Raw genomic sequence first — 461,373 nt, forward strand, 5'->3', positions numbered from 1 at the left:
TGGGCGCCGGCGGAAAAACCGGCCACGGTTATCGACTGCAGCGACGGCCAACGCCGTTTCAGATCGGCCAGCAGGTTATCCATGGCGTTGAACGAGCCGGTTTTCCCGCTATTATCCAAATCGCCTGCGATCCACGAGCCGCAGCGCCAGAGAGCGTCACCGTCTTGCGGCTGGGGTAGACCGGCGGAATGGCAGTGGACGGCGAGTTTTACCGGCACCTGGAACAGCGGGGCGACCAGCAAGCTGTTGCCTCCCGCTCCCTGCGCGGCATCGATCGCCGCTTGCAACGTCTTGGCGGCGTCGCGTGGATGCCCGTGCATCACCACCAGCGCGGTACGCGGCTGGGGGCGGTGCTCATGGGCGACATAGTAAGAAAAATCGCCCGCCGCCGTCGCTACGCGAAACGGAACGGCGATGCGCTCCAGCGTCGGCTGCGCATAGGCCGTTTGCCCGGCGAACAGCAGCGTCGCTATCGCGCGGCGAAACAAGCGGCGCATCCCCATCAGATACGGCACAGAACATCGCGCATTTGTCTTAGGAGTTCCCGACATCGTTGTTCCTCACGCGCCTGTTGATAGTAACGATAAAAGGCGCTTTCCGAGCTGAGATTGCCCGCCAGCATCAACTGCCTGAAAATCATGAATACCAGGCTAAGCATAATGATAGTAAACAATAAGCCGAGGAACAGCAGTTGCCAGCCGTCGCCGATGCGCGCACCGGGCAGATAGGTGATCGACGTGGTGGTGATTTCTACCCCACGCAGCCCCCATTGCGCCAGTGCCAGCAATAGCACCAGCAGCATGACGAACAGCAGGTACAGCAAGAAATAACGGCCGGAAAGCAAAAAACGTTTGAACTTGCTATCGGCGTTTGGCCGCAAAACGAAGCCTGCGGACGTGGCGCGCAGGATTTGCTGGCGGCCACCGGTGAAGCGATAACGTTCCAGCGCGGTCACGCTGTCCGGCAGCGCCAGCAGTAGCCGCAATGCCGTCAGCCTGATGGTTTTATTTCCCATATAGTCTCGAAACTGCAGCAGGCAAATGGGGGCGGCGTGGGGTTTCTCGACAGACTCGAGCAGTTTGAGCAGCTTATCGTGTTTTTCCCGCCGAATGCGAAAAGGGGTTTTGATCACGGCGATAAACAGCGTAATGACGGTCGGTAAGACGACTTTCAAGATATCTGCGGTGCTGATTTGTAACATGCGAGTCTCCTCTCGGGCTGTCTGGCGTTCCTTGCGGCAGAAGTATAGAACACGTTTATGGGACAACGAGAAAACTGGCGTTACAGCTTGGCCTTTGATCTCCAAGACGTTAACGCTAGACTCAGCAACATAAGCAAGACTGAGGGGATAAATGAATGGATGTGATTGAGGGGAGCGAGCTGCAGGTCGCCGATGCGGTTTACGCCTACCAGCTCGACGGCAAGGGGGGCGTCACGCCGATCGAACAGGATGACAAGATCACCTGCGACGCGCCGTGCTGGCTGCATCTTGATTACGCGCACCCGGCCAGCGCTGAATGGCTGAGTACCACGCCGCTGCTGCCGGACTCGGTGCGCGAAGCACTCTCCGGCGAAAGCTCACGGCCGCGCGTCAGCCGCCAGGGCGAAGGCACCATGATCACCCTGCGCAGCATCAACTTTAACGCTAATTCCCGGCCGGATCAGCTGGTCACCATCCGCGTATATATCACCGACAAGCTGATTATCTCCACCCGGCACCGCAAGGTGTATTCCATCGATCAGGTGGTGAACGATTTGCAAAGCGGCGCTGGGCCGACCAACAGCGGCAGCTGGCTGGTGGAAATTTCCGATGCGTTGACCGATCACACCAGCGAATTTATCGAGGATCTGCACGACAAGATTATCGATCTGGAGGACGCCTTGCTGGAGCAGCAGGTGCCGGAGCGCGGCCAACTGGCGCTGATCCGTAAACAGCTGATCGTGCTGCGCCGTTACATGGCGCCGCAGCGCGACGTCTTCGCGCGGCTGGCCAGCGACCGCCTGCCGTGGATGAGCGACGACGATCGCCGCCGCATGCAGGATATCGCCGATCGCCTGGGACGGGGATTGGACGATCTGGACGGCAGCATTGCACGCACCGCCATCTTGTCCGACGAAATCACCACGGTGATGGCCGACGCGATGAACCGCCGCACTTACACCATGTCATTGTTGGCGATGGTATTTCTGCCCACCACTTTCCTGACCGGGCTGTTCGGGGTCAACCTTGGCGGTATTCCGGGCGGCGGTAATCCTTTCGGTTTCGCGGCATTTTGCCTGATGCTGGTCGGATTGGTGCTTGGCGTCGCCTGGTGGTTGAAGCGCAGCCGCTGGCTGTAGGCAAAAATGACGAAAACCCGGTTAACATTGAGCAATATCAACATTTAGCCGGGGGAAATGGGGCATGATCTCTCTCGCAGGTGAATGCAACGTCAAGCGATGGGCGTTGCGCTCCATAATTGTCTTACTTTCTTATTTTTGAATTACTGCATAGCACATTTGATTCGTACAATGCCGGTTTAATCACCGGCATTTTTTTATTCGGCTTCCTTTCTTCTTCAGGCCGCGCTTTCATCCCAGAAGCTGGCTTCAATCTTGTGCCCATCCAAATCCCGAACAAAGCAGCCGTAGTAAGCCTCGCCGTAATGCGGCCGCGAACCGGGCGCGCCTTCATCGACGGCGCCGGCCAGCAGCGCCTGGCGATGGAATTCATCCACCTGTTGCTTGCTGGTGGCGAAAAAACCGACGTGCGTGCCGTTGCCGGGTGAGGCCGGCCGGCCGTCGATCGGCACCTGTAGCCAAAACTCCGGGTAGTCGCGGCCGTAACCAATGGCGCCGGGATGCTCCAGCACCCGTCGGCAACCCAAAGCGGCCAGCGCACGATCGTAAAAGGCGGCGGCGGCCTCGAAATCGTTGGAGCCCAGCGAGACGTGGGACAGGCAGGGGGTGATATTCATTGCGCGATCTCCATATGACTGTATAAATAAACAGTATAGGGTAAAAACGGCACTGCCCAGCAAATTTTGCGCAAACTGTGAACAGGATCGAGATCGTCGGGAAAGGGAAATGTCGCCGCTCGCAGGATGGCAAGCGGCGAGGGGGCTTATTTGATTTCCAGCACGTTCAAACGCTCTGGCGCAGGCGCCGCGTCGTCCGAGTCTTCCGGCTGCCAGCCGACCGGCTGCATCGGGATGTCTTCGCGATCGAAGGCCAAATCGCCGCCGTCCACCACGGCGCTGCCGTGGTGAATGCCTTTGAAATCGAACAGGTTGATATCGCTCAGGTGCGAAGGCACCACGTTCTGCATGGCGCTGAACATGGTTTCCAACCGGCCTGGGTAACGCTTGTCCCAGTCGCGCAGCATGTCGCCGATCACCTGGCGCTGCAAATTAGGCTGCGAGCCGCACAGGTTGCATGGAATGATCGGGAAGGCTTTGGCAATCGAGAAACGCTCGATGTCTTTCTCGCGGCAATAGGCCAGCGGGCGGATGACCACGTGTTTGCCGTCGTCGCTCATCAGCTTGGGCGGCATGCCTTTCATCTTGCCGCCGTAGAACATGTTGAGGAACAGCGTCTGCAGAATGTCGTCGCGGTGGTGGCCCAATGCGATCTTGGTGGCGCCCAGTTCGGTGGCGGTGCGGTACAGAATGCCGCGGCGCAGGCGCGAACACAGTGAACAAGTGGTTTTCCCTTCCGGGATCTTGTCTTTAACGATGCTGTAGGTGTTTTCTTCGACGATCTTGTATTCCACCCCCAGGCTTTCCAGATAGGCGGGAAGAATATGCTCCGGGAAGCCGGGCTGTTTCTGATCGAGGTTCACCGCCACCAGCGAGAAGTTGACCGGCGCGCTTTGCTGCAGATTGCGCAGGATCTCCAGCATGGTGTAGCTGTCTTTGCCGCCGGACAGACAGACCATGATGCGGTCGCCTTCTTCAATCATATTGAAATCGGCGATCGCTTCGCCCACGTTGCGGCGCAGGCGCTTTTGCAATTTGTTCAGGTTGTACTGCTCTTTTTGGCTAACGGATTGCTTTTCTGACATTTAAATCGTGCTCATTCTCAATGGGGGGCACTAGGGGCATGGGGTTGTAGACCGCGAGTTTACCATTCAACCGGCCAATTTTGATCATTATTCATCATCCTGCTTCCATGCGCCCGACGCGAGGCCTGTATGGTACGGATTGCGCGCCGGAATGCCAGCAGGTTTTGTTGCTGCGATTTACGCCGGCGGTAGTAAAAGAACAGGGCGCGAATCGCTCGCGCCCTGACAGGGGTTACTCAGCGGCGGACTTTTCCGCCTTGCCGGCCAGCAGGCTGAGGAAATCGTATTTCTCCTTCAGCTCTTTCTCGGCGGCCTGATACAGCGCGCTGGCCACCTCCGGCTGCTGCGCGTTTAGGCGACGGAAACGCTGCTCGTTCAGCAACGTTTCAGCCAGGCTGCTGTTCGGCGGCCGCGAATCCAGCGCCAATGCGGCCTTGCCCTCGGCGCTGCGGCGTGGATCGAAGCGGTACAGCGGCCAGAAGCCGGTGGCGGTCAGCTGTTTCATCTGATCGTGGCTGAGCGCCAGATCGTAGCCGTGCTCTTCGCACGGGCTATAGGCGATGATCAGCGACGGCCCCGGATAGGCCTCGGCTTCCTGAATCGCTTTCACCGTCTGGTTAAGCTGCGCCCCCAGCGAGATCTGCGCGACGTAGACATGGCCGTACATCATCATGCTGACGCCCAGATCCTTGCGCGCCTTGCGCTTGCCGTGCTCGCCGAACTTGGTCACCGCGCCCAGCGGCGTGGCTTTCGACTGCTGGCCGCCGGTGTTGGAGTAGCACTGAGTGTCGAGCACCAGCACGTTGACGTTCTCCGTCAGGCTGAGCACGTGATCCAAACCGCCGAAGCCGATGTCGTAGGCCCAACCGTCCCCGCCGATCAGCCAGATGGATTTATCCACCAGGTAATCGGCATCGGCCGCCAGCTGGCGTGCGTCTTCACCTTCGAAACTCGCCAACAGCGTGCGCAGTTCGGCGATTTGCTTCCGGCGCGGCTCCGGCGCCACGTCGTCCATCTGCAAGGCATTGACCAACTGCTCCGGCAGCTGCGGCGCCAGCGAGTTCAGCAGGCGCAGCACCCGTGCGCGATGTTGATCGACCGTCAGACGGAAGCCCAGGCCGAATTCGGCGTTGTCTTCGAACAGCGAGTTGGCCCACGCCGGCCCGCGCCCTTCGGCATTGGTGGTGTAAGGCGTGGTCGGCAGATTGCCGCCGTAGATCGAGGAACAGCCGGTGGCGTTGGCGATCAGCAAACGGTCGCCATAGAGCTGGGTCAGCAGCTTGATGTACGGCGTTTCGCCGCAGCCGGAGCAGGCGCCGGAGTATTCGAACAGCGGCGTGATCAGCTGCGAGGTGCGAATGTCGATGCGCTCCAGCTGCGCCGGATCGATTTCCGGCAGCTGCAGGAAGAAGTCGTAGTTGTCTTTTTCCGCCGTCAGATTATCGAGGCGCGACGCCATGTTGATGGCTTTGATCTCCGGGTTCTGGCGATCTTTCGCCGGGCAGACCTCGACGCACAGGTTACAGCCGGTGCAATCTTCCGGCGCCACTTGCAGTACGTATTTCTGGCCGCGCATATCGCGCGCTTTGACATCCAGAGACTGCAGAGAGGCGGGGGCGTGTTCCATCTCCGCCGGCTGAACCACTTTGGCGCGAATGGCGGAGTGCGGGCAGGCGGCGACGCAGTGGTTGCACTGGGTGCACAGGTCGGGCTGCCAGATCGGGATCGCTTCGGCGATGTTGCGCTTTTCCCACTGGGTGGTGCCCACCGGCCAGGTGCCGTCCGGCGGGAAGGCGGAAACCGGCAGCGCATCGCCCAGCCCGGCCAGCATCGCGGCGGTAACGGTTTTGACGAAGTCCGGCGCGGCGTCCGAGACCACCGGCGGGCGCATCGGGCTGCTGTCGTCGACCGGCTGCAGCGGAATTTCAATCAGTGCACCGCGGGTGGCGCCCAGCGCCTGCCAGTTGCGCTCGACGATTTCTTGGCCCTTGCTGCTGTAGCTGCGGGCGATGGCGTCCTGCAGCTGTTGCAGCGCCACGTCGCTCGGCAGGATCTGCGTCAGATGGAAGAACGCCATCTGCATCACGGTGTTGATGCGCGCGCCGAGCCGGCATTCGCGCGCCAGCTTGGCGGCGTTGATGATATAGAAACGCGCCTGGCGTTGGTACAACAACGCCTGAACCTCCTGCGGCAGGCGCGACCAGACCTCATCGGCGCCGTAAGGGGTATTGAGCAGGAAGGTGCCGCCGGGCTTCAGGCGTTCAACCATCTGGTACTTATCGATAAACTGCAGCTGGTGGCAGCCGACGAAATCCGCCTGGCTGACCAGATAGGCCGAATTGATCGGCTGCTCGCTGACGCGCAGATGCGACACCGTCAGGCCGCCGGCCTTTTTGGAGTCGTAGACGAAATAGCCCTGCGCATACAGCGGCGTGGCGTTGCCGATGATTTTGATGTTGTTCTTGGTGGCCGAGACCGAACCGTCGCTGCCCAAACCGTAGAACAGCGCTTCCAGCGAGGCGCGCTGCGGCAGGACTTCGTCGCTCAGCGGCAGTGAAAGCCCGGTGACATCATCGAAGATGCCGACGGTAAAGCGCGGGCGCGGCTGCGGCTGGGCCAGCTCACGGAACACCGCCAGCGCACAGTCCGGGCCGAACTCTTTCGATGACAGGCCGTAACGGCCGCCGATGACCCGCGGCAGCGTGACGCGCTCGCCTCGGCTGTAGGCTTCCGCCAGCGCGGTCATCACGTCCAGATACAGCGGCTCGGCCAGCGCGCCCGGTTCTTTGGTGCGATCGAGCACCGCGACGCTGCGCACGCTGTCCGGCAGCGCGCCGAGCAGATGCTGGGCGGAGAACGGCCGGAACAGCCGCACCTTCAGCACGCCGACTTTCTCGCCGCGGGTCAGCAGGGTGTCGATCACTTCTTCGCAGGTGCCGGCGGCGGAGCCCATCACCACCACCACGCGTTCGGCCTGCGGGTGGCCGTAATAGTCGAACGGCCGATAGTGGCGGCCGGTGAGGGCGGCGAAGGCTTCCATGGCGTCGATCACGTGTTGGCCGGTGGCGTCATACCACGGGTTGGTGGCTTCGCGCGACTGGAAATAGGTGTCCGGGTTGGCGGAAGTGCCGCGCACCACCGGATGATCCGGCGACAGCGCCCGGCTGCGGTGGGCGTCGATCGCCGTCTGCGGCAGCATTTGCCGCAGCGTATCGTCGCTGAGAGGCACAATCTTGTTGATCTCGTGCGAGGTGCGGAAACCGTCGAAGAAATGGATAAACGGCACGCGCGCGTTGAGGGTGGCGGTCTGTGAGATCAGCGCGAAGTCCTGCGCCTCCTGCACGCTGCCGGCGCACAGCATGGCGCAGCCGGTTTGGCGCACCGCCATCACGTCCGAATGGTCGCCGAAGATGGACAGCGCATGCGTGGCCACGGTGCGTGCGGCGACGTGCAGCACGAACGGCGTCAGCTCGCCGGCCAGTTTGTACAGCGTGGGGATCATCAGCAGCAGACCCTGCGATGAAGTGAACGAGGTCGACAGCGCGCCGGTTTGTAAGGCGCCGTGCACGGTGGCGATCGCGCCGCCTTCCGACTGCATTTCCACCACCCGGGGGATATCGCCCCAGATGTTTTGCCGGCCATCGCCGGACCAGGCGTCCGCCTGCTCCGCCATGGTGGAGCTTGGCGTGATAGGGTAGATGGCAATCACTTCGTTGGTGCGATAGGCCACGGAAGCGACTGCATTATTACCATCTGTAGTTATCATCGGCGTTACCTTTTCATTGCTCACAAAGCCGCGAAAGCGCACTTTCGCAGTAATGGAAAAAAGTCTAACAGAGGGGGCGAACGTGGCTTTATCGTGTTTGTGTGGCGGGTGATAAATCGTCAAAGGCGTATTTCCTCGCCGATTAGGGGCCGGGGCAATAAATTGTTTTCACCGTTTAAAGACAATTTATTTCCGGCGCGTCATAATTGCGCATCGGCAAATTGACAGAAGAAAACCATGAGCGCATTTATGTATTTGACGATGGCGATAGTCGCGGAAGTGATCGCCACCACCATGTTGAAAGCCTCTGAGGGCTTTACCCGCCTGTGGCCGTCGCTGCTGGTGGTGCTGGGCTACGGCGTGGCGTTTTGGGGGCTGTCGATGGTGGTCAAAAGCATGCCGCTGGGCATCGTGTATGCGATTTGGTCGGGCATGGGCATCGTGCTGGTGTCGGTCGCCGCAGTGTTCGTTTATCAGCAAAAATTGGATTGGCCGGCGATCGTCGGCATGGGATTAATTATTGCCGGCGTGCTGGTGATTAATTTACTGTCGAAAGCCTCGGTGCACTGAGTGTTATTTTAATGTAAAAAAAGGCCGGCGTGACAGCAAGTCGCGCCGGTTGAAGAATTCAGTTATCATTCACTGAAAATAGTGGAATGCTAATTACTTAGCGCCGCCAGCATAGACGCAAATATCGTTCTCTCCGGTAGCAAAAAATGCGCCGCCGCAATGAAAGCACGCGAAGATAATTAATACCAATGTCGCGGGAAAAACTTCCTCGATGGCAGCGGTGACGTTATCACTTTTTGCGTGCGGCCAGCGCCTGGCAGCGAGTGGCGCCGTCACGGAAATATTCTGCAAACAAAATAAATGTCCGGCCGGCGCAAAAAAACGACAAATAATGGCTGGAATATATTTTCATTATTTATATATCGAGCTAGATTAAACAAGTTTGCATCAAAGATAGCGAAACGTGTCCGCCAAGTGACGCGCGTTATCAGCAATGGCGATTTTACACAGCGCAGTTCCGGGTTCAGGAGTGGGATAATGACGACATCAAAATGGCTGCTTGCCAGCGCCGTGCTGCTTTTAGCCGCCTGCAGCAGCAATAACGAAGAGCCAGTACAGCAGGGCAACAGTGCCAGAATCAATACGTTGCAGACCAGCACCGGTTGCGCGGCGGTCGGTGGCGTTACCACCATCGCGCACAATTTGAACGGTGAAGCGCTGCGCATGTGCCAGATGCCGAACGGCAAGCAGTGCGAAGAGCGCACGCTGGCCCTGGGCAGCTGCGCCGGGTAAGCCCCGGCGCCTGGCCTGCAGGATCAATACACCCAATCGCGCAGGGTATAAATAAGCGTGTGGCCGCTGCCGGTGAGCGTCAGCTGCTGTGCGTTTAGCGTCACTTCGGCGCCGTTTTCCAGCACGGTGCCGATCACCCGATCCCAGCGGTTGCGCTGCTCATCAGGGCACAGCTTGCGCGTCGTGGCCAGCGATTTCACCGTCAGCACGCCGTCGCGTAATTGCCCCTGACCGAAAAAGCGGTTGCACATCGTGCCGGAGACATGCAGGTTCTCGCCGAACTCCAGATTGAGCAGGCCGCCGCCCGCCGGTGATTTTGCCGTGTCGCCATCCACGCTTTGCAACACGAAGTTGTGATGCAGCAGATCGCCTGGCGTGACGGCCGTGTGTGGTTTCATGCTGCACCCCGCTAAGGCCAGCGCCGCAAGGGCGGCCACCGTGGTTTTTCTCATCGCGTTCTCTCAAATATACAGGGCGCCGCAAGGGCGCCCCGAGGTTACGCTCAGGCGTTCAACTGGTTCGGGCAGGCTTCGCCGCGATCCAACTGGCTGATGTTCTGCAGCGTGGTTTGGGAAATGCTGGTCAACGCCTCTTCGGTCAGGAAAGCCTGATGGCCGGTGAACAGCACGTTGTGGCAGGCCGACAGGCGGCGGAACACGTCATCCTGAATCACGTCGTTAGACTTGTCCTCAAAGAACAGATCGCGTTCGTTCTCGTAGACGTCCATCCCGAGGGCGCCGATTTTTTGCTGCTTCAGCGCATCGATGGCGGCGGTGGAGTCGATGAGCGCGCCGCGGCTGGTGTTGATCACCATTACGCCGTTTTTCATCATCGCGAAGGCGTCGGCATTCAGCAAATGGTGGTTCTCCGGCGTCAGCGGGCAGTGCAGGGTGATCACGTCGGATTGCGCGTACAGCGTCTTCAGATCGACATACTCCACGCCCAGTTCCAGCGCCTGTTCGCTCGGAAACGGATCGTAGGCCAGCAGCTTCATGCCGAAGCCTTTCAGAATGCGCATTGTCGCCACGCCGATTTTACCGGTGCCGATCACGCCGGCGGTGCGATTGTGCATGTTAAAACCGATCAGCCCTTCCAGCGAGAAGTTGGCGTCACGGGTACGCTGATAAGCGCGGTGAATACGGCGATTCAGGCACATCATCATGCCTACCGCGTGTTCCGCCACGGCCTCCGGCGAGTAGGCCGGCACGCGCACCACCTTGATGCCCAGTTCTTTGGCGGCGTCCAGATCGACGTTATTAAAACCGGCGCAGCGCAGGGCGAGAATTTCGACGCCCAGCGCCGCCAGTTCTTCGAGCACTTCACGGCTGCCGTCGTCGTTGACGAAGATACACACCGCCTTGCAACCGGCGGCCGTTTTGGCGGTTTTTTTACTGAGTAAAAAGTCGAAGAATTCCAGCTCATAGCCAAACTGCTGGTTCACCAGTTCGAGGTATTTACGGTCATACTGTTTGGTACTGTATATCGCCAATTTCATCGTGGTTTCTCCACCGTGATTTTGTGATCAATTTAACAGATTTTAGTAAATTCGACAATTGGTTAGCGGTTTGTCCTGCACGGGGTTTGTCCGATGAAACAGGGGGATGAAACCGGCCCGCATTGGGCCGGTTCACGCGATGTTAGCGAGCGATTTCCGTGTAATGGTGCTCATCGTAATCATGGGTCAAATACCCGTTGACGGCATCGTTAAAGGCGATCCAATGCGGCGTTTTCTGGTGTGCCGAAAGCGCCGCCTTATCGTCCCAGTTTTCGATCAGCGCATAGCTGTTTTCATCGTTCTGGCATTGCCAAAGCTGGTAAAAAGAGCAGCCGGTTTCTTTATTGGATTCCTGCACCATAGTGTTGAGCAGACTGAGAAAAGCTGGGCGTTTGGCCGGGTTGACCTGAAAAAAGACGTTGAGCGTGATCATGGTTTATTTCCTCTGTCGATAATGAAACTGGAATTTCCAGGAGGCAGCAATGTGCCGACTGCGAGCATTCTATGGGCTTGATGGTTGATTAAAAGTGAAATAAAGTTCGGTTATCATTCATTTTTGGTGAAGGTTTGTGGTGTTGAAACGTGCTCAGTTGGCCACCTTTTGCATGGTGGTTGAGTCGGAGAGTCTCACGGCTGCGGCGGAGCGGCTGTTTTGCGTGCCCTCTAACGTGACCAAGAAATTAAAAGAGTTGGAAACGGCGTGTGGCGTTACGCTATTTGAGCGTGAGCGCAATCGGCTGTCGCTCACACCGGAAGGCCGGGCGCTTTACCATAAGGCCAAGCGCTTTTTGGCTATCGAAGAGCGGGCGCGAGCGCAGCTTGAACAGGATCCGGTACAGGGTGAATTGAAGCTTGGCGCGCTGGATATCGCCTTGAGTCATCATCTGCCGCAAAAGTTGGCGCATTACCGTGCGCAGAACCGCCGCGTTCAGTTGAGTGTGGTGCAAGGCTATTCGCTGGATCTGGAGTTTCAATTGCAAAAAGGGACTCTGGACGTGGTGTTTTCAGATGGGCCGATAGAACATCCGCAGTTGCAGAGCCGGCGTGCTTTTCAGGAGCGTTTGGTCTTCATTGGCGGGGCGTATCAGCCAGCGTTGCTGGCAAAAAGCGATCTCTATGTTTATTCGCGTCAATGCCACTATCGCCATCTGGTGGACGCCTGGCTGCAAAAGCAGCAAATCATCCCCGCCGCGCTGCTGGAGGTGGAATGCTACGACGTGATATTCGCCTGCGTAACAGCGGGGTTGGGGTATGCGTTTGTCCCTGAAAGCCTCGCGCGACAGCGGGAGGTGGCGTATATCGAGTGCGGGAATGAAATGCGCAGCGATATTTATGCTATCTGGCGTAAAGCGAGCGACAGCCGCATAGTACAGGCTTTTATTGAGGCCGTGATTTGAAATTAACGGCAAAAAAATCCCCACGGGGGTGTGGGGAATGGCTTCTCTAGTACACAGTTAGCTAGCAGCTAAACTTTTATTAGAATGGTTGCAAGACTATTAATCATCAACGGTAACAACAATAACAAAAGTCTGAAAACTGTCCTGTTAATGTGATGTAGTTGTAACGAAAATCTACAACTCCGCACACGTTTGCGCCAAAAAGGTGCAAATCGCTTCTGCGAGCCCGCTCGGCTTCACCCTATGTCAAATTCGTGCCATCATTATTGTCAATTCAGGCATAGACTTAACCAATGCCTAACTCAGGAACGAAGCAATCATTTAATGACCAGGCGATTGAAAGTATTCATAGGGACGGTGGCGGGCTGCGCAATCCTGGTGCTGGCGTTGTGGCAAACCTTGCCGCGCTGGCTGCCGGGGGTGTTATCGCATTGGTTGCCGGCGGGGAGCCGCCTGGAATTGCAGGGCAAATTGCACTGGCGCCAGGGCGGCCTGGCATTGGCGGGGGCGCGTTTCACTGCGCAAGATTGCCTGTTGGCCAACGTCGGGCCGACGCGGTTGGCTTACCGCCAGGGCCGCTGGCAACTGTCGAGCGATAAGGTCAGCGTCGATAGCGCCTGTTTGTCAAAACTGCCGAGCGGCGACGCCAACAGCGCGCCGCTGGCGCTCGATCATCTGCAGCAACAGCTGCCGCCGCTGGATCTCACCATTAATGACCTGACGCTCATTCCCTGGCAGCGCTATGCCGGCAAGCTGCAGCTTTCCTCCGGCCCCGACGGGCAACGTCTGCATTATCGGGGGCCGAATCTCAGCGCCGAGGCGCAGCTGGATGAAAAACAGCAGCTGACGTTGCAGAGCCTGACCGTGGTTCCGCCCAACAGCGCACAACCGCTGCACCTCGCCGGCAAGATAACCATTCCGTTGGATCTGGCTAGCCTGCCGACGCAGGGCGCGTTGCAGGGGGAAATGCAGACCGCCTATCTGGAAAAACCGGTATTGCTGGACATGCGCTGGCAACAGCAGCAGGGCGTGTTGACGGTAAGCGAAAAAGGTGACGATCGCCCGCTGGCGGTGTTGCCGTGGGAAGTCGCGCCGCAGCGGGTCAGCATCAAGCAGGGCGAGTGGCGTTGGCCGTACAGCGAGCAGCCGTTGAACGGCGGGCTCAGCATCGCGCTGCACGATTGGAGCAAAGGGCTGGATGAAACGGAGATCAGCGCGCGGCTGAACGTCATCACCGTGGGTCACAACGGCAAGGGCAATGCGGTGCTCACCCTCGGGCCGGGCAAGGTGGGGTTGACCGACAGCGATCTGCGCTTCCAACTGACCGGCCAGGCCAATCTGGCCGACTTTTCCACTACCGCGTCGATCCCGGGCGTGATCGGCGGCAGCATTCTCAACCCGACGCTGGTTCTGCAGCCGGGTTCGTTGCTGCGCCTGTGGGGCAAGGTGACGCCGGAAATGACGCTGGAAGAGGCGCGTTTGCCGCTGGCGGGCGTGAAGGTGACCGCCGCCGGTATCACCGGCCGCCTGCAGGCGATTTTGAGCGCCAGCGACAGTTACTGGGGCCGCTTCAAGCTGCATCTGGACGGCCAGGCGCAGGATTTCTGGCCGGACAAGGGCCACTGGCAATGGCGCTACTGGGGCAATGGCCGCTTGCCGCCGCTGCAGGCCGCCTGGGACGTGGCCGGCAGCGGCAGCTGGCGCGACAGCGAGTTGGTGCTCGATAAACTCTCCACCGGCTTCGATAAGTTGAAGTACGGTCTGGTGACGGTCGCCGCGCCGCGCCTGAGCCTCAATCAGCCGCTGCGCTGGCGGCGTGATGAACAAAGTCCGCAGTTCAACGGCGAGTTGCAGCTGGCGGCGGATAAGGTCAGCTTCAGCGACGGCGGCTATCTGCCGGCGCCGGTGCTGGCGCTGCAGGTAAACGGCCGTTCGCCGGACAGTTTCCAACTGCAGGGCAAACTGCAGGCGCAACAGATTGGGCCGATCGCGCTGCGCGGCCGTTGGGACGGCGAACGTCTGCGCGGCGAAGCCTGGTGGCCGAAACAGTCGCTGAAGGTGTTCCAACCGCTGCTGGCGCCGGATCTCAATCTCACGCTGCGCGACGGCGAGTTTTACGCGCAGTCGGCGTTTTCCGCCGCGCGCGAACAGGGGTTCGAGGCCGGTGGCCACTGGGTGGTGAAAAACGGCGGCATGTGGCTGAAGGACGGCGAGATGAGCGGCCTGGATTTTATCCTGTCGTACCGGTTCAAGCAGCATCAGTGGCAATTGGGGGCCAAACAGCCGGTGTCGCTGCGCATCAAGTCTTTCAGCAACCTGTTCGAGATGCAGAACATTTCCGCCGATCTGCAGGGCACCTATCCTTATAGCGAAAGGCAGCCGCTGACGTTGAGCAACGTCGGCGTGGACATGCTCAACGGGCATATCAGCCTGTCGGCGCTGCGGTTGCCGCAGCATGACGCCGCGGTGCTGAAGCTGGACAAGGTCGATCTCAGCGCGCTGTTCACCGCTCTGAAACCGAAGCAGTTCGCCATGTCCGGCCGGGTCGACGGCGAGCTGCCGCTGTTCCTGAATCACCCGAAATGGCTGGTGCAAAACGGCTGGATCGCCAACGCCGGCACGTTGACGCTGCGCCTGGACAAAGACATGGCCGACGCCATCGGCAGCAACAACCTGGCGACCGGCGCGGCGATCGACTGGCTGCGCTACATGGAAATCAACCGTTCGCACGCCCGGGTCGATCTCGACAACCTGGGCGAGCTGACGCTGAGCGCGCGCATCGACGGCATCAACCCGCAGAAAAGCGCCAAGCGCGAGGTGATCCTGAACTATCGCCATCAGGAAAACGTGTTTCAGCTGTGGCGCAGTTTGCGCTTCGGCGACAATTTACAGGAGTGGCTGGAGCAGGCCCTCTCACAACCTGGGGAGCAACAATGAAAATCATGAGTGTGTCGGCGCTGGCAGCGGTGCTGTGCGTTTCGCTGCTGAGCGGCTGCGTGCCGCGCATCGAGGTGGCGACGCCGAAGGATCCGATCACCATCAATATGAACGTCAAGATCGAGCATGAAATTCATATCAAGGTGGATAAGGACGTCGAAAACCTGCTGAAAACCCAAAGCGGTCTGTTCTAGGAGCCGACATGAAAAAACGTTATTTGTGGCTGGCCGGCGCCGCCTGGTTGTTCAGCGGCATGGCGATGGCGTTGACGCTGGATGAGGCGAAGCAGCAAGGTCGGGTGGGGGAAACCCTGAGCGGTTATATCGCGCCGGTGAAGCAGGACGCGGAAACCCTGGCGCTGGTGAAACGCATCAACGCCGGCCGCGCCGAGAAGTATCAGGAAGTGGCGGACGGCAACCATATCGCCGTCGACGAAGTGGCGCGCATGGCCGGTCAAAAGCTGGTGACGCGCGCGCAAAGCGGCGAGTATGTGCGCGGCATCAACGGGCAGTGGCTGAAGAAATAAAAAAAAGCGCGCCGTCTGGCGCGCCAAAAGATACGGATAGATGATTATTATGAGGGTAGTGCAGGTTTGACAGGACTTGCCTCTTGTCCGGCAGGGGCACGGCGCCCCTGCGCAGGGTCTTAGGCAGCAACCACCTGAGACAGGGCCGCCTTGGCGTCTTCCTGTGCTTTGGTCGCCACTTCCGGGCCATAGGCGATGCCTTCCGCGAAGACGAACTCCACGTCGGTGATGCCGATGAAGCCCAGGAACAGACGCAGGTAAGGTTCTACCAGGTCGGTCGGGGTGCCTTTATGGATGCCGCCGCGGCTGGTCAGGATCACGGCGCGTTTGTTTTTCACCAGGCCTTCCGGACCGTTTTCGGTGTAACGGAAGGTCACGCCGGCGCGGGCAACCAGGTCGAAATAGTTTTTCAGCTGGGTCGGGATGTTGAAGTTGTACATCGGTGCGGCAATCACGATGACGTCATTGGCCTGCAGCTCGGCGATCAGCTCGTCCGACAGCGCCAGCGCTTCTTGTTGACGCGGGGTCAACGGAGCATCGGAAGGACGCAGCGCGCCGACCAGTTCGCCGTCCAGCACCGGGATTGGCTGTGCGGCCAGATCGCGCACGGTGATGGTGTCGCCGCCATGGGCGTTGCTCCATTGCTCTACGAAGAAATCGGCCAGTTGGTTAGACTGAGAGTAGGTCGCCAGGATGCTTGATTTCAGAACCAATACGTTGCTCATCGATAATTCCTTACGTTGTGACAGTGACATCAGGACTCAGCGTCCCTTGCATGAAGTACATGCTATTCACATTCCACACACAGTGATAGCGCAATATTTCGAGATCTTCGTTCGATTTTATTGAATAACATGCCGAGGCTTTACTCGCGAAAGTAGGGAGGAAAAGCCGTTTGTGATAGGCTGTGCGGCTAAAGCAAAAAAATCGCTAAAAAAACATTAAACCGTTGCCAAGCCTGGTCTTGGCCACGATGAAACAAGGAACACCCAACGTGAAATCTCCGCTCGAGGCACTGCCGGCCCAACTGGGCGAGCTGATGCTCCGCGATCAACAACGCCTGCGTCGTCGCCTGCAGGGCGCACGAAAAATCAAAAATCCCGATGCCCAGCTGGCGGTCGCCGCCGAAGTGGAAAGCGACATCGCGGCGGCGCGGCAAAAAGTGCAGGCGCGCGCCGCGTCTTGCCCGCGCATTACCTATCCGGAAAGCCTGCCGGTCAGCCAGAAAAAGCAGGACATCTTAAACGCTGTCCGCGATCACCAGGTGGTGATCGTTGCCGGGGAGACCGGTTCGGGGAAAACCACCCAGTTGCCGAAGATCTGTCTGGAGCTGGGGCGTGGCGTGAAAGGGCTGATCGGCCATACCCAGCCGCGCCGCCTGGCGGCGCGCACCGTCGCCAACCGCATCGCCGACGAGCTGGAAACCCCGCTTGGCGGCAGCGTGGGCTACAAGGTGCGCTTCAACGATCAGGTGGGGGAAAACACCCTGGTCAAGCTGATGACCGACGGTATCTTGCTGGCGGAGATTCAGCAGGATCGCCTGCTGATGCAGTACGACACGCTGATCATCGATGAAGCGCACGAGCGCAGCCTCAACATCGACTTTATTCTCGGCTACCTGCGCGAACTGTTGCCGAAGCGCCCGGATCTCAAGGTGATCATCACCTCGGCGACCATCGATCCGCAGCGCTTCTCGCGCCACTTCAACAATGCGCCGATCATCGAGGTTTCCGGACGCACTTACCCGGTGGAGGTGCGTTACCGTCCGGTGGTCGACGACGGCGACGATACCGATCGCGACCAGCTGCAGGCGATTTTCGATGCGGTGGACGAGCTTGGACGCGAAGGGCCGGGCGACATTCTGATCTTCATGAGCGGCGAGCGCGAGATCCGCGACACCGCCGACGCCCTGAACCGCCTCAATCTGCCGCACACCGAAGTGCTGCCGCTGTATGCGCGCCTGTCGAACAGCGAGCAGAATCGGGTGTTCCAGTCGCACCACGGCCGCCGTATCGTGCTGGCCACCAACGTGGCGGAAACCTCGCTGACGGTGCCGGGCATCAAATACGTCATCGATCCGGGCACCGCGCGCATCAGCCGCTACAGCTTCCGCACCAAGGTGCAGCGCCTGCCGATCGAGCCGGTGTCGCAGGCCTCCGCCAACCAGCGTAAAGGGCGTTGCGGCCGCGTGTCGGAAGGGGTGTGCATTCGTCTGTACTCCGAACAGGATTTCCTGTCGCGGCCGGCGTTTACCGATCCGGAAATTCTGCGCACCAACCTGGCGTCGGTCATTCTGCAGATGACCTCGCTGGGGCTGGGCGACATCGCCGCGTTTCCGTTCGTCGAAGCGCCGGATAAACGCAACATTCAGGATGGCGTGCGCCTGCTGGAAGAGCTGGGGGCGATCGCCACCGCCGACAACGGCCACTATCAGCTGACGCCGCAAGGCCGCCAACTGGCGCAGTTGCCGATCGACCCGCGTCTGGCGCGCATGGTGCTGGAAGCGCAGAAGAGCGGCAGCGTGCGCGAGGTGATGATCATCACCGCCGCGCTGTCGATTCAGGATCCGCGTGAGCGCCCGATGGACAAGCAGCAGGCCTCGGATGAAAAACACCGCCGCTTCGCCGACAAAGACTCGGACTTCCTGGCGTTCGTCAACCTGTGGGATTATCTGCAGGAGCAGCAAAAGGCGAACTCCTCCAGCCAGTTCCGCCGGCTGTGCCGCAACGATTTTCTCAACTACCTGCGGGTGCGCGAGTGGCAGGATATCTACACCCAGCTGCGCCAGGTGGTGAAAGAGCTGGGGCTGCCGATCAACAGCACGCCTTCCGACTACCGCAGCGTGCACACCGCGCTGCTGACCGGCCTGTTGTCGCACATTGGCCAGAAGGATGCGGACAAGCAGGAATTTACCGGCGCGCGCAATGCCCGCTTCTCGATCTTCCCCGGCTCCGGCCTGTTCAAGAAGCCGCCGAAGTGGACCATGGTGGCCGAACTGGTGGAAACCAGCCGCCTGTGGGGGCGCATCGCCGCGCGCATCGAACCGGAATGGATCGAGCCGCTGGCTCAGCATCTGGTGAAACACAGCTACAGCGAGCCGCACTGGTCGAAGTCGCAGGGGGCGGTGATGGCCAGCGAAAAGGTCACGCTGTTCGGTTTGCCGATCGTCGCGGCGCGCCAGGTCAATTACGGCGCCATCGATCCATTGCTGTGCCGCGAGCTGTTTATCCGCCATGCGCTGGTGGAGGGGGACTGGCAGACGCGCCACGCCTTCTTCCGCGACAACCAAAAGCTGCGCGCCGAAGTGGAAGAGCTGGAGCATAAATCGCGCCGCCGCGATATTCTGGTGGACGACGAAACGCTGTTCGGCTTCTACGATCGCCGGATCCCCAACGACGTGGTGTCCGGCCGTCATTTCGACAGCTGGTGGAAGAACGCGGCCAAACAGCAGCCGGATCTGCTGAACTTCGAAAAAGAGATGCTGATCAAAGACGGCGCCAACAAGATCAGCGCGCTCGACTACCCGAACTTCTGGCATCAGGGCAATCTCAAGCTGCGGCTGAGCTATCAGTTCGAACCGGGCACCGACGCCGACGGCGTGACGGTGCATATTCCGCTGCCGATCCTCAATCAGGTGGAGGAGCAGGGCTTCGAGTGGCAAATCCCCGGCATCCGCCGTGAGCTGGTGATTGCGCTGATCAAGTCGCTGCCGAAACCGGTGCGTCGCAACTTCGTGCCGGCGCCGAACTACGCCGAGGCGTTCCTGGGCCGCGTAACGGCGCTGGAATTGCCGCTGCTGGACGCGCTGGAGCGCGAGCTGCGGCGCATGACTGGTGTGACCGTGTCACGTGATGACTGGCAGTGGGATCAGGTGCCCGATCACCTGAAGATGACTTTCCGCGTGGTGGGAGAGAAAAACCAGACGCTGCGCGAAGGCAAAGACCTGGCCGCGTTGCGCCTGCAGTTGAAAGAGAAGGTGCAGGAGACGCTGTCGGCGGTGGCCGACGACGGGCTGGAGCAGAGCAATCTGCATGTCTGGAGCTTTGGCCAACTGCCGGCGTTTTACGAGCAGAAGCGCGGCGGCTATTCGATGAAGGCGTACCCGGCGCTGGTGGATGAAAAAGACAGCGTGGCGATCCGCCTGTTCGACAGCGAAATCGAGCAGCAACAGGCGATGTGGCAGGGCACGCGCCGCCTGCTGTTGCTGAATATTCCTTCGCCGATCAAATACCTGCATGAAAAGTTGCCGAACAAGGCCAAGCTGGGGCTCTATTTCAACCCGTACGGCAAGGTGCTGGAGCTGATCGACGACTGCATTTCGTGCGGCATCGACAAGCTGATCGCCGAACACGGCGGCCCGGTCTGGCAAGAAGAAGGCTTTGCGCGCCTGCAGGAGCAGATCCGCGCCGAGCTGAACGACACGGTCGTCGAGGTGGCCAAGCAGGTTGAACAGATCCTGACGGCGGTCTTCAACATCAACAAACGGCTGAAGGGCCGGGTGGACATGTCGTTGGCGCTGGCGCTGTCGGACATCAAGACCCAGCTCGGCGGGCTGGTCTACCGCGGCTTCGTGACCGGCAACGGGTGGAAACGCCTGCCGGATACGCTGCGTTACCTGCAGGCGATCGAGCGCCGATTGGAAAAATTGGCTATCGATCCGCACCGCGACCGCGCGCAGATGTTGCGGGTGGAGCAGGTGCAGCAGGCGTGGCAGCAGTGGTTGAACAAGCTGCCGCCGAAGCGACAGCAGGAGGAAGAGGTGAAGGCGGTGCGCTGGATGATCGAAGAGCTGCGCGTCAGCCTGTTCGCGCAGCAGTTGGGCACGCCTTACCCGATTTCCGACAAGCGCATTTTGCAAACTATCGAGCAGCTTTCGGGTTAAGCTCGGGCGCACCGGCCGGCAAGCGGCCGGCGCACCACAGGCTCAACAGGCCGCACAGCAGCAGCGTGGCGGCCAAGTCCTGCCCGCGCGCCGCGATCGTCAGCCCCAGGCCGATCAACAGATAGTACAGCAGCCCGAATAACGCGCCGGCGGTGCCGAGTTGCTGCCGGTAGCGGCTCAGCGCCTGGCTCAGCACATTCGGGATAGCCAACCCGAACGCCAGCATCACCAGCGCACAGGGGAGCAGCATCCACAGGCTGTGTTGCCACCAGAACAATGCCACGCCGCTGGCCACCGCCAGCAAACCGCCCAGCAGGATCTGATGTTTGGCGCTGACGCCGCGCGCCAGCAGGTGGCGGTTCAACAGCGCCCCCGCCAGGCTGCCCAAAGCCAGCATCACGCCCGAGTAGCCAAATTGTTGGCTGTTCAACCCCAGCCTTTCGAACATGAACGGCGCCAGGCTGAAGTAGCTGAACACCATGATATTGAAGCTGGCGACCAGCAGCGCCGAGCACCAGATGTGCCGATCGCGCAGTATTGCCGTCAGGGCAATGCCCGGCGCGGCGGCCGTTGCGGTTTGCCGCCGTCGCGTTTCCGGCAATGTGCCGTAGCTCCACAGCAGCAGCGCCAGCGCCCAGGCCGCCTGCGCGGTGAAAATCGCCGCGCTGCCGCCCCAGGCGACCAGCGCGCCGCCGGCGAACATCCCCAGCAGCGGGCTGATGGAGAGCGCGATGCCGACCAGCGCGAACATGCGCCCCAGCGCCGGGCCTTGATAGACATCACGCAGCATGGTTTGCGTGACGATTGAGCCGACCGCGGCGCCGAAGGCGATCAGCGCACGGGCGGCCAGCAACAGCGTGAAACTGCCGCTCAGCAGCGCGAGGCCGGCGCCGACCAGATAGAGCGCCAGGCCGGCCAGCATCGCCGGACGGCGGCCGAACCGATCGCAGAAGGCTCCCCAAAAGGCGACGCCGAGGGCGAAGGCGAAGAAATAGATGGATAACGTCTGCCCGGCCTGCGCGGCGCTGACGCCGAAGTCGCTGCGGATGGCGGTGAGCGCCGGGCTGTACAGCGTTTCCAGGAGCTGCGGCGTCATGATGGCGGTGACGAGCAGCGGCAAAGATAAGCGTTGCATGATGCACATTCTCCCTAAAAGTTAAGGCGGCCAGTATAGGGAGCGGCGTTTTGTTCGATTACAATCATCCGGACAAAAAACAACAGGTATAGGACAGTCTGATGGCGCTGATTCAACAGCATCACCCGTTCGACCCGGATCGGCTGCCGGCACCGGCTCTCGGCATCGCGGCGGCACTGGCGGAGCACGACTCCGGGCTGCATTGGCATCAGCGTTCGCAGCTGCTGTATGCGCCGCAGGGGTGCATGACGGTCACGTTGGCGCAGCAGTGGCTGATTCTGCCGCCGACGCGCAGCGTCTGGATACCGGGCGGCATTGCGCATCGGGTGCAGCTGCGCGGCCGCGTCGCGTATCGCTCGCTGTATTTCGATCCGGCGCTGACGGCCGCCATGCCGCCACAGGCAACGGTGCTGGCGGTAAACCCGCTGTTGGCGGCGATCGTCGAGCGCATCGCGCACTGGCCGCTGGACTATGCGTTGGCACAGCCCCACGCGCGCGATTTGCTGGCGGTGCTGATCAATGAGTTGGGCGAGGCGCAGCGCGAGAATACCCAGTTGCGGCTGCCGCAGGATAAGCGTCTTGCCGCCTGGTTGGCGACGCTGCCGGAGAGCGACGAGTTGCCGGCGTTGGCGGCGTTGGCGCAGCGCTTGCACCTGCACGCCAAAACGCTGACGCGGCTGTTTCAGCGGGAAACCGGCCTGAGCTATCAGCAGTGGTGCCAGCAGTGGCGGCTGATGCGCGCGATCGAACTGCTGGCGTCGTTGCCGTCGGTCAGCGCGGTGGCGCAGCGGTTGGGGTTTTCCAGCGACAGTGCGTTTATCGCGTTTTTCCGTCAGTTCACCGGCACCACGCCGCGGCGCTATATGCAAGGGGGCTGAAAAAGCACAACGGCGCATAATGCGCCGTTGTGAGAGGATTATTTGCCTGCCGCCAGGGCGTCCAGCGCTTCGCGGATGCCCGGCACCGCCAGGGCGCGGTTATCGGCGCGATAGCGATCTTTCGCCGCCGGCGCCGAGCTTTGGATGGCGATCAGTTGCCAGCCGTCGGCGGTTTTCAACAGCAGCGGTGAGCCGCTGTCGCCGGGCAGGGTATCACATTGGTGCGACAGTACGCCTTGCTGAGCCCAGCCGGTGACCTTGCAGTTTTGGTGGCTGTAGAGGTCATCCAGGTGGTCTTCCGGGTAACCCGCCTGAGTTATCAGCCGCTTGGCCTGTTTTAGGGCCTGGGTCAACGCCTTGCTGTCGCCTTGCCACAGCGGCAACGGGGCGATCGGCAGCGGCTTTTTGTCTTTCAGACGGATCAGCGCAAAGTCATAAGCGGCCGCAGCGGGCGGGACGATCCAGCCATCACCGTCCGGCTTCAGCTTTTTGCCCAGCTTGCTGTCGACCAAGGTCTCGATATCGCCGGTTTGATACCGCCAGGATTTATCGCCCGCCACGAAGCGCAGGGCGATGGCTTTATCCAGTTGCCCGGGCGGCGCCAGAACGCAGTGGCCGGCGGTCAACGCCAGGTGCGGAGAGATCAGCGTGGCGGTACACAGATTGCCGCTGGCGGTTTCGACCTGGCCGATGGCTTGCCACGGCTGGGCGGCGGTATCCGTGACCTTGATTCGTTCATCTTTGCCGAAAAACAGACGCGTTTGCTCGGCCTTGGACGGGCCGTCGGCGCGTGCCGCCTGAGCAGCGATAAGCGGGAGTGAGCACAGCAACAGTAAAACGGATATGCGCATAGATCTCTTGCCTGACAAATACGGATCATCCATAAACACACAGAATGCTAACTATAGACTGATTTAGCAGCCATGTGGATGGGCAATAATTGATTTTTCAATAATTTCCCGCCGGCAACGCGGCAGGCTACAGGTAAAAAAAGACGGCGATCAGTCCGCAAAGGATCAGGGCGGTCAGAACGATCTCGAACAGGTAGCGGCGCAGCATCAATGAGAACCCCCCGATGAAAAAACACCCGGCGAACCGGGTGTCGTACACGTCAAGCCTGAAGCGGTGAGGGGACCCTCACGTCATTACGCTTTTTTGTGGCTGGCTTTCTTGTGGTGCTTTTTAGCCGCCTGGGCCTTTTGAGCCGGGGCTTTCTTCGCGGCTTTTTTGTGATGCTTCTTGGCCGCCTGCGCTTTCTGTACCGGTGCTTTCTTGCCGTGGTGTTTCACCTGAGCTTTAGCCGGCGCAGCGGTGGCGGTGGTTGCGGTAGCCGCAGGTGCGGTGGTGGCAGCCTCGGCAGCGAAAGCCACGGAAGACAGACCCATTGCAGCGGCAACAACCAGAGCTAATACTTTTTTCATCGTAGAATCCTCAACATGACTTTTGGGTATCAACCCCACTGCGGGGCCGTTGAAATGATAGTAGGCAAACGGCGCCCGGCTTTCCGTGAGTGATTGGTTTCGGCATGTAACCTAATGTACAGGGCGGCGGCGGCGAGGGGATTGCTGCTATAATGACCGCCAGGCGCGATAAAAGAGATTTAAAATGAACGAGATAGTGATTCGTTGTGGCGTGACCGAACAGGGCGAGGTGCCGCTGGCCTATGAGGACTGGGGCGATGAGGCGCACCCGCCGCTGCTGCTCATCATGGGCATCGGCGCGCAGCTTCTGTTGTGGCCTGACGACTTCTGCCGCGCCCTGGTGGCCCAGGGATTTCGGGTGATCCGTTATGACAACCGCGACGTCGGCCTTTCCGGCAAAACGCAGGCGCAACGCACGCAGCCGTTGTGGCTGCTGATGCTGCGCGCCCAGCTCGGCTGGCAAACGCCGGTGCCTTATACCCTGGCGGACATGGCGACGGACGCGGCGCATCTGCTCGATCATTTACGCATCCCGCAGGCTCACGTACTGGGCGCTTCGATGGGGGGGATGATCGCCCAGGTGCTGGCCGCCGAATACCCGCAGCGCGTCGCCTCGCTATGCATCTTGTTTTCCAGCACCAATCAGCCGCTGTTGCCACCGCCGGCGCCTTCGCTGCTGTGGCTGTTGGCGCGCCGGCCGGCGGCCGATTTGACGCTGCAGCAGCGCCACGAGGGAATGAAGGCCTTCCTGCGCGCGCTCGGTACCCGGTTTTACCCGCCGGAGGAGGCGGAACTGGATGCATTGGTGAATCGGCTGTTGAAGCGGGGCGTGGATCCCGAAGGCGTGCAGCGGCAACTTTCCGCGTTGCTCGGCAGCGGCGATCTGCGTCGCTACAGCCGGCGCATAGCCGCGCCGACGCTGGTCATTCACGGCGATCGTGATCGGCTGGTGCGCAAGGCCGGCGGGGTGGCGATCGCTCGGGCTGTCGTCAACGCCAAATTGCATATTATGCCGGGCATGGGGCATGACCTGCCTGCGCCGTTGAGGCCGCAGCTGGCGGCGATGATCGCCCGTCATGCTCTGGGATGAGAAGCCGGGACGCCGGCGTTTTTTGCCATTTTAGTTACAACATACTAATGATGAGTAGCCACCCACCACTCTGCAGCCAAGGCGTTGTCGGCAGGGAACGTGCGCTATGAAACATTATCCGGTCATACAGACGGAAAAAGGGCGCGGCTGGGGCCGCGCCAGGAGAGATTACAGGTAGCGGTTTTCCAAATGCTGGCGGAAGTAGCGTGGGTTGAGCGCTTCGCCGGTCGCATTGACGATCAGTGTCTCGGTCGGGAAACGGCTGCCGTGGCGCCAGATGTTGTGCTGCAACCAGTGGAACAGCGGCTGCAGGTTGCCGGCGGCGATATCTTCGCTCAGCGAAGGCAGGGCCTGGCGCACGCTGTGGAACAGCTGCGCGGCGTACATCGCGCCGAGGGTGTAAGTCGGGAAGTAGCCGAAGGCACCGTCGGTCCAATGAATATCCTGCATGCAGCCATTGCGGTAGTTGCCGATGGTGTCGAGGCCGAGGTAAGCACTCATCTTCTCATTCCACAGCGCCGGAATGTCTTCCACTTCGATATCGCCTTCGATCAGCGCTTTTTCAATTTCGTAGCGCAGGATGACGTGAGCAGGATAGCTCACCTCGTCGGCGTCGACGCGGATCAGGCCCGGTTTAACGCGCTGGTTGAGGCGAATGAAGTTGGCTTCTTCCAGCGCCGGCTGTTCGCCAAACTGTGCGGTGACTAACGGACGCAATATTTTCAGGAATTCATTGCCGCGCGCCAGCTGCATTTCGAACAGCAGGCTTTGCGATTCGTGGATAGCGGTGGAACGGGCCAGGGCGACCGGCTGGCCGAGCAGATCGCGCGGCAGGTTTTGCTCGTAGCGGGCGTGGCCGGTCTCGTGCACGATGCCGAGCAGCGCGGTCAAAAACTCTTTCTCGTTGTAACGCGTGGTGATGCGTACATCTTCCGGCACGCCGCCGCAGAACGGGTGGGCGCTGACGTCGACGCGGCCGTTGTCGAAGTTGAAACCGAGCAGTTTCATCACGCTCAGGCTCAGCTGACGCTGGGTGTCCACATTGAATGGACCTTGTGGCGCCTGGCAGGGCTCATTAGCCTGTTTGGCCACCACGCGCTGCAACAGATCCGGCAGCCAGGTTTTCAGATCGCCGAAGATGCGGTCGAGATCGCTGCTGCGCATGCCCGGTTCATACAGGTTAAGCAGGGCGTCGTAACGGCTGGTGCCGGCCGCCTGCGCGCGGATCTGCGCCTCTTCCCGACTGAGCTTGACCACCTCGCGCAGATTCTCGGCGAAGCCGTCCCAATCGTTGGCCGGGCGTTGGGCGCGCCAGGCGTGTTCGCAGCGCGCGCCGGCCAGCGACTTGGCTTCGACCAGCGAGGCCGGCAGCAGCACGGCGTCTTCATACTGGCGGCGCATTTCGCGCAGGTTGGCGCGGTCGATCTCGTCCAGCGTCTCTTGCTGCGCGCGATCCAACAGCGCGCCGGTGTTTTCCGCCGTTAAAATCTGGTGCTGCAGCACGCTCAGCTCAGCCAGCGCCTCGGAACGTGCCTTGCTGCCGCCCGGCGGCATCATGGTTTGCATGTCCCAACCGGCGATGGCGGACAGGTGGCCGAAACGCGACAACCGGCTGAACAGGGCGCGTAGGTGATCGTAAGCAGACGTGTTGGAATGTGCAGATGTCATTATTATTCGGCTCCAATGAGAAGGTCTGGCGGCATTACGCCAGATCGGCTTTTAAACTGAATGTCGGCTTTACCGGCCAGCAGAAACGGAAACTGGCGCCGCCGAGCGAACTCCCTTCGACGAACACCTGCCCCTGGTAGGCGACGGCGATGGAGTGGACGATGGCCAGGCCCAACCCGCAGCCGCCGGTAGCGCGATCGCGGCTGGGGTCGAGACGGACGAAAGGTTCAAACACCCGCTCGCGCTCTTCCGGCGGGATACCTGGCCCGTCATCCTCGACCTGCAAGCAGGCGAGGTCGCCGTCAAACCACAGGCCGACGCGCAGACGCTGTTCGGAATAGCGCAGCGCGTTGTTGACCAGGTTGTCGAGCACGCGCTCCATCAGGCGCAGATCGACGCCGCCGAAGTCGCCGACGTGCGGGATGTCGAGCTGGATGTCGCGTTCCTGATGGATAAGGCGGATATCATCGACCTTGTCCTCCAGCCACTTTGGCAGATCGATGGGTTCAATGTTTAGCGCAACCTGCGGGCGATCCAAACGGGCATAGGTCAGCAGCTCGTCGATCAGCGACTCCAGCTGGCCGATATCGCGGTTCAACGCCTGCTGCTCGCTTTCGGACAGGTTATCGCTCATTTCGAGCCGGTAACGCAGGCGCACCAGCGGCGTGCGCAGCTCGTGCGCGATGCCGTCGATCAGCTGTTTCTTGCTGGCGATCAGGGTGTTGACGCTGTCGGCCATCTGGTTGAACGCCACGCCGAGCCGGCTCAGGCTGGAGGTGGGATCGAAGTGGGTGCGTTCATCCAGGTGCCCGGCGCCGAGTCGCTGGGCGGCGTTTTCCAGCTTCAGCAGATCTTGCCAGTGCGGCCGCATCCACAGAAACACCGGCAGTGCCAGCGACATGCCGATAAACACCAGCAACACCAGATCCAGCAGGCGCATCTGGTGCAGATAGAACAGATAAGGAATGGGGCCAACCACCAACACGTAGTGGCTGCGCGGAATGCGCTGCATAAAGGTGTACTGATCGTCGAGGGCGATGATTTCCCCCAGCCGCAGCCGTTTTTTCAGATCCTCGCTCAGCTCCTGTTTGCCGAGCGGTTCGATATGCAGCTTGAACGACAGGTTGAGATCCAGCGTGGCGATGGTCTTGTTCCAGTCCTTCAGCGGGATTTCGCGCAGCTCGCTGCGCATCAGGTACAGCGAACTTTTCATCAGATCGTCCATCGACTGGCGGCCGGCGCGCTCGGCGGTCACCTTGTACACCAGGCCAACCAGCATCGCCATCACCAGAAAACAGACGAACAGCAACAGGAAGAACTGGACGAAAAGTTTTCTCATTGTTGCACCGATGCCCAGGCATTAGGGGCGAACAGATAACCTTTATTGCGCACGGTCTTGATGCGGAACGGCTCCAGCGCGTTGTCGTACAGCTTGCGGCGCAGGCGGGAGATCGCCACGTCGATACTGCGATCCATACCGTCGTAGCTCACGCCGCGCAGGTTTTGCAGCAACGCCTCGCGATCCATGATCTGCCCGGCGTGGGTCGCCAGTTCCCACAACAAATCGAAATCCGAGGTGGACAGGGTGATCGTTTCTTCGCCCAGCGTGACCTGCCGGTTGACCGGATCGATGCACAATAGCCCAAAATGCAGCGCGTTATGCTGGGTGAGCGGCTGAACCGACTCTTCTTTCGGCTGCTGGCTGTGTTGGCGCAGGTGCAAACGCAGGCGGGCCAGCAACACCGCCGGCGGCGTGGTTTTCAGGATATAGTCGTTGGCGCCCATCTCCAGCGACAGAATATGGTTCATGTCGCTGTCGAGCGAGGTGAGCAGCACGATCGGGCCGGGGAAGGTAGGGCGCAGATCGCGGCACAGCGTCATGCCGTCTTTGCCGGGCAGCATGATGTCCAGCAGCACTAAATCGGGTTGCTCGCGCTCGATGCGCGCTTGCGCGCTGTCGCCGCGCGGTTCGATCAGCACCTCGATGTCGTGTTTGCCCAGATAGGCGGCGATCAGTTTGCCGACTTCAGGATCGTCTTCCACAAAAACAATTTTATGCATATGCCCGTGTTTTAATAAGAAAAGCGGATTTCAGCATAGCGCGGCCCACAGCGAAGCGCCATGCGGATCTTTGCCTCAGCGCAGCGGCCGCCCGCCGTCGACGCCGTGGGTGCGGCCGGTCACGTAACGGCTCTCCAGCAGGTAATTCACCAGATTGACCACTTCGCTCTCGCCCGGCGCGACCTTCATCAGCGATTTCGCCAGCGCTTGTTGGCGGTAGGCTTCATCGTCGCCCGGATTGAAGATGATCAGCGCCGGCGCGATGGCGTTGACCTTCACCTCCGGCGCCAGCTTGCGGGCGAACGAGCGGGTCATATTGTCCAGCGCGGCCTTGCTGGCGGCGTAGGCGATATGTTTGTCGCTGCCTTTTTCCACCACGTAGTCGGTCAGATGGATAATGTCCGCGCCTGCCTGGCCCTGGCCGGTCAGACATGATTCGAGCAGTTGGTTGAGCAAATAGGGCGTATAGACGTGAATTTGCAGCATCGCCGCCATCACTTGCTCCGGCGGCACTTCCGCCGACTCGGCCTGCCAGGCGCTGGCGTTGTGGATCACTGCGCGCAATTTGGGCGCCACCTGCCGCACCTGGTCGGCGAAACGGTAGATGCCTTCGTGCGTGGAAAAATCGCCCTGAATGCAACTGGCGCCCAAGGCTTTCAACTCGGTCATCGCCGGATATTCGCTGCGATAGGCAATGATGACGGGAACGCCGCGCTGGAGAAACGCTCTGGCGAGCGCCAGCCCGATGCGCCGCGCGCCGCCGGTAATCAGCACCGGGGCAGAGTTGGGGTGTTCCATTGATTAAAGCTCCTGGACAGACTGGCAAACAATAGGGGAATTATGCCATCATACGGCGGAAAGTCGTTAAAGCTTCGCATGATTATCCATTTCTGGATGTAAGATCCCCAATGCGTTTCAGGTTGCCGCCCGGCGGCGGCTTGAAAGACCACGGGTTAACACTGGCCATGAGAGGAATGAGGGGATGAACAGCAATCACCTTGCATCCATCGCGCGCAGTGAGAAAATCTGTTTTGACTATATGGATTTTCTGTCCGCATCGTGCAGGAAGCACTGGCGCTTTGTTGATGCTATTTATGGTGTGATGCCGATCTTCGGCATGGTGTTGAAATCGCGCGTGACCACGTCACAAACGCGCAAAGAGCAGTTGAAAGAGCTGGCGCTGCAAGTGGTGTCGACACAGGTCAGCGATGAAACCAATATCGTGCGCCTGATTGACCTGGCGCAGCAGCAGGGCCTGACGGTGTTTGATATTCAGTTGCCCTATGCGCTGGAAGCGCAACAGCTGGCGGCCATTCAAAAAGAGTGCGAGGAAGGCATTGCGATCGCCCTGGTGGGTGAGCGCATGACCATCACCATTCCCCCTAAAAGCTGACCGGGTGTATCGACCCGGCCGCCCGTTCATGGTTAGGCAATTGACTTACCGCGATGGCCTAACCATGAATGTGAAATTTCGCGCCGCGTCATGGTCGGCGTCTAACCTTCATCCCATCATTCAATTCATTCATTGGCGGATTACCCTCCTCAGGGCGTTGTGCCGTTTTTAATGCACGGTGGCGGAATGGTTGCCAGCAGGCGCGCAGATGCCGGTTTCCGGCAGCCGATGTTCGCGCAGCACCTGCAGCGTTTCTATTCGAAAGCGCAGCAGGTGCCGCTCGGCGGCCTGCTGCATTTGTTCGCACAGCGAGGTATCGTCCATCACCTGTTCGATGGCGAGCCGAGCCTGATGCACATGCGGCTCAACGCCGCGGAGGGGCGTTTGCCGCAGGCGCAGATGGGTAATGTTGTTGAATGTAACGATCAACGCGGCCAGGGCAGACTCGAAAATATTCAGTGCGTTAACTCTGGCGGCATATTCCACATTCAGCCAGGGTTTCTCGGCGATGATCGCCTGAGCGACGCCCAGCGCCTGCTGATAGTGCATCATCGCCAGGCGATCGCGCCGCTGATTGAATGCCGTGTTGCCCTTGGCGATCAGTGCTTCCCAAGCGGCAAACAAGGGTAATGCGTGCAGCAGTTTTTCAGCCATGAAATGCCTTCCATTTTCAGCCTGTCCAAACCCGCCTCCTGACGCCTCTCGGCGGGGGCACTTGTGTCTTACCGTTAATGCTTGGATGATAATGATAATTAATTGCATTTAATATCGCAAGCGGAGCCTCTGACGAATCAATAACGGGGAGCGGGGTAAGAGGAAGGGCGAGGAAACGAAATGCGGCTGACGGGCAGCCGCATGGGCAGGCGATTTTAGTGCAACATAAACCAGCCGGCAGGCAGCGTGGCCACCAGCAGCAAGAAGATGCTGCTTTTTTCCAGGCGATTGAGCAGATTGATATCCCGATGGCCGCGGCGGGCATACATGAACACCAACAGCCCTGGCGCATACAGCAGCACTGACATCAGCAGGTGCATCAGCCCGGAAGCATACAGCAGCCACAGGCCATAGACGCAGGCGCCGGAGGCGGCGAAGATCAGGCGCTTGTCGCGGCGGCGGTAAGCCACCTTGAACAGAAACGCGCCGACCAGGAAGTAAGGCACCAGGATCATCTCTGACGCGATGGTCAACAGCGAGTTGTAGTTGCTGCCGGTCAGCCAGATAAGCACCAGCGCCAGCTGCACCGCGATGTTGGTCAGCCACAGCGAAGAGGACGGGGCGTGATGGCGGTTCTGCTTGCCGAACACGCGCGGAAACGCGCCGTGCTGCGCGGCCAGCAGCGGCACTTCCGCCGCCATGATGGTCCAGCTCAGGTAGGCGCCGCACACGGAAACGATCAGGCCGGCGGCGATGAGCACGTCTCCCCACGGGCCGATCAGTTCTACCATCAGTACCGCCATCGACGGATTGCGCATCTCGGCCAGTTCGCTGCGCGGCACCACGCCCAGCGACAGCAGCGTGACCATCAGATACACCGCCAGCGCCGACAGCACCGCCAGCATAGTGGCGCGGCCCACGTCTTTCTTATTGCGGGCGCGAGCGGAAACCACCACCGCGCCCTCCACGCCGATAAACACCCATAGGGTGATCAGCATGGTGTCCTTGACCTGTTCCCACACCGGTTTGCCGAGGGCGACGCCGTTGAAATCCAGTGTGAACACGTCCATTTTAAAGGCGATCGCCGCCAGAACGGCGAACATTCCCAGCGGCAACAGCTTGGCGAGGGTGGCCGCCAGATTGATGCTGGCGGCGGTTTGCACGCCGCGCAGCACCAGCGCGTGCACGATCCACAGCAGGGCGGATTCGGCGATCAGCGCCTGCCAGGTATTGCCGTCACCGAGGATAACGTTGCCGCCGCGATCGGTGAAAATGCTCAGCGCCGCGAACACGATCACCAGATACGAGACGTTGGCGATCACGGCGCACAGCCAGTAACCCCAGGCGGAGCAGAAGCCCACCAGTTCGCCGAATCCTTCTTTGGCGTAGGTGAAGATGCCGCCGTCGAGATCCGGACGCAAACGCGTAAGCAACAGCATGGCGAATGCTAAGAACAGAATGCCGACGCCGGTGATCCCCCAACCCAGCAGCAGCGCGGCGGGGCTGGCGACCTGCGCCATGTTTTGCGGCAGACTGAACACGCCGGCGCCCAGCATCGAGCTGAGCACCAAAGCGGTTAGCGCGGTAAGACCGAGTTTTTTTTCCAATGACGGATCCTGAACGCAGAATAAACAACTGGAAGGGAACTGCTTGGCTGCAACAATGTATTAACAACCACTGCGCGAATAGACAATAGCCCTAAAAATTGGCGCAAATTCTACGGAGGGATGATTAGAGATGCAATGATTGAATATGCGGAATTTACAAAAAACTATTCAACGCGCGATGAAAAAAGCGGCAATAAAAACGGGCAGCTCAAGGGCTGCCCGATGGTAAACCTAAAAACGGGTTTTATTTGAACAGATCGGCGCTGACGGTCAGGTTGCCGCCGCTCTTGTTCTGCCACTGGCGGGTGACGTGGTAGTACTTGGCGCCTTTCTCAGCCGCGCGTTTCGCCACTTCGGTGGAGACATCGGTCATGCTGTTGAAGTGGCCGGTGAAGGTGACGGAATCGAACGGCACCATCTGCGCGGCGGTCACGTTGTTCACTTCCTGGATCTTGGTGCCGTTAGGCAGCGTGACGGTATAGCGTTGGCCGGTAGAGGACTGGGTTTCGAAGAAACGGCCCACTTCGCGGCTTGGCGAACCGGAAGATGCGACGCCAGGGATTTCGACTTTCGCGGCTGCGGCGCCGCCGGCGGCCAGCGCGGCGCGGCCGGCGTCAGAATCGGCCGGAATGGCGTCCGGGCTCTGCACGCGGCGTTTCGGCGCATCGGCCTTATAGATATAGGCGGTGACGAACTGGTTGCCGCCGGAGTTGGCGTCAACCTGGCGCACGATGAAGAAGGATGCAGCGCCTTTTTTCTTCGCTTCTTTGGAGATGGCGTCGTTGATGTCCGGCTGGCTGCGGTAGAAGCCGCTGACGCTCACGGTATCGTAAGGCTCCAGCAGGTAGGCTTCCTCTTTAGGCAGTTCATTCACGCCGTTAAATACGCGGTATTTTGGTGTTTTGCTCACTTCTGGCGCATCTTTATGATAAAGGTCTGCGGTGACGCGCCAGTTGCCGCCGTTGTTGCTGTTGTTGCTGTCCTGGATATAGAAGGAATCGGCACCCAGTTTGTCTGCACGGCGGGATACGGCGTCGACGGCTTCATTGATGGCATTGAAGCGGCCGGTAATCGTGATGCGATCAAACGGCTTCAGCGCCGCTGCTTTCTCAGGAGTTAACTCTTGCGCCGCATGAGCAGACAGCGCGGTGAGTGATAACAAGGCTGACGCGATGATCGTGGTCTTCAGCTTCATAAAAAATCCTTTCGCCTAGCGCATTAACGTTTATAACGTACTGAACTGTTTAAGTGTAATTCAGCCGTCGATTATTACATGTAATTCTGAAAACTGTCTCAGCATTTTATGTTATCCCGTGCGACAAATCGGTGACGGTGACGCGTGTCGCACGGAGGGCGCCACCGTCATAAGTTTCCATAATAACGGCTTGGGTGTCATTAATGTTAATTATTCACAAAATGATAACTTTTATGCTTTTCCGCCGCGCATGGCCATAATTCGTTACGCCGGGCGTAAACCTCTTGCCACGCAGAATACGCTGTTCTGTATGGATTTTTTCACAGTAAATTGCGATTTGTCATATCACGCGCGGCGTTTTTATGTAAAAACAGGGCTGAATGCGTAAGCAATTATGGATCATCGACCTTATTTTCAGTAGGTTATAGTTGGCGTCTGAAATCAGTGCGGGCAAGTTAACGCTTCGCCCGCCAGCGGCGCCGTGCTATGGGCAGGAAAATAATAAACATCATCCAAGACAGGTGAGAAGGGAACATTATGCGTATTGGTGTACCAAGAGAGCGGTTGGCCAATGAAGCCCGGGTCGCAGCCACGCCGAAAACGGTGGAACAACTGCTGAAGCTGGGTTTTACCGTCGCGATTGAACGCGGGGCGGGCAAACTGGCCAGTTTTGAGGACGTCGCCTACGAAGCCGCCGGCGCGGCGCTGGTCGACGAAAACGAAGTGTGGCAGTCGGATCTGATCCTGAAAGTCAACGCGCCGCAAGACGACGAGATCGCCTTGATGCGCGAAGGCAGCACGTTGGTCAGCTTTATCTGGCCGGCGCAAAACCCTGAATTGATGACCAAGCTGGCGGCGCGCAACGTCACCGCGCTGGCGATGGACTCGGTGCCGCGCATCTCGCGCGCCCAGTCGATGGACGCGCTGAGCTCGATGGCCAACATCGCCGGCTACCGCGCGATCGTCGAAGCGGCGCATGAGTTCGGCCGCTTCTTCACCGGCCAGATCACCGCCGCCGGCAAAGTGCCGCCGGCCAAAGTGATGATCATCGGCGCCGGCGTGGCCGGCCTGGCGGCGATCGGCGCTGCGGGCAGCCTCGGCGCCATCGTGCGCGCCTTCGACACCCGCCCGGAGGTGAAAGAGCAGGTGCAGAGCATGGGCGCGGAATTCCTCGAGCTGGATTTTGAAGAGGAAGCGGGCAGCGGCGACGGTTACGCCAAAGTGATGTCCGAAGCCTTTATCAAGGCCGAGATGGCGCTGTTCGCCGCACAGGCGGCGGAGGTCGATATCATCGTCACCACCGCGCTGATCCCGGGCAAACCGGCACCGAAGCTCATCACCAAAGAGATGGTGGCGTCGATGAAGCCGGGCAGCGTGATCGTCGATCTGGCGGCGCAAACCGGCGGCAACTGCGAACTGACCGTGGCCGACACCATTACCGTGACCGACAACGGCGTGAAAATCATCGGCTATACCGATCTGCCGAGCCGCTTGCCGACCCAATCTTCGCAGCTGTACGGCACCAACCTGGTCAACCTGTTGAAGCTGCTGTCGAAAGAGAAAAACGGCGAGATTGACATCGATTTCGACGATACGGTGATCCGCGGCGTTACCGTGGTGCGCAGCGGTGAAATCACCTGGCCGGCGCCGCCGATCCAGGTCTCCGCCCAGCCGAAAGCGGCGCCCGCCGCCGCACCGGCCGCCAAACCCGAAGCCAAACCGACCTCGCCGTGGCTGAAGTATGGCCTGATGGCTCTGGCGATACTGCTGTTCGGCTGGCTGGCGGACGCGGCGCCGAAAGAGTTCCTGTCGCACTTTACCGTGTTCGCGCTGGCCTGCGTGGTCGGTTACTACGTGGTCTGGAACGTCAGCCATGCGCTGCATACCCCGTTGATGTCGGTCACCAACGCGATCTCAGGGATTATCGTGGTCGGTGCGCTGCTGCAGATCGGTCATGGCGGCTGGGTGAGTTTCCTCTCCTTTATCGCCGTGCTGATCGCCAGCATCAACATTTTTGGTGGATTCACCGTCACTCAGCGCATGCTGAAGATGTTCCGCAAGAACTAAGGGGTAACAAATGTCTGGAGGATTGGTTACAGCTGCATACATTGTTGCCGCTATTTTGTTTATTTTCAGCCTGGCGGGCCTGTCGCGTCATGAAACGTCGAAGCAGGGCAACCTGTTCGGCGTCGCCGGCATGGCGATCGCGCTGATCGCCACCATCTTGGGGCCGGATTCCGGCAACGTCGGCTGGATCATCATCGCCATGATCATCGGCGGCTCGATCGGCGTCTATCTGGCCAAGAAGGTCGAGATGACCGAAATGCCGGAGCTGGTGGCGGTGCTGCACAGTTTCGTTGGCCTGGCGGCGGTGCTGGTCGGCTTCAACAGCTACCTGGATCATGGCGGGCCGATGGAGCCGGTGATGGCGAATATCCATCTGACCGAAGTGTTCCTCGGCGTCTTTATCGGTGCGGTGACCTTCACCGGGTCGATCGTCGCCTTCGGCAAGCTGCGCGGCATCATTTCTTCCAAACCGCTGATGCTGCCGAATCGCCACAAGCTGAACCTGGCGGCGCTGGTGATCTCGTTCCTGTTGCTGGTGGCGTTCGTGCGCACCGACAGCGTGGGCTGGCAGGTGGTAACGCTGTTGCTGATGACGGCGATCGCGCTGGCGTTCGGCTGGCATCTGGTCGCCTCGATCGGCGGCGCCGACATGCCGGTGGTGGTGTCGATGCTCAACTCTTACTCGGGGTGGGCGGCCGCCGCGGCGGGCTTCATGCTGAGCAACGATCTGCTGATCGTCACCGGCGCGCTGGTGGGCTCTTCGGGTGCGATCCTGTCTTACATCATGTGCAAGGCGATGAACCGCTCGTTTATCAGCGTGATCGCCGGCGGTTTCGGCAGCGACGGTTCTTCCACCGGTGACGCCGAAGAGATGGGCGAATACCGTGAAACCACGGCGGAAGAGGTGGCCGAGCAGCTGAAGAACTCCACGTCGGTGATCATCACCCCGGGCTACGGCATGGCGGTGGCGCAGGCGCAGTATCCGGTGGCGGAAATCACCGAAAAACTGCGGGCGCGCGGCGTAAAGGTGCGTTTCGGCATTCACCCGGTCGCGGGGCGCTTGCCGGGCCACATGAACGTGCTGCTGGCGGAGGCGAAGGTGCCGTACGACGTGGTGCTGGAGATGGATGAAATCAACGACGATTTCCCGGATACCGACACCGTGCTGGTGATCGGCGCCAACGACACGGTGAACCCGGCGGCGCTGGAAGATCCGCGCAGCCCGATCGCCGGCATGCCGGTATTGGAAGTGTGGAAAGCGCAGAACGTAATCGCGTTCAAACGCTCGATGAACACCGGCTACGCCGGCGTGCAGAACCCGCTGTTCTTCAAGGAGAACACCCAGATGCTGTTCGGCGACGCCAAAGACAGCGTGGAGGCGATTCTGCGGGCGCTGCAGAAGTAAAATTGGGCAACCAAAAAAACGGGCCGCTTAGCGGCCCGTTTTTTATGCGCGAAGGTTAATCTTCGTCGTCATGCTCGTCATCTTCATCCGCCTCGATCGGGCAGTTGAAGTTTTCCGGTTTAATCACCAGCAGGTCGCATTTCAGATGATCGATCACATGTTCCGCGGTGTTGCCGATAAAGGCGGCTGAAATGCCGGTGCGGCCCAGGGTGCCCAGCACCACCACGCCGGCCTGCAGATGTTCGGCCAGATCGGGGATGACCTCTTCCGGCAGGCCTTTTTCCACGTGGGTGAACTCTTCCTTAATGCAGAATTTCTGCCGCAGCGCCTTCATGGCGATCAGATGCTGGCCGCGAATGGCGTCGTTGTAGACGCTCGGGTCGAAGTCGGGCAATTCGATGGCGATGTTGATCGGGGTAACGGGATAGGCGCCGACCAGGTGAACCTCGGTCTGGTTGACGTTTTGCGCCAGTTCGACGGTTTCTTGCACCAGTTTGATATTGAGCGGGTCGTGATAGGGTTCCTCGCTGGCCAGGTTGACCGCCACCAGCGCCTTGCCGCCTTCCGGCCAGGGCTGGTCTTTCACCATCCACACCGGGCAAGGGCATTTGCGCAGCAGGTGCCAGTCGGTGGGGGTAAAGATCACCGACTCTAACCGATCGTGTTGGTGCGCCATTTTCAGCAGCAGGTCATGTTGGCCGGAAAGCACTTCCTGAATGATGGCTTCGAAGGGGCGGTTATGCCAAACCACTTTGATTTCGATCGGCACGCCGTCGTTGAGATAGAAGCGGCACTGCTCGTTGATCCAGGCGGCGCGTTGGCTGATCACACCTTGCCGCATCGCCGTTCTTTCATCCGGGGAGAGCAGGGTCGTCATTTCGTAAGAGAAGTCATAGATGGGCAGGAAGGCCTTGATGCGCCCGCCGTTCCGTTTTACCAGGTACACGGCGCGGCGCAATGCCGGCTGATCGTCCTGATTGGGGTCAATAGCCACCAGAAGATTCTGATACTTCGCCATAGGGCCTCCTTACAGCTGAAATCAACAGTCTGTTAATTTACAGAGTAACCCAACATTGAAAAACAGAACAACAACGGAAGCGTGCCGGATCAACAATTTCGGTGAAATGGTGATCCGGCGGGGGAATCAGGCGTTGACGGTCACGTTGATGCGCGGCGTACCGGCCAGCACCGACAGCGCGTCGGCGTTTTCAATGGTGATGTATTTGCCTTTCACGCTGAGGATTTCGCTTTTCTGGAAGCGCCCCAGCAGGCGGCTGATGGTTTCCACCGTCAGCCCAAGGTAGTTGCCGATGTCGCCGCGGGTCATGGTCAAACGGAACTCGCGCGGTGAGAAGCCGCGCTCCGCAAAGCGGCGTGACAGGTTGTAAACGAACGCCGCCAGGCGCTCTTCGGCGTTTTTCTTCGACAGCAGCAGGATCATGTCCTGGTCGCCTTTGATCTCGCCGCTCATCAACCGCATGATCTGCTGACGCAGGTTCGGCATTTTGCCGGACAGATCGTCGAGGGTCTCGAACGGGATCTCGCACACCATCGAGGTTTCCAGAGCCTGAGCGAAGCTCGGGTGCTTCAGGCCACCGATGGCGTCGAAGCCCACCAGGTCGCCCGCCAGGTGGAAGCCGGTGATCTGCTCATCGCCTTGCTCGGTGATGGTGTAGCTTTTAATGGTCCCGGAACGGATCGCGTACAGCGATTTCAGCTCGTCGCCGGCCTTGAACAAGGTCTGGCCTTTCTGGATGGGCTTCTTCCTCTCAATAATGTTGTCGAGCTGGTCCAGCTCGTGAGCATTGAGGGTGAAAGGAATGCACAGCTGGCTGATGCTGCAGTCCTGGCAATGGATCGCACAACCACCAGACTGGATACGACGAATCACGCGTTTTTCCGGGATCATAGATTACGCTCATTCAATAATTGATATGAGTCAATTTTAACATCTTTTGCTGCAGCTGATAAGGGTGGCATTAGCATGAATAGGGGTATTGTGTGCGAATTTTGCGCACACATGCCGCCGATTATTCTGTATCGGACTGAAGTTATGAGTATTATTTGTGACTTATGCGTTTTATTCACACAGGTTATTAATAGTGCCCAGCGGGCACGAGCGCGGCGTTGGGCAATGTGCTTTATTAAGCAGCGCCAAACAATGGCGCTGCTTAAGCCGATCGCAGCGGCTACAGCAAACTTTTCGGCAGGTAGCCTTCATGCTGCAGCAGCCATTGCTTGCGCTGTACGCCGCCGGCATAGCCGGTCAGCGCGCCCTGCGAACCGATCACCCGGTGACAGGGCACCACGATGCTGATCGGATTTGAACCGTTGGCCATGCCGACCGCGCGCGAGGCGGTCGGACGGCCGATACGTTGCGCCAGCTGGCCGTAGGTCAGGATCTCGCCGCAGGGGATTTGGCGCAGCTGTTGCCACACGGTGCGCTGGAACTCGGTGCCGGCGGTCATCACCGGCAACCGATCGATAATGCTCAGTTCCCCGGCGAAATAGCGTTGCATGGCGTCGGTCAGCCCGCTGGGATCGCGCTGCTCGCGCAGAGTGAAGCGATCGGTGCGGTAGTGGGTGTTCAGCAGCTTCATCAGGCGCGCTTCGTGATCGGTCCAGTCGATCGCCCGCAGGCGCCCCTGTTCATCGGCAATCAGCACCAGTTCACCCACCGGCGTAGCGGTACGATCAATCAAAAAAGTCTGCATCTGGATCACTCCTCGGTTTAGTGTGGCGATTATCGCATGAAACGGAGGGAGACGATGGCGGATTTCGGACATGCTGATGGGCAACCGCAGGGTTGCCCGAATAGCCGGCTTACGGTAAGGCGGGGAGTTATTGTGCGATAAATTTATAAAATAAATTTATAATTCATCAAGACGAGTCGTACCTTGTTTATTATTTAAGCAGGCAGTGCCGCTTTGCGGTTACTTATAGCTGATAGTCACGCGCTTTAAATGGGGGTCGTTATTCACCATCTCACTGCTGACGGCAGAAACTAATTCTTTTGGCATCTCTGTTAACGAAGAGGATATATACCCGTTCTGATATTCCGTCACTTTACCGAAGCAGCTGGAGATAAGCTTTTCATCCTGATGTTTGACGGTGCAGGCCGGCGTGGTAATGGCGCCGGTGAAGCGCACGACGCCGGAGGCGACCTGACTGCCGGAAAGCGGTTTTGCTTGCAGAGCGAAGGGCAGAATGACCAATGCGCTTAATACGGCTAAGTAATGGTTCATATGCTGTTCCTTTCAGAGTAAAAACACTGCCAATTAAAAAAACAAGCGTGCTTGTTTTCATCAAATAAGCCATTTCGCCTGGCGAAATAAAAACGAATGGGCAAAAATCCTACTGCCCGCATTCAATGAATTTGATAATAGGGAGGTAGGATGAGTAAAACCATGATTTGGATCATAGTGAAGACTGGTTAATGATTTGAGGCGCGGGCGGGATAGCAGGCTGTGATCGTTCTCTCAGGAAATTCGGGCAATGGCGGCCGTTTTCGCCCCCGTTGCGCGGCCGCAGCAACGGGGGCGAGAGCGGGGTTACAGCATGCCGCTGCTGCCGCAAATGCGGATCTTTTCCGCCACCACTTCTTTCATCGCCAGCTTGCCGGGGACGATGTACTTGCGCGGATCGTTGGCGTCCGGGTGCTGCGAAAAGTAGCTTTTTACCGCATCGGCGAAGGCGATTTTCAATTCGGTGGCGACGTTGACCTTGCAAACGCCGAGCGAGATCGCGCGCTTGACCATCGCTTCCGGAATGCCGGAGGCGCCGTGCAGCACCAACGGCACGTCCACCTGTTCGCGGATCAGCGCCAGGCGCTCGAAGTCCAACTTCGGTTCGCCGTGATACAGGCCGTGGGCGGAACCGATCGCCACCGCCAGCGAATCGATGCCGGTGGCGGCGACAAACTCGCGTGCCGCGGCCGGATCGGTATAAAAGCTGTCCGCCGTATCGACGATCAGATCGTCTTCCTGCCCGCCCAGGCGGCCCAGCTCCGCCTCCACGCTGGCGCCGTAGCGGTGGCACAGGGCTACTGCGGCGGCCACCTTGGCGATATTCTGCTCGAACGGCAAATGGGAGCCGTCGATCATCACCGAGCGGATGCCGCTTTTCACCTTATACTCGATGTCGTCCAGCGCTTCGTGATGATCCAGATGCAGCGCCAGCGGCAGATCGTAGCGGTGCGCGGCCGATTGGCAAATGCCGATCAGGTAGTCGGTGCCGGCATAGCTGAAGGTGCCGGGCGTGCCGGCCATGATCACCGGCGAGCGCAGCTCGGCGGCGGTCTCCGCCACCACCTGCACGGTTTCCAGATTGTGGACGTTAAACGCCGGAACGGCGTAACCCTGGCGTTGCGCCTTGAGCAGCATGTCTCGGTTGGCTATCAGATACATGGGATCTCCTTACAGCTCGGGGGAAGGAAAACGGTAAATCGTCACGCCTTTCACCACCCGGTTGACCTCGCCGGTCGGGCAGGGGTTATCCGGGGTCAGCCCCAGCGCCAGCGAACTCTCGAAGGCCAGCATCTGGCTGAACAGCAGATACGGGAACAGCAGCCAGATATCGTCAGCCGCATCGTGCATATGCAGCAGGGCATCGGACAGAGGTTGGCGTTCGCCGGTCAACCCGACCAGCTGCATCGCCTGCCCATCGCGCTGCAGCTCGTTCCACAGATCGCGGTCATACTGGCGGGCATAGTCGTTGTGGGAGAACATCAGCACCACCAACGTCTGGCCGTCGACCATGAATTTCGGGCCATGGCGCAGGCCGAGCGGCGAGTCGTAGCGCGTAACGATGCGGCCGGCGGTCAACTCCAGCATCTTGAGCGAGGCCTCTTCGGCGAGGCCGGTAAAACAGCTGCCGCCGAGGGTGATATAGCGGCGGAAACCGCTGGCGGCCAGCGCCTTCACCTGCGGCTGCAGCGTTTCGCGCAGTGCGCGGCAGCGCTGCACCATGGCGTTCAACGGCGCCTGGGCGGCCTCGAGCGAAGCCGGGCCGAGCAGCAGCGCGGCGCTCAGCATCATGCAGCTGAAGCTGGAGGTCATGGCGAAGCTCTGATCGTTGGCGCCTTGCGGCATCACCAGCGAACAGACGTTGCCACGCTGATGCGCGTACTGCGCCAGCCGGCTGTCCGGGTTGCACACCAGCATCAGATGATAGCTTTCCGGCAGCAATTGATCGGCCAGCACCACCGTCGCCACGCTTTCCGGGCTGTTGCCCGAACGGGCGAAGGAAACCAGCAGCGTCGGCCGATCAGGGTCAAGATACTGCAGCGGGTTGGCGACGATATCGGTGGTGCCGTAAGCCACCACGTCGCGGCCGGTGCGTTCGCGCAGCCAGGGGGCCAGGGCGCGGCCGGCAAATGCCGAGCTGCCGGCGCCGCACAAGACGATTTGCAGGCGCGGATTAGCCAGCAACGGCGCCAGGAACGGTTGCCACTGCGCCTGTTGATCCTGCAGTTGGCGGTGCAGCGCCGCCCACAAATCCGGCTGTTGCCAAATTTCTGCGGCGGTATGCCAGGCGTTGCGCTGCTTCAGCCAATTCGCCTCGTAAGAGAAATACGCGTTCATGATGACAGCTCCTTAAAAAGCCTCGGTTAACGGTCGGCGATAATCACGTCGATCCCTAAATGGTGCAGCGCCTGCAGATAGTGTTCCGGAATGCGGCTGTCGGTGACCAGGCGGTGGATCTGGCCGATGTCGCGGATCATGCAAAAGCTGGTGCGGCCGAATTTGCTGGCGTCGGCGAGGGCGATCACTTCGCGCGCCACCTCGCACATCACCCGGTTCAGCTGCGCTTCGCCCGGATCCGGCGTGGTGATGCCGCTCGCGAGATCGAAGCCGTCGACGCCGAGAAAAAGCTTGTCGAACCGATACTGGCGCAGCTGCTGTTCGGCGGCGGGGCCGTACAGCGACCAGGCTTTGCGGCGCACGCTGCCGCCGACCACCATCAGGTCGATCTCCTCGTTGTTGGCCAGTTCGAAGGCGATGTTGAGCGCGTTGGTCATCACCACCAGATCCTTTTTCCCCGCCAGCTGCGGCGCCATTTGGCTGGTGGTGGAGCCGGAGTCGAGGATGACGGCGTCGCCGTCTTCAATCAGCGCCGCGGCCGCGCAGGCGATGGCGTGTTTGACGTCGCGATTGATGCGGCCCTTGTCCTGCAACGGGCGGTCGAAGGCGAACTGTTTGTTCAACATGGCGCCGCCGTAGGCGCGCACCGCGCAGCCGTGTTTTTCCAGCTGGCGCAGATCGCTGCGGATGGTGACGCTGGACACCGAAAACTGCTGGCTGAGCTGCTCCACGCGCACCGTGCCCTCGCGACACAGCTGGTCGATAATTAATTCCCGGCGTTTTGCGGTATTGATCATTAACGCAGACTCCTGATTTACCTGTAGCCGTGCCCGACCGCGGCTTAATAAGCCGCAGCGATACCGACCGGAGCGCTTTCAGTTGTTCGTGGCGAATTACAGCAAACGAAACACTGAAATGCAATCGATTAATTTTAAAATATCTATATCTATCAGTTGGTTATATTTGATTTTGCTTTCGGTTGGGCGGCAACCGAAAGCAGTGTTAACGCAAAGTGAAAACGGCAAATTCGTTATTTTTCAGTCGCCAATTCCCAGCGCTTATTCATTCAGTCCGTCGATGCCGAAAGCCGCAGCGATCGCTCGACAATCTCCGAGCTTTCACTGTTTTTTTATGCCGGCGCGCGTAAAAGCGCTGCGCCGCGCACGCCGCTGCTGTCACCGTGCACCGGCGGGAACACCGCCGCCGGCTCCATGCCCGGCAGCAGCCAGCGCCGCATCGCCGGCGGCAACAGCCGGTAAAGCTCGCCGACGTTGGACAATCCACCGCCCAGCACGAAGGCATCAACATCCAGCAGCAGCTGTAAGCCGGCCAGCGCGCTGGCCAGGATGTCGACGTAGATGGTCATCAGCCGCTGCGCGAGCGCATCACCGGCACGATAGCAGGCGACCAGCGCCGGCACGTCAGCGGCCGGATGGGCGAAATGGCGGCTCAGCGCCAGCAGCCCGCTGCCGGAGACGTAGCGTTCAAAGCAGCCGGTCAGCCCGCAGTTGCAGCCGAACAGCGGCAGATCGTAACGCTGCGCCAGCTGGGCCGAGATTGGCATATGGCCCCATTCGCCCGCCACGCCGCTGCGCCCCTTGTGCAGTTGCCGGTTCACCACCAGGCCGCCGCCGGCGCCGGTGCCGATGATGGCGCCGAACACCAGCGGCAGGTGCGCGGTTTGCGGCGTGCTGGCTTCCGACAGCGCGAAGCAGCGGCAGTCGTTCTCAATAGCGATCGGTCGCGCCAGCGCCTGCGTCAAATCATCCGCCAGGCAATGGCCGGTCAGGCAGGGCACGTTGACCGCCAACTGGCGGCGGCTGACGGGATCGGTGATCCCCGGCAAACCGATGCCGATGCTGCCGCGCGTGTGCAGTTCGCGATCCGCCTGCTCGACCAGCCCGGCGATGCAGGCCACGAACTCGCCGTAATCGCCGGTTGGGGTGCGCACCCGCTGGAGCAGCACCTGATTGAGCCGGCGATCGTAAGCGGCCATTTCAATTTTGGTGCCGCCGATGTCGAAGCCGTAACGCATCTCTGTCGTGGCCATGCTTTAGGCTCCACTCAGGGCGATCACCGCCGCCTCGCGGCGGGCGCGTTCGGCGGCAAACACCATCAGGTGGCTCTCCAGCGCTTCCGCCGGGCCGGCCAGCACCTGGCTCGGATCGTTGGCGCGAATGGCCGCGATAAAGTGCTGCATCAGGAAGTAGTCGCCGCCGCCGTGGCCGGCCATGGCGTGCAGATCCTGGCCGGCGTCGGTGTCGTAATGCGTTTCGCCGTCGTCGAGGAACGAGGTGATGCGGATATGGCGGCCGTCGCCTTCCAGGCAGCCGCGGCTGCCAAAGATGCGGGTGTGACGATCTTCGTGGCGGGTAAAGGCCGTCATGGTGAACGACGCGGTACGGCCGCCGGCGAACTGCATGTTGACCACCTGATGGTCGACCACGTTATTGTCGCAGCGGTAGACGCAGCGGCCGTAAGGCCCGTCGCGCAGCGCCGCCCGCAGCGTCGTCTGGTCGGGTTCCGGCGTCAGCACGCGCAGAAAACCGGGCGTGGCCTTGTGATCGTCGCCCAGATAGATGCGTTTGGCGGAATAGGGGCAGTTTGCCTCTACCGCGCAATCCAGGCAGTTGTCCGCCGCGCCCGCCGGTTGGTTTTCCTGGCGGAAGTGGCGCAGGTTGCCGAAGGAGCTGACCTGTTCGCAGGGTTGCTCCATCACGTAGCGGATCCAGTCGATGTCGTGGCAGGATTTCTGCAGCAGCATAAAGGCGGCCTGCCGATCGTTGCGCCAGTTGCCGCGCACGAAGGAGTGAGCCTGATGCCAGTAGCCGACCGGTTCCAAATGTTGCAGGCTGACGATGTCGCCGATCGCGCCGTCGCGCAGCAACTGTTTGAGCTTTTGGGTATAGCGGGTGTAACGCAGCACGTGGCCGACCGAGAAGATCAGCCGTTGGCGCGTCACTTCGGCGACGATGGCGCGGCACTCATCGGCGTCCGGCGACAGCGGTTTTTCCAGCAGCATGGCGTAGCCCTGGCGGGCGAAGGCCAGCGCCGGTTCCAGGTGCATCTGATCCTGGGTGCAGATCAGCACCGCGTCGGCCAGCTTGCCGGCGTCGGCGGCCTGACGCCAGTCGGTGAAGACGTTTTCCGGCGCGATGGCATGCTGCGCCACGAACGGCTCGCGGTAGGCGTCGCGCGGTTCCGCTACCGCCACCACCTGCATCAAATCGGGATGCGCCAGCGCATAGCGCGAGTAGATTTCACCGCGCGCCCCGGCGCCGACCACCAGCACCCGCACCGGGCGATGGGCAAAGCTGTTGGGTTGTGTTGACGACATTGCTGGATACTCCGCTGTTGTTATTTGAGGTTTTGGCCGCTGAGCTCGTCGAACAAATGCGCGCGCGTCAGATCGAATGCCAGATGAATGCTTTCGCCGAGGCGCGGCTCCCAGTCCGGCAGCGACGCCATGCGCAGCACGAAGCGCAGATCGGCCAGTTCGCAGTGCAGCAGCTCTTCGTTGCCTATGCGCTCGATAGTGACGATCTGCGCCGGGAAACAGTTGGCGCTGCCGGGCGCGCACAGCCGCAAAGACTCCGGCCGGATGCCGAGACACACCCGCGCATGCGGGTAGTCCGCCAATTGCCGTTGCAGCGCCGGCGGCAGATCGAGCAGGTGCTGCAGGCCGATACGCAGCCGCACCGTTTGGCCGTCGCGCACGATCGCCAGATCGTGCAAATTCATCGACGGGCTGCCGATAAACTCGGCGACGAAACGGTTGGCGGGGTGGTGGTACAGATTGATTGGTTTATCCACCTGCATGATGGCGCCGCGGTTCATCACGCAAATGCGGTCGCCCATGGTCATCGCCTCGACCTGATCGTGGGTGACGTACACCATGGTGGCGGCGGCGCCTTCTTGCTTCAGCTGGTTGTGCAGTTCGATCAGCTGCACGCGCATTGACACCCGCAGCTTGGCGTCGAGGTTGGACAGCGGCTCATCGAACAGAAACACCTTGGGTTTGCGCACGATGGCGCGGCCGACAGCCACCCGCTGGCACTGGCCGCCGGAGAGCTGGCCCGGCTTGCGCTGCAGCAGATTGGTGATCTCCAGCTTTTCCGCCGCGTCGCGCACCCGGCGGTCGATCTCCGCCTTGCTCTCTTTGCCGATCAGGCCGAACGCCATGTTCTTGTACACCGTCATGTGCGGGTACAGCGCATAGTTCTGGAACACCATGGCGACGCCGCGATCCTTCGGCATGCTGTCGTTGACGCAGCGATCGTGGATCAGGATCTGCCCCTCGCTGACGCTCTCCAGCCCGGCGATCATCCGCAGCAGGGTGGATTTGGCGCAGCCGGACGGGCCGACGAACACCATAAATTCCCCGTCTTCAATGTCCAGATCGACGCCGTGCAGCGCGTGGAAACCGTTGGGGTACACTTTTTTAACGCTGTTTAACTGAATTCCGGCCATGTTGTTTACCTTGTCTGCGCGTTAGCCTTTCACCCCGGCGCTGGCGATGCCCTGGATGAAATAGCGTTGGAAAATAATGAACAGCATCAGCATCGGGATCACCGCCATCAGCGCCCCGGCCATCAGCAGCGGGTATTCCACCCCGGCGCGGCTGGAGAGCGAGGCCAGCCCTACCGGCAGCGTCAGCTTCTCGGTGGTGGTATTGACGATCAGCGGCCACATCAGGTTGTTCCAGCTCCACAGGCCGTTGATGATGACGCAGGCGATAATGCCCGGCCGGATCAGCGGCAGCATGATGCGCCAGAAGATGGCGAAGTAGCTGTAACCGTCGATCAGCGCCGCTTCCTCCATCTCCTTCGGCACCGCCAGGAAGAACTGGCGCAGCAGGAAGGTGGCGTAAACGCTGAAAATGCCCGGCAGCACCAACCCGGTGATGCTGTTGACCAGCCCCAGCTTCTGCACCACCAGGAATTGCGGGATCAGAAACGCCTGGCCGGGCACCATCAGGATCGACACGCACACCAGAAACACCGCGTCGCGGCCGCGAAAATGCAGGCGCGAGAAGCCATAGGCGGCCAGGGTGGCGATAGCCATCTGCAGGCTGACGGTGAAGAAGGTCGCCAGCAGCGAGTTGAGATAAAAACCGGCGAACGGGATTTCGTGCATCACCCGGCCGTAGGCCTGCAGGCTGGGATGCGCCGGCAGCAGCGTCAGCGGGATCTGGATGCTCTCGGCCTGGGTTTTCAGCGAGGTCACCAGCATCCAGATAAAGGGCACCACCGAGGCCAGCGCCGCCAGCCCCATAAACAGGTACACCAGCGTTTTCTTGCTTGCGTTCATGTGCAGCTCCTCAGCTGACTTTCAGGCGCTTGCCGATCGCCATTTGAATCAGGGTGATCACCAGCGTGACGGCGAACAGCACCACGGTGATGGCGGAGGCGTAACCTTTTTCCTGCAGGTAAAACGCGTACTTGTAGAACAGGTTGGTGACGGTCATCACGTCGTTTTCCACCAGCGCGCGGTCGAACATCAGGAACACCACGTCAAAGACTTGCAGGATCTCGATAAAGCTCATCACCGACACGAAGAACAGCGTAGGCACCATCATCGGCAGCGTGATGCAGAAGAAGCGCCGCAGGGTGCCGATGCCGTCGATATCCGCCGCTTCGTACAACTGGCGTGGAATGCTCTGCAGTCCGGCCAGCAAAATGATGATCTTCAGCGCCAGCGACGACCAGATGATGATGATGGATACGCTGATGCGCACCACATCCGGATCGGACAGCCAGGCGACCGGCGCAATGTGCAGCAGGCCCAGCGCCTGGTTGATTAGGCCGAAGTCCTTGTTGAACAGCCATTGCCACACCATGGCCACCGCCGCGGGCATGGTGACCGCCGGCAGGAACAGCAGGGTGCGCAGCAGGCCTTTGCCGCGGATATTCTGGTTGAGGCCGATCGCCAGCAGCAGCGACAGGCTCAGGCTGATCGGCACGCAGACCACCACGTAGAACAGGGTGTTGGCGGCGGCGGTGTAAAAGTCGTCGTCTTCGAACAGGTTGAGATAGTTATCGACGCTGATGCTGCTCCAGCGCATGAATTGGTTCAGATCGGTAAAGCTGTAAAAGATGTTTTGTAAGAAGGGGATCAGGTAAAACACCGTCACCCCCAACAACAGCGGCAGGATCATCACCCAGCCCCAGAAGCGCTCGGCGCGTTCGAGCCGATTGAGCGCGGGACGGGCGGTGCGCCGGGGGTGTTTCAGGGTGACCGTAGCCGTTTCTGCCAGCGACATGTTGCCATTCCTCACCTATGACGTTCAGCGTGGTTCCCCCGCGGCGCGCGCTCGGGGCTGCGCGCCGCGGCGGGGTGATTACTGCTCCATGACGCGCGCGATCTTCTTGACCGATTTGTCCATTTCCTGCTTAGCGTCCGCGCCCATAAAGATCTTTTTCAGGCTGGCGATCCACATGTTTTGCCACTTCGGCGTATTGGTGCCGGCGGTGGGGTAAGCCTGGGTCACTTCAAGGGTCTGGATATAAGGCGTGACGTCAACCTTTTGGATCTGCTGCGCCCAGACCTTGGCCGCCGTCTTGTTGGCCGGGATCACCACCTTGGCCAGCTCCGCCTGCGAGGCTTCGCTGCTCATGAAGGCGATATATTTCCAGGCGGCCTGCTTGTGGGCGCTTTTCGCCGACATGGCGAAGGCCAGACTGTGCGCCACGCCGGACTGGCGTTCAATTTTGGGCATCATCACCACGCCGATGTGGTCGTTGATCAGCGGGTTATTGGCGAACGGCGCCGCCAGCCAGGAGCCGGCATAGACCATCGCGGCGCGGTTGGACTGGAAGATATTCTCGGTTTTGACTTCGCTCATTTGCTGGGCGCTTGGCATCAGGCCGTCTTTCATCATGCCCTGCAGCTGTTGGTAGACCCAGAGGGATCTGTCGTTGGCGATGTCGGTGGGCTGGCCGTCTTTCGGCACGATGTGGTTGCCGTTTTGGAACAGCAGGTTCATGTAACTGTCCTGGCCGTCGATGCTGAGATCCATCACCAGCGGGAAGGCGGCGCCTTTCAGCCCGTTTTTCAGCGCGGCGGCCTTGCTCTTCAGATCGTCCCAGCTCCAGTCGTTGGTGGGGTAGCTGACGCCGGCCTGATCGAACAGCTTTTTGTTGTACCACACGGCGATGGAATCGACGTCGCGCGGGATGGCCATCTGCTGACCGTCATACTGATAGGCTTTCACCGAGCTGGCGACCACGTCGTCCAGCTTAAGGCCGCTGTCCTTAATATAGGGCGCCAACGGCTCCATAATGCCGTTTTTAGCGTACTGCACAAAATAAGGCATATTGATCCAGAATATATCTGGCGCTACGCCGCCGGCGGCGGCGGAATCTAATTTAACGAAATATTGCGCCGAGGGGGTTAATTCTATTTCTATTTTTATATCCGGATTGGCCTGTTCAAAGCGCTTGGCAATCTCCTGTTCGGCGGGTAATTGATTTCTGTCCCAAACGGCATAGCGCAAAGTTATTTTATCTGCGGCATGGAGCAGCGTGGGTAATAATAATGCGCTGGCAAGAATAGAATGTGCCAGCAAGCGGCCGGTATTTTTTATCGGTGACATTGCTTTCCCCTCGGTGAGCGACGAATAGCGTTTTTCGCAACGTAAATTCTTTCTATCCCTTAACTTTCAATGTGTCAATACACCCCCAAACGCCCAAAAATGGGGCGTAAATGTTTCGTTGTTGTTAAAATCGAAAGGCTTTCACGGTCAAGCGAAAGGCGCTCTTGTTCACATTTCATTAACCTTTATGCGGGGTTTTTCCCCGGTGGCGCGGCATTTAGCGGCCTTCGCAGGCATAGGAATAACTGATAACCCTTGCACCATAATGGGGATTAAAAATATTTTTATTGTGCAAGCTTCAGCTTCTTTCATTTTTGTGATGCAAATAAACAAAAAAATCTTGCTGAGGCTGTCCAGGGAGGGCGCGCAAACGTTTTTTATTGCCGGCTATTGTTTGTGTCGATAAAAGACGCTAGCCTGAATCTCACAACACTTATTCATCCATAATAAAGAGGGCGGAATATCATGCGCCTGTCTCTGGTATTTACGCATTGCCTGGAGAAAGTATTTCATCGCCAAAATATGCCGCCCATTGCCGTGGAAAATCGGTTGAGCGGGTTAAATAACGAGGTGCTGTCCTGGCAGGCGGTGTACTGTTTGCAAACCCCGGGCAACGAGACTCGCCATGAGCTGTGTTATCAACTCGATGGGCCGCTGGCGGAGTATATCAGCGTGCGCCAGGTGCAATCGGTGCCGAGCGGTTTTCCCTGTTATCGCGAGACCGATGAGAATTACCTGACGACTGAGCCGGGCTTATTTCCCGATCCGCTGATACCGCTGCCGCAACGGCGTTTTTTTGCCGCCTGCCGCTATTATGGCAGCCTGTGGTTGACCCTGACGCCGCCGGCCGACGCGCAACTGGCCGGCGACTTTCCGTTGACCCTGCGGCTGCGGGATGCCCAGAGCGGCGAGGCGCTGGCCGAGGCCACGCTGACGCTGCATCTGGTGCCGGCGGCGTTGCCGCCGCAAACGCTGTTGCACACCGAGTGGCTGCACACCGACTGCCTGGCGGATTACTACCGTCTGGCGGTGTTCAGCCCGGATTATTGGCGCGCGGTGCGCAACTTTGTGCGCTGCGCGGTGCATAGCGGGGTCAATATGCTGCTGACGCCGCTGTTTACGCCGCCGCTGGATACCGCCGTCGGCGGTGAACGCACCACGGTGCAGTTGGTGAGGGTGTCGCGTTCCGCGCAGGGGTATCGCTTCGATTTCAGCCGCCTGGCGCAGTGGGTGGCGTTGGCGCAGGAAGAGGGCATCGAGCACTTCGAAATCGCGCCGTTGTTTACCCAATGGGGCGCGGCGCATGCGCCGAAGATCGTGGTGGAGGAGCAGGGCGAGGCGCGACCGCTGTTCGGCTGGCACACCGATGCGCAGGGCGAACCGTATCAGCGTTTCCTGCAGGCGCTGCTGCCCGAATTGACCGCCTGGTTCCGCGAGCGGGGGTTGGAACGACAGGTGTGGTTCCATGTTTCCGATGAGCCGACGCTGGACAACCTGGCGGCCTACCGGCGCGCCAGCGCCGCGCTGCTGCCGCTACTGGATGGCTTTCGCACTTTCGATGCGCTGTCGGATTTCGCTTTCTATCAGCGAGGCCTGGTGGAAATCCCGGTCGCCGCCACCGATCATATTGAGCCCTTTATCGAACACCGGGTGCCTGGCCTGTGGGCCTATTACTGCTGCGTGCAGAAGACCGAGGTCGCCAACCGGTTCTTCGCCCAGCCTTCGGCGCGCAACCGCATATTGGGCGTGCAGCTCTATCTGTACCGCATCGCCGGCTTCCTGCATTGGGGATTCAACTTCTATAACAGCGCCCATTCGCTCGAACGTATCAATCCTTATGCCGTGACCGACAGCGGCCATGCGTTTCCCTCCGGCGATCCGTTCGTGGTCTATCCGGGCGATGATCTGCAGCCGGTGGAATCGCTGCGCCTGCGGGTGCTGCATCAGGGGCTGCAGGACATGCGCGCGCTGCAACTGCTGGAGAGTCTGACCGACCGGCCGACGGTTGAGGCGCTGATCGAACGCGAGCTGGGCATGCGCATCACCTTCAAGCGTTATCCGCACCAGGCCGGGCCGCTGCTGCGCCTGCGCGACGCGGTAAACCGCCGCATCGAAGCGTTGCTAGCGCCGATGTGAAGGCAAGTGGGGGCGAAAATGCGTCTTTCGCTCCCAATTCGCCATTACTTTGCTATACCTGATAGTCGATGGATTCACTTTATTGTCATGTAACTGACACGTCAGAGTCACGGCTCTGGCTTAAGTTTGCAGCGACTACGTCAGGAGATAACGCGATGTTCAGCCTGGATTCTCTGTTGCAAGATGCATTTCCACACCGCAATACCCCTGCCTGGCAGCGCAGCCTGCTAAGAACCCTTCTCTTCGAAAAAGAATTCAAGCAGTTCGCCGCCGATTATCCCCACCTGAAAGGGCTCGATCTGATCGAGCAGGTGGTGGACTACTTTAACCTCAGCTGCGAACTGGTGGACGGCGATCTGGAAAACATCCCGAGCCAGGGGCCGGTGGTGCTCGTGGCCAATCACCCGATCGGTTCGCTCGACGGCCTGGTGCTGCTGCGCGCCGTTGCGGCGGTGCGCCCGGATGTGAAAGTGGTGGCCAGCCAACTGCTGACCTACATTGAACCGCTGCGCAGCCTGTTCGTGCCGGTGGATAACGTCGCTTATAAAACCAGCCGCAAACAGATTGAAGGCATGCAGCAACAACTGGACAATCAGGGCGCGCTAATCCTGTTCCCGGCCGGCGAAGTGTCGCGCATGAGCCCGAAAGGCATCCGCGACGGCCACTGGCATACCGGTTTTCTGCGCCTGGCCGCCAAAGCGCGCGCGCCGATCGTGCCAATCCACATCAGCGCACGCAACAGCAACCTGTTCTACTTTACCTCACTGGTCTACCGGCCGCTGTCGACGTTGCTGCTGGTGCGCGAAATGTTCCAGCAGCGGGGCGGGCGCATCAAGATCCGCGTGGGCGGCCGCGTGCCGTTCGCCAACTGGCACGACGGCCACACCAGCGCCAAGGATCTGGCGGAGCGTTTTCGCCGCCACGTCTATTGCCTGGGCCAGGGCAAGCCGGGGCTGTTCGCCAGCGAGTCGCCGATCGCGCTGCCGGAAGATCGTCTTGAGCTGAAAAAGGCGCTGGCGAACTGCGAACGGTTGGGGGTAACGCCGGACGGTAAAACCATCTATCTCTATCGTCGCCATGACGAAGCGCGTACGCCAATCCTGCGCGAGCTGGGGCGCCTGCGCGAGATCGCCTTCCGCGCGGTGGGGGAAGGATCCGGCCGCCGCCGCGATCTGGACAGCTACGACGACGATTACTACCACCTGGTGCTGTGGGATGAGGAGGAGCTGGAGATCGTCGGCGCCTATCGCTTTATCCCTACCGCCGAACAAATCGCGCGCAAAGGGCTGGAAAGCATCTACAGCAACAGCCTGTTCCATTATGACCGCGATATGGAACCGATCCTGGCGCAGGGCATTGAGCTGGGGCGCAGCTTTATTCAGCCGGCCTATTGGGGCAAGCGCGGGCTGGACTATTTGTGGCTGGGCATCGGCGCCTATCTGTCGAAATACCCGCAGTACCGCTATCTGTTCGGCCCGGTGTCGATCTCCGGCGGCATGCCGCTGGCAGCACGTGACTTGCTGATCGCCTTCTATCGGCTCTATTTCTCGCCGGATCACGCGTTCGGGCAGTCGCGGCGGCCTTATCCGGCGTCGCTGCCGCAGGTGCTGGCGCAGTTTGCCGGGGACAACTATCAGGAAGATCTGGTGCGGCTGAAGAGCCTGCTCAGCAATATCGGCTGCTCGATCCCAACGCTGTACAAGCAGTACACCGAGCTGTGCGAGCCGGGCGGGGTACAGTTTATCGATTTCGGCACCGATCCGGCGTTCAACAACTGTATCGACGGACTGGTGCTGGTGGATACCACGCGGCTCAAGCCGTCGCGGTATCAGCGTTATATCGCGGTGCACCAGCCGCAGCCGGCCGAGACGGCATGACTATAGTCTGACTCATGCCTTTTTGATCTAAGCACGACCTTGGGGCCGGCGACGGGATAGCGCTACGATAAACGTTTTGCTTTCCACCGCCGGAGCCTGTCATGCCCCATTCGTTTATCCCGCCGCTATTGTCCGCCGATGAACCGCCCGCAGCTGCCGTTGAAATCCCGCGCGGCAAAGCGCCCTTTTTGCTGCTGTGCGATCACGCCGGCAAGGCGATACCGCAATCTCTTGGCGATCTCGGTTTGCCGCCGGGGGAGATTGAACGCCACATCGGCTGGGATATCGGCGCGCTGAGCGTGTCGCGCCATCTGAGCCGCCAACTGGACGCCACCCTGATCCACCAGCGTTACTCACGGCTGGTGATCGACTGCAACCGGGCGCCCGGCATCGCCAGCTCGATCCCGCATTTGTCCGAACTGACGCCGATACCCGGCAATATCGGTATCGACGCCGAGCACGCGCTGGCGCGCGAGCGTGAGGTGTTTTTGCCGTATCACCACGCCATCGACGATCATTTGGGGCAACGTCAGCTGCGCGAACTGCCGACGGCGGTGATCGCCATGCACAGCTTCACGCCGGTGTTCAAAGGGGAATCGCGCCCCTGGCAGGTGGGGCTGCTGTTTAATCGCTACCCGGAATTTGCGCTGCTGCTGGCCGAACTGCTGCGCGAAGAGGGGGATTTGCAGGTGGGGATCAACGAGCCCTATGCAATGACTGACGCCACCGACTACACGTTGCCGGTGCATGCGGAACGGCGCGGTTTGCCTTATGTCGGCATCGAAATCCGCCAGGATCTGATCGCCGATGAACGCGGGCAGCAGGCGTGGGCGAAACGTTTCGCACGCCTGCTGCCGCAGGCCTGGCAGCGCTGGCAAATTTGACTTTAGGAATATTCCCAGAGATGATAACCGTAAGGAATACGTAATACGTCATTAGAAAAAAAGTCAGGAGAGACGTGTGGAGCACAGCGATAACGGACTGTTTATCAAACGGGAGCGTTTTGAAGTTCTGGCGATTCTGCGTGAAATTTGCAAACAACGCACGCCGCTGCGCGTAGAAAATCAGCAGCACCGGTTTCAAAGTCTGTTATTGAGCGTCGGGCCGGACAATATCGTGTTTAGCGGTGAGGAAGCGGAAAACGCCATCGACGGCGCCTGCACCATCGTGATTGAAAGCCACGACGCCAAAATCGAGTTTTCCGTCGGCCAGGCGGAATTGACCGAACATCAGGGCGTCCAGGCCTGCTCGACCCGGCTGCCGCAGGAGTTGGTTTACATCCAGCGCCGCCGTCAGTTCCGCATCACCACGCCGCACTGGCGCCAATTCTTCTGTACCGGCGAATACCCGGACGGCACGCCGTACGAGCTGCGGATCCACGATCTGTCCGCCGGCGGCGTCGGTTTGCGCTTCGACGGCCCGCTGCCGGATTTCTTCCAGCCAGGCCTGCAGTTCAAGAAAGCGGAGTTGGATCTGGGCAGCTACGGCAGCTTCAAGGTCAACATGGAACTGGTGGTGGTCAACGACGATCAGGAAACCGACGATAACGATCGGGTGGTGCACTTCTCGCGCCTGTCGTGCCGTTTCCTTAAGCTGGGGCTGGCGATGGAACGCAAAATTCAGAGCGCGGTGTTCGCCTTCGAGCTGGATTTCAACAAAAAGAAAAAACGCTGATAGGTATCAGGGGCGGCACGCTGCCCCTGACTCTCCACCGGCCTTACGGCTTTAACGCCCGCAGGCTGCCGATCTCTTCCCAACCGAAATGCGCCGCTTCGGCCAGCACGTCGCACACTTCACCCCCGGCGGCGACCACGGCCGCGTCGAGCGCGGCGCCGCGCAGCAGATGGCTCACCAGCAGTGCGGTGAACAGATCGCCGGTGCCTTTGACCGCCGATTTAACCTTCGGATGGGTAAAGCACTGCGTTTCCTGCCGGGTGACCAGCATCAATCCCACCTCGTCTTCGCGCTGCGCGACGCCCGGCGCGCTGGTGACCAGCACCCATTCGGTGGTGTCGTTCAACAGCGCCTGCGCGGCGCGTTGCGTCTGCTCCCGGCTGCTCAGAGAGCGGCCGCACAGCTGCTCCAGTTCGAAACCGTTCGGCGTCAGGCCGTTGGCCAGCCGCAGGAACGGCGAGCGATAGCAGTTGACGATGCGCTCATCCACGTAGATACCTTCGCCGTAATCGCCCATCACCGGATCGATATAGATCCTTATCTGCGGATTGAGGGCGCGCACCCGCTGCAGCCAGTTGGCCAGAATATGGCACTGCATCACGTCGCCCAGGTAACCGACGATCACCGCCCGGGTGCGTTTCATCACGCCGCGGGCGATCAGATCGTCGAGAAAACCGCCGAACCACTCGCCGGAGATGACGCCGCCGTGCGGCTTGCCGTAATAGGGCGGGCAGCCGAACAGCACGCTGGGCACCTGCAGCGCTTCCAGCCCCTTTTTCAGCAGGGCGCGGTAGGCGATGCCGTTGCCGACGCTGCCGTAGACCACCTGAGATTGAATGCTGATCACGTCGATGGACGGTGACCGCAAGGGTGAAGCCTGTTGCATGAGTTACATCCTTGGTTCGTTATTATCCAGCCAGCGGGCGAACACCTGCCGCGCGCGCTGTTCCAGCTGCGCGCCGTGGCGCGCCGCCTGTTCGCGCAGGCTCTGGGGCGCGATGTCGGCCAGTTCCAGCTCGCAGGCATGGCCAATCAGCCAGCGTTCGATATCGCGGTGATCCGCCTCCAGATGGAACTGCAGGCCGAGCGCGAACCCCTGATAGTCGAAAGCCTGATGCGGGCAAATCGCCGTGCCGGCCAGGCAGCGGGCGCCGTCCGGGATCATGAACATATCGCCGTGCCAATGCAGCACCGGCGTATCGGCCAGCGGGGCCAGCACCGAGTCGTCTTGTGCCGCGAGCGTGGTCAGCGGGGCGAAGCCGATCTCTTTGACGCCGAGCGAGATCACGTCGGCGCCCAGCGCTTGGGCGATCACCTGCGCGCCGAGACACACCCCGAGGGTCGGTCGCCGCTGCGCCAGGCGCTGTTTGACCAACGCCAATTCATGGTCGAGAAAATCGTAGCGCTGCTCACCGGAAAAGTGCTGGGCGGCGCTGATCGGCCCGCCGAGCACCACCAACAGATCGGTCTCTTCATTATTGATAGCACGAATATCATCGCGGCCGGCATCGTAATAATCGATCTGATAGCCACGCAGCGAGAGCAGGGAACCGAGGATACCCAGGTTTTCAAAATTGACGTGTCGAATGGCGACGGCTTTTTTCATTGTTTAACCTCGCTAGCGTGGGTGAACGGCGTCAGCGCCAGCGACTCGCCCAGCACCGTGATGCCTTGCGCGCCGCTCTGGTAGACGATGCGGCGTTCGCTGACCTGGCTGAGCTGCACCTGATAACCCTGCGCGGCCGGGAACAGCGCGCACGCCTGTTCCAGCTGATCGGCTGCCCAGGGGGTGAACATCTGCAGGCGGGCAAAGGCTTTTCCTGCATACTGAATGTCGAGCACGTAATGTTTATCCATGGAACCCCTTACTTTTGGCCGCGGAAACGGGTAATCTTATTTGAACTAGTACAAAAGGATTTATGTATGACTTCATTGTATGCAAAAGGCGGCGGCGCTGTCCAGATTGCCGAGCAGATCGCCGCACGCATCAAAGACGGCGCGCTGCGGCCGGGCGAGCTGTTGCCGCCGGTACGCCAACTGGCGGCGGAGCTGGAGGTCAATCCGAATACCGTCGCCAGCGCTTACGCCCGATTGCGCGATGCCGGTCTGGTGGCGACGCGCGGGCGGGCGGGAACGGTGGTGCTGGAGCCGCCGCTGGCGGCGGTGAGTGCGGCCTATACGCCGCGTCAGGTGCCGGCGGGGATGTGCGATCTGGCCAGCGGCAATCTGGATGCCGCATTGTTGCCGGCGTTGGCGCTTGGCGCGGCGGAGGCGTTCCCGCAGCAAAATGGTTATGACATCAGCGGCGATCTGCCGGTATTGACCGGTCTGGGGCGCGAGTGGCTCGGCCGCCAGGGCGTCGTGCTGGGGGAGCCGGCGGTGTTCTCCGGCGCGCTGGATGCGATGGAAAAGGCGCTGCGCTGCCATGTGCAGCCGGGCGCGGCGGTGTGGGTGGAAGATCCCTGCTGGCCGCCGCTATTGACGCTGTTGCGCCACCTGCGTCTGCGGCCGCTGTCGCTGGCGGTAGATGAACAGGGTTGTCGGTTGCCGGAAAGCGGGGCGGCCGGCGCGGTGATCCTGACGCCGCGCGCCCACAATCCGACCGGCGTCTCGCTCTCTGCGCAACGCGCGCAGCAGTGGCGGCGTTTTCTGCGCGACAATCCGCAGTGTCTGGCGATCGTCGACGATTTCTGGGGGCCGTTGTCGCAGCAGCCGCTGCATCTGCCGTTCGACGGCGATCGCGGCCTGTATGTGCTGTCGCTGAGCAAGTTTCTCAGCCCGGATCTGCGCATCGCGCTGGCCTGCGGTGACCCGACGTTGCTGCAGGCGATGCGCGCCGATCAGTACATCAGCGAACGCTGGGTCAGCCATATCTTGCAGCAGATCGCCGCCAGGCTGTGGAGACAGGCCTTGCAGGAAGGGCAACTGCAGCGGGCGCAACAGGCATATCAGGCCAGAAGGGATGAACTGGTGCAGCGGCTCAATGCATTGAATCACACGGCGCTGGCGGTGGGTGAAGGGCTGCATCTGTGGTTGCCGGTGCGGTCGGAAACCGCCGCCGCGCAGCTGATGGCGCAGCGGGGGTGGTTGGTGCAGGGCGGTGAACCTTTCCGCCTGAAGGGCGGCCCGGCGCTCCGCGTCAGCCTGGCTAACGTCACGCCGGCGCAGTTGGCGCCACTGGCGCAGGATCTGACCGACGCCATGCGGGCCGGGGCGGCGATCAACTAGGCCGGCGTCAAACTCTCCTCCGCCAGTAACTGCAGCGAAGCTAACCGGGCGGCCGGTTCGGCGATCGGCGTGTCGATGATGAACTCGTCCACGCCGTACTGCTGCTGCAGCTGCGCCAGTTGCTGATGCACCTGCGGCGCGGTGCCGAGCAGAACATGGCTTTCTCGCGGCTCGATGCGGTAGTCGGTGGCGCCGGCCTGTTGCACGAAACTCTCGGCCTGGGCCAGGCTGCCGACGGTCACGCTCTGCTCACCGGCGACGTGCACGCGGTATTGCTGAATATCCGCCGCCAGCGTCGCGGCCTGTTCCGGGCTCTGCGCCACGATCGCCGCCACCGCCAGCAGCCCCTTGCGGCCGCCGCTGTGTGCGGTGTAGTGCTCCAGCGCTTCTCTAATGTCTTGCGGATTGCCGTTCAGATGCGCGGCGAACACGAAGGCCCAGCCGGATTCAGCCGCCAGCGTCGCGCTCTCTTTACTGGCGCCGAGCAAAAAGCGCTGGGCGGCGTGCGGCGGCAACGGCGTGGCGCTCAGGCCCGGTTCGGCGTCGTCGTTCAGGTAAGCGGTCAACTGCGACAGCTGCTGCGGGAAGGCCGGTTTGTTTTGCCGGTCATGGGCGGCCTGCAGCGCCTGGGTGGCGAGCGGCAGCCCGCCGGGCGCTTTGCCCACCCCGAGATCGACGCGCCCCGGCGCCAGCGCCGCCAGCAGGTTGAAGTTTTCGGCCACCTTGTAGGCGCTGTAGTGCTGCAGCATCACGCCGCCGGAGCCGATGCGAATGCGCGACGTTTGGCCGAGCAGATAACCGATCAACACCTCCGGCGACGGGCAGGCGAGCTGCGGCGTATTGTGGTGTTCCGCTAACCAGAAACGCCGATATCCCCAGCGTTCCGCCTGTTGCGCCAGATGCAGCGTGCGCGCCAGCGCCTGCGCGGCGCTTTCCCCTTCGGCGATCGGACTCTTTTCCAATATGCTCAAGGCATAAGCCATTTTCCCGCTCCTTTCCTCATCAGATATGCCAGACAAATACCATGTGGGCGGCGTGCGCCTTAATACTGATTGGCGATAGGATATTCCATTGATCCAAAACGGATTTGTATATGCGCAGAACGGTAAAGCGCCGCGGTGTTACCCCTCGAGCCAGGCCTTCAGACGAATGGCGTCACGGTAGTGGCCGTAACGCGGCTGTGCGCCGAGCAGGATCATCACCACCGGCTGCCCCTTGATGGTGGTGCGCATCACCAGGCAGTGACCGGCCTCGTCGGTAAAGCCGGTTTTCTGCAGCTGGATCTTCCAGGCGGGGTTGTTGATCAGGCCGTTGGAGCTGCGGTAGACCAACTGGCCGCGGCCGGGGCGCACGATCTGCTGCTTGTCGGTGCTGAAGCGGCGAATTGACTGATAGCGATAGGCGTGATTGACCATCTTAAGCAGATCGTTGGCGGTCGCCACGTTGCGCGGCGTCAGCCCGGTCGGATCGTAGAAACGGGCGCGTTTCATGCCGATGGCGCGCGCTTTCTGATTCATTTTCGCCACGAAGGCCTTGCGTCCGCCGGGATAATTGCGGCTCAGCGCGGCGGCGGCGCGGTTCTCCGAAGACATCAGGGCGATGTGCAGCATGTCGCGGCGGCTGAGCACCGAGCCGATGGTCAGGCGCGAATGGGTTTTCTTCAGCAGATCGCGATCGGCGGCGGTGACTTTGAGCTTGCTGGCCATCGGACGTTTGCTGTCCAGGGCGACCATGGCGGTCATCAGCTTGGTGAGCGAGGCGATCGGCAGCACGCGGTTCGGCTGCTTCTGATAGAGGGTCTTTCCGGTGCGTTGATTGACGACCAGCACCGATTTTGCATTCAGCACCAGCGGCGGCGCAGCCGCATGTGCGGGCGCCAAAACGAACAGCAGGCTGAACAGGAGGGCGGCGCCGAAGCGCCGGACAGGCAGACGGAGAAAAGCGTGAGATAAAAGCATAACGGCGGCAATAGTGACCCTAAGTGATTAAAAAACATCAAAAGAGTCTGCCCGGCAAATGTGAAGGAAATAGGGCGATAATCGCTCAAACTGTTACAACAATCCCTTTTGTCGCAGGGTGAAGCGGGTGGCCTCGTTCAAATCGTAGTCCGCGAGACGCTCGCGCGGCACCCAGGCGTAGTCGTCGAACTCGTCGTTGATCGTCACGTCGCGGTTGGCGGCATGGCAGTCGAAAATCAGGTAAATCATGTAGATTTGCTCCTGGCTGCCGTCGGCGTAAGTTTTGATGCGCACGTCATCGCGGAAGGTCCAGGGCGTGATGTTGTCGAGGATCAGCGCGGCGCCCAACTCTTCGCGCACTTCGCGCCGCAGCGCCTGTTCTATTTGTTCACCCGGCTCGACGCCGCCGCCGGACAGCGCCCACTGGCCGGGAAACACGCCCTTGTGCGCCGCCATTTTGCACAGCAGGAAGGCGTTATCGTTTTCAATCAGCGGGCAGACAATGATGCGTTGGCGCATGGAAGACTCCTGTCAAAATGGAAAGCAGCCACTTTAACATGGGGTTTGGCCCCTTAGCGTGAGAGAAATCAAAGCGTTGCATTTGCGCAGATCTGCGGCAACCGCCTCTCTGCGCTACGGTCAGTAGATTTCCGGCACCACCATGTTGTCCGGCACCGGGTTACGGTGGTACTCCGGGCTGCGTTTGCGCTGCGGCAGCGTGATGACGTTGCCTTCGGCTTCCTCATAAGGCACCTGTTGCAGCAGGTGGGTGATGCAGTTCAAGCGGGCCTTTTTCTTGTCGACGCCCTGAACCACCCACCAGGGCGCCTCGGCAATGTTAGTGCGCGCTAACATGATTTCTTTGGCCTCGGTGTAGTCTTCCCAGCGGCGGCGGCTTTCCAGATCCATCGGGCTGAGCTTCCACTGCTTGAGCGGATCGTGAATGCGGCTGAGGAAACGCAGCTCCTGCTCCTCATCGGTGATCGAAAACCAGTATTTGACGATTTGGATGCCGCTGCGCGTCAGCATTTTTTCGAATTCCGGCACGCTGCGGAAAAACTCCTCGTACTCTTCGTCGTTGCAAAAGCCCATCACGCGTTCCACGCCGGCGCGGTTATACCAGCTGCGGTCGAACAGCACCATTTCGCCGGCGGCGGGCAGATGCGCGATATAGCGCTGAAAATACCACTGGGTGCGTTCGCGGTCGTTCGGCGCCGGCAGCGCCGCCACGCGACAGGTGCGCGGGTTGAGACGCTGGGTGATGCGTTTGATCACGCCGCCCTTGCCGGCGGCGTCGCGGCCTTCGAAGAGGATCACCAGCCGGTGGCCGGTGCGCATCACCCAATCCTGCAGCTTCACCAGTTCGCCCTGCAGGCGCAGCAGTTCGCGGAAGTATTGTTTGCGCCAGGCTTTCTTCGCGTCGCTGTCGACTTCTGCCGCGTCGAAGCGCAGGTCGTCCAGCTCCATTTCCAGCTCTTCATCGTAGCTGTCGTAAAATTCTTGCAGCAGGCGCTGGTTGAAACCGTCATCGCGGTTGAATTCATGCATGGTCATCAGATTTTCTCCGTGTCAGCCCGGTGTTAGAAATGGTTGAAGATCCAGTACAGCACCGCCGACAGCAGTACCGAGGCCGGCAGCGTCAGCACCCAGGCCATCAGCAGATTGCGCAGGGTGGCCATCTGCAGGCCGGAGCGGTTGGCGGCCATGGTGCCGGCGATGCCGGACGAAAGTACGTGCGTGGTCGAAACCGGCAAACCGAAGGCGTCGGCCGCGCCGATGGTGGTCATCGCCACCAGTTCGGCGCTGGCGCCCTGGGCGTAGGTCAGGTGCGATTTACCGATCTTTTCGCCCACCGTCACCACGATGCGGCGCCAGCCAACCATGGTGCCGAGCCCCAGCGCAATCGCCACCACGACTTTCACCCAAAAGGGAATGAAGCGGGTGGCGTTGTCGAGTTCGCCTTTCAACGCGTCGAGGTTGCGCTGCGCATCGGGATTGATCTGCAACTGACGCTCTGCCTTCAGGTGCTTGATGGTCTCGGACGCCAGGTACATGTCATTGCGGGTGTTCGACACCGCTTGCGCCGGGATCTTGTCGACCGAGCCGTACTGACGGATTTGATCGCCGATCGCGCCGGCCAGCTGCGCCAGCGCCGGCACCACCTCCGGCGTCAGTTCGCTGGTGCGCACATAGCCGGTCAGCACCTCGCGCGGCGGCGTTTGGCCGCCGGCCGGGAACTGGCGCAGCAGCTCGTTTTTGGTCACTTCCGCCAGCGCCGCCACCCGGGGGATCTGCTCCGGCGGCATCGAACGGTTCAGGGCGTAGGCGATCGGCATGGTGCCCACCAGGATCAGCATGATAAGGCCCATGCCTTTCTGCCCGTCGTTGGAGCCGTGGGCAAAGGAAACGCCGGTGCAGGTGAGGATCAGCAATCCGCGGATCCACAGCGGCGGCGGGCTATTGTCCTTAGGCGCGCTGTACAGCTGGCGGTTCTTGACGAACAGCTTCAGCGCCAGCAGCAGCAGGCCGGCGAACACGAAGCCGATCACCGGCGACAGCAGCAGCGCGTAGCCCACCTTGATCGCCTGGCCCCAGTCCACGCCGCTGGTGCCGGTGCGGCCGTGGATCAGAGCGTTGGCCACGCCGACGCCGATAATCGAGCCGATCAGCGTATGCGACGACGAGGCGGGCAGCCCGAGCCACCAGGTGCCGAGGTTCCAGATGATGGCGGAGAACAGCAGGGCGTACACCATGGCGAAACCGTTGCCGGTGCCGGCCTGCAGGATCAGCTCAACCGGCAGCAGCGAAATGATGCCGAAGGCCACCACGCCGCTGGAGAGCAATACGCCGAGAAAGTTGAAGAAACCGGACCACACCACGGCGACCATCGGCGACAGCGAGTGGGTGTAAATCACCGTCGCGACCGCATTGGCGGTGTCGTGGAAGCCGTTGACGAATTCAAAGCCCAGCGCGATCAGCAGCGCCAGCCCCAATAATAAAAACGGAATGTAACTGGTATAGACGGCGCCGGCGTCGCTGACGTCGTTAAATAAGTTCACTCCGGCGAACGCGATCCCCAGAATTAATAAGAACACAAAAAAAAGAACAGTGAGTCGACTGTTCTTTTGATGCAGCTTGGGCAGGCTGGATGCGGCCGGCACACCCGTTTGAACGGCGCTGTTATCGCTCATAATGACCTTCCTGAGAGGATTGAATGCGGTAGCTGTCGCCTGAAAAGTATTCTGAATGAATGTGGCCTTTTTATGACGAAAATATTAATCATCGGGAACGGCGAAAATCATTAACGCCGATAAATAAAGATTGTTATAACAGCGGGGACGGTCTTGGGTTAACGGCAACAGGCAGGATAAGGCGTTATGGTGCAACGGTTAGCGGAAAAGATGCACAAGCTTGATTTCGATGATGAAGTGACCGGGCTGATCTACGGCCATGTGTTTCGTTCCGGTGAGCCACCGGCGCGCCTGAACTCGCAACAGGTCTGCCAGGCTTACCAGGCTTTGCCGTCCGGCGACGGCTTTGTCTGGCTGCACCTCAATCTCAACCACGCGGCGGCGGAGAAGTGGCTGAAAAACCATTTCGCCATTTCCGATTTTTTCTTCCATGAAATTCGGCATGGTTCCCACACGACCCGCATCGAGCGCCAGGGCGACGATCTGTTCGCGGTGCTCAACGACGTGATTTTCCACCCTGAGGACAGCAACCCGGAAACGGCGACGCTGTGGCTCTATTGCTGCCGTGGGCTGGTGGTCACCGTGCGTCACAAACCGGTGCGATTGATTGAACGGCTGCTTGGCCGCCTGACGGCGTTGGAGCTGGCGTCGTCTACCGAGCTGCTGGCGCACCTGCTGGAAGAGCAGGAGGACGTGCTGGAACAGGTGGTGCGGCAGGCTAACCAGTATGTTGATGCCATCGAGGATCGCCTGCTGACCCGCCGCGTCAAACGCAACCGCGCCGAGCTGGGGCGCATGCGCCGCATGTTATTGCGCTTTCAGCGCCTGTTGGCGCCGGAACCGGCCGCGCTGTTTCGGCTGTTGAACCGGCCGCCGGCCTGGCTGAGCCGCGAGGTGGTGCAAGATCTGCGGCAGTTTACCGAAGAGTTCACCGTGGTGTTGAACGATCTCGCCAGCCTGACCGAACGCATCCGGCTATTGCAGGAAGAGCTGGGCGCCAAGCTGATGGAGCAGAATAACCGTACGCTCTACACCCTGACGGTGATCACCGTGCTGGCGTTGCCGATCAACATCGTCGCCGGTTTCTTCGGCATGAACGTCGGGGGGATACCGCTGGCCAGCAATCACCACGGTTTTATCCTGCTGGTGTTGCTGGTCGGCAGTTTTACGCTGATCGCCGGTTATCTGGCGTTCAGGCGCCGGGACGAGTCGTAATTACAGGCGGGCGCGGTACTCTTCTTCCAGCCGGGCATGGGTGCTCCAGAACGGCTGCGGCGCCCGATCGTGCAGACGATCCAGCAGGATATCCAGATGGGTGTGCCAGCCGCCGGCGACGCTGAGCATCTCGTCGCGGTTGGCCAAGCGCCGGTGGGTGACCGTCAGCAGCACCGCGTTTCCCTGTTCCGTCAGCTCGAAGGTCACTTCGGAAGGGCGCCCCTGATCCTGTTCGGCCCAGGTAAAGCTCAGCAGGCGCGGCGGGAACAGGCAGGTGATGTGGCCGCGGTTGCTGACGCAGCCGCCGTGCTGTTTGTACTTGGCCGGCGGTTGCTCGTGCTCGCCCGCCAGATCGGAGTTGCGAAACTCCAGCTCCAGCGGCGCGCCGTGTTCCAACTTCATGGCGCCAGCCGCCAGCCAGGTGGCGCGCTTGTCGGATTCGGTCAGGTAAGCCCACACCCGCTCGATGGGGCCGGGCAGCAGCCGCTGGATGCGCAGCGTGCCGGGTTCGATAATCATGCCGTAATCATTCATGGTTCACTCCTTGGGAGGAAGCTGTTCGGGCTGCAGCAGCGCCTGTTCGAGCGCATCCAGCCGTTCAGTCCAGAAATGTTCATAGGTTTGCAGCCAGTGCATGGCCTGCGCCATAGGCTCGGGTTCGAGCCGGCAGATATGGTTTCTTCCTTGCACGGTGCGTTGCACCAGGCCCGCATGTTCCAGTGCTTTCACGTGCTTGGAGGCGCCGGCGAACGACATCTGCAACGGCGCGGCCAGTTCGCCAATGCTGCGCTCACCGCCGGCCAGCGCGCGTAACATCGAACGGCGGGTCGGGTCGGCCAGCGCATGAAAAATGGCGTCCAGCTGTGAGGAAGATAATTCAACCATATGGTTGAATATAGAACAGGCGGGCTAATATTCAACCGTTTTGTTGAATATTTTTTTGCCCCGGCGAGAAACCGGGGCGACGATCAGGCGCCGGCGTGCGCCAGCAGCGCGTTCAGCAATACGTCAGCGCCGGCGGCGGCCCAGGCGGGGGTGATATCTTCCCGCTCGTTGTGGCTGATGCCGTCCACGCAGGGAATGAAAATCATGGCGGTCGGGGCGACGCGGTTAAGGTAACAGGCATCGTGGCCGGCGCCGGAAATCATGTCGCGATGGCGATAGCCCAACGCTTGCGCGGCTTGACGTACGCTGTCGATGCAGCCCCGATCAAAAGCGATCGGGGGATACTGGAAGATGCGCTCGGCGCGAGCGGTCAGGCCGCCGCCGTTGACGGCGTTCACCGCCGCCAGCAGGCGCTGCTCCATCTGCTCCAGAATTGACTCCTCTGGATGGCGGAATTCGACGCTGAAAAAGACGCGCCCCGGCACCACGTTGCGTGAATTGGGGGTAATTTGCGCCATGCCCACCGTGGCGCGCGCGTCGGGCGCGAAATCCCAACCGATGCGGTTGACCGCCGTGACCAGCGCCGCAAAGCCCAGCAGGGCGTCGCGGCGGCGGTCCATCGGCGTGGTGCCGGCATGGGCACTGAAGCCGACGACCTCCAGTTCATACCAGCGCTGCCCTTGTGCGGCGGTCACCACGCCGATGTCGAGATGCTCCGCTTCCAGAATCGGCCCCTGTTCGATGTGCAACTCGAAGGCGGCATGGATCGGCGTGCCGCCCACCGGATACTCACCGGCGTAGTCGATGCGCTCCAGCGCCTCGCCGAGGCTGACGCCGTGCTCGTCGCGGCGCGTCAGACCGTATTCCAGGTCGAATACCCCGGCGAACACGCCGGAGGCGATCATCGCCGGCGCAAAGCGTGCGCCTTCTTCGTTGGTCCAGTTGATCACTTCAATCGCGCGTTCGGTGACGATCTGCCGATCGTTAAGGCTGCGAATAACCTCCAATCCGGCCAGCACGCCGTAGATGCCGTCGAAACGGCCGCCGCGGGGTTGCGAGTCGCCGTGAGAACCGGTGACAACCGGCGCCAGCTCGGGCCGCGCGCCTTCACGGCGCAGGAACATGTTGCCCATCCGATCGACGCGCACGCTGCAACCGGCCTCCAGCGCCCACAGACGCAGCTGGTCGCGCGCCTGACGATCCTCTTCGCTGAGCGCCAGGCGGGTGACGCCGTTGTCAGCGATGGCGCCGAACTGCGCCATCGCCTGCAGGCTTTGCCACAGGCGCTCGCCGTTGACCCGATGCGTCATGGCTTTTCTCCCGGCGTTTTGGCGGCGTAACGGAAATCGCAGCAGGGAGCGCCGGACATGATGGTCTGGGTGCGCTGCAGTTCAACGTCAGGCGCATAGCCGACGATAAACTGGCTGTCGCGAGCGCAGGAGAGCAGGTGGCCGATGTCTCCCAGCCCCATCTCATGATACATCTCGGCGTAGCGGCAGCGGGTGACGTTATAGTCGAAGTGCTGTTCGTCCTGATTGATCACCTCGACGCGCAACGCATCGTCTTTTTCCCACAGGTACTGCAAGGCGGCGAAGCTGCGCAGATCCGCGCCGTTCGGTTCCTGAGCGGCGAACTGTTTGCCCGCCGCGATGGCGGCATTCTCGATGGCTTCGCCGATCACTGCCTGAGCGCGCGTCTTGCCGATTTCACGCACCAGAATCTGGTAGATCGGTTTGATGATTTCCGCCTCGATCTTTCTGCGGGCCAGAATGCCCAATTCGTTATTTGCACAGCTCATCGCCTTGCTCCTCTTGATTTATTGTGGTTTGGCGCCGCCCAACACGGTTTGCGGCTGCCATTTGCCGTCGACTACCCGGTACAGGGTGAAGCTCGGCTGTTGCAGGTTGCCCTGCGCATCGAAGGCAATGGCGCCGGTCACGCCCTGATAATGTATGGCGCGCAGTTTCGGCAGATAATCGGCCGGGTTGGCCGAGCCGGCCTGTTCGATGGCGGCGATCAGCACCCGGGTGGCGTCGTAGGCGAAGGGCGCATGCAGTTCGATGTGAGTGTGGTAACGATCGCGGTAGGCTTGCTCAAACGCCTTGCCGCCCGGCATCTGTTCCAGCGGCAGCCCCGGCTCCAACGCGACGACGCCTTCGCCTTCTTGCTGCGCCAGCGTCAGGAAGGTTTGGCTGACAAAGCCGCCGGCGCCCATCAGCTGCGCGTTCATGCCCAGCTGCTTCAGTTTGCGCGCCAGCGGCGCCGCCTGGGAATCTACGCCGCCGAAGAAGATCAGATCGGCGTTTTTGCTGCGCACGGTGGTCAGTACGGCGCTGAAATCGACGGTCTTGTCATCCACATACTCGCGGGCGACCGGCTGCACGCCCTGGGCCTGCAGCGATTTGATGAACTCGTCCGCCAGCCCCTGGCCGAAAGCGGTGCGATCGTCGATCACCGCGATGCGCTGGGCTTTCAGCGTTTTCACCGCATATTGCCCGGCATAGTTGCCGCCGTCGTCGTCGTGGCCCATCACGCGAAAGCTGGTGTCAAAACCCTGTTGCGTATAGCCGTGACCGGTGGCGACCGGCGCCACCTGGGCGATGCCGGCGTCGTGATAGATGCGCGCCGCCGGGATGCTGGTGCCGGTGTTCCAGTGGCCGACCACGCCGGCGACGCCTTCGTCGACCAAACGTTGCGCCACGGCCACGGCGGTGCGCGGGTCGGACTGGTCGTCCTCGGACACCAGTTTGAAGGTGACCGGTTTGCCGTTCAGCGTCGGTTTCTGCGCGTTAGCGTCGGCGATCGCCAGTTGCGCGCCGTTTTCGAGATCTTTGCCGATGCGCGCGGAAGGGCCGGTCAGCGGCCCGGCCAGGCCGATCAGCACGGTGTCGGCCGCCAGCGCCGGGAGGCTAAGAATCATTGTCATGGTGGCCAGCGCCAACGGTTTGATGCGAATGCTCTGTTGCATGTCATACTCCTGGTGCGGTTAAAAGAAACAACGGTTATTCACCCAAATAGATCTGTTTGATTTTTTCATCGTCCAGCATCTCGGCGGAACGGCCGCTGTGGCTCAGGCTGCCGCTGTCCAACACGTAGGCGCGATCGGTGGACTCCAGCGCCAGGCGCGCGTTCTGCTCGACCAATAGCAGCGTGACGCCGTCACGGGCTAACTGCTTGATGACCGTGAAAATGGCTTCCACCACAATCGGCGCCAGCCCCATCGAGGGTTCGTCCAATATCAGCAGCCGCGGGCGGCTGAGCAGCGCGCGGCCCATCGCCACCATCTGCTGTTCACCGCCCGAAAGCAGCCCGGCCGGTTGGTGCAGGCGCTCGCTCAGCCGCGGGAAGGTGGCGCACACCCGTTCGAAATCTTGCCGCACCGCCGATTTGTCACGCCGCGCATAGGCGCCGAGCTGCAGGTTTTCCCGCACCGTCAAACGGGTGAAAATGCCGCGTCCCTCCGGCACCATCACCAGCCCCCGTTGCAGCAACCGGTGCGGCGGCGCGCCGCGAATCGAGCAACCGTCGAACAGGATGTCGCCTTCGAACGGCTGCAGGCCGGTCAGCGCTCGCAGGCTGGAGGTCTTGCCCGCGCCATTGGCGCCGATCAGCGTCACCTGTTCGCCGGCGTTCACCGTGAAATCGATGCCTTTGACCGCATGAATGCCGCCGTAAGACACTTTGAGACGTTTAACGCTCAGCAGGGCTTCAGACATGCGCGCCTCCTCCCAGATAGGCCTGAATGACCGCCGGTTCGCGCCGCACCTGCGCCGGTTCGCCTTCGGCGATCGCTTTGCCGTAGTCCAGCACCGTCAGGCGATCGCACAGGCCCATCACCAGCTTGACGTCGTGTTCGATCAGCAGCAGCGTTTTGCCGCTGTCGCGGATGCGCAGCAGCAGCTCGCGCAGCGCTACTTTTTCACCGGCGTTCATGCCGGCCGCCGGCTCGTCCAGCGCCAGCAACCGGGGTTCGGTCGCCAGCGCGCGGGCAATCTCCAGGCGGCGTTGGTGGCCATAGGCGAGATCGCCGGCGCGGTAATGGGCGAATTGGCTGATGCCGACGTACTCCAGCAGCGCATGGGATTTATCGCGCACCGCCTGTTCCTCTGCCTTGGCGCGCCGGTGGCGAGCGATCGCCGCCCACAGGCCGTTGCGGGTGCGCACGTGGCAGCCGACCATCACATTTTCCAGCACGCTCATTTCGTTGAACAACCGCAGGTTCTGGAAGGTGCGGGCAATGCCGGCCTGCGCCACTTTGTCGATCGCCTGGGGTTTATAGCGCTGGCCCAACAGGCGGAACTCGCCTTCATCGGCGCGATACAGGCCGGTGATCAGGTTGAAGCAGGTGGTTTTGCCGGCGCCGTTCGGCCCGATCAGGCCGTAGATTTCCCCCTGGCGGATGCTCATGCTGACGTCATCCACCGCCGTCAGGCCGCCGAAACGTTTGCTGACGTGATTTAAAGCAAGCAGCGGCGTCATGCGGCGGTCCCCCCAGCATGGCGAGCCGGCCACAGGCCCGCCGGGCGATACAGCATCACCAGGATCAGCGCCAGGCCGTAAAACAGTTGGCGGATGATTTCCGGATCGATCAGCACCTGGCCGAACAGCGCCTGCTGCAGCGGCCCCATGCTGCTGCGCAGCAGCTCCGGCAGGGCGGCCAGCAGCAGCGCGCCCAGGATCACGCCGGGGATGTGCCCCATGCCGCCGAGCACCACCATCGCCAGTACGGCGATCGATTCCTGCAGGGTGAACGATTCCGGCGACACGAAGCCCTGAAACGCGGCGAACAACGCGCCGGCCACGCCGCCGAAGGTGGCGCCGATGGCGAAGGCCAGCAGCTTGAAGTTGCGGGTGTTGATGCCCATCGCCCGCGCGGCGTCCTCATCTTCACGGATCGCTGTCCACGCACGGCCGATGCGCGAGTTTTGCAGCCGCAGGCTGATGAACAGGATCGCCAGCAGCAGCGCGGCGAACAGATAGTAATAGAGGTACAGGCCGGAAAAACGCACGCCGAACCACTCGTGCATGCCGGAAAACTTCAGGCCGAACAGGCTGACCGGGTCAATGCCGGAAATGCCTTTGGGGCCGTTGGTGAGATTGACCGGGCGATCCAGATTGCGCATCAGAATGCGCACGATTTCGCCGAATCCCAACGTGACGATCGCCAGATAGTCGCCGCGCAGCCGCAGCGTCGGCGCGCCGAGCAGGATGCCGCATACCGCCGCCAGCAGCGCCGCCAGCGGGATCAGCCACAGCATCGGCAGATGCAGCCCGTCGGGGAACCACTGCAGCAGCAGCGGGAACTGCTGCGTCAGATGCGGTGACGACAGCAGCGCGGCGAGATAGGCGCCGACCGCGTAAAAGGCGATAAAGCCCATGTCCAGCAACCCGGTCATGCCCACCACGATGTTCAGCCCGAGCGCCAACATCAGATACAGCAGGGCGAAGTCGACGACCCGCACCCAGTAGTTGCCGCCGGCGGCACCCGCCACCCAGGGCGCCAGCAGCAGGGCGAGAATGAACAGCGTCAGCCCCAGCCCGGCACGACGCGGCGTGGCCAGAGGAACGGGGGAAGTCAAAACGGTCATCGTGATGTCCTTATGCGCGCGTGGCGATGCGTTCGCCCAACAGCCCGGAGGGGCGGAAGACCAGCACGGCGATCAGCACCAGAAACGCGAACACGTCCTGGTAGTTGCTGCCGAATACGCCGCCGGTCAGCTCGCCGAGATAGCCGGTGCCCAGCGATTCGAACAGACCCAGCAGCAAACCGCCAAGCATCGCGCCGCGCAGGTTGCCGATGCCGCCGAGCACGGCGGCGGTAAACGCCTTGATGCCCGGCAGAAAGCCCATCGAGAAACCGGCGTTGCCGTAGTTGCTGGCCATCATGATGCCGGCCACCGCCGCCAACGCGCCGCCGAGCGCGAAGGTCAGAACGATGATGCGGTCAGGACTGATGCCCATCAGGCCGGCGACCTGCGGGTTTTCCGCCGTGGCGCGCATGGCGCGGCCGAAACGGCTGTGTTCGACCAGCAGCCAGAGGCCGGCCATCACCGCCACGGCCACCGCCAGCGTGACGATCGCCGTGCCGGTGATCACCGCCGGCGCATGTTCGGCGCTGCCTGCGGTCAGGGCGATGGGTGCCATCGGCAACAGCTGCGGAAACATCAGGGGATTGCGTGACCAGATCAGCATCGCCAGGGTTTGCAGCAGCAGTGACACGCCGATGCCGCTGATCAGCGGGGCCAGGCGCGGCGCATTACGCAGCCGGCGATAGGCCAGGCGCTCGATCGCCATCGAGGTGATGGCGCAGATAGCCATGGCGAACAGGGCCGCCAGCAGCAGCGTGGCGTAGGGCGGTAACGCGGGAAAGTGGTGCTGCAACACCCCGATCGCCGACAGCGCGCTCAGCGCCCCGACCATCAGCACGTCGCCGTGCGCGAAGTTGATGATGCGCAGGATGCCGTACACCATGGTGTAGCCGAGCGCGATCAGCGCATAAATGCTGCCGAGCATCAAACCGTTGACGGTTTGCTGTACCAGCGTATCCATAAGGAGAGTCCGGAGATAATGAGTCAGAGGCTCACAGTAGAGAATTTAAAAAAATTGTAAAATACGGAAAAATACTTTCTTATATAAAAAACGAGTGTTTTTAATGCATTGATTTTTATGTATATTAAATCCATTCCTTCAGTGTCCATTTCCCAAAAACAGTCAATATATGAAAAAAACAGAACAGTATGATGAGCCGTTGCCGATGCTGCCGAACGATCCGCCGCTGCGCGCCGTACGGGCGTTCGAGGCCATCGCGCGCCTGGGGGGGATCAGCGCGGCGGCTAACGAGCTGATGATTTCGCCTTCGGCGGTCAGTCATCAACTCAAAACGCTGGAGGCATTTTTGCAGATGCCGTTGACCGAACGGCAGGGGCGTAACCTGGTGTTGCGCAGCGAGGGGCGGGAGTACTACCGTTCGATTCGCTCGGCGTTCAACGTGCTGCGCCAGGCGACCGAACACGTGCGTGAACAATCCGCGTCACGGCAGGTGACCATCAGTCTGATCCCGCTGTTCGGCATGGGGTGGTTCATTCCGCGGCTGCGCGGCTTTCTGCGTGAAAATCCGGATATCGACATCAATGTGGTCTACGCCAACCACCGCAATTACCTGAGCGACGCCGCCGACCTGTCGATCCGCTTCGGGGTCGGGCAGTGGACCGGCTATCGCAGCGAGAAGCTGATGTCCGGCAAAATGGTGCCGGTGTGCAGCCGGGCATTCAGTAAACTGCACGGTCTGCTCGATACGCCGGATCAACTGGCGACGCTGCCGCTGCTGCACGACGAGGAACGCAATACCTGGATGCAATGGTTTCAGCAGGCCGGCGTCAAGCGCCCGCCGCGCAGTATCGGCCCGATGTTCGAGGATGGATTGTTGACGTTGGCGGCGGTACAGGCGGGATTAGGGTGCGCGTTGATGCGTGAACCGTTAATCGCCCAGTACCTTGAGAGCGGTGAGTTGATCAAAATGTTCGATCTGCCGATCGATGACGGCCGCGATTATTACCTGTGCGCTCGGCTGGATAGTGAGCTGTCGCAGGAGGGCGAAAATCTGCGGCAGTGGCTGCGCCGTGAGGCGGCGGCTCAGAACGCCGGGGCATAATCTACAACCAACGCGTCTTTCAGCAGGGGACGGCTTTGCAGTAGAGTGCCGGTTCCTCTGTAGCGATAAGGTATGACGATGCTGTTCGATTTAAACCAGCAGGCGGCCGAACTGCCCGAGGCTTGGCGTTCCTCCGTGCTGGGCCGCGTCGGTGCGGCCAACATCAAAGTGCTGCGTATGGATGCGCGCAGCATTGCGGATGAAGTGCATGATTACAGCGAAGGGTTGCTGGTGATCAGCGGCCACCTGCGGCTGCAGGTGGCCGGGGAAGAGGTGGTGGTGCGGGCCGGCCAGCTGTATCAGGCCGCGGCCGGCGTACCGCACCGCGTATTGCCGGGCAGCGAAGGCACGCTGGTGATTGTCGATCTGCCGGAAGATTAAGCGTCGCCCAGTACCGTCAGCGCCACCTTTACCGCATCCAATAGTCGCGTTTCAGTGACGCCGTCACGCGCCTGAATCGACAGCCCGTGCAGGAAGACGGCGAAGTAGTCCCCCAGGTTGTCAGCGTCGGTGTCGGCGGGCAATTCGCCGGTTTGCACCGCCTGCCGCAGCCGTTCGACGATCTGCTGCGTACGCTGCAACCGATGCTCTGCCAGCCAGGTTTTGAGCCCATCGTTTTCCGCACTGACGCTGGCGGCGGCGGAGACCACCATGCAGCCCTGCGGCAGATCCGGCCGACTGTAGAGGCGCACGGCATCTTCCAGCATACGTTGGATCGCCGGGCGAATGCCGCTTTCCTGTGCGAAGGCGCGATCGGCGAAGCCGCCTTCCTCGGCTTCGTAACTGGCGATCGCCTCGCGGAACAGCTGCTCTTTGGAGCCGAACGCCTTGTAGATGCGCGCGGAAGCAATGCCCAATTCCGCCACCAGATCCGACATCGAGGTGCCTTCGTAACCTTGCCGCCAGAATAAGTTTCGCGCCTTCAAGAGCGCCTGTTCGCGATCGAACTCGCGCGGTCTGCCTGCCATTCGCTGCTCCAATTTACCTGTCATTCAGCGACATAGGATCGCTTAAATCGACGGGAATACCAATGTCTTTATAAATTTCGCTTGCGGTCAATTCGCTTTGCTCCTATTGTTTGTCAATCGACAACCAATAGGAGTTTACGATGAAAACCCTCAAAGGTCCAAGCTTGCATCTCGCGCAGTTCAGCGATGAGACAGCGCCGTTCAACAGCCTGCCGGCCATCGCCGAGTGGGCGGCGCAAACCGGGTTTACCGCCTTGCAGATCCCGGCCTGGGATCGGCGTTTATTCGACGTGGCCACCGCCGCGGAAAGCCAAACCTACTGTGACGATCTGACCGGCATGTTGGCGGAGCAGGGGTTGGTAGTCAGCGAATTGACCAGCCATATCTTCGGCCAGCTGATGGCGGTACACCCGGCTTACGATGCGCTGTTTGACAGTTTCGCGCCCCCGGCGCTGCAGGGCAATCCGCAGGCGCGCGGCGAGTGGGCGCGGCAGCAAATGTTGTTGGTGGTGAAAGCGTCGGCGCGGCTCGGGCTCAGCGAGCTGGGCACCTTTTCCGGTTCGCTGGCCTGGCCCTATCTGTTCCCGTTCCCACAGCGTCCGGAAGGATTGATCGATACCGCGTTCTACGAACTCGCCAAACGCTGGCTGCCGGTGCTCGACGCCTGCGAGGAGCAGGGCATCAACCTGTGTTATGAAATTCACCCGAGTGAGGATCTGCACGACGGCGTGACGTTCGAAATGTTTCTTGAGCGCGTGGGCAACCACCCGCGTTGCCGGGTGCTGTTCGATCCGAGCCATATGGTACTGCAGCAGCTTAACTATCTGGAATTTATCGATATCTATAAGGATGTTATCGGCATGTTCCACGTCAAGGACGCCGAGTTCAATCCGACCGGTCGCCAGGACATTTACGGCGGCTATCAATCCTGGGTCGATCGTGCCGGCCGTTTCCGCTCGTTGGGCGACGGCCAGGTCGATTTCAGCGGCATCTTTTCGCGCCTGACGCAGTACGGCTATTCGGGCTGGGCGACGCTGGAGTGGGAATGTTGCCTGAAAAATCCGCAGGATGGCGCGCGCGAAGGCGCGGCCTTCATTCGCGATCGCATTATCCGCGTCACCGACAAAGTGTTCGACGACTTCGCCGGCGCGCCGGTCAACCCACAACAGATCAATGCCTTGCTTGGCATTCGCTGAGCCTTAACCTTTCAGGGAGTCACCCCATGCAATATCGACAGAACGAGATCCCGTTGGCGGATCTCGCGGCGGAACACGTCTATCTCCAGGTCAACGGCCGGCGCATTCACTGCGTGGTGGCCGGTGAAGGGCGGCCGGTGCTGCTGATCCCCGGCTGGCCGCAAACCTGGTACACCTGGCGCCATGTGATGCAAGCGCTGTCGGCGGCCGGTTTTCAGGCGATCGCCGTCGACCCGCCGGGCATCGGCGATTCTGACAAGCCCGTCGGCGGTTACGATACCGGCAGCATCGGCGCGGCGCTGCACGCGATGATGTTGCAGCTGGGCCATGAACGTTACCAACTGGTCGGCCACGACATCGGCATGTGGGTCGGTTACGCCATGGCGAGCGACTTCCCGCAGGCGGTGGAACGTCTGGTGCTGACGGAGGCGGTGATCCCCGGTCTGGCGCCGCCGCCCCCGATTTTCGTCGCGCCGGAGGAGAATATCTTCCTGTGGCATTTCATGTTCAACCAGCTGGCGGATTTGCCGGAGGCCCTGACCCAGGGGCGCGAGCGGGAGTATCTTGGCTATATCTTCAACCGCTGGTCCTATCGGCGCGATCGGGTAGCGGCGCAGGTGTATATCGCCGCCTATTCGGCGCCGGGCGGCCTGCGCGCCGGATTCGACTATTACCGAGCGATCCCGGAAACCGTTCGCCAGAACCGGCTGCGCGCCGCTACGCCCTTGACGATGCCGGTGTTGACGGTGGGAGCGGAGCACGCCACCGGCGATGCGCCGCTGACCACGCTTCGGGGCAATGCGCACGATCTGCGAGGCGAAACGGTCGCCGGCTGCGGGCATTTCATCACCGAGGAGTGTCATGAGGAATTTATTGCGCTGATTACGCCATTCCTGGCGGGAGAGCAGCGTGCCGCTTGATGAACGCATCGCCGCCTTTTTGACGGCGTCGGCCGCCGTGCCACCGCCCGCTTCGCTGGCGGCAATGCGCGCGGCCACGGAAACCGGTTTACGCCAGCTGCAGGGCGAGGCGGAACCGAGCGGCGGCGTCAGGGACTATACGGTGGTCGCCGCCGATGGACACCGGATGGCGCTGCGCGCCTATCTACCGGCGGGGGAAAATGGCACGACCGCGCAGCCGGCGATGCTGTTCGCCCACGGCGGCGGCTGGTGCCTCGGCTCACTGGCGTTGTACGATCGGCCTTGTCAGGCGTTGGCTAACGCCACCGGCCGGGTGATCCTGTCGGTTGACTATCGGCTGGCGCCGGAATACCCGTTTCCACAGCCGCTGGAAGATGTCTATCAGGCGCTCTGCTGGGTGGCACAACGGGCGCCGCAGTTGGGGATTGACGCGAAACGCCTGGCAGTGGGCGGTGATAGCGCCGGGGGCAATCTGGTGGCGGCGGTCGCACTGTTGGCGCGGGATCGCGGCGGCCCGTACATTGAACGTCAACTGCTGTTGTACCCGGCGCTCAGCCGCGAAATGGCGACGAAGAGCTATCGCGAGTTTGCCGAGGGGCACTTTCTGACGCGCGACGCGATGGTGTTTTGTTGGCAGCAGTATCTGGGCCAGCGGCGCGATCCCGGCGCGGAACCGTTGCATGCCGCCACGCTGCGCGGATTGCCGCCGGCCGCCATCCTGAGCTGCGAATACGATCCGCTGCGCGATGAGGCCGAACAGTATGCACAGCGGCTGCGTGAGGCGGGGGTGACCGTGCGCTGCGAACGGTTGCCGGGCATGGTGCATGCCTGCATTCACATGCTGGGGCTGACCCCGGCGGCGCGGCGGCTGTTCGAACTGGCTCGCGAGTAAAAAAAAGCCCCGCATTGCGGGGCTTCTGGCTATTCATCCGCCGGGCGATTATCGGCCGGCGACGGTGACAAAGCGCGTTTCCAGGTAGGACTCGATCGCTTCGCTGCCGCCTTCGGTGCCGTGACCGGAGTCTTTCACGCCGCCAAACGGCGTTTCCGGCAGGCCGAAACCGATGTGGTTGATGCTCAGCATGCCGCTCTCCACATCGCGCCCCAGCGCATTGACGGTGGCGATGTTGCGGCTGTAGGCGTAGGCGGCCAGGCCGTACGGCAGGCGGTTGGCTTCGGCGATCGCCTCGTCATAAGTGGCGAACGGGCGCAGCAGGGCGACCGGGCCAAACGGCTCTTCCGACATGGCGCGTGCGCTCAGCGGCACATCACGCAGCACAGTCGGTTCGAAGAAGTTGCCTTTGCCCGCCACGCGTTTGCCGCCCGTGCTGGCCTTCGCCCCGTGGGCGATAGCGTCCTGCACCAGCGCCTCGATATTGTCGACGCTGCGGCTCAGCACCATCGGCCCCATCGTCACGCCGTCTTCCAGCCCGTTGCCGAGCTTGAGCTCACGCACGGCGGCGGTAAATTTCTCCACGAAGGCCTCGTAAACGCCTTGCTGGATCAGGAAGCGGGTCGGGGCGATACAGACCTGGCCGGCGTTGCGGAACTTGGATTGCGCCAGCTCTTTGGCCGCCGCGTCGAGATCGGCGTCGTCGAAGATCAGCACCGGCGCGTGGCCGCCCAGCTCCATGGTGGCCTTTTTCATATGCTGGCCGGCCAGCGCCGCCAGATGCTTGCCCACGCGGGTGGAGCCGGTGAAGGAGATCTTGCGAATGGTCGGATGCGGGATCAGGTATTCCGAGATTTCCGCCGGGGTGCCGTACACCAGCGCGATCACCCCGGCTGGGATACCGGCGTCGGCGAAGGCTTTGATCAGCTCTGCCGGTGAGGACGGCGTTTCTTCCGGGCCTTTGACGATGATGGAGCAGCCCGCCGCCAGCGCGGCGGACAGCTTGCGCACGATCTGGTTAATCGGGAAGTTCCACGGCGTGAAGGCGGCTACCGGGCCGACCGGCAGTTTCAGGGTTTGCTGCTGCACGTCGCGAGCGCGGGACGGAATAATCTGCCCGTAGGTACGGGTGGCTTCGCCGGCGAACCAGTCGATAACGTCGGCGGCGTTGAGAATCTCGATTTTGGCCTGCGCCACCGGCTTACCCTGTTCCTGCGTCATGATGGCGGCGATGGCGTCGGCGCGTTCGCGCAGCAGCGCAGCGGCTTTGCGCATCAGGTTGGCGCGCTGGTGCGCGGCGGTGTCGCGCCAGACGTTAAACCCGCGCTCGGTGGCGGCCAACGCCAGATCGAGATCCTCTGTGGCGGCGTGCGCCACCTGACCGATTACCTCGTCGCTGGCGGGGTTGGTGACAGGCAGGGTTTTCCCGGCCAGCGCATTGCGCCATTGTCCATCGATATACAGTTGAGTATCCGGATACATTGTTGCCTCTTGTTTGCGGAGTGGTCAGGGGCCGCTGAGTTTCGCGATGCGGCGCGCCTGAATGGGACAGGGATCTTAACCCTACGCCGAATGGCGGCGATCGTCCAGGCGAGGGGCACGAAAGGACCAGAGCGGCTACTCAATCGGCGATGTTTTGGCTATGCTGAGCAGATTGTCAGCACGGATGAGGAGGTCGGGTGCAAGGGGTACCACAACAGTTTCCGTTCGAAAAGGATTGCGCGCAGTTCCGGCATTTGTCGCATCTGCCCGGCGTCGAACTCTATCAGGCGCATATCGAACGCTATGCCTTCGAGCCGCATACCCATGACGCCTTCGCCATCGGCACCGTGGATGCCGGGGCGGAGCGTTTTCGCTATCGCGGGGCGCAGCACCTGGCGGCGCCGGGCGCGCTGGTGCTGATGAATCCTGATGAGCTGCATACCGGCGAAGCCGAAACGCCGGGCGGTTGGTGTTACCGCATGCTCTATCTGGCGCCCGAGGCGCTGGAGCAGCTGTCCGGCGATCGGAGCCAGTGGTTTACCGAGGCGGTGCGCCACGATCCGCGGGCGGCGCAGCGCCTGTCCGCCATTCTCGCCACGCTGTGGCAAACCGACGATCCGCTCACGCTCGATGGCCTGCTGCTGGAGGCCGTCGAGCTGTTGCACCCGCACATCCGCACCGGGCAGCGGGAAAAAGCCGAGGCGGCGCACCGTTTCGAGGTGGTGAAAAGCTATCTGCGCGATAACTTCGCCGAGGCCGTGACCCTTAACCAACTGGCCGAGCTGGTGTCGCTCAGCCCGTACCATTTCCTGCGCAAGTTCAAGGCCGAATACCACGTCTCGCCGCAGCAGATGCTGATGGCGATCCGGCTGTCGCAGGCCAAACGCATGCTGGAGCGCGGCATGCCCGCCGCACAGGTGGCGGCGGCGGCGGGGTTGACCGATCAGGCGCACCTGACGCGCGCCTTCGCCAATCGTTACGGTGTCACGCCAGTGCGTTTCCAGAAACAGGTGAAATTGGGCTAAAACAGCAACCTGCTACAATAATTCCTCCCCGCGTTTTCGCTACTCTGCCGCTGTCTTGTCGGGCGGGTTGGCCGCGCCGGCCGTTTGTCGGAGTCGTTATGTTCATTGGCGTTGTGTTTGCCCTGGCCGCCGGGCTGATGTGGGGACTGATTTTCGTCGGCCCGCTGCTGGTGCCGGACTATCCCGCCGCGCTGCAGTCCAACGGGCGCTATCTGGCCTTTGGGCTGATTACCTTGCCGCTGGCGTGGTTTGATCGTCGCCGTCTGCGCAAGCTGCGGCGTCAGGATTGGCTGGAAGCACTCAAGCTGACGGCCATCGGCAATCTGCTGTACTACCTGTGCCTGGCCAGCGCCATTCAGCGCACTGGCGCACCGGTGTCGACCATGATCATCGGCACCTTGCCGGTGGTGATCGCCATTTGCGCCAATCTGTTTTACGGCCGGCATGACGGGCGCCTGGCCTGGGGCCAGCTGGCGCCGGCGTTGCTGCTGATCGTCTGCGGGTTAGCGTGCGTGAACGTCGCCGAGCTGCGCGGCAATGCGGTGCCGATCGACGGCTGGCGCTATCTCAGCGGTCTTGGGCTGGCCGTGTTGGCGGTGGCGTGCTGGACCTGGTTCCCGCTGCGCAATTCACGCTGGCTGCGGGAGAATCCGACGCAGCGGCCGGCCACCTGGGCCACGGCACAAGGGCTGGTGACGCTGCCGCTGGCGCTGCTGGGCTATCTGGCGGTCTGCGGCCAATTGGCGCTGAGCGAACCGGCGTTCGCCTTGCCGTTCGGCCCGCGCCCTGAGGTGTTTATCCCGCTGATGCTGGTTATTGGCGTGTTCTGCTCCTGGCTGGGGGCGCTGTGCTGGAACGAAGCCAGCCAGCGGCTGCCGACGGTGTTGGTGGGGCCGCTCATCGTGTTCGAAATTCTGGCGGGGTTGGCCTATACCTTTCTGCTGCGCCAGGCCTGGCCGCCGCTGCTGACGCTGGCCGGCATCGTTTGCCTGATCGTCGGCGTGGTGTACGCCATGCGCATCAAGCCGCAGCCGGTGGTGGTGGCGCTGGAAGACAAACCGAGATGACGCCCGCCGTGGCGGCGGGCGTGAGGGTTAACGCTTGCTGTGGTGAATGATCTCTTCGGCCACGTTGCGCGGCGCTTCGGCGTAGTGACTGAATTCCATGGTGTAGGTGGCGCGGCCCTGCGACATCGAACGCAGGGTGGTCGAGTAACCGAACATCTCGGACAGCGGCACCTTGGCGCGAATCTCCTTGCCGCCGCCGCCCGGGATCTCTTCCATGCCCTGCACCAGACCGCGGCGTGAGGAGAGGTCGCCCATCACGTTGCCGGCGTAATCCTCCGGCGTTTCCACTTCCACCGACATGATCGGCTCAAGGATCACCGGATCCGCCAGACGGCAGGCGTCCTTGAAGCCGAAGATCGCCGCCATGCGGAACGCCTGTTCCGACGAGTCGACGTCATGGTAAGAACCGAAGGTCAGGTGCACTTTGACGTCCACCACCTGATAACCGGCCAGCACGCCGTTGTTCAGCGCCTCGGCCACGCCTTTTTTCACCGCCGGAATAAACTCGCCGGGAATGACGCCGCCCTTGATTTCATCGAAGAACTCGAAGCCTTTGCCGGGTTCGTTCGGCTCGACGGTCAGCACCACGTGGCCGTATTGCCCTTTACCGCCGGACTGGCGCACGAACTTGCCTTCCACGTCGGCCACCCGTTTGCGGATGGTTTCGCGGTACGACACCTGCGGCTTGCCGGTGGTGGTCTCCACCCCGAACTCGCGGCGCATGCGATCGACGATGATCTCCAGATGCAGCTCGCCCATGCCGTAGATGATGGTTTGGCCGGATTCTTCATCGGTGCGCACGCGGAACGACGGATCTTCCGAAGAGAGGCGCTGCAGCGCGATGCCCATTTTCTCCTGGTCGCCCTTGGTTTTCGGCTCGATCGCCTGGGCGATCACCGGTTCGGGGAAGGTCATGCGCTCCAGCGTAATGATGGCGCCAGGGTCGCACAGCGTATCGCCGGTGGTGACGTCCTTCAGGCCGACGCAGGCGGCGATGTCGCCGGCGTGCAGCTCGTCGATGTCCTTACGATCGTTGGCATGCATTTGCACGATGCGGCCGATGCGTTCCTTTTTGCCCTTGATCGGGTTGTAAACGCTGCTGCCTTTGGCCAGCACCCCGGAGTAGACGCGCACGAAGGTGAGTTGGCCGACGAACGGATCGGTCATCAGCTTGAACGCCAGCGCCGAGAATTTTTCATTATCGTCGGCTTTGCGGGTGATGATTTCATCGTGTTCGCCGTGGCCTTCCATCGGCGGCACGTCGAGCGGCGAGGGCATCAGCTCGATCACCGCGTCCAGCATGCGCTGCACCCCCTTGTTGCGGAACGCCGACCCGCACAGCATCGGCTGAATTTCGCCGGCGACGGTGCGCACCCGCAGCCCGTGAACGATCTCCTCTTCGCTCAGCGGCACCTGGTTAAGGTATTTCTCCATCAGTTCTTCCGAGGCTTCGGCGGCGGCCTCAATCATATTTTCACGCCACTCCTGCGCCGAGTCGCGCAGCTCTGCCGGGATCTCTTCGAAGCTGAAGTTCATGCCCTGCGAGGCTTCGTCCCACAGAATGGCTTTCATCCGCACCAGATCCACCACGCCGCTGAAGTGGTCTTCGGCGCCGATAGGAATAACGATCGGCACCGGATTGGCTTTGAGGCGCTCGATCATCATTTTGCGTACGCGGAAAAAGTCCGCGCCGATGCGGTCCATCTTGTTGACGAACGCCAGCCGCGGCACCTTGTACTTGTTGGCCTGCCGCCAGACGGTTTCCGACTGCGGCTGCACGCCGCCCACCGAGTCATAGACCATCACGGCGCCGTCCAGCACGCGCATCGAGCGCTCCACTTCAATGGTGAAATCGACGTGCCCGGGGGTGTCGATGATATTGATGCGGTGCTGCGGATAATTATGCTGCATGCCGTTCCAGAAGCAGGTGGTGGCCGCCGAGGTGATGGTGATGCCGCGTTCCTGTTCCTGCGCCATCCAGTCCATGGTCGCCGCGCCGTCATGCACTTCACCCAGCTTGTGGCTGACCCCGGTGTAAAACAGAATCCGCTCGGTGGTGGTGGTCTTGCCGGCATCGATATGCGCGGAGATGCCGATATTGCGGTAACGTTCGATAGGGGTGGTGCGAGCCATAATCAACCTTTCTTAGCCGCGTGAAGGAGAGCGGCTTAAACAGCATGGATAATGGTGATAATCCTCATAGGGTTATCCGCCGGATCGCAGAGCCTCGCTCTGGTCACAAACTAATCGTAGTTGAAGGCGTTGGTTTTTTTAAGCGATGGCTGTGATAGATGAAAGTTTGCACGCAGGCGAAGAAAGGGCGAAAAAAAGGCCCGTAACGGGCCTGTTGTCGAGCGGCGCGTTCGCCGCTTATTTGCGTCCCAGCAAGAAGCCGAAAACGATGCCGACCGCCGCCGCAACGGCTACGCCGGCCAGCGGGTTGGCTTCCACCTGGGTTCTTACGCTATCCGCCGCGTCTCGGGCGGCATAGCTGGCCTGGGAGGCGTATTTGCGCGCCGCGCCGCGCACCTGATGCTCCGGAGAATCAACGGCTTTGCCGAACGCTTCTTGTACCGCGCCTGCGGCTTCATTGGCTTTGTCTTCCGCTTTTCCAAACATGCTGCTCTCCTGTTCCTTGTGGGTTAACGAACCCTAAGCCTAGCAGGTGAATGGCATTTTTTGCAGCATTCTGTGCGTTATAAGATCAATCTGAGCAAAGAAAAGTCTTTCCATACGCGCGGCGTCGGCTTCACCCGCGCGTTTTTTTATGTTCTATTGGCTAGCGGTTTAACCGAGAATCTTTACCCTTTGACCGATTCGTTGAGTTGAAAGGACTCCCCATGTCAGTACTGCGTATTCTGGCGCTGCTCGCCGCGACCGCCGCCGCGTTGCCCGCCCTGGCCAAGCCGGCGGCTCACGGCACGGCGGTCGAGAACGGCATTCGTTGGCAATCTTGTCTCAACAGCGGTTTTCAGCGCTGGTTCGATGAGGCGCCGCCGCCGGGGCTGCGCTGCGGTTACCTCGAGGTGCCGTTAGCCTACGCCACGCCGCCCGCCCATGCGGCGCAGGCGGGCGAACAGACCGTGCGCCTGGCGCTGACCCTGCTGCCCGCCACCGGGCCGAAAAAGGGCAGCGTGGTGACGATCAGCGGCGGCCCGGGCCTGCCGGGCATCAACCCCTATTTAGGCAACGACGCCCACGTCGCCAGATTGCGTAAATCCTACGACATCATCGGTTACGATCCGCGCGGCGTCGGCCAATCGACGCCGAAAATCTCCTGTCAGGTGGCCGAAGGTGACGAACTTCCTGAACCGGACGACAACGACGTGACCGGTGCGGAGAATCAGACGCGCGCCCTGATTGCCGCCTGCATCAAACAAACCGGCGCGGACGTGTTGCAACACATCGGCACCGACGAGGCGGTCAACGATCTGAACGCAATCCGCCACGCGCTGGGCGACCCGGGGCTGACGGCGGTGGCGTACTCTTACGGCACCAAGGTGGCGGCGCTGTATGCCGAACGTTTTCCGAAGAAAACGCGCGCGCTGGTGCTGGACGGGGTGGTGGATCTGGCGGAGGACGATTTCACCCAGCGGCTGAACCAGGAACGGGGGTTTCAGCAAAGCTTCCTGCGCTTCGCCGCCTACTGCGGCAAAACCGACAGCTGCCAGCTGGGTGGCGGCGCCAATCAGGCGCTTCAGCGTTATCACGCTTTGCTGCGCAAGCTGCACGAGCAGCCGTTCGTCACTGCGGCAGGCTATGAAATCTCCGCCGACGATGTGCTGACGGTGACGCGTTCGCTGCTGTTGTGGCCGGAGCGCTGGCATGAACTGGCCACCGTACTGCGTCAGCTCGATGCCGGCATCGCCGGGCAACAGGTTTCCGATCTGATCGACGAAAGCTATTCGCCGGACGCCGATGATGCCCTGAACGTCATCACCTGCGCCGACGTCGCCAACCCGACGGCCGATCCGCAGCAGTTGCGCAGGCAGCGGCAGGAGATCAATACCGCCGCTTTGTACGCTCACTACCTGCCGTTGCACGAGTATCCGCTGGAAATGTGCGATCTGTGGCCGTACCGCGGCAAAGATCGGCCGCACATGCCGGTGGCGTCCGCCGCACTGCCGCCGCTGCTGTTCGTCGCCCAGCGCTACGATCCAACCACGCCGTACCGCAATGCCCAGGTGATGGCCTCGGCCTTTAAAAGCCCGCTGATCACCCGCGAACGCGACGGACATACGTTGGCGCTGAACGGCATCGACAGCTGCGTCGACGAAAGCGTGGTGGAGTATCTGCTGGCGCCGAAAAAGCCGCGCCGCGACAAGGTTTGCCGCTGAGGAGGCCGGGCGTTGGCCCGGCCTGACAGCCAAGTCGCGCGTGTTTTAGAATTTCACCTCTTCCGCCAGCGCCAGCGTCACGAACGGCCCCGACAGGGTCTGGTTATGGTGACGGATAATGGCGTCGGCGCCGAGCGCCGCCGTGTCCGAACAGCTATGGGCATCGGCGGCCAACACCAGGTCAAATCCCAACTCCGCGCCGCGCCGACACGCGGTGTCTACGCAGTATTGCGTTTTCATTCCCGAAATCACCAACCGACCGATGCCGGCTTGCTTAAGCCGCTCCGCCAGGCCAGTCCGGTAAAAACAGCTGGGATGGGTTTTATCGATGAACCAGTCGGCTTGCGCATCGGTGTCGAGATCGGGGTGAACTTGCCACAGCGGACTGTTTACGGCGATAGGTGAACCTGCCGGGCCGGTGTGGCGAATAAACACCACGAGCGCATTCGCCACGCGTGCGGCGCGTATCAACGCATGGGTCTTCGCCAGAAGGGTTTCGGCGGCGAACGGCGGATCGTCCGGCGAGGCGAACAGGCCGACTTGCATGTCGATAACCAGCAGGGCGCTGCGCGGTGCGGGGATAGTTGGCATAGGTCTTCTCCGTAATGAAATTGCCGGCGGGCACGGAGAAATAAAAAACCCCGGCCATGGCTGGCGGGGCTTGGGGATACGTCGTTAGCTGTTGCGCACCCGTGCAGCCCGCCATTGCGTGGCGGTTGCGGTGGTGGTGGTGAGGGCGTGCGCGATGCGATTCATGCCATTGATAATGCGCGGTGGCGAGGGGAACGTCAAGGGTCGCTCCCCACACTCTCAGCCGGTGAAAATATGCGCTTGCCCCATCACGTTGAGACTGACCTGCGCCCCGGGCCGCAGGCCTTCGCGGCTGACGGTTTTGATCTCGAGCTGCGCGCCGTCGGCGGCCATTTGCAGATTGAGGGTGGAGACGAAGCCGGCGAAATCGATGCTGGTGATCACCGCCTGGCCGCGCTGCGCCGGATCGGACAAACCGATTTGAATCTGCTCCGGGCGCAACATGATGCGCGCCGGGCCGCTGCGTTGGCGATCGTCGACGGCGATGCGCCCCAGTGCGCAGTCGGCCCAGCCGTGCGCCAGTTCGGCGGTCAATACCAGCGTTTCGCCAAGGAAGCTGGCGGTCGGCTCATCAACCGGCCGCAGATAGAGATCCTGCGGCGCGCCCACCTGCGCCAGCCGGCCGCTGCGCATCACCGCCACCTGATCGGCGAACGACAGCGCCTCGCTCTGATCGTGGGTGACCAGAATCGACGCCACCTTGGCCTCCGTCAGCAGTTCGGCCACCGCTTTGCGGGTGGCGGCGCGCAGGCCGGTATCCAGCGCCGAGAACGGTTCATCCAGCAGCATCAGCCGGGGTTGTTGCGACAGGGCGCGCGCCAGCGCGACCCGCTGTTGCTGCCCGCCGGACAACTCGTGCGGCCACAGCGCCGCCAGACGGCGATCCAGCGCCACCATCTCCATCAGCGCCTCGATGCGCCGCTGTTTCTCGCGCTTGCCGCCTTTGAGGCCAAAACCGATGTTGCCGGCGACGGTAAAGTGCGGGAACAGCGCGCCATCCTGCGGAACGAAACCGATGCCGCGCAGATGCGCAGGCACCCAGCCGCCGCCGTTGCCCATGGCTTGTCCCTGCAGCAGGATCTGGCCGCCGTCGGGGATTTCAAAGCCGGCGATGATGCGCAGCAGAGTGGTTTTGCCGGAACCGGAAGGGCCGACGATCGCCGTGCGGCTGCCGGCGGCAACCTGCAGGTCGATGTGTTCCAGCACTCTGATGGCGTTGTAAGATTTTCCGATACCGTGCAGTTCGAGCGTGCTCATAGTCCCGCCGTGCGTTTAGATTGAGAATAAAGAAGCCAGGTGAGCGGCAATGACAGCGCCACCATAATCAGCGCATAAGGCGCGGCGGCGACGTAGTCTATCTCGCTGGTCAGCGCCCAGAAGCCGGTGGCCAGCGTGCGGGTGCCGTTCGGCGCCAGCAGCAGCGTGGCGGTCAGTTCATTGGCGATCGCCAGGAATACCAGCGCCGCGCCCGCAGCGGCGCCCGGCGCCGCCAGCCGCAGCGTGGTGCTCCACAACGCCTGCGCCGGCGATTTGCCCAGGCTGCGCGCCACGTTTTCCAATTCCACCGGCGCCTGTGCGATACCGGCGCGCAGATTGATTAGCGCCCGCGGCATAAACATCAGCAGATACGCCAGCAGCAGGGTGATTTCGGTCTGGTAAATCGGCCTGAAGCTGTGAATGGTGATGGTCACCAGCGCCAGCGCCACCACGATGCCGGGCAGCGAACTGGTCACGTAGTTGCAGCCTTCCAGTACCCGATACAGTCGGGCCGGATAGCGTACCGACAGCCAGGCCATCGGAATGGCGCACAGCGTGATCAGCAGCGCGCCAGCGGCGGACAGCGACAGCGTTTGCCACAGCGCGGGCCACAGCTCGGCGTTGCGCCACACCTCGAATCCACCCAGCCACAGCCAGCGGGCCAGGGTGATGAAAGGCACGCCCAACGCCAGCGCGGTCAGCGCGATCGGCAGCAGCAGCGCCAGCGCGGCGAGCGGCGGCGAAAGGCGGCGCGGCGTTTGGCTGCGGGCGCTGCCGGAACCGACGCGGGCGTAGCGCGCGCGGCCGCGGCTTATCGCCTCAAGCAACAGCAGCCCCAGGCAGCACAGCACCAACACGCCGGCCAGCATGTTGGCCGCCGGGCCGTTGAAGGTCGACTGGAACTGATCGAAGATCGCGGTGGTGAAGGTATCGAAACGGATCATGGCGTACAGGCCATACTCCGCCAGCAGGTGCAGCGCGATCAGCAGCGAGCCGCCCCAGACCGCCAGTTTCAATTGAGGCAATACCACGCGGAAAAACACCGCCGGCGGCCGCGAGCCGAGTGAGGTGGCGACGTCATCGATACCGGGATCCAGGCGGCGCAGCACGGCGGCGGCCGGCAGGTAGATAAACGGGAAATAAGCGAGCACCGAGATGAAAACGCCGGCGCCCAGGCCGTGCATCGACGGCACCAGGCTGATCCAGGCATAGCTTTGCACGAAGGCCGGCACCGCCAGCGGCGCGGTCGCCAATACCGCCCAGAGACGGCGGCCCGGCAGCGTGGTGCGTTCGGTCAACCAGGCCAGGGCCACGCCCAGCACGGCGCAGATCGGCAGCGTCAACACCACCAACAACAGAGTATTCAACAGCAGTTCCGCCACGCGTGGGCGGAAAACCAGTGCTTTGACCGTTTGCCAGCCGGTTTCAAACGCCACGCCGATAACGAATCCCAGCGGCAACAGCGCCAGCAGCGACAGCAACACGGCGCTGACCACCACGATCGCCCCTGGCCGCGGGTGACGGGGGACAACAGAATAACGCCGCGCGGTCTGCGCGGCGTGGGTACTCAGGTTTGACATAACGATCAAAAACTCTCGGTTTGCCGGCGGGCCTTACAGCAGGCCGGCCTCGGTCATCAGTTCGACAACTTTTTTACTGTTCAGCTGTGCAGCGTCTACTTTCGGTGCGTCCAGATCTTTCAGCGGCACCAGTTTCGGGTTGGAGGCCGCGCCGACGCCGACGGCGTATTCGAAGGCGTTGTTGGTGCGCAGGATTTCCTGGCCCTGTTTGCCGGTGATCCACTTGATGAACGCCTGCGCCTGCTGCTGATGCTTGCTGGAAGCCAGCACGCCGCCGCCGGAGATGCTGACGAACGCGCCAGGATCCTGATGTTTGAAGTAATACAGCTTGATGTTATTGCTGTTTTCGCCGGTTTTCGCGCCATCCACGAACGGGTAGTAGTGATAGATCACACCGCTGTCGACCTGGCCGGCATTGACCGCTTTCATTACCGTGCTGTTGCCCTTATAGGCGGTGAAGTTGGTTTTCATCGCTTTCAGCCACGCCAGCGTGGCTTTCTCGCCTTTCAGCTCCAGCAGCGCGCTGACGATCGCCTGGAAATCGGCGCCCGATGGCGAAGCGGCCCAACGGCCTTTCCATTCCGGTTTGGCCAGATCCAGCAGTGACTTCGGCAACTGCGCGTCGCTCAGTTTGGCCGGGTTATAAACAAACACGGTAGAACGGGCTGCGATGCCGATCCAGCGGCCGTGGCTTGGGCGATATTGTGGTTCCACCTGGGCCAGCGTGGCGGCGTCCAGCGGGGCGAACAGCTTGGCGTTATCCACCAACACCATCGCCGGGGAGTTTTCCGTCAGGAACACGTCGGCAGGCGAGGCGCTGCCTTCCTGCACCAGCTGATTGCCCAGCTCGCTGTCGCCGCCGTTGCGCAGCGTGACTTTGATGCCGGTGTCTTTGGTAAACCCGTCGACCCAGGATTTCACCAGATTTTCATGCTGGGCGTTGTAAATAACGATGCCCTGGTCGGCGGAGGCCGCCTGAGCGCCAAAGGCCAGCATCATCGAGGAGGCGAGCAGGGCGACGGGGCCGAGAGATGAAATACGCAGCTTCATGCAGTTATCCTTTTTAGCGTTCGAATGAAGAAAACGAATATCGCCTGGCAAGCGCAAGCAGGCCGATTTTAGCCAAGAACATCAATAATGATAGTGAAAACGATTCGTATTAAATTATTTTTGACGATCGCTCACAAAATGAATTGCCCTAAGGATATGTTAAGCTTCGGCTGGAATAATCTATATTGATTGCCTGAATTTATGTCACCGCCGATTCACGGCGTTCCCGGCGGCAATGCCGGTCTCCGCGTTTATCCTCGTGTTCTTCATCGTTCCGTCGCCAGTACTTCTTTGATAATGAAAGAAATTCAACACCGCTTTTGGTTATGACTCATAGCGATTAATGATTTAATTTATTCCACTGCCTCATTGCATATTAAACGCGATAAAACACTAATCAGGGATATCGACGTGAAATATTCATTTAATGGCAAGAAACTGGCTGGTTTAATCCTCCTGGCTTTTAATGCTACGGCTGCCCATGCCGCAGAGATGCCGGCAGGCGTTAAACTGGCGGCGGTGCAAGAACTGGTGCGCGCCAACGGGTATGAACCGGCGACGCTGGATCCAAACCTGGCCGAAAGCAATGTGGAGTTCTACATCTTCAACGATCTGTTCGAAGGCTTGCTGCGCGTCGGAAAAGACGGTGAAGTGATCCCTGCACTGGCGCAGACGTGGGAGCATCAGGGCAACGTCTGGACTTTCCATCTGCGGCCGCAGGCCAAATGGTCGAACGGCGATCCGGTGACCGCCGACGATTTTGTATACAGCTGGCGGCGCCTCACCGATCCGAAAACCGCCTCGCCGTACGGCAGCTATCTGGCTTCGGCCTACGTGCTGAATGCCGCAGCGATCAACGCCGGCAGCAAACCGCCGAGCGAGCTGGGCGTCAAGGCGCTGGATGCGCACACTCTGCAGGTGACGCTGTCGGAGCCTAATTCCTATCTGCTCAAGCAACTGGTGCATTTCCCGGTTTTGCCGGTTAACCGCAAGGTGGTGGAGCAGTACGGCAAAAACTGGACGCAGCCGGCGCACTTTGTCGGCAACGGGGCGTTCCGCCTCAGCCAGTGGGTGGTGAACGAAAAGGTGGTGGTGGAACGTAACCCGCAGTATTGGGATAACGCCAATACCGTGCTCAACAAGGTCATCTTCTTGCCGATCCAGGGCTTCCCTGAAGTGGCGCGTTTTCGCGCCGGTGAGGTTGAATTGGGGTATACCACGCCGCCGGAGCTGTATCAGCAGCTGAAAAAAACGCTCGGCGAGCAACAGCTGGTGACTTATCCGCTGCTCTCCACCAGTTATTTCGCTTTCAATAATCAGCAGGCGCCGTTTAACGATGTGCGGGTGCGCCAGGCGCTGAACCTGGCGCTGGATAAAGAGATCGTCGCCGGCAAAGTGTTGGGATACGGCCAGCAGCCGGCCTGGACCTTTACCCCGACCGGCGCGGGCGGCTATCGCCTGCAGCCCGGCGCCGCGGCCGGTTTGACGCCGGAACAACGCCACGCCCAGGCGAAGCAACTGCTGGCGGAGGCCGGTTTCAACGCCGAGCATCCGCTGCGCTTTACCGTGTTGTACAGCAATGACGCCACCATCAAGAAGATCGTCATCGCCGCCGCCGCCATGTGGAAAAAGAACCTTGGCGCAGAGGCCACCTTGCAAAGCCAGGAGCGCAAAGTCACGCTGGACAATATCAACCGCGGGCAGTACAGCGTGGCCTTTACCCGCTGGCTGGCGGATTACGACGATCCTTCTACCTTCCTGAACGTGTTCCGTTCCGACAGCAGCGAGAACAGCCCCAAATACCGCAACCCGGCGTACGATCGCATTTTGCATCAGGCGACGGCGGCGCCGACACCGCAGCAGGTGCAGCAATATTTCCAGCAGGCCGAGGCGGTGCTGGCCGTCGATACGCCGGTAGCGCCGGTATACTACGAAGCCAACGCCACGCTCATCAAACCTTACGTGAAGGGGATCGACTTTACTCGTCAGGGCGCCTTATACGATAAAAACGTCTACATTCTCGAACACTGAAAAATAAAAAACGGCTGATTTATATCAGCCGTTTTTATAAATGGCCGTTTAATAACATTATCCTAAATACTCCATAAACGACGGGCAATCTTTTCTTCCCGCCGGATAAAACAACGCCTATACTGCGCCGGTAGTTTATATGCAGTATCTCGTTTGGCGAGGCTCCTATACAAACACAGGTTACTGATCTGACGACATCGAGAGATGCCCAAGGTTAAGACAGGCTTTATCGGATTAAGGTTCAGCCCAAAGTAACTTCCGAGCAACAGCTCGGATACGTTGTATAGTGCTAAAACCTGGACGCGGAGATAGGCAGTCTGCACTCCCTCTGTGGTTACGCCCCTATGCGATTCGCTGTTGAAGTTCACAACAGAAATAGGGACTGACAAAATGATCAAGTCACATCAATACTCTTCTTCTCCGGCGCTGAGCGCGACTGAAACTCTCGATGAAACTTCGGTCGCCGGTTATATGAACGCCGATTTTATTACCGTTCCCGCGACGATGACGGTCAATCATGCCCGGGAATATTTACTTTCACAGCTCAAAACGGACGAAATTCCTACCCGGGTCTTTATTACCGCGGACGATTATCATCTGCGCGGCACACTGTCGGTGAAAAAACTGTTGCAGTGCGAAGAACAGGATAAAGCCGTCGGCGTGATGATGGATTACAGCTATTTCCAGGTTTCACCCGACGATGACCGCAACGACGTGGCGCATCTGCTGGGCAAAGGGGGGCTGGACGTGGTGCCGGTGGTGGCCAACAACACGCTGGTCGGCGTACTGGGCGAGCGTGAGATCGCCCGGCTGGTCGAAGATGAAAACACCGAGGATGCACAACGCCAGGGCGCGAGCCTGCCGCTGGACAAGCCTTATCTGGAGACCAGCCCGTGGGCGCTGTGGCGCAAACGTTCGGTGTGGCTGCTGATGCTGTTCGTCGCCGAAGCTTACACCGGCAACGTGCTGAAAGCGTTTGAAGATCAGCTCGAAGCAGCGATTGCGCTGGCGTTCTTCATCCCGCTGCTGATCGGCACCGGCGGCAACAGCGGCACCCAGATCACCTCGACGCTGGTGCGCGCCATGGCGCTGGGCGAGGTCAGCCTGCGCAATCTGGGCGCGGTGATCCGCAAGGAGGTCACGACCTCGCTGCTGATCGCCGTCACCATTGGCCTGGCGGCCTGGGTGCGCGCCTGGATCATGGGCGTCGGCATGGAGGTGACGCTGGTCGTCAGCCTGTCGCTGGTGGCGATCACCGTGTGGAGCGCCATTGTTTCATCGATCATTCCGATGCTGCTGAAACGGCTCGGCATCGATCCTGCCGTGGTGTCGGCGCCGTTTATCGCCACCTTTATCGATGGCACCGGCCTGATTATTTATTTCAAAATCGCCCAGCACGTTTTGGGTATTTAAACCGCTCTGCCCGTAAAGGGCGGGAATGTGACAAACCTGAGGAGGACGTTAAAAACCATGGACGCCGACCAACCCCGATATTTAACGCAAGGGGCTTTTATCGATAACATTTAACCTGAGGACAAAATAATGGGAAACATGACTATTTTTATGGGATTCCTGGCAATGATCAGCTCGCTGGGCCTGTTGGCGGCCTATATGAGCACCAAATGGGATGATTGATGAACGCTAAAGATCCGCCTAGATGCATCCTCCCCGCGATCGCTATTTATTATGGGGAGGATTTAGCGGCGCGCTGAACGCGCAGCCTAAAACGGGAGTTGATAATAATGACGATTCTTATTCTGGGATTGCTCTACGCCATTTTAATGATCTCGGTGGGCGTTAATGAGATTTATTTTTATTCCACCGGAAAATCCAATTTTCTTACTAGCCTCATGCTGACATTCTCTGGCAGTATGCTGCTGATCGCCTTTGTCTGGCAATTATCCTCTAAAGTAAAAAAATAAATCACCGTCCGAATGTGAGCAGCATCATGCAAAATGAAAAGCAGGCCGTGGCCAGAAACTCGATGATCGCCAGCGGGTTGCTGGCTACGGGCAAATTCGTCGCCGGCATTTTCACCGGCAGTATTGGCCTGATATCCGAAGGGATCCACTCTTTTACCGATTTTATCGCCACCAGCATTACCTGGCTGGCGGTGCGCATCAGCGATAAGCCCGCCGATGACGATCACCACTTCGGCCACGGCAAGGTGGAAAACCTGGCGGCGCTGTTCGAGGTGCTGCTGTTGTTGGCTGCCGCCGGTTGGATTGTCTATGAGGCGGGCGGCAGCCTGCTCGGGCAACCGCATAAGATCGTCGCGGCGCCGGTGGTGATCGCGGTGCTGCTGATCTCCATCTGCGTCGATTTCTTCCGCGTGCGGGCGCTCAACCGCGTCGCTAAAGCGACCGACAGCGCGGCGCTGGAAGCGGATGCGCTGCATTTCTTCTCCGACATGCTTTCGTCCGGCGTGGTGCTGCTGGGCATGGTGTTTGTGCTGCTGGGTTTTGGCCGTGCGGACGCCATTGCGGCGCTGATCGTCGCCGGTTTTATCTTCATCGCGGCGATTAAATTGGGTAAGCGCTCTTTCGACTCGCTGATGGACGCTGCGCCGGCCGGAACGACCGAAGACATTCGCGCCACGCTGGACAGCTTCCCGGCGGTGCTGGCTTGCGACAGCGTGCGCATTCGCAACGCCGGCGCGGTGCTGTTTGTCGAGATCACGGTGGCGGTGTGCCGCACCTTGCCGCTGGAGCGCATCGATGCGCTGAAGCGAGAGATCGTCGAACGGCTGCGGGAGCAGTACGCCAGGGCGGAATTCACCGTCATCGCGGTGCCGCAGACCCGCAGCGACGAAGACATGGCGACGCGCATTCGGGCGATCGCCGCCAACCACGGCGCGCAGGTGCAGAATGTGACCCTGCAGCAGTTGCCGACGCGTATGGCGATCGGCATGGATTTGGCGGTGCCGGCCCACGCCAGCGTGGCGCAGGCGCATGACATCGCCACGGAAATAGAAGGGATCCTGCGCCAGGCGATCGGCGAAAACACTGAAATAGAGACGCATCTGGAGCCGCAGACGCCGCATTGGCTGGCCAGCGAGGATGTCGACGCGGCGGAGCTGGCCGATATTCGGCGGATACTGCAGTCGGCGCTGGAGCAGGGAGAGATGGTGCAAGACGTCCATAACATCCGCGCGCGCAAGACCGACGGCGGCATCATCGTTAACTTCCACTGCCGGGTCTCGCCGGCGGTGACCATCGCCGCCGCGCACGATGCGGTCGATCTGATTGAACGGCGGCTGCGCGCGCTTTATCCGGCCATTACGCGCGCGATAGGGCACGTCGAGCCGATCAAGCCCGGCGTTTGAATCAGCTCGGCCAACTGCGGATAGAGCGCCGCGTTGGCCAGCAGCAGCGGGTTGCCGCGTCGCAGCCCGTTGTGGTGCATAAAGTCATTCGTCACGCCGCCGGCTTCGCGCGTCAGCACCAGCCCAGGCAGGCTGTCCCAGGCGTTCATGTGCGGTTCGTAATAGCCCAGCAGCCGTCCGGCGGCCACCTGGGCGGTCATCAACGCGCCGGAGCCGCTGCGCACAAACATCCCTCCCGTCTGCAGCAGGCGACAGAGAAAGCCGCTGAATTCCGCCGCCGAAGCGCGCGGTGAAATCCCGACGCCCATCACGCCATCCGCGACGCTGCGCCCGGCATGCACGGCGATCGGTTCCCCGTTCAGGAAAGCGCCTTGGCCGCGACAGGCGCGGAACATCTCGCGGTGGTTGGGATCGTAGACCACGCCGATCGTCGGCTCACCGTCGATCACCACGCTTATCGCGATACACCAGGTATGCAGCCCGTTCAGGAAGCAGGCGGTGCCGTCAATCGGATCGACGACCCAAATGCAGGCGGCGTTTTCGCCGCTGCCGCCGCTTTCTTCGCCGAGAAATCCGTCCAGGGGAAACCGGCGGTTGATCATGCGGCGGATCAGCGCCTCGACGCGGCGGTCGGCTTCGCTGACCACATCCTGCAGCCCCTGTTTAAACTCAACCGCCAGGCTTTGCCGGCGTTGATAAAAGCTGAAAGCGAGATCGGCGGCGGCGCGGGCGATCTCACGCGCGAAGCGGTAGCGCGCCTCGATGTCCCGTGGGGAAAGTGAAGTCATGGCAGGCAGTATTCCAAACAAAGTTTAGTGTGCAGGGTGCCATAGTCAGATGACAATACGGTGTCTATTCCTGCTTGATTTCAGGCTTGATTTGATTTATTTACTTTACTGTAAAGTAAATTTAATTGTTAAACGTACCATCAAAGCATCCGTCAGCAAGATAATCAGAGGGGTCAGGCATGCTAGCGCATTTTTTCATCTTTCGACCGGTGTTTGCGGCCGTGCTGGCCATCTGCATTATGGCTGCGGGTGCTATGGCGCTCTGGACATTGCCGATTGAGCAATATCCCGACATCGCGCCACCTGGTGTCACGGTGACAGCCAATTACCCCGGTGCTTCGGCCAAAACGGTAGAGGACAGCGTGACTCAGATTATCGAACAACAAATTAAAGGCATCGATGGCCTGTTGTATTTCTCATCAACCAGCAGTTCGGCGGGCCAGGCTCGCATCAGCCTTAGCTTCGAACAACAAACCGATCCGGACATTGCTCAGGTTCAAGTGCAAAATGCGGTCAATCAAGCAACGTCGCGATTGCCGCAAGAAGTGCAGCAGCAAGGCATCACTGTGACTAAATCGCAGGGTGATAGCCTAATGGTGGTTGCCCTGTACGACACGCAAGGCCGTATGGACAGCGTTGATATCAATGATTTTCTGGTCAGTTCGCTGCAAGATCCGCTGAGCCGGGTGGATGGCGTCGGGGAGACGACGGTGTTTGGTGCCCAATATGCTATGCGCATTTGGCTCAATCCGATCAAACTGAGCGGCTATGGTTTGATGCCGTCTGACGTGCAGGTCGCCATCGAAGCGCAAAATGCCCAGGTCACCAGCGGTGAGATCGGAGCCTTGCCTACGATGGAAGGCCAGTCGTTGAACGCGACCGTGACCGCACAATCGCGGCTGGAAACGCCGGAACAGTTTGAGGATATTATTCTGCGTACCAATACCGACGGTTCGGCGGTGTATTTGCGCGATGTTGCTCGTGTTGAAATCGGGGCGGAAAACTATCAAAACCAAACGCGCCTCAATGGTCACCCGGCGGCGGGTATTTCGATTCAGTTGGCTTCCGGCGCCAATGCGCTGGAGGTGGCAGAGCGGGTACGGGCCGAAGTGAATCGCAGGGCCCCGCAGTTTCCACCGGGGTTGCAGGTGGCTTATCCACGAGACAGCACGCCGTTCGTACTGGTTTCCATTGAAGGCGTCGTACAAACGCTGTTGGAAGCGATCGCGCTAGTGATTGTGGTGATGTATCTGTTTTTGCAAAATTGGCGCGCCACGTTGATCCCCGCCATTACGGTACCCGTAGTGTTGCTCGGCACCTTCGGTGTTTTGGCGCTGTTGGATTACAGCGTAAACACCTTGACACTGTTCGCCATGGTGCTCGCGATCGGCCTGTTGGTAGATGACGCGATTGTGGTGGTTGAAAACGTTGAGCGCGTGATGGAGGAGGCGCAATTGCCACCGCGCGAGGCGACGTTGCTTTCGATGCGGGAGATCAATGGCGCTCTGATCGGCATCGCGCTGGTACTTTCGGCGGTATTTATTCCAATGGCATTTTTCGGCGGTTCAACCGGGATGATCTACCGACAGTTTTCCATCACGCTGGTCGCGGCTATGGTGCTGTCGGTTTTAGTTGCGTTGACCTTGACGCCGGCACTGTGTGCCGGTTTGCTGAAACCGCCGGTGCACCGGCCGCGCAGCCGTTTTTTTCGCGGCTTTAACCGCCTGGTGGAATACGGGCAGCGGCGTTATGGACTGGGATTGAACCATGTGATGGCGCGCAAGGGGCGTTTTTGCCTGTTGGCGCTGCTGCTGGTTAGTTTCATGATCTGGCAATATCTGCGTATGCCTACCGGTTTTCTTCCGGTTGAGGATCAGGGCTCGGTAATGGTCCAGTTTTCTCTGCCGCCAGGTGCCCCGATGGCCAGAACGCAACAGACTGCTGACGCTATCGCCGACTATTTCATGACCGCCGAGCGGGACAACCTGAATGTAATCTTCATGGTTGTCGGGCGCAATAACGCCGGCAGTGGTCAGAATGTCGGTATGGCGTTTGCCGAACTGAAACATTGGTCGCTACGCAGCGGTGATGAAAATAACGCGCAGGCGATTATTAGCCGCGCCAATCGCCATTTCAAAAGCTATCGTGACGCGCAGATCAATGTGTTGTCGCCGCCGGCGGTGCGCGGGTTGGGGCAGTCCAGTGGATTTGAATTGTGGTTACAAGATCAAAACGGCGTCGGGCATGACGCGCTGCAAGCTGCTCAGAGGCAGGTGATCGCCGCCGCCACCGAAGATCCGTTGTTAACGGCGGTGCGCATAAACGGCCTCGAAGATAAAGCGCAATTGCAGGTCGATATCGATCAGCAAAAAGCTAGCGCACAAGGGCTGCAGCAGGCTGACATCACTAACACGCTTTCTGCCGCATGGGGAGGTGCTTATATTAACGATTTTATCGATCGCGGCCGCGTGAAGCGGGTCTACATGCAGGGGGATGCGGCCTGGCGCTCGGCGCCGGATGATATCGATAGTTGGTTTGTACGTGGTGAAAGCGGCAGCATGGCGTCCTTTGCCAGCTTCGCGACTACGCGTTGGCTCTCAGGCCCACAAATGCTTCAGCGCTTTAACGGGCTGTCGGCCACGCAGTTACAGGGGACGGCAGCCGAGGGAGAAAGCTCCGGCACCGCGATGGCGCGTATGCAGAGTATCATCGGCGATATAGACGGCTACCGCCTTGAGTGGAGTGGGCTCTCATATCAGGAGCAATTGGCCGCCGGGCAAACACTGATGGTGTATCTAGCTTCGGTGTTGTTCATTTTCCTCTGTCTTGCCGCGCTGTATGAGAGTTGGTCTATTCCGTTGTCTGTGATGCTGATCATTCCCCTCGGGATTATCGGAGCCGTTGTTGCCGCACGCCTTGCGGGGTATGAAAACGATATTTACTTCCAGGTGGGAATGTTGACGACGATTGGTCTGGCGGCGAAAAACGCGATCCTGATCGTCGAGTTTGTTGAAACACAGCTAAAAACGGGATCCGCTTTGTTGCAGGCGACATTGGAAGGGGCGCGATTGCGTCTGCGGCCCATCGTGATGACTTCATTGGCGTTTGTCGCTGGTGTAATCCCGCTGGCGCTTTCTGTCGGTGCCGGGGCCGCCAGCCGGCGCGAAATCGGTATTGCTGTGATAGGAGGCATGATTTCTGGCACACTGCTGACATTATTGTTCGTACCGCTGTTTTTTGTTCTGACTAAACAAGGGTTGGCACGACTTAAAGCGCGAAAATGAGCCTCTGGGCAGGGGAGATAATATGATCAACCGTCAACCGGGAAGGCCGATGAAGGCCAGGCCACGGATACTGGAAACCGCCAGCGTTCTGTTTTTGCAGCAGGGCTTGGACATCTCTTTGGACGAGATAGCCAACGAGGCGGGAACCACCCGTCAAACCTTATATAATCATTTCCCGAGCAAGGATGCCTTGGTGTTGGAGACGTTCAACCATCTTATCGAAAAGATGCAGCCGCCAATTGCCAGCATTCTGGCACAGGAGAGTGTGGATTTACCGCAGGTGTTGGCACGTTTCGCCTCGGTGGTTCAGGCGCATTTTTTCAGCGTTGAGAACGTGCATTTTCAGCGGTTGCTGGTGCAACTACTGTTGCAGAAACCTGAGTTGTACGCCACGTTGCGCGAACGCAATGCCGGGCGGGTGCTTCAGGCGTTAGTGAGGATATTGGAACAGGCGCGGCAGCATGGGCAAATCCAATTTGTCCATGCGCAGCCGCAGGCGATGGCATTTCTGGGCGCGGTTATGGGGTATCCGTTGCCCGCGGTTTTGCTATCCGACCAGTGGCCGACGCCGGAACAATTGCAACACATGACCGAAGCGGCTATCACCGCGTTTCTTTTGGCCTGGCAATATTCGCCGTCTGCCATTACCGAATAACGAAAGAGAACGTGAGCCTGGTGCTTTGTTGCATATGTAGAGCCTCGGCTGGTATCGCCGCCCGCCAAAACGCCAGCCCGCGCGGATTATCCTGGCTGACCGACAGCGACCAACCGCCGGGATGCTGCGCGAACAAGGCGCGGGCAGCCCGTTGTCCCATCCCGTTGCGTCGCCATTCGGGCTTGATGTAGAACTCCGCCATTTCGGCGGTGGCGCTATCGAGACGCCTGACCAACGCGAACCCGGCCGTTTGCCGATCGCTCAACATCAAATAGGGGTAGCGGCCGGCCTCGCGCCAGTAGAGCGGCAAATAGGGGTAATCCCCATCGGCGCCCAGCTCGCGAAGGCAATCGGACAGCATGGCCGCCAACAGCGGCCGCTGCGCGAGCGAGGCTTGCTCAAGGGAAAATGCCATGTCGCACTCCGTCAAAAAACAGGCCGCCGGATGGCGGCCTGTCAAGGTTAGCCCAGATTCAACCGGGCGGTGATGTCGGCAATCTCGCGGCGCCAGCGCGCCTGAAGCTCCGGTTTCTGGTGCTTCGGCTTGCGCGCCAGATCGGCCTCCAGTTTGCTTTCGAGGGCAAACAGGGCGGTCAACAGCGCTTCTTCGCCTTTCAATCGCTCGTCCGGCGTCGGAGTATCTGCATCGGCCTTGCCCGCCGTCGGCAGAGCCGGCGTTTCGCCCGCCAGGCGCTGATACACCGGCGCCAGATCGTGCCACTCCTCCAATTTTTGCTGGTCGATCAGCCAAAAGCGGTTGCAGCTCTGTTCGATCAGCATCCGATCGTGGGTGACCAGCATGACGGCGCCGGGGAACTGACGCAACGTTTCCGCCAGCTCCTCTTTGCCGGCCATATCCAGGTGGTTGGTGGGCTCGTCCAGCAGCAGCAACGAATGGTTGGCCAGCGTCAGGCCGACAAACAGCAACCGTGAACGCTCGCCGCCGCTCAGCGAACGGATCTGCTGATGGTGGCGCAGGTAAGGGAACCCGGCGCCGATCAGCGCCATTTTCCGCTGTTCCTCGGTCAGCGGCGCGAACTGCGCCAGCGCTTCGCTCAACGTGTCTTCATCGCGCAGCTGCTGCAGGCTCTGATCGTAATAGCCGATGCGCACCCGCGGATGGAACAGCGCCGGACGCTGCGTTTGTTGCTGATACTCGCGCCACAGCAGACGCAGCAGCGACGATTTGCCGCAGCCGTTGCGCCCGACGATGGCGATGCGATCGCCGCTTTTCACGCGCAGATGTTCGAGGTTGAACAGCACCGGCGCATCCGGCGCCGGGCGCACCGCCCAGTGCGGCAGCGCCAGCAGACGGTCGGCGTCCAGCGCTTCTCCCTGCAGCCGCAGCCGCCACGGGCTGCCGGCGGTCAGGGTGGTCTGTTCTTCCTTCAACCGATCGACGCGCTTTTCCATTTGCTTGGCCTTGCGCGCCAGATCTTCGTTGTCGTAGACCTTGCCCCAGACCGCCAGCCGTTTAGCGCTTTTTTCCACCCGGTCGATCTCTTTTTGCTCGGCGTGGCGCCGCTGTTCGTCCGCGGCGTCCTGTTCCGCCAGCGCGGTGCGCGCCGCAGAGCAGGGCAACCGGAAGAACTGCAGCGTTTTGTCGCGCAGGATCCAGGTGCAGTTGGTCACCTGATCGAGCAGATAGCGGTCATGTGACACCAGCACGAAACTGCCGTTCCAGCTTCGCAAGAACTGTTCCAGCCACAGCAGTGTGGGCAGGTCCAGGTGGTTGCTGGGTTCGTCGAGCAGCAGCAGGTCGGGCTGGCGGATCAGCGCACGCGCCAACAACAGCCGCGTATGTTGGCCGCCGCTGAGGGTGCCGGCGGTCAATGTCCAGCTCTCTGATTCAAATCCCAGCTCGGCCAGTAAGGCTTCGCAGCGCCAGCGCTCGCTGAGGTGTTGGCTCGCAGGCAACTGCGCCAGCACGGCATCCAGCAGGGAGCAGGCGTGCAGTTCAGGCGGCAGGTGCTGTTCGATGCGCGCCATCAGACATTGATGTGACAATGTCACAGTTCCGGTGTGCGCAGGCAGGGCGCCGCTGAGGATTTGCAGCAGGGTGCTTTTGCCGCAGCCGTTATCGCCGATCAAACCGATGCGGTCGCCTTTTTTCAGGCTGAAGGATATCTCGCTCAGCAGGACGCCGAACGCGTTGTCGTAACCGACAGATTGTGCAGACAGTAATGTGCTCATTGCTTACTCAAGAGTTACAGGCATGGCAATGCCTATCGTCAAACATCGCTGACGACAACCCGGTAAGCCGGAGGGAAGATCCTGGATTTTAGTAAGCTTCGCTCAAGCTGGGTTATCGCAGCACGATACCGGTAATGCTTGAGCGGCGACGATTACCAAAGAAGTGTGAGTGAAAAACCAATTCACACGTCAGCATAGTAAGTCTCCTTTTATTGGTTGCAGGTTAATCGGTGGCAGGAGTATAGAGCGCTTTACGCCGCGCCGCCAGTAAAAGCGCCTGAATAATCAGCAAGCTAAGGAGAGCGCGGGCGCGTGGCACACAATGGGAATAATTACGGTATTTCGGCCGACATTAAGCAGCTATTATAATTAGCGTTTATGGTTAAGCGACGGTTCATCCGCCGCCTGTTCGTCTGTCTATCAGATAATGATGCTGAGCACTGAATTTATGTTAAAGCCTCGCCCGTTCCTCCTGTTGTTATTATTGCTGTTGGGTTTGCAGCTGACGCCGTTCGGCGCCGTCGCCGCCACTCAGGATGATCCCGCCGCTGAAAGCGCGCCCGATCCCGCTACGCAGCTGAAAGCCGCGCAAAAGCAGTTGGACAGCATGAAGCAGCTGGTTTCCAAAGCGACGACCGACACCCAGCTCAGCAAGCTGCGGTTGGCGACGGACGATCTGGTCGCCAGCATGGACAAACTCGCTACCGATCTGCAGCCGCTGCAGGAAAAACTGCAGGCGCAGCTGGACGTGCTGGGGCCGGCCCCGGCGGCGGGCGCGCTGCCGGAAACCCCGGCCGTCGCCCAGCAACGCAATGCGCTGAACAACAGCAAGAAGCAGTTGGACGATGCGGTAAAACGCGCGCAGGCCATCAAGACCAGCGCCTTCGACCTGGGCCAGCAGATCAGCGATCTGCGCCGGGTGGCGTTCAAAACCCAGCTGGCGCTGAACACCGGCAGCATTTTGGGCGTCAAATTCTGGACGCCGGTGGTGCAGCCGTCAGCGGATGATGTGCAGCGGCTGGACCAGTTCAATGCCGAGATGAAAGCGGCCTGGGACGCCAGTTGGCAGGATGAATGGCGTTACGGCACGCTGGCGCTGCTGGCGCTGGCGGTGATCGTCTGGTCCTGGGGGCGCTATTTGTCCGAGCGTTTTCTTGCCTGGGTCAGCATTCGCTTCCTGCCGGACGGGCGCCTGCGCCGCAGCTTTATGGCGATCATCACCGTGGCGGTGACGGTATTCACTACCTCGATCGCGCTGAACCTGCTGTATTACGTCTTTATCCGCGTGCAGCCGCTGCCGGTGATGCTGGAAGACTTCGCCGAAGGCTTTAACCGTCTGGGGATTTTCTGCGCGCTGATCGCCGGGTTGGGGCGTGCGGCGCTGTCGCTGAATCGTCCGTCGTGGCGTCTGGCTTCGCTGGACAATGAAGTGGCCGCCGGGCTGCGTTACTTCTCGCCGCTGCTGGCCGGTCTGGCGCTGGCGTTCGGCACCGTGGAGCTGATCAACAACGTCGTCAGCGCCTCATTGGCCACCACCATCTTCGGCAATGGCCTGGTGGCGGGGCTGATCGGCATGGTGCTGCTGGCGGCGCCGCTGCGCGGCCAGCGCATTCGTCGCCGTCTGGAGCAGCAGGGCGCGCATCTGGAAAAACGCACGCTGGTCGGCGGGCTGGTGCACATCGTCACCCTGGTCTGTTCGGTGGTGATCCTGCTTTCCCTGCTCATCGGCTACATTGCCTTCGCCCGTTTCCTGACCTACCAGCTGATCTGGGTGGTGCTGGTGCTGATGGCGTTCTACTTCATGGTGCTGTTCGCCACTGACCTGTGCGCCGCGCTGTTTTCGCCGCAGACCGTCAGCGGCAAGATGCTGAAGAAAACGCTCAGCTTCAAGGACCGCCACCTGGAACAGATGTCGATCATCACCACCGCGCTGGCCAAATGTTCGCTGTTGCTGTTGATGATTGTCGCGTTGTTCAACGGTTCGTTTGGCAGCACCACGCCGGGCTCGCTGATGGAGAAAATCGTCTCCATCCTGACCGGCGAAGGGTTGCAGCGTTTCAACATCGTGCCAGGCAACCTGCTCAACGCCGTGATCTGCCTGGCGATCGGCATCTACATTCTGCGCGCGGTACGGCGCTGGCTGGGCTCTGAGCTGTTGCCGAAAACCATCACGGACGTCGGCATCCGCGCCTCGCTGGTGACGCTGTTCAGCAATATCGGCTATGTGCTGGTGATTCTGATCACCCTGGCGGCGCTGGGCATCCAGTGGAGCAACCTGGCGTGGATCGTCAGCGCTCTGTCGGTCGGCATCGGTTTCGGTTTACAGGAGATCGTGAAGAACTTTATTTCCGGCCTGATCCTGCTGACCGAGCGCCCGGTGAAGGTCGGGGATATGATCGGCATCGGCGGCGTGGAAGGCGACGTGCGGCGCATCAACGTGCGCGCCACCGAAATCCAGCTCAGCGACCGTTCCACCATGATCGTACCGAACTCGCAGCTGATCTCGCAGAACGTGCGCAACGCCACCATGGGCAACGCGCAAGGCGTGGTGACCATCGCGTTGACGTTCCCGACCTCCATCGATCCGGAGCAGGTGCGCAATATCTTGCTCAGCGCCTATAACGAGTACGAAACCATTCTGGATACGCCGGCGCCTTACGTGCGCTTCAGCCAACTGGGGCCGGACGGCATTATCCTGAGCGTGACCGGCTACGTGCCGAGCCCGCGCATGGTTGGCGCCACCAAGAGCGAACTGCTGTTCAATATCCTCAAGCTGCTGCGCGCGCAGGAAGTGAGCCTGTCCAGCCCGCAGGAAGTGGTGTTTATGAAGCAGCAGGCGACGCGATATCAGGCCAACGAAGAGGAACACTCCTCCTAGCGCCGGTCTGAGGCGGCGGGCCGTTAAGCGACGGCCCGCCGAGCGCGGCTAGTACATCGATGGTTCCACCGATTGCGAGCAGTCGCTATTGGCGCTGGATTTGGTGCAGGTGTAAGGTTCATTCGGCGATGCCGAAGGCGCATTCGATGGGCCGCCGCCGCCGATACAACCGCTCAGCATCAACGTCAAAAACACGAGAATTATCTTCTTCATCTCACCGTCCTCCATTGCGATTCCTCCTTTAAGTATATGCAGGGAAAGCGAACGGCACCGTTCGCCGCTGCGATCTATACTCCCTTGATGCCGTGTCGATGCTCAACCTCGGCGAATGAGGGGAGAAAGATGCAAACCGACGACGATTTGACCCGCTTTGCCGCGCAGGGCGCGCCGCCGTTGCCGCCCGGTTCCTGGCAGGGTTTTGTCGAACACGACGGCGCACACATCTGGTATGCGGCCTATGGCGCTGACCCGACGGTGATCCTGCTGCACGGCGGCCTGGGCCACAGCGGCAACTGGGGGTATCAACTGCCGGCGCTGCTGGCCGCCGGGTATGGCGTGCTGATCATCGACAGCCGCGGGCACGGGCGCAGCACGAGCGACGCCCGGCCATACCGTTACGATCGCATGGCCGATGATCTGTTGGCGGTAATGGACGCGTTGCGGATCCCGCACGCCGCGCTGGCGGGCTGGAGCGATGGCGCCTGTGTTGCGCTTATCGCCGCCCACCGGGCGCCGCAGCGGGTGGACGGCGTTTTTTTCTTCGGCTGTAATATGGACGCCAGCGGCGTTAAACCGCCCGCGTCCAACCCCATCGTTGAGCGCTGTTTTGCGCGTCATGCGCAGGACTATGCCGCCTTGTCGCCGACGCCGGATGACTTCGATGCGTTCGTCGCCGCCGTGAGCCTGATGATGAGCAGCCAGCCGGACTACCGCGCACAGGAATTAGCGGCCATTCGCGTGCCGGTGACGGTTGTTCACAGCGAACACGATGAGTTTATCCGCGCCGAACATGCCGCCTACCTGAGCGACAGCATCCCCGGCGCCCGTCTGGTGACGCTGCCGGGTGTCAGCCACTTCGCGCCGCTGCAGCGGCCGGCATTGTTCAACCGCGCGCTGTTGGATTTTCTCGCCGGTGTGATGTGTCGCAAGGCGTTTTGAGGGTCGGCGCAAAGAAAACGGGCGCCAAACGGCGCCCAAGGCGTGACAGGTTAGAAATCGACCGTCGCCTGCAGGCTCAGGCTGCGCGGTTCACCCTCAATCACGCGTAAGTTACCGGCGCTGGAGGCATAGTATTCGCGGTTGAACAGGTTTTTCACATTCAGTTTCAGCTGAGTATGTTTCCCCAGCAGCTTGCTGTCCCAGGCGACAAAGGCATCCGCCACGGTATAGGCCGGCATGGTGAAACTGTTCTCCGGATCGCCGGCGCGGCGGCCGACGTAGCGCGCGCCGCCGCCAATGCGCACCTCGCCGGGCACCACCGGCAATGTCATGCGGTGGCTGAGGTACAGGCCGCCCATGTTGGTTGGGGCGTTGACCAGCCGATTGCCGACGTTGTCCGGGTTGAGGTTGTCTTCGACAATTTCGGTTTTGTCGTAGCTGTAGTTGGCGGTGAGATCCCAGTTGCGCGCCACTTCGCCGTTCAACTCCAGTTCGACGCCGGTGGAACGCGCTTTGGGGATACTGCGGGTCACGCCGTTGATAAAGATCGACATGTTGCTTTCATCGATGCGATAGAGCGCCAGCGTGGCGTCAAACGCCGGGGTGATCTGCCATTTTCCGCCTACCTCATAGGTGGTGCCGGTTTCCGGCGTGGCGACATCGCCATTGTCGTCGATGGCGGTGGACGGCGTGAACGAACGGCTGTAATTGCCGTACAGCGACAGACTTGGCGTCAGCTTATACACCAACCCCGCCTGCGGCAAAAACTGGCCGTCTTTGTCATTGAGCGTATTTTTTGGTTTCTGGAAACCGTTGCTGTTGTTCTGGTAATACGACTGATAGCGCGCGCCCAGCACCGCGATCCATTGATCGGTGAGATGAATGCTGTCCTTGGCGTACAGGGAACGGCTGAACAGCGTGGCGCGCAGGTTGCTTGACGCGTCACTGTAAGTGGTGCTGTCGGTGACCGGCGTTTCGCCATACACCGGATCGTACATGTTGAAGGTCTTCGAGACCTTGCCGCGATAGGAATAGGCTTTGTAGGTCTGATTCTTCTCGTAGTCCACGCCCAGCAGCAGGTCGTGCTGCATGCCGAACAGCTGCGGCGAGCCGGTCAGATCCCAGGAGTAATAGTGGGTTTGATGATTGAAACCGCGGTTGGCGTCGGCGCGGCGCGAGACGATGCCGGTCGTGGTGTCGACCGCGGTGGCGCGCACTTCGTTGCTGTCGTAACGGCGTTGCAGCCAGGCGTAGTTGAAGCGGGTCGTCCAGATCGGATCGAGCGCGTACTCATAATGGGCGTTCAGACGTTTGTTCTTGCCCCAGGCATGGTTAGCATAGTCATCCAAGCGGCGGTTATAGGGCACATCGACCGGTTTGCCGTCGATAAATGCGGTGCCGCGATCGTATGGAATGTCGTACTTGTATTCGCTGTAGGCGATGTTAAAGGAAGCCTGGTCGCCGAACCAACTGAGCGAGGGGGCGATCAGCGTGTGTTCGTCGTTGCCGAAATTGCGCCAGTAATCTGCGTGCTGGCGTTCGGCGATCAGGCGAAAGGCGAAGCCGCCGCCCAGCGGGCCGGTCACATCGACGCTGCCGCTGCCGCCGCCAAAACTGTTGGTGGCGCCGCTGATGCGGGTGTTCCAGTCATACTGCGGTTTTTTGCTGATCAGGTTGATGACGCCGCCGGGGCTGAGGATGCCATACAGCAGCGAAGCGGAACCTTTCAGGACCTCAACGCGATCGGTGGTGGCGTCCATGCTCAGCCCCTGGTTGCTGCGCACGCCGTCGATGAAGACCGAGCCGTCGGAGTTAACCCCGAACCCGCGTTTGACGAAACCATCCTCCGTGCCGCCGAGCGTGTTGCCCTGGGTGACGCCACTGACGAACTTCATCGCGTCATTGACGCTTTTGACCTGGAAGTCGTCAATGACCTGAGAGGTGACGACGCTGACCGATTGCGGCACCTCGGCGATCGGCGCGGCGGTCTTGCCGGCGGTCGAGGCAGTGTCGGCGCTATAGCTGCCGGAAGGCTGGGCCGCGGCGGTCACCGTAATGGATTCCTCCGTTTTTGCGCCGGGCGCGGCGGCGATCGCCAGCGCGGGGAACAAACCGGCAAACAGGGGCAGCGCGTGAAGAACGTGATTTTTATTTCTTTGAGTGGGGGGGCGAAGAACTGACTGGTGCATATAATTCCGTGAAAAATAATAAATAGTAACGATTATCATTATAATTATCATTTATGCATTTTGAATAGTGGGCAATCCCTGTATCCCTTCACTGCACGATTTAATTTTGTCTTTACAGTAAAAGATGGCGATTTTGCCGGTAAAAAATCGGCTGGGTGGTAATAACGATCGTAGTGATGGGAGAGTCACGACAGTTTGTTCGCCAGATAGGTGATTACTGTCAATATATTGATACACAAATATATTTTTCCTAGATGAATAAACAGATGTCCGGGCCGGCAAAACTGGCAATAATAGGCGAGTCGGCCGCTTATCTTCTCCTCATCGTCGACGGTTGTGACACGAACAGATTGTCACCTTACGCTAGCGGAAGTCTCTGGATCCAAGATGCAAACCACCTCGTTGTCCGATACCCGGAAAATTTGGCCCGCGCTCATCATTTTTTTGCTGGTGTTCACTCTGTGTCTGTTGGGCATCGTGAGTCGTCCCGGCAGTTTTCTGGCAATATTCTGGCCGGTGAACGCCGTACTGCTGGCGGTTCTGGTGCGGCGGCCACAGTGGGCTACGCGGGCCGGCTGGGGCATGGCGGTGCTGGGCTATCTGGCGGCGGACCTGCTGACCGGCAGTTCGCTGCAAAAGGCGCTGCTGCTGAACGCCGCCAATCTGACCGGCGTCGTGGTGGGGTATCTGTTGTTCATGCGGCTGTCGCCGCCGGCGCGCACGTTGCAGCGTGGCGCTTCCAGCATGTACCTGTTCGGCATCTGCCTGGCTGCCGCTGCCGCGACCGGCGCGGTGGGCGCCGCAACTTCGCAGTGGCTGTTCGGCAGACCGTATCTGACCTCGCTGGCGCTGTGGTTCTCGTCCGAATTCACCAACTACGTCACGCTGATGCCGTTTATTCTGGCGTTTCCCGCCGATTGGCGACGTCGCCTTGCGGCGGCCGGAGCTCTGTTCACCCAGCGCAGCCAATGGCCGCGCGCGGGGCGAAAACTCACGGTATTGGCGCTGCTGTTGCTGGCGGCGGTGTGCAGTGTGCTGATCGGCGGCCCCGGGGCGGTGATCTTTCCCATGCCGGTGCTGCTGTGGCTGGCGATGTCCTTCTCATTGTTCTGCACCATGATTGCGGTGCTGATTTATGTGCTGTGGTGCCATCTGGCGATCGATTTCGGGTTGCTTAGCACGACGCTCGACATGAAAGTGTTGCAAAACGCGGTATCGATGCGTTTGGGCATCGCGCTGTTGGCGCTGGGGCCCATCGCCGTGGCCAGCATGAACTATGCGCGTAATGCGCTGCTGCGCACGCTGGAGCACGTGGCGAATCACGATGCGTTAACGCACGTGCTGACGCGCAATGCGTTTATGCAGCGCGGCGAACGGTTGATAGACCAAAAGGGCGAGCTGGTGTGCGTCATGATGCTCGATATCGACTATTTCAAATCGATTAATGACCGTTTTGGCCATGCCGGCGGCGATCAGGCGCTGATGGCCTTTACCCGCGCGATCGCCGCCGATCTGAGCGTCGGTGACCTGTTCGGCCGCATGGGCGGCGAAGAGTTCGCTATCGTTTCGACGCTCGGCCAGCCACAGCAGGGGTTGCAGCTGGCCGAACGGCTGCGGCAACGCATTGAGGCGGAATCGATCACCATGCCGGCCGGCCATCCGCTGCAGATCACCGTCAGCATTGGCATGGTGACCTGCCCGGGCGGTTCCGGCCACAGCCTGGCCGACCTGCTCAAACTGGCGGATCTGGCGGTATACAAAGCGAAAAACGCCGGCCGTAACCGGGTCGCCACGCCGGAATTTTACCCTCCGAACGATCCTGACCGCTGAACTTCCGATCCGGGTTGCGCGCCCGCCGTCTAAACTGGTAGGGGGCGCGGGCAACGTCGCCCGCGCTGAACCGACTGTCCTTAATCAGACAAGAGGATGCCAGAATGAAATACGTAGACGGTTTTGTGGTGGCGGTGCCGGCCGCCAACAAGGAGGCCTATCACCGGTTGGCGGCCGCAGCGGCGCCGCTGTTCAAAGAGTTTGGCGCCACGCGCATCGTGGAGTGTTGGGGCGATGACGTACCCGACGGCAAGCTCACCGACTTTCGCGGCGCGGTGAAAGCCCAGGAAGACGAAGTGGTGGTGTTCAGCTGGATAGAGTACCCCTCCAAAGCGGTGCGCGACGCCGCCAATGAGAAAATGATGAACGATCCGCGCATGAAAGCGCTGGGCGAGATGCCGTTTGACGGCAAACGCATGATTTTTGGCGGTTTCGCGCCGATCCTCGATGCGTAAAGGAGGCGCAGATGGCCAGAATTACGCAACATCTGTGGTTTGAAAAAGACATGGAAGCGGCGCTGAATTGCTATGTCGCGCTGATCCCCGGTTCGTCCGTGAACTGGTTTTCCGACCTGCCGGCGGATACGCCGAGCGGCCCGGCCGGCAGCGTGAAGCTGGCTTCCTTCACGCTGGGCGACCAGCGCTACGCGGCGATCGAAGCCGGGCCGCTGGATCCGTTTAACCACAGCTTCTCCGTGATGGTGGAATGTGACGATCAGGCGGAAGTCGACCGGCTATGGGATGCCTTGAGCGAGGGCGGCGAGGCGGAGCAGTGCGGCTGGCTGCGCGATCGCTGGGGGCTGTGCTGGCAGATCGTGCCGCGGCGCCTGACGGAGTTGATGAACGATCCGGACGCCGCTCGTGTGCGGCGGGTCACGGAAGCGATGCTGCTGATGGGCAAAATCGACATCGCCGGGTTGGAAGCGGCGGCGCGGGGCTAGCGGAAAGAGAACGAGGGAGAGAAAGGATGCATCGAGAACGGCACAGTATCGAACGCATCGGTTGGCTGCGGGCGGCGGTGCTCGGCGCCAACGACGGCATCGTTTCAACGGCCAGCCTGCTGCTGGGCGTCGCGGCGGCCAGCGCCTCGCATTCCGCGCTGATGATCGCCGGCGTCGCCGGGTGGGTGGCCGGCGCAATGTCGATGGCCACCGGCGAGTATGTGTCGGTCTCGTCGCAAGCGGATACCGAAAAGGCCGCGCTGGCGGAAGAGCAGGCGGAGCTGCTTGAAGACTACCCGGGGGAGTTTCGCGAACTGACGTCAATCTACGTGCATCGCGGTCTGGATCCGGCGCTGGCCCGGCAGGTGGCGGAAAAGCTGATGGCGCATGATGCGCTGGAGGCGCACGCGCGCGACGAGCTGGGCATTTCCTCCGCTACCCGCGCCCGGCCGCTGCAGGCCGCGTTGGCGTCGGCCTTGAGTTTCTCCCTCGGCGCGCTGCTGCCGCTGCTGGTGGCGCTGTGGGCACCGGTCGCCTGGACGCGGCCGGCGCTGGTGGCCTCGGCGCTGATTTCCCTCGGCGTTCTCGGCGGCATCGCCGCGAAAACCGGCGGGGCGCCGATCTTGCCGGGCGTGGCGCGCATTCTCATCTGGAGCGCACTGGCGATGGCAGTTTCTTCCGGCGTTGGCCTGCTGTTTGGCGTGACGGCCGGCTAACGCCGCGCTTGCATCAATCTATTGCACCTCAAGCTCAGAATTTATCATTTGTCAGCCGTCGGCGTTCGCGGCAAGGTGACGGCAACGCCAACATCAGTCAGGGACACTTATGCAGAAATCACAGATCCTATCGTGGGTCGCCCAGCATCCGCTGTTGCAACGCATGGTCGCGCTAGAGCCGCTCACCTGGTTCAATCCGCGCGCGACAACGCTGGCCGCAGGGCTGCCCCACGTCGGGCTGACCGCCGCCGACGTCGCCGACGCGGAGCAGCGCCTGGCGCGTTTCGCGCCTTATCTTGCCGCGGCCTTCCCGGAAACCCAACCGACAAAGGGGATCATCGAATCCGAGCTGGTGGCGATCCCGGCCATGCAGCAGGCGTTGGATCGGCGCTATGGGCAGACGTTGGGCGGGCGCCTGCTGTTGAAAAAGGACAGCCATCTGCCGATTTCCGGCTCAATCAAGGCGCGCGGCGGCATCTATGAGGTGCTGACGCATGCGGAGAAACTGGCGCTGGAGGCGGGGCTGCTACAGATCGGCGACGACTACGCCCGACTGTTTTCCGACGCGTTTCGTCAGTTCTTCAGCCAGTACCGCATCGCCGTCGGCTCGACCGGCAATCTGGGATTATCCATCGGCATCATCAGCGCCCGGCTGGGGTTTGACGTCAGCGTGCACATGTCGGCGGATGCGCGGGCGTGGAAAAAGCAAAAGCTGCGCGACAATGGCGTGAAGGTGGTGGAATACGCCGACGATTACGGCGTGGCGGTCGAACAAGGGCGCCAACAGGCGGCGAACGATCCGAGTTGCTTCTTTATCGACGATGAAAACTCGCAAACCCTGTTCCTCGGCTACGCGGTGGCCGGCGGCCGCCTGAAGCGGCAGTTTGCCGAACAGGGCATCGTGGTGGACGCGCAGCATCCGCTGTTCGTTTATCTGCCGTGCGGCGTCGGCGGCGGGCCGGGCGGAGTCGCCTTTGGCCTCAAGCTGGCGTTCGGCGATCATGTTCACTGCATTTTTGCCGAACCGACCCATTCCCCTTGCATGCTGCTCGGCGTCTACAGCGGGTTGCATGACGGCATTGCGGTGCAAGATCTCGGCATCGACAACCGCACGGCGGCGGACGGACTGGCGGTGGGGCGCGCCTCCGGTTTTGTCGGCCGGGCGATGGAGCGCCTGCTGAGCGCGTTTTACACCCTGAGCGACGAAGAGATGTTCGCGTTGCTTGGGTTGTTGGACAGGCACGAGCATATCCAACTGGAACCCTCCGCCCTGGCCGGCATGGCCGGGCCGTGGCGCGTTGCGGCCCATGCGGGGGAGCTCAGCGAGCAGGGCGTGAGCGCCGAGCACCTGGCCCAGGCGACGCATCTGGTGTGGGCGACCGGCGGCGGCATGGTGCCGTCGGCGGAAATGGCGAAGTATCTCGCCGCCGCGCAAACGGCGCCGTGAGCCAATAGCGCCGAGGCTTGCGCTCGCTTCCTGTTTTTAGGCGGCGAGCGCAGTTTCACAAGCGCCGGTTCCCTCCGGCCTACGGTCAACGTCAGAGCGGGCGCTCATGATGTTTTTAAAATGTTAACAAAATCACAACTCCCCACGCCGCAGTCACGGCTTAAATCTCCATATCCAATTAATAGTAAATAAAATTATTTTATTTACCGCTTTCTGGTGTTCGTTTATCGCACGCTTATTTTTTTAACAATATTGAAGCATTCGCCGTGGGGTGGTTTGATTTGATTGTCGATTAACGAACTATATTCCGATAATCGCACAAATTAACCCTCTCGCCGGCTCGCAGCCGGCTGTTCCGTGCGGTGAGGTTCGCCGCACTCTCTGAGGAGCACGCCATGCCGCATGATAACAACGTAGAAATTCGAGGGTTTATCGATAACCAGCCATTTTCTCGCTACCAGTGGTTGATACTGGCTTTGTGTTTTTTGGCGGTCGCGCTGGATGGTTTCGATACCGCCATTATCGGTTTCATCGCCACGTCGCTGGTGCAGGAGTGGGGAATAGACAAAACCGCGCTGGGGCCGGTAATGAGCGCCGCGCTGGTCGGTCTGGCGGTAGGCGCGTTGGCCGCCGGCCCGTTGGCGGATCGCATCGGCCGCAAGAAAGTGCTGGTGATTTCGCTGCTGCTGTTTGGCGGCTTCAGCCTGCTGACCGCCTTCGCCGGCTCGCTTTCGACGCTGACGCTGCTGCGTTTTTTGACCGGGCTGGGACTGGGGGCGGCCATGCCGAACGCCGCCACGCTGATGTCGGAATATGCCCCTCAGCGCTGCCGAGCCCTGATGGTGAATCTGATGTTTTGCGGTTTCCCTCTCGGTTCGTCGCTGGGCGGTTTTTCTTCCGCCTGGCTGATCCCGCATTTCGGCTGGCAGAGCGTGCTGGTGCTGGGCGGCGTTATGCCGTTGCTGCTGGCGCTGGTTCTGATCGCCGCCTTGCCTGAATCCGTGCGCTTCATGGTCGCGCGCGGCTATGCCGCAGAGCGCATCGCCAAGGTGCTGAAGCGCATTGCGCCGATCCGAATGACGCCGCTGCCGCGCTTCATGTTGCAGGAAGAGGGGCTGATAAAGGCAGCGTCGCCGCTGGGCATGATCTTTTCGCGTCGCTATCTGCTGGGCACGTTGATGCTGTGTCTGACTTACTTCATGGGATTGATGATCTTCTATCTGCTGACCAGTTGGCTGCCGCTGCTGATCCGTGAAACCGGCGCCTCCGTTACGCAGGCGTCGCTGATCACCGCGCTGTTTCCGCTCGGCGGGGGGCTCGGCGTATTGATTATCGGTTGGTTGATGGATCGCATGAACCCGCACAAGGTGGTGGCCGTCGGCTATTTGCTGACCGGTTTGTTCGTCGGCATCATCGGCTATGTCTATACCTCTCCGCTGCTGATGGCGCTCACGGTGTTCATCGCCGGCACCTGCATGAACGGCGCCCAGTCATCCATGCCGGCCCTGGCGGCCGGGTTCTATCCCACCCAGAGCCGGGCGACCGGCGTGGCCTGGATGCTCGGTCTCGGGCGTTTTGGCGGCATTCTGGGGGCGATGAGCGGTGGCGTGCTGATGCAGATGCAGCTGTCGTTCAGCACCATTTTCACGCTGTTGGCCATCCCGGCGCTGATCGCGGCGCTGGCGCTGCTCGCCAAACACCTTTCCGGCGGCTACCCGGCGCTGCCGGCGCCGCTCAACAAAATGCTATGAGGGAGTCATGCTATGCGCACACAGGTTGTGATCATCGGCGCCGGTCCGGCCGGCTTGATGTTGTCCCATCTGCTGCACCTGCAAGGTGTGGAATCGGTGGTGTTGGAAACGCGCAGCCGGGAGGCGGTGGAATCGACCATTCGCGCCGGGGTGCTCGAACAGGGGACCGTCGATCTGCTCGAGCAGACCGGATTGGGGGAGCGGATGCGGCGGGAAGGGGCGCGGCATCAGGGGATCCGCTTGGCGTTCGGTGGCCGGCAGCACCGCATCGATCTGGCCGGATTGACCGAGCGCGCCGTCACCGTTTATGCCCAGCACGAAGTTTTGAAAGACCTGATCGCCGCGCGTCTGGTGGCGCAGGGCCATCTATTTTTCGAGGTGGAGCAGGTTGAATTGAAGGCGCTGGACAGCGCGCAGCCCGAGGTTCACTACCGTCATGGCGACCAGCCGCGCCGGCTCCGCTGCGACTTTGTCATCGGATGCGACGGATTCCACGGCATCAGCCGCGCGGCGATGCCCGGTGGGCTGCGGCAGGATTACACCCGCACCTATCCGTTCGGCTGGTTCGGCATTCTGGTCGAAGCGCCGCCGTCCAGCGAAGAGCTGATCTACGCCTGCCATCCGCGCGGTTTTGCGTTGATCAGCACCCGTTCGCCCGGCGTGCAGCGCATGTATTTTCAGTGCGATCCTGCGGAACAGGTCGATCAATGGTCGGACGATCGTATCTGGCGCGAGTTGGAGCAGCGGCTGGAAAACCATGAAGGCTGGACGCTGAAAAAGGGCCGCATATTTCAGAAAAACGTGGTGGGCATGCGCAGCTTCGTTACCGAACCGATGCGCTACCGGCGCCTGCTGTTGGCGGGCGACGCGGCGCATATCGTGCCGCCGACCGGCGCCAAAGGGTTGAATCTGGCCATGGCCGATGTTTGCCTGTTGTCCCAGGCGCTGGAGACGTTTTACCGGCGAGGCGACTGGCAACGGCTGGACGATTACAGCGACACCGCCTTGCAGCGGGTCTGGCGCGCCGAGCATTTTTCCTGGTGGATGACCCACATGCTGCATACCCGGCGGGAAGACACGCCTTTCGAACACCGGCTGCAACTCTCAGAGCTGCAGTACACGGTGAAATCACGCAGCGCCATGACGATGCTGGCGGAAAATTATGTCGGGGCGCCATTCCCGGCGATATAAGCGAAAACGCCCATGCCGTTCGGCATGGGCGAAAAGGGGCGTCACCGCCCCTGAGCTACGGCGGTTACAGCTGTTCGCCGTTGCTGGCGATCACCCGGCGATACCAGTCGAAGCTTTTCTTGCGCGAACGTTCGAGCGTGCCGGTGCCGTCGTCGTGTTTGTCGACGTAGATGAACCCGTAGCGTTTGCTGTACTCACCGGTGGTGAACGACACGCAGTCGATGCAGCCCCACGGCGTGTAGCCGATCAGATCTACGCCGTCTTCAATCACCGCTTTCTTCATCTCTTCGATATGGGCGCGCAGATAGTCGATGCGATAGTCATCGTTGATCTGGCCGTCCGCATCCACCTTATCGAAGGCGCCGAAGCCGTTCTCCACGATAAACAGCGGCTTCTGGTAACGTTCATACAGCACGTTCAGCGAATAGCGCAGCCCGACCGGATCGATCTGCCACCCCCAGTCGGAGGCTTTGACGTGCGGGTTCGGCACGTTGCCCGGGAAGCCGAACATGCCGTCGCTGCCGTCCACCGCGTTGGCCTGCAGCGCGTTGCTCATGTAATAGCTGAAGCCGATGTAATCGGTGCAGCCCTCGCGCAGGATCTGCGCGTCCTGCGGCTGCATCTCGATCTTCAGCCCTTTGCGTTCCCAGTCACGCAGCAGGTAGCTGGGGTAGTAGCCGCGCATCTGCACGTCGGTATACAGATAGCGCTGGTGCATCGCTTCCACGGCGTACATCACGTCGTCCGGCTTGCAGGAATAAGGGTAGAACGGCACGCAGGCCAGCATGCAGCCGATCTTGAATTCCGGGTTGATCTGATGGCCGAGTTTGACCACCTGCGCGCTGGCGACGAACTGGTGGTGCAACACCTGGTACAGCGTCTGCTCAGGGTTGTCTTCCTGGGTGTAGTCCACGCCGGAACAGCAGTAGCCGAACAGCGGGTAGCGGTAGTTGCTCTGGTTGTTGATTTCGTTGAAGGTCATCCAGTACTTCACTTTTTCGCGGTAGCGGCGCATCACCACTTCGCTAAAGCGCACGAAGAACTCCACCACCCGGCGATTTTTCCAGCCGCCGTAGGCTTTTACCAAATGGTAAGGCATTTCGAAGTGGGACAGGGTGATCACCGGCTGGATGCCGTATTTCAGCAATTCGTCGAACAGATCGTCGTAAAACTGCAGGCCGGCTTCGTTCGGCGTTGCTTCGTCGCCGTTCGGGAAGATGCGCGTCCAGGCGATCGAGGTGCGAAAACACTTGAAGCCCATCTCGGCGAACAGCGCCACGTCCTGCTTGTAGCGGCCGTAGAAGTCCACCGCTTCGTGGTTGGGATAGCGATAGCCGTCGAGCACGCCGTCGGTCATCACGCGATCCACGCCGTGCGAACCGCCGGACAGCACGTCGGCGATGCTTGGCCCTTTGCCGCCCCGATCCCAACCGCCTTCAACCTGGTGCGCGGCGACCGCGCCTCCCCACAGAAAATCTTTCGGCAACTGTTTCATCGTCAATGTCTCATCTTATTTAATGAAGGATAATAACGTTTGCATTGCCAATAGAGTAACAAGACCGAAAGAAATGTCACGATATAACAAATCGCCATACAAAGTGATTTGTCACAATAAAAAAACAGCCTGTTTTATTTTTCCGAATTAATATGCCCAAGCCGTTTGCCGATGGTTTCAATAATGTAAAGCACGGGGATCTGCGTGGTGATATTGTGATGCCCGCCGATCAAATGCTGCGGCACGTGGTAGGAGAGATTAAAGTCCGCCAGCCGCGCCAGTGAAGAAGTTTCGTTGTTGGTGATGCTGATGATCTTGCAGTGGTGCAGGCTGAACTGGCTGGCCAGCCGCAGGATCTCTTCGGTCTCGCCGGAGACCGACAACATGATCGCCACCGCGTTTTTATACATATCGCTGTTGACGGGATAATAAGGATCGTCGATATGGGTGCTGAATTTCCCGACGTTGGAAAAGAAACGCGCGCCATATTTCCCCAAGGCGCCGGAGGTGCTGATGCCGACGAAAATAATCCGCTCGGCGGCGGCGATATGGTGCGCCGCTTCATCGAGTAACTGATTAAATTCGTCGTTGCTGACGCTTTTAAAAAAACTGAGAATTTCGCCGATGCCGGAATCGACCGGCGGCGCATCGGTTTGCTCCAGATACAGTTTGAAACGGATGCGAAATTCTGAATAACCGTCACAACCCATTTTTTTGCAAAATCGCAGCACGGTGGTGGTGGACACGCCGGCGGCCTCGGCCAGCTCGCGGATGGTCATGTACATCACTTGATTTTTGTGTTTGCTGACGTAGTTATAAACCATCAGCTCCAGGGCGTTGAGCTCGGCGATTGCTTTATGGGTAAACATGAGTCGATCCGGCGGCTGAAAACGGGACATTTATCTGCGGGTTACCATAGCAAAATTCGCCGCTGCCGGCACTGCCGAACAAAAAGAAAAGCCGCACCAGTCAGGGGCGGCCCAGGGTTCACGACGAACAAATTAAAGCAAAAACGTTCCGGAAGACATGCCATGAAAACGCGTTTCATCACACAGAGTTAGCATAGGCCAACTGATGCCGGCGGCAAAATGCCGGTTTCTGCTTTCTAAAGCCAACGCGCGGCAAAAGCTATGGCGCCTCGGGTTTATCTTCTGACCAGCGGGCGGCGTTGACATCCACCTTAACCGGCAGCAGCCCGATGGCGGTGAATTTATCCGCCAACTGTTGTTGCTGCGTGAACACCTCCGGCGACATGCGCTGGCTGCCGAACGGCATGCGAGCGATGGCTCTGGCCCAAATGGCCTGATCCAGGCCGGTGCTCTGAGCGAGGATCGCCGCCGCCTCCTGTGGATGCCCGTTGGCCCAGTCGCTCAGCGCGCCGAGCTGTTGAATCACCTGTTTGGCGCTGTCCGGGTACGTTTCGGCAAAGCGGCGGCTGGCGAGATAGAAGGTGTAGTGCGGCACCAGGCCTTCCGCGTCTTTCAGCAGGCGGGCGTTGGCACGGGTTTCCACCTCGGCGTAGTAGGGATCCCAAATCACCCAGGCGTCGACGCTGCCGCGCTGGAAGGCGGCGCGGGCATCGCTCGGCGGCAGGTAGACCGGCGTGATGTCCTTGTAGCTCAAGCCGGCCTGTTCCAGCGCGCTCACCAGCAGGTAATTGACGTCAGATCCTTTGTTCAACGCCACGCGTTTGCCTTTCAGATCGGCCACGGAGCGGATCGGCGAATCCTGCGGCACCACGATGGCTTCGGTTTTCGGGCTGGGCGGCGAATGCGCCAAATAAACCAGATCGGCCTTGGCGGCTTGCGCGAAGGCCGGCGGGGCGTCGCCGGTCGCCGCCAGATCGATGCTGCCGATGTTCAACCCTTCCAGCATCTGCGGGCCGGCGGGGAATTCTATCCAGCGAACCTTGACGCCCTGCGGCTCAAGGGCTTTTTCCAGCGTGCCGCGGTATTTCAGCAGCGCAAAAATGTTGGCTTTCTGGTAACCGATGGTGATTTGCTGCGGTTTCTCCTGCGCGCCGGCCGGCAGGCTAAACAGGCCGAGCAACAGGGCGGCGATCAGCGGCGTTGTGAGTTTTCTCATCCTGATTTTCCGATAGGCAAGTGAACGATAGCGATGACGCGCTGGGCGTAACGCCATGAAACGGCATTTAAATTTTCCTGCGGCGGGATAAGGGCGATGATAATGAGCGGCGCAGTGGCGTGTAAAGCGCCCGCTTATGCTGAATAATGCCTTGTTTAGCCATAAATGAGCTTAAGCGGGAGAGGGGGGCATGACGCTATGCCGCGTCACGCTCGCGCGAACGCCCCAGCAACAGCGGCACCAGCAGATACAGGGCGGCGGCCAACGCCCAGACCAGGCCGGGCCAAACATCGCGCGTGGCGGCATACAGCGCCGTCGCCACCAGCGGCCCCGCGACGCCGATTAGGCTGCCCATGCTGGCCAGCGTCCCTTGCAGCTCGCCCTGATGGTCATCGTCCACCTTGTGCGCCATCAACGCCTGCAGCGCCGGCAGCGCCATGCCGCCCGCGGCGAAGAACGGCAGCAGCGCAAAGGGCGCCCAGCCGCGCGTGGCGATCGATAACAGCACCAGACCCAGCGCGTCGGCCGCCAGGCCGATCAGCAGCGCCTTGCGTTCGCCAAGCCGTGCGACCAGCGGGCCGATGGCGAAGGCCTGCGACAGCGCGTGGCAGGCGCCGTAACCGGCCAGCGACAGGCCCGCCACCATCATGCTCCAGCCGAAACGATCCTGACCGTATAAAATCCATAGCGTGGCCGGCGCCTGTGAAACCAGCGCCATGATCAGGTAAATGCCGGCCAGCGGCAGCAGGCCCGGTTTGCCGTGCAGCCGTCGCAATGACGAAAAGGGATTGAGGCGGATTTTCTCGGCGGCGCGGGCGCGGGGTTTGCGCGATTCCGGCAGCAGGAAAAACGCCATGATCAGGTTGAGGGCATTCATCGCCGCCGCCGCCAGGAAGGGCGCATGCAGATGCCATTCGCCCAGCGAGCCACCGAGCAGCGGGCCGACGATAAAGCCGACGCCGAACACCGCGCCCACCAGGCCAAAACGCCGCGCGCGCTGGCCGGCAGGAGTAATATCGGTAACGTAAGCGGTGGCGACCGCCATGTTGGCGCCGGTGATGCCCGCCAGCAACCGGCCCAGATAGAGCCAGGCCAGCGTCGGCGCGAACGCCATCAGCAGGTAGTCGGCCGCTGCGCCGGCGAGTGAAATCAACAGCACCGGCCGCCGGCCGAAGCGATCGCTCAACGCGCCGAGGATCGGTGAAAACAGGAATTGCATCAACGCATAGGCCGCCAGCAGGGCGCCGTAGTGCAGGCTGCCGGCCTCAAGACCGCCCAGTGAGCGCAACAGCGCCGGCAGGATCGGCATGATCAGACCGATGCCCACCGCATCCAGCAACACCGTCAACAAAATAACCAGCATGGGTTTTTTCAAAATTGTGACTCTAACAGTGATAGAGTATTGAGTATTCCACAGTTACCCTATCAGTGATAGAGATATGAACGAAAAAAATACTGCGACACGTTTAACGCGAGAAACCGTCCTGCGCGGGGCGCTGGCGTTGCTGAACGACATCGGCATCGATGCCCTGAGCACCCGCCGCCTGGCGCAACATTTGGGCGTGCAATCTCCCACGCTCTATTGGCATTTCAAGAACAAGGCCGAGCTGCTGAAGGCGATGGCGGAAACCATCATGCTGGATCACCGTGAAGAGCTGCCCGCCGACATGCCCTGGCAGGATTGGGTTGTCACCAATGCCGGCAACTTCCGTCGGGCTCTGCTGGCTTACCGCGACGGCGCGCGTCTGCACGCCGGCACCCGGCCGCAGGAGCCGCAATTCGCCATTATCGAGGCCAAGGTGGCGCTGCTGTGCCGGGCGGGCTTGACGCCGGAACGCGCCGTTAATCTGCTGTTCGCCGTCGGGCGCTTCGTGGTGGGCTGGGTGCTGGAAGAGCAACAAATGCAGCCGGACGATGCGCTGAATGACGCCGATCGCCGGCGTTACCCGCTGCTGTGCGAAGGCTGGGACACTTTGCAGGATAAGGGGGCAGACGCGCTGTTCGAAGCCAGCGTGCGGCTGTTGGTTGACGGCGCCGAGGCCGAATTGATGATCGACAATAATCACGGCAAGCAATCATAAAACCGGGCTTATCTATCGGAAATTTATAGAAAATACCCACTTTTCGTTAAAGCCATGGCGGCTACATTCCCTTAACATCATCAAGTCTTTTGATGATAATTATTAGCATGCTGCTCAATTATTCGCCACAGTGATGTTACGGATTAAATCCGTTTGTTTAAGGGATAGTTTCACCATGGAAATCAATGTTAATGGCCGGGTGGTTCCACTCGGCAATCTCGCGCCCGAGACCCCGCTGCTGTACGTTTTACGCAACGATCTGCACTTGAATGGCCCCAAATACGGCTGCGGCCTGGGGGAGTGCGGCGCCTGCACGGTGCTGATCGACGGCGTCGCCGCGCGTTCTTGCTCAATGCCGCTGGCCGCCATAGGAAGCAAGTCCGTCACCACGCTGGAAGGCCTGGGCACGCCGGAGGCGGCGCTGCATCCGGTTCAACAGGGGTTTATCGATGAGCAGGCGGCGCAGTGCGGTTACTGCGCCAATGGCATGATCATGACGCTGGTCGCGTTGTTCGAACGCGAGCCGGATGCAGATGAACAGACAATCAAGAAAGAGCTGGCCTACAACCTGTGCCGCTGCGGCACCCACCTTGAGATCTTGCGCGCCGCCGAGCGCGCCCGCGATCTGCTGGCTGCGCGGAGGCAAGCATGAGCCGCCTCGAACTGACCCGCCGACAGTTGTTGCAGGCCGGGGGTGTGGTGATGGTCAGCAGTCTGCTGCCCGCGCCGTTTAACGCCTTCGCCGCCGAGGCGGTTGTAGCGCCTGCCGATCTGCCGCTGGACAGGGTAGACAGCTTTATCAGCCTCACCGCCGACGGCCGGGTGACGGCCTTCAATGGCCACGTCGATCTCGGCACCGGCATTCGCACCGCGCTGGCGCAGATCGTCGCCGACGAAATTTGCGCGCCGTTCGAGCACGTCACGATGATCCTGGGCGATACGCAACGCACGCCGGATCAGGGGCCGACCATCGCCAGCGCCACCATCCAGGTCACGTCGGTGCCGCTGCGCCAGGCGGCGGCGCAGGTGCGACATATGCTGACGGCGCTGGCGGCCAAAGCCTTCGAACTGCCGGCCGACCAGCTGACGGCGGCCGCGGGGCAGGTGTTTGTGACCAAGAATCCGGGGCGCGCCTTGAGCTATGCGCAGCTGGCGAGCGGGCAAAATCTGCACGTGGCGCTGGATAAAAACGTGCCGCTGAACGGTGAACAGCAGAATCGCTACGTCGGCCGCGCCGTTGCCCGAGTCGACATTCCGGCCAAAGTGAGCGGTGGACTGACCTACGTGCACGATCTGCGTTTGCCCGGCATGCTGCATGGCCGGGTGGTGCGCCCGCCTTACGTAGGCGCCGACAGCAGCGCCCCGCTGGGCGGCGGCCTGTTGTCGGTGGATGAACGTTCGATCGCGCACCTGCCGGGCATCGTGAAACTGGTGGTGATCAACGATTTCATCGGCATCGTGGCCGAGCGCGAAGAGCAGGCGATCGCCGCCATGCGCCAGCTGAAAACCGAATGGAAACCCTGGGCCGGCTTGCCGGATCTGTCGCCGGAAGCGCTGCCTGCCGCGCTGGAGGCCAACCCGAAAACCGACCGCGTGCTGCGCGACGATGCGGGCACGGATGCCGCGCTGGCGGCGCTGCATACTGAAGTGCGGGCTGATTATGTCTGGCCCTACCATCAGCACGCCTCGATCGGCCCTTCCTGCGCGGTGGCGGAGGTTAAAGACGGGCGGGCGCAGGTGTGGTCCGGCACGCAAAACCCGCACGATCTGCGCAAAGACATCGCCACGCTGCTGGAATTGCCGCCTGAGCAGGTGCACATCACCCGCATGGAGGCCTCCGGCTGCTATGGCCGCAACTGCGCCGACGACGTCTCGGCGGACGCGGCGCTGTTGGCGCGGGCGACCGGCCGCCCGGTGCGGGTGCAGCTGATGCGCGAACAGGAATCCGGCTGGGAGCCGAAGGGCACCGGTCAGCTGATCCGGGTGCGCGGCGGCCTCGACGCGCAAAACCGAGTGGCGGCCTACGAGTTGAAAACCAGCTATCCGTCCAACAATGCGGTGACCTTGCCGCTGGTGTTGACCGGCAAGATGGCCAACCGGGCCGACGTGCAACAGATGGGCGATCGCACCGCCATTCCGCAATACGCGTATCCGCACATGCGGGTGATTTGCCAGGACGCCGCGCCGATCGTGCGGGCGTCGTGGATGCGCGGCGTTTCGGCGCTGCCCAACGTGTTCGCCCATGAGTCCTGGATCGACGAGCTGGCCTGGCGCGCCGGCGAGGACCCGATCGCGTTTCGCCTGCGTTACCTGAACGATCCGCGCGCGGTGGCCTTGATCGAGGCTCTGAAGCGCCAGGCGAACTGGCAAGACGGCCCGGCGCACCGGTCGCGCGCCGCCGGCGCCGAAGTGGCGAGCGGCCGCGGCTTCGCCTATGCGCGCTATTTCCACAGCAAATTCCCCGGCTTTGGCGCCGCCTGGGCGGCCTGGGTGTGCGATCTCAGCGTCAACCGCCTTTCCGGGCAGATCACGCTCGATAAAATTTTCGTGGCGCATGACTGCGGCCGGATGATCAACCCGGCCGGGGTGCGCCATCAGGTGCACGGCAACATTATCCAATCCGCCAGCCGGGTACTGAAAGAGTTTGTGACCTTCAACGAGACGGGGGTGACGTCATTGGACTGGGGCGGCTATCCGATCCTGCGCTTCGACGAATTGCCGCAGATCGATATCCAGCTGATCGACCGCCCGGACGAAGCGCCGATGGGCGCCGGAGAGTCCGCCTCGGTGCCGAGTGCGGCGGCGATCGGCAACGCGCTGTTTGACGCCCTCGGCGTGCGCCTGCGGGAGGTGCCGTTCACACCGGCGCGGGTGCTCGCCGCGCTGCGCGCTCAGGCCGGCCATTAACCCCCCGTAACGAACAAGGACAGCAAAGATGAGTAAGATGAAAAAAATCGTCGGGTGGGGCGGCGTCACGGTGATCGCCGTTGTGGTCGCCGGCGTGGTCGCCAGTTGGCAGCCGGAAATCGCGCCGCTCGCCGCCGATGAGACCCACAGTTTCAGCGAGGCGCAGATCGCGCGCGGCAAAACCCTGGCCGATCTCGGCGACTGCGCCGTGTGCCACACCCGTGCGGGCGGTGAGCGCAACACCGGCGGGCTGGCGATGGAGATCCCCTTCGGCACCATTTACACCACCAACATCACGCCGGACGTGGAAACCGGCATCGGCAGCTGGAGTTACGCGGCGTTCGAGCGCGCCATGCGCCACGGCGTCGATCGCCAGGGCCGCTATCTCTACCCGGCGTTTCCCTATACCGCCTTTACCCGCACCCGCGACGACGATCTGCAGGCGCTGTACGCCTACCTGATGTCACAGCCGGCGGTCAAATACCGGCCACCGGCCACCGATTTGCACTTTCCGTTCAATATTCGCCAGGGCATCTTTGCCTGGAACCTGCTGTTCCTGACGCCGGGCGCGATGCAGGACGAGGCGGCCCAGAGCGCCGACTGGAACCGCGGCGCGTACCTGGTCGAAGGGCTGGGGCACTGCAGCGCCTGCCATTCGCCGCGCAACGTGCTGTTCGGCGAAAAAACCGGTGGCGATCATCTGGACGGCGGCGTGGCGGAGGGATGGACGGCGCCGGCGTTGACCGGCCGCTCGCCCGCGCCGCTCGCCTGGTCACAGCAGGATCTGGTCGAGTTTATGCGCACCGGCTACTCGGCCAACCACGGCGTTGCCGCCGGCCCGATGGCGCCGGTGATCGAAGAAGGCCTGTCGCGCTTGCCGCAGGCCGATCTGCAGGCGATCGCCGTCTACTTGCGCAGTTATCATCCTGAAACGGCGGCGGGCGCTACGGCGGCAACGTTAAACGCTCAGGCGGAACGGCAGGTGGAGCCTCTGAGTTCGGAAGGGGCGCGGCTGTTTTCCGGCGCCTGCATGGCGTGCCATGCGCAGGAAAAAGGCGCGCAGATGGCGGGAGTGCGGCCGTCACTGGCGCTGAACACCAACCTGTTCGCCGAGGCGCCGGACAACGCCATTCGCGTGGTGCTCGATGGCATACAGCGGCCGGCGAACGCCGAGCTGGGCTATATGCCGAGCTTCCGCCATAACCTGAATGACGCGCAGATCGCCATCCTGCTCAACTACCTGCGGCAGCATTACGCCGGTCAGGCGCCGTGGCCCGATTTGACGGCGCAGGTCGGCCGCTTGCGCGCCGAAACCGCGCAGAAATAGCCGCCGGGGGCTGGACAGCCGCGCCGTGTTGGCGACAATAGCGCTTTTCACATGGACAGAGGCAGTAAAATGAATACGTTAGACGCAATCCGTCAGCGCCGCGCTACCAAGCAGTTTGATACGCAGCACGTGATGACGCTCGAAGAGAAAAAAGCGCTGTTGAACATTGCGCTGCAGGGCGCACCCAGCGCGTTTAACCTGCAGCACTGGCGTCCGCTGCTGATCGAAGATCGCACACAACGCGAGAAAATTCGCGAAGCGGCGTGGGGGCAGGCGCAGGTGACCGACGCATCGATGCTGGTCGTGCTGTGCGGCGATCTGTCGAGCTGGGAGTCACAGGTAAAAACCGTTTGGGCCGAGGCGGCGGAGCCGGTACAGCAGTTCATGATCCCGGCCGTCGATCAGTATTATCGCGGTAAGCCGCAGGTGCAGCGCGACGAGGTGATGCGCAGCAGCGGCATCTTCGCCCAGACGTTGATGCTGGCGGCCAAGGCGCAGGGTTACGACTCTTGCCCGATGGACGGGTTTGATTTCGACGCGGTGGGCGAGATTATCAACAAACCGGCTCACTATCAGATCGCGCTGATGGTCGCCATCGGCAAGGCGGCGGGGCAGCCTTATCCGCGCATCGGCAAACTGCCGTTCGACGAGGTGGTGAAAACCGATCGCTTCTGAGCTGAACGGTGAATGACAAAAGGGAAGGCTTGCGCCTTCCCTTATTTTTTTGTGACGCACAGTTCGTTCCAGTAGCTGAAACGGATGCGCCGTTGCAGGCGGTGATGCCACATAGAAAAACTCCTTCTACCCTACACGGTTTAAATAAATAGCACCGCGCCGGACACAAGGCGAATGCCTTATTGTGCATAGCTTGCCCATCGGGCGGGATTAACTGATTTTACCGGCCCGGTGCGCGGCGGGCGCCCATCGCCAGCCGAAGTTCATGCCCGCCGCCGCGCCGAGAATGGCCAGCGTGCCCAGCAACTGCAGCAGGCTGAGACGGTGCCCGAACACTGCCCAGTCCACCACGATCGCCACCGCCGGGTAGATGAACGACAGCGCGCCGACCAGAGCGGTGGGGATTTTCTGGATCGCACCATAGAGCAACGTGGACATCACCCCGGTATGCACCAGGCCGAGGGTCGCCAGCAGCAGCCAGTCGAACGGTTCTGCGGGAAGGCGGGCCAGACCGGCGAACGGCGCCATCGCCAGCGCGCCGACGGTCAGCTGAATCAACACGAGCAGCTGCGGCGGCAGCGCGGCCAGCTGTTTGACGATCGCCGCCGCCAGGGCGTACATCAGGGCCGCACCGAGCGCCAGCGCCACGCCGAGCAGATAGTCGCCCTCGCCGCCACCGCTCTGCCGGCCGGTGACGATCAACACCATCCCCGCGAACGCTAGCAGAAGCCAGCCCAGCCGGTTAGCCGTCAGTTTTTCGCCGAACAGCAGCGCCCCCAGCGCCACCAACATAAACGGCTGAACGTGGTAGGTCACGGTGGCGACAGCGATCGAAGCATGCTGATAGGCAGCAAACAATAACGTCCAGTTGAGCACCAGCGCGAGGCCCCCTAGGACGGCGAACGCCAGCTGCAGCCAGTTGAGCGCGTCTGATTTCAGTTGCCCAAGCGCGGCGCAGGTCGCCAGCATCGCCAGCGCGCCGAACGCGCAGCGCCAAAACACCACCGTGGCGGGCGGCTGCCCTAAAACGAGTACCGGCCAACCGACGGTGCCGGAGATTGTCATGGCGAGGATCATTTGCACTGCGCCGCGCGTTTTCGTTTTCATTTCATTTTCCTCGTTGCCTGGCCGTGCTTGTGATGAAGCCGCTTAGTCATTAAAATGAACAATCGGACATTATGATGAACATGGTTGACGGTGTTCGTCAAGTCGAACAATTGAACGGTATAATGAACAATGAGCGATAACCTGATGCAGAACATCACGCCGATCGGCCTCTTGTCGGCGGCAATCCGCCGCGAGCGGGAGCGATTGAATCTGTCAGTGACCGAGTTGGCGAAGCGCGCAGGCATCGCCAAATCCACGCTGTCGCAGCTCGAGGCCGGCAGCGGCAATCCCAGCCTGGAAACGCTGTGGGCGTTGGCGATGGCGCTGGATGTGCCGGTCAGCCGGCTGATTTCACAGCCGAGCAGGCCGGTGCAAGTGATCCGCGCCCATGAAGGAACGCCGGCGCTGTCGGAGCAGGGCAACTACGCCGCCACGCTGCTGGCCACCTGCCCGCCGGGCGCGCAGCGCGACATTTACCGGCTGCGGGTGCAACCCGGTGAAACGAAATGCTCGCGGCCGCATCCGCCGGGCACCGTCGAGCACGTGATCATCAGCAGTGGACGGGCGCGCCTTGGCCCGGCGGATCAGCCGCAGGTGCTGAGCGCCGGGGATTACATCAGTTACTCCGCCGATCGCGAGCATATTTTCGAAGCGCTGGAGCCGGAGACCACCGCCGTCATGTTGATCGAGCAGGGCTAGCGCGGCGTTGATGGTTCGTTTATTGAAAATGATTCTCAATTATATTAGTGTGCCCGCCTGTTTTGACGCCGGGACGGGCGTATGGCCCGGTGTCGCTGCTTTACGCCCTTCAAGGACCGAAGATGAAAATCGCTATTCCTTCCATACTGTTACTCGCCGGTTTGACGGCGACGCACCCGGCCACCGTGTTGGCCGCTGCACCGCCCGCCGCGGCGGATCAGGGCCAGAACGACACGGCCAACAACGATTTCAGCTTCGTGCGCTATCGTGCGGATTATCGCGTTAACGCCAACGCCACCAACGTGAAGACGGAAAGCTACGAAGTGCTGCTGAAAACCAAGGCGGCGGTCGAAAAATTCAGCCAGATCCGCCTGAGCTACAGCGAGAAAATGGAAACGCTGGAGGTGGTCGCCGCCTATACGCTGACCGCCGACGGCCAGCGCCACGATGTGGCGCCCGATCGCATCTACACCCAGGAGAGCTACTCCAGCGCCACGGCGCCGCTGTATGCCGACCGCAAAGTGCGCGTCATCGTGTTCTCCAACCTGGCGCCGGGCTCGCGCGTGGTGTACGAACTGCGCCGCACGCAGAACACCCCGTATTTCCCTGACTATTTCGGCCTGTGGGAGACCTTCAGCGTTTTCGATCAGTTCGACGACGCCGAAGTGACCCTGCTGGCGCCGGCCAAGCTGCCGATGCATATCTTCACGCGCGGCGTCGAGGGCGGGGACCAACCGCAGATCCGCAACGGCCAAGCGCACTGGCGCTGGCATTATTCGCGCAGCGCGCCGATGAAGGCGCAAAACTGGGCGGCGGACAGCTGGACCTTCAGCCCGACCATCATGGCCAGCACCTACCGCGAGTGGCCGCAGTTGGCCAAGGCCTACCAGCTGAAGGCCGGCGCGGCGGCGAAGGTGACGCCGGGCATTCAGGCGCTGGCGGACAACATCACCGCCGGCATCAGCGATCGGCGCGAGCAGGCGGAGGCGCTCTATCGCTGGGTGGCGCAAAACATTCGCTACGTGGCGGTGTACCTGGGCAACGGCGGGCTGGAGCCGAATTCGGCGCAGAGCATTCTCGATAATCACTATGGCGACTGTAAGGATCACGTGGTGATCCTGGAGGCGCTGCTCGCCGCCAAGGGCATTGAAAGCTCGCCGGTGCTGATCGGCATGGATGAAGGCCCGATACTGCCTAACGTGCCGCTGCTCGGCCGCTTTAATCACGCCATCACCTACGTGCCGGAGTTCAATTTGTACCTGGACTCCACCAATCCCTGGGCGCGGTTCGGCCAACTGCCGGAGGGCGATCTGGGGGCGCCGGTGCTGCTCACGCGCGACGCCAAACTGGCGCGCACGCCGGGCAGCGACGAGCAGCCGGTCAACAGCGCGCTGAGCGTCGATTTTGTGTTCGACAAGGCGGGCAATCTGCATGGGCAAACCGAGCGCCGGCTGAGCGAAGTGGAAGAGATTGACCTGCGGGGCTACTTCTCGCAGATCAACCGCCAGAACCGGGCGCAGGCCGAAGCGACGATCATGTCCGCCTCCGGCATCGACGGCAGCGGCGAGGTGGCGATGAACAGCGATCCGCTGGATCTCAAAAAGCAGTTCGGTTACCGCTTCCGCTTCAAGGCGGACGACTACGTCGATTTCGGCGTGGTGGGCGGCATGACGTTGCCCAACCCGCCCGGCGGCAAATCGTTCCGCACGCTGTATACCACCACGGCGGCGCCGGGCAACGAAACCCCGTTCTACTGCAGCGCGCAGCGCTACGACGAAACCTACCGTCTGCAGCTGCCGGCCAACGTGCCGATTATCGCCATTCCGCAAGACAGGCAGTTCCGCAATGCGGCGGGCGACTATCGCGTGGCGTGGCGGCGCGACGGGCAGCAGGTGACCGTCAATCACCGCCTGCAGGTGAACGCCATTCGCGGCAAGGAAGCGCTGTGCCAGGCGCAGGATTACCCGGCGTTCCGCGAGCTGTTCCAGCAGGTGCGGCGCGGTTTCCGCGGCCAGGTGGTGTACGGCGAATTGGCCAACGGCAAATAAGCCGCTGCCCCGTAGTCGGATAAAAATGGCCCCCACTCAGATGCCAGTGGGGGCCGTAGCGTTCCCACTAAGCGATCTTAACCGCGCGCACCTCTTTGGATCTCAACTTCACGCGGATTGGCACCGATTTGTACGAAGGCGTGCCGCTCTCCTCATCGATGTAATGCAGCGGCACCAGCACGTTGGCTTCCGGGTAGTAGGCGCCGACCGAGCCGGCTGAGATGTTGTAGGCGATCACCGTGATGCCTTCCAGGCGCTGGGTGCTGCCGGGCAACGCCGTTTCCAGGTCGACCACGTCGCCATGCTCCAGCCCCAAACGTTGCAGATCGCTGTCATTCATAAACAGCACGTCGCGCCGGCCGAAAACCCCGCGATAGCGGTCATCCAGGGCATAAATGGTGGTGTTGTACTGATCGTGGCTGCGCAGGGTGATCAGCCGCAGCGTATTTTGTTCCGCCGCAATCTGGTCTTCGTGTAACCCGCTGAACACCGAAAACATCGCCTTGCCCGTCGCCGTCGGCCACTGGCGTTCGGTCGGCGGCAATGGCATGCGGAAACCGCCGGGTTGGCGAATGCGCGCGTTGTAATCGTCGAAGCCCGGAATGGTTTTTTCGATCAGATCGCGGATCACGTCGTAATCTTCGATCAGTTCATCCCAGGGCACCTTGCTGGCGGGCATCACCGCTTTGGCCATGCCGGCAACAATGGCGGGTTCCGAACGCAGCAGTTCCGACGCCGGTTTTAATTTGCCAGACGAGGCATGCACCATCGACATCGAATCCTCCACCGTCACCGATTGTCGCCCGCCGGCCTGCATGTCCAGTTCGGTGCGGCCCAGGCAGGGCAGAATGAGGGTTTCTTTCGCCACCAACAGATGGCTGCGGTTGAGTTTGGTGCCGATATGCACGCTTAACTCCAGCGCTTTCATCGCCGGGAAGCTCTGATCGGGGTCCGGCAGCGCTACGGCGAAGTTGCCGCCCAGGCAGATCAACGCCTTCGAGGCGCCGTCGATCATCGCCTGCATGCATTTCACGGCATCGTGACCGTGGGCCTTGGGCGGCGTGAAGCCAAACACCGTTTCCAACTTCGCCAAAAATTCGGCCGAGGGTTTTTCGGTGATGCCGACGGTGCGATTGCCCTGCACGTTAGAGTGGCCGCGCAGCGGGCAAATGCCGGCGCCCGGTTTGCCGATGTTGCCGCGCAGCAGCAGCAGGTCAGCGATCAGGCGCACGTTGGCAGTGCCTTTATTGTGTTGCGTAATGCCCATACCGTAGGTCACGATGGTGGCATTGGATTTCGCGTAAGCGGCGGCGACCTGTTCCAGATCCCGGCGCGCCAGGCCGCTCTCCGCCTCAATCGCATCCCAACCGGTGGCCTTCAGGTCGGCGGCGAAAGCCGTAAACCCTTCAGTGTGCTCGGCAATAAAGGCGTGATCCAGCGCATTGCCATGCTCATCATCCAACTGCAGCAACGCTTTGGCGATGCCTTTGAGCGCCGCGGCGTCACCGCCGGCTTTGACCTGATAGTAGGTTGAAGCGATCGGGGTCGAACTGTAGGTCGCCATTTCGATGACGTTTTGCGGATCGGTGAAACGTTCGAGCGCCCGCTCGCGCAGCGGGTTAAAGACAATGATCGGTACTTTTTTGCGCGCCAGCTCATGCAGCGTGCCCATCATGCGCGGGTGGTTGGTGCCCGGATTGTGCCCGATGGAGATAACCAGCTCCGCGCTGTCAAAGTCGTCCAGCGAGACGGTGCCTTTACCGATGCCGATCGATTGCGGCAGGCCAACGCTGGTCGGCTCATGGCACATGTTGGAGCAGTCGGGAAAGTTATTGCTGCCAAATTCACGCGCAAACAGCTGGAACAGGTAGGCCGCCTCATTGGACGCCCGGCCGGAGGTATAAAATTCTACCTGTTCCGGCGGCAGCGTCTGCAAGACGGCGGCGATGCGTTGGAACGCCTCGTCCCAGGCCAGCGGGCGCAGGGTGTCCGTCCCGGCGTCATAAAACAGGGGCGAGGTCAGGCGGCCATAGTCTTCCAACTGATAATCGGTTTTTTGCAGCAGTGAGGTCACGGTATTTTGCGCCAGGAATTCGGGCGTCACGCGCTTGCTGGTCGCTTCCCAGGTCACCGCTTTGGCGCCGTTTTCGCAAAACTGAAAGGTGGAGCGATGCTCTTTATCCGGCCATGCGCATCCCGGGCAGTCAAACCCGTCGGGCTGGTTGGTGCGCATCAGTGTCACCGGCGCTTCTAAGGTATCCATCTGCGTGCGCACGGCGATGGCCGTCGCTTTCAGCGCGCCCCAACCGCCGGCGGGCCCATCGTAGGGATGGACACCGGGTACTGCTCGTCTTTTCGCCATTATTGATTGCCTCCGACACCGCTTACGACAAATGCAGGTGATTGATTTAAAGATAATATTTTCGTTATCGTCTAAGAAGGAAGGCAGACACCGCCGTCGTCAAACGCGCGCCTGTCGCTTCAGTATAGATGAGTAAGAAAGGGTGCAGCGGCAGTCAATGCGGGGAAGTAGCGGCCCGTCTAATCGAAGGCGGGCCGCCGGGGCGTTACTTTTTCACCACCAGGCCCACGCCGCGGCCACGCGGATCGGACGCGGTTTCCGGCGTGCGGCCATCGATGCGGATGACCTGAATATCCCCCATGTTCCAGCCCTGGTCTTCGAGGGTGTAACCCATGGCCTTCAGCTCGTCCGCCGGTTTGCCGGTCAGCGGCGCAAAGCTGTCATAGTAGACGGTATCCTTCGGCAACAGCTGATGGTGCACGCGCTGGGCGGCCACCGCCTGCGCCAGCGGCAGGTGGTAATCGTAGAGGTTGTTGATCACCTGGAAGATCGAGGTGAAGATGCGTGAACCGCCCGGGGTGCCGATCACCAGGGTGACGTCGCCGTCGCGGGTGATGATGGTCGGGCTCATCGAGGAGAGCATGCGTTTGCCCGGCTCGATGGCGTTGGCGTCGCTGCCCACCACGCCAAAGGCGTTGGCGACGCCGGGTTTGGCGCTGAAGTCGTCCATCTCGTCGTTAAGCAGGAAGCCGGCGCCTTTGACCACCACGCCGCTGCCGAAGTCCCAGTTGAGCGTATAGGTGTTGCTGACCGCGTTGCCGGCCGCATCGACGATCGAGAAGTGGGTGGTTTGGTGGCTTTCCAGCCCCGGCCGCACCCGTTCGGTCGGCGAGATCGCCTGCGGATTGATCTCGGCGGCGCGTTTTTGCAGGTAATCAGGGGCGATCAGCTGCGCTTCGGGCACGTTAGTGAAATCCGGGTCGCCAAGGTAGTCGGCGCGATCGGCGAACACGCGTTTTTCGATTTCCGCCAACAGGTGGATATAGCGCGCCGAGTTGAGCGGCACGCCCTTGAAGTCGGCCGCGCGATCTTCTTTGATCCCCAGCAGCTGCGCCAACGCAATGCCGCCGGAGCTGGGCAGCGGGGCGGTATACACGGTGTTGCCGCGCCAGCTGATGCGCATCGGTTCACGCCATTTCACCCGATAGTCGGCCAAATCCGCCGCGCCGATCAGCCCGTTGTCGCGCTGCATTTGCGCCACCAGCAGGCGGGCGGTTTCGCCGTGATAAAAATCGTCGGCGCCCGATTTGGCGATGCGCTCAAGGGTGGCGGCCAGCTCCGGCTGTTTGAACACCGTGCCGGGCTTCATGGCGCCGAAATAGTCGCCGAAGTTGGTTTTACCGGCGAACAGTTTGTTGGCGTCTTCACGGTACTGATACTGCTGGTCCGCCACGGTGAAACCTTGCCGGGCGTAACTTATCGCCGGCGTCAGCAGTTCGGCCCACGGCAGCTTGCCGAAACGCTTATGGGCTTCCCACAACCCCAGCACGGTGCCCGGCACACCGGCGGCGCGGCTGCCCACCAGGCTGAGATTTTCGATCACTTCGCCTTTCTCGTTCAGATACATGGTCTTGCCGGCGGCCTTGGGCGCCACTTCGCGGTAGTCGAGGAAATAGGGTTTGCCGTCGACGTACAACGTCATAAAGCCGCCGCCGCCGATATTGCCGGCTTCAGGGTAGGTCACCGCGAGGGTAAAGGCGGTGGCGACCGCCGCGTCGACCGCGTTGCCGCCGGCCTGCAGAATGTGTGCGGCGACCTTGGCGCCATACTGATCCGGGGCGGCGACCGCGCCAGCGGTCAGATCGGCGGCAAAGGCGGCGGGAACGGTGCAGGCAAGGGCCACGCTCAGAGCTATCGTTTTCAATAAACCGGCAGACATAGAAGATCCTTTTAGCGATGTTCAGTTATCAGGTGAATTCAACTAATTATTTTGAAACAGCAGGTTAGCGCGTTTTCTTCGGGTTGTTGCGACGCTTTATTGAAGGTAGCAGCGGTCAGGCGGGGCCGCCTGACCAGAGTAGCAAATCGTGACGTGGCGCGTTATGCGCCGGCGGACAGCGCCGACTGGAGCCATTGGCAGAAGTGCCGGGCGAGCGGATTGTGTTCGCTGTCGCGGTGCAGCAGCCACGCCCAGTTGGCGCCGCGCACGCGTTGCTCGGTTAACGGTTGCAGCAGCCCGACGTCGCGCGCATGTTGCGCCAGCAGTTGGCTGACCAACGCGATGCCGAGGCCATTGCAGGCGGCGTCCAGCAGCAGACCAGGATCGGAGAAGTTCAGCCCGCTGTCGCGTTGGCCGACGTGCGCGCCGCCCGCCACCGCCCAGTGGCTCCAGTCCATCTCACGTTCGCCGTGCAAGGTCACGCGCTGCTCCGGCGTCAACGCCAGCAGGCTGGGGTGGCAGGCGGGGTAGAGCCGGTCGGTACAGAGAACCTTGAAGGTGCAGTCCGCCTGCGCACTGAGATCGTCGCGGATCGCCAGATCGATGCTGTCCGTCGCCATATCCGGCGGTTCAAAGCTGGTGAACAGCCACAGATCGATCTGCGGATGTCGCCGGTTGAAATCGCCCAGCCGCGGCGTCAGCCAGTGGCGGGCAAAGGCCGGGGTGGTGTTGACGATCAGCTGGTTGGGTTTGCGGTACTGATCCAAACGGCGAATGCCGACGGCCAGCTGTTGCAGCATCACCTGTGCGGTGCTGAACAGATCGTGGCCGGCGTCGGTCAGCGTTACGCTGCGGCCGGTGCGGAAGAACAGCGGCTGTTCCAGAAACGCTTCGAGGCTGCGGATCTGCTGGCTGATGGCCGATTGGGTCAGGTGCAATTCTTCGGCGGCCTGATGAAAACTGCCCAGGCGCGCCGCCGCTTCGAAACCGCGCAGGGCGCTCAAAGGAGGCCAGTGTTTTAACATTATCGATAAGCCTGTCTAATCAGATATCCACTAAATATATCGTTTGTCGCGGTGGCAGGGGAAGACTAGCATGGGATTCAAGCGCCGGAGCGTAAAAAAACCGGATAACCATTTGAATTTAAATTAATTTAAAGAGGCCATTTATGGCAACGCGTCGCACCTTTATCAAGCAGTTTTCGGCAGTGGCCGGCGTGGGTTTGGCGGCATCGCTGGGCATTTCGTTACACGGTCACGCGAAAGCTGCGCTTAACCCGGTCTGGCGCCTGCCCGACGAAGGGGAACCGCAGCAGCGGGCGTTTCTCGCGTTCGGCGCGCAGCGTGCGATTTGGGGTGGGTTCACGGCGGACGTGCAGGCCGCGCAGGGGCGCATCGCCCGCGCCATCGCCGAGTTTCAGCCACTGACGGTATTTTGCCGCGCGCACGAACGGCAACTGGCGGAAGCGACCTGCGGCAGCCATAACGTCAGCTATGTCGTCACCGAGTTGGATGACATCTGGATGCGCGACATCGGCGCCAATTTCGTCGTCAACGACGCCGGTGCGCTGGGCGCGGTGGATTTCAACTTCAACGGCTGGGGCAATAAACAGCGACATGCCAAGGATGCGCGTCTGGCGGCGTTCGCCGCCAAAAAATACGGCGTCGCTCAACCGCGCCGCAGCGCGCTGGTAGGCGAAGGCGGCGGCATCGAAGTGGATGGGCACGGCACCGGCATCATGACCGAGAGCTGCTGGGTGAATGCGAACCGCAACCGGGGCTGGAGCCGGGAGCGGGTTGAGCGGGAGCTGAAAGCGATGCTCGGCCTGCGCAAAATTATCTGGCTGCCGGGCATTAAAGGCCGGGATATCACCGATGCCCACGTCGATTTTTACGCCCGTTTCGTGCGGCCGGGCGTGGTGGTGGCCAACCTGGATACCGATCCGGCCTCTTATGATCATGCGGTTACCCAGGCGCATCTGGCGATCCTCAAGACAGCGACCGACGCCGATGGCCGCACGTTGCAGGTGCATACGCTTTCGCCGCCGCTGGCACCGCGCGACAGCCGATTCAGCCGCCGCAATCCCGATTTCGCGGCGGGCTACATCAACTATTTCGTGATCAACGGCGCGGTGATCGCCCCTGAATTTGGCGACCCGCAGGCGGATAAGGCGGCGTTTACGCTGCTGTCGGCGCTCTATCCGCAGCGCAAGGTGGTACAGTTGGAGATCGACGCCATCGCCGCCGGTGGCGGCGGCATTCACTGCGTGACCAGCCAACTGCCGGTGCATGGCAAGCCAGAGCAGTGAGTGTTCAAAAAATGCGCACGCGGTTGTTTGTCGCCCTAGGCTGTGGTTGGCTGAGTGGAAACATAAGGAGGCCATAATGAACGACTCCCCCTTGAGCATCCCCACCTGGTATCGCGATCCGCACGCAGAGCAGGCCATGGCGGAAGGCCATGCGCCTATCTGGCGGCATCTGCTAACTCTGGTGCCTGAACACGAACTGTCCGGCGTCAGGGTGCTGGACTTCGGCTGCAATCAGGGCGGTTTTCTGCGTCTGTTGCACCAAATCCGGCCATTTCGTGAAGGGCTCGGCGTCGATATCGCCCGCCAGTCCGTCGAACACGCCAACCGCCTGAAAGGAAACCTGCCGATCGGTTATCAAACCGACACGCGGCTGACGGGCTGGGATGACCATTTCGATATCGCCTTCAGCCATGAAGTCATCTACCTGATCGAAGATATCGCGCAGCATGCCGCCGATATGCTGCGGGCGCTGAAGCCGGGCGGCGTTTACTATGCGGTGACCGGTTGCCACACCGACAACCCGCTGTGGCCGCAATGGCGCGCAAGGGTAGCTGAACAGACGCATACCGTGGTGCAGGATCGCTCGCTGGACGACTATGCGCGCATTTTCTCCGGCGCGGGGTTCCAGGTTTCTGCCCGCAGGCTGGGTTTTTCCGGCTTCGTACCCTATGAGCCGGACGGTTGGATGCCGAATATCGCGGCGGCGATCGACTACTATTGGCACACCAAAACGGTGTTTCGGCTGGTTAAATCCCCAGAGCCAGTGAGTTAACGCGCCGGGCCGATGCCGTAGCGCAGCAGGGCGACGGCGTGGCGGGCGATATCTTCGGCGTTTAGCTGGCCTTTATCCCGTTCGCGCCGCCATTTGGGCGCGGTGGCCAGCGGCAGCAGCGTGATGCCGAACAGGGTGAAGAACAGCAGGGCAGGCTCGAGATCGGGATTAAGTTTACCCTGCGCCTGCCAGCGCGCGATGGCTTGCAGCGCGATCTGATGGCGTTCATTACCGAAGCGTTCATCCATGCGCTGTTTCAGCACGCCGCTTTCACTCATAACCTCCCGCAGCCACAGCGGGGCGAACCAGGGGTGTTCCAACGCGATGTCGATAAAACGTTGCGCCAGCAGGGTGAAGGCGGTGACGGGATCGTCCGCGTTGGCGTCGAATACTTCGCCGGCCATCTTGCGCACTGGCAGAAAGCGCTCCTCGATCAGCACGTCCAGCAGCTGATCGCGGTTATGAAAGTAGTAGTGCAGCATGGCCGGGGTGACGTTTGCCTCGCGCGCAATGGCGTTCAACGAGGTGTCTACGATCCCCTGGCGGGCAAACAGGTTCAGTGCGGTATCAAGCAAATGCTCGCGTTTGTCAGCCCCTTTGGCACCGCCGCTCGGCCGGCCGGGGCGGCGAGGCTTGGCGGGAGTTTGAACGTTTCGTGCTGTCATCGCGGTGAGATCCATTGACCGGAGAAAAGGATGACTCATATATTAATTATGTGATTAATTAATTACAAGTGAACTGACTCCGATGGAGATAGAAAACCCGACAATCCGGCCCGATCACGGCGGGGCGCCAGCCAAGGCGCCTTCGCTCCCGTTGCTGTTTTCCGCGTTGCTGCTGGTGATGCTGCTGGCGGCGCTGGATCAAACCATTGTCTCCACCGCGCTGCCGACCATCGTCGGCGAGTTTGGTGGGCTTGAGAAACTGTCCTGGGTGGTGACGGCCTATCTGCTGTCTTCCACTATCGTGGTGCCGCTGTACGGCAAATTCGGCGATCTTTTCGGCCGCAAGATTGTGCTGCAAATCGCTATTTTGCTGTTTTTGCTTGGGTCGGTACTGTGTGGGCTGGCGCAAAATATGACGCAGCTGATTATGATGCGCGCGCTGCAAGGGTTGGGCGGCGGCGGGCTGTTGGTGGTCACCCTGGCGGTGGTCGGCGACGTGATCCCGCCGGCGGAACGCGGCCGTTATCAGGGGCTGTTCGGCGGGGTATTCGGCCTGGCCACGGTGGTGGGGCCGCTGATCGGCGGCCTGTTGGTGCAGCATTTTTCCTGGCGCTGGATTTTCTACATCAATCTGCCGCTGGGCCTGTTCGCCCTGTTGGTGATTGGCGCAGTGTTTCAGTCGCAGGTTAATCGAGTGCGGCATGAAATCGACGTCCTGGGCGCCGGTTACCTGGCGATGGCGCTCACCTGCATCATCCTGTTCACCAGCCAGGGGGGCACGGTAATGGCCTGGTCGGACGGCCAGCTGTGGTGCATTCTGGCCTTTGGCCTGGTGTCGCTGGGCGGCTTTATCTATGAGGAACGGCTGGCCGCTGAACCGATCATTCCCCTCGGGCTGTTTCGCAACCGCACCTTCGTGCTGTGCGGCCTGATCGGCTTTATCGTCGGCATGTCGCTGTTCGGCTCCGTGACTTTCCTGCCGCTGTATCTGCAGGTGGTGAAAGGCTCGACGCCATCGCAGGCCGGGATGCAGCTGCTGCCGTTGATGGGCGGCATTATGGCCAGCTCGATCATCAGCGGGCGGATCATCAGCAAACGCGGTAAATATCGCCTGTTCCCGATCGTCGGTACCCTGTGCGCGCTGGGGGCCATGACGCTGCTCGGCACTCTGACCAATAACACGCCGGTGCAGCAACTGTATCTGTATCTTTGCCTGCTGGGATTGGGGCTGGGCATGGTGATGCAAGTGATGATTTTGGCGGCGCAAAACAGCGTGGAGCCCCGACATATCGGGGTCGCGACGTCCAGCGCCACGCTGTTCCGCTCTATCGGCGGTTCGATAGGCGTGGCGGTGTTCGGGGCGATTTTCACGCAGGTGTTGCACACCCGTTTGGCGGCGCTGTTGCCGGAAGGCGCGCAGCTGCCGCGCTCGCTCGGCGCAGAAGCGGTGCACCATTTGCCGACGGCGCTGCAGCAGGATTACCTGCAGGCTTTCGGCGGGGCGATCCATTCGGTGTATCAAATTGCCGCCGGGGTGATGGCGCTGGCTTTTGCGCTGACCTGGCTCTTGAAAGACGTGCCGCTGCGGCACAAATAATCGCGATACCGGCCGGCTCAGCCCGACGGACTTTTACCGAATCCTTACGCAACCCTTTCAGAAGCGCATCGCGGCATTCGATATATTGAGAATAGTTATTCTCAATAGGATCGTATTGCAATGCAGAGGAAAACGCTTTTAGCGCTGGGGCTGTCGCTGTCGCTGGCCGCCTGCGATGGGCAAAACGCCGGCGCGCCGACGGGCGCAGGCGGTGAACGGGAGGTCGGCGTGGTCACGCTGCGCGGCCAGTCGGTGACCCTGAGCAGCGAGCTGACCGGCCGGGTCAACGCCACCATGACCTCCGACGTGCGACCGCAGGTCGATGGCATCATCAAGCAGCGGCTGTTTACCGAAGGGGCCGAGGTGAAAGCCGGGCAGGTATTGTATCAAATTGATCCCGCCAGCTATCAGGCCAGCTACGATCAGGCCGCCGCCCAGTTGAAAAACGCCCAGGCCACGGTGCAATCCACCCGGCTCAAATCGCAGCGCTATGCGGCGCTGGTGAAAGAAAACGGCGTTTCCAAACAGGACGCAGACGACGCCAAAGCCGCGTATCTGCAGGCCGTGGCGTCGGTGGCGCAGTATCAGGCGGCGCTGGAGACGGCGCGCATCAATCTCGGTTATACCCAGGTGCGTGCGCCTATCGCCGGGCGTATCGGCATCTCATCCGTGACGCCGGGCGCGCTGGTCACCGCCAGCCAGAGCGATGCGTTGGCCACCATCCGCGCGTTGGATCCGATCTATGTCGATCTGACCCAGTCCAGCGCCCAGATGCTTAAGTTGCGACGCCAGCAGGCGGCGTTACAGCGCGGCGCGGTCACGCCGGTCGCCATCAAGCTGGAAGACGGCACGTCTTATGCCCACGCCGGCAAGCTGGAGTTGACCGAGGTGGCGGTGGATGAGGCCACCGGTTCGGTCACGCTGCGCGCGGTGTTCCCCAACCCCGAACATGAACTGTTGCCCGGCATGTATGTCCACGCCACGGTGGATAACGGCGTCGATTCTAAAGCCATTCTGGCGCCGCAGCAGGGCATCACCCGCAATGCCAAAGGGGAAGCCACCGCGTTGGTGGTGGACGAGCAAAATAAAGTGGCGCAGCGCACCGTCACCGCCGAACGGGTGGTGGGCAGCAACTGGCTGATCGGCAGCGGGCTGAACGAGGGCGATCGCCTGATCGTCGAAGGCACCAGCAAGGTGACGATCGGCGCGGCGGTGAAGCCGGTCGCCGTCTCGCTCGACAAAGCCCAACGCGGGGAGCAGTGATATGGCGCAGTTCTTTATCCGCCGCCCGGTGTTCGCCTGGGTGATCGCCATCATCATCATGCTGTGCGGCCTGATGTCGATCAATTCGTTGCCCATCTCGCAGTACCCAGACGTGTCACCGCCGCAGATTTCCATCTCCGCCACTTATCCGGGCGCGGACGCGGAAACGCTGGAAAACAGCGTCACCCAAGTGATTGAACAGCAGCTCACCGGTCTGGATGGCCTGCTGTATTTCTCTTCGACCAGTAGCTCCAGCGGCTCGGTCAGCATCGACGTCACCTTTGATCAGGGCACCGATCCGGATATCGCGCAGGTGCAGGTGCAAAACAAAGTTCAGCAGGCGGAAAGCCGCTTGCCGAGCGCGGTCACCGCCCAAGGCGTGACGGTCAAGAAATCCCAGAGCAGCTTTCTGCTGATCGTCGGGCTGTATGACGAGAACGACAAGGCGACGATGGCCGATATTTCCGACTATCTGGTCAGCAACCTGCAGGATCCGCTGTCGCGCATCGAGGGCGTGGGGGACGTGCAGGTGTTCGGTTCGGAATACGCGATGCGCATCTGGCTGGATCCGACCAGGCTGGCGAGCTATGCGCTGATGCCTTCCGACGTGCAGACGGCGATCGAGGCGCAAAACACCCAGGTGTCCGCCGGCAAGGTAGGCGATCTGCCGGCCGCCGCCGATCAGCAGCTGACCGCCACGGTGAAGGCGCAGTCGCGGCTGCAAACGCCGGAACAGTTTCGCAATATCATCCTGAAAAGCGACAGCAGCGGCGCGCTGGTACGGCTGGGCGACGTGGCGCGGGTTGAGCTGGGCAACGAAGATTACTCCGCCAGCGCGCACCTCAACGGCCACCCGGCGGCGGGGATCGCGGTCAAGCTGGCGGCGGGGGCCAACGCCCTCAACACCGCCAAGCTGGTGAAGGCCAAGGTGGCGGAATACCAAAGCGCGATGCCGCAGGGTTATAAGGTGGCTTACCCGAAAGACAGCACCGACTTCATCAACATCTCGATCGAGGAGGTGGTGAAAACGCTGTTCGAAGCGGTGGTCCTGGTGGTGGTGGTGATGTTCGTGTTCCTGCAAAACCTGCGCACCACGCTGATCCCGACCATCACCGTGCCGGTGGTGTTGCTGGGCACCTTCGGCGTGCTGGCAGCGTTCGGCTACTCGATCAATACCCTGACGCTGTTCGGCATGGTGTTGGCGATCGGGCTGTTGGTGGACGACGCCATCGTGGTGGTGGAAAACGTCGAACGCGTGATGCGTGAAGATAAACTGCCGCCGCGCGAGGCGACGGAGAAATCGATGCGCGAGATCACCGGCGCGCTGGTCGGCATCGCGCTGGTGCTGTCGGCGGTGTTTCTGCCGATGGCGTTCTTCGGCGGTTCCACCGGGGTGATCTACCGTCAGTTTTCGATCACCGTCGTCTCCTCGATGGTGCTGTCGGTCGTGCTGGCGTTGACGCTGGCGCCGGCGCTGTGCGCCACGTTGCTGAAATCGACGCATGAAGAACAGACCGACAAAGGGCTGCTGGGTAAATTCAACCGCGGTTATAACCGGCTGCAGGAGAAGTACGCCGACAAGGTCGGCGGGGTGATCCACCGGCCGACGCGCTATCTGCTGCTGTACGGCCTGCTGCTGATCGCCACCGCCGTGATGTATCTGCGTTTGCCGACCGGTTTCCTGCCCAATGAGGATCAGGGTTCGGTGATGGTGCAGTACACCTTGCCGGCCGGCGCCACCAACGCCCGCACCTCGGCGGTGAGCGAGGCGGTCACCGCCTATTTCCTTGAGCAGGAAAAGGCCAACGTCAGCACCATTTTCACCATCAACGGCTTCGGTTTCAGCGGCAGCGGGCAAAACGCCGGCATGGCGTTCGTCAGCCTCAAAGACTGGAGCCAACGTGGCGGCAGCGAAAACACCGCCGACGCCATCGCCAAACGCGCCATGGCGCACTTCGCCTCGCTGCGTGACGCCCAGGTGTTCTCCATGAGCCCGCCGGCGATCGACGGCTTCGGCCAGTCCGACGGCTTCACCTTCGAACTGCAGGCCAAAGGGGCGACCACCCGCGCCGAGCTGCAGGCGATGCGCGATCAGATCGTCGCCGCCGCCGCCGGCAATCCATCGCTGTTGGCGGTACGCGCCAACACCTTGCCGGACACGCCGCAGCTGCAGGTGGAGATCGACAGCGGCAAACTGCAGGCGCTCGGCCTGAGCGCCGGCGACGTCAACAGCACGCTCAGCAGCGCGTTCGGCAGCACCTACGTCAACGACTTTATCGATCGCAACCGGGTGAAAAAAGTCTATATGCAGGGCGACGTAGCGTATCGCGCCAAGCCGGAAGATCTCGACAAATGGTTTGTGCGCGGCACCAACGCGGCGGGCGACAGCAGCATGACGCCGTTCTCCGCTTTTGCTTCCTCACACTGGATCTACGGCCCGGAAAACCTGTCGCGCTATAACGGGCTGTCGTCGTTCGAGATCACCGGGCAGGGCGCCGCCGGCGTCAGTTCCGGCACGGCGATGAGCGAGATGGAGAAACTGGCGGCGAAATTCTCCGCCGGCAGCAGCTATTCCTGGAGCGGGCTCTCCTATCAGGAGCGGCTGACCAGCGGCCAGGCGTCGTCGCTGTACGCCATTTCGCTCATCGTGGTGTTCCTGTGCCTGGCGGCGCTGTATGAGAGCTGGTCGATTCCGTTTGCGGTGATGTTGGTGGTGCCGATGGGCATCGTGGGTTCGCTGTTGGCAATCACGCTGCGCGGGCTGGAGAACGATATCTACTTCCAGGTGGCGCTGCTCACCATCGTCGGTTTGTCGGCGAAAAACGCCATTCTGATCGTCGAGTTCGCCGAGGAAATGCATCAGCGCGGTGAAACGCTGATTGGCGCGGCGGTTCACGCGGCGCGCATGCGCCTGCGGCCGATCCTGATGACCTCACTGGCGTTCACCGCCGGGGTTCTGCCGCTGGCGGTATCCAGCGGCGCCGGCGCCAACAGCCGCATCGCCATCGGTACCGGCATTATCGGCGGCACCCTTACCGCCACCGCATTGGCCATCTTTTTCGTCCCGCTGTTTTATGTGCTGGTGCGCCGCGTGTTTAGCCGCCGCTCCGCCAGCCGGCCGCCACAGGCAGGAGAATAACGTGTTGCAACGAGTCATGATGTTAACTTTGCCGCTGCTGTTGGCTGGCTGTATTTCGCTGGATCCTGATTATCAGCGGCCGACGGCGCCGATAGCGGCAACGCTGCCGCAGGGCGAGGCCGCCGGCAAGCAGGCGTTGAGCTACCCGGACATCGCCTGGCGCGACTATGTGCAGGACGCCAGGTTGCGCCAGGTGGTGGCGATGGGGCTGAGCAGCAGCCGCGATCTGCGCGAGGCGATCGCCAATATCGCGTCGGCGCGCGCGCTGTATGGTGAGCAGCGCGCGGCGCTGTTGCCGACGATCAACGCCACCGCCGACGGCAGTCGCGGGCGTTCGCTGACCGGCAACGGCAATGCCACCGCCATCAGCCAGAGTTACGAAGCGCAGGCCGGCGTCAGCGCCTTTGAGCTGGATCTGTTCGGCAAAAACGCCAGCCTGTCGCGGGCGGCGTTCGAAACTTACCTGGCGAACTCGGAGGCGGCGAAAAGCACCCGCCTGACGCTGATCGCCGATATCGTCACCGACTGGGTGGCGGTGGCGGCCGAGCGCAGCAATCTGGCGGTGGCGCAGCAGACGATGGAAAGCGCCAAACGGTCGCTGGAGGTGACGCGCAAGAACCAGCAGCACGGGATTTCATCGTTGGTTGACGTGGCGTCGGCGGAGACCGTTTATCAACAGGCGCGATCGGACGCCGCCAGCTATGCGACCAGCGCCGCGCAGGCGAAAAACGCGCTGGATTTGGCGGTGGGGCAAAGCGTGCCGGAAAACCTGCTGCCCGGCGGCATCGACGCGCTGGGCGGGATCATGCGCGACCTGCCGGCCGGGGTGTCTTCGCAGGTGCTGCTGACGCGGCCGGACGTGCTGCAGGCCGAGCATAATCTGAAATCCGCCAACGCCAATATCGGCTCGGCGCGGGCGGCGTTCTTCCCGTCGATCAGCCTGACCGCCAGCGGCGGGGTGGGCAGCGGTGAACTCTCGTCGCTGTTCAGCCACGGCGCGGGCGTTTGGTCGTTCGCCCCGAGCATCAGCCTGCCGATTTTCAGCGGCGGCTATAACACGTCGCAACTGAACTACAGCAAAGCGCAGAGAGATCTGTATGTCGCCACCTATGAGAAAGCGGTGCAGACGGCATTTCAGGAAACCGCCGACGCGCTGGCGCGCAAAGCCACGCTGCAGGAACAGCTGGCGGCGCAAACCGGCTATGTGGCGGCGGCGCGGCAATATTATCGTCTGGCCGAACTGCGCTACCGCCAGGGCGTGGACAGCTATCTGACCGTGCTGGACGCGCAGCGCACGCTGTACACGGCGCAGCAGTCGCTGATCGCCGCGCAGCAGACCGCGTACGACAATCAGGCGACCCTGTATAAAGTGTTGGGCGGCGGGGTTGCCGCCGAGCGGCAGGGGGACGGCGTCATCGCCGACAAGACGACGCTCAGCCGCTAACCGTCGACCGCGCGCGCCGGGCCTTTGGCAGTGCGCGGTTTACTTATGGAAAGTGTAAAGAAACGGAAAACCCGGCCGGTGGCCCGAACTCGCCGCGGCGGGCAGAGTCAGACAAATAATTGCATTCACCTTTTCTTCATATCGGCTCGAGGTCGTCATGGCAGAAGACATTCAGCAACAGGTCATCGCGCTTATCGCCGCCTTCAACGCATCAGGCCGGCTGCAGAAGGGCGTGGCCATCACCCCGGAAACCGAGATCAACACCGCGCTCAATCTGTCGTTCAGCGACTCCAACACGTTGATGCGCCGCTACTTCGACACCTTCGGCGTCGACAGCGGCAACTATAACCACGAGCTATATTTCCAGCCGCCGAGCAATACCGGGCGCTGGTTTTCCCCCTCCGCCTGTAAAGAACACCCCCGGCCGCTGTGCGTGTCGATGCTGGTGCGCTCGGCGCGCGCCAAACGCTGGCTGTACGACATCCATTTCCTGATCGAGCAGCTCCGTTAGCGCGCGTTACTGCTCCAATACCTCGGCGAACTTAGCCAGCCATTGCGGATGCGCCGGCCAGGCCGGGGCGGTGACCAGATTGCCATCGACGTGCGCCTGATCGATGCCGATCTCCGCATAATGGCCGCCGCCCAGCCGCACCTCCGGCGCGCAGGCCGGGTAGGCGCTGCAGGTGCGGCCTTTCAACACCCCGGCCGCTGCCAGCAGTTGCGGGCCGTGGCAAACGGCGGCGATCGGTTTTTTCGCGGCGTCAAACGCCTGCACCAGCGCGATCACGTCGGGATTCAGGCGCAGGTATTCCGGCGCCCGACCGCCAGGGATCAAGAGCGCATCATAGTGCTCTTCTTTGGCGGCGGCGAAGTCGGCGTTCAGGGTGAAACGGTGGCCGGGTTTCTCGCTGTAGGTCTGCGCGCCGTCAAAATCGTGGATCGCGGTCTGGATGTAGTCGCCGACGGCTTTGCCGGGGCATACGGCGTCCACCCAATGGCCGATCATCTGCAATGCCTGAAACGGCACCATGGTTTCGTAATCTTCGGCGTAGTCGCCGACCAGCATCAGGATCTTTTTCTTGCTCATGATCACAACTCCTGCAGAAAGGGGAATGCCTAAGGTATAGCCCAGCCCCCCCGGGAATGCGAACCGCAAAGTGCGGTGGAATACACGATAAAAAAGCGTAAAAATTGAGTTGACTTTCTTGGCGAGAATAAAGGCCATAATTATCCAGGCGTTCTCATCAGTAATGAATTTGATTTTCGTTTGTTTCCTATGATAGAAAAACGGCTCCCCACTAAAATGGAAAGGAAATCTGTTAGCACGCTTCATACGAATACATAAGAATTCTGTGATTATTACCATTGCGTAATAATGGAAAGCACTTGTTTAATTTTTTTATTATTTTGAAGGAACAAAAAATGCCTATTTTAAATCGCTGTGCCACAGCTTGCGCACTGGCGCTGAGCCTGCTGGGGAGCTCGGTTTCAGCACACGCTGGCGAACAAGAGGAACTCACCCAAAAACTGGATGAGTCGGTAATGACGTATGCTTACTCTAAGAGCAGTAGCGATATGGACACCATTAATGAACTGATCAAAAATGGCGCTCACCCCACTATTCAAACGGTATGGTATGCCGCCTATTACAAACAGCCGGCGCTGCTCGATCGTTTTCTTGATATGTCGGTGAATGTGAATCAAGCCATCAGTGACAATGGAGAAACCGTATTGTTGTCAGCGTTGGGAAATACCGACAAGTCTGAATTATCCGATGATGACCTTCACATTTTACAGAGCTTGCTAAAAGCGGGCGCCAATACCAATGTCATTGCGCAAGGGGGGACTAATACACCGCTTATTGCCGCCGCCCAAAGCCAAGGAGCCGCGCCCGCGTTGGTGAAACTGTTGCTGCAATTTGGTGCGGATGCCAAGCAGGTTACCCCGCAAGGATTCTCACCGATCATGGGGGAAGGGGCGGCTAATCTGGAGGTCATCAAACTGCTGGTAGCCGCCGGTACAGATCCTTATGGCGTCAGCAAGGTAGGATCAACGCCTTTGCACTTTGTTTGCACGCGGGATGCTTCCCAGGACGGCCAGCCGGACCCGCAAGCGGCGCAGCGTATCGCCTTGTTGCATAAACCCGGAACCTCTATCGATGCTCAACCGCCCCAGCAACAGGCCTGGCCTGTTGGCACACCGCTGCTGGAAAGCCTGACCAGCAATAATCCTGACTGCGTCAAGGCGTTGTTGGCTGCGGGTGCCGATAAAGATGCGCTGGCTTTCCCGGCAGAGTATGTGGCAGCAGATCCAAGCGTAAAAGGTAAAACGGTTCGTCAGAATATACTCGGGGCGGCAGAAAAATATCCCGACCTGTATTCGCCGGAAATCGTGGCCTTGTTTCAAAAATAGGTGAAAACGAAAAAGGGGGCTTTCGCCCCCTGATAAAATGGCCCGCTCGCAGGCCAAATAAGCCGGTATCAACCTGGGTAGATGCCGCGCTCTTTACGTGCGGTCAGGATGCGCTCACAGGCCACGATGTAAGCGGCGGTGCGCAGGCTGCACTCTTTCTCGGCCGCCTTGTTCCAGACGTGGACCATCGCGTCGGTCATGATCTTGTCCATACGCTCGTTGATCTCGGACTCGCTCCAGAAGTAGCTCGCCATGTCCTGCACCCACTCGAAGTAACTGACCGTTACGCCGCCGGCGTTACAGATAACGTCCGGAACCACGGTGATGTTACGGGAACGCAGAATGTCGTCCGCTTCCGGGAAGGTTGGGCCGTTAGCCCCTTCCAGCACCAGTTTGGCGCTGAGGATTTCAGCGCGCTGACGGGTGATCTGGCCTTCCAGCGCCGCAGGGATCAGGATGTCCATGTCGACCGACCAGAACGCTTCGCTCTCGATCTCGCTGGCGCCAGGGAAGCCGGCGATCTGCTTGTGCTTGGCCTGGTATTCGGTCAGCGCCACCAGGTCAATGCCGTCGGCGTTGAACAGGGTAGCGGAGTGGTCCTGGATGGTGACGACGCGCGCGCCGACGCCGACGAACAGACGGGCCGCTTCGCTGCCCACGTTACCGAAGCCTTGTACCGCCACTTTGGCGCCTTCGATCTGCACGCCCAGACGCTTGGCCACTTCGCTGCCGGTGACGAACACGCCGCGGCCGGTCGCTTTCTCACGGCCCAGGGAACCGCCGAGGTGAATTGGCTTGCCTGTCACTACGCCGGTGATGGTGGTGCCGTGGTTCATGGAGTAGGTGTCCATCATCCAGGCCATCACTTTGGCGTTGGTGCCGACGTCCGGCGCAGGAATGTCTTTCTGTGGCCCGATGATGAAGCCGATTTCACTGGTGTAGCGGCGGGTCAGTCGCTCCAGTTCACCTTCAGACAGTTTGAACGGGTCGACGCGGATGCCGCCCTTGGCGCCGCCGTACGGCAGGTTGACCGCGGCACACTTGATGGTCATCCAGGCGGACAGGGCCATCACTTCGTTCAGATCGACGTCAGGGTGGAAGCGGATGCCGCCTTTGCCCGGCCCACGCGACAGGTTGTGTTGTACGCGGAAACCTTCGAAGTGACGGATGGTGCCATCGTCCATCTGCAGCGGGATATCGACAATCAAAGCGCGCTTAGGGTGACGCAGCGTATCAACCCAGCGTGACAGGTCGCCGAGGTAAGGGGCGACGCGATCGATTTGTTGCAGATATGTAGCCCAAGCGGTGGTGCTGCTGTCTGAAGCGTAGGATAGCTTTTCCATAACCAACCTTTATATATTAGAGGTATTTATTTCGTTTAACCGTGGATTAGCAAGCGCATAACACTTTGCGACGCTAAATTTACCACTAATTATGCCGGTTGTTAGCCCCCCTCTCATCGGGCCAGCGGACGCTTTTTCGCCGCCTGCAGAGCGGTAAATGAATAGTTAATTACTTTTTGTCGACGGTGAGCGATCACATGCATAATTTATGCATATAAAGCGCATAAAAACCCTTTTTATCTATTTTTCAGAAGCTTGAATGTGATCAAAAAGTTTCATTTTATTTAACTGCCATGTTGACAATGGCATTTCCCCTCGCCAGAGTTAAATTAATGTTAAAACGGCTCCGGCGTCGTTTTTTTGTTGCACAAGGGAAAGTATAACCATTTGATATTCTAGTGTTTACCCACCACGCTCAGGCTTTGTACGCCAACCGTGGGCGATACGACGGCTCACGAGAGCATTTTCTTGGTACCCATTATTATTACCTCCCTGTCACAACGGGGCGGGCAGCGTTTGGTCTCAATTTTTTGCCGGTTAGAGCGCCCGCGGGCGTTTCATTCCTGCTGCAACCGCGCATCGGTTGCTTAATCGCCTTAACGACGGACAGGTAACACCATGACAAAAAACCACTGCGATCGGCTGAGCCCAGGTTCAGCCGAGGGGCCTCACTGTGCCCAAACTTTGCAGCGCGGGCTGAGCGCGCGCCACATTCAACTGATTTCGATCGGCGGCGCCATCGGCACCGGGCTGTTTATGGGCGCCGGGAAAACCCTCGCGCTATCGGGCACCTCCATCGTACTGACTTACGCCATCGTCGGCTTTTTCATGTTCATGGTCATGAGGGCGATGGGGGAGCTGCTGCTCACGCGGCTCGATTACCGCTCATTCGCCGATTTTGTCTCCGAATATCTGGGGCCGCGCGCCAGCTTTTTTCTCGGCTGGTCCTACTGGCTGAGCTGGGTCGTGACCTGCATTGCCGACGTGGTGGTGTGCGGCGGCTACGTGCAATATTGGCTGCCAGACGTCTCGCCCTGGTTGCCGGCGCTGCTGACGCTGGGGTTTCTGTGTCTGTTCAACATGCTGTCGGTCAAGATGTTCGGCGAGGCCGAATTCTGGTTCGCGATGATCAAGGTGGTGGCGATCGTCGCGTTGATCGCCACCGGCGCCTGGATGGTGTTCAGCGGCTGGACTTCGCCGGACGGCGTGACCGCTTCGCTGCATAACGTCACCGATCCCGCCATTTTCATGCCGCACGGCATCTTCGGCTTTTTCGCCGGTTTCCAGATCGCCATTTTCTCCTGCACCGGCATCGAGCTGCTGGGCACGATGTCGGCGGAGACCAAAAACCCCGAGAAGGTGCTGCCGAAGGCGATCAACGCGATCCCGGCGCGCATCATCGTCTTCTACGTGTGCTCGATGCTGACCATTATCGCCGTCACCTCATGGAGCCACATTTCGCCGGACAGCAGCCCGTTCGTGATGCTGTTCGATCTGGCGGGACTGCCGGCCGCCGCCGCGGTGATCAACTTCGTGGTGCTGACTTCGGCGATGTCCTCGGCTAACAGCGGGGTGTATTCCAGCACCCGCATGCTGTACAGCCTGTCGATGGAAAAGCATGCCCACGGTCAGTTCCGCATTCTGTCTCGCACCACGGCCATTCCGATCCGCAGCCTGCTGTTTTCCTGCTTCTGCATGGTGGCCGGCACCTTGCTGCTGGTACTGGTGCCGAACGTCATGACGCTGTTCACCATCGTCTCTACCGTGGCGGCGATCCTGGTGGTTTACAGCTGGGGCATGATTTTGGTCGCCTACCTGGTGTATCGCCAGAAGCGGCCGGATCTGCACGCCGCTTCGCACTTCAAAATGCCGGGCGGGGTAGCGATGGCCTGGCTGACGCTGGCATTCTTCGCCTTTACGCTGGTGCTCATGGTGTTCGATAGCGATACGCTGATCGCGCTGTGCAGCATGCCGCTGTGGTTTACCACGCTCGGCCTGATCTGGCGTTATCGGGTCCGCGACAGCGTGGCGCGCGAGAGCTACATGTTTTATCGGCGTGGCGCCGAGGCGGAATAACCGGCGAAGGATGCGCCGCTTGCCGCCGCTCCACTCGGCAAGCGGCGGCAACTGCGGTATGCTAAGCAGCTGAACAGCCAACCAAACCGGGCCATACGGAGATACCCCAGCGTGCCGAACTCTTCTTCTCAACTCGAACTTTTGCGCTCGGTCGCTGACGGCATCGCGGCGCTGTTTTTCCCGAATGTGGAAGTGGTGATCCACGATCTGGCCACCAACAAGATTGCCTATCTGGCGAACAACCTGTCAAAGCGTAAACCGGGCGACGACGCCGGGCTGGAAGACTTCGAGCTCGATGGCGGCGCCGGCGTGAGCGGCCCCTATGAGAAGCTGAACTGGGACGGCAAAAAGATGCGTTCGGTGAGCATTGCCGCACGCGACGAGCAGGGCAAGCCCAGCTATCTGCTGTGCATCAACCTGAGCACCGCGATGTTCGAGGACGCCCGCAACGCGCTGGACATGTTCCTGTCGGTCACGCGGCTGCAACCACAGCCACAAGAGCTGTTCAAAGACGACTGGCAAGAGAAGATCAATACCTTTCTGCATGACTGGCTGCGGCGCGAAAACGCCGCGCTCGGCGCGCTGAGCCGCGAACAGAAACGGCGGCTGGTCAGCGATCTCTATCATCAGGGCGCGTTCAAGGCCAAAAGCGCCGCGGACTACATCGCCAACGTGCTGTCGATGGGGCGCGCCACGGTGTACAAGCACTTGCGGGAATTGAAACAGGAGTAAAGGCGGCGGGAAAGGCGGAAGAAAGGGGCGGCGATGGCCGCCCCTTGTCGTTACCAGCGGTAGTTGACCGAAGCGATAATGCTGCGGCCGCTGCCGTAGAAGCAGGCGTACTCGCCGCTGCAGGATGAAACGTATTTCTTGTCCGTCAGATTCTGCACGTTGAGCTGGAGCGCCGCGCCGCGCAGCGCCGACGAAGCCTGGCCGAGGTCATATTTCACCATGGCGTCGTACAGCGTGTAGTGCGGCACGTCGTACTGGCCGGTGGCGTCGGCCGGCGCATCGCCGATGTAACGCACGCCGCTGCCGACGGTCAGGCCGTTCAGCGCGCCGCTCAGGAAGCTGTAGCTGCCCCAGGCGGATGCCGCGTGGCGCGGGATGCCCGCCGGGCTGTGGCCGATTTCGTCCGCCGAGTTGGAGTCTTTGGTCACTACGTCGGTGTAGGTATAGGCGGCGGTCAGCTTGATCTCCGGCGTTGGTTGGGCGTGCACTTCCGCCTCAATCCCTTTGGATTTCACCTCCCCGATCTGCTCGTAGGCGGAGGTGAGACGGTTGTAAGACGCCACATTGCGCTGGGTAATGTCGAACCAGGAGAGGGTCAGCAGGGTATTGCCGCCCGGGATCTGGTACTTCACGCCCACCTCGGTTTGTTTGCCGGTGGTCGGCTTGAGCGGATCGGCGCCCGGCGCGCTTGGGTACAGGTTAGGATCGAACGAGGTGCTGTAGCTGACATACGGCGAAATGCCGTTGTCGAAAGCGTAGAGCAGGCCCGCACGGCCGGTGAACTGGGCATCGTTGTAGGTCTGTTCCTTTCCGCCGCTGGTGCGATCGCGGGTGTTGACCTGTGACCAGTCCTGACGGCCGGACAGCAGCAGGTTCCAGTTTTTCCACTCCAGTTGGTCCTGCAGATACACCCCGATTTGATTCAGCGTCTTCAAGTCGCTGGAAGCCAGCGCCAGCGTGCTGCCATCGATGCTGGGGCGAACCGGGTTGGCCCAGTCGATCGGGTAATCGTTGCCGCGATCGCGATACATTTTATAATCGCTATGGCTGTAGCGGTAATCCAGCCCGCCCAGCACGGTGTGTTTCACTTCGCCGGTATCGAACAGGCCCTTCAGCTGGTTATCCACGCCAAACTCGTTGGTCATCTGCGTTTCATGCTGCGCCATGCGGGTGACGGTGTGGTCGTTGACTTTCGAGTTTACGTTATAAACCAGATACTTATAGTCTTCATCGCGGTGGGTGAAGCGCAGGTTCTGGGTAAACGACAGCGCATCGCTGAAGTTATGTTCGAAGCTGTAGCCGATCGACGCCTGCTCGCGCCGCGACTTGTTGAAGCTGGGTTCACTGATGTTAAAGTCATAGGGCACATAGCCCGCGCTGGTCGGGAACAGCGTGCCGGCGCGCGGCAGGAAGTTGCGCGACCCGGCTTTCGGATCGTTCTGGTAGCTGGTCAGTAGCGTAAAGCTGGTGTCTTCGTTCGGCAGCCAGGTGAAGGCCGGGGCGATGGCTACCCGTTGCTGCTTGCTGTCTTTGACAAACTCGTGTTCGGTTCGGGCGATACCGTTCAGGCGATAGAACAGGGTGTTGTCGTCGTTGAGCTTGCCGCCGAAATCGAACGCCGTTTCCGCCAGATGGCGGTTGCCGGTGCTGAATTTGACTTCGTGAATGCTCTGGGCGGTAGGGCGCTTGCTGGTCATCACCACCACGCCGCCGGGGCTGACCTGGCCGTACAGCACGCCGGCCGGGCCGTGCACCATCTCCACGCGCTCCAGCAGCCAGGGATCGATCTGCCCGGCGCCGCCGTTTTGGCTCGAAAGGCCAAAGTGCAGACCGTCGAGCAGCTTGGGCGCATAACGGAAGCCGCGGCTGATCACTTCGTCATTACGGTTGGAGTTGCCGCGGTAGGTGGTGATCACCCCGCTGGTGTAGTTCAGCGCGTCGGCGACCGACGCCGGCTCCTGGTCATTCATCTGCTCGCGCGTGACCACCGAGATGGACTGCGGCGTCTTGCGCAGAGGGGCAGCGGTCTTGGTGCCGGCGGCGCTCTCTTTGGCGACGATCCCTTTGACCGGCGCGGTCACGCTGTTTTGCGCGTCGGCGGTCACCAAAATCGTTTCGTCCGCTGCCGCAGACGCGTGTGGCGCCAAGGGCAATAACGCCAGCGCCGATCCCAGCAACAGACGCTTGGCGGACATCGCCTCCGCGTTCGCGTTTTCTATCCCTTTGTTTTTAATCTTCATTATCTCTCCTGAATACCTGCTTTTGTGTGTCATGCCACCCTGATAAACCCCGAAATGCCGACAAGCGGTCTTCTTCCGTCGACGTGGAGACGTCGTGTTTGCACGACGGTAAAAATCCGACAAATAGTATTGAAAATGATAATGAGTATCAATACGATTGTCAGGTTTTGTAAAAATCACTCATGTTATGTAAGGGGCGCTATGGAGTTTTTGCCGGAAAAGAGGCCAGGAAACGACCTTGAGGGATTGGCGGCGCAATGGCTGCGTGAAGAGGCGGTAGGGCAATCCGCGTGGTGGCAGAAGATTGCCGCTCACGGCACGCCCATCGTCGAAGCGCACGATGAACAGCACGTTAAAATGACCTGGCTATGGCGCGATCCCGCTGGCGATGAACGGCACTCGCCGATATGCCGCGTTTACGCCGATATCAACGGCATTACCGATCACCACAGCACGTCCCCCAGCAGCCTGGCCAGGCTCCCCGGCACCGACGTTTGGTACGGCTCGGCCGTTATCGATCGCCGCTGGCGCGGCAGCTACAGCCTGATCCCCATTACCGAGCGAGACCTCCCCCCAGTCTTCAGCGACGACGAAACGTTACGCGACCGCCAGCAGCGTGCCTGGTGGGTATCGCTGTTCCCGTTGGCGATCGCCGATCCGCTGAATCGCCTCTCTCTGGGGCCGTCTCATCGCCCGCGGCCCGTATCCCTGGCGCAAGGGCCGGATGCCGACGATCAACGCGCCTGGCAGGCCGCCGATCGGCCGCTGGATGAGGCGCGGCTACAGCTTTTTCAGTGGCACAGCGAACGGCTGGGTAACCAGCGGCGCGTTTGGCTGTATGCCAGCGGCGACGCGGCGGTGAAAGCGAACCGCCCGCTGGTGCTGCTGCTCGACGGCCAAAACTGGATCGAAAGGCATGCGCTGCTGCCGGTGATCGAGAACGAAACCGCAAAAGGGCAGTTGCCGCCCGCGTGCTGGTTGCTGATCGATGCGGTCGATGGCGAACACCGGCAAAACGAGCTGCCCTGCAACGCCGTCTTCTGGCAGGCGGTGATCGACGAACTGCTGCCGCAGGCGCAGCGCCGCGAAGCGTTCAGCGAGACTGGGGCGCGCACCGTGGTCGCCGGCCAGAGCTACGGCGGGCTGGCGGCGTTATACGCCGGTTTGCACTGGCCAGAGCGCTTTGGCCACGTGCTGAGCCAGTCCGGCTCCTTCTGGTGGCCTACGGTGCAATTTGTGACCCAGTTCGAAAAACGCCACGAACTGGAGGAAGGCTGGCTGATACGCCAGGTTCGGCAGCGCAACGCGGCGGCACCCAAGCTCACCGTGATCCAACAGGCCGGCGATCGGGAGGCGGACATCGAATTCGTCAATCGCCAGATGCATCAGGCGCTGACGGCGGCCGGGCACCGCGCCGACTACCGCGTGTATTCCGGCGGGCACGATGCGCTTTGCTGGCGCGGCGGCCTGGTGGACGGCGTGCGCCGACTGCTTGCCGCGATGGAATAACCCACACATTTTGACAGACAGGTAATGAAAATGACTCAGGAACAACAAAACCCGTTCGATGACGAAAGCCTCCGATTCTCCGTGCTGGTCAACGCGCAGCAGCAGTATTCACTGTGGCCGCAGTTTGCCGATACGCCGCAGGGGTGGCGCGTGCTGATGGGGCCGGCGTCGCGCGGCGAATGCATCGACTACATCGAAACGCACTGGCAGGACATGCGGCCGGCGGCGCTGAAAGCGGCGGATGCGGCGCGTTAAGCGCCAGGCAACCACATCGATACATTCCGTTTGAGGGAAAGGACAGACACCATGTCAGAAACGCTTTCTTTACCGGATACTCAGGTCGAGTATCGGGATTATCCGCTGGTTGCGGCGCAACCGGGGATCTGGATCGCCGACCAAATCGCGCTGCGCCGCAACAGCTTCGCCGTGGCGCACTACACCGAACTGCACGGCGCTATCGATCGTTCGGCGCTGGAGCGCGCGATCCGTCAGGGGCTGGCCGAAGCGGATACGGTTCAGGCGCGGTTCTTTGAGGCGCAGGACGGCCAGCCGGTGCAGCGTTTACCGCTGATAGCCGATCCTGCGCGCGTGCTGGCGCCGGAGTGGTTCGATTTCAGCGCGCGGCCGGACGCCGAGCAAGCGGCGCTGGCGCTGATGAACGACGATTTGGCGCAGGATCTGCCTGCGGACGGCGAGCGGCCGCTCTATCGCCATGCGGTGATCCGCGTCAGCGCCGATCGCTGGTTCTGGTACCAGCGCTTTCATCATCTGACCCTGGACGGCTTCAGTTTCGAAGCCATCACCCGCCGGATCGCCGATATCTATCGCGCGCTGCGCCACGGGCTGTCTCCGGCGGCCTCGCCGTTTACCCCGTTCGGCAAGGTGGTGGAAGAGTTTCAGCAATGGCAAACGTCGCCGGCGCGCCGGCGGGCGGCCGAATTCTGGCAACAGCATCTGCGCGATTTGCCGTCGCCGCTGTCATTATCGACGGAGAGTCGGGAGGTTGAACCGGGTGCCCGGCCGCTCAAACAGGCGCTGGTGTTGCCGGAATCGCTGTTTGACGAAGCGCTGCACGATACGGCGCTGCAGTCGCTGCAACCGGCCGATATCGTCACGGCGGCGTTGGCGATGTATCTGGCGCGCATGAGCGGCGAAACCCGTTTTTCACTCGGCTTTCCTTTCATGCGCCGTATGGGCTCCCAGGCGCTGGCGGCGGTCGGCCCGGTGGTTAACGTGCTGCCGCTGCTGCTGAACGTGACGCCGGAGATGTCGCTGGCGGACGTCTGCCAGGCGACCGTGGCGCAAATCAAACAGGCGCGCCGCCATCAACGCTATGAAGCGGAGCAGATCAAACGCGATCTCGGCCTGGTCGGCGGCCATCAGGAACTGTACGGCCCGGTGATCAACGTCAAGGTCTACCACAGCGCCTTGTCCTTCGACGGCCAGGCGGCCGTTACCCATACGCTGGCGATGGGGCCGGTCGATGACCTGGAGTTTGAGATCGGCTTTCGCAACGGCGTGCTGACGCTGTCGTTGGTCGCCAACCCGGCCAAATACTCGCCGCGCACCTTGCATCACCACGCGGAGCGCATCGGCCATTGGCTGCAGCAGTTGGCGCGGCAGCCGCACCAGCCGAACGGTCAACTGGCGTTGATCAGCGAAGGGGAGTTAAGGCAACTCGCGGCCTGGGGGCGCGGCGCCGATCTGACGCCGCCGGCGGGCATGGTGTCAATCATGGATGCGTTCCAGCGCCAGGTTGAGCGGCAGCCCGAGGCGTTGGCGGTGGCCTGCGGCGACGAGCGCCTCAGCTACCGTCAACTCAGTGAACGGGTGATGCAACTGGGGCGAGTGCTGATCGAAAGCGGCATCGGCGCCGAAGACGTGGTGGCCATCGGCATTCCGCGCTCGGTGGACACGCTGGTCGCGCTGTTCGGCGTGTTGGCCAGCGGCGCGGCCTATATGCCGCTCGATCTGGATTACCCGCGTGAACGCCTGACGCTGATGTGCGACGACGCGCGGCCGGCGATGCTGCTGACCCACCGCGCGACGCAGGTCAATATGCCGGATCTGCCGCAGGTATTGTGCCTGGACGACGCAGCGTGCCTGGCGCGCTGCGCGGCCGCCGAGGCCGCGCCGATAACGGACGATGAACGGCGTGTGCCGCTGAACGAGGCGCATCTGGCCTATATGATTTACACCTCCGGCTCGACCGGTAAACCCAAGGGTGTGATGTCCACGCATCGCGGGCTACTGAACCTGTTCCTGTCGCACCAGGCCTCTCTGTTCGGCCCGGCGATCGAAAAATTCCAGGCTCGCCACGCACGCCGCCTACGCGCCGGCCATACCGCCTCGTTTTCTTTCGACTCCTCTTGGGAACCGCTGTTCTGCATGATGATGGGCAGCGAACTGGTTATCTTCGACGAGGAGCTGCGCCGCGACCCCTGGGCGCTGCTGGAACAAACCCAGCAGACGCCGATCGATCTGCTGGACATCACGCCGTCGTTCTTCTCGCAACTGGTGGACTGCGGCCTGCTGAAGGGGCAGTTCCCGCTGCCGTCGTTCGTGATGATCGGCGGTGAGGCGGCGACGCCGACGCTGTGGAACCTGATGCAGCAGCATCCGGAGGTGGAGATCCACAACTATTACGGCCCGTCCGAATATACCGTCGATACCCTGGGCGCGCCGGTCACGGCCGCCGATCAGCCGGTGATCGGTCGCCCCCTCGCCAATACCGCCGTCTGGCTGCTCGACGGCCGCCTGCAGCCGGTGCCGATCGGCGCGGCGGGCGAGCTGTACATTTCGGGTAAGGGCATCGCGCGCGGTTACCTGCGGCGCCCGGATCTGACGGCGGCGCGCTTTGTCGCCAACCCGTTCGCCGAAGGTGAGGTGATGTACCGCAGCGGCGATCTGATGCGCTGGAGCGCGGAGGGCCAACTGGTATTCATTGGCCGAACCGATCACCAAATCAAGGTGCGCGGCTTCCGCGTCGAGCTGGGTGAGGTGGAAAGCGCCTTGGCCGCCTTGCCGGACGTGGGGCGGGCGGTGGTGATCGCCGAGCCGATCGGCGCCACCTATCGTTTGATCGGCTATTGCTCGGTGCAGGATGACGCACGTCGCGCCTCGCCAACGCTGCAAAGCGAGCTGCTGGGGCAATTGGCGCAGCGTTTGCCGGATTATATGGTGCCGGCGATCCTGGTGGTGATGCCGGAGCTGCCGCTCAACGTCAACGGCAAGATTGATCGTCAGACGTTGCCCAAACCGCAGGAGACGCTGGCGCAAAGCATTCGTGAACCGGCCACCGAGCAGGAAAGGCTGATTTGCGGCGCCATGGCGCAGCTGCTGGGGATGGATCGCGTCGGCGCCGACGACGATTTCTTCGCGCTCGGCGGCGACAGCATCTCGGCGATGGGGCTGGGTACCGCCCTGCGGCGCAAAGGGTATCTGCTGCGGCCGCGCGAGATCTTCGCGCTGCACACCCCCGCGCGCATGGCGCAGGCGATACAGCCGCTGGCCGTTGGCTCTCAGGCCGCATGCAGCGTGCAGCAAGGCCCGATCGACGGGCTGCCGATCCTGTACTGGTTTGCCGAGACGGGCGATATGCATCGCCGCTTCGCGCACGGCGTTTTCCTGCGCGTGCCTGCCGAGCTGCAGCCACAACAGCTGCGTTATGCGTTGGAACAGCTGCGCGCGGCACACCCGGCGCTGGGCGCGCGGATCCGCGACGGTCAGTTGGTGGTTGAAACCGCCGCCGCCGGTGAGCTGATGCAGGTTAATACCGTGTCCGGTGAGCTGGAATCCGCGGCGGAACAGGCGTTTGATGCCGCGCTTGACCATCTCGATCCAGCGGCCGGCGCTATGATGCAGGCCATCCTCTTGCAGCGCGACGGGCAGAGCCTGGGGCTGGTGCTGGCGATCCATCACCTGGTGGTCGACGGCGTTTCATGGCGCATCCTGCTCGACGAACTGCGGCAGGTGGCCGACAGCGCCATGCAGGGGCAGCCGATCACATTGCCGCCGGAAGAAACCTCGCTCTATGAGTGGTCTGCACGCCTACGAGCCGACGCTGAACGCCGGGAAGCCGAGCTGCCGTTCTGGCGGCAGATGCTGGCGGACGACGTGCCACGTTTGGGGCGGCGCGCGCTGGATCCGCAGACCGATCGCATCGCCTCGGTGAGCGAACGGCGTACGCTGCTCGACAGCCGGCTGACCGCCGCGCTGCTCGGCGCATTGCCGCAGGGATACCGCGCCCAGGTTGAAGAGATCATGCTGTGCGCGCTGGCTCAGGCTTGCCGCCAGCGTTTCCAGGCCGCTTCGCTGCGTTTCTCTCTGGAGTCGCACGGCCGCGCCGAACTGGACGACGGCCTCGATTTGGCCCGCACCGTCGGCTGGCTGACGGCGGAGTATCCGCTGCGCATTGAACTGCATGACGCTGAGCACAATGAGGCCGTGCGCGCGGTGAAACGGGCGACGCGAGCGGTGACCGATCGCGGCGTCGGTTATGGCCAGCTGCGTTATCTGCACCCGCGGCGTGACGAACTGGCGGCGCTGGCGCAGCGCAATGCGCCGGAGATCTTGTTCAACTACCTCGGACGTTTCAGCCAGGATGAGGGACACTGGACGCCGCAACGCAGCCAAACCCGCTTCTGCGACGCCTTCACCGTGGCGCAGGATGCGCAGCAGGCGCTGTGTTACGGGCTGGAAGTGAATATCTTTGTCGAAGAGCGGCGCGACGGCGCGTGTCTGGCGATCAACTGGAGCTGGCTGGAGGGGATTTTCAGCGAGAGCGACATTGCGCAGTTGCACAGCGGCATCGAACAAGCGGTGCGTTCGCTGTGCGAATTTGCCGAGCGGCATCCCGATCGCGCGGCGGCGACGTTGGTGGCGGCCGAGATCGCCCAGCCGGGCGCCGACGATGAGGCGGTGCGCGCCTGGGAGCGGGAGTGCGGGCCGTTGGCCGCGGCGCTGCCGCTGTTGCCGTTGCAGCACGGCCTGCTGTTCCATGCGCAGACGGCGCAGCAGGGCGGCAGCTATAACTCGCTGACGCGCCTGAGCCTCTGCGGCGAACTGGACGAACATCAACTCCAGCAGGCGCTGAATGCGGTGATCCGCCGCCATCCGCAGCTGGCCGCCCGATTCAACCGCGAGGGCGAACCGCTGCAGCTGATACCGCAGGAAAGCCATTGGCCGCTGGACAGCCACAGGCTGCCGCCGCTGTCCGAAGAGCAAGAAATGCAGGCGCTGAATGAGCTGGAGCAGAAAGAGCTGCAGCGCGATCTGTTTAATCAGCCGGGCGCGATGCTGCATGCGCTGCGGATCAAACACGGCGATAGCGAACGCTACACGCTGTTCCTTAACGCGCACCACCTGATCGTCGACGGCTGGTCGACGCCGGTGGTGCTCAACGATCTGATGCTGGCATTGCGTGAAGGCGAGCAGGCATTGCCGCCGCTGCGTTCGAACTACGCCGATATCGTGCGCCGCCTGACCGCGCGGGATGCTGAAGCTTCGCGCCGCCTCTGGCGTGAGACGCTGCAGGATGTGCGCCCGACGTTGCTGTTCGGTGAAGCGCAGGACGATCGCGTGCAGGAGTTGGAAATGACGCTGCCGCCGGCCGAGGAAAGGCGCTTGCTGACCCTGTGCCGCGAACGCGGGTTGACGCTCAATACCGTGATGCAGGGCATTTGGGCGCTGCAGCTGGCTAGCTGTTGCGGCCATCAGGACGTGGTGTTCGGCTCGCCGGTTTCCGGCCGCTTTGGCCAGATAGAAGGGGTCGAGGAACACGTTGGCCTGTTCAGCAACACGCTGCCGGTGCGGGTTCGTCTGCAGCATGACCGTTCGTTGACGGAACAGCTGACCGAACTGCAGCACCGGCAGATTGAACTGCTGGAGCACGACGATTTGGGGTTGGGGGAGATCCAGCATCTGGCCGGGGCGGGCACGCTGTTCGATACGCTGTTGGTGGTGGAAAACTATCCGGACAACGACGCTCTGCTGGGCGGCGAAGGGTCGCTGCGCTGCGACGCTATCCGTAACAAAGGCTATACCCACTATCCGCTGACGCTGCTGGTGCTGCCGGGCGAGCGCCTGCGTCTGCTGATGGAGTACCGCGATTCGGTGCCGCAGCCTGAACGCTTCGCCGCGCGGCTGATGGCGCTGCTGCAACAATGGATTGCGCAACCGGATCTGCCGTTGCCGCGCTGGCAATTGCAAACGCCGCAGGAGCAGGCGCTGATCGCGGCGGTCAACCGCACCGGGCAGGCGGTGGCGGACACCACTCTGCATCAGGCGATCGCCGATCAAGCGCGGCGCACGCCGGAACGCATCGCGCTGCAGGACGCCTGGCACAGCCTCAGCTACCGTGACATGCAGCGCCAGGCCGCGCTGTTGGCCGAACGGCTGACGGCGGCCGGCATTCAGCCGGGCGATATCGTCGCGGTGGCGTTGCCGCGTTCCGTGCGCCTCAGCCTGGCGCTGACGGCGATTGTGCAAACCGGCGCCGCCTGGCTGCCGCTGGATACCGGTTACCCGGACGAGCGGCTGGCCTACATGGTGGAGGACGCCAAACCGCAGCTGATTATCACCGAAAGCGCGTTGGATGCCCGCTTCGCCGCGCTGGCGCCGACGCTGCGGTTCGATGCGCTGGACGACAGCGGGCGCGAACCGGCGCCGCGCCCACCGGCGGGGAGCGGCGATCATCCCGCCTACGTGCTGTATACCTCAGGCTCTACCGGGCGGCCGAAAGGCGTGGTGGTGAACCACCGGGCGATCGTCAACCGCCTGTTCTGGATGCAGCACGAGTATGCGCTCGATGCGCAGGACGTGGTCCTGCAGAAAACGCCGTGCAGCTTCGACGTTTCCGTCTGGGAGTTCTTCTGGCCGCTGATGGTCGGCGCGCGCCTGGTGATGGCGCCGCCGGAGGCGCACCGCGATCCGCAGGCGCTGACGACCTTGATCGACGACTATGGCGTGACCACGCTGCATTTCGTTCCGTCCATGTTGGCTATCTGGGTGGAGGCCTTGAACGAGCGGGCGCCACGGCGCGCCGCCGCCAGCCTGAAACGCGTGTTCTGCAGCGGCGAAGCGCTGTCGTGCGAACTGGCTTCCCGCTATCAGGCGTTGGTCGCCGCGCCGCTGCACAACCTGTATGGCCCGACGGAGGCGGCGGTCGATGTTACCTATCAACCGGCGTCCGGCGAGGCATTGGCGGCGGTGAACGGCGCCGGCGTGCCGATCGGCAAACCGGTCTGGAACACCCAACTGAGCATTCTCGACGCCATGCTGCGGCCGGTGCCCGTCGGCTGCGCCGGCGATCTCTACCTGCGCGGTATTCAGCTGGCCGACGGCTATCTGCATCGGCCGGAGTTGACGGCGCAGCGGTTTGTCGCCGATCCCGCCGGCAACGGCGCGCGCATGTATCGCACCGGCGATATCGCTCGCTGGCTGGAGGACGGCAGCGTCGAGTATTTGGGCCGCAGCGACGATCAGCTGAAGATCCGCGGCCAGCGCATCGAGCTGGGCGAAATCGAACAGGCGCTGCTGGCGCAGCCGGGGGTAGCGCAAGCGGCGGTGCACGCCATCGAATTAAGCGAGGGCGCGACGGGGCTGGGCGGCGCCGATATGCGCCAGTTGGTCGCCTGGCTGATCGCCCAACCGGGCGTGACGCTGGATACCGGCGCGCTGCATCAGGCGCTGGAGGCGCGTTTGCCGGCGCATATGATGCCGGTCAGCTATGTCATGACCGACAGCTTCCCGCTCAGCGCCAGCGGCAAGCTGGATCGCAAGGCGTTGCCGCGGCCGCAGTTGAACCCGCAGAGCGGCCGCGCGCCGCACAGCGACAGCGAACGCCTGCTGGCGGCGCTGTTCGGGGAACTGCTGGGGCGCGAGACGGTGTATGCCGACGACGACTTCTTCGCGTTGGGCGGCCACTCGCTGCTGGCGATGCGTTTGGCGGCGGAGCTGCGGCGGCGCGTCCCGCGGCCGTTGAGCGTCGGGCAAATCATGTTCGCCCGCAGCCTGGAGAAGATGGCGCACCTGCTCGATGACGCGCAGGCCGCCAACTCGGCCGAAAGCCGCGGCGTCGGCGAGTGCCTGCAGCTGCGGGCCGGCCAAGGCCCGGCGCTGTTCTGTCTGCACCCGGCTTCCGGTTTCGCCTGGCAGTACTCGGGGCTGAGCCGTTATCTGCCGGGGAGCTACCCGATCATCGGCCTGCAGTCGCCAAGGCCGGATGGCGCCATCGCCACCTGCGAGGACATTGAGCAGATGGTCGATCGTCATCTCGCCACTCTGCGCCGCCTGCAGCCGCAGGGGCCTTATTACCTGCTGGGCTATTCGCTCGGCGGCACGCTGGCGCACTCGATGGCCGCGCGTTTGCAGCAGCAGGGCGAAGAGGTGGCGTTCCTCGGCATGCTGGATACCTATCCGCCGGAAGGCCAGGACTGGACCGGCCCCAGCGAGGAGGAGGCGCAGAAGGAGGTGGCGCAGGAACAGGCCGAGTTTATGGCGGAAGATCATGGCGATCCGGCGCTGATGGCGGAGAAGGCGGCGATGTTCGACAGCATCGTCGCCAACTACCGCGACGCGGTGCGCCTTCTGTCTCAGGCGCGCAGCCGGCGTTTCCACGGCACGGCGACGCTGTTCGTCGCCGACCGGACGCTGCCGCCGGAGATGGATATCAACGCCGTGTGGGCGCCGTATCTGGATGGGCTGATCTGTCATCACCAAAGCTGCGAGCACGCGGACATTCTGTCGCCGGCCTCGCTGGAGACGCTCGGGCCGCTGTTGCATTCGCTCCTGACGCGGCAATACGGGTTGGTATAACGCAACCGGGCCGGGGCGTGCGTCCCGGCCCGCACTAAAACATGATATGCAGGACACTATGGCCAGACCTTCTTTTTTTCTTGATTTCAGTTTGCTGAGAAGCAATGCGCATTTCCGCGCGATTTTCTGCGCCCGCATGCTGTCGGTGTTTTCCCTCGGCATGCTGGCGGTGGGGGTGCCGATTCAGATCCAGGCGATGACCGGCTCCACGTTGCAGGTGGGGGTCGCGGTGGCGCTGGACGGCGTGGGCATGTTTATCGGCCTGATGCTGGGCGGGGTACTCGCCGATCGCTACGATCGCCGCAAGCTGATCCTGTTTGCGCGCGGCACCTGCGGGCTGGGCTTTGTCGCCCTGAGTCTGAACGCCTTCGCCCCGGCCCCGTCGCTGTGGGCGCTCTACCTGTTGGCGGCCTGGGACGGCTTCTTCGGCGCGCTGGGCATGACGGCGCTGATGGCGGTGATCCCGCTGCTGGTCGGGCGCGAAAACCTGGCGGCGGCGGGGGCCTTGAGCATGGTGACGGTGCGCATCGGCGCGATCCTGGCGCCGGCGCTGGGCGGGATTATCATCGTGTTCGGCGGCGTGGGGCTGGCGTTTGCCGTCGCGGCGGCAGGGACGCTGGGCACCCTTGTGCCGCTGGTGCGCTTGCCGACGCTGTTGCCGCAGCAGCAGGAGCCGGAACATCCGCTGCGCGCGCTCGCCAGCGGCTTCCAGTTTGTCTGGCGCAATAAAGTGGTCGGCTCGGTGGTGCTGCTGGGGATGCTGATGAGCATCGTCGGCGCCGTCAGGGTGCTGTTCCCGGCGCTGGCGCAGGACGCTTACCACGTCGGGGCGTCCTCTATCGGCCTGATGTATTCCGCGGTGCCGCTTGGCGCGATGCTGGGCGCGCTGACCAGCGGCTGGGTGGGGCGTTTCTCTCGCCCTGGCGTGCTGATCCTGATCGCCGCCATCGTCGCGTTTACCGCCATCGCTTCGCTGGGGCTGTTCAGCCACTTGGCGCCGGCGCTGCTGGCGCTGGTGTGCTACGGCTACGCCAACGCCATCGCCTCACTTCTGCAGTTCATGCTGATCCAGAGCAACACGCCGGACCATCTGCTGGGGCGGGTGAACAGCCTCGGCACCGCGCAGGACGTAACCGGCGATTCGATCGGCGCGCTGGGGCTCGGCGTACTGGGCCGGGTATTTACCCCGTTGATGAGCGTGCTGTCGTTTGGCGCATTCGCCGCCTTGTTGGGCGTGCTGGTGGCTTTCAGCGTACGCACGCTGCGCCAGTGCCGGCCGGCGGACGCGCTGGTTGAGCACGATGAACCCGCGCCGGCAACCTCAGCGGCGGCGGACAACTAACCCCTCACGGCACCGGCGGTTCCGGCCGGTGCTGCTCCCCCCAGTTACACATCATGTCGATCACCGGGATCAGCGAACGTCCACGCTCGGACAGGCTGTACTCCACCTTGGGCGGGATCTGCGGATACTCCTTTCTCACCACCAGGCGATCTTTTTCCAGCTCTTTCAGCGTCGAACTGAGCGTTTTATACGAAATGGTGCCGATGCAGCGCTGCAGTTCGTTGAACCGCAATACCGGCTTATACAACGCCAGCCAGTAGAGAATAATCATTTTGTATTTACCGTTGATCACCGACAGGGTGTAGCCATAGCCGGTGTCTTCAAGGCTGATGCCCGTAGGGCTGCAGTGGGATTCGGCGGTCATTTACACTTTCTCCAGGGTAAGTATGTGTCGTGAGTGTGCGTATTTTACATTCTGTCAGCATACCCTAAGATGCGTCGAAACACCTGACTGGAGAGATCAGTATGAAAACGTTGGTGGTAGTGACACATCCCGATATGGCGAACTCGGTGGTCAACAAACGTTGGCTGGAGGAACTGCGCCGCTATCCGGCGCTGTATACCGTGCACGAACTGCATCAGGCCTATCCGGACTGGCAGATCGACGTCGCCAAAGAACAGCAGTTGATTGAAGCGCATGACAACATCGTGCTGCAGTTCCCGATTTACTGGTTCAGCAGCCCGCCGCTGCTGAAAAAATGGCTGGACGACGTGCTCACCTACGGCTGGGCCTACGGTTCTCGCAGCGGCTATAAGATGCAGAACAAGAAACTGGCGCTGGCGGTCACGGCGGGCGTGCGCGCAGAAGATTACGCGCGTGAAGGGCGTTATCGCTACTCGCTGGAGGAGATCTTCCGGCCGTTTGAAGTGACCGCCGATTACGTGCGGGCCGACTATGCTTCGTTCTTTGCCTTTTACGGCAGGGAAGCCGCTTCGGACGGCACGGCAGAGCAGGTTCAGCAGCACGAGTTGGACAGCAGCGCGCAGGGCTATCGGGCATTTCTCGCCGCCCTGAATTAACGAGACTTCCCGGATGCGTCTGATAGTGCTGTTGCGAATGTCCGGGGAGGAATATGATTGCCGTATTCTTTGACTCGCCGGTGATAACCCCATGCCTTCAGCCGAAACGTTTATTGCTTTTCTTGTTGCACTCACCCTTCTGGAACTCTCTCCCGGACCGGATATGATGCTCACGCTGGCCCGGGGTATCGGCCAAGGTCGTCGCATCGCGCTGCTCAATGTTTTCGGCATGGTTTTTGTCGCCGGTATGGTGCAGGTTTCCATGCTGGTGCTCGGCCTCGCCACGCTGTTGCATAGTTATCCGCTGGCGTTGGACGTATTGCGTTGGGTTGGGGCCGCCTATCTGGTCTGGCTGGGGATAAAAATGCTGAAGGTAAGCCGGCAGCGTTCCGATGCCGTGCTGAAACCCCGGATGATGACCGGGTGGCAGGCGGTGAAAGAAGGGGCGATTAACAGCCTGACCAACCCTAAGTCGCTGCTGTTCATGTTTGCTTTTCTCCCGCAGTTTGTTAACCCTGAAACCGGGCCGGTTTGGTTGCAATTGCTTGTTTTAGGTTCCATTCAGAAGCTGGCCGGGATCCTTTCGCTGGGCTCTGTCGCTATGGCCTCCGGCACCGTGGGGCAATGGCTCGCCCGCAATCCCCGTTTGTTGGTCTGGCAGCAGCGATTTACGGGCGTGGTCATGATGGGATTGGGCGCCAAACTCCTCCTGGGGGGCGGCGCTGTGTCAGCGCCGCGATAAGGGGAGCGGCTCGCGCTATTTCAGGTGAATGCTAAAACCGTCTTGCCCCGGCGCCAGATGGGCTTTCAGCGTCAACTGCGGGATCAGGTAGTCACCGGCGTTCTGCTGCCGAAACGGAATCGGCTCGGTGCGCCACAGGTTATCGAGCCGCTGTCCGAGCTGTTCGCACAGGGCGGCAAAGCGCGTCTCGTCGGTCTTACCGGCGCGGTAGGTGACGAACGGCGGCAACACCTCGAACCCCGGGTAATGCAGCATGCCGTGCTGGATCGGGAACAGAATATCGTCGATCGGCCCGTTGATGCCGCGCGGGGCGTAATGGGATTCCCACCCGCCGGCGCTGACGATCAGCATCGCCCGTTTGCCCGCCAACATACCCTCGCCGTAACGGTCGCCCCAATGGGTATCGGAATGCTCACCGACGCCGTAGGCAAAACCATAGGCATAGACGCGATCGAACCAGCCTTTCAGCATCGCCGGCATCGAGAACCACCACAGCGGGAACTGCAACAGCACCGCGTCCGCCCAACGCAGCTTTTGTTGCTCCCGTTCGATGTCGGCGCTCTGCACGCCGTTCGCAAACGCGCGCCGGGAATCCAGCGAAGGATCGAAACGTGGGCCTGATGCGCCTTCCAGGCTGTCGTCGGCGTCGATCGCCGCTTTCCACTTCATGGCGTACAGATCGGACACCTGGACCTGATGGCCGGCCTGCGTCAGGCGCTCAACGGCGAAGTTTTTCAGTGAGCCGGTCAGCGACTGCGGCTCCGGGTGGGCGTAAACAATCAGCACATTCATAACAACGCTCCTTGGTGTGAGAGCTGCAGAGTAGGGCGTCACAAGGTATATTAGAAATGAATTACCGTTATCCCAGGTATAAGCATGAATAATTTAAGGCGGCTGGATCTCAATCTGCTGGTGACGCTCGACGCGCTGCTGGCGGAGCACAACGTCACGCGCGCGGCGCAGCGGCTCAATTTCTCTCAGCCGGCAGTCAGCGTGCATCTCGCCAAACTGCGGGCGATCTTTGACGATCCGCTGCTGTTGCCCGGCCCGCGCGGCATGCGTCCGACCGCCAGAGCGGAGCAACTGCGGGAACCGCTGCGTCAGGCGCTGGCGGCGCTTGAGTTGGCGGTGACGCCGGCGACGCCGTTCGATCCCGCTGTGGCGACCGATATCTGGCGTGTGGCCGCCTTCGACTACGGCGAATCCACCATCGTCCTGCCGGCGCTGAACGGTTTGCGCACGGCGGCGCCCGGCACCCGGCTGGCGGTGCTGGAAACCGCGCCGTCACGCATCGCCAAACTGGCGGAACAGGGAGAGATCGATCTGGCGTTTCACACCCGTGAAGGGGCGCCGCCCGGTCTGCGTCAGCGTACGCTATTCCGTGAACGCTATGTGCTGGTGGGCAGAGTCGGTCACCCTAAGCTGCATGAAAACCTGACGCTGGCGCAATTCTGCCTATTGGAGCAGGTGATGGTTTCGCCGGACGGCGGCGGTTTCTACGGCATCACCGACCAGGCGCTGGCGGACGTGGGGCTGACGCGGCGCGTGGTGCTTTCCGTACCGCATTTTCTCTTCGTGATCTCGGTACTGACGCAGTCCGATTTGGTGGCGATGTTGCCGGAGCGGCTGGTGCGCAACCAACCGTTATTGCAGCAACTCAAACCGCCGTTGGCGGTGCCGGGTTTTGAAATGACGATGCTGTGGCACGAACGATCGCATCGGGATCCCGCTCACCGGTGGCTGCGCGAACATATCGTGCGTTCAGTGTGAGCGGGCTAATGTAAACAGCGCGGGAAATTACATGAACAGGAAGCGGTCGGCCAGCGGAACGCCGCGTTCGAGGCGCGGTGGCAACGCGTCGTCGCGATCGTCAGGCTGAGCAGCTTGCGGCGCGGCGTCTTCGGCTTTTTCGATCATCAGCTCGCCGAGCAGGGCCAGAAAACGAGTGATCTTTTGCATATTCCCTCCGGGGCCATGATTAACCTGAGGACGATAGTAATCGCCGCCTAACCGAATGGGAAAAACTTAAAACTCATATCCTAAGAACCGGATCGCATATCGCATGACCGGGCGACGGTTGCCCATCGCCCGGTGAACGGTTTAGAAGGTGACGTTAACCTTGGCCCACAGGGTGCGGCCCGGTTCATTCACCGCGCTGTTGGCCGAATAGCCGAAGGCGCTGTTGCCCGCCAGGTTGAGGTGCTCGCTGTAGGTCTTGTTCAGGATGTTATCCAGACCGGCGCTCAGCTTGACGTTTTTATTCACCTTGTAGGCGGCGTTCGCGGAGAGCACGCCGAAGCCGGCGCTTTCGGCAAAGTCTTTGCCCACCACGTTGCCTTCGTTGATCGCCACGCGGTTTTGGCTGCTGACCAAACGCCACAGCCCGGTGCCGCTCCAGTCGCCGTACTCGTAGGTCAGCCCCAGACGCGCCTCCAGCGGCGGGATCTGCGGCAGCGGGCGGCCGTCGCTGGTGTTTTTGCCCCAGGAGTAGGCCAGGCTGGCGTCGGTTTTCCAGCGCTCGCTCAACTGATAACCCATGCCCATTTCGCCGCCCATGATGTTGGCGTTGACGTTATCGGCCTGGCTGAGACGCGCATTGTGCGGATCGTATTTGAACAGGATGAAATCATCGACGCGGCCCACATAAGCGGAGACCCAGCCGTTGAAGCGCTTGCCGTTGTATTGTGCGCCGATGTCGAGCTGCGTAGTTTTCTCGCTCTTGACGCTGGAGAACGGATCCTTGCTGCCATTCGGGCCGAGCTTCGGCGAGAACAGCTCCCAGTAATCCGGGAAACGCTCAGTATAACCGACGCCGGCGTACAGCATCAGCGGCAGCTCGGCCAGCGTGTGCTCCAGGCGCATAAAACCGCTCGGCAGGGTGTCGGAACGCTCCGCGTCGCCGCCGTTGCGGAAGTTTTCCACCAGGGTGCGATCGAGACGCGCGCCGCCGATCAGTTTATCCTGTTCGCTGGTGGACCAGGTCAGTTCGCTGAAGGCGCCGTAGCTGTTGAACTGGGCGTCTTTTTCCCAGCTGCCGCGGCTCATGCTGCGATGGGTGTTGGTTTGGGTGTCCAGGCCGCTTTCCAGCTTCACGTCCTGCCACAGCCAGGTGCCCATTACGCGGCCGCCAACGGTGCGGCGATCGAGCTGCATCGTCATGCCGGAGGACATCATATGTCCGCCATGGCCGCCCATGCCCATACCGCCATGGCCACCGTGCCCACCCATGCCGCCGCTGCCCGGTGAGCGCAGGGTGACGTTGTCCATCACGTGGTTGGCGTAATTGTAGTAGACCTGCGCTTCCAGCTTATCCAGCACCTCGCCGATGTTGGATTTTTCCACCCGCATGCCCAGGCTTTCGCGCTTGAACTGCGAACCGTCCATGCTGCGGCCGGCATAGCGCGCTTCGCCGTTGCCGCGGCCCATGGTCACTTCCAGCAGCGTATCGTTGTCCGGCGTCCAGCCGAGCGCCAGATCGCCGTTCCACTTGTCCCAGCGCGATGGCACGCGCGTATTGGTGCCGTCCTGATAATCGTTGGAACGAGATTTGTTGGCCATCACCCGCAAGTAACCTTGCTCGGCGCCGAGGCTGGCGTCGATATTCTCGTCCCAGCGGCCGTTGGAGCCGGTCAGCACGCTGGCGTTGCCCTTGACGCCCGGTTTGTCGAAGCGTGGGCGTTCACGTTCGAAACGCACGGTGCCCGCCGACGATCCCGGTCCCCACAGCACCGTCTGCGGCCCTTTGGTGATGGTCAGCAGATCGAAACTTTCCGGCGAGATGTAAGAGGTGGGCGCATCCATTCTCGATGGGCAGGCGCCCAGCATTTCCGAACCGTCGGTGAGGATCTTCAACCGCGAACCGAACATGCCGCGGAACACCGGATCGCCGTTGGTGCCGCCGTTGCGGATCTGAGAAAAACCGGGAATGGTTTTCAGGTAGTCCGAGCCATCGCTGGCCGGCACCGGCTGACGCGGAGTTTTCGGTGACGTCACGATGGTCAGCGGAGAGTAGAGCGGTGCGGTGACGGTGATCACGTCGCCATCATTAACCTGTGTGTTGGCAGGGTGCTGATGCGCCTGCGCCGCGTGGCCAGCCAGCAGGAACAGCGGCATGGCGGCGGTGATGGCGCGGGCGGCGGCGTTCTTTTTATAAACGGGTTTAAACATCATCTTTCCTTAAGCTAACTTTTTTCCGTTCTTGGCCGAGGGATTATTCAGGCGTGGGGCGGCCTGGCGAAAATCACCATCGGTAAATACGGGGGTTAATTCCATCAGCGTGGAAATAACCGGATTAATAATGTCGTCTCGGTGCTTAATCGTTGGGCGAATTAATTCCGCCGGGTTGAAGCGATCAACGGCAATACAGAGAACGGCAATGGGCTTATTGTTAAATCAGAGGAAAGAGAGGGGGGGCGCGCGCGGCTGTAATTCGGTGTGAACGACGTGGGCAAACAGGGGAACGAGATAGCGGATCGGCGGCGGGCGCGAAGCCAGCGACTGAGACCAGAACAGCGGGGCGTGGCTCACGTCCAGCAGCGGCGCGTGCAGCAACAGCACGCAGTAGCCGCAGGCGCTGTCGTCCATCATCATCGCCATGTTGTGGTGGCCGCCGCCGTGCTGCATCAGCGGCTGCGAGGCTTTTTCAGGTTCAGACGGCGGCGAGTGCATCCCGTGATGCATCGGCATATCCATGCCGCAATCCGCCATGACGGCCGTTCCAGCACTTCCGGCGCGTACATGCTCCAGAGATCGCGAGATCACCGGCGCAATGAACAACATCAGAATGGCAAACATCCCTAACCAGGCGGCGGCCCGATTTCGCGATGCAGAGGGCTGAATTAACGACACAATCAACCTAAAAAAGGGTTAACACAGGGGAGGGAATTGTACTGGTTTATGTCGAAATGTTAAAACCTTTTATTTCTGGTCAACGGCCTGTTGATGAATATATTATCGGATAAGCGCTTTAATTCTGACCAAAGGCTATTTTTATTGCGCCACTAACGTGACGGGGACAATATTAATGACGGAAGAACTGGCGAGCACGATTATTCCGCTTTATGACGAACATGCCGCCGCCTGGGAACGCCTCAGACCCACCACGCTGTTCGAGCGGCCGTGGCTCGACCGCTTTTTGCAGCTTACCCCGGCCAACGCGCGGCTGCTGGATCTCGGCTGCGGCAATGGCGCGCCGATCGCCGCCTATTTTATCGAACAAGGGTATCGAGTCACCGGCATCGACGGCGCGCAGGCGATGATCGCGCGCTGCCGGCAGCGTTTTCCACAGCAGGAGTGGCGGCAGATGGACATGCGCCGGCTGAATCTGGCGACAAGATTCGATGGCCTGCTGGCCTGGGACAGCTTCTTCCATCTGGCGCGCGACGATCAGCGCCGCATGTTTCTACTGTTCAGACGACACGCCAAGCCGCATGCCGCACTGATGTTCACCAGCGGCCCTGAAGACGGCGTGGCGATCGGCAATTTCGAAGGCCAGCCGCTGTTTCACGCCAGCCTGGCGCCGGAGGAGTATACGCGCCTGCTGCAGGAAAACGGCTTCCGCGTGGTCGATCATGTGGTGGAAGATCCCGCCTGCGGGGGAAGAACGGTCTGGTTGGCGCAAAGCATCAAGTGACAATGTCACGTGCAGGTTCATCGGAACCTGCACGTTAACGTTATTTAGCGCTGACGCGCCAAACGGTGTTGCCCACGTCATCCGCAATCAGCAGGGCGCCGGCCTTGTCGACCGCTAATCCAACCGGTGCGCCATAGAGTTCCTTCTCGTCGTCGGAGACAAAGCCGGTGACTACCGCTTTGAGTTTACCGACCGGCTTGCCTTGTTCGAACGCCACGTAGCTGACCCGGTAGCCGTTCAGCGGCGAGCGATCCCAACTGCCGTGCTCACTGACAAAGGCGCCGCCGCGATAGTCGGCCGGCAGAGCGCTCGCGGTGTAGAACAGCAGCCCCAGCGGCGCGACGTGCGAGCTGAGGGCGTAGTCCGGCTTGATGGCTTTCGCCACCAGATCCGGCCGCGCCGGCTGCACCCGACGATCGACGTGCTGGCCGAAATAGCTGTAAGGCCAGCCGTAGAAGCCGCCGTCCTGTACCGAGGTCAGGTAGTCCGGCACCAGATCGGCGCCGATCTCGTCACGCTCGTTGACGATGGCCCACAGCTTGCCGCTGTGCGGTTCCCACTGCAGCCCGGTCGGATTGCGCAGGCCGCTGGCGAAGATGCGGCTGGCGCCGGAGGCGGTGTCCACTTCCAACACGGCGGCGCGCCGGTACTCTACGGCCAGGCCGTTTTCGGTGATGTTGCTGTTGGATCCAACGCCGACATACAGCTTTTTACCGTCCGGGCTGGCCAGCAGGGCCTTGGTCCAATGATGGTTGATGGTGTCCGGCAGATCGGCCAGCTCTTTACCCGGATCGCTGATGCGCGTTTCGCCCGGCTGATAGGCGTACTGCATGATATTGCCGGTGTTGGCCACATACAGGGTGTTGCCAATCAGCTGAACGCCGAATGGAGAATCGAGCCCCTCGAGGAAGACATGCTTTTCCCAGCTGCCGTCGGCGGTAGGGCGCAACAGGGTGATGCGGTTACCGCCTTTTCCCCCTTTACCTGACTGCCCCTTAACCAGCCCGGCGATCAGCTGCTTGGGTGTGCTGACCGCTTCGGTGCCCGGCCCGTTGGCCTCCACCACCAACACATCGCCGTTGGGCAGGGTAAGCAACTGACGCGGGTGCAGCAAACCGTCTGCCACCTTGTCGATTTTCAAGCCTTCGGCGACTTTCGGCATCTGGTTTTGCTGCCAGCCCACGCCCTTTGGCACCTGCATCGGCGGCATCAGGAAATCTTGCGCCGCCGGCAATGCCGGATCCGGCCCCATTTGTTGTTCCGGCGAAATGACGGCACTGTTATCGCAGCCGGCCAGCGCCAGTACGGCCGAAAGCGCAATCGCGATGGATGATAGCTTCATGAAAACCTCCTTATTTTGCGCGGGCGCTCACGGCCAGCAGAATGTTGGCGAAGCTCAGCAGCGCGACCACGATCGCAGACAGCACCAGGCCTTGCGGCACCACGGCATACGCATCCCGGCTATGCACGAAAGCGTTGATAATGGCGAGAACGATGGCCAACAGATTCAGCCAGAAATGGAGCTTGACCGATAAGCCCTGTAGCCGGCCGCTGCCGAACCACACCTGCACCAGGTTAATCAGTCGGGGAATGATGGCAAAAATCAGGCCGATGGCGATCAGCCAACTGGCACCATTGACCCATTGAATATTCGCCGTGCAGGCATAGATGATGTCGAAAATGAGCGCCGCGGTAAAAAATCCATAGGGTATCGGATTGAGCCATTCATAGACGGCCACCGCGGCCGCTGAAGGCCTTGCTGTCGTTTGCGTGGTCATACTGGTATCTCCATGAAAAATGATAGATAAAAAGGCGTTGGCCCCTTAAAGCTTTGTTCAGATTCACCGATTTGAACAATTTTGATTCTCATTTTTAGCATGCGATGTTAAAACCGAAACCGTCACCACGGCATTATCAATGGCTTAGCAACATCTGGAGGAAGGGCATGAGTGTAGAGCGCGTTCAGCGATTTCTGGCCGAGCACGCGCCGGAAACGGCGGTGACGGTGCTGGCAAAGAACACCGCGACGGTAGCGCTGGCGGCGGAAGCCTTTGGCGTGGAGGGCGGGCAGATCGCCAAGACGCTTTCGTTTCGCGTGAACGACGGCGTGGTGTTGTTGGTGATGGCGGGAACCGCCAGAATCGATAACAAGAAGTACAAGCAATTCTTTGGCGTAAAGGCACGCATGCTGCCGGCGGAGGAGGTGGAGGCGCTGACCGGCTATCCGCCCGGCGGCGTTTGCCCCTTTGCCGCACCGGCAACGGTGAGAGTTTACTGCGATCGCAGTCTGTGCAGCTACAGTGAAGTGCTTCCGGCAGGCGGCAGTGATAACTCAGGCGTGAGAATTGCGCCGCTCCGGCTGGCCAGCATCACCGGAGCGGAGTGGATTGACGTGACAGGGTAACTGAAAGTGTGTTATTGCAAGATTAAAAAGTCACCCGATTTAGCCCGTTTGAAATGTCACTCACTTCGTCAATACGATAATCGCAAGGGGCCGTTAAGCGAGTTTACGGATCAATCGATCCAGCCGCTCGCAGGCATGGAGGAGTGATTCGCCTTCCTTGCCTGATACGCCAAGCAACAGACCGGACTTTTCCGCTACCCCTGACTGATACCAGGCTGAAAGCGGGGATGGCGCCAGGCCAAAGTTATAGGCGTAATGCGCAATGGTGCGATCCTGAGAGCCGTCTGGCAGGTTGATTAAAACGGATAAACCATGGACCTGAACGGTGTAGCCTAACGCCTTCATTATGCGGGAAAGTTCAGTACTTCTGGCATGGTAAACTCTTTTCATTTTTCGCAGATGCCGAAGAAAATGCCCCTCACTCAAAAAGGCATGCACCGCCATCTGGATCGCGGGAGTCGGAGCGGGGGAAAGCGAGGCGGCGACATCAGCAACCGTCTCGACAAGCGATGGCGGCGCCACGACAAACCCCAGGCGTAGAGCCGGGCTAATGGTTTTACTGAATGATCCAATATGGATAACCCGACCATAAATATCCTGTGACGCCAGCGCTGGCGCCGCGCGGCGATTAAGCTGCAACTCCCCCAGATAGTCATCCTCGATGATCCAGCGGCCATTTTGGTGGGCCCACTCAATTAAACGGTGGCGCCGTTCCAATGATAATGCCATCCCCAGGGGCGCTTGCTGCCCGGGGGTGACCAGCGCGATTGCCGCGTCAGGCGCGTGATGGATGCCATATTCTATATCCATCCCTTCGGAATCGACCCGCACAGGTACCGTGGCCAGGCCCGCAAGGCTCAAGGCTTTTCTTGCCGGCGGAAAGCCAGGATTTTCCACCCAGGCTTTGTGCCCGCGTAAAGACAGCGCGTGCAGTATGAGGCCAAGTCCTCCGGTGAATCCGGCAGTCACGAAAACTTGAGAAGGATGGCATTTGATTCCTCTGGAAAGGGTGAGCTGACCGGCGATTTCGCGGCGCAATTCGCTTTCCCCTCTGGGGTCGCCATAGCATTGTCTGGACTGCACGGCGTGGCGGGCTGACGCCGCAAAAAGGCGTGAGAAGAGGGGGACGGGAAAGACATCGCCGGCAGGGATCCCCATCTGAAAATCGCCTGTAGGGAAGAGAAAATCCTGAAACAATTCTGAAGTGGGTACGGATTCAGGCACCTTTTTCGCCGCCCTGCCCGGCGGTAGATTATCCACGACGCAGGTTCCACGAGAGCGGGACATCACGACAAGTTGCTCATCGGATAACCGTTCATAGGCGGTCTTAACCGTGCCGCGAGAGATACCCAATTGTATGGCAAGGTCAATCCATGAAGGGAGCCTTGTGCCTGGCGCAAGAACACCGCTCTCAATGGCTTCGGTGATCCCCTGGCGGATCTGCTCAGCGATGGATATCCGTGCGTTACGGTCAATCGTCAGCGCCAGAGTGGGTCTGTTCATATATCGCTCCATTAATCAGCAGGTGTACTTGAAATAGCAGAGGCATTTCTGGTCAGCATGTTTTAACCATCCCGGATGCGTGGTACAGCAAAATCTTCGTTTTTTGGTTCTTTTAAGTGTAAATCCAGCTGTTATGCTTGACTCAGTTTCAACGATAAAGGAAATAAAAAATGAGTCAACGCATTGATTATACTAAAACTTCTCCGGCAGGGGTTAAAGCGCTCGGTGGTGTTTATACCTACGTCGCGCAATGTGGCCTGGAGAATACGCTCGTGGAACTGGTTAATTTGCGCGTCAGCCAAATTAACGGCTGCGCTTATTGCCTGGATATGCACACACGCGATCTCCTGAAGAAAGGTCTCAGCCCCGTCAAACTTGCTTTGGTGCAAGTCTGGGAGGAAGCCGGAGAGGTCTTTACCGCGCGTGAAAAGGCGGCGCTGTCCTGGGCCGAGACCGTCACCCGGGTTTCTGAAACGCATGTTCCGGATGAAGCCTTTGCGGCGGCATCTGCCGTTTTCGAAGATAAGGAACTGGCTGATTTGACGATGGCGATAGGCTTAATCAACGCCTATAACCGTCTGGCTATCAGTTTCCGCAATGTACCGCAGGAAGCGCAAAAACCCTGATATTGCGTGTTGTGACGTGGCGAGATCGCGCGGCGTCACACCTGCTTTAACAACTCCAGTCAGGAGCCCGTCATATGATAAGCAGAAATCCATTTTTATCCGCAGTAGCCGCTGTTGGAATGATCTTCTCAACAACCGTTTTGGCGCATGGCGTTGAACCACAGGGGCAAGGCGAGACGGTTAAACCGAATTTTTCGCATGCGATCCCCAACATTCCGGGTAAATCGCTTACTGCCGTCGAAGTCATTTATCCTGCGGGCGCTGCATCAGCATCTCATACGCATGCTCCTTCTTCATTTATCTACGCTTATGTCGTGGAAGGCGAGATTATCAGTCAGGTCGAAGGTCAACCTGAACGGACTTATCAGGCAGGCGAAAGCTGGTATGAAGATCCTGGGGCGCACCATGTTGTCAGCCGTAACGCCAGCAAAACCAAACCGGCGAAACTACTGGCGGTATTTGTCGTGGACACCAAAGATACTCAGCTCACCACGCCAGACAGTAGGCCGTAATAAATGGGAGTCCGAATTGATTACATCCGGACGTCCTCCGCTGGCGTCCAGGCATTCAGCGCCATTGACCATTACCTCTGTCATTGCGGTTTGGACGAGCGACTGCGCGATCTCATTAATTTACGCGTCAGCCAGATTAACGGCTGCGCGTATTGCACTGATTTGCATACGCGTATGTTGATGAAAGAGGGCGTCGGCGCCGAGAAACTGGCGGCGCTCCAGGGATGGGTCTGTACCGAAGGCATTTTTTCTTTAAAGGAGCGCGCGGCGTTAGCCTGGGCTGAATATATGACGCTCATTGCCCCTTCATCAAACCGGCGTGAACGCGCGCCAGATTTGCGGCGCTATTTCAGCGACGAAGAGGTATGTGACCTTACGCTGGCTATCAGTCTCATCAACGCCTACAACCGCCTGGCGATAAGCTTTCGTAATATCCCTCAGGCGGTTTTGGAGCATCAGAAGTAATGAATGGACGTGCCTTAACGGCGATAACGCGGGGCCGGCTGCGCAGTGCTGAGATGCTGGCTCATGGTACGCCGAGCGGCCTCCCAGGCATTCCATTCTTCACCGTCCTGCAATGGCGGGATGGTCACCGTTTCACCGGCATCTAAACCTGCCAGCGCGGCATCGACCATCTCCTCGCTTTTCATGACCCATGATTGCGGCAGATTTTCATGGCCGCCTACGCCTGGCACATTCCAGAACGCGGTCGCCGTCGCGCCGGGTAAAACGGCCTGAACGCGAATCCCTTTATCCCCGAGCTCGTGCTGCAGAGAGTGGCTGAACGCCAGCACAAAGGCTTTGCTTGCGCCATAAATCCCATTCAGGGTTTCCGGGCTAATCGCGACGATAGACGCGATATTGATGATTGTTCCCGTTCCGCGAGCGAGCATTGCCGGTGCAGCCGCATAAGTTAAACGCATCAGCGCGGTGACGTTGAGGTTAATCATCGCTTCCATTTCATCAACATTCGAATCCAGAAGCGGCGTTACGGCGCCAAAACCGGCATTATTCACCAGCATAGTCAGTGACGTTTCATTACGCAGTAGCTCTTCCACATGGCGTAGTTCCTGCGGGTTACCGAGGTCCGCGCCGATAATACGGACCTGACGATGATGAGTATCGCGGATCCGTTGGGCAACCTGTTCCAGACGGTCAGTATTGCGCGCCACAAGGATCAGATCGTAGCCGCGTTTAGCGAGTCTGTCGGCATAGAGTGCGCCGATGCCGCTTGAAGCGCCGGTCACCAGGGCGGTGCCATTTGATGATGTGCTCATGTTTTTCTCCAGGGTGGTTATTTTCAATGATGAGCACAATAACACTCGCATTTCATGTCTTAAATGTCATATAAACACCTTTTTATGACATTGGATTATGATGGGTCCGCTATATGCGCAGAGTCGGTTTTATCCTCACACCCGGTTATTCGCCGATGGGCTTTGCGGTTATTACCGCGTTTGAAGTCGCCAATATGGTGTTGCCGGAACCGGTCTATGACATTCATTTGCTTTCGGAAAATGGCGGCGCGTTACGCACATCCGCGGGCTTCGATGTGGTGACGGAAGCCTTTACTGAAACGCATTACGATGTTTTGCTGTTTGGCGCCAGTATGGAAAAGGCGACACCCGATACCATCGCGTTCGTGCGCCGCGCCGCGCCATTCGCCCGTCGGGTCGCAGCAGCGTGTATTGGGACGTTTTTGCTTGCGGAAGCCGGAATGCTGGACGGACATCGCGCCACCACGCACTGGATGTATGCCCGGGAACTCAAGCAGCGCTACCCGAAGATACAGGTTGAAGAAGACCGGATATTTGTTTGCGATGGTCCGTACTGGACATCAGCAGGGATGACAGCGGCTATCGACCTCGCTCTGGCGTTGATCGAAAGTGATTTGGGCCCCGATATCACCCGGTCTATAGCGCGAAAACTGGTGCTTTACCATCGCCGCACGGGCGGGCAATCGCAGTACTCGTCACTACTGGAGCTGGAACCGAAAACCGATCGCATTCAGAAGGTGCTGAGCTATGCGCGCCGCAATCTGGACCGTCGTCTAAATATTGAAGAACTGGCCGACGTGGCGAATCTGTCGCCTCGTCAATTCAGCCGTATCTTTCAGGCGGAAACCGGACAGTCGCCGGCAAGGGCCGTTGAGTATCTGCGGCTGGAATCGGCGCGGGCGATGTTAGAGGAGAGCAACAGTTCGCTGGATGAGATCGCCAGGCAAACAGGATTTATCGACAGAGAACGCATGCGACGCGCTTTTATTCGTACGATTGGGCAGCCGCCGCAAGTTATTCGTCGTCAGGTACGCCATACTGAAGGCTGAGGGACTTCAGATATAAGGAGAGTAGGGAAGAGCAGCGTCAATAACATCAGCCTACAGAATATTTTACTCCGCGATGGGGCTGCCAAATTTAGCGACGCAATGCCATACCTTCTTCAAATGCTGTGGGTCATAACCTTTCCCGCGAGCTAGCCCGATATCAAATGGCGTAACAAAACCGTTGTTAACGAGTTTTCGCGCCAGATCGGCAATCTCTTTTCCCCGGTAATCGACGCACTCGGGTAGGTGTTTTTCCGCCAGCCGGTAACCAGGATGCCATTCTACCGGGCAGGCTAGCCGGTGAGCGAAAATGTCGATCGGCGTGTCTTTATAGCAACCATCCAGCACTACGGCTTCAACGTCGTCCGCAATAGTCATGATGCCGTGTATGTGAGCTTCTATATAGTTATCTAAAACGTCTGTGATTGGGCTATCTCGCTCGGCTAATTCAATCAGCGCGCACTTTTCGGCAGTAGCAAAATGTGACGGCGCGAAAAAGCTATCGGGGTAACAGAATGTCGTTCTCTCCATGGCCGCTGGGCGCATACGGAAATGCGATGACCCAAAGCGCGGCGAGCCTCCCGTAATGCTGTTTCGGTAATTGAGCGCCCCATATTTAGGGCGTAGTTCCGGGCTTGCGTCAGCATACGCCATGCCAAAAATAGCGTTTTCCCACGCCCAACGATCTCCACCGGGGTATGCCGTTAATCCACCGTTGCTGGTATGCGTTTCAAACTGCGAACGATACACGCCATCCTCAGCTAACGCCTCAATCATGGTCATTCCACGGTATAGCGCATCAGGATGGAAGTTAAGCGTGACGGGCATCGTTGTCGGTAACGGATCACCATCCGCTTTACTGGAAATATGAAGAATGGCGGCCAGAACAGGGTTAGCGAGCATCACAATGTTATGTTAAATAGAGTGTATAATGTCATAATTAACAGACTTTTTTAAATAGAAAAATCATTAGTCCATCGGATTGTGGCAAACAGCCTCGATATTGTGGCCATCCGGGGCGATCACAAATGCCGCATAGTAATGGGCATGGTAATTGGGCCGCAAACCGGGCGCGCCATTGTCTTTGCCGCCGGCGTTTAGCGCGGCGTGGTAGAACGCATCGACCTGCTCACGGCTGCTTGCGGCAAATGCCAGGTGCAGATGCGCCGGTTTTTCATCGGTTTGAAACAGGCACAATGACACATTACCCCGTTCGGGACACAACTCAATGCCATAGCCGGGGTCGCCTTCGGCAACGATTTTTACGCCCAGTGGTGCCAGCGCATTGAGGAAAAACGCTTTGCTGAGGGCAAAGTCGCTGACGCCAAATTTCACATGATCAAACATGGGGAGGCTCCTGGAGCGAGGAGGAATGTTCCCATTCAGTATAGCCAACGCCGCGGTGCGTGCCGAAAGCGATCAAACGCGCGCCAATGCGCATTTAGCGTGCAAATACTGTCCGCTTAAATGACGCGTTTTAGAGAAATCTGCAGTATCGTAGCCGCTACGTTTTATCAGATTTCACGTAGCGCGATCAAAAAAGCAGGGGGATGCTTGGCCAATACCGGCAGGTACGCGCCATTGAAAATCATGCCCGGTCATCATTATTGAAGTGGAAAATGGCAGCGCGCATCGAAACTACGCGAGATTATTGGCTGGCGTTTTAACGGCCATTCATCATATCGGCAGCACAGCAGTACCGGAACTGGCAGCCAAACCAACGATTGATATATTGCTGGAGGTTGAAAGTCTGGCGGCGTTGGATAGCTTGAATGACAGGATGCGTGACATGGGATATACGCCGCGTGGCGAGAACGGCAAGCGCACGCATCGCGTGCATGCATTATTGCGGAGAGTGAACAGGCGATCAGACATTTGGCGTTCAGAGATTATCTGCGCAAGCATCATGATGTTGCTCAGCAATACGCGGCAATCAAATGCCAGGCAGCAGAAGACTGCCGGCAAAACCAGCGGCTTATGGCCGGTTGAAAACCGAATTTATTCAACGGCACGAGCAGTTGGCGCTGGCCGAGTTGGCCGCAGGAGAAACCCCAAGAATCAGGCCTGGACGGCAGAATCCACATACCTTCACCTTGGTGCGTATAATGTATATTATGTTAAATTGAAATGCTGAATACGCACCGGGATTAGCCCTGCACATCATCTCTCGCCTCACCTTCAACGTTATCATTCCGACATTCCATTTTCCCGCCAGGCTTACTGTCACTCGCCGCTTTTAAACGCAATCAATCATCAGTCGGCGTACCTTGATGAAATCGCATCTGCCAACCCTCTTTATCTTTCAGGAGCCAAATCGATGAGCGCTCAGTGCAACGAACGGCGCGGCCCTGTGCGTCACGCTGAAAACTTTTATACGTCAGCAACACGGCACCTTCGCTGATTTGCGCCAGCTTAAAAGCTTCGGCGAAAATCGGCGGATAATCCGTTTCCATCTCCAGCGCCGCAACGGTCTGGCGTTTGTCATAGCGCAGCCCTGAACGACCGATCTCTTCAAAGTCTTCATGCAACAATGCCGCGACACGTTTCGGATCGCAGCGCGTCGTTGGCTGGTGCAGTTCAACCTCAAGCGCCTGAATTTGGCTAAGCCACTCTGCAAAATGGGTCAATATGCCCTCCTTTTTGATCGCGCTACGTGAAATCTGGCAAACTTCGGCAGTCAATCTACACCAGAATGACACTCGTGAAACCTGATTATTCCCAGGACTCCTTCTCATAAGGCTTTTGCCAGTTCTTTTCCGTGACAGGCACGAGTTCCCCGTTGAACGTATAGGTACAACAGCGGCATCTCACCGGCACATCTTCTGCGGTGAATGCCGGGTTCACTTTCTGCAGTATCCCGCGTTCATCGACACACAGTCCGCTGTAATAGCTCGACTCACCACAGCAGACATAGCTCCGCCAGTTTTTACGGTGCAGCGCCACCAGGTAAAAAATGGGCGCTGGTTTGTCCAATCGACTAACCGCTTCGCTATGTACTTCATTCCAGGGTTGGCCCACTTTACTGAGCAGAAATTGAAATAGCGGCGTGTAATCCATACCATGTTGTATCCGCCCATGCATGCTTTCACGCAGCGGCAACTGCTCATCGTCCGCCTGTTTGCCATGGCGTCCCCAACGGTATTCACCACCGCTGGCGATGGGTCCTTTAGATGTAACGCTTTCTCTTCTATAGAGTTTTTTCTTTGTATCGCGACGAGTTCTCATCAAACCTCAAAAGTGACGCCGTCACTCAAAAAAGCCTCACGCCTGTTTATCTCCCAAATGCGACCGCCGAACCCGCAATTCCCCGTGCCGCCAGGCGCCGTCTGCCGTGGCGCGATTGTCGATCAGGCGATTCAAGGCTTCTTCGACAAGCCGGTCGATGCGTTGGCTGTAGCTGGTCAGCGCCCAGTTGGCTGAGCCGGCCTCATCGATATCGTCGAAGCCCACCACGGCCATCGCGGACGACGGCGCCGTTTGCCTGAGCGCTTCGAGCGCCCCCAGCGCCAGCACGTCGTTCTCGCAGAACAGCGCCTCAACCCGCTCGCTTTCCGGCGTTGCCTGCAGGTATTCGCTCATCAGTTGGAAACCGCGTTGGCGATCGTAGTGGCCGGCGGTGAGCACCCGATTCAACTGAAAGCCGGCGGCCATCAGCCTGTCGCGGTAGCCTTCCATGCGCAGTAAATGGCTGCTTTGCGTGTCCGGCCCCTTCATGTAACCAAAGCGCCGATGCCCTTGCTCTATCAGCAGCGCAGCGATCTCTTCGCCGGCGCGGTAGCCGTCGATATTGACCACATCAATGTGTTCGCTTTCCGTATTGCGGCACACCTGCACCAGCGGGATCTGATGCAGATCTTGCGCGATCGCCGCCCACTCTTTGGTTAACACCGTCGCCAGGAACAGAATGCCATCGACCTGCAGCTGGTCGGCCATCGCCATCACCGCCCGGTAGTTTTCGCCCGCGGTGATGTTCAGCAGCAGCGCCATATAGCCGCGGGTTTGCAGCTGTTTGGTGACCATATCGAGCATCATCATCGAATGCGGGTTCTTCATCTCGTCGATGGCTACGCCAATGATGTGCGTGCGTTTTTGCGACAGGCTGCGCGCCAGCAGGTTTGGCCGATAGCCCAGCTCGGCGGCCGCCGCCAACACGCTTTCACGCGCGTTGTCCGAGATCGACGCACCAGGCGTAAAGGCGCGCGATACCGTCCATTTAGAGACGCCGGCCTTTTCGGCGACGTCGCTGGCGGTGGCTTTGTGGTGTTTTATCATGGTTGCGTCGATCCCTGCTTCGGTGAAGTCAAACTATACCCTGCTCGCTCAGATCCCCTAAGCGCCTGTCGGCATATCTGCTGCAATTATGTATCGTTTTTGCACCCGATTGCAATTTGTTGTGCAACCGGGTGCAAAACGTAAAGAGTTTGTGATCGTCCGCGCTGTTTTCACCTTTCCCCTGTTGACCAAATTTTATCCATGGCCGACATTCACGGTGGCATTCAGAGACTCGTCGCCGTTTTTCCTTCTGATTTGCACCCGGTTGCAAAAACGTTTTTTTTACATAACACCTCTCTTCTCAACAGGATACCGTAATGAAAAAAACCAGACTGTTGTTGATGTTAGCCTGCTCGCTGTTTGTCATGACCGCTCAGGCCAAGAGCTATCAGGTCGGCGTGGCGCTGGCCAATTTCGATCTCAACTTCGTCTCCATCCTGCGCAGCCAAATGGCGCGTGAACTGGCTGCGCAGCAGCTGCAAGGCCAGTTCGTCGATGCCAAAGGCGATGTCGCCCTGCAGGTGCAGCAGGTAGACGATCTGATTAATCAGGGCGTGGACGCCATTATCCTCAACCCGGTCGATACGCAAGGCGTCCAGCCGATGATAGCGGCCGCCAAACGCGCCGCTATCCCCCTTATCTTCGTCAACCGCAAACCCGAAGTGCCGCTGAGCGGCGCGACGGCCTACGTCGGCTCCGATTCGGCGCTCAGCGGCCGCCTGCAGATGGAGGCCCTGGCGAAAAAAATGAATTACCGCGGCAACGTGGCGATCCTGATGGGCGCCCTCTCCAACGAAGAAACCCGCGAGCGCACCCGCGCGGTGGAAGCGGTGATCGCCAAACACAAAGAGCTGAAAGTGGTAGAGAAACAGACTGCGAAATGGCAACGCAATGAAGCGGTCGACGTGGTCGCCGGCTGGTTGCTGAACGGCGTACCGATCGATGCGATCGCCGCCAACAACGATGAGATGGCCATCGGCGCGATCATGGCGCTGAAGCAGGCCAAAAAGAACGGCGTACGGGTTGCCGGTATCGACGGCACGCCCGACGGCCTGCAATTTATCAAAAACGGCGACCTGGCGGTGACCATTTTCCAGGATGCCAAAGCCCAGGCGATCGGCGCGGTGCAAGTGACCCGAGCGATGTTGGATCACGCCAAAACCGAGTCTTACAACTGGGTGCCTTATGCCACCGTGACGCGAGAAAACTACCCGCAATTTGCGCAGATGAACCAGAAATAAACCGTTGCCACTCTCTTTTTCAACCCGCTTTGCACCCGAGTGCAAAGCCACAGTGTCAGGAGTCAGCATGTTAAATGGTGAAAGAAGCATCCCTCGCCCGCTGCGTTGGGCGATGATCGGCGGCGGCCGCCTCAGTCAGGTGGGCTACAAGCACCGTTCCGGCGCACTGCGCGACAATACCGCCTATCGGCTGGTTGCCGGCGCTTTTGATATCGACGCGGCGCGCGGGCGTGAGTTTGGCGTCAATCTCGGCGTGCCCGCCGAACGCTGCTATGACGACTATCAGCAGTTGCTGAAACAAGAGGCCAACCGCGAAGATGGCGTTGAGGTGGTGACTATCGCCACCCCTAACGGCACCCACTATGAAATCACGCGCGCCGCGCTGAATGCCGGCCTGCATGTCATCTGCGAAAAACCGCTGTTCTTCACTACGGCGGAGGCGAGAGAAATCAAGGCGCTGGCGGCGGAGAAAGGCCTGATCGTCGGCGTAACCTACGGCTTCTCCGGGCATCCGCTGCTGATGCAGATGCGCGCCATGATCGCGAACGGCGACATCGGCGAAATACGCATGGTCGAATTGCAGTACACCCATGGCTTCAACGCCAACGAAAGCGCGGACACGTTCGAGGCGCAAAAGTGGCGTGTCGATCCGAAAATCGCCGGCCCCTCCTTTGTGCTGGGCGACATTTCCACCCACACCTTCTACATCTCACAGCTGGTCATGCCCGACATGAAAATTGCCTCCCTGCTGTGCGATCGCCAGAGCTTTATCCCTTCCCGCGCCCCGCTGGAAGACAATGCCATGGTGCTGATGCACTACGAAAACGGCGCCGTCGGGCGCATGTGGGCCTCCGCCATCAACGCAGGCGCGATGGACAGCCAAAGCATTCGCGTGGTGGGCTCACGCGCCAGCCTGCAATGGAGCGATTCCACGCCCGGCGAATTGCGCTATGAGATCCAGGGGCGGCCCAACCAAACGCTGCACCACGGCATGCCCTATCTGGACGACAGCGCGCTGGCCGAAGAGCGGCTCGGCGCGTTGCATACCGAAGGGCTAGCCGAATCCTGGGCCAATATTTACCTCAAGTTCGCCATCGCCATCAGCGCCAGTCAGCGCGGCGATCGGCAGACGCTGGCCGCGCTGATCTATCCGGATATCGATGCCGGATTGGAAGGCGTGCGCTGGATTGAAAACTGCGTTCGTTCCGCCGGCAACGGCGCCACCTGGGTTAATTACCAATAAGGAAAGCACCATGAAACTTTCGTTCTGTACCGACAGCCTGGGCCATTTACCCTTCGAGCCGATGCTGGATCGGCTGCTGGAGCTGGGGGTGCGCGGCGTGGAGATGACCACCGGCGGTTGGTCCCCGGCGCCCCATCTGGATACCGAGGAACTGCTGGCCAACCCCGCCAAACGCCGGCAGCTGCAGCAAGCGCTGGCCAGCCGCGGCATGGAGATCGCCGCGCTCAATGTCTCCGGCAATCCGCTCGATCCGGGCGAGCTGGGGCAGCGCCATCTGCGCCAAACCGACAATACGCTGGAGCTGGCCGGCCTGCTGGGGGTGAAGAAAATCGTCATGATGAGCGGCCTGCCGCCGGCCAGCCCGCATGACACCGTCCCCAACTGGATCACCTATACCGTCAGCTGGCCGCCTACGGTGAAAAACTGTCTGGACTATCAATGGAATGAGGTGGCGATCCCCTATTGGCAGGCGCTGGTCGCCCGAGCCAAAGCGTGCGGCGTCGAGCGCTTTGCGCTGGAAAACTTCAGCGCCATGCTGGTGTGGAACCCGGAAACGCTGTTCCGGCTGCGCGAAGCCGTTGGCCCGATGGTGGGCCTGAACCTCGATCCCAGCCACTTGATCTGGATGGGCGCGGATCCCATCGCGGTGGCCCGCGCCCTTGGTCCCGCGATTCACCACGTACACGGCAAGGACGTGCGCCTGGAGCGCGGTGTCGTCGAAGTTAACGGACTGCTGGAAACCAAACCGATCGACGAGGTGGCCGGCCGGGCCTGGAACTATGTCGCCGTCGGCTGCGGCCGGGATCTGCAGTGGTGGAAGGAATTCTTCTCGGTGGTGCGCATGATGGGTTACAACGACTGGGTGTCGCTGGAAATGGAAGACTTGACCATGTCGGTCGATGCCGGCATCGCCTCTTCCGTTCAGGCGCTGCAGCAGACGATAAGCAGGTAACACCAGGCGCAGCGGTTGCGGTCGCTGCAGTCGCTGCGCCAGATTCATCCTGCGTTGCACAGTTACGGCGTTATCGCCAACTTAATCACGCCATCGCGCTTTTCAGAGAACATATGATAAGCCTCGGCAATATTCTCCAGCTGAAAACGATGCGTCACGAACGGTGTGAGATCCAAACCGCCATGCTGGATGACGTTCATCATTCTGCGCATCCGCTCCTTGCCGCCGGGACACAGAGCCGTACGAATCGTATGATCGCCCAGCCCATAGGCAAACGCCTCGACAGGCAATTGAATATCGTCGCTATAGACGCCAAGGCTGGACAATGTGCCACCTGGTTTTAAGACACGCAGCGCCTGATTAAAGGTGGCCTGCGTCCCCAAACACTCGATGCTGGCGTCCACACCACGCCCCGCCGTAATCTTGAATATTTCATCAATCACATCGGTTTCCTTATAATTCAGCAAGACGTTTGCCCCCATCTTTCCCGCCATCATCAGCTTTTCGGGAGAGCTGCTGACGGCAATAATCAGGCTGGCGCCCTGCAGGCGAGCGCCCGCAGTGGCGCATAAACCGATCGGTCCCTGGGCGAAGATGGCCACCGTGTCACCAATTTTAATGTTGGCATTTTCCGCGCCTTTAAAACCGGTAGACATCACATCCGGGCACATCAGCACCTGTTCATCTGTCAGACCGTCCGGTATGAGCGCCAGATTGGCTTCAGCATCAGGCACCAGTACATATTCAGCCTGGGCACCGTCGATAACATTGCCGAAGCGCCAACCCGCCGTGGCTTTATAGCCGTGGCAGCGACATTCGGGTAAATAAGAACCGTCCTGGGCGGGAAATCCATCCTGACAGGCATAAGACGTGAACGAGGGACAAATGGCGCCGGCCAATGCCCGCTGCCCTTCTTCGAAGCCTTTAACATTGTTTCCCAACTTTTCAATAATGCCGACCGGCTCATGGCCAATGGTCAACCTGCGCGGCACCGTGTATTCTCCCTTGAGGATATGAATATCCGTGCCGCAGATTGTCGTCGTGGTTATTTTGAGCAAGGCATCGTTGGGGCCAGGGGAAGGAATAGGTTTTTCAATGAGTTCTATTCGCCCCTTTTCGATAAAGGCGGCGGCTTTCATCATGCGCATGGCGGAAAATCCTTTGGTTTCTGCCGAAGTGGCTACAGAAAAGAATAATCCAATCGGTCATTTTTTCCGATTTTACTGCCTTGGGAAATAATTAAAAACGCCAGTAATCTTTATCGGTAAATAATATAAAAAATATAATTCAATAAAATAACATCCAATAAACTCTGCTTTATCACTCTGCCGAAAAACACGGCCAATTTATATCGACAGACGCTGCATCATTTCTCTTTCCAAAAACGCCCTGTTCACTTCGGCGCGTAAATCTCTCTGAGCGTGGCGATCACTTTCGCCACGTTTGGGTCATCGATGCGGTAAAACAGGGTTTGCGCTTCGCGTCGGTACGTTACCAGACCTTCATTGCGCATTTTCGCCAGATGCTGCGACAGCGCCGATTGGCTGAGCGGCACCAACTGTTGTAGCTCCCCCACGGCAATCTCATCGTGTTTCAATAGCAGGCAAAGCACCAGCAAGCGGTGTTCATTGCCTATCGCTTTCAACAGCCTGGCGGCTTCAACCGCTCCGTCGATCAAAAAGGGATCCTGCTTAGCTTTTGCATTCATGGTCAATCACCGCCCCGTCATCATTCAGCCGCATTATAGCGGCTTTCAGGCGCTGGCACAGCATTACATTAGCATTTATTAAATTAGGTATTGCTAATTTATGCAATCCTAATATAACCTTGTGTTCAAGCCGATTGGCTCTCCCTGAGGCCGCGGGCCTTCCCCTACACAAGTGAGAATGCGTTATGAATATGCCAACCCTGGTGCTGCTGGCGTTTGCCGGCTGGACATTATTGATTCTATTCGGCACCGTCGGCGTTTATCGCTGGTCCAGAATTTTAACCGGCCGCGCCACGGTCAGCGAATGGCAAGCGAACAAACCGCAGGGCAGCGATGGCTACCAGCGCGCCATTGCGGCGCATCGCAACTGCATTGAGAATTTGCCGGTTTATACGGCCCTCGTTGTGGCGATAGCCGTATTTCAGGTGGAAAGCACAACGCTGAATGTCTTGTCTCTGGTCCTGCTCGGCGCGCGCATGGCGCAGAGTCTGGTTCACATCGGTTTCGAGCAGACGGAAAACGTCGCCACCTGGCGCTTCGTTTTCTTTTTCACACAAATCGTCACGATGTTTTGGATGGGGATGGAGATCGTCAGGAGCCTGCCATGACGATCACGAACCTGGCGGAGCCCCATGAGGTGACCCGTTTCCTCTATGACGCGGACAAACCCGAGGGGCAGCGGGCCATCCTCTACTTTTCCGCATCCTGGTGCCGCCCCTGCCAGAATATGCAGGGGATCGTTGAACAGCTGCACCGTCACGCCAACGAGATCGCCTTCGGCAGCATTGACGTCGCGCAGGCGCCGACGCTCGCCCCTGCATTCGGCATCAAATCCGTGCCCTCCCTCGCCCTGTTTGAGGATGCGCGCCTCATCGCAATCATCGCGGGCGAGGTTCCCTTGCAACGGTTGACTCAACGGGTGGCGGCGGCATTCGCCGCCGTTACAACATCCACTCGATCGGCAGCCAGCCGGCCACTGTGAGAACGATGCGTTTTACCCAGCCGGCGCCGGGCTCTTGTTGATGCACCTCGGTGTGGCCGTCTTCGAAGGCTTCGTTCCACACCATTTTGCCCTTGGGCGTCAATGTCGGCCGATAGGCGGCATACTCGAGCGGGCCATCAAACAGTTGACGGGTGTCGGCCGCCAACGTCGGGCTGTCGATCAAGAATCCCATTTCGCAGTTCAGGTGCGCCGAGCGCGGATCGAAATTGAACGAACCGATAAACACCCGCTTATCGTCGATGGCGAAGGTTTTCGCGTGCAGCGCCGCGCCGGACAGCCCTAGCGGTTTAAGCTCCTTGCGCCCCGTCGGTTGGCCGGCGCGCAATTTCAACTCGAACAGCTCCACGCCCGCCTGCAGCAGCTCACGTCGGTATTTGGCATAGCCCGCATGCACCACCAGCACGTCGGTGGTGTTCATCGCGTTGGTCAGCACGCGGATGGACTTCCCCTGTTTGGCAAGCGATTCAAAAAAGCTTGCCCCTTCCCGGCCCGGCACGAAATAGGCGGAGACCAGATCCAATTGCTGGTTGACGCCGCCGATGATCTTGCTGAGCTGCGTCACCATCAAACGATCGCGCGAAGCCCTACCCAACCCTTTCGCCGGATCGTCGGCCACCAGCTCGACCTGAGTGAATTCCGGCTGCACGGCGCCATCGCGAAAACGCACCGCACTGGTTTCCAGCTGCACCGCCAGTTTGCGGGCCCGGTCGCTGCTTTCGGTCGCGGTGGCCTGCGTCAGGAAAGCAGAAAGATTGCCTTTGCCTCGGATAATTTGCTCAACGCCAAACACCGAAGCGCTGTTCCAGTAGCGATCGAAGACCTCGGCGGTTTCCGCCACCACGTTGCCGACGCTCAACACATCGAGATCGAGGAAATAGTTTTCGTCGCCGACCTGGAAATACTCGTCGCCGATGTTGCGGCCGCCGATGATCGCCACAGCGCCGTCGACGATATAAGACTTGTTATGCATGCGCCGGTTCATGCGCATAAAGTCAAAGGCGTAGCCGGCCAACTTCGGCGTGCGCACGGTTGATGGGTTGAACAGACGGATCTCGACGTTTTTCTGGGCGTTCAGCGCCGCCAGGGTCTCGTCCATGGCGACGCCGTTATCATCCAAGAGCAGCCGCACGCGCACGCCGCGCTGGGCGGCGTCATACAAGGTTTTCAGCAGGATCTGCCCGGAGGTGTCGTTATGCCAGATATAGTACTGGGCATCGATAGACCTTTCCGCCATCCGCGCCAGCGCAAGGCGGCTGGCGAACGCATCGTGGCCGCTGACCAGCGGCACCACGCCGCTCAGGCCGGGATGTGCCGCCATCTGTTCGGCGGCCCGTGCCGGCAATAGCGCGGTAGGATCCGCCGGCAGCGCCGCCTGCGGCGAACGCTGCGAAATATCCGGCAAACGAAAGATGACTCTTGCCGCAATAATGGCGATCGTCACGGCGATAATCAGATACACGACAATTTTTATCACGGGAAGCGGCCTCGGAGGTTGACTGCTTTGCTTTATACGTCATTAGGTTGCTTCAATCTATAGGAGAAGCGCGCTATGCGCGAGGTCCGCTTGGAAAACGAAAAAATATCTTACGGTACTATCAAAATCATGCCAGTTGCGCCGTATTGCACAACTGGCACATCTATCGGCTTGAATTTACTCCCGCTTAGGCATGCTCCTTAAATGACGAACATCCATTTCTGTCAGCGCAACGCCATTGATATACCTGGCGGTACCAAATACCTGACAACCTCTGGCTTTAAAAGCCAAGGCGGCAGCCCCGCCAATGCCTGATGAAACGCCGGTAATCAGAACGGCTTTATGTTCAGACATTTTTTAATCCTTCAGACGTGGAATGGTTTTCGGTTGGCAAGGTTGCCGTTGGGCTCTTTATCCGGAACCAGATGGCATACATAGCAGGCAGGAACACCAGCGTAATAATGGTCCCACCCAGTGTCCCGCCTATCAGGGTATAGGCCAGGGTTCCCCAAAATACCGAGTGGGTTAACGGGATAAAGGCCAGAATGGCCGCCATCGCCGTCAGCAGTACAGGCCTGGAGCGCTGTACCGTTGCCTCAATGACCGCATGATAGGGTTCAAGCCCTTCCTGCTCGTTGTGATGAATCTGCCCGATGAGGATCAGCGTGTTGCGCATCAAGATCCCTGACAGGGCAATCAAACCAACCAGCGCATTGATGCCAAAGGGCTGGTTGAAGAGCAGCAAGGTTGGCACCACACCGACCAGCCCCAGCGGTGCGGTCATAAAGACCATCACCATCGCCGACATCGAACGCACCTGAAGGATAATGATCAGCAATGTCATGGCTATCATGATAGGGAATAACGGCACCATCGCTTGGGTCGCTTTCCCTGACTCCTCAATAGAGCCAGCCTGTTCCACCCGGTATCCATTCGGAAGCGTTGTGATGATGGGCTGCAGTTGTTTGAAAATCGCAGTGGAGACATCAGGTGCCTGAAGGGATTCGGCGATATCGCCTCGCACGGTAATGGTTAGCATACGGTCGCGACGTCGCAGGACCGGGTCTTCCATGCGCACTTCGACCTCGCCAACCTGCGATAACGGAATACGCTGCCCGGCAGAACCGATCAGGGTGAAACCCTCTATTTTCTCCGGATCAAGCCTGATATCGCCGGCAGCGCGTCCCACGACCTGCACCGAACGGATATCTTCGCGCACCGCGGTGACCGGAACACCCGAAAGCAAGAACTGAAGCTGCTGGGCCACTGCATTTGACGTCAGCCCCACTGCCTGCAGGCGGTCCTGATTCAGGGTGAAATGCAGCGTTGGCACGCGTGAGCCCCAATCCGTGTTGACCGTTCTCATCAGCGGGCTGGCCTGCATCACCATTTTCACCTTGTCCGCGATGCCTCGTAATACAGTCGGATCTGACCCTGTCACACGGAAGGCAACCGGATAGGGTGAATAGGGGCCAAACACCAGTTGGGTCACGCGAACTCGCGCCTCAGGAGCCAGTCCATCAGCCGCAGCCTGGCGAAGACGGAACTTGAGCGCCTCACGGGATCCCTCATTGTCCGTCAGGATAACAATTTTCGCAAAAGAGGGATCGGGTAGCTCCGGTGCCATGGCGAGATAAAAACGTGGTGCCCCTTGCCCGATATAAGCCGTCACGATTTTTGCTTCTTTCTGGTGCTTCAGCCAGTCCTCAATTTTCGTCACGGCGGCGCTGGTCTGTTCAATGGACGTGCCATATGGCATCTGGACGTCCACAAGGACCTCTGGCCGGTCAGACGTCGGGAAAAACTGTTTTTTCACCAGCGCCATGCCGAGAACCGCAACGGTGAATACCGCGACGACAGAAGCCGCGACCAGCCATTTTCGCGCGATGACCCGCGCCAGCAACTGACGAAAACGGTTGTAGCGGCGGGTGTTGTAGATAGCTGTGTGCCCCCCTTGAACCGTTTTGATATCCGGCAGCATTTTCACCCCAAGGTAAGGGGTAAACACCACTGCCACCACCCAGGAAGCAATCAATGCAATTCCCACAATCCAGAACATATTGCTGGTATATTCACCCGCCGTGGATTGTGCAAAACCGTTGGGCATAAAGCCAACGGCCGTCACCAGGGTGCCCGCCAGCATCGGCGCAGCAGTGTGGCTCCATGCATAGGCTGAGGCTTTGATTCGGTCGTACCCCTCCTCCATTTTCACCACCATCATTTCAATGGCAATGATGGCGTCATCCACCAACAACCCCAGGGCCAGGATGAGCGAGCCCAGGGTAATACGGTCGAAGTTTTTACCTGACGCCTCCATGACCACAAAGACGACAGCCAGCGTCAGGGGCACAGCAGCAGCGACCACCACACCCACACGCCAACCCATACTGAGAAAGCAGACCACCATCACGACCAGCAACGCGACGAAAAATTTGATCATGAACTCATCTACGGCGGAACTGATGTTAACTGACTGATCGGTGACTTTTACGAATGTCATGCCGAGTGGCATGTCCGCATTGATGCTGGCGGCTTCCTTATCCAGCGCTTTACCCAGCTCCAGACCATTCCAACCCTCACGCATCACGATACCCAGCAGAAGTGCAGGTTCGCCCTGATTACGCACCATAAAGGTCGCCGGATCTTCGTAGCCACGCTCGACCGTCGCCACATCGGAAAGCTTCAGCGTCCTCCCTTGCACCACAATCGGCGTTTCACGAATTTTTTCCAGTGTGTCAAAAGCCCCATCCAGACGGATAAAAACCTGCGGACCACGGGTATCTATCGAGCCCGCAGGTGTCAGCACGTTCTGGTTGTTCAAGGCTGCAAAGATATCCTGGGCAGAGACCCCCAGGGTTGCCAGACGGTCATGTGAAAATGAGACAAATATCCGCTCGGCCTGCTCACCGATAATATTGACCTTTTTTACCCCGGGAACATGTAATAAGCGCTGGCGTAATGACTCGGCATCGCGCACCAGTAGCCGCTGTGGCTCTCCTTTTGCCTTCAGCGCAAAGAGCGCAAACGTGACATCCGAAAACTCATCGTTGACCATCGGTCCAGACACCCCTGCCGGCAAATTTTTAGCCTCGTCGCTGAGTTTTTTGCGTGCCTGATAGAACTCTTCCTGGACCTCTGAGGGGGGAGTGCTGTCCAGCAATGACAGCATGGTAAAAGCCAGACCGGGACGCGTGTAGGTCTCTGTGCGGTCATACCACTTGAGCTCCTGGAGACGCTTCTCCAGCGGTTCGGCCACCTGATCCTGCATTTCCTTAGCCGTTGCTCCAGGCCAGGCGGAAATGATGGTCATCTGCTTGACCGTAAAAGGCGGGTCTTCTGCACGCCCCAGCCCAAGGAACGAGAGAATACCGGCAACGGTGATCAACAGGATAAGAAACAGCGTAACGGAGCGCTCGCGGACGGCGAGCGCGGAAAGATTGAAACGTCCGCGACTCATGGACGACTCCCGGCGACACGGATATCGCTCTGCTTCGCCAGCCGGACTGTTTCACCATCATGCAGTAGATGAGCGCCCAGCGCCACGACCTGTTCGCCAGGCTTAAGGCTGCCGGCGACGCTTGCTGCATCATCCCCGAGGCTCACGACCTGCACGGACCGCCATGTCACTCTGGCGGGATTTCCTGAAATGCTCCAGACCCCCGGGCCTTTACCCGCGTCAAAAACAGCCGCTAAAGGCACCTGCAGCAACGGCTGCGATGCTCTGTCCTGCGCAATATGGATGGTGACAGTGGCCCCCAGAGGGGCACCAGACAATGGACCGTCGAGCACGTACCTTGCTTCAAACGTGCGCGTCAGCGGATCGGCTGCATCAGAGAGTAACCGTAGCTTCGCAGAAACAGAGGGTGTATCGCTGCCGTACAGAGAGGCCTGTGCCACGCTTCCAATTACCGGGCGCAGCGTCTCAGGCAACTGGACGACCGCTTCGCGTTGTCCTGCCCTCGCCAGCCTGATAACTGGCTGTCCGGCACTGACCACCTGACCAGGTTCGGCCAGCGTATCCATCACCACTCCGTCGGCGTCAGCGACCAGGACTGCATAGCCCATGGCGTTTTGCGCCACATTCGCCTGCGCCTTGGCGGCACTGAGGTCAGCCCTGGCCGTCTCTGCGGCAGCCTTAACCTGATCGTAAGCGGATGCCGACACAGCGCCTGTGGTGACCAGACCGCGATAACGCGATTCATCATCCGCTGTCTGTCGGGCTCGCGCTTTTGCTGCGGCGACGGCCTGTTGCTGAGCCTGAGCCTGTAGGCTCAGATCAACCGGGTCCAGACGCATTAACGGCTGACCACGTTTCACGGCCTGACCGGTATCGACGAGACGTTCCAGGATTTTGCCTTGAACCCTGAAACCAAGATCGCTCTGAATTCGTGCAACAACCACCCCCGTAAAAGCACGGGAAAAGTCGGTTGCATTGATCGCTGCGGCAGACCTGACCAGAGGTGGCAGACTGCGTGGATCGCTGTTATCGGAAGCCTCACCGCAGGCCACAAGGGCAAACGGCAACAGACAGACAGCAAAGGTAACAGGTTTAAGTCCGAGCATGGGTTCCCTTAATGAATTAAACAGGACAGGAACCCATACTTATACTTGTGACCATTATTGTCAATGGTCACAATGTCAGGGTGACAAACTTCTCAGGATCAGTGATGGCAGCAATACCGCCGCTGCTTGAACGGTTTCCAAATTATATTGCAGCTGAACCGGGCTGATATAGGGACGCATGACCATAAAAATTGCATCCGCCGCCTCGTCCAGTGGCGTTTTTCTTTCAAACTCACCTGCCTGGCGCCCTTCAACAATGATCTGCTCAATGAGCTGCCGCAGGTGCTGCTCATGAGCTTGTGCTGAGGGCCATTTGTCACGCACAGCAACGGCCGCAATATCGTGCAACTTACGGTCATGAAAAAACAAATCGCAGCCAGATTCTGACAATGCCTTGAATAATCGCCTTATTTTCTCTGCGGCTGTCGGCGCATCCGCAATCGCTGCGTTGACAATGTCCCTTATGATCGCCAGCCGATTAGCGCAGATCACTTCTCCAATCGCCTGCTTGGAATCGAAAAATTTATAGATATAAGCTTTTGAAAAACCAATTGCTTTGGCGAGGTCGGAAACCGTTGTTTTTTCGTAGCCATAGTGACCGAAATGCTCAGTGGCCGCCTCAACGACCTGATCGCGGACACTGTGGTCGGAAGGTCCCCTGGAAGGAGTTTCATTCATCTGTTTAGTCATTTTCCCATCTTAGCCCAATGAAGCTCGGTTGACAACGAGTGACCGTCTTGTAATATGGTCACAACCCTAAATACACTTGCGCTCTGACAGATTTTTCGCCGGATGATACAGCGACCCCGGGCACTCCACTGAATCAACAAAACGGAACATCTCACCATGAATAATGACGTCATCATCATCGGCGGCAGCTTTGCCGGTCTCGCCGCAGCCCTGCAGCTTGGCCGTGCCCGTCGCACGGTCACCGTTCTCGATACCGGCCTTCAGCGCAACCGCTTCGCTAACCGTTCACACGGTGTGCTCGGCCACGATGACAAACCACCGTCCGAGATCCTGGCCGCGGCGCGGCAGCAACTCGCGCGCTACCCTGCCATCAAGATGGTTAATGCCCGCGCGGACAGCATCTCCGGTACTATCGACAATTTCTCCGTCCTCACTGGCGATACTGAAACCCTACGTGCGCGCCGCCTGATCCTGAGCTATGGCGTTGTTGACCAGATGCCTGACATTCCTGGCTTTGCTGAAGGCTGGGGCACATCCGTCATCCCATGCCCCTATTGCGATGGCTTCGAAGTTGCTGACCAGCATTGGGGCCTCGTCTGGTCTGGAGCGCAGTCGATGAATCAGGTCAGGCTGTTTCACGACTGGACCGACAGGTTGACTGTCTTCAGCAATGGACACGACATCCCTCCCGACATACGGACCGAACTGGCGGCCCGTCAGGTCCCTCTCGTTGATGGTCGGATCGCCGAAATCGCACGTCACGGGAGCCAGATTGCCACCATCAAGATCGATACCGGCACCGATGTCGCAGTCGATATTCTCTTCGCACATCCGCTTACCAGGCCGTCCACACACCTTCATGACGCACTGGGCCTCGCCACGCTCAATACGCCAACCGGCATCGTCCTTAAGACCGATGAGCGCCACGAAACCAGTATGCCAGGCATCTATGCCGCCGGTGACCTTGCCAACGCCGGCATCCCCTCAGCCACCACGGCGACATGGCAAGGCGCGATGGCGGGTATCTTCGCTCAGCAGTCGATGCTCACTTGAGTGCAAGCAACAACGATCTCCAAGCGGCTCCTGCCATAAGGCTATAGCGTAAAGCGCGAAGGCGAAACGCCAAACAATTTTTTGAACGCCACCGAATAGGCGCTGTGACTCTCGTAACCGCTTTCGAAGGCGGCGTGGATGATCGAGTTGCCGGCCAGTAGCAGCGGAATGGACGACAGCAGCCGCAGACGTTGTTTCCACTGGCCGAAGGTGATGCCGGTTTGTTGACTGAAATGACGTTGAAAGGTCTTTACGCTGATCGACAGTGAATCGGCCCAGGCCTCAATACCGCGTTCGTCGGCCGGTGTGATGACCAACTGCCGGCAAATTTCGGCCATTCTCGCCTCTGCCGGCCAAGGCAGATGCAGCGCCAGCTGCGGCTGCAGGCTCAGTTCCTCCAGGAACAACGCTCTCAGCAGCGCATTGCGTTTGGTCTCCGCCCCTTCAGGCGCCAGCGTCGCCAACTGGGCGATCAGTTCTCGCAACAGCGGTGAAACCTGTAATACGCCGTCGCGCAGCGGCAAACGCGCGGCGGTGATTTCATCGACCAAAATCCCGTAAACGCAGATGTTGCTCTGCATGACGATCTGATGTTCTACCCCCGGCCGCAACCAAACCGCGGTGGTGGGCGGCACGATCCAGCGCCCGCTGCTCGCCTCGACCGCCATAACGCCCTGTTGCGAATAGAGCAAATGACAGCGTTTATGCGAGTGGTAAGGAATGACGAAGCCCGCCGGATAGTGTTTCACCAGCCCCGTCACCTCGAACGAGGAATTTTCGTGGCTGCTGAGGTCGATGCGTTTCGTTTCGGCGTTGTCGACTTCGAATCCCATGATCGTTTGTCCCTTTTGATAACGCGAATGTCTTTTATTTGATAGAGGGACCGCATGATCCTCCATATAGTGACGTTCTCGCAAGCCACACCAGGGGCCTTATGCGAAGAAACTCACTATTTACACCAAAATTTCATCGTTCTGCGTAAAACGGAGGCGATGACGTTGCGCATGCGCTGCGCGATGGCGGCTCGTTGCGGGGGCGACGCGGCCGAAAGTGATGGAGAGGGAAAGCGCGGTGGCATAAATCAGGAGGTGTATGCATCAATCAGCAGGTAGCTCGGCCTGGGGGGCGGCTTAATGCTGAAGGGATAGGGAGAGCGCCTAGGCTCTCCTCCATCCAACGTGGTTATCTCATCAACGGGCCAACTCGGCGCCGTCCAGCTCGGAAATCGCCAGACAAATCACTTCCGTGATGGCCTGTACCGTATAAGCGGTATTGGCAGGAATGATCAACATCTCATGGGGTTGCAACGTCTGATCGTCAACCTTCAGTTCACCGCTCAGCACCATCAGTTTCACCCAGCCCGGGTGAAAACGCGCCGGTTGCCGGCTGCCCGCATCCAGCTTCAGCAACGCCGTATGGCCAGGCGTCTCCCGTTTCAAAATGTGAAAGTGTACCCCATCGTAAGGCATGTTTTCGTAATGCAGTGACGCCAGTGTTCTCTTATGCATGGTAAGTGTCCTCGTGACCGGTGAGTAGCTGCTCCGCCTTCGGTCGCCGTAAAAACGATTGGCGGCTGTCCCTACCGAAAGCACAGGCTCGCAGCCTCTTGGCGAACGGATTAACTGTCGTACTTGCAGCGGCCCGATCGACCGCCGTTTCATGCCTAACCTGCCTCAGGCATGCTACTAAATATATAAGAGCCTCGCCGACGGCGCAAAAAACCGCTGCAACGTTGAGCGCATTACGGTGTTAATCCGTAGTCGGAAAGATTATCCAGCAGCTTGAACAGCGAGACGAACAGCGCCGTCTGCCGGGGATCGCGCCAGCCATCGGCAAAGTCCGCCATCAGCCACAGCACTTCGTCGAGAAACAGATGTTCCACTGCCTGATGCCAGCCCTGCAGTTCATCGGCCGTCAGCGTGACAGACTCGCCGTAACCCGCCAAGAACAGTCGCCATTCCCACACGCTGAAGACACGACCGGGGGCTGAAGCCAGGGTATTGTGGAACAGCAGCAGCGCCAACGCCAGGTCATATACCCGCGGTAAAAACAGCGCGTTATCGGGATCGATCAGCACCGGCCTATCCGGCGCGACATACACCAAGTTATCGGCTTTAAAGTCATAGGGCGTCGCCACACAAGGAAGAGCCTGTTCTTTCAGCGCCATCTGCCGTTCGGCAATCTGCAGCATGCGTGCTTTGAACGCCGTGATATCGAGAGTAATCCCCTGCCCAGCCGCATGGTCGGCGATCACATCCAGATCCGCCAAGATGTCTTCTTCAGTCAGCGCGTACTCGTCATAGGTCGTCAGCCCGGCGTTATGGTTTGTCGGAGACAGCGCGTGTATTCGACCAAGCAGCCTGCCGGCCGCCACGATCTGTTCATCGCGGCCTGCATATTTCTCTCCCGAGATAAAGGGATAAACCACCCACATGCTTCCCTCCATCTCTTGCGGACACGCCGTCGGCACTACGATATCTACGCCCTGATAACACAACTCGGCGAGATACGCCGCCAGCGCATGGGCTTCATCCGTCGTCGGACGGGTACGTTTCAGCACATGTTCCCCTATCTTATAAACCGGCGCATAGGGATAAAGACTGAGCGGCGGCTGTGTGGCATCCAACCCAAACTGAGCGGCAATCGCGGTGATATCCATCTTTTCACATTCCATTATCAATAAATCGCGCTGAGCGGTAACCTGATGTTTTCTCATTCATTAATGATGCCCGTGCCTCATTTCAAATGTTGTCGCCAAAGCAACCCTGCCGCCAGGCAGGCTACCCCGCCGCCGCAGGCCAACACGGCATAAGACGTGCCCCAGCTCTGGGTGGTATCCATCACGACGCCAAAGGATAACGGGGCGAACGAACCGATGCCGAACCCCAGCAACGATCGCCAGCCCATCACGCTACCGAGCTGTTGCGGCGGCACGTTGTCCGCCATCGCCGCCGACAGCACACCGGAGTCGCCGAGAATAAAGAAACTGCCGATGCTGACGAACAGCAGCGTCCAGCCTGGCCCCCAGTTCGCCGACCACCCCATCAGCAGCGATCCCAACGCGCCCGCGGCGCCCATAAACATCAACACCGATGCACGATTGAAATAGTCGGAAACGGTGCCGACAATCAGCGTGGCGATCATGCCGGCCAGGTGGATCACCGCCGCGACGATCAATCCTGCGCTGAGCGGATCCAGAGAGAAAACGCTCAACGCCTCGCTGACCAGGCTGGGTGCCCAGGCCCAGTTACCGAGCAGTTCCCAGCTGTGAGCGATATATCCGATCAGCAACAGCAGGGTCGCATAGGTGATAGCATAGCTTTCTCGTTTCGTCTTCCTTCCCAGCGTGCGCGGTTGCGGTTCCTGATAACCGACCAGGGCCAACGAACCCGCCAGCGCCCCCAGTAACGCACCGGCGGCGCACAGGGAAAACGCCACGCCGGCGCCCCAGCGCATGGCGCTCCAACCGGCGATGAAAACCGACAGAAAATACCCCAACGAACTGGCCGCCAGGATCATGCCGATGGCGTAACCGCGTCGGGCCGGGCCGTTCATCCCCATCGCTAACAGCAGCGCCGGCGTATAGGCGCCGCCCTGCGTCAGGCCGACGAAGGCCATCAACACCAGCGCACCGATATACGAATGGGCAAACACGGCGAACAGCATCAGCGCACCGGCGCCCAGCCAAGAAAACAGCAGATACACGCGACGCGCGCCCAGCGAATCACACCACCAGGAAGCCACCAGCAACGCCAGGGCGTTGGTCAGGCTGAACACCGTCTGCACCGTACCGGCGGAGGCGGCGTCGAGCTGCCACTCGCTTCTGATGGTCGGCAGCGCGCCGGCAAACATCATGGTGCCCAGGCAGAGGCCAGCCCGGCTCACGCAAAGCAAAAAGAAAGCTCGCATTTCAGCGCCGCCTCCCTGCCAACCGCAGGGTGAGGATAACGCCATTAACACACATGACCGATAGCCAAAAGATCCGCATCATAAACTCAGCAATCAGAAGGAAATGCCTCATCATAGTGAGCAAAATCAACGGCTGACAAACGATCTTTCCTCCCTCATTTGGTTGAGCTAGACTCAACCTATGAAAAAAATCCACTCCCTGCCGCACCTGTCCGCTTTCGAAGCCGCCGCCCGTCTCGGCAGCTTCAGCGCCGCTGCGGATGAGCTGTTTCTCACCACCGGCGCAGTCAGCCGCCATATTCGCAGTCTCGAAGCACAGCTGGGGGTCACGCTGTTTTATCGCGGACACAAATCCGTGCGGCTGACGCAGGCCGGCGAGAATTTTTCCCGCACCGCATCTCGGGTGATAAGCGAACTGTATGCCGCGGAAAGCGCGCTGAAAGCGAGCGCCGGTCGGCAACGGCTGGTGGTGCACAGCCTGCCGACGTTCACCATGCACTGGCTGATGCCGAAACTGGCGACGTTCAACGAGATTCATCCGGAGGTCGCGGTTGATATCACCACCGCCACTGGGGCCGTCGATCGCAATATGCCGTTTGATCTGGCGATCAGGCGCGACCCCGCGCACTTCTCAGGGCTGAAGGCGATCCCTTTTTTGCAGGAAGACAGCCTGCTGGTCTGCAGCCAGAGCTATTTGCGCACCATGCCGATCGGTGCGCCAGACAATCTGGCCGGGCATACAGCCATTCGCATCCGCGCCCGGGAGGATTTGTGGCGCAGCTGGTTGAATACCTATCCGACGGCGCTGGACGCCTCGCCGCCGCCGCTGACGCTCGACCATACCTTCGCCGCCATTCAGGCGGCCGAAGACGGCCTGGGACTGGCCGTCGTGCCTTACCTGTTCTGCGCCAAACATCTGTCGTCCGGTCGGCTGGTGTCGCCCTTCCCGGCGTTGACGATTCGAACCGGCGTTTATTCCCTGCTGCTGCGCGATCGGGACGATGAGGTCGTGAGAAAGTTCGCCGCCTGGCTGCAGACGTTCCAGGCCTAAGCGCCTATTGGATCCCGCCGCAAAAGCGCACCGCGCCAACAGTATTTCTCAGGCGTGCAGCGTCAGGCCTTTTATCGCCTTATCCACCGCTTTCTTCGGCCCGCGCAGCGCCAGACCGACCAAATCCAGGTTGTCCGCGTCTTCGGCGAGAAAAACCTGCCGGTTGGCTGCATCGTGCCCGGTCGAGAACATGGCGTGCACATAGGGGATCAGCGTCAATTCCCGTTCCAGCCCTTTGCGATGCGCATTTTGCAGGCCCGGCAGATCCGCGGCGAAAATCAGCATCGGCTGCCCGGAAATGCCGCCGTAGCGTCTGCCTTGCGCATCCACGTAACATTCGCCGATGATCTCCGGGGCGGCGGCGGCGATGCCCGTCGCCAGAAAGGCCACCACGTTCAGCCGCTGCCAGGTTTGCAGATCGTCGCGCACGATAAACGCTATCTTGGTATCAAACATGTTTCGCTCTACTCCGTTGTGCTCTTAAAAGCGCATCATCGGCGATGAGCGAGTCAGCGGTATAGAACGTTTGTGCACTGCCGTTGATAGGCCGCCGGCGATAAACGGTAGGCGCGCCGGAACCAGCGGCCCAAATGACTTTGGTCGGCAAAGCCTACCCGCATGGCGACCTGCGCCGGCTCTTCCCCCTGCGCCAGTAACAGTCGCGCGGCACGCAGCCTCAGCCGGATCAGGTAAGCATGCGGCGACTGGCCGAAAGCGCGGGTGAATTGGCGAGTCAGACGGAAACGATCCAGGCCGCACTGAAGCGCAAGTTCCTCCAGACTGGGATTATCCGCCATGTGCTCGTGCAAGTAGTCCCGTAAACGATTCATCTCAATCAAAGCGTCATCGCGTTGGGACGTTGGCCTGACGCGTATATGCCGCGCCAAAAGCGTCAGCAGTTGGTCCAGGCTTTGATCGCGCGCCAGCCGGCCTTCCCTCTGATGCAACGCAAAAAAAGCCTGTTGTATCGCGGTCGCCAGCATCGGATCGTCGGTCAACGTGCTGTGGAAGGCGCCTTCCAGCACTGAAGCGTCCCCCAATCCGCGGCGCTGCATCGCGTCGGAGACCCAGCGCTGCGGCAGATAAAGCATCGCATAGGTAAACCCTTCGGCCTGCGGCGCATGGCCATCGTGCACCGCGCCCGGCTCGATCAGCATGGCGCGCCCCGGCCGGCTGGTGTGCAGCGAGCGGTGGCAATTGAAACGCTGCAAGCCCTGCTGCGTGACGCCCACCAGCATTTCATCATGATCGTGAGGATCGTAGGCATGCCCCTGAAAGTGGGCGTTGACGCTCTCAATACCCGTTTCGTCATCGCGCCGCAGTTCGAGCCAGTCTGTATGTTGATGATTGGACGCCATGCAATTAATCCGGAGTTCTGCTCACAGGAAAAGAAAAACAGCTTACCCTGAGACCGCCACCGTTGCACGCTCACAGCTCGCAGATGGCATAAGTGCCCTTTCCGGCCGATTTCGCCTGATACATCGCGCCGTCGGCACGGGTCAACAGCATCTCCTCCGTCACATCGCCGCGTGGAGAAATGGCCGCGCCGATGCTGGCGGAAAGCCGTACCTTCTGCGGCCCGATCTGCGTAATTTTGGCCAGTTGCGCCAACACGTTTTCGCAAAATTCGCTGACCTCGCGCCGCGGATCCGTCAACGGCCACAGGATCACCGTGAACTCGTCACCGGCCAGGCGCGAGACGCTGTGGTGCTCGCCTGCGCAGGCGCTGAGCAATGTGGCGAATGTCTTCAGGATCGCGTCGCCGAAGTCATGACCATAGCTGTCGTTAAGGGTTTTGAACCCGTCGAGATCGATAAACAACAGCGCCATCTGCCGCTGATGGCAACAGGCCTGCAGCGTGCCCGACAACCGGCGCAGAAACGCGCGTCGATTGGTCAATCCAGTCAGCATGTCATGGGTTGCGTCATATTCCAGCCGCTGCTGCAGCCGCTTCAACTCGGTAATGTCCATGGACAGAATGTAAAACCCCTGCGTTTCGCACGGCACCAGCGTGGTGTGGATCATCAGCAGTCCCTTTTGGGTCTGGAGCTCATTTTCAAAGCTCACCATTTCCCCCGCCAAGGCCCTGTCTATCATCGGTTTCGCTATCTGATAAACGTTCTCCCCCATAAAATCGCGCACCGTCATTCCTCTGAGGCGGCTTTCTTCCAGGCCAAACCAGGTTTTGTAGGCGCTGTTGGCGAACAGGTAGCGTTCATTGCCGTCGATCTGGCTGATCAACGCCGGCATATTGTCAGTAATGGCGCGCAGGCGTTCCTTCTCCGCGCTGAGCTGATATTCGGCGAGCACCCGGGTTTCAATCTCTTCGTTGAGTTTCTTGACGACCACGTTCAGCTCCCGCGTGCGGATTTCAACGCGTTGTTCCAGCTCGTGTTGCAGAGCGAACAGATCGGCCTCCGCCGCCTTGCGCTCGCTGATATCGACGATAACCGAGATGAAATGATCCGGTTTGCCGTTAGGCAGCCGATTTAACGCCACCGTCAGCTGCACCCAGACGATCGAGCCGTCGGCGCGGAAATAACGTTTTTCCAGCGAGTAAGTGCTGATCTCGTTTCTCAGCAGCTGCTGCAGTTTTTCCAGATCGGTGTTGAGATCGAGCGGATAGGTAATGTCCTGAAAGGTGCGATCCATCAGCTCGCGCTCGGAATAGCGCAACATTTCGCAGATGCGCGGATTGACCCGCAGCCAATACCCCTGCAGCGACACCAGCGCCATCCCTACCGCCGCCTGGGCGAAGGTCTGTTCGAACAGGGCTTCCGAGCGTTGCAGATTGGACTTCAGGTTTTCGGTATAGACGTGGCGTTCAATGCTCTGCAAATACTCCTCCACCACGGCGGCGAAGTCGTGCAGGTCGGCCAGTTGTTCCGGGGAAAACGGCTGCGGCTGGCTGTCGATAATGCACAGGGTGCCGAGCGGCAACCCGTCGAGCGACAGCAGCGGTTGCCCAACGTAGAAACCGATCCGCGGTCCGCCAATCACCAGCGGATTATCAAAAAAGCGCGGATCGTTGGCGGTATCGGGCACCACCAGCGCTTCGCGTTGCAAGATAGCATGGCCGCAAAACGAGATATTGCGCGGCGTTTCCCGGGCATCCAGACCGTAACGCGATAAAAACCATTGACGATCCCGGTCGATCAATGACACCAACGCGATGGTCACGCCGAAGTATTTCGCCGCCAGCCGCGTGATGCGATCCAGTTTCTCCACCGAGTTTGAATCCAGCACGTTCAGCGAATTCAATACCGACAGGCGTTCAGCTTCGTTTTCGGGGAAGCAGGGTTCGAGCATGTTGTCTCCCAATGTGTCACCGACGGACCCGGCATAGCCGGCGTGAGTCCGTTCAGCGTTTTCGTCGGTTAGCGGCAAATATCCTTGTCCATCATAGACTCACTCAGTATCAATCCGATTGCGCATTCTCGCCAGCTTTGCCGGGCGTTGCGTTTGCCACCGCGCTGCGCTACAGTCGCTCACAAGGTGATGGTGTTCCACCTTTCCCAACCGCCGCGTTCGCTCGAACCGGATGATGACGCCTGATATACAACTTCGCTTTATTTTTTAGGCAGGTATGTCAGGAGTCGCTATGAATGAAACCTCACGTTTTACCCCTTTTCCGCCCCAGCCTGATCTCACCGTGCGGGAAATGCCGCTGTACGTTTTCGGCCATAAAAATCCCGACAGCGACAGCATCTGCAGCGCGCTGGTGGTCGCGGACTGGCTCAATCACCTCGGCAAACCGGCCGTCGCTTTCCGCCTTGGCGAACTGACGCCGGAAACCCGCTACATACTGGCCGCCGCCGGCGTACAAGCGCCTCCGCTGCTGAAAGGCGATCTCCGTGACCGTAAAGTCTGGCTGGTCGATTTTACCGACGTCGAACAAGGGCCGGCCTCATTGCCCGACAGCGATGTGGTCGGCGTTATCGACCATCACCGGCTGGGCACGTTAATCACCCGCAACCCGCCCGATGTCTGGGTTCGCGCCGTCGGCTGTTGCGCCACCGTGATCCTGCAGATCCTGGCGGCGGAAAGGCCGATGCCGCTTTCTTCCGCCCAGGCCACGCTGCTGCTGGGCGCGATTTTGAGCGATACCGTCGCGCTGAGCGCGCCGACCACCACCGAACTGGATCGGCTGGCGGTCTCGCGGTTGCGCGCAATTTCTCACGTTGACTATGACGCCTTCACCGCCGGACTGCTGGCCGCCAAAACCGATCTTTCGGGGCAATCCGCCGCGCAGTTGCTGCAGCGCGACGCCAAGAATTATCGCATCCATAGCGTCTCGCTGCTGCTGTCGCAGATAGAAGTGCGGGCCATGAGCGACATCGATCCGCTGTTGCCCGCGCTGCAACAGGCGCTTGAACACGCGAAGCAGGAAGCCGGGCTGGCGATGGCCGCGCTATTGGTCACCGATATCACCTGCCGTCGCTCCACCCTGTATTTCTCGCCGAACCGGGTGCTCGACATTCGTCAGGTGTCGCTGCCCGGCATGACGAGCCGGAAAAAAGAGGTTTTACCGTGGTTAACCCGCCAGATCGCTAACGCAGGGAGATAAGTCATGCCGCTCTACCAACATGCTTTACTGCTGGTGCAGGATGAACGCGACGGCCGGCTGCTGTTGCGTCATGCCGAACGCCTCAATCAGCAGATGAATACGCGCATTACCGTGGCGCACATCAGCGCCGACTATGCCGAGCTGGACTACCTCAGCGATTCGCTGACCAAAGATCGCCAGTCCAGCGAGGTGATCGCCGCCAAAGCCATGCTCAGCCGTCTGGTGGAAGACTGCTCAATCCCCCTGGAGGTGCGCGCAATTGTCAGCATCCATCGCTTCAAAGACGTCGAAGCCCTGATTGCCCGCGAAGGGGTCGATCTGTTGCTGCTCGGCCATCAGAACCGTCCGTTCGGCGTCTTTGCCTCCTTCGGCTTCGAGTTCATTAACCATTTGTCGATCGACGTGCTGATAAAGCACGTGCCCACTCCCTAGAATGAGGTGATCATCCATGAGCTATGAGATTGAAAACGTAACCGCCAGAGAAATCCTGGATTCGCGCGGCAACCCGACCGTCGAAGTCGAAATGAGCGCGGCGGGCGTCGTGGCACGGGCTTCGGTTCCCTCCGGCGCCAGCACCGGTTCACGCGAGGCGGTGGAGCACCGCGACGGCGATCCGCACCGTTTCGGCGGCAGAGGCGTACTGGAGGCGGTGCACAGCGTCAAAACGGCGATCAATGAGGCGCTGCGCGGGGTGGATGTGCGCCAACAAGAGGAGATTGACCGCCGGCTGATCGCGCTGGACGGCAGCGAGAACAAGAGCCGATTGGGGGCCAACGCCCTGCTCGGCGTTTCTCTGGCCGCCGCCCGCCTCGCGGCGCAATTGTCGCAACTGCCGCTGTATCGTTATCTGGGCGGCATCGGCGCCAACCTGCTGCCGGTGCCCTGCATGAATATCATCAACGGCGGCGTGCACGCCCGTTGGCAAGGGGCGGACTTTCAGGAGTTTATGATAGCCCCGCAGGGCGCGCCATCGCTGCGCGAGGCCGTGCGCTGGGGCAGTGAAGTCTATCAGGCGCTGCGCCAAATCCTGTTGGAACAAGGCCTGTCGGTCGGCGTCGGCGACGAAGGCGGTTTCGCGCCGGCGGTTGCCTCGAACCGGCAACCGCTGGAGCTGATCGTGCAGGCGATAGAGAAAGCCGGTTATCAACCGGGAGACGATATCGCCATTTGCATGGACCCGGCCTCAAGTGAATTCTATGCCAACGGCAAATACCGCCTGCGCAGCGAAAACGCTGAACTGGATGCCGAACAGATGACGGCCTATTACCAGCGGCTGGTGCAGGATTTTCCCATCGTGCTGATTGAAGACGGTTTGGCCGAGGACGATTGGGCCGGCTGGCGCATTCTCAGCGACACCCTGGGCGATCGGGTGGAACTGGTTGGCGACGATCTGTTCGTCACCAACGTGAAATACATCCAGCGCGGGATTGATGAACGGTTGGCCAATGCGGCGCTGATCAAATTGAACCAGATCGGCACGCTGAGCGAAACTTTCGCCGCCGTGCAGCTTTGCCAGGCAAACGGCTGGGGCGCCTTTATCTCGCACCGCAGCGGCGAAACCGTCGACAGCTTTATCGCCGATATGACGGTTGCGATGCGAGCCGGCCATTTGAAAACCGGCGCGCCGTGCCGCGGCGAGCGCATCGAAAAATACAATCAGCTGATGCGCATTGAGGAGCAATTGGGCACCGCGGCGGTATATGCCGGGCGCGCCGCCTTTAAACGCCGTTAATCTTTGCAGGCCGGCCACGCACCGGCCTGTTTTTCATTTTTTGCGCGGCATAATCCCGCCACGCCGGATTCCAACAGAATACGCCGCGTCGCCATCAACGTCTCACGCTGCTCGTTCAGCGTCGCCATCATCCGCTCGATCTCCGCCAGCCGGCTGTCGACGCCCTGTATCAACCCATCCTCATAAGCGCTGCCCTGCAGCGCCAATACCCCGCGGATCGCCTGCAGCGAAAACCCCAGATTCTGGCCGATTTGGATCAGGTGCAGCCGCTCCAGCGCGCTTTCGCTATACACCCGATAACCGTTGACGCCGCGCACCGCTTTGGGCAGCAGACCCTGCTGTTCGTAGTAACGTATCGCCGAGGCGGCCATGCCGGCGCGCTCCGCCAACTCTCCGATTTTCATGCCCTATTGACCTTAAAGTTAACTTTAAACCTAGTATAGCGCCATTCACCCTGCGACAGGAACGTACCCGATGTTTACCCCGCTGATTCTGCCCAACGGCAGCCGCTTACCCAACCGTCTGGCCAAGGCCGCGTTGGAAGAAAATCTGGCCGATGAAGGCCAACTGCCCGGCCCCGCGCTATGGCGTCTGTATCGCCACTGGGGTATCGGCGGCGCCGGCCTCATCATCACCGGCAACGTGATGATCGACGGCCGCGCCATGACCGGCCCCGGCGGCGTGGTGCTGGAACAGGATACGCCGCTCGCCCCGTTTGAAACCTGGGCCAAGGCCGCGCGCCAGGAAGGCGCGCAGGTATGGATGCAGCTCAGCCACCCGGGCCGTCAGGTGATGGCCAACATGGGCGGCAACGCCTGGGCGCCCTCCGCCATCCCAATGGCGATGGGCAAGTACAGCAAGCAGTTTGCCCCGCCGCAGGCCATGAGCGAAGCGCAGATTGCCGAGGTGATCGCCCGCTTCGCCGCCAGCGCGCACGCCGCCGAACAGGCCGGGTTTACCGGCGTGCAGATCCATGCGGCGCACGGCTACCTCATCTCCCAGTTCTTGTCGCCGTTGTCCAACCAGCGCAGCGATCGTTGGGGGGGCGAGCTGGCGAATCGCGCCCGCCTGCTGCTGGAGGTGGTGAGCGCGGTGCGCCAGCGTGTCTCGCCAGGCTTTTGCGTGGCGGTCAAACTGAACTCCGCCGATTTTCAGCGCGGCGGCTTTTCGCCGAACGAGGCCCGACAGGTATTGTTGATGCTCAACGAACTGCCGGTCGATCTGGTGGAGCTATCGGGCGGGAGTTATGAAAGCCCGGCGATGCAGGGCGAAGCGGCGGACGACAGCACCCTGGCGCGCGAAGCCTATTTTCTGACCTTCGCCCGCGATCTCGCCGCAGTAGCCCGCATGCCGGTGATGACCACCGGCGGCATCGCCCGCCCGTCGGTGGCGCAACAGGTGCTGAACAGCGGCGTCGCGGTAGTCGGCATCGCCACCGCCATGGCGGAAATTCCCGATCTGCCGCACCGCTGGCAAACCGGCGAAGCCCCTCATGCACTGCCCGCGCCGGTAAAATGGCGCGACAAAACGCTGACGCTGCTCGCCCGCATGGCGCTGATCAAGCGCCGCATGCACGCCCTGAGCCGCGATCGGACGCGCAACGTGCGTTACTCCCCACTGTGGTCGCTGCTCATCGATAGATGGCGCACCCGCCGCACTCTGCGGCGCTATCGCGTCTGGTTACGGCAACGTTAATGACCACGGCGCCGGCAGACTCGCCGGCGCCGCACAAAAATTCCGCTTTTTCGATCGCGCTACGTAAAATCTGCAAGAAATCACCACTCTGGATACCGCGCTTTTAACGCTCGATGACTTATATTCATCACAAATTTTGTGTATATAACCGCTATAGGACTTAAGGTGGTGAATAGATGAAAATAAGCCGCTATTTTCTATTTATGTTATTAATCGGAAATTCACCTTAATAATAAATGCATTAAAGAGGCGGACAAAGGAAAGCAGAAAGGGATTTTTACGCAATGTTAAGGAAATGTTGTTTTCTGCTGGCAAAACCAACGGTCAACAAATCAACAACATATTGATGAGCCTAAGAAAAAACTAAACAATTCAAAACAAAATCGGCTATTGAGTCCCAGGCGAAAAAGCCATATATTGGTCGCGCTTTTCACAAGGCAGTTACTTTTCTAATTCATTAATTCAATCGTTGCGTGTTGAGACCTTCGGTTGTAGGAGAGATATGATGACGGATAAAGTCCGTATTGATACTTTAGTTGCAAACTCATTAAACGGAAACAATGAAACCTATTTGGCGCGTCAAGCCGAATTTGAGTCGAATGTTAGGAGTTATCCGCGCAAACTGCCGTTGGCAATTGCGAAAGCCCAGGGCGTTTGGATCACTGATGTTGAGAATAATCAATATCTTGATTGCCTGGCCGGGGCGGGAACGTTGGCTCTTGGACATAATCACCCCGACGTCCTGCAAAGCATCCAAAATGTCATTACCAGCGGCTTGCCGTTACATACTCTCGATCTCACGACCCCGTTGAAAGATCGTTTCTCCGATTACCTGCTCTCTCTGTTGCCTGGCGAAGGCAAAGAGTATTGCCTGCAGTTCTGCGGTCCGTCCGGCGCCGATGCGGTGGAAGCCGCGCTGAAGCTGGCGAAAAAGCACACCGGCCGTTCCGGCGTGATCAGTTTCTCCGGCGGTTATCACGGCATGACCCACGGCGCGCTGTCGGTCACCGGCAACCTGTCGCCGAAGGCGGCGATCAACGGCATGATGCCGGAAGTGCAGTTCATGCCTTATCCGCATGAATACCGCTGCCCGCTGGGCATCGGCGGCGAAGCCGGCGTCAAGGCGCTGACCTACTACTTCGACAACCTGATCAACGACGTGGAAAGCGGCGTGCGTAAACCGGCTGCGGTGATCCTTGAAGCCGTTCAGGGCGAAGGCGGGGTTAACCCGGCGCCGGCCGAGTGGCTGCAGCGCATCCGCAAAGTGACGCAGGAACACGGCATTCTGCTGATCATCGACGAAGTTCAGGCCGGTTTCGCCCGTACGGGCAAGCTGTTCGCCTTCGAACACGCGGGCATCGAGCCAGACATCATCGTGATGTCGAAAGCGGTCGGCGGCGGCTTGCCGCTCGCGGTGCTGGGCATCAAAAAAGAGTTCGACGCCTGGGAACCGGGCCACCACACCGGCACCTTCCGCGGCAACCAGCTGGCGATGGCCACCGGCCTGACCACCCTGCAGTACCTGAAAGAGCATAAGGTCGCCGACAAAGTGGCCGCTCAGGGCGAGTGGCTGAAAGGCAAACTGGCCGAGCTGCAGAAACGTTATCCGGTGATCGGTCACGTCCGCGGTCTGGGCCTGATGATCGGCATCGAGATCGTCAAGCCGAACGAAGCGCAGGATCACATGGGCTGCTACCCGGCCGATGGCGAGCTGTCCGCGCTGCTGCAGAAGAAATGCTTCGAATCCGGTCTGATCCTGGAGCGCGGCGGGCGCAACGGCTGCGTGCTGCGCCTGCTGCCTTCCCTGCTGATCACCAATGATGAGCTGGGTATTTTCCTGGATAAATTTGAGCAGGCGCTGCTGGCCGCCGGCGTCAAGCCAGTCTGATTGGAGCGAATGACCGCGATGTCCAAGTTAAACCCGATTCTGGCTTCCTCGGCGCACAGCGCCGAGGCTTACCGCCAGGCGATTGCGCAGAGCAGTGAAGCCGTCGTGCAGTGGCTGCAACAGCCCGAGATGTATCAGGGCAAAAGCGTTGCCGAACTGCGCGAGCGCATCAAGCTCGACTTTACCCCGCAAGGCCTGGGCAACCAGGCGGCGATCGAGCGCGCCATCGAGTATTTTTTGAAAGACAGTCTGTCGGTGCACCACCCGCAATGCGTGGCGCACCTGCACTGCCCGAGCCTGGTGATTAGCCAGGCCGCCGAAGTGCTGATCAACGCCACCAACCAAAGCATGGACTCCTGGGATCAGAGCCCGTCGGCCACGCTGATCGAAATGAAATTGATTGAGTGGCTGCGCGCCCAGGTCGGTTACCAGCCCGGCGACGCCGGGGTGTTCACCAGCGGCGGCACCCAGAGCAACCTGATGGGGCTGATGCTGGCGCGCGATGCATTCTTCGCGCGTCAGGGCCACTCCGTGCAGCAGGACGGTCTGGTGGGCGATCTGCGCAAGTTGAAAGTGTTCTGTTCTGAAAACGCCCACTTCTCGGTGCAGAAGAACATGGCGCTGATGGGCCTCGGCTATCAGTCCGTCACCCTGGTAAAAACCGATCGCTTCGCCCGCATGGACGTGAACGATCTGGCGGAAAAACTGGCGCAGGCCAAGGCCAACGGCGAGCAGGTGATGGCGATCGTCGCCACCGCCGGCACCACCGACGCCGGTGCCATTGACCCGCTGCGCGACATCGCACGGCTGGCGGCGGAGCAGCAGATTTGGGTGCACGTGGATGCGGCCTGGGGCGGCGCGCTGCTGCTTTCCGAGCAGTACCGCGACTACCTGGACGGCCTGGAGCTGGTGGACTCCATCACCCTGGACTTCCATAAGCAGTTCTTCCAGACCATCAGCTGCGGCGCCTTCCTGCTGAAAGACGCGCGCCACTACGAGCTGATGCGCTATCAGGCGGCCTACCTGAACTCCGAGTTCGACGAAGCGCAAGGCGTGCCGAACCTGGTGTCCAAATCGCTGCAGACCACCCGCCGCTTCGATGCGTTGAAGCTGTGGATGGGGCTGGAAGCGCTGGGGCAGAAGCAATACGCCGAGATCATCGATCATGGCGTCACGCTGGCGCAACAGGTGGCGCGTTACATCGCCGATCAGGAATCGCTGGAACTGGTGATGCAGCCGCAGCTGGCCAGCGTGCTGTTCCGCTACCGTCCGGCGCAGCTGGCGGCGAATGGCGACGCGGCCGTCGCGCTGTTCAACCAGCGTATCGGTGACGCCTTGCTGGAATCGGGCCGCGCCAACGTCGGCGTAACCGAGTTCGATGGCGTAACCTGCCTGAAGATGACGCTGCTGAACCCGATCGTGACGCTGGAAGACATCAAGCTGTTGCTGGCGTTGGTCGAGAAAACCGCCCAGCAGTTGCCGGCGTAACCCTCCGCCACTGCGCATTAAAAGCCGATAGCCCCAGGCTATCGGCTTTTTTATCGCGCTCACGTCGTGCGCGTACTCAATCCGTTGACATGTTTTCCCAGGATGTCGCTTGTAGGTCCAGATCGATTTCCAGCGTTTCCAAAAAGCGCGCCGTCATCATGTAGTGCCCAATCATTAATGCCAGTTCAGCCAGTTGAACCTCATCATAATAGCGCCTGACCGCGTTAAACGTGTCGGCAGAAACCTTCACCTGCTGCACGCATTCATCGACAAAATGCAAGATGGCCGCTCCTCTGGCGTCGATGCCAACACCCTGCTCTATTTTCTCGATGTCGTCATCGCGCCACCCCGCAAGGATCGCCAACGGATAGTGTTGCATACGCTCATAAGCGCTGTGGCTTAACGCGCCAACCCTTAATATGATCATTTCCCGATCTTTATCACACAGTCGCCCGGCCGGAAAAGAGGCGCCCAGCGACAGATATCCCTGCGCCGAACGGCTGGTTTTCAACAGACCCAGCGTAAGATTGGCGGGAAAACGGGCATATTGTTGCTGTTGCTCAGCCGTTAATTCACTCACTGCCGGCAGTTTTATTCTGGCCATCGTTTATTCCCCCGCGCGTTCATCGATAATTGCAACCGGCCGAGCCCAGCCGGCGGATGCCTTATAAACTTTGACCGGCAGACTGATCACGTTGAATCCGCAAGGGGGCAGCAATTCAAGATTGCACAGTTTTTCAATTTGGCAATAAGGATATTTACTGCCGGCATAGTGCCCTTCCCAAATAAGCGAAATATCGCCGCTTTGTTCAAATTTGGTGCGCGTATGGCTGAATGGCGCATCCCAGCTCCAGGCATCGGTGCCAACCACTCTGACGCCGCGTTCAGTAAGATACAGCGTCGCCTCACGGCCTATGCCGCAACCGCGATGAATAAAATCTTCACTGCCGTACCGCCCACCGGCCGCCGTATTGACCAGAACAATATCGCCGACGGCGAGCGGATGATCAATCCTCGCTAATTCACGCTCAATATCACGCGCAGTGACCACATAACCGTCTGGAAAATGGCGAAAATCCAATTTGACGCCAGGGCCGATACACCATTCCAGCGGTATTTCATCAATGGTTTTTGACGCCGAACCGTCGTCCATATGCGAATGGTAGTGATAAGGGGCGTCCATATGCGTCCCCGCATGGGTGCTCATGCGGACAAATTCCACCGCCCAGCCCTCCTGACGCGGCAGCGCCAGGGGATCCAGGCCGGGAAATGATTCCGCCAGCTGCAACGCTCCGCGCTTGTTGTCAACATACTCGATTTCCGGCAGAAACCGCTCCGGATCGGAAGCGATCCCGCTCATCAGCGGCACCGAAAGATCAATGATTTTACCGTACATATTGTTACCTTTATCCAGGGGAATGACCTGCCCAGAGTAAGCTTTCCCCATAGAATAGAAATGCCGATTATCAGACAACTTATTGTTATAATAGGAAGACGCAGCCATGAACGGACAGGAAGGCGTCATGAAACCGTCAGAATTGACCGGGGAAATCCCAATATCGATTTGGTTCAGAAATAAATCCTGGCCGGCAGGAACGCAATTCCCTTTACAGGCGTTGCCATGGGGCAAACTGATGTATTCCATGAAAGGGTTGGCGGAAATAAATATTGAGGACAATATTTATTTATCCACTCCGGAATATGCCATTTGGCTCCCCGTTAATACCGAACATGAATCCGTAGCAAAGAGTGCAATTGACTATGTCATTCTTCATGTCAGCCCCCCGCTATGCCAATCCTTACCGAGCAAACCGCAAACCCTGCGGCTGAATAAGATCGTCAAAGCGGTGCTGGCCGATTTTTCAGAAAGGCGCATTGGCTATCCGCACACGCCTCAGGACCAGACGTTGGTTACCGCATTGCTTGAGCAGCTGGCGCTGTCGGAGCGTTTTGACAGCTACCTGCCGCTCGGCAGCGACGAGGTGATCAAGATCATGACCGAAAAGATGAGCGCCGCGCCGCACGATTTCAACACGCTGACGCAATGGTCGGGCATGCTGGGCTTGAGCGAGCGTACGCTCTCGCGGCGATTTCTCGCCGCCACCGGCATCTCTTTCAATGAATGGAAACTGAGAAGCAAAACCCTCATGGCGATGACGCTGTTGCAGGAAGGGAGAGCCGTCAAATATGTCGCCTCTACCCTGGGGTATCACGATCCTTCCGCGTTTATCGCCATGTTCAGACGGCAAACGGGCCAGTCCCCCTCCGGTTTTTTAGCGGTAAGTCATGGCACCCCGAAAACAGGCTCAGGCATAATGCATGGCGACTGATGCAGCATTCGTACGCACAAACTGCATCGAACGCCTTCCCCCCTATTCAGCACGACAGGATGCGCACGCATGACAGACCCTGATTTCAACCTGCTGATCGCGCTCGACACGCTGCTGACGGCGGGCAGCGTTGCCGGCGCGGCGCGCCGTCTCGGTTTAAGCCCCTCGGCGATGAGCCGTACCCTCAGCCGACTGCGCGCGGCCACCGGCGATCCCCTGCTGGTGCGCGCCGGCCGTCATATGGTGCTGACGCCCTATGCCGAAACGCTGCGCGAGCGGGCGCGGCACGCGACGTTCGAAGCCCGCGCTGTGTTGCGTCCGGCTCAGGGAGCATTGGATCCCGCCGCGCTGGATCGTACCTTCACGCTGCGCGCCAATGACGGCTTCGTCGAGGCCTTCGGCCCGGCGCTGATCGCCGCCGCCGCCGAACAGGCGCCGCGGGTGCGGTTGCGCTTTGCGCCCAAGCCGGAGAAAAGCGACCGCCCCCTGCGTGAAGGTCTGGTCGATCTGGAGATCGGCGTGTTGGGTGACATGGGCCCGGAAATCCGCCTGCAGGCGCTGTTCCGCGATCGCTTCGTTGGCGTGATGAGAACCGCACACCCGCTGGCGCAACAGCCGGAGATTGGCGTCGCCGACTACGCCGCCTGCGGCCACGTGGTGGCCTCGCGCAGCGGGCGCATCCTCGGGCCGGTAGACGCCGCGCTGGCGGAGCTGGGGCTGGCACGCCATATCGCCGCCGTGGTGCCGAGCTTTCCCGCCGCGCTGGCGGTGGCGCAGGCCTCGAATCTGTTGGCGTTGCTTCCCGCCTCTTTCCTGCAGGCTCAACCTGCCGATGGCCCGCTGCGCGTCTTCGAACTGCCGGTAAAAACGCCGCCCGTCACCGTCTCGCAGATGTGGCATCCGCGCCTGGACGCCGAGGCGGATCACCGCTGGCTGCGGCAGTTGGTGCTGTCGGTTTGTCGTCGGCAGGCGCAGCCCCCGGCGAGTGACAATGTCACCTAAAAAGCGTTTACGGCCTCTGATGCCCGTTTAAATCGGCCAAATAAGCGCAGAACATGTCCGCCATCGCATCGGCATAAGCCGCGATCTCGGGATCAGTTCGCGGCGTTTCGGAGAATTGCTTGCCCGCCGCCCCCAACGTGCCGACGATCAGATCGCCCGCCAACCGGCGAGTGACCTGCGGAACATCAGGCAACGCTTCGCACATGAAAACCTGCACGACATCCTTGCCGGCTGCCTTTACCGCCTGTGCCTCCGGCGCATCGCGGTAAAGCGGCGCCGCATCATTCAACGCTACGCGCATCTGCGCCTCTTCACATTCCGAACGGATAAACGCCTGCACCAACAACCGCAAGCGCGCGAACGGCGTTTTCTCGCGGTCGGCCAAAATACGGCTCAGCATATCCGTGGTCTGCCGCCATTCGTCGCTCTGCAAACGAAACAGGATCGCCGCCTTATTGGGGAAATACTGATAAAGCGACCCGACGCTGACGCCGGCACGCTCGGCCACCCTGGCGGTGGTGAAACGCGCCGCCCCCTCCTGCGCCAAAACCTGAATAGCGGCGGTCAGAATAGCGGACACCAGTTCGGCGGAGCGCGCCTGTTGCGGTTGTTTTCTCGAGGAAATTTGCTTACTGCGGCGTTCAGTCATAGCGGGCGGCCAATGCGAATAGAGGAATGCGAATAGTTCGTCATATTATAACGGCATGCGCTAACGCGCTCCATTTACGACAGGAAATTTGCCATGAGTACCCTGACCACTGCCCCCTTAGCGCCGCTGCTAAACCGCCTGTTCCAACAGGCATCCCGCCGGTCGCCGGCGCTTGCCGCCCTGTTCCGCGACGTGCCGGACGCAGAGCAAAGCCGGCTGATGCAGAGCAAAACCGAGTACCGCGAACTCTACCACCGCCTGAAGGATTTCCCGCTGGCCGTGTCGCCGGCGACCGGGGCCTTGCTCTACATGTTGGCGCGGGGTTGCCGGGCGCAAAACATCGTCGAATTCGGCACGTCGTTCGGTATTTCGACCCTGCACCTGGCCGCCGCACTGCGCGATAACGGCGGCGGCCGATTGATTACCTGCGAGTTTGAACCGAGCAAAGCGGCGCGGGCGCGCGACAACCTGACCGAAGGCGGCGTCATCGACCTGGTGGAGATCCGCGTCGGCGACGCTCTGGAAACGCTGCGCGGCGATCTGCCGGCCACGGTCGATCTGCTGCTGCTCGACGGCGCCAAGGGACTTTATCCCGATATTCTCGACCTGCTTGAGAGCCGTCTGCGGCCCGGTGCGCTGATCGTCGCGGACAACGCCGATGACAGCCCGGATTACCTGGCGCGGGTGCGCGATCCGGCGACGGGCTATCTCTCCACGCCGTTCGCGGATGACGTCGAATTGACAATTCGGCTTTAAAATCCCCATCGAGCGAGGGTTGTACCCCCTCGCTCGATGGGAGAACATAGCGTTCACGATGCCTGACGCAGTGAAACGCCCATGACGCTTCCCCCTCTCTGGCCGGTCTTCGACGGCCATAACGACCTGCTGCTCAATCTGTGGCTGCAGCATGACGACGATCCGGTCGCCGCCTTTTATTCCCGCGTCACGCCGGGCCACCTCGATTTCTCCCGCATGCAGCGCGGCGGATTCTGCGGCGGGCTGTTCGCGGTATTTATTCCTCCGGTCGGCTATATCGCCCAGATGCGTAATCAAACGCAGGACGAGGCGCAGGCCGCCTTCGATCCGCTGGCGATCGCCGAACGGCAAATCGCCATCCTGCAGCAGCTGGAGCAGGCTTCTCAGGGGCGGCTGCGCATCTGCCGCACCGCCGCCGAGATAGAGCAGTGCCGCCTCAACCGGCAAATCGCCGCGGTGCTGCATATCGAAGGCGCCGGCATGATCGATGCGGAGCTGACGCAGTTGGAGGCCTTCTACCGGCTGGGCGTGCGCAGCATCGGGCCATTCTGGAATCTGCCTAACGTCTTCGGCACCGGCGTCAGCGGGCCGTTCCCCGGCTCACCCGATACCGGCCCCGGCCTGACGCCGGCCGGCGAGGCGCTGATCCGCGCCTGCAATCACCGACGCATCATGATCGACGTCTCGCACATGAACGAGAAAGCCTTCTGGCAAACCGCCGCGCTGAGCCGTGCGCCGCTGGTCGCCACCCACTCCAACGCCCACGCCCTCTGCCCGCAGCCGCGCAACCTCACCGACGCACAGCTGGACGCCATCGCCCAGAGCGGCGGGATGGTCGGCGTCAATTTCGGCACCGCCTTCCTGCGGGCGGACGGTAAACGTGACAGTGCAACGACCGGCTTAACAGAAATTGTTAAACACGTTGAGTATTTGATCGCTAAACTTGGTGAAGATCGCGTGGGATTTGGCTCTGATTTTGACGGAGTCAACGTACCGCAACCGTTGGAGGACGCCGCAGGCCTACCGCGCCTGACGCAAGCGCTGGCGCAGGCCGGGTTCGATAACCGGCTGCTGGAGAAGCTGACCTGGCGCAACTGGCTGAACGCGCTCGCCGCCACCTGGGGTGAATAACCCGGTTACGCTTTAAAGGTTGCGATCTTCGTCACATTTCGCCAACATTGGGCCGGCCTAATGCGAAAATTTCTCATTGGGCTCGAACTATCACGATGCATGTAAAGGAGCACCGCTATGACTACCTGGACTAAACCTGAGTTTGTTGACCTGCGTCTGGGGCTGGAAGTGACGCTGTACATTTCCAACCGTTAATCGCCTGTCTGCCCGCCTTTCGCGCGGGCATTTCTTTCCCTCTTTTTCTGGTTCAGACATGCAGATAAAAGTTCTCGGCTCGGCGGCGGGCGGCGGCTTTCCCCAGTGGAATTGCAACTGCGACAATTGCCGGGGCGTTCGCGACCACAGCATCAACGCCACGCGCCGCACCCAGTCTTCCATCGCCATCAGCGACGACGGTAAAAACTGGGTGCTGTGCAACGTTTCCCCGGATATTTGCCATCAGCTGCTGGCCTCGCCCGAATTGAATAATCCCGACGTGCTGCGCGGCACCGGTATCGGCGCGATCGTGCTGACCGACAGCCAGATCGATCACAGCGCGGGCTTGCTCAATTTGCGTGAGGGCTGCCCACACCACGTCTGGTGCACCCCTGAAGTGCATGACGATCTCAGCACCGGCTTCCCGGTGTTTCCCATGCTCTCCCATTGGAACGGCGGGTTGATTCACCACCCGGTGACGCCCGGCGAACCGTTCCGCACGGCGGTCTGCCCAAACGTGCGCTTCACCGCCATTCCGCTGCTCAGCAACGCGCCGCCCTATTCGCCGTACCGCGATCGCCCGTTGCCGGGCCACAACGTGGCGCTGTTTATCGAAGATACCGCTCGCGGGATCGGGCTGCTGTATGCACCGGGCCTGGGTGAGCCGGACGAGGCGCTGATGCCGTGGCTGCGCCGCGCGGACTGCCTGTTGATCGACGGCACGCTGTGGCACGACAACGAGCTGGCCAACGCCGGCGTGGGACGCAATACCGGCAAAGACATGGGGCACCTGGCGCTGGCGGAAGAGCACGGGCTGGCGGCCCTGCTCAGCACCTTGCCCGCCAAACGCAAGATCCTGATCCACATCAACAATACCAACCCGATCCTCAATGAAGACTCCGCGGAACGGCAGAGCCTGACCGCCGCCGGCATCGAAGTGAGCTGGGACGGCATGAATATCGAACTGTAGGGAATCGCCATGACGCAACCACGTCCCCTGACGCCGCAGGCATTTGAAGCGGCGCTGCGCGCCAAAGGCGCTTATTACCACATCCACCACCCGTATCACATCGCGATGCACAACGGCGAAGCGACGCGTGAGCAGATCCAGGGCTGGGTGGCCAACCGGTTCTACTACCAGACCAGCATTCCGATCAAGGATGCGGCGATCATGGCCAACTGCCCGCAGCCTGACACCCGTCGCAAGTGGGTGCAGCGCATTCTGGATCACGACGGCTACGGCGGCAGCGAAGGCGGCATCGAGGCCTGGCTGCGCCTCGGCGAGGCCGTCGGGCTGCAGCGCGACGCCCTGCTATCCGAGCAGTTGGTGCTGCCGGGCGTGCGCTTCGCGGTGGACGCCTACGTCAACTTCGCGCGCCGCGCCTGCTGGCAGGAAGCAGCCTGCAGCTCGCTGACCGAACTGTTCGCGCCGCAGATCCACCAGTCGCGTCTCGACAGCTGGCCGCAACACTACCCGTGGATCGACGCCGCCGGCTACGACTATTTCCGCAGCCGCCTCGGCCAGGCTAACCGCGACGTGGAACACGGCCTGGCGCTGGCGCTGGACTATTGCGACACTGTTGAAAAGCAGCAGCGCATGCTGGAGATCCTGCAGTTCAAGCTGGACATTCTGTGGAGCATGCTGGACGCCATGAGCATGGCCTACACCCTGAACCGCCCGCCTTACCACAGCGTGACCGCCGCGCGGGTATGGCACAACCAGAGGCTGGTGTAATGACGCTGAACCCTGAACACACTCCCGTCTTCCGCCGCGGTTACCGCCTGCAATGGGAGCACGTGCAAAACAGCCATGTGATCCTCTACCCGGAAGGCATGGCCAAGCTGAACGACAGCGCCGCCGCCATTTTGCAACTGGTCGACGGCCACACTACGCTGAACGGCATCATCGCCCAGTTGAACGCCCGCTTCCCCGGCGCCGAAGGGTTGGCGGACGACGTGCTGGAATTTTTCCAGCGCGCCTACGAACAAAAATGGGTGACCTTCCGTGACTGAACCACGTGCGCCGGCGGTGAATCCGCCGCTCTGGCTGCTGGCGGAGCTGACCTACCGCTGCCCGCTGCAGTGTCCGTACTGCTCCAACCCGCTCGATTTCGCCGCGCAGGAAAAAGAGCTGACTACCGCGCAGTGGATAGAGGTGTTCCGCCAGGCGCGGGCGATGGGCAGCGTGCAGCTCGGCCTCTCCGGCGGCGAGCCGCTGGTGCGTAAAGACCTGCCCGAGCTGATCGCCGCCGCCCGCGATCTCGGGTTTTACACCAACCTGATCACCTCCGGCATCGGCCTGACCGAGAAAAAGCTGCAGACCTTCGCCGACGCCGGGCTGGATCATATTCAGATCAGTTTTCAGGCCAGCGACGAAACGCTGAACGCCGCGCTGGCGGGCTCCGCCAAGGCATTTCAGCAGAAGCTGGCGATGGCCAAGGCGGTCAAGGCGCTCGGCTATCCGATGGTGCTCAACTTCGTGTTGCATCGCCATAATATCGGCCAGATCGACCGCATCATCGAACTGGCGATCCAGCTGGATGCCGACGACGTCGAGCTGGCGACCTGCCAGTTCTACGGCTGGGCGCACCTGAACCGTGAAGGCCTGCTGCCGACCCGCGAACAGATCGCCGAGGCAGAAGCCGTGGTGAAACGCTACCGCGAACGCATGGCCGCCGACGGCAAACTGGCTAACCTGCTGTTCGTCACGCCGGATTACTACGAGGAGCGGCCTAAAGGCTGCATGGGCGGTTGGGGCGCCATCTTCATGAGCGTGACGCCGGAAGGCATGGCGTTACCCTGCCATAGCGCCCGTCAGTTACCGATTAAGTTTCCGTCGGTGCTGGAGCACGATCTGCAGCATATCTGGTACCACTCCTTCGGCTTTAACCGCTATCGCGGCTATGACTGGATGCCGGAGCCCTGCCGTTCCTGTTCGGAGAAAGAGCAAGACTACGGCGGCTGCCGCTGCCAGGCGTTCATGCTGACCGGCAACGCCGACAACGCCGACCCGGTGTGCGGCAAATCGCCGCATCACGGCACCATCCTGGCGGCGCGGGAAGCGGCGAACCGTTCGCAGATCGGTATCGATCAGCTGCGATTTCGCAATCAGACCAACTCCCGTCTGATCTTCAAGGGTTGACGATGGCACCCGCCGCCGCTTCGTGGCAGCTCGATAACGGTTTGGCCGTCAAAGCGATAAGCGACCCTGCCGCCGACGCCGCCGCCGCGCTGGTGCGCATCGAGGCGGGCAGCTTTCAGGCGCCTGCCGCCTGGCCCGGCCTGGCGCATCTGCTGGAGCATATGCTGTTTCGCGGCAGCGCGAACTTCAGCGCGCAAGATGGGCTGATGAGCTGGACGCAGGCGGCCGGTGGCCGTTTAAACGCCACCACCCAGGCCACGCAAACCGCGTTTTTCTTTGAGGTGGGCGCCGCCCATCTGGCGGATGGGTTGGCGCGGCTGAGCGATATGCTCGCCGCTCCGCAGCTGGCGACTGAGGCGATCGCCCAGGAGATCGAGGTCATCGACGCCGAATACCGCCTGCTGCGCGCCGATGTTGAAACCCGCTGCGAAGCCGCGCAGCGGCAGATGTTCAGCGGATTTGACGCGCTGCATCGCTTTCATATCGGCAGCCGCGCCGCTTTCGGCAGCGATATTTCCGCGTTGCAGCAGGCGTTGCGGCAGTTTCACCACCATTATTACCGCGCACCGAACATGACGCTGTGGCTGCAAGGCCCGCAATCGCTTGAGCAACTGCATGCGCTGGCACAGCGCTACGGTGGCGGCTTGCCGTCGGGCAGCGCCGCGCCGCCCGAGACATTGCCGCCGCTGGCCGCCGGGCAAGATTACACGCTGTCTCTTCCCGGCGCGCCGCAGCTGCGGCTGGTGTTTGCCCTGCCGCACTGCCGTTCACGCGGCTGGCTGCGACGGCTTGAGCGTGTATTGCTGGACGACGCCCCTGGCGGGCTGCTGGCACGGCTGCGCGCGCACGCGTGGGGCGACGCCGTTCGGCTGGATTATGCCCGCTGCGGCGAAAACAGCGCCCTGTTGAGTTTTATTTTCACCGTCAATCACGGCTCGGCGTCTGAGGCCGCCCATATCGAAAGCGCCTTGCTGGCATGGCTGCAGGCGTTGAACGCGCTGACACCAGGCCAGCTCGAGCATTTCGGGCAACTGGCGAACCGCGATTTTCACCGTCTGACGCCGCTCGATCAGCTGCGGGCCAGAGCGTTTGGGCTGCCGCCGACGGAACAGCATGACGACTGGACGCGGCAACTCGCTATGCTGATGGCGGCGCCGCGCCGCCGCCTGGCCGTGCAGCCCGAGGGGGGCGGTGAAACGCGCGAAATCCAAGGGCTGCCGCTGACCCTGCGCCCCTTCGCCGGCGCCGCGCTGGCGCCTACAGCGGAACCTTTCCGCTTTTTCTCAGCCTCGGCGGCGCTGCCGATCCCGCCCTTGCCGGCCGGCCAGGCGCCGCTGCGGCATCTGCGTTCCGGCGAGGCGCAGCCGGTGCTGTTGCTGCGCCCAGCGTCGCATGGCGCGCTCAGCGAAGAACAGGCCTGTGGCTTGCAGGCGGCGCTGCGCCCTGGCGCGGCGGAGCTGGCGCATCGGGAGGGACATTTAAGCGTCGAACGCCACCAGGGCGTGTGGCTGCTGCAGCTGGCGGGCAGCCACGGGCTGATCTGCCACGGCCTGAACGTCGTGAACCGGGCTCTGGCGGCGCAGCCGCCGGCCGTCATCAACGAGGCGGCGAGAAACCTGCGCCACGCGCAGTTAAAACAACGAAACGATATCGCCATTCGCCGCCTGTTGGCCCAATTGCCGGCGGCGCTGAACGTCTCTACGGCAACGGCGCCACACTGGCATGCCACCCTGGTCGGCGGCGATGGCGAGTTAAAACGGCGACTGTCACATTTGCTGTATGACTTCCCCTACGCCATAACGGCTGAGCCGCAAACGCCGCCGCGTTTACATCCCCCTGTCACGCTGACGGAAAGCGGCGCCGAACACGCCTTGCTGCAGTTTTACCCGCTGCAAAACGATGAAGCCGAAGGCCGCTGGGCGCTGCGCGTGCTGGCCCGGCTTTACGCGCCGCGCTATTTTCAGCGGCTGCGCGTGGAACGCAACGTGGGCTACGTGGTGCAATGTGCCTTCCACCGCTGCACCCATGCCGAAGGCCTGCTGTTCGCGCTGCAATCCCCGACGTTCACCGCAGAACAGCTGCGGCAGTTAAACGACGAATTCTTGCTGCAGATGCATCATGAGCTGACGCACGTTAGCGTTGGAGAGCTGGAGCAAACGCAACAGGCGCTGCAACAAAACTTGCAAGGCCTCAGCGCCGAGCCGTTGCAACGTGCGCGGGAGATTGCGTTGGAAAATCGCGCGGCCATTGCCGCCGCTGCGCCGATCACGCTGACGCAATTGCGCTATTGGCAGCAGCGTTTGTTTTCCTCTGATTGATTAACCCGGCGGTGAACACCGGCCGGGGATTAGGTCGCGGAGAAAGTATCGCTCATGCCGCAGAAGGCCGGCTGGCCGCGAAAAAAAAGCCCCCATCGTCACGATGAGGGCTGAATAAAGCGAAGCATGCAACCGCGATCAGAAGCGCCAGGTCAGACCGGCGTTGACGCTGTTGTCCTGGTGGTTGGACGACAGCTGCCCGCCGTAGCCAAGGGACAGGACGGCGTTTTTGTTAATCGATACATCGACGCCCGCTTTCAGAATCGCGCCATCGCGAGAAACAGGCACGCTGTTCACGTCGAACGCCGCATCGGTGCGTTTGAACATCAGCTGCGTTTTACGCTCCAGCTTGCCGTACTGATGCTGCCAACCCAGCTCGCCGCGCAGCGCGATCGCCACGCTGTCGGTTTGCCACTCGGTGTCGGCGCGCAGCCCCAACGTCGAGGCGGTGGCGGACTGACTTTGTTTGTCGCCGCGCAGCGCCGCTGCCCCGCCTTGCTCGTTGATCTCCTCGTTACGGTAATGGGTATACGCCAGGTTGGCGAACGGCTCAAGGTTGACCGCATCGCTCGTCCAATCGTAGCCGCTTTCGATGAACAGCTGACCGGTGCGCGCGTTATACTTGGCCTTCTCGCGATCCGACTGCGCGCCGTAGTTCACCGAGCGCGAGGTGTCGATGCGATGCCAGGTATAGGTGCCGCCCGCTCGCAGCGCCAACGCGCCGAAGCGTTTGTCGCCGTACAGCCCCAGATGGTAGTTGTCGCTGTGAGCATCTGACTGATAACCGCCATCCAGCGAAGTGCGGGTATACCCGGTCATCATGCCAAGCCGGCCGTCGTCAAACAGTTCGCTGTCCAGACCTAACAGCACGCCATAGGTGGAGGTCTGGTAACCGGTGGCGTTGTCGTTGCCGGAAGCATGCCCCCAGCTACCCAGCAGTTTCGCCCAGGCGCCGTTGTCATCCGCTTTAATGTCGGTAGCGGTGCGGCGGCCTTCCGCCTGGCGCAAGCGCTCGGTGGCGGTATCGCGCAGGTAACGGCTTTCGTTGATCTGGGCGGAAGCCATATCCGCGTGGATCTGGCCGGACAGTTGACGGGTCGCCTGTTGCAATTCTCTGGCCGAGGTGAAGCCGAGGAAGCTTTCATAGACCGGATGGCCCGCCACGATGCTCGCCTCTTCGTTCACGGCTTGCGCCTCGCCCCCATCGCTTTGCAGCAGGTTGGCCTCTTCGGCCGCCGGGATCGCCACGCTACGTTTGGCCGTTTCCGTGACCGGTTCCGTCGCGTTGAGCGTCTCCACCGCACGAGCTACCGCTTTCTCGTTCTCAGTGCTGGCCAGGCTGTCAAAGCTGGCGTCGGTGCGCGTGATGCCAAGGCCGACGTCATTGCCCTGATAATCCAGCGCGACTTTAACAAACGGATACGATGGGTTGGCGTTTTCGAATCTACCGGTAACGCCGTCCGTCGTGGTCAGGATGGTGTACTTGTTGCCCAGCAGACTCTGCGCCTCATTCTGCGACAGCAGGTTTTGGCTGCGTTCCAGGCTGACATTCACACTGCCGCCGTTGAGGAAAGCGCGCCGCGCGGCGATCTTATCGCTGCGGCCATTGTCCGCCACTTCCACGTTATACTGCGAACCGCGATCAAAAATGGCATCGTGCAACACATGCAGCGTGCCGATGCCGTTGCCCGGCGCGACGCTGCCGCTCCGAGCCGCTCTGAAGGCGCCTACGGTGCCCTCGCCGGACAATGTGCCGCTATTTTCGATATAGACGTTGGATGCCACCGAACCGTCGATCGCCAACACGCCCTGTTTCACCCAGGTATCACCGCGATAGGTGTTATTACCCAACAGCGCCAGCGTACCGGCGCCCGTTTTGGTCAAGCCGCCGTGCCCGCTGATGTCGTTACTCCACGAATCGAAATCGCATTCGCTCGACGTGCAGCGCCGCTCAACCGGCGTGCCGGGTTCGACGATATTTCCCAGGCCGGGGATATTCACCACAAACTGTTTCTCACTGTAGGAACCCGGCACATAATATTCCTGCGGGATATCCTCTTTGGTAATAAACATTTTCGGGCCGTTGATCGCATCGCGTAAATTGACGCGCCCCCAGCCGAATAAATTATCAATGCCGGCAACGCCTAAATCGGTGGCGGTGGTTTTAATGACTGCAGATATTTGATCGGCGCTCATATATGGGAAGCGCTGCATCAATACGGCGGCGACGCCGGTCACATGCGGCGCCGCCATTGAGGTGCCGGATTTGTTGCCGTAACCAGGATTAAGCGACAGCTCGCCCTTATTATAAGCTTCGCGATTCACGGCGCCGCCGGTATTGGACTCCAGCCGGCCGACGGTGCTGTAAATATCAGAACCCGGCGCGGAAACACAATAGCTGGCCGTTTGCCCGCAGCTGGTCGAGGAAACGCTTAACTGATTTGCGTCACTCAGGTTGGTCACAATCAGGTAATTATTCAGTACGTCCGGGAAAGCGTAAGGCAGTGACTTTTGCGCTTCCGGAATATTGTAATTGTTGTAATTGCCCGCCGAGAAGACGATCAGCTTGCCGTGCCTGGCTGCCCGCAGCAGCGTCGACATGGCGCTGTGCCCGCCGGTGGGCACCGGTTGTTCGCTGCCCCATTCCACGCTGGATTTGCTGCGCATCATCTCGGCGATCACGTCGCTTTTTACGAATGCCACGTAGTCCGGCCTGCCGTTCGGCAACCAGATGATATCGCCTTTGGCGTCTCGCCGGATATCCGGCGCGATCCCCCAGCTGTTATTGATGACGCGAGCCGCGCTCTGAATCAGCTCTTCACGGCCGTTGCGATTACCGTAATCATTCAATTTGGTGCCGATAATATCCGCGTCGAAAGCGACGCCGTGCATGCCTGCGCCATCTCTTTTAGCCGCAGCGATACCGGCTACGTGCGTGCCGTGATCGCCGAAAGACATATTATCTTGTTTATCATACGAGAAATTATAACTGCCGTTATCCAGGCGCGTCAGTTTACCGGAGAATTCAGAATGGGAAAGAATAGCGTTATCGATAACGCCGATGGTTATACCTTTTCCGGTATAGCCTCTGGCATAGGCGAATTCGGCGGAAATAGCTTCAAGCCCCCATTGGCGATTAAACTCAGCGGTTTTCCAACTGTCAGGCGCGCCCAATCGACCGGGATCCTGATAAGCGGCAAGAGAAGAATGAATGGATAAGCCATAACAACCCAGAAAAACGCAATACGCTAACTTCAATCTTTTATTAAGTATCATTTTACGCTCCATGTTTATTTATACCCAGAAGAAAACTTACGTTTTAACCGCGCTGAAACCTCCTATGATCGTGAAACGACGGATAACACATGCGGACCCGGCGCGGGCCGCACGAACAGACATGCTGAGAGATGCAAATGGGCGCGGACAGACAAAGGGATGCCATCGCGCCGGGCGCCTATGGCGCAGGCGTCTGGAGAGGAGGCGAATGTACGTTTGTCGGCGCCGTTGCGCCGGAATGACCCGACCATCGGGACCGGGCGTAAGGATCAGGCTGTGGGTACATTTTGCTTCATCATCCAGTTTTGCTAATGATTTTCATTCGCGAGGCTATCTTATACGTAAGCAAAGTGTCAACAGATGAAACAAAACATTTCTTGATTTGTATCATGACTTTTCTCTAAGCGCCGAGCGACGGTGCTGCGATAACCGCTGAAGAGTGCATGAAATGACGGCTATTGCCGCCATAAGTGAGATTTTTATCAGTGAATACGCATAGCGGCGACAGTGCAGACGATGGAAGAGCATGAAAACACCTGAATATTTCATCAAATAGAAACATCAGATTGATTAATTTTTATGGCAATAGCCCACCGTGGTCGGAGCACTTATTTTTCGATGCAATATAAGAGGGGCTTATAAATAACAGGAGTATTCCTAATGCGTTCTTGTGTAATCTATTTCATGCTACCAGGCCGGTTTTTAGCCGCGTCCGCTGGCTATTCCTAATTTCATTGGCAAGACTATATTGAAAGAGGCTCTGCTATAGAGCACGAATATGGGTAATTTTCCGAGGAAATACCGCATGACCCTGTTGCCCAAGCAGAGCAATAACAAAAATCCGATTGATCTCTATAGCGAAATCGTAGACGACTTGCCGGGTCTGATTTGCTTCGGCAACCGCCTTGGCGGTTACTTCAATAAGCAGTGGCGCGACTATACCGGCGCCATCGCCGGTGAGCACGGCGCCGCAGACTGGCTCGATGCCCTGCACACCGACGATCGCGATCGCCTGGCCGCGCAATGGCGCCAGGCGATCGTTGCCCTCTCCTCGTTCGCCGGCGAAGCTCGTCTGCGCGAGCGCAGCGGCGCCTACCGGTGGTTCATGCTGGCGTTTAACGCCCGTCAGGACGGCATGGCGCAGGAGCCCAGCTGGTATCTCACCGCCACCGACATCCATCCGCAAATGCTGCAACGCCAGCAAAACGTTCAGGCGCTCTCTATCCAGCAAGACATGCTGGACGCCAGCGTCGACTGCATCAAAGTCATCAATCACGATGGCACGCTGCGCCACATGAATCGCTCCGGCAGCCTGGCGCTCGGTCTTGATCCGGCGCAAAAAGAGTTTGGCATGCCCTGGCTGGGGCTCCTGTCCCCCGAGATCCGTCGCCGCGGCAGCAAGGCGCTGCGCAGCGTCAGAGCCGGAAAAAATGCGCGCTTCGCGGGATTGAGCGTGACGCCGCAGGGTAAAAAACAGCACTGGGACAACATTCTCACACCGGTCAGCGACGAACACGGCGCCGTGGCCGAGATTTTGTGCGTCTCGCGCGACGTGACGTCGCAACGCGTGATGGAACAGCGTCTGTTGCTCGCCAGCGAATATGACGAATTGACCGGCCTGCCCAACCGACGCTTATTCAAGAAAAAGCTGAAGCAAGAGATGAAGCGCGCCCTGCACGGCAAAAAGTCGCTTGGGCTGATGCTGCTGGATCTTGACCACTTCAAGCTGGTGAACGACACGCTGGGTCACGCGGCGGGCGACCATCTGCTGCGGGTCTTGGGTAAAAGGCTCAGCGCCTGCATGAATGCGCATTCGTTCGTCTCCCGCCTCGGCGGCGACGAGTTCGCCGTGGTGATCAGCGACGTCGAAAACGAGCAGGATATTTTCCGCATCGCCAACAAGTTTCTGCTGCAGTTGGAGACGCCGATCACCCACGGCGGCAAGACGCTGCATTGCGGCATGAGCATCGGCGGCGCCATCTATCCCAAAGACGCTCGCGACGCTTCGGAGCTGATGAAATGCGCCGATACCGCGCTGTATGAACTGAAAGACGGCGGCCGCGGCGGCGTCTACATGTTCGATCGCAAGATGATGGACAAAGCCCGCGCCCGCGCCAGCCAACTCAACTACGCGCGCCAGATCGTGCGCGACAACTGCATCCGCCCCAGCTACCAACCGAAGGTCTGCCTGATCGACGGCAGCATCGTCGGCTTTGAAGCGCTGCTGCGCTGGCACTGCCCGCAAAACGGCGTACAGCTGCCGGCGACGGTAAGCGAGGCGTTCAACGACTACGAATTGGCAACCAAGATCAGCGAAGCCATGCAGCTGAAAGTCTTCGCCGATATCGCCCGCTGGCGCGCGGCCGGTGTGGCGGTGCGGCCTATCTCGCTGAATGTGTCGCCGATCGAGTTTTTACGCGACAACTACGCCGAAACCTTCCTGCAACGCCTGCTGAAGTTCCGCATTCCCCATCACCTGATCGAACTGGAAGTGACCGAACACGCGTTCAACAAGCACGGTTCGAAATACGTACTGCGCGCGCTGCAAATGCTCAAAGAGATGGGTATCCGCATCGCGCTGGACGACTTCGGCACCGGCCACTCCTCGTTCAGCCATATCATGGACTACCCGCTGGACTGCATTAAGCTGGACTGCGACTTTATTCAACGCATGAACACCGAACCGGCGATCCTGGCGATCGTGGAAAGCATCGGCATTCTCGGTCAAAAGCTGTCGATCGATATCATCGCCGAAGGCGTGGAAACCGAGCAGCAGCGCCAAACGCTGTGCGAAGCCGGTTTCCATATCGGCCAGGGTTTTCTGTTCAGCCGGGCGGTCGAGTCCCAGCAGGTGCCCGAGCTGCTGCAGGCGATGCCGCAATCTGTCGAGGGCCGCTAAGCGCCCTGCCGTTCGCCGAACGGCGCCAGTTTCATGCCGACCAGCGTCACCACGCAAATGACCGCCCCGGCGTAAAAGGTGGACGCGGAACCGAACAGCTCCCACAGGGTTCCGGCCCCGAGACTCGCCAGCAGCAATGCCACGCCGCTGATCAGATTGAACATGCCGAACGCGGTGCCGCGCAGATGCGCCGGCGCGGTGTGCGCCACCATCGCCGCCAACAGCCCCTGCGTCATGCCCATGTGCACGCCCCACAGCGCCACGCCAAACAGCACGCCCGCCCAATGATCGCTCAGCGCCAATACCAGATCGGCGGCGATCAGCACCAGCAGCCCGGCTTTCAGCAATCCTTCATGACTCATGCGGTCGGACAATTTGCCGAACGGATAGGCCGAACAGGCGTAGACCAGATTCATGGCGACCATCACCAGCGGGATCAACGCCAGCGGCGTGCCGCCCTGCTGCGCCTTCAAGACCAGGAACGCTTCACTGAAACGCGCCAGCGTGAAGATCGCGCCGATGCTCACCACCCACCAATAGCTGCGCCCCAACAGCCGCAGGTTGGCGCGGGTAATCGGGTTGGTGCGCTTGTGGGTTATCGCGGCGGCCGGCTCTTTCAGGCCGAAAAACAGCAGCGCAATCGCCAGCGCCGCCGGGATCGCCGCCACCCAGAAGATGGCGCGAAAATCGTTGTGCCACAGCAGCATCAGGCCGACGGCCAGCAGCGGTCCTAAAAAGGCGCCGACGGTATCCAGCGACTGGCGCAGCCCGAAAGCCGCGCCGCGAATTTCCGGCGGCGTCACGTCGGCCACCAGGGCATCGCGCGGCGCCCCGCGAATGCCTTTGCCCACGCGATCCAGCAGGCGCGCGCTCATCACCATGCCAGACGACGACGCGATGGCGAAAAACGGTTTGCTGATGGCGCCCAGCCCGTAACCCAGCAGCGCCAACCCTTTGCGTTTGCCGAGATAATCGCTGAGCACGCCGGAGAACACCTTGACGATCAACGCCGTCGCCTCCGCCAGCCCTTCGATCAACCCGATGACGATCACGCTGGCACCGAGCGTCGTCGCCATAAACAGCGGCAACAGGCTATGGATCATCTCCGAGGAAACGTCCATCAGCAGGCTCACGCCACCCAATACCCACACGCCGCGCGGTATGCGGCCCAACGTAGCGAAACGCGACGACATGGTTCATCCTCGATCGATTCAGCGCCGCCAGAGGCGCCTCATGATTTTTCCAAGATTGGTTAGTTGATTTTGTTCGTTCACAGATCTGCCGCCTTTAGAGATAGTGCAACGACCGTGTGACACCCATAATAATGAAGGTAATTAACATAATGATATATAGCAAAAAGATGATAGTGATTGCGGCGCTGCTGAGTTTTTCCGCCGCCGCCGCACCAGGCGTGGATCTCGTCGCCAACGAAACGCCGATCCACACGGTGAAAAACGCCGAAGCCGTGGCCAAAATCCCCGCCGGCTTCCGGTTCGTGGAACCCGGCACGCTGACGGTCGCCATTTCTCTGCTGGGCAGCGGCCCGCCGTTCGGCCTGTACGCCCGCGACAATAAAACGGTGATTGGCAGCGAGGCGGACATCGCGCGCCTGGTGGCCGACGGTTTGGGGTTGAAACTCAAGCTGGTGCCCACCTCGTGGGAAGACTGGCCGCTGGGGGTGGCCTCCGGCAAATATGACGCCGCGGTTTACAACATCACCGTGACCAACGAACGCAAGACCAAATTCGATTTCGCCACCTATCGTCAGGATACGCTGGGTTTCTACGTCAAATCCGACAGTAAAATCACCCAGATCAAAACCGCGCCGGATATCGCCGGTAAAAAGATCATCGTCGATTCCGGCACCAATCAGGAAGCGGTGCTGCTGGCCTGGGACAAAGAGAACCGCGCCAAGGGATTAGCGCCGCTGCAACCGGTGTATGTCACCGACAAGGCCGCCTCCACGCTGGCCATTCAGTCCGGCCGCGCCGACGCCACCTTCGGGCCCAACGTTTCCGGCGCCTATCAGGCGCGGCTGACCGGCAAAACCCGGCTGGTGGGCATCGTGCCCGGCGGCTGGCCGAAGACCGCCAACATCGCCGTCACGCTGAAAAAAGGCAACGGCCTGGTGGACGCGGTGCAGGCTTCGCTCAACAGCGCCATCGCCAACGGCAGCTATCTGCAGGTGCTGGATCGCTGGGCGGAGAGCGACGAGAAGATTGCCCATTCCGAGATTAACCCGCCGGGGCTGGGGGACTAGAGCATGAACCGGCCCCGCATCGAGGGGCCGGTTATTGATGAGCAATCATGCCGCCTCATTCCGCCGCCGTTTTCTGCCTTCCCAGCTTGCGGTACAGCGTGCTGCGCGAAACGCCGAGCGCCTTCGCCGCCCGGCTGAGATTGCCGCCCGCCCTGTCGATCGCCGCCTGCAGCGCCCCCTGATCGGTATCGGCGTTCTCTTGCCGCGGCGCCAGCACCGCGATGGACTGAGGAAGATCGTCCAGGGTAAGCACCGCATGATCGTCCGCCAGCGCCAGCAGCACCTTGAGCGTGCTCAACAGTTGCCGCACGTTGCCGGGCCACGGATAGCGCGCCAGCATCGCCAGCGCCTCCGGCAACAGACGAATGTCGCGCCGCTCGCCGCCCAGCTCTCGCCATAGCTGCAAAATGAAGGCCTCCAGCTGCGCCCGCTCTCTGAGCGGCGGGATGCGCAGGCTGTATTCCTGTATGCGGTACAGCAAATCCTCGCGAAATGCCCCCGCCTCTACCTGCCGATGCAGATCGTGGTGCGTGGCGCAGACCAGCGCGAATTCGACCGGATAAGCGCTGCGGCTGCCGAGGGGCGTGACCGTTTTTTCCTGTAACACCCGCAGCAGGCGCGTTTGCAGGCCCGCCGGCATGTCGCCGATTTCATCGAGAAACAGCACGCCGCCGTCCGCCTCGCGGATCTTGCCGATGTAGCCTTTCGGATTGGCGCCGGTAAACGCCCCCGGCGCATAACCAAACAGTTCGGATTCGATCAGCGGCTCAGGCAGCGCCGCGCAGTTGATCGCCACAAAGTTGCCGTTGCGCCAGCGGCTCTCTTGAAACAGGCGGCGGCTGAAATGCTCTTTACCGCAGCCGGTTTCGCCGGTCACGCACAGCGAAAGGCCGGCGTTGAGAATACGCAGCGCTTTCTGATGCTGCTCGTCGTGCCGTTCCGCCGGCGGCGCAGAACGCAGAGCGCTGACGCGGCGCTGCGGCGCCTCAAGCAACGAATAATAGTGCTGTTGATTGCCGGCCAGCGTCTGGCGCGGTGCGCCGGAAGGCTGTCGCAACAGGTCGGGAAACAGTTGGGTGAACTCAACGGAGCCGAATGAGGCCGACGAAAGCCGGAACTCCATCATCGCCAGTCGATTGGCGGCGATCAGCACTTCGTCGTGAAACACCAGCAGCAGCTCTTGCGCGCTGCCCAGGCAGCGGGCATCGGCGTGCAGGCGCAGCGTCCAGTGGCGATCGGCGATCGCGCTTCTGACCCAGCGGTGTTCGATATGCCGCACCGCCTGCATGATCAGGCGCTGTGCATCGCGGTACGGGCGCTGCGCGGGGGCGGAGAGATCCAGTATGCCGGCAATGCGGCCATCCGGACGATAGATCGGCGCGGCGGTGCAGTTCAATCCGGCATTTTGGTTGAGAAAATGCTGGCCGCCGCGCACTTCGCAGAATGCGCCCAGCGCCAGCGCGGTGCCGATGGCGTTGGTGCCCCGCTCCGCTTCTCCCCACTGGTTACCCGGTGCCAGCGCAAAGCGCGACGCCTTATGCAGAAAGTCGGTATTGCCGCGGGTTTCCAGCACCAGCCCGCCGGCGTCGGCGATCACCACAATGGCGGGCTGGCGCGTAATTTGCGCACCCAGCTGCTCGATCAACGGCTGTACCCGCTGCGGCACCCAATCGTTGCGGCTGCGCAGCTCTTCAAGCAATCCGGCTTTGATAAACGGGATATGTTGATCGGTGCGCGTCAAACCATAACCCTGGCTGCGTTGCCAGGATTCCGCCAACGGCTGGGTCAGCACGCTGGCGCCCTCTGCGGGCAAGCGGTCGTCAGACAACATGCGTTTCTCCCCCCCGTTCGCGAGTGTTGCAAATGTGTATCATAAATGTGTACCAGGCGTTGCGACACGGGACACAAAAAATCATCGGCGGCCGCGGCACCGCTCGATTGCCTTACCCCTGTCAATGCCTAACATTTTAATAAATAGCCATTTTTTTACTAATGCTACGTCCATCGCTAATCTGGCACGGGGCGTGCTTCTCTGTGCTGCGGCGACAGGCCGCACTCACAGGCGCAGCGCAATAGCGCCGGTTATCATCTGCAGAGAGGTGCTTCACATGAAATATGTTCACCCCGGTTTGCCTGGCTCGCTGGTTTCGTTCCGTAAACGCTATGGCAACTACATTGGCGGCAAATTTGTCGAACCGGTATCCGGCAACTACTTCACCAACACCTCGCCGGTGACCGGCCAGCCGATCGCCGAATTCCCGCGTTCCGACGCCAAAGACATCGAGCTGGCGCTTGACGCGGCGCATGCGGCGGCGGACGCCTGGGGCAAAACCAGCGTGCAGGAGCGTTCCAACGTGCTGCTGGCGATCGCCGATCGCATCGAATCGCGGCTGGAGATGCTGGCGCTGACCGAAACCTGGGACAACGGCAAACCGATCCGCGAAACCCTGAATGCCGATCTGCCGTTGGCGGTCGACCATTTCCGTTACTTCGCCGGCTGCCTGCGCGCGCAGGAAGGCACCGCGGCGGAGATCGACCAGAACACCGTGGCTTACCATATCTATGAACCGCTGGGCGTGGTCGGCCAGATCATTCCGTGGAACTTCCCGCTGCTGATGGCCGCCTGGAAACTGGCGCCAGCGCTGGCGGGCGGTAACTGCGTGGTGCTGAAGCCGGCGGAACAAACGCCGCTCGGCATCAGCGTGCTGATGGAAGAGATCGGCGATCTGCTGCCGCCGGGCGTGCTCAACGTCGTGCAAGGTTTCGGCGGCGAGGCCGGCGAAGCGCTGGCGCGCAGCAAACGCATCGAAAAAATCGCCTTCACCGGATCCACGCCGGTCGGCCGCCACATCCTCGCCTGTGCGGCGGAGAACATCATCCCCAGCACCGTCGAGCTGGGCGGAAAATCGCCGAACATTTATTTTGAAGACATCATGCAGGCGGAACCGGAGTTTATCGACAAAGCGGTTGAGGGGCTGGTGCTCGGCTTCTTCAATCAGGGGGAGGTGTGCACCTGCCCTTCACGCGCGCTGATCCAGGAATCCATCTACCCGCAGTTTATGGAGAAAGTGCTGGCGCGTATCGCTACCATCCGCCAGGGCGATCCCTTCGACACCGAGACCATGATCGGCGCCCAGGCGTCAAAACAGCAGTACGACAAGATCCTGTCCTACATCGACATCGCTAAAAACGAGGGGGGCAAAATCGTTGCGGGCGGCGAGCCCGCCCAGCGCGGCGACGAAGTGCAAAACGGTTTCTACCTGCAGCCGACGCTGATTACCGGCAACAACAGCATGCGTTTCTTCCGCGAGGAGATCTTCGGGCCGGTGATTGGCGTCACCACCTTCAAGGATGAGGCCGAAGCCCTGGCGCTGGCCAACGACACCGAGTTCGGGCTGGGCGCCGGGCTGTGGACCCGCGACATCAACCGCGCTTACCGCATGGGTCGCGCGATCAAGGCCGGGCGCGTATGGACCAACTGCTACCACCTGTACCCGGCGCACGCCGCGTTCGGCGGCTACAAGAACTCCGGCATCGGGCGCGAGACCCACAAGGCGGCGCTGTCGCACTATCAACAGGTGAAAAACCTGCTGGTCAGCTACGACGCCAAGCCGCTGGGCCTGTTCTGAACCCGGCGTAATGACAAGAAGGCCACCCGCAGGTGGCCTTCTTGTTGCGCGTGGCCTACTTCGCCATGCCGAGATCGATCACCATGCGACCGCGAATGGTGCCCGCCTTCATCTCGTCGAAGATGGCGTTGATATCCCTCAGCGGCCGCTTGGTCACTTTCGGCGTCACCTTGCCTTCGGCGGCGAACTGGAACGCCTCCTTCAGATCTTCGCGCGTGCCCACCAGCGAACCCACCACCTGAATGCCGTCCAGCACCAGGCGCGGAATGCTCAGATCCATGCTCTCCGGCGGCAGCCCCACGGCCACCACTTTACCGCCGGCGCGCACCGCATTCACCGCCGAGTTGAAGGCGGCTTTCGCCACCGCCGTCACCACCGCCGCGTGAGCGCCGCCGGTTTGCTGTTGAATGATCTCTTCCGCGTTTTGCGTTTTGGAGTTGATGGTCAGATCGGCGCCGATCTGTTTGGCGAACTCCAGCTGACCGTCGTTGACGTCGATGGCGATCACTTTGGCGTTAAACACGTTCTTGGCGTACTGCAACGCCAGGTTGCCCAGCCCGCCAAGGCCATAAATGGCGATCCACTGCCCCGGTTTGATATCGGAAATCTTCACCGCCTTGTAGGTGGTGACGCCGGCGCAGGTGATGCTGCTGGCGGCGAAAGAATCGAGCCCATCCGGCACTTTCACCGCGTAGTCCGCCACCACGATGCACTCTTCCGCCATACCGCCGTCAACGCTGTAGCCGGCGTTTTTCACCGAGCGGCACAGGGTCTCGTTGCCGCTGACGCAGTATTCGCAATGGCCGCAACCCTGGTAAAACCAGGCGACGCTGGCGCGGTCACCCACTTTTAACGAGGTGACGCCCTCACCGACGGCGGAGACCACGCCGATACCCTCATGCCCCAACGTAATGCCCGGCACCTCGCCGAAATCGCCGTTTTTCACGTGCAAATCGGTGTGGCACACCCCGCAACACTCCATTTTCAACGCCGCTTCGCCGTGCTTCAGCGGGCGCAGCACTTTATCCTGAATGTCTACGGTATGGTTTTTCGTCACTACGGCAGCTTTCATGGTGTTTTCCTTAGCAGTGTGGGAAGTACAGTTGTTAATGTAGTGACTGTATTCGGCGAGGGCAAGCGCCGCGTGTTTTGTGTAAAAACAAATAATTAAATATGAATCAGTCTGATTATTTCATAAAAAACCATTAACAGACGGCGCGATCGCCTTGAGATTGGCAGCCGTGAACGATCGCGCCTCTCTGGCTTGATTTACCCCTTGAAGCGATTAACAGGAATTTTGAGGTAGTGCCGCCCATCATCTTCGCAATCAGGCAGTACGCCGCCGCGAATGTTGACCTGCAGCGCCATCAGCATCAATTCCGGATGCGGCAACGTGGCGTCTCGCTGCTTTCTTTGCGCGATAAATTGAGCTTTATCCATGTTGGCCACCCAGGGGTTGTTCTCGCGCTGCTCTCTCACAGTGCTTTCCCAGCGGGCCTCACGCCCCGCCGGGCGGTAATCATGGCCGGTAAACAGGCGGGTATCCGCAGGCAGGCTCAAGATCCGCTGCAACGAATCCCACAGGGCTTCCGCATTTCCGCCGGGGAAATCGGCCCTTGCGGTGCCGCTGTCCGGCATGAAAAACGTATCGTGAATAAACGCCGCATCGGCAATGTGATACGTGACGGAAGCCAGCGTGTGGCCAGGAGACAGCAAGACTTCAGCGCGCAGGTTGCCGATAAAAAAGACGTCCCCATCCGCAAACAGCGCATCCCACACGGTCTCGGCGGGAGGCAGTTCCTTCAAATTATAGATGTCTTGCCACAGCCCCTGCACGGCGGTAATTTTTTCGCCTATGCCGGTAAGGGCGCCGGTTTTCTGCGCCAGCCAGGTGGCGGCAGAAAAATGGTCGGCATGCGGGTGCGTATCCAGCACCCAGGCCACACCCCACCCTCGCTGCTGGATAAAACTTAAAATGGTGCGGGCCTGCTGATGCGAGACTGTGCCCGATCGGCGATCAAAATCCAGCACCGGATCGATGATGGCGCAGCGACGCGCCTTGGGATCGGCGACGACATACTGCAGGCTGCCGCTTTCCGGCTCATAAAACGCATGCACTTCCGCATGAGACTGAACGGGCTGATGCCGGCGATACCAACTGAGCGCCTTATCGGCATCCGCGCCATATTCTTCGCATTGGCTGCGGAATCGCGCTTCATCGATCCGCCCTTCGCGCAGCGCATGCAGCAGAGCAAGGCAAGCCGAGCGCGCCCCGCTCCGGCAGTGCGCCAGGGTCTTCTTGCCCCGCCGCAACAGGTAATAGAAGGTATAAACGGTCTCCCAGGTCAGCGTGTCGAACGTGTAAGGAAGATAGACGTAGTCTATGCCCATGCCTTCAGCCAGCGTTTTCTCTTGCTGATGGTCAAGATACTCTCCCGGCTCTTCGTCCGGCCGGTTGTTGACGATAAGCCGGTAGCCTTGTTGATGCAGGGTAGCGAAATCACTCGCTGCGGGCGCCCCCGAAAAGGAGAGCTGATGATGGTATGTACGGATGCGCATATTTTTTCCTTCTGTCTTATAAGCTTTTAAAAAGCATATAAAGGGCCAGCACCAAGAGCATGGCGGCGTAGAGCACACGGATAATGTCCTCGCGTTTCTTCAGGCGCTCGGTGAGCGCAACCCCCACGACGCCCCCCAGAACACCGCCGACGATCAGCCAGCACGTGATGACGAGCGACACCTTGCCGGACAAGGCATAGCTTGCGCTCGTCGATAAACCCATGGCAGAAACCACCACCAGCGAGGTGGCCACCGCTTCAAGCAGCGAAAAGCGGAAAAACCAGAGCAGCGCCGGCACCACTAAAAATCCGCCGCCGATCCCCAGAAAGCCGGCCACCGCGCCCAGCGCCAACACGCAGGGCCACACGATGGCGGGATGAAAGGCCGCATCAGGAGAAGCCAATCCGTTGCCGGCCCGGTGATTTTTTTTCAGCGTTAATCCGGCGACAATCAGCATCAGCAAAGCGAAAGGCAGGGTTAGATAGCGCCCGTCCGTGATTTTTCCCATTTGTGAACCTGCCAGCGTGCCGGCCACCGCGACCAGCGACACGACAATGCCGGTTCGCCACCGGACGTTTCCTTTGGCGGCGTGCGCAAAAAGGTTGAGCAGCGCGCTAACGGCGACGGACATGGCGCTGGTGCCTATCACCAAATGCGTATCCGGGATTTGCACCATATACAGCAGCAGCGGCACACAAACGATGGAGCCGCCTCCGCCTGTCAGGGCCAAGAGAAATCCGACTATTCCTCCGGTTATCACCAATAACATCAGGGTATAAAAAGTAAAATGGAAAAAATCCAATGGGTTAATTCCTGAACGGTGTTTGTGGTATTTATTAACGATCAGTTCGCATTGATTGTCAAATAACTTATTACATTTAGCTATTACATATATCCAAATCGAATATGTGATTTTTAATATAACCATAAGTTCTATGAATTCCCTTTTAATCTGGGCATTAACCCCCTACTTTCTTATGAAAGGAGGCCTGCATGAAACCGGAAAAAATAAACACCAAGAAGAAAGTTGTTGTTATTGGCGGTGGTTCATCTGGAATAAGCGTCGTGGCAAGCATAAGGAAGCGAGTTAAAGGCATTGATATAACGGTAATTGAACCTAGCGACTGCCATTATTATCAACCGGCATGGACCCTGGTGGGCGGCGGGCTGTTTGATATCAATAAAACACGGCGTTCCATGCGCGCCGTCATCCCCCCAGGAACCGCATGGATTCAGGATAGTGTGGTCAGGGTGGAGCCCGGCAAAAAATATGTCGAGACCCGCCAAGGGCAGAAAATAAACTACGACTTCCTTATTGTTGCCTGCGGCCTCGTTTTACATTGGGATAAAATAGAGGGTCTTGAAGAAACGTTGGGAATGAATGGCGTCACCTCTAATTATCGTTTTGATCTTGCGGAATACACCTGGAAACTGGTTCGTGAAATGCAAGGCGGCGAGGCGATATTTTCTCAACCGCCGGTTCCGATAAAATGCGCCGGCGCGCCGCAAAAAGCCTTATACCTTTCATGCGATCACTGGCGGCGACAAGGTGTCCTTAATAATATTAACGTCAATTTCTGCCTGGCGGGCGCGGCGGTATTCGGCGTGCCGCAATTTGTTCCTCCGCTGACCGATTACTTGAAGAAATACCACGCACAGGTCAACTTCCGGCATAATTTAGTTCGCGTTGATGGGCTGCGTCGGCAAGCGACCTTTTCTCTGGACGGTGATGAAGAAGGCAAACGCGAAGTGACACTGCCCTTCGATATGCTGCACGTAGTGCCGCCGCAATCTGCGCCGGCGTTCATTTCGCAAAGTGGGTTGTCTGACGAGTCAGGTTGGTGCGACGTGGATAAATTCACCCTACGGCATAAGCAGTGGCAGACGATTTTTGCGGTTGGCGACTGTTGCGCCACGCCAAATGCCAAAACCCTGGCGGCGGCTCGCAAACAGGTGGTAGTGGTGGCAGAGAACATCGCGGCGCGGCTTAAGGGCGCTCCTGATGCGGCACGGTATGATGGTTATGGTTCCTGCCCATTGACGGTAGAGAAAGGCAAGGTTGTTCTGGCGGAGTTTGGTTACGACAGTAAATTACTCCCCACCTTTCCTCTGTTCGACAACACGCATCCCAGCCGTATGGCCTGGTGGCTGAAGGCCTGGTTTTTACCCAAATTTTACTGGACGGGCATGTTGCGCGGGGTCGAATGGTTTGCCAAAAGCAAGCCATAGCCACCGTCATCGTTATCCGCGCCTCGCGGCTTCCGCAGGCGCTTGACTATTTGGCGATACACAGCCACCATCGCTTGCGAGCCCGCAGGCTGATTGCAAGCCGTCACCACTAACCGGTCGATCAACGATGAAAAACGCACCCGCCGTTACGATTCACTACTGTTCACAATGCAACTGGCTGCTGCGCGCCGGCTGGATGGCGCAAGAGCTGCTGAACACCTTCGGCGACGATCTCGCCTCCGTCACCCTGATGCCGGGCACCGGCGGGGTCTACCAAATCAGCGTCGATGGCGTGATGATTTGGGATCGCAAGATTGACGGCGGCTTCCCCGATGCGGCGCAGTTAAAGCAGCGGCTGCGCGATCACAGCTTCCCCGATCGTTCTCTCGGCCACAGCGACGGAAAAAAAGCCAGACACTGAAGGCCGTCAGCGCCCCGTCGGCGGCTGCGCGCCGAGAATGCGCGGCATCGTTTCTTTCATCATTTCCATGAATTTGCGTAAACGCGCGGGATAATAGCTGGCATAGGGATACAACAGGTAAATAGGCAGTGGCTCAGCTCGCCACAGGGGTAACAGCGTCTGCAGAGCGCCTTGCGCCAATTCTTCTTTCACCACCCAAGACGACACGATCGCGACGCCCAGCCCTTCCAGCGCCGCCTTGCGCGCCGCATAAAGGCTGTCGGTGCTCAACCTCGGCGCGATGTCGAAACGCCGCTGTTCACCGCTGGTCGCGTGAGTCAAGACGACCTCATTACGATAAAAACTGTTTACCGCCAACCACGGCAATGAGGCCAAATCGTCGAGATCGACGATCGCCGGTCGTTCAGCCAACAGCGCCGGTGACGCCACCGTGCTGCGCGGCACCTCCGCCAGCAACACCGCCACGACCGACGGATCGGTCACTGCCCCGACGTGAATGGCGCAATCCACCCCCTCGGGAATAAAGTCCGGAGAATGGTCGTTCAGCGTCCACTCAACGTAAGTTTGCGGATAGCGCCGCAAATACTCGCCCAACGGACCGATCAGCTGATCTTGACCGAATGCGTGCGGCGCCCGCACGCGCAACACGCCGACCGGTTCGTCGCGCGCGCCGCCAAGCCCTTCTTCCAGGCTTTGCCATTGTTCGATCAGCCCCCGCGCCTGGCGGTAACAGCGCTCGCCGTCGTCGGTCAGTTTGAGGGCGTGGGTCGTCCGCTGGATCAGTTTGGCGCCCAGCAGCTGTTCCAATGCCTGCAGACGCCGGCTGATTGTCGGCTGCGAGGTGCCCAGCTGCTGCGCCGCGGCCGACAAGCTGCCGCTTTCGACGATGCGCACCAGCGTATGCAGCAAAGTTATGCGGTCGCCGTTAGGTAAGTTAATTTTATTCATACGTTAAGTGTATAACAGTTTTACCTGCGAGGGGGCTACAGCGGAATGAAGCAAGCGGTAAAAATGGCCGCACATTCACCTTGCAGGAATTTTTGCCATGAGCACCACCACCACCCACGGCGCACCGTCCGCCAACGTCGTATTTCTGCTGGCCGCCGGCGCCGGCCTCAGCGTCGCGTCAATCTATTACAGTCAGCCCATGCTTGGCATGATGGGCGCCGATTTCCACGCCGGCGTCGCCGATGCCGGCATGGTGCCGACGCTGACCCAGTTAGGTTATGCGCTGGGCATTTTACTGTTGGCGCCGCTCGGCGACCGGTACGATCGCCGGCGGATCATTCTGGTAAAAGGCGCGCTGCTGGCGCTGACGCTGTTACTCTGCGCTTTTGCCGCCTCGTTCCCGCTGTTGTTGCTCAGCAGCCTGGCGATAGGCCTGACCGCCACCGTCGCGCAGGACATTATCCCCGCCGCCGCCACGCTGGCGCCAGAGGCCAGCCGCGGCAAAACCGTCGGCGCGGTGATGACCGGGCTATTGGCCGGCATTTTGCTGTCGCGCGTGTTCAGCGGCGCGCTCGCCGAGTTCGCCGGCTGGCGCAGCGTCTACGCGCTCGCGGCGCTGGGCGTTTTGCCGATCACGCTGGCGATCTGGCGCATGTTGCCGCGTCTTCGCCCCCATAACGCGCTGAGTTACCCCGCGCTGCTGCGCTCACTGGGACATCTGTGGGCCGAGTATCCCGCGCTGCGGCGCGCGACGCTGGCGCAAGGCTTTCTGTCATTGGGCTTCAGCGCTTTCTGGTCAACGCTGGCGTTGATGCTGGCGGAGCGCTACCAGATCGGCAGCGCGGCCGCCGGCGCGTTCGGCCTGGCGGGGGCGGCGGGGGCGCTGGCGGCGCCGTTGGCGGGAAGTCTGGCCGATCGGCACGGCCCTGACGTCGTGACCCGTATCGGCGCGGGACTGGTTCTGGCCTCCTTCGCCTTGATGTTTTTGCTGCCGCTGTTGCCGCTCCCGGCGCAGCTGGCGCTCATTGCGCTGAGCGCCGTCGGATTCGACCTGGGCATCCAGGCTACGCTGATCGCGCATCAAACCATCGTTTACGGTCTCGATCCGGCAGCTCGCAGCCGATTGAACGCCCTCTTGTTCACCGGCGTATTCATCGGTATGGCGACCGGCGCCGCCCTCGGCAGCCGCATTCTGGCAAGCGCAGGCTGGCCGGGTGTCGTGGCGCTGGCGACGGCGGCGGGGGCCGTGGCGCTGTGGATCCGCAGCGGGCGCAAAACGGCGCGCGTAGCGGCCTGATATCGCCCTCTACTGGCGCAAGCGGTTGATTTTACCCAGGCCTCTTGCGCTATACTGAGCGCCCTTTTTGCTACGCATTTAAAACAATTTTATGATGGAACGCTTGCTAGAAAACGCGATGTACGCCTCCCGCTGGCTGCTCGCGCCGGTTTATTTCGGCCTTTCACTGGCCCTGGTCGCCCTGTCTATCAAATTTTTTCAGGAGATCCTGCACGTCCTGCCCAACATTTTCTCCGTCGCTGAAGCCGATCTGATCCTGACCCTGTTGTCGTTGGTCGACATGGCGCTGGTCGGCGGGCTGCTGGTGATGGTGATGTTCTCCGGATACGAAAATTTCGTCTCGCAATTGGATATCACCGAAGGAAAAGAAAAACTGAGCTGGCTGGGCAAAATGGACGCCACCTCGCTGAAAAACAAGGTCGCCGCATCTATCGTCGCCATCTCCTCCATTCACCTGCTGCGGGTGTTTATGGACGCCAAGAACGTGCCCGACAACAAGCTGATGTGGTATGTGATCATCCACCTCACCTTCGTGCTCTCCGCCTTCGTGATGGGTTATTTGGACAAGGTGACCCGCTCCAAGCATTAAACGCGCCGCCACGCCCGATCGTCAGGATCGGGTGTCATCCCCTCCTTCGCTATTCCCCAACCGTCGCCGCCGTCATGTCTTTCATCTGGCACATCTGATGATAATTTTATTATAATGTCATTACACTCATTATGGATCGAACGCCGGCCACCGCACCGGATTCGCCGCAGACAGGATCACGCACCTCCATGCCATTAAACGGTCACCCCCTGCAATTCAACGATATTCAGGCGATTCTGCCTCATCGTTATCCCTGCCTGTTGGTCGATCGCGTGCTGCCCTTCGGCACCTGCATTGCCGAAGGGCGGCTGAGCGCCATCAAGAACATCACCGCCAATGAGCCGACGTTCTGGAACGGCCATGCGCACTTCGCCGGTTTTCCCGGCGTGCTGTTGGTGGAAGCGCTGGCGCAAAGCACCGGGCTGCTGGCGCACTATTATCTCGGGGCGTTGAACGAAGGGGAACATTACTACTTCGCTTCCATTCAGCGGGCGCGGTTTTATCGCGCCGCCCGTCCCGGCGACCAGGTGTTGATGGAGGTCGCCTTTGTACGCCGGCGTGGCGCGATCGCCCGCTTCACCGGCCGCGCCAGCATCGATGGCCGGCGCATTTGCACCGCCGATTTCATGTGCGCCCGTAAATAGGCCGCTTGCCAAAGGAACCCTGCGAATACCATGTCTCTGGTTGACAGCTTACTCAGAACCCTCGATTTCTCCCCGCGCGGCCAGGTGATCGCTCGCGAAGCCGACGCCTGGGGCGAAATCATCGTTTCCGATCACAAGGACTACCGCACGCTGCGGTTTGACGGCATCTGCGAGCAAAGCAAGATGAGCCTCAGCAACCCCGCACAGCCGATCCACAACTACATCAAAGCGATGCTGATGGCGGTGGCCTGGCAGCCGCCGAGCTCGGCGTTGATCCTGGGGTTAGGCGGCGGCAGCCTGCTGCGTGCGCTGCACGCGCTCGATCCGGCCATGCGTCTGGACGTGGTTGAACTGCGCGCCGCAGTGATCGCCGTCGCGCGCCGCTATTTTACGCTGCCGGCCACCGACACCATCAGCCTGCGTACCGCCGACGCCATGGACTTTGTGCGCCCGCCCGCCGAGACGCGTTACGATCTGATTTTCTCCGATCTCTATTCGGCGTTCGCCATGGATCCGCAGCAAGGCACCCAGACATTCCTGGAAAACTGCGCCGCGCGGCTGAACGACGGGGGCTGGCTGGTGCTCAATTACCACGATCTGCCCGATGAGAACAGCCTGCTGTACCACAGCCTGCACCGGATATTCGGCACCGTATTGTTTTGCGTCGCCCCCAGCGGCAACGTGATCATTTACGCCACGCCGGCCCAGGTGACGTTGCCGCTCAGCACGCTTCGCACGCTGGCCGCCGGTAGCGGCGAGCTGTTCAACTGCGAACTCGGCTACCTGTCACGCAAGATAGAACGGCTGCATTTCCGCTAAGAACGAGCGGCGACGCGGTCTGGCTGGCCGCTTCGTCCACATGGTATTATCATTCAGTCATCATTCTCTGGAGGATCCTGATGGAAAAGAAAACGGCGCGGCTAACGGTGCTGATTGACCCGGACAAGAAGAAAGCCCTGGAAGAGCTGTGCCTGCAGCAGGACGTCACCCCTTCCCAGGTGGTGCGTCAGCTGATCCGCGATTATCTGCACAAGCATCAGGTGGATTATCCCAGCCAGCCGACCCACGCCAATCCGCGAGTCGAGAGCAATTGAACGGCGGCCTGCCCCGCAAACCGTGAAGCGCGCTTCCCCCTGCGCGCGTCCCTAATCCGAATCCTCCACGGCGGTCTGTCCATCCTGCAATATCGCTGCTACTGTTTTAGGCGTTCATTATTCTCTCTTGGGAAAGGAAACGCGCCATGTTCAGCCATATTACCGTCGGCGTCAGCGATCTGGATGCCGCCGCCGCGTTCTACGACGCCATTCTGTTGCCATTGGGTTTACAACGGCGGGAAGTGACGCCGGACGGCGGCCCCGCCGCCCGCTGCTGGGTGATGCCAGGCCAAACGCTGCCGCGTTTTTACGCCTACCAACCCTTCGACAGACAGCCCGCCAGCGCCGGCAACGGCAGCATGCTGGCCTTTCTCGCCGCCGACGAGCTGGCGGTTAAACGCGCCTACGCCGCCGGTCTGCTGGCGGGCGGCAGCAGTGAAGGCGAACCCGGCGAGCGCGCGCACTACGGCAAAGGCTATTTCGGCGCTTACCTGCGCGATCCCGACGGCAACAAGGTGCATGTGGTTTATCGGGGAGATCTCGCCTGATGAAATGCTCGGTTTACATCGCCACCAGCGTAGACGGATTCATTGCCGGCCCGGATGGCGACATTGACTGGCTGCTGCGGCCCGAATACGCGGTTTCGCTGCTCAATGGGTTGAGTTTTGAAGCGTTTGTCGCCGACATCGACGCGCTGGTGATGGGTCGCCATACCTATGAAAAAGTCCGCGCCTTTCCCGAGTGGCCCTATGGCGCACTGCCGGTGGTGGTGCTGTCGACGCAGCCCGCACCGCACGGCGCAGAACCTGTCCGCTGGATGAGCGGCGAACCGGCCAGCGTCGTGGCGCGGTTGGCCGAGGTCGGCTGCCGTCACCTGTATATCGACGGCGGCCAGACCGTGCAGCGCTTCCTGCAGGCCGGCTTGATCGACGAACTGACGATTACGCGCGTGCCGCTGCTGCTGGGCGGCGGTATCCCCTTATTCGGCGCCGACGGCCCGGAGCAGCGCCTGCGCCTGCTTGCCGTCACCTCATCGGACAACGGTTTCGTGCAAGAACGCTACGCGGTTCAGCGCGCGCCGTAACGCAGCATCAGGCGGCGGCCTCCGAAGGCGATGAGCAACGCCGCCAGTGCCAACAGCGCCGCCACGCCGTAGGTCACCCGCATGCCGTAAGCCGCGGCGGCCGCAGTGCCCGCGACCTGCTGCGAAGCCAGATAAAACAGCGCCCCCATCGCCGACGCGCCGGTGATCGCCCCGAGATTGCGCGACAGGTTCACCATGCCGGCGATCAGCCCGCGCCGTTCAGGAAACAGATCTTTCATCAGCATGGTGTTGTTGGCCACCTGAAACAGCGCATAGCCGGCGGTCAGCAGCGCGATGGGGGCGATATAGCCGAGCACGCCCCAACGGTTAAGCAGCGACAGCAGCGCCGCGCCGGCGGCCACCGCCATCAGCCCAAGCAGGGCAATGCGCTGCGCTCCAAAACGATCCACCAGATAGCCGGCCGGTATGCCGGTCAGGATCGCCACCGCCGGTCCCGCCGACATCACCAGCCCCACCTGCGCGGCGCTTAACTCCAGCGCGCGTGACAGATAGAACGGCCCGACCACCAGCGTGGCGGTCATGACCGTCATCACCAGCGCGCTGGCCGCCAGCCCCGCCGTCAGGGCCGGATGACGGAACATCGACGGCGCAAGCAGCGGCGATGCGGCGCCGCGCTCCACGCGGATAAACAGCGCCCCCGCCAACAGCGCCCCCAGCATCAACGCCAGATTGAGTGCGCCGAAGTCGCCGCGCCCGAGGGTCATCGCCAGCGAATAGCAGAGCAATGCGCCGCCCAGCAGCAACGTGCCGGCGCGATCGAACGGTTCCGCGCGCGCTGCCGCGCGCGGCCCATTCGGCAAGTATCGCCAGGCGAGCCACAGCGCCAGCAGGCCCAGCGGCAGGTTGATCAGGAACATCGCCCGCCAGCCGAAACCGGCGATCAGCGCGCCGCCCAACGACGGCCCCAGCGCGGTGCCCACGGCCGACATCGTGCCGAGCAGCCCCATCGCGCGGCCGATTTTTTCCGTCCCCAGCGCCTCGCCCGCCAGCGCCATGGCGATCGACATCATGACTGCGCCCCCCAGCCCCTGCGCCAGGCGCGCCGCCAGCAACAGCCACAGTTGCGGAGCCAGCGTGCAAACCAGCGAAGCGGCGGTAAACAGCGCGATGCCCGCCAGCAGCAGGCGGCGGCGATTGAGGCTGTCGCCCAAACGGCCAATGCCGATGATGCAAGTGGTGACGGCCAGCAAATAGCAGAGCAACACCCACTGCACCGACTGGAACGAGGCATGGAACGCGGTGGCGAGCGCCGGCAGCCCGACGTTGGCAATGCTGATGCCAAGCGATGACAGCAGCATGCTCAGAGAAAGAGCGGCCAGTATGCCGCGGACGCCTTGCGGCGAAGGATGGGATAACATGATGAACACTCCTGACATTGACTGCAGGTAAGCCTATGTCAGGGGGCAGGATGGCGGAAGACGCATGGCATGCACTGTATCCATGCGCCTGACGCCTTATCTGACGCGAGCCGTCACCAGGCGGCGATTTCCGCCTCGGTGAGCGGGAGAGTTTGGGTGACGCCGGTTTCCGCCGCCAGGGTGGCCGCTTCCAGCACCGCCATCACCGCCAACGCCTGCGCAGCGGTGACCGGGTTGGCGCCTGCGCCGCGTAACGCATCGCGCACCTGGAAGTAATACTGGCGCTGATCGCCATCCGGTGTCGGCAGCGTACGCATCGGCTCCGTGCCGATAAACAGGCTCATCGCATCGTCGTCTTTGCCCCACTCCGCCGATCCCGGCGTCACGCCGGCCAGCAGTTGGCTCTCCTGCCCGTCGGCGCGCGCTTTGACCACGCTGCCTTTCTCGCCGTGCACGGTAAAGCGTGAGACGCCCCCCGCCACCAGCATGCTGCCATGCAGGATCACGCGGTGCGTCGGGTAGTTGAGCACCACGTGAGCCCAGTCGTTAATCTGCGCGTTGGGGCGCAGCGTGGCGATGTTGGCCTGCACGCTGTGCGGCAAGCCGAACAGCTGCAGCGCCTGATCGACCATGTGCGGCCCCAGATCGAACCACAGTCCGCTGCCAGGGAGGTTTTGTTCACGCCAGCGCACCCGCACTTCTGGGCGGTAACGATCGATGTGCGACTCAAAGTGCGTCACCTTGCCAATCAGCCCCTGTTCGATCACCTGCTTCACGCCCAGGAAATCGCTGTCCCAGCGACGGTTCTGGAACACCGACAGCAGGCGGTCGTGCTTCTCCGCCGCCGCAATCAGCGCGCGCGCCTGCGCCAAATCCAGCGTAAACGGCTTATCCACCACCACGTGCTTGCCCGCCTCCAGCGCGGCCAGCGCCAGCGGCGCATGGGTGGCGTTAGGCGATGCGATCACCACCAAATCCACCTCCGGCCGGCGGATGGCCTCCAGCGGATCGGCGATCACCTGCGCGTGCGGCAGATCGGCATGCACCTTGGCGGCATCGCGCGAAGCCACCACGCTCAGTTCCAACCCCGGCACCGCGTTAATCAGCGGCGCGTGAAACGCCTTGCCGACAAAGCCGTAGCCAATCAGCGCCACCTGCAACGGTCGAGCGGTATCGTTCATCAGTATTCTCCTCTAGCGGTCGTCGGCGACGACACAAAGTTCAATCAATGACTGTTCGTCCAGGTTGTCCCACGGGCGATTGGTAAACAGGCGTTGGATCTGCGCCAGATCCGCCACGTGATGCGGTTCGCAGCGATCCAGCTTCATATGGTCGGCCACCAGCCAGTGCTCGCCGCTGTTAGCCAGCATGGCGCGCTTGACCTCTGCATCGGCCTCTTCGCCGGCGCTCAGTCCCAGCTGAGGATGCACCGCGCAGGCGCCCAGCAAGGCGATATCCGCGCGGTAGCGCGCCAGCAACGCCAGCGTGGCGCTACCGGCGAACAGCCGCTGGCGCGCATCCCACTGGCCGCCAAGCAGGATCAGGTTGATCTCCGGCCTGTCGCTCAGGCACTGCGCGATATCCAGCGAAGCGGTGATCACCGTCGCCGGGCCGCGCAACGCCTGCGCCACCGCCAACAGCGTACTGCCCGCATCCAGCATCAGGGTGCTGCCGGGCGGGATCTGCGCAGCCACCGCGCGACCGAGCCGCTGTTTGATCTGCGGCAACAGCGCCGCGCGCGCCTGACGTGGCATGCCGGACGGTTCGAGCGCGATCGCGCCGCCGTGATGTTTCTGCGCCAACCCTTGCCGCTCGAGATCGGCCAGATCGCGGCGCACGGTATCGACCGAAACGCCGATGGCGGTGGCCAATTCCGCCACCGCCGCCTGTCCGCGTTCGCTGAGAAAATCCAGTAAATGGCGCTGCCTTGCCGCTTTGTGCATGGGCTTATTCCGCAGTAAAAAGCATAAAACAGCAATATACAGCAGATAACAGCAATGGAGAAGTCGCAATTGTGCGCACCGGCGATCAAACATCTTTTCGCCTGCGGGACGATGATGAAGGCATAACACATAACAATCCGGAGAAAGGCATGAACATCGATCTGACGTTTGAAGACCTGAGCGCACGCGCCGTGCAATACAACGCCCGCGCTTCGGTGGAGGATTTTGACGCCTGCATGGCGGAATACGCCGCGCTGGCCCAGCGAGCCAAGGCGCAGACGCCCGGCATTTACGACCTGCGCTACGGCATGAGCGCCGCCGAGCGCCTCGATCTGTTCCCGGCCAGCGCACAGCCCGCCCCTCTGCTGATCTTTATTCATGGCGGCTATTGGCATTCACAGCGCAAAGAGGAAGCCTGTTCGATGGCCGCCGCGTTTGCTCGCCGCGGCGTGGCGGTCGCCACGCTGGAATACACGCTGGCGCCGGAAGCGACGCTGGCGGAGATCGTACATGAGGTGCGCAGCGCCGTCGCCTGGCTTTATCATCACGGGGCGCCTTTCGGCATCGATCCGGCGCGCATTTTCGTTAGCGGCAGTTCGGCCGGCGGTCACCTGTGCGGCATGCTGATCGCCGACGGCTGGCAACAACGCTATCGCCTGCCGCCCGACGCAATCAAAGGCGCGCTGGCGCTGAGCGGCCTCTACGATTTGCGACCGCTGTGCGATATCTACATCAACGACTGGCTGCACCTGACGCCCGAACAGGCGCAAACCCTCAGCCCGCTGTTTCTGCTGCCGGCGAAAGACCATGCGCCGCAGATCCTGCTCGACGTCGGCCAGCGGGAAACGCAAGGTTTCAAAAACCAGACGCAGGCCTATTATGACGCTTGCCTGGCGCATGGCCTCGACGTCCAGCTGCTGGCCGACCGTCACTGCAATCACTTTACGCTGGTCAACGAGCTGGCCGATGCGGAAAGCGCGATGTTCCGGCAGGTGATGGCGATGATCGACGCAACGCAACGGTAGCCTGCCGCTGCAACCGCAGCCTTGCGGCGATCGTAATCACCGCCAGCGCGGCGAACAAGGCTCCGCACAGCAGGCTGCCCTGTAGCCCCCACGCGGTGATAAACCCGCCGCCCGCCAGCGCCCCCACCGCCACCCCCAGATTGATAAAAGCGATATACAGCCCGGTGGCGAACGCCGGCGCCTGCGGGGCTTCGGCGGTCAGCCAAATCTGCGTGACAATCAAACCGCTGGTGTGCGCCGCTCCCCAATACAGGCAAAGCGCCGTCATCGAGCCAATATTCACGCTGCCATAGCGATACAGCAGCGCATAAGCCGCAATCAAGGCTATCGGATGCAGCAGCACCGTCACCGCACGATGGCGGCTCAGCCATCTGCCGGCCAACAGGTTGCCCACGACACCGCCCACACCGAACGCCACCAGAAGAAAGCCGATGACGCCGCGGCTGAGACCGATTTCGCGGCTGAGGTACTCGGCCGCGTAAGCATAGACGGCAAACATGGCGGCAAAGATCAGCACGCAGGTAGTGATATTCAGCCACAGCGTACCGCTGCGCAGGATTGCCAACTGTTTGCCATAGCTGAGGCGCTGTACGGCCGCATCAGGCAAACGCCATAGCAATCCCAGCGCCGCCAGAAGGTTCACCCAGGCACAGAACCTGAACGACGCTTCATAGCTGAACTGTCCGGCGATCCATTGCGTCAGCGGTATCCCCAGCACCATGCCCATGCTGGTGCCGATGAACGCATAGGCGGTTGCTTTGGGAGCTTGATGCGGCGGATAAAGCGACGCGGCCGCCACCATGGCCAGTGAAAAATAGATCGGATGAAACAACGCCGGCACAATGCGCAGCAGCATGAGCATGGCGAAGCTGTCCACCTGTGCGGACAGCGCGCTGGCCGCCGCAAACACGGTCAACGCGATCAACAACATGCGTTTGCGATTGAATTGCGACGCCAACAGCACCAACAGCGGCCCGAGCAGCGCAATGGTCAGGGCGAAGATCCCGACCAGCCAGCCGGCCTGCGCCGTGGAGATGCCATACCGTGCAATGATCAGCGGCAAAATGCCCACCACGCCGAACTCGATGCAGTAAACGCCGAACAGCCCCAGCGCGAGGAAGAAAATCGGCGGCATCAGGCGCATTGCATCGCTCCCGTCGCGGCATAGACCGCCTGACAAATCTCGCCGACAAAGGCACCGGACATCCCTTCCAGCGCCGTGTTGGTAAACGCCACCACGCTGAGCTGTCGGGCAGGATCGACGAACCACGAGTGGCCATAGGTGCCGCCCATCCGCCAGCTGCCAACGGACTCCGGCGTGTGCGCGGCGACGGGATCTTTCAGCACGGTGATGCCCAGGCCAAACCCACGCCCCGGCCAAAACGGCATCGGCAAATCGCCGATTTGGTTGCTGGTGAACGCCGTCACCCATTCGGCCGGCAGCACCTGCCCGCCCCCCTGGCGCAACGTTTCCAGCAGGCGCAGGAAATCCTCCGCCGAACCGACCATGCCGGCGCCGCCGGAGGCGTACGCCAACGGATCCAGCGCACGCGCAGGTGACAGATGAAAACCGGCGCTGCCATCGATGAACGGTAAACGATCCGGTTGGCGCAGGCGGCGTGGCTCGCCGGGATGATCGGCGTAAGCGGCCGCCAGGCGCGCGGCGTCCACCGCCAGGAAATCGGTATCCGTCATCGCCAACGGCCCGGTCACCCATTTGTTGACCGCCTGCGCCAGCGGCAGGCCGCTCGCCTGTTCAATAACCGCGCCCAGCACATCGGTGGCGATAGAATAGCGCCACGCCGCGCCGGGCGGAGCCAGCAAAGGGGCGCAGGCAATGCGCCGCACGTTTTCCTGCAGGCTGACGGATGCGTCATCCATGCCGTCGGAGACGCCGAGCCGGGCATAGAATCCCCCTTCCGGCTGGAAAAAACGGTAGCTTAATCCGGCGGTGTGGGTCATCAAATGCCATAGCGTCAGCAACGGTTGGGTGCCGTCCGCCAGCCGCGGGCGAAAATTCGGCAGCCAACGCGTGATCGGAGCGTCTAACCGCATGGCGCCTTGCGCCATCAACGCCAGCGCCGCCGTGGACACGATCGGTTTGGACACCGAGGCCAGACGAAACAGCGTATTGAGCGCCATCGGCTTGCCCGCTTCGCGATCCGCCATGCCCGCCGCGCGGCGATAAACGATCTCACCGCCCTGCGCCACCAAAACGACCGCGCCAACCAATCGTTTTTCGCGCAAGGCTTGCTCTATCGCGCCGTCAATCGCGTTGGCGGAGGATCCGTATTCATTCATCTTTATTACCTCAGATAGTCAGCCCATGCTGTCGCCACCGAGCATAGGGCGTGGCGATTAACGAAAAAACAGGCTAGATTTCCTTTCATAGCGGACACTCACGTCCGTAATAGGGCAAGCAATGGATAATCTGTCTGGGGTGAGCGTCTTTGTGCAGGCCGCGGAGACGCTGAGTTTCGTTGAGGCCGGGCGCGTGCTCGGCATTTCCGCTTCCGCGGTGGGGAAAAGCATCGCCCGCCTGGAAAACCGGCTGGGCACGCGCCTGTTTCACCGCAGCACGCGCAGCATGACGCTGACCGCCGAAGGCCGGCTGTTTCTGCACCGCTGTCAGCGCATTCTCGGGGAATTGGCGGCGGCGGAACGGGAAATCAGCGATACGCACAGCGCCCCGCGCGGCAAGCTGCGTGTCAGTTTGCCGCTGGTGGGCGGCCTGCTGAATCCGGTGCTGGCGGAATTTGTTCGGCGTTACCCGGAGATTGAGCTGGAAACCGATTTTTCCGACCGTCGAGTCGCGGTGATCGAAGAAGGGTTCGATGCGGTGATCCGCGTGGGCGATACCGAGGACTCTCGCTTAATGAGCCGCCAACTGGGCACGTTTCACCTACAGCTGGTGGCGGCGCCGGACTATCTGCGCCGGGCGGGAATACCCCGCCAGCCGGCAGAACTGCGCGATCACGCCTGCCTGTTATACAGATTCCCCACCACCGGCAAAGTCGAGACCTAGCCGGTGGCGGGCGGAGATAAACTGCTCGACGAAGGCCTGGGCAAGCGCACGGTATGCAATACCGTCGACACGCTGATTTACCTGGCGGAACAGGGCCTGGGCATCGCCTGCCTGCCCGATTTCGCGGTACGGGAGGCGCTGGAGCAGCAGCGGCTCCAACCCGTGCTTGGCGACCAATGCCGACACAGTGGCAGTCTCAAAATCCTCTGGCCTTCCAGCAAACATCTTACACCGCGTCTCAGGGCATTTATCGACATCATGAGCGTTCGCCTTTTCTCGGCCTAAGTCCTCTACCGCGTTAGAACAAATTCAGCTTTGCTTTGCACAAAAATAGCTAAAGTGCAGCCTGCCGCGCCTGCCAGCAGCCCTGACGGCGGCGCAGTGCCGTCGTGATATTCCATTCAGCGATATGGAAGCGCCGTTCGTTCTTTCGGGACAAAGAAAACCGCCACACAATACCTTTCACCCCGCACTCGTGCATAACCATCTATAAATTCAGGTGTTAACGCCTTGTCATTATCGATAACCGCCCAATTCGCTCATCTGATATTGAACAGCCAGCCGGATCAAACCGCTCTGTCAGCCGCTCGCCGCGGCGTGAAAGATTACTTCGCCTGCGCATTGCCGATTGCCCGCGGGGCGTTGAGCGATGCCGGTCTGGCAGCGATCGGCACGACGTTTCCGCCGAACGGCAGTGAGAACCGCGCACTGCGCTATGGCTATGTCAGCCACTCGTTGGACTTCGATGATTACCATCCTGCGCTGCGTGGCCATCCGAGCACCGTAGTGCTCTCCGCCCTGCTGGCGCTGAACGGTGAGAGTGACAATGTCACTGAACTGTTAACCGCCTATGTCATCGGCGTAGAGGCCGCTGGCCGGCTGGGATTGGCCGCTGGCACGCAACATTACGTGCTGGGTTTTCACAGCACCGCCACCCTGGGCGCGGTCGCCGCCTGCGCCGCCGTGGCGCGTTATCTGCAGCTTGACCAGCGGCAAACGCAGATTGCTCTCGGCCTGGCGGCCACCCAGGCGGCGGGCCTGCGCAGCCAGTTCGGTTCGGCGGCCAAACCGCTGCACGCCGGCCTGGCGGCACGCAACGCGGTCAACGCCGCCCTGCTGGCTCAGGCCGGTTTCATCGGCCAACCGGAGGGCGTGCTGGACAGCCTGCTGGCTTCCCACGGCGACGGCCGGCAAAAACCGGAATGCCTGACCGCCGGCTGGGGCGCGCCCTGGCGCATCCTGCAGCCGGGGCTGGAGTTCAAGCGCTACCCGACCTGCGGTGGCACTCACAGCGCGGCCGAGGCGGCGCTCGCCCTGCGCGAGCGGCTGCTGGAACAAGGCGACGCCCTTGCAGAGATCGCCCTGGTTGAGGTCAGTTTTCCGCCCGGCGCAGATACCGCGCCCTATATTCGCCAACCGGCCACCGGTGTGGAAGCGCGCTTTAGCCTCGAATACGTCATCGCCGATGCGCTATACCACGGCGAGGTCACGCTGACGCATTACGGCGAGCAGCCGGTCGATGCGGCTATCGCCGCCCTGGCGGCAAAAGTTGAGCGCCATGCCGATCCCGCGGCCCCGCCGGACGCGCTCGATCCGGAGATGCGCTTCCATCGCCTGACCCTGACGCTGCAGGACGGAAGGCAAATAAGTGACATAGTCACAAGAAAGCAAACCGCCGCCCGGCCGACAGACCTCGACGCCAAGCTGCGCGCCATTTTGCAGCTGCTTCCGGGCCTCGACGGCGAGAGCGTTATCCGCGACTGTGCGCTTATGTCCCCTGGCGCGCTGCCGCGACTGATTGCATTGTTAAATTAATAATAAAACAGGAATAACTATGAGTACTTCACCTTCAACACCATCGCGCCAACTCCGTCTCGGCCTGTTCGTTCAGGCGCTGGGGCACCACATCGGGGGATGGCGCGCAGAAGGCGCCAGCGGTTCACCGACCGATATCGACTGGTTCACCTGGATCGCAAAAAAAGCCGAAGAAGGCACCTTCGATATGTTCTTCGTCGGCGACGCGCTGGCGACCAGCGTGCACCGCCTGCCCTCGACGATGTCACGCCTGGAGCCGCTGACGCTGCTCGCGGCGCTGGCGGTCAATACCCGCCATATCGGGCTGGCGGCGACCGCCTCCACCACTTTCGATCAACCTTTCCACCTGGCGCGCGCCATGGCCTCCATCGACCATATCAGCCACGGCCGCGCCGCATGGAACGTGGTGACCTCATTCTCCAGCGATGCGGCGCGCAACTTCAGCCGTGAAGATCTGCCGTCGCACGCCGAACGCTATGAGGTAGCGCGGGAATTCCTCGAGGCCAGCTACAAACTGTGGGACGGCTGGGAAAAAGACGCCATCGTGCGCGACAAGCAAAATGGCGTGTACGCCATCGACGAGAAAATCCACGCCGCCAACCATAAGGGCAAGCATTTCTCGGTGCAGGGCCCGCTGAACATTTCCCGCTCGCCGCAGGGGCGGCCAGTGATCATTGAGGCCGGCTCTTCCCCGGCCGGCCAACAGCTGGCGGCGGAAACCGCCGAAGTGGTGTTCACCGCCGCCGCCAGCCTGGAAGAAGGACAGGCTTTCTACCGCAGTCAGAAAAAATACGTGGCCGACGCCGGCCGCAACCCGGACCACCTGCTGATCCTGCCGGGTGTGATGCCGATTGTCGGCCGAACCAAAGAAGAAGCGCGAGAAACCTGGTATCAGCTGAATCAACTGGTGGATATCGATAACGGCATTGAGCAGCTGTCGGCGCGCTTTGGTTTCGATTTGAGCGATTACCCGCTGGACGGCCCGGTGCCGAATGTGGGCGCCACCGAAGGCGGCCAAAGCCGCGTGAAACTGCTGACCGATCTGGCCGCGCGGGAAAACCTGACGCTGCGCGAGCTGGCGGCCGTCGCGGCCGGTTCGCGCGGCCACCGCGTGGTGGTAGGCACCGCCGAAGAGATCGCCGACGACTTCCAGCTGTGGCTGGAACAGCAAGGCGCAGACGGCTTCAACATCATGCCGGCGGTGTTGCCTAACCAGCTGGAACTGTTCGTCGAGCTGGTGATCCCGGAGCTGCGCCGCCGTGGCCTGTTCCGTGAAGAGTATCAGCATGCAACCCTGCGTGAAAACCTGGGTCTGCCGGAACCGGCAATCAACTTCGCTAACGTAAAATCGGCTTAATCCGCAGGGAAATCATGATGAAAACCACATTCAAACGCACCGTACTGTCCCTGCTGTTGGCTTCCTCCACGCTGGCGCCGTTGGCCGCAGCTCATGCCGCTGAAGGCGATGTTCCCTTCAAGGCGGCGGTGAAAGCTGCCGCCGATCCGGCGCTGCATGACAGCCTGCCTGAAGCTATCAAAAAGGCCGGCTATATCGTTGCCGGCACCAACCCGAACACCCCGCCGACCACCTTTTACCAGGCGGACAACAAAACGCTGGCCGGGCGTGAAATCGACGTGATGAGCGCGATTGCCGATCGCCTGGGCGTGGCGATCCACTGGAAGGACACCGGCGGTTTCGACAACATCATCCCCGGCCTGAAGTCCGGCCGTTATGACGTCGCGCTGGCCAACATTGACGCCAACAAAAAGCGCTTCCAGCAAGTGGACTTCGTCGGCTATTACAACGCTTCCAAGCTGGCCTTGATCGCCCGCAAAGACGCTGCGCTTGGCCCTTACACCGAGCTGGCCCAGCTGTGCGGCCAGACCGTCGGCGCCGGCGCAGGCACCTCGCAGATCACCCGCCTGCAGCAGGCCAGCGATCAATGCGTCGCCGCCGGCAAGCCGGCCATCACCATGCCGATCTTCCCGGACCGCCCGGCCGGGGTGCAGGCGGTGATCAGCGGCCGCGTGCCGATGTTTTTCGGCCCGTATGAAGGGTTGCGCTACCAGGCCACCCACGTTAAACCGCTGACGCTGGCCGGTGATATCAACATCGACGGCACCACGGTGGCCATCGCCCTGCCGAAAGGCTCCGAACTGGTGAAACCGGTGCAGGCGGCGCTGAATTCTCTGATCGCCGACGGCAGCTACCAGAAAATCCTCGACGGCTGGGATATCGGTTTTGGTGCCGTGAAAACCGCCGGCATCAATGAAGAGATCGCAAAATGAGTGGGCAACACCCTGTCGACGACGCGGAACTGAGCATCGTCGGCCACCGGCATTACGGGCGCTGGCTCAGCGCCCTGGTTGCGCTGCTGATCGTCGGCGTTATCATCAATTCCATGCTGCACAACCCGCGCTTTGAATGGTCGGTGGTGGCGGAAAATCTGACCGAGGCGTCCATCCTCAACGGCGTGCTCATGACGCTGAAGCTGACGGTGATTTCGGTGGTGTTCGGCTTCGCCGGCGGCGTGCTGCTGGCGCTGATGCGCCTGTCGGCCAATCCGGTATTGGTTGCAGTAAGCTGGTTCTACACCTGGTTCTTCCGTGCGGTGCCGATGCTGGTGCAGCTGTTCCTGTGGTACAACATCGCCGCGCTTTATCCGCGCATCAGCTTGTGGATCCCGTTTCTGGGCGAAGTCGCCAGCGCGCCGACCAATACCCTTATCAGCACCTTCAGCGCGGCGGTGATCGCGCTGGTGATGCATCAGTCGGCCTATGCGGCGGAGATCGTGCGCGCAGGCGTCCAAAGCGTCGGCAGCGGCCAGCTGGAAGCCGCCAAAGCGCTGGGTTACCGTCGTGGGCAAATCCTGTGGCGCGTGGTATTGCCGCAGGCGATGCGCACCATCCTGCCGCCGGCGGGCAATGAGGTGATCGGGCAGTTGAAAACCACCGCGGTGGTGTCGGTGATTGCCCTGCAGGACGTGCTGTATTCGGCGCAGATCATTTACCAACGCACTTACGAGGTCATCCCGCTGCTGCTGGTCGCCACCCTGTGGTATCTGGCCATGACTTCGATTCTGTCGATTGGCCAATACTACGTGGAGCGCTATTTTGGCCGCGGCACGCAGGCAACGCGCAGCGGCGGGTTCTTCCTCAACCGCAAAGCCCCTCAGGGAGGTGAACAATGAGCGCATCCATCCACATCAACCGGGTGCGGAAATCCTTTTCCGGCACCGAAGTGTTGAAAAACATCAGCCTGACCATTCCGGCGGGTTCAGTGACGGTGATCCTCGGCCCTTCCGGCTCCGGCAAATCCACCCTGTTGCGCTGCATCAACCACCTGGAAAAGCTGGACGGCGGCACCATTCGCGTTGGCGAACAGCTAATCGGCTATCGTCAAAAAGGCCGGCATCTGTACGAGCTGAAAGAAGCCGAGGTGGCCGAGCAGCGTAAAAGCATCGGCATGGTATTTCAGCAGTTCAACTTGTTTGCGCACCGCACCGTGTTGCAAAACGTCAGCGACGCGCCGCAGCGGGTGAAAAAGGAAAAAAAAGCCGAGGCGCAGGAACGGGCGAAGCAGTTGCTGGCCCGCGTCGGGTTGGAACATCGCATCAACGCCTGGCCGCGTGAACTGTCCGGCGGCCAGCAGCAACGCGTCGCCATCGCCCGCGCGCTGGCGATGAACCCGCAGGTGTTGCTGTTTGATGAACCGACTTCCGCCCTCGATCCTGAATTGGTTGGCGAAGTGCTGCAGGTGATGAAAGACTTGGCGCATTCGGGCATGACGATGGTGGTGGTCACGCATGAAATCGGCTTCGCCCGCGAAGTGGCCGACCAGATTGTCTTTATGGATCAGGGAAAGGTGGTTGAAACGGGCAGCGTGCAGCAGGTTCTGGATGCGCCGGGACATGAGAGGACGCGCAACTTCCTGGCGACGGTATTGTAACCCTACGTCAGGGGGCGTTGCGTCCCCTGACGTTCAAATTCAGCCGTTATTTTTTCGGCCGATAGCGGAAAAGACGTTGAACACTTCACCCAGACCGTAAATCGCGCCGAGCAAGACGGCCACCATTACCGGCACCAGGACCACCACGGTGGCCAAGCTTTCAATCATTTCTAACATCGTTCTCTCCTGGTTTATAAGCACAGCGAATCTGCGCCGGAAGAAAAGGTTTCCGGCCAATCGATCGATTATCGTGGGGAGGCAGTCTAAAACGTGAGCCACATCACACTTGATGCGAGCTAATGTAACTTACACAATTACATTAACGCAATGCAAAAAATGCTCTGCGGGAAGACGGAATTGGCGTGGATTTTTATTGCGTATCCGCTTGATATTGCGATGAACAAGGGACGAAAGGATAGCCGGCTTGCCGCTCGACCTGCCCGGCCATTTCGGCGATGCTGGTTTGCGCCAGGCTGGCTTCCAGCGCGTGACCAACGCGCGCAAACTCTTGCTCCAGCACTGGGGTAATAGCGTGGCCGATATAACACGCATCGTTAGGCCGGGCGCGGTGCAGCATGAAATAAGGTTGATCCTCCACCGCACGATACACGTCCAGCAGCGAGATCGCTTCTGCCGGCCGCGCCAGCAGCGCCCCGCCGCCTTGCCCCATCTGCGAATAGGTCAGCCCGGCCTCCGCCAGCGCGCCGAGGATCCGCCGCACCACCGTCGGGTTGGTGTTGACGCTGCGCGCGATATCTTCGGAACGCACCGTCTGGCCACGACACAGCGTGATGTTGGTCAGAATATGGATGGCAACGGCAAATCGCGTAGAGGTAGACACCTTGGCACCTGCTCAGAGTTTCGTTTATGTCGGATTAAAACATAAGGAAAGCGTATCAGTTTCCAGTAATACACATAATGAGTAGGGATAAGCGGAATGTCAACCTGCCCCCGCCCGGCGGCGGCGGCAGGTCAGGCTTCAGTACTGATTTCTGTCACTTTATCGGGATAAAATGCCAGATGATCCTTGATCGCCACCACGGCGTTGTAAGGCATTTCATAGCTCCAGGCCGTATTGGCCCCCTGCCCGCCGTTCAGCGCGAAGGTGAAATAACTGCAGTCGCCCTTATACGGGCAGTAGCTGACGTGCTCGTTTTTCTGCAACAGCGCCATATTCACGTCCTCACGCGGAAAGTAAAACACCGGCGGATAGGTGGCTTCCTGCAGGATGAGCGCATTGCGACTGTCGGCCAGGATTTTCCCGGCAGCACGCACCACGACTCGCGTCGGATGACGGGTCAAGGTGATCGGGTGATCCGGGCCGGGGATTTTCACCGGTTTGCCGGATGCGGAAACGAGATCGGACATGGCGGCCTCCAGAGTGTGTGCCCCGCCCCCGCGAGGCGTCTTCCCAGTATAGACCAGCGGTTTTGTCGGCGGCCGCACATTCGGCGAGCAATCGCTTTTCACCGCCGCAAAATTAAGAATTTTTACCTGTTCGATTTTCTTTCTGAGGAATACATTCATCCCAACTTCTACCGGCGGGTTAATCGGATTATTTTTAATCCATTAATCAGCCAATTTACCAGGAACTCATTATGAATATTAAACGTGCCGCAGGTGTGTTGGTGGTGGTGATGGCGACGCTTTCCGTTACCGCATGTGGGCATATGTCCAATCGCGATCGCAACACGGCGATCGGCGCGGGCGTCGGCGCGGTCGGCGGCGCCGTGCTGACCGACGGCAGCACGCTGGGCACCCTCGGCGGCGCAGCGCTGGGCGGCATTATCGGCCACCAGACCAGCCGTTAATCCTCCCGTTAAAATAATTCTCTGCAGGCCGGCGCTTTTTTCATCCATAAGCGCCGGCCTGTTTTTATTTATCGAAATAACGTCCCTCAGTGCGGGGAAATAATGAATAACATTAAGCGCAGCTTTATTATTCATTAACCCGCGCCAGGGTTATTTATTGCACAGGCAGCCTGAAACGCGCCATCGCTTTTTCCAAGCGTTCCGATTCGCCCTGCAGCGACTGCGAAGCCTCGGTCACCGCGCTCACCACGTCGCCGGTTTGCTGCGCCACCTGATTCAGCGTCGCAATGCGCGCCGTCACGGCCTGAATGCTCTCCCCTTGATTGAACGACGCCAACGAGATTTCCCCCATCAGCGCGCTGCATTTGTTCACCAGATCGATAATCTGGCGCAGATTGCCCGTCAGAAGTTCGACCGCCTGCGAACCTTGATCGATTTGCAGCAGCGAACGGTTGATCAACTGCTGGATATCGCGCGTCGAATGGCTGCTTTTTTGCGCCAGCAGGCCCACCTCTTTGGCTACGATGGCAAAGCCGCGGCCGTGAACGCCGGCATGCGCGGCCTCGATCGCCGCATTCAGCGCCAGAATATGGGTCTGGAACGCCACGCTGTCGATCAGCGCGACAATGCCGCGCATCTCGGCCGATTGGTTGACGATCCCGTGCATCGAAACGTTGACGGTTTGCATCATCTGCTCACCGGCGCCGGCGCACTGCCGGGCCAATTCGGTTCGTTGGCTGGCCTGCTGGGCGTATTGGCCGTTTTCTTCCACCCGCGCCGCCAGCTGCTGCACGTGCTCGGTCGCCAACTGCAATTCCCCGTCCTGCTTCGCCGACTGCGCCGTCAACTGTCGATTGCCGTCCGCCAGCCGCTCGACGCCGTTCAGGATCCCGCTCGCCGCATCGCGCACCTCGCTTACCAGGCGCTGCAAACCGCTTTGCATATGGCCAATGCTGGTCTGCAGCTGACGCATCTCGCGGTTCAACGCCCGCTCAGGCGGCAGCAGCCGCGAAAGATCGCCGGCGGCCAGCACGTTGAGGTGGACAATTGCCCGCTGCAGCGGTGCTATCACCCAGCGGGCGACGCCGAACCACACCCCCACGGCGATCAGCGCCAGCGCGGCCAATGCGCCAAGCGCAAAGGTCTTGGCCTGCTCCAGCGCCGCCAATTGCCGCACGTTGACGTCATCGCCACGCTGTTCGTTCAGCGCCTGATACGCGAGGTACTTTTCGTTGAAATCCGCCTGAAACGCCTGGATCGGCACGGCGAAAAACGCATCGATGCTGGCGCTGTTTTGCAACCCTTGCGCCTGTTCCTTCAGGCCGTCATAGAACAGGCGATAACTGTCTTTCAGGGCGCCCGTCGCTTCGGGCGCAGCCGCGCTCAAGCGCTCGAACCGGGCAAAGGCCTGCTTTGAAGCCGCCAACGCCGCCAACGATTCATCCAGCAGGCTATGCCAACTGCCGTCGGAGCCGGTGACTTTGTCCTGCAGATAATAGATGCCCGCGCGGTTCAGGCTGTCGCTGGCCGTCAGCAGCGACAGTCTGGCGCGATCCATCGTCGCCTGCTGGCGATGCAACCCGTCGCCCGTCACCAGGTTAACCTTGGCGTCGCGCAGAATATTGGAAATAAATACGGTGGAAAACAATTGCAGCAGAGAAAATAGCGCAATAACGCAAATTACGCCGCCTAATAAGCCCATGCTCTTGCCGATGCCAAATGCGTGCGGCAGCGCTGCCGCAGGTTTTACCCGGCGGCCAAGTGTCAGTTTTATGTTCATGATTTTTAGTCAGTCATACCAGGATGCCGCGAGTCTAACGGGCATTGATGACACCACTATTTCAGCTTGCTTTGTGTCGCCCACCGCAAACCAGGGCGACCCAATAATCGGAATTTCTCGTCAACGCTCATTTTTATTTCTTGACTTGTTTAATACCGGATTTATAGTTTTTCCATTAAACAAGAAACAAAGTTTCATATATTAATCGACGGCGAATTTAATATATGAAACGCACATATGAAATCGTCTCAAATATAAAACTGATGAGCAAAATCACCCTATTCACAGGTGAAATTCGCTCGCCTTAATAAACCGTCTACTTTCACCAGGGGCCAGGCATGCGCAAGATCACGCTTTGTTTTTTTCTTGTTTCACCAGTGAGTTATGCGACCACCGTCGCATTGCCCAGCGACGCCACTGCCACCATGGCGCCGGTAAAAAAAAGCCGTCCGGCATTTCCGCATATTCATTGGCAAAGCGAGGATAATAAAAAGAATATTGATATCGGCGGCGCGCTGCGCGCCAATTATCGCTATGAAGACTGGCGCAGCAGCAATTATCGAAATCCTCCGCATTTACGCTTTGACGCCTTTCGCATTGATACCGCCGGCCAGGTCAACGACGCGTTTTTCGATAGCGGATTCTGGTTTCAGGATCGGCGCAAATACGCCATCGACCGCGCCTATATCGGCTACCGCCTGTCTGAGCGCTCCACCGTGCAACTGGGCGCGCCGTTCAAACCGTTCGGCCTGATGCCCTACCCGCAGTTCGGCTGGTCGTATGGCATTCCGTTTTACCTCGGCTTTGGCGTCAACACCGGACTCGGCGCCAAATACCAATACCAGCATGACGATTGGGCCTTCGACGCCGCCTACTACCCGCGCATGATGCCGACCGGCGTGCGTTACGCCCCCGACGTCGCCAGCTACGACGATCTGAAAAACACCAACTATGCGTCACAGCACCTGCAGCGCAACGAAAAACGCGATCAGATAAACCTGCGGCTGACGCGCGCTTTCCGCCAGGGCAGCTGGGACAATGAGCTCGGCGGTTCGCTGGCGGCCTCGCGGCTCTACAACCAGGCGACCGGCGATAACGGCAGCTTCTGGGCGGCGGGCCTGCATACGCTGGTGAATAACGATCCCTGGCATCTGTCCGGCCAGGTGATCCGCTACGGTTACGACGCCAAAGGCCCGGCCGGGGCCAATAATTCGGTGATCCTGATGGGCGGCAACGGCCTGACGCCGGCCTATCTGATCCCGTCGCAGGCCACCACCGCCGCCATCAACCTGGCGCGCGACGTCGACGTACCCTGGGGGCCGGTGAAAAAGCTGCGCTTCTACAACGACTACAGCGTGCTCTGGAAGGATAAGCACGGCGGTTCCGACTCCAAAATGAATACGCTCGGGGTGCAGGTGTTCGCCATGCCGGTGATGCTGTGGGTGGATCTGACCTGGGCGCAGAACGCCAACCCGTGGGGCGGCGTGGAAAACGCCACCGGCTGGACCGGCACCCAGTCCTCCGGCAGCAATAAATGGTATTTTCGCACCAACATAAACATCGGTTACTACTTCTGAGCGCGGCGGGATCTACACTGAAGTATCGCCATCAATCGGAGAAATCATGATGCTGAGCGCGCAAACGCTGCATATTGCCATTAACCGCCCCTGTGACGAGGTGTACGCCTTTCTCAGCCAGCCGGAAAATTTCCCCTTGTGGGCCAGAGGGTTAGCCAACAGCTTACGGCGGGAAGGGGAAGATTGGGTGGCAAACACCCCACAAGGGCCGATCCGCATTCGCTTCAGCGCGCCGAATGCCTTCGGCGTGCTGGATCATTGGGTGACGCTGCCGGACGGTGGCGTGGTCTACGTGCCGCTGCGTGCGCTCGCCAACCGGCGCGGCACCGAGGTGATCTTCACCCTGTTCCGCCAGCCGGAGATGGACGACGCGCTGTTCGCCCGCGACGTCGGGCTGGTGAACGCCGATCTGCAGGCGCTGAAGCGCCTGCTGGAATCGCGCTAATCCCCCTTACCCCTTGACCGACGACACCACGTTAAGCGGCTGGGCGTCCGGCAGAATATTCATGTGCTCCAGCACCTGGGCCATGATCTTGCCGAACACCGGCCCGGCCACCGAACCGCCGAAGTGCTTGCCGGCTTTCGGGTTGTTGACCATCACCACCAGCGCCACCTGCGGATCGCTGGCGGGCGCCACGCCGGCGGTGTAGTTGATGTAGCCGCCGTCGTATTTGCCGCTGGAGCCCATTTTCTCGGCGGTACCGGTTTTGATCGCCAGCCGATAGCCCGGCACCGCGGCGCTCACCCCGCTGCCGCCCGGCAAGGCGTCGCTCTCCATCATATGCACCACGGATCGTACCGTATCCGCCGGCAGAATACGTTGCCCCATTACCGGCGGCGTCACCTTGGTGATCGACAGCGGCCGATAAATGCCGAAGGAACCGATAGCGGCATATTCGCGCGCCATCTGCAGCGGCGTCACGCGCAGCCCATAGCCGAAGGAGAAGGTAGCGCGTTCGATATCGGCCCAGCGTTCACGGTGCTGCGGCAGATAGCCGCTGCTCTCGTTGCCGATGCCGAGCTCGGTCGGCCGCCCCAGGCCAAAGCTGCGGTAGACCGCCGGCAGTACCGTGGCCGGCAGCGCCAGCGCGATATGCGATACCGCGATGTCGCTCGATTTTTGCAGCACCCCGGTGATGGTCAGTTTCGACCAGTGGCCGACGTCTTTGATCAGGTGACCGTTCACCCGATACGGCGTGGTGTCCAACACGGTATCCGGCCGGATCAGCTTATGTTCCAACCCCACCATCACCACCACCGGTTTCACCGTCGAACCCGGTTCGAAGCTGTCGCTGCTGCACACGTTGCGGATATCTTTCGCCGGCGTGCTGCCATAGTTGTTCGGGTTGAACGATGGATAGCTGGCCATGCCGAGGATTTCGCCGGTGTCGATCTTGACCAGCACCGCGCAGCCTGAGTCGGCCTGGTTAGCCACCACGCCGTCGCGGATCTGCGCATAGAGCACGTACTGGATAAATTTGTCGATGCTGAGCGTCACGTTCGGCGGCGGCACCGGATCCACGCTTTTGAGCACGCCGATCACCGCGCCGCTGCCATCCTTCTGATAGACCCGCAGGCCGTTTTTTCCCTGCAACAGCGGGTTGAACCCCAGCTCGATGCCCTCCAGCCCCTGATTGTCCTGGCCGACGATGCCGATCAGCCCGGCGGCATCCTGGCCCATCGGATAAAAGCGGCTGAAATCCTGCTCGGCGCTGACGCCGGTCAGGTGCAGTTTGCTGATGTAGGCGGCGTTGTCGTCCTCCACCTTACGAGCCAGGTAGACAAAACGTTTGTGCGCGTTGCTCTGGATCAGATGCTGGATGTCCGCCAGCGGGATCTTCAGCACGTTGGCCATGCTCTGCCAGCGTTCGTTGCCGGTATCGGTCTGGGTATCGAGAATATGCTTCGGATCCAGCACGATGTCTTTGGACGACACGCTGACCGCCAGCGCCTCATCGTTGCGATCGGTGATCATGGCGCGGTTGGTCGGCACCACCTGGGTGCGGATCGAACGCTGGTCAGCCTGATTGGCCAACTGCTGGTGTTCCAGCAGTTGCAGGTAGCCGACCCTGAACGCCAACAGAAAAAAACAGACCAGCATGCCGGCGCAAATCCAGCCGAAACGAACTGTGGAATAGGTTTTACCGCTCTTTTTGGTCGATGGCGCCACTGTTGTGTTAACCCTGCGTTTTTATTCAGTTTATGGTGTTATTTCAGTCTACCTTGCCGGAAATGGTCAGGAGATTGCAGTTTGTAAGAAAGTAAAAACAAACCGCATCACCGTTGCACATCCGCGCTGTCGTTTAACTGCGGTTTACTTTGCGGCGTATCGCCGGGCTGTGGCGCGTTGGCCGGGTCAAAAATGTGGTCGAGGATCGCGCGCGCGGTCGGCCCCGCCACCACGCCATCGCCGCCGCCGTTTTCCAGGATCAGCGCCATCGCCACCCGGGGATTTTTGTAGGGCGCAAACAGCGTATAAAAGATGTGATCGCGCAGCCGCACCGGGATCATTTTGGCGTTGTAAGTCTGGTTTTGCTTCAGGCTGAACACTTGCGAGGTACCGGATTTGGCGGCGATCTGATACGGCGCGGTATGGAACAGCTTGTAACCGGTGCCGTTCGGCAAGTTGGCCATGCCGTACATGCCGTTGCGCACGATGCCCCAGTAAGGCGAGTTGGGATCGCCGATCTGCGCCGCTTGCGCCGGCGGCTGGTAGCGCGTCACCCGGTTGCCCTGCTGCAGCGAATACAGCAGGTGCGGCGTTTTCACCTTGCCGTTGTTGAGCAGCGTGGTCAACGCTTTCACCATCTGGATCGGCGTCGCCACCCAATACCCCTGGCCGATGCCCACCGAGACCGTATCCCCCTGATACCAGCCCTTTTTGTGCACCTTCAGTTTCCAGTCGCGGCTTGGCAGCACGCCGCGGTACTCTTCGTTCAGATCGATGCCGGTGGACTGACCGTAGCCGAATTGGCTCAGCCAATGGTGAATGCGATCGATGCCCATCTCATACGCCACCTGATAAAAGAAGGTATCGGCGGACTCCTCAATCGCTTTGGTGACATTGAGCATACCGTGGCCGGTTTTCAGCCAGTCGCGGTAACGGCGCTCGGTGCCGGGCAGCGTCCAGGTCGGCGCGCCGAAAAAGGTGGTGGTGGGCGTGATCACCCCGGCGAACAGCGCCGAAACGGCCATATAGGGCTTCACCGTGGAAGCCGGCGGGTACAACCCTTGGGTAACGCGGTTGATGAGCGGCAGCTCCGGATTGCTCAACAACGTTTTATAGGCCTGATAGCCGATGCCTTTGACGAAGGGATTGGGATCGTAACTGGGGCTGGAGACCATCGCCAGAATGCCGCCGTCGCGCGGATCTTCCACCACCACCGCGGCGCGTTGCCCCTTTAGCACCGATTCAATGTACTGCTGCAGCGGCAGATCCAGCGTCAGGTAAATGTTTTTGCCGGCCTGCGGCGGCTGTTCCTTCAGCAGCCGGATCACCCGCCCGTGGTTATCCACTTCCACCTCCTGATAGCCGGTGGTGCCGTGCAGCTCTGACTCGTAATAGGCTTCGATGCCCTGTTTGCCGATGTTGCGGTCGGCGGCGTAGTTTTCGCTCAGGCCGGCCTTGTCCAGGCGCTTGAGATCGCTGTCGTTGATCTTCGACACATAGCCCAGCACGTGCGCCAGCTGAGCGCCGTAAGGATATTCACGCTGTTGATAGGTATCGATTGTTACCCCGTCGAAACGGTATTGATTGACGGCAAAACGCGCCACCTCGGTGTCGCTCAGCCCGGTTTTTAGCGTCACCGGCTTGTAGCGGCTGTTGTGGTGCATATCGTCGCGAAACGCGCTGATGTCTTCCGGCGTCAGATCGACGATCGGCGTCAGCGCCTGCAGCAGCGCCGCCATGTCGGTGATTTTGCTGGGCGTGATCTCGATACGATACAGTGTCACGTTTCGCACCAGCGGAGTGCCGTTGCGATCGAAGATTAACCCGCGGCTGGGAGCGAGCGGCAGCATCTTGATGTCGTTCTGGTTGGAGCGCGTCTGGTAAAAACCATGCTGGCGGATTTGCAGCCGGTAGAGATTGGCGATCAGCACGCCGAAACAGGCCACCACCAGCGCCAGCGCCACGCCCGCCCGGCGGATGAACAGCCTCTCTTCCGCGGAATGATCGCGAATTTTTTCTTTTAACAGGGCCATGCGGTGCCGGTACCTTTTGCGTCACATTTCCCCGCAAAATCAGGGAACTGAAAAGCCGGCAAGCATAGCGTTATCGGGCGCGCCGCCCCATGAAAAGGTTGCTAATGAAATGGCATAACTGTTTCAGCATATTGGAATGTTACCGGCGGCGATTTTTTCACCGCGATCCCCATTGAGCCGCCGTTCGCCTCAATGCTACAATGTGATCTAAATCACATTATTCCCGTTATTCCCCCGCATTTCCCTGTCGGCGCCCTGCCGGATGCGGCTTTTTGTTACATAGGATCGAGTTCGATGAGTACCATTGCCACCGGTTTAGTCATGATGCGCTGGGAGTTGCTGAGCGCCGTGATGATGTTCTTCGCCAGCCAGTTAAACGTCGTTTGCCGTAAAACCAGCCGCAACGGCATGGCGTTCATGTTCAGCAGCCTGGGCCTGTTTACCGCCTGCTGGTTCGTGATGGGCCTGATGGGCATCCACCTCACCCTGGAAGCCTTCACCCAATTCTGGTCATCGGCCTGGGATCGCTACGTGGACGTGGTCAGCACCATGCCGGCCGATTGGCCGATGCCGTAACCTCGCTGCACGGGCGGCGCATCTGCCGCCCCGCCGATTATTCCTCGTCCGTTGGCGCCGCCGCCAGTCGCGCCATCAACGCCCCCGCCTCTATCAACAGCGCCTGCTCCCGCTCCGTTAAACAACTTTCCATCGCCGCCAGCAGCCACGCCTCGCGTCGGCTGCGGCTTTGCTGCAGCAGGCCCAGCCCGGCGGGCGTCAGGCGCACCCGCACCCGGCGTTTGTCTTCGGCATCCGGCGTGCGCACCAGCAGCCCATCACCCTCCAGTTCACGCAAGGCGGCCGCCAGGTTAGAGGAGCGCATACGCTCCGATTCCGCCAGCAGCGACGGCGTCGCCTCGCCGCCGTGGCGATCGATAGCCCCCAACAGCATCAACTGGGCCCAGGATTTTTCGTCGCTGCGCGACTCGCGCCGCAAACGGCGCACCAGCGACATTAACTGCGTGCGCAGCAGCGTCACGTCTTCAGGGTGATCTTTTTTCATTGGCATCAATCTAGCGTTCAGTTTATCCCTGCTTTCACACCGCCGGATCGCGCAGTGCCTTGTCTGGCTACCGCGCCGCTCTGGCTTAACCTGGTTACCTATGATAATATAGCTATTAATATATAGCAAAAAAAGACACTGCATCGGCAGGGTTACGTTTGCTCACGCATTTGCCCCTCACCGATTAATTTGCAGTGTTATTATTACCTTGCTTAATAAATCTCTTCTTATTCAACGTGGTACGGTAAGCCGATGGAAGCGTGGAAAGTCAATCTGATCTCGGTCTGGCTCGGGTGTTTCTTCACCGGGCTGGCGATGAGCCAAATCCTCCCTTTTCTGCCGCTGTACGTCGAACAGCTCGGCGTCAGCGATCATCAATCCCTCAGTCTGTGGTCCGGACTGGTGTTCAGCGGCACCTTTTTGGTCTCGGCGGTGGTGTCGCCGCTGTGGGGCAGCCTGGCCGACCGCAAAGGCCGCAAGCTGATGCTGTTGCGCGCCTCGCTGGGCATGGCGATCGTCATCGCGCTGCAGGGGCTGGCCACCAACGTCTGGCAGCTGTTCGCGCTGCGCGCCCTGATGGGGCTGACGTCCGGCTATATTCCCAACGCCATGGCGCTGGTCGCCTCGCAGGCGCCGCGCGATAAAAGCGGATGGGCGCTGGGCACGCTCTCTACCGGGCAGATCTCCGGCGTCATCGCCGGCCCGCTCTTGGGCGGGCTGATGGCCGATCATCTGGGGCTGCGGGTGGTATTTTTCGTCACCGCCGGGCTGATGTTCGTCAGCTTCCTGGTGACGCTGTTCCTGATTAAAGAACGGCGCATCACGGTGAAAAAAGCGGATCAGCTGAGCGGCAAGGCGGTGTTCCGTTCACTGCCTTATCCGACGCTGATCGTCACGCTGTTCGTTTGTACCCTGATGATCCAGCTGGCTAACTCGTCCATCAGCCCGATCCTGACGCTGTTCATCCGCGAGCTGTCGGGCGACGTCAGCAATATCGCCTTTGTCAGCGGGATGATCGCCGCCGTGCCCGGCATTGCGGCGCTGATCTCGGCACCACGCCTCGGGCGGCTCGGCGATCGCATCGGCACCGCGCGCATCCTGATCGCCGCGCTGCTGTTCACCACCGGCCTGTTCGCCGTGATGGCCTGGGTGAATACGCCGCTGCAGCTGGGCATTCTACGCTTCCTGCTGGGGTTCGCCGACGGCGCGCTGATGCCGGCGGTGCAGGCGCTGCTGCTGAAGTATTCCTCCGATCAGGTGACCGGGCGCATCTTCGGCTATAACCAATCCTTTATGTACCTGGGCAACGTGGTTGGCCCGCTGCTGGGATCGGGCATTTCGGCGATGATGGGGTTCCGTTGGGTGTTCGCCGTGACGGCGGTGTTGGTGCTTTGCAATGCGCTGCAGCTGCGCCATCAGTTCAAAAAAGTGGAAAATCAACGCGCGGGATAACGGGAAATGTGGGGAAACGCCTCAAGCAGTGGCGGGACAATGACGCCCATCAACCGTACCACCACTGCCAAAGGCGGCCGTAGCCTACTCGACGCGGCGGTCATTTAATATTTATGTAAGTAAATAAAGTGTTGCGGGCGCGTTGAGGGCCGCCGCAGCGGCCCTTGTGGCTCAGAACATGGTATTGTCGTTAGCCGATTTCTCCGGCACATCCTGATTGACGTCCCAATGCTCGGTGATTTTCCCCTGATCGTTCACCCGATAAATATCCACGCTGGCGGTGCCGCGATCCTGCGGGTTATTTTGGTATTTGACGTGAACGTAGACCAGATCGCCGTTGACCGCGCTGCGGTATATTTTGGCGCTGTATTGCGGATTGTCTTTGAAGGTCTGGCTGAAGAAATCGAGGAACGGCTTGATGCCGTCGCCGACGAACGGGTTATGCTGCTTGTAGTTTTCCACAATCAGCCTCTGCGCCACGCCGATGTCGTGGCGATTGAAGAAGCCCGCGTACAGATCTTCCACCACCTTCAGCTTTTGCTGGGCATGATGATAGCCGCCTTTGCCGGCCGACTTTTGCGTCGCTGCCTGATCCGTTGACAGCGCCGGGTAACTCGCCAGCAAACCGCCGACGATCGCACAGGTGATCAATGCCTTTTTCATAACTGCTCCTTAGTTTCCTGAGTGACCTACGATTTTCAGCTGCCCTTTCAGATGGGTGAAGCTGCCGTCCTTGGCGGCGATGTTGGTGTACACCTCGCCGCGCTCAAAGTCCTCGATATGCGTCACGTTGTCGCCGGACTGCGGTTCGTGCCAATAGACCATGTAGACCTTCGGCCGAATCTCCACCGCGGTGTACTGCACCGTATCGGTGATGCCCTGCGATGCCTCGCCGATACCGGTGAAGGTCATGGTCTTGTCATCGGTAAAATCCAGCTTGAAGGCGAAATCGCCGAAGGTCACCTGCACCACTTTACCGACCGCAATAAACTGCCCGTGTTTTTCCGTCATCGTCGCCGCCTTACTGTTTGTCAGGGAGGGTTGCGCCGCCATAGCGGCAGGCAATGCCAGGGGGAAAGTCAGGGCTATCGCCAACGCGATGCCCGTTCGTTTCACTGTTTTCATCGTTCCTTCTCCTTTCCGTGGTTGAAAACGAGAATCATTATTATTTCTTAAGCATTGATGGAAATATAAGAATAATCTCTATTCCCATCAGGCACCTGGCAGCAAAAAAAGACGAGGGAAAATCGCCGTAAAATGGCATGGCAATAGCGCGTTCTGGCCCTTGGTTTTTACGCAATGAACGGGATTACTGCTTTCAAGAAAGGAAACAACTCGGGGATTCGATAGGTCTATAGCGCAGATCGCTTTAAGCTAATGCGTATTTGTTCTTAGGCCGCCCGCCGCTGCGAAACGGCGACGAACGGCACGGCGTTTAACGCAGCCAAGGTGTATAGGTGACGCCAACCAGCAGTCCTTCCGGGCTGAGCAACCGGGTAACGCTTTGCCCCCACGGCTCTTCGCGGTTGGCGACCAACAGCCGATAACCGCGATCGACCAGCCCCTGGGTGGCTACCGCCATGTCGGCTACGTCAAACTCGATCCACGCCTGCGGCACAGCGAGATCCGCCGGCCAGCGATCGCCGCCAAAACAGGACTGCGCCGCTTGCGCCAGCGGCCACAGGGCAAAATGCTTCACGCCGTCCAGCGCGCCCTGCTCCGACAGCAGATAGCTCTCGTTGCCCGGCATCGGCTTGAGCGGCAGCCCCAGCGCCTCGACATAAAACGCCTTGCTCTCGTCGCTCTCACGCGTGATGGGCCCGAATCCGGCGACGAACAACACACCCAGCCCGGCAAATTGTTGATCCATGCTGCACTCCCTTTCGGTTAGCGCCCCTGCCGCACCTGCAGCGGAGCAAATCCATAGGCCGCCTTGAAGCGGTTGCTGAAATGGCTGGCGGAACTGAAGCCGCACGCCAGCGCGATCTCGGTGATCGGCTGTTGGCTATGCCGCAACAGCTGTTCCGCCCGCTGCAGCCGGGTGCGCATCACGAACTGGTGCGGCGCCAGGCCGGTGGCGTGCTTGAACATGCGGGCGAAATGGTATTCGCTCAACCCGGCCTGCACCGCCAGATCCGCCAGCAGCAAAGGCCGATCGAGGTGGCTTGCGATATATTCACGCACCCGCCTGGCTACCGCAGGGGCCAGGCCGCCGCGCACCGGCGGCAGCTTCCACTGCAGCTGGCTGTAACGCTGGATCAGGTGTGACATCAGCAGGTTCGACGCGCTGCTGAGCGCCAGCAGATTGGCGCTGTCCTGCCAATCGCAGTTGAGCAAAAACTGACGATACAGCAGCGTGATCTGCGGATCTTCGCCGAAGCTGCGCTGCTCCACGTCGATCGCCGCCGGGCTGCGATCCCAGGTCTGCTCCGCCAGCTGCCGCAGATGCCCGTCGGTGCAGTACAGATGCACGAACGACAGATCGCTGCGCACATCCCAGGTAGATGCATACTGGCGCGGCATGATGCAGAACCGATCCGGCCCGCCGCCGTTGCGCCAGCCGCCCGGCACCTGCTGGTAGCACTCATAGCCGTCGGCGACGTACAGGCTCAAGGTATGGTGGTCGGCGCTCTCCTGCGTGACGCGATCGTTGCAGTTGGACCAGGCGGCCAGCTCCACGCCGGTGCCCAGCAGCACGCTGCCGTGCAACCGCGCCTTGTGCTCACGCAGTGTTTCAAACGCCTGATAGTTGGACATCGCCGGCCCCGTTGTTCGACATGCTGACAGTGTAAAGAGTGGCGCCGCGGCATGCCAGCGGCCGCCCCGCGCTTTTGGCAAAAAAAGCGCAAGAATATGCAACTGGGCGCAAGGCGCTGCAAGCGCGGCCGCACGCCAAAGCGGATACTGCGCCATCGGCTTTTTCGGAGTGAATAGAATGAATGCGCTGTTGTACCTCGCCGTGGTGCTGATTTGGGGCACCACCTGGATTGCGATCACCCTGCAACAGGAAGGCCCGGTGGCCATTCCCGTCTCGATCGCTTACCGCTTCGCCATTTCCGCCGCGGTGATGTTCGCCGTGCTGTTGCTAACGCGCCGCCTGCGCCGTCTCGCCCCGCGCGATCATCTGTTCTGCGTGCTGCAGGGCTGCTGCGTGTTCGGCTTCAACTTCTTCTGCTTCTACCATGCGGCGGCTTATATCAGCAGCGGGCTGGAATCGGTGATCTTCTCGATGGCGGTGCTGTTCAACGCTCTTAACAGCCTGCTGTTCTTCCGCCAGCGCCCCAGCCCCAACCTGCTGCCGGCGGCGCTGCTGGGGTTGACCGGCATCGTGGCGCTGTTCTGGCAAGATCTGGCCGCCACCCGCATGGCGCCGGAGCTGCTTAAAGGCATCGGCCTGAGCGCGCTCGGCACCTACGGCTTCTCGCTGGGCAATATGATCAGCGCGCGCCATCAGCGCCACGGGCTGGATATTTTTTCCACCAATACCTATGCCATGACCTACGGCGCGCTGTTAATGACGCTGATCGCCTGGGCACAGGGCGCATCGTTCCAGATCGAATTCAGCAGCCGCTATATCGGCTCCCTGCTGTACCTGGCGATCTTCGGATCGGTGATCGCCTTCGCCGCCTACTTCAGCCTGCTCGGCCGCATCGGCGCCGGCGCGGCGGCCTACAGCACCCTGTTGTTCCCGCTGGTGGCGCTGACCATCTCAACGATCTACGAAGGCTATCAGTGGCACTTCAACGCCGTGCTGGGCTTGTGCCTGATCCTGCTGGGCAACCTGGTGATGTTCGCCAAGCCGGGGCTGAAGTGGCGACGGGCAGATATCTCAAAACAAAACTCAACCCTTTGAAGCCATTGGCGAATATCGTTATCATCAGGTTTTGTTGATAACGGATGATGGCCAATGCTCAGAAGTGATGATGTGACACCCCGCGCCTACAAACAGGTGGACGTTTTCACCGCCACGCCGCTGCTCGGCAATCCCGTGGCGGTGGTGCTGGAGGCCGAGGGGCTGAGCAGCGCGCAGATGCTGGCATTGGCCCGTTGGACCAACCTTTCGGAAACCACCTTTGTGCTTAAACCGACGCACCCGGCGGCGGATTATAAGGTGCGCATTTTCACCACCGAAAAAGAGCTGCCCTTCGCCGGCCACCCGACGCTGGGCACCGCCCACGCCCTTCTGGAAGCCGGGTTGACGCCCAAACGCCCTGGAACGGTGATGCAGGAATGCGGCGTCGGCCTGGTGGCGGTCAATATCCTGCCGGAAGGCACCTTGGCGTTCGCCGCGCCCGAAGTTGAGTTCCGCCCAATGGCGGCCGAGGAAACCGAACGGCTGATGGCCGCTTTACGGCCCGCGGTGATTGCAGCAAGCCCCCTGCCGGTGATTGCCGAGATGGGCATTCGCTGGCTGATGGTGCGCCTGCCGGACGCGCAGTCCTGCCTGGCGGTAACGCCGGATCAGGCCACGATTAAACAGCTGCAAACGGCGTGTGATGTGGATGGCGTGGTGATCTATGGCCCCTGCTCCGCAACCGAACCGGCCGATTACGAAATGCGCGCGTTTATGGTGGAATGCGGTGTTTTGATTGAAGATCCGGTAACCGGCAGCGCCAACGCCTGCCTGGCGCGCTTGCTGCAAACCAGCCGCTTCCCCGACGGCGGCCAGACCGCACAGGGCTACCAGGTGCGCCAGGGCACCCAACTGAATCGAGATGGCCGCGTGAGCGTGCGCTTTATTGACGGCGAACCCTGGATCGGCGGGCACTGCCGCACCCTGATTAATGGCACATTGGGTATTTAGTTGGGGGGGAACAGGTTGGAGGGAGTGGTTTTATCTGCCCCTTCGGCTTGCCCTAATGAGGCTCAGCAATTACCTCTCGCTGAAAGAAGTTCAGCTAGCGCCTGGTTCTGTAGTAGTTCGCACTATCCAGTACCAACACTATCAATAATCAGGTTCGAAGAAGAAAAACATCCGCTACTTTTTTGGGACCTTCGTAAATTTCGAATTTATCATGCTGAACCATACGCTCTTTAGGTGCAGATTCCATAAGAAAATCTACAGTTCCCAACGAAAACGTCTTGCCATTTTCAGACTTGGAGTCCTCTAGCTCAAAAACAACGCTCCAGGCATTATTTTGCCACTCCTTGTCCTCAGGAAGTCGAGATACTGCATAATACTTTCCTGCTGGAGGGACTGTTTTTCTCCCGCCCATATGTTCAGGAGTCCAATCAACCTTTACGAGATTCATAACTCACTCTCCATTAGATACTCAACACCCACGCTTAGCTTTAATTTCGTTGCTCCAAGTAACCTTAGTGTGATTATTCAAATAAACAACTTCAGCATATCTCGCTGATCCTATTCCAACTAGTCCCATCTTTCATCGATATATGGAGTAATAATTTCTATAGTTAAAAATCTTGCCTTGCAATAAAAATAAAATCCATGATGTTTTATAGTTATTTCAGAGAATTCCTTTAAAGAATTTATTATCGGCGAAAACAAAAAACCGACCCTTGACCCAATAATATTAAATTGAATGACATCTCCAAAAGCAACTACTAAACTCATTGCATTAAAGTCCTCTTCGTTCCATTTTATAGGATACTTTTTGGGTATATCCTTACACTAAAACCCAATTTTTAAATCTGAAAAATGCTCCAATGATAAATTATCAACTTCAATATTTTTAATGTTTAACTCATTATTAAACATGAATTTGATCTTTTCTTTTCCTATAGCATTTTCAAACCACATATCAACACCTCACGAACAGTTATAGTGCCCCCAAGAACCTCCAGATATAAATCCCAGCATAACATCCCTATCTCTGCGAGCGAGTTTCAAACTTTAATATCTGCTTTTCAAATACCATTGGGTAATGATGGGAAGTTTTTTCAATGAATTTATCAACCTCTTTCCCTGTCAACCTTGTAACTCCACTCAATAAGTGAGAATTATTATGTTCATTCACCCCTGTTAGAATGAAATACCTCTCTGATGTCAGAGTTTCGCCAAAGTGTAATTTACAAGAAATATCACACTCATCATTATACGATTTTATCAACTCTAACAGTGAATCACTCTCACAAATTAAACCCTCCTGCAAGAATAAATAAACCCCACCGCCACTATATATTGCTTTATAAATTCCCTCCACAGTTAGAAGGCTCACATCATCACTAACCTCAACCATATCAATAAAATAGTTTCTATTATTAACAATAATATCTTCTTTTTCAGTTACATTTTTCTTCAGTTCCATTAAACCGTTTTTACCCACAGCTCTTTTTATACTTTTTATTTTGTCACTTACGTTAGCCACATAATAGTCATCATCAAGGAATACAATCCTTTTAACCTTAAAGCTATTTATTGTTGCCCATAACTTTTTTATGTATAGCTCATATTCGTCGCTTGAGAACACATTAATTAGAGAAAGATCCGTGTCTTTTACTGAGACACCAATTTTTTTTAAACTAGCTTTTGCATCAGTAATCAGCTTTGTTCTCATTAGAAGCACCTATCACCTTTGTATTTATTTGTATTCCTTGGTCGGCCTTTCTCATAAGAGAAAGGCTCGCCTTTAGTACCATGATAATGTGGTTTCTCAAAAGTGTCATTGTCCGTGAAAACATGCCCTTGATGATGCACTTTTACACGACCAACCTCAGAATTATTTCTCATAATCCGTTCCTCATGCAAAATACCTGAGTTAAGTTTTGAGTTTTCAGATTGGGTTATATCCTCGACTACTTGGACTTGGTATGTTTGCGATGTAGGGATACCTTGCGAACGCATAGCCTCCCTTCTTGCTGCTCGAGACGTCTCAAGCGTTTTATCCCCTGGAAGTTGGTCTCTTCTGGTACTCAACCCAAACGGATCCACCCACATCAGCGGGTTCGGCGCATACTGATACAGGTTCAACCCGCCACGCAACCCTATCGGATCCTGCGTGGTAAAACGCCCCACCTCGGGTTCGTAGTAGCGGAACAGGTTGTAGTGCAGGCCGCTTTCGTCGTCCTGGTATTGCCCGGTGTAGCGCAGCGGCTGCTGGTATTGCGCGCCCTGCCGCTTCGCCGCGCCGGCCACCGTCTGGCCCTGCAGCTTGCCGAAGGTGTCGTATTGCCCGGACCAGCACAAGTTGCCCGCCGCGTCGGTCACTTCCAACGGCGCGCTATTCAGATCGGTGTGATACCAGTAAATATCCGCCGAGCGGCTGTCGCCCGCCTGCTCCAGCGCCGCCAGCGGGCTCCACGGGCTGGCCGGATCGTAGCTCCAGCTGCGGCGGCTGCCGTCGTCACGCTGCTCCTGCAGCGGCCCAGCGCGTCGTAATGATACTGCGCCTCGAATTCGCCCTGCGGGCCGCGGCAGTGCGCCTGCCAGTTGTCGGCAATCGGCGCCAGCGGCAGGTGCGCGTCGATGTCGTTCTGCGGGCTGCGTTCGCCCAGCAGGTTATCCGCCAGATCGTACACCAGGGTTTTCCCTGATTGGCCTCGCGGTGTTACAGCAGACTGCCTGCTCTACAATAAATACTTGGAATATTAATTTTCTATGATTCTTTATTTTTAAAGAGCTGAAGATTATCTATTCACATTTTAATTCTTTCATATAAACCAGGTATTATCTGAAAGCAGACCATTATAAAAAAGTTACTCATTAGCCACCGATAGACAACACTCAGCACAAAAAACCTTGATTTAGTGAATTCATTGCTTCCAATGAAAACCCGAAAAAAATGAGTGTGCGGTTGCGGCTAAACAGAGCGTCGCAATGGTCTGACATGCCAACTCACCTCTAAAGAACGCTCTATTTAAATTATTAAAAAAGCGTCCATTAATTCAAAGTCGAGCACCTTTTTAGTACATTTTTCATTTAACCAAAAGTAATAGAATCAATGCTTCGTCACCAAACGAGATAGCCCCCCTATTGACAGCCTCTACCGCCAATAAAAAATTATATCTAATATCGTCAGGCAGCGAATTTATTCCATTGATTTTCATCAGCAAATACTCATCCTTATCTAAGTGTATGCTAGTCATCCCATCATCAGGAAATCTAAGACTATTTAAACAGTCAACAAAAGCGTTGAAGTTATTCCCATAAAAATCTGGAAAACCAAAAACCCTATTCATTTCATCATGAAATTCATCATCCGTATTTATTTCTGAAAAATCAACAACTACTCGTTTAAACTTCATCATTTCCACCCTGAAAGATCTATTTCTATAAAGGAATCGTAATGATCATGACTGTAGTAAGCTTTCCCTGTCGCTTTATCAACAACAATACGTCTTGTACCTCGATTACCAACACCAGGGGTCTTAACTGTCCATTCTCTATATGGCCCACTACCTGTATCTAGTCGTTGGCTATTCGGTGATATACGATAACTATTTTCAAATTCAATACCATCCCTTGCATAAGCTGGCCTATTCAATTTGATATTGTCTACCGTTTTATGTAACTCCTTCATTTCTTTAGGAGTCATATCGTGTCCCCATTTATCCTTTATAGCAGCGTGAGCCTGCTTAGGATTCTTAGCAGAATGGCTACATGTCAACCCAAACGGATCCACCCACATCAGCGGGTTCGGCGCATACTGATACAGGTTCAACCCGCCGCGCAACCCTATCGGATCCTGCGTGGTAAAACGCCCCACCTCGGGTTCGTAGTAGCGGAACAGGTTGTAGTGCAGGCCGCTTTCGTCGTCCTGATATTGCCCGGCGTAACGCAGCGGCTGCTGATATTGCGCGCCCTGCCGCTTCGCCGCGCCGGCCACCGTCTGGCCCTGCAGCTTGCCGAAGGTGTCGTATTGCCCGGACCAGCACAGGTTGCCCGCCGCGTCGGTCACCTCCAGCGGCGCACTGTTCAGATCGGTGTGATACCAGTAAATATCCGCCGAGCGGCTATCGCCCGCCTGCTCCAGCGCCGCCAGCGGGCTCCACGGGCTGGCCGGATCGTAGCTCCAACTGCGGCGGCTGCCGTCGTCGCGCTGCTCCTGCAGCAACCGGTAACCCTGCCACAGGAAACGGGTCGTCTGTTCGGTTTTGCCCTTGTAGCGCACCGCCTTGCGGCTGCGGCGGCCCAGCGCGTCGTAATGATACTGCGCCTCGAACTCGCCCTGCGGGCCGCGGCCGCGCGCCTGCACCAGCCGGTTGTCGGCGTCGTAGCGGTAGTGCTGTTCGTACAGGCCGTTGCGCCGGCTGATCAGGTTGCCCTGCGCTCGCCCAGCAGGTTATCCGCCAGATCGTACACCAGCCGCGCGCCCGCTTTGCCTGATTGGGTTCGCGGTGTTGCAGCAGGCGGCCTTTGATGCAACTAACAATCTAATGTTTTTACTCTTCCTTTTTTATTTTTAAAGAACCTAATATCTCCTTTTCAAGCTTTGATCTTATATCTCATATTTAATGCTGCACACTAAAGAGCCCCAAAGAAAGGATCCTTTCGACAGCTTGTCGGTCACTCTTCTTCGATGCACTCATCACTTATGATCGATAATCCGTCAAGTTGATTAAACGCATTCTTCAAGAATTTGTACCTGCTGAGTTTTTCTGGATTCTTCCCATTAGTGAAAGACACCTTAATTATCGTGCTAAACTCTTTGTTATCTTCCTCTAACCACTCATTAGAGTGAGGAATATAATTATCAGTAATGGTTAACTTGTCCGCATAAAGGCCAGTATATGCAAAGTAAACACCAAAATAGGAGCTATCATACTCCGAGCAAGTTATATCCCATTTATCGTCCAGTAATTTGCTCGCTTCTTTTTTTGATATAACACTGCCATATTTTAAAAAATATAATTTTTTCATAATTTATCCACCACATTTACCAGGTATTCTAGTTCCCTTTCCTTTAGCCTTAACTTCAGCAGCAGACTCAAAGACCATTGCGTTCACAGGTCTACCTCCTGACATTTTGGATAATTTTTGCAATGTATCATCAATACCTAATTTCTTAGCCATTTCACTACCCATATCAATTGGTCCAGTGCGCCCTCCTTTTCCTATTCCCAACTGCTCTGCTTTTTGATATAGCTCAGGATGTGAAATAGCAACGTCAAAATCACTAACACGGCCAACATCAAATGGTTGACCTGTAGAGAAACTTACCCCCGATACGGAGCTTCCTTGCATATATGAAACTGTGCCGGGATATCCTAATTTACTCATTCCTGCCTGTAATGCTTCACCGAACTGTTTAAATTGGCCGAAACTATTAAAGCCATGTGGAACTCCTTCTACAGATAACCCCAGCGGATCCACCCACATCAGCGGGTTCGGCGCATACTGATACAGGTTCAACCCGCCGCGCAACCCTATCGGATCCTGCGTGGTAAAACACCAACCTAGGAACAGGTTGTATGCAGGCCACTTTCGTCATCCTGATATTGCCCGACGTAGCGAGCGGTTGCTGATATTTCGCGCCCTGCCGCTTCGCCGCGCCGGCTATCGTCTGGCCCTGCAACTTGCCAGCTTAGCTCATCATTTCATAGAAATAAACTTTCATCTATGCCACTCACTTTCGTTTAAAACCTCACCAACTTTTTTCATTTTTTATAGATATGTTATTGTTGGTTATATCAAAACAGATATAGAAACCCAGCGTAGATTGAAAATAAACACATTTGCCAGCCTCTATAACGTTAACAAAAGGATTAGATGTTGTTGAGTACATGGACCATTTTAATCTATTAGTTCCATCTGTACGTGCAATAAACCCTTCATTGCCCATTTCACCCTCACCACATAACAAGAAATCACCGTCAGGAAGTTGCACTTTGTTATTCACTTGAATCTCTGACCACACCTCGTCATACTGTTCAATCAATGCATTCAAGGTTGTCTCATTACCTAATGAAATTTTATACTCTTTATTAAAGGTGCCTTTGAATTTATAATTCATCTCGAATTCAATATCTATTTCCCTTACAACACCTACATCATTAATGATTACATCTAATCCGACTAGTTGATTGTTTTCCCACTTACTCTGCATTTCTTTAGCTATCATTTGCAACTCCCCATTTTTTTGTTCTTGCTAACAATTGTTGGCTTCTTAGGTGTTCCAGTTGCTGGTAACTGGACTCTAGGAACATCAGAATTCTTAGGTTTAGAGTTCAGTTTTTTATTGAGATTACTCCCATACGTACCTCCAGTTGCTGGTGGTGGTAACGGATCAGATAAATTAACCCTCTTAATTGGTACAGATTCTACATTAGCCATTTGCGCTGCATATAACCTGCGGTTGTCTAGAGAGACTAATTGCCCATCCACTTCGGCAACATTTAAAGGTCCACTTCGATTCCAATCCCAATTGTTATTAGACATATCATGTATATATCCAGTTACGTTATCAGATATATATGCTTGAGAATAATTTAACGACGAAGGATTAACCCATTCAATACTCAACCCCAACGGATCCACCCACATCAGCGGGTTCGGCGCATACTGATACAGGTTCAACCCGCCACGCAGCCCTATCGGATCCTGCGTGGTGAAACGCCCCACCTCGGGTTCGTAGTAGCGGAACAGGTTGTAGTGCAGGCCGCTTTCGTCGTCCTGGTATTGCCCGGCGTAGCGCAGCGGCTGCTGGTATTGCGCGCCCTGCCGCTTCGCCGCGCCGGCCACCGTCTGGCCCTGCAGCTTGCCGAAGGTGTCGTATTGCCCGGACCAGCACAGGTTGCCCGCCGCGTCGGTCACCTCCAGCGGCGCGCTGTTCAGATCCGTGTGATACCAGTAAATATCCGCCGAGCGGCTGTCGCCCGCCTGCTCCAGCGCCGCCAGCGGGCTCCACGGGCTGGCCGGATCGTAGCTCCAGCTGCGGCGGCTGCCGTCGTCGCGCTGCTCCTGCAGCAACCGATAACCCTGCCACAGGAAACGGGTCGTCTGTTCGATTTTGCCCTTGTAGCGCACCACCTTGCGGCTGCGGCGGCCCAGCGCGTCGTAATGATACTGCGCCTCGAATTCGCCCTGCGGGCCACGGCCGTGCGCCCGCACCAGCCGATTGTCGGCGTCGTAGCGGTAGTGCTGTTCGTACAGGCCGTTGCGCCGGCTGATCAGGTTGCCCCAGCCGTCATACCGGTAAAACAGTTTTTGCCAGTGCGTCAGGCGGTTGTCGGCGATCGGCGCCAGCGGCAGGTGCGCGTCGATGTCGCTCTGCGGGCTGCGTTCGCCCAGCAGGTTATCCGCCAGATCGTACACCAGCCGCGCGCCCGGTTTGCCCTGATTGGGTTCGCGGTGTTGCAGCAGGCGGCCTTCGGCGTCGTAACCGTAGTGCACTTCGCCGCGCAGCGCGTCGCTCACCCCGGCCAGCTCGCCGCGGCCGGTGTAGCGATAAGCGCGCCACAGCACGCCGTCTTCCGGCCGGGTCAGTTTGTCATGGCCGAAGGCGCTGCTCTGCCAGCTGCGGCGGCCCATGGCGTCGTAACGCCGCTGCTGCTGCAGCGCCCCCTGGCTGCGGCCGGTTTCCCGGTGCAGGCGATCGCGAGTGAATTCGCTCACCACCTGCTGGTTGAATTTAATGGCGCTGGCGTGGCCGGAACCGTAATACAACCACTGCAGGCGATCGCCCTGCGGCAGCGTCAGCGCCTGCAGGTTGGCCAGCGCATCCCACTGGTATTGCAGCTCGCCGTTCACGCCCTGCTCGCCGAGCAGCCGCCCGGCTGCGTCATAGCGCATCTGCACGCTGTCCGGCTCGATGCCCAGCGCCGCACCGCTCGCCGTCGGCAGGCGGTTCAGCTCGCGCAGCCGCCCCATGGCGTCGAAGCGGTAATGCCATTCCGCGCTGGCGTTGCCGCGCCAGACCAGCTGCCCGGCCTCGTCGAAGCGGAAGCGCTGTTCGCGCTGCGTCAGCTCGCCCGCGCTGCCCGGCAGGCCGACCTCGCGGTGCTCCTCCAGCAGCCCGGCCGCGCCGTAGCGATAATAGTGGCGGGTGTCGTCCGGGCGCTCTTCGGCCAGCACACGGCCCACCGCATCGTAGCTGAAGCGGTAGTCGCCGCCGTTGCCGTTCTCCAGCCGCGTCAGCCAGCCCTGCGGGGTGTAGTGATAGCGCCGGGTGCGGTTGATGCGATCGGTGATGCTGACCGGCAGCCCCAGGGCGTTGTACTGCCAGCGGGTCAGGCTGCCCAGCGCGTCCTGATGTTCGGCCAGCTGGCCGTGCGCATTCCAGTTAAAACGCTCTTCGCCGCCGTCCGGGTGGATCAGGGTGTGCAGGCGGCCGCCGTTATCCCACCGGTAGCGCGTCTGGTGGCCTTCGGCATCGGTCTGCGCCGTCAATTGTCCCAACCCATCGTAGGTATAAGCCGTCACGCTGCCGGAACAGTCGGTGTAGCGCGTCAGCTGGCCGCGGGCGTCCCACTCCAGCTTCACTTCCCCGCCCAGCGCGTCGATCACGCTGGCCGGCAGGCTCTCTTCGTCATCCGGATAGCGGTACAGCGTGGCATTGCCCAGCGCATCGACATAGCGCGTCGGGCGCCCCAGCGTGTCCCAGTGCTGCGCTTCGCTGCTGCCGTCCGGGTAGGCGACGGCGAACAGCCGGCCGCTGTTGCGCGAATATTGATAGCGCGTCACGCGGCCGAGCGGATCGGTTTCCGACAACAGGCGGCCGTAAGGGTCCCATTCGCTCTGGCGCTGCGCGCCGCCGGGCAGCAGCACGCTGCACAGCTCGCCGCGTTGGTAGATGAAACCGTAGCGGCGCTGGTCGAAGTCGGTGTACTGCGCCACGTTGTCGTCGTCATCCAGCCGCCACTCCGCCCGTTTGCCGTCGCCGCGCACCGCACTGCGGCGCCCGCCGGCGAAGTCATAGCCGAACTCAAGGGATTCCCCGGCGCTGTTGCGGTAGGCCGTCACGCGCGGCACGCCGTCGAGCTCTTGCCATTGGTATTCGTTCAGCAGCCCGGCGGCGTCCTGGTGGCTGATCATCAGGCCGTCGCGCCAGCCAAAGCGGCGTGTAACCTCACCGGCGCGGTTGCTCACCGTCGTCAGTTGGCCCTGCTCATCGTAACCGTAGCGCGCCAGCGTCCGTTCGCCTTCGGCGGTTTGCAGCGCCACTTCATGCAGGCGGCCCTGCGCATAGCGGCACATCAGGCGCTGCCCGGCGCTGTCCACCAGTTCGCTCAGCAGCCCCTCGTCGTCGTAAAACAGCGAGGTGGCGTTGCCGATGGCGTCGGTGATCATGCTGAGCCGGCTCGGCTGCTCGCCCGCCAGCGGCGGGTAGTGGAAAATCTGTTCGCCGACGTCAAACAGCTGCCAACTGCCGTCGTCGTTGTGCATCAGCCAGCATTTTTCGGCTTCGCAGTAGGTTTTGTGGCCGCGCGGCACCCTGGGGAAAGCGACGAAGTCGCCGGAAGGCGCGCGCCACACCAGGCCGTCCTGATACGGCTGCAGGCTGCTCTCCCAGAACAGGTTCCAGCCGCGGCCCAGTACGCTGTCGCCGGGGTTGCCGCTGCGCCAATAGCGCTGCCAGGCGACCGGCAGGCGCGATGGCAGCACGAAATCGAGATCGTCTTCGCCGTCGAGGAATTTCTGGCCGCTGACGATATCCACCGGCCGGGCGATAATGCCGACCGCGGCGGTCGCGGTCATCAGGGTGCCGGCGCGGCAGGCGATGCGCGCCAGTTTGTTGATGCCGGGCAGTTTGCCCAGCAGTTTGCCGAGCGCCCCCAGCTTGCCGGCGGCGCCGCCCACGCCGCCCACCAGGCCGGCGAACAGCAGCGTCAGATCGGAGACCTTATACAGCCAATCCGGCACTTCGGGCTTGATCGGCAAGGTGGTGACGGTGCCGCCGCCGATAAACACGTTGGGCGAACCTTCCATCACCTGCGCGTCGCAGTTGGTTTTGTCCCCCACGCGCGAGGCGGGCTGGCCGTTGATGCTGACCTTGTCGGAGCCCTGCGCCATCTGCATGCTCGGGCCGTCGTCGCTGCAGGCCACCTGGCTGTTGGTGGCGAGCGCGGCGGGTTTGCCGTTGATGAAGACGTTGGGGGAGCCGGTGACGATATTGCCTTTGGGGGTCAGGCTACCGGCACCGGCGTCGGCAATGCCGTCGCGCGCCGCGGTGGCCGCCTCCCCGGTGAGATACCCCACCGCCAGGCTGGCGCCGATAAGCAGCACGCCGACGCCGATACAGGAAGCCGCCAGGCCGGCGACGAACAGCGCGCCCGCCGCCACCGCGCCTGCGGCGGCGATCAGGCCGCCAACAAGGGTGCCGGCAATCATGCCGGCCAGGGCATGGGAATGCCCGATGGTATCGCCGACGCGGGCCGCTTCGGTCATCGTAAGTTCCTTTTACGCAAAGAGTTCATCGTTAGGCCGCCCGATAGCTGTTCAGCACCTGCTGCAGCAGCGCGTCATCTTGCGGCGTCAGCTTGCGCGCCATCGCCAGGGTGAACACCAGCACCCGCCCCTCCGCCAGCGCAAACACCGCCTGGTTCTGCCAGATGCGTTTGCCGTCGTGCAGGTAGCTGGCGCGCACCCACTCACCGGCGGCCAGCCCATCGCCCAGCGACGCCGGCTCGCGGCTTTTGAACGCCCAACCTTTCAGCCCCTGCGCCAGCGCATCGAGCTGGCGGGTGACGTAGCCTTCCAGGTTCTCCGCCGGCTGCAGCGCATCGCGGGAAATATTGACTGAGGGGGAAACATCATCGCCGGCCAACAGGACGTTGACCGTGCGATCGGCATAGCCTTCCGGCAAAGCGACGCTGCCTTCGCTGAAAGCGCAGCGGGATAAAGCGGACATGCGAGGATCCTTTTGCATAAATAATGCTTAAGCATCGCATAACTTAGCCTTGAAATAAAACCATCAGGCGTCGCCAATGTTGCACGGCGTGACCGCGTTCACTGTGAAAAAGAGCGTTGCCGGAATCTGGCCGGGAATCAAACCGTCATATTACAGAATTATCTGAAACCACCGGCGCGCCGACGCCTTGATTGTGGCTATACTCGGCTCTCGTCCGTTTTTCAGGAGATCAGGATGCTGAGATTCACCCGTAGCGCGCTGCTGTGCGCCGCGCTGGCCGCGTTCAACGCCGGCGCCGCCGAAACGCCGACGTTCGGCCCGGAACTGCAGGGCTTTCACTACCCCTACCCGTTGCAGCAGTTCAGCTTCACCTCGCAGGGGCAGCCGTTAAAGATGGGCTATATGGACGTGCCGCCGGAAGGCGCCGCCAACGGCCGCACCGCGCTGTTGCTGCACGGTAAAAACTTCTGCGCCGCCACCTGGCAGGACACCATCAAGGCGCTGAGCAAGGCCGGCTACCGCGTGATCGCGCCCGATCAAATCGGTTTTTGCGCCTCCAGCAAGCCGGCGCATTACCAGTACAGCTTCCAGCAGCTGGCGCAAAATACCCACGGCTTGCTGCAGAACCTGAACATCAGCAAGGCCATCGTCATCGGCCACTCCACCGGCGGCATGCTGGCCACGCGCTACAGCCTGATGTATCCGCAGGCGGTGGAACGGCTGGTGATGGTCAACCCGATCGGCCTCGAGGACTGGAAGGCGAAAGGCGTGCCGTGGCGCAGCGTCGATCAATGGTTCGCGCGCGAGCTGAACACCACCGCCGAGGGCATCCGCAATTATGAGCAGCACACCTACTACGGCGGCCGCTGGAAGCCGGAGTACGATCGCTGGGTGGATATGCTGGCCGGGCTGAACAACGGGCCGGGCCACCGTCTGGTGGCGTGGAACTCGGCGCTGATCTACGACATGATCTTCACTCAGCCGGTGTATTACGAGTTCAAGGATCTGCAGACGCCCACCACGCTGATGATCGGCACCGCCGACACCACCGCCATCGGCAGCGATATCGCCCCGCCGTCAGTCAAGGCCAAAATCGGGCATTACGCGGTGCTGGGCAAACAGGCGGCAAAACTCATCCCGCACGCCACGCTGATCGAGTTCGCCGGGCTGGGTCATGCGCCGCAAATGGAGGAACCGGCGCGCTTCCATCAGGCGTTGCTCAAGGCGCTGCAACCCTGAGCGGCCGGTTGGCGCGGCCGCCGCACGGCGGCTAAACTTTCAGCTGGCACTCAATTGCAGGAGACAGCCATGCGACAGATTATTGCCAGCGCGTTCGTCAGCCTCGATGGCGTGATGCAGGCGCCCGGCGGGCAGGACGAAGACCGCAGCGGCGGTTTTCGCTTCGGCGGCTGGACCGCGCCCTATTGGGATGACGCCGTCGCGGAAACGATGAGCGATCTTTTCTCTGCGCCTTTCGATCTGCTGCTCGGGCGGCGCACCTACGATATCTTCGCCGGCTACTGGCCGCATATCACCGACGAGGCCGACCCGTTTTCCGCCGACATCGCCCGCGTGTTCAATCAGGCCACCAAGTACGTCGCCACCCACCACGGCGAGACGCTGGCGTGGGAGCACAGCCAGTGGCTGGGGCGAGACATCCTCGCCCGGCTGCGCGAGCTGAAGCGCGCCCAGGGGCCGGTGCTGCTGGTGCAGGGCAGCAGCACGCTGATGCAACAGCTGCTGGCCAACGATCTGGTGGATGAACTGCGCTTGCTCACCTACCCGGTGCTGCTCGGCGGCGGCAAGCGGCTGTTCGATGACAACGCGGCGCCGGCGGCCTTCACGCTGGCCCACTCGGTGGTCTCGCCCGGCGGCGTCATTGTGGCTCACTACCGCCGTGCTGGCGCGGTGAAAACCGGCTCTTTCGTGGCGGAAAGCGCCGCGGCGGCCCAGTCGTAAAAAAAGGGCCGGTCGGCCCTTTTCTCTTCCCCTTACTCACCTCAGGCAAACAAAATATCGCTCTGCTCCACCTGCCCGACCACGTGGATCTTGAAGTCGGCGGCATAGCTGTTGCTCTGGGTGTTCATCAACAGATCGGTGGTGCCGTTGAAGGCGTCGAAGTTGAGCTGGATCTCGCCTTTCTGGCCGCTGAAGGCGCTGCCGCTGTCGATAAAGCGCAGCTCGCTCAGGCTGTTGTTGAAGCGCAGGCCGGAGAGATCGATCTTGTCGATGCCGTGCTCGAAGTCTTCAATCACGTCGAACGCCGCCACCGTGGACTCTTTGGCGTTGAGATAGACGAAATAGTCGGTGAAGTTATTGGCGTCTTTGCCGCCCCACAGATGATCCGCCCCCAGGCCGCCGTACAGGATATCGGAGCCGGCGTTGCCCGCCAGCAGGTTGTCCTGATCGTTGCCGATGATCACATCGCGCCCGCTGCCGCCTATGGCGTTCTCGATGATCGCCCCGCGCGCGATGGCGACGTTCTGCGTGCCGCCGCCGACGCTGGAGAACGCACCGTCGTTCAGGTTGATCATCTGCTGCTGGCTGTAGCCGGAGAAGTCCAGCGTGTCGTTGCCGCCGGCGTCCCACACCGCGAAGTTGACCGGTTTGCCGTTGTCCGCTGTGGCGGTCAGGAAATCGCGCCCGGTGTTGGAGTTGAAGCCGTACACCGTGTCGCCGGTGCGGGTGTTCATGTTGGCGCCGTACAATTTTTGGATCGCGGCAATGTCATCCACCATCGGGCCATAGCCGTACACCCCTTTGGTGTCGGCGCCGGTGTAACCGGCGTTGAAATAGCTCATGATCGAGTATTGCAACGAATCCTGATAATAGGCGGCATCGTTCTGGTAGCTCGGGTTGCCCAGCGACGCGTCATAAGATCCCGGGTGCGCCAGCCCCAGGGCATGCCCCAGCTCGTGGGTGAAGGTCTGGCTGCTGAAGTCACCGCTAACCGGCGCCTGATGGGTGGCGAAGTTTTTGTTGAACCACACCGTGCCCGCAAAGGCGTTATCGCTGCCCGGTTTGGAGCTCGGCGGGTAATAGGCGTACGCGTTGATGGCATTCGGGCCGCTGCCGGCGGCGGTGCTGCCGTCGGCGCGCTGGGTGAAGTACGCGAAGGTGATGTCCGCGCGGTGGTTGATATCGGTAGACGCCGCTTCGGTAAAGGTCACGTTCGCCACGTCGGCCCACGCCTGCATCGATTTCAGCGCCTGAGCCTGCGCCGCCTGGGTCAGTGGCTGCAGCCCCTTGTCACCGTCGCCGGTCTGGCCGATGCGGTTCAGCGCGCTCTGCGTCAGGAAGGAGTAGGTCAGCGCCACCGACTGATGATACACCTGATCGCCGTTGTGCGTCAGGCCCGGCCGCGTCAGCTGATCGGCGGCGCGATCGAAGCTGAAGTTATCGCGGATTTTACCCAGGTTGTCGATGGCTGCCCCGCCGCGCTGATTGCTGTACAGGTTAGCGTTGTCCAGCGTGAACAGCGCGCCGTAACCCAATCCGTCATAAATGCTGCCGGGCTGGTGATAGTAAAACTGATAGTTATGATCGTTGGGGGATGTGGCGCTCAGGCTGGTGAACTCATCGTCATCTTGCAAAATGTCGTTGTGGCGACTGCGCATTGTATTCTCCTTTTACACAATAGGAACCCACTCGCTTTGTAAGACTATTCATCAGTCGTTCTAATCTAAGCCAAGGCTTAGGAATGACCAGTATAGTGACTCACCCCGCTGGCGCGAGCCCGCCCGGCCTGGCTTCACCGCGCCGGGCATAGAGATGGAGATACGCGTAACAATTTGTATTCTCACTATATTAATGAGAAAAATGAGCGCATTAACGGGTTAATTATTCGTCTTTTTGCGCATTTTATTGCCGATTGGATCAGAATAATCGAGGATTAAAAAACCTAATCCTTCCCTCATCATCAAGATGGGTACGTGCTAAAGTGTGAACGGACAGCCGAAAGGAGTGACCCGATGCCAACCCATTTCCTTATGCGCGCCTTGCGCCGCGCCAGCCTGACAGGAGTCGTTATGAGCATATTGTGCAGCAGTGCCCTGGGCAGTTCACTGCCGTTGCTGGAACCCGCCGCGCTGAAGGGCGACTGGCAGCTCGCCGCCATCGGCGACGGTAAAACCGTCTGCGAGGTGCAGCTGAGCGACGAAGCGGTCGCCAACACCAACGCTTTCCGTTTCAGCGCCTCCGCCCAATGCCTGCAGCCGCTGGCGCTGCACGCGCTGCCGGTCGCCTGGCGGCCGACGCCGGACGGCATGACGCTGACCGACGCCGAAGGGAGCATGGTGGCGTTTCTGGCCCTGACCGCGCCGAAGCGCTATGAGCTGATCGACCGCAACGGCCCTTCGCGCTTTGTGCTGATCCCGCGCTAACCCTTCAGGCGAACAGCAACCCGAGCAGCGCGCCGCCCGCCAGCACCCACAGCGGATGGAGGCGCTTGCTCATGCTCAACCCCGTCGCCAGCGCCACGATTGCCGCCAGCCGCCAGCTGGGCGCGGAAGCCTCGGCGATCAAGATACCGCTGGCCGCCACCAACCCCACGGTCAGCGGCACCAGTCCGGCCTGCACGATGCGGCGCCACGGGCGATCCTTAAAGCGCCGCCAGGCGCCCATCACCAATAGCGTAACAATAGAAGACGGCCCGAACTTGGCGATCGAAGACACCAGCAGCCCCGCCCAGCCGGCGACGTGCCAGCCGACCAGCGGCACGATCATCATGTTCGGCCCCGGCGCGGCCTGCGCCATGGCGAACAGCGCGCTGAACTCCTGGGCGCTCATCCACTGATGCACCTCCACCACCTGCCGCTGCATTTCCGGCAGAATGGTCATGCCGCCGCCGAACGCCAATAAAGAAAGCTCCGTGAAGATCAGCGCCAACGCCATCAACACCCCGCTCATGACGGCCACCGCCACATCAGCAGAATGCTCAGCGGCGCCAGCACCAACATGGTCGGCAACAGCGGCAGGCGCAGCCAGGCGATGGCGATCAGCGCCAGCGCGACGATCGCCAGCGCCGGCCATTTACCGCGCAGCGGCAGCAGCATCTTGATCCCGGTCGACAGCAGCAGCCCGGCGGCGGCGGCGGCCAGCCCGGCGAACACATGCTGCACATGCGGATCGTTTTGGAAGCGGGCGTATACCACGCCCAGCCCCACCACGATCGCCGTCGGTGCGCTGATGAGGCCCAGCAAAGCGCACAGCGCGCCGCGCAGCCCGCGAAACTCCATGCCCACCGCCACCGACAGGTTGATCACATTGCCGCCGGGCAAAAACTGGCACAGGCCGAGCAGCTCGGTAAACTGTTCGCTGCTCAGCCAGCGCCGGCGCTCCACCAGCATACTGCGCGCCATCGGCAGCACGCCGCCGAAGCCGATAAGCCCCAGCCACAGAAAGCCCAAAAACAGCTCTGCATTACCCGGCGCAGCTGCCGGGTGCGGTTTTAACGTATTGATATCTGACATGACATTGCCATTCCACATCGCTTGTTTTGATGTCTGGTATCATGCGCGCCACCGTGCCATGATGTCTAATGCATTCCGGAAAAACCAAAGATACCTTTGAGGTATGGCTATGATCGAACTGCGTCGCCTGCGGGCATTCGTCACCGTGGTGGAAGAAGGCAACATCACCCGCGCCGCCGAGCGGCTGTTTATCCAACAGCCGCCGCTGACCCGCCTGCTGCAGGGGCTGGAAGACGAACTGGGCGTAACCTTGTTGCAGCGCCTGCCGCGCGGCGTGCGCGTCACCGAAGCGGGGGGCGTGCTGTTTGAAGAGGCCCGCGCCCTGCTGGCGCGCGCCGAACGCCTGCGCGAAGCGGTACAGCGCGCCGCCCGCGGCGAGCAGGGCTATATCGCCATCGGTTTCACCAGCTCCGCCGCGCTGCATCCGTTCGTGCCCAACCTGCTGCGCCGCTATCGCGATATCCTGCCGGGCATCACCACCCAGTTGGAAGAAGCCGGCAGCGGCGAACTGATGGAGGCGTTGCTGGAACAGCGCCTCGACGCCGCCTTCGTGCGCTCGCCGGCCAACGGCATTCCCGGCCTGAGCGTCGAGCCGGTGCTCAGCGAGCCGATGATCGTCGCCCTGCCGCTGGGCCACCGGCTGGCGCAAGAAACGCAGCAACCGCTGCCGCTGGCCGAACTGGCCCACGAGGCGTTTATTCTCTATCGCCGCCCCGCCGGTCAGGGGTTGTACGACGCCATCCTGGCCGCCTGCCACCGCGCCGGCTTCAGCCCGCGCATCGTGCAGGAAGCGCCGCGCCTGCCGGCCACCCTCAGCCTGGTCGGCGCCGGGCTGGGGTTGTCAATCGTGCCCGGCTCGATGCGGCGGCTGGGCGGCGACGGCATTGTCTACCGCACGATCGCCGAAGAAGCGCAGCTCAGCGCCCCGCTTTACCTGGCGCTGCGCCATAGCCCGGCCTCGCCGATCGTCGAGCGCTTTCGCGAACTGGTCGCCGAGGCGGTTCAGGCCTCGGGCTGATCGGTGATGCGCGTCAGGTGGATCATCAAATACAGCAGCTCATCATTCGACATCTCCATTTGCAGCAGATTCTTCACGTAATCGCGGATCAATAGCGCGCCGCGATAGGCATGCGGGTACTCGGCCGTCATCTGGGCAAACAGAAAGTCGGCCTTCGAGGTCATCTGTTTGCCGTCGAGCATGCGCTGGATAAAGAACTGCATATGCACTAAAAAGCGCGCGTAGTTCAGCGAATCGGTGTCGATATTGAGGCGAAAGTGATACTTGATGATATTGAAAATATCTTTCAGCATTTTCACCGCCAGCAACGTGTGCTCCATGTTTTGCACTTCGGTCTGGCCGTTGACCAGGTGAAAGGCGATATTGCCCGCTTCCTCTTCAGGCAGATGGATATTCAGCCGCTGGTTAATGTAGGCCAAGGCTTGCAGCCCCACCGCAAACTCTCGCGGGTAGAAACGTTTCACCTCGAACAGCAGGCGGTTTTGGATGGCGATACCCTTGTGATGACGTTCGATAGCAAAACTGACGTGATCCGCCAGCGTAAAGAAAATCTGTTCATTAATGTTGCCGTTCAGTTGGCGGTTGGCCTCACTGAGGATCATCTGCACAATTTCGATGTGCTCCGTCGGGGCAGTTTCAATCAGCCGCAGGTAATCCCGCCCCTTTTGCCCCTCCTGCACCACATACACTTTCTCAATGGCGGCCGAGTTGATCTCGTCTCCGGTTTTGCTGTTAAAACCAATTCCCTTGCCCATGACGATAACCTCACGGTTATCGTCGTCCGCGGTTAACACCAGACTGTTGTTGAGCACCTTAATGACTTTCATCGTCTCGGCCGTCACCTTGCTTATTTGCCCAACCGGCCATTGGCGGCGATAAGCTGCCGATACCAGTCAAAACTGCGTTTTTTGATGCGCCGCAGATCCTTAAGATCCCGTTCTCCGCGGTTCACGTAGATAAATCCATAGCGCTTTGCGTAACCTTGATGCGTGCTGACGACGTCAATCGCCGCCCACGGGCAGTAACCGAGCAGCTCGACGCCATCGTTGATCGCCAGCCGCATCTGTTCGACATGCTGCCGCATGAATTCAATGCGATAGTCGTCGTCGATAGTCTCATCCGCCCGCAATTCATCCGGCGCGCCAATGCCGTTCTCCGTGATCAGTATCGGCAGGTGATAGCGCTCGAAGGTCTTGCGCAGCGTTAAGCGCAGGCCAACCGGATCGATCACCCATCCGTAGCGCGTCTTGCCGACAAACGGGTTTTCCGCCGCACGATACACACCCGGTTCGCCGAGCATAATTTGCTGATCGCCGGCGCGTGCGCTCACGTCTGAACCGTCGCCGCGGCTGGCGGCGATCGTGGCGGTGGAATAGTAATTGATCGCCACATAATCCGGTCGTGCCGCCAACAGCAGCGCCGCGTCCTCCGGCTCCCTGTCCGGCGACCACCCCCGCTCCTCAAGGTAACGCCAGGCCAGGGCGTTATAGCGGCCATGCACCGCCACATCGAGAAAACTCCAACAGCGCAACGTCTCCCAGTTATGAGCGGCAATGGCATCCAGCGGATTACAGGTCTCCTGATACATCGAGGTGGTATTGATCGCCGGGCCAATTTTCCCGCCGGGACAGCGCTGATGGCATAATGCCATGACTTTGGCCTGAGCGACCAACATATGATGACTCTGCTGATACAGCGTCCGTTTGTCAGGCAACGCACCGCCTTTGGGCGTGCCGATAGCGCCGGGGTGCAGGATCATGGTGTTCTGTTCATTGATGGTGAGCCAATACTTCACCCGATCGCCGAAGGCGTCGAACAGCACGCCGGCATAAGTGACAAAAGCCTCGATGGTGGCGCGATTGGACCAGCCGCCCTGCTGCTCCAGCACATACGGCAGATCGAAATGATACAGCGTCACCACCGGCTCGATGCCGTGCGCCAGCAATTCGTCGATCAACTGCCGGTAAAACGCCAACCCCGGCGCATTGACTTCGCCGACGCCTTCGGGCAACACGCGCGTCCACGCAACCGAAAACCGGTAGGCCTTTAACCCCAGTTCTGCGAACAGCTTCACATCCTCGCGAAAGCGATGATAGTGATCGCTGGCCACCGTAAAATCCGCCGTGCCTGCGGGATGTTCGAGCATATCGACGATCGACGGGCTTTTGCCGTCTTCATTCCATGCGCCCTCCACCTGATAGGCGGAAGTCGACGCGCCCCAGAGAAACCCGGCGGGAAAATCGTGCAAGCGTTGATAAATCATGCCGGCTCCTTATTGGCCTTCAGCGCCATAATCGTCTCACCGGCATGAACGCCATGCGGCTTAGGTAACACCTGAACCTGAAACGCTTCGCTGTTGACGATCAATACCGGCGTCGTCAGATCGAAGCCCAATGCGGCGATCGCGCCGATGTCAAAACGCACCAGCTCGTCGCCGGCCTTCACGCGATCGCCGATCTGCAGTCCGGAGTCAAAGTGTTGGCCACCCAGGTTTACCGTGTCGATGCCGATATGCAGCAACAGCTCCGCGCCGTTGTCCCCCTTGATGCCGACCGCATGTTTTGACGGCAGGAAAGTCACGATCTCGCCGTCCAGCGGCGCACGCAGCACGCCTTCCGACGGTATGATCGCCATGCCCTGGCCCAACAAGCCCTGGGAGAAAACGTCATCGTTGACCTGATCCAACGTCACGGCTTTGCCGGTCAGCGGGCTGAAAACCGGCGATACCTCGTCGGCCGCCGCCACCTGAGTCTCGTCGTTCGTCTCCTCGACCGGATCGTCGAAGCCAAGGATCCAAGTCAGGGCAAAGGTCACGACGATGGCAATGGCGCAAGTGATCAGCGCGTGCACGATATTCATCGGGTTCTCACCGATAAACGCCGGCAAAGCGGCCAGGCCAGGAGAAACGAAGGCATAACGCACCAACCCGCTCAACCCGGCGTAAATGCCGGCGCAGCCACCGCCGATCATCGCCGCGATCAACGGTTTGCGCAGTTTCAGCGTCACCCCGTACAGCGAGGGTTCAGTGATCCCCAACAACGCGGTAAAACCGGCGGAGGACGCCAACTGGCGCAAATTCGTGTTCTTGGTGCGGAATGCCACACATAGCGTCGCCGCACCTTGTGCAATATTGGACGCCAACATGCCCGGCCCGTTAATCATCTCAAAGCCATTCTTGGTCAATTGGCCGGTGGCGATCGGTGTCATCGCCCAGGCGGTGCCAGTGATCACCAGAAATGGCTGCAGCCCGCCCATCAACATAGGAATCAGCCAGCTGGCCTTGCCATCAACGATCGCCGCACCGGCGGCCACCATGTCATTGAGGAAAATGCCGAACGGCCCGACCACCACCAACGCCAGTGGCGCGGTGACCAGCAGCACGATCATCGGTTTGGTGAAGAACTTGATCATCGTCGGCGAAACTTTCTCGGCAAACCGCTCGATATAGGACATCAGCCACACGGTAAAAATGATCGGCAACACCGAGCCGGCATAATCCGCCAGCCGCACCGGAATGCCGAGAAAATCAATCGCGGCGCCCGCCGCCTGCATCTGAGCCAGATTAGGGTGCAGCAACGCGCCGGCGAGGGTCATCGCCAGGATGGGATTGCACTCGAATTTTATCGCGGCACCGTAAGCCAACAGCACCGGCAGGAAGAAAAAGGCCGCATCGGCGACGGTATCCAGCAATCGATAGGTCGTGCCGGCGGGATCTATCGCCCCGGCCAGCTTGAGGATCGCCAGCAGCGCCTTGATCATCCCCGCGCCGGTAATGGCCGGGATCACCGGGGTAAAGGTCGTGGAAATCACGCTGATAATCCGTGACACCACGCCACCTTTCGGCTGCTGCTTTTGAGCGCCGGTTTGCGGCTGGCCAATCTCCTTTTGCAGCACGCGGAACGTTTGCTGCACGTTATTGCCGACCACGATCTGAAACTGGCCGCCTCGCACCACCACGCTGATAACACCCGGCAGGGCTTCGATCGCCTTCGAATCCACTTTAGCGTCGTCGTTGAATTCCATACGCAAACGGGTCGCGCAGTGCGTCAGCTTGCTGACGTTGCCTTTACCGCCGACCCGCGCCAATATTTCTAAGCCAAGTTTTTGATAGTCCATCGTCTTCCCCGGTAAAATGCAAAAAAAAAAGACCAAAATGGAAATGCGCCTCATCACAAGGAGAAGTGCATTCCTATTTTGGTCTTGCCTGCTTTAGCAGTAACACGCCGCAATAAAAATGGTGTGCGGTCTTCTCGACCGCGCTAAAAGTATCACCATACTCGCGAATACTCGGCAATAGCCAGACGTCAGCGTTGTGAAAGGCGTCACGATTTAGCGTAAATGCACTGCAATGTCGCCGCTGCACGCTTTTTGCGCACACCCATAGCGCAATCGGAAGGAAATAACCCAAAATAATGCGTTTCATTGACACTTTGTTTATTTAATTACAGGGGAAGATTAATTCAGATCCATGACTATTGAGATTAACAATGAATAATTAAACCCGCTCTCACTTAGTAACAAACGCAAACAAATAAACGCCTACGCAATACATTCCAGCCGCTAGGATTTAAGGGTCACAGCCTATTCCCGCCGATGACAAAAATCATTTCAATGGCGATCGCGCCTTCCCCGTCGCCTGCTTCTGCAGGCGCACGGCTTTATATTGGAGAAAATGCTATGCTATCGCGTCGTGATATATTGAAAGTCTCCGCCGTCAGCGCGGCCGCCGCCGGCATGATCGGCGGCATCACCAAAAATGCCGCTGCCGACGACCATCGCAATATCGTGCCCCCCAGCAGCTATCAGCCGCCTGCCGATGCGCAACATCTCTATAAATACAAATTCACCGACAGCAAAAAACGCAGCCTGCCCAGCGGCTGGGCGCGCGAAGCTACCGTCGAGCAATTCCCGATCTCCGAAGGCGTGGCGGGCGTCGACATGACGCTGGAGCCGGGCGGCGTGCGCGAACTGCATTGGCACGCCATCGCCGCCGAATGGGCATTCATGCTGGAAGGCCATGCGCGCATCACCATCCTCGATCCCGAGGGAAAATGTGAGGTGGCGGATTTCGGCCCCGGCGACGTCTGGTATTTCCCGAAAGGCTACGGCCATTCCATTCAGGCGCTGGCGGACGGCGCGCATTTTATTTTGGCGTTCGATAACGGCCATTTCTCCGAATTCGGCACCTTCAGCATCACCGATTGGGTGGCGCATATGCCGAAAGAGGTATTGGAAAAAAGCGTCGACATGCCGGCGGCGGTATTTTCCAAGGCCAAACAGGGCGAAGCTTATATTGTCGGCGGCGCCGTTCCGCCCACCTTGCCATTACCGAAAAGCGACGGCGGATTAAATAATGCCCCGCTGACCCACCGCTATGAATTAATGAAGCAAAAGCCGTTCTTTGAAAATGACGCCGGCAGCGTCCATTTGGTGTCGTCGAAAGAATTTCCCATTTCCACCACCATGACCGGCATCATCGAGATCGTGAAACCCGGCGCGATCCGGGAATTGCACTGGCACCCCAACGCCAACGAATGGCAATACTATATTGCCGGCAAAGGCCGCATGACGGTGTTCAGCTCGCACGGCCACGCGCAGACGGAAGAGTACGCCCCTTCGGACGTCGGTTACGTGCCGCAGGGCTTCGGCCATTACATCGAGAACATCGGCGATGAGGATTTGAAGGTACTGATCGTGATGGACAACGGCATTTATCAGGATATTTCGTTGTCCGACTGGCTGGCGAAAACCCCGGCCTACCTGCTGGCGGACAACTTCAATAATCAGGTTGAGGACTGGCAGGATAGACCGAAAGACAAACGGGTGATGTCGCGGCGCAGCCGATAACGCCGCGGCGAGGGAGAATCTCCCTCGCCGCTTTTCGTTACTGCTTGCGCTGCTCCGCCACCTGTTTGGCGGTGACGCTGCCCTGCTTATCGCCGAAGTGGCCGACCACGAAGTTGGCGACCGCCGCCACTTCCTCGTCGGAATACGCGCTGCCGAACGACGGCATCATCTCATGCCGCTCGCCGACGCTGATGCTCGTCCCCTTCAGGATAGCCTGCACCACGCTGCGCCCCTGCGGATCGTTCACCGCCGTGCTGCCCACCAGCGAAGCATACTCGCTCTGGCGGCCCGGCCCGTTCCACTGGTGGCAGCCGCTGCAGTCGTTGGCGAACATCCGCCGCCCGAGCGAGCTGTCTTGCCCGCCCGGCAGGATCGGGGTGGAAGCCCCCGCGCCCTTCGGCTGCAAGTTCACCGCCGCCGCGCTGTCGCCGGCGATGGGTTCGATATCGCGCAGGTATTTCACCAGCGCCAGATTATCTTCCGGCGTCAGGAACTGCAGGCTGTTTTCCACCGCTTCCGCCATCGGACCGGCGGCGCTGCTGCGCCCCGGCGCATGGCCGGTGGCCAGATATTGCGACAGTTGCTGGTCGCTCCAGCCGCCGATGCCGGTCTGTTTGTCCGGCGTGATGTTGGCGGCGAACCAGCCCTGCACCACTTCACCGCTCAGGTGCTTGCTCTGGTTAAGACCGAACCCCAGATTGCGCGGCGTATGGCACTCGCCGCAGTGGCCGAGCGCCGTCGCCAGATAGGCGCCGCGATTCCACTGTTCATCCTTGTTGAGATCCGGCGCGAAACGCTGCTCCTGGAAGAACGCCAGGTTCCAGAATTTCATGCCCCAACGCTGGTTGAACGGGAACGACAGCTCGTTTTGCGGGTTGGCCTGTTTCACCGGCGGCAGACTGAACAGATAATCCTTGATCGCCAGCACGTCATCGCGGCTCAGCCCGGTGTAGGAAGTATAAGGCATCGCCGGATACAGGTTGCCCTGTGGGCCGATGCCCTCACGCACCGCGCGCACGAACTGATCGTCGCTCCAGTTGCCGATGCCGGTTTCCTTGTCGGCGGTGATGTTGGTGCCGTAGATGGTGCCGAACGGCAGCTTGAAGGCGAAGCCGCCCGCATAAGGTGCGCCGCCCGGCGCGGTGTGGCACGCCACGCAGTCGGCGGCGCGCGCCAGGTACTCGCCGCGGGCCAGTTTGTCGGTCATGCCGGCCGGCGCCCCGGCGATCGGCGCCGCAGGCTCAGCGCCGGTGGGCCGCAGCAGCGTATACAGCGCGTATCCTCCCGCCAACACCACCACGGCGATAATCAGCCATAACAGCCCTTTCAAGGCATTGCTCATCGCATCTCTCCCTAACCCAACGCCTTGGCGGCCTGGTGGATGGCGGCGCGAATGCGCACATAGGTGGCGCAACGGCAAACGTTGCCGCCCATCGCCGCGTCGATGTCCGCATCGCTCGGATTCTTGCTTTGCGCCAGCAGCGCGCTGGCGCTCATGATCTGGCCGGACTGGCAGTAACCGCACTGCACCACGTCCAGATCAAGCCAGGCTTCCTGCACCGCCTTGCCTTCCGGCGTGGCGCCCACGGCTTCGATGGTGGTGATTTTTTTGCCGACGGCGGCGGAGACCGGCGTCATGCACGAACGCACCGGCACGCCGTCCAGATGCACGGTACAGGCGCCGCACATGGCGATGCCGCAGCCGAATTTGGTGCCGGTCAAGCCGGCTTCGTCACGCAGAAACCACAGCAGCGGCATGTGCGGATCGCCCTCGAAAGTCAGCGGCTGATCGTTTACGGTTAAATGAATCATCAGGTTCTCTCCTTGTCAGACGCCGGATTCGCAGTGGGATTATGCAGCGGCAGGCTCAGCGAGGTGCGCGGCCGCCCAAGCAGCGCCAGCGCATTGCCGACCGCCGGGGCAATGGTCGGCACCCCCAGCTCGCCCACGCCGGTCGGTTTCTCGGTCGAAGGCACGATGATCACCTCGATCTCCGGCATCTCATCGATGCGCAGCGGGCGGAAGTTATTGAAATTGGACTGTTCGACCACGCCGTCTTTCAGCGTGATATTGCCGTACAGCGCCAGGCTCAGGCCGTAGCCGATGCCGCCCTCGATCTGCGCGCGGATCACGTCGGGATTCACCGCCACGCCGCAGTCCACCGCGCACCACACTTTATGCACTTTGGGGATGCCGCCTTCGCCGATCGACACCTCGGCCACCTGCGCCACATAGGTGTCGAACGCCTTGGCGACGCCCACGCCGCGCGCGCGTCCGTCTACCACTTTAGCGCCCTGCCAGCCGGCGGCTTTCGCTACCGCCCGCAGCACGCCCGCCGCGCGCGGCGCATCGCCCATCAGCGCCAGCCGCCCTTCGACCGGATCCTGGCCGGTTTCCTGCAACAGCTGATCGATAAAGCTCTCCACCGCGTGGCCGGTGTGGGTGCTGGCGACCGACCGCAGAGAGGTGGTCGGCACCTTGCCGGGCACGATATGCGCATCGCAGCGGAAGGCTTCGAAGGTGTATGAGACCTCGCTGGCGCCCTCGACCATCATCTGATCGAGGCCGTTGACCACCAGCGCATCCATCGCGCTGTGGCGCGTCCAGGAGTGGCCGACCACGGTATCGGTCCAGCCCACCACTTTGCCGCCCCGAATGGCGCCGCGCAGGCGGTGCAGGATCATCGGGCGATACCAGCCGTTGCGGATGTCGTCCTCGCGCGTCCACACCACCTTCACGCCGTGGCCGGGGCCGATGCCCTTGGCCGCCGCCGCCATGTCGGCCGCCAGATCCGGCCCCAGCGTCGGGTTGCCTAAATCGATGCGCCGGCCGAAGCTGCCGCCCGCCAGAATGGTTTCAATCTGCACCTTGTCCGGCGGCAACTCGAACAGATCGCACAATTGCTTGTGATCGAGCGTCTGGATTTGGCAGCCGTAGCGCGCCTTGACGCTCTCGCCGTCCCAGAACAGATAGCCGTCCAGCGGCTCCATCGGCGCGTGCGCGACGTACGGGAAGGTGTATTCGGCCTCGATCACCTTGTCGGCCTTATCGAACACCTCGTCCGGCTTGCCGTGGCTCTTCGCCACCACGCCGGTTTTCTGCGCCACCTGGCGGAATTCGGCGTAGATCTCCTCGGTGTTGCGCCGTTCGGCCTGCGCGTCGTCCCAGGTGACCCGCAGCCGTTCCCGCCCCTGGATCGCCGCCCAGGTGTTTTTGGCGTAAACCGCCACGCCGGTGGCGACCTGCTTCACCGCCACCACGCCCGGCACCGCCAGCGCCCGCTCGGCGTCGAAGGTCGCCACTTTGCCGCCGAAACGCGGCGGTTTCTTGATGGTGACGGTCAGCATGTCCGGCTCGTGGATATCCTGCGAGAACTGCGCGCTGCCGTTGGTTTTCGCCAGCGAATCGACGCGGTGCAAACCGCGCGTTTTGCCGATCAGGGTGAAATTGGCCGGATCCTTCAGCGTCAGGCTGGCGGGATCGGGCGGCGGCAGCGTGGCGGCCAGCGCGGCGAATTCGCCGAAGCCCGCTTCGCGCCCGCTGGCGGCATGGCGGATCTTGCCCGCCTGCACGGTGATTTCCTGCGCCGAGGTTTTCCAGCTCTGCGCGGCGGCCTGCACCAGCAGCGCGCGCGCCATGGCGCCCATACGCCGCATTTGCTCATAGGCATTGGCCACCGAGCTGGAACCGCCGGTGCCCTGGAATCCAAAGGCCAGGTTTTTGTAGATATTGGTGTCCACCGGCGCGGCCACGACCCGCACCTGTGCCCAATCGGCATCGAGCTCTTCGGCGACCAGCGTCGCCATGCCGGTATAGACCCCCTGGCCCACTTCGGTGTGTTTACTGATGACGGTGACGACGCCGTCGGCGCCGATCTGAACGAAGGCGTTGGCGTCTAACGCCGCCGCGCCGGAGGCGGTCGGGGCAGCCGAACGCGCCAGCGCGCCGGTGGACGGCAGATAGGCGCCGATCACCAACGCCCCGGCGCCGACGATAAACCGCCGCCGCGAAAGCGGAACTTGGGATATGCTCATTGCTCATGACTCCAAAAAAACCGAAGGCGTCACTGCCTTCGGCGAAACAAATCTTGTTATGGGAATGGCTTGTCGCGTCCGTCAGGTGATATAGCGCAACAGAGCAATAATTAGCGTAGCCTATTATCCAGTAGACTTAATGTTGAAGAGGGTTTTTCTATTGGAGAATCGTGCGGTGCGGGCAGGCACCCGCACCGGGGTCAGCTCTGCGTCGCCGCCAGAGAGGAGAAAACGCTGAGCAGGTTGATTTGCACCGCCATGTTGTCGCTGTCGAAGGCCACGGTGAGCGCGTCCTGGCGCTCCACGCCGGGCACCAGGCTGAACAGATCCGCCAGCACCGGTTTGGCCGCCATCAGCGTCAGCCGGTAAGGCGGCATAAAACGGCGCTCCACCGGCAGTCTGGCGCCCTGGCGCACCTGTTGCATCGCCCGCTCGCGGATCTCCGCCCGCGCCCGCTGTGGGCTGAGCGATTCGGCGGCGGTTTGCGAGATGGCGCGTTTTACGCAAACATAGCCGGATTGCGGATAACGTTCAGCGATCCAACGTTGCAGCTCGTCGTCACCGCTCACCAGCCACAACGGCACGTTCAACTCCGCCGCCATCGCCGCATACAGATCGCTTTCGCCTACGACCTCGCCGTTCAGGCTGACGCGATAAAAGGCCCGACCGTTGATGGTATGCGCCAGCACGCCGCGTTCGCCGGCGGCGCTGTGATAACCGATGCACATCAGGCCATCGTAACGTTGATGCTGCAGCCCTTCCACCATCGACAACCCGCGCGGTTTGCCCTGCACCAGGCGCGCCCGCGCATCGATGCGATCGGCGCGCAGGTTCTGCATCATGGCGTGGCTGTCGGCCACCGTCACCTCGGTGGCGCCGCCGGCGAAAGCGCCGTCGATGGCGGCGTTGACCTCCTGCTCCATCAGCTCGCGCGCCGCCGCATAGTCGGCATGGCCCGGGTTGCACTGCTCCGGCCGCATCACGCCGGCAATACCCTCGATATCCGCAGAGATAAAGACTTTCACATCACACTCCCGTTATTTAATTTGCCGCCAGCCGATCGAGCAGCGGGCCCAGCGCCACGCGCGCATGCTGCTGGAAACCGCTGACGCCCTCGGCGCTCAGCAACGCATCCAACACCGCATATTCGGTGGCGTCCGCGGCCGCCGCAAACAGCGGCTCCAGCCGTTCGTCCGGCAGCGTGGCCCCCAGCAACCGGGTGGAGAACGCCAGCGCGATGTCGCCGGAGCCGTGCCCCCAATGGCTGCCTACCCGCCCCAGACCCGCGCCCGCGCGGCGGGCGATGCGGTTCAGCTGGCGGCTGTCCAGCGCCCGATCGCAGGCGATGATGATGATGACCGAACCGGCGTCCACCTGCGGCGGCGAGTCCGCCAACAGTTTGCCCAGCGCCTGGCCGACGCGCACGCCGCTCAGCGTCAGCGAGTCGAGGGTGCCGAAATTGGCCAGCACCAGCACGCCGAGCGTGGTGCCAAGCCCAGGGCAATAGCGTGAGGCGGTGCCGATGCCGCCCTTCAAGCCGAAACTGCTCATGCCGCGCCCGGCGCCGACGCTGCCGCGCGCAAAGCGGGTGGAATGGTTATCCAGCGCGCTGAAGACGTGCTCCTCACGCACCGCCATCGCCTGAATATCGTTGAGGTAACCGTCGTTGCACTCCAGCACCAGCGGGTTAATGGTGGCGCTGCCGCGGCCGATCTGCGGGTAACGCAGACAGCTGCGCCGCACCATGGCGTTGAACAGCGTGCCGACGGCGAAGGTGTTGCTCAGCAGAATAGGCGTTTGCAGCACCCCCAGCTCGTTCAGCTGCACCAGCCCCAGCGGCTTGGCGAAGCCGTTGAGCACCGCGCTGCCACACGGCAGCGGCTGGTTAAACAGATCGCCCGGCGGCACGATGGCGGTAACGCCGGTCTGGCATTCGCCGTCGGCCAGCGTGTGATGCCCGACGCTGACGCCCGGCACGTCGCACAGGGTGTCGGTCGGGCCGGCCGGATAGCGCGCGCCCGGCAGGCGGCGATGGCGCCGCCAATAGCTCAGCAGATTGTCGAGGCTTTGTTGTTCAAACGCCTGGCTGTCTGTCATGGTTCCCTCATCCGCCGTCAGCCCATCAGAAAACCAGAATATCGCGCAATGCGCCGCGCCGTAAATTGAAAGCGGAAGCGGGCAGCAAAAATCGCCTTGCCCCGTCGCCGTTCATTGCCTGCACCACTTTGCGTTTGCGGCCGCCCCTCTACGTCAGCCCGCGCGCCACCGCCCCGGCTAGCGGGTACGATAATCGCCGCTTCGGTTATCGCCATGCGAGGAGAACAGCCCGATGAAAGCAATCGTCATTGGCGGCGGCATCGGCGGCCTGAACCTATTGGGTTTTTAGGGGGAAAAACAGTGTAAATGGCCGGTGCCGCGGGGGATATCCCCCTTATCCAAAATGTATAACTCGATCTGCCGACGCAATGGTCGTTTCACGATGGGCAATGATCAGCTTAGTGATGTTGAGTCTCTTAATTGCCTGATTCACGGCAGCTTCGCTCTCCTTATCCAGCGCGCTGGTGGCCTCGTCCAGGAACAAAATAGCCGGTTTTTTGTAGATTGCCCGGGCTATGAATAACCGTTGTTTTTGCCCGCCAGACAATCCCTCCCCCAACTCGCCGATCGGGGTTTCATACCCCATCGGCATGCGCATGATCACCTCATGCAGATAGCTGGCACGGGCACAGGCTTCCATCCAGGCATCATCCATCTCGTCCGCGAACCCGCAGATATTTTCCCGGATCGAGCCGGAGAACAGTTTGTCGTCCTGCATCACGCAGGCAATCATTTTGTGGTAGTTGTTGATGCCGAGCTGCCGGATATCGACGCCGTTCACCTCAACCCGCCCCGAATCTGGGGTAAACAGTCCGCACAGCACCTTCATCAACGTGGTTTTGCCGGCGCCGGACGGGCCCACGATGGCCACGCTTTCGCCTGGCGCAACGCTGATGTCCAGGCCATCAAAAATAGCCGGTGACTGGCTGTCGTAACGATAGCTCAGGGCATGGGTCGTCAATCCCAAAGGTTGCAGGCCCGCCGTGTATGGGTGATCGGGTTTACGCGCCTCCCGCGGATGCAGGGCGATATCAGCGATGCGCTCGTTATGCAGGCTCATCATGCGCAGCTGCAGCAAAAATTCCGTCAGCGACCCGATGCGGTCGGAGAACTGCCCCCGAAAGGCGCCGAACGCCACGAACATGCCGAGGGTCATCTGATTATCGATCACCAGGCTGGTTCCCAACCACAGAATGACGATCTGGTCACACGCCGCTATGAAGGTGTTGATCCCGCCAAACAGCATGTCCATCCTGGTGACGCGGATACCCGTGTTGATGGTGTCGATTTCAAGGTTTAGCCAGTGAGCGATGCGGCGTTCTGCCATGCCCTGCATCTTGACGGTAGCGATACCGTACAGCGTTTCCATAAAATACGAGCCGGCCCGAGCCTCTCTCACCAGCGCCTCCTCGGACAGCTGACGGTAATATCCATAGGTCAGCAGCCGCATCAACACATAAAGCGCAGTGAAAGTGAGCACTACCCAGGTCAGCCAGCCGCCATACAGCACCATCATCACCAACACACCGATCACCATGATGCCGTCCATGATGGCGCCGACGATACTGGTGGTGAAAGTGCTGCGCAGCGTATCCAGTGAACCGAAGCGTGACTGAATGTCACCCAGTTTACGACGTTCAAAGTAACCGAGTGGCAGGCGCAACAGATGGGTGAACAACCCGGCCTGCCACTGAACGTTGATAAGCGTCGCCATGACCAATCCTGACCATGCCCGCACCATGCCGATGGCGGCCCGCAACAAGATAAAGAGCATCAATCCGGCGCAGATGAGCGACAGTAACCCGCGATCTCCGGCAGGAATAGCGTGATCCATCACCAGCTGCGTGCCGATGGGCATCACCAGGTTGATGGTTTCGAACACCAGAGACAGGCAAAAGATTTTGCCGAGCGCCCGCTTGAGGCCATGCACGCTGCCGATCAGCGTGCGAAGATGAATGCGATGGCGGACGCTGTCGGCGGTGAATTCGCTGCCGGGCCAGGCCTCAAGCGCTACGCCGGTGAAACTGTGCGACAGTTCCGTCAGGCTGACGGCCCGGCGCCCGCGCGCCGGATCGTGCAGCACCGCGCGGTGGCCTTTGACGCTGACCAGCACCACGAAATGGTTGAATTCCCAGTGCAGAATGCAGGGCAGTTTTAGCGCGCCGAGTTCGTCCAGATCCAGAGACAGGGGACGGGTGCTCAACCCCAATTGCTCGGCGATACCGGTCAGTCCAACCAGCGTTGCACCGCGGGATGACAGGTTGAACTGCCGGCGCAGCGCGATCAGGTCGATGTTTTTGCCGTAATAACCGCAAATCATCGCCAGACAGGCCAGCCCGCATTCCGACGACTCGGTCTGGTGCACCATCGAAACCCGGTGGCGCAACCGCAGATCCAGTTGGCTGACCCGTTGTTTGAATGTGGTCCTACTCATTGACTGGCCCCGTCGCGCTGTGTTTCATGTCGTAGAACGGCGACAGCATCCATTGATACATCTTCCTTTTTTCCAGAAACAGAGTGCTTTGCGCTTTCATGCCGTTTTCCAGGCTGAGGCGTTTACCGTCATAGGCAATGGCCTGTTTCTCCGGCATGACGATCACCTTGTAGTACGGCCCGGCGGCGGTCAGCGCCGCTTTGGGCGCTCCCTGGTAGGTCAGCATTTCCTGCGGCGAAGCCGGGGCTTTGGAGATGACGGACACTGTGCCGGCGAACTGACCAAATTTCTCCGCCGGAAAGGCGTCATAGCGCACATTGACCTTAACAGAGTGCTTTGCGCTTTCATGCCGTTTTCCAGGCTGAGGCGTTTACCGTCATAGGCAATGGCCTGTTTCTCCGGCATGACGATCACCTTGTAGTACGGCCCGGCGGCGGTCAGCGCCGCTTTGGGCGCTCCCTGGTAGGTCAGCATTTCCTGCGGCGAAGCCGGGGCTTTGGAGATGACGGACACTGTGCCGGCGAACTGACCAAATTTCTCCGCCGGAAAGGCGTCATAGCGCACATTGACCTTATCGCCGGCGGCGATGTAGGGGATGGCGTCGTTGGGCACCCAGAGCACCAGGGCATAGCGATCGATGTTTTGCGGGATAATCTGCAGCAGACTGTCGCCGACGTTGACCATTTGGCCAACCGTGACGCTCAGCGAATCGATACGGCCTCCGGCCAGCGCGCGAACGATAATATCGCCAGTGGCATCTATGTTTTGCCGCTCCTTTTGCAGCTCGTAGCGCTGCAGCTCCATCTGGTAAATCTGGTTGTCGAATTCGGCACCCTGGATATGGATCTGGCTTTCCAGCGCGGTGATCTGCAGCGCATTCTGTTCGTTCTGGCCGGACAGGCCCAGCAGGTTGTTCTGCTGCTGGTAATACAGCGCCACCTGGTTGGTGAGCTGATCCTTATTGATCAGCCCCTTGGTCTGATAGTGCCGGTAGTTCTCCATGTTTTCCTTCATGATGCGTATCCCTTCCTGGGCGCGTTTGAGGATATCAGTGGAGCGGGTGAATGCAGCGGTGTATTGCGCCTTCTGTTGTTCCAGCATGATAAGCGTGGCCTGCTTGCCGCTTTCCAGTCGGTTGATGATTTGCGCAATGCGTGCCAGCTGGCCATCGATATCCCGGCGCTGGTTGTCGCTGATCACACCGCTACGGGTGCTCTTGCTGACGTCAATCTGGTAAATGGGGGCACCAACGGCAATCACCTGCCCTTCGGTGACGAATTGTTTGACCACTATCCCTTGGACGGCGGAATAGACGTTGGCGGCGCGCGGATAAGTGCTGATCTCGCCGGTCACGTTGACCCGCCGGGTATAGGTACCGGCGATCGCGAAGGTGAGAAAGGCGATGAAGAAAAACAGGCAGAGCCCTGTCGTGCCCCAAACGGGAATACCGGGTAGCAGGAGCGCCCTGCCACGCCATTTCATTCTCTGATTATCGATCGCTTCCTGGCGAAACATGATCGGCATCCCTTATTGATAGCTAACATTCAAATTCACAGGCTATTGTATTGACAATAAAACAAGCAGCAGGTCAGTTAATTTTGGCGAGAGGATATGAAACTATTAAAGTAAACGCCTTTAAATCTTCTGAGTGATCCTGGCGCCAATAGATTTTTATGCACGTATGTTTCACTCAATGGCAATGTCATATCCAGGGAAAATCAGAGAGTTCCAGTTCGATAAGCCTTTTTATTTCTTCAAATTCAACAGTACCTGACCCTAACTCATTTTCATCGTGGCAAAATAGACGATCGTCATAACAATAACAAAAATAGAACAAAACAATAAATCACCGGAAAAACACCTCAATGAATCCAAATAATCATTGCTGTTCTTATTTATTTTTTTAATGGCATCGCTTTCGTTATCAGCCTCTACTTCGACATGATGCTTTCTGAACCCCTTCTGCTTCATGTCTTTAATTATTTCTCGCGTAACCACTTCCTTTCTTAGCACTTTTGATTCATCACTCTTTATAAAAAAAATATCTATTCATCATATACCCCCTCTCCGTTATCAGACGATCTTTTTCCACTCCCATCGCGATCCTGCCATCCACCCGACACCGCATCGAATTGGCTGCTTAAAATTTCCCTCATAAATACTCTCCTATGGGTTTACCGGTTTTACAGTCATTAAAAATAGCTGTAGCGGCAAAAGTAAAACACACTAATGACAATCCATAACCACTCTGTATTTCATAAAAAATCCAATAAGAAAATTATATTTTAAACATTGAAAACAATCATATTAGAATAAAACCCGGAATAATATACCGAACCTAATTACACGTAGGCACTATCGATTCAATTAATTGAATCGCCAAATAATCTCAACGCCCAAGATTAATAACCCAATAAAGAAGAGGCGGCGGAACAGCTGCGGGCGCCAATGACGACGCACCCTCTCCCCCAGCCACATGCCGGCAAGCGCCGGCAACAGCGCCAACAGCGAACCGCCGAGCAGCGTAGCGGGCAGCGCCTGATGCCAGGCTAATCCGGCGGCCAGCGCCAGCGTCGAGACGGTGAACGACAACCCCAGCGCCTGCACCAGATCGTCACGCGCCAGGCCCAATGCGTTCAGATAGGGCACCGCCGGTATGACGAATACGCCGGTGGCGCCGGTCAGCGTACCGGTCACCAGGCCACACAGCGGTCCCAACCAAGGCTCTGCCGTGGCGGAAACGCGCCAGTCGAAACGGGTAAAACCCAGCAGCGCATAGCCGATCAGGCAAACGCCCAGCGCCAGCGGCGCCAGGCGGCCGTCGATGTCGGTGAGCGCGCCGGCGCTCAATAACGTGCCCAGCATGACGCACAGCATCATCGGCCAGAGTCGCCGGCACAGCGCCCCCAACCGCGGCCCGCACAGCAACTGCCACAGGTTGGTGATCAGCGAGGGCAACAGCAGCAACGCGGCGGCCTGCCCCGGCGGCATCATCAGGCTGAGCAACCCCATCGACACCGTCGGCAATCCCAGACCGATCGCCCCTTTGACCGTGCCGGCCAGCGTAAAAATGCCCGTCAGGGCGATAATCTCAAGTAACGTCAGCGACATGCGTCTATCCTTATGGCGAATCAACGGCCCGATTGTGGCTGGCGCCGCGCCGCGGCACAATGCGGCAATGGCAGAGCCTGCCTGCGGCAAAGACAGAGGAAGAACGCATGCATTTTGACTTTATCGATCTGCGGCTGTTGGCGGCGGTGCTCGAAACCGGCAGCATCACCGCCGGCGCCGAGCGCGTCGGGCTGTCGCTGGCCGCCGCCAGCGCCCGCATGCGCGGGCTGGAACAACAGGCCGGCGTGGCGCTGTTGACGCGCAATCCACGCGGCGTCCAGGCGACGTCCGCCGGTGAGCGCCTGTTGCAACACGCGCGTGTGCTGCTGCAACAGCTCGACCGGCTGCGGGGTGATATGGCCGAGTTCGCGCCGGGCCAGCGCAGCCAGCTGCGCATCGTCGCCAATACCGTCGCCGCCGACGCTTTTCTGCCGGAGCTGTTGGCGGATTTTCTGGTGCTGCACCCGCACACCGACATCGCGCTGGAGGAGCTGCCCAGCCCGGCCATCGCGCAGGCCATCGCCGAACGGGCGGCGGATATCGGCATCGTGGCGGACCACGCCGATCTGCGCGGGCTGACAAGTTACCCTTTTCGCCAGGATCGTCTGGTGCTGGCGCTGCCGCCGGGGCATGCGCTCAGCGGCCGCCGCACGCTCAGCTTTGCGGACGCCCTGCCTTTTGATTTCATCGGTCTGCCGGAAGAGAGTGCGCTGCAACAGCATCTGGAACAGCTGGCGATACGCAGCGGCGGCCCGATGCGGCTGCGGGCGCGTGCGGCTAATTTCGACGCCATCTGTCGCATGGTGCTGCGCGGCGCCGGGCTGGCGGTGGTGCCGGAAGAGAGCGCCCAACGCCATCCGGAGATCCGACACGGCGCCCTGCCGCTGACGGACGAGTGGGCGACCCGACGCCTGTCGATCGCGGTGCGTGACCTGGCGCAGCTGCCGCTGCCGGCGCAGCGGCTGGTGGCGTTCCTGCGCCAAGCCTGAGGCGGCTCAGTGCGTGCCCGGCTCTGCGCGCAGCCGCGCCACCTGAGCCTCCACGTCGCGCCAGGCCGGTTTGTCGCCGGCATAGCGTTGGCGCAGATAATTCACCAGTGCCGTCACCTGCCGATCGGAAAAGCTGTCCTTAAAGCCCGGCATAAAGCCCAATTCGGCGGTGGCCGGTTTGGGGATCCCTTGCAGGATCACCTTGATCAGGTTATCGGGGCGATCGCTGAAGATATTGGTGTTATTGGCCAGATCCGGGCTGACGCCGAACAGCTGCGGTCCGCCGGCGGCGGCGCTGTGGCAGGCCTGGCAAGCGCCCTGAAACAACCGCTCGCCCGCCAGTTGACCCACAGGCAACGCGCGGGCCGCCAACTGCGCCTGCGGTTCCACATTCAGCGTCGCCTTGGCGCTCAGCGACATCACATAGTTGGCCATCGCCCGCAGATCGCTCTGCGGCAACGTCGCCAGTTCGCTGACCACCGGCCCCATCGGCCCGGCCGCCACACCGTGCTCGGCGGAATGCCCGCTGCGGAAGTACTGAAACAGCTGTTCCTCGGTCCAGGGTTTGTCCGCGTTGGCCAATTGATTCAGCGCCGGCGCTTCCCACCCGTCCACCATCCCCCCCGCCAGGAAAGCCGCTCCGCCCTTTTCCGCCCCCAGCAGATTGCGCGGCGAATGGCAGGCGGCGCAGTGACCGAGCCCGTTGACCAGATAGGCGCCGCGATTCCACTGCGCGCTTTGTTGCGGATCGGGTTGATATTCCCCCTGGCGCAGGAACAGCGCGTTCCAGCCCGCCATCAGCGGCCGCAGGTTAAACGGGAAGCGCATCTGATTGGCCGGATTGCTCTGGCGCACCGCCGGTTGCGACATCAGATAAGCGTACAGCGCCTGCATGTCGCCGTCGGTCATTTTACTGAATGCCGTGTAAGGAAATGCCGGATAGAGGTGGCGGCCGTCGCGGGCGATGCCCTGACGCATCGCCCGATCGAATGCGGTAAACGACCAGTTGCCGATGCCGGTCGCCACGTCCGGGGTAATGTTGGTGCTGTAGAGCGTGCCGAACGGCGTCGCCATCGCCAACCCGCCGGCGTTGGTCGCCCCTTCCGACGCGGTATGGCAAACCGCGCAGTCTCCGGCGGCGGCCAATTGACGACCGCGCTCCAGCGTGGCGGCCGACCAGGTGCCGGCGCCGGGCGTCGCCACCGGCGCGATCTCCGCACGCCACGGCAAGGCGCTGCCGGCGATGCCCAGCACGGCGCCGAACAGCCCCGCCGCGCCGCCGAACCACCATTTGCCGCGCTTCTTTTTCTTGGGCGGCGCGGCCTGCCGCTCGGCGTCCGGCCCGTTCAACGCCTCTCGCAGCTTGTCCGAGGTGATCGGCAGCTCGCGAAAACGAATGCCGGTGGCGTCGAACACCGCGTTGGCGATGGCCGCCGCGCTGGGCACCGATGCCGACTCCCCGGCGCCCAGCGGCGGATCGTAAGGGCGCGGCATCATCACCACGTCCACCTCCGGCACCTCCGGGAAGGTCAGGATCGGGTAAGCCCCCCACTCTTTGGCGGAGACCGTCGATTCCTCAAAGGTCACGCGCTCTTTCAATACCCGGCTGGTCGATTGCAATACGTTGCCGTGAATTTGGTGGCGCACGCCGTCCGGGTTGACCATCATGCCCGCGTCGTGGCCGACCACGATGCGCGTCACCGCCACTTCGCCGCTGGCTTTGTCGATCGCCACGTCGGCCACCCAGGCGGCCCAGGCCGCGCCAAAGCCGGGAAACTTGCTGTGGATGTAACGGGCGTAGGCAAAGCCGCGCCCGCGCAGCACGCCGTCTTCCGCCGGGGTCTGCATCGGTTCGGTATGCGGCGTCCAGCCGGCGCGTTCTGCGGTGCTGCGCATCAGTTCACTGGCGCGTTCATCATGGATGTAGCGCAGCCGATACTCCAGCGGATCGACGCCGGCGGCGTGGGCCAGCTCATCGATATAAGACTCGTGGGCGAAGGTGTTGGGCAAGGCGGAAACGCCGCGCATCCAGGAGGCGCGCACGATCGGCGCCATGTCCTCGATGCTGACGCGCAGCGACGGATATTCGTATGGCGGCACCGAGGTGCGGTCGCCCATTTCATAGGCCACCGGCAGCGGCTCGACCCGGCCGGTCAGCAACAGCGCCAGCGTCGGCGCGCCGTTGGAAGGATAATAGGTGCGAAAATCGTAGGCGACCGGGTGCCCGGCGGCGTCCAGCCCGCCGTCCACCTCCATCAGCTGCGCCGTGCCCTTCGGTTCCCACACATGCTCTTGCTCGCGGGTCAGCTGCACCCGCACCGGCCGGCCCACCGCGCGCGACAGCAGCGCCGCGTCGGCGCAGACGTCATCGGCGCAATTGCGGCCATAGCAGCCGGCCGCCTCCATGCGAACGATCTCGATCTGCGCTTCCGGGTACTCCAGCAGCCAGGCCAGATCGGCGCGCAGCAGGTGCGGGTTCTGGCTGCCTGACCAGACCTGCAGACGCTCCGGTCGGTAGTCCGCCAGCGCGCAGGAAGGGCCAATAGAGGCATGAAGCTGATACGGCCACAGGTAGCTGCGGGTGAAACGCCTGTCAGCCGCCGCCAGCGCCGCGTCCACGTCGCCGGTATCGTGCACCACCCGGGTCGAATGCGGGTTGTCGCGCAGCGCCTGCGCCACGTCGGTCATCTGCGGCAAATTGCGGCGCCAGTCTTTCCAGCTGACCTGCAGCGCCTGCGCCGCCTTAATCGCCTGCTCTTCGCGCTCGGCGACAATGCCGATGAAATCGCCGATCACCACCAGTTTGACGATGCCGGGAATATGCGCGATCGAGGTTTCGTCCACCGCCAGCAGACTGGTGCCGACGAATTCGCCGCTGTCGTACCCGGCATAGGGCGGACGCACCACTCGGCCATGCAGCATGTTCGGCAGGCGCATATCGTGTACGTAGGTGGTTTCGCCGGTCGCCTTGGCCGGAATATCGACGCGCGCGGCGCTGGTGCCCACCAGGCGATATTCCGCCTGCGGTTTCAGCGGCGCGTCGCCGGAAATCGGCAGTTCGACATGGTCGCCGGCCACCAGCTCGGCGTAGCTGAGCGCCTGCCCCTGCGGGCTGCGGATCACGCCCTCTTCCAGCGTCAGCTGTTCCACCGGCGCATCGAAGCGCTGCGCCGCCTGGCGCAACAGCCAACGGCGCGCCTCGGCGGCGGCGTTGCGCAGCGGCACGGCGGAGATCTGCAGCGTGGCGCTGGCGATGGTGGCGCCCTGATTCGGCGCACGTTCGGTATCACCCAACACCATTTGCACCTGATCCATGCGCAGGTACAGCTCTTCGGCGACGATCTGCCCGAGCGCGGTGCGCACGCCGGTGCCGAGATCGACATGGCCGTTAAAGGCATAGATTTCGCCGCTGCCGCACAGGGCGATAAACAGCCCCTGCTCTTTGGGCTTCAGCACCGGCGTTTGCCCCTTGGGCACCAGCCCCGGCGGCGGTTGCACGCTGTCGACGATCAGCAGCACGCCGTCGCGCTGCAGCAAGTCGGCCTGGCTCGGCGATGGGACACGGGAATCAGTCATGGGCGTGGGCGTCCTCATCGCGGCAGAGAATGATGGCGCGCTGAACCGCACGCAGGATTTCGAGATGGGTGCCGCAGCGGCACAGGTTGCCGGACAGCGCCTGACGGATCTCCGCCTCGCTCGGGGCGGGATTGCGATCCAACAGGGCTTTGGTGGTCATGATCATGCCATTGAGACAGTAGCCGCATTGCGCCGCCTGCTCTTCGATAAAGGCGCGCTGCACCGGGTGCGGGCGCTGGCGATCGCCAAGGCCTTCCAGGGTCACGATCGCCCGGCCGGACACGCCGAGCGCCGGGATCACGCAGGAGCGCGCCGCCACGCCGTCGATCAGCACGGTGCACGCGCCGCATTCGCCCAGGCCGCAGCCGTATTTCGGGCCGTTGAGCGCCAGATCGTTGCGCAGTACCAGCAAGAGCGGCGTATCCGCCATCACCTGCGCATGAAGCTGTTCGCCGTTCACCGACAGCATCAGCGGATGCTCCGTCAGCGTGGTTTTCGCGCCGTCCCTGGGCGATTGCACTTCAGATATCGCCATTGTTCGCGTCTCCGCCTGCACGTGATGATCTTATGGGCTGGCCTCTCGCCGCCGACCACCAGGCAACCGACGTTGCGCGGGCGAATCAGCCGGTGGCAGGCTCTTCCAGCATTTTATTCAGCAGGAATATCAGCGCTATCCGTTCGGCCGGGTTCAGCGTACCGAACGTCAGTTCTGTGATTTTCGCCGCCTGCGGCACCGTTTCCGCCAGCAGCGCGCCGCCGGCGTCGGTGAGGCCGACCACCACCTTGCGCCGATCGATCGGATCCGGCGTCACCGTGATCAGATCGCGCGCCTTCAGCCGTTCGACGATGCCGCGGATGGTGGCCTGATCCACCGCCGTCACCTGCACCAACTCGGTCAGCGAGTTCGGCCCCATATCGCGCACCGCGCACAGGGTGATGAACTGCACCGCCGTCAGCTGCGAATCGCCGACGTTTTGCTGGAAAATCGCCACGTGGCGCTGATAAACCTTGCGCAGCAGGTGCCCGACTTGCTCGGTAAAATGATAATTTTCGGGTTGGCCGCTCACGGCTGACGGGTATTCGGGGGGCGTCATTGCGTTACTCTCACCATCTATGGAATCCACGAGAATAGTACAAACCCCCGCCGTTGGCAGCAACGATTACGCCCGGCGCACGCGCGACGCCTCCGGCGCCACCACTTCACCGTCCGCCACCACCGTTTGCCCGTCGAGGCGAATGTCGCAGCGGCGCAGCGCGATATCCATATGGCAAGGCGTTTTGCGCGTGCCGCCCACTTCGGTGTTCGGCCCGGTGGAGAACAGGAAGTTGCCGTAGAACGCGCGCGCGTCCATGCACATGCCGTCGTTCTTGTCGTGCAGGCCCATCGCCGTCCACTGGGCGCGCGGCTGCAGACCCCAGCCGATGTGCGAGATGCCGTACACCTCCGGATCGTCGAAGTATTTCATGTATTCGCGCAGGTATTCCGCCTCGAAGCCGCCGTGAATGCGGGTGACGAACCCTTGTTCGATCTCCAGCGTGATGCGTTCGCGCGCATAGCTTTTGAACGGCAGCAAGATATCGCCGACCTCCAGCACCAGCACCCCTTCCGCCTGTTCCTCATTCGGCCAGGTGAACAGGAAACCGCTCGGCCAGTGATCCCAGCGCCCCGGTTCATCGGCATAGCCGTACTCGGTCACCGTCGGGTATTGCCCCAGCGGCGCGCGGAAATCGCTGCCGGCGGCAGAGGTCACCTGCATCATCTTCGCCTGCTCCAGCACGGCGGCGGCGGCCAGCACCCGCGCCTTGTCCTCCGCGTTGGGCAACATGCGCGCCAGCACCTCCGGCGGCTCCACCGCCAGCAGGATGCGGGTGCCGGTTTTCAGGATCTGTTCCTGCTCCGGCGAATGCAGCAGCATCATGGTATCGACGATCAGGTCGGCGGCCTCCAGCGCACGCTGCGCCGCCAGATTGCCGGTCAGCGCGGTATCGCCGCAATAGGCGGTCATGTCGTTGCCCATCGCTCGCGGATGGTTGAATGCCGGCAGTTCGACGGCATACACCCTGGCGCCCAGCCGCAGCGCCGCGTCGGTCGCGGCGCGCACCGTGCGCGCATCGGAATAATGGCTTTTCAAAATCGCCACGCTCTGCGAAGCATCGACCTTCGACAGCGTAAGCACCTGCTCGAACAGCTGTACCAACTGGGTTTCATTGACCGCCATGGCCTGTCTCCTGTCTCGTCAAGGGTCACCGACGCCCGCAAGGCGGCGGTGATTTTTCAAACAATTTAAAGCGAACACACTCATTTCATCTAAGTCAAAAAAGCAAAGGAAAGCAAGCTGCGAATATCCACCATAAGAAAGTCCTATTTCATCCCGCATCAATCCTGTGATTAACATGAGTTTAACAGTAACACGCTGTCAATTAGCGTGAGCGAGATCTGATTTAACACTTTTGCAACTTTGCGTTATCTAGCGCATACACTATAAATCGATCGTCCAGCCACGCGTTGGGCCTACGCTGAAAAAAGCCAACAGACAGGGGAAACATGATGAGCAAACAACCACGCATCGCCGTCGTCGGCGCCGGGCTGGGGGGCGCCGCCGCCGCCGGGCTGCTGCAAAAAGCCGGCTTTACCGTCGATCTGTATGAACAGAGCCCGGCGTTCTCACGCCTCGGCGCGGGCATTCATATGGGGCCGAACGTACTGAAGATTTTCCGCCGCCTCGGTATTGAGCAGCGGTTGGAGCAGATGGCGTCTCATCCCGATTTCTGGTTCAGCCGCGACGCCGAAAGCGGCGACTACCTGTCGCGCATCGAACTGGGTGCCTTCGCCCGCCGGGAGTACGGCGCCGCCTATGTGACGGTGCACCGCGGCGATTTGCAGGCGTTGCAGCTCTCCGCGCTGCAGCCCGGCACCCTGCACTTCGGCAAGTGCCTGAGCAAGATTGAAGATCGCGGTGACGAGGTGGTGCTGAACTTCGTCGACGGCACCTCGGCCCACGCCGATATCGTGATCGGCGCCGATGGCATCAACTCGCGCATTCGCGAGCACCTGCTGGGCGCTGAAGCGCCGACCTACAGCGGCTGGGTGGCCCACCGCGCGCTGATCCGCGGCGAGAAGCTGGCGAAATACAACCTGACGTTCGAAGACTGCGTGAAGTGGTGGTCGGCGGACCGCCATCTGATGGTCTACTACACCACCCAACGGCGCGACGAGTATTACTACGTCAGCGGCGTGCCGCACCCGGCCTGGGATTTCCAAGGCAGCTTCATCGACAGCAGCCGCGAAGAGATGTTCGAGACCTTCGCCGGCTACCACCCGATCGTGCAGGCGCTGATCGAATCCAGCGAACAGGTCACCAAATGGCCATTGCTGAACCGCAAACCGCTGCCGCTGTGGAGCGAAGGCCGTCTGGTGCTGCTCGGCGACGCCTGCCATCCGATGAAACCGCACATGGCGCAGGGCGCGGCGATGGCGATCGAAGACGCCGCCATGCTGACCCGCTGCCTGCAGGAAACCGGCCTCAGCGACTACCGCACCGCTTTCCAGCTGTATGAAGCCAACCGCAAGGAGCGCGCATCCAGGGTGCAGGCGGTGTCCAACGCCAACACCTTCCTGCGCACCCAGGAAGATCCGGCCTGGGTTTACGGCTATGACCTGTATGCGCAAGCGCTGAAATCGGAGAACGCCGCATGAGCACCTTCCTCTACGGCGCCCACGTTCACGCCAACGACATTCGCCAACACTATCTGCGCTACGGCGGCCACGGCCCGGCGCTGATCCTGGTCCCCGGCATCACCAGCCCGGCGATCACCTGGGGCTTCGTCGCCGAGCGGCTGGGGGAAAAATACGACGTCTACGTGCTCGACGTGCGCGGCCGCGGTTTGTCGTCCAGCGGCCCGGAACTGGCTTATGACGCAGAGACCTGCGCACAGGACGTCAGCGCCTTCGCCGCCGCGCTGAACCTGGACAGTTACGCCCTGCTCGGCCATTCGATGGGTGCCCGCTTCGCCCTGCGCGCAGCCGTTTTGCGGCCCGCCGGCGTGCGGCGACTGGTGCTGGTCGATCCGCCGGTTTCCGGCCCCGGCCGCCGCGCCTATCCCGGCCAATGGCCGTGGTACGCCGACTCCATCCGGCAGTCGCTGCCGGGTATGAGCGCCGAGCAGATGCGCGCCTTTTGCCCAACCTGGAGCGAAGAACAGCGCCAGCTGCGCGCCGAGTGGCTGCATACCTGCTACGAGCCGGCGATCCAACGCGCCTACGACGATTTTCATCAGGTGGACAGCCACCGCGACTACCCGCAGCTGACCATGCCGACGCTGTTGATGGCGGCGGGCAAAGGCGGCGTCATTCAGCCCGAAGACCGGGCGGAGATCCGCGCGCTGCAGCCGGAGATCGCCATCGTCGAGGTCGAGAACGCCGGACACATGATCCCGTGGGACGATTTCGACGGCTTCTTCCGCGCCCTGGGCGATTTTCTGGATTAACTGAGGAACACCGACATGAGCAACCACTACCGCATCGGCCAGATCGTGCCCAGCTCCAACACCACGATGGAAACCGAGATCCCGGCGATGCTGGGCGCGCGCCAGCTGATACGCCCGGAGCGTTTCACCTTTCACTCCAGCCGCATGCGCATGAAACACGTCAATAAAGAAGAATTGGCGGCGATGGACGCCGAGTCCGATCGCTGCGCGCTGGAGCTGTCCGACGCGCGGGTCGACGTGCTCGGCTACGCCTGCCTGGTGGCCATCATGGCGATGGGGCTGGGTTACCACCGCGAATCGCAGGCCCGGCTGGCGCAGGTGACGAAAGACAATCAGGCCGCCGCGCCGGTCATCAGCAGCGCCGGCGCGCTGGTCAACGGCCTGAAGGTGATCGGCGCCAAACGCATCGCGCTGGTGGCGCCCTACATGAAACCGCTGACCCAGCTGGTGGTGGACTACATCCAGCACGAAGGCATCGAGGTCAAGGTATGGCGCGCGCTGGAGATCTCGGACAACCTCGACGTCGGCCGGCACGATCCGGCCAGGCTGCCGGGGATCGTCGCCGAGATGGACTTACGCGAGGTCGATGCTATCGTGCTGTCCGCCTGCGTGCAGATGCCTTCGCTACCGGCCGTCCCGACGGTGGAGGCCCAAACCGGCAAACCGGTGATCACCGCCGCCATCGCCACCACTTACGCGATGCTGACCGCGCTGGAGCTGGAACCGATCGTTCCCGGCGCCGGCGCCCTGCTGTCCGGCGCTTATTGAGGAGGCAGAATGAACGACACCCTCAGCGACAACTATCGCGGCGTCTGGGGCCAGCGCATCGGCTTCGGCCGGCGCCCGGCGCTGCTGGCGATCGACTTTATGCAGGCCTACACCACCGAAGGCGCGCCGCTGTTCGCGCCGGGCGTAGTCAGCGCGGTCGAGGAAAGCCGCGAGCTGCTGGCCTGCGCGCGCCGAACGGGAATTCCGGTGATCCACACCCATATCCGCTATCATGCAGGCCATTTTGCCGATGGCGGCCTGTGGGTGAAGAAAGCGCCGGTGATGAAAGACATGGTGGCGGGCAACCCGCTGGCGGCGTTCTGCCCGCCGGTGGCGCCGCTGGCCGATGAGGTGGTGCTGAGCAAGCAATACGCCAGCGCCTTCTTCGGCACCGCGCTGGCGCCGCTGCTGGTGGCGCAAGGGATCGACACGCTGCTGATGATCGGCTGTTCCACCAGCGGCTGCATCCGCGCCAGCGCGGTGGATGCGGTGCAGCACGGCTTTCGCGCCATGGTGGTGCGCGAGTGCGTCGGCGATCGTCACCCCGGCCCGCACGAAGCCAACCTGTTCGACATCGACAGCAAATACGGCGATGTGGTGCACAAACAGGAGGCGCTCGACTACCTGAACCGGTTATGAGTCAACGATTCACCTGCCACGACAATAACGAAGGCGCAGACAGCGCCTCACGCGACCGCCCGAAACAGGGCGGCGCCCATGCAACGCAAACACAACAGGCGCCTCCTGCGGAGGCCAACACGCACCACCTGGAGACAACATCATGGCCATTGTCGACACCCCGCTGGCGGGGAAAGCGGACGCAGAATCGCTGCTGCTGTACCGCAAAATCACCTGGAAACTGATCCCGTTTCTTTGCCTGTGCTACCTGGCGGCCTACCTCGATCGCATCAACGTCGGGCTGGCCAAGCTGCAGATGGCCGACGCGCTGCAGCTGAGCGAAGCGGCCTTTGGTCTGGGCGCCGGGCTGTTCTTCGTCGGCTATATTCTGTTCGAGGTGCCGAGCAATCTGATCCTGCAGCGCGTCGGCGCCAAGATGTGGATCGCCCGCATCATGATCACCTGGGGGTTGCTGTCCACCGCCACCATGTTCGTCACCACGCCGACCCAGTTCTACGTCATTCGCTTTTTGCTCGGCGTGGCGGAGGCCGGTTTCCTGCCCGGCGTGCTCTTTTACCTGACGCTGTGGTTCCCGACCTATCGCCGCGGCCGCATCATCGCACTGTTCATGATCGGCCTGCCGCTGTCCAGCGTGATCGGCGGGCCGCTCTCCGGCTGGATCATGGGCCATTTCGACATGCGCCACGGGCTGCACGGCTGGCAGTGGCTGTTTCTGCTGGAGGGCATTCCCAGCGTGCTGTTGGGCGTGTTGACCTTCTGGCTGTTGCCTAACACTTATCAGCAGGCCAAGTGGCTGACGCCCGAGGAGAAACAACGCATCGCCGACGATCTGGCGCGCGACGACGCCGAGGCCGATCACGGCAAGCACAGCTTCCGCGACGGCTTCTTCAACCTGAAGGTGTGGATGCTCGGCGGCATCGACTTCGCTATTCTGCTCAGCGCCTACGCCATGGGCTTTTGGATGCCGACCTTCATCAAAACCGCCGGCGTCACCGACATCACCACCATCGGCTACCTGACGGCGATCCCCAGCGTCGCCGCCCTGCTCGGCATGCTGCTGATCGGCAGCAGTTCGGACCGGCTGCGCGAACGGCGCTGGCATATCATCGTGCCGTTTATCATCGGCGCGTTGGCGATGGCCGGCAGCACCTTCTTTACTCACAACGCGCTGGCCACGGTGCTGCTGTTCTCCATCGCCCAGGCGGCGATCATCGGCGCGGTGCCGGTGTTCTTCAGTCTGCCGGCCACCTTCCTGCGCGGCACGGCGGCGGCGACCGGCTTCGCGCTGGCCTGTTCGCTGGCCAACATCGCCGGGCTGGTGAGCAATTCGCTGATGGGGCTGGCGCTGGATCTGACCGGCAAGAGCGGCGGCGCGCTCTGGGCCTTCGCCGGCTGCCTGCTGCTCAGCTCGCTGCTGGTGGTGGCCCTGCCGGCCAAGGTGGTGAACCGCTGAATGTCGGCCACGCCAAAAAGACGAAGGGCGCATAACGCGCCCTTTTGTTTGCTTATCGGGAGTGGCCGAACTTACTCGTCCTTCAACCCGCGATTGATCAGCATCGGTTCAATGCTCGGCTCTTTGCCGCGCCAGTCGATGTACAGCTTCTCCAGATCCTGGCTGTTGCCGCGCGACAGGATCATGTCGCGGAAACGCTGGCCGTTTTCGGCGGTCAGGCCACCGTGCTCGGTGAACCACTGGAAGGCGTCGTCCGCCAGCATTTCCGTCCACAGATAGGCGTAGTAGCCCGCGGCGTAGCCGTTACCCCAGATGTGCTGGAAGTAGCTGGAACGGTAGCGCGGCGGCACATAGCTGAGATCCACCTTGTCTTTTTGCAGCGACTCGGCCTCGAACTTGTCCACGTCCTGCTGCGGCTGATCGGCGGTCAGCATGTGCCAGTGCATGTCCAGCAGCGCGGCGGACAGCAGCTCGGTCATGCTGTAGCCCTTGTTGAACTTGTCGGCCTTCTTGATCTTGTCGACCAGTTCCTGCGGCATCGCCTCGCCGGTCTGGTAGTGCTTGGCGAAGTGGCTGAACACTTTCGGATCGCTGACCCAGTGCTCGTTGAACTGCGACGGGAACTCGACGAAATCGCGCGCGGTGTTGGTGCCCGACAGGCTCGGGTATTCCTGATCGGCGAACATGCCGTGCAGCGCGTGGCCGAACTCGTGGAACATGGTGATCACGTCGTCATACGACAGCAGCGCCGGCTGCCCCGGCGCCGGTTTGGTGAAGTTGGCGACGTTGTAGATCACCGGCTTGGTGCCGTTGAGCTTCGACTGATCGACGAAGTTGCTCATCCAGGCGCCGCCGCCCTTGTTGTCGCGCTTGAAGTAGTCGGTGTAGAACAGCGCCAGCGATTTGCCGTCCTTGTCGAACACTTCATACACCTTGACGTCCGGCTGGTAGACCGGAATGTCCTTGCGTTCTTTGAAGCTGATGCCGTACAGCAGGTTGGCGGCGTAGAACACGCCGTTGTTCAGCACGTTGTTCAGCTCGAAGTAAGGTTTGATCTGCGATTCGTCCAGATCGTACTTGGCCTTGCGCACCTGTTCAGCATAGAACTGCCAGTCCCAGGCCTGCACCTTGAAGTCGCCTTTTTGCTGATCGATCACCGCCTGAATGTCTTTGGCTTCACGCTCGGCGCGCGCGGTGGCCGCCGGCACGATGTTGCGCATAAAGCTCAGCGCGGCATCCGGCGTTTTGGCCATCTGGTTTTGCAGCTTCCAGGCGGCGTAGTTCGGGTAGCCCAGCAGTTTGGCCTGCTCGGCGCGCACCTTGGCCAGACGGGAAATGGTCTGGCGGGTATCGTTGCCGTCCCCCTTCTCCGCACGCGTCCAGGAGGCGTCGAACAGCGCTTTGCGGGTGTCGCGATCTTTCAGGCTCTGCAGCAGCGGCTGCTGGGTGGTGTTCTGCAGCACCAACAGCCACTGTTTCTCCAGCTTGCGCTCGGCGGCCGCCTGCGCTGCCGCGGCCAGCTCACCTTCGGACAGACCGTCCAGCTTCGCCGGGTCGGTTATCGCCAGCGCGCCGTTTTTGCTCGCCGCCAGCAGTTTGTTGGTGAACTGGGTGCTCAGCGTCGCCGCTTCCTGGTTCAGCGCCTTCAGCTTGGCCTTGTCGGCGTCCGACAGGTTGGCGCCCGCCAGCTCGAAGTTCTTATAGGTGACTTCCACCAGCCGACGCGACTCCGGATCCAGCTTCAGCGCATCGCGATCTTGATAGATGGCCTTGATGCGCGCGAACAGCTTGCCGTTGAGCATGATGTCGTCGTTCAGCGCCGCCAGCTTCGGCGAGGTTTCTTCATCCAGCTTCTGCAGCGCGTCGCTGGTGTTGGCCGAGGTCATGGCGCCAAACACGTTCATCACCCGCGTCAGCAGCGAACCGGCCTGCTCCAGCGCCACAAAGGTATTCTTGAAGTTGGGCTTGGCCGGGTTGTTGGCGATCTTCTCCACCTCTTCCCGCTTTTGCTTGATGCCCGCTTCAATCGCCGGCGCGTAGTCGCTTTCCTTGATCAGGTTGAACGGCGGCGCCTGGAACGGCAGGCGGCTTTGATAGAAGAACGGATTCTGAGTCTTTTGCTTGTCGTGCTGATTGGCTTCACCGGTCACGGTAGCCTCCTTCGCCTGGCCGCTGGGCAGCGCGCTATGGTCGGCGTGAGGTTGGGTTTCTGCTGCCTGTGCCTGCGAGCCCAGCGCCATGCCGATCGCCAGCACCAATGTGGATAAACGCATCAAATCGAAACTCCTCCATGTTCACGGAATAAGGTCTCGGGGAATGGCTCCCTCAGAGTCATCACCTAGCTTAGGCGCAGTTGGCAGTTTGAGCAAAAACAAGTGATTAGAAGTTAACCGCCTCGCCGACCGCGGCCAAACGCTTCTTTGACATCTTTATTTTTCATCATCGACACATAGTCACAAAAAGTAATCATTTTATGATTAATTAATTCAATACCATGATAAATAAAGAGGAATCATAAAATACCCTGTTGACTTATCAGGTTACCCAATGTAACTTGATGTAAATTTTGATTAATGGAGCTAATCAAATTGTACCTTATAACGGAAATAGTTCTTATTGTCATTTTCATCCTCATTATCAGTGCGATCTATAAAAACGCGAAGAAAAAAGGCGTGCGCGCGTACCACATCGTTATGCTGTTCTTGATATTTCCCCTTGCCGTATTTTTAGACTACTGCCTGCAGCGCCAGGCGATCCTTTTGGATACGGCCGCCCTTAAAACCACGGCCAGTTATGGTTTGCCGATGGCGATTATTTTTTCGCTTGTTTTATCTATCACCTCTCGCAAGAAGGAGTTTAAATGAGAGCCTTAACGGAAGTTGAATTGTCATGTATTAACGGATCTGACGGCAACGACTCTTATAATCCGACTTCGCTCATTGTCGGTAGCCTGAGCACAATAGCGAAATTACCCACCCCCGTATCCTTAGCTGTGGGCGTCGGGACGGAAATAGCTATTCAAGCCGCACCACACATGCCGGTTAACGTTGCTATTCCACAGGTTCCTATGGGCCCAACCTGGAATGGCAGTGGCGGTGGCCGCCCTTCACCTTCGTCTTCACTTTCAACACCGGATTCATCAAATTAAAAAAACAGTCTTATTATTCCTTGTGCAATAAGGCCGGGATTTAACTTACTCTGCACCAATAAAAATAACGATTAAAAAATGACAAAGCTCGCCATGCTTCACGAAAGCTTGATCCCTTTCGTCGCAAAAAAGACAGGTTCTCAATTACTCTGGCACAATGCATTAAGCCCTGCCGAACAAGACGAACTGAAAAAAGAGACCAGCTATCTCATCGAAGAAAATAATCGCCATGCTATTTTTGATGACGGTACGCCGCGCTTAAACGATGAAAAAGTCTTTTTCGCCGAACGTTATGGCGGCGGCGCTATTTCGCGCAACGGCGGCGGAGCACGCTGTGGCTTTGATGGGCGTTGGCAGGTTAAAGGTATTGGGGCTAATGCGTTAGTCGGTCAAGGGGCAAAGCATGTCGATGGCGAGTTGACGATGACCGGCGCAGTATTGGAGGCATTATGGGGGAACGTCATGGCCAAACTGCTGCCTTACGGTGCCGTGCCCAATAAGGCGATCTTGTTGACCGATAGCCCCTTAGCCGCCATCTCTCCTGAATCGGCGAGAAGTCCCCATAACCGCAAGGCGTTGCTGGTGCGTGAGCCCGTCGTGCGCCCTGCACATTTTTGCCGCGCACCCTACTATCATCCTCATGACGCAATGCAAAGGCAGCCTTCGGATATTCAGCGGGTCGAAAAGCTGATTGTCGCCGCACCGGCTTTTCTGCCTCGTCCCCCGGAGTTTGACGCCGCAAGCTGGTTGGCATTGCCCCAGGAAGAACAAGCATTCTACGGGCTCTGCGAGCTTGCCCGGCGTCTCGCGACGCAGATCGCGTACTGCCGCACCCGGCATTTGGTGATGATGACCTCACCCTCCAATTGCGATATGGCCGGCAGGCTGCTGGACTTTCATGGTGTTCGCAGTGTTTTTCCCGCAGAACGTCGCGATCCCGGGCGCAGCTACATTCAACACAACAAGCTCAATGAAGACGCCCCTTTGTTGCTGAGAGGCTTGCAAGATCTCGCTTTTTATTTAGCCAAACATCAATTCGGCCCGGCATTTCTCGCGGCAGCGCACCAAGGCATCGGTGCGGCCTTCAACATGGCCTATAAACGAGCCTGCCTGCTGGATAATCTCGGTATGGCGGGTTTTGACCCTGCATTTTTACAACGCCTGCCTCTCACCGCCGAGTGGTTCGCCTTAGGCGAACGCTTGCAAAAAATGTTCGATTTGGCTCCCGGCGTCTTTACCCGTCGACAAGGTCTTGGCCTGGGGAATGCTCATCCGGCGATTGCCCTGTTGCACCGGCTCATCGACGCGCCCGTAAGGGTTCCCGCCGAACAACAGGGTACGACCGCGGAGGAGAGATTTTCTCTGGCGTTCCGTCGGTTATACGCGCAATACCTTCAGGAAACATCAGCAGCTCAAACCTCCGCCGGATTACAACTGGCGATGAAGCAGACCGTCACCAGAAGGTTGGGTTCCCGCACGTTCATGCGCCGTGAAGTGATTTTTCAAGAAATTGCCGGCTGGCGCGGCGAAGTCAGCGAGATCACCGAACAATTGCAAACCTATCTCGACCGTTTCGAGCGCCAGGCGATCAACGTATTACAATAACAACGCTGAGGATATTTCGTGAGTTTTATCAAAGAAAACCAGCAGGGTAAAAGTAGGTTCAGTCAATACGAGAGCCTGGGCTTCGCCGTTAACTGTATGTTGATGAATAAAAATTACAGTTTGTACCATATAAAAACGTTGCAGCTATGGACTCAGGAAGCGATTAATCAAAACCAATTTAAAATATTATTCGACCATTTGGATAACCCGATAGGGTATATAACCTGGGCCTACCTGAGAGATGAGACGCTGAGTCGATTTATTAACGACCCGCAGTTTCTTCTCCATAACTCAGAATGGGATGAGGGCGGCACGCTGTGTATTTTAGATTTTTGCTGCAAGCCAGGCAGCGCGCATTTATGTTTGGAACACCTTAAAAGAGTTCACCCCATCGTAGAACGCCGCACGGTTGTGTGGCGCTCCCGCCGAACGGGCAGACTGATGACTGTAAAAAATAAAGAAAAATAATTGTCAGGGATGAGGCAATGAGCAAACATCAATTACTGGATTCACAGGCAGGATTTTACTATGGCACCAAGATCGGCGATGACAAATCGAGCTATAATATCGCGGAATATGTCGAAATAAATCACACTCTCGATATCGCAAGAATGAAACGTGCTATTCATCGTGTCGTCAGCCAAACCCCTACGCTGCACGTTCTGTTTGATGAGGATAACGGCACGCCTTATCAATATTCCGTCACCGCCAATATTTCAGTGGAATGGGTAGATCTTTCGCAGAGCGCCAACGATATGGCCACCGCTATCGAATTAATGGAAGCGGATGCTAAGCGCCCCTTCTCGCTGAACGCGGCGCCGTTATTCAGACAAAAAATCATCAGGCTGGGTGAGAAACGCTTTCTGTGGTATTTCTGCAGCCACCATCTGCTGCTTGATGGTTACGGCACTTATTTGCTGATCCATCAAGTGGCGCAGGCCTACCGAGACCAGACACAACAACCGCAAGACGTACCGGCGATCGATGCCTTGCTCGGGGCTGAATCTGAGTATAAACAGTCAGCCGCCTATCAAGCAGACCGACATTTTTGGCAAGCGGCCAGCGCCTCACTGCCAGACCCGATGACATTAGCCTGCGCCAATATTCCCTCGGGACAGACCATCCGCCATGTGACGTCGTTGCCCTATCCTACCGAGCGCCTTGCGCTGCAAACCGAACATCCTTCTTGGCTGGCGCGCACTTTTGTAGCGGTGATGGCGTATTTGTACTTATGTACCGGCGAGAAGCAGCAAACGATCGGCGTCCCTATGATGGCGCGAACAGACGCCCTGTCGAGGCAGGCGCTAACCTGCAAGACCAACGTTGTTCCTTTGACTCTCGATATTGAGGACACCGCCTCATGCCGACAGTTGGCGCAAACCATTGAACACGCGCTCAAGCAACTCAAGAAACATCAAGCGTTTCGTTACGAAGAGATAAAAAGTCTGAGGAGCGTCGCCAGCCGCTCGCCGTTGTTCAACATCGTGGTCAATATCATTCCCTTTGAAGCGGCAGCCTCATTCTCTCCCGCTCAGCGTAGTGAAATTCGTAACTTACGCTCAGGAGGCGCGCAGGATCTGGTCTTCAACATGCGTCCCGATCTCGATAACCAAACGCTGCGGCTGGAGATCGATGCCGACTCAGGGCTTTACGATGCGGCCAGTCTGGTGCGGCACAGCCAGGGGATACAGACCTTGTGCACCTTGCTGTACGACGATCCGGAAAATCTTTCCGTCGCGGCATTGCGACAACGTTTCCCGCTCTCGCTGCTGGGTAAAACAGCCAACGACAACGTGGTCGATATCATGCAGCGTATCGATCGTGCCGTCGTTCAAGCGCCGCAACGCACGGCGATCCTCACGCCTGAACACGCTTCGTCATCGCTTAGAACGCTGTCTTATGCCGTTTTGCAGCAGCAGTGGCGTGCGCTGGCCGATGTCCTGGCTCCCGTTCGCGCCGCACATACCGTACTGTTGCTCGACTTGCCGCAAGGGCCGGAGGCCATCCTCTGCATGCTTGCTGCGTTGCAATTGAAAATGCCCTTCGTCAACCTGAATGCCAAAGGGGATGGAGCGGCTTACCGTCAACTGCTTGAACAGTTTAGCGACGCTATCCTGATTACCGATCGCACGCGTCCCTCCGTTCATTCCGAGCCTGGCGCATTGGCGCATTGGCACGCATCGACACTCAATATGCCGACGGATTTCGCACACTTCACCGTGTTTCGCCGGCAAACATCGACTGAGGCGCCGGCGTTCCCGGTCGGAACCAGCTATATCATGTTTACCTCCGGTTCGACGGGAATGCCTAAAGGCGTGATAGGCGCCCGACATGCTCTCAACGTTTTTGTCGATGCGGCGATAAAATGCTATGGCATTCAACCGCACGAACGCGTGTTGCAATTTGCGCCCTTGCATTTCGATGCCTGCATCGAAGAAATTTTCATGACGCTGGGGGCCGGCGCCCACCTGTGTATCGCCCCCGAGACCGTCAAGCACAGCTTTGCCGCTTTCTTCACATTCTGCGACGATCATCAAATCAGCCTGTTGGATCTGCCGACCGCCTACTTTAATGAAATGCTGTTCGCCTCCGGCGGTGAACAGACGCTACCGCCGGCCGTCACTACCGTTATCATCGGCGGCGAAAGCCTTTCACCGCGAGCCAAAGAACGCTGGTTCGCGCACTACCCCAAAGGCAGGAAGTTATTCAACTCCTACGGCCCAACCGAAACAACCGTGGTGGCGACGGCCGCAGAAATCAAAAACGATGGCGCCGCCGTGACGATAGGCACACCGCTGGATGGTATATACACGGCGATCGTCGGCGAGGATCTCAGGCCGTTGCCGCTCGGCTGCAGCGGCGAATTACTGATAGCCGGAGCGACCGTCGGCCTGGGATATTGGCATCAGCCAACGCTGAGCGCGGAAAAGTTCGTCACCCTTGAGGCCAACGGCCATCTCATGCCCGCCTTTCGTACCGGCGATATCGCCTGCCAGCGCCAAGATGGGCAGTTGGTGTTCCTTGGCCGCAAAATTCGTGAAGCGAAAATCGCCGGGCAGCGCGTCAATATGGGTGAGATAGAAAGCTGTCTTGCCCGCTTGCCCTCCATTGTCGAGATTGCCGTACTGGCCAAAAGCGGCGACGCGGGAACGGAACTGTACGCGCATTATCACAGCCGGCAGCCGCTCAGTGAGGCAATGCGCCGCACACTGTACGGCGAACTGCCCAATGCCCATATTCCTCAGCGCTTCGTGCATCATCCAACGCCGCTGGTCAAACTGGCTAACGGCAAGATTGATTATCGCACCCTGGAGAGACAATCCCGGATGCCTGAACCCACACGGGAGTTGCGTTCGACGACATTCAACACCCTGGTGCATGAAGTTTGGCTGGCGACGCTGGGCAGTGACGATGGCGACTTCTTCACGCTCGGCGGCGAGTCCCTGCAGGCCATAAAAATCATTAACGTGCTTAACGCCCACTGTCGGTTGGATCTGAACCTGAGCGACATTCTTGAACATCCAAGACTCGCCGATTTCTGCCGACACCTGACGCAGTTGGCCCATGCACGCTATGGTCTGGATCCGCAGCATCTGGACATCCGTTGCGCTATCGGCCGCTGTCTATCAACCGAGGTGCCGACCAGCAGCAGGCTGTTTATTCAATCTCCCGAAGGCAAAGATGAACGGCTTTTATTGGCCGCCCTCGCCGACAAACGCGATGTGGACATTCTGTCACCGCAGGCGCTGCCGTTGCCTGCTGAATGGTCGCTGAACGCGGCCATATTCAACGTACCGAACGAAGCCACTCAATATGGCAGTTGGCTTGATGCACTTTCGGCCCTGCTGCACACCCTGCCCGGCCGAGTTAACCACATGATCTTTATGCATGATACGGCCGGCGGAGCCAGACTCACGCAAGGCCTGCTACGCGATTTCCGGCATGAGCGACTACTGTTGCTGCATAAAGTCGATGCGCGCCGCCAAGCCGTCGACGCCGGCGTTACAGAGTTGATAGCCCTCTCTGCGCGGCTGGGTTATTTCCCGCACATTCGGTTCGATACGGCCAATGAGCGATTGAACGGCTGCGTACTGAGGATCTTCGGTTTCGATGATGGGGAGAATATCGACCATCGCGCCGCCTTCACAATGGCGCAGCGGAGAAACCCGGGAGTGCAGTTGTGTAGCTTAGCGCATTGGCTGAATTTGATTTCCGCCCACAGCGACAAACGCCCGAATAAAAGCGGTCGAACAGCGAAAACTATCGACGTCAACATGGAAGGAGCGCACTGATGAGCGTCATCGGCTTGATCAATCTGATGGAAATGGCGAAACAGGGAGCAAAATTCGGCGAGCTGTCGCCTCGACGCCAAACCATCGAGCATGTTGACGCCGCCGCACTCAGTGCGGTGCAGGAAGACATCACCGCATTTTTATCTGTCTGTACGCCGGACAATTCAGAGCGGCACACCGGGGAGAAGCCTTGTTACACCGTCAATCACTACGCGGGGCAATACCTGTGGCTGTATGAAAACTTCACCAAGAACAGCCCGCTGTATAACATTCCGATCGCTAAAGAGATCCTGGGGCCCTTTGAACCCGAGCGTTTGCTCGCCGCGTTGAAAAAACTGCTCAAGCGGCACGGTGCGCTTTGCGGCCGCTACCGGCTAGACGGTGAAGCCATCACCGTTGACATCGTGCATCCTGATGAAACCATTTTCGAACACAGCCTCGAGGACATCAGCAGGCTGAACAGTGAAGAGCAGCAAGAAAATATGCTGGCGGCGCTTAACGCCCAGTGTACGATTCCGTTTGACCTCGCGGCTGAGTATCCCCTGCGCTGCCGGATCTTGAGAAAGAGCGCGCAGCACCACTATCTGTTCTTGACCTTCCACCATTGCGTGGTCGACGGCTGGACGGCCAATTTGCTGGTGGATGAACTGAGCCGTGACTATCAAGCGTACGAAGAGCATTGGCATTATGACAACGGCCAGGCGTTTTTCCGCTATCTTGAAGACCCTTTCCTCGCCGTCGCCAATGTCGATGACAGCATGGCGTTTTGGCGCGATGAACTGGATGGTGCGCCGGAAAAACACGCGCTTGAATACGATATCGCCATCACCGCGGCAGGCAAAACACAGAATATCGTCAGAACATCGCTGACGAACGAACTGCAGTCGGCCCTGGCCCAGTTAGCCAAACATAACGGTACGACGCTGTTTACGCTGTTGCACTCCGCCTTCGCGTTACTGATTGCCAGAGAATCGGCGACGGATCGCGTGGTCATCGGTAGCCCGATCGCCAACAGGAACGAGCCGACGTTAAACGACGCCGTTGGCAGCTTCGTCAACACGATCGCTCACCAATTTATCATCACTGGCGACGACAGTTTCACCGCGCTGCTGCAAAAGAACGCGAATAAATTTGCGCGCGCTTTCAAACATCAGGGATTGCCCTTCTCTTATCTGGTTGAACAACTCAAGCCCACGCGCGGCAAGTTCCACCCCATTTTTCAAATCATGTTCGTCTGCCAACATCGCAAAAGCAACGAGCTAAATCTTGGCGGCGCGCAGGTTAACACCCTGCCAAGACGCTATGCGCCGCCCAAGTTTGATCTGGTTCTGGAAGTGATTTCCGGCGCAGAAGGCATTCAGTTGGAGTGGCAATACAACGCCAAGCTGTTTACGCCGGAGCGTATTAACGGATTGGCGCAAGCTTACGCATTGCTGTTGCAGCAAATTGCCTGCGATCCTTCGCGGGCCGTCGACCACTATTCGCTGGCGCCAATGGCCGATAACCGGCAATTGCGACAGCTCTCCGTCGGGCAGGCGATGCCGGTATGCTTGCGGCAACCTCTTTCCGATCGGCTGTTACGTGCTGCCCACCAGCATGGGGATCGCCCGGCGTTGTTCGAGGGAGATCAGGTGTGGCATTACGATCGGCTATTGCGGCACGCCGGCCTCGTGGCGCATTGGCTGAACGCCCATACCGCCCCAGGCGCGCTCATCGCCATCGATCTTCCACGCGGCGCTCATCAAGCTATTGCGGCGCTCGGCGTGATCCTCGCCGGACGCGCCTACTTGCCGTTGGCCGAAGGATTACCGGATGCCCGCGTAGCGGCCATTATGCGAATATCGGGTTGCGCCTGGGTTGTGAGCAATCGGGCTCACCATCGCGCCCGCTATCCGCAGACAACCCGCGTTCAGGATCTGGAGGCGCTGTTTTCTCCCCCTGTCACAGGCACAGCAACCTTCCCACCAGGCGAAGCGGAAGCACTCGCCTATGTCATTTATACATCGGGGACGACAGGCACGCCAAAAGGCGTGGCGATGGAACACGGCGCCGTCACCAATACCTTGCTGACCATGAATCAACTGTTTAACGTTTCACATCGTGACAACGTATTGGCGCTCGCCGACCTGGCCTTCGATTTATCTGTCTATGACCTGTTCGGCAGTTGGCTAGCCGGCGCATCGGTAACCGTGTTATCGCCGCACGACGCTAAAGAGCCGTCAGCATGGCTACATGCGATACGCCAGCGGAAAATCAGCATCTGGAACTCGGTTCCCGCCATCTTGCAAATGCTGGTGCAATACTGCGCGCAAGAAAACATCCTGTCGCTGCCTCAACTGCGGCATATCTGGCTGAGCGGCGATCGTATCTCTCCGCGGCTGATCGCCGAAGCACATCGGCTTTGCCCCAACGCCACCATCACCAGCCTTGGCGGTGCCACCGAAGGGGCAATATGGTCAATTTATCATCCGCTTACACGAGATACGCACTACAGAAACGCCATCCCCTATGGAACCGCATTGCCGAATCAAAGCATGTGGGTGTTGAATGAAAAACTCGAGCCGTGCGGTTTCGGCGTTACCGGCGACATTTATATCGGTGGCGTTGGCGTTGCCCGCGAGTATTGGCGCGATAGGCAAACCACCGCCGGCAGCTTTGTTCTTCTCCCAACCACCGGAGAACGCGTGTACCGCACCGGCGATCGTGGCCGTTGGCATCGCAGCGGTTACATCGAATTTCTCGGCCGCGAAGACCAACAGGTGAAACTGCAGGGTTTTCGCGTCGAATTGGGTGACGTCGAATTCGCGCTCAAAAGCAGCGAACTGGTCGCTGAAGCGTGCGTCGTCTGTCGCGATGAAACCAGGAACGGCACACCGTATCTGGAAGCCTATTTCACATTGACCGAGGCGGGGAAAGCCAGCGTCCAGGCGGAGCAAAGAATACGCGAGCAGGTTACGGCCGCATTGCCCGCGTATATGGCGCCATCCCACTATCATCTTATTGAACGTTTCCCGCTTTCACGCAACGGCAAATTGGATCGCACCTTGCTATCGCCAGGCACCGAACGGAGTCAGGCCAGCGAGGTTGTTCCCGCCGCGTCCGCGGAACTCATGCTGCTACGTGAGTTGTTGGCGGATACGTTAGGCTGTGCTCCAGACAAGATCGACCCCTATGCCAGCTTCTTCAGCAATGGCGGCAGCTCGCTTTCCGGCATCACGTTTTTGGGTAACATCAAGCGTGCCCTTAATGTGGAATTAACCCTGGCGGAAATCCTTGGTTACTCACAGCTCGATAAACTTGCCGAGCGTCTGCGCGATAACGCGCCCTTGCCGTTATCGATATTGTCCGGCGCAGCCCATCGCCCCTCTCTGCCCACCTTGTATTTGGTGCATGGTGCCGGTGGCCAGGTGCATCAATATGCAAAGTGGACAAAACAACTTTACGCCTGCGCCAACATCATCACCATCGCCAGCCCGGGGTTGGCCGCGCCAGGCGCAGACGACACACTCACCCTGCAGCGATTGGCCGCCTCCCATTTGGCGGCCATACCGCGTGCCAAACGCGACACTGCCGTTATCGCCGGCTGGTCATTGGGCGGCCAATTAGCTGTCCATATGGCGGCGCAGGCCACGGAACAAGGCGCGCCCTTTGCGCATGCGGTGCTTATCGACAGCGGTTTGCCCGCCCAGCAACCCTCAGTGAATCGAGGTTTCAGCGTGGCGCAAAGTTACCTCAGTCTGTTCGACTCTCTCGGTATTGCGCGTCATTTGTGTCGGCATCAAGAAACGAATGCGATAGACAGCTTCGCCAACGAGATAAAAATGCACTATGCGCTGAATCAGAGCGTGCTTGCGGAGAAGATCACGCTGGAACATGCCGAAGCCTTTTGTTGGGCGCTGAAAAAATCCTTTGATCTGACGAACAACGCCGGCCCTCTGCCACAGATAGCGATACCGCTGACGCTTTGGCTCAGCCAGCAACGTCAGCGTAAACACCCCAATCTTGCACAACGCTGGGAGAAGCAATCCTCTCATGACGTTCAACTCAATTATTGTGCAGAAACGCATTACAGCATTTTAAACAACGCTCAACTTCTTCGAGCGCTGTCGCGGATGCTGCGCGCGTTGTCCACATCATTGGAATAACGCGAGAAGATACCCCTGGCCATTCAAACCTATCGAGGCACTGATGAAATTACCCAGCAGTTGGATTTTTTTGTTCTGCTTTTACTACACATTCATGGATATTTTTTATTCGTTATTTTTTTCCGAAGACAGGAGGTTTACCAGCACAATCATTCAATCCTTTATCTTTTCAACCTTGCTAGTGGCATTTTTCTGGTATCGGAAAACTGTAAAAACCAAAAACCAATAATATAAGGAAGTCGTTATGAGAGAACTTACGATTAATGAAGTGAACCTTATCGCAGCCGCTGGGGATTTCAGCTATGCGGAACTGGGCGGGGCCGTCGCTGCCGGCGCGGTTGGTGGAGCGATGACCGGCGCCATGGCTGGCGGTGTCGGTGCCGGCCCAGGCGCTGTTGCCGGTGCAGTTATCGGTGGTGCCGCCTATACCGCTGGCAAAATGGTGGAATCCATGTTGGGTGGCAATAAACAAACATCGACGAACAATCCTGCCGACAGTAACTAATACAGGAAGATTCGTGTTCATCATATGAAAAAGTCACTTATTGTATTGTTCGCCATTTTAATTGGGCTTGTTGCTGGCACGATTGCGGATTATTTCACCCTCAATCGCTTCTTGAAATACGCCCTTATCGCCGTTGCCGTTATCGGCACGCATAAATTGCTCAATAGCGATCGCGGGCAGCGCTCGGCATGATAAACGTGGCTTATTTGAAAATTTAATGATTAAGGAGCAAATATGCGCAATCTTACCTCTGAAGAATGTTCAATCATTTCCGGTGCAGGAGATCGCAGCGGTACATTGACGGTTTCCGCGGAAACTGTCGGCGCAGCGATCGGCGGTGGCATCGGCTCTATCGGTGGCGTGGCGGGCGGCGTTGTCGGCACCATTGTCGGCGGTGCTGTCGGTAACTACGTCACCGGCGATCGTGCCCCCGGCTCTGTTGGCCCATCAGGCATTCCCTGGGGCGGGAGCAACGGCGGCGGTACCATGTGGGGGAACAACAACAATACCGATTCGAACTGATCGGGGCCCTGCAAGCCACACGGCTGACCTCCCCGGTTAACGTTGGCTTCAGCGCCTAAAGCGTCATTTCATGCCAGGGTTATCGTTATGATAACCCTTTTTGTCATGGGCCCACCACAGGGGGAGCAACGCGGTTGGCGTAGCGAAAATGTCGAGATGAAGAAGTCAGGTGAAGCGAAGCTGACGTTACCCGAGTTGAATGACTCTATCCGCAGAGGCAATCGTCGATGGACGGTGCGCAATAATCACGCGGGTAATGTTCAGTTGTGAAATAGCGCGGTTAATATGTGTTTCATTATCGAGATCCAGGTGGCTGGTCGCCTCGTCCATAAACAGAATGCTGGGACGACGATAGAGCGCACGGGCTATCAATAAACGCTGTTTCTGTCCGCCAGAAAGGCTTCCCCCCAATTCGCCGATCAATGTTTCGTAGCCCATTGGCATGTTTTGAATATCATCATGCATATTGCAACGCCGTGCGCACGCCTCAATACGTTTCAGATCCATTTCGGCGTCAAATCCTGAAATATTTTCAGCGATAGATCCCGCCAGCAGCTTGTCATCCTGCAGCACGCAAGCGATACATTGGCGATAATTATTAACGCCAATGTTGCTGATATCCATACCATCGACCAGCACGGCCCCTTCATCCGGCGACAGCAACCCACACATTAACTTCATCAATGTGGTTTTACCCACGCCGGAGGGGCCGACAATCGCCACGCTTTCTCCCGCAGCAATGCTGAGATTCAAATCCGTGATAATGGGTTTCGCCAAACGATCATACTGGTAGCGCAGATTCCGCACCTGAAGCTCTGCGGCGTTGCCTTTTGTGAAGAGCTGACGCGCGGGCATTTGCGGTTCCGGTGACGAAAGCACAATGTCCGCCACCCTTTCATTGTGCAAGCTTAACATTCGCAGCTGAAGCATCATGTCGATCAAGCTGCTGGCACGCTCCGAGAACTGCCCACGGTAGGCGTTAAACGCGATAAACATGCCGATCGTCATTTGATTGTCTATGACCAATGCCGCGCCGAGCCAAAGGATGATCACCTGATCGCAGGTGGCAATAAACGCCCCCAAACCGCCAAACATCATGTTTAACTTGGTCAGCTTGATACCCGCATTGATCGTTTCTACATTTAGATTCAGCCAATACTGTGAACGAGTTTCAGATAACCCCAACGCCTTTAACGTACTGATGCTATATAACGTCTCCATGAAATGAGACCCGGCCCGCGCGCCCTTCACCAACTGCTCTTCCGACAGCTGCCGATAATGTTGATAAGTCGACAGCCTGAGAATGACATATATCGCCGTAAAGCCGAGCACCACCCAAACTAACCAGCCGCCATAGAGCAGCATCATGACAAAGACCCCGACAGACATGATGCCATCAATAATGCTGCTGACGATGCTGGTAGTGAAAGTCGCTCTTATCGTATCCAATGAGCCGAAACGGGATTGAATATCACCCAACTTGCGCTTCTCAAAGAAGGAAAGCGGCAATTTCATCAGATGATCAAACACTCCCGCCTTCCATTGCACGTCTATCAACGCGCCCATGACGATAGAGATCCACGAGCGCAACATGGATACGCCGGTGCGGAATAAAATAAAGAACAGCAATCCTATACAAATCAGCGCTAAAAGATCATGATCGCCGGCCAAAATCACATGGTCCATGACCAACTGCGTACCAACGGGCAACAGCAGATTAACCGCTTCAATCACGATCGACAGACAGAAGATCTTTAGCAAGGCTCCCTTAAGGCCGCGCACATTGCTCATCAGCTTACGAAAGCGCAATCTGCTTTGCTGTTTGATCGGCTGAAATTCACTGTCTGGCCATAGCTCAAGCGCTACGCCGGTAAAATGCCGCGACAGTTCATGCAACTCCAGCACTTTACGGCCAAAGGCAGGATCATGGATCACCGCCCGCCCTCGGCTGACACTGACAAGCACCACGAAATGCTTCATGTCCCAATGCAGAATACAGGGCATTTTCAACGCTTTAAGCTCATCGATATTCAGCGATAACGCTCTGGATTGCAGCTTGAGTGCGCTCGCGATGTCAATCAACGCGGAAAGCGTCGCCCCGCGTGAAGAAAAGCCGTAGCGGCTGCGCAGATTAAACAGATCGATTTGCAAACCATGGTAATGGCATACCATCGCTAAACTGGCCAGCCCGCATTCCGAGGCTTCGGTTTGCAGGATCTGCGGCACTTTGCGGCGCAGCGACAAATTGAGTTTGCCCTTTAGCGCGTCTAAATAAGATTCAGTCATTGATTGGCCCCATCAGGCTGTTTTTCATATCGTAGAAAGGTGAGAACATCCATTGATATAGAGGCCTTTCTTCCAGAAACAGCGTGGATTGAGCCCGCATGCCGTTAGTGAGCTGCAACGCTTTGCCCTGGTAACTGATATGCGTTTTATCTAGGGAAACGGTCACCTTGTAAAAAGATGCCGTTTGCGCGCTGGGTTGATGCACGGGAGAACTGCTGTAAGTTGACATTTCTTGAATGGAGGCCGGTACATAAGCGATGCTTTCTATTCTGCCGGGAAACTGACCGAACTTCTCATAAGGGAAAGCGTCATAGCGAATGTTAATGCCGTCCCCCGCTGAAACATAAGGCACACTGGTGTTCGGCAACCATAAAACTAGCTGATAAATCGCGCCATTACGTGGAATAATCTGTACCAAGCTGTCACCGCTATTGACCATCTGACCCGGCGTAACGCTGAGAGACTCAATGCGGCCATCGCTTGGGGCATTCACGATCAATGCGCCGCTGGCATCGGCTTCCGCTAACTGCCGTTGCAAATCATTGCGCTGAAACTGGTACTGCGAAATTTGGTTATCGAAATCTGCCGCGCGCGTAACGATATCACTTTCCAAATTCGTAATTTGCAACGACTCCTGAATGTGTTGACTATGCAGGTTTTGGAACAGACTTTGTTGTTGATAAAATGAATAGGTTTGCCCGCTAAGCTGATCTTTGGTAATCAGACCGCGTTGCTGATATTCCTTATAGGAACGCATGTTGTCCTGAGCAAATGCCACCCCCTCTCGTGCATTATCCAACAGCTGTTTGGACTGCATATGCGCCAATTCATACTGTTTTTTTTGCGCGCGTAGATTTTCCAGCGTCATACGCTTGTTGTCTTGCAACTTTAGAATGATGCTGTCGACATGCTTTAACTGGTTTTCAAGCGCCAGGCGCGTATTGGCGCTCACTTTCCCGTTATCCGTCACTCGGCTGACATCAATCTGATAAAGACGCTGGCCTTTTTTAACCACATCCCCCACTTCGACGAAGCGTTCCGAGATAAAACCCTGTTGGGGCGCAAACACGTTGACTGAGCGGGGGAAGGTGGTGATTTCACCATAAACATTAATGCGGCGTGTATAATGACTGAATATAAGAAAAGAGAGGAAAACAAGAATAAATAAAAACGATAAAAGACCAAAGCACCAGGCAGGCAAGCCGTTTATCAATAAAGCCTTACCCGCCCATTTCGCCCGCTGATGATCCGTGGCTTCCTGTCGAAACAAATCACGCATGACATCCCTTTCCAGAAATAAAATTCAAGCCAGCCTTGGCTCGTAAAATGCGGAAGCATATTGAAAAACAGCAGCAGAGATTAAAACAGGTCTGTTGTTTTTAATTAGCGATATCGTAAAGATAATTATTCTCATTATGATATCGAGCGTTCCGAAGAAATGCAATGTTTTTTACGCACTTACCCAGCCACATAGCCGTATATCACTATGCATATCGATAAAAAACCAATAAAGAGCCTCCTAATCAAATAACGCTATTCATTCTATCTCTCGCCATATGTAATATGCAGCGGCGTGACCGCCGGATCGAGCAGCAATGTGGATAAACGCATCAAATCGAAACGCCTCCATGTTCACGGAATAAGGTCTCGGGGAATGGCTCCCTCTGAGTCACCTCCTAGCTTAGGGCAGTTGGCAGTTTGAGCAAAAACAAGTGATTAGACGTGAGCCGCCTCGCCGACCTGCTGTATCAGAAAGGTCAGCAGCGCGTGCGTTTTGGCCGGCAGATAACGGCGGCCGGGGTAAACGGCATACAGCTGCAGCGGCGCCGGCGGCAACGTCAGCGGCACCTCAACCAATCGCCCGTCGGCCAGAAACGGCCGGCAGCCGAGCTCGGAAAGCATGGCGAACCCCACGCCGGCCAAGGCCGCCTTCAGCGCCATCTCCCCGCTGTTGACGCGATAGCGCGCATTGACCGGGACGGTAACGAACTTGCCGTCCGGGCGGACGAACTGCCATGGCATCCCCTTCAGCGCATCCACCGTGCTGATACAGGGCGATTGCGTGAATTGCTCAATCTCCGACGACGGCGGCCACTGCGCCAGCAGCGCCGGGGCGGCCACCACGATGCAGGGGAAAGACGCCAGCGGCTGCGCGACATAGTCGCTGTCGTCCAGCATGCCCCGGCTGATCATCACCGCCAGATCGACATCGTCGAGCAGCGACGTCATACCCGCCAGGTTGGTCACGCAGCTGATTTCGATCTGCGGATGCTGCAGGGCGAACGCCGCCAGCGGCTCGCCCAACAGGTATGGCCCAACTTCATTGGGCACGCACAGGCGCAGCGGCCCGCGCAGCTGTTGCTGCCGCTCGCTGAGGGTTTGCGCGGTGTGTTCCAGCGACGCCAGCAGCGGCTGGGTGCGTTCATGCAGCAACTGGCCGTTCGGCGTCAGCCGCATCGAGCGGGTGCTGCGTTCGATCAACCGCTGCTCAAGCTGGCGCTCCAACTGAGAGATATAGCGGCTGACGTTGGAGGTTGGCATCGCCAACGCCCGCGCCGCCCCGACGAAGCTGCCTTGCTCCACCACCGCCACGAAAATGCGTAACAGGTTTAAATCCAATTTATCGCGCATGATTATCCCTGATTTGATAACAAACCATGCCATTTCTACCATCTAATCCCGATCAACGCCAAGCGCTACACTGCCGGCCTGACTCTGCAACCCATGGATGCTTATGACACCCGCGAGAAAGCTGACGGCGATAGCGCTGGTCATCGCCTTTATTCAGTTCACCAATGCCCTGGAATACATGGTATTCAACCCGATATTCATCTACATGGCCGGCGATTTTTCCGTGCCCGTCAGCTTCGCCGGCTATGTCAGCGCGGCCTATACGCTGGCGGCGGTGATTTCCGGCATCGGCGCATTTTTCTGGATCGGCGGCGTTGAGAAGCGGCACTTTCTGATGCTCAACGTCACGCTGCTGGGCGTGACCACCTTATTGATCGCCACAACCCAGCAGTTTTACTGGTTGTTGGCGCTGCGGCTGCTGGCCGGGCTGTTGGGCGGCACTACGATGGGCGTCGGGATCGGCCTGCTGCTCAACGCCGCGCCTGCCGCGCTGCACGGCCGAATGCTGGCGACGGTGATCGCGTCCTTTTCGTTGGTGAGCATTGTCGGCATGCCGGGCATGCTGTACCTGTGCGAAGTGGCAAGCTGGCGCGCCGCGCTGGCGGCTATCGGCGGGCTGTGTCTGCTGGCGGCCGTATTGGTGGCGCTGTTTGTTCCCAAGGATGCGCCGCAGCCACAGGCTGCCGCGCCCGTCACGCTCGATCGCCGGCTGTTGCTGTTCGCCTCCGCCGCCGGCCTGACACAGTTCAGCCCGATGCTGCTGATCCCGGTGCTGGCGCCGCTGCTCACCCAGCGGCTACAGGTGGCAAACGCGCATTTGTCCTGGCTGTTTCTCATCGGCGGCGTGGCCGGCTATCTGGCGACCGTGCTGGCGGGCCGCTGGCTGCAACGCGTTGGCGCCGTGACGCTGACGGTGGGCGCCACGCTGTTGCTGCTGGGCAGCCTGTGGCTGGCGGCGCGCGGTGGCGATCGCGGTGAACTGTTCATGGTCGCGTTTCTCGCGGCGGCCTATGCGCGGCTGGTGGCGATCTCTTCCCTGAGCATGCGCTGGCCGGACAATCGGCAACGCGCCGCCTTCGGCACGCTGCAAACCGCCCTGATACACCTGAGCGCCACGGTGGCCTTCTTGCTCTCCTCCACGCTGCTGAGCGGCGGCCTCACCCCGCTCAGTTTGCAACGTCTGTTATGGCTGTGTGCGCTGAGCGCCATCGCCGTCGCGCCGCTCAGCGTTTGGCTGCAGGCGCGGCTGCGTCAGCGCGACGCCTCATAAACCACCTTACCATTCACATAGGTGCGATAAATGTTACGATCGTCTCCCAGGGTCATCAGTACGAACCCTTGCTCCGCAGACGTGGCGCTGTTGGCGTAGCGCAGCTGCTGCAGCGGCGTGACCGCCGGATCGAGCACCACGAAATCCGCCTCTTTGCCGACGTTGAAGTTGCCGATTTTGTCGTCCAGCGCCAGCGCGCGGGCGCCGCCCAGGGTGGCATGATAGAACGCTTCTACGGCGGAGAGCCGGTAATGCTGCAGCTGGCCGACCTTGTACGCCTCGCCTAACGTGCGCAGCATATTGAAGGTGGTGCCGGCCCCCACGTCGGTGCCGATGCCGAGCTTCACCCGCTTGCGCCAGGCCTGCTGCAGGTCAAACAGCCCGCTGCCGAGAAACAGGTTGGAGGTGGGACAAAAGGTGATTGCCGAGCGGGTCTCGCACAGGCAGTCCCACTCCTGCTCCTCCAGATGCAGGCAATGGGCGAATACGCTTTTATCGCCGGTCATGCCGTAGCGGTGGTAAACATCCAGATAGCTGCGGTGCTGCGGGAACAGCGCTTTTACCCAGGCCACTTCCTGCGGGTTCTCGCTCAGGTGCGTCTGCAGCCAAACGTCGGGATATTCTTCACGCAGCCGCTGCACCTGCGCCAGCAGCGCCGGCGTACTGGTGGGCGCAAAGCGCGGCGTAATGGCGTAACCGAGGCGGCCTTTGCCGTGCCAACGTTCGATCAGTTCGCGCGTCTGGCGGTAACTCTGCGCCGGCGTTTCCAGCAGCGCCTCCGGCGCATGGCGATCCATCATCACCTTGCCGGCGATCAGGCGCATGTTCATCGCTGCCGCCTGGCTGAACAGCGCATCGACCGACCGCGGATGCACGGTGCCGAACACCAGCGCGGTGGTGGTGCCGTTGCTCAGCAACTCCCGCAGAAAGAAGGCCGACATCGCGTCGGCGTGCTGCTCACAGTCGTAACGGCTTTCGGTCGGGAAGGTGTAATTGTTTAACCAGTCCAGCAGTTGATCGCCATAGGCGCCAATCATTTCGGTTTGCGGATAGTGGATGTGGGTGTCGATAAACCCCGGCACGATCAGTTTGTCGCGATACTCCGTGACCGTGAAACCCGGCGGCAGCAGCGCCTCGCCCTGCCGCCAGCTGCCGAACCAGACGATGACGCCGTCGTTCAGCAGCAGTAAACCGTCGGGAATATGCCGCAAGCGTTCCTCAAGCTGTTGCGGCGCCTCTACACAGGCTGAGATATCAAAAAAATTGCCACGAATAGCCGTGGTGAATTGCAGTGCCATTATTTTCTTCCTTGTCGCGACCGGCCCATCTCACCCGCGTAATAACCTGCGCCGATGAAACAATGCCTTTGTCGCCCAAACGCCAAGACCGGCTTAAGCATAGCAAGCCGCGTGCCAGCTGACGGCGTAAAATACATTATCCCTTAAAGAACAAAGTGATATTAATTAACCAAGGGGAGTTGACCGGCAAAAAAGAATAAAGCAAACGTTGCGCTTCGCCGGCAGATCAATAGCAACCGTTTGCCTGCCAAAATAACACCGCGCCGCTGCACCTTGAATGGGCAAGCGAATATCTTCACGGCGTACGGCTTATTTTCAACACCGCGCCTGGGGGTTAAATCTCGGCCTGAGGACAACCGCCAAACTTGAAACGATAACTATTCTCAATTATCATCCGCGCATCTTTTTGACCAGCAATGCGAAAATCATGTCCGCCACCGCTTCTGCCCCGCACGCCGCGCTGTCGCGCCTCTACGCCACCCATCACGCCTGGTTGCAGGGATGGCTGCGCCGGCGCTTGGGCTGCGCGTTCGATGCGGACGATGTGGCGCAGGACACCTTTATGCGCCTGCTGAAAGGCGACGCCGCGGCGACCCTGCGCGAGCCGAAAGATTTTCTGGTCACCGTCGCCAAGCGGGTGATGGTCGATCTGTTCCGCCGCAGAACGCTGGAGCGCGCCTATCTGGAGATGCTGGCGCTGATCCCGGAAGGCTACGCCCCGTCGCCGGAGCAGCGCCAGAGCCTGCTGGACAGCCTGCAGCAGATCGACGCCATGCTCGACGGCCTGGGGCCGAAGGTAAAACAGGCCTTTCTGTTGTCGCAGCTCGAAGGGCTGGGCTATGCGGACATCGCCGCGCGCCTCGGCGTTTCGGTCAGCTCGGTTAAAAAATACATGGCCAAAGCCACCGAGCATTGCCTGCTGTTCAGCCTCGAAAACGACGTTTATTCATGAGCAACGCCATCACCCCCGAGCAGCGCCAGGCGCTGAAAATGGCCGCACACTGGTATGCCCTGCTGTGCGACGAGCGCGTCACCGAACGCCAGCGCCAACAGTGGCAAGCCTGGCACCAGCAGCATGACGATCACCGCTGGGCCTGGCAGCGCGTCGAAGCGTTGCAGAGCCAGCTGCAGGGCGTGCCGGGCAAATTCAGCTATCGCGCGCTCGATCGCGCCGGCCGCCAATCCGCGATCGACCGCCGCACCCTACTGAAAAGCCTGCTGCTGTTGCTCGGCGTGGGCGGCGGCGGCCTCCTTTACCAGTCGCCGCTCGGCCGGGAGCTGCGCGCCGACTACCGCACCGCCACCGGTGAAATCAAACCCATTGTGTTAAGCGACGGCACCCAGCTGGTGCTGAACACCGCCAGCGCGGTGGACGTGCATTACGACGATCGCCAACGGCTGATCCGCCTGCACGCCGGGGAAATCAGCCTGGTTACCGGACGCGATCCCCGGCCGCTGTGGGTGCAAAGCCCGCAGGGGGCGATGCGCGCGCTCGGCACCCGTTTTTTGGTGCGCGAGAGCGACGGCGAAACGCACCTGACAGTGCTGGAGCATGCGGTCGAGGCGCAGCTGGCGCAAAACGCGCAACAACAGCGCCGGGTGAACGCCGGTGAACAGATCAGCTTCAGCGCGACGGCCTTCGGCGACAAACACCCCGCCGTGCAGGAGGACGGCTGGCTGCGCGGCGTGCTGAGCGTCAGCCAGTGGCGGCTGGACCGGGTGATCGCCGAACTGGCGCGCTACCGGCGCGGCCACCTGAGTTGCGATCCGGCCGTTGCCGGCCTGCGCGTCAGCGGCAGTTTCCCGCTCAACGATACCGATCGCGCCCTCGCCCTGCTCAGCCAGACGCTGCCGGTTCGCCTGCAGAGCTTTACCCGCTATTGGCTGCAAATCGTCCCCGCCTGAATTTTTTAAATGAAAATGATAAAAAATCGCATTCTTGATTGTCCCTTTTGCTTTGCTCATCCGACTCCCAGGAAAACACTGCAGCAATAAATAAAAAATGATTCAGGAGAAGGTATGAACAACGCTTGGGGAAAGGGAGCGCCGGCTTCGCTTTGGGGAAAACGGGCCACGCCGCTGGCCGTGGCCATTGGCCTGGTCTTCGCCGCACCGCTGACGGCGAGCGCCGCCAGCGCCGCTGCCACCTATCACATTCCTGCCGGTGAGCTGGACGGCGCGCTGAACGCTTTCGCCGCTCGCGCCGGCATCGCGCTCTCGGTGGACGGCGCGTTGACCGCCGGCAAACGTTCGCCGGGCCTGAGCGGCAGCTACGGCGTCGATGACGGCCTGAACGCCCTGCTGGCCGGCAGCGGCCTGCAGGCTAAAGCGCTCGGCAATAACGGCTACACGCTGGCCAAACTGCCGCAGCCGCAGAAGGAAGAGGACATCACCGTGGTCGGCGACTGGCTGGCGGAAGGCCGCCAGATCGACGTGTTCGAACACCCCGGCGCGCGCGACGTCGTGCGCCGCGAAGAGTTCGTCAAAACCGGCACCACCACCGTGCGCGAAGCGTTGAACCGCGTGCCGGGCGTGGTGGCGCCGGAGAACAACGGCACCGGCAGCCATGACATGGCGCTGAACTTCGGCATTCGCGGCCTCAACCCGCGCCTCGCCAGCCGCTCCACCGTGCTGATGGACGGCATCCCGGTGCCCTTCGCCCCTTACGGCCAGCCGCAGCTGTCGCTGGCGCCGGTCTCGCTCGGCAATATGGATGCGATTGACGTGGTGCGCGGCGGCGGCGCGGTGCGCTACGGGCCGCAGAGCGTCGGCGGCGTCGTCAACTTCGTCACGCGCGCCATCCCGAAAACCTTCGGCATGGCGGCCGGCATGCAGGGGCAACTCAGCCCGACTTCACGCCAGGATCACCCGAAAGGCACCGGCAACCTGATGATCGGCGGCACCGCCGACAACGGCTTCGGCGCGGCGCTGCTTTACTCCGGCACCCGCGGCAGCGACTGGCGCGAGCACAGTGCGACCAAAATCGACGACGTGATGCTGAAAAGCCGTTACGCGCCGAACGAGGTGCACACCTTCAACAGCCTGCTGCAATACTACGAAGGCGAAGCGGAGATGCCGGGCGGCCTGAGCCGGGCGGACTACAACGCCAACCCGTTCCAGTCGACGCGCCCGTACGACAAGTTCTGGGGCCGCCGCCAGTTGGCGAACTTCGGCTACCAGTATCAGCCGGATCGGCAGCACAAGTTCGACGTGCAGAGCTTCTACACCTATACCCTGCGCAGCGGCTATCTGGATCAGGGTAAAAACCTGACGCTGTCGCCGCGCGAATACTGGGTGCGCGGCGTGGAACCGCGCTACAGCCAGAGCTTCCGCTGGGGCGACTCGGCGCATGAGGTCGGCGTCGGTTATCGCTACGTCAGCGAATCCACCCACGAACTGCGCTACACCAGCAAAGCCAGTACCGGCAGGCTGCCGTCCACCGCCAGCCCGTACGATCGCGACACCCAGTCCGGTACCGAGGCGCACGCCTTCTATCTCGACGATCGCATCGACATCGGCGACTGGACCCTCACGCCGGGCATGCGCTACGAGTACATCAAGTCGTATCAGAACAACTACATCAAGAACAACCGCCTCGACGTCAGCTATAACGCGCCGCTGCCGGCGTTGAACGTGATGTATCACCTGAACGAATACTGGAACCTGTACGCCAACACCGAAGGCTCCTTCGGCACCGTGCAGTACAGCCAGATGGGCAAAGCGGTCGACAGCGGCAAAATTGAACCGGAGAAAGCGCGCACCTGGGAGCTGGGCACCCGCTACGCCGGCGATGCGTTGACCGGCGAGATCGGGCTGTTCCTGATCAACTTCAACAACCAGTACGATTCCAACCAGGTGACCGACAGCGTGACCGCGCGCGGCAAAACCCGCCATGCCGGGCTGGAAGGCAGCCTGCGTTACGATCTGTCGCAGCTGACGCCGAAACTGGACGACCTGACCGCCTACGCCAGCTACGCCTACGTCAACGCCACCATCCGTGAAGACGGCGGCTACAAGGGCAACCAGGTGCCGTTCTCGCCGAAGCATAAAGGCACGATGGGGCTGGACTACACGCCGGGCAACTGGGCGTTTAATCTTAACGGCGAGTTCCAGTCCAGCCAGTTCGCCGACAACGCCAACACCGTGGCGGAAAGCGCCGACGGCAGCACCGGCCGCATTCCCGGCTACATGCTGTGGGGCGTGCGCGCCGCCTATGATTTCGGCCCGGAAATGGCCGGCCTGAATCTGGGCGTCGGCGTGAAAAACCTGTTCAACCACGCGTATTTCACCCGCGCCTATGACGACAACAACAAGGGTCTGTACATCGGCCAGCCGCGCACGATTTATCTGCAAGGTTCGGTGAAGTTCTGATCCTCAACGGCGGGCGCGGTTAACCGTGCCCGCCGTCTTTCCCATCAACGTGACAACGTCACATAAAGCCGTTCCTCCGCGCCGCCGCAGCGGCGAAAAATAAGTCGCTTCTGCCGCCAATGCGCGTAATATCAACGATCCGCCCCGATTTACCGGCGCGGATTTTTTGCCGTTATGGCCTGAAAAGCGAGGGAATAAGATGAATCACAATGACCTTTCTCAGTGCCGCGTTGACACCGACCGTTTGTTGATTGCCCCCTTTACCGCAGCAGACGCCGACGATGTTTACCAGGCGATCACCCCCACTCTGACGCGCTTTATGACCTTTGAACCGGAGGCGTCGCCGGAGGATTTCGCCAACGTCTGGCAAGGCTGGCTGCCGTTGATGCGCGAAGGTGAAGAAGTGATCTTCGTCGCCCGTCGGCGCGAAGACCGGCAGTTCGTCGGGGTCGGCGGCGCGCATAATTTGCGCAGCCACACCCCGGAGCTGGGCATCTGGGTAAAAGAGAGCCTGCATGGTCAGGGCTACGGCCGCGAAATCGTGCAGGGCATCGCGCGCTGGGCCAGCGAGCGCTTTCAGCCGCCGCACTTTCTCTACCCGGTGGCCGAGCAGAATACCGCCAGCCGCCGCCTCGTCGAGTCGCTGGGCGGCGTGCTGGCCGGCCGTTGCGAGCGCATCAAGTATGACGCCGTGGTCTACCACCTGCCGCCTCAGCGCTAATCAGCATCGGGCCGCCGGCCCGGTGTGACCTTTTTTGCTTTCCGCCGTGATAACCGCTGCCACTGCCTGCGGGTTTGTGCTAATGATAGAGGCATGTAGGGTAAAAACAGTTGAGGAACAGCAACATGATTATTTTTGTTACCGGCGCCACCTCCGGTTTCGGCGAGGCCATTGCGCGCCGTTTTATCCGTGAAGGCCACCAGGTGATCGCCGCCGGGCGCCGCCTTGAGCGTCTCGAAGAGCTGCAGGAAGAACTCGGCCAAGCGCTGCACATCGTGCGGCTTGACGTGCGCAACCGCGCCGCCATTCAACAGGCGATCGAGGCACTGCCGGCCGAGCTGCGTCAGATTGACGTGCTGGTGAACAACGCCGGGCTGGCGTTGGGGCTGGAGCCGGCGCACAAGGCCAACGCCGATGACTGGGAAACCATGATCGACACCAACGCCAAGGGGCTGGTGAACATGACGCGCGCGCTGTTGCCGGCCATGGTCGAGCGCAACGTCGGCCATGTGATCAACATCGGCTCCACCGCCGCCAACTGGCCTTACGCCGGCGGCAACGTGTACGGCGCCACCAAGGCGTTCGTCAAACAGTTCAGCCTGGGCCTGCGCGCCGATCTGCACGGCACGCGCATTCGCGTGACCGATATCGAGCCGGGCCTGGTGGGCGGCACCGAATTCTCCAACGTGCGATTCAAGGGCGATGACGGCAAGGTCAACAAAACCTACGAAGGCGCCGATGCGCTGACGCCGGAAGACATCGCCGAGTCGGTGTTCTGGGTCGCGACGTTGCCGGCGCGCGTCAACATCAACACGCTGGAAATGATGCCGGTCAGCCAGTCCTTCGCCGGGCTGAACATCCACCGCGGCGCCTGAGCCGCGACGGCGGGAGGCAACTCCCGCCGCGTTTCCTCAGGCCGCGCGCCAGCCGGAAACGATAATCAGCATGCCCGCCAGCGCCACGCCGGCGCCGACCCAATCCAGCGCAGACAGCTTCACCCCGTCCACCACCCGCAGCCACAGCAGCGCGGTCGCCACATACACACCGCCGTAGGCCGCATAGACCCGCCCGCTGGCCGCCGGATGCAGCGTCAACAGCCAGACAAACAGCATCAGGCTCAATGCCGCCGGCAGCAGCAGCCAGGCGCTGCCCTGCTTCTTGAGCCACAGGTAAGGCAGGAAACAGCCGATAATTTCAGCCAGTGCGGTGGCGAAAAACAACAGCGTAGTTTTTAACATCGGTCGCAGTTTTCTCTCGATAAAGTAAACGAATCGGCGCTTGGCTGGTGAATTCCAGGAGCGCGGTGGTATATTTATCACCACGCCTGCGGGCGAGGTAACGCCAGTGCCGCCATCATCAGGCGCACTCACTCATAAGGATGAAACGATGAAAACATTTTCGACCCAACGACTGCTGCGCGGGATGCTGCCGGTCGCCATGCTGGCCGTCATGGGCGCCTGGCAGGCGCCGGCGCTGGCCGCCACCTGCACGCAGGGCAGCACCTGCGTCACCGTCGATGGCAAAGGCAGCGGCGCGATGAGCACCGAAGAAGCGCGCCAAAGCAAAGAGCAGTGGAATGATACCAAATCCCTGCGCCACAAGGTCAACACCCGCGTCGAGAAAGAGTTCGACAAGGCCGATCGCGCGGCGGATGACGAAGACCGCTGCAACGACAGCAACAACGTCAACGCCTACTGGGAACCGGACACCCGTAAATGCCTGGATCGCCAGACCGGGCGTCGGATTAATCCTTAATCCGCCTGCGGCGGGCGGGCATGCGTGAAACCCGGCCGCCGTTGCTGCTATCCTGTTACAGGAAGTTCATTGTCTAAAAGGATGACGTGATGAAGAAAACGCTGATATTAACCGCTGTATTGCTGGCCGGCGCCCCATTGGCGGCCCTGGCCTCCTGTGAAAGCGTGAAAGCGGACATTTCGCAAAAAATCGTCAATAACGGCGTTCCGGAGTCCGGCTTCAAACTGGAGATCGTGCCTAACGATCAGGCCGATCAAGCGGGCGGCCAGGTGGTCGGCCACTGCGAAAACGACACCCAGAAGATCGTTTATACCCGCCTGAACAATGGCGACGATAGTGGTGACGCGGCGCAGACCGGCACCAGCCAGGACACCTCCAACGCGCAGTAAGCCGCATCGGCTACCCAGGGCGCGCAACAGCCGCGCCCTTTCCTTTTCCTTTACGCCTGCTCCGCCTCTTCCTCTTCGCCTTGCGGCCGACAACGCGCGGGGATCAGCATCGCCGCCGCCAGCGCCAGCAACGACACCAACGCCGACACCAGGAACACCCAATGCAGCGAAGCCGCCACCTGCTGGATAAGCTGCGCCAACGCCTCGCTCCCCATGCTCTGGCGCACCGCCGGCTCCATCAGACGCTGCACCGGATCGTCAATTTCCGGCAAACGCCACTGCAGGTTGAGGTTCAGCGTGGCGCCCAAAATCGCGGTGCCGATGGCCGAACCCACCATGCGGGTAAACACCGTACAGGCGGTGGCAATGCCGCGAATGCTGTAATGCGCCGCGTTCTGCACCGACACTAAAAACGTCGTGTTGCACAATCCCATGCCGGCGCCGACCATAAACGCCGCCACCCGGCCCCACAGCAGACCGCCGTTCGGCTGCAACATCAGCAGGATCAGGCCGCCTGCCACCAACAGCAGTGCGCCCAGCAGCGCCGTGGCGCGATACGAAGTCATCAGCATCAAACGGCCGCTCAGCGTGCTGGCCAACGGCCAACCAATCGACATCAGCGCCAGCGTGGTGCCCGCCTCCAGCGGCGAGCCCCCCATCACGCCCTGAATGAAGGTCGGCAGAAAGGCGCTGATGCCCATCATCGCCGCGCCAATCACCAGCCCGCCGATGTTGCCGGCGACGATCACCCGGCTTTGCCACAGCGCCAGCGGGAACAGCGGTTCGACCGCGCGCCGCTCCTGACGTATCAACAGCGCCAGCGACGCCGCCGCCAGCGCCAGCAACGGCGCCACCCACCATCCGAGGCTTTCCATCTGCAACAGCGCCAGCAGCAGCGCCGAAACGAACAGCGTCAGCCAGGCGGTGCCCGCCAGATCCAGCGCGTGCCGCCGCAGTTGCTGATGCGCCGGCAGATAGCGCCAGAGGAAGAACATCGCCAACAGGCCGATCGGCAGGTTGACCCAGAACACCAGCGCCCACGGCAGGTGTTGCACGATAAACGCGCCCAGCAGCGGGCCGATGATCGCCGATACGCCCCACACGCTCGACAGGTAGCCCATCACCTTCGGCCGTTCGGTGGCGCTGTAGATGTCGCCGATGATGGTGGACGCGATCGGCATGATGGCGCCGGCGCCCAATCCCTGCAATAAGCGGAAGCCGATCAGCCAATACATGTCGGGGGCGAAGCCGCACAGCACCGATCCCAGCAGGAACAGCGTCGCGCCGAAGAAGAACACCCGCTTGCGGCCGTAGAGATCCGCCAGCCGGCCGTAGATGGGAATGGTGATCGCCTGCGCCAGCAAATAGACCGCGAACACCCAGCCCAGCAGCGAGAAGCCGCCGAGATCGCCGATGATGGTCGGCATGGCGGTGGCGACGATGGTGGCTTCGATCGCCGACATGAACATCGCCAGCATGCAGGCAATCAGGATCAGCGGGCGATGGGCAATGGGTGCGGGTGAAACGTTATTTGTCATGGCGTTATGCAGGCTTCCTGGCGTTTTTATTTTCCCTGAGTATATCAGCAAGCACCTGCGCCAAGTCTATCCGCCCTCACATCCCGCCGTTGCCGATAGCGAATCGCACCATTTGGACTAACTGTTACGGCGTAACGTTTTACCGCGATTTTTTTTCACTTTACGCGCATCCCAGCGCTGACGCGGGCTGCGGCGCCAATACGAGCAAACTCAATCAGCTGATTTTGCTCATAAAACTTGGCACGGTCAACGACAGGGTGCTATACCTTCCCTAGCCGGCGCCTTTGGGCCCCGTGCTTTCTCGGGTTTAAATATCAGTATCTTATGCTGATTAACTCACGTATTGAGCCTACGTTCAGCACGCTGTGCCGAACGCACCCTTCGCTCAATGTCGCTAACCTCATGCGAAACGCCCGTTTTGTACCGCCACGCCCGCCGGGCCGTGGGCAACAATCAGAGCGGAATGCGCCGTCTCTTCGGCCGCTCCGCGCAACGGAGGACGCAACATCATGCACAAGTCAGCGCCATACCGGCGCCTGCTCCTCGGGAGCCTGTTGTTTATCGCCGTCATCGCGCTGCTGGTTTACGGCATCGGTTGGGAAAACCTCAAGTCGCGCCGGGAAGATTTGATCTACCTCGGCCAGCAACACATGTTCCTGGTGGTGTGTTCCATGCTGCTGTCGCTGCTGGTCGGCATTCCCAGCGGCATCCTGCTGAGCCGCCCTTTCGCCCGCCGCTGGGCGGAGCACGTGATGCAGATCTTTAACGTCGGCAACACCCTGCCGCCGCTGGCGGTGCTGGCGCTGGCGATGGTGATCATCGGCATCGGCGACCGGCCGGCGGTGGTGGCGTTGTTCCTCGCCTCGCTGCTGCCTATCGTGCGCAATACCTATGCCGGCCTGCGTTCGGTGCCGCCGGCGCTGGTCGAGGCCGCCAACGGTATTGGCATGACCGCCGGACAGCGGCTGCGCCAGGTCGAACTGCCCAACGCCCTGCCGGTGATCTTCGCCGGGGTGCGCATCGCGATGGCAATTAACGTCGGCACCGCGCCGCTGGCGTTTTTGATCGGCGCCAGCAGCTACGGCGAGCTGATCTTCCCCGGCATCTACCTGAACGACTTCCCGACGCTGATCCTCGGCGCCGCCGCCACCGCGCTGATCGCCCTGCTGCTCGATCTGGCGCTGGCCGGTCTCGGCCGCCGGCTCAGCCCGCACACCGCATCCTGATGGGAGAAACGCGATGACTCGATGGTTACAACCACTCCGCCACGCGCTGCTGTTCTCCTTGCTGATGACTGGCGCGGCCGCCTGGGCCGCCCCGCTGACGCTGGCGAGCAAGAACTTTACCGAACAGCGCATTCTGTCGGCGATCACCGTGCAATACCTGCGGGCCAAAGGTTTTCAGGTCGAACCCAAAACCAATCTGGCTACGGTGATCACCCGCAACGCGATGATCAACAAACAGATCGACATGACCTGGGAATACACCGGCACCTCGCTGATCATCTTTAACCACATCAATAAGCGCATGTCGCCGCAGGAGACCTACGACACGGTGAAAAAGCTCGACGCCAAACTCGGCCTGGTGTGGCTGCAGCCGGCGGACATGAACAACACCTATGCCTTCGCCATGCAGCGCCGGCGCGCGGAAAAAGAGCAGATCCGCACGATGTCGCAGCTGGTGGCCAAAGTGGAACAGGTGCGTAAAACCGACCCGAAACACAACTGGCTGCTGGGGCTGGATCTGGAGTTCGCCGGCCGTTCGGACGGCCTGAAACCGATGCAGGCGCTGTACGACATGCCGCTGGATCGCCCGCAAATCCGCCAGATGGACCCCGGCCTGGTCTACAACGCCATCCGCGACGGTTTCGTCGACGCCGGGCTGGTGTACACCACCGACGGCCGGGTGAAAGGCTTCGATCTGCAGGTGCTGGAAGACGACAAAGGCTATTTCCCGAGCTATGCGGTCACGCCGGTGGTGCGCGCCGACGTGTTGCAAAACACGCCGGGGCTGGAAGCGGCGCTGAACACGCTGTCGAAACAGTTCAACAATCAGGTGATCACCGAGCTTAACGCCAAGGTGGATATCGACTACCAGACGCCGCAACAGGTCGCCGACGCGTTCCTCAAGCAGCGCGGCCTGATTTAGGAGGCATGATGAATACCTTACTTTACGCCTGGCAAAACTGGGCCTATATCGCCGGATTGACGCTGGAACACCTGCTGCTGGTCGGCATCGCCGTCGGCCTGGCGATCCTGATCGGCGTGCCGCTCGGCGTGCTGATCGTCCGCCACAAATGGCTGGCGACGCCGGTGCTGAGCCTGGCCACGCTGGTGCTGACCGTGCCCTCCATCGCTCTGTTCGGGCTGATGATCCCGCTGTTTTCCTTAATCGGCCACGGCATTGGCTACGTACCGGCGATCACCGCGGTGTTCCTCTACTCGCTGCTGCCGATCGTGCGCAATACCCACACCGCGCTCGACAACCTGCCCGGCGGGCTGCGCGAAGCCGGCCGCGGCATCGGCATGACGTTCTGGCAACGCCTGCGCTGGGTGGAGATCCCGGTGGCGCTGCCGGTCATTTTCGGCGGCATTCGCACCGCCGTGGTGATGAATATCGGCGTGATGGCGATCGCCGCGGTGATCGGCGCCGGCGGCCTCGGCCTGCTGCTGCTCAACGGCATCAGCAGCAGCGACATCCGCCAGTTGATTACCGGCGCCGTGATGATCAGCCTGCTGGCGATCGTCCTCGATTGGTTATTGCACCGCTTGCAAATTGCGCTCACGCCCAAGGGGATCCGCTCATGATTAAATTGGAAAATCTGACCAAACAGTTCATGCAGAAGAACGGCACACCGTTCAACGCCGTCGACAACATCAATCTGGACGTGCCGGAAGGCGAAATCTGCGTGCTGCTCGGCCCTTCCGGCTGCGGCAAAACCACCACGCTGAAGATGATCAACCGCCTGATCGAACCCACCGGCGGCACCATTCTGATCAACGGTGAAGACACCAGCGCGCTGGATACCGTCAGCCTGCGCCGCAAAATCGGCTACGTCATCCAGCAGATCGGTCTGTTCCCCAACATGACCATCGAGGAGAACATCACCGTAGTGCCGCGCATGCTGGGCTGGGACAAAAAACGCTGCCACGATCGCGCCGAGGAGCTGATGAGCATGGTGGCGCTGGATCCCAAGCGCTTTTTGCACCGCTACCCGAAAGAGATGTCCGGCGGGCAGCAACAGCGCATCGGCGTGATCCGCGCGCTGGCCGCCGATCCGCCGGTGCTGCTGATGGATGAACCTTTCGGCGCGGTGGACCCGATCAACCGCGAAACCATCCAGAACGAGTTTCTCGACATGCAGCGCCAGCTAAAAAAGACCGTGATGCTGGTCAGCCACGACATCGACGAAGCGCTGAAGCTCGGCGATCGCATCGCGGTGTTCCGCCAGGGCAAGATCGTGCAGAACGCCAGCGCCGATGAGCTGCTGGCGCGCCCGGCGAACGACTTCGTCGCCTCCTTTGTCGGCCAGGATCGCACGCTGAAGCGCCTGCTGCTGGTGCAGGCCGGCGACGTGGCCGATCAACAGGAAACGGTGACGGTGCGGCGGGAGACGCCGCTAGTGGAGGCGTTCGGGCTGATGGACGATATCGACGCCCGCTCGGTGACGGTGGTGGACGCCGACGGCAAACCGCTGGGCTACGTCAAACGCCGTGAGGCGCGCGGCGCGCCCGGGGTGTGCGCCGACAGCCTACACCGCTTTCGCGTCACCGCCCGCGCGGAGGAGAACCTGCGCGTAGTGCTGTCCAAGCTGTACGAACACAACACCTCCTGGATGCCGATCGTCGATGAAGACGGCCGCTACAGCGGCGAAATCTCGCAGGATTATATCGCCGACTACCTCAGCTCCGGCCGCACGCGCCGGGTGTTGACGCCGCAATAACCCCCGCCGGGGCGCTCGCCGCCCCGCCTATGCCGCAGTTTGCTAAAGATTCACTGGTCATCGGCCGGAGCGCCAAGCACAATGCGCTGATGACCCTTTGATTTTTCTCACGACGCCGCCCACGCATGAAAAGATTGGTCCACCTGCACCACTATCGCGCCCTGCTGCGCAGCCTGTTTATCGCCGTGTTTATCGGCGTCGCCGCCGCCCTGGCGGTGTGGCTGTTCCACCGTTCGATGATTGGCCTCGAGTGGCTGCTGCTCGGCAATGCCGACGGTAGCCTGGTGGCCGCCGCCGCCGCGCTGCCCGGCTGGCGACGCGCGCTGACGCCCGCCCTCGGCGGTCTGGCGGCGGGCCTGCTGCTGTATATTCACCAGCGCTACCGTCACCAGCGTCCGGCGGCGCCCACCGACTATATGGAAGCGATTGAGACCGGTAACGGCAAGCTGGATACCGGCGCCAGTCTGGTGAAGTGTCTGGCGTCGCTGCTGGTGGTGTCGAGCGGCAGCGCCATCGGCCGTGAAGGCGCGATGATCCTGCTGGCGGCGCTGGTGGGATCGCTCTTCGCCCAGCGCTTTACGCACGAGAAAGAATGGAAACTGTGGGTGGCCTGCGCCGCCGCCGCCGGGATGGCCAGCGCCTATCATGCGCCGTTGGCGGGCAGCCTGTTTATCGCCGAGATCCTGTTCGGCACCCTGATGCTGGCCTCGCTCGGCCCGGTAGTGATCGCCGCAGTGAGCGCCCTGCTGATGACCAACCTGCTTAACGGCGGCCAGGCGCCGCTCTACCTGGTGACGCCGCTCGCCGCCCCTCTGCCGACGCAATACCTGCTGATGGCGCTGGTCGGCGTGGTGGCCGGCGCCGGCGGGCCGCTGTTTTTGTGGTTGATGACCGCCACCGGCCGCGCGTTCCGATCGCTGCGGTTGAAGCCGCCGTTGCAGCTGGCGCTGGGCGGCCTGATCGTCGGGCTGCTTTCGCTGCTGTTCCCACAGGTGTGGGGCAACGGTTACAGCGTGGTGCAGGCGCTGCTGATCGCGCCGCCGGGGGTGTTGCTGCTGGGCGCGATCCTGGTATGCAAGCTGTTGGCGATCCTCGCCAGCAGCGGGTCGGGCGCGCCCGGCGGGGTCTTCACCCCGACGCTGTTCGTCGGCGCTGCGCTCGGTTCTATCATCGGTCAGCTGTTCGGCCTGTGGCCGGGCATGGATGCGGCGGTGCCGCTGCTGCTGGCGCTGACCGGCATGGCCACCCTGCTGGCCGCCACCACCCATGCGCCGATCATGGCGGCGCTGATGGTGTTTGAAATGACCGGCGAATACGCGCTGCTGCCCGGCATTCTGCTGGCCTGCGTGATCGCCACCACCGTGTCGCGCGGCCTGCGGCCGGTATCGGTATACCACACCGCGCCACCGCCCAAACGCGAGGCTTAAAACTCGCCCTGCTGCAGCAGCTTCCTGAACTGCGGGCACTGCAGGTGTTCCGGTTCAGGGCAATCGACCATGTGCTGCAAACCGGCGCGCACCTGCCCCAGACGCCGCAGGGTGCGATCCAGTTCTTCAATCCGCGCCGCCAGCAGCCGGCGATCGAGGGCAATGCGTCCCCGCTCGTCAAACAGCGAGGCGATCTCATCCAGCGTAAATCCCGCCAGCCGCCCGAGGGCGATCAGCTTCAGTTGATCCAGCACCCCAGCAGCGTATTGGCGACGTAAACCATTGCGGCCTATCGACGCGATCAGCCCTTTTTTCTCGTAATGCCGCAGCGCCGAGGGCGCGATGCCGCTCAAACGCGCCACCTCGCCAATATCCAGTTCTTTTGCCATTGACTTGAAGTCGACTTTAAGTTGCACACTGTGCGCACATTACACCATGAGTGACTTTAAGGGCACGAAAATGACGACAGAAATTTTACTGATGATTATGCTGACCGGGGTGGGCGCCACGCTGTGCACCGATCTGTGGGCCATCGTGCAAAAGCGCGTGCTGGGCATCCCGCCCCTTAACTACGCGCTGGTTGGCCGCTGGTTTATCGGCCTGTTCGACGGCCGGTTTTATCACGCTCCGATCATGGCGGCGCCGGTGCGACGGGGAGAAAAAGCGATGGGATGGCTGCTGCACTACGCGATCGGCGTCGCCTTCGCCTTTATCCCGCTCGGCTTGGCGGGCATCGTGTGGTACGCCGCGCCGACGCCGCTGGTCGCGCTGCTGAGCGGCTGGCTGAGCCTGGCGGCGCCCTTCTTCGTGATGCAGCCGGCGTTGGGCTTTGGCGTAGCGGCGGCGAACACCCCCAATCCGACGCGTAGCCGCATCATCAGCCTGCTGGTGCATACGGTGTACGGCCTGGGGCTGTTTGTCTCCGCCCGTTTGTTGGCCCCTTTGCTGGCCTGAGCGCGTTAGCGCAGCAGCGTGGAGATGTCGAGATAGTGCGCCAGTTCGCGCTGCTCCGCGCGCGGCAGGTACGGAATTTCACCCAGCAGCGGCGCGGAAATGCGCTGCTGCAGCGCCGCGATGGTTTCGGCATAGTGCGCCAACCCCGGATTGATGCGGTTGGCGACCCAGCCCAGCAACGGCAGGCCGTCATTGATAATCGACTGTGCGGTCAGCAACGCGTGGCTGACGCAGCCCAGCTTGATGCCCACCACCAGCACCACCGGCAGCTGTTCCTGCACCACCCACTCGGCGTAAGGCCGCAGATCGTTCATCAGCACCCGCCAACCGCCGCTGCCTTCCACCACCACCGTATCGGCTTTGGCGGACAGATCCCGCAGACCGCTGCTCATCACGCCATAGTTGATGTCCTCGGTCGCATGCGCGTGAAACACCTCATCCAGGCAGGTGATGGGATTGATCTCCTCGTAGGACAGCGGCAGGGTTGAAGATGCCTGCAATACCAAAGCGTCTTTATTGCGGATGCCCTCGCTGGTTTCCTGGCAGCGCGCGGCGATCGGCTTGTAGCCGGCCACCGAACGGCCTTCGGCGGCCAGCGCCTGCATCAACCCGCGGGAAACCACGGTTTTACCGACGTCGGTATCCGTGCCTGTCACAAATAAACGCTTCAACATGAATAAAATGCCCCAGAATGCCCCGTTAACAATGTATCGCCGCACCGGCGGCGAAGAAGTCTTTCGGAAAAATTCTAGGGGATGCTGCCGCGTAGGGGCTTGAGGTAGCTCAATCTTTTGCAGGATTAATAAGAAGTTCTGATGTTAGCCTTGCAGCAGTTGCACCAGCAATGAACCATTGTACAGCGCCTCTTTCACCAGCGCCGCGCCGGGCATGGTGCCCTGATTGAAGAACTGCGTGGATTCGACCTTGACCTGCTCGCTGTAGGCCGGCAGCGCCTGCTGGCGAATGCAGGAGACGATGGCCGGGTGCAGGATCTCCGCCGCGCGGTTGAGCGGCGAGCCCACCAGGATCTTCTCCGGATTGAACAGGTTGACCATGATAGCCAGAATGCGCCCCACGCTGTGACCGACGCCGAGAATGATGTCCCGCGCCAGCTGATCGCCCGCCAGCGCGGCGTCGCACAGCGATTCGACGGTCAGCGGCGCGCCGTGCAGGCTGGAGCTCATCGAGCCGCTCAGCCGCTGCTGGGCAATCTCCAGCATGTTCTCGATGCTGGCCACGGTTTCGAGACAGCCGTGGTTGCCGCAGTAGCAGCGTTTGCCGTAGGGATCGACCTGGGTGTGGCCGATCTCCACCACGCTGTGGCTGCCGGCGTGCAGCACGTGGCCGCCGGTGATCACGCCGGCGCCGACGTTGTGGTCGATCACCACCTGAATCACGTTCTGGCTGCCGCGCGAGGCGCCATATAGCGCCTCGGCCATGGTCCAGGCGCTGATGTCATGCTGCAGGTAAACCGGCAGGCCGGTGCGGGTTTCCAGCGCCGGGCCGAGCGGCATCTCCAGCACGTCGTAAAACGGCATGCGGTGCACCACGCCGGACTGCACGTCGATCATGCCCGGCAGCGTAATGGCGATCGCCGTCAGCCGCTCCAGCTTGCTTTGGTGGCGGATAAAGAATTGGTCGACTTCGGTCAGGATGCGTTTCAGCAGCGGTTCGGGGTGTTCGGCCGCCAGCGGCAGCTGCTCCTCCACCACCAGTTTACTGCTGAGATCGCGCAGCGCCAGCGTGATGCTGCCGCGGCTGATACGGGCGGACAGGTAATGCCAGGCCTCGGTGTCCAGCACCAGCCCCACCGCCGGGCGGCCCCGGCTGCCGATTTCCTGGTACTCGGTTTCCTTGACCAGATGGGCTTCCAGCAGTTCGCGCACGATCTTGGTGATGCTGGCGGGCGCCAGCTGCGCGCGTTTTGACAGTTCGATACGCGAAATCGGGCCCAGCTGATCGATTAGCCGATAAACCGCCCCCGCATTGGTCTGCTTGATTTGATCGATATGCCCAGGCTGCCCAACCGCAATCACAAACCTGCTCCTACTATTTTTCGCGCTTCTAAATAAAGACTAGGGGTTATGGTGGGGCTTTTGTCATACAGCGTCAACTATTTGATTAGTTATGTGATTTGCTGCACAAATTCCTCGCAATTTCAGCGTGAATTGATTTTTATTTGCCCAAGTTCAACGTCATTTCAGCATCAACGCCATCAGCGCCTGCGCGGCAGCGGTCAGCGGCCGGCGGCGGTGATGCACCAGCCACACTTCGGTGGTGGCGTCCGGCTCCGCCAGCGGCAAATAGCGCACGCCGTCCACCCGCACCCGGGCGAAAGACGCCGGCAGAATCGAGACGCCCAATCCGGCGGAGACCAGCCCGATGATGGTCATCGCTTCCCCCACTTCCTGGGTGATATACGGGGTAATGCCGGCTTTGCCGAGCAGCAGCAGAATTTCGTCGTACAGCGCGGTGCCCACTTCGCGCGAGAAGAACACGAACGGTTCCCGCGCCAAGTGTTGAAACAGCAGCGCGCCGCCGGGCGTTTCCGCCAGCGGATGCCCTTCCGGCACCACCGCCACCAGCGGCTCACGCAGCAGCAGCTGATAGTGCAGCGCCTCCGGCAGCCGCGTATTGCGCATCACCCCCAGATCCAGCTCACCGTTCAGCAGCGGTTCGATCTGCTGTTTGGTGTTGATTTCGCGCATCTTGATGTGCACCTGCGGGGACTGCTGGCGAAAGGCGCGCAGGCTGCGCGCCACCACGCCGATAAAGGGCGCGGAAGAAGTAAAGCCGATGGTCATTTCCCCCAGTTCGCCGCGATCCAGGCGCGCCGCCTTTTCCGCCGCGCGCCCGACCTGATCGAGCACCTGATAGGCTTCTTTGAGGAACATCTCCCCGGCCTGCGTCAAGCTGACGTTGCGGTTGTTGCGCGCCAGCAAGCGCGCGCCGACCATCTCTTCCAGCGCCTGAATTTGCTGGCTGAGCGGCGGCTGGGAGATGCGCAACCGCTCGGCGGCGCGGCCAAAATGCAGCTCTTCCGCCACGGCGATAAAGTAACGCAGGTGTCTCAGTTCGATATTCATATTTAAAACGTCTTAATTTGAATTATTAATATATTAGACAAAAAATTCGCCGCTCCCTATCATTTTGTTATCTGTAACCTGTCTGTTTATCTCCCCGAAGTTCGGTAAGGAAACGCTGTGACAACCCCTGTGCGTTCTGCGGCCGCGATGCCGTCGACGCTGGCCGCCAACGATGACGCGGCCGCTGCGCCAAAAGTAAAACGCTCCACCCTCAACAACAAACTCCCCTATATCGAACGCGGCACGCCGCAGTTTATGCGCGTGACGCTGGCGCTGTTTTCCGCCGGGCTGGCGACCTTCGCGCTGCTCTACTGCGTGCAGCCGATCCTGCCGGTGCTGTCGCAAGATTTCGGCGTCTCGCCGGCGGAAAGCAGCCTGTCGCTTTCGGTCTCCACCGGCCTGCTGGCGATCGGCCTGATGTTTACCGGGCCGTTGTCCGACGCCATCGGCCGCAAGTCGGTGATGGTGGTGGCGCTGCTGCTGGCGGCGGTTTGCACGCTGATTTGCGCCTTTATGACCAGCTGGCACGGCATTTTGCTGATGCGCGCGCTGATCGGCCTGTCGCTGAGCGGCGTGGCGGCGGTCGGCATGACCTACCTCAGCGAAGAGATCCATCCGAGCTTCGTCGCCTTCTCGATGGGGCTGTATATCAGCGGCAACTCGATCGGCGGCATGAGCGGCCGCCTGGTGACCGGGGTGTTGACCGATTTCTTTTCCTGGCGCGTATCGCTTGGCGTCATCGGCCTGTTCGCCCTCGCCGCCGCCTGCATGTTCTGGCGTATCCTGCCTGCCTCGCGGCATTTTCGCGCCAGCTCGCTGCGCCCCCGCACCCTGCTGATCAACTTCAAACTGCATTGGCACGATAAGGGGCTGCCGCTGCTGTTCGCGGAGGGTTTCCTGCTGATGGGCAGCTTCGTCACCCTGTTCAACTACATCGGTTATCGCCTGCTGGCGGATCCTTACCACCTGAGCCAGGCGGTGGTCGGCCTGCTGTCGGTGGTGTACCTCACCGGTTCCTACAGCTCGCCCAAGGCCGGCGCGCTCACCTCACGCTTCGGACGTGGCCCGGTGCTGCTGGCGTCTATCGTGATTATGCTGATCGGGATCCTGATTACCGCGCTGCCGCAGGTGCCGGCGATCTTTATCGGCATGATGCTGTTCACCGCCGGTTTCTTCGCCGCCCACTCGGTGGCCAGCAGCTGGATTGGCCGCCGCGCGCGCCGCGCCAAAGGCCAGGCGTCGTCGCTGTATCTGTTCTGCTATTACGTCGGCTCCAGCGTGGCCGGCACCCTCGGCGGCGTGTTCTGGCACAGCTTCGGCTGGAATGGCGTGGCGGCGTTCATCAGCCTGATGCTGTTGCTGGCGCTGCTGGTGGTGCATTACCTGAAACGCCTGCCGGAAGCGGCCCGTCTCTGAAAAGAAAAAGCCGCGGCGACTTGCCGCGGCTCGTCATGCCGGAGCCTGTGATTATTGACCGGTTTTCCAGCGGGTGCGCAGGTACTTCACGGCCTTATCCGTTTGCGGCTCGGTCAGATAACGTTGCCGGAACAGGATGGTTCCCCCCATCCCCGGCAGGCTCTCGTTGAGATCCAACTGCCTTTTCAGCTCGGGGACGCCGCCGTCGACGGTCCAGGCCGGCTCGCTGGCCGATGGCGTGCCCACTTTATACAGCGCCACCCCGGCATAAAGCCGAACCGGCGTGCCTTTCACCACCTCGGCCCACCAGTTGGCCAGCACGTCGTAGCGGACAATTTCACGATCAAAAGGCCAATACAGCTGCGGTGCGATGTAGTCGAGCAGCCCCAGCTTGACCCACTGGCGCGTATCGGCATAGGCCGTATCGTACGACGGCGCGCCGGCCCGCGTCGCCGAGCCGGCAGGATCGTCCGCTTGGTTTCGCCATACGCCCGCCGGGCTGACGCCAAACGCGACTGCGGGCTTCAACGCTTTGACGGTGGCGGAAACCTGTTTTATCAATTGCAGCGTATTGTCTCTTCGCCAGGCGGCTTTGTCTGCAAACCCTTGGCCGTATTCGCGATACGTCCTTTCATCATCCAGCGGCGATTGCGGCGTTTCGTAATAGAAATAATCGTCAAACTGAATGCCGTCGACATCATAGTTTTTGACGACTTCAGCCACCACGCCGGTGATCCAGTTGCGCACGTCGGGCAGACCAGGATCGAGCACGAAGCGATCGCTGGCGGTGCGTATCCAGTCGGGATGCAGCGCATAGACGCTGGCCGGCGGCGACTGCAGCGTATGATTAAGTGCATCTATCGTTTGCTGTCGGGTATTCATGGAAACCCGATAAGGGTTCAGCCAGGCGTGGACCTTGATGCCGCGCCGGTGCGCTTCTGTCAGCATAAAGGCCAGCGGATCATAATCGGGATCCTGGCCCACGGTGCCGGTCAATACCTCCGACCAGGGCAAGATGTCAGAACGCCACAGGGCCGTTCCGTCCGGTTTAACCTGAAAATACACCGTGTTAATCCCGGTTTTCACCATGTCGTCCAGCGCGTCCGTCAGCCCCTGCTTCTGCAGGCGCGCCCGCTCTTGCGGGGATTTCGCTTTCAGCGAGGCCGCCGGCGGCCAGTCCAATCCAATGACCGTGGACAGCCAGATGCCCCGCATCGGTGTAACCGGCGGTGTCGGCCGCGAGGGCTTCTCCGGTTCGGGGGGCTTGGCGCATCCGCCCACGCCCAGCATGGCGGCCATCAACAGCCATCCGCCTAATTTTGTTGCGCCTGTCGGCATCAGTATTCTCCTTCCGTGAGTGACGGTTATCCCATGTCGCGGCGTGCGGAGCAAGAAACCGCCCGCTTTCTCAACGCTAGCAAGCTGCCGGCGTCGCCCTTTCTGACGACGCCGGTACTTGTCCCATTACCAGCTCAGCCCCGTCCCGCGAGGGAATGCGATTTTGCCCGTGTTGGTCTCCACATCGTAGTCATGCCAGGTGTTGACCGGCAGTTTGCCCTGCGGGGTGATTTTCCCCGTCAGCACCTGCGCCAGCGATACCATCGAGTGGCCGCGCCATACCCCGCCGTCATAGCCGTAATAGGAATAGGTAGCGACAGCCGCCTCCACCTCTGCGGCATAGTTCACGATATCGTAAGGTGCGCGCAGTGAGAGATGAACGCGCTTTTTCCCCTGCTCGGCGGCGTATTTCAGCCAGCCCGGATAAGGACTGGTATCATTAGCCGCCCCGGTTGCGGAGGTCACGACCCCATCCTGCTCGGCAGGCGTAAAGCGGGTTGAGAGGGTTCCGAGCAAGAACACGTCGCAGCCGGCAATATGTTCCCTGACCTGGGCGTCGCTCAGTTCCGTTTCCTTCGCGGCCACGACGTTCTGATAGCCCTCCTGCGCCATCACGTTCGCGATGCCGTTGGCCTGCTCGCCCCACGGCGTCAGAATAAAGTAGCGCAGCGCCTTGTCCTTTAGCGGCAGCAGACATTGACGGTTGATAACCACGGTAATGGAACGATCGGCGATGCGCTTTTCCAGCCTGTGCGCTGACGACGCAACGTCGTTGGAACAAGGTTTATCGCTATGGCCCATCAGGCCATGGCGTAATTTCAGGCGCAAAATGCGCTCGACCGAGGCATCGATATCAGCCTCGCTGAGATGCCCGGTTTTCACCCGCTCCGCAATGTAGCGGATAAGCTCGGGCAGCAGGCTCGCCTGCGCCGGCGAGGCGATGCTGACAGGCATCAGGGCGATATCCACCCCGGCGATAAAGACGTTTTCAGCCGCCGCTTGCTGGCTGAAATGCTCGGCAATCGCGCCCATATCCAGCGCGTCTGAAATCGTTACGCCGGCATAACCCAGCTCATTGCGCAGGATCTGGGTCTGGATTTCGCGCGACATGGTGGCCGGCACCGTAATTTTATCACCGTTGCGGGTGTCGATCTGGCTGTTATCCAGTGCGGGGTACTGAATATGCGCAGTCATCACCATGTCTGGCGCCACGCAGCGGTCAATGGCCTGCTTGTAAGGCGCGATATCGATGGCAAAGGCCTCTTCCCGCGTACGATCGACGCGCGGCAAACCGGTATGCGAATCGGTGGAGGTGCTGCCATGGCCGGGGAAGTGTTTGTACGCGGTGATCAGCCCTTGCTGCTTCATCCCCGCCACCATTTTCTCGGCCAGGCGGGCAACGGTGTTCTTATCATCGCTGAAGGCGCGAACGTTAATCACCGGGTTGAACGGGTTGGTGTTGACATCAACGACCGGGGCAAAGTTGGTATTGATATGCAACGCGCGCATATCCTGGGCCATCAGTTTGCCCTGTTCAACGGCGAGCTGTTTATCCGCGCCGCCCTCAATCGCCGCCGCCAGCGCCATATTGCCGGGGAATGAGGCGTAGTCGCCGCGCGGCAGCCGGAAAACGTTACCGCCTTCGTTATCCGTACCAATAAACAAACGAACGCCGGCGTGCGTTTTCATCGCGGCATACCAGGCCGTCAGCGTTTTGATCTGCTGCTTGTCTTTCAGATTATTGGCAAACAGGATCACCCCACCTATGTGGTTATCGGTGATCAGCTTGCCAATGGCTGCATCGGGAACGGTCATATCCTGATTGCTGCTACCGTTCTGATCCCAGTAGCGAAAATCCAGCATGATTTTTTGCCCGATCTTCTCTTCCAGCGTCATGTTTTTGACTTTCTGTTTAATATCCACCGTAAACCTCCGTTTAAAGCACCCGTTAATGACAGAAGAAAAGATAACCCGAGGGGCTTATAGCGTCCTGCCATTCTGTTTGTTCCAGCGATTGGACAACGGCAAACAAGAAATGGACTAAACAAAAAATAAACGAGCGAGAGAATTCCCCCTGCTGCCCGCCCTATTTCCCCTGGTAAGCTGGGCGGGCAGTTTAGCCGAGTATTGCCCCATTGCTGATGTTGCCCCCAGTCGGCCGCTCTTCTATAGTATGTTGTAACTAATATGGGAGTGAGCGATGAGCAGATACGATGTGATTGGCCGAATGAACGCCTGCTTTAACGAGCTGGAGCAGGCGCTCGGCGCGTTGCAGCAGCAGATCGCCCCGCTGCGGTTGCTGGCGGCGCGGGTGTTCAGCCTGCCGGAGGTTGAAAAAGGCCAGGAACATCAGGCGATTTCGCATATCGCGGTCGAGCAGCATGTGGGGCAAGCGGCGCGCGATCTGGCGCTGGAACACTATCAACGGTTGTTCATCCACCATAACCGGGAGAATGTCAGCAGCAAGGCCGCCGTGCGCCTGCCCGGCGTCATCTGTCTGGCGGTGGAACAACCGGAATATCAAACGTTGCAGGCGCAGTTGGCGCTGATCAACCGCCTGAAGAGTGAACTGGAGCAGATTATCACCGTCGATTCCGGTCTGGCGCCGGAGCAGCGTTTCGAGTTCGTGCACACCCATCTGCACGGGCTGATTACCCTCAGCGCCTACCGCACCCTCACCGCCCTGACCAATCCCGACTCCGTGCGCTTCGGCTGGGCCAACAAGCACATCATCAAAAACGTCAAGCGGGACGACATTCTGGCGCAGCTGGAGAAAAGCCTGAAAGCCGGCCGCGCGGTGCCGCCGCACAGCCGTGAACAGTGGGCCGCCCTGGTCAGCCGCGAAATAGACGATGTCAGCCGCCTGCCGCAGCATGCGACGCTGAAAATCAAGCGGCCGGTAAAAGTGCAGCCGATCGCCCGGGTGTGGTATCAGCAGCAGCAAAAACAGGTGCAACACCCCTGCCCGCTGCCGCTGATCGCCCTGTGTCAGGTTGAAAACGGCGCTGCGGTGCCGAAGATTGGCGAGCTGCTCAACTACGACGCCGACGCGGTGAAACACCGTTACAAACCCGACGCCAGACCGCTGCGGCTGCTGGTGCCGCGCTTGCACCTGTATGCCGACGACGCTACTCGCTGAGGGCATATACCCGCAGGCGATGGCCGTCCGGATCCCGCGCCACGAAGGTGTAACCGAATTCCATCTCGGTCGGCGTTTGCTCGATAGGCAGCCCGAGTTCGCGCCACTGGTTATAGCGCGCCTCGACCTCTTGCGGATCCTGGCACAAGAAGCCCAGCTCACCGCCGCCGCCGGTCAACGTGGCGGCGGGTTTTACCCCCTGTTTGGCCCACATCCCCAGCTTGAAGCCGTTGTTGAGTACGAACAGGGCGAAGCCGGGAGAAAGTTCCACCGGCGCCTGTCCCAATAAACGTTGATAAAAGGCGGCGCTGTTGAGCGGGTTGTCGACGTAAAGCAGGGTCATGCTGGGAAGGGTCATCGGTCTGTCCTCTGGATGATGGGAACCGGTCGGTTCCCGATAGGCACAGACTAAGGCGCGCGACTGACAGTTTATGGCAGCAGCGTACCGTTATTGCTCCGCAATGCCCTCGCTGAGGCGCCACTCTTTCAGCAGCCGCCGCCGGCCACGCGGATAACGCTGTTCCAACGGCGTGGCGGCCTGGATGCGATCGAGGCGAAAATGGCGAAAGGCCTGACGCAGCTCGCACCAGGCGACCAACATCTGAAACTGATCGAAAAAGCCCAGCGCAAAGGGCCAAAGCAGGCGTTCGCTGCGCTGTCCCGCCAGATCGAGGTAGTCGATATGCAGTTTGCGCTCGCGGCGGATGGTGTCACGGATCAGCACCCGCATCTCATCCGCCACCGGCGGCGCCTGAACCGGCGCGATAAGCAGCGTATTGGCCTCCAGCTCCTCCCGCAGCGCCGGCGGCAGCACCGCGGCGATCTTGGCCAGCGCCTGGCCCGCCGCGCTCGCCAATTGGCTGTCGCCGCGGCGGCTGACCCAGCGCATCCCCAGCACCAGCGCTTCTGTCTCCGCCGGCGAGAACATCAACGGCGGCAGCATAAAGCCGGGGCGCAGCACATAGCCGACGCCCGCCTCACCGGCGATCTCCGCCCCCTGTTGCTGCAGCGTAGCGATATCGCGGTACAGGGTGCGCATGCTGATGCCCAGCGTCTGCGCCAGCGCATGGCCCGCCACCGGATAACGGTGGCTGCGCAGCAGCTGCATCAGATCAAGTAAACGTTGTGCGCGCGACATCTTAATTTCTCCATAAAAAAGGGGCTTACCTCAGTAAGCCCCCGGTTGCCTCACAGATCAATTATTTCTGCATGCTGCCGACCATCGCTTCCGGCCGCACCCACTCGTCGAACTGCGCTTCGGTCAGGTAGCCGAGCTTCAGCGCCGCGGCTTTCAGCGTCAGCCCTTCCTTGTGCGCTTTCTTGGCGATTTCCGCCGCTTTGTCATAACCGATGTGGGTGTTGAGCGCCGTCACCAGCATCAGCGATTCATTCAGCAATTGGGTGATGCGATCGCGGTTCGGTTCGATACCCACCGCGCAGTGCTCGTTAAAGCCCTGCATGCCGTCGGCCAGCAGGCGAATCGACTGCAGGTAGTTGTGGATCACCATCGGGCGGAACACGTTCAGCTCGAAGTTGCCGGAAGCGCCGCCGATGTTCACCGCCACGTCGTTGCCCAGCACCTGCGCGCACAGCATGGTCATCGCTTCGCACTGGGTCGGGTTGACCTTGCCCGGCATGATGGAACTGCCCGGCTCGTTCTCCGGGATCGAAATCTCACCGATGCCGCAGCGCGGGCCGGACGCCAGCCAACGCACGTCGTTGGCGATCTTCATCAGCGAAGCCGCCAGCCCTTTCAGTGCGCCATGCCCTTGCACCAGCGCGTCGCAGGTCGCCAGCGCTTCGAACTTGTTCGGCGCGGTGACGAACGGCTGATGGGTCAATTCCGCCAGCGCTTTAGCGACGCGCACCGCGTACTCCGGATGGGTGTTCAGGCCGGTGCCGACCGCCGTGCCGCCCAGCGCCAGCTCGGCAATGTGCGGGATACTGTCCTCGATGTGTTTCAGATTGTGCGCCAGCATCGCCGCCCAACCGGATATCTCCTGCCCCAGGGTCAGCGGCGTGGCGTCCTGCAGATGGGTGCGGCCGATTTTGACGATGTCGCGGTAGGCTTCGGCCTTGTCGCTCAGCGTCTTGTGCAGCACTTTCAGCTCGGGGATCAGGTGCTCGCGCAGCGCAATCACCGCCGCCACGTGCATCGCGGTGGGAAACACGTCGTTGGAGCTTTGGCTTTTATTGACGTCGTCGTTCGGGTGCACCTTGCGCTCTTCACCGCGCACGCCGCCCAGCAGCTCGCTGGCGCGGTTGGCCAACACTTCGTTCATGTTCATGTTGGTCTGGGTGCCGGAGCCGGTTTGCCAGATTGACAACGGGAACTGGTCGGCATGGCGATCCGCCAGCACTTCGTCGGCGGCCTTGATGATAGCGGCGCCCCGTTCGGCCGGCAGCAGCCCCAGATCCACGTTCACCTGCGCGGCGGCGCGCTTGGTCAACGCCAGCGCGTGGATCAGCGCGGTCGGCATCTTTTCGGAGGAAATACGGAAATGCGCCAACGAACGCTGGGTTTGCGCGCCCCACAGCTTGTCGGCCGGTACTTCGATGGGGCCCATAGAGTCTTTTTCGATACGAACGCCTGCCATCATGATCTCCTTAGCATAATTCCTAAAATTGTAGGGTTAGGCCGACGCGCTACCCCCCGTCGGCATGCACTCCCAGTATAGTGACATAATAACTATTCGCATTAAGAGAGTTATCTCACAGCACGTTTCATCTCTTTTACCCATTAACGGCGCGGTTATTTTCCGCCGGTTAACCCGCGGTGAAATAAACGGCCGGGAATGAGCCTGGAGAATAAAAATGTGGATAACCATTAATGCGGATGACGCGAATTAAAATTATTGATGCGTTGCGCCTGTAAATGATTGAGCTCATCGAACCGTTGCTGCTGCAGATGATTGATCTCGTCGTAGGCGTCCTGCCGTTCATTATGCCGATACACCCCGGTCGCCGCCGCACCGGCGGTGAGTGCCAGCGGATGCGCCACAGCCGCGACCGGCGCGGGTGTAACGACGATCGGTGCCGGCGCGATCACCACGGTGCGTGGCGCCGCGTAGGGATAGGCGACAATCACCGCCGCCTGGGTTGCGCCGGTGCAAAGCCCCAATAGCAACAACAGTTTTTTCATGCAACAGACCTCTTGTTTCGTTAAATCGACGTGTTGGCCGTTACGGTAAACGGGTCTGACGCGCAGGTTTAAGCTCAGCGTGTGATAGCCCGGCGCAGCGCGAAAATAATAATTAAGGGAATGGCTCAGACGGTAAAAAATAAATTCAGCCGACATAGTTTGACATGCTGAAAAAATAAATAATGACGCAGAATGACCAAGCTATCGGCAATAATTCCGCGGGGCCAAAGAATAATCGATCGGCGGGTTTTCCGGGCCGCCTTGAGGCCTGCGCGCCAATTGAGACGCCGATCGTTATCACGCTATACTTTGGCCCCGTTGCCGGGCGCGACGTTATCCGGCGTTTTTTTGATCGCGCCCATGATTTTTCCTGCCGACGCGGGCGTAGGATAGGTGTCGGCACAGATTTAGTTAACCGTATAAAATCAGTGGGTTATTGTCATCCAGTACGACAATGACGTTAAGGACGTTTATCGACATGCAAAAAATGACCAACGCGGTACAGCATTACGCCTGGGGCAGCCACGATGCGCTGCCCCGTCTTTACGGCATCGCCAACCCGGATAATCAGCCGATGGCCGAACTGTGGATGGGCGCCCATCCCAAGAGCCCTTCCCGCGTGCCGGGCGCCGACGGTGAACTGCGTTCGCTGCGCGATCTGATCGACGAAGACCAGCCAAAACAGCTGGGCGCCAACGTCGCCAGCCGTTTTGGCGAGTTGCCGTTCCTGTTTAAAGTGCTGTGCGCCGATCAGCCGCTGTCGATCCAGGTCCACCCGAGCAAAGCGGCGGCCGAGGTCGGCTTCGCGAAAGAGAACGCCGCAGGCATCCCGCTGAGCGCCGCCGAACGCAACTACAAAGATCCTAATCACAAGCCCGAGCTGGTGTTCGCCCTGACGCCGTTCCTGGCGATGAACGGTTTTCGTGAATTGGCCGATATCGTTTCCCTGCTGCAGCCGATCGCCGGCGCGCACCACGACATCGCCGCCTTCCTGCAGCAGCCGGACACCGCCCATCTCGCGACCCTGTTCGCCAGCCTGTTGACGATGAGCGGCGAACAAAAATCGCTGGCGCTCGGCGTGCTGAAAGCCGCGCTCAACAACCAGCAGGGGGAACCCTGGGATACCGTGCGCTTCATCGCCGGCTTCTATCCGGACGACAGCGGTCTGTTCTCACCGCTGCTGTTGAACGTGGTGCAGCTCGCGCCGGGCGAGGCGATGTTCCTGTATGCCGAAACGCCTCACGCCTACCTGAAAGGCGTGGCGCTGGAGGTGATGGCCAACTCGGATAACGTGCTGCGCGCGGGCCTGACGCCGAAATTCATCGACGTGCCCGAGCTGCTGGCCAACCTGCAGTTCCGCCCGCAACCGGCTTCCGGCCTGCTGACCCAACCGGAGCAACGCGGCAACGAGCTGTTCTTCCCGATCCCGGTGGAAGATTTCGCCTTCTCACTGCACGATTTGACCGCCGCGCCGCAGGCGCTGGCACAGCGAAGCGCCGCCATCGTGTTCTGCGTCGCCGGCGAAGCGACGCTGGAGAAATCCGGGCAACGCCTGACGCTCAAACCGGGCGAATCCTGCTTTATCGGGGCGTTCGAATCCCCGGTCAACGTCAGCGGCAGCGGCCGCATCGCCCGGGTTTATAACCAACTGGCCTAACCGTTGATAAATTTCAGCAAATTGCTTGCTGAAAGCGAGAGCTGCCCCCACAATTAAACGCCTGCGGGCGTTTTTTGGCGGCCCCTATTTGCCCCTCCCACGCAACGGAGGGTGATAAGAAAAAAGGATGAAACAGAGCTATGAAAAAATCGTTAGTCGCTGTCAGCGTCATTGTCGTTCTTGGCGCAGCATGGACCGGGGCATCCTGGTACACCGGGAAACAGATCGAGCAGCACATGGGCGAAGTCGTCGACAACGCCAATGGCCAATTGAAAGCCTACCTGCCGAAAGCCGGCGTCAAGCTGAGCTATGAAAATTACCAGCGCGGCCTGTTCAGCAGCAAAGTGCGTTATGTGCTGCGTTCCGACGGCACGGATACCAGCGAAAACGCGGCGCTGAAAGCCGGTGAAGAAGTGGCGTTCCTGGAAACCATCGATCACGGTCCGTTCCCGTTCGCGCAGCTGAAAAAATTCAACCTGCTGCCGAGCATGGCGTCGGTGCATACCGAGCTGGAAAACACCCCGGCGGTGAAAGGCCTGTTTGAAACCACCAAAGGCAAATCGCTGTTTACCGCCGATTCGCGCATCTCGTACAGCGGCGATACCGCGTCCACCATCGACTTTATCCCACTGGACTACCAGAAGGATAAATCTTCGCTGAAATTCAGCGGCGCCACCATTGACGCCGACGTGTCCCGCGATCTGAAAAAATTCGCGCTGGACGCCAATAGCGACACTATCGTGTTCGCCAGCCCGAATGAATTCGGCCAAAACGAGCAGATCACCTTCCAGGGCTTCAACCTGAAAGGCAACAGCAACGAAAGCAAGTTCGGCGTGAAGCTCGGCGATCAGACGATGACCCTGAAACAGTTCAAACTGACGATCGACGGTAAAGACACCGTGGCGTTGGACGGTTTCAATCTGGTGAGCAAGTTCGGCGAGCAAGGCAGCAGCAACATCGGTGGCCAGATCGACTACACCATGGACGCGCTCAAGGTGCAGGGCAACGACTTCGGCGCCGGTAAACTGACGCTGAAAATCGACAACGTCGACGGCAAGGCGCTGAAAGACTTCTCCGACAGCTACAACCGCCAAACCATGGCGCTGCTGCAGCAGGGCGAGAACCTGGATCCGGACGTCTACGAACAGCAGACCTCCGAGATGCTGCAAAAGAACCTGCCGATGCTGCTGAAAGGCAATCCAAGCCTCAGCATCGCCCCGCTGAGCTGGAAAAACAGCAAGGGTGAGAGCATCTTCACGCTGGATCTGGCGATGACCGATCCGAGCAAGGCCGCCTCCCCGGCACAATCGCCGGATCAGCTGATCGCTCAGGCGGTTAAAAAGCTGGATCTCAGCCTGACCATTCCGGAAGCGATGGCCACCGAAGTGACCGCGAAGACCGCCTTGTTGCAGGGCTATAATGCGGAAGACGCGCAGAAACTGGCGCAGCAGCAAGTGCAGGGCCTGGCGGCCATGGGCCAGATGTTCAAACTGACCACCCAGAAAGACGGCGTGATCGCGAGCCAGTTCCATTACGCTGACAATCAGGTTGACCTGAACGGCAACAAAATGTCGCTGCAGGAGTTCATCGGCCAGTTCGCCATGCTGGGCGCCCCGGCGGAAGACGCTGAACCGGCGCAGGAAGCGGAACCCGCTCCGGCACCGGCGCAGTAATCGCCTGAAAACCTAACAAGGGCCCCCTGCGGGGCCCTTTTTATTTACGCCGCATAAACCGCATCGCGGATCTGCTGCGGATAATAACCGCACATGCCTTCAAACGCGGTGTTGGTCAGTATCACCACGCTCAGCTGCGCCTGTGGATCAAAGAACCAGCTGTGGCCGTAAACGCCGCCCCAGGTCAGCGTGCCGGCGTGCTGCGGCGTCTGCGCCGCTTCTGCGTCCATCAGCAGCGCGCCACCAAAGCCGAAGCCCCAGCCCGGCCCTTGCGTTTGCGCCTGCGCGCCCACGTGCGGGCTGCGCAGCAACGCCACCGTCTCCGGCTGCAACATGCCCTGCCCGCCGCTGCGCAACGCTTCCACCAGCTTCAGCACATCGTCGGCATCGCCGACCATGCCCGCACCGCCGGAAGGATAAGCCTCCGCGTTAAGCGCGCGCGCCGGCGAGAACGTCACTTCTCCCCCCGCCATGCCTTCCGGCAAGGCGATCCGCACGCCTTCCGGCATGCGCCGCGGCCCTTGCGGCGTGTTGTAATACGGCGTCGCCAGGTTCACGGCGTCCGTCGCATGGAATGCGGTGTTGCCAAGCCCCAGCGGCTGCGCCACCCATTCGACAAACAGCTGCGGCAGCGACATGCCCGTCACCCGCTCCAGCACCGCGCCAAGCACGTCGATCGCCAGTGAATAATTGAAGCGCTCTCCCGGTTCCGACAGCAACGGCGCCTGCGCCAACAGCCGCAGGTTTTGCTCCAGCGTCAGCGTCGACAGCTCCACGCCGTCCTGGATCCCCAACTGATGGTAAACGCCCGCCGGCGGTTGGTTCAGCCGATAGTCCAGACCGGCGGTATGGCTCAGCAAATGGCGGATCTTGATCGTCGGGCGGCGGCCATCCGCCAGCGCCGGGGTAAACCACGGCAGCCAATCGCTGACCGCATCGTCCAGGCTCAGTTTGCCCCGCTCAATCAGGCGCAGCGCCGCCAGCGTGGTATAGGGTTTGGAGACCGACGACAGCCGAAACTGCGTTTCCCGCCGCATCGGCCGGCGCGCTTCGCGGTCGGCATAGCCGGCCGCCCCGGCGTAACAAATCTCGCCCCGCCGCGCCACCAGCACCACGCTGCCCACGATGCGCCCTTCGGCCATCGCCTGTTGATCGATCGCCGCGATCCGTTCTGTTAACGCCTGTTGTGTTGCCGACATGATTTTCATCTCGCTGAGGGAAAGTAAAACCAGTCTAAAACGTTCGTCATAAATTAAAATAAGGCATAATTTAATGAATCATTAAGTACAGGTTATTAATAGATGAGTTCACTCCTGCAACTGCTGCCCTATTTCGAAGCCGTGGCACGGCTGGGCAACTTTACCCGCGCGGCCAGCCAACTGGGTGTCACGCCGCCGGCGGTGTCGCAAAACATTCAGGCGCTGGAGAATCAGCTCGGAGTGAGGTTATTCCACCGCACCAGCCGCTCGGTGCGCCTCAGCGACGAGGGCCGATTGTTCTATCAGAAGGTGTCGCCAGCCATGAGCCAGATCGACGTGGCGGCGGACGACGTGCGCGCCCTGGGCGCGCAGCCGGCGGGCCTGCTGCGCATTACGCTGCCGCAGCTGGCCGCTTCGCTGCTGGTGATGCCGCACCTGGCGGAATTTCAGCGACGCTATCCCGAAGTGCAGCTTGAGCTGTTTACCGAAGACCGCTTTTCCGATCTGGTGCTGGGCAGTTTCGATGCCGGCATTCGCATGCACGCCATGTTGCAAAAGGACATGATCGCCGTGCCAATCGACAACGGCCAGCGCCGGGTGCTGGTCGCCTCGCCCGACTATCTGGCGCGTTGCGGCGCGCCGGCCACGCCGGACGATCTGCTCGCGCACCATTGCCTGCGCTACCGTTTTCCCGGCAGCGGCAAATTGGAACCCTGGTATTTCAGTCGGCACGGCGATGAGCGGGCGCTGGACGTCAGCGGCAGTTTGATCTTTAACGAAGATCGGCTGATCAAGGATGCGGCGTTGGCGGGGCTGGGTATCGCACAGCGTTTTCAGGGTACGGTGTTGCAGGAGCTGGCGCAGGGCGATCTGGTGGAAGTGCTGCCGGAGTATGCCAGCGAGGCATCCGGATTTTTCATCTACTTTCCCGCCGGCAGGCATCTGCCGCTCAAGCTGCGCGCCTTTATCGATTTCATGCGCGAGCGGCGAGATCGACAGCACCGGTAACAGGGGCGCCCCGACGGCGCCCCCCACGATCAGCGCTTATCCAGCGCTTGCACGATGCGGTAAGCCGCCTCGACCCGATCGTCGTTCGGGAACCATTTGTTGGCCAGCATCACCACGGCGATATTCTTCGCCGGGATAAACACCGCGTAGGTGGAGAAACCGCCGGTAGAGCCGGTTTTGTTATACCAGCCGGCGCGCAATTCCGGCTGCGGCGGCGTGATGGCGGTAGCCGGCGTGCCGTTCATGATCATCCCGGCGTTGTTGCCCTCGATCAAACGAGACAGTTTCACCGGGTATGGGTAGTTCTCCCACATCAGATCCTGCGTGAACGCGCCCGCCTTGTAATAACCGACGTGCGTCGCGGTCAGCGCCTCACGCCACGGCTGCGCGACCTTCACCTGCTGCAGGTTGGCGTCCAGATAGCGAATCAGATCGCGAGCGTTGGACTTGATGCCGTAAGACTCGGCGTCCAGCGGGCCGGGATTGACCCGCACAGGCTTATCGTCCTTGTTGTAGCCCTGCGCATAGTTGGCCATCTGCGCCGCCGGCACCTGAACGTAGGTGTGGCTCATGCCCAACGCCGGCAGCATCCCCTGTTCCATCGCCTGGGTAAACGGCTGGTCGAGGCTCTTGGCGGCGATCATGCCCAGCATGCCGATGCCGAGATTGGAATAGACGCGGTAGCTGCCCGCCGGGTGTTTCGGCTGCCAGGCCCGGTAGTAGGCCATCAGTTGGGCGTTGTCGGTCACGTCGTCCGGCACGAACAGCGGCAGGCCGGAGGTATGCGTCGCCAGATTCAGCAGGCTGACGCCGTCGAAGGCGCTGCCGCGCAGCTCGGGCAGGTAGCGGCTGGCCGGATCGTTGAACGACAGCTTGCCCTGCTGCTGCGCATAGACCGCCAGCGTCGCGGTGAAGGTTTTGCTCAGCGAGCCCACTTCGAACAGCGTCTGCTCGGTGATCGGTTTGCCGGTCTGCTTCGAAGCGACGCCATACGGGTAAATCTGCTGTTTGCCGTCGACCGACACGGCGATCGCCATGCCCGGCACGCCATATTTTTTCATCAGCGGCTGAATAACGGCGTCGATATCCTGCTGCTGCGCGGCGTGCGCGGTCGGCAAGATCAGTGCGGCGATCAGCGCGGACGCCAGGCGGTTCATTTTCGTCATGATAGAGGCTCTTCGGTTGCAGGGCATCGGCCGCGGCCAAAAGTTTTTATTGGCGTTATGCACGGCGCTTTCCCTGGTTGATGATGTCATTCCTTTACGGCTGCCGCGACGCTCTCAGCAGCCGCGCCAAATATCGGATTTTGCCGTCGGGTTGACAAGCGATAATAATTTCAGCCAGCATAAAGAAAAACTTATGGCTATCGACAATGCGCAACCGACTTCCCCTCAACGCCCTGCGGGCGTTCGAATCCTCCGCCCGCCACCTGAACTTCACCCGCGCCGGCCTGGAGCTGCGCGTCACCCAGGCCGCCGTCAGCCAGCAGGTGCGCATGCTGGAAGAACAGCTGGGCATTCAGCTGTTCCGCCGCCTGCCGCGCGGGTTGGATCTGACCGAAGAGGGCCAGGCGCTGCTGCCGGTGTTGAGCGACGCTTTCGACCGCATCGAGGCGGTGCTGCAGCAGTTCGAAGGCGGGCATTTCCACGAGGTGCTGACGGTGGCGGTGGTCGGCACCTTCGCCGTCGGCTGGCTGTTGCCGCGGCTGGCGGCGTTCCGCGCGGCGCATCCGTTCATCGATCTGCGGGTGCTGACCCACAACAACCTGGTCAATCTGTCGGCCGACGGCATGGATTTCGCCATCCGCTTCGGCGAAGGCCTCTGGCCCGCCACCTGCAATATCAAGCTGTTCGACGCGCCGCTGACGGTGCTCTGCCCGCCGGCGGTCGCCGCGCGCTTGCGCACGCCGCAGGATCTGCAGCACGAGCAGCTAATGCGCACTTACCGCAAGGATGAATGGGAGCGCTGGTTCACGGCTGCGCAGGTGACGCCGTGGCGGATCAACGGACCGGTGTTCGACTCATCGCGGCTGATGGTAGAAGGCGCGATCCAGTGCGACGGCGTGGCGCTGGCGCCGGTCAGCATGTTCCGCCGCGAACTGGCCGCCGGCGCGCTGCAGCGGCCATTCGCCGCCGAGGCCGCGCTCGGCGCCTATTGGCTGACTCATTTGAAATCGCGGGATCTGACGCCGGCGATGAAAACCTTTATCGGCTGGATCCGCCGGGAGGCGGAAGAGGAACAGCGGCGGGACTAGGCGGAGCCGCGCCGGATCAGCGTCGGCGGCAAAATGACGTTCTGCGCCGGCAGATCGGCGTCACCGATGCGCTGCAGCAGGCGCGCGGCGGCGCTGCGCCCCACTTCCCGCGCCGAACTGGAGACGAAGGTCAGCGGCGGCTCGGTCAGTTCGGCCTCCGGCACGTCGCCGAAACCGATCAGCGCCACCTGCCGGCCATAGTAGGCGTCGACCCCGTCCGAGCCGATACTGCGGCCGCTGCGCGTCAGGCCAAAATAGGCGCCGAGCGCGACCGACGCCTTGTGGCAGACGATGGCGGTAATGTTCGGGTAGTGGCGCAGCAGTTGCTCTGCCGCTTCCGCCGCCTCACGCTGCCGGCAATCACACTCGACGATCCATTCGCTGCGAAACGGCAGGCCGTACTGCACCAACGTGGCGCAAAAACCGCCCAACCGCTCGGCGCGCGTCAATGAGTCGCTCTGGCCGCCGAGGTAGGCGATTTGGCTGTGACCGCGTTTGATCAAAAATTCGGTGGCCAACTTGGCGGCCTGCATATTGTCCGGCCGCACCACGTCCACCCCATCGAGACCGCTGGAGCGCGCCACGCAGACCAGCGGCACGCCCTGCTCGGCCGCCTTTTCCTTCAGCCCAGCCGCCGCGCGGATGCCGCCCGCCAGCACGATGCCGTCGACGCCCTGCGCCAGCAGCGCGTCAAACGCCCGCTGCAAGCCCTGGCCGTCACGCCCGCTCTGCGTCAAAAACAACAGCTTGTCGTGCGCCTCCAGCGCTTCGCTCAGCCCGGCGGTCATTTCGGCATAGAAGGGTTCGCAAATGTCGCGCAGAATAAGGCCAATCACTCCGGACTCCCCGCCGCGCAGCGTCGCCGCCTGGCGATTGCGCACATAACCCAGCTGCTCTATCGCCTGATTGACCTTCTCGGCGGTGGTCGGCGAAATGCGCCCTTTGCCGCTCAACACCAGGGAAACCGTGGTGACCGACACGCCCGCCTGCTGCGCCACATCGGTGATGGTGATTTTTTTGATGCTCATAGTCTCTGCGAACCCGTTCCTGGGCAACCCGCGCCGTAATGATCAAGGGTATACCGAATCCGTTAGCTCAGTAAAACGTTTTACTGCCTGCCGCATTGTCGCCAAAAACCGGGCGGCAGATTTGTGATTGGCGGCGCATTTTTGCTAGGTAAAACGTTTTATCTTCTTTTTACCTAATCAGAAGTCCCCTTTTTGCTCGTCTTTTCGCCAGGAGAAGTCGGTTATGTCAGCAGCCAACAAACCCAAAATCACCCTCTGGGAGTTCTTCCAGAGCCTGGGCAAAACGTTCATGTTGCCCGTCGCCTTGCTCTCTTTCTGCGGCATCATGCTGGGGATCGGCAGCTCGCTGAGCAGCCGCGACGTGATCACCCTGATGCCGTTTATCGGCCACCCGATCTTCCAGCTGATCTTTACCTGGATGAGCAAGGTAGGCTCCTTCGCCTTCAGCTTCCTGCCGGTGATGTTCGCCATCGCCATTCCGCTGGGCATGGCGCGCGAAAACAAAGGCGTCGCCGCCTTCTCCGGTTTCGTCGGCTTCGCCGTGCTGAATCTGGGCACCAACTTCTACCTGACCGCCGCCGGCGTGCTGCCCACCAGCGATCCGTTGGTGCTGAAAGCCAACAATATCCAGAACATCCTCGGCATTCAGTCGATCGATACCGGCATCCTCGGCGCGGTGATCGTCGGCATCATCGTCTATCGCCTGCATGAACGCTTCCACACCATCCGCCTGCCGGACGCGCTGGCGTTCTTCGGCGGCACGCGCTTCGTGCCGATCGTGACCACCGTGGTGCTGGGGCTGTGCGGCCTGGTGATCCCGCTGATCTGGCCGTGGTTCGCCGCCGGCATCACCGGGCTGGGTTGGGTGATCAACAGCGCCGGCGCCTTTGGCCCAATGCTGTTCGGCACCGGCGAACGCTTGCTGCTGCCGTTCGGCCTGCAGCACATTCTGGTGGCGCTGATCCGCTTTACCGAGGCAGGCGGCACGATGGAGGTGTGCGGCCACAGCGTCAGCGGCGCCCTGACCATCTTCCAGGCGCAGCTCTCCTGTCCGACCACCACCGGCTTCGCCGAGAGCGCCACCCGCTTCCTGTCGCAGGGTAAAATGCCGGCGTTCCTCGGGGGGCTGCCGGGCGCGGCGCTGGCGATGTACCACTGCGCCAAACCGGAGAACCGCCATAAAATCAAAGGGCTGTTGATTTCCGGCGTGGTGGCCTGCGTGGTTGGCGGCACCACCGAGCCGATCGAGTTCTTGTTCCTGTTCGTCGCGCCGTTCCTGTATCTGATCCACGCGCTGCTCACCGGGTTGGGCTTTACCGTGATGGCACTGCTGGGCGTGACCATCGGCAACACCGACGGTAACATCATCGACTTCGTGGTGTTCGGCATTCTGCACGGCACCGCCACCAAGTGGTATCTGGTGCCGGTGGTGGCCGCCGTTTGGTTCGTCGGTTATTACGCCATTTTCCGCTTCGCCATCCAGCGCTTTAACATCAAAACGCCGGGCCGTGAGAGCGACAGCGCCGTCAGCCAAAGCGCGCCGAGCGGCGCGGTGGGCAAATCCGGCTACAACGTGCCGGCGATTCTGGCGGCCCTCGGCGGCCCGGGCAACATTATCACGCTGGACAACTGCATCACCCGCCTGCGCCTGTCGGTCAACGACATGAGCCGGGTGGACGACGCGGCGCTGAAAGCCAATCGCGCCATCGGCGTAGTGCATCTCAACGACCACAATCTGCAGGTGGTGATCGGCCCGCAGGTGCAATCGGTGAAAGATGAATTAGACTCACTGATAGCCACGGCGCAACCTGCCGCGGCGCTGCAGGGAGCCACCCATGTTTGATTTCTCCACCCCGATCGACCGCCACGGCACCTGGTGCACCCAGTGGGACTATATCGCCGATCGTTTCGGCAGCGACGACCTGCTGCCGTTCACCATCTCCGATATGGATTTCGCCACCGCGCCGTGCATTCTCGAGGCGCTGCAACAGCGCCTGCAGCACGGCGTGCTGGGCTACAGCCGCTGGCAGCATGAAGATTTTCTCGGCGCGCTGCGCCACTGGTATCAGCAACGTTTCAACGTCGCCATCGACACCGCAACGGCGGTGTACGGCCCTTCCGTTATCTACATGGCGGCGCAGCTGATCCGCCAATGGTCCGTACCGGGCGACTATGTGGTGACCCATACCCCGGCTTACGACGCCTTCTACAAGGTGATCCTCGCCAACCAACGCCAGCTGTTGGCCTGCCCGCTGCACAAGGCCGGCGACGACTGGCGCTGCGACATGGCGCACCTTGAGGCGTTGCTGGCGCGGCCGCAAACCAAGATCCTGCTGCTGTGCAGCCCGCACAACCCCACCGGCAAGGTGTGGCGCCGCGACGAGCTGCAGCAGATGGCCGAACTGTGCGAGCGCCACGACGTGCGCGTCATCAGCGACGAAATCCACATGGATATGGCATGGGGTGAACACCGCCATACGCCGTGGAGCCAGGTGGCGACCGGCGCCTGGGCCTTGCTGACCTCCGGCTCCAAGAGTTTTAACATTCCGGCACTGACCGGCGCCTACGGCTTTATCAGCGACGACGCCAGCCGCGAAACCTATTTCCAGCAGCTAAAAGCCCGCGACGGCCTCTCCTCGCCGGCGGTGCTGGCGGTGGCGGCGCACGTGGCCGCCTATCGCCACGGCGCACCCTGGCTGGACGCCCTGCGCGACTATCTGCAGGATAATCTGACCTACGTCGCCGAGCGGCTGGAGCAGGCGTTTCCCGCGCTGGGCTGGCGCCCGCCGCAGGCCACCTACCTGGCCTGGATCGATCTGCGGCCGCTGGCCGTGGACGATCGGGCGCTGCAGCAGGCGCTGATCGAGCGTGAAAAGGTGGCGATCATGCCGGGCTTTACCTACGGCGAAGAAGGCCGCGGGTTCCTGCGCCTCAACGTCGGCTGCCCGCGCAGCAAGCTGGAAGCCGGCATGGACAAGCTGATCGCCGGGTTGAGGTTGGTGCTGGACGAGCAATAGCGCGAGGGGGCGAGCCTCTGCCCGCCCTCCGTTACGCCTGAACAGACGGGATTTCCTCCAGATGACGATAGACCGTCAATCCCCATTCGTTAGCCAACCGCACGTCGTTATCGGCCCCCGCAGACGCCCCTTCGATGCGATACACCGCCTGACACTGCGCAATCAGTCGGTGAGCCACCGGATAAAGAAACGCCTCGCTGACCGCATCGCCAACCTGAGTGGAACCGGCCGCGACCGCCAAAGGCAGCGCCAGCCACTCGCCGATCACCGGCACGTGCCCCCGCTGGTAAACCGCCAGCGCCGCCTGTTCCAGGCGCGCCAGATTGGCGGCAATACGCTGCGGATCGCCATCGGTGCCGCTGCGATAGGGCCCGGCGATCAAGATTTGTTGTGCTTTCATCGTTGTTCCTCCAACGTCCGATTCAAGGCGACAAACTGCAGCAGCATGATGGTTTTGGCGTCAACGATCGTACCCTGACGAACCGCCTGCAGGGCCTGCGCCAGCGGCAGCTCGATCACCTCCAAATCTTCTCCCTCCGCCGCCAGCCCGCCGCCCTCGTTGAGGCGATCGCTCGCCTGATATTCACCGACGAAAAAGTGCAGCTTCTCGGTGACCGAGCCTGGGCTCATGTAGGCTTCAAACACTTTCTCCACGTTCTGCACGAAATAGCCGGTTTCCTCTTCCGCTTCGGCTCTGATGCGCGCCTCCGGCGACGCGTTGTCCAGCAGCCCGGCGGCGGCCTCAATCAGCATGCCGTCATGACCGTTGACGAACACCGGAAAGCGGAACTGGCGCGTCAGGATCACCGTTTGCGCCTGCCGGTTGAACAGCAAAATCACCGCGCCGTCACCGCGATCGTAAGTCTCACGGCTTTGCCGTTGCCAGACGCCGTCGCGCCGCAGAAAATCAAAGGTAGTTTTTTTCAGCAGGTACCAGTCATCGGACAACACCCGGGTTTCGACAATGCGAACCCTGTCTTTGGTGGCTATCATCGGTTTACTCCGCCAGAGGAAGGAAATTGATACTATCGTGCAGTTTCGTGTATGATCAAGATATTTCGTGCATAAGAAATTTGAGAGGAAATGGCCATGTTGACCAGCCAACGCAAGAAGATCATTTTGGAAAAACTGGCCCAGGATGGTCAGGTCTTGGCCAAACAGCTCAGCGAGATGTTCGGGCTGTCGGAAGATACGGTCCGGCGCGATCTGCGTGAACTGGACGCCGAGGGGTTGCTGCAACGGGTGCACGGCGGCGCCCTGCCGGTTTCTTCCGCCATCGCCAGCTTCGCCGAACGCAATCACTTGGAATCCGGCGCCAAACGCGCGATCGCCAAAGCGGCGGCGGCGCTGATCGCCCCCGGCCAGGTGGTGATCATCGACGGCGGCACCACCTCCGCAGAGCTGGTCAGGCAACTGCCGGCCAACCTCAACGCCACCATCGTCACCCACAGCCCCAGCGTCGCCGTGGGGTTGGTCGATCACCCCACCGTCGAGGTGATCCTGATCGGCGGCCGACTGTATAAGCATTCGATCGTCAGCGTCGGCGCCGCCGCCGTAGAAGCGATGTCGCATATCCGCGCCGATATTTATTTCATGGGCGTGACCGGCGTGCACCCCACCGCGGGGCTGAGCACCGGCGATCTGGAGGAGGCCTACATCAAACGCGCGCTAGCGGCCCGCGCGGCGGAAACCGTGGTGCTGGCCTCCGCCGCCAAGCTTAACGCCGCCTCTCAGTATGCGATCGGCGATATTACGCTGGCGCACACCGTCATCGTTGAGCGGGCTACCGATGACGCGCTGATCGCGCCGTTGCAGCAGGCGGGCGTCAGCGTGTTGAAAGCCTGATTCGCGACGATAATGCGATATAGCGCGCATTATTTGTGATTAACATCACTTTTTTATGCAACGCGATGGCAAGTTTCATCCATTTGTTTTTATACTGTTCTGCACTTTACCTACGATAATTAGCGAGTGCCCAGCATGATCGATCCCCGCCTACCGCTTACCGATATTCACCGCCATCTCGACGGCAACATCCGCGCGCAGACCATTCTCGACCTCGGCCGCCAGTTCAATCTTGCCCTGCCGGCCAACGATTTGGAGAGCCTGCGCCCGCACGTGCAGATCACCCATGCCGAACCGGATCTGGTCAGCTTCCTGCAGAAACTGGACTGGGGCGTGGCGGTGCTGGGCGATCTGGACGCCTGCCGCCGGGTGGCTTACGAAAACGTCGAGGACGCCGCCAACGCCGGCCTGCACTATGCCGAGCTGCGTTTCTCCCCTTACTACATGGCGATGAAACATCAACTGCCGGTCGCCGGCGTGGTGGAAGCGGTGATCGACGGGATCCGTTCGGGCTGCCGCGATCGCGATATCGACATTCGCCTGATCGGCATCATGAGCCGCACCTTCGGCGAGGCCGCCTGTCTGCAGGAACTGGAAGGATTGCTGGCGCACCGCGACGGCATTACCGCGCTGGATTTGGCGGGCGATGAGCTGGGCTTCCCCGGCAGCCTGTTCCTCAGCCACTTCAACCGCGCCCGCGACGCCGGCCTGCGCATCACCGTGCACGCGGGCGAAGCCGCCGGCCCGGAAAGCATCTGGCAGGCGATCCGCGAGCTGGGCGCCGAACGTATCGGCCACGGGGTGAAAGCGGTCGAAGATCCGGCGCTGATGGACTTCCTGGCGGAACACGGCATCGGCATCGAATCCTGCCTGACCTCCAACATCCAGACCAGCACCGTGCCGTCGCTGGCGCAGCATCCGCTGGCCACCTTCCTGCGCCACGGCGTGCTGGCGTCAATCAACACCGACGATCCGGCGGTTCAGGGCATAGAGATCGAGCATGAATACCGCGTCGCCGCGCCGCAAGCCGGGCTGACGCCGGAAGAAATCCGCACCGCGCAGGAAAACGGCCTGAAGCTGGCCTTCCTCAGCGAGCAGGAAAAACAGGCGCTGCGCGCCAAAGTTCAAGGCTAATCTCCCAAGGCGCCAAACGGCGCCTTCTTCTCATCCCCCCGTTTTCTTCCGCCTGCGCGTCTTTATCGCTGTTTTCACCCCATCACTCTGTTGCAAGAGAGGAATTCCGCATGTCTGACAAACTACGCCGCATCGTGCTGACCGGCGGCCCGGGTTCGGGCAAAAGCACGCTCATCGACGTTCTTCATCGCCGTGGTTACCCGCACTCCTTGGAGGCGGGCCGGGCGATTATTCAGGATCAGGTGAGTATCGGCGGCCATGCGCTGCCGTGGGGCGATCGCCAGGCCTTCGCCGAGCGGATGCTCGATTGGGAACTGCGCTCATGGCGCGAAGCGACGGGGGAAACATGCTGGTTCTTCGATCGCGGGCTGCCGGATATCGCCGGGTATCTCACGCTGTGCAGACTGCCGATCCCCGCGCATTTGACGGCGGCGATCGGCGCCTTTCGCTATGCCGAAAGGGTGTTCATCGCCCCGCCGTGGCAAGCGATCTACGCGCAGGACAGTGAGAGAAAACAATCTTTCGCCGAAGCCGAGCTGACCTACCGGGCGATGGTGGCCGTCTATCGCCGCTATGGCTATCAGCTGCAAGAACTGCCGCGCGCCTCACCGGACGAGCGCGCCGACTTTCTGCTCGACGCGCTGAGCCACCGTTAGCGGCCTGCGGCCTATTTGGCCACCAGCGCCTCCGCTTCGGCCCGCTGTTTGGCGGTTTTACGCGCATAGCGCTGCGCCAGCACCGCGCACACCATCAGTTGAACCTGGTGGAAAATCATCAGCGGCAGCACCATGGCGCCCACCGCCGCGGCCGGGAACAGCACGTTGGCCATAGGAATGCCGTTCGCCAGGCTCTTTTTCGAACCGCAGAAGACGATGGTGATCTCATCGGCGGTGTTGAAGCCCAGCCAGCGCGCCGCGTAGGTGTTGATCACCAGCACCACCGTCAGCAGCACCAGCGACATCACCAGGATGGTCAGCAGCGACCAACCGTCGATGCGGTGCCAAATCCCTTCCACCACCGCCGCGCTGAACGCGGTATACACCACCAGCAGGATCGACGAACGGTCGGTCAGGTTGATCAGCTTGCGATGACGGTCGATCCACTTGCCGATCAATGGCCGCGCCAGGTGACCGATCACGAACGGCACCATCAATTGCAAAATGATTGAACCGATGGCGTGCAGCACGTCGGTATTGCCGCCCTGAGTATGCATCAACGCCCCCACCAGCAGCGGCGACAGGAACACGCCAAGAATGCTCGACGCCGAGGCGCTGCAGATCGCCGCCGCCACGTTGCCGCCTGCCGCCGAGGTAAAAGCGATGGCCGACTGCACCGTGGCCGGCAGCGCGCACAGATAGAGGAAGCCGAGATAGACCGTCGGCGTCATGATGCCCGGCACCAGCAGGTTCATCGCCAGCCCGAGCAGCGGGAACAGCGCAAAGGTGCTGAGGAACACCAGCAGATGCAGCTTCCAGTGACTCATGCCGGCGATGATCGCCTCGCGCGACAGCTTGGCGCCGTGCATAAAGAACAGCAGCGCGATGGCCGCGGTGGTCAGGTGTTCAAAGAAGGTTTTCCAGATGCCTTCGCAAGGGAACAGCGAGGCGACGATCACCACCAAAATCAGAACCAGCAAAAATTTATCAATGCGCAAACGCTGCAACCAGGACATGAAACGAATTTCCTTGCACGTAAAGTCGTAAAAAGGCCCGACGCTTCGCCGGGCACAGAGAAATGGGCAGTATCAAACCACCGGCAGCGCCTGCTGCAGCCGGGCCGATTCCAGCCCCAGTTCGATCAATGCCATCACCGCGATGGCGTCGGCGGCCGGCACCGGGTTTTCGCCTGTACCGGCGATCGCGTCGCGCACCGCCGCGTAATAAGCCGGGTAATTGCCGGGAATGTTGAGCAGCGGTTGCTCCGCCAGCAGATCGTCACGTGACAGCGTCACTACACCCTCGCGCATGTCATAGCCCCAATCGGCCTGCGGCAGACGCTCGCCGGCCTTCAGTCGGTCTTCCTGCGGATCGAGGCCGTATTTGACATAGCTGCCGCGGGTGCCGTGCACCACGTAGCGCGGGCTCTCTGCCGCCGCCAGCATGCTGGCGTGCAGCACCACACGGCGATCGCCATAGCTCAGCAGCGCGTGGAAATAGTCCACCGCCTGCGCCCCCGGCCGCAGCTCACCCAGATCGACAAACAGCCGTTCGGGTTTGCCGAAGAGTTGCAGCGCCTGATCGAGCAGATGCGGCCCCAAATCGAACCAGATGCCGCTGCCGACGCCGCCTTGTTCACGCCAGCGCTGGCGCACCTGCGGCCGGTAGCGATCGAAATGCGACTCGAAATACACCACCTCGCCCAGCGAACCGTCCTTTAACAGCACTTTAAGGGTAAGGAAATCGCTGTCCCAGCGGCGGTTGTGGAACACCGACAGCAGTAAACCGCTCTGCTGCGCCTGCTGTTGCAGCGCCTGCGCTTGTGACAACGTCACGGTAAACGGTTTATCCACCACCACGTGCTTGCCGGCGGCCAACGCCTGCTGCGCCAGCGGGAAATGGGTATCGTTGGGGGTAGGAATGACGATCAGATCGAGGGCCGGATCGGCGAACAGCGCTTGCGCATCCCCCACCACCGTCATCGACGGCCAGTCGGCGTGCACTTTGCCGGCATCGCTGCTGGAGACGGCGGCCAACTCCAGCCCCGGCGTACCGGCAATCAGCGGCGCATGAAAGGTTTTGCCGGCGTAGCCGTAACCGACCAGCCCGACACGAATTTTCTCAGCCATGGGATTTCCTCTTGCTGGCTCACGACAGACCCTTTCGATTTGACACCATGCGGCCGGATGGAACAAGAAGTAAATGAGATGTTAATTCGAAGCGAGGCCGGAGTAGCCAAACGTGCGGCCCGGCGCCGCGATGCCGAGCTATCCGCTTGATAGAGATGACGAAGCCTATATTACCCGCTAAGCTATGCCGCCTGTGATCCCCGTTTCAATCAGGAAGCCTTTATGTCTCAAGCTGAATACACTCGTATCGGCGGTTGGTTGCTGGCCCCGCTGGCCTATCTGATCGTCACCCTGCTCAGCGCCAGCCTGATGCTGCTCCTGTACGCCATGGCGATCTTCATGCCCGAGTCGCGCGATTATCTGTTGACCAACGCCCAGGCGTTTACCCTGCAATGGTACTTTTCGGTGCTGACCACGCTTTTGATGTGGGGCTTCACCCTGTGGCTGGTGTTTCTGTTTTGCCAGCGCTCGCAGCGCTTCCCCAAACTGTTCTTGTTATGGCTGCTGATCACGGTGATCCTGGCGGTGAAAGCCTTCGCCTTTGCGCCGGTACCGGATGAAGTGGCGGTGCGCAGCCTCGGCTGGCCGCTGCTGATGGCGGCGCTGCTGGTGCCTTATATCAAGCGCTCGCAGCGGGTCAAAGGCACCTTTACCGAACGTTAATGGCGATTGCAGCACGTTTTATCGGGTTTTTTGTGTAAATTTTCGCCAAAAAAGGCAATACCCCTGCGATTCATATGTTGTCGTCCGGCCGCCGATTCCCGATAATAGGCGGCTTTTATTTTTTTAGGCATCGCAATGACCGAATACCTGCTCCTGTTTGTCGGCACCGTACTGGTGAACAACTTCGTTCTGGTGAAGTTTCTTGGCCTGTGCCCGTTCCTCGGCGTTTCCAAGAAGCTGGAAAGCGCCATCGGCATGGGAATGGCCACCACCTTCGTCATGACGCTGGCCTCCGTCAGCGCCTGGGTGATCAACACCTTTATTCTGGTTCCGCTGGATCTGGTGTATCTGCGCACGCTCTCCTTCATTCTGGTGATCGCCGTCGTCGTTCAGTTCACCGAGATGGTGGTGCGCAAGACCAGCCCGGCGCTCTACCGCCTGCTGGGCATCTTCCTGCCGCTGATCACCACCAACTGTGCGGTGCTGGGCGTAGCGTTGCTTAACGTCAACCTCGGCTATAACTTCCTGCAGTCCGCCGTTTACGGCTTCAGCGCCGCCGCCGGTTTCTCGCTGGTGATGGTGCTGTTCGCCGCCATTCGCGAACGTCTGGCGGTCGCCGACGTGCCGGCGCCGTTCCGCGGCTCCTCGATCGCGTTGATCACCGCCGGGCTGATGTCGCTGGCCTTTATGGGCTTTACCGGGCTGGTGAAATTCTAATGACTGCGTTGTGGATAGCTATCGCGGCTTTGAGCGCGCTCGGGCTGCTGTTCGGACTGGTGCTGGGCTACGCCGCGCGCCGTTTTGAGGTGGAAGAGGATCCGGTCGCCGAGCAGGTCGACGCGATCCTGCCGCAGAGCCAGTGCGGGCAGTGCGGCTACCCCGGCTGCCGCCCCTATGCCGAGGCGGTGGCCAACGGCGAGATGATCAACAAATGCGCGCCGGGCGGCGAACAGGTGATGCTGAAACTGGCGGAGCTGCTCAACGTAGAGCCGCAGCCGCTGGGCAGCGAAGCCGCCGCCGAGCCGGAGCGTAAAGTGGCCTATATCGACGAGGCCAACTGCATCGGCTGCACCAAGTGCATTCAGGCCTGCCCGGTGGACGCCATCGTCGGCGCCACCCGCGCCATGCACACCGTCATCACCGACCTCTGTACCGGCTGCGATCTGTGCGTCGCCCCTTGCCCTACCGACTGTATTGAAATGAGACCGGTCGCTACCACCACCGCCAACTGGAAGTGGGACATGAAGACGATCCCGGTGCAAGTGATCCACGTGGAGCAACATGCTTAATCTGTTCGCCGCCTTTAAAAAAGACCGGATCTGGGATTTCGACGGCGGGATCCATCCACCGGAAATGAAAACGCAGTCCAGCGGTGCGCCGCTGCGTGTCGCGCCCCTGCCCAAGACCTTTATCATTCCGCTGCAGCAGCATTTGGGGCCGGAAGGCGAGCTGTGCGTCAGCGCCGGCGATCGGGTGTTGAAAGGCCAACCGCTGACCGTCGGCCGCGGCCGCACCGTGCCGGTGCATGCCCCGACCTCGGGTACCGTCAGCGCCATTACCCCGCACATCACCGCTCACCCGTCCGGGCTGACGGAGCTGTGCGTGATTATCGAGGCAGACGGGGAAGACCGCTGGTGCGAGCGCGATCCGGTGGCGGACTATCGCCAATCGCCCGCCACGGAACTGATTCAACGTATTCATCAGGCCGGCATCGCCGGCCTGGGCGGCGCCGGTTTCCCGACCGCCAGCAAGCTGCAAGGCGGCATGAGCGGCGTGGAAACGCTGATCCTCAACGCCGCCGAGTGCGAGCCTTACATCACCGCCGACGACCGCCTGATGCAGGAACATGCCGATCAGATCATTGAAGGCACGCAGATCCTGCAACACATTCTGCAGCCCAAAGTCACGCTGATCGGCATCGAAGACAACAAGCCGGAGGCAATCGCGGCGCTGAAACTGGCGTTGCGCGGCCAGTCCGGCATTGCGCTGCGCGTCATCCCGACCAAATACCCGTCCGGCGGCGCCAAGCAGCTGACCAAAATTTTGACCGGCAAGGAAGTGCCGCACGGCAAGCACTCCTCCGCTATCGGCGTATTGATGCAAAACGTCGGCACCGCCTTCGCCATCAAGCGAGCGATCGTCGACGGCGAACCGCTGATTGAGCGCGTAGTGACCCTGACCGGCGAGGCGATCGAGCGCCCCGGCAACCTGTGGGCGCGCATCGGCACGCCGGTGCAGCACCTGCTTGACTTCACCGGTTTCCGCCCGCAGGCGCAGCAGATGGTGGTCATGGGCGGCCCGCTGATGGGCTTTACCCTGCCCGCGCTGAACGTGCCGATCGTCAAGATCAGCAACTGCATTCTGGCGCCGACGGTGGATGAAATGACGCCGCAGGAACCGGAGCAGTCCTGCATCCGCTGCGGCCTGTGCGTAGACGCTTGCCCTGCCGGGCTGCTGCCGCAACAGCTGTACTGGTTCAGCCGTGGACAGGAGCACGACAAGGCGCGCAACCATAACCTGTTCGACTGCATCGAATGCGGCGCCTGCGCGTTCGTCTGCCCCAGCAATATCCCGCTGGTACAGTACTACCGGCAGGAAAAGGCCGAAATCAAGGCTATCGATCTGGAAGCGGCGCGCACCGCCGAGGCCAAGGCGCGTTACGAGGCCAAACTGGCGCGTCTGGAGCGTGAAAAACTGGCGCGTGAAGAGCGACATAAAAAGGCCGCCGTCAAACTGACCGACGACGATCAGGGCGCAGTGCAGGCCGCGCTGGCGCGCGTGCGCAGCAAGAATGCCGAAGCGGCGGTTACGCCGGTCAACGGCCAGCAGCCGGACAACAGCGAGATGATCGCCGCCCGCGAAGCGCGTAAAGCGCAGGCGCGCGAACGTCGAGCCCAGCTGGCTGCTGAGGTGGAAACGGAAGCGCCACCGGCGACCGCCGGCGACGACGCGCGTAAAGCCGCCGTGGCCGCGGCGCTGGCCCGCGTGAAAGCGCGCAAAGAGGCACCGGCCGCAGACAGCTCCGCCCCGGCGGCAACAGAGGTCGATCCGCGCAAAGCGGCCGTTGCGGCCGCCCTGGCGCGCGTGAAGGCCAAAAAGGCAGAGCAGCAGGCGGATGCCCCTACTCCAGCGGAACCGGCGCCGGCTCCAGCCGAAGAGGATCCGCGCAAAGCGGCCGTTGCGGCCGCCCTGGCGCGCGTGAAGGCCAAAAAGGCAGAGCAGCAGGCGGATGCCCCTGCTCCAGCGGAACCGACGCCGGCTGCAGCCGAAGAAGATCCGCGCAAGGCGGCGGTCGCGGCGGCACTGGCGCGCGTAAAAGCCAAAAAAGCGGCGCAACAGGCGGATGCCTCTGCACCGGCGGAACCGGCGCCGGCTGCAGCCGAAGAAGATCCGCGCAAGGCGGCGGTCGCGGCGGCACTGGCGCGCGTAAAAGCCAAGAAAGCGGCGCAACAGGCGGATGCCTCTGCACCGGCGGAACCGGCGCCGGCTGCAGCCGAAGAAGACCCACGCAAGGCGGCGGTTGCGGCGGCTATCGCCCGCGCCAAAGCCAAGAAAGCCGCGCAACAGGCGGATGCCTCTGCACCGGCGGAACCGGCGCCGGCTGCAGCCGAAGAAGACCCGCGCAAGGCGGCGGTCGCGGCGGCTATCGCCCGCGCCAAAGCCAAAAAAGCCGCCAGGGAATCGCTGGCGGCGGAAACGGAAGACAAATGATGACAGCGGCGCCTGGCTGACGCCGGGCGCCGTTTAATCGATAGAGATCAGGTAGGTGTAATCCACTTCAATCTGGCGCAGTTTGGATTCCGGATTCCACTCTTTGGTTTGAATGATCTCCATTTCCATACTGCCGCGCACTTCATCCTTCAACCCCGGCATCACATGCGACATCAGGTAGCCGAAAAACTGCAAACACTCTTTCGCCGACCCCTTATGGTTGATAGAGATAAACTCGCGGCTCGGCAAATGGAAGGTGTCTATCTGATGGTTGGAAAGAATATCCTTTCTGTGTTCAGGATCGACCGCCATCACCAGCGTGGATGAGAGCTCGTCGCCCTCCCCGGCATGAGGGGAGTAGATGCTGTAAATCCGCCGACAGTCAACGTGCAGCCCCTTGAAGAAGTCGTTGAAAATCTCGTCCTTCATCGCCATGCAGGACGAGTACTCCAGCTCCTGTTCGGAGGCGAAATCCAGCCGGCGCGTGAAGCCGACCAACTGCATGTCGGGCAGCGTCAGCCGCTTCACTTCCGGGTAATAACCGGCGCCGTAGCTGGCTTCGAAGTTAAAGCGCGGCATCAGGTTTTTCACGTCCCAGTGCTCCATCGAGCGATAGCGATTGGGGGTGGTGCCGAAGCGCTGCTTGAACATGCGGGTAAAAGTCTGCTGAGAGTCGAAGCCCAGCTCATCGGAGATGTCGATGATGGAGCGACGGGTGATACGCAGCGCCACCGCGGCGCGTGTCAGGATGCGCGAACGGATATAGGTGGCGAGTTGAATGCCGGTAATACGCTTAAATTTACGCTGCAGATGCCACTTGGAATAGCCCGAAATACGCGCGACTTCATCCAGGTTTGGCCGTTTCTCCAGATGTATCTCCACCCACTCAATTAGCTCTTCAATAAAAAAAATGTCTTCATTTGTCATTATTATGGATTCACTGACTCAATAATGTTCGCGATAGTAACCTACACGGATTATGTGAAAGTTGTTATTTTGTGCGGAAGTCTGGAGAAAAATGATATCTCATTCATACGCTTACCCCATTTCCCGCGGTCGATGGCGGCACAAGTTCCACTGACAATTCCTCACGTTAGCCCATTTCCCGGCCAAAAAAAAATCAAATCGCGCCGCCCCGATCGCCAGATGCGCGGAAAGCCGAATACCCCTATCATTAAGGCGTATTACCCTCGCATCGAATCAGGTAGAATGCTCGGCTATCATTTTTGCCGCGCCCGCAGTATGGCGCATCGAAACTGCCGCAGGCGCGGCGCAGAAGGTATCGTTACTCTATGAAGTTCAGGCCGGTATCACCCACAGCCGCCAAAGGCTTACACATCGCCAGCTCGCCTTTCACCCACAACCAGCAAAGCACCAGCCGCATTATGCTGTGGGTCATGTTAGCGTGCATTCCCGGCATCGCGGCGCAGATTTGGTTTTTCGGCTACGGCGTGCTGATTCAGGTGGCGCTGGCGGCGATCGTCGCGCTGGCCGCGGAAGGCGCGATCCTCAAGCTGCGCAAGCTGCCGGTGCGCAGCCGGCTGGCGGATAACTCCGCCCTGCTGACCGCGCTGCTGCTCGGCATCAGCCTGCCGCCGCTGGCGCCGTGGTGGATGATCGTCATCGGCACCTTCTTCGCCATCGTTATCGCCAAACAGCTGTATGGCGGCCTCGGGCAGAACCCGTTCAACCCGGCGATGGTCGGTTACGTAGTGCTGCTGATCTCCTTCCCGGTGCAGATGACCAGTTGGCTGCCGCCGGATGAGCTGCGCGCCACCGCGCTGTCGCTCCACGACACGCTGCTGGCCATTTTCAGCGGCCATACCGCACAGGGCGCGACGCTGCACGAACTGCAGATGGGCGTGGACGGCATCAGCCAGGCCACGCCGCTCGACGGCTTCAAAACCGGCCTGCGCAGCGGCCACAGCGTGGAACAGGTGTTGCAGCAGCCGCTGTTCGGCGGCGCGCTGGCCGGCATCGGCTGGCAGTGGGTCAACCTCGGCTTCCTGGCCGGCGGCCTGTTTATGCTGGCGCGTCGCCTGATCCATTGGCAAATCCCTTTCAGCATGTTGGCCGCCATCGCCTTCTGTTCCGGTCTGGCCTGGTGGATCGATCCGGCGCATCAGGCTTCGCCGCTGATCCACCTGTTCTCCGGCGCCAGCATGCTGGGCGCGTTCTTTATCGCCACCGATCCGGTCAGCGCTTCCACCACGCCGAAGGGCCGCTTAATCTACGGCGCGCTGATCGGCGTGCTGGTCTGGCTGATCCGCGTCTATGGCGGCTACCCTGACGGCGTGGCCTTCGCCGTGCTGCTCGCCAACATCACCGTCCCGTTAATCGACCACTACACGCAGCCGCGCGTGTACGGCCATCGCTAAGGAGCCGCCATGCTGAATTCCATGAGAAAGCACGGCACCACGCTGGCGGTGTTTGCGGCGGTCACCACCGGCCTGACCGCCGTGGTCTACGCCCTGACGAAAACCACCATCGCCCATCAGGCGGCGCTGCAGCAAAAAGCGCTGCTCGATCAGGTGGTGCCGCCGGAAAACTACGACAACATCATGCAGAACGAATGCCTGCTGGTCAGCGATCCGGCCTTGGGCGACGGCGCGCCGCACCGCTTGTACCTGGCGCGCAAAAACGGGCAGCCGACTGCCGCCGCGCTGGAAACCACCGCGCCGGACGGTTACTCCGGCGCCATCAAGCTGCTGGTCGGCGCCGATTTCAACGGCACGGTGCTCGGCACCCGGGTGATTGAACACCACGAAACGCCTGGGCTGGGTGACAAAATTGAACTGCGCATTTCCGACTGGATTTCCTTCTTCAGCGGCAAGAAAATCGAAGGCCCGGACGATAAGCGCTGGGCGGTGAAGAAAGACGGCGGCATGTTCGACCAATTCACCGGCGCGACCATCACCCCGCGGGCGGTGGTCAATGCGGTGCGCCGCACGGCGTTGTATATGGAAACGCTGCCGCCTAAACTTGAAAGCTTACCTGCGTGTGGAGCCGCCGAATGAGTGAAGCCAAAGAATTGATCGTCCAGGGGTTGTGGAAAAACAACTCCGCCCTGGTGCAGCTGCTGGGCATGTGTCCGTTGCTGGCGGTGACCTCCACCGTCACCAACGCGCTCGGCCTGGGGCTGGCCACCACGCTGGTGCTGACGCTGACCAACGCCTCCATCTCCGCGGTGCGCCGCTGGGTGCCGAGCGAAGTGCGTATTCCAATCTACGTGATGATCATCGCCGCGGTGGTGAGCATCGTGCAGATGCTGATCAACGCCTATGCCTTCGGCCTGTATCAGTCGCTCGGCATCTTTATTCCATTGATCGTAACCAACTGCATCGTGGTCGGCCGCGCCGAAGCGGTGGCCGCCAAGAAGCCGGTCGGCCTCTCGGCGCTGGACGGCATGGCCATCGGCCTCGGCGCCACCGGCGTGATGGTGACGCTGGGCTCGATGCGCGAACTGTTGGGCAACGGCACGCTGTTCGACGGCGCCGACCAACTGCTGGGCGGCTGGGCCAAATCGCTGCGCATCGAAGTGGTGCATTTCGACAGCCCATTCCTGCTGGCCATGCTGCCGCCGGGCGCCTTTATCGGCCTGGGGCTGCTGCTGGCGGTCAAATATCTGATCGACGAAAAAATGAAGGCGCGCAAAGCTCGCGCCGTGGCGGCGGAACCGCTGCTGGAACAAGGACGTGCTGAGAAGGCCTGATGAACAAGCAGAAGCGACTGGAAATTTTGACCCGGCTGCGCGACAACAACCCGCACCCGACCACCGAGCTGGTGTACACCACGCCGTTTGAACTGCTGATTGCAGTGCTGCTGTCTGCACAGGCCACCGACGTGAGCGTCAACAAGGCGACCGCCAGGCTTTACCCGGTCGCCAACACCCCCGCCGCCATGCTGGCGCTGGGGGTTGATGGCGTCAAGGAGTACATCAAGACCATCGGCCTGTTCAACAGCAAGGCCGAAAACGTGATCAAAACCTGCCGTATGCTGCTGGAGCTGCACGGCGGCGAAGTGCCGGAAGATCGCGCCGCGCTGGAAGCGCTGCCGGGCGTCGGCCGCAAGACCGCCAACGTGGTGCTCAATACCGCCTTCGGCTGGGCGACCATCGCCGTGGACACCCACATCTTCCGGGTGTGCAACCGCACCCACTTCGCGCCGGGCAAGAACGTCGATCAGGTGGAAGAGAAGCTGCTGAAGGTGGTGCCCGCCGAATTCAAGGTCGATTGCCATCACTGGCTGATCCTGCACGGGCGCTACACCTGCATCGCGCGCAAACCGCGCTGTGGCTCCTGCATCATCGAAGACCTGTGCGAGTATAAAGAGAAGGTTTATCCAGAATCCTGAGTCTGACGGGGCGGCAAACCGCCCCCGTCGCCGCCACTCCCCCCCGCCAGCGCCTCTTTTTTATCGGAAATGTGATATCGCGCAGCAGTAACCCCGGCGTTATCACGGTTTTCAGTGAAAAACTCAGTGCCGCGTTATTTTCAAGCGAAAAATTAGTCAAAAATTGCGGTGAACGTCACGCTTTCAGGATCACAAGGCGTTCACAAATGCCAGTCCCGTTTTCTTGAATTTCTATAATTTTACAAAACGCTGCATATGCACAACATTCCAATGGATTAACAACCACACATACACTGATGCGCTAAAAAATAGCAATTCAGCAGAATATATCCCTGTTTAAAATGCGTATAGCTTTTAATCAAAACAAAAAATCGGCAAACCATTAAAACCCGAAAGTTAATACTGCATAACATTTGCAACATCGCAGCATAATCCTGCGAGCGTTAAATGTAACCGAATATGACAAACTGCTTGCCACGTTGACAAAGATAGTGAACATTAACCGCCGTCCCCATCCTATAACAACGCAAAAGGATGCCGTTCCGCATCAACTTTTGTACTTTCCCGTCCTCCAAAGACGGGCTGCGAAAAAACAGAGGTACCAGTGTCAACAGCAAACAACCAACACCCGGAGAGCGTAAGCCTTAACGCGTTCAAACAACCGAAAGCGTTCTACCTGATCTTCTCGATCGAACTGTGGGAGCGTTTCGGCTATTACGGCCTGCAGGGCATCATGGCGGTTTATCTGGTCAAGATGCTCGGCATGAGCGAAGCCGATTCCATCACCCTGTTCTCTTCCTTCAGTGCCCTGGTATACGGCTTCGTCGCCATCGGCGGCTGGCTGGGCGACAAGGTGCTGGGCGCCAAACGCGTAATCGTGCTCGGCGCGCTGGTGCTGGCCGCCGGTTACGCCATGGTGGCCTACTCCGGCCACGACATCTTCTGGGTCTACATGGGCATGGCGACCATCGCCGTGGGCAGCGGCCTGTTTAAGGCTAACCCGTCCTCCCTGCTGTCCACCTGCTATGAGAAAGATGATCCGCGCATCGACGGCGCTTTCACCATGTACTACATGTCGGTGAACATCGGTTCCTTCTTCTCCATGCTGGCCACCCCGTGGCTGGCGGCGAAATACGGCTGGAGCGTGGCGTTCTCCCTGAGCGTGGTCGGCATGCTGATCACCCTGGTCAACTTTATGATGTGCCACAAGTGGGTGAAGGAAAACGGCTCCAGACCTGACTTCAAGCCGCTGCATCTGCCGAAGCTGCTGATGGTGCTGGTCGGCATCGTGGCGTTGATCGCCGTGTCCAGCTGGCTGCTGCACAACCAGGTGATCGCGCGCTGGGCGTTGGCCCTCGTTTCCGCCGGCATCGTTCTGGTGTTCGCCAAGGAAACCTTCGCCCTGCACGGCGCTGCACGCCGCAAGATGATCGTCGCCTTCCTGCTGATGCTGGAAGCGGTGGTGTTCTTCGTGCTGTACAGCCAGATGCCAACCTCGCTGAACTTCTTCGCCATCCATAACGTGGAACACAGCATCTTCGGCGTCGCCTTCGAGCCGGAGCAGTATCAGGCGCTGAACCCGTTCTGGATCATGCTCGCCAGCCCGATTCTGGCCGCGCTGTATAACAAAATGGGCGATCGCCTGCCGATGCCGCACAAGTTCGCTTTCGGCATGATCCTCTGCTCCTGCGCCTTCCTGGTGCTGCCATGGGGCGCCAGCTTCGCCAACGAACAGGGCATCGTGTCGGTCAACTGGCTGATCCTGAGCTACGCGCTGCAGAGCATCGGCGAGCTGATGATTTCCGGCCTGGGCCTGGCGATGGTAGCGCAGCTAGTGCCACAGCGTCTGATGGGCTTCATCATGGGCTCCTGGTTCCTGACTACCGCCGCCGCCGCGCTGATCGCCGGTAAGGTTGCCGGTCTGACCGCCGTGCCAAGCGACATCAACGACGCGCACGCTTCGCTGGCCATCTACAGCCATGTGTTTATGCAGATCGGCATCGTCACCGCCGTCATCGCTATCCTGATGATGCTGACCGCGCCGAAGCTGTACCGCATGACGCTGGACACCACCGAAGACGCCAATCAGCAAGCGCAGGAAGCCACTGCGGCTCGCTGACCGCCAGCGGATTGAGCGTAAATAAAAACACCGGGGTTAACGCCCCGGTGTTTTTTTATGCCGCAAGAAAAAGGCTTACGCTGACTTGGGTTTGCCGCTCAGGTTGGCCCACATGAATTCGCTTACCAGCGCGCTGTGGAACGCCGCCTGTTGCTTGTCGGCGGCGGCGCTGTGCCCGCCTTCGGTATTTTCATAGAAATAGGCCTGCTGATACCCCATCGCCTGCATGCGCGCCGCCATTTTGCGGGCGTGGGCCGGGTTGACCCGATCGTCGCTGGTCGCGGTATAGAACAGCACCGGCGGATAGGCCGTCTGCGCCTGAATGTTGTGGTATGGCGAGAAGGTCTTGATGTAGGCCCATTCCTCCGGCTTGCTCGGGTCACCGTATTCGGCGATCCACGACGCGCCGGCGGAAAGCTGGGTATAGCGCTGCATGTCCAGCAGTGGCACTTCGCAGACGATGCAGCCGAACAGCTGCGGATACAGCGTCAGCATATTGCCCACCAGCAGGCCGCCATTGCTGCCGCCGCGCGCGCCAAGATGCGGCGCCGAGGTCACCTTGCGTGCGATAAGATCTTCGGCCACGGCGGCGAAATCCTCGTAGGCGCGATGGCGGTTTTGCTTGAGCGCCGCCTGATGCCAGGCCGGACCGTATTCGCCGCCGCCGCGAATGTTGGCCACCACGTATACTCCACCGCGTTCCAGCCAGGCCGGCGCCTTGCCGCCGAGATAGCCCGGCAACAGCGGCACTTCAAACCCGCCGTAGCCATACAGCAGCGTCGGCGTGCTGCCGTCCGCTTTGAGATCTTTGGCGGCGATCTGGAAATACGGCACGCGGGTGCCGTCCTTGGAGCGCGCGAAATGCTGGCTGACCTGATAGCCGGCGGCGGCAAAGTCCTGCGGCGCCTGTTTCAACAGCGTCGCCTCACCGCCGTCGAGATTGCCCATGTACAGCGAGGTCGGCTGCAGGAACCCGCTGACGGTCAGGAAATAGGCGTTGCTCTCTTCGTCGATGCCGCCGGCGGAAAGGGTGCTGATGGCGTCGGGGTTGCCCAGCGGGCGACGTTGCCAGCTGCCGCCCTGCGGCGTCAGCACTTCCAGCCGGTTGACCACGTTATCCATGATGCTGAGGATCAGGTGATCGCGGGTGCCGCTGTAGCCGCTCAGCGCCTGCTCCGCCGTTGGGGTAAACAGCAGCTGCAGCTCGCGCTTGCCCGCCAGATAGTCATCGAAGTTGGCCGCCAGCAGCGCGCCGGACGGATAGCGCTTGCCGCCCACTTCCCAGTCGCTGCTCGGTTTGATCAGCAGCCATTCCCGATGCGTATCCAGCTCGGCGTCGGCCGGGATGTCGATTTTTTTCTGCCGGCCATCCTGAGCCAGCAAGAAATAGTCACGGCGATAGAAGTCCAGGCTGCGGCCGACGAAATCACGCTCAAAACCCGGCGTGCGATCGTGATAGGCGAAGACCGCCATGTCTTCCGGCTGCGCTTCGTACAGCGTTTCGGCGGCGCTCAGCGGCGTGCCGCGCCGCCAGCGTTTGGCGATGCGCGCGTAGCCTGACTGGGTCATCGAACCGGGGCCGAAATCGGTGGCGATGAACAGCGTGTCCCGATCGACCCAGGAAATCCGGCTTTTCGCCACCGGCACGTTGAAACCGTCTTTGACAAAGCGTTTGGCCACCAGATCGAATTCACGGATTTCGGTGGCGTCACCGCCGTCCGGCGACAGCTGCATCAGGCAATAACGGTATTCCGGCGCCAGCGGTTGCGAGCCTTGATAGACCCAATCCTTGCCTTCCGCCTTGCCCAACGCATCGATATCCAGCACCGTCTCCCAGGCCGGTTTGGCCTTGCGGTACTCGTCCAGCGTGGTGCGCCGCAGCAGGCCGCGCGGGTTGGCCTGATCCTGCCAGAAGTTGTAATAGTACTCGCCGCGTTTACTCACCCACGGGATCTGGGTGTCTTTATTGAGGATATCCAGAACTTCGCGCTCAATGCGCTGAAAGTCTTCGCCCTGGCCGAAACGCGCCACGGTGCGCTGATTTTCCTGCTGCACCCATTGCAGCGCTTTTTTACCCTGCAGCTCTTCCAGCCACAGGAATTCATCGCCGGCGGCCGCGCCGCCCTCCGCCGCCATCGCCAGGCGGATACTGTTGGGTAATGAAGTCATCGCGAATACGGCTCCTGCGGTTTGTGCACTGAGTTTAATAAACTGACGTCGATTGGTGACCGGCAAAATCAAGCTCCTTTTGAGTCGGCTGCAACGCCGCCCCGTCATGGGCGACAACCTGTGAAATAAGAGTCATTTTCAACAAGGTAGGCGTTTGGCGGCGCGGAGTCAAAGCCCACGGCCGCCGCGTTGAGTCAGGATTGAGGATAGTGGATCAGATCGTGGATACGCACCGTGTGTGAACCGGCGTTGCGGTAGGCATGCGGCCGATCGGCCTGAAAGCGCATCGCCTCGCCGGCCGCCAGGCTGTGCCACTCGCCGTTTATCGCCAATTCCAACCGGCCGCTGATCACGATCACATGCTCGATCACGCCCGGCTCATGCGGCGACGATTCGCTGAGCGCACCCGGCGCGAGATCGATGACGAACATGTCGAAACCCAGTTGGCGATCGTAGGGAAACAGCGGCACCACGCGCATATCGGCATTGTCCTGATCGTACACCGGCAGCTCGCCGTAGCGATGCAGCGTCGCCTGCTGCTGCGCGGGCGAGGCCTCAAGGAAGGCGGAAAACGCCACGTTGAAACCGGTGGCGATCTTCCACAGCGTCGCCACCGTCGGGCTGGACTCGCCGCGTTCAATCTGCCCGAGCATCGCCTTGCTGACGCCGGTGTATTCCGCCGCCTGCGTCAGGCTCCAACCGCGCTGTGCGCGCAACGTGCGCAGGGTGTGCGCCAAATGGCCGGCAAGTTCCTGCATCCTGTTCTCCTCTGCGTATCGTGCCCGATTATACCCGCTTGTGCGCTATAACGCACGATGCTATGCTGATTTCTCGCTGTGCGTTATAACGCACAACCACCGATTGGAGCTGCCCATGCGCCCTGCCGTCACCCTGCGTCATCTGACCCTGCCTGCCGTCATGGCCGGTTTTGTCGCCGTTCTGGTCGGTTATACCAGCTCTGCCGCCATCATTTTTCAGGCCGCCGCCGCCGCGGGCGCCACGCCGGCGCAGATCGGCGGCTGGCTGAGCGCACTGGGGATCGCAATGGGCGTCACCTCCCTCGGGCTGTCGCTTTACTATCGCACCCCGATCCTCACCGCCTGGTCGACGCCCGGCGCGGCGCTGCTGGTCACCAGCCTGCCCGGCACGCCGATCAACGAGGCGATCGGCGTGTTTATCTTCGCCTCCGGTCTGATCCTGCTCTGCGGCGTCACCGGGCTGTTTGCCCGCCTGATGGACTATATTCCACAGGCGATTTCTGCGGCGATGCTGGCGGGGATCCTGCTGCGTTTCGGGCTGGACGCCTTCGCTTCGCTGCAGCTCAATTTTCCCCTCAGCGCCGGCATGGGGCTGGCCTATCTGCTCAGCCGCCGTTACCTGCCGCGCTACGCCATCGTATTGACGCTGGCGATTGGGCTGGCGATCGCCGCGCTGCAGGGCGATATCCAGCTGGCGCAACAGACGCCGGCATTCGCCGTGCCGGAATTTATCGCGCCGCATTTCAGCTGGCCGACGCTGCTCGGCATCGGCGTGCCCTTCTTCGTGGTCACCATGGCTTCACAGAACGCCCCCGGGATCGCTACGCTGCAGGCGGCGGGCTACCGCGTCCCCACCTCACCGCTGATCGCCTGGACGGCGTTGACCGCGCTGCTGCTGGCGCCATTCGGCGGTTTCTCGGTGTGCATCGCGGCCATTACCGCCGCCATCTGCATGGGGCCGGATGTGCATCCCGATCCGCAGCGGCGCTATATGGGCGCGGTGGCCGCCGGCGGCTTCTATCTGCTGGCCGGTCTGTTCGGCGGCGCCATCGGCCTGCTATTCAGCGCGTTGCCGGTCGCCTTGATCCACACCATTGCCGGGCTGGCGTTGCTCGGCACCATTGGCGGCAGCCTGCAACGCGCGCTGCATGATGAAAAACAGCGCGATGCGGCGCTGATCGCCTTCCTCATCACCGCCTCCGGCGTCACGCTGCTCGGCATCGGTTCTGCCTTCTGGGGGATTGTCGGCGGCGCCATCGCCCATCTGCTGCTGTCGCTGCCGCGGCGAACCTCCGAGGCGTAACGGGCGGTCTACATTGACAAGCGACGCCGTGGCGCCTTCACTTTCTCTGTCGTCTGACTGTCAATTCACCTAATAAGTGACGCCGTCACCAAGGAAGCTTATGACTGAGAAAGCCGCGCTGTTAGCTCAGCGCCTGATACGCAATGTCGAACAGGTAGAGATGAAACATGACCGGCGGCCGCCGCTGTATGACAGCGTCGGCGCCCGTCTCGGCACCGGCACCGCCGCCGACAAACTGGGCGCCTCTTTCGATTGCGTGGCGCCGGGCATGCGTTCCTGCCCCTACCATTTTCACTACGCTCAGGAAGAAATGTTCATCATTCTGGAAGGCAGCGGTACGCTGCGGGTGGCTGGAGAAATGCTGCCGATCGTCAGCGGGGATGTCATTTTCATTCCCCCGGGCCCGGAATACCCGCACCAGATCATCAACACTTCCGATGCGCCGCTGAAGTACCTGTCCGTCAGCACGCGCGAACAGCCGGAGCTGGTGATGTACCCGGATTCCGGCAAATACCAGGCGATGGCGCGCAGCGCAGACGGCGAGCAGGTGCGCTACCTGCAGCGCCCTTCAACCTCGCTCGATTACTGGCAGGATGAACCCTGAATCGCCGTCCGGCAACGGGATATCCAACGCGCGCGCCGCCAGTTCGGCCACGCGGAAGTCGATATCCGCCGCCTGCCCGTCTTCCATGAACCAAGCGGCGGAGAGCCCCGACCAGGCCAGGATCCATTGCAACAAGCGCCGGCGCTCCAACCCGGCCAACCGGCACACCTGTTCCACGCGGCGCTGGAAAATGGCCGGATCGGTGGCGATACCGTAGTTGGGATTGCAGAAGATATTGGCGTAATCGAAGCCCCGTTCGCCGTACAAACGCTTGGGGTCGATCGCCAGCCAGCCGCGTTCGCCGAAGTCGAGCACATTGTCATGGTGGATGTCGCCGTGCAGCACGCTTTCTTCTCGCGGGCTGCTCAGCAATTCCGCCGCCGTTGTGGCGCTGAGGCGCAGCATGCCGCCGTGCGCCTGCGCCGCCGGCCACAGCGAGCTGAACCACTCCTGCAGCGGGATCAATTCGGGCAGCGGTGCCTCTCGCGGCGCATGCAAGGCGGCGATCGCCCGACACAGGATCTGCGTGGCCTGCTCATCGTCGCCATCACGCACCAACTGCGCCAACGAACCTTCGCCCTGCGCGCGCTCCAGCAGAATGCCGTCGTCGTGCCACGCCAGCACCAGCGCGGCGCCTTCCCCGCGCCACCAGCACATGAGCTGGCCGCCGAAGCGCTCCTCCTGCTCGCGGGCGATCTTCAGCATGGCGGCCTCGCCCCGGTAACGCACCGGCATCAGCAGACTGCTGTGGGTTTCGAAGGCTTTGCCGTCCTGTTCCAGTTGCCAGCGTTGCAGGTAGGGAGTAAAAATCGGGTTCATCGTCTCATGCGTCCTTGTGGCCGAGCTGCGCCGCACTGTCACATTCGGGTGAAGACGACGTATAAAAAAGAGGGATGATACTCTCAAATATCATCGGTGCGCGGCGCCTGGCCGCCGTTTCTTCAGTATCCTAACCAAGTTTGTCGATTTTATTAACCGGTCTTGCGCGGGGTTTGACCATGACATCATTAAAACGCACGAATTATCCGCAGTTGCCGACGCCGGGCGGCCCCTATGTGCATGCGGTGCGCCACGGCGATCGCTTATACGTTTCCGGATTGACGGCTTTCGCCACCGACGCTCAGGGGTTGAGCGCGCCGGAGCAAACGCAGGAGATCCTCGAACAGCTGGCCACCATTGCCGCCAGCGAAGGCGTCAACCTCAAGGCATTGATTAAAATCAGCGTGTTCCTGACCGACATCGCCGATCTGGCGGGCGTGCGCCCGGTGCTGTTTGACTATTTCGATGGCGCGCTGCCGGCCTGTTCACTGATGGCGGTCAGCGCGTTGTTCTCACCCGCGGTGTGTGTGGAAATAGAGGCGGTGATGGCGTTGCAATAATGCGCGGCTAGAGCGCGCCCTCATCCGGCACGCAGGGGCCGATCTTGAACCAGGCTTTGGCGATCCGCCCCTGCTCCACTTCATAGATGGCGATGACATCCATTTTGCCGCGCCCCTGCGGGAAATTGCGCGTCACCACCTCCTGATCGACCACCATATTGCCTACCGCCATGCGTTTTATCCGTTCGCCATACAGACTCGGCTCCTGGAAACGCACCAGATGCCGTTCCCGGATCGCCGCTTTGCCGCTGGCCAACAGCGTGTCTGGATGTTCGTAATACTGGGCGTCGTCCGCCCAGCAGGCCATAAAGGCCTCGATGTCGCGGGCGTTATAGGCGTCAAGCTGTTGTTGAACCACATCCTGCGGGCGTGCCGTTTTATCGTTCATCACATCCTCCTGCCGAAGTTAACCGCCGCATGCGTCGAACCCATCACGTTAACCGGCCCGTGCTGCAGCTTGATGACACGGTGAATTTTGAATAAAAAACCAAAAATAACGAATAAACAACCTATCACGCCCGATGAACAATTCAAGCGCCCGCGCATAAATTTTCTGCGCCGTGCCAGGGGCGATGAAAACCGCATGGCGCCGCGCGTTAATCTTTGCGACGGTGAGGGAAATTCTGCTAATTTAGCGTGAACAGCCTGACGATAACGAAACGCTATGCAGCAAAAACCGGTGTTGGACGAAGCCAGACAGTTAAAACGACTCAACGCCGCCACGCGGCGCCAATCCCATATGTACAAATGGATCGCGCTGATTGCGGCGCTGGATGCGCTGTTGGTGTTTTGGTATGACCGGGATATGCGCAACGTCACCTTCTCGGGAGCGGTTGCGCTGGTATGCGGCTATTTGTGGATCCGCGATCGCAACAAGGCCCGGGGTTATCGGCGCGAGTTCGACCGCAAATTCGGCAAGCGCAGCGGCGATTAAGGCTGCATCGCCTCCAGCACTTTAGCACTGTCGACGATCTGCACGAACTTCACGATTTTGCCGGCGCGCAGCGTATAAATATGCGCAAAAGAGGCGCTGAAGGATTTGCCGGTGGCCCGGTAGGTGCCGTGATAAAAACCCTGAGCGATCACGTTGTCGCCGGCGTCGTAAAAGTGATCGACGTCGGCGCGGTAACCTTGCCATTCGCTGCCCAGGCGCTGATGCACGTTCTTGATGATGTTCTCCGGGCCGATATAGGTACCGGCGTAAGGGAAACCGGCGGCTTCGGTCCACTCGGCATCGGGGGCCAGCGCCGCCAGCAGATTACGGCCGTTTTCTTCGGAGCTGCCTTCATAGGTTGCGCGCACTATTTCAAGAGGGGTTGGCATGTCTCTTCTCCAAATGGCTGATGAGGATATTCCGGCCATCCCCGCGGACACAGGCTCTCACCAAGCGGAGACGGCGGAATGCGGCTATTCTAGGTTGCTTGTTTCGCTGCAAAAACCGCAGTTATGACAATAGTGGGTTGCACTTTAGTAAACAATAGCCATTTTTCTGTCATTTTCCCGGCATCCGACACGGCTATGCTGATTGACCGATTTTCCCCAACAGGAGCTGAACGTGTCTTTACCCTCGCTGACGCAAGAGTTGTTACAACCGTTTTCCCCCTACCAGACGCTGGCGCAAACGCTGTTGCCGCTCACCCTCGAGTCGGACGACGGTTCGCATGACGTGGCGCACCTGCACCGAGTCTGGAAGAACTGCCGTCGGATCAGCAAGCAGGAAGGCGGCGACCGGCGCATTCTCTGCGCGGCGGTGCTGCTGCACGACGCCGTCGCGGTGGAAAAGAATTCGCCGCAGCGCCATCTGGCCTCGCGCATGGCGGCGGAGCAAGCCACGCTGACGCTGACCCGGCTGGAATGGGCGCCGGCGGACATCGCGGCGGTGGCTCACGCCATTGAAGCGCACAGTTTTTCCGCCGGCATCCCGCCGCAAACGCTGGAGGCGAAGATCCTGCAGGATGCCGATCGCCTCGACGCTATCGGCCTTATCGGCGTGGCGCGCTGCTTCTATATCGGCGGCCGCATGCGCAGCGCGCTGTACGACGCCGCCGACCCGCGGGCTGAACATCGCCAATACGACGACAAGCGTTTCAGCCTGGATCACTTCGAAACCAAGCTGTTCAAACTGCAAGACGGCTTCCAGACCGCCGCCGGGCGGCAGATGGCCGAACAGCGCACCGAACGCATGCGGCGCTTTGTCGACGATCTGCTGGAAGAGGTGTAATGCCGGCCTATGGGGCATTTTCGTTATGCCCATAACATTTTCGGTCATATAACGCCGCTAAACTGTAAGTCAACTTCACCGAACGGGCGGCACAGATGAAAAAGTTGACGTTGAAAGAGATGACGGAAAGCGAACAGCGGGAAGTGAAAACCGAATTGGACAAGGCGCGTAAAAGCCATGGCAGGCCGCTGACCAATGCCGAACAGCACAAGGTCAAGGATGAAGTGGTGGCGCGCATCATGGCCGCCAGAGCGAAGCTCGCCAAGGCGGAGCGTGCAGAACGCAAAGCCAATCGCTACCGGCCGAGCGGCGACACTTTCAGTTGGTCCGCCACCATCGGCTCCCGCCCGCCGCGCTGAGCCAACTCAACCCTCCCCGCCGCGGCGGGGATTTTTATTTATTAGCCAAACTCATCCTCACCGGCGCATCATGAATAACAATGTTATCAATCTGTTGTAAATTGACAGTCTGATGAAGAATATTCATTATCACCCCACTTCCCCTTTTCGCGAGACTGCCATGGCCTACCCACGCAACGCTGATATTCTGATGACACCTGCGTTGCTCGTTGGCGGTTTGGCGGCGGTTACATCGAAGAAACAGACGCTCATTTGACCGGGGCGCGCTGTCCCGTCAGATGAGCTGACTGGATGGCACGCAACGCCCCGCCTTCAATTTTCTCATCTGGCTTCTCTGTCGGTCACACAGAAGGAATATTTTATGGCCTCATTTTCGGGTATTTGGGTGGCGATGGTTACCCCTTTCAATCACGACGCCGTCGACCTGCCGGCGGTGCAACGCCTGGCGCGGCACCTGCTCGACGCCGGCGTCGATGGTCTGGTGGTCTGCGGCTCCACCGGTGAAGCCGCTGCGCTGAGCAAAGAAGAACAGCTGGCGGTGCTCGACGCCGTATTGGAGGTGGCGCCTGCACGCCAGGTGGTGATGGGCCTTTCCGGCAATAACATGGCCGCCACGCTGCAAATGCAGCAGGCCATTCAGCTGCGCGACATCGCTGGCGTGCTGATCCCGGCGCCTTACTACATCCGCCCTTCGCAATGCGGCCTGATCGACTATTTTACCCAGTTGGCCGACGCCTCCACCGTGCCGGTGATCCTGTACAACATTCCGCAGCGCACCGGCATCGCCATGGAGCTGGCCACGCTGCGCCGGCTCGCTCGCCATCCGCGCATCACCGCCATCAAGGACTGCGGCGGCAACCCTGACGCCACCATGGCGCTGATCGCCGATGGCGAAATCGATGTGATGACCGGGGAAGACAATCTGATCCTCACCACGCTGTGCCTCGGCGGCACCGGCGCCATCTCCGCCGCCGCGCATGTTCACCCGGAACGTTTCGTCCAGCTGGTGCAGCAGGTCGCCGCCGGCGATCTGGCCGCGGCGCGCAGCAACTTCTATGAGCTGCTGCCGATGATCCACCAGATGTTCAGCTTCCCGAATCCGGCGCCGGTCAAGACGGTGCTGGCCCAGCAGGGGCTGATCGCCAACGAATTGCGTTCGCCGATGCAGGTGGCGCCGCCGGCGCTGCAGCAACAGATCGCCGCGACGCTGGCGCAACTGCAGCCCGCAGAGGCGATCGTCGGTTAAATTTGTTAGCTAAGCCGCTGTAATTTTGGCGCCACGGGACTACGATGAGAGGTTAAGCATGCCCGTCATTCGTCATCAACAAGGAGCTTCCGATGAAACTGTTCTATAAAGCCGGCGCCTGTTCGCTGTCCCCGCATATCGTGCTGCGTGAGGCAGGGCTGGATTTTACGGCGGAGAAGGTCGATCTGGCGCAGAAGAAAACCGAGAGCGGCGCCGATTACCTCGCCATCAACCCCAAGGGACAGGTCCCGGCGCTGCTGCTGGATGACGGCAGCCTGCTGACCGAAGGCGTGGCGATCGTGCAATATCTGGCGGACCGCGTGCCGGATCGCAACCTGATCCCGGCGGCGGGCACCCTGTCGCGCTACCACGCGATCGAATGGCTGAACTACATTGCCACCGAGCTGCACAAAGGATTCAGCCCGCTGTTCAACCCGAAAACGCCCGAAGAATACAAAACCATCGCGCGCGCCAAGCTGGAGCAGCAGTTCAGCTATCTGGATTCGGTACTGGCGAAGCAGCACTTCCTGTTGGGGAGCCGTTTCAGCGTGGCTGACGCCTACCTGTTCACCGTGCTGCGCTGGGCATTCGCCCTGCAGTTTGACGTGCGCAAGCACGCCCATTTGGCGGCCTGGTTCGATCGCGTTGCGGCGCGCCCGGCGGTGGATGCGGCGCTGAACGCCGAAGGATTGAAGTAAACATTCGGCCCCGGTGGCTATCGCCGGGGCCCGTTGCACTTACAGTTTTACCGCTTTGAACTCGCTGCGCGGCTGCACGATCCGATCCTGCGCCGCCACTACCTGCAGCTCGTATTCCCCCATCTCCTGAGTCGTCAGCATCACCTCATACACGGCGGCGGTCACGTGCTCCAGCGCTTTATCCAGCGCCTCACCCTTCAGCAGATCCACCAGCAGCAGACCGCTGGTCAAATCGCCGACGCCGACCGGTTGACGCGCGCCGAAGTCCACCAGCGGCCGGCTGATGTGCCAAGCCTCGTCCGCCGTCACCAGCAGCATTTCGAAGCAGTCGGCGTGATAGCCGGCGCGGGCCAGGTGCTTGACCAGCACCAGCCGCGGCCCTTTGGCGATCAGCGCGCGGGCGGCCTGCACCGCATCGGCCACGTTGGCGACGGCCATCTGGCTCAGCATCTCCAACTCCAGCAGGTTCGGCGCCATCATGTCGCTGCACGGCAACGCCTGGCGACAGTGAAACTCGGCCACGCCCGGCGCCACGATGCAGCCTTTTTCCGGATGTCCCATCACCGGATCGCAGAAATACCAGGCATTCGGGTTCGCCTGCTTAACCTGACGCACGATCTCCAGAATATGGTCGCCCTGCTCCGGCGAACCGATATAACCGCTCAATACCGCATCACAGCGCTTCAGCTGATCGATATTGGCGATGCCCTGCGCGATCTCGGTCAGGTGATTGGCCGGCATGACGCAGCCGGTCCACTGGCCGTATTGCGTATGGTTGGAGAACTGTACCGTGTTCAGCGGCCAGACGTTGACGCCCATGCGGCGCATCGGAAATTCAGCCGCACTGTTGCCGGCGTGACCAAACACCACGTGCGACTGGATAGAAAGAATGTTTTTCATCGGAACAACTGACCTCGCCATGCCGTGTGCATCAGCCCGCGGCGAAATGATAATGGGTGCACAACGCGAAAACGTCATGCCGGCGCTGTTAAAAACAAGAAATGAGAGGAATTTTTATGCTTTCGACGGCGGCATATTGTAGCGAAAAGTCCGATCCAAAAAAAGCCGAGAACCGACCGACAAGGCAGTGACAGCGGGAAAAATCAGGCCATCCTCAGACTGGCCTAACATTGCATTTCGGCCCTTATGAACTGTAATTGTCTATTCATTCACTATCACTTCAGCGTATCCAGAGGATATATTTCATGAGCTTACTGAAACTTCAATGGGGAAAGAAGGCCGATGCCAATACCTTGACTTATTTAGCTAAACAGCTTGAGAAAAGCGCTGATAGCCAAAGTGAGTCAGGCGCCTTCGCCGACGCGGCCGCTCTCGATACCTTTGGCCGTTCGCTCGCCAGCGGGACACCTTCCGTCGAGCAGTTTAGGCTGCTGGCCAGCGCCCGCCACTTCCTGCGGGCTGACAACAACGAAAAAATCTACGCTTCGCTGTATCACGAAAATCTGAGCCAGGACGTCTCCCTGGCCTTGCTACAGAACGCCGGCCACGATCGATACCAAACCAGCATCGCGTCATTCTGCAAGGGGATGCTCCCACTCGACGGTGCTCGTGAGCCTCAGTCGACGGATGTCGCCGCCTATCAACTCAAGATCGCTCAACCGCTGAATTACACGCCTATCGCCGAATTGTCGCTCTCCGCCGACGGCATATTGAGCGGCTCGGTGAACACCGGCAGTCAGCATCCGTTGAGTCCTGAGGAATTGGCCGCTCTGACGCACGTCTTTCTTAATGTGAATGCCTCGGCCGCCGTTGATTTCAGCCATTCGCCCCAGTTGAAAGAGGTGACCTTGCAAGGGAGTGCGCCAACCGATACCACCGCCCTGAACTCGCTAAAAAATAAGGGATTCGCTTTGCGGCTTAATCTGGATGATAACCCTTACTTCAAAACGGTAGACAAGATTACATTTGGTACCGAACGTGATGTGGTGGTGATTTCCGATAAGTTCGATCTCGCCAATGCCAAAATGGAAATTCTTTTTGGCATCGGTGGTGCCAGTCTGTTTTGGAGTGGCAATGGCGTGAATCATAGTGCCAATATTGTCAGCACGACGTTCACCGCACAGAACTATTTTGATGCGGATGGCGTTATTTCCGCCAACCTGATCTTAAAGGATATCTATCTGACCACAACGGCAAGCGGCAGTATTGAAGGAATAATCAAAACCAATATTAACCAGTTCCAATTCTTTCCTCAGATCGATCTGGCAGGTTATCGCGGTACCGGAAACATTTATCTGGATGGTAAATTGATCGCGACAGAAGGCGCCAACGTATTCGATTATGGCGTAATCAATCAAACGGCCAGTATTTATAACGACCATTATACAGACGTCACCCACTTGCAGCAGGCGCCCCATGCTGTAAAAAGTGGTGACGGTTATTACTGGACGGGAAGTCAAGGTCTTACGCTTTCCGGTTTCGCCGATAATGTACATATCATCAATCTTCCCGTCTTCGACACGCTGCCTTTTCTCACCATCAACGGCGATGCCGGTGCGCAGAGCAAGCTTCACCTGGAACTGGCGCCGGTTACGCCTCCCTCGACGTTATTTGGCCCTTGGGGGGTAAGCATCGGAAATAGCGCCATCGAACGCCTGGACGCAGGAACGCTCAGTTTCGCCAGCCATTTCATTGGTGCACGGCCGCAAGAAGAGCTGCGGCTGTATGCCAATGGTTCGAAACTCGCCTCGGTGGCGCTGGAAGGCGCCGGCAACAATATTTCCAAGATCAACATCAGCGGCATAGGAAAGCTGGAAGTGACGGTAAAAGCTGACTTTAGCGACAGCTTGAAACATATTGTTATTGAACCCATTTTCGATCCCATGAATGAAGGGATCCCGCGCGTTGAAACCGATCTGAAGCTGGATAAGGCCGGCAGCGGCGGCGGCGAGTTTTATAAACTGCTATCCGCACTGAACGACCCGAGCGCCTATGGCGGTATTATCGGCGCACTGACCGGCGAACAGATCAACATCCAGTACACCAATACTCAGACCCTGACTATCAAAGGCAATACCACGCTGAATAACCTGGCGATGGCCAATCAATACGCGCACCACAACAAAATCAACTTTGAACAAAGCACGATCGACAGCATGGTCACGATTAACACTCTCACGCCGACCGACACGCTTACCGTTGGTGTTCGGGGTCAACAGTGGCTGTTCGACAGCGAAAAATCCGGCAATATCGTGCCTTATGGCAGCCTGACGCAAATGGCCGACATCAATACCCTGTTTGATTCATTAACCGTCGCAGACGACAGCACGGCGCAAGATATATTTGCTCAGGCGCTATCAAAAATAACCCATGGCGGCAGTGAAAATAATCTGCAAAGCGTAGGCGTGTTCAAGTTGGCAACCAATGCATACATTATCATTGATAATAATCACAATAAGCAATTTGACGCTGAGGACATTGTATTCTCCTTGGGAGATAAAGATATTTATGAGATTGCAGCAAACCTTCATTATCGGGCGCCGACTATTGATCTTGCCGGCACTTCCACCCCATCCGTCACAGAGCTAAGTTTGGTCTAACTCTCTGCGGGTGCGGTCGCCTCAAACGGCGGCCGCATTCGCGAAAAATACAGAATTTCCTTAGGCTCAACCGCATTGCAATCATGTGGATTTGGACTGTACTTGTTGATGCTTATTTTTTGTCAACACAGGGGTTAACATGAGTTTATTATCGTCACAACAGGATGTAGCCATCCTTTTTTATGCCACACTCGGTAAAAAAGCCGATAGCGCCGCATTAAACTTCTTTGCCCGCCAGCTGGAATCGGGGCAGTACAGCAGAGATCAACTGGCCGAAAAATTCATCCAGTCTCAAGATGGGCATCATCGCTATGACGGCCTGACAACGTCGCAAAAAATTCAATACATCTATAAAAATACGACAGGCGCCGATCCAGCACCCGATTTGCTGGCCACGCTGGTCGCGCAAGCCAATGCAGGAAAAACGCTGGGGCTGATTACCAAGGATCTTATCGCCGGCGTGAAGAGCTATATGGGTGATGCTGCGGCACCGGTCGCACAGCAACAGCATTTGTTTGATATTATTGATACAACCTTACACCCCGCTTTGTCCCCCTATCCCGCGAATGCTGAAGCGGCAGCCGATATTCAAGCCCTGTTTTACATCGTAGGCAGCCTCGCGGTGGCGGAAGGCGTCAATTATTGGAGCCAGGTGCTGGCGACAGGAAAAGCTGACGCCAGCTATATTGCCGGCCGTTTCGTCGATACGCGTAGCGCGTTGACCACGTTAAGTAATGAAGACTTCGTCAAAACCGTCTATAAAAATACTTTCGGCGTTGATGCTGGCGCAAGCGAGCTCGCCAATTATGTCACCGGGTTGAATAATCACACCGAAACGCGAGGCGACGTCATCATGCGTCTGATCGCCGATATTCGCAACGACACAGCACATGCCGCCGCCAAACAGGCTTTTCTTAATGCTACCCATGTCTACGCTGCGGGTGAGATGGCTGCGGCCAACTATCAGGAAAGCGTGGCGCTGCTCTTTCTGCAACTGGGGAAAAAGGCCACGCTGGAATCAACCGGACTGGACAGTTACAGCAAATTCCTCGCCGCGGGGAACTCCGAGCTCGATCTGCTGACCATTCTGGCTAAATCCTCCCCCTTCAAAGATGCCGCAGACTTCGCCAGGATTTATCACGAACTGTATTACGGCCCGGCGCTGAGCGAACTGCAAAAACAGGCAATTTTGCTCAAAGCCGGCAATAATCCGCTGCAGGCGACGCTGAATATTTTGCATGCGTTCCGCAGCGGGGAAGCGCCGCTGGAGGGCGGAGTCAGCCCAAGTCACGAGCAACTCGTCAATCTCGAATACAAAATTGGCAGCGAGCTGGGATACCAGATCCGCGGCAACGTCACGATGTCGAATGCCGACGGCGCCCTCAACGGCAGCCTGAATACCGGTAAGCAACACGCGTTAAGCCATGCGGAAATCAGCCAGCTGCGCGAGATCACCCTTAACGCCGAGATCGGCTCCGCGGTCGATCTCAGCTTTGCCAAATCGTTGCAAAAAGTCACGCTGCAGGGCGACTTCGCCACCAGTGAAGCAATGCTTCAATCGCTGAGAAACCTGAATGTCACCCTTTTTCTTAGCGAGGGCAACCTGCTGAACGCCCCCGAAGGGATTAACTTTTCCAACGTGAAGAACAGCACCGTCGTCGCCGACCGGCTCGATATGACGACGGCAGCCGCGCAAATCAATCTGGCCGCCGGGAAGCATCAGCTTGTCTGGCAAGGCAATGCCACCGCCGACAGCGGCAATAGGGTCAGCCGTGATTTCAAAGCGACGGCGCTTAATAGCGATCCCGAGACATCTTACTATAGTGTCTCAGCCAATTTTTTCACCAAGGTCGTCCACCTGACGGCCAGCGTCGGCGGCGGCTATGACGCTGAAATTACAAATAACGTTAATCAGTTCCTATATTTCAACTATGTAGATTTGACCCACTATCGCGGTACCGGAGAGATTTATCTTAACGGGCAGCGGGTCGCTACCGAAGGCAACAAGGTATTTGACTTTGGGGTGTTCACGCAAGAAGCCACCGTCTCCCACCCGATTTACGGTAACATCAACTCGCTAAAACAAGGCGAAATGGCGCAACCCAATGCTTCGCAAAACGCTACGGGGTCGGCTGGAGGGGTAATTACGGCCTACTCCGGAGATTTAACGCTGCTCAACGTCAGCAGCGGACAGTTTACCCTCGGCGGCGACTTGACCGCGAAAAGCCGTATCCACATCAGCGATACGGCACATAGCGACGACAGTTTTAAATTGTTCTTTACCGATACGGCTAGCCATACGGTAACCAACCTCAATATGGGTACTTTCAGCTTTACATCGAACCATAAAGAAACGCTCGAAATCCGTATGGGCAGCAATCTCGACATTGTGCAAAATCGCACGTTGACCCTGAGCGGCGGGGACAACTCGATTAGCACGTTGATGCTGAGCGGCTATATGTACACAGGCGATAAGCCGCTGGTGCTTAATCTGACCGTTGCCGCAGATTTTAGTGATAATCTGAAAACCATCATAGGCAGCGAATTTACCGATGAACGCCGTTATTACTCCGACATGAAGCTGTTCCTCGTCGCAGAAAAAGGCGGCACCGGCGGCGGCGCTTTCTACAACACGCTAAACACGCTGGCCAATAAAGACGATTTCGCCCATGTCATTGCCGAACTTGCCGGCGACCAGTTAACGGTCGACCGCACCGGATTGACCGTCTATAAAGCCGACGTTAAGGGCAACACGACGTTGGATAGCGCCGGTACGTTACATTTTACCGATAGCAAAATAGACAATATGGTCACGCTCAATACCGGCTATGCCAACAGCGTCATCTCCGTGGGAGAAACCGACAACCCATGGGTTTTCTCCAAGACAGGAGACAAGACCGCAACCTTGTACGGCAGCGCCACCACCCAAGCTGAGTTACAAAATGCGTTCAGTGGCCTGAATGCGACGGACAATGCGCAAGCGCTGTTCTCACAGGTACTGGCGAAAATAACGAACGGCGCCAGCACCAATAACCTGGCGGAAGTCGGATTGCTAAAGTTGGACAAATCGCTCTATGTCATCGTGGATAGCAATCATAATCACAGCTTTGACGCCGATGATGTGGTGTTCTCGATCGGCAATCAGGATCCTTATCTGGCTGCCGTCTCTCTGCACTACCACTCGCCCGCCGTCACCGTGAACGGTGTTGCGGCCGAAAACTCGCTGCCGGAGGCGTTTGCCTAATCGTCATCCGCGCCATGCGATAAAAAAAGCCCGGGGAGCTCCCCGGGCTTTTCATGTCATATAGACTGGCTGACGCTTACTGCCAATCCACCAGGCAGTAATGCTTTTTGCCGCGACGCAACAGCGTGTAACGGCCGAACAGACGGTCTGAATCGCTGAAGCGGTATTCGGCATCGGACTGCTTCTCGCCGTTGATGGTCACCGCGTTGGAGCCGATCATGGTGCGCGCCTGGCCGCGTGACGGCACCAGTTCGGCATTCACCAGCGCCTGCTGCAGATCGGCGTCGCGCTCAAGTTTGATGGTCGGCATGCCGTCCTGCGCCAGTTGGGCGAAGTCCGCTTCGGTCATGTCGTGCAGCGCACCGGAGAACAGACTCTGGGTGATGCGCTTGGCGGCCGCCAGGCCTTCCGCACCGTGCACCATGCCGGTCACTTCTTCCGCCAGCACGTACTGGGCGCGTGGCGCCTTACCGCTGTTCTTGTCTTCTTCTTCCAGCGCGTTGATGTCTTCCAGGCTCATGAAGGTGAAGAACTTCAGGAAGCGGTAGACGTCGGCGTCGGCGGTGTTGATCCAGAACTGGTAGAACTTGTACGGGCTGGTTTTTTCCGGCGCCAGCCAGACCGCGCCGCCCTCGGTTTTACCGAACTTGGTGCCGTCGGCTTTGGTGATCAACGGCACGGTCAGGCCGAACACCTGCTTCTGGTGCTGACGGCGCGTCAGATCGATACCCGAGGTGATGTTGCCCCACTGATCGGAACCGCCGATCTGCAGTTCCACCTGGTGGCGGTTATACAGCTCGGAGAAATCGTAGCCCTGCAGCAGGTTATACGAGAACTCAGTGAAGGAGATGCCGGAGTCGTCGCGATTCAGACGCTGCTTGACCGCTTCCTTGTTGATCATCTGGTTGACGGAGAAGTGCTTGCCGATGTCACGCAGGAAGGTCAGCACGTTCATGCCGCCGAACCAGTCGTAGTTGTTGGCCGCGATAGCGCTGTTGTTGCCGCAGTCGAAATCGAGGAACGGGGAAACCTGTTTGCGGATCTTCTCGACCCACTCGTTCACCGTATCGGTGGTGTTCAGCTTGCGCTCCGCCGCTTTGAAGCTCGGATCGCCGATGAGGCCAGTGGCGCCGCCCACCAACGCTACCGGCTTGTGGCCGGCCAGTTGGAAGCGCTTCAGGCACAACAGAGGAACCAGATGGCCCAAATGCAAGCTGTCAGCGGTCGGATCGAAACCGCAATACAGTGCAATTGGCCCTTGCGCCAGTCGCTCCGCTAACGCTTCCTCATCCGTAACCTGGGCAACGAGGCCCCGCTCTTGCAGTTGTTTAATCAAGTTGCTGCTTGCCATCAATGACTCCATGTATAAACGAATGCACCTTTGCCGGTACACGGCCTTTCGCCCAGTGGCGAAATAAAAATTCAGGGTAGCGCATAGAATAAAGCGCCGGCGGCATCAGCACCAGCGCTTAGAGAGGATTTTCCGCCTTCAGGGTGCCAGTCGGTCAATTTTCCAGTCATTCCCGTCCCGCTGATACAGGAAACGGTCATGCAGACGATGGGCGCCGCCTTGCCAGAACTCGACAGAGTCAAATTTCACGCGGAATCCGCCCCAGAAACTCGGCAACGGCACCTCGCCCTGCTGGAACTTCTGCTTCAGCTCGAGGAATTTGCTTTCCAGCACGCCGCGCGCGGAAATGCGCGACGATTGTTGCGAGACCCAGGCGCCGATCTGGCTGTCCTTCGGCCGGCTGTTGAAATACTTCAGCACCTCGAGCGTCGACAGACGCTCAGCCTGGCCGAGGAAAATCACCTGGCGATCGAGCATGTGCCAGGGGAACAGCAGGCTGATATGCGGGTTGTGCGCCAGCTGTTGCGCCTTGCGGCTGCCGAGGTTGGTGTAGAACACCAGCCCCTGCTCATCGAAATGCTTCAGCAGCACGATGCGTTGATAAGGCTGGCCGTGTTCGTCGACGGTCGCGACGCACATGGCGGTGGGATCCGCCAGGCGCGCGTCGCAGGCCTGTTTCAACCAACGCTCGAACAGTTCGAGCGGGCTGGCGGTCAGATCGTTGCGGCGCAGGCCGCCCCGGGTGTATTCACGGCGCAGGTCCGCAACATCAAACTCATTCTTTTCAATCATCTGGGTTATCGACCAACTGAAAAAATCCGTCGTTACATTCTGCGCCTGCGGCGTCAGGAACTCAATCGCTCCGACGCCGCCGTCAACCCTCACTCCGTCAACACGCAGTCGCTCATGACTACCTTGCCGTTGCGCTCAAGATAGGCGTTACGGTCTTTCGACCAAAAAGTGTATTTACCGTCGCTGTATTTGGCGCCGGTCAGCGCCAGCACCTGCTTAAGATGCAGCTGCTCGCCATCCATCAGCAGGCTGACTTCACTCGCCTTGCCGTCGAGCGCCACCGTCAGCGGCGTAGTGCCACACTGATAGTGCATCGTCTGGCTGCTCTGCGGCAGGATGTAACTGCAGCCGGACAGCGCCAGCGCGCCGGCGACGAAAAAGACTTTTTTCATGCTGTTGCTCCTTAGAAAAATCCTCACAGGCTATCCTAACAGAGCTAACGGCCCCCCAATGGCAAAACCGGATAAATCCCACCCAGCACCGTTTCACGGCTGGCGCCGGTTACCGAAGGCAGATTGCCGGCCTGGCCGGACAGCGTACGGAAGGCCAGCCAGGCAAAGGCCAACGCCTCCATGTCATCACCGCTGACGCCGAAATCGTCGGTCAGCCCAACTTCCGTACCCGGCAGCAGCGCCGACAAACGCGCCATCAGCAGCGTGTTGCGCGCCCCGCCGCCGCACACCAACAGACGCTCGCACCCGCCGGCCAGCTGCACCTGTTCGCTGATGCTGACGGCGGTCAGTTCCGTGAGCGTGGCCTGTACGTCGACCGGCGCAATCGCCGGCAATCCGGCCAGCTGCCGTTCCAGCCAAGCGATATTGAAATACTCGCGGCCGGTGCTTTTCGGCGCCGGCTGCGCGAAGTACGGATCCGCCAGCATCTGCTGCAACAACGGCAAGCAGATCCGCCCCTGCATCGCCCAGCCGCCGTCCTGATCATAAGGCTGCGCGCGGTGGCGCCACACCCAGGCGTCCATCAGCATGTTACCCGGCCCGGTATCGAAACCGCGCACCGCCGTACCGGGCAACAGCAGAGAAAGGTTGGCGATGCCGCCGACGTTTAGCACCATGCGCCGCTCGACGGGATGCCCAAGCAGCGCCTGATGAAATGCCGGCACCAGCGGGGCGCCCTGCCCACCGTACGCCATGTCACGCCGGCGGAAATCGCCGACGGTGGTGATATTGGTCAGCGCGGCGATGCGGTTGTTATCGCCGAGCTGCATCGAGAAACGCGCGTCGCCTTCCGGCTCGTGCCACACCGTCTGGCCGTGGCAACCGATGGCGGTGACCTGCTCCGCGTCGATGCCGGTTTGCTTCAGCAGGCCGAGCACCGCCTCGCCGAACAGCGAGCCCAACTGCGCGTCCAGCCGGCCGACGGCGGCCAACGTAGTTTGCTGCCCCTGGCACATCCCCAGGATCTCTTTTTTCAACGCCATCGGCATCGGATGGCTATAGCTGGCCTGCTGCGCCACCATGCGATCGTCGATCGCGGCCAATACCACATCGATTCCGTCCAGACTGGTGCCGGACATGACGCCTATATAGCGGCCTGACTTCATAGCAACATCCTCTAACCCGCGCGGTAAGCAAAATTTATCCTGACAAATAAACCAGAATTGCCGGATTAACGCCATGAATTATGATGCTTTTTTTACGCATCGTGAGCCAGATGCCCCCTGGCGCCGCTGTGGCACGGGCTATGTGTTAAACCGTGCCATAACAGGCGACGGAATGTCGCCAAGGCTGTCATAAAGGTAAACCGCGGTTTATTATTGGTTGAACAGAGAAAAGTTAAGCTGCATGCAGCGATGAAGCATGGCGGTGTGTCAACTTTCAGCCATACTTTGTCTATCATTTTCACTGAATCTTGCCTGGTGAGCATTGCCAGGTTATGGACTACTACCATCAGGAGTTTTATATGATCAAGCGTCTTCTCGTCGTTGCCGTCGCCGCCGTTACGCTGGCCGGCTGTGCCAATGAATCCATGTCCGGCGATGTCTACTCGTCCTCGCAGGCCAAGCAGGTACAGACCGTCACCTACGGGACGCTGGTTTCCGTGCGTCCGGTTAAAATTCAGGGCGGCGAAGGCTCCAACGCCATGGGGATGATCGGCGGCGCGGTGATTGGCGGGCTGTTGGGCAACACCGTTGGCGGCGGCACCGGTCGTACGCTGGCTACCGCGGCGGGCGCTATTGCCGGCGGCGCGGCGGGTAACAGCATCGGTGAAGTGGCCGGTCGGACCTCCGGCTACGAGCTGGAAATCAAGACCGACCAGAAAGAGAACATCGTGGTGGTACAGAAAGCGGGCGACACCAAGTTCAGCCCTGGCCAGCGTGTGCGCATGGCGCGCATGGGCGACACCATCACCGTTTCCCCGCTGTAAGTCAGTCGGCGACAAACGGCAAACCGGAGGCAATCGCCTCCGGTTTTATTTCTGATGCTGTGAAACTGTAATCGTAGAAAATAAGAATATTATTATTTGTTCTGCAGTTCGGTGATATTTTGTTCTAACTTGCCAATCAGCCCTACCAACAGATGCACTTCGTCGGCGGTAATGCCGCTTAAAATCTCACTGCGTGTAGACGTGATCACGCTGTCCACTTCCCTGATGATCGGATCGGCCGCCTCGGTCAGCTTGATGCGCTTCGCGCGGCGATCGTTGGCACAGGTGTGACGCGTGATCAGCCCCTTCTCCTCCAATTGGTCCAGCGTGCGAACCAGTGACGGTTGCTCGATACCGATCGCCTTGGCCAACTGGATTTGCGACTGCTCCGGCGGCAAACGATTGATATTGTGCAAAGTGACCCAGTGCGTTTGGGTCAGCTCCAACGGCTTGAGCCGATGATCGATGAGCGCGCGCCAAACACGAACTAATCGTGCTAAATCTGAACCTAATGTTGACTCCACTTCCCCCTCCTTATAATTAGCATGCTAACATTACCTCCCAGAGTTTAGACTATTTTGGGTAACTCACATTAAAAACACAAATGTATATAATGTATATTGTGGAAATAGCCACTATTTTTAGCCGTTATTGTTTAATCGTTATGCAAATATTCAACATATTCACCCTTAGGGATTGTTAATGTGAATACATCATGGTTACACACCTCATCCCCCTTACCCGATTTGGTCCTGGGGGCATCGCTTTATTTTCCGCCTATATTTAAAGCTTTTTTACTAGGACTGGTCTTATGGCTGCTGATTCATCAACTGCTGAGAGACTGGATGTATTCCGGTGAAATCTGGCATCCCATGTTGATGGACCTGTCCATTTTCGTTCTGACCGTCAGCGGTTCCTTATGGATTTTAGCGAGTTGGTAACCCATGCAGCATAAAACATTAAAATACTTCTCTACGGTGATCGTCTGCGCCATTGCCGTCTGCGCCGGTTGGTGGCTCTGGAATTATTATATGCAATCCCCATGGACCCGTGATGGAAAAGTGCGCGCCGAACTCGTCAATATCACCCCTGAAGTCTCTGGAAGATTAGAGAAAATAAGCGCGAATGACAATCAGTTCGTACCTGCGGGAAGTCTGATTTTTACCCTCGACCCGGTGCCCTACCAGATTGCGCTGGACAATGCCGAGGCCGCGGTGGCAAAAGCGCAATCCGATCTGGCCAAAGCGGACCACGAGGCTGCCCGCCGCCGCGGTTTACCGCGTAACGTTATTTCCGCTGAAGACTTGGACGAGTCCAATTTAGCCGCTCAGGCAATGAAGGCCGCCTATAAAGCCGCGCTGGCCAACCTGGAACAGGCCAAATGGAATTTGAGCAAAACCAAAATTTATGCGCCAACCGACGGTTATATCACCAACCTGCAGGCACGCGTCGGAAACTACGCCAACGCCGGCACGCCCCTGGTGGCGTTGGTGGATGTGCATTCGTTTTATGTGCTCGGATATTTCGAAGAAACCAAGCTGAAGCATATAAAAGAAGGCAATAAAGCGGACATCGTTTTATATAACGGCAACACGCCGCTGCGGGGGGAAGTAGAGAGCATCGGACGCGCCATTTACGATCAGAGCGTCGACAGCAGCAACGATCTATTAATGGACGTTAAGCCTAATGTGCCTTGGGTGCGTTTGGCCCAGCGCGTGCCGGTGCGGATAAAATTGCTCAACGTGCCCGCCGATTTGACGCTGGTCGCCGGCACCACCTGCACCATCTCGATTCATCAGCGGAACTAAAGTGTGAATCTGCCTTTTCTGGAGTGGAGCCGGACCCCCTGGGGTAAGGCGACCGGCGGACAATGGCGCTATGCCCTGCGCAACTCGCTGGCGATGTGTCTGGCGCTGTGGGTGGCGTTCGTGCTCGAACTCGACGAACCCTATTGGGCACTCACCTCCGCCGCGGTGGTGAGCTTCCCCACCATCGGCGGCGTGATCAGCAAAAGCATCGGCCGCATCTTCGGCAGCCTGGTGGGCGCCGCCGCGTCGGTGGCGATCGCCGGCCACTGCCTGAACGATCCCTGGCTGTTTACGCTGTTCATCGCCGCCTGGATCGGGCTGTGCACCTACGTCTCGAATCATTACCAAAACAACGTCTCTTACGCCTTCGCGCTGGCGGGCTATACCGCCGCCATCATCGCCTTCGGCACGGTCAACGTCACCGACACCCAGCAGATCTTCGACATCGCTCAGGCGCGCGTTTGCGAAGTGATCACCGGCATTCTGTGCGGCGGGTTGATGATGATGATCCTGCCCAGCACCTCCGACGGCGAAGCCCTGCTGACCTCGCTGCGGCGCATGCAGCTGCGCCTGCTGGAGCACGCCGCCATGCTGTGGCAGCCGGAGGTCACCGCGCAGATGCGCACCTCGCACGAAGGGGTCATCGGCCAGATCCTGACCATGAACCTGCTGCGCATTCAGGCATTCTGGAGCCACTACCGGCTGCGGCGGCAAAATAACCTGCTCAACTATCTGCTGCATCAACAGCTGCGCATTACCAGCGTCATCTCCAGCCTGCGCCGCATGCTGCTGAACTGGCCGGATCGCCCCGCCAATCTGATGCCGGTGCTGACGCAACTGCTGGACGAACTGCGCGATCCCGCCACCGATAAATATCGCTTGGCGCGCCTGCTCCAGCAGATCGCGCCGCACGATCCCGCGGACTATCGCCATCGCGCCTTCTGGCTGCGGTTGCGCGATTTCTGTTGGCTCTACCTGCGCTGCAACCGCTGGCTGCGGCGGTTGGAAAGCGCCACGGCGGTCAGCGATCTTCAGCCGCCGCGCGTCACCCCACTGGCGCGCCATACCGACAGCTACGAAGCCGCCTATAACGGGCTGCGCACCTTTTTATGCATCGTGATCGGCTGCGCCTACTGGATCAACACGCAATGGGACGCCGGCAGCGCGGCGCTGACGCTCACCGCCATCAGCTGCGTGCTCTACTCTTCCACGCCTTCGCCGATCAACAGCGTCAGCACCTTGCTCAAGGCGGTGCTGCTGCTCTCGGTCGCCTGCTTCGTGGTGAAATTCGGTTTGATGATCCAGATTGACGATTTCTGGGTGTTTTGCGCCTTCCTGTTCCCGATCCTGGTGAACATGCAGATGCTCAAGCTGCAGAACCCGCCTTATGCCGCGCTTTGGGGGCAGCTGATCGTCTTTATGGGCTCGTTTCTGACCGTCAGCAATCCGCCGAGCTATGACTACCAGTCCTTTATCAATGACAACATCGCTAAAATCGTCGGTGTATTGCTGGCCGGGTTGGCGTTTCAGATCCTGCGCCCCAGCTCGGACAAACGCAAAAGCCGCCGCATTATCCGCGCGCTGCGGCGCGATTTTATCGATCAGTTGAGCAAACGGCCGCAGCAGAGCGAAAGTCAGTTCGAATCGCTGATCTACCATCGCATCAGCCAACTCAATCAAAGTCAGGATCAGGAAGCGCGCACCTGGCTGCTGCGTTGGGGCGTGGTGCTGCTCAACTGCAGCCATATCGTCTGGCAGCTGCGCGACTGGCAGACCCGTTCCGATCCACTGTCGGCGGTGCGCAACGTCTGTATCCACTGCCTGCGCGGCATCATGACGGAGAAAGGCGTGCAGCACAGTTCGCTGGACGCCACGCTGCAGGAACTGCTGCGCATGAGCAACGCGTTGGCGCATCACCCGGAACAGGCGGCGCGCGATCTGGCCGGCCTGATCTGGCGGCTTTACTGCTCACTGCAGCAGCTGCAACAGGCGATGGGCCAGCCCGCCGCCGCACCGGCCGTTAGCGGCGGGTGATCACTTGATCACGCCGCAGGCGAAGCGTTCGCCGCCGCCACCGAGCGGCTGTGGATGATCCGAATGGTTATCGCCGCCGGCGTGCACCATCAGCGCCTTGCCCTCAATTTCGCTGATTTTTTTCAGCCGCGGCGCCAACACCGGGTAATTCGCCATGCCGTCGGCGGTCACATAGATGGCCGGCAAATCACCCAGGTGCCCGTCGGCGTACGGCCCGAGGTGTTTCCCGGTCTTTTGCGGGTCGAAATGTCCGCCGGCCGCCAGCGCCGCCACCGCTTTGCCGTCCTTCATGCCCGGCTCGCAGCTGCCTTTTTCATGCACGTGGAAACCGTGTACTCCGGCCGGCAACGCTTTCAGGCTCGGCGTGAACAGTAAGCCGTACGGCGTTTCGCTGATGACCACGTTGCCGATGTCCTGACCGATACCCTGCCCGGTCACCAGATGCATCTCGACGTCGGTTGCCGCCGCCTGAGCCGCGCCACACGCCATCAGGCCGAGCGCCGCATACCAATAACGTTTCATCAATCAGTCTCCTTAATGACTATATCGAGCTATCAGTATAGGAGAGCCTGCGCCGGCACTGTTAACCAACGCACAATCTCGCCAATTTGATTCGCAGACCTAATATTTGGCACTAATAATAATTCTACCGATGTTGGTCCTCCGACCAGCTGTCGTTCGGCTAACGTTGTTTCCCTGTTTCCACCGCCGGCGCATGAGAGTTCGCTTCCAGGCCAGGCGGCATACTTCATAAGGAACTGATATGGGCATCTTTAGCTATAAGGATCTGGACGAAAACGCGTCGAAGGCGCTGTTTTCCGACGCCTTGGCCATCTCTACCTACGCTTACCACAATATCGATAACGGCTTCGATGAAGGCTATCACCAGACCGGTTTCGGGCTGGGTCTGCCGCTGACGCTGGTCACTGCGCTCATCGGCAGCACCCAGTCGCAGGGCGGCCTGCCGGGCCTCCCCTGGAATCCCGACTCCGAACAGGCCGCGCAGGAGGCGGTAAACAATGCCGGCTGGTCGGTGATCAGCGCCGAGCAGCTCGGTTATGCCGGCAAAACCGATGCGCGCGGCACCTACTACGGCGAGACCGCCGGTTACACCACCGCACAGGCCGAGGTGCTGGGCAAATATGACAGCGAAGGCAATCTCACCGCCATTGGCATCTCATTTCGCGGCACCAGCGGCCCGCGCGAGTCGTTGATCGGCGATACCATCGGCGATGTGATTAACGATCTGCTGGCCGGGTTCGGGCCGAAAGGCTACGCCGACGGCTACACGCTGAAGGCCTTCGGCAACTTGCTGGGCGACGTGGCGAAATTCGCGCAGGCCCACGGGCTGAGCGGCGAGGACGTGGTGGTCAGCGGCCACAGCCTCGGCGGGCTGGCGGTCAACAGCATGGCGGCGCAGAGCGACGCCAGCTGGAGCGGCTTCTACGCGCAGTCCAACTATGTCGCCTTCGCCTCGCCGACCCAGTACGAAACCGGCGGCAAGGTGCTCAACATCGGCTACGAGAACGACCCGGTGTTCCGCGCGCTCGACGGCACCACGCTGACCGGGGCGTCGTTGGGCGTTCACGATGCGCCCCATACCTCCGCCACCAACAATATCGTCAACTTCAACGATCACTACGCCTCAGACGCCTGGAACCTGCTGCCGTTTTCCATTCTCAACATTCCGACCTGGCTGTCGCACCTGCCGTTCTTCTATCAGGACGGCCTGATGCGGGTGCTGAACTCCGAGTTTTATTCGCTGACCGACAAAGACTCGACCATCATCGTCTCCAACCTGTCGAACGTCACGCGCGGCAATACCTGGGTGGAAGACCTGAACCGCAACGCGGAAACGCACAGCGGGCCGACGTTTATCATCGGCAGCGACGGCAATGATTTGATCAAGGGCGGCAAAGGCAACGACTATCTCGAGGGCCGCGACGGCGACGATATCTTCCGCGACGCCGGCGGCTATAACCTGATCGCCGGCGGCAAAGGCCACAATATCTTCGATACCCAGCAGGCGTTGAAAAATACCGAGGTCGCCTACGACGGCAACACGCTTTACCTGCGCGATGCCAAGGGCGGCATTACGCTGGCGGACGACATCAGCACCCTGCGCAGCAAAGAAACCTCCTGGCTTATCTTCAACAAAGAAGTGGATCATCAGGTAACCGCCGCCGGATTGAAATCGGACTCAGGCCTCAAAGCCTATGCCGCCGCCGCCACCGGCGGTGACGGCGATGACGTCCTGCAGGCCCGCAGCCACGACGCCTGGCTGTTCGGCAACGCCGGCAACGACACGCTGATCGGCCACGCCGGCGGCAACCTGACCTTCGTCGGCGGCAGCGGCGATGACATTCTGAAGGGCGTCGGCAACGGCAACACCTTCCTGTTCAGCGGCGATTTCGGCCGCGATCAGCTGTATGGCTTCAACGCCAGCGATAAACTGGTGTTTATCGGCACCGAAGGCGCCAGCGGCAATATCCGCGATTACGCCACGCAGCAAAACGACGATCTGGTGCTGGCCTTCGGCCACAGCCAGGTCACGCTGATCGGCGTCTCGCTCGATCACTTCAGCACCGATCAGGTGGTGTTGGCCTAAGCATCGGCATAAAAAAAGCCGGGCGCTTTCGCCGCCCGGCTTTCCTCTTTCTGCCCGCCTTAAGGCACGTCATACCCCAGCGCCGCCTTGCGAATGCGGAACCACTGCTGGCGGCTCAGCACCAGTTTCTGCGCCTTGAGCGCCGAACGCACCCGCTCAATCTTGCCGGAGCCGATGATTGGCAACGGTGACGACGGCAGGCGCATCACCCAGGCGTACACCACCTGCTCGATGGTCTCCGCGCCGATCTCTTGCGCCACCCGCTGCAGCTCGTCGCGCAGCGGCTGAAACTCGGCGTCGTTGAACAGGCGCCCGCCGCCCAGGCAGGACCAGGCCATCGGCTTGATGCGCAGTTGCTGGCACTGGTCAAGCGTGCCGTCGAGAATGGCCGGTTGGTGAATCGGCGAGATCTCCACCTGGTTGGTCGCCAGCGTGAACGGCAGACGCGACTGCAGCAGTTGGAACTGCGCGGGCGTAAAGTTGGAGACGCCGAAATGGCGCACCTTGCCGCTTTTGTGCAACGCAACGAAGGCTTCGGCTACGTCGTCAGCGTCCATCAACGGATCCGGGCGGTGAATCAGCAGCAGATCGAGGTAATCGGTATGCAGATGGCGCAGCGACTGTTCCGCGCTCTGCACGATATGATCGCGGTCGGTGATGTAGTGGCCGATCGGGTTGCCGGGCTTGGCGGTGGTGGCGATGCCGCACTTGGTCACCAATTCCAGCGACTGACGCAACGCCGGCTTCAGGCGCAGCGCGTCGCCGAACGCCTGTTCGCAGGCATAGCCGCCGTAGATATCGGCGTGATCGGCGGTGGTGACGCCCAGTTCGACATGCTGTTCGATGAACGTCAGCAGTTGCTGCGGCGACATGCCCCACTCCATCAACCGCCAGTAACCGCAAATCATGCGGGAAAATTCAGGCCCCTGCGGCGCGAGACGAATACGTTCTACCATTGCGAAAACCTCATGACATTAGTTGTCAGCCAGCATACACAAGCCGGTGAGGCACAGGGAAGCGGTAAGCCACACGAACGTGCGGCAGATCAGGAAAGGTTAAAACAGCGACGGTTGCTCCGGCAGCGGCTCGTCGGGCGCTTTATTGGCGCGCTGCAGCCGCAGGAAGCGTTGACGGCACAGGCGCAGCACCTCGCGCTTTTGCGCATCGCTCATGTTCATCCAGCCGAAACGCTCCTCGCGGCTGCGCAGGCAGCCACGGCAGAATCCACGATCGTCGGCCTGGCAAATGCCGCGACACGGGCTGGGGATGTCGAAAAACTCAAGCTGCTGCGCCACGAGGCTCCTCCTGCGTTCTCTTGCTAATTGAAGACGCCATCGCCGCCGCTGGCAAGTCCCTTTTCGCCATTGCGGCGAAAATAGTCGCGCAAATAGCGCAGCGCCTGGCGGCTTTTTTCCGGCACATTGCGTTCGAGCGTCAGCGCGTGCAGCCGGAGCGCCGCCGGCCGCCACTCCGGCAACAGCAGCAACAGCTCGCCGCGCTGCAGTTCGTCGCCAATTTCATACAGCGGCTGAGCGGAAATGCCCAGCCCGGCGCGGGTAAAGGCGCGCATCACGTTCATGCTCTCGCTGACGATCTGTCCTTCCGCCAGCCGCAGCTTGACCTGCTGGCCGGACTGGTGCAGCAAATCCAGATGCGCCCCGCTGTAGCCGCTGGAAATCCAACGGTGCTGTACCAAATCCTGCGGTTTTTCCGGCACCCCATGCTGGCTGAGGTAGCGCGGTGCGGCGCACAGCACCATCGGCCACGCCGTCAGCGGATGCGCGATCATATTGGCGTCCGCCAGCTGCCGGTTGGCCCGCAGCGCAATGTCGACCCGTTGTTCTATCATATCGACGATGCGATCGTCCGCCAGCACGCGCAGCGTGAGCTTGGGATGCGCCTGCAACAGCGGCGACAGCGCCTCCGCCAACGAGCGGCCGCCGATGCCGACCGGGGTGGCGATGCGCAGCTCACCCACCAGCGTATCCCGCAGCTCAGCCAACCGCTGCTCCGCCTGCAGCGCCTGTTGCAGCATCGCCTCGCAGCCGGGATAGAACGCCGCTCCCGCCTCGGTCAGCGCCAGACGGCGGGTGGAACGATGCAGCAACGGCACCCCAAGCGCCTTCTCCAGCGAGCGCATGTGCTGGCTGACCGCCGACGGCGTCATGCCCAGACGCCGCGCCGCACCGGCCAGCGAGCCCTCCGCCACCACGGTGGCGAATACCGCCATTCGATTGAGTTTATCCACGATTATGAAGTTTTACTTAATCAAGAAAGCATGAATATGGCACTAATCACGGCTATTGTTAAGGACTAGAGTAGAAACCACGCGGCAGGCACATCGGCCTGCCTCACGATACTGAACCTATCCCCGAAGGAGCATACAGATGAAAGTAGCCATTATTGGAGCAACCGGTTTTGTTGGCCGCCGCGTGGTGGATGAAGCGCTGGCTCGCGGTATTCAGGTGACGGCAATCGCGCGCCAGAAAAAAGATTTGCCGGAGCACGCCAATCTGACTGTCGCACTGGGCGACGTCGCCGACACCGCCTGGCTGGCGGGACAATTGCGCGGCCAGGACGCGGTGATCAGCGCCTACAACCCAGGCTGGGGCGAAGACAACCTGTATGAGAAAACCACCCGCGGCGCCCAGCAAATCCTCACCGCGGTCGAGCAGGCCGGCGTCAAACGCCTGTTGGTGGTCGGCGGAGCCGGCAGCCTGGAAGTGGCGCCGGGCGTTGAACTGGTGGATACGCCGCAGTTCCCGGAAAATATCCGCCCCGGCGCGCAGGCGGTGCGCGATCTGCGCAACAAACTGCGTAACGAGTCGGCACTCGACTGGACCTATCTTTCGCCGGCCGCCCTGCTGGAGCCGGGCAAACGCACTGGCCAGTTCCGCCTCGGCACCACGCAACTGCTGATGAACGGCGAAGCGCCGGCCAGCATTTCGGTGGAAGATCTGGCAGTCGCTATCGTTGATGAGATTGAAAAACCTCAGTTTATTCGCGCACAATTCACCGCCGCCTACTAAACTGCCCTGCCGCCAGGCCGCTCGGCCTGGCGGTTTTCACGTATTCTCCGTCGCCAGTATTCTGAATTTCTAAGGTTTTCTTAAGTTTCATCCGGTAGATTTCACGACATTATCTACTTTCAGGATCCCGACATTGGCAATGTGGTTACGTCAACGCTTACAGTGCAACAGCCTCGGTTTTACCCTCGCCGCCGCCCTGTTCTTCACTCTGTTTCAAAACGCGTTATTCCTGCATCGCGCCTGGTCGTATATCACCTTCGATAGCGTCCACAGCGTGATTTTCGCGGCCAGCATGCCGGTGGTGATCTTTTGTGCGCTGAATATTATCTTCAGCGTATTGACCGTGCCCTACCTGCGTAAGCCGTTGATCATCTTTTTCTTGCTCGGCAGCGCCGCAGCCAACTATTTCATGTTCAGCTATGGTGTGGTGATCGATGGCAACATGATGCAAAACGCCTTCGAAACCAACCCCCAGGAGGCGACCGCGCTGCTGACGCCGCGCATGGGATTGTGGCTGGCGCTGCTCGGCATTCTGCCGGCGGTGGCGGTCTGCTTCACCCAAATTCGCCAGACTCGCCCCTGGTGGTACATGGTCGGGCTGCGCGCCGCCAACGTCATGCTGTCGTTGGTAGTGATCCTGATCGTCGCCGCGCTGTTCTACAAAGACTACGCTTCGCTGATCCGCAACAATAAAAGCGTGGTGAAGATGTTGACGCCTTCCAACTTCGTGGCCGGCACCATCAAGTTTACCGAACAGCGTTACTTCACCCGCAATCTGCCGCTGGTCAAGATCGGCGAAGATGCGCGTAAAGGGCCGCTGATCGCCAGGCAGACCAAGAAAACGCTGGTGATCCTGGTCGTGGGCGAAACCGCCCGCGCCGAAAACTTCTCCCTCGGCGGTTACGGGCGCGAAACCAACCCGCGCCTGAAGCAGGACGACGTGGTCTACTTCAAGAACGCCAGTTCCTGCGGCACCGAAACGGCGATCTCCGTGCCCTGCATGTTCTCCAACATGCCACGCAAGGAGTACGACGCGACTCAGGCGACGCACCAGGAAGGCATGCTCGACGTGCTGGCGCATGCCGGCGTCAATGTGCTGTGGCGCGATAACGACGGCGGCTGCAAAGGCGCCTGCGACCGGGTGCCGCACATCGACATGACCAAGCTGAAACTGCCGCAGGACTGTGACGGCGAGGTTTGCATGGACAACGTGCTGCTGTACAAGCTGAACGACTACATCAATAGCCTGAAAGACGATGGTGTGATCGTGCTGCACCAGATGGGCAGCCACGGCCCGGCTTACTATCGCCGCAGCACGCCAGAGTTCCAGGCGTTTTCACCGACCTGCAACAGTAATCAGATCCAGGATTGCAGCCATGAACAGTTGGTGAACACCTACGACAACTCAATCCTGTATACCGACGCGATGCTCGATGCCACCATCAAGTTGCTGCGGCAGTATGACGATCGGTTCAATACCGCGCTGGTCTATTTGTCCGATCACGGCGAATCGCTGGGGGAGAACGGCATGTATCTGCACGGCACGCCTTATGTCTTCGCGCCAAGCCAACAAACGCACGTGCCTTTCCTGATGTGGATGTCGGCCGACTATCAGCGCAATTTCGACATCGATCGCCAGTGTCTGAATACGTTGGCGGAAAAGGACGAGGTTTCACAGGACAACCTGTTCCACACCCTGTTGGGCATGCTGAACGTACAGACCCGCGAATATCAATCCCAGTTGGATATCCTGCAGCGTTGCCGCAACGCGGCGTAGCGCTTAACTTCCGCGTGCCGCTGAGGCACAATGTCTTGCAGACAAACCGGCGTTTTGTGCGCCGGTTTTTTTATTCCCATTGACCTAGACCAATCGGTCTATTATGCTCGGCACCATGATGACCAAATCAACGCATTGCAACGTGGATACACGTGAACATCTGCTCGCCACCGGCGAAACCCTCAGCCTGCGCCTGGGCTTTACCGGCATGGGGCTGAGTGAACTGCTGGCCACCGCGGGCGTGCCGAAAGGCTCGTTCTACCACTATTTTCGCTCGAAGGAAGCCTTCGGCGAAGCGATGCTGCAGCGCTATTTCGCGCATTATGATGCAGAAATGCAGGCGCTGTTTGCCGACAGACGCGGCGATGCCCGCCATCAGCTGCTCGGCTATTACGCCCAGGCTATCAGCTACCACTGCCGCAGCGAATGCCACAACGCCTGCCTGGCGGTGAAACTTTCCGCCGAGGTGAGCGATCTGTCGGAACCGATGCGCCATGCGCTGGAAACGGGCACCGCTCGCGTGATCGGCCATCTGCAGGAGGCCATCGAGCGCGGTATCGCCGAGGGCTCGCTGTCGGTGGCCATGAGCCCGGCGGCGACCGCAGAAACGCTGTATTCACTGTGGCTCGGTGCCTCGCTGCGCGCCAAGATCCGTCATTCGCTGGCGCCGTTAACCAGCGCGCTGGAAAGCATCGAGTTGCTGCTGCGCCCGCCGCAACGGTAACGACAACCGTCTTTTTTCGTGAAAAATGCAGTTCGTGTTTTTTTATCGCCCATCACTAGACGACCGGTCTATTAAATACAGGATGCACTATGAAGACTGAAAAATTGCTCTCTCCGCTGAAGGTTGGCGCCGTCACCCTGCCCAACCGCGTGTTTATGGCTCCGCTGACGCGTCTGCGCAGCATCGAACCGGGCGATATTCCTACGCCACTGATGGCGGAATACTATGCGCAGCGCGCCGGCGCCGGCCTGATCGTGACCGAAGCGACGCAGATCTCCTTCCAGGCGAAAGGCTACGCCGGCGCGCCGGGCCTGCATACCCCGGAACAGATCGCCGCGTGGAAACACATCACGCAGGCGGTACACGACAAAAACGGCCACATCGCCGTACAGCTGTGGCATGTAGGCCGCATCTCCCACGCCAGCCTGCAGCCGGGCGGACAAGCGCCGGTCGCGCCTTCGGCAATCAACGCCGAAACCCGCACCACCGTGCGAGATGAAACCGGCGCCTGGGTGCGCGTACCGACCTCCACACCGCGCGCGCTGGAAACCAGCGAGATCCCGGGCATCATCAACGATTTCCGCCAGGCAACCGCTAACGCGCGCGAAGCCGGCTTCGACTTCATCGAGCTGCATGCTGCCCACGGCTATCTGCTGCACCAGTTCATGTCACCGGCTTCCAACCAACGCACCGATCAATACGGCGGCAGCATCGAGAATCGCACCCGCCTGACGTTGGAAGTGGTCGACGCCACCATCGCCGAATGGGGTTCCGAACACATCGGTATCCGCATCTCGCCGCTGGGGCCGTTCAACGGGCTGGACAACGGTGAAGATCAGGAAGAAGCGGCGCTGTATCTGGTGGAAGAGCTGAATAAGCGCAACATCGCTTACCTGCACATCTCCGAACCGGACTGGGCCGGCGGCAAACCGTATTCCGACGCCTTCCGCGACTCGGTGCGCGCCCACTTTAAAGGGGTGATCGTCGGCGCCGGCGCCTACACCGCTGAAAAAGCCGAAGCGTTGATCGAAAAAGGTTTTATCGACGCGGTGGCCTTCGGCCGCAGCTACATCGCCAACCCGGATCTGGTAGAGCGTTTCCGTCAGCACGCCCCGCTGAACGAACCTAAGCCGGAAACCTTCTACGGCGGCGGCGCCGAAGGCTATACCGACTATCCGTTTCTGGCGAAGTAACCCGTCCTGACTCCAACGGCCACGCAATCGCATGGCCGTTTTTTTTATGCGTCGCGCGCAAAAAGGCCCGCTCGAGGCGGGCCGGTGTTCCCTGGTGTTGATCTTTATTGCCGTTCGATTTTTACACGATCGCCGCTGGAATAGATAATTGATTGTGCAGATCAATTACTCTGTATCGATCGGTACGCTCGATCAATATTTAGACACCCGCGACGCGAGACCATAAAGTGACATTGTCACCAACTCGTTACGTTGAATTCCCTTGCGGGACAAGGCTATACTCGCTTGTGCTTCAATCCACCCGCCGTCTGCCACGGCACAGTCAATTCAGAGGAATTATGCGCTTACTCCATACCATGATCCGCGTCGGTGACCTGCAACGCGCCATCGACTTCTACACCAAGGTATTAGGCATGCGCCTGCTGCGCACCAGCGAAAACCCGGAGTACAAATACTCCCTGGCTTTCGTCGGCTATACGGAAGAGAGCGAAGGCGCGGTTATCGAACTGACCTATAACTGGGGTACCGACAGCTACGACATGGGCACCGCCTTCGGCCACCTGGCGCTGGGCGTGGACGACGTTGCCGCCACCTGCGACAGCATCCGTCGCGCAGGCGGCAAAGTCACCCGCGAAGCCGGCCCGGTGAAGGGCGGCACCACGGTCATCGCCTTCGTCGAAGATCCGGACGGCTACAAAATTGAGCTGATCGAAAACAAACACGCCGGTCAGGGCCTCGGCCACTAAGCCTCCCCTTCAGGGCGCGCTGGCGCCCTGCTGATTCTCCGCGCGATAGCGCCTGCAACCAGGCGCAAAATTTGCCATAATGCGCGCTGCATTCGATGAAGATAAGAAACTGATGGCCGAAAAAAGTGATCTTAACGCCCTGAGTGGTCGTTTTCGTGGGTTTTATCCCGTAGTAATAGATGTTGAAACCGCCGGCTTCAACGCCAATACCGATGCGTTGCTGGAGATCGCCGCCGTCACGCTGAAAATGGATGAAGATGGCTGGCTGCAGCGGGACGAGACCCTGCACTTCCACGTGGAGCCTTTCGAGGGCGCCAACCTGCAGCCGGAAGCGCTGGCGTTTAACGGCATCGATCCGCACAACCCGTTGCGCGGCGCGGTCAGCGAATACGACGCGCTGCACGCCATTTTCAAAGCGGTGCGCAAAGGGCTCAAGGATCGCGGGTGCAACCGGGCCATTATCGTGGCGCACAACGCCAACTTCGATCACAGCTTCCTGATGGCCGCGGCCGAACGTGCCGGCCTGAAGCGCAACCCGTTCCATCCGTTCGCCACCTTCGACACCGCCGCGCTGAGCGGCCTGGTGCTGGGCCAAACGGTGTTGGCGAAAGCCTGTATCGCGGCCGGTATGCCGTTCGACAGCAGCCAGGCGCACTCTGCGCTGTACGACACCGAGCAAACCGCACTGCTGTTTTGCGAGCTGGTTAACCGCTGGAAACGTCTCGGCGGCTGGCCGCTGCCCGCCGGCGATCTCGCCGAATAAAATCAACAAAAAAGGCGGCCCAGTTTGCACTGGCGCCGCCCGTTACGCGATAATCGCAAGTCCGTCGATTAAGACTGCTGGTCTTCTTGCGCTTTATACTTTTCTGCCGTTTCTTTGATCAGCTGCTGCAGTTCGCCGCGCTGATACATCTCGATGATGATATCGCAACCGCCAACCAGCTCACCATCTACCCACAGCTGCGGGAACGTCGGCCAGTTGGCGTATTTTGGCAGCTCGGCGCGAATGTCCGGGTTCTGCAAAATGTCCACGTAGGCGAAACGCTCGCCGCAGGCGGACAGCGCTTGCACAGCCTGCGCGGAAAAGCCGCAGCTCGGCAGCTTTGGCGAACCTTTCATGTACAGCAGAATCGGGTTTTCAGCGATCTGGTGCTGAATTTTTTCAAGTGTCGTCGTCATTTATTGCTTCCTCAAGCCACATTTCATGGCTACAACATGCATCACGCGGGCTATTGTAGCGGCTGGAACAGTCGCAAGAAAACGCCATCTTTTGCAAGGATATTCGCCCGCCGCCGATCGCGTTTCACCGGCCACGTCATTCCGGTCAAAACATACGTTGAGAATAACATTTTTAATCCGACCATTTCACTAATATATTGCGCCGCGATGACGGCGCGGCTTAATTATATCCGCCACCGTCGCCTGGCGCTTTTTTATACATCAACAGGCTGATTTTAAACCAAAAAAAATGTCATTAACGTTTTCTCACAATATGGATTATTATTTATGAGTTCTTCGCTGTTTTATATGGCGAAGTTCGGGAATACTGTAACTCTTTCGATATCCGTTTCGGGGCCAAGGTTGGTGACGTCGACATGCGTTTAATTCTTACGCTCTTTGCGCTGCTGTTTACGCAGCTCTTATTCAATTTGGCGCACGCTGCGCCACAGGCGCGCGTTGCCGCCGAGCAGCGTAAAAGCCATGCTAATGAAGCGCGGCCCGATGACCGCAGAAAAAAGAAAGCGGATAAAGCCGCCAAAAAAGCCAAAGTGACGGCCCCCGAGAAAAAAACCAGGACCGCCAAGGTCAAAAGCGAGAAAAGCGCGAAAAAGATCGTCAGCGCCAAACCCAAGGCCAAAGCGCAGAAAATCGCCAAAATTAAAGTCACCCCGCCGAAAAAGGGCTATAAAAAAGGCTATGGCCGCCACCGCGACGCCGGTATGGCTACCGCCAAGCTGGCGCGTGATGAAAAACCGTTGAAACTCAGCCCGGCGCACAAAAAGCGTTACCAGCACGCCAAGCAGACCGCGATGGCCAAGCTGATGGATCAGATGGGCAAACCTTACCGCTGGGGCGGCAGCTCGCCGCGCACCGGCTTCGACTGCAGCGGACTTATCTATTACGCCTATAAAGACGTGGTGAAAATCAAGATGCCGCGCACCGCCAACGAAATGTATCACCTGCGAGACGCGGCGCCGATCAAGAAAAGCGAACTGGAAAGCGGCGATTTGGTGTTCTTCCGCATCAACAACCGCGGCGTGGCGGACCATGTCGGCGTCTATCTCGGCAACGGCAAATTCATCCAGTCGCCGCGCACCGGTGAAGAGATCCGCATCAGCCAGCTCGACAACGACTATTGGCAGAACCACTACATCGGCGCACGCCGCGTAGTGACGCCGAAAACCATCCGTTAATTCCCTGTTCTGCGCGGTTGCGGCCCCGGTCGCAACCGCCTGCTCAAGCTATCGCCCATCGCACTCTCCCACGCGCATTTCTCGCTTTTCCTCCTGTTTTTTATGATGAAAATTGTTAAGATTGAATGACCACAATAAAAAACGGCCCATCTGGCTCCCGCCTCGGCGGGAAAAAAGTGGCGCTGTAAAGGAGGAAGCAATGTCGTTTGAATTACCTGCATTACCGTATGAGAAAAACGCGCTCGAGCCGCACATCTCCGCCGAGACCCTGGAATACCACTACGGCAAACACCACAATACCTACGTAGTTAACCTGAACAACCTGGTGAAAGGCAGCGAGTTCGAGGGCAAATCGCTCGAAGAGATCATCAAGACCTCCAACGGCGGCGTGTTTAACAACGCCGCGCAGGTGTGGAACCACACCTTCTACTGGCACTGCCTGTCGCCACAGGGCGGCGGTGAACCGCAGGGCGAACTGGCGGCCGCGATCGTCAAATCCTTCGGCTCTTTCGCTGCGTTCAAAGAACAGTTCACCGATGCCGCCGTGAAAAACTTCGGCGCCGGCTGGACCTGGCTGGTGAAAAAACCGGACGGCGCGCTGGCGATCGTCAACACCTCCAACGCGGCAACTCCGCTGACCGGTGAAGATAAACCGCTGCTGACCGTTGACGTGTGGGAACACGCGTATTACATCGATTACCGCAATGCGCGTCCAAAATACCTGGAAAACTTCTGGGCGTTGGTCAACTGGACCTTCGCGGCGGAAAACCTGGCGTAAGCGCAGGCCTTGCCTAAGTGATGAGGCGCAGCTTGGCTGCGCCTTTTTTAAACTGGCGGGAAATCAGTTCAACGCGGCGACAAAGCTGAAAGCGATGATCATCGCCAACGCGCCGACGGTAGTGAACAGAGACATCTTCAGATCGGTATCCATGACAACTCCTTTAAAATGGGCTTTCCTAAGGATAAAAGGCGCACAATTAGTACGTCAAATCATTTTCCCACAGTTCGCCGATAAAATCTTGTTATCATTTCCCGGTTTATAATCTCGATTACCTCTTCCACTTTTGTTCAATATGCGACAAAATTCGCAGTTCACAACTGCGTACCGGCATCCATGCCCCTCCTGATTAAGCGCTGAAGACTTCAACACACTAAAAACTCAGTTTTCGCTTCTCTGGAGAAGGATCTACGTAGGCAAACGATTAACATCACACTTACATGCTGTAAACATGTGAGTTCAGGAGTCATTCCTTACATGGCAACGATTAAAGATGTGGCCAAACGCGCGGGCGTTTCCACCACCACCGTTTCGCACGTCATCAATAAGACTCGTTTCGTCGCCGAAGAGACCAAAGCGGCCGTGTGGGCCGCCATCAAAGAGCTGCACTACTCGCCGAGCGCCGTGGCGCGCAGCCTGAAAGTCAATCACACCAAGTCGATCGGCCTGCTGGCCACCTCGAGCGAAGCGCCCTATTTTGCCGAAGTGATCGAGGCGGTGGAAAACAGCTGCTACAGCAAAGGTTACACCCTGATCCTGTGCAACTCGCACAACAATCTGGACAAGCAGCGCGCCTACCTGGCGATGCTGGCGCAAAAGCGCGTCGACGGCCTGCTGGTCATGTGTTCCGAATACCCGGATCAACTGCTGGGCATGCTGGAGGACTACCGTAATATCCCGATGGTGGTGATGGACTGGGGCGCCGCGCGCGGCGACTTCACCGACACCATCATCGATAACGCGTTCGAAGGCGGCTATCTGGCCGGCCGTTACCTGATCGAGCGCGGCCACCGCGATATCGGCGCCATCCCGGGCCAGCTGTCGCGCAACACCGGTGGCGGCCGTCATCAGGGCTTTATGAAGGCGCTGCAGGAAGCGCATATCGACATTCGCGAAGAGTGGATCGTCCAGGGTGACTTCGAGCCGGAGTCCGGCTACAAGGCGATGCACCAAATCCTGTCGCAAAAACAGCGGCCGACCGCGGTATTTTGCGGCGGCGACATCATGGCGATGGGCGCCATCTGCGCCGCTGACGAGCTGGGGCTGCGAGTGCCGCAGGATATTTCCGTGATCGGCTATGACAACGTGCGCAACGCCCGCTACTTCACCCCGGCGCTGACCACCATTCACCAGCCGAAAGAACGCCTGGGAGAAATGGCCTTCACCATGCTGCTGGATCGCATCATCAGCAAGCGCGAAGAATCGCAGGTGATCGAAGTGCATCCGAAGCTGGTCGAACGCCGTTCGGTCGCCGATGGTCCGTTCATCGACTACCGCCGCTGATCATCTTCCCTGCCGGAGGCCTGCGCGGCTTCCGGTGCCGCCTCACTCAGCCACTCCTGATTCAGCGTCTCGCCATCGCCCAAATACGCCAGCAGCCAGCTCATCGCCGGTGACGGTTTATCCTGTTGCCAGGTCAGGCAGCAGGGGCTGGCGGGAAACGGCTGCTGCAACTGCAACGCCTTCAGCTCACCGCGCTGCACCAGCGGCAGCGCCAGATGCGCCGGCATCATGCCGACGCACAATCCGGCGCACAAACAGTCGAGCGCCGAGGTCCAGTCCGGCACCACCAGCCGCCGCTGGTTATCCAGCGTCCAGGTGACGCGCTTGGGCAGATTGCGCGAGGTGTCTTCCAGACAAAGCGCAGGGTATGGCCTCAACCGATCGTCATTCAATGGCCCTGCCAGCTGCGCCAACGGATGCTGTGGGCTGACTACGCACAGCCAGTTCATATCCCCCATGTCGCGGAAAGCGAAGCCGCCGCCGACCGGCACCGCGCGCGTGGCGCCGATCGCCATGTCCACCCTGCCGTCCACCAACGCATCCCACACGCCGTTGAACACCTCGGGTTGCAGCATCAGTTCAACGTCGGGGAAATGGCGGTAGAAATCCAGCACCAGCTGGCGGCTGCGCTGCGGTTTGACGATGATGTCGACTGCGATATTCAGCTGGCCGCGCCACCCGTTGGCCACCTGTTGACAGTGGCGGCGGGTGTCGAGCATTTTTTTGATAACAACTCGCGCATCCTTGATAAACAGCGCGCCGGCCGGCGTCAACTCCACATCACGGTGACGCCGCTCAAACAGCGGCACCGCCAGCCATTGTTCCAGTTGCCGCACGGTATAGCTCACCGCCGACGGTACCCGGTGCAGCTCCTGCGCCGCCGCGCTGAAACTGCCGGTGCGCGCCACCGCGTCAACAACTTCAAGAGAATATTCAGACCACATCGCTTTGCCTTCAATTTTTTTAACAGCACTTTGCAAATATTACCGTTTCACAAGCAGAGATCCAGCCGGATACACTGGCCGGCGCTAAAAACCTGCGACACTAAAATATTAACGAGAAATACCATGCGAAATTCCTTTGGTTTTATGTTCTACCTCGCCGGCCTGAGCATGCTGGGTTATCTGGCGACCGATATGTACCTGCCCGCCTTCGGCGCCATGCGGGAGGAACTGCAAATTTCCGCCGGCGCGGTCAGCGCCAGCCTGAGCATCTTTCTGGCCGGCTTCGCCTTCGCGCAGTTGCTGTGGGGGCCGCTCTCCGACCGACTGGGCCGCAAACCGGTATTATTGATTGGCCTGTCGCTGTTCGCGCTCGGCTGCCTGGGCATGCTGTGGGTGGAAAATGCCGTGCAGCTCTGGATACTGCGCTTTATTCAGGCCGTCGGCGTCTGTTCCGCCGCCGCCATCTGGCAAGCGCTGGTGGTCGACCGCTATCGCGAAGGCCAGGCCAACCGCGTATTCGCCACCATCATGCCGCTGGTGGCGCTGTCGCCGGCGTTGGCGCCGCTGCTTGGCGCCTGGCTGCTGAACCACGCCAGCTGGCGCGCGATCTTCGCCGTGCTGTTGGCCATCACCGCCCTGCTGCTGCTGCCGACGTTGCTGCTCAAAGATCGCGCCAAAACGCAACCCGCCGCCGATGCGCCAAAAAGCGGCGTCAGTTTTTGGCAATTATTGAAATCCCCGGTGTTCAGCGGCAACGTCGCTATGTACGCCGCCTGCTCGGCCGGCTTCTTTGCCTGGCTGACCGGCTCGCCGTTCATCCTCGGTGATATGGGCTACGGCCCGAGCGACATCGGTCTGAGCTATGTGCCGCAGACGCTGGCTTTCCTGTTGGGGGGCTATGGCTGCCGCGCCGCGCTCAAGCGCATCAATGGCAAAACCCTGCTGCCGTGGCTGCTGGTAGCTTATGCTGTCAGCATGGTGGCCCTGTATCTGGTGGCGACCCTGACCAATCCGACGCTCACCACGCTGCTGATCCCGTTCTGCGTCATGGCGCTGGTCAACGGCGCCGGCTACCCGATCATGGTGGCGAATGCGCTGATGCCATTCCCGGAAAGCAGCGGTAAAGCCGCCGCGCTGCAAAATACGCTGCAATTGGGGCTGTGTTTTGTGGCAAGCATGCTGGTGTCGGCGTTTATTGCCCAGCCGCTGTTGGCAACGGTGACGGTGATGGTATCTACGGTAGTCCTGGCCGCACTGGGTTATTTCCTGCAGCGGGGAAAAGCGGCCGATGCGCAGCAAAAGGCACAGCGGGAACATGCTAACTCAGCGTCATAATTACCAAGATTAATAATCACTTAAAGAATATGCGTGCCGAGTGCGATTTACAGTTGAGTCAACGCCTCGGCACGCCTATACTCAAAAACAACCTTGTAAAGTAACACCTTATAATCTCTATATCTCAATCAGCTATTGTGTACGCGCCTTGCGTCACACTCTTTTTTTAAAGAGGCGTTTATCCTGCGCCGTTTGCGCCGGGCCGTTTCTTTAAATTTCCTCTGTTCATAGTCGGATATCAGACGCCGCGGGCTTATTTCCCGTTGGTATACGTATGCACCCGCAGAAATTGTCTAAGCTGTTTCCTAACGGGTCATCAGTCAGAAGAAGGTGATGGAGAAGCTATGAGTTCATCGTGTATAGAAGATCTGAGCATCCAGGATAACCAGTGGTACCGTATCGCGCACGAAATGCTCGGTCTGGCCGGTATCGAAATCAACGGATCGCGCCCTTTCGATATTCAGGTTAAAAATCCCGAATTCTTTAAACGCGTTTTGCAGCAAGGGTCACTGGGCCTGGGCGAAAGCTATATGGACGGTTGGTGGGAGTGCGAGCGGCTGGATATGTTCTTTCAGCGCGTGGTCAGCGCCGGGCTGGAGAAGAAACTCCCCCACCACCTGAAAGATACCCTGCGTATCGCCGCCGCGCGCTTGACCAATCTGCAATCGAAAAAGCGCGCCTGGATCGTCGGCAAAGAGCATTACGATCTTGGCAACGATCTGTTTACCCTGATGCTCGATCCTTACATGCAATATTCCTGCGGCTACTGGAAAGACGCCACCACGCTGGAGGAAGCGCAGGAAGCCAAGCTGCGGATGATCTGCGAGAAACTGCAGCTGCAGCCGGGCATGCGTTTGCTGGACATCGGCTGCGGCTGGGGCGGCCTTTCCGCCTATGCGGCGAAAAATTACGGCGTGTCGGTGGTCGGCGTGACCATTTCCGCCGAACAGCAGAAGCTGGCTCAGGCGCGCTGCGCCGGGCTGGATGTGCAGATCCTGTTGCAGGATTATCGCGATCTGCATCAGCAGTTCGATCGCATTGTGTCCGTTGGCATGTTCGAGCATGTCGGGCCGAAAAACTACCGCACCTATTTCGACGTGGTGGAGCGCAATCTGGCGCCGCACGGCCTGTTCCTGCTGCACACCATCGGCTCCAACAAGACCGACATGAACGTCGATCCCTGGATCAACAAATATATCTTCCCGAACGGCTGCCTGCCCTCCGTGAGACATATCGCCGAGGCCAGCGAAGGCCATTTCGTGATGGAAGACTGGCACAACATCGGCGCCGACTACGATCGCACGCTGATGGCCTGGTTCGAGCGCTTCAAACAGGCGTGGCCGCAGCTCGCCGAGCGCTATTCCGAGCGCTTCGAACGGATGTTCAGCTATTATCTGAACGCCTGCGCCGGCGCGTTCCGGGCGCGCGATCTGCAGCTATGGCAGGTGGTGTTCAGCCCGAAAGGCGTGGAAGGCGGCATCCGCGTCGCACGCTGAACGCTCCCCCTAATAAAAAAAGCCCCGGCAACCTCATCGCCGGGGCTTTTTTGTTCTTTCTAACCAGGCGGCTTAGCCGCAGTAAACGCGGATGATTTTATCGTCGCTGTCGCCAAGGAAGTTCAGGCGGCGCAGGTTGAAATCCATGGTGACGGCAGAGTTGTACGGAATCGCTCGCACCTTGGCGTCGATCCGCACGCCTTCCAACGAGGTCATCGGTTTGCCGACGAAGTTTTGATACTGCGATGCGCCACAGGTATCGTCCGCATCGGCCATTTGAGCGCCAGCGCCCTGCTCAGGCGAACTGCTGCAGGCGCTCAGCGCCAGCAACGCGGTTAACAACAACGTTTTCCCATAAAACTTCACGCGTTTCTCCTCTCTGCTTATGATTCGATGCCGGCGGTCACGCCAGAATCGCTGTCAGTCTTTGTGCGCCGGCGCCATCGCCGCGGCCAACGTCACTTCCCGATTGGCCAGCACGCGCTCGACGGTGTCCACCACCGCCTGCGTTTGCGGATCGATCTCGATGTTCACCTTGTCGCCGAGGCGTTTCTTACCCAGCGTGGTGCGATCCAGCGTTTCCGGGATCAGGTGCACGCAGAAACGGTTATTCACCACTTCACCGATGGTCAGGCTAATGCCGTCGATGCCGATGAAACCTTTGTGCAGCACATATTTCATCAATTCCGCATTCGGCATGCGCAGCCATACCTGGCGGTTATTTTCCGAGGTATAAATTTTGGCCACTTCCGCCGTGCAGATAATATGGCCGGACATCAAATGACCGCCAATTTCATCATTGAATTTCGCCGCGCGCTCGATATTGACGATGTCGCCCAGCGCCAGATCGCCGAGGTTGGTCAGGCGCAGCGTTTCCTTGATCAAATCAAAGCTGACGCGGTTGCCTTCTACCGCGGTGACGGTCAGGCAGCAGCCGTTATGCGCCACCGACGCGCCCAGCTCCAGCCCCGGCAGCAGCTCGGCAGGCATTTCGATCACGTGGGTGCGGAAATTGGGTTTCTCATCAATGGCGACCAACGGCGCGGTGCCTTGTACGATACCGGTGAACATATGTGCCTCTTCTTGCTAAATAGGTTAAAACGCTACCGGCAGTTTGCCCCAGTTGGCGCTGAAAACCAAATCCGCGGCGGCAAAAAACGAATGGCTGCGCATTTAATAACTCTTTATCTGCGGCGTTTGCTTAACGGCGCCGAGCAGGTACAATCTTTTTGACAAAATTCCGCTATTTTAATTGTTGTCCTCTCGCGGCAGCCCTCCCTCCCACATATATAAATAGAAAAGGTGTATGCGTGCAGAAGTACTTAATTGAAGCGCGTAGTTTATTGGCTCTCGCTATCCCGGTCATCATCGCGCAAATATCGCAAACCGCCATGGGCGTGGTGGATACCATCATGGCCGGCGCTTACAGCGCCACCGACATGGCGGCGGTGGCGGTCGGCACCTCGATCTGGCTGCCGGCCATTTTGTTCGGCCACGGCCTGCTGCTGGCGCTGACCCCGGTGATCGCCCAGCTCAACGGCGCCGGCCGTCGCGATCGCATCGCCCATCAGGTGCGTCAGGGCTTCTGGCTGGCCTCCGGCGTGTCCGTGCTGTTGATCGTCGTGCTGTATAACTGCAAGTTCGTCATCGACATGATGCACAACATCGATCCGCAGTTGGCGGATAAAGCCGTCGGTTATCTACACGCCATCATGTGGGGGGCGCCGGGTTACCTGTTCTTCCAGGTGATGCGCAACCAGTGTGAAGGGCTGTCCAAAACCAAGCCCGGCATGGTGATCGGCTTCCTCGGCCTGCTGGTGAATATCCCGATCAACTACATCTTTATCTACGGCAAGTTCGGCATGCCGGAGTTGGGTGGCGTCGGCTGCGGCGTCGCCACCGGCAGCGTCTACTGGATCATGTTCCTGATGATGCGCTGGTACGTGAAGCGCGCGCCGTCGCAGCGCGACATCAAGCGACAGGCAGGCGATCTCGGCAGCCCGGACTGGGCGGCGCTGAAGCGCCTGATCGGCATCGGCATGCCGGTGGCGCTGGCGCTGTTCTTCGAAGTCACGCTGTTCGCGGTGGTGGCGCTGTTGGTTTCGCCGCTCGGGATCGTCGCGGTCGCCGGCCACCAGATCGCGCTTAACTTCAGCGCGCTGATGTTCGTGCTGCCGCTGTCGCTGGGCGTCGGCGCCACCATCCGCGTCGGTTATCGTCTGGGGGAAGGTTCGGTCGAAGGCGCGCGCGTCGCCGCTTACTCCGCCATCGGCGTCGGTATCACCATGGCCGTTTGCACCGCGCTGTTTACCGCCACTTTCCGCGAACCGATCGCCCTGCTGTACAACGACAGCCCGGCGGTGGTGGCGATGGCCTCGCAGTTGATGCTGCTGGCGGCGCTGTACCAGATCTCGGATTCGGTCCAGGTGATCGGCAGCGGCGTGCTGCGCGGTTATAAAGATACCCGCGCGATCTTCTTCATCACCTTTATCGCTTATTGGGTGTTGGGCCTGCCGAGCGGCTATCTGCTGGCGTTAACCGATGCGGTGGTGCCGGCGATGGGGCCAAGCGGTTTCTGGATCGGCTTTATCATCGGCCTGACCTTCGCCGCCATCATGATGGCGCTGCGCATGCGCTGGCTGCAGAAACAGCCGACCGCCGTCATTCTGCAGCGATCCACGCGCTGAACCCGCGCCCGGCCGGTTTCCTCCCCGGCCGGGTCGCGGTTTGCGGAAAAAAACGCCGGACTGCGCACAACCTCAGCAATCGCGTGAAATACCGAATAAAATTGCGCTTTTCCCCTTGCCAGCACGCAGGTAGCTCGTTAATATTCGTCCCCGCTGTCAGCCATGACAGACAGGAAAAGATGCGTCCGTAGCTCAGTTGGTTAGAGCACCACCTTGACATGGTGGGGGTCGGTGGTTCGAGTCCACTCGGACGCACCAAATTCCAGAAGCAGTACAGTGCGTCCGTAGCTCAGTTGGTTAGAGCACCACCTTGACATGGTGGGGGTCGGTGGTTCGAGTCCACTCGGACGCACCAAATTTCAGAAGCAGCGCAGTGCGTCCGTAGCTCAGTTGGTTAGAGCACCACCTTGACATGGTGGGGGTCGGTGGTTCGAGTCCACTCGGACGCACCATATTGCTGATTCATCTCTTCCCCTATCGCGTTATACTTCCCGTTGTTTCGTCTCTGCCCGACCGTTCGATTTTTCATGTCGATTGCGCCGAACTACCGCCATCAGCCATCAGGAACGCCACATGACCACCTTCACCGCCAAAACCGCCTTTTTACCGCTCGACAATGGCCTTGCCCGCCGTGAAGGCGTGATGAGCGACGGTTCGCCGGCGGCGGAAGTGCGTTTCGAGGCCGGCGCCTTCGGCCAACTGCAAAAGCCCGCGCACGCGCGGCAAACCCGGGTGATATCCGGCGAATTCGAGTTCACCCTCGGCGGCGACACCCGGATAGTACGTGCCGGCGAGAGCCTAACCCTGCCGGCCAACGTCGCCAGCGGCTGCTTCTGCCTGAGCGCTGGCGTGCTGCTGGAAATCCCGCAAACGCGCTAAGCCATATTTACAGCAAGGTTATTTGCGCAACAAGCGGTGCGCAACGCGTTGCATTTGCGCCACATTTGCCCCCGTTTTGACATATCCGCCACACCGCCGCGGTTTTTTATTTTGTTTCCCGCCGCTTAGCCTTTATAATGCGCAACGTCTATCAGTTGAATGGTTTCAGCCCTTGATCTGCGAAAACGCAATAACAACACGATGTGATCTCACCCCGTTGCGCAGCATCTCCGCGCCCCCGCGCGGGCTGAATTTTTCCGCCCCACTTCAACTGTCGTCACCTATCCTTAACTATGTTTTTCACCACCAGGCACGGCTCAAATTCCCTATCGGCGTAAACAACGCCGGTCAAATTCGTTTTTTTATCCATCACAACTTGTAGAAAACTCCGCCATGAAAAAGACCAAAATTGTTTGTACCATCGGTCCAAAAACCGAATCGGAAGAAATGCTGACCAACCTGCTTAATGCGGGCATGAACGTGATGCGTCTCAACTTCTCTCACGGCGACTATGAAGAGCACGGCAACCGCATCAAGAACATGCGCGCCGTGATGGCGAAAACCGGTATCAACGCCGGCATCCTGCTGGATACCAAAGGCCCGGAAATTCGCACCATGAAACTGGAAGGCGGTAAAGACGCCTCGCTGGTCGCCGGCCAAACCTTCACCTTCACCACCGACCAGAGCGTGATCGGCAACAGCGATCGCGTAGCGGTCACCTACGCCGGCTTCGCCGCCGACCTGAAGATCGGCAACACCGTGCTGGTTGACGACGGCCTGATCGGCATGGAAGTCACCAACGTGACCGAGAACGAAGTCATTTGCAAGGTGCTGAACAACGGCGACCTGGGCGAGAACAAGGGCGTCAACCTGCCGGGCGTGTCCATCCAGCTGCCTGCTCTGGCCGAAAAAGACAAACGCGACCTGATCTTCGGCTGCGAGCAAGGCGTCGACTTCGTGGCGGCGTCCTTCATCCGCAAACGCTCCGATGTGCTGGAGATCCGCGAGCACCTGAAAGCCCACGGCGGCGAGCAGATCCAGATCATCTCCAAGATCGAAAACCAGGAAGGCCTGAACAACTTCGACGAAATCCTCGAAGCGTCCGATGGCATCATGGTTGCCCGTGGCGATCTGGGCGTCGAGATCCCGGTAGAAGAAGTGATCTTCGCCCAGAAGATGATGATCGAGAAATGCAACCGCGCGCGTAAAGTGGTCATCACCGCCACCCAGATGCTCGATTCCATGATCAAAAACCCGCGTCCTACCCGCGCGGAAGCCGGCGACGTCGCCAACGCCATCCTGGACGGCACCGATGCCGTCATGCTGTCCGGCGAGAGCGCCAAGGGCAAATACCCGCTGGAAGCGGTCAACATCATGGCGACCATCTGCGAGCGCACCGATCGCGTGATGCCTAGCCGCATCGACTCCCTGAACGATCGCCGCAAGCTGCGCATCACCGAAGCGGTGTGCCGCGGCGCGGTTGAAACCGCCGAGAAACTGGACGCGCCGCTGATCGTGGTCGCCACCAGCGGCGGCAAATCGGCGAAATCCGTGCGTAAATACTTCCCGAACGCGGTGATCCTGGCGCTGACCACCAATGAAACTACCGCGCATCAGCTGGTGCTGAGCAAAGGCGTCATTCCGCAGATGGTCAAGGAAATCGCCTCTACCGACGACTTCTACCGCATCGGTAAAGAAGCCGCCCTGGCCAGCGGCCTGGCGCAGAAAGGCGACGTCGTGGTGATGGTTTCCGGCGCGCTGGTGCCAAGCGGCACCACCAACACGGCCTCGGTACACGTGCTGTAATATAAAACGTGACATAATTGTCTTGATCAAAACGCCGCTTTGCGGCGTTTTTTTTATCAGCAGTAAACTATTTTTCTCAAAACGCAACCGCGATCCGCTCATTATTTAGCTAATAAAGAATCGGAGTAGTCCCATGGAAGCCGGCTGTTTTCCCTCGTTTTTTTAACTAATTTGTAAAACCAGATGCAAGTTTGAGCGAACGATCAAAATAAAGCACCTCAACACTAAAAAATTATTCTCTTTCGAAAAAAGTTTGTGTAATACTTGTAACGCTACATGGAGATTAACTCAATCTAGAGGGTGTTATAATGAATCGTACTAAACTGGTACTGGGCGCGGTAATCCTGGGTTCCACTCTGCTGGCTGGCTGCTCTAGCAACGCTAAAATCGATCAACTGTCTTCTGACGTTCAGACTCTGAACGCTAAAGTTGATCAGCTGAGCAACGACGTGAACGCAATGCGTTCTGACGTTCAAGCTGCTAAAGACGACGCAGCACGCGCTAACCAGCGTCTGGACAACCAAGCTCACGCTTACAAAAAGTAAGATAGCTTTGGTTATTGAAAACGGCGCACATTGTGCGCCGTTTTTTTTTGTCTGTCCGTCAGCACTGGATGTTGCCTGCACGGCAGGCAAAAAAAAGAGGTTCAGCACGCACGCTGAACCCCTCTTCGACCGCTCAATCCTGCAAACTTAGTTCACCGAACTGATTGGCGCTGCCTTGAATGGGCTCTTATTCGCCGCAGGAGCCGCTGCAGGCGTCAAACTCACCGCCGACGGGCTCTCCCCTACGTTGACCAGCACCGGCATGCCAGAACGGCGTACAACCGCGCTATCGAATACGGCGCGATCGGTTTGCCCATCGGCCGCAAAGGCTTTCTCCGCTTTAGACAACGCGATCGGCATGGTCTGCGGATCATCACTTTCTACCCGCGACAGCGGCTGGTGCACTTCCACATAGCGTTTGCCGTCCGGCTCGACGGAAATCTTCACCGGATCGTTGATCACTTGCACCCGCGTGCCGCGCGGCACCATGTTGAACAGCGCCTCGATGTCCGTCGGACGCAGACGAATGCAGCCGGAGCTGACGCGCATGCCAATACCGAAGTTGGCGTTGGTGCCGTGGATCAGGTATTCACCGCGCCCCATCGCCAGACGCAGGGCGAACAGCCCCATCGGGTTTTCAGGGCCGGCCGGCACCACCGCAGGCAACGTCACGCCCTGGGATTGATAGCGCTTGCGGATGTTGGCGGTGGGCGTCCAGGTCGGATTAGGGATCTTCTGGCTGATGGAGGTCACCTCCAGCGGCGTGTGCATCCCGGTCTGGCCGATGCCGATCGGATAGACGATCACTTTGTTCTCGCCTTTCGGGTAGTAATAAAGGCGCAGCTCGGCCAGGTTGACGATGATCCCTTCACGCTTGGTGTCAGGCAGCAGCATTTGGGTCGGAATGGTCAGCACCGTACCCGGCTTGGGCAGGAACGGGTCAGTGCCGGGGTTGGCTTCCAGCATGCCCAGCAGACCGATCTTGTAGTCAGCGGCGATGGCTTCCAGCGGGCGGCCGTCGTTTGGCACGGTATAAGTGGTGTTTTCGCCGATCAGACGGCTGTCCGGCGGCGGCAGCGGGTACTCGGTCGCACTGGCGGCCTGCGTGCCGGCCAATACGGTGGCGAAGACCATGCCCATTAAACTCAACGCACGTTTCATTATCATCCCTATATTTTTTATGACGGTTCGCCCACAAGGCTAACGAGCGCCTGGTGGTGGGTAAATCAGACAATACCTGATTAATACTAGCAACGCTGGTATCAAAGGCAATAAGTCCTCTAAAAATCAACACGTTATAACGTAATCGCCGTCATTGATTGTCAACGAAACGTCAACAGATAAGCTGCTGAAATATCACTGAATTGGGCGCGTTGTTCGGGGGAAAACCGTGAATTGTAAAGACTCATTGACAAAGCGAAGATATCAATGAGTCTTGAGGATGAGGGCGTTATAGGTCAGGCCAGCTGCGCCGCTTTACTGCGAATGGCGCGGATCATCGCCTCCAGCCCCTGTGAGCGCGAAGGCGTCAGATGTTGGCTGAGCGCCAGCTCGGTGAAAAACGGCCGCACATCGAGATCGACGATCTGCTGCGGCGTCAATTGACGATAAAGAATGAACACCACCGCCAGCAGCCCTTTGACGATCGCCGCGTCGCTGTCGCCGTGAAACTCGACCTGCCCCTGCTCATCGCGGCGCATCACGATCCACACCTGGCTCTGACAGCCGGAGATCAGGTTGCCGGCCTGCCGCTCGGCCTCGTCCAGCGGCGGCAATTTGGCGCCGAGTTCAATCACGTACAGGTATTTCTCCTCCCAGTTCAGACAGCGGGAGAAATTACGCACCAATTTATCTTTGTCCGGCAAATTCGCCATGGGGATCCTTTTGTACGCCGGGGACGCGCCCCGGCCTAGCCTAATAGCTGATGAATGCGTTGCAGCCCGGCCACCAGCCGGTCCACCTCTTCGCGGGTATTATATAACGCCAGCGAAGCGCGGCACATGCTCGGCACCTGATAAAACGCCATCAGCGGCATCGCGCAGTGATGGCCGGTGCGAATGGCGATACCGTACTGATCGAGGAAGCTGCCGACGTCATAGGCGTGGTGTTCCCCCAAATTAAAGGCGATCACCCCAGCGCGATGCGCCGGACCATAGATTTTCAGCGTTGGCACCTGCTTGAGCGCCTCGAGCGCGTAATGCATCAGCGACTGTTCATAATCGTGGATCGCATTCAGGCTCAAAGCTTCGACGTAATCAAACGCCGCGCCCAACCCCATGATGCCGGCGGTGTTCGGCGAACCGGCCTCGAAGCGCCACGGCGGATCGGCGAAGGTGGTGCCCGCCGTCAGGCTGACCTGCCGGATCATCGAGCCGCCCCCTTCCCACGGCGGCATCTGCTGCAACAACGCCTGGCGGCCATACAGCATGCCGATGCCGGAAGGGCCATACAGCTTATGGCCGGAAAACACGTAGAAATCGCAGTCCAGCGCCTGGACATCGACGCGCTGGTGCATCACCGCCTGCGCGCCGTCCACCAGCACCGTCAGATCCGGCGCCAGGGTTCTGGCGCGGGCGATGATGTCGCGCACCGGGTTGACGGTGCCCAGCACGTTGGAGACCTCGGTCAGCGCCAGCAGTTTGCAGGACGCGTCGACCAGTTCCGGCAACCGCGCCAGATCCAGTGTGCCGTCCGGCTGCAGCGGCCACACCCGCAGCTGCAACCCACGCTCTTGCGCCAGTATCTGCCACGGCACGATGTTGGCGTGGTGCTCCATCTCGGTGATGAGAATCGCATCGCCCGGCTGCAGCAGGTGGCGGCCAAAGCTGTTGGCCACCAGGTTGATGCCTTCGGTGGTGCCCTTGACGAACACCATCTCTTCCGCCGAGGCGGCATTGATAAAGCGCGCCGCCTGTTCCCGCACCGCTTCCATCTGCTGAGTCGCCTCGGCGCTCAGGGTATGGATGCCGCGATGCACCGCCGCATAACCGTGGCGGTAGAACTCCAGCTCACGGTCGATCACCGCCTGCGGTTTCTGCGCGCTGGCGGCGCTGTCGAGATAGGCCAGCGGTTGGCCGTTCACCTCACGCGCCAACAGCGGGAAATCGCCGCGTACGCGTTCAATCGGATAACTCATGCAGCCTCCCCCGGCAGGCGCTGGGCGATGCGAGCCAGCACCCGTTCCCGGATGGTGTCGTTGGCGATGCCTTCGGTCAGCTCGGCGGCGAAGGCGAAGATGATCATCTGCTGCGCCGCGTGCTTGTCGATGCCACGCGACTGCAGATAGAACAGCTGCTCTTCATCGATGCGCCCCACGGTGGCGCCGTGGCTGCACTTGACGTCGTCTGCGTAGATCTCCAGCTGCGGCTTGGTATCCACTTCTGCCACCTTGCCCAACAGCAGGTTATGGTTGGTCATCTGGCCGTCGGTTTTGATCGCGTGCTTGGCCACTTTGATCATGCCGTTGAACACCGCCTTGCCGCGATCGCTGACCACGGTTTTATGCAGCTGCCGGCTTTCGCAATAGCCCTTGTTGTGCTCCAGATAGGTGCGGGTGTCGCAAATCTCTTTGCCCACCGGCAGCACCAGGCTGTTGATCACCAGATTCGCGCCTTCGCCGTTCAACTGCGCGCTGGTGTTGTGCCGCGTCAGGCCGGCGCCCAGCAGGAAGCTGTCGCTTTTCACCCGCGCGTCGCGGCCGATAACCAGATCGTTGTGGGCAAAGTGGTAGCTTGGCTGGCTCTCAAACGCCAGCTTGCAGTGCAACAGCCCGGCGTTGTCCGCCACATTGGCGGTCAGGCGCGCGCCGGTGAAGTGTGCGGCCTCGCCCAGGCTGACGTAGTGTTCGATCACTTCCGCCTCAGCCCCGCGCCCGATCTCCAGATGATGGCGGTGATGCACGGTGTTCACTTCCCCGGCTGCGCCGCGTCCGCTGCTGATGTGCAGCAGATACAGCGGGCGTGCAGGGATCTTGCCGGCCGGCAAGCGAATCAGGCTGGTTTCCTGCGCCAGGCTTTCGGTCAGGTGCAGAAAAATCTCCGGCTGGATCGGCTCCGGCAACGCCTGAGGCGTGCCATAGGCGGTCAACTCGAACTGGTAATCGCCCAAGTCGCCATCGCTCAGCGCGGCGCTGTAGCGGCCGTCGATAAACACCAGCCGACAGGCATCGATGCCGAGCGCCAGCGCATCGAGCTGCTCTGCGCTCACCGGGGCGGGCTGCGGTTCGAGGAATTGCTGCTCCAGCAGGCTCTCCAGCGGCGTGTATTTCCAGTTTTCATGCTTGCGCGTCGGCCAGCCGAGGCGCAGCGCCTGCTGCCAGTGCGCCAGCGCATGCGGCGAACGCTCGCCGCCGCGGCCTTCGAACAGGCGATACAGCTGCTGCAGCGCGTTTGAATTACTGTTGGTCGGTAAGCCAGCCATAGCCCTGCTCCTCCAACTGTTTCACCAGCGAGAAATCACCGGATTTGACGATGCGCCCCTGCGACAGTACGTGTACGTAATCCGGCTGGATATAGTCCAGAATGCGCTGGTAGTGGGTGACGATGATAAAGGCGCGCTTGCCGTCCCGCAGCGAGTTGACGCCGTTGGCGACGATCTTGAGCGCATCGATGTCCAGGCCGGAGTCGGTTTCATCGAGAATGCACAGATCCGGTTCCAGCGCCGCCATCTGCAGAATGTCGTTGCGTTTTTTCTCGCCGCCGGAGAAGCCGACGTTGACCGAACGGGTCAACAGATCGGCCGGCATGTCCAGCAGCGCGATTTTCTCTTCGATGAAATCGGCGAAGTCAAAGCGATCCAGTGGCTCCTGTTCGCGGTATTTGCGCACCGCGTTGACCGATGTCTGCAGGAAGAAGTGGTTGCTGACGCCGGGGATCTCCACCGGGTACTGGAAGGCCAGAAACACGCCCTCGCCCGCGCGATCTTCCGGATCCAGCTCCAGCAGATCCTTGCCTTTGAAGGTGACTTCCCCTTCGGTCACTTCATATTCTTCACGCCCGGCCAACGTGGCGGACAGCGTGCTCTTGCCCGAGCCGTTCGGCCCCATGATGGCGTGCACTTCGCCCGGTTTGATCTCCAGATCCAATCCCTTGAGGATCTCGTTGCCTTCCACGCTGACTTTCAAATTCTTGATGCTTAACATGCTGTGTCCTCAGATAGCGCCGACGGCGCTAAAAATGCGGCGATTAACCCACGCTGTGTTCCAGGCTGATGGCCAGAAGTTTTTGCGCCTCGACGGCGAACTCCAGCGGCAGCTCGGAGAAAACGTCCTTGCAGAAACCGTTGACGATCATCGAAATGGCGTCATCCTCGCTGATGCCGCGCTGCAGGCAGTAGAACAGCTGGTCATCGCCGATCTTCGAGGTGGTGGCTTCGTGCTCCAGCTGCGCGCTGTTGTTGCGCGCTTCAACGTAAGGGAACGTGTGGGCGCCGCTGTCCGGCCCGATCAGCATCGAGTCGCACTGGGTAAAATTACGGGCGTTTTCCGCCCCCGGCAGGATTTTCACCAGGCCGCGATAGGTGTTCTCGCTGTGGCCGGCGGAGATGCCTTTGGCGATGATGGTCGACTTGGTGTTTTTGCCGATGTGGATCATCTTGGTGCCGGTATCCGCCTGCTGATGGCCGCTGGTCAGCGCCACCGAGAAGAATTCGCCGATCGAGTTATCGCCCTGCAAAATCACGCTCGGGTATTTCCAGGTGATGGCCGAGCCGGTTTCCGACTGGGTCCAGGACATTTTCGAACCGGCGCCTTCGCACAGCGCGCGCTTGGTGACGAAGTTGAGGATACCGCCCTTGCTCTCGCCGCCGGAGAACCAGTTTTGCACCGTCGAGTATTTCACTTCGGCGTCTTTATGCAGGATCACTTCCACCACCGCCGCATGCAGCTGGTAGCTGTCGCGCACCGGGGCGGAACAGCCTTCGATATAGCTGACGTAGCTGCCTTCGTCGGCGATCAGGATAGTGCGCTCGAACTGGCCGGTTTTGGCGGCATTGATGCGGAAATAGGTCGACAGCTCCATCGGGCAGCGCACGCCTTTCGGCACATAGACGAAGGTGCCGTCGGAGGCCACCGCGGCGTTCAGCGCAGCGAAGAAGTTATCGTTGGACGGCACTACGCGCCCCAGGTACTGACGCACCAGATCCGGGTATTCCTGGATCGCTTCGCCGAACGAGCAGAAGATCACCCCGCTCTCCGCCAGTTTTTCACGGTAGGTGGTGGCGAC

413 protein-coding genes, 3 tRNA genes, 5 pseudogenes and 2 riboswitches (2 of these 423 cut by a window edge) are annotated in these 461,373 nt (G+C 60.1%); of the genes and pseudogenes, 210 read left to right on the forward strand and 211 right to left on the reverse strand.

The features are described 5' to 3' along the window. Both CRO23_RS11085 and CRO23_RS11090 read right to left on the reverse strand, forming a co-directional pair. A protein-coding gene (locus CRO23_RS11085) for a hypothetical protein (RefSeq protein WP_097101940.1) crosses the window boundary here: on the reverse strand, positions 1-551 show its 5' portion. 541 nt of this gene lie to the left of the window's left edge; the window shows 551 of its 1,092 coding nt (coding positions 1-551); it begins with the start codon at positions 549-551; its stop codon lies off the left edge, out of view. Continuing rightward, complete coding sequence (locus CRO23_RS11090) at positions 503-1,201, reverse strand: hypothetical protein (protein ID WP_016927566.1); 699 nt, start codon at positions 1,199-1,201, stop codon at positions 503-505. The genes CRO23_RS11085 and CRO23_RS11090 overlap by 49 nt, the downstream gene beginning before the upstream one ends. Before the next feature lie 155 nt (positions 1,202-1,356). On the opposite strand from CRO23_RS11090, the gene zntB reads away from it, so the two are divergent. Beyond that, positions 1,357-2,340, forward strand: a complete 984-nt coding sequence (zntB, locus tag CRO23_RS11095; RefSeq protein ID WP_016927567.1) for a zinc transporter ZntB — start codon at positions 1,357-1,359, stop codon at positions 2,338-2,340. A gap of 218 nt (positions 2,341-2,558) precedes the next feature. Here the strand turns inward: zntB and CRO23_RS11100 are convergent, their stop codons facing one another. The 3 genes from CRO23_RS11100 to nifJ all read right to left on the reverse strand — a co-directional run bounded on the left by CRO23_RS11100 (position 2,559) and on the right by nifJ (position 7,808). Beyond that, positions 2,559-2,957, reverse strand: coding sequence for a VOC family protein (locus CRO23_RS11100; protein WP_004930496.1), 399 nt, complete (start codon positions 2,955-2,957; stop codon positions 2,559-2,561). 146 nt (positions 2,958-3,103) lie between these two features. Beyond that, entirely contained in the window at positions 3,104-4,042 is a 939-nt protein-coding gene (gene ttcA / locus CRO23_RS11105) for a tRNA 2-thiocytidine(32) synthetase TtcA (protein ID WP_004930494.1), read from the reverse strand. A 232-nt stretch (positions 4,043-4,274) separates the two neighbouring features. Then, positions 4,275-7,808 (reverse strand): pyruvate:ferredoxin (flavodoxin) oxidoreductase, encoded by a 3,534-nt coding sequence (nifJ, locus tag CRO23_RS11110; RefSeq protein WP_097101942.1) that lies wholly within the window; start codon positions 7,806-7,808, stop codon positions 4,275-4,277. Positions 7,809-8,045: 237 nt separating this feature from the next. Between nifJ and ssmE the strand changes: the two genes are divergently transcribed. Together ssmE and CRO23_RS11120 are read left to right on the forward strand one after the other, a co-directional pair. After that, positions 8,046-8,378, forward strand: a complete 333-nt coding sequence (gene ssmE, locus CRO23_RS11115; RefSeq protein WP_004930487.1) for a multidrug efflux SMR transporter SsmE — start codon at positions 8,046-8,048, stop codon at positions 8,376-8,378. 477 nt (positions 8,379-8,855) lie between these two features. Next, positions 8,856-9,110, forward strand: coding sequence for a DUF333 domain-containing protein (locus CRO23_RS11120; protein ID WP_016927569.1), 255 nt, complete (start codon positions 8,856-8,858; stop codon positions 9,108-9,110). 23 nt (positions 9,111-9,133) lie between these two features. Here the strand turns inward: CRO23_RS11120 and hslJ are convergent, their stop codons facing one another. The 3 genes from hslJ to CRO23_RS11135 form a co-directional block, all read right to left on the reverse strand. Continuing rightward, positions 9,134-9,562, reverse strand: coding sequence for a heat shock protein HslJ (hslJ, locus tag CRO23_RS11125; protein ID WP_033640169.1), 429 nt, complete (start codon positions 9,560-9,562; stop codon positions 9,134-9,136). 50 nt (positions 9,563-9,612) lie between these two features. After that, positions 9,613-10,605, reverse strand: coding sequence for a 2-hydroxyacid dehydrogenase (locus CRO23_RS11130; protein WP_097101944.1), 993 nt, complete (start codon positions 10,603-10,605; stop codon positions 9,613-9,615). A gap of 142 nt (positions 10,606-10,747) precedes the next feature. Next, on the reverse strand, positions 10,748-11,038 hold the full coding sequence (locus CRO23_RS11135) for a putative quinol monooxygenase (RefSeq protein ID WP_016927572.1): 291 nt from the start codon (positions 11,036-11,038) through the stop codon (positions 10,748-10,750). 139 nt (positions 11,039-11,177) lie between these two features. Between CRO23_RS11135 and CRO23_RS11140 the strand changes: the two genes are divergently transcribed. The 4 genes from CRO23_RS11140 (at position 11,178) to CRO23_RS11155 (ending at position 15,465) form a co-directional block, all read left to right on the forward strand. After that, a complete protein-coding gene (locus CRO23_RS11140) occupies positions 11,178-12,002 on the forward strand; it encodes a LysR family transcriptional regulator (protein WP_217992224.1) in 825 nt (274 codons plus the stop codon). Between the two features lie 324 nt (positions 12,003-12,326). Further along, positions 12,327-14,939: a YdbH family protein gene (locus CRO23_RS11145; RefSeq protein WP_097101946.1), complete on the forward strand. Its 2,613-nt coding sequence runs from the start codon at positions 12,327-12,329 to the stop codon at positions 14,937-14,939. Beyond that, a complete protein-coding gene (locus CRO23_RS11150) occupies positions 14,936-15,133 on the forward strand; it encodes a YnbE family lipoprotein (RefSeq protein ID WP_004930472.1) in 198 nt (65 codons plus the stop codon). Before CRO23_RS11145 ends, CRO23_RS11150 begins: the two co-directional genes overlap by 4 nt. Positions 15,134-15,141: 8 nt before the next feature. Continuing rightward, positions 15,142-15,465, forward strand: a complete 324-nt coding sequence (locus CRO23_RS11155; RefSeq protein ID WP_048796882.1) for a YdbL family protein — start codon at positions 15,142-15,144, stop codon at positions 15,463-15,465. A gap of 119 nt (positions 15,466-15,584) precedes the next feature. Here the strand turns inward: CRO23_RS11155 and azoR are convergent, their stop codons facing one another. Beyond that, on the reverse strand, positions 15,585-16,190 hold the full coding sequence (gene azoR / locus CRO23_RS11160; RefSeq protein ID WP_016927576.1) for an FMN-dependent NADH-azoreductase: 606 nt from the start codon (positions 16,188-16,190) through the stop codon (positions 15,585-15,587). 269 nt (positions 16,191-16,459) lie between these two features. Between azoR and hrpA the strand changes: the two genes are divergently transcribed. Further along, positions 16,460-20,347 carry an ATP-dependent RNA helicase HrpA gene (gene hrpA, locus CRO23_RS11165; RefSeq protein WP_016927577.1) on the forward strand — a complete coding sequence of 1,296 codons (3,888 nt, stop codon included), beginning with the start codon at positions 16,460-16,462 and terminating at the stop codon, positions 20,345-20,347. Here hrpA and CRO23_RS11170 read toward each other — a convergent pair. Continuing rightward, positions 20,325-21,482, reverse strand: a complete 1,158-nt coding sequence (locus CRO23_RS11170; RefSeq protein WP_028128336.1) for an MFS transporter — start codon at positions 21,480-21,482, stop codon at positions 20,325-20,327. The two genes, hrpA and CRO23_RS11170, sit on opposite strands and share 23 nt — an antisense overlap. A 101-nt stretch (positions 21,483-21,583) precedes the next feature. On the opposite strand from CRO23_RS11170, the gene CRO23_RS11175 reads away from it, so the two are divergent. Continuing rightward, a complete protein-coding gene (locus CRO23_RS11175) occupies positions 21,584-22,360 on the forward strand; it encodes an AraC family transcriptional regulator (RefSeq protein ID WP_016927579.1) in 777 nt (258 codons plus the stop codon). A gap of 38 nt (positions 22,361-22,398) precedes the next feature. Here the strand turns inward: CRO23_RS11175 and CRO23_RS11180 are convergent, their stop codons facing one another. Together CRO23_RS11180 and asr are read right to left on the reverse strand one after the other, a co-directional pair. Beyond that, on the reverse strand, positions 22,399-23,211 hold the full coding sequence (locus tag CRO23_RS11180; RefSeq protein ID WP_016927580.1) for a trypsin-like serine peptidase: 813 nt from the start codon (positions 23,209-23,211) through the stop codon (positions 22,399-22,401). Between the two features lie 294 nt (positions 23,212-23,505). Further along, positions 23,506-23,781, reverse strand: coding sequence for an acid resistance repetitive basic protein Asr (gene asr / locus CRO23_RS11185; RefSeq protein ID WP_028127450.1), 276 nt, complete (start codon positions 23,779-23,781; stop codon positions 23,506-23,508). A gap of 184 nt (positions 23,782-23,965) precedes the next feature. Here asr and CRO23_RS11190 point away from each other — a divergent pair, with 184 nt between their 5' ends. Then, the gene (locus tag CRO23_RS11190; protein ID WP_049299368.1) at positions 23,966-24,871 is read left to right on the forward strand and encodes an alpha/beta fold hydrolase; all 906 of its coding nucleotides are present in this window, start codon (positions 23,966-23,968) and stop codon (positions 24,869-24,871) included. A 168-nt stretch (positions 24,872-25,039) separates the two neighbouring features. On the opposite strand, the gene CRO23_RS11195 is transcribed toward CRO23_RS11190, so the two are convergent. The 4 genes from CRO23_RS11195 to folM form a co-directional block, all read right to left on the reverse strand. Continuing rightward, positions 25,040-26,539 (reverse strand): carboxypeptidase M32, encoded by a 1,500-nt coding sequence (locus CRO23_RS11195; protein ID WP_079452079.1) that lies wholly within the window; start codon positions 26,537-26,539, stop codon positions 25,040-25,042. Positions 26,540-26,573: 34 nt separating this feature from the next. After that, positions 26,574-27,878: a two-component system sensor histidine kinase RstB gene (gene rstB / locus CRO23_RS11200; protein ID WP_033640178.1), complete on the reverse strand. Its 1,305-nt coding sequence runs from the start codon at positions 27,876-27,878 to the stop codon at positions 26,574-26,576. Further along, positions 27,875-28,600: a two-component system response regulator RstA gene (rstA, locus tag CRO23_RS11205; protein WP_004938307.1), complete on the reverse strand. Its 726-nt coding sequence runs from the start codon at positions 28,598-28,600 to the stop codon at positions 27,875-27,877. The genes rstB and rstA overlap by 4 nt, the downstream gene beginning before the upstream one ends. A gap of 75 nt (positions 28,601-28,675) precedes the next feature. After that, positions 28,676-29,398, reverse strand: a complete 723-nt coding sequence (gene folM / locus CRO23_RS11210; RefSeq protein WP_016927586.1) for a dihydromonapterin reductase — start codon at positions 29,396-29,398, stop codon at positions 28,676-28,678. A gap of 184 nt (positions 29,399-29,582) precedes the next feature. On the opposite strand from folM, the gene CRO23_RS11215 reads away from it, so the two are divergent. Beyond that, the gene (locus tag CRO23_RS11215; protein ID WP_004938301.1) at positions 29,583-29,993 is read left to right on the forward strand and encodes a hypothetical protein; all 411 of its coding nucleotides are present in this window, start codon (positions 29,583-29,585) and stop codon (positions 29,991-29,993) included. 168 nt (positions 29,994-30,161) lie between these two features. Here CRO23_RS11215 and CRO23_RS11220 read toward each other — a convergent pair whose 3' ends face one another. The 3 genes from CRO23_RS11220 to ydgH all read right to left on the reverse strand — a co-directional run bounded on the left by CRO23_RS11220 (position 30,162) and on the right by ydgH (position 33,449). Further along, a complete protein-coding gene (locus CRO23_RS11220) occupies positions 30,162-30,647 on the reverse strand; it encodes a hypothetical protein (RefSeq protein WP_033640179.1) in 486 nt (161 codons plus the stop codon). A 215-nt stretch (positions 30,648-30,862) separates the two neighbouring features. Then, positions 30,863-32,254 carry an amino acid permease gene (locus CRO23_RS11225; RefSeq protein WP_049299367.1) on the reverse strand — a complete coding sequence of 464 codons (1,392 nt, stop codon included), beginning with the start codon at positions 32,252-32,254 and terminating at the stop codon, positions 30,863-30,865. Positions 32,255-32,498: 244 nt separating this feature from the next. Then, a complete protein-coding gene (gene ydgH, locus CRO23_RS11230; RefSeq protein WP_004938291.1) occupies positions 32,499-33,449 on the reverse strand; it encodes a DUF1471 family protein YdgH in 951 nt (316 codons plus the stop codon). Between the two features lie 537 nt (positions 33,450-33,986). Between ydgH and pntA the strand changes: the two genes are divergently transcribed. Together pntA and pntB are read left to right on the forward strand one after the other, a co-directional pair. Next, positions 33,987-35,516, forward strand: a complete 1,530-nt coding sequence (pntA, locus tag CRO23_RS11235) for a Re/Si-specific NAD(P)(+) transhydrogenase subunit alpha (RefSeq protein ID WP_097101948.1) — start codon at positions 33,987-33,989, stop codon at positions 35,514-35,516. A gap of 10 nt (positions 35,517-35,526) precedes the next feature. Further along, positions 35,527-36,921: a Re/Si-specific NAD(P)(+) transhydrogenase subunit beta gene (pntB, locus tag CRO23_RS11240; RefSeq protein WP_028127446.1), complete on the forward strand. Its 1,395-nt coding sequence runs from the start codon at positions 35,527-35,529 to the stop codon at positions 36,919-36,921. Positions 36,922-36,976: 55 nt separating this feature from the next. On the opposite strand, the gene uspE is transcribed toward pntB, so the two are convergent. From uspE to CRO23_RS11305, 13 genes are all read right to left on the reverse strand, one after another. Beyond that, positions 36,977-37,939, reverse strand: coding sequence for a universal stress protein UspE (uspE, locus tag CRO23_RS11245; protein WP_004938281.1), 963 nt, complete (start codon positions 37,937-37,939; stop codon positions 36,977-36,979). A gap of 126 nt (positions 37,940-38,065) precedes the next feature. Further along, positions 38,066-38,830 carry an FNR family transcription factor gene (locus CRO23_RS11250; protein ID WP_004938278.1) on the reverse strand — a complete coding sequence of 255 codons (765 nt, stop codon included), beginning with the start codon at positions 38,828-38,830 and terminating at the stop codon, positions 38,066-38,068. A 280-nt stretch (positions 38,831-39,110) separates the two neighbouring features. Next, positions 39,111-39,635: a methylated-DNA--[protein]-cysteine S-methyltransferase gene (ogt, locus tag CRO23_RS11255; protein WP_097101949.1), complete on the reverse strand. Its 525-nt coding sequence runs from the start codon at positions 39,633-39,635 to the stop codon at positions 39,111-39,113. 219 nt (positions 39,636-39,854) lie between these two features. Continuing rightward, positions 39,855-40,166, reverse strand: a complete 312-nt coding sequence (locus tag CRO23_RS11260) for a hypothetical protein (protein WP_016927593.1) — start codon at positions 40,164-40,166, stop codon at positions 39,855-39,857. A gap of 306 nt (positions 40,167-40,472) precedes the next feature. Beyond that, entirely contained in the window at positions 40,473-41,327 is an 855-nt protein-coding gene (locus tag CRO23_RS11265; RefSeq protein ID WP_048795608.1) for a tagatose bisphosphate family class II aldolase, read from the reverse strand. Positions 41,328-41,336: 9 nt separating this feature from the next. After that, entirely contained in the window at positions 41,337-42,503 is a 1,167-nt protein-coding gene (locus CRO23_RS11270) for an SIS domain-containing protein (protein WP_097101951.1), read from the reverse strand. 26 nt (positions 42,504-42,529) lie between these two features. Then, positions 42,530-43,300 carry a transcriptional repressor AgaR gene (agaR, locus tag CRO23_RS11275; protein WP_016927596.1) on the reverse strand — a complete coding sequence of 257 codons (771 nt, stop codon included), beginning with the start codon at positions 43,298-43,300 and terminating at the stop codon, positions 42,530-42,532. A gap of 332 nt (positions 43,301-43,632) precedes the next feature. Then, positions 43,633-44,538 (reverse strand): ROK family protein, encoded by a 906-nt coding sequence (locus tag CRO23_RS11280; protein ID WP_049299361.1) that lies wholly within the window; start codon positions 44,536-44,538, stop codon positions 43,633-43,635. An 18-nt stretch (positions 44,539-44,556) separates the two neighbouring features. Next, entirely contained in the window at positions 44,557-45,840 is a 1,284-nt protein-coding gene (locus CRO23_RS11285) for a Gfo/Idh/MocA family protein (RefSeq protein WP_016927598.1), read from the reverse strand. Between the two features lie 20 nt (positions 45,841-45,860). Continuing rightward, entirely contained in the window at positions 45,861-46,973 is a 1,113-nt protein-coding gene (locus CRO23_RS11290; protein WP_097101953.1) for an ABC transporter ATP-binding protein, read from the reverse strand. A gap of 21 nt (positions 46,974-46,994) precedes the next feature. Further along, a complete protein-coding gene (locus tag CRO23_RS11295) occupies positions 46,995-47,813 on the reverse strand; it encodes a carbohydrate ABC transporter permease (RefSeq protein WP_016927600.1) in 819 nt (272 codons plus the stop codon). 10 nt (positions 47,814-47,823) lie between these two features. Next, on the reverse strand, positions 47,824-48,765 hold the full coding sequence (locus tag CRO23_RS11300) for a carbohydrate ABC transporter permease (protein WP_015377976.1): 942 nt from the start codon (positions 48,763-48,765) through the stop codon (positions 47,824-47,826). Between the two features lie 78 nt (positions 48,766-48,843). Continuing rightward, entirely contained in the window at positions 48,844-50,097 is a 1,254-nt protein-coding gene (locus tag CRO23_RS11305) for an ABC transporter substrate-binding protein (protein WP_049191746.1), read from the reverse strand. A gap of 465 nt (positions 50,098-50,562) precedes the next feature. Between CRO23_RS11305 and CRO23_RS11310 the strand changes: the two genes are divergently transcribed. The 4 genes from CRO23_RS11310 (at position 50,563) to CRO23_RS11325 (ending at position 55,784) form a co-directional block, all read left to right on the forward strand. After that, positions 50,563-52,233 (forward strand): DUF4091 domain-containing protein, encoded by a 1,671-nt coding sequence (locus CRO23_RS11310; protein WP_049277961.1) that lies wholly within the window; start codon positions 50,563-50,565, stop codon positions 52,231-52,233. Between the two features lie 155 nt (positions 52,234-52,388). Then, complete coding sequence (olsF, locus tag CRO23_RS11315; protein ID WP_097101954.1) at positions 52,389-54,110, forward strand: ornithine lipid synthase OlsF; 1,722 nt, start codon at positions 52,389-52,391, stop codon at positions 54,108-54,110. Between the two features lie 101 nt (positions 54,111-54,211). Beyond that, positions 54,212-54,994 carry an N-formylglutamate amidohydrolase gene (locus CRO23_RS11320; RefSeq protein WP_016927605.1) on the forward strand — a complete coding sequence of 261 codons (783 nt, stop codon included), beginning with the start codon at positions 54,212-54,214 and terminating at the stop codon, positions 54,992-54,994. A gap of 76 nt (positions 54,995-55,070) precedes the next feature. Continuing rightward, a complete protein-coding gene (locus CRO23_RS11325; RefSeq protein WP_097101956.1) occupies positions 55,071-55,784 on the forward strand; it encodes a flagellar brake protein in 714 nt (237 codons plus the stop codon). Positions 55,785-55,827: 43 nt separating this feature from the next. On the opposite strand, the gene CRO23_RS11330 is transcribed toward CRO23_RS11325, so the two are convergent. Genes CRO23_RS11330 through CRO23_RS11340 form a run of 3 tightly spaced genes read right to left on the reverse strand, consistent with a single transcriptional unit; the run spans position 55,828 to position 57,641 of the window. Further along, on the reverse strand, positions 55,828-56,670 hold the full coding sequence (locus CRO23_RS11330; RefSeq protein WP_049299356.1) for a PfkB family carbohydrate kinase: 843 nt from the start codon (positions 56,668-56,670) through the stop codon (positions 55,828-55,830). A gap of 3 nt (positions 56,671-56,673) precedes the next feature. After that, on the reverse strand, positions 56,674-57,390 hold the full coding sequence (locus CRO23_RS11335; RefSeq protein WP_016927607.1) for a glutamine amidotransferase: 717 nt from the start codon (positions 57,388-57,390) through the stop codon (positions 56,674-56,676). Next, a complete protein-coding gene (locus CRO23_RS11340) occupies positions 57,387-57,641 on the reverse strand; it encodes a hypothetical protein (RefSeq protein WP_016927608.1) in 255 nt (84 codons plus the stop codon). Before CRO23_RS11340 ends, CRO23_RS11335 begins: the two co-directional genes overlap by 4 nt. 66 nt (positions 57,642-57,707) lie before the next feature. On the opposite strand from CRO23_RS11340, the gene CRO23_RS11345 reads away from it, so the two are divergent. Beyond that, a complete protein-coding gene (locus tag CRO23_RS11345) occupies positions 57,708-59,012 on the forward strand; it encodes an aminotransferase class I/II-fold pyridoxal phosphate-dependent enzyme (RefSeq protein ID WP_079449763.1) in 1,305 nt (434 codons plus the stop codon). On the opposite strand, the gene CRO23_RS11350 is transcribed toward CRO23_RS11345, so the two are convergent. From CRO23_RS11350 to CRO23_RS11370, 5 genes are all read right to left on the reverse strand, one after another. Continuing rightward, positions 59,009-59,995 carry an LLM class flavin-dependent oxidoreductase gene (locus CRO23_RS11350; protein ID WP_016927610.1) on the reverse strand — a complete coding sequence of 329 codons (987 nt, stop codon included), beginning with the start codon at positions 59,993-59,995 and terminating at the stop codon, positions 59,009-59,011. The genes CRO23_RS11345 and CRO23_RS11350 overlap by 4 nt on opposite strands. A 138-nt stretch (positions 59,996-60,133) precedes the next feature. Continuing rightward, positions 60,134-60,970, reverse strand: a complete 837-nt coding sequence (pbpG, locus tag CRO23_RS11355) for a D-alanyl-D-alanine endopeptidase (protein WP_016927611.1) — start codon at positions 60,968-60,970, stop codon at positions 60,134-60,136. Between the two features lie 93 nt (positions 60,971-61,063). Next, a complete protein-coding gene (nudI, locus tag CRO23_RS11360) occupies positions 61,064-61,489 on the reverse strand; it encodes a nucleoside triphosphatase NudI (RefSeq protein ID WP_046898268.1) in 426 nt (141 codons plus the stop codon). Positions 61,490-61,609: 120 nt separating this feature from the next. Next, entirely contained in the window at positions 61,610-62,524 is a 915-nt protein-coding gene (gene ppk2 / locus CRO23_RS11365) for a polyphosphate kinase 2 (RefSeq protein WP_016927613.1), read from the reverse strand. Between the two features lie 26 nt (positions 62,525-62,550). After that, on the reverse strand, positions 62,551-64,161 hold the full coding sequence (locus tag CRO23_RS11370) for an inorganic phosphate transporter (RefSeq protein ID WP_016927614.1): 1,611 nt from the start codon (positions 64,159-64,161) through the stop codon (positions 62,551-62,553). 186 nt (positions 64,162-64,347) lie between these two features. On the opposite strand from CRO23_RS11370, the gene CRO23_RS11375 reads away from it, so the two are divergent. Next, positions 64,348-65,376 carry a transporter gene (locus tag CRO23_RS11375; protein WP_016927615.1) on the forward strand — a complete coding sequence of 343 codons (1,029 nt, stop codon included), beginning with the start codon at positions 64,348-64,350 and terminating at the stop codon, positions 65,374-65,376. On the opposite strand, the gene CRO23_RS11380 is transcribed toward CRO23_RS11375, so the two are convergent. The 9 genes from CRO23_RS11380 to CRO23_RS11420 form a co-directional block, all read right to left on the reverse strand. Beyond that, the gene (locus CRO23_RS11380; RefSeq protein WP_097101958.1) at positions 65,377-65,910 is read right to left on the reverse strand and encodes an SRPBCC family protein; all 534 of its coding nucleotides are present in this window, start codon (positions 65,908-65,910) and stop codon (positions 65,377-65,379) included. Between the two features lie 3 nt (positions 65,911-65,913). Next, on the reverse strand, positions 65,914-66,261 hold the full coding sequence (locus tag CRO23_RS11385; protein WP_004938187.1) for an ArsR/SmtB family transcription factor: 348 nt from the start codon (positions 66,259-66,261) through the stop codon (positions 65,914-65,916). A gap of 83 nt (positions 66,262-66,344) precedes the next feature. Then, positions 66,345-67,571 carry a Zn-dependent hydrolase gene (locus tag CRO23_RS11390; RefSeq protein ID WP_097101960.1) on the reverse strand — a complete coding sequence of 409 codons (1,227 nt, stop codon included), beginning with the start codon at positions 67,569-67,571 and terminating at the stop codon, positions 66,345-66,347. Further along, positions 67,568-68,059, reverse strand: coding sequence for an L-2-amino-thiazoline-4-carboxylic acid hydrolase (locus CRO23_RS11395; RefSeq protein WP_016927618.1), 492 nt, complete (start codon positions 68,057-68,059; stop codon positions 67,568-67,570). Before CRO23_RS11395 ends, CRO23_RS11390 begins: the two co-directional genes overlap by 4 nt. 18 nt (positions 68,060-68,077) lie before the next feature. Then, the gene (locus tag CRO23_RS11400; RefSeq protein ID WP_370531000.1) at positions 68,078-69,187 is read right to left on the reverse strand and encodes a branched-chain amino acid ABC transporter substrate-binding protein; all 1,110 of its coding nucleotides are present in this window, start codon (positions 69,185-69,187) and stop codon (positions 68,078-68,080) included. Positions 69,188-69,263: 76 nt separating this feature from the next. Further along, positions 69,264-69,977, reverse strand: coding sequence for an ABC transporter ATP-binding protein (locus tag CRO23_RS11405; protein WP_016927620.1), 714 nt, complete (start codon positions 69,975-69,977; stop codon positions 69,264-69,266). Beyond that, positions 69,970-70,740 (reverse strand): ABC transporter ATP-binding protein, encoded by a 771-nt coding sequence (locus tag CRO23_RS11410; protein ID WP_016927621.1) that lies wholly within the window; start codon positions 70,738-70,740, stop codon positions 69,970-69,972. Before CRO23_RS11410 ends, CRO23_RS11405 begins: the two co-directional genes overlap by 8 nt. Next, positions 70,737-71,849, reverse strand: coding sequence for an ABC transporter permease subunit (locus CRO23_RS11415; protein WP_097101963.1), 1,113 nt, complete (start codon positions 71,847-71,849; stop codon positions 70,737-70,739). The genes CRO23_RS11410 and CRO23_RS11415 overlap by 4 nt, the downstream gene beginning before the upstream one ends. Before the next feature lie 10 nt (positions 71,850-71,859). Then, on the reverse strand, positions 71,860-72,810 hold the full coding sequence (locus CRO23_RS11420; RefSeq protein ID WP_049299340.1) for a branched-chain amino acid ABC transporter permease: 951 nt from the start codon (positions 72,808-72,810) through the stop codon (positions 71,860-71,862). A gap of 169 nt (positions 72,811-72,979) precedes the next feature. Between CRO23_RS11420 and CRO23_RS11425 the strand changes: the two genes are divergently transcribed. Then, entirely contained in the window at positions 72,980-73,912 is a 933-nt protein-coding gene (locus tag CRO23_RS11425; protein ID WP_033640207.1) for a LysR substrate-binding domain-containing protein, read from the forward strand. Positions 73,913-73,990: 78 nt separating this feature from the next. Continuing rightward, positions 73,991-74,293, forward strand: a complete 303-nt coding sequence (locus tag CRO23_RS11430; protein ID WP_028127440.1) for a cupin domain-containing protein — start codon at positions 73,991-73,993, stop codon at positions 74,291-74,293. Here the strand turns inward: CRO23_RS11430 and CRO23_RS11435 are convergent. Then, a complete protein-coding gene (locus CRO23_RS11435; protein ID WP_097101965.1) occupies positions 74,290-74,880 on the reverse strand; it encodes a TetR/AcrR family transcriptional regulator in 591 nt (196 codons plus the stop codon). The genes CRO23_RS11430 and CRO23_RS11435 overlap by 4 nt on opposite strands. A 140-nt stretch (positions 74,881-75,020) precedes the next feature. Here CRO23_RS11435 and CRO23_RS11440 point away from each other — a divergent pair, with 140 nt between their 5' ends. Genes CRO23_RS11440 through CRO23_RS11450 form a run of 3 tightly spaced genes read left to right on the forward strand, consistent with a single transcriptional unit; the run spans position 75,021 to position 77,888 of the window. Further along, positions 75,021-76,076 carry a sugar phosphate isomerase/epimerase family protein gene (locus CRO23_RS11440; RefSeq protein WP_097101967.1) on the forward strand — a complete coding sequence of 352 codons (1,056 nt, stop codon included), beginning with the start codon at positions 75,021-75,023 and terminating at the stop codon, positions 76,074-76,076. Between the two features lie 26 nt (positions 76,077-76,102). Beyond that, complete coding sequence (locus tag CRO23_RS11445) at positions 76,103-76,996, forward strand: alpha/beta fold hydrolase (protein ID WP_016927628.1); 894 nt, start codon at positions 76,103-76,105, stop codon at positions 76,994-76,996. Then, positions 76,986-77,888, forward strand: a complete 903-nt coding sequence (locus CRO23_RS11450; protein WP_016927629.1) for an alpha/beta hydrolase — start codon at positions 76,986-76,988, stop codon at positions 77,886-77,888. Before CRO23_RS11445 ends, CRO23_RS11450 begins: the two co-directional genes overlap by 11 nt. Positions 77,889-77,936: 48 nt before the next feature. Here CRO23_RS11450 and CRO23_RS11455 read toward each other — a convergent pair whose 3' ends face one another. Further along, on the reverse strand, positions 77,937-79,370 hold the full coding sequence (locus tag CRO23_RS11455; RefSeq protein WP_097101969.1) for an NAD-dependent succinate-semialdehyde dehydrogenase: 1,434 nt from the start codon (positions 79,368-79,370) through the stop codon (positions 77,937-77,939). A gap of 197 nt (positions 79,371-79,567) precedes the next feature. On the opposite strand from CRO23_RS11455, the gene CRO23_RS11460 reads away from it, so the two are divergent. Continuing rightward, positions 79,568-80,395, forward strand: coding sequence for an AraC family transcriptional regulator (locus CRO23_RS11460; RefSeq protein ID WP_016927631.1), 828 nt, complete (start codon positions 79,568-79,570; stop codon positions 80,393-80,395). A 98-nt stretch (positions 80,396-80,493) separates the two neighbouring features. Continuing rightward, the gene (locus CRO23_RS11465) at positions 80,494-81,462 is read left to right on the forward strand and encodes a DMT family transporter (RefSeq protein WP_097101971.1); all 969 of its coding nucleotides are present in this window, start codon (positions 80,494-80,496) and stop codon (positions 81,460-81,462) included. A 27-nt stretch (positions 81,463-81,489) separates the two neighbouring features. Here the strand turns inward: CRO23_RS11465 and fusA are convergent, their stop codons facing one another. Next, positions 81,490-83,595 carry an elongation factor G gene (fusA, locus tag CRO23_RS11470; protein ID WP_016927633.1) on the reverse strand — a complete coding sequence of 702 codons (2,106 nt, stop codon included), beginning with the start codon at positions 83,593-83,595 and terminating at the stop codon, positions 81,490-81,492. Positions 83,596-83,832: 237 nt separating this feature from the next. Continuing rightward, entirely contained in the window at positions 83,833-84,081 is a 249-nt protein-coding gene (locus tag CRO23_RS11475; protein ID WP_016927634.1) for a CsbD family protein, read from the reverse strand. Positions 84,082-84,302: 221 nt separating this feature from the next. Here CRO23_RS11475 and CRO23_RS11480 point away from each other — a divergent pair, with 221 nt between their 5' ends. Next, complete coding sequence (locus CRO23_RS11480) at positions 84,303-85,799, forward strand: alpha/beta hydrolase (protein ID WP_097101973.1); 1,497 nt, start codon at positions 84,303-84,305, stop codon at positions 85,797-85,799. A 45-nt stretch (positions 85,800-85,844) separates the two neighbouring features. Here CRO23_RS11480 and CRO23_RS11485 read toward each other — a convergent pair whose 3' ends face one another. The 4 genes from CRO23_RS11485 to CRO23_RS11500 form a co-directional block, all read right to left on the reverse strand. Next, on the reverse strand, positions 85,845-86,390 hold the full coding sequence (locus tag CRO23_RS11485) for a cysteine hydrolase family protein (protein WP_033650334.1): 546 nt from the start codon (positions 86,388-86,390) through the stop codon (positions 85,845-85,847). A gap of 219 nt (positions 86,391-86,609) precedes the next feature. After that, positions 86,610-87,647 carry an ABC transporter ATP-binding protein gene (locus CRO23_RS11490; RefSeq protein WP_016927637.1) on the reverse strand — a complete coding sequence of 346 codons (1,038 nt, stop codon included), beginning with the start codon at positions 87,645-87,647 and terminating at the stop codon, positions 86,610-86,612. Further along, entirely contained in the window at positions 87,644-89,227 is a 1,584-nt protein-coding gene (locus CRO23_RS11495; protein WP_097101975.1) for an ABC transporter permease, read from the reverse strand. Before CRO23_RS11495 ends, CRO23_RS11490 begins: the two co-directional genes overlap by 4 nt. A gap of 33 nt (positions 89,228-89,260) precedes the next feature. After that, complete coding sequence (locus tag CRO23_RS11500; RefSeq protein ID WP_016927639.1) at positions 89,261-90,277, reverse strand: iron ABC transporter substrate-binding protein; 1,017 nt, start codon at positions 90,275-90,277, stop codon at positions 89,261-89,263. 492 nt (positions 90,278-90,769) lie between these two features. Between CRO23_RS11500 and CRO23_RS11505 the strand changes: the two genes are divergently transcribed. The 5 genes from CRO23_RS11505 to CRO23_RS11520 all read left to right on the forward strand — a co-directional run bounded on the left by CRO23_RS11505 (position 90,770) and on the right by CRO23_RS11520 (position 95,633). Further along, positions 90,770-92,308 carry an ABC transporter substrate-binding protein gene (locus tag CRO23_RS11505; protein ID WP_255253504.1) on the forward strand — a complete coding sequence of 513 codons (1,539 nt, stop codon included), beginning with the start codon at positions 90,770-90,772 and terminating at the stop codon, positions 92,306-92,308. Positions 92,309-92,449: 141 nt separating this feature from the next. Beyond that, positions 92,450-92,623, forward strand: a riboswitch (M-box (ykoK) riboswitch). Positions 92,624-92,698: 75 nt separating this feature from the next. Further along, complete coding sequence (locus CRO23_RS11510; RefSeq protein ID WP_016927641.1) at positions 92,699-93,721, forward strand: magnesium transporter; 1,023 nt, start codon at positions 92,699-92,701, stop codon at positions 93,719-93,721. A gap of 129 nt (positions 93,722-93,850) precedes the next feature. Continuing rightward, positions 93,851-93,943: a protein MgtS gene (gene mgtS, locus CRO23_RS24905; protein WP_004938109.1), complete on the forward strand. Its 93-nt coding sequence runs from the start codon at positions 93,851-93,853 to the stop codon at positions 93,941-93,943. A gap of 107 nt (positions 93,944-94,050) precedes the next feature. Continuing rightward, entirely contained in the window at positions 94,051-94,230 is a 180-nt protein-coding gene (locus tag CRO23_RS11515) for a hypothetical protein (protein ID WP_004938106.1), read from the forward strand. A gap of 26 nt (positions 94,231-94,256) precedes the next feature. Further along, complete coding sequence (locus tag CRO23_RS11520) at positions 94,257-95,633, forward strand: cation diffusion facilitator family transporter (RefSeq protein ID WP_079452096.1); 1,377 nt, start codon at positions 94,257-94,259, stop codon at positions 95,631-95,633. Here CRO23_RS11520 and CRO23_RS11525 read toward each other — a convergent pair. After that, positions 95,576-96,421, reverse strand: coding sequence for an inositol monophosphatase family protein (locus CRO23_RS11525; RefSeq protein ID WP_097101979.1), 846 nt, complete (start codon positions 96,419-96,421; stop codon positions 95,576-95,578). The two genes, CRO23_RS11520 and CRO23_RS11525, sit on opposite strands and share 58 nt — an antisense overlap. A 179-nt stretch (positions 96,422-96,600) precedes the next feature. Here CRO23_RS11525 and CRO23_RS11530 point away from each other — a divergent pair, with 179 nt between their 5' ends. Together CRO23_RS11530 and CRO23_RS11535 are read left to right on the forward strand one after the other, a co-directional pair. Next, a complete protein-coding gene (locus tag CRO23_RS11530; protein ID WP_097101981.1) occupies positions 96,601-99,705 on the forward strand; it encodes an efflux RND transporter permease subunit in 3,105 nt (1,034 codons plus the stop codon). A gap of 22 nt (positions 99,706-99,727) precedes the next feature. Then, positions 99,728-100,360, forward strand: a complete 633-nt coding sequence (locus CRO23_RS11535; protein WP_028127437.1) for a TetR/AcrR family transcriptional regulator — start codon at positions 99,728-99,730, stop codon at positions 100,358-100,360. Here CRO23_RS11535 and CRO23_RS11540 read toward each other — a convergent pair. Beyond that, entirely contained in the window at positions 100,350-100,775 is a 426-nt protein-coding gene (locus CRO23_RS11540; protein WP_097101983.1) for a GNAT family N-acetyltransferase, read from the reverse strand. The genes CRO23_RS11535 and CRO23_RS11540 overlap by 11 nt on opposite strands. Before the next feature lie 47 nt (positions 100,776-100,822). Continuing rightward, positions 100,823-102,553: an ABC-F family ATP-binding cassette domain-containing protein gene (locus CRO23_RS11545; RefSeq protein ID WP_016927647.1), complete on the reverse strand. Its 1,731-nt coding sequence runs from the start codon at positions 102,551-102,553 to the stop codon at positions 100,823-100,825. A 448-nt stretch (positions 102,554-103,001) separates the two neighbouring features. Between CRO23_RS11545 and CRO23_RS11550 the strand changes: the two genes are divergently transcribed. Beyond that, the gene (locus CRO23_RS11550; RefSeq protein WP_049299428.1) at positions 103,002-105,431 is read left to right on the forward strand and encodes a DUF3772 domain-containing protein; all 2,430 of its coding nucleotides are present in this window, start codon (positions 103,002-103,004) and stop codon (positions 105,429-105,431) included. Positions 105,432-105,479: 48 nt separating this feature from the next. On the opposite strand, the gene CRO23_RS11555 is transcribed toward CRO23_RS11550, so the two are convergent. Next, positions 105,480-105,644: a hypothetical protein gene (locus CRO23_RS11555; protein ID WP_228009709.1), complete on the reverse strand. Its 165-nt coding sequence runs from the start codon at positions 105,642-105,644 to the stop codon at positions 105,480-105,482. Positions 105,645-105,773: 129 nt separating this feature from the next. Here CRO23_RS11555 and CRO23_RS11560 point away from each other — a divergent pair, with 129 nt between their 5' ends. Beyond that, entirely contained in the window at positions 105,774-106,589 is an 816-nt protein-coding gene (locus CRO23_RS11560) for an alpha/beta fold hydrolase (RefSeq protein ID WP_049299308.1), read from the forward strand. 50 nt (positions 106,590-106,639) lie between these two features. Here the strand turns inward: CRO23_RS11560 and CRO23_RS11565 are convergent, their stop codons facing one another. After that, a complete protein-coding gene (locus CRO23_RS11565) occupies positions 106,640-108,700 on the reverse strand; it encodes a TonB-dependent siderophore receptor (protein WP_097101985.1) in 2,061 nt (686 codons plus the stop codon). 465 nt (positions 108,701-109,165) lie between these two features. Between CRO23_RS11565 and CRO23_RS11570 the strand changes: the two genes are divergently transcribed. The 7 genes from CRO23_RS11570 to CRO23_RS11600 all read left to right on the forward strand — a co-directional run bounded on the left by CRO23_RS11570 (position 109,166) and on the right by CRO23_RS11600 (position 116,653). Then, entirely contained in the window at positions 109,166-110,608 is a 1,443-nt protein-coding gene (locus CRO23_RS11570; protein ID WP_079449741.1) for a GGDEF domain-containing protein, read from the forward strand. 104 nt (positions 110,609-110,712) lie between these two features. Then, positions 110,713-111,063 carry a DUF1428 domain-containing protein gene (locus CRO23_RS11575; RefSeq protein WP_025302905.1) on the forward strand — a complete coding sequence of 117 codons (351 nt, stop codon included), beginning with the start codon at positions 110,713-110,715 and terminating at the stop codon, positions 111,061-111,063. Between the two features lie 11 nt (positions 111,064-111,074). Continuing rightward, positions 111,075-111,548, forward strand: coding sequence for a VOC family protein (locus tag CRO23_RS11580; protein ID WP_015377932.1), 474 nt, complete (start codon positions 111,075-111,077; stop codon positions 111,546-111,548). A 26-nt stretch (positions 111,549-111,574) separates the two neighbouring features. Next, positions 111,575-112,264 (forward strand): VIT1/CCC1 transporter family protein, encoded by a 690-nt coding sequence (locus tag CRO23_RS11585; RefSeq protein WP_033640227.1) that lies wholly within the window; start codon positions 111,575-111,577, stop codon positions 112,262-112,264. Positions 112,265-112,373: 109 nt separating this feature from the next. Then, entirely contained in the window at positions 112,374-113,711 is a 1,338-nt protein-coding gene (locus CRO23_RS11590; protein WP_097101987.1) for a D-serine ammonia-lyase, read from the forward strand. A gap of 395 nt (positions 113,712-114,106) precedes the next feature. Further along, on the forward strand, positions 114,107-115,462 hold the full coding sequence (locus tag CRO23_RS11595; protein ID WP_079449738.1) for an aromatic acid/H+ symport family MFS transporter: 1,356 nt from the start codon (positions 114,107-114,109) through the stop codon (positions 115,460-115,462). A gap of 12 nt (positions 115,463-115,474) precedes the next feature. Beyond that, complete coding sequence (locus tag CRO23_RS11600; RefSeq protein ID WP_097101989.1) at positions 115,475-116,653, forward strand: 4-hydroxybenzoate 3-monooxygenase; 1,179 nt, start codon at positions 115,475-115,477, stop codon at positions 116,651-116,653. Between the two features lie 64 nt (positions 116,654-116,717). On the opposite strand, the gene CRO23_RS11605 is transcribed toward CRO23_RS11600, so the two are convergent. From CRO23_RS11605 to tet(41), 4 genes are all read right to left on the reverse strand, one after another. Continuing rightward, complete coding sequence (locus CRO23_RS11605) at positions 116,718-118,154, reverse strand: 6-phospho-beta-glucosidase (protein ID WP_097101991.1); 1,437 nt, start codon at positions 118,152-118,154, stop codon at positions 116,718-116,720. Positions 118,155-118,282: 128 nt separating this feature from the next. Continuing rightward, positions 118,283-119,017, reverse strand: coding sequence for a MurR/RpiR family transcriptional regulator (locus CRO23_RS11610; RefSeq protein ID WP_016927659.1), 735 nt, complete (start codon positions 119,015-119,017; stop codon positions 118,283-118,285). A 259-nt stretch (positions 119,018-119,276) separates the two neighbouring features. Then, positions 119,277-120,233: a sulfonate ABC transporter substrate-binding protein gene (locus CRO23_RS11615; protein ID WP_097101993.1), complete on the reverse strand. Its 957-nt coding sequence runs from the start codon at positions 120,231-120,233 to the stop codon at positions 119,277-119,279. A gap of 196 nt (positions 120,234-120,429) precedes the next feature. Beyond that, a complete protein-coding gene (tet(41), locus tag CRO23_RS11620; protein ID WP_097101995.1) occupies positions 120,430-121,608 on the reverse strand; it encodes a tetracycline efflux MFS transporter Tet(41) in 1,179 nt (392 codons plus the stop codon). A gap of 64 nt (positions 121,609-121,672) precedes the next feature. Here tet(41) and tetR point away from each other — a divergent pair, with 64 nt between their 5' ends. The 5 genes from tetR (at position 121,673) to CRO23_RS11645 (ending at position 127,223) form a co-directional block, all read left to right on the forward strand. After that, the gene (gene tetR, locus CRO23_RS11625; RefSeq protein WP_097101997.1) at positions 121,673-122,314 is read left to right on the forward strand and encodes a tetracycline resistance transcriptional repressor TetR; all 642 of its coding nucleotides are present in this window, start codon (positions 121,673-121,675) and stop codon (positions 122,312-122,314) included. Between the two features lie 175 nt (positions 122,315-122,489). Further along, entirely contained in the window at positions 122,490-122,966 is a 477-nt protein-coding gene (locus CRO23_RS11630) for a (2Fe-2S)-binding protein (RefSeq protein WP_097101998.1), read from the forward strand. Further along, a complete protein-coding gene (locus CRO23_RS11635; RefSeq protein WP_097102000.1) occupies positions 122,963-125,221 on the forward strand; it encodes a xanthine dehydrogenase family protein molybdopterin-binding subunit in 2,259 nt (752 codons plus the stop codon). Before CRO23_RS11630 ends, CRO23_RS11635 begins: the two co-directional genes overlap by 4 nt. Before the next feature lie 28 nt (positions 125,222-125,249). Beyond that, a complete protein-coding gene (locus CRO23_RS11640) occupies positions 125,250-126,548 on the forward strand; it encodes a c-type cytochrome (protein ID WP_097102002.1) in 1,299 nt (432 codons plus the stop codon). A 69-nt stretch (positions 126,549-126,617) separates the two neighbouring features. Further along, positions 126,618-127,223 (forward strand): nitroreductase family protein, encoded by a 606-nt coding sequence (locus tag CRO23_RS11645; RefSeq protein ID WP_097102004.1) that lies wholly within the window; start codon positions 126,618-126,620, stop codon positions 127,221-127,223. Positions 127,224-127,433: 210 nt separating this feature from the next. On the opposite strand, the gene CRO23_RS11650 is transcribed toward CRO23_RS11645, so the two are convergent. Next, positions 127,434-128,330, reverse strand: coding sequence for a DMT family transporter (locus CRO23_RS11650; protein WP_097102006.1), 897 nt, complete (start codon positions 128,328-128,330; stop codon positions 127,434-127,436). 129 nt (positions 128,331-128,459) lie between these two features. Here CRO23_RS11650 and CRO23_RS11655 point away from each other — a divergent pair, with 129 nt between their 5' ends. Both CRO23_RS11655 and CRO23_RS11660 read left to right on the forward strand, forming a co-directional pair. Beyond that, entirely contained in the window at positions 128,460-129,029 is a 570-nt protein-coding gene (locus CRO23_RS11655; protein WP_016927668.1) for a helix-turn-helix domain-containing protein, read from the forward strand. A gap of 122 nt (positions 129,030-129,151) precedes the next feature. After that, complete coding sequence (locus tag CRO23_RS11660; RefSeq protein WP_097102008.1) at positions 129,152-131,077, forward strand: DUF3857 domain-containing protein; 1,926 nt, start codon at positions 129,152-129,154, stop codon at positions 131,075-131,077. A gap of 67 nt (positions 131,078-131,144) precedes the next feature. Here CRO23_RS11660 and CRO23_RS11665 read toward each other — a convergent pair whose 3' ends face one another. The 3 genes from CRO23_RS11665 to CRO23_RS11675 all read right to left on the reverse strand — a co-directional run bounded on the left by CRO23_RS11665 (position 131,145) and on the right by CRO23_RS11675 (position 136,343). Further along, positions 131,145-133,442 (reverse strand): FdhF/YdeP family oxidoreductase, encoded by a 2,298-nt coding sequence (locus CRO23_RS11665; protein WP_097102010.1) that lies wholly within the window; start codon positions 133,440-133,442, stop codon positions 131,145-131,147. A 202-nt stretch (positions 133,443-133,644) separates the two neighbouring features. Continuing rightward, positions 133,645-135,318, reverse strand: a complete 1,674-nt coding sequence (ggt, locus tag CRO23_RS11670; protein WP_079452117.1) for a gamma-glutamyltransferase — start codon at positions 135,316-135,318, stop codon at positions 133,645-133,647. A gap of 161 nt (positions 135,319-135,479) precedes the next feature. Beyond that, the gene (locus tag CRO23_RS11675) at positions 135,480-136,343 is read right to left on the reverse strand and encodes a LysR substrate-binding domain-containing protein (protein ID WP_016927672.1); all 864 of its coding nucleotides are present in this window, start codon (positions 136,341-136,343) and stop codon (positions 135,480-135,482) included. Positions 136,344-136,486: 143 nt separating this feature from the next. On the opposite strand from CRO23_RS11675, the gene CRO23_RS11680 reads away from it, so the two are divergent. Then, positions 136,487-137,626: an agmatine deiminase family protein gene (locus tag CRO23_RS11680; protein WP_049299284.1), complete on the forward strand. Its 1,140-nt coding sequence runs from the start codon at positions 136,487-136,489 to the stop codon at positions 137,624-137,626. A 76-nt stretch (positions 137,627-137,702) separates the two neighbouring features. Continuing rightward, positions 137,703-138,398, forward strand: a complete 696-nt coding sequence (locus tag CRO23_RS11685) for a class I SAM-dependent methyltransferase (protein WP_048797238.1) — start codon at positions 137,703-137,705, stop codon at positions 138,396-138,398. Here CRO23_RS11685 and CRO23_RS11690 read toward each other — a convergent pair. Next, positions 138,395-139,063, reverse strand: coding sequence for a TetR/AcrR family transcriptional regulator (locus CRO23_RS11690; RefSeq protein ID WP_228009708.1), 669 nt, complete (start codon positions 139,061-139,063; stop codon positions 138,395-138,397). The two genes, CRO23_RS11685 and CRO23_RS11690, sit on opposite strands and share 4 nt — an antisense overlap. 82 nt (positions 139,064-139,145) lie before the next feature. Here CRO23_RS11690 and CRO23_RS11695 point away from each other — a divergent pair, with 82 nt between their 5' ends. From CRO23_RS11695 to CRO23_RS11715, 5 genes are all read left to right on the forward strand, one after another. After that, positions 139,146-140,660: an MDR family MFS transporter gene (locus tag CRO23_RS11695; RefSeq protein WP_060445131.1), complete on the forward strand. Its 1,515-nt coding sequence runs from the start codon at positions 139,146-139,148 to the stop codon at positions 140,658-140,660. Positions 140,661-140,780: 120 nt separating this feature from the next. Continuing rightward, complete coding sequence (locus tag CRO23_RS11700; RefSeq protein WP_097102012.1) at positions 140,781-141,923, forward strand: efflux RND transporter periplasmic adaptor subunit; 1,143 nt, start codon at positions 140,781-140,783, stop codon at positions 141,921-141,923. Between the two features lies 1 nt (position 141,924). After that, positions 141,925-145,062 carry an efflux RND transporter permease subunit gene (locus CRO23_RS11705; protein ID WP_060445133.1) on the forward strand — a complete coding sequence of 1,046 codons (3,138 nt, stop codon included), beginning with the start codon at positions 141,925-141,927 and terminating at the stop codon, positions 145,060-145,062. A 1-nt stretch (position 145,063) separates the two neighbouring features. Beyond that, positions 145,064-146,506, forward strand: coding sequence for an efflux transporter outer membrane subunit (locus tag CRO23_RS11710; RefSeq protein WP_033640269.1), 1,443 nt, complete (start codon positions 145,064-145,066; stop codon positions 146,504-146,506). 157 nt (positions 146,507-146,663) lie between these two features. Beyond that, positions 146,664-147,017 (forward strand): DUF1493 family protein, encoded by a 354-nt coding sequence (locus CRO23_RS11715; RefSeq protein ID WP_016927680.1) that lies wholly within the window; start codon positions 146,664-146,666, stop codon positions 147,015-147,017. Positions 147,018-147,023: 6 nt separating this feature from the next. Here CRO23_RS11715 and CRO23_RS11720 read toward each other — a convergent pair whose 3' ends face one another. Beyond that, on the reverse strand, positions 147,024-147,593 hold the full coding sequence (locus tag CRO23_RS11720; protein WP_004937978.1) for a DJ-1/PfpI family protein: 570 nt from the start codon (positions 147,591-147,593) through the stop codon (positions 147,024-147,026). 299 nt (positions 147,594-147,892) lie between these two features. Between CRO23_RS11720 and CRO23_RS11725 the strand changes: the two genes are divergently transcribed. Then, the gene (locus tag CRO23_RS11725) at positions 147,893-148,918 is read left to right on the forward strand and encodes an ankyrin repeat domain-containing protein (RefSeq protein WP_016927681.1); all 1,026 of its coding nucleotides are present in this window, start codon (positions 147,893-147,895) and stop codon (positions 148,916-148,918) included. Positions 148,919-148,986: 68 nt separating this feature from the next. Here the strand turns inward: CRO23_RS11725 and CRO23_RS11730 are convergent, their stop codons facing one another. Continuing rightward, entirely contained in the window at positions 148,987-150,261 is a 1,275-nt protein-coding gene (locus CRO23_RS11730; protein WP_025302877.1) for a Glu/Leu/Phe/Val family dehydrogenase, read from the reverse strand. Positions 150,262-150,879: 618 nt separating this feature from the next. Between CRO23_RS11730 and CRO23_RS11735 the strand changes: the two genes are divergently transcribed. Then, positions 150,880-152,337 (forward strand): amino acid permease, encoded by a 1,458-nt coding sequence (locus CRO23_RS11735; protein ID WP_079452122.1) that lies wholly within the window; start codon positions 150,880-150,882, stop codon positions 152,335-152,337. Between the two features lie 111 nt (positions 152,338-152,448). Beyond that, a complete protein-coding gene (locus tag CRO23_RS11740) occupies positions 152,449-153,069 on the forward strand; it encodes a helix-turn-helix transcriptional regulator (RefSeq protein WP_079452123.1) in 621 nt (206 codons plus the stop codon). Positions 153,070-153,119: 50 nt separating this feature from the next. On the opposite strand, the gene CRO23_RS11745 is transcribed toward CRO23_RS11740, so the two are convergent. Beyond that, a complete protein-coding gene (locus CRO23_RS11745; protein WP_079452124.1) occupies positions 153,120-155,309 on the reverse strand; it encodes a TonB-dependent siderophore receptor in 2,190 nt (729 codons plus the stop codon). Positions 155,310-155,510: 201 nt separating this feature from the next. On the opposite strand from CRO23_RS11745, the gene fes reads away from it, so the two are divergent. From fes to entS, 4 genes are read left to right on the forward strand one after another with little or no spacing between them, the layout of a single operon-like run. Further along, the gene (gene fes, locus CRO23_RS11750) at positions 155,511-156,818 is read left to right on the forward strand and encodes an enterochelin esterase (RefSeq protein WP_255253505.1); all 1,308 of its coding nucleotides are present in this window, start codon (positions 155,511-155,513) and stop codon (positions 156,816-156,818) included. 30 nt (positions 156,819-156,848) lie between these two features. Continuing rightward, complete coding sequence (locus tag CRO23_RS11755; RefSeq protein WP_004937955.1) at positions 156,849-157,073, forward strand: MbtH family protein; 225 nt, start codon at positions 156,849-156,851, stop codon at positions 157,071-157,073. A gap of 51 nt (positions 157,074-157,124) precedes the next feature. After that, on the forward strand, positions 157,125-165,635 hold the full coding sequence (locus tag CRO23_RS11760; protein WP_097102017.1) for a non-ribosomal peptide synthetase: 8,511 nt from the start codon (positions 157,125-157,127) through the stop codon (positions 165,633-165,635). Positions 165,636-165,693: 58 nt separating this feature from the next. Then, positions 165,694-166,977: an enterobactin transporter EntS gene (entS, locus tag CRO23_RS11765; protein WP_016927690.1), complete on the forward strand. Its 1,284-nt coding sequence runs from the start codon at positions 165,694-165,696 to the stop codon at positions 166,975-166,977. Between the two features lie 4 nt (positions 166,978-166,981). Here entS and CRO23_RS11770 read toward each other — a convergent pair whose 3' ends face one another. Then, positions 166,982-167,341: a winged helix-turn-helix transcriptional regulator gene (locus CRO23_RS11770; protein ID WP_016927691.1), complete on the reverse strand. Its 360-nt coding sequence runs from the start codon at positions 167,339-167,341 to the stop codon at positions 166,982-166,984. Positions 167,342-167,442: 101 nt separating this feature from the next. Between CRO23_RS11770 and CRO23_RS11775 the strand changes: the two genes are divergently transcribed. Beyond that, complete coding sequence (locus tag CRO23_RS11775; protein WP_016927692.1) at positions 167,443-167,997, forward strand: NAD(P)H-dependent oxidoreductase; 555 nt, start codon at positions 167,443-167,445, stop codon at positions 167,995-167,997. A gap of 91 nt (positions 167,998-168,088) precedes the next feature. Further along, the gene (locus CRO23_RS11780) at positions 168,089-168,739 is read left to right on the forward strand and encodes a LysE family translocator (RefSeq protein WP_028127429.1); all 651 of its coding nucleotides are present in this window, start codon (positions 168,089-168,091) and stop codon (positions 168,737-168,739) included. Between the two features lie 15 nt (positions 168,740-168,754). Here CRO23_RS11780 and CRO23_RS11785 read toward each other — a convergent pair whose 3' ends face one another. Beyond that, complete coding sequence (locus CRO23_RS11785; RefSeq protein WP_079452127.1) at positions 168,755-169,531, reverse strand: NAD(P)H-dependent oxidoreductase; 777 nt, start codon at positions 169,529-169,531, stop codon at positions 168,755-168,757. An 84-nt stretch (positions 169,532-169,615) separates the two neighbouring features. On the opposite strand from CRO23_RS11785, the gene CRO23_RS11790 reads away from it, so the two are divergent. Further along, positions 169,616-170,509 (forward strand): LysR family transcriptional regulator, encoded by an 894-nt coding sequence (locus CRO23_RS11790; RefSeq protein WP_016927695.1) that lies wholly within the window; start codon positions 169,616-169,618, stop codon positions 170,507-170,509. A 27-nt stretch (positions 170,510-170,536) separates the two neighbouring features. Here CRO23_RS11790 and CRO23_RS25075 read toward each other — a convergent pair whose 3' ends face one another. The 3 genes from CRO23_RS25075 to CRO23_RS11800 form a co-directional block, all read right to left on the reverse strand. Then, a complete protein-coding gene (locus CRO23_RS25075; protein ID WP_016927696.1) occupies positions 170,537-170,698 on the reverse strand; it encodes a hypothetical protein in 162 nt (53 codons plus the stop codon). Between the two features lie 141 nt (positions 170,699-170,839). Beyond that, a complete protein-coding gene (locus CRO23_RS11795) occupies positions 170,840-172,906 on the reverse strand; it encodes a TonB-dependent copper receptor (RefSeq protein WP_097102019.1) in 2,067 nt (688 codons plus the stop codon). 225 nt (positions 172,907-173,131) lie between these two features. After that, positions 173,132-173,533 (reverse strand): DUF2946 domain-containing protein, encoded by a 402-nt coding sequence (locus tag CRO23_RS11800; RefSeq protein WP_097102021.1) that lies wholly within the window; start codon positions 173,531-173,533, stop codon positions 173,132-173,134. Between the two features lie 229 nt (positions 173,534-173,762). Between CRO23_RS11800 and CRO23_RS11805 the strand changes: the two genes are divergently transcribed. Beyond that, entirely contained in the window at positions 173,763-174,371 is a 609-nt protein-coding gene (locus tag CRO23_RS11805; RefSeq protein WP_079452129.1) for a class I SAM-dependent DNA methyltransferase, read from the forward strand. A gap of 40 nt (positions 174,372-174,411) precedes the next feature. Here CRO23_RS11805 and CRO23_RS11810 read toward each other — a convergent pair whose 3' ends face one another. Both CRO23_RS11810 and CRO23_RS11815 read right to left on the reverse strand, forming a co-directional pair. Continuing rightward, positions 174,412-175,713: a PQQ-dependent sugar dehydrogenase gene (locus CRO23_RS11810; RefSeq protein ID WP_016927700.1), complete on the reverse strand. Its 1,302-nt coding sequence runs from the start codon at positions 175,711-175,713 to the stop codon at positions 174,412-174,414. A 10-nt stretch (positions 175,714-175,723) separates the two neighbouring features. Beyond that, positions 175,724-176,149, reverse strand: coding sequence for a DUF2231 domain-containing protein (locus CRO23_RS11815; protein WP_028127428.1), 426 nt, complete (start codon positions 176,147-176,149; stop codon positions 175,724-175,726). Positions 176,150-176,316: 167 nt separating this feature from the next. Here CRO23_RS11815 and CRO23_RS11820 point away from each other — a divergent pair, with 167 nt between their 5' ends. Then, complete coding sequence (locus CRO23_RS11820; protein WP_097102023.1) at positions 176,317-176,775, forward strand: YbaK/EbsC family protein; 459 nt, start codon at positions 176,317-176,319, stop codon at positions 176,773-176,775. Between the two features lie 93 nt (positions 176,776-176,868). Here the strand turns inward: CRO23_RS11820 and pdxR are convergent, their stop codons facing one another. After that, complete coding sequence (pdxR, locus tag CRO23_RS11825) at positions 176,869-178,278, reverse strand: MocR-like pyridoxine biosynthesis transcription factor PdxR (protein ID WP_097102025.1); 1,410 nt, start codon at positions 178,276-178,278, stop codon at positions 176,869-176,871. Between the two features lie 170 nt (positions 178,279-178,448). Here pdxR and CRO23_RS11830 point away from each other — a divergent pair, with 170 nt between their 5' ends. From CRO23_RS11830 to CRO23_RS11840, 3 genes are all read left to right on the forward strand, one after another. Beyond that, positions 178,449-178,904 (forward strand): carboxymuconolactone decarboxylase family protein, encoded by a 456-nt coding sequence (locus tag CRO23_RS11830; RefSeq protein ID WP_049299252.1) that lies wholly within the window; start codon positions 178,449-178,451, stop codon positions 178,902-178,904. 74 nt (positions 178,905-178,978) lie between these two features. Then, complete coding sequence (locus CRO23_RS11835; RefSeq protein WP_234214266.1) at positions 178,979-179,416, forward strand: cupin domain-containing protein; 438 nt, start codon at positions 178,979-178,981, stop codon at positions 179,414-179,416. 3 nt (positions 179,417-179,419) lie between these two features. Further along, positions 179,420-179,881, forward strand: a complete 462-nt coding sequence (locus CRO23_RS11840) for a carboxymuconolactone decarboxylase family protein (protein ID WP_097102027.1) — start codon at positions 179,420-179,422, stop codon at positions 179,879-179,881. A 14-nt stretch (positions 179,882-179,895) separates the two neighbouring features. On the opposite strand, the gene CRO23_RS11845 is transcribed toward CRO23_RS11840, so the two are convergent. Further along, positions 179,896-180,693, reverse strand: a complete 798-nt coding sequence (locus CRO23_RS11845) for an SDR family NAD(P)-dependent oxidoreductase (protein ID WP_016927707.1) — start codon at positions 180,691-180,693, stop codon at positions 179,896-179,898. A gap of 113 nt (positions 180,694-180,806) precedes the next feature. Here CRO23_RS11845 and CRO23_RS11850 point away from each other — a divergent pair, with 113 nt between their 5' ends. Further along, complete coding sequence (locus CRO23_RS11850; protein WP_176519323.1) at positions 180,807-181,742, forward strand: GlxA family transcriptional regulator; 936 nt, start codon at positions 180,807-180,809, stop codon at positions 181,740-181,742. A 63-nt stretch (positions 181,743-181,805) separates the two neighbouring features. On the opposite strand, the gene CRO23_RS11855 is transcribed toward CRO23_RS11850, so the two are convergent. Next, positions 181,806-182,642 (reverse strand): DUF3626 domain-containing protein, encoded by an 837-nt coding sequence (locus tag CRO23_RS11855; RefSeq protein WP_049299246.1) that lies wholly within the window; start codon positions 182,640-182,642, stop codon positions 181,806-181,808. 66 nt (positions 182,643-182,708) lie between these two features. Further along, on the reverse strand, positions 182,709-183,086 hold the full coding sequence (locus CRO23_RS11860; protein WP_016927710.1) for a VOC family protein: 378 nt from the start codon (positions 183,084-183,086) through the stop codon (positions 182,709-182,711). A 265-nt stretch (positions 183,087-183,351) separates the two neighbouring features. Between CRO23_RS11860 and CRO23_RS11865 the strand changes: the two genes are divergently transcribed. Continuing rightward, positions 183,352-183,873 carry a GrpB family protein gene (locus CRO23_RS11865; RefSeq protein ID WP_441347584.1) on the forward strand — a complete coding sequence of 174 codons (522 nt, stop codon included), beginning with the start codon at positions 183,352-183,354 and terminating at the stop codon, positions 183,871-183,873. Between the two features lie 112 nt (positions 183,874-183,985). Here the strand turns inward: CRO23_RS11865 and CRO23_RS11870 are convergent, their stop codons facing one another. From CRO23_RS11870 to CRO23_RS11880, 3 genes are all read right to left on the reverse strand, one after another. Beyond that, positions 183,986-184,366: a nuclear transport factor 2 family protein gene (locus tag CRO23_RS11870; protein ID WP_049299244.1), complete on the reverse strand. Its 381-nt coding sequence runs from the start codon at positions 184,364-184,366 to the stop codon at positions 183,986-183,988. Positions 184,367-184,451: 85 nt separating this feature from the next. Next, positions 184,452-184,964, reverse strand: a complete 513-nt coding sequence (locus CRO23_RS11875) for a hypothetical protein (protein WP_079452135.1) — start codon at positions 184,962-184,964, stop codon at positions 184,452-184,454. Between the two features lie 36 nt (positions 184,965-185,000). Beyond that, positions 185,001-186,011, reverse strand: a complete 1,011-nt coding sequence (locus CRO23_RS11880) for a LacI family DNA-binding transcriptional regulator (RefSeq protein WP_097102031.1) — start codon at positions 186,009-186,011, stop codon at positions 185,001-185,003. A gap of 317 nt (positions 186,012-186,328) precedes the next feature. On the opposite strand from CRO23_RS11880, the gene CRO23_RS11885 reads away from it, so the two are divergent. From CRO23_RS11885 to CRO23_RS11895, 3 genes are all read left to right on the forward strand, one after another. Continuing rightward, positions 186,329-187,252: a substrate-binding domain-containing protein gene (locus tag CRO23_RS11885; protein ID WP_097102033.1), complete on the forward strand. Its 924-nt coding sequence runs from the start codon at positions 186,329-186,331 to the stop codon at positions 187,250-187,252. 67 nt (positions 187,253-187,319) lie between these two features. Then, positions 187,320-188,495, forward strand: coding sequence for a Gfo/Idh/MocA family protein (locus CRO23_RS11890; RefSeq protein ID WP_097102035.1), 1,176 nt, complete (start codon positions 187,320-187,322; stop codon positions 188,493-188,495). Positions 188,496-188,505: 10 nt separating this feature from the next. Further along, positions 188,506-189,447, forward strand: a complete 942-nt coding sequence (locus CRO23_RS11895; protein ID WP_016927715.1) for a sugar phosphate isomerase/epimerase family protein — start codon at positions 188,506-188,508, stop codon at positions 189,445-189,447. 62 nt (positions 189,448-189,509) lie between these two features. Here CRO23_RS11895 and CRO23_RS11900 read toward each other — a convergent pair whose 3' ends face one another. Then, positions 189,510-190,595, reverse strand: coding sequence for an NAD(P)-dependent alcohol dehydrogenase (locus CRO23_RS11900; RefSeq protein WP_079449713.1), 1,086 nt, complete (start codon positions 190,593-190,595; stop codon positions 189,510-189,512). Positions 190,596-190,840: 245 nt separating this feature from the next. Next, entirely contained in the window at positions 190,841-191,155 is a 315-nt protein-coding gene (locus CRO23_RS11905; RefSeq protein ID WP_016927717.1) for an ArsR/SmtB family transcription factor, read from the reverse strand. A 185-nt stretch (positions 191,156-191,340) separates the two neighbouring features. On the opposite strand from CRO23_RS11905, the gene CRO23_RS11910 reads away from it, so the two are divergent. Both CRO23_RS11910 and CRO23_RS11915 read left to right on the forward strand, forming a co-directional pair. After that, entirely contained in the window at positions 191,341-191,763 is a 423-nt protein-coding gene (locus tag CRO23_RS11910; protein WP_079449712.1) for an MAPEG family protein, read from the forward strand. Further along, positions 191,760-192,137, forward strand: a complete 378-nt coding sequence (locus tag CRO23_RS11915) for a thioredoxin family protein (protein WP_097102037.1) — start codon at positions 191,760-191,762, stop codon at positions 192,135-192,137. Before CRO23_RS11910 ends, CRO23_RS11915 begins: the two co-directional genes overlap by 4 nt. On the opposite strand, the gene CRO23_RS11920 is transcribed toward CRO23_RS11915, so the two are convergent. The 5 genes from CRO23_RS11920 to CRO23_RS11935 form a co-directional block, all read right to left on the reverse strand. Next, a complete protein-coding gene (locus CRO23_RS11920; protein ID WP_016927720.1) occupies positions 192,097-193,632 on the reverse strand; it encodes a phospholipase D family protein in 1,536 nt (511 codons plus the stop codon). The two genes, CRO23_RS11915 and CRO23_RS11920, sit on opposite strands and share 41 nt — an antisense overlap. Before the next feature lie 177 nt (positions 193,633-193,809). Beyond that, positions 193,810-193,986, reverse strand: coding sequence for a hypothetical protein (locus CRO23_RS25080; RefSeq protein ID WP_176519324.1), 177 nt, complete (start codon positions 193,984-193,986; stop codon positions 193,810-193,812). Continuing rightward, positions 193,979-197,089, reverse strand: coding sequence for an efflux RND transporter permease subunit (locus CRO23_RS11925; RefSeq protein WP_097102039.1), 3,111 nt, complete (start codon positions 197,087-197,089; stop codon positions 193,979-193,981). The genes CRO23_RS25080 and CRO23_RS11925 overlap by 8 nt, the downstream gene beginning before the upstream one ends. Then, positions 197,086-198,195 carry an efflux RND transporter periplasmic adaptor subunit gene (locus CRO23_RS11930; protein ID WP_079452138.1) on the reverse strand — a complete coding sequence of 370 codons (1,110 nt, stop codon included), beginning with the start codon at positions 198,193-198,195 and terminating at the stop codon, positions 197,086-197,088. The genes CRO23_RS11925 and CRO23_RS11930 overlap by 4 nt, the downstream gene beginning before the upstream one ends. A gap of 75 nt (positions 198,196-198,270) precedes the next feature. Beyond that, positions 198,271-198,885, reverse strand: coding sequence for a TetR/AcrR family transcriptional regulator (locus CRO23_RS11935; protein ID WP_016927723.1), 615 nt, complete (start codon positions 198,883-198,885; stop codon positions 198,271-198,273). 156 nt (positions 198,886-199,041) lie between these two features. Here CRO23_RS11935 and CRO23_RS11940 point away from each other — a divergent pair, with 156 nt between their 5' ends. Further along, a complete protein-coding gene (locus CRO23_RS11940) occupies positions 199,042-199,938 on the forward strand; it encodes an NAD(P)/FAD-dependent oxidoreductase (protein WP_097102041.1) in 897 nt (298 codons plus the stop codon). Positions 199,939-199,979: 41 nt separating this feature from the next. Here the strand turns inward: CRO23_RS11940 and CRO23_RS11945 are convergent, their stop codons facing one another. The 4 genes from CRO23_RS11945 to CRO23_RS11965 form a co-directional block, all read right to left on the reverse strand. After that, a complete protein-coding gene (locus tag CRO23_RS11945) occupies positions 199,980-200,771 on the reverse strand; it encodes an AraC family transcriptional regulator (protein WP_016927725.1) in 792 nt (263 codons plus the stop codon). A gap of 357 nt (positions 200,772-201,128) precedes the next feature. Then, positions 201,129-201,446, reverse strand: a complete 318-nt coding sequence (locus CRO23_RS11955) for a cupin domain-containing protein (protein WP_015377878.1) — start codon at positions 201,444-201,446, stop codon at positions 201,129-201,131. 233 nt (positions 201,447-201,679) lie between these two features. Further along, complete coding sequence (locus CRO23_RS11960; protein WP_176519325.1) at positions 201,680-202,597, reverse strand: phosphotransferase enzyme family protein; 918 nt, start codon at positions 202,595-202,597, stop codon at positions 201,680-201,682. Positions 202,598-202,674: 77 nt separating this feature from the next. Continuing rightward, positions 202,675-203,847, reverse strand: coding sequence for an MFS transporter (locus CRO23_RS11965; protein WP_228988389.1), 1,173 nt, complete (start codon positions 203,845-203,847; stop codon positions 202,675-202,677). 181 nt (positions 203,848-204,028) lie between these two features. Here CRO23_RS11965 and CRO23_RS11970 point away from each other — a divergent pair, with 181 nt between their 5' ends. Further along, the gene (locus CRO23_RS11970; RefSeq protein ID WP_016927730.1) at positions 204,029-204,898 is read left to right on the forward strand and encodes a LysR substrate-binding domain-containing protein; all 870 of its coding nucleotides are present in this window, start codon (positions 204,029-204,031) and stop codon (positions 204,896-204,898) included. Between the two features lie 48 nt (positions 204,899-204,946). On the opposite strand, the gene CRO23_RS11975 is transcribed toward CRO23_RS11970, so the two are convergent. The 3 genes from CRO23_RS11975 to CRO23_RS11985 all read right to left on the reverse strand — a co-directional run bounded on the left by CRO23_RS11975 (position 204,947) and on the right by CRO23_RS11985 (position 208,207). Next, complete coding sequence (locus tag CRO23_RS11975; protein WP_016927731.1) at positions 204,947-205,354, reverse strand: DUF2000 family protein; 408 nt, start codon at positions 205,352-205,354, stop codon at positions 204,947-204,949. Between the two features lie 53 nt (positions 205,355-205,407). Beyond that, on the reverse strand, positions 205,408-206,256 hold the full coding sequence (locus tag CRO23_RS11980) for an AraC family transcriptional regulator (protein WP_016927732.1): 849 nt from the start codon (positions 206,254-206,256) through the stop codon (positions 205,408-205,410). 70 nt (positions 206,257-206,326) lie between these two features. Beyond that, a complete protein-coding gene (locus CRO23_RS11985; protein WP_016927733.1) occupies positions 206,327-208,207 on the reverse strand; it encodes a diguanylate cyclase domain-containing protein in 1,881 nt (626 codons plus the stop codon). Positions 208,208-208,383: 176 nt separating this feature from the next. Then, positions 208,384-208,459, forward strand: a riboswitch (Fluoride riboswitch). Between the two features lie 40 nt (positions 208,460-208,499). Between CRO23_RS11985 and CRO23_RS11990 the strand changes: the two genes are divergently transcribed. From CRO23_RS11990 to eno, 3 genes are read left to right on the forward strand one after another with little or no spacing between them, the layout of a single operon-like run. Next, entirely contained in the window at positions 208,500-209,465 is a 966-nt protein-coding gene (locus CRO23_RS11990; RefSeq protein WP_016927734.1) for a DHHA2 domain-containing protein, read from the forward strand. 3 nt (positions 209,466-209,468) lie between these two features. Then, complete coding sequence (locus CRO23_RS11995; protein WP_016927735.1) at positions 209,469-209,897, forward strand: hypothetical protein; 429 nt, start codon at positions 209,469-209,471, stop codon at positions 209,895-209,897. A 16-nt stretch (positions 209,898-209,913) separates the two neighbouring features. Further along, positions 209,914-211,197 (forward strand): phosphopyruvate hydratase, encoded by a 1,284-nt coding sequence (gene eno, locus CRO23_RS12000; RefSeq protein WP_016927736.1) that lies wholly within the window; start codon positions 209,914-209,916, stop codon positions 211,195-211,197. On the opposite strand, the gene CRO23_RS12005 is transcribed toward eno, so the two are convergent. Beyond that, positions 211,194-211,601: a MerR family transcriptional regulator gene (locus tag CRO23_RS12005; RefSeq protein ID WP_016927737.1), complete on the reverse strand. Its 408-nt coding sequence runs from the start codon at positions 211,599-211,601 to the stop codon at positions 211,194-211,196. The two genes, eno and CRO23_RS12005, sit on opposite strands and share 4 nt — an antisense overlap. Before the next feature lie 70 nt (positions 211,602-211,671). On the opposite strand from CRO23_RS12005, the gene CRO23_RS12010 reads away from it, so the two are divergent. The 3 genes from CRO23_RS12010 (at position 211,672) to CRO23_RS12020 (ending at position 216,268) form a co-directional block, all read left to right on the forward strand. Beyond that, positions 211,672-212,892: an NADH:flavin oxidoreductase/NADH oxidase family protein gene (locus tag CRO23_RS12010; RefSeq protein ID WP_016927738.1), complete on the forward strand. Its 1,221-nt coding sequence runs from the start codon at positions 211,672-211,674 to the stop codon at positions 212,890-212,892. 505 nt (positions 212,893-213,397) lie between these two features. Beyond that, complete coding sequence (locus CRO23_RS12015; protein WP_004937838.1) at positions 213,398-214,780, forward strand: diaminobutyrate--2-oxoglutarate transaminase; 1,383 nt, start codon at positions 213,398-213,400, stop codon at positions 214,778-214,780. 18 nt (positions 214,781-214,798) lie between these two features. Then, positions 214,799-216,268: a pyridoxal phosphate-dependent decarboxylase family protein gene (locus CRO23_RS12020; protein ID WP_028127421.1), complete on the forward strand. Its 1,470-nt coding sequence runs from the start codon at positions 214,799-214,801 to the stop codon at positions 216,266-216,268. 76 nt (positions 216,269-216,344) lie between these two features. Here CRO23_RS12020 and CRO23_RS12025 read toward each other — a convergent pair whose 3' ends face one another. Both CRO23_RS12025 and CRO23_RS12030 read right to left on the reverse strand, forming a co-directional pair. Then, the gene (locus CRO23_RS12025; protein ID WP_049299212.1) at positions 216,345-216,872 is read right to left on the reverse strand and encodes a carboxymuconolactone decarboxylase family protein; all 528 of its coding nucleotides are present in this window, start codon (positions 216,870-216,872) and stop codon (positions 216,345-216,347) included. 3 nt (positions 216,873-216,875) lie between these two features. After that, positions 216,876-217,664: a cyclase family protein gene (locus CRO23_RS12030; RefSeq protein WP_097102044.1), complete on the reverse strand. Its 789-nt coding sequence runs from the start codon at positions 217,662-217,664 to the stop codon at positions 216,876-216,878. Positions 217,665-217,791: 127 nt separating this feature from the next. Here CRO23_RS12030 and CRO23_RS12035 point away from each other — a divergent pair, with 127 nt between their 5' ends. Both CRO23_RS12035 and CRO23_RS12040 read left to right on the forward strand, forming a co-directional pair. Then, the gene (locus CRO23_RS12035; RefSeq protein WP_240323806.1) at positions 217,792-218,598 is read left to right on the forward strand and encodes a helix-turn-helix domain-containing protein; all 807 of its coding nucleotides are present in this window, start codon (positions 217,792-217,794) and stop codon (positions 218,596-218,598) included. Between the two features lie 69 nt (positions 218,599-218,667). Next, the gene (locus CRO23_RS12040) at positions 218,668-219,600 is read left to right on the forward strand and encodes a LysR family transcriptional regulator (RefSeq protein ID WP_097102048.1); all 933 of its coding nucleotides are present in this window, start codon (positions 218,668-218,670) and stop codon (positions 219,598-219,600) included. 7 nt (positions 219,601-219,607) lie between these two features. Here the strand turns inward: CRO23_RS12040 and CRO23_RS12045 are convergent, their stop codons facing one another. Further along, positions 219,608-220,249, reverse strand: a complete 642-nt coding sequence (locus CRO23_RS12045; protein ID WP_016927745.1) for a TetR family transcriptional regulator — start codon at positions 220,247-220,249, stop codon at positions 219,608-219,610. Positions 220,250-220,342: 93 nt separating this feature from the next. Here CRO23_RS12045 and CRO23_RS12050 point away from each other — a divergent pair, with 93 nt between their 5' ends. The 8 genes from CRO23_RS12050 to pqqF all read left to right on the forward strand — a co-directional run bounded on the left by CRO23_RS12050 (position 220,343) and on the right by pqqF (position 227,791). Further along, positions 220,343-221,005: an O-methyltransferase gene (locus tag CRO23_RS12050; RefSeq protein ID WP_016927746.1), complete on the forward strand. Its 663-nt coding sequence runs from the start codon at positions 220,343-220,345 to the stop codon at positions 221,003-221,005. 81 nt (positions 221,006-221,086) lie between these two features. Continuing rightward, positions 221,087-222,136: a dipeptidase gene (locus CRO23_RS12055; protein WP_016927747.1), complete on the forward strand. Its 1,050-nt coding sequence runs from the start codon at positions 221,087-221,089 to the stop codon at positions 222,134-222,136. A gap of 117 nt (positions 222,137-222,253) precedes the next feature. Then, positions 222,254-222,331, forward strand: coding sequence for a pyrroloquinoline quinone precursor peptide PqqA (gene pqqA, locus CRO23_RS12060; RefSeq protein ID WP_004937827.1), 78 nt, complete (start codon positions 222,254-222,256; stop codon positions 222,329-222,331). A gap of 58 nt (positions 222,332-222,389) precedes the next feature. Beyond that, positions 222,390-223,301, forward strand: a complete 912-nt coding sequence (gene pqqB / locus CRO23_RS12065) for a pyrroloquinoline quinone biosynthesis protein PqqB (RefSeq protein WP_097102050.1) — start codon at positions 222,390-222,392, stop codon at positions 223,299-223,301. Positions 223,302-223,310: 9 nt separating this feature from the next. After that, positions 223,311-224,066, forward strand: a complete 756-nt coding sequence (pqqC, locus tag CRO23_RS12070; RefSeq protein WP_015376769.1) for a pyrroloquinoline-quinone synthase PqqC — start codon at positions 223,311-223,313, stop codon at positions 224,064-224,066. Continuing rightward, on the forward strand, positions 224,066-224,344 hold the full coding sequence (gene pqqD, locus CRO23_RS12075; RefSeq protein ID WP_097102052.1) for a pyrroloquinoline quinone biosynthesis peptide chaperone PqqD: 279 nt from the start codon (positions 224,066-224,068) through the stop codon (positions 224,342-224,344). The genes pqqC and pqqD overlap by 1 nt, the downstream gene beginning before the upstream one ends. Further along, the gene (gene pqqE / locus CRO23_RS12080; RefSeq protein ID WP_028127420.1) at positions 224,337-225,473 is read left to right on the forward strand and encodes a pyrroloquinoline quinone biosynthesis protein PqqE; all 1,137 of its coding nucleotides are present in this window, start codon (positions 224,337-224,339) and stop codon (positions 225,471-225,473) included. The genes pqqD and pqqE overlap by 8 nt, the downstream gene beginning before the upstream one ends. Positions 225,474-225,475: 2 nt before the next feature. Further along, the gene (pqqF, locus tag CRO23_RS12085) at positions 225,476-227,791 is read left to right on the forward strand and encodes a pyrroloquinoline quinone biosynthesis protein PqqF (protein ID WP_097102054.1); all 2,316 of its coding nucleotides are present in this window, start codon (positions 225,476-225,478) and stop codon (positions 227,789-227,791) included. Between the two features lie 138 nt (positions 227,792-227,929). Here pqqF and CRO23_RS12090 read toward each other — a convergent pair whose 3' ends face one another. Next, the gene (locus CRO23_RS12090; RefSeq protein WP_097102056.1) at positions 227,930-230,965 is read right to left on the reverse strand and encodes an autotransporter domain-containing protein; all 3,036 of its coding nucleotides are present in this window, start codon (positions 230,963-230,965) and stop codon (positions 227,930-227,932) included. 907 nt (positions 230,966-231,872) lie between these two features. Between CRO23_RS12090 and CRO23_RS12095 the strand changes: the two genes are divergently transcribed. Continuing rightward, positions 231,873-233,966, forward strand: a complete 2,094-nt coding sequence (locus tag CRO23_RS12095) for a putative bifunctional diguanylate cyclase/phosphodiesterase (protein ID WP_033640356.1) — start codon at positions 231,873-231,875, stop codon at positions 233,964-233,966. Here CRO23_RS12095 and CRO23_RS12100 read toward each other — a convergent pair. Further along, the gene (locus CRO23_RS12100) at positions 233,963-235,159 is read right to left on the reverse strand and encodes an MFS transporter (RefSeq protein WP_016927754.1); all 1,197 of its coding nucleotides are present in this window, start codon (positions 235,157-235,159) and stop codon (positions 233,963-233,965) included. The two genes, CRO23_RS12095 and CRO23_RS12100, sit on opposite strands and share 4 nt — an antisense overlap. Positions 235,160-235,308: 149 nt before the next feature. Between CRO23_RS12100 and CRO23_RS12105 the strand changes: the two genes are divergently transcribed. After that, positions 235,309-236,226 (forward strand): ABC transporter substrate-binding protein, encoded by a 918-nt coding sequence (locus CRO23_RS12105; protein WP_016927755.1) that lies wholly within the window; start codon positions 235,309-235,311, stop codon positions 236,224-236,226. Between the two features lie 55 nt (positions 236,227-236,281). Here CRO23_RS12105 and CRO23_RS12110 read toward each other — a convergent pair whose 3' ends face one another. Then, the gene (locus tag CRO23_RS12110) at positions 236,282-238,057 is read right to left on the reverse strand and encodes a sigma-54-dependent Fis family transcriptional regulator (RefSeq protein WP_097102058.1); all 1,776 of its coding nucleotides are present in this window, start codon (positions 238,055-238,057) and stop codon (positions 236,282-236,284) included. A gap of 277 nt (positions 238,058-238,334) precedes the next feature. Between CRO23_RS12110 and exaC the strand changes: the two genes are divergently transcribed. Beyond that, positions 238,335-239,855 carry an acetaldehyde dehydrogenase ExaC gene (gene exaC, locus CRO23_RS12115; protein WP_016927757.1) on the forward strand — a complete coding sequence of 507 codons (1,521 nt, stop codon included), beginning with the start codon at positions 238,335-238,337 and terminating at the stop codon, positions 239,853-239,855. 55 nt (positions 239,856-239,910) lie between these two features. On the opposite strand, the gene adhP is transcribed toward exaC, so the two are convergent. The 3 genes from adhP to CRO23_RS12130 form a co-directional block, all read right to left on the reverse strand. Beyond that, entirely contained in the window at positions 239,911-240,927 is a 1,017-nt protein-coding gene (gene adhP, locus CRO23_RS12120; RefSeq protein WP_016927758.1) for an alcohol dehydrogenase AdhP, read from the reverse strand. A gap of 197 nt (positions 240,928-241,124) precedes the next feature. After that, entirely contained in the window at positions 241,125-242,414 is a 1,290-nt protein-coding gene (gene blh, locus CRO23_RS12125) for a bifunctional sulfur transferase/dioxygenase Blh (RefSeq protein WP_097102060.1), read from the reverse strand. A 16-nt stretch (positions 242,415-242,430) separates the two neighbouring features. Continuing rightward, the gene (locus CRO23_RS12130) at positions 242,431-243,342 is read right to left on the reverse strand and encodes a sulfite exporter TauE/SafE family protein (RefSeq protein WP_251683979.1); all 912 of its coding nucleotides are present in this window, start codon (positions 243,340-243,342) and stop codon (positions 242,431-242,433) included. 65 nt (positions 243,343-243,407) lie between these two features. Here CRO23_RS12130 and CRO23_RS12135 point away from each other — a divergent pair, with 65 nt between their 5' ends. Both CRO23_RS12135 and CRO23_RS12140 read left to right on the forward strand, forming a co-directional pair. Continuing rightward, the gene (locus tag CRO23_RS12135; protein WP_097102062.1) at positions 243,408-244,643 is read left to right on the forward strand and encodes an NAD(P)/FAD-dependent oxidoreductase; all 1,236 of its coding nucleotides are present in this window, start codon (positions 243,408-243,410) and stop codon (positions 244,641-244,643) included. 127 nt (positions 244,644-244,770) lie between these two features. After that, entirely contained in the window at positions 244,771-245,064 is a 294-nt protein-coding gene (locus CRO23_RS12140) for a SelT/SelW/SelH family protein (RefSeq protein ID WP_004928553.1), read from the forward strand. A 6-nt stretch (positions 245,065-245,070) separates the two neighbouring features. Here CRO23_RS12140 and CRO23_RS12145 read toward each other — a convergent pair whose 3' ends face one another. Beyond that, positions 245,071-246,012, reverse strand: coding sequence for a LysR family transcriptional regulator (locus CRO23_RS12145; RefSeq protein WP_015377850.1), 942 nt, complete (start codon positions 246,010-246,012; stop codon positions 245,071-245,073). Positions 246,013-246,109: 97 nt separating this feature from the next. On the opposite strand from CRO23_RS12145, the gene CRO23_RS12150 reads away from it, so the two are divergent. The 7 genes from CRO23_RS12150 (at position 246,110) to CRO23_RS12180 (ending at position 250,720) form a co-directional block, all read left to right on the forward strand. Then, positions 246,110-247,309: an MFS transporter gene (locus CRO23_RS12150; protein ID WP_097102064.1), complete on the forward strand. Its 1,200-nt coding sequence runs from the start codon at positions 246,110-246,112 to the stop codon at positions 247,307-247,309. A gap of 94 nt (positions 247,310-247,403) precedes the next feature. Beyond that, positions 247,404-247,898 (forward strand): TIGR00645 family protein, encoded by a 495-nt coding sequence (locus tag CRO23_RS12155; protein WP_025302805.1) that lies wholly within the window; start codon positions 247,404-247,406, stop codon positions 247,896-247,898. Positions 247,899-248,086: 188 nt separating this feature from the next. Continuing rightward, a complete protein-coding gene (fabZ, locus tag CRO23_RS12160) occupies positions 248,087-248,542 on the forward strand; it encodes a 3-hydroxyacyl-ACP dehydratase FabZ (RefSeq protein WP_097102065.1) in 456 nt (151 codons plus the stop codon). A 30-nt stretch (positions 248,543-248,572) separates the two neighbouring features. Continuing rightward, positions 248,573-249,361 carry a spermidine synthase gene (locus CRO23_RS12165; protein WP_016927766.1) on the forward strand — a complete coding sequence of 263 codons (789 nt, stop codon included), beginning with the start codon at positions 248,573-248,575 and terminating at the stop codon, positions 249,359-249,361. Positions 249,362-249,441: 80 nt separating this feature from the next. Then, the gene (locus CRO23_RS12170) at positions 249,442-249,636 is read left to right on the forward strand and encodes a ribbon-helix-helix protein, CopG family (protein WP_004928567.1); all 195 of its coding nucleotides are present in this window, start codon (positions 249,442-249,444) and stop codon (positions 249,634-249,636) included. Positions 249,637-249,782: 146 nt separating this feature from the next. Further along, the gene (locus tag CRO23_RS12175; protein WP_015377846.1) at positions 249,783-250,184 is read left to right on the forward strand and encodes a VOC family protein; all 402 of its coding nucleotides are present in this window, start codon (positions 249,783-249,785) and stop codon (positions 250,182-250,184) included. Next, complete coding sequence (locus tag CRO23_RS12180; RefSeq protein ID WP_016927767.1) at positions 250,184-250,720, forward strand: dihydrofolate reductase family protein; 537 nt, start codon at positions 250,184-250,186, stop codon at positions 250,718-250,720. The genes CRO23_RS12175 and CRO23_RS12180 overlap by 1 nt, the downstream gene beginning before the upstream one ends. Here CRO23_RS12180 and CRO23_RS12185 read toward each other — a convergent pair. The 3 genes from CRO23_RS12185 to CRO23_RS12195 form a co-directional block, all read right to left on the reverse strand. Then, positions 250,705-252,099, reverse strand: a complete 1,395-nt coding sequence (locus CRO23_RS12185; protein WP_097102067.1) for an MFS transporter — start codon at positions 252,097-252,099, stop codon at positions 250,705-250,707. The genes CRO23_RS12180 and CRO23_RS12185 overlap by 16 nt on opposite strands. Positions 252,100-252,212: 113 nt before the next feature. Next, on the reverse strand, positions 252,213-253,280 hold the full coding sequence (locus CRO23_RS12190) for an oxidoreductase (protein ID WP_016927769.1): 1,068 nt from the start codon (positions 253,278-253,280) through the stop codon (positions 252,213-252,215). A 12-nt stretch (positions 253,281-253,292) separates the two neighbouring features. After that, positions 253,293-254,042, reverse strand: a complete 750-nt coding sequence (locus CRO23_RS12195; protein WP_097102069.1) for a DeoR/GlpR family DNA-binding transcription regulator — start codon at positions 254,040-254,042, stop codon at positions 253,293-253,295. A 149-nt stretch (positions 254,043-254,191) separates the two neighbouring features. Here CRO23_RS12195 and CRO23_RS12200 point away from each other — a divergent pair, with 149 nt between their 5' ends. After that, on the forward strand, positions 254,192-255,067 hold the full coding sequence (locus tag CRO23_RS12200; RefSeq protein ID WP_060445231.1) for an alpha/beta hydrolase: 876 nt from the start codon (positions 254,192-254,194) through the stop codon (positions 255,065-255,067). On the opposite strand, the gene CRO23_RS12205 is transcribed toward CRO23_RS12200, so the two are convergent. Together CRO23_RS12205 and CRO23_RS12210 are read right to left on the reverse strand one after the other, a co-directional pair. After that, entirely contained in the window at positions 254,994-256,211 is a 1,218-nt protein-coding gene (locus CRO23_RS12205) for an MFS transporter (RefSeq protein ID WP_097102071.1), read from the reverse strand. The two genes, CRO23_RS12200 and CRO23_RS12205, sit on opposite strands and share 74 nt — an antisense overlap. Next, positions 256,202-257,368, reverse strand: a complete 1,167-nt coding sequence (locus tag CRO23_RS12210) for a serine hydrolase domain-containing protein (RefSeq protein ID WP_097102072.1) — start codon at positions 257,366-257,368, stop codon at positions 256,202-256,204. Before CRO23_RS12210 ends, CRO23_RS12205 begins: the two co-directional genes overlap by 10 nt. A gap of 121 nt (positions 257,369-257,489) precedes the next feature. On the opposite strand from CRO23_RS12210, the pseudogene CRO23_RS12215 reads away from it, so the two are divergent. From CRO23_RS12215 to CRO23_RS12240, 6 genes and pseudogenes are all read left to right on the forward strand, one after another. Beyond that, positions 257,490-258,377 (forward strand): annotated as a pseudogene (locus CRO23_RS12215) (LysR family transcriptional regulator). 225 nt (positions 258,378-258,602) lie between these two features. Further along, complete coding sequence (locus tag CRO23_RS12220) at positions 258,603-259,907, forward strand: MmgE/PrpD family protein (protein WP_028128330.1); 1,305 nt, start codon at positions 258,603-258,605, stop codon at positions 259,905-259,907. Between the two features lie 19 nt (positions 259,908-259,926). Further along, on the forward strand, positions 259,927-261,264 hold the full coding sequence (locus tag CRO23_RS12225; RefSeq protein WP_016927776.1) for an LLM class flavin-dependent oxidoreductase: 1,338 nt from the start codon (positions 259,927-259,929) through the stop codon (positions 261,262-261,264). A 17-nt stretch (positions 261,265-261,281) separates the two neighbouring features. Further along, on the forward strand, positions 261,282-262,196 hold the full coding sequence (locus CRO23_RS12230; protein WP_016927777.1) for an ABC transporter substrate-binding protein: 915 nt from the start codon (positions 261,282-261,284) through the stop codon (positions 262,194-262,196). Continuing rightward, positions 262,193-263,098, forward strand: a complete 906-nt coding sequence (locus CRO23_RS12235) for an amino acid ABC transporter permease (protein ID WP_028127412.1) — start codon at positions 262,193-262,195, stop codon at positions 263,096-263,098. Before CRO23_RS12230 ends, CRO23_RS12235 begins: the two co-directional genes overlap by 4 nt. After that, positions 263,095-263,856, forward strand: a complete 762-nt coding sequence (locus CRO23_RS12240) for an amino acid ABC transporter ATP-binding protein (protein ID WP_016927778.1) — start codon at positions 263,095-263,097, stop codon at positions 263,854-263,856. The genes CRO23_RS12235 and CRO23_RS12240 overlap by 4 nt, the downstream gene beginning before the upstream one ends. Before the next feature lie 39 nt (positions 263,857-263,895). Here the strand turns inward: CRO23_RS12240 and CRO23_RS12245 are convergent, their stop codons facing one another. The 3 genes from CRO23_RS12245 to CRO23_RS12255 all read right to left on the reverse strand — a co-directional run bounded on the left by CRO23_RS12245 (position 263,896) and on the right by CRO23_RS12255 (position 265,224). Continuing rightward, positions 263,896-264,033 (reverse strand): AcrZ family multidrug efflux pump-associated protein, encoded by a 138-nt coding sequence (locus CRO23_RS12245; RefSeq protein ID WP_016927779.1) that lies wholly within the window; start codon positions 264,031-264,033, stop codon positions 263,896-263,898. 193 nt (positions 264,034-264,226) lie between these two features. Further along, positions 264,227-264,697 carry an Rrf2 family transcriptional regulator gene (locus tag CRO23_RS12250; protein ID WP_016927780.1) on the reverse strand — a complete coding sequence of 157 codons (471 nt, stop codon included), beginning with the start codon at positions 264,695-264,697 and terminating at the stop codon, positions 264,227-264,229. A 131-nt stretch (positions 264,698-264,828) separates the two neighbouring features. Then, positions 264,829-265,224: a DUF427 domain-containing protein gene (locus CRO23_RS12255; RefSeq protein WP_016927781.1), complete on the reverse strand. Its 396-nt coding sequence runs from the start codon at positions 265,222-265,224 to the stop codon at positions 264,829-264,831. 230 nt (positions 265,225-265,454) lie between these two features. On the opposite strand from CRO23_RS12255, the gene osmB reads away from it, so the two are divergent. Then, on the forward strand, positions 265,455-265,667 hold the full coding sequence (gene osmB / locus CRO23_RS12260) for an osmotically-inducible lipoprotein OsmB (protein ID WP_004940700.1): 213 nt from the start codon (positions 265,455-265,457) through the stop codon (positions 265,665-265,667). A 154-nt stretch (positions 265,668-265,821) separates the two neighbouring features. Here osmB and CRO23_RS12265 read toward each other — a convergent pair whose 3' ends face one another. After that, positions 265,822-267,447 (reverse strand): methyl-accepting chemotaxis protein, encoded by a 1,626-nt coding sequence (locus tag CRO23_RS12265; RefSeq protein ID WP_441347585.1) that lies wholly within the window; start codon positions 267,445-267,447, stop codon positions 265,822-265,824. Between the two features lie 338 nt (positions 267,448-267,785). Between CRO23_RS12265 and CRO23_RS12270 the strand changes: the two genes are divergently transcribed. Both CRO23_RS12270 and CRO23_RS12275 read left to right on the forward strand, forming a co-directional pair. Then, on the forward strand, positions 267,786-269,024 hold the full coding sequence (locus tag CRO23_RS12270) for a hypothetical protein (RefSeq protein ID WP_097102075.1): 1,239 nt from the start codon (positions 267,786-267,788) through the stop codon (positions 269,022-269,024). Positions 269,025-269,070: 46 nt separating this feature from the next. Further along, positions 269,071-269,469: a hypothetical protein gene (locus tag CRO23_RS12275; RefSeq protein ID WP_016927784.1), complete on the forward strand. Its 399-nt coding sequence runs from the start codon at positions 269,071-269,073 to the stop codon at positions 269,467-269,469. A 6-nt stretch (positions 269,470-269,475) separates the two neighbouring features. Here the strand turns inward: CRO23_RS12275 and CRO23_RS12280 are convergent, their stop codons facing one another. Further along, a complete protein-coding gene (locus tag CRO23_RS12280; RefSeq protein ID WP_097102077.1) occupies positions 269,476-271,194 on the reverse strand; it encodes a penicillin-binding transpeptidase domain-containing protein in 1,719 nt (572 codons plus the stop codon). 107 nt (positions 271,195-271,301) lie between these two features. Continuing rightward, on the reverse strand, positions 271,302-273,227 hold the full coding sequence (mrdA, locus tag CRO23_RS12285) for a penicillin-binding protein 2 (protein ID WP_033640389.1): 1,926 nt from the start codon (positions 273,225-273,227) through the stop codon (positions 271,302-271,304). A 294-nt stretch (positions 273,228-273,521) separates the two neighbouring features. Here mrdA and CRO23_RS12290 point away from each other — a divergent pair, with 294 nt between their 5' ends. Next, entirely contained in the window at positions 273,522-273,803 is a 282-nt protein-coding gene (locus tag CRO23_RS12290) for a YjcB family protein (RefSeq protein WP_004940713.1), read from the forward strand. 37 nt (positions 273,804-273,840) lie between these two features. Here the strand turns inward: CRO23_RS12290 and CRO23_RS12295 are convergent, their stop codons facing one another. Beyond that, positions 273,841-274,287: a MarR family winged helix-turn-helix transcriptional regulator gene (locus tag CRO23_RS12295; protein ID WP_060445182.1), complete on the reverse strand. Its 447-nt coding sequence runs from the start codon at positions 274,285-274,287 to the stop codon at positions 273,841-273,843. Between the two features lie 252 nt (positions 274,288-274,539). On the opposite strand from CRO23_RS12295, the gene CRO23_RS12300 reads away from it, so the two are divergent. Then, entirely contained in the window at positions 274,540-275,739 is a 1,200-nt protein-coding gene (locus tag CRO23_RS12300) for a multidrug efflux MFS transporter (protein WP_004940721.1), read from the forward strand. A gap of 171 nt (positions 275,740-275,910) precedes the next feature. Here CRO23_RS12300 and CRO23_RS12305 read toward each other — a convergent pair whose 3' ends face one another. The 4 genes from CRO23_RS12305 to CRO23_RS12320 all read right to left on the reverse strand — a co-directional run bounded on the left by CRO23_RS12305 (position 275,911) and on the right by CRO23_RS12320 (position 278,496). Beyond that, positions 275,911-276,402 (reverse strand): nuclear transport factor 2 family protein, encoded by a 492-nt coding sequence (locus tag CRO23_RS12305; protein WP_097102079.1) that lies wholly within the window; start codon positions 276,400-276,402, stop codon positions 275,911-275,913. Between the two features lie 9 nt (positions 276,403-276,411). Next, positions 276,412-276,864, reverse strand: coding sequence for a MoaF-related domain-containing protein (locus tag CRO23_RS12310; RefSeq protein ID WP_028127408.1), 453 nt, complete (start codon positions 276,862-276,864; stop codon positions 276,412-276,414). Positions 276,865-277,174: 310 nt separating this feature from the next. Further along, positions 277,175-277,609, reverse strand: a complete 435-nt coding sequence (locus tag CRO23_RS12315; RefSeq protein WP_097102081.1) for a glyoxalase — start codon at positions 277,607-277,609, stop codon at positions 277,175-277,177. A 17-nt stretch (positions 277,610-277,626) separates the two neighbouring features. Continuing rightward, the gene (locus CRO23_RS12320) at positions 277,627-278,496 is read right to left on the reverse strand and encodes a helix-turn-helix domain-containing protein (RefSeq protein ID WP_097102082.1); all 870 of its coding nucleotides are present in this window, start codon (positions 278,494-278,496) and stop codon (positions 277,627-277,629) included. Positions 278,497-278,674: 178 nt separating this feature from the next. On the opposite strand from CRO23_RS12320, the gene CRO23_RS12325 reads away from it, so the two are divergent. Together CRO23_RS12325 and CRO23_RS12330 are read left to right on the forward strand one after the other, a co-directional pair. Then, entirely contained in the window at positions 278,675-279,592 is a 918-nt protein-coding gene (locus CRO23_RS12325) for a DMT family transporter (RefSeq protein ID WP_097102084.1), read from the forward strand. Positions 279,593-279,646: 54 nt separating this feature from the next. Then, positions 279,647-280,543, forward strand: a complete 897-nt coding sequence (locus CRO23_RS12330; protein WP_097102086.1) for a PhzF family phenazine biosynthesis protein — start codon at positions 279,647-279,649, stop codon at positions 280,541-280,543. A 148-nt stretch (positions 280,544-280,691) separates the two neighbouring features. On the opposite strand, the gene CRO23_RS12335 is transcribed toward CRO23_RS12330, so the two are convergent. The 12 genes and pseudogenes from CRO23_RS12335 to CRO23_RS12390 all read right to left on the reverse strand — a co-directional run bounded on the left by CRO23_RS12335 (position 280,692) and on the right by CRO23_RS12390 (position 291,488). Next, positions 280,692-280,991, reverse strand: a complete 300-nt coding sequence (locus CRO23_RS12335; protein WP_097102087.1) for a hypothetical protein — start codon at positions 280,989-280,991, stop codon at positions 280,692-280,694. 119 nt (positions 280,992-281,110) lie between these two features. Then, a complete protein-coding gene (locus CRO23_RS25280; protein WP_255253522.1) occupies positions 281,111-281,362 on the reverse strand; it encodes an Imm50 family immunity protein in 252 nt (83 codons plus the stop codon). Positions 281,363-281,567: 205 nt separating this feature from the next. Beyond that, positions 281,568-282,257 carry a hypothetical protein gene (locus tag CRO23_RS12345; RefSeq protein WP_097102089.1) on the reverse strand — a complete coding sequence of 230 codons (690 nt, stop codon included), beginning with the start codon at positions 282,255-282,257 and terminating at the stop codon, positions 281,568-281,570. Then, positions 282,257-283,239, reverse strand: a pseudogene (locus CRO23_RS25365) (RHS repeat-associated core domain-containing protein); the annotation flags it as partial. The pseudogene CRO23_RS25365 and the gene CRO23_RS12345, both read right to left, overlap by 1 nt. 375 nt (positions 283,240-283,614) lie before the next feature. Beyond that, positions 283,615-283,944 carry a barstar family protein gene (locus tag CRO23_RS12355; RefSeq protein WP_033634267.1) on the reverse strand — a complete coding sequence of 110 codons (330 nt, stop codon included), beginning with the start codon at positions 283,942-283,944 and terminating at the stop codon, positions 283,615-283,617. Next, positions 283,944-284,234: a ribonuclease domain-containing protein gene (locus CRO23_RS25295; protein WP_337039839.1), complete on the reverse strand. Its 291-nt coding sequence runs from the start codon at positions 284,232-284,234 to the stop codon at positions 283,944-283,946. Before CRO23_RS25295 ends, CRO23_RS12355 begins: the two co-directional genes overlap by 1 nt. A gap of 48 nt (positions 284,235-284,282) precedes the next feature. Then, positions 284,283-285,057, reverse strand: a pseudogene (locus tag CRO23_RS25300) (RHS repeat domain-containing protein); the annotation flags it as partial. 148 nt (positions 285,058-285,205) lie between these two features. Next, entirely contained in the window at positions 285,206-285,559 is a 354-nt protein-coding gene (locus tag CRO23_RS12365; RefSeq protein ID WP_016927808.1) for a hypothetical protein, read from the reverse strand. 3 nt (positions 285,560-285,562) lie between these two features. Then, positions 285,563-286,220: pseudogene (locus CRO23_RS24750) on the reverse strand (RHS repeat-associated core domain-containing protein); the annotation flags it as partial. Between the two features lie 63 nt (positions 286,221-286,283). Beyond that, entirely contained in the window at positions 286,284-286,760 is a 477-nt protein-coding gene (locus CRO23_RS12380; RefSeq protein ID WP_079451273.1) for a hypothetical protein, read from the reverse strand. Next, positions 286,757-291,025, reverse strand: a complete 4,269-nt coding sequence (locus CRO23_RS12385) for an RHS repeat-associated core domain-containing protein (protein WP_255253506.1) — start codon at positions 291,023-291,025, stop codon at positions 286,757-286,759. Before CRO23_RS12385 ends, CRO23_RS12380 begins: the two co-directional genes overlap by 4 nt. A gap of 31 nt (positions 291,026-291,056) precedes the next feature. Then, positions 291,057-291,488 carry a DcrB-related protein gene (locus tag CRO23_RS12390; protein ID WP_097102091.1) on the reverse strand — a complete coding sequence of 144 codons (432 nt, stop codon included), beginning with the start codon at positions 291,486-291,488 and terminating at the stop codon, positions 291,057-291,059. A gap of 234 nt (positions 291,489-291,722) precedes the next feature. Here CRO23_RS12390 and CRO23_RS12395 point away from each other — a divergent pair, with 234 nt between their 5' ends. Continuing rightward, entirely contained in the window at positions 291,723-292,727 is a 1,005-nt protein-coding gene (locus CRO23_RS12395) for an alpha/beta fold hydrolase (protein WP_097102093.1), read from the forward strand. Positions 292,728-292,796: 69 nt separating this feature from the next. Continuing rightward, a complete protein-coding gene (locus CRO23_RS12400; protein ID WP_097102095.1) occupies positions 292,797-293,447 on the forward strand; it encodes a dihydrofolate reductase family protein in 651 nt (216 codons plus the stop codon). A gap of 41 nt (positions 293,448-293,488) precedes the next feature. Here the strand turns inward: CRO23_RS12400 and CRO23_RS12405 are convergent, their stop codons facing one another. Then, positions 293,489-295,105 carry a serralysin family metalloprotease gene (locus tag CRO23_RS12405; protein ID WP_016927813.1) on the reverse strand — a complete coding sequence of 539 codons (1,617 nt, stop codon included), beginning with the start codon at positions 295,103-295,105 and terminating at the stop codon, positions 293,489-293,491. Between the two features lie 411 nt (positions 295,106-295,516). On the opposite strand from CRO23_RS12405, the gene CRO23_RS12410 reads away from it, so the two are divergent. Then, positions 295,517-295,870 (forward strand): protease inhibitor Inh/omp19 family protein, encoded by a 354-nt coding sequence (locus CRO23_RS12410; RefSeq protein ID WP_016927814.1) that lies wholly within the window; start codon positions 295,517-295,519, stop codon positions 295,868-295,870. Positions 295,871-295,874: 4 nt separating this feature from the next. Here the strand turns inward: CRO23_RS12410 and CRO23_RS12415 are convergent, their stop codons facing one another. Continuing rightward, positions 295,875-296,396 carry a chromate transporter gene (locus CRO23_RS12415; RefSeq protein ID WP_028127817.1) on the reverse strand — a complete coding sequence of 174 codons (522 nt, stop codon included), beginning with the start codon at positions 296,394-296,396 and terminating at the stop codon, positions 295,875-295,877. Beyond that, on the reverse strand, positions 296,393-296,959 hold the full coding sequence (locus tag CRO23_RS12420) for a chromate transporter (protein WP_016927816.1): 567 nt from the start codon (positions 296,957-296,959) through the stop codon (positions 296,393-296,395). Before CRO23_RS12420 ends, CRO23_RS12415 begins: the two co-directional genes overlap by 4 nt. Positions 296,960-297,062: 103 nt before the next feature. On the opposite strand from CRO23_RS12420, the gene CRO23_RS12425 reads away from it, so the two are divergent. Further along, on the forward strand, positions 297,063-297,977 hold the full coding sequence (locus CRO23_RS12425; RefSeq protein WP_049299000.1) for a LysR family transcriptional regulator: 915 nt from the start codon (positions 297,063-297,065) through the stop codon (positions 297,975-297,977). On the opposite strand, the gene licT is transcribed toward CRO23_RS12425, so the two are convergent. The 3 genes from licT to CRO23_RS12440 are packed head-to-tail and all read right to left on the reverse strand — an operon-like array spanning position 297,962 to position 302,093. Next, positions 297,962-298,804, reverse strand: a complete 843-nt coding sequence (gene licT, locus CRO23_RS12430) for a BglG family transcription antiterminator LicT (RefSeq protein WP_016927818.1) — start codon at positions 298,802-298,804, stop codon at positions 297,962-297,964. The genes CRO23_RS12425 and licT overlap by 16 nt on opposite strands. 20 nt (positions 298,805-298,824) lie before the next feature. Beyond that, positions 298,825-300,240 (reverse strand): glycoside hydrolase family 1 protein, encoded by a 1,416-nt coding sequence (locus CRO23_RS12435; RefSeq protein WP_097102096.1) that lies wholly within the window; start codon positions 300,238-300,240, stop codon positions 298,825-298,827. Continuing rightward, positions 300,237-302,093, reverse strand: a complete 1,857-nt coding sequence (locus tag CRO23_RS12440; protein ID WP_016927820.1) for a beta-glucoside-specific PTS transporter subunit IIABC — start codon at positions 302,091-302,093, stop codon at positions 300,237-300,239. The genes CRO23_RS12435 and CRO23_RS12440 overlap by 4 nt, the downstream gene beginning before the upstream one ends. A gap of 561 nt (positions 302,094-302,654) precedes the next feature. Here CRO23_RS12440 and CRO23_RS12445 point away from each other — a divergent pair. Then, positions 302,655-303,824 (forward strand): cupin domain-containing protein, encoded by a 1,170-nt coding sequence (locus CRO23_RS12445; protein ID WP_028127381.1) that lies wholly within the window; start codon positions 302,655-302,657, stop codon positions 303,822-303,824. A gap of 37 nt (positions 303,825-303,861) precedes the next feature. Here the strand turns inward: CRO23_RS12445 and CRO23_RS12450 are convergent, their stop codons facing one another. From CRO23_RS12450 to CRO23_RS12495, 9 genes and pseudogenes are all read right to left on the reverse strand, one after another. Continuing rightward, positions 303,862-305,166: a c-type cytochrome gene (locus CRO23_RS12450; protein ID WP_048795309.1), complete on the reverse strand. Its 1,305-nt coding sequence runs from the start codon at positions 305,164-305,166 to the stop codon at positions 303,862-303,864. A gap of 11 nt (positions 305,167-305,177) precedes the next feature. Continuing rightward, the gene (locus CRO23_RS12455; RefSeq protein ID WP_016927823.1) at positions 305,178-305,636 is read right to left on the reverse strand and encodes a (2Fe-2S)-binding protein; all 459 of its coding nucleotides are present in this window, start codon (positions 305,634-305,636) and stop codon (positions 305,178-305,180) included. Then, positions 305,636-307,858, reverse strand: a complete 2,223-nt coding sequence (locus CRO23_RS12460; RefSeq protein WP_079449264.1) for a xanthine dehydrogenase family protein molybdopterin-binding subunit — start codon at positions 307,856-307,858, stop codon at positions 305,636-305,638. Before CRO23_RS12460 ends, CRO23_RS12455 begins: the two co-directional genes overlap by 1 nt. Before the next feature lie 200 nt (positions 307,859-308,058). Continuing rightward, positions 308,059-308,883, reverse strand: a complete 825-nt coding sequence (locus CRO23_RS12465) for a M55 family metallopeptidase (protein ID WP_016927825.1) — start codon at positions 308,881-308,883, stop codon at positions 308,059-308,061. A gap of 16 nt (positions 308,884-308,899) precedes the next feature. Then, a complete protein-coding gene (locus tag CRO23_RS12470; RefSeq protein WP_097102098.1) occupies positions 308,900-309,955 on the reverse strand; it encodes a P1 family peptidase in 1,056 nt (351 codons plus the stop codon). Positions 309,956-310,289: 334 nt separating this feature from the next. After that, entirely contained in the window at positions 310,290-312,389 is a 2,100-nt protein-coding gene (locus tag CRO23_RS12475) for a peptidase domain-containing ABC transporter (protein WP_097102100.1), read from the reverse strand. Further along, positions 312,382-312,714: pseudogene (locus CRO23_RS12480) on the reverse strand (HlyD family secretion protein); the annotation flags it as partial. The pseudogene CRO23_RS12480 and the gene CRO23_RS12475, both read right to left, overlap by 8 nt. Continuing rightward, a complete protein-coding gene (locus CRO23_RS12485) occupies positions 312,609-313,904 on the reverse strand; it encodes an HlyD family secretion protein (protein WP_255253507.1) in 1,296 nt (431 codons plus the stop codon). The pseudogene CRO23_RS12480 and the gene CRO23_RS12485, both read right to left, overlap by 106 nt. Before the next feature lie 852 nt (positions 313,905-314,756). Beyond that, positions 314,757-315,500, reverse strand: a complete 744-nt coding sequence (locus CRO23_RS12495) for a sulfite exporter TauE/SafE family protein (RefSeq protein WP_048796054.1) — start codon at positions 315,498-315,500, stop codon at positions 314,757-314,759. 107 nt (positions 315,501-315,607) lie between these two features. Here CRO23_RS12495 and CRO23_RS12500 point away from each other — a divergent pair, with 107 nt between their 5' ends. Further along, entirely contained in the window at positions 315,608-316,489 is an 882-nt protein-coding gene (locus tag CRO23_RS12500) for a LysR family transcriptional regulator (protein ID WP_097102101.1), read from the forward strand. Positions 316,490-316,495: 6 nt separating this feature from the next. On the opposite strand, the gene CRO23_RS12505 is transcribed toward CRO23_RS12500, so the two are convergent. From CRO23_RS12505 to CRO23_RS12520, 4 genes are all read right to left on the reverse strand, one after another. After that, positions 316,496-320,065, reverse strand: a complete 3,570-nt coding sequence (locus CRO23_RS12505) for a molybdopterin cofactor-binding domain-containing protein (protein WP_097102103.1) — start codon at positions 320,063-320,065, stop codon at positions 316,496-316,498. Continuing rightward, a complete protein-coding gene (locus CRO23_RS12510; RefSeq protein ID WP_033640422.1) occupies positions 320,058-320,600 on the reverse strand; it encodes a (2Fe-2S)-binding protein in 543 nt (180 codons plus the stop codon). The genes CRO23_RS12505 and CRO23_RS12510 overlap by 8 nt, the downstream gene beginning before the upstream one ends. A gap of 85 nt (positions 320,601-320,685) precedes the next feature. After that, the gene (locus CRO23_RS12515; protein ID WP_097102105.1) at positions 320,686-321,159 is read right to left on the reverse strand and encodes a MarR family winged helix-turn-helix transcriptional regulator; all 474 of its coding nucleotides are present in this window, start codon (positions 321,157-321,159) and stop codon (positions 320,686-320,688) included. A gap of 66 nt (positions 321,160-321,225) precedes the next feature. Then, the gene (locus CRO23_RS12520) at positions 321,226-322,284 is read right to left on the reverse strand and encodes a 2,5-dihydroxypyridine 5,6-dioxygenase (RefSeq protein WP_097102107.1); all 1,059 of its coding nucleotides are present in this window, start codon (positions 322,282-322,284) and stop codon (positions 321,226-321,228) included. Between the two features lie 326 nt (positions 322,285-322,610). Here CRO23_RS12520 and CRO23_RS12525 point away from each other — a divergent pair, with 326 nt between their 5' ends. The 5 genes from CRO23_RS12525 (at position 322,611) to CRO23_RS12545 (ending at position 327,413) form a co-directional block, all read left to right on the forward strand. Then, positions 322,611-323,762, forward strand: coding sequence for an FAD-dependent monooxygenase (locus tag CRO23_RS12525; protein ID WP_033634195.1), 1,152 nt, complete (start codon positions 322,611-322,613; stop codon positions 323,760-323,762). Further along, positions 323,759-324,553, forward strand: coding sequence for an alpha/beta hydrolase (locus CRO23_RS12530; protein ID WP_049298976.1), 795 nt, complete (start codon positions 323,759-323,761; stop codon positions 324,551-324,553). The genes CRO23_RS12525 and CRO23_RS12530 overlap by 4 nt, the downstream gene beginning before the upstream one ends. 15 nt (positions 324,554-324,568) lie before the next feature. Beyond that, on the forward strand, positions 324,569-325,321 hold the full coding sequence (locus CRO23_RS12535) for a maleate cis-trans isomerase family protein (protein WP_097102109.1): 753 nt from the start codon (positions 324,569-324,571) through the stop codon (positions 325,319-325,321). Between the two features lie 9 nt (positions 325,322-325,330). Next, complete coding sequence (locus tag CRO23_RS12540) at positions 325,331-325,960, forward strand: N-carbamoylsarcosine amidohydrolase (RefSeq protein WP_016927839.1); 630 nt, start codon at positions 325,331-325,333, stop codon at positions 325,958-325,960. 142 nt (positions 325,961-326,102) lie between these two features. After that, positions 326,103-327,413 carry an MFS transporter gene (locus CRO23_RS12545; protein ID WP_016927840.1) on the forward strand — a complete coding sequence of 437 codons (1,311 nt, stop codon included), beginning with the start codon at positions 326,103-326,105 and terminating at the stop codon, positions 327,411-327,413. Positions 327,414-327,484: 71 nt separating this feature from the next. Here the strand turns inward: CRO23_RS12545 and dcp are convergent, their stop codons facing one another. Further along, positions 327,485-329,686 carry a peptidyl-dipeptidase Dcp gene (dcp, locus tag CRO23_RS12550; RefSeq protein ID WP_028128196.1) on the reverse strand — a complete coding sequence of 734 codons (2,202 nt, stop codon included), beginning with the start codon at positions 329,684-329,686 and terminating at the stop codon, positions 327,485-327,487. Positions 329,687-330,001: 315 nt separating this feature from the next. Here dcp and CRO23_RS12555 point away from each other — a divergent pair, with 315 nt between their 5' ends. The 9 genes from CRO23_RS12555 to CRO23_RS12585 all read left to right on the forward strand — a co-directional run bounded on the left by CRO23_RS12555 (position 330,002) and on the right by CRO23_RS12585 (position 341,630). Beyond that, entirely contained in the window at positions 330,002-330,277 is a 276-nt protein-coding gene (locus CRO23_RS12555) for a hypothetical protein (RefSeq protein WP_131818048.1), read from the forward strand. Next, positions 330,274-330,561: an E492 group microcin gene (locus tag CRO23_RS25405; protein ID WP_125460888.1), complete on the forward strand. Its 288-nt coding sequence runs from the start codon at positions 330,274-330,276 to the stop codon at positions 330,559-330,561. The genes CRO23_RS12555 and CRO23_RS25405 overlap by 4 nt, the downstream gene beginning before the upstream one ends. A gap of 78 nt (positions 330,562-330,639) precedes the next feature. Beyond that, on the forward strand, positions 330,640-332,166 hold the full coding sequence (locus tag CRO23_RS12560; protein WP_016927843.1) for a hypothetical protein: 1,527 nt from the start codon (positions 330,640-330,642) through the stop codon (positions 332,164-332,166). 18 nt (positions 332,167-332,184) lie between these two features. Continuing rightward, entirely contained in the window at positions 332,185-332,634 is a 450-nt protein-coding gene (locus CRO23_RS12565) for a toxin-activating lysine-acyltransferase (RefSeq protein WP_025302733.1), read from the forward strand. A gap of 17 nt (positions 332,635-332,651) precedes the next feature. Beyond that, the gene (locus tag CRO23_RS12570; protein ID WP_097102111.1) at positions 332,652-336,458 is read left to right on the forward strand and encodes an AMP-binding protein; all 3,807 of its coding nucleotides are present in this window, start codon (positions 332,652-332,654) and stop codon (positions 336,456-336,458) included. After that, positions 336,458-340,603 carry a non-ribosomal peptide synthetase gene (locus CRO23_RS12575; RefSeq protein WP_097102113.1) on the forward strand — a complete coding sequence of 1,382 codons (4,146 nt, stop codon included), beginning with the start codon at positions 336,458-336,460 and terminating at the stop codon, positions 340,601-340,603. The genes CRO23_RS12570 and CRO23_RS12575 overlap by 1 nt, the downstream gene beginning before the upstream one ends. Positions 340,604-340,847: 244 nt before the next feature. After that, entirely contained in the window at positions 340,848-341,108 is a 261-nt protein-coding gene (locus tag CRO23_RS12580) for a hypothetical protein (protein WP_097102115.1), read from the forward strand. Between the two features lie 24 nt (positions 341,109-341,132). After that, entirely contained in the window at positions 341,133-341,300 is a 168-nt protein-coding gene (locus CRO23_RS25085) for a hypothetical protein (RefSeq protein ID WP_016927849.1), read from the forward strand. Positions 341,301-341,342: 42 nt separating this feature from the next. Next, entirely contained in the window at positions 341,343-341,630 is a 288-nt protein-coding gene (locus tag CRO23_RS12585; protein WP_025302730.1) for a hypothetical protein, read from the forward strand. Positions 341,631-341,816: 186 nt separating this feature from the next. On the opposite strand, the gene CRO23_RS12590 is transcribed toward CRO23_RS12585, so the two are convergent. The 3 genes from CRO23_RS12590 to CRO23_RS12600 form a co-directional block, all read right to left on the reverse strand. After that, positions 341,817-343,916 (reverse strand): peptidase domain-containing ABC transporter, encoded by a 2,100-nt coding sequence (locus CRO23_RS12590; RefSeq protein WP_016927850.1) that lies wholly within the window; start codon positions 343,914-343,916, stop codon positions 341,817-341,819. Beyond that, entirely contained in the window at positions 343,909-345,195 is a 1,287-nt protein-coding gene (locus CRO23_RS12595) for an HlyD family secretion protein (protein ID WP_016927851.1), read from the reverse strand. Before CRO23_RS12595 ends, CRO23_RS12590 begins: the two co-directional genes overlap by 8 nt. A gap of 437 nt (positions 345,196-345,632) precedes the next feature. Continuing rightward, positions 345,633-346,547 carry a LysR family transcriptional regulator gene (locus CRO23_RS12600; protein ID WP_097102117.1) on the reverse strand — a complete coding sequence of 305 codons (915 nt, stop codon included), beginning with the start codon at positions 346,545-346,547 and terminating at the stop codon, positions 345,633-345,635. Between the two features lie 103 nt (positions 346,548-346,650). Here CRO23_RS12600 and CRO23_RS12605 point away from each other — a divergent pair, with 103 nt between their 5' ends. Further along, positions 346,651-347,817 carry an MFS transporter gene (locus CRO23_RS12605; RefSeq protein ID WP_097102119.1) on the forward strand — a complete coding sequence of 389 codons (1,167 nt, stop codon included), beginning with the start codon at positions 346,651-346,653 and terminating at the stop codon, positions 347,815-347,817. Here the strand turns inward: CRO23_RS12605 and guaD are convergent. Further along, positions 347,799-349,115 carry a guanine deaminase gene (gene guaD / locus CRO23_RS12610; protein ID WP_097102121.1) on the reverse strand — a complete coding sequence of 439 codons (1,317 nt, stop codon included), beginning with the start codon at positions 349,113-349,115 and terminating at the stop codon, positions 347,799-347,801. The genes CRO23_RS12605 and guaD overlap by 19 nt on opposite strands. 427 nt (positions 349,116-349,542) lie before the next feature. Between guaD and fecI the strand changes: the two genes are divergently transcribed. The 5 genes from fecI (at position 349,543) to ydfG (ending at position 355,082) form a co-directional block, all read left to right on the forward strand. Continuing rightward, positions 349,543-350,067 (forward strand): ferric citrate uptake sigma factor FecI, encoded by a 525-nt coding sequence (gene fecI / locus CRO23_RS12615; protein WP_033640439.1) that lies wholly within the window; start codon positions 349,543-349,545, stop codon positions 350,065-350,067. Beyond that, the gene (fecR, locus tag CRO23_RS12620; RefSeq protein WP_097102123.1) at positions 350,064-351,020 is read left to right on the forward strand and encodes a ferric citrate uptake sigma factor regulator FecR; all 957 of its coding nucleotides are present in this window, start codon (positions 350,064-350,066) and stop codon (positions 351,018-351,020) included. Before fecI ends, fecR begins: the two co-directional genes overlap by 4 nt. Positions 351,021-351,134: 114 nt before the next feature. Continuing rightward, positions 351,135-353,486, forward strand: coding sequence for a TonB-dependent Fe(3+) dicitrate receptor FecA (fecA, locus tag CRO23_RS12625; RefSeq protein ID WP_097102124.1), 2,352 nt, complete (start codon positions 351,135-351,137; stop codon positions 353,484-353,486). 199 nt (positions 353,487-353,685) lie between these two features. Next, positions 353,686-354,207: a GNAT family N-acetyltransferase gene (locus CRO23_RS12630; protein ID WP_004938571.1), complete on the forward strand. Its 522-nt coding sequence runs from the start codon at positions 353,686-353,688 to the stop codon at positions 354,205-354,207. A gap of 125 nt (positions 354,208-354,332) precedes the next feature. Then, positions 354,333-355,082: a bifunctional NADP-dependent 3-hydroxy acid dehydrogenase/3-hydroxypropionate dehydrogenase YdfG gene (ydfG, locus tag CRO23_RS12635; protein WP_016927858.1), complete on the forward strand. Its 750-nt coding sequence runs from the start codon at positions 354,333-354,335 to the stop codon at positions 355,080-355,082. Positions 355,083-355,118: 36 nt separating this feature from the next. On the opposite strand, the gene CRO23_RS12640 is transcribed toward ydfG, so the two are convergent. Then, positions 355,119-355,445 carry a YnfA family protein gene (locus CRO23_RS12640; RefSeq protein WP_004938563.1) on the reverse strand — a complete coding sequence of 109 codons (327 nt, stop codon included), beginning with the start codon at positions 355,443-355,445 and terminating at the stop codon, positions 355,119-355,121. Between the two features lie 148 nt (positions 355,446-355,593). Between CRO23_RS12640 and CRO23_RS12645 the strand changes: the two genes are divergently transcribed. Both CRO23_RS12645 and CRO23_RS12650 read left to right on the forward strand, forming a co-directional pair. Continuing rightward, positions 355,594-355,962: a DUF1283 family protein gene (locus CRO23_RS12645; RefSeq protein ID WP_004938560.1), complete on the forward strand. Its 369-nt coding sequence runs from the start codon at positions 355,594-355,596 to the stop codon at positions 355,960-355,962. A gap of 89 nt (positions 355,963-356,051) precedes the next feature. Next, positions 356,052-356,351 carry a DUF1161 domain-containing protein gene (locus tag CRO23_RS12650; protein WP_004938557.1) on the forward strand — a complete coding sequence of 100 codons (300 nt, stop codon included), beginning with the start codon at positions 356,052-356,054 and terminating at the stop codon, positions 356,349-356,351. Positions 356,352-356,401: 50 nt separating this feature from the next. On the opposite strand, the gene CRO23_RS12655 is transcribed toward CRO23_RS12650, so the two are convergent. Beyond that, positions 356,402-357,889, reverse strand: a complete 1,488-nt coding sequence (locus tag CRO23_RS12655; RefSeq protein WP_016927859.1) for an MDR family MFS transporter — start codon at positions 357,887-357,889, stop codon at positions 356,402-356,404. 509 nt (positions 357,890-358,398) lie between these two features. Here CRO23_RS12655 and CRO23_RS12660 point away from each other — a divergent pair. The 5 genes from CRO23_RS12660 to clcB all read left to right on the forward strand — a co-directional run bounded on the left by CRO23_RS12660 (position 358,399) and on the right by clcB (position 363,259). Next, the gene (locus CRO23_RS12660; protein WP_097102126.1) at positions 358,399-359,115 is read left to right on the forward strand and encodes an ABC transporter permease; all 717 of its coding nucleotides are present in this window, start codon (positions 358,399-358,401) and stop codon (positions 359,113-359,115) included. A 64-nt stretch (positions 359,116-359,179) separates the two neighbouring features. Further along, complete coding sequence (locus CRO23_RS12665; RefSeq protein ID WP_227944616.1) at positions 359,180-360,037, forward strand: glycine betaine ABC transporter substrate-binding protein; 858 nt, start codon at positions 359,180-359,182, stop codon at positions 360,035-360,037. 8 nt (positions 360,038-360,045) lie between these two features. After that, positions 360,046-360,696, forward strand: coding sequence for an osmoprotectant ABC transporter permease OsmW (gene osmW, locus CRO23_RS12670; protein WP_004938544.1), 651 nt, complete (start codon positions 360,046-360,048; stop codon positions 360,694-360,696). Next, on the forward strand, positions 360,693-361,832 hold the full coding sequence (gene osmV / locus CRO23_RS12675; protein ID WP_016927861.1) for an osmoprotectant ABC transporter ATP-binding protein OsmV: 1,140 nt from the start codon (positions 360,693-360,695) through the stop codon (positions 361,830-361,832). Before osmW ends, osmV begins: the two co-directional genes overlap by 4 nt. Before the next feature lie 125 nt (positions 361,833-361,957). Beyond that, entirely contained in the window at positions 361,958-363,259 is a 1,302-nt protein-coding gene (gene clcB / locus CRO23_RS12680) for a voltage-gated ClC-type chloride channel ClcB (protein WP_016927862.1), read from the forward strand. Here the strand turns inward: clcB and CRO23_RS12685 are convergent. Beyond that, positions 363,256-363,648, reverse strand: a complete 393-nt coding sequence (locus CRO23_RS12685; protein ID WP_016927863.1) for a helix-turn-helix domain-containing protein — start codon at positions 363,646-363,648, stop codon at positions 363,256-363,258. The two genes, clcB and CRO23_RS12685, sit on opposite strands and share 4 nt — an antisense overlap. A 70-nt stretch (positions 363,649-363,718) precedes the next feature. Here CRO23_RS12685 and CRO23_RS12690 point away from each other — a divergent pair, with 70 nt between their 5' ends. Next, complete coding sequence (locus CRO23_RS12690) at positions 363,719-364,213, forward strand: DUF2938 family protein (RefSeq protein WP_028128193.1); 495 nt, start codon at positions 363,719-363,721, stop codon at positions 364,211-364,213. A gap of 5 nt (positions 364,214-364,218) precedes the next feature. On the opposite strand, the gene bioD is transcribed toward CRO23_RS12690, so the two are convergent. The 3 genes from bioD to CRO23_RS12705 all read right to left on the reverse strand — a co-directional run bounded on the left by bioD (position 364,219) and on the right by CRO23_RS12705 (position 367,299). After that, positions 364,219-364,887: a dethiobiotin synthase gene (bioD, locus tag CRO23_RS12695; protein WP_004938529.1), complete on the reverse strand. Its 669-nt coding sequence runs from the start codon at positions 364,885-364,887 to the stop codon at positions 364,219-364,221. A gap of 144 nt (positions 364,888-365,031) precedes the next feature. Beyond that, the gene (gene mlc / locus CRO23_RS12700; protein ID WP_016927865.1) at positions 365,032-366,249 is read right to left on the reverse strand and encodes a sugar metabolism global transcriptional regulator Mlc; all 1,218 of its coding nucleotides are present in this window, start codon (positions 366,247-366,249) and stop codon (positions 365,032-365,034) included. Positions 366,250-366,408: 159 nt separating this feature from the next. Further along, positions 366,409-367,299, reverse strand: coding sequence for a LysR substrate-binding domain-containing protein (locus tag CRO23_RS12705; RefSeq protein ID WP_016927866.1), 891 nt, complete (start codon positions 367,297-367,299; stop codon positions 366,409-366,411). Between the two features lie 147 nt (positions 367,300-367,446). Between CRO23_RS12705 and CRO23_RS12710 the strand changes: the two genes are divergently transcribed. After that, positions 367,447-368,715, forward strand: coding sequence for an MFS transporter (locus CRO23_RS12710; RefSeq protein WP_170913122.1), 1,269 nt, complete (start codon positions 367,447-367,449; stop codon positions 368,713-368,715). 51 nt (positions 368,716-368,766) lie between these two features. On the opposite strand, the gene CRO23_RS12715 is transcribed toward CRO23_RS12710, so the two are convergent. After that, complete coding sequence (locus CRO23_RS12715) at positions 368,767-370,053, reverse strand: glycoside hydrolase family 10 protein (protein WP_028128191.1); 1,287 nt, start codon at positions 370,051-370,053, stop codon at positions 368,767-368,769. A 126-nt stretch (positions 370,054-370,179) separates the two neighbouring features. Continuing rightward, the gene (locus CRO23_RS12720) at positions 370,180-371,976 is read right to left on the reverse strand and encodes a glycoside hydrolase family 3 protein (RefSeq protein WP_079451286.1); all 1,797 of its coding nucleotides are present in this window, start codon (positions 371,974-371,976) and stop codon (positions 370,180-370,182) included. 277 nt (positions 371,977-372,253) lie between these two features. Between CRO23_RS12720 and tus the strand changes: the two genes are divergently transcribed. Next, the gene (tus, locus tag CRO23_RS12725) at positions 372,254-373,192 is read left to right on the forward strand and encodes a DNA replication terminus site-binding protein (RefSeq protein WP_079451287.1); all 939 of its coding nucleotides are present in this window, start codon (positions 372,254-372,256) and stop codon (positions 373,190-373,192) included. On the opposite strand, the gene CRO23_RS12730 is transcribed toward tus, so the two are convergent. From CRO23_RS12730 to CRO23_RS12745, 4 genes are all read right to left on the reverse strand, one after another. Then, entirely contained in the window at positions 373,182-373,550 is a 369-nt protein-coding gene (locus CRO23_RS12730) for a VOC family protein (RefSeq protein ID WP_028128189.1), read from the reverse strand. The two genes, tus and CRO23_RS12730, sit on opposite strands and share 11 nt — an antisense overlap. A 90-nt stretch (positions 373,551-373,640) precedes the next feature. Then, positions 373,641-374,330 carry a helix-turn-helix transcriptional regulator gene (locus tag CRO23_RS12735; RefSeq protein WP_016927872.1) on the reverse strand — a complete coding sequence of 230 codons (690 nt, stop codon included), beginning with the start codon at positions 374,328-374,330 and terminating at the stop codon, positions 373,641-373,643. A 61-nt stretch (positions 374,331-374,391) separates the two neighbouring features. Then, positions 374,392-375,789 carry a class II fumarate hydratase gene (gene fumC, locus CRO23_RS12740; protein WP_016927873.1) on the reverse strand — a complete coding sequence of 466 codons (1,398 nt, stop codon included), beginning with the start codon at positions 375,787-375,789 and terminating at the stop codon, positions 374,392-374,394. 230 nt (positions 375,790-376,019) lie between these two features. Continuing rightward, a complete protein-coding gene (locus CRO23_RS12745) occupies positions 376,020-376,490 on the reverse strand; it encodes a hypothetical protein (RefSeq protein WP_228009684.1) in 471 nt (156 codons plus the stop codon). Between the two features lie 322 nt (positions 376,491-376,812). On the opposite strand from CRO23_RS12745, the gene manA reads away from it, so the two are divergent. Together manA and CRO23_RS12755 are read left to right on the forward strand one after the other, a co-directional pair. Further along, a complete protein-coding gene (gene manA / locus CRO23_RS12750; RefSeq protein WP_097102128.1) occupies positions 376,813-377,991 on the forward strand; it encodes a mannose-6-phosphate isomerase in 1,179 nt (392 codons plus the stop codon). Between the two features lie 140 nt (positions 377,992-378,131). Next, positions 378,132-379,664, forward strand: coding sequence for a YdgA family protein (locus CRO23_RS12755; protein WP_028128187.1), 1,533 nt, complete (start codon positions 378,132-378,134; stop codon positions 379,662-379,664). A gap of 44 nt (positions 379,665-379,708) precedes the next feature. Here CRO23_RS12755 and CRO23_RS12760 read toward each other — a convergent pair whose 3' ends face one another. Then, positions 379,709-380,863: a serine hydrolase domain-containing protein gene (locus CRO23_RS12760; RefSeq protein ID WP_097103095.1), complete on the reverse strand. Its 1,155-nt coding sequence runs from the start codon at positions 380,861-380,863 to the stop codon at positions 379,709-379,711. A gap of 102 nt (positions 380,864-380,965) precedes the next feature. Between CRO23_RS12760 and CRO23_RS12765 the strand changes: the two genes are divergently transcribed. Continuing rightward, positions 380,966-381,871, forward strand: coding sequence for a LysR family transcriptional regulator (locus CRO23_RS12765; RefSeq protein WP_033640465.1), 906 nt, complete (start codon positions 380,966-380,968; stop codon positions 381,869-381,871). Positions 381,872-381,900: 29 nt separating this feature from the next. Here the strand turns inward: CRO23_RS12765 and blaSRT are convergent, their stop codons facing one another. Next, positions 381,901-383,037: an SRT/SST family class C beta-lactamase gene (gene blaSRT, locus CRO23_RS12770; RefSeq protein ID WP_016927879.1), complete on the reverse strand. Its 1,137-nt coding sequence runs from the start codon at positions 383,035-383,037 to the stop codon at positions 381,901-381,903. Positions 383,038-383,243: 206 nt separating this feature from the next. On the opposite strand from blaSRT, the gene CRO23_RS12775 reads away from it, so the two are divergent. After that, positions 383,244-384,125, forward strand: a complete 882-nt coding sequence (locus tag CRO23_RS12775) for a LysR family transcriptional regulator (protein WP_097102130.1) — start codon at positions 383,244-383,246, stop codon at positions 384,123-384,125. Here CRO23_RS12775 and CRO23_RS12780 read toward each other — a convergent pair. Beyond that, positions 384,122-385,153, reverse strand: a complete 1,032-nt coding sequence (locus tag CRO23_RS12780; RefSeq protein ID WP_033640467.1) for a Mal regulon transcriptional regulator MalI — start codon at positions 385,151-385,153, stop codon at positions 384,122-384,124. The two genes, CRO23_RS12775 and CRO23_RS12780, sit on opposite strands and share 4 nt — an antisense overlap. A gap of 223 nt (positions 385,154-385,376) precedes the next feature. On the opposite strand from CRO23_RS12780, the gene malX reads away from it, so the two are divergent. Both malX and CRO23_RS12790 read left to right on the forward strand, forming a co-directional pair. Continuing rightward, positions 385,377-386,996 (forward strand): maltose/glucose-specific PTS transporter subunit IIBC, encoded by a 1,620-nt coding sequence (malX, locus tag CRO23_RS12785; protein ID WP_033640468.1) that lies wholly within the window; start codon positions 385,377-385,379, stop codon positions 386,994-386,996. Further along, a complete protein-coding gene (locus tag CRO23_RS12790; protein WP_079451289.1) occupies positions 386,989-388,170 on the forward strand; it encodes a MalY/PatB family protein in 1,182 nt (393 codons plus the stop codon). The genes malX and CRO23_RS12790 overlap by 8 nt, the downstream gene beginning before the upstream one ends. Positions 388,171-388,201: 31 nt before the next feature. Here the strand turns inward: CRO23_RS12790 and CRO23_RS12795 are convergent, their stop codons facing one another. Then, a complete protein-coding gene (locus tag CRO23_RS12795) occupies positions 388,202-388,570 on the reverse strand; it encodes an NUDIX hydrolase (RefSeq protein ID WP_079451290.1) in 369 nt (122 codons plus the stop codon). Next, a complete protein-coding gene (locus CRO23_RS12800) occupies positions 388,567-389,163 on the reverse strand; it encodes an NUDIX domain-containing protein (protein ID WP_079451291.1) in 597 nt (198 codons plus the stop codon). Before CRO23_RS12800 ends, CRO23_RS12795 begins: the two co-directional genes overlap by 4 nt. A gap of 96 nt (positions 389,164-389,259) precedes the next feature. On the opposite strand from CRO23_RS12800, the gene CRO23_RS12805 reads away from it, so the two are divergent. From CRO23_RS12805 to CRO23_RS12815, 3 genes are all read left to right on the forward strand, one after another. Further along, positions 389,260-390,015, forward strand: coding sequence for a DeoR/GlpR family DNA-binding transcription regulator (locus CRO23_RS12805; protein ID WP_033640472.1), 756 nt, complete (start codon positions 389,260-389,262; stop codon positions 390,013-390,015). Positions 390,016-390,150: 135 nt separating this feature from the next. Beyond that, complete coding sequence (add, locus tag CRO23_RS12810; protein ID WP_016927887.1) at positions 390,151-391,149, forward strand: adenosine deaminase; 999 nt, start codon at positions 390,151-390,153, stop codon at positions 391,147-391,149. Positions 391,150-391,259: 110 nt separating this feature from the next. After that, on the forward strand, positions 391,260-391,805 hold the full coding sequence (locus CRO23_RS12815) for an AAA family ATPase (RefSeq protein ID WP_097102132.1): 546 nt from the start codon (positions 391,260-391,262) through the stop codon (positions 391,803-391,805). A gap of 11 nt (positions 391,806-391,816) precedes the next feature. Here the strand turns inward: CRO23_RS12815 and CRO23_RS12820 are convergent, their stop codons facing one another. Then, entirely contained in the window at positions 391,817-392,821 is a 1,005-nt protein-coding gene (locus CRO23_RS12820) for a bile acid:sodium symporter family protein (protein ID WP_016927889.1), read from the reverse strand. Between the two features lie 72 nt (positions 392,822-392,893). Next, positions 392,894-393,934, reverse strand: a complete 1,041-nt coding sequence (locus CRO23_RS12825) for an oxidoreductase (protein ID WP_097102134.1) — start codon at positions 393,932-393,934, stop codon at positions 392,894-392,896. A 222-nt stretch (positions 393,935-394,156) separates the two neighbouring features. Between CRO23_RS12825 and CRO23_RS12830 the strand changes: the two genes are divergently transcribed. The 4 genes from CRO23_RS12830 to rsxC all read left to right on the forward strand — a co-directional run bounded on the left by CRO23_RS12830 (position 394,157) and on the right by rsxC (position 398,308). Further along, the gene (locus CRO23_RS12830) at positions 394,157-394,597 is read left to right on the forward strand and encodes a DUF2569 domain-containing protein (RefSeq protein WP_016927891.1); all 441 of its coding nucleotides are present in this window, start codon (positions 394,157-394,159) and stop codon (positions 394,595-394,597) included. Between the two features lie 135 nt (positions 394,598-394,732). Further along, positions 394,733-395,314, forward strand: coding sequence for an electron transport complex subunit RsxA (rsxA, locus tag CRO23_RS12835; protein ID WP_004938443.1), 582 nt, complete (start codon positions 394,733-394,735; stop codon positions 395,312-395,314). Then, positions 395,314-395,886, forward strand: a complete 573-nt coding sequence (gene rsxB, locus CRO23_RS12840; protein WP_004938428.1) for an electron transport complex subunit RsxB — start codon at positions 395,314-395,316, stop codon at positions 395,884-395,886. Before rsxA ends, rsxB begins: the two co-directional genes overlap by 1 nt. Then, positions 395,879-398,308: an electron transport complex subunit RsxC gene (gene rsxC, locus CRO23_RS12845; protein ID WP_097102135.1), complete on the forward strand. Its 2,430-nt coding sequence runs from the start codon at positions 395,879-395,881 to the stop codon at positions 398,306-398,308. The genes rsxB and rsxC overlap by 8 nt, the downstream gene beginning before the upstream one ends. A 33-nt stretch (positions 398,309-398,341) precedes the next feature. Here rsxC and CRO23_RS12850 read toward each other — a convergent pair whose 3' ends face one another. After that, complete coding sequence (locus CRO23_RS12850; RefSeq protein WP_016927894.1) at positions 398,342-399,235, reverse strand: helix-turn-helix domain-containing protein; 894 nt, start codon at positions 399,233-399,235, stop codon at positions 398,342-398,344. Positions 399,236-399,600: 365 nt separating this feature from the next. Between CRO23_RS12850 and rsxD the strand changes: the two genes are divergently transcribed. The 5 genes from rsxD (at position 399,601) to dtpA (ending at position 404,780) form a co-directional block, all read left to right on the forward strand. Further along, on the forward strand, positions 399,601-400,686 hold the full coding sequence (rsxD, locus tag CRO23_RS12855) for an electron transport complex subunit RsxD (RefSeq protein WP_033640478.1): 1,086 nt from the start codon (positions 399,601-399,603) through the stop codon (positions 400,684-400,686). 9 nt (positions 400,687-400,695) lie between these two features. Then, positions 400,696-401,325, forward strand: coding sequence for an electron transport complex subunit RsxG (rsxG, locus tag CRO23_RS12860; RefSeq protein ID WP_004938412.1), 630 nt, complete (start codon positions 400,696-400,698; stop codon positions 401,323-401,325). Continuing rightward, positions 401,322-402,020: an electron transport complex subunit E gene (locus CRO23_RS12865; RefSeq protein ID WP_004938409.1), complete on the forward strand. Its 699-nt coding sequence runs from the start codon at positions 401,322-401,324 to the stop codon at positions 402,018-402,020. Before rsxG ends, CRO23_RS12865 begins: the two co-directional genes overlap by 4 nt. After that, a complete protein-coding gene (gene nth, locus CRO23_RS12870) occupies positions 402,020-402,661 on the forward strand; it encodes an endonuclease III (RefSeq protein ID WP_004938407.1) in 642 nt (213 codons plus the stop codon). The genes CRO23_RS12865 and nth overlap by 1 nt, the downstream gene beginning before the upstream one ends. A 604-nt stretch (positions 402,662-403,265) precedes the next feature. Beyond that, positions 403,266-404,780: a dipeptide/tripeptide permease DtpA gene (dtpA, locus tag CRO23_RS12875; protein ID WP_016927896.1), complete on the forward strand. Its 1,515-nt coding sequence runs from the start codon at positions 403,266-403,268 to the stop codon at positions 404,778-404,780. A gap of 75 nt (positions 404,781-404,855) precedes the next feature. Here dtpA and CRO23_RS12880 read toward each other — a convergent pair whose 3' ends face one another. Both CRO23_RS12880 and CRO23_RS12885 read right to left on the reverse strand, forming a co-directional pair. After that, a complete protein-coding gene (locus tag CRO23_RS12880) occupies positions 404,856-406,949 on the reverse strand; it encodes a prolyl oligopeptidase family serine peptidase (RefSeq protein WP_079451297.1) in 2,094 nt (697 codons plus the stop codon). A 194-nt stretch (positions 406,950-407,143) separates the two neighbouring features. Then, positions 407,144-407,707 (reverse strand): helix-turn-helix domain-containing protein, encoded by a 564-nt coding sequence (locus CRO23_RS12885; RefSeq protein WP_016927898.1) that lies wholly within the window; start codon positions 407,705-407,707, stop codon positions 407,144-407,146. Positions 407,708-407,822: 115 nt separating this feature from the next. Between CRO23_RS12885 and CRO23_RS12890 the strand changes: the two genes are divergently transcribed. Together CRO23_RS12890 and CRO23_RS12895 are read left to right on the forward strand one after the other, a co-directional pair. After that, on the forward strand, positions 407,823-409,010 hold the full coding sequence (locus CRO23_RS12890) for a benzoate/H(+) symporter BenE family transporter (RefSeq protein ID WP_016927899.1): 1,188 nt from the start codon (positions 407,823-407,825) through the stop codon (positions 409,008-409,010). A 100-nt stretch (positions 409,011-409,110) separates the two neighbouring features. Beyond that, a complete protein-coding gene (locus CRO23_RS12895; protein WP_004938395.1) occupies positions 409,111-409,614 on the forward strand; it encodes a cupin domain-containing protein in 504 nt (167 codons plus the stop codon). On the opposite strand, the gene CRO23_RS12900 is transcribed toward CRO23_RS12895, so the two are convergent. Then, positions 409,579-410,424 carry an aminoglycoside phosphotransferase family protein gene (locus CRO23_RS12900; RefSeq protein ID WP_370446670.1) on the reverse strand — a complete coding sequence of 282 codons (846 nt, stop codon included), beginning with the start codon at positions 410,422-410,424 and terminating at the stop codon, positions 409,579-409,581. The genes CRO23_RS12895 and CRO23_RS12900 overlap by 36 nt on opposite strands. A gap of 188 nt (positions 410,425-410,612) precedes the next feature. Between CRO23_RS12900 and CRO23_RS12905 the strand changes: the two genes are divergently transcribed. Further along, positions 410,613-410,993, forward strand: a complete 381-nt coding sequence (locus CRO23_RS12905) for a RidA family protein (RefSeq protein WP_028128181.1) — start codon at positions 410,613-410,615, stop codon at positions 410,991-410,993. Between the two features lie 7 nt (positions 410,994-411,000). Here CRO23_RS12905 and CRO23_RS12910 read toward each other — a convergent pair whose 3' ends face one another. Then, entirely contained in the window at positions 411,001-411,381 is a 381-nt protein-coding gene (locus CRO23_RS12910; protein WP_015377744.1) for a nuclear transport factor 2 family protein, read from the reverse strand. 276 nt (positions 411,382-411,657) lie between these two features. Between CRO23_RS12910 and CRO23_RS12915 the strand changes: the two genes are divergently transcribed. Beyond that, complete coding sequence (locus CRO23_RS12915; RefSeq protein ID WP_004938382.1) at positions 411,658-411,927, forward strand: hypothetical protein; 270 nt, start codon at positions 411,658-411,660, stop codon at positions 411,925-411,927. Here CRO23_RS12915 and CRO23_RS12920 read toward each other — a convergent pair. Continuing rightward, positions 411,924-412,316, reverse strand: a complete 393-nt coding sequence (locus tag CRO23_RS12920; RefSeq protein WP_004938379.1) for a nuclear transport factor 2 family protein — start codon at positions 412,314-412,316, stop codon at positions 411,924-411,926. The genes CRO23_RS12915 and CRO23_RS12920 overlap by 4 nt on opposite strands. A gap of 202 nt (positions 412,317-412,518) precedes the next feature. On the opposite strand from CRO23_RS12920, the gene CRO23_RS12925 reads away from it, so the two are divergent. The 4 genes from CRO23_RS12925 (at position 412,519) to gstA (ending at position 415,517) form a co-directional block, all read left to right on the forward strand. Continuing rightward, complete coding sequence (locus CRO23_RS12925; protein WP_079451298.1) at positions 412,519-413,214, forward strand: HD domain-containing protein; 696 nt, start codon at positions 412,519-412,521, stop codon at positions 413,212-413,214. Between the two features lie 95 nt (positions 413,215-413,309). After that, on the forward strand, positions 413,310-413,573 hold the full coding sequence (locus CRO23_RS12930; RefSeq protein WP_004938373.1) for a DUF3811 domain-containing protein: 264 nt from the start codon (positions 413,310-413,312) through the stop codon (positions 413,571-413,573). A 361-nt stretch (positions 413,574-413,934) separates the two neighbouring features. Continuing rightward, positions 413,935-414,819, forward strand: a complete 885-nt coding sequence (gene dapA, locus CRO23_RS12935) for a 4-hydroxy-tetrahydrodipicolinate synthase (RefSeq protein ID WP_097102137.1) — start codon at positions 413,935-413,937, stop codon at positions 414,817-414,819. 92 nt (positions 414,820-414,911) lie between these two features. Continuing rightward, on the forward strand, positions 414,912-415,517 hold the full coding sequence (gene gstA / locus CRO23_RS12940) for a glutathione transferase GstA (RefSeq protein ID WP_016927904.1): 606 nt from the start codon (positions 414,912-414,914) through the stop codon (positions 415,515-415,517). 39 nt (positions 415,518-415,556) lie between these two features. Here gstA and pdxY read toward each other — a convergent pair whose 3' ends face one another. Beyond that, positions 415,557-416,417: a pyridoxal kinase PdxY gene (gene pdxY / locus CRO23_RS12945; protein ID WP_033640488.1), complete on the reverse strand. Its 861-nt coding sequence runs from the start codon at positions 416,415-416,417 to the stop codon at positions 415,557-415,559. Between the two features lie 305 nt (positions 416,418-416,722). Here pdxY and CRO23_RS12950 point away from each other — a divergent pair, with 305 nt between their 5' ends. Next, complete coding sequence (locus CRO23_RS12950) at positions 416,723-419,077, forward strand: hypothetical protein (protein WP_097102139.1); 2,355 nt, start codon at positions 416,723-416,725, stop codon at positions 419,075-419,077. A gap of 139 nt (positions 419,078-419,216) precedes the next feature. Then, entirely contained in the window at positions 419,217-422,321 is a 3,105-nt protein-coding gene (locus CRO23_RS12955; RefSeq protein WP_097102141.1) for a DUF4214 domain-containing protein, read from the forward strand. A gap of 76 nt (positions 422,322-422,397) precedes the next feature. Here the strand turns inward: CRO23_RS12955 and tyrS are convergent, their stop codons facing one another. The 4 genes from tyrS to anmK form a co-directional block, all read right to left on the reverse strand. Continuing rightward, the gene (gene tyrS / locus CRO23_RS12960; protein WP_016927908.1) at positions 422,398-423,672 is read right to left on the reverse strand and encodes a tyrosine--tRNA ligase; all 1,275 of its coding nucleotides are present in this window, start codon (positions 423,670-423,672) and stop codon (positions 422,398-422,400) included. A 138-nt stretch (positions 423,673-423,810) separates the two neighbouring features. Further along, a complete protein-coding gene (gene pdxH / locus CRO23_RS12965) occupies positions 423,811-424,464 on the reverse strand; it encodes a pyridoxamine 5'-phosphate oxidase (protein ID WP_028128179.1) in 654 nt (217 codons plus the stop codon). Between the two features lie 89 nt (positions 424,465-424,553). After that, on the reverse strand, positions 424,554-424,856 hold the full coding sequence (locus CRO23_RS12970; RefSeq protein WP_016927910.1) for an MliC family protein: 303 nt from the start codon (positions 424,854-424,856) through the stop codon (positions 424,554-424,556). Between the two features lie 44 nt (positions 424,857-424,900). Further along, positions 424,901-426,022, reverse strand: a complete 1,122-nt coding sequence (anmK, locus tag CRO23_RS12975; protein WP_097102143.1) for an anhydro-N-acetylmuramic acid kinase — start codon at positions 426,020-426,022, stop codon at positions 424,901-424,903. Positions 426,023-426,381: 359 nt separating this feature from the next. Here anmK and CRO23_RS12980 point away from each other — a divergent pair, with 359 nt between their 5' ends. After that, entirely contained in the window at positions 426,382-426,846 is a 465-nt protein-coding gene (locus tag CRO23_RS12980; protein ID WP_028128178.1) for a glycine zipper 2TM domain-containing protein, read from the forward strand. A 92-nt stretch (positions 426,847-426,938) separates the two neighbouring features. On the opposite strand, the gene slyA is transcribed toward CRO23_RS12980, so the two are convergent. Further along, a complete protein-coding gene (slyA, locus tag CRO23_RS12985; protein WP_004931301.1) occupies positions 426,939-427,370 on the reverse strand; it encodes a transcriptional regulator SlyA in 432 nt (143 codons plus the stop codon). Between the two features lie 180 nt (positions 427,371-427,550). Here slyA and CRO23_RS12990 point away from each other — a divergent pair, with 180 nt between their 5' ends. The 3 genes from CRO23_RS12990 to CRO23_RS13000 are packed head-to-tail and all read left to right on the forward strand — an operon-like array spanning position 427,551 to position 430,688. Continuing rightward, complete coding sequence (locus CRO23_RS12990) at positions 427,551-427,787, forward strand: DUF1656 domain-containing protein (protein WP_004931303.1); 237 nt, start codon at positions 427,551-427,553, stop codon at positions 427,785-427,787. A 3-nt stretch (positions 427,788-427,790) separates the two neighbouring features. Next, positions 427,791-428,654 (forward strand): efflux RND transporter periplasmic adaptor subunit, encoded by an 864-nt coding sequence (locus tag CRO23_RS12995; RefSeq protein WP_097102145.1) that lies wholly within the window; start codon positions 427,791-427,793, stop codon positions 428,652-428,654. 3 nt (positions 428,655-428,657) lie between these two features. Beyond that, on the forward strand, positions 428,658-430,688 hold the full coding sequence (locus CRO23_RS13000) for an FUSC family protein (RefSeq protein ID WP_097102147.1): 2,031 nt from the start codon (positions 428,658-428,660) through the stop codon (positions 430,686-430,688). Here CRO23_RS13000 and sodC read toward each other — a convergent pair whose 3' ends face one another. Further along, on the reverse strand, positions 430,689-431,210 hold the full coding sequence (gene sodC / locus CRO23_RS13005) for a superoxide dismutase family protein (RefSeq protein WP_033640491.1): 522 nt from the start codon (positions 431,208-431,210) through the stop codon (positions 430,689-430,691). A gap of 241 nt (positions 431,211-431,451) precedes the next feature. Here sodC and CRO23_RS13010 point away from each other — a divergent pair, with 241 nt between their 5' ends. Next, positions 431,452-433,296 carry a polyurethane esterase gene (locus CRO23_RS13010; RefSeq protein ID WP_097102149.1) on the forward strand — a complete coding sequence of 615 codons (1,845 nt, stop codon included), beginning with the start codon at positions 431,452-431,454 and terminating at the stop codon, positions 433,294-433,296. A gap of 59 nt (positions 433,297-433,355) precedes the next feature. Here the strand turns inward: CRO23_RS13010 and CRO23_RS13015 are convergent, their stop codons facing one another. The 3 genes from CRO23_RS13015 to CRO23_RS13025 all read right to left on the reverse strand — a co-directional run bounded on the left by CRO23_RS13015 (position 433,356) and on the right by CRO23_RS13025 (position 435,544). After that, positions 433,356-434,252 (reverse strand): aldo/keto reductase, encoded by an 897-nt coding sequence (locus tag CRO23_RS13015; RefSeq protein ID WP_004931312.1) that lies wholly within the window; start codon positions 434,250-434,252, stop codon positions 433,356-433,358. Positions 434,253-434,351: 99 nt separating this feature from the next. Continuing rightward, entirely contained in the window at positions 434,352-434,591 is a 240-nt protein-coding gene (locus CRO23_RS13020) for a DUF1289 domain-containing protein (protein WP_015377731.1), read from the reverse strand. Between the two features lie 23 nt (positions 434,592-434,614). After that, complete coding sequence (locus tag CRO23_RS13025) at positions 434,615-435,544, reverse strand: LysR substrate-binding domain-containing protein (RefSeq protein WP_187178368.1); 930 nt, start codon at positions 435,542-435,544, stop codon at positions 434,615-434,617. A 139-nt stretch (positions 435,545-435,683) separates the two neighbouring features. Between CRO23_RS13025 and CRO23_RS13030 the strand changes: the two genes are divergently transcribed. The 6 genes from CRO23_RS13030 (at position 435,684) to rnt (ending at position 441,528) form a co-directional block, all read left to right on the forward strand. Next, a complete protein-coding gene (locus tag CRO23_RS13030) occupies positions 435,684-436,325 on the forward strand; it encodes an NAD(P)-dependent oxidoreductase (protein WP_016927920.1) in 642 nt (213 codons plus the stop codon). A gap of 139 nt (positions 436,326-436,464) precedes the next feature. After that, positions 436,465-438,102, forward strand: coding sequence for a phosphoethanolamine transferase EptA (eptA, locus tag CRO23_RS13035; RefSeq protein WP_016927921.1), 1,638 nt, complete (start codon positions 436,465-436,467; stop codon positions 438,100-438,102). Between the two features lie 103 nt (positions 438,103-438,205). After that, positions 438,206-438,826, forward strand: coding sequence for a TetR/AcrR family transcriptional regulator (locus tag CRO23_RS13040; RefSeq protein WP_016927922.1), 621 nt, complete (start codon positions 438,206-438,208; stop codon positions 438,824-438,826). Positions 438,827-438,915: 89 nt separating this feature from the next. Further along, a complete protein-coding gene (locus CRO23_RS13045; protein ID WP_016927923.1) occupies positions 438,916-440,019 on the forward strand; it encodes an alkene reductase in 1,104 nt (367 codons plus the stop codon). A gap of 338 nt (positions 440,020-440,357) precedes the next feature. Beyond that, on the forward strand, positions 440,358-440,765 hold the full coding sequence (gene gloA, locus CRO23_RS13050; protein ID WP_004931325.1) for a lactoylglutathione lyase: 408 nt from the start codon (positions 440,358-440,360) through the stop codon (positions 440,763-440,765). A gap of 79 nt (positions 440,766-440,844) precedes the next feature. After that, positions 440,845-441,528, forward strand: a complete 684-nt coding sequence (rnt, locus tag CRO23_RS13055) for a ribonuclease T (RefSeq protein ID WP_016927925.1) — start codon at positions 440,845-440,847, stop codon at positions 441,526-441,528. 68 nt (positions 441,529-441,596) lie between these two features. Here rnt and CRO23_RS13060 read toward each other — a convergent pair whose 3' ends face one another. Next, the gene (locus tag CRO23_RS13060; RefSeq protein ID WP_004931329.1) at positions 441,597-441,944 is read right to left on the reverse strand and encodes a Grx4 family monothiol glutaredoxin; all 348 of its coding nucleotides are present in this window, start codon (positions 441,942-441,944) and stop codon (positions 441,597-441,599) included. Between the two features lie 416 nt (positions 441,945-442,360). On the opposite strand from CRO23_RS13060, the gene CRO23_RS13065 reads away from it, so the two are divergent. Both CRO23_RS13065 and sodB read left to right on the forward strand, forming a co-directional pair. Continuing rightward, complete coding sequence (locus CRO23_RS13065) at positions 442,361-443,179, forward strand: C40 family peptidase (protein ID WP_097102151.1); 819 nt, start codon at positions 442,361-442,363, stop codon at positions 443,177-443,179. Positions 443,180-443,378: 199 nt separating this feature from the next. Beyond that, the gene (sodB, locus tag CRO23_RS13070; protein ID WP_004931333.1) at positions 443,379-443,957 is read left to right on the forward strand and encodes a superoxide dismutase [Fe]; all 579 of its coding nucleotides are present in this window, start codon (positions 443,379-443,381) and stop codon (positions 443,955-443,957) included. Positions 443,958-444,020: 63 nt separating this feature from the next. Here sodB and cydH read toward each other — a convergent pair whose 3' ends face one another. Next, entirely contained in the window at positions 444,021-444,110 is a 90-nt protein-coding gene (gene cydH, locus CRO23_RS13075) for a cytochrome bd-I oxidase subunit CydH (protein WP_004931335.1), read from the reverse strand. Between the two features lie 324 nt (positions 444,111-444,434). Between cydH and purR the strand changes: the two genes are divergently transcribed. Then, positions 444,435-445,460: an HTH-type transcriptional repressor PurR gene (gene purR, locus CRO23_RS13080; RefSeq protein WP_004931336.1), complete on the forward strand. Its 1,026-nt coding sequence runs from the start codon at positions 444,435-444,437 to the stop codon at positions 445,458-445,460. Here the strand turns inward: purR and punR are convergent. Next, positions 445,448-446,404, reverse strand: a complete 957-nt coding sequence (gene punR / locus CRO23_RS13085) for a DNA-binding transcriptional activator PunR (RefSeq protein WP_089184537.1) — start codon at positions 446,402-446,404, stop codon at positions 445,448-445,450. The genes purR and punR overlap by 13 nt on opposite strands. Before the next feature lie 123 nt (positions 446,405-446,527). Between punR and punC the strand changes: the two genes are divergently transcribed. Both punC and cfa read left to right on the forward strand, forming a co-directional pair. Beyond that, complete coding sequence (punC, locus tag CRO23_RS13090) at positions 446,528-447,739, forward strand: purine nucleoside transporter PunC (RefSeq protein ID WP_028128175.1); 1,212 nt, start codon at positions 446,528-446,530, stop codon at positions 447,737-447,739. Between the two features lie 344 nt (positions 447,740-448,083). Then, on the forward strand, positions 448,084-449,235 hold the full coding sequence (gene cfa, locus CRO23_RS13095) for a cyclopropane fatty acyl phospholipid synthase (protein WP_004931341.1): 1,152 nt from the start codon (positions 448,084-448,086) through the stop codon (positions 449,233-449,235). Between the two features lie 72 nt (positions 449,236-449,307). Here cfa and CRO23_RS13100 read toward each other — a convergent pair whose 3' ends face one another. Beyond that, positions 449,308-449,601: an I78 family peptidase inhibitor gene (locus tag CRO23_RS13100; RefSeq protein WP_016927929.1), complete on the reverse strand. Its 294-nt coding sequence runs from the start codon at positions 449,599-449,601 to the stop codon at positions 449,308-449,310. 54 nt (positions 449,602-449,655) lie between these two features. Further along, positions 449,656-450,306, reverse strand: a complete 651-nt coding sequence (locus CRO23_RS13105; RefSeq protein WP_097102152.1) for a riboflavin synthase subunit alpha — start codon at positions 450,304-450,306, stop codon at positions 449,656-449,658. Positions 450,307-450,545: 239 nt separating this feature from the next. Between CRO23_RS13105 and CRO23_RS13110 the strand changes: the two genes are divergently transcribed. From CRO23_RS13110 to CRO23_RS13140, 7 genes are all read left to right on the forward strand, one after another. Beyond that, a complete protein-coding gene (locus CRO23_RS13110) occupies positions 450,546-451,922 on the forward strand; it encodes an MATE family efflux transporter (protein WP_028128174.1) in 1,377 nt (458 codons plus the stop codon). 181 nt (positions 451,923-452,103) lie between these two features. Continuing rightward, a tRNA-Val gene (locus tag CRO23_RS13115) sits at positions 452,104-452,180 on the forward strand. Between the two features lie 20 nt (positions 452,181-452,200). Then, positions 452,201-452,277 (forward strand) — tRNA-Val (locus tag CRO23_RS13120). A gap of 20 nt (positions 452,278-452,297) precedes the next feature. Next, positions 452,298-452,374 (forward strand) — tRNA-Val (locus CRO23_RS13125). A 121-nt stretch (positions 452,375-452,495) separates the two neighbouring features. Beyond that, positions 452,496-452,801: a hypothetical protein gene (locus tag CRO23_RS13130; RefSeq protein ID WP_016927932.1), complete on the forward strand. Its 306-nt coding sequence runs from the start codon at positions 452,496-452,498 to the stop codon at positions 452,799-452,801. A 393-nt stretch (positions 452,802-453,194) separates the two neighbouring features. Next, positions 453,195-454,607, forward strand: coding sequence for a pyruvate kinase PykF (gene pykF, locus CRO23_RS13135; RefSeq protein ID WP_016927933.1), 1,413 nt, complete (start codon positions 453,195-453,197; stop codon positions 454,605-454,607). Positions 454,608-454,915: 308 nt separating this feature from the next. After that, entirely contained in the window at positions 454,916-455,152 is a 237-nt protein-coding gene (locus tag CRO23_RS13140) for a major outer membrane lipoprotein (RefSeq protein ID WP_004931354.1), read from the forward strand. 147 nt (positions 455,153-455,299) lie between these two features. Here the strand turns inward: CRO23_RS13140 and CRO23_RS13145 are convergent, their stop codons facing one another. The 6 genes from CRO23_RS13145 to sufB form a co-directional block, all read right to left on the reverse strand. Further along, positions 455,300-456,313 carry a L,D-transpeptidase family protein gene (locus CRO23_RS13145; protein ID WP_004931356.1) on the reverse strand — a complete coding sequence of 338 codons (1,014 nt, stop codon included), beginning with the start codon at positions 456,311-456,313 and terminating at the stop codon, positions 455,300-455,302. 296 nt (positions 456,314-456,609) lie between these two features. Continuing rightward, on the reverse strand, positions 456,610-457,026 hold the full coding sequence (gene sufE / locus CRO23_RS13150; RefSeq protein ID WP_004931358.1) for a cysteine desulfuration protein SufE: 417 nt from the start codon (positions 457,024-457,026) through the stop codon (positions 456,610-456,612). A gap of 35 nt (positions 457,027-457,061) precedes the next feature. Next, the gene (gene sufS / locus CRO23_RS13155; protein WP_016927935.1) at positions 457,062-458,288 is read right to left on the reverse strand and encodes a cysteine desulfurase SufS; all 1,227 of its coding nucleotides are present in this window, start codon (positions 458,286-458,288) and stop codon (positions 457,062-457,064) included. Beyond that, entirely contained in the window at positions 458,285-459,571 is a 1,287-nt protein-coding gene (gene sufD, locus CRO23_RS13160; protein WP_004931361.1) for a Fe-S cluster assembly protein SufD, read from the reverse strand. Before sufD ends, sufS begins: the two co-directional genes overlap by 4 nt. Continuing rightward, on the reverse strand, positions 459,546-460,292 hold the full coding sequence (gene sufC, locus CRO23_RS13165) for a Fe-S cluster assembly ATPase SufC (protein ID WP_016927936.1): 747 nt from the start codon (positions 460,290-460,292) through the stop codon (positions 459,546-459,548). The genes sufD and sufC overlap by 26 nt, the downstream gene beginning before the upstream one ends. A gap of 43 nt (positions 460,293-460,335) precedes the next feature. Continuing rightward, positions 460,336-461,373, reverse strand: partial view of a Fe-S cluster assembly protein SufB gene (gene sufB / locus CRO23_RS13170; RefSeq protein ID WP_025302644.1) — the 3' portion only. Its footprint extends 459 nt past the window's final position; only the last 1,038 of its 1,497 coding nucleotides appear in the window; the start codon falls outside the window, past its right edge; the stop codon is at positions 460,336-460,338.

Origin of the sequence: Serratia sp. JKS296 (genome assembly GCF_900215445.1) — a bacterium.
Taxonomy (GTDB): domain Bacteria; phylum Pseudomonadota; class Gammaproteobacteria; order Enterobacterales; family Enterobacteriaceae; genus Serratia; species Serratia marcescens.

Coding starts and splice junctions, on each gene's coding strand:
- CRO23_RS11175 (WP_016927579.1), top strand. CDS start 21,584: ATGGCGCTGATTCAACAGCATCACCCGTTCGACCCGGATCGGCTGCCG.
- CRO23_RS11310 (WP_049277961.1), top strand. CDS start 50,563: ATGCGCCTGTCTCTGGTATTTACGCATTGCCTGGAGAAAGTATTTCAT.
- add (WP_016927887.1), top strand. CDS start 390,151: ATGATCGATCCCCGCCTACCGCTTACCGATATTCACCGCCATCTCGAC.
- ttcA (WP_004930494.1), bottom strand. CDS start 4,042: ATGTCAGAAAAGCAATCCGTTAGCCAAAAAGAGCAGTACAACCTGAAC.
- CRO23_RS11695 (WP_060445131.1), top strand. CDS start 139,146: ATGGAGATAGAAAACCCGACAATCCGGCCCGATCACGGCGGGGCGCCA.
- CRO23_RS12240 (WP_016927778.1), top strand. CDS start 263,095: ATGAGCGCATCCATCCACATCAACCGGGTGCGGAAATCCTTTTCCGGC.
- CRO23_RS12690 (WP_028128193.1), top strand. CDS start 363,719: ATGACGACAGAAATTTTACTGATGATTATGCTGACCGGGGTGGGCGCC.
- pdxR (WP_097102025.1), bottom strand. CDS start 178,278: ATGAACAGACCCACTCTGGCGCTGACGATTGACCGTAACGCACGGATA.
- CRO23_RS11810 (WP_016927700.1), bottom strand. CDS start 175,713: ATGAAGCTATCATCCATCGCGATTGCGCTTTCGGCCGTACTGGCGCTG.
- rnt (WP_016927925.1), top strand. CDS start 440,845: ATGCGCGCTGCATTCGATGAAGATAAGAAACTGATGGCCGAAAAAAGT.
- CRO23_RS11250 (WP_004938278.1), bottom strand. CDS start 38,830: ATGATCCCGGAAAAACGCGTGATTCGTCGTATCCAGTCTGGTGGTTGT.
- CRO23_RS12180 (WP_016927767.1), top strand. CDS start 250,184: ATGAAATGCTCGGTTTACATCGCCACCAGCGTAGACGGATTCATTGCC.
- CRO23_RS11350 (WP_016927610.1), bottom strand. CDS start 59,995: ATGGCTTATGCCTTGAGCATATTGGAAAAGAGTCCGATCGCCGAAGGG.
- asr (WP_028127450.1), bottom strand. CDS start 23,781: ATGAAAAAAGTATTAGCTCTGGTTGTTGCCGCTGCAATGGGTCTGTCT.
- tus (WP_079451287.1), top strand. CDS start 372,254: ATGAGCAGATACGATGTGATTGGCCGAATGAACGCCTGCTTTAACGAG.
- dcp (WP_028128196.1), bottom strand. CDS start 329,686: ATGCGTTTATCCACATTGGTGCTGGCGATCGGCATGGCGCTGGGCTCG.
- CRO23_RS12410 (WP_016927814.1), top strand. CDS start 295,517: ATGAGCATATTGTGCAGCAGTGCCCTGGGCAGTTCACTGCCGTTGCTG.
- CRO23_RS12420 (WP_016927816.1), bottom strand. CDS start 296,959: ATGTCAGATATCAATACGTTAAAACCGCACCCGGCAGCTGCGCCGGGT.
- CRO23_RS11640 (WP_097102002.1), top strand. CDS start 125,250: ATGAGTAAGATGAAAAAAATCGTCGGGTGGGGCGGCGTCACGGTGATC.
- mrdA (WP_033640389.1), bottom strand. CDS start 273,227: ATGGCCCTGTTAAAAGAAAAAATTCGCGATCATTCCGCGGAAGAGAGG.
- CRO23_RS12385 (WP_255253506.1), bottom strand. CDS start 291,025: ATGACCGAAGCGGCCCGCGTCGGCGATACCATCGGGCATTCCCATGCC.
- CRO23_RS25080 (WP_176519324.1), bottom strand. CDS start 193,986: ATGTCTGAACATAAAGCCGTTCTGATTACCGGCGTTTCATCAGGCATT.
- dapA (WP_097102137.1), top strand. CDS start 413,935: ATGGCCTCATTTTCGGGTATTTGGGTGGCGATGGTTACCCCTTTCAAT.
- CRO23_RS11395 (WP_016927618.1), bottom strand. CDS start 68,059: ATGAGCTGTGCAAATAACGAATTGGGCATTCTGGCCCGCAGAAAGATC.
- CRO23_RS13145 (WP_004931356.1), bottom strand. CDS start 456,313: ATGAAACGTGCGTTGAGTTTAATGGGCATGGTCTTCGCCACCGTATTG.
- olsF (WP_097101954.1), top strand. CDS start 52,389: ATGTTCAGCCTGGATTCTCTGTTGCAAGATGCATTTCCACACCGCAAT.
- zntB (WP_016927567.1), top strand. CDS start 1,357: ATGGATGTGATTGAGGGGAGCGAGCTGCAGGTCGCCGATGCGGTTTAC.
- CRO23_RS11655 (WP_016927668.1), top strand. CDS start 128,460: ATGAGCGATAACCTGATGCAGAACATCACGCCGATCGGCCTCTTGTCG.
- CRO23_RS13060 (WP_004931329.1), bottom strand. CDS start 441,944: ATGACGACGACACTTGAAAAAATTCAGCACCAGATCGCTGAAAACCCG.
- sufD (WP_004931361.1), bottom strand. CDS start 459,571: ATGGCTGGCTTACCGACCAACAGTAATTCAAACGCGCTGCAGCAGCTG.
- CRO23_RS12395 (WP_097102093.1), top strand. CDS start 291,723: ATGCTGAGATTCACCCGTAGCGCGCTGCTGTGCGCCGCGCTGGCCGCG.
- nudI (WP_046898268.1), bottom strand. CDS start 61,489: ATGCGCCAACGCATCATTGTCTGCCCGCTGATTGAAAACGATAACGCC.
- CRO23_RS12050 (WP_016927746.1), top strand. CDS start 220,343: ATGAGTACCCTGACCACTGCCCCCTTAGCGCCGCTGCTAAACCGCCTG.
- malX (WP_033640468.1), top strand. CDS start 385,377: ATGTCAGCAGCCAACAAACCCAAAATCACCCTCTGGGAGTTCTTCCAG.
- CRO23_RS12510 (WP_033640422.1), bottom strand. CDS start 320,600: ATGGCGATATCTGAAGTGCAATCGCCCAGGGACGGCGCGAAAACCACG.
- CRO23_RS12030 (WP_097102044.1), bottom strand. CDS start 217,664: ATGTACGGTAAAATCATTGATCTTTCGGTGCCGCTGATGAGCGGGATC.
- fabZ (WP_097102065.1), top strand. CDS start 248,087: ATGCCATTAAACGGTCACCCCCTGCAATTCAACGATATTCAGGCGATT.
- pntA (WP_097101948.1), top strand. CDS start 33,987: ATGCGTATTGGTGTACCAAGAGAGCGGTTGGCCAATGAAGCCCGGGTC.
- CRO23_RS12995 (WP_097102145.1), top strand. CDS start 427,791: ATGCAGCATAAAACATTAAAATACTTCTCTACGGTGATCGTCTGCGCC.
- CRO23_RS12095 (WP_033640356.1), top strand. CDS start 231,873: ATGACCCTGTTGCCCAAGCAGAGCAATAACAAAAATCCGATTGATCTC.
- CRO23_RS11990 (WP_016927734.1), top strand. CDS start 208,500: ATGAATGAAACCTCACGTTTTACCCCTTTTCCGCCCCAGCCTGATCTC.
- CRO23_RS12055 (WP_016927747.1), top strand. CDS start 221,087: ATGACGCTTCCCCCTCTCTGGCCGGTCTTCGACGGCCATAACGACCTG.
- CRO23_RS11220 (WP_033640179.1), bottom strand. CDS start 30,647: ATGGCTGAAAAACTGCTGCACGCATTACCCTTGTTTGCCGCTTGGGAA.
- CRO23_RS11790 (WP_016927695.1), top strand. CDS start 169,616: ATGAATAATTTAAGGCGGCTGGATCTCAATCTGCTGGTGACGCTCGAC.
- CRO23_RS11440 (WP_097101967.1), top strand. CDS start 75,021: ATGAAAACCCTCAAAGGTCCAAGCTTGCATCTCGCGCAGTTCAGCGAT.
- tyrS (WP_016927908.1), bottom strand. CDS start 423,672: ATGGCAAGCAGCAACTTGATTAAACAACTGCAAGAGCGGGGCCTCGTT.
- CRO23_RS12585 (WP_025302730.1), top strand. CDS start 341,343: ATGCGCAATCTTACCTCTGAAGAATGTTCAATCATTTCCGGTGCAGGA.
- CRO23_RS12400 (WP_097102095.1), top strand. CDS start 292,797: ATGCGACAGATTATTGCCAGCGCGTTCGTCAGCCTCGATGGCGTGATG.
- CRO23_RS12515 (WP_097102105.1), bottom strand. CDS start 321,159: ATGACGCCCCCCGAATACCCGTCAGCCGTGAGCGGCCAACCCGAAAAT.
- CRO23_RS11730 (WP_025302877.1), bottom strand. CDS start 150,261: ATGGAAAAGCTATCCTACGCTTCAGACAGCAGCACCACCGCTTGGGCT.
- CRO23_RS11980 (WP_016927732.1), bottom strand. CDS start 206,256: ATGGCGTCCAATCATCAACATACAGACTGGCTCGAACTGCGGCGCGAT.
- CRO23_RS11595 (WP_079449738.1), top strand. CDS start 114,107: ATGCCGCATGATAACAACGTAGAAATTCGAGGGTTTATCGATAACCAG.
- CRO23_RS12225 (WP_016927776.1), top strand. CDS start 259,927: ATGAGTACTTCACCTTCAACACCATCGCGCCAACTCCGTCTCGGCCTG.
- CRO23_RS12040 (WP_097102048.1), top strand. CDS start 218,668: ATGACAGACCCTGATTTCAACCTGCTGATCGCGCTCGACACGCTGCTG.
- CRO23_RS12175 (WP_015377846.1), top strand. CDS start 249,783: ATGTTCAGCCATATTACCGTCGGCGTCAGCGATCTGGATGCCGCCGCC.
- CRO23_RS11775 (WP_016927692.1), top strand. CDS start 167,443: ATGAAAACGTTGGTGGTAGTGACACATCCCGATATGGCGAACTCGGTG.
- fecA (WP_097102124.1), top strand. CDS start 351,135: ATGAACAACGCTTGGGGAAAGGGAGCGCCGGCTTCGCTTTGGGGAAAA.
- CRO23_RS11215 (WP_004938301.1), top strand. CDS start 29,583: ATGAACAGCAATCACCTTGCATCCATCGCGCGCAGTGAGAAAATCTGT.
- CRO23_RS11090 (WP_016927566.1), bottom strand. CDS start 1,201: ATGTTACAAATCAGCACCGCAGATATCTTGAAAGTCGTCTTACCGACC.
- CRO23_RS11270 (WP_097101951.1), bottom strand. CDS start 42,503: ATGAACGCGTATTTCTCTTACGAGGCGAATTGGCTGAAGCAGCGCAAC.
- nth (WP_004938407.1), top strand. CDS start 402,020: ATGAACAAGCAGAAGCGACTGGAAATTTTGACCCGGCTGCGCGACAAC.
- rsxG (WP_004938412.1), top strand. CDS start 400,696: ATGCTGAATTCCATGAGAAAGCACGGCACCACGCTGGCGGTGTTTGCG.
- CRO23_RS12210 (WP_097102072.1), bottom strand. CDS start 257,368: ATGAATGAATACGGATCCTCCGCCAACGCGATTGACGGCGCGATAGAG.
- CRO23_RS25075 (WP_016927696.1), bottom strand. CDS start 170,698: ATGCAAAAGATCACTCGTTTTCTGGCCCTGCTCGGCGAGCTGATGATC.
- guaD (WP_097102121.1), bottom strand. CDS start 349,115: ATGGCACTGCAATTCACCACGGCTATTCGTGGCAATTTTTTTGATATC.
- CRO23_RS11780 (WP_028127429.1), top strand. CDS start 168,089: ATGCCTTCAGCCGAAACGTTTATTGCTTTTCTTGTTGCACTCACCCTT.
- CRO23_RS12195 (WP_097102069.1), bottom strand. CDS start 254,042: ATGCACAAAGCGGCAAGGCAGCGCCATTTACTGGATTTTCTCAGCGAA.
- CRO23_RS11610 (WP_016927659.1), bottom strand. CDS start 119,017: ATGTTTACCCATAAAGCAATCGCCGAGCTCAACGCCCTGGAGCTGATG.
- CRO23_RS12155 (WP_025302805.1), top strand. CDS start 247,404: ATGGAACGCTTGCTAGAAAACGCGATGTACGCCTCCCGCTGGCTGCTC.
- CRO23_RS12270 (WP_097102075.1), top strand. CDS start 267,786: ATGCGCAAGATCACGCTTTGTTTTTTTCTTGTTTCACCAGTGAGTTAT.
- CRO23_RS11935 (WP_016927723.1), bottom strand. CDS start 198,885: ATGACTAAACAGATGAATGAAACTCCTTCCAGGGGACCTTCCGACCAC.
- CRO23_RS11905 (WP_016927717.1), bottom strand. CDS start 191,155: ATGAATGCAAAAGCTAAGCAGGATCCCTTTTTGATCGACGGAGCGGTT.
- CRO23_RS12830 (WP_016927891.1), top strand. CDS start 394,157: ATGTCTCAAGCTGAATACACTCGTATCGGCGGTTGGTTGCTGGCCCCG.
- CRO23_RS12045 (WP_016927745.1), bottom strand. CDS start 220,249: ATGACTGAACGCCGCAGTAAGCAAATTTCCTCGAGAAAACAACCGCAA.
- CRO23_RS11975 (WP_016927731.1), bottom strand. CDS start 205,354: ATGTTTGATACCAAGATAGCGTTTATCGTGCGCGACGATCTGCAAACC.
- CRO23_RS12600 (WP_097102117.1), bottom strand. CDS start 346,547: ATGCGCGATAAATTGGATTTAAACCTGTTACGCATTTTCGTGGCGGTG.
- CRO23_RS13140 (WP_004931354.1), top strand. CDS start 454,916: ATGAATCGTACTAAACTGGTACTGGGCGCGGTAATCCTGGGTTCCACT.
- CRO23_RS11180 (WP_016927580.1), bottom strand. CDS start 23,211: ATGCGCATATCCGTTTTACTGTTGCTGTGCTCACTCCCGCTTATCGCT.
- CRO23_RS12820 (WP_016927889.1), bottom strand. CDS start 392,821: ATGTCCTGGTTGCAGCGTTTGCGCATTGATAAATTTTTGCTGGTTCTG.
- pqqA (WP_004937827.1), top strand. CDS start 222,254: ATGACTACCTGGACTAAACCTGAGTTTGTTGACCTGCGTCTGGGGCTG.
- CRO23_RS12295 (WP_060445182.1), bottom strand. CDS start 274,287: ATGAAAAAAGATCACCCTGAAGACGTGACGCTGCTGCGCACGCAGTTA.
- CRO23_RS13105 (WP_097102152.1), bottom strand. CDS start 450,306: ATGTTCACCGGTATCGTACAAGGCACCGCGCCGTTGGTCGCCATTGAT.
- pykF (WP_016927933.1), top strand. CDS start 453,195: ATGAAAAAGACCAAAATTGTTTGTACCATCGGTCCAAAAACCGAATCG.
- CRO23_RS12445 (WP_028127381.1), top strand. CDS start 302,655: ATGCTATCGCGTCGTGATATATTGAAAGTCTCCGCCGTCAGCGCGGCC.
- CRO23_RS12815 (WP_097102132.1), top strand. CDS start 391,260: ATGTCTGACAAACTACGCCGCATCGTGCTGACCGGCGGCCCGGGTTCG.
- CRO23_RS12560 (WP_016927843.1), top strand. CDS start 330,640: ATGACAAAGCTCGCCATGCTTCACGAAAGCTTGATCCCTTTCGTCGCA.
- CRO23_RS12685 (WP_016927863.1), bottom strand. CDS start 363,648: ATGGCAAAAGAACTGGATATTGGCGAGGTGGCGCGTTTGAGCGGCATC.
- CRO23_RS12345 (WP_097102089.1), bottom strand. CDS start 282,257: ATGAGAACAAAGCTGATTACTGATGCAAAAGCTAGTTTAAAAAAAATT.
- CRO23_RS12330 (WP_097102086.1), top strand. CDS start 279,647: ATGCTCAGAAGTGATGATGTGACACCCCGCGCCTACAAACAGGTGGAC.
- CRO23_RS11475 (WP_016927634.1), bottom strand. CDS start 84,081: ATGTTTGGAAAAGCGGAAGACAAAGCCAATGAAGCCGCAGGCGCGGTA.
- CRO23_RS12920 (WP_004938379.1), bottom strand. CDS start 412,316: ATGCCAACCCCTCTTGAAATAGTGCGCGCAACCTATGAAGGCAGCTCC.
- CRO23_RS12205 (WP_097102071.1), bottom strand. CDS start 256,211: ATGCGCCTGATGCCGCCGATTTTCTTCCTCGCGCTGGGGCTGTTCGGC.
- sufE (WP_004931358.1), bottom strand. CDS start 457,026: ATGGCGAATTTGCCGGACAAAGATAAATTGGTGCGTAATTTCTCCCGC.
- CRO23_RS11130 (WP_097101944.1), bottom strand. CDS start 10,605: ATGAAATTGGCGATATACAGTACCAAACAGTATGACCGTAAATACCTC.
- CRO23_RS11645 (WP_097102004.1), top strand. CDS start 126,618: ATGAATACGTTAGACGCAATCCGTCAGCGCCGCGCTACCAAGCAGTTT.
- CRO23_RS11960 (WP_176519325.1), bottom strand. CDS start 202,597: ATGGATATCACCGCGATTGCCGCTCAGTTTGGGTTGGATGCCACACAG.
- CRO23_RS12200 (WP_060445231.1), top strand. CDS start 254,192: ATGAACATCGATCTGACGTTTGAAGACCTGAGCGCACGCGCCGTGCAA.
- sodC (WP_033640491.1), bottom strand. CDS start 431,210: ATGAAACGTTATTGGTATGCGGCGCTCGGCCTGATGGCGTGTGGCGCG.
- ydgH (WP_004938291.1), bottom strand. CDS start 33,449: ATGAAGCTGAAGACCACGATCATCGCGTCAGCCTTGTTATCACTCACC.
- CRO23_RS11850 (WP_176519323.1), top strand. CDS start 180,807: ATGCGCAGAGTCGGTTTTATCCTCACACCCGGTTATTCGCCGATGGGC.
- CRO23_RS11690 (WP_228009708.1), bottom strand. CDS start 139,063: ATGACAGCACGAAACGTTCAAACTCCCGCCAAGCCTCGCCGCCCCGGC.
- CRO23_RS11745 (WP_079452124.1), bottom strand. CDS start 155,309: ATGAAGATTAAAAACAAAGGGATAGAAAACGCGAACGCGGAGGCGATG.
- CRO23_RS11650 (WP_097102006.1), bottom strand. CDS start 128,330: ATGAAAACGAAAACGCGCGGCGCAGTGCAAATGATCCTCGCCATGACA.
- CRO23_RS12140 (WP_004928553.1), top strand. CDS start 244,771: ATGAAAAACGCACCCGCCGTTACGATTCACTACTGTTCACAATGCAAC.
- CRO23_RS12290 (WP_004940713.1), top strand. CDS start 273,522: ATGAGTACCATTGCCACCGGTTTAGTCATGATGCGCTGGGAGTTGCTG.
- CRO23_RS12505 (WP_097102103.1), bottom strand. CDS start 320,065: ATGACTGATTCCCGTGTCCCATCGCCGAGCCAGGCCGACTTGCTGCAG.
- pntB (WP_028127446.1), top strand. CDS start 35,527: ATGTCTGGAGGATTGGTTACAGCTGCATACATTGTTGCCGCTATTTTG.
- CRO23_RS12715 (WP_028128191.1), bottom strand. CDS start 370,053: ATGCCGACAGGCGCAACAAAATTAGGCGGATGGCTGTTGATGGCCGCC.
- CRO23_RS11510 (WP_016927641.1), top strand. CDS start 92,699: ATGATCAAGTCACATCAATACTCTTCTTCTCCGGCGCTGAGCGCGACT.
- CRO23_RS11290 (WP_097101953.1), bottom strand. CDS start 46,973: ATGGCCGGAATTCAGTTAAACAGCGTTAAAAAAGTGTACCCCAACGGT.
- CRO23_RS25085 (WP_016927849.1), top strand. CDS start 341,133: ATGAAAAAGTCACTTATTGTATTGTTCGCCATTTTAATTGGGCTTGTT.
- CRO23_RS12535 (WP_097102109.1), top strand. CDS start 324,569: ATGAGCAACCACTACCGCATCGGCCAGATCGTGCCCAGCTCCAACACC.
- CRO23_RS11490 (WP_016927637.1), bottom strand. CDS start 87,647: ATGAGCACGCTCGAACTGCACGGTATCGGAAAATCTTACAACGCCATC.
- CRO23_RS12170 (WP_004928567.1), top strand. CDS start 249,442: ATGGAAAAGAAAACGGCGCGGCTAACGGTGCTGATTGACCCGGACAAG.
- CRO23_RS11830 (WP_049299252.1), top strand. CDS start 178,449: ATGAGTCAACGCATTGATTATACTAAAACTTCTCCGGCAGGGGTTAAA.
- CRO23_RS12545 (WP_016927840.1), top strand. CDS start 326,103: ATGGCCATTGTCGACACCCCGCTGGCGGGGAAAGCGGACGCAGAATCG.
- CRO23_RS12485 (WP_255253507.1), bottom strand. CDS start 313,904: ATGTTTCGCCAGGAAGCGATCGATAATCAGAGAATGAAATGGCGTGGC.
- sufC (WP_016927936.1), bottom strand. CDS start 460,292: ATGTTAAGCATCAAGAATTTGAAAGTCAGCGTGGAAGGCAACGAGATC.
- CRO23_RS12015 (WP_004937838.1), top strand. CDS start 213,398: ATGACGGATAAAGTCCGTATTGATACTTTAGTTGCAAACTCATTAAAC.
- CRO23_RS11820 (WP_097102023.1), top strand. CDS start 176,317: ATGAGTGTAGAGCGCGTTCAGCGATTTCTGGCCGAGCACGCGCCGGAA.
- CRO23_RS11580 (WP_015377932.1), top strand. CDS start 111,075: ATGGCCAGAATTACGCAACATCTGTGGTTTGAAAAAGACATGGAAGCG.
- CRO23_RS11495 (WP_097101975.1), bottom strand. CDS start 89,227: ATGTCAAACCTGAGTACCCACGCCGCGCAGACCGCGCGGCGTTATTCT.
- CRO23_RS11885 (WP_097102033.1), top strand. CDS start 186,329: ATGAAAAAAACCAGACTGTTGTTGATGTTAGCCTGCTCGCTGTTTGTC.
- CRO23_RS12335 (WP_097102087.1), bottom strand. CDS start 280,991: ATGAATCTCGTAAAGGTTGATTGGACTCCTGAACATATGGGCGGGAGA.
- CRO23_RS11520 (WP_079452096.1), top strand. CDS start 94,257: ATGCAAAATGAAAAGCAGGCCGTGGCCAGAAACTCGATGATCGCCAGC.
- CRO23_RS11985 (WP_016927733.1), bottom strand. CDS start 208,207: ATGCTCGAACCCTGCTTCCCCGAAAACGAAGCTGAACGCCTGTCGGTA.
- CRO23_RS12455 (WP_016927823.1), bottom strand. CDS start 305,636: ATGATTCATTTAACCGTAAACGATCAGCCGCTGACTTTCGAGGGCGAT.
- CRO23_RS11435 (WP_097101965.1), bottom strand. CDS start 74,880: ATGGCAGGCAGACCGCGCGAGTTCGATCGCGAACAGGCGCTCTTGAAG.
- CRO23_RS11915 (WP_097102037.1), top strand. CDS start 191,760: ATGACGATCACGAACCTGGCGGAGCCCCATGAGGTGACCCGTTTCCTC.
- CRO23_RS11875 (WP_079452135.1), bottom strand. CDS start 184,964: ATGAGAACTCGTCGCGATACAAAGAAAAAACTCTATAGAAGAGAAAGC.
- CRO23_RS11890 (WP_097102035.1), top strand. CDS start 187,320: ATGTTAAATGGTGAAAGAAGCATCCCTCGCCCGCTGCGTTGGGCGATG.
- CRO23_RS11455 (WP_097101969.1), bottom strand. CDS start 79,370: ATGTATCCGGATACTCAACTGTATATCGATGGACAATGGCGCAATGCG.
- CRO23_RS12760 (WP_097103095.1), bottom strand. CDS start 380,863: ATGTCGGCAACACAACAGGCGTTAACAGAACGGATCGCGGCGATCGAT.
- ppk2 (WP_016927613.1), bottom strand. CDS start 62,524: ATGACCATGCATGAATTCAACCGCGATGACGGTTTCAACCAGCGCCTG.
- folM (WP_016927586.1), bottom strand. CDS start 29,398: ATGGAACACCCCAACTCTGCCCCGGTGCTGATTACCGGCGGCGCGCGG.
- CRO23_RS12100 (WP_016927754.1), bottom strand. CDS start 235,159: ATGTCGTCGCGTTTCGCTACGTTGGGCCGCATACCGCGCGGCGTGTGG.
- CRO23_RS11535 (WP_028127437.1), top strand. CDS start 99,728: ATGATCAACCGTCAACCGGGAAGGCCGATGAAGGCCAGGCCACGGATA.
- CRO23_RS11530 (WP_097101981.1), top strand. CDS start 96,601: ATGCTAGCGCATTTTTTCATCTTTCGACCGGTGTTTGCGGCCGTGCTG.
- CRO23_RS11485 (WP_033650334.1), bottom strand. CDS start 86,390: ATGCCAACTATCCCCGCACCGCGCAGCGCCCTGCTGGTTATCGACATG.
- osmW (WP_004938544.1), top strand. CDS start 360,046: ATGAATACCTTACTTTACGCCTGGCAAAACTGGGCCTATATCGCCGGA.
- anmK (WP_097102143.1), bottom strand. CDS start 426,022: ATGAAGTCAGGCCGCTATATAGGCGTCATGTCCGGCACCAGTCTGGAC.
- pdxY (WP_033640488.1), bottom strand. CDS start 416,417: ATGAAAAACATTCTTTCTATCCAGTCGCACGTGGTGTTTGGTCACGCC.
- CRO23_RS11855 (WP_049299246.1), bottom strand. CDS start 182,642: ATGCTCGCTAACCCTGTTCTGGCCGCCATTCTTCATATTTCCAGTAAA.
- CRO23_RS12780 (WP_033640467.1), bottom strand. CDS start 385,153: ATGAGCATCAAAAAAATCACCATCACCGATGTGGCGCAGCAGGCGGGC.
- CRO23_RS12930 (WP_004938373.1), top strand. CDS start 413,310: ATGAAAAAGTTGACGTTGAAAGAGATGACGGAAAGCGAACAGCGGGAA.
- CRO23_RS12300 (WP_004940721.1), top strand. CDS start 274,540: ATGGAAGCGTGGAAAGTCAATCTGATCTCGGTCTGGCTCGGGTGTTTC.
- CRO23_RS11760 (WP_097102017.1), top strand. CDS start 157,125: ATGTCAGAAACGCTTTCTTTACCGGATACTCAGGTCGAGTATCGGGAT.
- bioD (WP_004938529.1), bottom strand. CDS start 364,887: ATGTTGAAGCGTTTATTTGTGACAGGCACGGATACCGACGTCGGTAAA.
- CRO23_RS11635 (WP_097102000.1), top strand. CDS start 122,963: ATGAGCCGCCTCGAACTGACCCGCCGACAGTTGTTGCAGGCCGGGGGT.
- CRO23_RS11895 (WP_016927715.1), top strand. CDS start 188,506: ATGAAACTTTCGTTCTGTACCGACAGCCTGGGCCATTTACCCTTCGAG.
- CRO23_RS12520 (WP_097102107.1), bottom strand. CDS start 322,284: ATGGCGGTCAATGAAACCCAGTTGGTACAGCTGTTCGAGCAGGTGCTT.
- CRO23_RS12980 (WP_028128178.1), top strand. CDS start 426,382: ATGATCAAGCGTCTTCTCGTCGTTGCCGTCGCCGCCGTTACGCTGGCC.
- CRO23_RS11720 (WP_004937978.1), bottom strand. CDS start 147,593: ATGAGCAAGAAAAAGATCCTGATGCTGGTCGGCGACTACGCCGAAGAT.
- CRO23_RS12425 (WP_049299000.1), top strand. CDS start 297,063: ATGGCTATGATCGAACTGCGTCGCCTGCGGGCATTCGTCACCGTGGTG.
- CRO23_RS12950 (WP_097102139.1), top strand. CDS start 416,723: ATGAGCTTACTGAAACTTCAATGGGGAAAGAAGGCCGATGCCAATACC.
- CRO23_RS11300 (WP_015377976.1), bottom strand. CDS start 48,765: ATGTCGCTGGCAGAAACGGCTACGGTCACCCTGAAACACCCCCGGCGC.
- CRO23_RS11705 (WP_060445133.1), top strand. CDS start 141,925: ATGGCGCAGTTCTTTATCCGCCGCCCGGTGTTCGCCTGGGTGATCGCC.
- CRO23_RS11615 (WP_097101993.1), bottom strand. CDS start 120,233: ATGAGAAAACTCACAACGCCGCTGATCGCCGCCCTGTTGCTCGGCCTG.
- CRO23_RS12320 (WP_097102082.1), bottom strand. CDS start 278,496: ATGTCCAACTATCAGGCGTTTGAAACACTGCGTGAGCACAAGGCGCGG.
- hslJ (WP_033640169.1), bottom strand. CDS start 9,562: ATGAGAAAAACCACGGTGGCCGCCCTTGCGGCGCTGGCCTTAGCGGGG.
- azoR (WP_016927576.1), bottom strand. CDS start 16,190: ATGAGCAACGTATTGGTTCTGAAATCAAGCATCCTGGCGACCTACTCT.
- CRO23_RS12005 (WP_016927737.1), bottom strand. CDS start 211,601: ATGAAAATCGGAGAGTTGGCGGAGCGCGCCGGCATGGCCGCCTCGGCG.
- clcB (WP_016927862.1), top strand. CDS start 361,958: ATGAAAAGATTGGTCCACCTGCACCACTATCGCGCCCTGCTGCGCAGC.
- CRO23_RS11430 (WP_028127440.1), top strand. CDS start 73,991: ATGCTGTTCGATTTAAACCAGCAGGCGGCCGAACTGCCCGAGGCTTGG.
- CRO23_RS11265 (WP_048795608.1), bottom strand. CDS start 41,327: ATGTATCTGATAGCCAACCGAGACATGCTGCTCAAGGCGCAACGCCAG.
- rsxC (WP_097102135.1), top strand. CDS start 395,879: ATGCTTAATCTGTTCGCCGCCTTTAAAAAAGACCGGATCTGGGATTTC.
- punC (WP_028128175.1), top strand. CDS start 446,528: ATGCGAAATTCCTTTGGTTTTATGTTCTACCTCGCCGGCCTGAGCATG.
- CRO23_RS12655 (WP_016927859.1), bottom strand. CDS start 357,889: ATGACAAATAACGTTTCACCCGCACCCATTGCCCATCGCCCGCTGATC.
- manA (WP_097102128.1), top strand. CDS start 376,813: ATGCAAAAAATGACCAACGCGGTACAGCATTACGCCTGGGGCAGCCAC.
- CRO23_RS12235 (WP_028127412.1), top strand. CDS start 262,193: ATGAGTGGGCAACACCCTGTCGACGACGCGGAACTGAGCATCGTCGGC.
- osmB (WP_004940700.1), top strand. CDS start 265,455: ATGAATATTAAACGTGCCGCAGGTGTGTTGGTGGTGGTGATGGCGACG.
- CRO23_RS11380 (WP_097101958.1), bottom strand. CDS start 65,910: ATGAATGATTACGGCATGATTATCGAACCCGGCACGCTGCGCATCCAG.
- CRO23_RS12590 (WP_016927850.1), bottom strand. CDS start 343,916: ATGACTGAATCTTATTTAGACGCGCTAAAGGGCAAACTCAATTTGTCG.
- eno (WP_016927736.1), top strand. CDS start 209,914: ATGAGCTATGAGATTGAAAACGTAACCGCCAGAGAAATCCTGGATTCG.
- CRO23_RS12010 (WP_016927738.1), top strand. CDS start 211,672: ATGTTTACCCCGCTGATTCTGCCCAACGGCAGCCGCTTACCCAACCGT.
- CRO23_RS11150 (WP_004930472.1), top strand. CDS start 14,936: ATGAAAATCATGAGTGTGTCGGCGCTGGCAGCGGTGCTGTGCGTTTCG.
- CRO23_RS12255 (WP_016927781.1), bottom strand. CDS start 265,224: ATGTCCGATCTCGTTTCCGCATCCGGCAAACCGGTGAAAATCCCCGGC.
- CRO23_RS12895 (WP_004938395.1), top strand. CDS start 409,111: ATGACTGAGAAAGCCGCGCTGTTAGCTCAGCGCCTGATACGCAATGTC.
- CRO23_RS11480 (WP_097101973.1), top strand. CDS start 84,303: ATGTCAGTACTGCGTATTCTGGCGCTGCTCGCCGCGACCGCCGCCGCG.
- CRO23_RS12775 (WP_097102130.1), top strand. CDS start 383,244: ATGCGCAACCGACTTCCCCTCAACGCCCTGCGGGCGTTCGAATCCTCC.
- CRO23_RS11685 (WP_048797238.1), top strand. CDS start 137,703: ATGAACGACTCCCCCTTGAGCATCCCCACCTGGTATCGCGATCCGCAC.
- CRO23_RS12500 (WP_097102101.1), top strand. CDS start 315,608: ATGCATTTTGACTTTATCGATCTGCGGCTGTTGGCGGCGGTGCTCGAA.
- pqqD (WP_097102052.1), top strand. CDS start 224,066: ATGACGCTGAACCCTGAACACACTCCCGTCTTCCGCCGCGGTTACCGC.
- CRO23_RS12640 (WP_004938563.1), bottom strand. CDS start 355,445: ATGTTAAAAACTACGCTGTTGTTTTTCGCCACCGCACTGGCTGAAATT.
- CRO23_RS12390 (WP_097102091.1), bottom strand. CDS start 291,488: ATGTCCGCTTTATCCCGCTGCGCTTTCAGCGAAGGCAGCGTCGCTTTG.
- CRO23_RS12755 (WP_028128187.1), top strand. CDS start 378,132: ATGAAAAAATCGTTAGTCGCTGTCAGCGTCATTGTCGTTCTTGGCGCA.
- blh (WP_097102060.1), bottom strand. CDS start 242,414: ATGCGCATCCGTACATACCATCATCAGCTCTCCTTTTCGGGGGCGCCC.
- pqqC (WP_015376769.1), top strand. CDS start 223,311: ATGACGCAACCACGTCCCCTGACGCCGCAGGCATTTGAAGCGGCGCTG.
- rstA (WP_004938307.1), bottom strand. CDS start 28,600: ATGCATAAAATTGTTTTTGTGGAAGACGATCCTGAAGTCGGCAAACTG.
- CRO23_RS12475 (WP_097102100.1), bottom strand. CDS start 312,389: ATGAGTAGGACCACATTCAAACAACGGGTCAGCCAACTGGATCTGCGG.
- CRO23_RS11630 (WP_097101998.1), top strand. CDS start 122,490: ATGGAAATCAATGTTAATGGCCGGGTGGTTCCACTCGGCAATCTCGCG.
- CRO23_RS11385 (WP_004938187.1), bottom strand. CDS start 66,261: ATGGTTGAATTATCTTCCTCACAGCTGGACGCCATTTTTCATGCGCTG.
- CRO23_RS12435 (WP_097102096.1), bottom strand. CDS start 300,240: ATGATTTATCAACGCTTGCACGATTTTCCCGCCGGGTTTCTCTGGGGC.
- CRO23_RS12415 (WP_028127817.1), bottom strand. CDS start 296,396: ATGAGCGGGGTGTTGATGGCGTTGGCGCTGATCTTCACGGAGCTTTCT.
- CRO23_RS11145 (WP_097101946.1), top strand. CDS start 12,327: ATGACCAGGCGATTGAAAGTATTCATAGGGACGGTGGCGGGCTGCGCA.
- CRO23_RS11835 (WP_234214266.1), top strand. CDS start 178,979: ATGATAAGCAGAAATCCATTTTTATCCGCAGTAGCCGCTGTTGGAATG.
- CRO23_RS11910 (WP_079449712.1), top strand. CDS start 191,341: ATGAATATGCCAACCCTGGTGCTGCTGGCGTTTGCCGGCTGGACATTA.
- CRO23_RS11995 (WP_016927735.1), top strand. CDS start 209,469: ATGCCGCTCTACCAACATGCTTTACTGCTGGTGCAGGATGAACGCGAC.
- CRO23_RS11675 (WP_016927672.1), bottom strand. CDS start 136,343: ATGTTAAAACACTGGCCTCCTTTGAGCGCCCTGCGCGGTTTCGAAGCG.
- CRO23_RS11345 (WP_079449763.1), top strand. CDS start 57,708: ATGACTTCATTGTATGCAAAAGGCGGCGGCGCTGTCCAGATTGCCGAG.
- CRO23_RS12020 (WP_028127421.1), top strand. CDS start 214,799: ATGTCCAAGTTAAACCCGATTCTGGCTTCCTCGGCGCACAGCGCCGAG.
- CRO23_RS12530 (WP_049298976.1), top strand. CDS start 323,759: ATGAGCACCTTCCTCTACGGCGCCCACGTTCACGCCAACGACATTCGC.
- CRO23_RS11660 (WP_097102008.1), top strand. CDS start 129,152: ATGAAAATCGCTATTCCTTCCATACTGTTACTCGCCGGTTTGACGGCG.
- CRO23_RS11135 (WP_016927572.1), bottom strand. CDS start 11,038: ATGATCACGCTCAACGTCTTTTTTCAGGTCAACCCGGCCAAACGCCCA.
- CRO23_RS11770 (WP_016927691.1), bottom strand. CDS start 167,341: ATGACCGCCGAATCCCACTGCAGCCCTACGGGCATCAGCCTTGAAGAC.
- CRO23_RS13010 (WP_097102149.1), top strand. CDS start 431,452: ATGGGCATCTTTAGCTATAAGGATCTGGACGAAAACGCGTCGAAGGCG.
- mgtS (WP_004938109.1), top strand. CDS start 93,851: ATGGGAAACATGACTATTTTTATGGGATTCCTGGCAATGATCAGCTCG.
- CRO23_RS11465 (WP_097101971.1), top strand. CDS start 80,494: ATGTTCATTGGCGTTGTGTTTGCCCTGGCCGCCGGGCTGATGTGGGGA.
- CRO23_RS12665 (WP_227944616.1), top strand. CDS start 359,180: ATGACTGGCGCGGCCGCCTGGGCCGCCCCGCTGACGCTGGCGAGCAAG.
- CRO23_RS25405 (WP_125460888.1), top strand. CDS start 330,274: ATGAGAGCCTTAACGGAAGTTGAATTGTCATGTATTAACGGATCTGAC.
- CRO23_RS12525 (WP_033634195.1), top strand. CDS start 322,611: ATGATGAGCAAACAACCACGCATCGCCGTCGTCGGCGCCGGGCTGGGG.
- CRO23_RS11815 (WP_028127428.1), bottom strand. CDS start 176,149: ATGACCACGCAAACGACAGCAAGGCCTTCAGCGGCCGCGGTGGCCGTC.
- CRO23_RS12645 (WP_004938560.1), top strand. CDS start 355,594: ATGAAAACATTTTCGACCCAACGACTGCTGCGCGGGATGCTGCCGGTC.
- gstA (WP_016927904.1), top strand. CDS start 414,912: ATGAAACTGTTCTATAAAGCCGGCGCCTGTTCGCTGTCCCCGCATATC.
- CRO23_RS11195 (WP_079452079.1), bottom strand. CDS start 26,539: ATGACATCTGCACATTCCAACACGTCTGCTTACGATCACCTACGCGCC.
- CRO23_RS11120 (WP_016927569.1), top strand. CDS start 8,856: ATGACGACATCAAAATGGCTGCTTGCCAGCGCCGTGCTGCTTTTAGCC.
- CRO23_RS12315 (WP_097102081.1), bottom strand. CDS start 277,609: ATGGATCAACAATTTGCCGGGCTGGGTGTGTTGTTCGTCGCCGGATTC.
- CRO23_RS11800 (WP_097102021.1), bottom strand. CDS start 173,533: ATGTTTGCCATTCTGATGTTGTTCATTGCGCCGGTGATCTCGCGATCT.
- CRO23_RS11805 (WP_079452129.1), top strand. CDS start 173,763: ATGACGGAAGAACTGGCGAGCACGATTATTCCGCTTTATGACGAACAT.
- CRO23_RS12450 (WP_048795309.1), bottom strand. CDS start 305,166: ATGAGCAATGCCTTGAAAGGGCTGTTATGGCTGATTATCGCCGTGGTG.
- CRO23_RS12245 (WP_016927779.1), bottom strand. CDS start 264,033: ATGTTAGAAATGATTGAAAGCTTGGCCACCGTGGTGGTCCTGGTGCCG.
- CRO23_RS12575 (WP_097102113.1), top strand. CDS start 336,458: ATGAGCGTCATCGGCTTGATCAATCTGATGGAAATGGCGAAACAGGGA.
- CRO23_RS12190 (WP_016927769.1), bottom strand. CDS start 253,280: ATGAACGATACCGCTCGACCGTTGCAGGTGGCGCTGATTGGCTACGGC.
- CRO23_RS11930 (WP_079452138.1), bottom strand. CDS start 198,195: ATGCTCGGACTTAAACCTGTTACCTTTGCTGTCTGTCTGTTGCCGTTT.
- CRO23_RS11735 (WP_079452122.1), top strand. CDS start 150,880: ATGACAAAAAACCACTGCGATCGGCTGAGCCCAGGTTCAGCCGAGGGG.
- CRO23_RS12310 (WP_028127408.1), bottom strand. CDS start 276,864: ATGAAAACAGTGAAACGAACGGGCATCGCGTTGGCGATAGCCCTGACT.
- CRO23_RS12365 (WP_016927808.1), bottom strand. CDS start 285,559: ATGAAAAAATTATATTTTTTAAAATATGGCAGTGTTATATCAAAAAAA.
- CRO23_RS12540 (WP_016927839.1), top strand. CDS start 325,331: ATGAACGACACCCTCAGCGACAACTATCGCGGCGTCTGGGGCCAGCGC.
- CRO23_RS12850 (WP_016927894.1), bottom strand. CDS start 399,235: ATGACAAATGAAGACATTTTTTTTATTGAAGAGCTAATTGAGTGGGTG.
- CRO23_RS13040 (WP_016927922.1), top strand. CDS start 438,206: ATGCTCGGCACCATGATGACCAAATCAACGCATTGCAACGTGGATACA.
- CRO23_RS11155 (WP_048796882.1), top strand. CDS start 15,142: ATGAAAAAACGTTATTTGTGGCTGGCCGGCGCCGCCTGGTTGTTCAGC.
- CRO23_RS12730 (WP_028128189.1), bottom strand. CDS start 373,550: ATGACCCTTCCCAGCATGACCCTGCTTTACGTCGACAACCCGCTCAAC.
- CRO23_RS12825 (WP_097102134.1), bottom strand. CDS start 393,934: ATGGCTGAGAAAATTCGTGTCGGGCTGGTCGGTTACGGCTACGCCGGC.
- CRO23_RS11590 (WP_097101987.1), top strand. CDS start 112,374: ATGCAGAAATCACAGATCCTATCGTGGGTCGCCCAGCATCCGCTGTTG.
- CRO23_RS12660 (WP_097102126.1), top strand. CDS start 358,399: ATGCACAAGTCAGCGCCATACCGGCGCCTGCTCCTCGGGAGCCTGTTG.
- CRO23_RS11680 (WP_049299284.1), top strand. CDS start 136,487: ATGGCAACGCGTCGCACCTTTATCAAGCAGTTTTCGGCAGTGGCCGGC.
- CRO23_RS11370 (WP_016927614.1), bottom strand. CDS start 64,161: ATGAGCGATAACAGCGCCGTTCAAACGGGTGTGCCGGCCGCATCCAGC.
- CRO23_RS11425 (WP_033640207.1), top strand. CDS start 72,980: ATGAAAAAAACAGAACAGTATGATGAGCCGTTGCCGATGCTGCCGAAC.
- CRO23_RS11335 (WP_016927607.1), bottom strand. CDS start 57,390: ATGAAAAAAGCCGTCGCCATTCGACACGTCAATTTTGAAAACCTGGGT.
- fusA (WP_016927633.1), bottom strand. CDS start 83,595: ATGGCTCGCACCACCCCTATCGAACGTTACCGCAATATCGGCATCTCC.
- CRO23_RS12890 (WP_016927899.1), top strand. CDS start 407,823: ATGCGCCCTGCCGTCACCCTGCGTCATCTGACCCTGCCTGCCGTCATG.
- CRO23_RS11955 (WP_015377878.1), bottom strand. CDS start 201,446: ATGCATAAGAGAACACTGGCGTCACTGCATTACGAAAACATGCCTTAC.
- CRO23_RS11100 (WP_004930496.1), bottom strand. CDS start 2,957: ATGAATATCACCCCCTGCCTGTCCCACGTCTCGCTGGGCTCCAACGAT.
- CRO23_RS12495 (WP_048796054.1), bottom strand. CDS start 315,500: ATGTCGCTGACGTTACTTGAGATTATCGCCCTGACGGGCATTTTTACG.
- CRO23_RS12165 (WP_016927766.1), top strand. CDS start 248,573: ATGTCTCTGGTTGACAGCTTACTCAGAACCCTCGATTTCTCCCCGCGC.
- CRO23_RS11860 (WP_016927710.1), bottom strand. CDS start 183,086: ATGTTTGATCATGTGAAATTTGGCGTCAGCGACTTTGCCCTCAGCAAA.
- CRO23_RS12150 (WP_097102064.1), top strand. CDS start 246,110: ATGAGCACCACCACCACCCACGGCGCACCGTCCGCCAACGTCGTATTT.
- CRO23_RS13130 (WP_016927932.1), top strand. CDS start 452,496: ATGACCACCTTCACCGCCAAAACCGCCTTTTTACCGCTCGACAATGGC.
- CRO23_RS11550 (WP_049299428.1), top strand. CDS start 103,002: ATGTTAAAGCCTCGCCCGTTCCTCCTGTTGTTATTATTGCTGTTGGGT.
- CRO23_RS25295 (WP_337039839.1), bottom strand. CDS start 284,234: ATGACTCCTAAAGAAATGAAGGAGTTACATAAAACGGTAGACAATATC.
- agaR (WP_016927596.1), bottom strand. CDS start 43,300: ATGATCAATACCGCAAAACGCCGGGAATTAATTATCGACCAGCTGTGT.
- CRO23_RS12805 (WP_033640472.1), top strand. CDS start 389,260: ATGTTGACCAGCCAACGCAAGAAGATCATTTTGGAAAAACTGGCCCAG.
- rsxA (WP_004938443.1), top strand. CDS start 394,733: ATGACCGAATACCTGCTCCTGTTTGTCGGCACCGTACTGGTGAACAAC.
- CRO23_RS11940 (WP_097102041.1), top strand. CDS start 199,042: ATGAATAATGACGTCATCATCATCGGCGGCAGCTTTGCCGGTCTCGCC.
- CRO23_RS12765 (WP_033640465.1), top strand. CDS start 380,966: ATGAGTTCACTCCTGCAACTGCTGCCCTATTTCGAAGCCGTGGCACGG.
- CRO23_RS12905 (WP_028128181.1), top strand. CDS start 410,613: ATGACATCATTAAAACGCACGAATTATCCGCAGTTGCCGACGCCGGGC.
- CRO23_RS11880 (WP_097102031.1), bottom strand. CDS start 186,011: ATGATAAAACACCACAAAGCCACCGCCAGCGACGTCGCCGAAAAGGCC.
- CRO23_RS12915 (WP_004938382.1), top strand. CDS start 411,658: ATGCAGCAAAAACCGGTGTTGGACGAAGCCAGACAGTTAAAACGACTC.
- CRO23_RS11320 (WP_016927605.1), top strand. CDS start 54,212: ATGCCCCATTCGTTTATCCCGCCGCTATTGTCCGCCGATGAACCGCCC.
- CRO23_RS12745 (WP_228009684.1), bottom strand. CDS start 376,490: ATGTCGGCTGAATTTATTTTTTACCGTCTGAGCCATTCCCTTAATTAT.
- CRO23_RS12790 (WP_079451289.1), top strand. CDS start 386,989: ATGTTTGATTTCTCCACCCCGATCGACCGCCACGGCACCTGGTGCACC.
- CRO23_RS12885 (WP_016927898.1), bottom strand. CDS start 407,707: ATGCAGGAACTTGCCGGCCATTTGGCGCACACCCTGCGCACGTTGCGC.
- osmV (WP_016927861.1), top strand. CDS start 360,693: ATGATTAAATTGGAAAATCTGACCAAACAGTTCATGCAGAAGAACGGC.
- eptA (WP_016927921.1), top strand. CDS start 436,465: ATGTGGTTACGTCAACGCTTACAGTGCAACAGCCTCGGTTTTACCCTC.
- CRO23_RS12105 (WP_016927755.1), top strand. CDS start 235,309: ATGATATATAGCAAAAAGATGATAGTGATTGCGGCGCTGCTGAGTTTT.
- fes (WP_255253505.1), top strand. CDS start 155,511: ATGGAGTTTTTGCCGGAAAAGAGGCCAGGAAACGACCTTGAGGGATTG.
- sufS (WP_016927935.1), bottom strand. CDS start 458,288: ATGAGTTATCCGATTGAACGCGTACGCGGCGATTTCCCGCTGTTGGCG.
- CRO23_RS12955 (WP_097102141.1), top strand. CDS start 419,217: ATGAGTTTATTATCGTCACAACAGGATGTAGCCATCCTTTTTTATGCC.
- CRO23_RS12795 (WP_079451290.1), bottom strand. CDS start 388,570: ATGAAAGCACAACAAATCTTGATCGCCGGGCCCTATCGCAGCGGCACC.
- ggt (WP_079452117.1), bottom strand. CDS start 135,318: ATGTCTGCCGGTTTATTGAAAACGATAGCTCTGAGCGTGGCCCTTGCC.
- CRO23_RS12865 (WP_004938409.1), top strand. CDS start 401,322: ATGAGTGAAGCCAAAGAATTGATCGTCCAGGGGTTGTGGAAAAACAAC.
- CRO23_RS12800 (WP_079451291.1), bottom strand. CDS start 389,163: ATGATAGCCACCAAAGACAGGGTTCGCATTGTCGAAACCCGGGTGTTG.
- ydfG (WP_016927858.1), top strand. CDS start 354,333: ATGATTATTTTTGTTACCGGCGCCACCTCCGGTTTCGGCGAGGCCATT.
- CRO23_RS13015 (WP_004931312.1), bottom strand. CDS start 434,252: ATGGTAGAACGTATTCGTCTCGCGCCGCAGGGGCCTGAATTTTCCCGC.
- CRO23_RS11970 (WP_016927730.1), top strand. CDS start 204,029: ATGAAAAAAATCCACTCCCTGCCGCACCTGTCCGCTTTCGAAGCCGCC.
- ssmE (WP_004930487.1), top strand. CDS start 8,046: ATGAGCGCATTTATGTATTTGACGATGGCGATAGTCGCGGAAGTGATC.
- cfa (WP_004931341.1), top strand. CDS start 448,084: ATGAGTTCATCGTGTATAGAAGATCTGAGCATCCAGGATAACCAGTGG.
- CRO23_RS11410 (WP_016927621.1), bottom strand. CDS start 70,740: ATGACGCCGCTGCTTGCTTTAAATCACGTCAGCAAACGTTTCGGCGGC.
- CRO23_RS12580 (WP_097102115.1), top strand. CDS start 340,848: ATGAGAGAACTTACGATTAATGAAGTGAACCTTATCGCAGCCGCTGGG.
- CRO23_RS12265 (WP_441347585.1), bottom strand. CDS start 267,447: ATGAACATAAAACTGACACTTGGCCGCCGGGTAAAACCTGCGGCAGCG.
- CRO23_RS12035 (WP_240323806.1), top strand. CDS start 217,792: ATGAAACCGTCAGAATTGACCGGGGAAATCCCAATATCGATTTGGTTC.
- adhP (WP_016927758.1), bottom strand. CDS start 240,927: ATGAAAGCTGCCGTAGTGACGAAAAACCATACCGTAGACATTCAGGAT.
- CRO23_RS11570 (WP_079449741.1), top strand. CDS start 109,166: ATGCAAACCACCTCGTTGTCCGATACCCGGAAAATTTGGCCCGCGCTC.
- CRO23_RS12325 (WP_097102084.1), top strand. CDS start 278,675: ATGAATGCGCTGTTGTACCTCGCCGTGGTGCTGATTTGGGGCACCACC.
- CRO23_RS12630 (WP_004938571.1), top strand. CDS start 353,686: ATGAATCACAATGACCTTTCTCAGTGCCGCGTTGACACCGACCGTTTG.
- CRO23_RS11505 (WP_255253504.1), top strand. CDS start 90,770: ATGCCGGCAGGCGTTAAACTGGCGGCGGTGCAAGAACTGGTGCGCGCC.
- CRO23_RS11965 (WP_228988389.1), bottom strand. CDS start 203,847: ATGCGAGCTTTCTTTTTGCTTTGCGTGAGCCGGGCTGGCCTCTGCCTG.
- CRO23_RS11840 (WP_097102027.1), top strand. CDS start 179,420: ATGGGAGTCCGAATTGATTACATCCGGACGTCCTCCGCTGGCGTCCAG.
- CRO23_RS11340 (WP_016927608.1), bottom strand. CDS start 57,641: ATGGATAAACATTACGTGCTCGACATTCAGTATGCAGGAAAAGCCTTT.
- CRO23_RS11420 (WP_049299340.1), bottom strand. CDS start 72,810: ATGGATACGCTGGTACAGCAAACCGTCAACGGTTTGATGCTCGGCAGC.
- CRO23_RS12135 (WP_097102062.1), top strand. CDS start 243,408: ATGAAACCGGAAAAAATAAACACCAAGAAGAAAGTTGTTGTTATTGGC.
- CRO23_RS11555 (WP_228009709.1), bottom strand. CDS start 105,644: ATGAAGAAGATAATTCTCGTGTTTTTGACGTTGATGCTGAGCGGTTGT.
- CRO23_RS12110 (WP_097102058.1), bottom strand. CDS start 238,057: ATGTTGTCTGACGACCGCTTGCCCGCAGAGGGCGCCAGCGTGCTGACC.
- CRO23_RS11285 (WP_016927598.1), bottom strand. CDS start 45,840: ATGTCGTCAACACAACCCAACAGCTTTGCCCATCGCCCGGTGCGGGTG.
- tetR (WP_097101997.1), top strand. CDS start 121,673: ATGAACGAAAAAAATACTGCGACACGTTTAACGCGAGAAACCGTCCTG.
- rstB (WP_033640178.1), bottom strand. CDS start 27,878: ATGAGAAAACTTTTCGTCCAGTTCTTCCTGTTGCTGTTCGTCTGTTTT.
- CRO23_RS12130 (WP_251683979.1), bottom strand. CDS start 243,342: ATGGTTATATTAAAAATCACATATTCGATTTGGATATATGTAATAGCT.
- CRO23_RS11375 (WP_016927615.1), top strand. CDS start 64,348: ATGGTGCAACGGTTAGCGGAAAAGATGCACAAGCTTGATTTCGATGAT.
- CRO23_RS12710 (WP_170913122.1), top strand. CDS start 367,447: ATGCCGTCGACGCTGGCCGCCAACGATGACGCGGCCGCTGCGCCAAAA.
- CRO23_RS11560 (WP_049299308.1), top strand. CDS start 105,774: ATGCAAACCGACGACGATTTGACCCGCTTTGCCGCGCAGGGCGCGCCG.
- CRO23_RS12470 (WP_097102098.1), bottom strand. CDS start 309,955: ATGACAGACAGCCAGGCGTTTGAACAACAAAGCCTCGACAATCTGCTG.
- CRO23_RS11845 (WP_016927707.1), bottom strand. CDS start 180,693: ATGAGCACATCATCAAATGGCACCGCCCTGGTGACCGGCGCTTCAAGC.
- CRO23_RS11190 (WP_049299368.1), top strand. CDS start 23,966: ATGAACGAGATAGTGATTCGTTGTGGCGTGACCGAACAGGGCGAGGTG.
- CRO23_RS11540 (WP_097101983.1), bottom strand. CDS start 100,775: ATGGCATTTTCCCTTGAGCAAGCCTCGCTCGCGCAGCGGCCGCTGTTG.
- entS (WP_016927690.1), top strand. CDS start 165,694: ATGGCCAGACCTTCTTTTTTTCTTGATTTCAGTTTGCTGAGAAGCAAT.
- gloA (WP_004931325.1), top strand. CDS start 440,358: ATGCGCTTACTCCATACCATGATCCGCGTCGGTGACCTGCAACGCGCC.
- CRO23_RS11700 (WP_097102012.1), top strand. CDS start 140,781: ATGCAGAGGAAAACGCTTTTAGCGCTGGGGCTGTCGCTGTCGCTGGCC.
- CRO23_RS11755 (WP_004937955.1), top strand. CDS start 156,849: ATGACTCAGGAACAACAAAACCCGTTCGATGACGAAAGCCTCCGATTC.
- CRO23_RS12605 (WP_097102119.1), top strand. CDS start 346,651: ATGACACCCGCGAGAAAGCTGACGGCGATAGCGCTGGTCATCGCCTTT.
- fecI (WP_033640439.1), top strand. CDS start 349,543: ATGTCCGCCACCGCTTCTGCCCCGCACGCCGCGCTGTCGCGCCTCTAC.
- CRO23_RS11785 (WP_079452127.1), bottom strand. CDS start 169,531: ATGAATGTGCTGATTGTTTACGCCCACCCGGAGCCGCAGTCGCTGACC.
- CRO23_RS11525 (WP_097101979.1), bottom strand. CDS start 96,421: ATGACTTCACTTTCCCCACGGGACATCGAGGCGCGCTACCGCTTCGCG.
- CRO23_RS11900 (WP_079449713.1), bottom strand. CDS start 190,595: ATGCGCATGATGAAAGCCGCCGCCTTTATCGAAAAGGGGCGAATAGAA.
- pdxH (WP_028128179.1), bottom strand. CDS start 424,464: ATGATTGAAAAGAATGAGTTTGATGTTGCGGACCTGCGCCGTGAATAC.
- CRO23_RS11545 (WP_016927647.1), bottom strand. CDS start 102,553: ATGAGCACATTACTGTCTGCACAATCTGTCGGTTACGACAACGCGTTC.
- CRO23_RS13065 (WP_097102151.1), top strand. CDS start 442,361: ATGCGTTTAATTCTTACGCTCTTTGCGCTGCTGTTTACGCAGCTCTTA.
- ogt (WP_097101949.1), bottom strand. CDS start 39,635: ATGCAGACTTTTTTGATTGATCGTACCGCTACGCCGGTGGGTGAACTG.
- CRO23_RS11715 (WP_016927680.1), top strand. CDS start 146,664: ATGGCAGAAGACATTCAGCAACAGGTCATCGCGCTTATCGCCGCCTTC.
- cydH (WP_004931335.1), bottom strand. CDS start 444,110: ATGGATACCGATCTGAAGATGTCTCTGTTCACTACCGTCGGCGCGTTG.
- CRO23_RS11945 (WP_016927725.1), bottom strand. CDS start 200,771: ATGGGATTCGAAGTCGACAACGCCGAAACGAAACGCATCGACCTCAGC.
- CRO23_RS12380 (WP_079451273.1), bottom strand. CDS start 286,760: ATGATAGCTAAAGAAATGCAGAGTAAGTGGGAAAACAATCAACTAGTC.
- CRO23_RS11400 (WP_370531000.1), bottom strand. CDS start 69,187: ATGACAATGATTCTTAGCCTCCCGGCGCTGGCGGCCGACACCGTGCTG.
- CRO23_RS12230 (WP_016927777.1), top strand. CDS start 261,282: ATGAAAACCACATTCAAACGCACCGTACTGTCCCTGCTGTTGGCTTCC.
- CRO23_RS11515 (WP_004938106.1), top strand. CDS start 94,051: ATGACGATTCTTATTCTGGGATTGCTCTACGCCATTTTAATGATCTCG.
- CRO23_RS11415 (WP_097101963.1), bottom strand. CDS start 71,849: ATGACCGTTTTGACTTCCCCCGTTCCTCTGGCCACGCCGCGTCGTGCC.
- punR (WP_089184537.1), bottom strand. CDS start 446,404: ATGTGGTCTGAATATTCTCTTGAAGTTGTTGACGCGGTGGCGCGCACC.
- CRO23_RS12910 (WP_015377744.1), bottom strand. CDS start 411,381: ATGAACGATAAAACGGCACGCCCGCAGGATGTGGTTCAACAACAGCTT.
- CRO23_RS12145 (WP_015377850.1), bottom strand. CDS start 246,012: ATGAATAAAATTAACTTACCTAACGGCGACCGCATAACTTTGCTGCAT.
- CRO23_RS12185 (WP_097102067.1), bottom strand. CDS start 252,099: ATGTTATCCCATCCTTCGCCGCAAGGCGTCCGCGGCATACTGGCCGCT.
- CRO23_RS11295 (WP_016927600.1), bottom strand. CDS start 47,813: ATGAACGCAAGCAAGAAAACGCTGGTGTACCTGTTTATGGGGCTGGCG.
- CRO23_RS11585 (WP_033640227.1), top strand. CDS start 111,575: ATGCATCGAGAACGGCACAGTATCGAACGCATCGGTTGGCTGCGGGCG.
- CRO23_RS11575 (WP_025302905.1), top strand. CDS start 110,713: ATGAAATACGTAGACGGTTTTGTGGTGGCGGTGCCGGCCGCCAACAAG.
- nifJ (WP_097101942.1), bottom strand. CDS start 7,808: ATGATAACTACAGATGGTAATAATGCAGTCGCTTCCGTGGCCTATCGC.
- CRO23_RS12970 (WP_016927910.1), bottom strand. CDS start 424,856: ATGAAAAAAGTCTTTTTCGTCGCCGGCGCGCTGGCGCTGTCCGGCTGC.
- pqqF (WP_097102054.1), top strand. CDS start 225,476: ATGGCACCCGCCGCCGCTTCGTGGCAGCTCGATAACGGTTTGGCCGTC.
- CRO23_RS12275 (WP_016927784.1), top strand. CDS start 269,071: ATGATGCTGAGCGCGCAAACGCTGCATATTGCCATTAACCGCCCCTGT.
- CRO23_RS11500 (WP_016927639.1), bottom strand. CDS start 90,277: ATGAAGCTGCGTATTTCATCTCTCGGCCCCGTCGCCCTGCTCGCCTCC.
- CRO23_RS13045 (WP_016927923.1), top strand. CDS start 438,916: ATGAAGACTGAAAAATTGCTCTCTCCGCTGAAGGTTGGCGCCGTCACC.
- CRO23_RS13030 (WP_016927920.1), top strand. CDS start 435,684: ATGAAAGTAGCCATTATTGGAGCAACCGGTTTTGTTGGCCGCCGCGTG.
- blaSRT (WP_016927879.1), bottom strand. CDS start 383,037: ATGACGAAAATGAACCGCCTGGCGTCCGCGCTGATCGCCGCACTGATC.
- CRO23_RS12595 (WP_016927851.1), bottom strand. CDS start 345,195: ATGCGTGATTTGTTTCGACAGGAAGCCACGGATCATCAGCGGGCGAAA.
- CRO23_RS11600 (WP_097101989.1), top strand. CDS start 115,475: ATGCGCACACAGGTTGTGATCATCGGCGCCGGTCCGGCCGGCTTGATG.
- CRO23_RS11280 (WP_049299361.1), bottom strand. CDS start 44,538: ATGCGTTACGGCTTCGACATCGGCGGCACCAAAATTGAAATGGCCGCT.
- CRO23_RS12650 (WP_004938557.1), top strand. CDS start 356,052: ATGAAGAAAACGCTGATATTAACCGCTGTATTGCTGGCCGGCGCCCCA.
- pqqB (WP_097102050.1), top strand. CDS start 222,390: ATGCAGATAAAAGTTCTCGGCTCGGCGGCGGGCGGCGGCTTTCCCCAG.
- CRO23_RS12305 (WP_097102079.1), bottom strand. CDS start 276,402: ATGAAAAAGGCATTGATCACCTGTGCGATCGTCGGCGGTTTGCTGGCG.
- CRO23_RS11795 (WP_097102019.1), bottom strand. CDS start 172,906: ATGTTTAAACCCGTTTATAAAAAGAACGCCGCCGCCCGCGCCATCACC.
- fumC (WP_016927873.1), bottom strand. CDS start 375,789: ATGGCAGGCGTTCGTATCGAAAAAGACTCTATGGGCCCCATCGAAGTA.
- exaC (WP_016927757.1), top strand. CDS start 238,335: ATGAAATATGTTCACCCCGGTTTGCCTGGCTCGCTGGTTTCGTTCCGT.
- uspE (WP_004938281.1), bottom strand. CDS start 37,939: ATGGCGAAGTATCAGAATCTTCTGGTGGCTATTGACCCCAATCAGGAC.
- CRO23_RS11330 (WP_049299356.1), bottom strand. CDS start 56,670: ATGCAACAGGCTTCACCCTTGCGGTCACCGTCCATCGACGTGATCAGC.
- CRO23_RS12025 (WP_049299212.1), bottom strand. CDS start 216,872: ATGGCCAGAATAAAACTGCCGGCAGTGAGTGAATTAACGGCTGAGCAA.
- CRO23_RS11925 (WP_097102039.1), bottom strand. CDS start 197,089: ATGAGTCGCGGACGTTTCAATCTTTCCGCGCTCGCCGTCCGCGAGCGC.
- CRO23_RS11305 (WP_049191746.1), bottom strand. CDS start 50,097: ATGTCACCGATAAAAAATACCGGCCGCTTGCTGGCACATTCTATTCTT.
- sodB (WP_004931333.1), top strand. CDS start 443,379: ATGTCGTTTGAATTACCTGCATTACCGTATGAGAAAAACGCGCTCGAG.
- CRO23_RS12880 (WP_079451297.1), bottom strand. CDS start 406,949: ATGACTTCATTACCCAACAGTATCCGCCTGGCGATGGCGGCGGAGGGC.
- licT (WP_016927818.1), bottom strand. CDS start 298,804: ATGAAAGTCATTAAGGTGCTCAACAACAGTCTGGTGTTAACCGCGGAC.
- CRO23_RS12355 (WP_033634267.1), bottom strand. CDS start 283,944: ATGAAGTTTAAACGAGTAGTTGTTGATTTTTCAGAAATAAATACGGAT.
- fecR (WP_097102123.1), top strand. CDS start 350,064: ATGAGCAACGCCATCACCCCCGAGCAGCGCCAGGCGCTGAAAATGGCC.
- CRO23_RS11390 (WP_097101960.1), bottom strand. CDS start 67,571: ATGACGCATCGGGTCAACGGCGAGCGCCTGTGGCAAAGCCTGCAGGCG.
- purR (WP_004931336.1), top strand. CDS start 444,435: ATGGCAACGATTAAAGATGTGGCCAAACGCGCGGGCGTTTCCACCACC.
- CRO23_RS12735 (WP_016927872.1), bottom strand. CDS start 374,330: ATGTCGCGCGCACAACGTTTACTTGATCTGATGCAGCTGCTGCGCAGC.
- CRO23_RS11405 (WP_016927620.1), bottom strand. CDS start 69,977: ATGTCTGAAGCCCTGCTGAGCGTTAAACGTCTCAAAGTGTCTTACGGC.
- CRO23_RS11260 (WP_016927593.1), bottom strand. CDS start 40,166: ATGAACCATTACTTAGCCGTATTAAGCGCATTGGTCATTCTGCCCTTC.
- CRO23_RS12440 (WP_016927820.1), bottom strand. CDS start 302,093: ATGGACTATCAAAAACTTGGCTTAGAAATATTGGCGCGGGTCGGCGGT.
- rsxD (WP_033640478.1), top strand. CDS start 399,601: ATGAAGTTCAGGCCGGTATCACCCACAGCCGCCAAAGGCTTACACATC.
- pbpG (WP_016927611.1), bottom strand. CDS start 60,970: ATGCTTTTATCTCACGCTTTTCTCCGTCTGCCTGTCCGGCGCTTCGGC.
- CRO23_RS12405 (WP_016927813.1), bottom strand. CDS start 295,105: ATGCGCAGTCGCCACAACGACATTTTGCAAGATGACGATGAGTTCACC.
- CRO23_RS12570 (WP_097102111.1), top strand. CDS start 332,652: ATGAGCAAACATCAATTACTGGATTCACAGGCAGGATTTTACTATGGC.
- CRO23_RS11170 (WP_028128336.1), bottom strand. CDS start 21,482: ATGCAACGCTTATCTTTGCCGCTGCTCGTCACCGCCATCATGACGCCG.
- CRO23_RS12705 (WP_016927866.1), bottom strand. CDS start 367,299: ATGAATATCGAACTGAGACACCTGCGTTACTTTATCGCCGTGGCGGAA.
- CRO23_RS11445 (WP_016927628.1), top strand. CDS start 76,103: ATGCAATATCGACAGAACGAGATCCCGTTGGCGGATCTCGCGGCGGAA.
- CRO23_RS12460 (WP_079449264.1), bottom strand. CDS start 307,858: ATGAGCATATCCCAAGTTCCGCTTTCGCGGCGGCGGTTTATCGTCGGC.
- rsxB (WP_004938428.1), top strand. CDS start 395,314: ATGACTGCGTTGTGGATAGCTATCGCGGCTTTGAGCGCGCTCGGGCTG.